Origin of the sequence: Saccharopolyspora ipomoeae, from assembly GCF_029952525.1 — a bacterium.
Taxonomy (GTDB): Bacteria; Actinomycetota; Actinomycetes; order Mycobacteriales; family Pseudonocardiaceae; genus Saccharopolyspora; species Saccharopolyspora ipomoeae.
The window spans coordinates 167324-628696 of sequence record NZ_JASAOF010000001.1; the positions used below are offsets into that span (position 1 = coordinate 167324).

Annotated in this window: 420 protein-coding genes and 1 pseudogene (2 of these 421 only partly in view); 145 read left to right on the top strand and 276 right to left on the bottom strand. The window is 70.8% G+C overall.

From position 1 onward, the window contains the following. From QFW96_RS00860 to QFW96_RS00885, 6 genes are all read left to right on the top strand, one after another. Positions 1-587 carry the 3' end of an amino acid permease gene (locus QFW96_RS00860; protein WP_281453518.1) on the top strand. 844 nt of this gene lie to the left of the window's left edge, so the window shows 587 of its 1431 coding nt (coding positions 845-1431); its start codon lies off the left edge, out of view; its stop codon occupies positions 585-587. 133 nt (positions 588-720) lie between these two features. Continuing rightward, complete coding sequence (locus QFW96_RS00865; RefSeq protein ID WP_281453519.1) at positions 721-1047, top strand: hypothetical protein; 327 nt, start codon at positions 721-723, stop codon at positions 1045-1047. Between the two features lie 117 nt (positions 1048-1164). Further along, complete coding sequence (locus QFW96_RS00870) at positions 1165-2256, top strand: glycoside hydrolase family 183 protein (RefSeq protein ID WP_281453520.1); 1092 nt, start codon at positions 1165-1167, stop codon at positions 2254-2256. A gap of 53 nt (positions 2257-2309) precedes the next feature. Continuing rightward, on the top strand, positions 2310-2786 hold the full coding sequence (locus QFW96_RS00875) for a hotdog fold domain-containing protein (protein WP_281453521.1): 477 nt from the start codon (positions 2310-2312) through the stop codon (positions 2784-2786). Positions 2787-2860: 74 nt separating this feature from the next. Continuing rightward, on the top strand, positions 2861-3223 hold the full coding sequence (locus QFW96_RS00880; protein ID WP_281453522.1) for a hypothetical protein: 363 nt from the start codon (positions 2861-2863) through the stop codon (positions 3221-3223). Then, on the top strand, positions 3220-5979 hold the full coding sequence (locus QFW96_RS00885; protein WP_281453523.1) for a tetratricopeptide repeat protein: 2760 nt from the start codon (positions 3220-3222) through the stop codon (positions 5977-5979). The genes QFW96_RS00880 and QFW96_RS00885 overlap by 4 nt, the downstream gene beginning before the upstream one ends. A gap of 60 nt (positions 5980-6039) precedes the next feature. On the opposite strand, the gene katG is transcribed toward QFW96_RS00885, so the two are convergent. Next, positions 6040-8250, bottom strand: coding sequence for a catalase/peroxidase HPI (gene katG / locus QFW96_RS00890; RefSeq protein WP_281453524.1), 2211 nt, complete (start codon positions 8248-8250; stop codon positions 6040-6042). A 17-nt stretch (positions 8251-8267) separates the two neighbouring features. Next, entirely contained in the window at positions 8268-8708 is a 441-nt protein-coding gene (locus QFW96_RS00895) for a Fur family transcriptional regulator (protein WP_281453525.1), read from the bottom strand. A 145-nt stretch (positions 8709-8853) separates the two neighbouring features. Between QFW96_RS00895 and QFW96_RS00900 the strand changes: the two genes are divergently transcribed. Continuing rightward, entirely contained in the window at positions 8854-9498 is a 645-nt protein-coding gene (locus tag QFW96_RS00900) for a DUF6461 domain-containing protein (protein ID WP_281453526.1), read from the top strand. Positions 9499-9631: 133 nt separating this feature from the next. On the opposite strand, the gene QFW96_RS00905 is transcribed toward QFW96_RS00900, so the two are convergent. The 18 genes from QFW96_RS00905 to QFW96_RS00990 all read right to left on the bottom strand — a co-directional run bounded on the left by QFW96_RS00905 (position 9632) and on the right by QFW96_RS00990 (position 30386). Next, positions 9632-10576, bottom strand: coding sequence for an ABC transporter substrate-binding protein (locus QFW96_RS00905; RefSeq protein ID WP_281453527.1), 945 nt, complete (start codon positions 10574-10576; stop codon positions 9632-9634). Between the two features lie 46 nt (positions 10577-10622). Continuing rightward, positions 10623-12074, bottom strand: a complete 1452-nt coding sequence (locus QFW96_RS00910) for a cytochrome P450 (RefSeq protein WP_281453528.1) — start codon at positions 12072-12074, stop codon at positions 10623-10625. A 432-nt stretch (positions 12075-12506) separates the two neighbouring features. Next, positions 12507-13037, bottom strand: a complete 531-nt coding sequence (locus QFW96_RS00915; protein ID WP_281453529.1) for a hypothetical protein — start codon at positions 13035-13037, stop codon at positions 12507-12509. Next, a complete protein-coding gene (locus QFW96_RS00920) occupies positions 13034-13513 on the bottom strand; it encodes a hypothetical protein (RefSeq protein ID WP_281453530.1) in 480 nt (159 codons plus the stop codon). Before QFW96_RS00920 ends, QFW96_RS00915 begins: the two co-directional genes overlap by 4 nt. Further along, on the bottom strand, positions 13510-14805 hold the full coding sequence (locus QFW96_RS00925; RefSeq protein ID WP_281453531.1) for an MCE family protein: 1296 nt from the start codon (positions 14803-14805) through the stop codon (positions 13510-13512). Before QFW96_RS00925 ends, QFW96_RS00920 begins: the two co-directional genes overlap by 4 nt. Next, positions 14805-15962 (bottom strand): MCE family protein, encoded by a 1158-nt coding sequence (locus QFW96_RS00930; RefSeq protein ID WP_281453532.1) that lies wholly within the window; start codon positions 15960-15962, stop codon positions 14805-14807. Before QFW96_RS00930 ends, QFW96_RS00925 begins: the two co-directional genes overlap by 1 nt. After that, positions 15962-17077, bottom strand: coding sequence for an MCE family protein (locus QFW96_RS00935; protein ID WP_281453533.1), 1116 nt, complete (start codon positions 17075-17077; stop codon positions 15962-15964). The genes QFW96_RS00930 and QFW96_RS00935 overlap by 1 nt, the downstream gene beginning before the upstream one ends. After that, a complete protein-coding gene (locus tag QFW96_RS00940; protein WP_281453534.1) occupies positions 17074-18054 on the bottom strand; it encodes an MCE family protein in 981 nt (326 codons plus the stop codon). Before QFW96_RS00940 ends, QFW96_RS00935 begins: the two co-directional genes overlap by 4 nt. 1 nt (position 18055) lies before the next feature. Next, positions 18056-19078, bottom strand: a complete 1023-nt coding sequence (locus tag QFW96_RS00945) for an MCE family protein (RefSeq protein ID WP_281453535.1) — start codon at positions 19076-19078, stop codon at positions 18056-18058. Beyond that, positions 19075-20250 carry an MCE family protein gene (locus QFW96_RS00950; RefSeq protein WP_281453536.1) on the bottom strand — a complete coding sequence of 392 codons (1176 nt, stop codon included), beginning with the start codon at positions 20248-20250 and terminating at the stop codon, positions 19075-19077. The genes QFW96_RS00945 and QFW96_RS00950 overlap by 4 nt, the downstream gene beginning before the upstream one ends. Positions 20251-20255: 5 nt before the next feature. After that, positions 20256-21104 (bottom strand): MlaE family ABC transporter permease, encoded by an 849-nt coding sequence (locus QFW96_RS00955; protein ID WP_425524700.1) that lies wholly within the window; start codon positions 21102-21104, stop codon positions 20256-20258. Then, complete coding sequence (locus tag QFW96_RS00960) at positions 21101-21865, bottom strand: MlaE family ABC transporter permease (RefSeq protein WP_281453537.1); 765 nt, start codon at positions 21863-21865, stop codon at positions 21101-21103. The genes QFW96_RS00955 and QFW96_RS00960 overlap by 4 nt, the downstream gene beginning before the upstream one ends. 237 nt (positions 21866-22102) lie before the next feature. Further along, complete coding sequence (locus QFW96_RS00965) at positions 22103-24691, bottom strand: AAA family ATPase (protein ID WP_281453538.1); 2589 nt, start codon at positions 24689-24691, stop codon at positions 22103-22105. Positions 24692-24847: 156 nt separating this feature from the next. Then, positions 24848-25183 carry a plasmid stabilization protein gene (locus QFW96_RS00970; protein ID WP_281453539.1) on the bottom strand — a complete coding sequence of 112 codons (336 nt, stop codon included), beginning with the start codon at positions 25181-25183 and terminating at the stop codon, positions 24848-24850. Between the two features lie 181 nt (positions 25184-25364). Beyond that, a complete protein-coding gene (locus tag QFW96_RS00975; RefSeq protein WP_281453540.1) occupies positions 25365-25595 on the bottom strand; it encodes a formate dehydrogenase subunit delta in 231 nt (76 codons plus the stop codon). Further along, the gene (gene fdhF / locus QFW96_RS00980; protein WP_281453541.1) at positions 25592-28399 is read right to left on the bottom strand and encodes a formate dehydrogenase subunit alpha; all 2808 of its coding nucleotides are present in this window, start codon (positions 28397-28399) and stop codon (positions 25592-25594) included. The genes QFW96_RS00975 and fdhF overlap by 4 nt, the downstream gene beginning before the upstream one ends. Positions 28400-28401: 2 nt before the next feature. Continuing rightward, positions 28402-29931, bottom strand: coding sequence for a formate dehydrogenase beta subunit (locus QFW96_RS00985; protein WP_281453542.1), 1530 nt, complete (start codon positions 29929-29931; stop codon positions 28402-28404). Continuing rightward, positions 29928-30386 carry an NAD(P)H-dependent oxidoreductase subunit E gene (locus tag QFW96_RS00990; RefSeq protein WP_281453543.1) on the bottom strand — a complete coding sequence of 153 codons (459 nt, stop codon included), beginning with the start codon at positions 30384-30386 and terminating at the stop codon, positions 29928-29930. Before QFW96_RS00990 ends, QFW96_RS00985 begins: the two co-directional genes overlap by 4 nt. 690 nt (positions 30387-31076) lie before the next feature. Here QFW96_RS00990 and QFW96_RS00995 point away from each other — a divergent pair. Continuing rightward, positions 31077-31406, top strand: coding sequence for a bifunctional 3-phenylpropionate/cinnamic acid dioxygenase ferredoxin subunit (locus QFW96_RS00995; protein ID WP_281453544.1), 330 nt, complete (start codon positions 31077-31079; stop codon positions 31404-31406). 172 nt (positions 31407-31578) lie between these two features. Here QFW96_RS00995 and pqqE read toward each other — a convergent pair whose 3' ends face one another. The 6 genes from pqqE to QFW96_RS01020 all read right to left on the bottom strand — a co-directional run bounded on the left by pqqE (position 31579) and on the right by QFW96_RS01020 (position 36205). After that, the gene (gene pqqE, locus QFW96_RS01000) at positions 31579-32673 is read right to left on the bottom strand and encodes a pyrroloquinoline quinone biosynthesis protein PqqE (RefSeq protein WP_281453545.1); all 1095 of its coding nucleotides are present in this window, start codon (positions 32671-32673) and stop codon (positions 31579-31581) included. After that, positions 32670-32936 (bottom strand): pyrroloquinoline quinone biosynthesis peptide chaperone PqqD, encoded by a 267-nt coding sequence (pqqD, locus tag QFW96_RS01005; protein WP_281453546.1) that lies wholly within the window; start codon positions 32934-32936, stop codon positions 32670-32672. Before pqqD ends, pqqE begins: the two co-directional genes overlap by 4 nt. After that, positions 32936-33631, bottom strand: a complete 696-nt coding sequence (pqqC, locus tag QFW96_RS01010) for a pyrroloquinoline-quinone synthase PqqC (RefSeq protein WP_281453547.1) — start codon at positions 33629-33631, stop codon at positions 32936-32938. Before pqqC ends, pqqD begins: the two co-directional genes overlap by 1 nt. Further along, positions 33628-34521: a pyrroloquinoline quinone biosynthesis protein PqqB gene (gene pqqB, locus QFW96_RS01015; RefSeq protein WP_281453548.1), complete on the bottom strand. Its 894-nt coding sequence runs from the start codon at positions 34519-34521 to the stop codon at positions 33628-33630. The genes pqqC and pqqB overlap by 4 nt, the downstream gene beginning before the upstream one ends. Positions 34522-34530: 9 nt before the next feature. Continuing rightward, entirely contained in the window at positions 34531-34605 is a 75-nt protein-coding gene (gene pqqA, locus QFW96_RS30190; protein ID WP_406693256.1) for a pyrroloquinoline quinone precursor peptide PqqA, read from the bottom strand. Between the two features lie 178 nt (positions 34606-34783). Continuing rightward, complete coding sequence (locus QFW96_RS01020) at positions 34784-36205, bottom strand: DNA-binding protein (RefSeq protein ID WP_281453549.1); 1422 nt, start codon at positions 36203-36205, stop codon at positions 34784-34786. Positions 36206-36494: 289 nt separating this feature from the next. On the opposite strand from QFW96_RS01020, the gene QFW96_RS01025 reads away from it, so the two are divergent. Continuing rightward, a complete protein-coding gene (locus QFW96_RS01025) occupies positions 36495-37406 on the top strand; it encodes a LysR family transcriptional regulator (RefSeq protein ID WP_281453550.1) in 912 nt (303 codons plus the stop codon). Between the two features lie 80 nt (positions 37407-37486). On the opposite strand, the gene QFW96_RS01030 is transcribed toward QFW96_RS01025, so the two are convergent. The 3 genes from QFW96_RS01030 to QFW96_RS01040 are packed head-to-tail and all read right to left on the bottom strand — an operon-like array spanning position 37487 to position 39695. Next, on the bottom strand, positions 37487-37777 hold the full coding sequence (locus QFW96_RS01030) for a hypothetical protein (RefSeq protein WP_281453551.1): 291 nt from the start codon (positions 37775-37777) through the stop codon (positions 37487-37489). 47 nt (positions 37778-37824) lie between these two features. Beyond that, entirely contained in the window at positions 37825-38622 is a 798-nt protein-coding gene (locus QFW96_RS01035) for a DUF6807 domain-containing protein (RefSeq protein ID WP_281453552.1), read from the bottom strand. Continuing rightward, positions 38610-39695 carry a Gfo/Idh/MocA family protein gene (locus tag QFW96_RS01040; protein ID WP_281453553.1) on the bottom strand — a complete coding sequence of 362 codons (1086 nt, stop codon included), beginning with the start codon at positions 39693-39695 and terminating at the stop codon, positions 38610-38612. The genes QFW96_RS01035 and QFW96_RS01040 overlap by 13 nt, the downstream gene beginning before the upstream one ends. Positions 39696-39858: 163 nt before the next feature. Between QFW96_RS01040 and QFW96_RS01045 the strand changes: the two genes are divergently transcribed. The 6 genes from QFW96_RS01045 to QFW96_RS01070 all read left to right on the top strand — a co-directional run bounded on the left by QFW96_RS01045 (position 39859) and on the right by QFW96_RS01070 (position 46647). After that, on the top strand, positions 39859-41235 hold the full coding sequence (locus QFW96_RS01045) for an MFS transporter (RefSeq protein WP_281453554.1): 1377 nt from the start codon (positions 39859-39861) through the stop codon (positions 41233-41235). A gap of 52 nt (positions 41236-41287) precedes the next feature. Further along, positions 41288-42295 (top strand): LacI family DNA-binding transcriptional regulator, encoded by a 1008-nt coding sequence (locus QFW96_RS01050; RefSeq protein ID WP_281453555.1) that lies wholly within the window; start codon positions 41288-41290, stop codon positions 42293-42295. Between the two features lie 71 nt (positions 42296-42366). Beyond that, on the top strand, positions 42367-43515 hold the full coding sequence (locus tag QFW96_RS01055; protein WP_281453556.1) for a Gfo/Idh/MocA family protein: 1149 nt from the start codon (positions 42367-42369) through the stop codon (positions 43513-43515). Further along, on the top strand, positions 43512-44666 hold the full coding sequence (locus tag QFW96_RS01060; protein WP_281453557.1) for a dihydrodipicolinate synthase family protein: 1155 nt from the start codon (positions 43512-43514) through the stop codon (positions 44664-44666). Before QFW96_RS01055 ends, QFW96_RS01060 begins: the two co-directional genes overlap by 4 nt. A 5-nt stretch (positions 44667-44671) precedes the next feature. Continuing rightward, positions 44672-45511 carry a sugar phosphate isomerase/epimerase family protein gene (locus QFW96_RS01065; RefSeq protein ID WP_281454010.1) on the top strand — a complete coding sequence of 280 codons (840 nt, stop codon included), beginning with the start codon at positions 44672-44674 and terminating at the stop codon, positions 45509-45511. 344 nt (positions 45512-45855) lie between these two features. Further along, entirely contained in the window at positions 45856-46647 is a 792-nt protein-coding gene (locus QFW96_RS01070) for an SDR family oxidoreductase (RefSeq protein ID WP_281453558.1), read from the top strand. 7 nt (positions 46648-46654) lie between these two features. Here QFW96_RS01070 and QFW96_RS01075 read toward each other — a convergent pair whose 3' ends face one another. Beyond that, on the bottom strand, positions 46655-47608 hold the full coding sequence (locus tag QFW96_RS01075) for a thermonuclease family protein (protein ID WP_281453559.1): 954 nt from the start codon (positions 47606-47608) through the stop codon (positions 46655-46657). A gap of 214 nt (positions 47609-47822) precedes the next feature. Between QFW96_RS01075 and QFW96_RS01080 the strand changes: the two genes are divergently transcribed. Beyond that, positions 47823-48812, top strand: coding sequence for a LacI family DNA-binding transcriptional regulator (locus tag QFW96_RS01080; protein WP_281453560.1), 990 nt, complete (start codon positions 47823-47825; stop codon positions 48810-48812). Between the two features lie 61 nt (positions 48813-48873). Here the strand turns inward: QFW96_RS01080 and QFW96_RS01085 are convergent, their stop codons facing one another. The 6 genes from QFW96_RS01085 to QFW96_RS01110 all read right to left on the bottom strand — a co-directional run bounded on the left by QFW96_RS01085 (position 48874) and on the right by QFW96_RS01110 (position 53474). Next, entirely contained in the window at positions 48874-49515 is a 642-nt protein-coding gene (locus QFW96_RS01085) for a VC0807 family protein (RefSeq protein WP_281453561.1), read from the bottom strand. After that, the gene (locus QFW96_RS01090; protein ID WP_281453562.1) at positions 49512-50117 is read right to left on the bottom strand and encodes a TetR/AcrR family transcriptional regulator; all 606 of its coding nucleotides are present in this window, start codon (positions 50115-50117) and stop codon (positions 49512-49514) included. Before QFW96_RS01090 ends, QFW96_RS01085 begins: the two co-directional genes overlap by 4 nt. A 78-nt stretch (positions 50118-50195) precedes the next feature. Then, on the bottom strand, positions 50196-50921 hold the full coding sequence (locus QFW96_RS01095) for an HpcH/HpaI aldolase family protein (protein ID WP_281453563.1): 726 nt from the start codon (positions 50919-50921) through the stop codon (positions 50196-50198). Continuing rightward, a complete protein-coding gene (locus QFW96_RS01100) occupies positions 50918-51676 on the bottom strand; it encodes an SDR family NAD(P)-dependent oxidoreductase (protein ID WP_281453564.1) in 759 nt (252 codons plus the stop codon). Before QFW96_RS01100 ends, QFW96_RS01095 begins: the two co-directional genes overlap by 4 nt. Continuing rightward, positions 51673-52341, bottom strand: coding sequence for an alpha/beta fold hydrolase (locus tag QFW96_RS01105; protein WP_281453565.1), 669 nt, complete (start codon positions 52339-52341; stop codon positions 51673-51675). Before QFW96_RS01105 ends, QFW96_RS01100 begins: the two co-directional genes overlap by 4 nt. Further along, the gene (locus QFW96_RS01110) at positions 52338-53474 is read right to left on the bottom strand and encodes a cupin domain-containing protein (protein WP_281453566.1); all 1137 of its coding nucleotides are present in this window, start codon (positions 53472-53474) and stop codon (positions 52338-52340) included. Before QFW96_RS01110 ends, QFW96_RS01105 begins: the two co-directional genes overlap by 4 nt. A gap of 101 nt (positions 53475-53575) precedes the next feature. On the opposite strand from QFW96_RS01110, the gene QFW96_RS01115 reads away from it, so the two are divergent. Further along, entirely contained in the window at positions 53576-54490 is a 915-nt protein-coding gene (locus QFW96_RS01115; RefSeq protein ID WP_281453567.1) for a LysR family transcriptional regulator, read from the top strand. 5 nt (positions 54491-54495) lie between these two features. On the opposite strand, the gene QFW96_RS01120 is transcribed toward QFW96_RS01115, so the two are convergent. Continuing rightward, positions 54496-55872 carry an MFS transporter gene (locus QFW96_RS01120; RefSeq protein WP_281453568.1) on the bottom strand — a complete coding sequence of 459 codons (1377 nt, stop codon included), beginning with the start codon at positions 55870-55872 and terminating at the stop codon, positions 54496-54498. Positions 55873-56104: 232 nt separating this feature from the next. Here QFW96_RS01120 and hisD point away from each other — a divergent pair, with 232 nt between their 5' ends. The 6 genes from hisD to QFW96_RS01150 all read left to right on the top strand — a co-directional run bounded on the left by hisD (position 56105) and on the right by QFW96_RS01150 (position 62459). Beyond that, positions 56105-57433, top strand: a complete 1329-nt coding sequence (gene hisD / locus QFW96_RS01125) for a histidinol dehydrogenase (protein ID WP_281453569.1) — start codon at positions 56105-56107, stop codon at positions 57431-57433. Then, positions 57430-58590, top strand: a complete 1161-nt coding sequence (locus QFW96_RS01130) for an ester cyclase (protein WP_281453570.1) — start codon at positions 57430-57432, stop codon at positions 58588-58590. Before hisD ends, QFW96_RS01130 begins: the two co-directional genes overlap by 4 nt. Before the next feature lie 171 nt (positions 58591-58761). Continuing rightward, the gene (locus QFW96_RS01135) at positions 58762-59157 is read left to right on the top strand and encodes a hypothetical protein (RefSeq protein ID WP_281453571.1); all 396 of its coding nucleotides are present in this window, start codon (positions 58762-58764) and stop codon (positions 59155-59157) included. Between the two features lie 52 nt (positions 59158-59209). Beyond that, complete coding sequence (gene gad, locus QFW96_RS01140; RefSeq protein WP_425524701.1) at positions 59210-60598, top strand: glutamate decarboxylase; 1389 nt, start codon at positions 59210-59212, stop codon at positions 60596-60598. 119 nt (positions 60599-60717) lie between these two features. Continuing rightward, positions 60718-61269, top strand: a complete 552-nt coding sequence (gene sigC / locus QFW96_RS01145) for an RNA polymerase sigma factor SigC (RefSeq protein WP_281453572.1) — start codon at positions 60718-60720, stop codon at positions 61267-61269. A gap of 503 nt (positions 61270-61772) precedes the next feature. Next, the gene (locus QFW96_RS01150; RefSeq protein ID WP_281453573.1) at positions 61773-62459 is read left to right on the top strand and encodes a zf-HC2 domain-containing protein; all 687 of its coding nucleotides are present in this window, start codon (positions 61773-61775) and stop codon (positions 62457-62459) included. Positions 62460-62526: 67 nt separating this feature from the next. Here QFW96_RS01150 and QFW96_RS01155 read toward each other — a convergent pair whose 3' ends face one another. From QFW96_RS01155 to QFW96_RS01165, 3 genes are read right to left on the bottom strand one after another with little or no spacing between them, the layout of a single operon-like run. Then, positions 62527-63369 (bottom strand): SAM-dependent methyltransferase, encoded by an 843-nt coding sequence (locus QFW96_RS01155; protein ID WP_281453574.1) that lies wholly within the window; start codon positions 63367-63369, stop codon positions 62527-62529. Positions 63370-63383: 14 nt separating this feature from the next. After that, positions 63384-64292, bottom strand: a complete 909-nt coding sequence (locus tag QFW96_RS01160; protein WP_281453575.1) for a helix-turn-helix domain-containing protein — start codon at positions 64290-64292, stop codon at positions 63384-63386. Positions 64293-64343: 51 nt separating this feature from the next. After that, a complete protein-coding gene (locus QFW96_RS01165) occupies positions 64344-64595 on the bottom strand; it encodes a DUF397 domain-containing protein (RefSeq protein ID WP_281453576.1) in 252 nt (83 codons plus the stop codon). Between the two features lie 284 nt (positions 64596-64879). Here QFW96_RS01165 and QFW96_RS01170 point away from each other — a divergent pair, with 284 nt between their 5' ends. Next, a complete protein-coding gene (locus QFW96_RS01170) occupies positions 64880-65605 on the top strand; it encodes a GGDEF domain-containing protein (RefSeq protein ID WP_281453577.1) in 726 nt (241 codons plus the stop codon). Here QFW96_RS01170 and QFW96_RS01175 read toward each other — a convergent pair. After that, on the bottom strand, positions 65596-65817 hold the full coding sequence (locus QFW96_RS01175) for an HC3 family zinc finger protein (protein ID WP_281453578.1): 222 nt from the start codon (positions 65815-65817) through the stop codon (positions 65596-65598). The two genes, QFW96_RS01170 and QFW96_RS01175, sit on opposite strands and share 10 nt — an antisense overlap. A gap of 468 nt (positions 65818-66285) precedes the next feature. Here QFW96_RS01175 and QFW96_RS01180 point away from each other — a divergent pair, with 468 nt between their 5' ends. Together QFW96_RS01180 and QFW96_RS01185 are read left to right on the top strand one after the other, a co-directional pair. Then, positions 66286-66519: a DUF397 domain-containing protein gene (locus QFW96_RS01180; protein ID WP_281453579.1), complete on the top strand. Its 234-nt coding sequence runs from the start codon at positions 66286-66288 to the stop codon at positions 66517-66519. Positions 66520-66687: 168 nt separating this feature from the next. Beyond that, entirely contained in the window at positions 66688-67548 is an 861-nt protein-coding gene (locus QFW96_RS01185; RefSeq protein WP_281453580.1) for a helix-turn-helix domain-containing protein, read from the top strand. 113 nt (positions 67549-67661) lie between these two features. On the opposite strand, the gene QFW96_RS01190 is transcribed toward QFW96_RS01185, so the two are convergent. From QFW96_RS01190 to cysD, 3 genes are all read right to left on the bottom strand, one after another. Next, positions 67662-68507, bottom strand: a complete 846-nt coding sequence (locus QFW96_RS01190; protein ID WP_281453581.1) for a formate/nitrite transporter family protein — start codon at positions 68505-68507, stop codon at positions 67662-67664. A 155-nt stretch (positions 68508-68662) separates the two neighbouring features. Further along, a complete protein-coding gene (gene cysC / locus QFW96_RS01195) occupies positions 68663-70474 on the bottom strand; it encodes an adenylyl-sulfate kinase (protein ID WP_281453582.1) in 1812 nt (603 codons plus the stop codon). Positions 70475-70616: 142 nt separating this feature from the next. After that, on the bottom strand, positions 70617-71522 hold the full coding sequence (gene cysD / locus QFW96_RS01200) for a sulfate adenylyltransferase subunit CysD (protein WP_281453583.1): 906 nt from the start codon (positions 71520-71522) through the stop codon (positions 70617-70619). A 130-nt stretch (positions 71523-71652) separates the two neighbouring features. Between cysD and QFW96_RS01205 the strand changes: the two genes are divergently transcribed. The 7 genes from QFW96_RS01205 to QFW96_RS01235 all read left to right on the top strand — a co-directional run bounded on the left by QFW96_RS01205 (position 71653) and on the right by QFW96_RS01235 (position 78084). Then, the gene (locus QFW96_RS01205) at positions 71653-72120 is read left to right on the top strand and encodes a nuclear transport factor 2 family protein (protein ID WP_281453584.1); all 468 of its coding nucleotides are present in this window, start codon (positions 71653-71655) and stop codon (positions 72118-72120) included. Between the two features lie 25 nt (positions 72121-72145). Next, the gene (locus tag QFW96_RS01210; protein ID WP_281453585.1) at positions 72146-73309 is read left to right on the top strand and encodes a hypothetical protein; all 1164 of its coding nucleotides are present in this window, start codon (positions 72146-72148) and stop codon (positions 73307-73309) included. A gap of 5 nt (positions 73310-73314) precedes the next feature. Continuing rightward, positions 73315-74100 (top strand): SDR family oxidoreductase, encoded by a 786-nt coding sequence (locus tag QFW96_RS01215; RefSeq protein WP_425524702.1) that lies wholly within the window; start codon positions 73315-73317, stop codon positions 74098-74100. 10 nt (positions 74101-74110) lie between these two features. Continuing rightward, positions 74111-75265, top strand: a complete 1155-nt coding sequence (locus tag QFW96_RS01220; RefSeq protein ID WP_281453586.1) for a sulfotransferase family protein — start codon at positions 74111-74113, stop codon at positions 75263-75265. Positions 75266-75300: 35 nt separating this feature from the next. Continuing rightward, positions 75301-76461 (top strand): lactate 2-monooxygenase, encoded by a 1161-nt coding sequence (locus tag QFW96_RS01225; RefSeq protein ID WP_281453587.1) that lies wholly within the window; start codon positions 75301-75303, stop codon positions 76459-76461. Between the two features lie 249 nt (positions 76462-76710). Continuing rightward, positions 76711-77055, top strand: a complete 345-nt coding sequence (locus QFW96_RS01230; protein WP_281453588.1) for a hypothetical protein — start codon at positions 76711-76713, stop codon at positions 77053-77055. A 186-nt stretch (positions 77056-77241) separates the two neighbouring features. Further along, positions 77242-78084 carry an SAM-dependent methyltransferase gene (locus QFW96_RS01235; RefSeq protein ID WP_281453589.1) on the top strand — a complete coding sequence of 281 codons (843 nt, stop codon included), beginning with the start codon at positions 77242-77244 and terminating at the stop codon, positions 78082-78084. Positions 78085-78139: 55 nt separating this feature from the next. Here QFW96_RS01235 and QFW96_RS01240 read toward each other — a convergent pair whose 3' ends face one another. After that, a complete protein-coding gene (locus QFW96_RS01240; protein ID WP_281453590.1) occupies positions 78140-78490 on the bottom strand; it encodes a BlaI/MecI/CopY family transcriptional regulator in 351 nt (116 codons plus the stop codon). 706 nt (positions 78491-79196) lie between these two features. Between QFW96_RS01240 and QFW96_RS01245 the strand changes: the two genes are divergently transcribed. Then, positions 79197-79547 (top strand): hypothetical protein, encoded by a 351-nt coding sequence (locus QFW96_RS01245; RefSeq protein WP_281453591.1) that lies wholly within the window; start codon positions 79197-79199, stop codon positions 79545-79547. 241 nt (positions 79548-79788) lie between these two features. Continuing rightward, complete coding sequence (locus QFW96_RS01250; RefSeq protein WP_281453592.1) at positions 79789-80385, top strand: hypothetical protein; 597 nt, start codon at positions 79789-79791, stop codon at positions 80383-80385. On the opposite strand, the gene QFW96_RS01255 is transcribed toward QFW96_RS01250, so the two are convergent. Continuing rightward, positions 80378-80731: an ArsR/SmtB family transcription factor gene (locus QFW96_RS01255; RefSeq protein WP_281453593.1), complete on the bottom strand. Its 354-nt coding sequence runs from the start codon at positions 80729-80731 to the stop codon at positions 80378-80380. The genes QFW96_RS01250 and QFW96_RS01255 overlap by 8 nt on opposite strands. Before the next feature lie 161 nt (positions 80732-80892). Here QFW96_RS01255 and QFW96_RS01260 point away from each other — a divergent pair, with 161 nt between their 5' ends. Then, on the top strand, positions 80893-82710 hold the full coding sequence (locus QFW96_RS01260) for a heavy metal translocating P-type ATPase (RefSeq protein ID WP_281454013.1): 1818 nt from the start codon (positions 80893-80895) through the stop codon (positions 82708-82710). A gap of 50 nt (positions 82711-82760) precedes the next feature. Here the strand turns inward: QFW96_RS01260 and QFW96_RS01265 are convergent, their stop codons facing one another. From QFW96_RS01265 to mftA, 20 genes are all read right to left on the bottom strand, one after another. Next, positions 82761-83363 (bottom strand): DUF4232 domain-containing protein, encoded by a 603-nt coding sequence (locus tag QFW96_RS01265; RefSeq protein WP_281453594.1) that lies wholly within the window; start codon positions 83361-83363, stop codon positions 82761-82763. Positions 83364-83597: 234 nt separating this feature from the next. Continuing rightward, positions 83598-84056, bottom strand: coding sequence for a (2Fe-2S)-binding protein (locus QFW96_RS01270; RefSeq protein WP_281453595.1), 459 nt, complete (start codon positions 84054-84056; stop codon positions 83598-83600). A gap of 35 nt (positions 84057-84091) precedes the next feature. Further along, positions 84092-86326: a xanthine dehydrogenase family protein molybdopterin-binding subunit gene (locus QFW96_RS01275; protein ID WP_281453596.1), complete on the bottom strand. Its 2235-nt coding sequence runs from the start codon at positions 86324-86326 to the stop codon at positions 84092-84094. 480 nt (positions 86327-86806) lie between these two features. Further along, positions 86807-87691, bottom strand: a complete 885-nt coding sequence (locus QFW96_RS01280) for a PDR/VanB family oxidoreductase (protein ID WP_281453597.1) — start codon at positions 87689-87691, stop codon at positions 86807-86809. Beyond that, the gene (locus tag QFW96_RS01285) at positions 87688-88638 is read right to left on the bottom strand and encodes a heme-dependent oxidative N-demethylase family protein (RefSeq protein WP_281454014.1); all 951 of its coding nucleotides are present in this window, start codon (positions 88636-88638) and stop codon (positions 87688-87690) included. The genes QFW96_RS01280 and QFW96_RS01285 overlap by 4 nt, the downstream gene beginning before the upstream one ends. Continuing rightward, the gene (locus QFW96_RS01290) at positions 88638-89168 is read right to left on the bottom strand and encodes a dimethylamine monooxygenase subunit DmmA family protein (protein WP_281453598.1); all 531 of its coding nucleotides are present in this window, start codon (positions 89166-89168) and stop codon (positions 88638-88640) included. Before QFW96_RS01290 ends, QFW96_RS01285 begins: the two co-directional genes overlap by 1 nt. A gap of 78 nt (positions 89169-89246) precedes the next feature. Beyond that, a complete protein-coding gene (locus QFW96_RS01295; protein WP_281453599.1) occupies positions 89247-91349 on the bottom strand; it encodes a hypothetical protein in 2103 nt (700 codons plus the stop codon). A gap of 163 nt (positions 91350-91512) precedes the next feature. Further along, positions 91513-93624 carry a glycosyltransferase family protein gene (locus QFW96_RS01300; RefSeq protein WP_281453600.1) on the bottom strand — a complete coding sequence of 704 codons (2112 nt, stop codon included), beginning with the start codon at positions 93622-93624 and terminating at the stop codon, positions 91513-91515. Between the two features lie 206 nt (positions 93625-93830). Next, positions 93831-94490, bottom strand: coding sequence for a mycofactocin biosynthesis peptidyl-dipeptidase MftE (gene mftE, locus QFW96_RS01305; RefSeq protein WP_281453601.1), 660 nt, complete (start codon positions 94488-94490; stop codon positions 93831-93833). Then, on the bottom strand, positions 94487-95830 hold the full coding sequence (gene mftF / locus QFW96_RS01310; protein WP_281453602.1) for a mycofactocin biosynthesis glycosyltransferase MftF: 1344 nt from the start codon (positions 95828-95830) through the stop codon (positions 94487-94489). The genes mftE and mftF overlap by 4 nt, the downstream gene beginning before the upstream one ends. After that, positions 95827-96609: a mycofactocin-coupled SDR family oxidoreductase gene (locus tag QFW96_RS01315; RefSeq protein WP_281453603.1), complete on the bottom strand. Its 783-nt coding sequence runs from the start codon at positions 96607-96609 to the stop codon at positions 95827-95829. The genes mftF and QFW96_RS01315 overlap by 4 nt, the downstream gene beginning before the upstream one ends. After that, positions 96606-97427 (bottom strand): mycofactocin-associated electron transfer flavoprotein beta subunit, encoded by an 822-nt coding sequence (locus QFW96_RS01320; RefSeq protein WP_281453604.1) that lies wholly within the window; start codon positions 97425-97427, stop codon positions 96606-96608. Before QFW96_RS01320 ends, QFW96_RS01315 begins: the two co-directional genes overlap by 4 nt. A 4-nt stretch (positions 97428-97431) precedes the next feature. Next, complete coding sequence (locus QFW96_RS01325; RefSeq protein WP_281453605.1) at positions 97432-97719, bottom strand: ferredoxin family protein; 288 nt, start codon at positions 97717-97719, stop codon at positions 97432-97434. Positions 97720-97731: 12 nt separating this feature from the next. After that, complete coding sequence (locus QFW96_RS01330; protein ID WP_281453606.1) at positions 97732-99018, bottom strand: FAD-dependent oxidoreductase; 1287 nt, start codon at positions 99016-99018, stop codon at positions 97732-97734. Then, complete coding sequence (locus QFW96_RS01335) at positions 99011-99937, bottom strand: mycofactocin-associated electron transfer flavoprotein alpha subunit (protein WP_281453607.1); 927 nt, start codon at positions 99935-99937, stop codon at positions 99011-99013. Before QFW96_RS01335 ends, QFW96_RS01330 begins: the two co-directional genes overlap by 8 nt. Continuing rightward, the gene (locus QFW96_RS01340; protein WP_281453608.1) at positions 99934-101877 is read right to left on the bottom strand and encodes a mycofactocin system FadH/OYE family oxidoreductase 2; all 1944 of its coding nucleotides are present in this window, start codon (positions 101875-101877) and stop codon (positions 99934-99936) included. Before QFW96_RS01340 ends, QFW96_RS01335 begins: the two co-directional genes overlap by 4 nt. After that, positions 101874-103769 carry a mycofactocin system FadH/OYE family oxidoreductase 1 gene (locus QFW96_RS01345; RefSeq protein ID WP_281453609.1) on the bottom strand — a complete coding sequence of 632 codons (1896 nt, stop codon included), beginning with the start codon at positions 103767-103769 and terminating at the stop codon, positions 101874-101876. Before QFW96_RS01345 ends, QFW96_RS01340 begins: the two co-directional genes overlap by 4 nt. Continuing rightward, a complete protein-coding gene (gene mftC / locus QFW96_RS01350) occupies positions 103766-104953 on the bottom strand; it encodes a mycofactocin radical SAM maturase (protein WP_281453610.1) in 1188 nt (395 codons plus the stop codon). Before mftC ends, QFW96_RS01345 begins: the two co-directional genes overlap by 4 nt. A gap of 64 nt (positions 104954-105017) precedes the next feature. Beyond that, positions 105018-105299 carry a mycofactocin biosynthesis chaperone MftB gene (gene mftB / locus QFW96_RS01355; protein WP_281453611.1) on the bottom strand — a complete coding sequence of 94 codons (282 nt, stop codon included), beginning with the start codon at positions 105297-105299 and terminating at the stop codon, positions 105018-105020. 2 nt (positions 105300-105301) lie between these two features. Then, positions 105302-105406, bottom strand: a complete 105-nt coding sequence (gene mftA / locus QFW96_RS01360; protein WP_132673720.1) for a mycofactocin precursor MftA — start codon at positions 105404-105406, stop codon at positions 105302-105304. 108 nt (positions 105407-105514) lie between these two features. On the opposite strand from mftA, the gene mftR reads away from it, so the two are divergent. After that, on the top strand, positions 105515-106099 hold the full coding sequence (mftR, locus tag QFW96_RS01365) for a mycofactocin system transcriptional regulator (protein ID WP_281453612.1): 585 nt from the start codon (positions 105515-105517) through the stop codon (positions 106097-106099). A 198-nt stretch (positions 106100-106297) separates the two neighbouring features. Here the strand turns inward: mftR and QFW96_RS01370 are convergent, their stop codons facing one another. From QFW96_RS01370 to QFW96_RS01390, 5 genes are all read right to left on the bottom strand, one after another. Continuing rightward, complete coding sequence (locus tag QFW96_RS01370; RefSeq protein ID WP_281453613.1) at positions 106298-107422, bottom strand: NDMA-dependent alcohol dehydrogenase; 1125 nt, start codon at positions 107420-107422, stop codon at positions 106298-106300. 65 nt (positions 107423-107487) lie between these two features. Then, positions 107488-108327: a universal stress protein gene (locus tag QFW96_RS01375; RefSeq protein WP_281453614.1), complete on the bottom strand. Its 840-nt coding sequence runs from the start codon at positions 108325-108327 to the stop codon at positions 107488-107490. Between the two features lie 62 nt (positions 108328-108389). Continuing rightward, positions 108390-110081 carry a TIGR03767 family metallophosphoesterase gene (locus QFW96_RS01380; protein WP_281453615.1) on the bottom strand — a complete coding sequence of 564 codons (1692 nt, stop codon included), beginning with the start codon at positions 110079-110081 and terminating at the stop codon, positions 108390-108392. Positions 110082-110186: 105 nt separating this feature from the next. Next, entirely contained in the window at positions 110187-111104 is a 918-nt protein-coding gene (locus QFW96_RS01385; RefSeq protein ID WP_281453616.1) for an acetamidase/formamidase family protein, read from the bottom strand. Positions 111105-111338: 234 nt separating this feature from the next. After that, positions 111339-113630: a transketolase-like TK C-terminal-containing protein gene (locus QFW96_RS01390; protein WP_281453617.1), complete on the bottom strand. Its 2292-nt coding sequence runs from the start codon at positions 113628-113630 to the stop codon at positions 111339-111341. Positions 113631-113759: 129 nt separating this feature from the next. On the opposite strand from QFW96_RS01390, the gene QFW96_RS01395 reads away from it, so the two are divergent. Further along, positions 113760-114242 (top strand): Lrp/AsnC family transcriptional regulator, encoded by a 483-nt coding sequence (locus tag QFW96_RS01395; RefSeq protein ID WP_281453618.1) that lies wholly within the window; start codon positions 113760-113762, stop codon positions 114240-114242. On the opposite strand, the gene QFW96_RS01400 is transcribed toward QFW96_RS01395, so the two are convergent. Further along, positions 114207-115244 (bottom strand): DNA polymerase IV, encoded by a 1038-nt coding sequence (locus tag QFW96_RS01400; protein ID WP_425524704.1) that lies wholly within the window; start codon positions 115242-115244, stop codon positions 114207-114209. The two genes, QFW96_RS01395 and QFW96_RS01400, sit on opposite strands and share 36 nt — an antisense overlap. A gap of 54 nt (positions 115245-115298) precedes the next feature. Here QFW96_RS01400 and QFW96_RS01405 point away from each other — a divergent pair, with 54 nt between their 5' ends. Next, the gene (locus QFW96_RS01405; protein WP_281453620.1) at positions 115299-115757 is read left to right on the top strand and encodes an NUDIX hydrolase; all 459 of its coding nucleotides are present in this window, start codon (positions 115299-115301) and stop codon (positions 115755-115757) included. Between the two features lie 248 nt (positions 115758-116005). Here the strand turns inward: QFW96_RS01405 and QFW96_RS01410 are convergent, their stop codons facing one another. From QFW96_RS01410 to QFW96_RS01420, 3 genes are all read right to left on the bottom strand, one after another. Continuing rightward, a complete protein-coding gene (locus tag QFW96_RS01410; RefSeq protein ID WP_281453621.1) occupies positions 116006-117256 on the bottom strand; it encodes an MFS transporter in 1251 nt (416 codons plus the stop codon). A 178-nt stretch (positions 117257-117434) separates the two neighbouring features. Continuing rightward, positions 117435-118253 carry an alpha/beta fold hydrolase gene (locus QFW96_RS01415; RefSeq protein WP_281453622.1) on the bottom strand — a complete coding sequence of 273 codons (819 nt, stop codon included), beginning with the start codon at positions 118251-118253 and terminating at the stop codon, positions 117435-117437. A 75-nt stretch (positions 118254-118328) separates the two neighbouring features. Continuing rightward, positions 118329-120683 (bottom strand): xanthine dehydrogenase family protein molybdopterin-binding subunit, encoded by a 2355-nt coding sequence (locus QFW96_RS01420; RefSeq protein ID WP_281453623.1) that lies wholly within the window; start codon positions 120681-120683, stop codon positions 118329-118331. Positions 120684-120898: 215 nt separating this feature from the next. Here QFW96_RS01420 and QFW96_RS01425 point away from each other — a divergent pair, with 215 nt between their 5' ends. The 4 genes and pseudogenes from QFW96_RS01425 to QFW96_RS01440 all read left to right on the top strand — a co-directional run bounded on the left by QFW96_RS01425 (position 120899) and on the right by QFW96_RS01440 (position 125090). Next, a complete protein-coding gene (locus QFW96_RS01425; RefSeq protein WP_281453624.1) occupies positions 120899-122302 on the top strand; it encodes an Nramp family divalent metal transporter in 1404 nt (467 codons plus the stop codon). 131 nt (positions 122303-122433) lie between these two features. After that, positions 122434-122595: pseudogene (locus QFW96_RS01430) on the top strand (GNAT family N-acetyltransferase); the annotation flags it as partial. A 258-nt stretch (positions 122596-122853) separates the two neighbouring features. Further along, entirely contained in the window at positions 122854-124035 is a 1182-nt protein-coding gene (locus tag QFW96_RS01435; protein WP_281454015.1) for a MalY/PatB family protein, read from the top strand. Between the two features lie 197 nt (positions 124036-124232). Continuing rightward, a complete protein-coding gene (locus tag QFW96_RS01440) occupies positions 124233-125090 on the top strand; it encodes an SGNH/GDSL hydrolase family protein (protein WP_281453625.1) in 858 nt (285 codons plus the stop codon). Here QFW96_RS01440 and QFW96_RS01445 read toward each other — a convergent pair. The 5 genes from QFW96_RS01445 to QFW96_RS01465 form a co-directional block, all read right to left on the bottom strand. After that, entirely contained in the window at positions 125056-127680 is a 2625-nt protein-coding gene (locus tag QFW96_RS01445; RefSeq protein WP_281453626.1) for a family 78 glycoside hydrolase catalytic domain, read from the bottom strand. The two genes, QFW96_RS01440 and QFW96_RS01445, sit on opposite strands and share 35 nt — an antisense overlap. 9 nt (positions 127681-127689) lie before the next feature. Further along, positions 127690-128943 (bottom strand): MFS transporter, encoded by a 1254-nt coding sequence (locus QFW96_RS01450; RefSeq protein ID WP_281453627.1) that lies wholly within the window; start codon positions 128941-128943, stop codon positions 127690-127692. Positions 128944-129324: 381 nt separating this feature from the next. Continuing rightward, on the bottom strand, positions 129325-131742 hold the full coding sequence (gene hrpB, locus QFW96_RS01455; protein WP_281453628.1) for an ATP-dependent helicase HrpB: 2418 nt from the start codon (positions 131740-131742) through the stop codon (positions 129325-129327). Between the two features lie 13 nt (positions 131743-131755). Continuing rightward, positions 131756-133375, bottom strand: a complete 1620-nt coding sequence (locus tag QFW96_RS01460; protein WP_281453629.1) for an amidohydrolase — start codon at positions 133373-133375, stop codon at positions 131756-131758. Positions 133376-133599: 224 nt separating this feature from the next. Further along, on the bottom strand, positions 133600-134139 hold the full coding sequence (locus tag QFW96_RS01465; RefSeq protein ID WP_281453630.1) for an FxsA family protein: 540 nt from the start codon (positions 134137-134139) through the stop codon (positions 133600-133602). Between the two features lie 179 nt (positions 134140-134318). On the opposite strand from QFW96_RS01465, the gene QFW96_RS01470 reads away from it, so the two are divergent. Continuing rightward, on the top strand, positions 134319-135386 hold the full coding sequence (locus tag QFW96_RS01470; protein ID WP_281453631.1) for a GDSL-type esterase/lipase family protein: 1068 nt from the start codon (positions 134319-134321) through the stop codon (positions 135384-135386). 34 nt (positions 135387-135420) lie between these two features. On the opposite strand, the gene QFW96_RS01475 is transcribed toward QFW96_RS01470, so the two are convergent. The 7 genes from QFW96_RS01475 to QFW96_RS01505 form a co-directional block, all read right to left on the bottom strand. After that, positions 135421-135891, bottom strand: coding sequence for an Lrp/AsnC family transcriptional regulator (locus tag QFW96_RS01475; RefSeq protein WP_406689712.1), 471 nt, complete (start codon positions 135889-135891; stop codon positions 135421-135423). Next, positions 135888-137021 carry a M24 family metallopeptidase gene (locus QFW96_RS01480; protein ID WP_281453632.1) on the bottom strand — a complete coding sequence of 378 codons (1134 nt, stop codon included), beginning with the start codon at positions 137019-137021 and terminating at the stop codon, positions 135888-135890. The genes QFW96_RS01475 and QFW96_RS01480 overlap by 4 nt, the downstream gene beginning before the upstream one ends. A 240-nt stretch (positions 137022-137261) precedes the next feature. Next, entirely contained in the window at positions 137262-137537 is a 276-nt protein-coding gene (locus QFW96_RS01485) for an HPr family phosphocarrier protein (protein ID WP_281453633.1), read from the bottom strand. 46 nt (positions 137538-137583) lie between these two features. Further along, entirely contained in the window at positions 137584-139062 is a 1479-nt protein-coding gene (locus QFW96_RS01490) for a PTS fructose transporter subunit IIC (protein WP_281453634.1), read from the bottom strand. Beyond that, entirely contained in the window at positions 139059-139511 is a 453-nt protein-coding gene (locus QFW96_RS01495) for a PTS sugar transporter subunit IIA (protein ID WP_281453635.1), read from the bottom strand. Before QFW96_RS01495 ends, QFW96_RS01490 begins: the two co-directional genes overlap by 4 nt. Continuing rightward, the gene (gene pfkB / locus QFW96_RS01500) at positions 139508-140452 is read right to left on the bottom strand and encodes a 1-phosphofructokinase (RefSeq protein ID WP_281453636.1); all 945 of its coding nucleotides are present in this window, start codon (positions 140450-140452) and stop codon (positions 139508-139510) included. Before pfkB ends, QFW96_RS01495 begins: the two co-directional genes overlap by 4 nt. After that, the gene (locus QFW96_RS01505) at positions 140449-141210 is read right to left on the bottom strand and encodes a DeoR/GlpR family DNA-binding transcription regulator (protein ID WP_281453637.1); all 762 of its coding nucleotides are present in this window, start codon (positions 141208-141210) and stop codon (positions 140449-140451) included. The genes pfkB and QFW96_RS01505 overlap by 4 nt, the downstream gene beginning before the upstream one ends. 111 nt (positions 141211-141321) lie before the next feature. Between QFW96_RS01505 and QFW96_RS01510 the strand changes: the two genes are divergently transcribed. Together QFW96_RS01510 and QFW96_RS01515 are read left to right on the top strand one after the other, a co-directional pair. Then, entirely contained in the window at positions 141322-142956 is a 1635-nt protein-coding gene (locus QFW96_RS01510; RefSeq protein ID WP_281453638.1) for a phosphoenolpyruvate--protein phosphotransferase, read from the top strand. Positions 142957-143023: 67 nt separating this feature from the next. Next, entirely contained in the window at positions 143024-143938 is a 915-nt protein-coding gene (locus QFW96_RS01515; protein ID WP_281454017.1) for a 5'-3' exonuclease, read from the top strand. Positions 143939-143962: 24 nt separating this feature from the next. On the opposite strand, the gene QFW96_RS01520 is transcribed toward QFW96_RS01515, so the two are convergent. The 8 genes from QFW96_RS01520 to QFW96_RS01555 all read right to left on the bottom strand — a co-directional run bounded on the left by QFW96_RS01520 (position 143963) and on the right by QFW96_RS01555 (position 152149). Beyond that, a complete protein-coding gene (locus QFW96_RS01520; RefSeq protein WP_281453639.1) occupies positions 143963-144604 on the bottom strand; it encodes a DUF4333 domain-containing protein in 642 nt (213 codons plus the stop codon). 61 nt (positions 144605-144665) lie between these two features. Then, positions 144666-147467 (bottom strand): DEAD/DEAH box helicase, encoded by a 2802-nt coding sequence (locus tag QFW96_RS01525; protein WP_281453640.1) that lies wholly within the window; start codon positions 147465-147467, stop codon positions 144666-144668. A 243-nt stretch (positions 147468-147710) separates the two neighbouring features. Continuing rightward, positions 147711-148610 (bottom strand): diacylglycerol/lipid kinase family protein, encoded by a 900-nt coding sequence (locus QFW96_RS01530; RefSeq protein WP_281453641.1) that lies wholly within the window; start codon positions 148608-148610, stop codon positions 147711-147713. A 44-nt stretch (positions 148611-148654) separates the two neighbouring features. Continuing rightward, positions 148655-149524: a twin-arginine translocase subunit TatC gene (tatC, locus tag QFW96_RS01535; RefSeq protein WP_281453642.1), complete on the bottom strand. Its 870-nt coding sequence runs from the start codon at positions 149522-149524 to the stop codon at positions 148655-148657. Positions 149525-149627: 103 nt separating this feature from the next. Next, the gene (gene tatA, locus QFW96_RS01540) at positions 149628-149900 is read right to left on the bottom strand and encodes a Sec-independent protein translocase subunit TatA (RefSeq protein ID WP_281453643.1); all 273 of its coding nucleotides are present in this window, start codon (positions 149898-149900) and stop codon (positions 149628-149630) included. A gap of 86 nt (positions 149901-149986) precedes the next feature. Beyond that, a complete protein-coding gene (locus QFW96_RS01545; RefSeq protein ID WP_281453644.1) occupies positions 149987-150187 on the bottom strand; it encodes a bacteriophage holin in 201 nt (66 codons plus the stop codon). A gap of 19 nt (positions 150188-150206) precedes the next feature. After that, on the bottom strand, positions 150207-151175 hold the full coding sequence (locus QFW96_RS01550) for a helix-turn-helix transcriptional regulator (protein ID WP_281453645.1): 969 nt from the start codon (positions 151173-151175) through the stop codon (positions 150207-150209). Further along, a complete protein-coding gene (locus tag QFW96_RS01555; RefSeq protein WP_281453646.1) occupies positions 151172-152149 on the bottom strand; it encodes a helix-turn-helix transcriptional regulator in 978 nt (325 codons plus the stop codon). Before QFW96_RS01555 ends, QFW96_RS01550 begins: the two co-directional genes overlap by 4 nt. 236 nt (positions 152150-152385) lie before the next feature. Between QFW96_RS01555 and QFW96_RS01560 the strand changes: the two genes are divergently transcribed. Next, a complete protein-coding gene (locus QFW96_RS01560; RefSeq protein WP_281453647.1) occupies positions 152386-153081 on the top strand; it encodes an SDR family oxidoreductase in 696 nt (231 codons plus the stop codon). Positions 153082-153120: 39 nt separating this feature from the next. Here QFW96_RS01560 and pafA read toward each other — a convergent pair whose 3' ends face one another. The 5 genes from pafA to dop form a co-directional block, all read right to left on the bottom strand. Beyond that, complete coding sequence (pafA, locus tag QFW96_RS01565; protein WP_281453648.1) at positions 153121-154479, bottom strand: Pup--protein ligase; 1359 nt, start codon at positions 154477-154479, stop codon at positions 153121-153123. Between the two features lie 226 nt (positions 154480-154705). Beyond that, the gene (gene prcA / locus QFW96_RS01570; RefSeq protein ID WP_281453649.1) at positions 154706-155452 is read right to left on the bottom strand and encodes a proteasome subunit alpha; all 747 of its coding nucleotides are present in this window, start codon (positions 155450-155452) and stop codon (positions 154706-154708) included. 59 nt (positions 155453-155511) lie between these two features. Beyond that, entirely contained in the window at positions 155512-156357 is an 846-nt protein-coding gene (prcB, locus tag QFW96_RS01575; RefSeq protein WP_281454018.1) for a proteasome subunit beta, read from the bottom strand. Between the two features lie 154 nt (positions 156358-156511). Further along, entirely contained in the window at positions 156512-156706 is a 195-nt protein-coding gene (locus QFW96_RS01580; protein WP_281453650.1) for a ubiquitin-like protein Pup, read from the bottom strand. A 164-nt stretch (positions 156707-156870) separates the two neighbouring features. Further along, positions 156871-158370, bottom strand: coding sequence for a depupylase/deamidase Dop (dop, locus tag QFW96_RS01585; protein WP_281453651.1), 1500 nt, complete (start codon positions 158368-158370; stop codon positions 156871-156873). Between the two features lie 95 nt (positions 158371-158465). Here dop and QFW96_RS01590 point away from each other — a divergent pair, with 95 nt between their 5' ends. Continuing rightward, positions 158466-158975, top strand: a complete 510-nt coding sequence (locus QFW96_RS01590) for an NUDIX hydrolase (protein ID WP_281453652.1) — start codon at positions 158466-158468, stop codon at positions 158973-158975. Positions 158976-159164: 189 nt separating this feature from the next. On the opposite strand, the gene QFW96_RS01595 is transcribed toward QFW96_RS01590, so the two are convergent. Together QFW96_RS01595 and arc are read right to left on the bottom strand one after the other, a co-directional pair. Continuing rightward, complete coding sequence (locus QFW96_RS01595) at positions 159165-160115, bottom strand: aldo/keto reductase (RefSeq protein ID WP_281453653.1); 951 nt, start codon at positions 160113-160115, stop codon at positions 159165-159167. A 95-nt stretch (positions 160116-160210) separates the two neighbouring features. Next, positions 160211-162001, bottom strand: a complete 1791-nt coding sequence (gene arc, locus QFW96_RS01600; RefSeq protein WP_281453654.1) for a proteasome ATPase — start codon at positions 161999-162001, stop codon at positions 160211-160213. Positions 162002-162524: 523 nt separating this feature from the next. On the opposite strand from arc, the gene QFW96_RS01605 reads away from it, so the two are divergent. Both QFW96_RS01605 and QFW96_RS01610 read left to right on the top strand, forming a co-directional pair. Then, a complete protein-coding gene (locus QFW96_RS01605) occupies positions 162525-163247 on the top strand; it encodes an Rv0361 family membrane protein (RefSeq protein ID WP_281453655.1) in 723 nt (240 codons plus the stop codon). Between the two features lie 49 nt (positions 163248-163296). After that, positions 163297-164001 (top strand): hypothetical protein, encoded by a 705-nt coding sequence (locus QFW96_RS01610; RefSeq protein ID WP_281453656.1) that lies wholly within the window; start codon positions 163297-163299, stop codon positions 163999-164001. 176 nt (positions 164002-164177) lie between these two features. Here the strand turns inward: QFW96_RS01610 and QFW96_RS01615 are convergent, their stop codons facing one another. Beyond that, positions 164178-165065, bottom strand: coding sequence for a tRNA (adenine-N1)-methyltransferase (locus tag QFW96_RS01615; RefSeq protein WP_281453657.1), 888 nt, complete (start codon positions 165063-165065; stop codon positions 164178-164180). 40 nt (positions 165066-165105) lie between these two features. Then, complete coding sequence (locus QFW96_RS01620) at positions 165106-166245, bottom strand: site-2 protease family protein (protein ID WP_281453658.1); 1140 nt, start codon at positions 166243-166245, stop codon at positions 165106-165108. Between the two features lie 112 nt (positions 166246-166357). Between QFW96_RS01620 and QFW96_RS01625 the strand changes: the two genes are divergently transcribed. Next, positions 166358-167245 (top strand): RecB family exonuclease, encoded by an 888-nt coding sequence (locus tag QFW96_RS01625; RefSeq protein WP_281453659.1) that lies wholly within the window; start codon positions 166358-166360, stop codon positions 167243-167245. Between the two features lie 193 nt (positions 167246-167438). Here the strand turns inward: QFW96_RS01625 and QFW96_RS01630 are convergent, their stop codons facing one another. The 6 genes from QFW96_RS01630 to QFW96_RS01655 form a co-directional block, all read right to left on the bottom strand. Continuing rightward, on the bottom strand, positions 167439-168284 hold the full coding sequence (locus tag QFW96_RS01630) for a VOC family protein (protein ID WP_281453660.1): 846 nt from the start codon (positions 168282-168284) through the stop codon (positions 167439-167441). Positions 168285-168528: 244 nt separating this feature from the next. Beyond that, a complete protein-coding gene (hisG, locus tag QFW96_RS01635) occupies positions 168529-169377 on the bottom strand; it encodes an ATP phosphoribosyltransferase (RefSeq protein ID WP_281453661.1) in 849 nt (282 codons plus the stop codon). Between the two features lie 134 nt (positions 169378-169511). Continuing rightward, positions 169512-169775 carry a phosphoribosyl-ATP diphosphatase gene (locus tag QFW96_RS01640; protein WP_281453662.1) on the bottom strand — a complete coding sequence of 88 codons (264 nt, stop codon included), beginning with the start codon at positions 169773-169775 and terminating at the stop codon, positions 169512-169514. A gap of 74 nt (positions 169776-169849) precedes the next feature. Further along, positions 169850-170791, bottom strand: a complete 942-nt coding sequence (locus tag QFW96_RS01645; protein WP_281453663.1) for a homoserine dehydrogenase — start codon at positions 170789-170791, stop codon at positions 169850-169852. Beyond that, positions 170788-171459: an HAD family hydrolase gene (locus QFW96_RS01650; RefSeq protein ID WP_281453664.1), complete on the bottom strand. Its 672-nt coding sequence runs from the start codon at positions 171457-171459 to the stop codon at positions 170788-170790. Before QFW96_RS01650 ends, QFW96_RS01645 begins: the two co-directional genes overlap by 4 nt. A 101-nt stretch (positions 171460-171560) precedes the next feature. Further along, positions 171561-173885, bottom strand: a complete 2325-nt coding sequence (locus QFW96_RS01655) for a lysylphosphatidylglycerol synthase domain-containing protein (RefSeq protein WP_281453665.1) — start codon at positions 173883-173885, stop codon at positions 171561-171563. A gap of 116 nt (positions 173886-174001) precedes the next feature. Between QFW96_RS01655 and QFW96_RS01660 the strand changes: the two genes are divergently transcribed. Next, on the top strand, positions 174002-174901 hold the full coding sequence (locus QFW96_RS01660; protein ID WP_281453666.1) for a PAC2 family protein: 900 nt from the start codon (positions 174002-174004) through the stop codon (positions 174899-174901). 72 nt (positions 174902-174973) lie between these two features. On the opposite strand, the gene QFW96_RS01665 is transcribed toward QFW96_RS01660, so the two are convergent. Both QFW96_RS01665 and mshC read right to left on the bottom strand, forming a co-directional pair. Then, complete coding sequence (locus QFW96_RS01665; RefSeq protein WP_281453667.1) at positions 174974-176203, bottom strand: styrene monooxygenase/indole monooxygenase family protein; 1230 nt, start codon at positions 176201-176203, stop codon at positions 174974-174976. 265 nt (positions 176204-176468) lie between these two features. Further along, positions 176469-177707: a cysteine--1-D-myo-inosityl 2-amino-2-deoxy-alpha-D-glucopyranoside ligase gene (mshC, locus tag QFW96_RS01670; protein ID WP_281453668.1), complete on the bottom strand. Its 1239-nt coding sequence runs from the start codon at positions 177705-177707 to the stop codon at positions 176469-176471. A gap of 532 nt (positions 177708-178239) precedes the next feature. On the opposite strand from mshC, the gene QFW96_RS01675 reads away from it, so the two are divergent. Genes QFW96_RS01675 through QFW96_RS01685 form a run of 3 tightly spaced genes read left to right on the top strand, consistent with a single transcriptional unit; the run spans position 178240 to position 181047 of the window. Next, entirely contained in the window at positions 178240-179247 is a 1008-nt protein-coding gene (locus QFW96_RS01675) for a quaternary amine ABC transporter ATP-binding protein (protein WP_425524711.1), read from the top strand. A gap of 1 nt (position 179248) precedes the next feature. Next, positions 179249-180127 carry an ABC transporter permease gene (locus tag QFW96_RS01680; protein ID WP_281453669.1) on the top strand — a complete coding sequence of 293 codons (879 nt, stop codon included), beginning with the start codon at positions 179249-179251 and terminating at the stop codon, positions 180125-180127. A gap of 29 nt (positions 180128-180156) precedes the next feature. After that, positions 180157-181047: a glycine betaine ABC transporter substrate-binding protein gene (locus QFW96_RS01685; protein WP_281453670.1), complete on the top strand. Its 891-nt coding sequence runs from the start codon at positions 180157-180159 to the stop codon at positions 181045-181047. Between the two features lie 230 nt (positions 181048-181277). On the opposite strand, the gene QFW96_RS01690 is transcribed toward QFW96_RS01685, so the two are convergent. Then, positions 181278-183230: a vWA domain-containing protein gene (locus QFW96_RS01690; RefSeq protein ID WP_281453671.1), complete on the bottom strand. Its 1953-nt coding sequence runs from the start codon at positions 183228-183230 to the stop codon at positions 181278-181280. After that, on the bottom strand, positions 183230-184630 hold the full coding sequence (locus QFW96_RS01695) for an ATP-binding protein (protein ID WP_281453672.1): 1401 nt from the start codon (positions 184628-184630) through the stop codon (positions 183230-183232). The genes QFW96_RS01690 and QFW96_RS01695 overlap by 1 nt, the downstream gene beginning before the upstream one ends. Positions 184631-184749: 119 nt before the next feature. Between QFW96_RS01695 and QFW96_RS01700 the strand changes: the two genes are divergently transcribed. After that, positions 184750-185991, top strand: coding sequence for a serine hydrolase domain-containing protein (locus QFW96_RS01700; protein ID WP_281454020.1), 1242 nt, complete (start codon positions 184750-184752; stop codon positions 185989-185991). Positions 185992-186033: 42 nt separating this feature from the next. On the opposite strand, the gene QFW96_RS01705 is transcribed toward QFW96_RS01700, so the two are convergent. Further along, on the bottom strand, positions 186034-186834 hold the full coding sequence (locus tag QFW96_RS01705; protein WP_281453673.1) for an SCO1664 family protein: 801 nt from the start codon (positions 186832-186834) through the stop codon (positions 186034-186036). Between the two features lie 5 nt (positions 186835-186839). Next, positions 186840-187406: a DUF3090 domain-containing protein gene (locus tag QFW96_RS01710; RefSeq protein WP_281453674.1), complete on the bottom strand. Its 567-nt coding sequence runs from the start codon at positions 187404-187406 to the stop codon at positions 186840-186842. Between the two features lie 224 nt (positions 187407-187630). Here QFW96_RS01710 and QFW96_RS01715 point away from each other — a divergent pair, with 224 nt between their 5' ends. Next, positions 187631-188563 (top strand): S66 peptidase family protein, encoded by a 933-nt coding sequence (locus QFW96_RS01715; RefSeq protein WP_281453675.1) that lies wholly within the window; start codon positions 187631-187633, stop codon positions 188561-188563. A 155-nt stretch (positions 188564-188718) separates the two neighbouring features. After that, a complete protein-coding gene (locus tag QFW96_RS01720; RefSeq protein ID WP_281453676.1) occupies positions 188719-189348 on the top strand; it encodes a nucleoside/nucleotide kinase family protein in 630 nt (209 codons plus the stop codon). Positions 189349-189459: 111 nt separating this feature from the next. Here the strand turns inward: QFW96_RS01720 and QFW96_RS01725 are convergent, their stop codons facing one another. From QFW96_RS01725 to QFW96_RS01775, 11 genes are all read right to left on the bottom strand, one after another. Then, entirely contained in the window at positions 189460-191040 is a 1581-nt protein-coding gene (locus tag QFW96_RS01725) for a dipeptide ABC transporter ATP-binding protein (protein WP_281453677.1), read from the bottom strand. Continuing rightward, positions 191037-191936: an ABC transporter permease gene (locus tag QFW96_RS01730; RefSeq protein ID WP_281453678.1), complete on the bottom strand. Its 900-nt coding sequence runs from the start codon at positions 191934-191936 to the stop codon at positions 191037-191039. The genes QFW96_RS01725 and QFW96_RS01730 overlap by 4 nt, the downstream gene beginning before the upstream one ends. After that, positions 191933-192970, bottom strand: coding sequence for an ABC transporter permease (locus QFW96_RS01735; RefSeq protein WP_281453679.1), 1038 nt, complete (start codon positions 192968-192970; stop codon positions 191933-191935). The genes QFW96_RS01730 and QFW96_RS01735 overlap by 4 nt, the downstream gene beginning before the upstream one ends. Before the next feature lie 4 nt (positions 192971-192974). Next, on the bottom strand, positions 192975-194768 hold the full coding sequence (locus QFW96_RS01740; RefSeq protein WP_281453680.1) for an ABC transporter substrate-binding protein: 1794 nt from the start codon (positions 194766-194768) through the stop codon (positions 192975-192977). A gap of 101 nt (positions 194769-194869) precedes the next feature. Continuing rightward, complete coding sequence (locus QFW96_RS01745) at positions 194870-195592, bottom strand: Imm1 family immunity protein (RefSeq protein ID WP_281453681.1); 723 nt, start codon at positions 195590-195592, stop codon at positions 194870-194872. A 126-nt stretch (positions 195593-195718) separates the two neighbouring features. Further along, on the bottom strand, positions 195719-196345 hold the full coding sequence (locus tag QFW96_RS01750; RefSeq protein WP_281453682.1) for a TetR/AcrR family transcriptional regulator: 627 nt from the start codon (positions 196343-196345) through the stop codon (positions 195719-195721). A 232-nt stretch (positions 196346-196577) separates the two neighbouring features. Next, positions 196578-197390, bottom strand: coding sequence for an enoyl-CoA hydratase/isomerase family protein (locus QFW96_RS01755; RefSeq protein ID WP_281453683.1), 813 nt, complete (start codon positions 197388-197390; stop codon positions 196578-196580). A 49-nt stretch (positions 197391-197439) separates the two neighbouring features. After that, positions 197440-197649: a helix-turn-helix domain-containing protein gene (locus tag QFW96_RS01760; RefSeq protein WP_093260265.1), complete on the bottom strand. Its 210-nt coding sequence runs from the start codon at positions 197647-197649 to the stop codon at positions 197440-197442. 188 nt (positions 197650-197837) lie between these two features. Then, positions 197838-199466 (bottom strand): ABC-F family ATP-binding cassette domain-containing protein, encoded by a 1629-nt coding sequence (locus tag QFW96_RS01765; RefSeq protein ID WP_281453684.1) that lies wholly within the window; start codon positions 199464-199466, stop codon positions 197838-197840. A 185-nt stretch (positions 199467-199651) separates the two neighbouring features. Then, positions 199652-200326, bottom strand: coding sequence for an acVLRF1 family peptidyl-tRNA hydrolase (locus QFW96_RS01770; RefSeq protein WP_281453685.1), 675 nt, complete (start codon positions 200324-200326; stop codon positions 199652-199654). Next, on the bottom strand, positions 200323-201834 hold the full coding sequence (locus QFW96_RS01775) for a deoxyguanosinetriphosphate triphosphohydrolase family protein (RefSeq protein ID WP_425524705.1): 1512 nt from the start codon (positions 201832-201834) through the stop codon (positions 200323-200325). Before QFW96_RS01775 ends, QFW96_RS01770 begins: the two co-directional genes overlap by 4 nt. A 62-nt stretch (positions 201835-201896) precedes the next feature. Here QFW96_RS01775 and QFW96_RS01780 point away from each other — a divergent pair, with 62 nt between their 5' ends. Both QFW96_RS01780 and QFW96_RS01785 read left to right on the top strand, forming a co-directional pair. Beyond that, positions 201897-203093 carry a lycopene cyclase family protein gene (locus QFW96_RS01780; RefSeq protein ID WP_281453686.1) on the top strand — a complete coding sequence of 399 codons (1197 nt, stop codon included), beginning with the start codon at positions 201897-201899 and terminating at the stop codon, positions 203091-203093. Positions 203094-203425: 332 nt separating this feature from the next. Continuing rightward, positions 203426-205285 (top strand): EAL domain-containing protein, encoded by a 1860-nt coding sequence (locus tag QFW96_RS01785; RefSeq protein WP_281453687.1) that lies wholly within the window; start codon positions 203426-203428, stop codon positions 205283-205285. 139 nt (positions 205286-205424) lie between these two features. On the opposite strand, the gene QFW96_RS01790 is transcribed toward QFW96_RS01785, so the two are convergent. Genes QFW96_RS01790 through QFW96_RS01820 form a run of 7 tightly spaced genes read right to left on the bottom strand, consistent with a single transcriptional unit; the run spans position 205425 to position 211901 of the window. Then, positions 205425-205826, bottom strand: coding sequence for a metal-sulfur cluster assembly factor (locus QFW96_RS01790; RefSeq protein ID WP_281453688.1), 402 nt, complete (start codon positions 205824-205826; stop codon positions 205425-205427). A gap of 31 nt (positions 205827-205857) precedes the next feature. Continuing rightward, entirely contained in the window at positions 205858-206298 is a 441-nt protein-coding gene (gene sufU / locus QFW96_RS01795; RefSeq protein ID WP_093417153.1) for a Fe-S cluster assembly sulfur transfer protein SufU, read from the bottom strand. A 20-nt stretch (positions 206299-206318) separates the two neighbouring features. Next, positions 206319-207617: a cysteine desulfurase gene (locus tag QFW96_RS01800; protein ID WP_281453689.1), complete on the bottom strand. Its 1299-nt coding sequence runs from the start codon at positions 207615-207617 to the stop codon at positions 206319-206321. After that, positions 207614-208387: a Fe-S cluster assembly ATPase SufC gene (sufC, locus tag QFW96_RS01805; RefSeq protein ID WP_281453690.1), complete on the bottom strand. Its 774-nt coding sequence runs from the start codon at positions 208385-208387 to the stop codon at positions 207614-207616. The genes QFW96_RS01800 and sufC overlap by 4 nt, the downstream gene beginning before the upstream one ends. Before the next feature lie 54 nt (positions 208388-208441). Further along, positions 208442-209623, bottom strand: coding sequence for a Fe-S cluster assembly protein SufD (sufD, locus tag QFW96_RS01810; RefSeq protein WP_281453691.1), 1182 nt, complete (start codon positions 209621-209623; stop codon positions 208442-208444). A 2-nt stretch (positions 209624-209625) separates the two neighbouring features. Further along, on the bottom strand, positions 209626-211083 hold the full coding sequence (gene sufB / locus QFW96_RS01815) for a Fe-S cluster assembly protein SufB (protein ID WP_281453692.1): 1458 nt from the start codon (positions 211081-211083) through the stop codon (positions 209626-209628). Next, entirely contained in the window at positions 211080-211901 is an 822-nt protein-coding gene (locus QFW96_RS01820; protein ID WP_281453693.1) for a helix-turn-helix transcriptional regulator, read from the bottom strand. Before QFW96_RS01820 ends, sufB begins: the two co-directional genes overlap by 4 nt. An 86-nt stretch (positions 211902-211987) precedes the next feature. Between QFW96_RS01820 and mptB the strand changes: the two genes are divergently transcribed. The 5 genes from mptB (at position 211988) to QFW96_RS01845 (ending at position 217368) form a co-directional block, all read left to right on the top strand. Further along, positions 211988-213565, top strand: coding sequence for a polyprenol phosphomannose-dependent alpha 1,6 mannosyltransferase MptB (mptB, locus tag QFW96_RS01825; protein ID WP_281453694.1), 1578 nt, complete (start codon positions 211988-211990; stop codon positions 213563-213565). A gap of 11 nt (positions 213566-213576) precedes the next feature. Next, positions 213577-214509, top strand: a complete 933-nt coding sequence (locus QFW96_RS01830; protein WP_281453695.1) for an ABC transporter ATP-binding protein — start codon at positions 213577-213579, stop codon at positions 214507-214509. Further along, positions 214506-215297 (top strand): ABC transporter permease, encoded by a 792-nt coding sequence (locus tag QFW96_RS01835; protein ID WP_425524706.1) that lies wholly within the window; start codon positions 214506-214508, stop codon positions 215295-215297. The genes QFW96_RS01830 and QFW96_RS01835 overlap by 4 nt, the downstream gene beginning before the upstream one ends. Before the next feature lie 209 nt (positions 215298-215506). Then, positions 215507-216352 (top strand): SCO6745 family protein, encoded by an 846-nt coding sequence (locus QFW96_RS01840; protein ID WP_281453696.1) that lies wholly within the window; start codon positions 215507-215509, stop codon positions 216350-216352. Positions 216353-216414: 62 nt separating this feature from the next. Then, complete coding sequence (locus QFW96_RS01845; protein WP_281453697.1) at positions 216415-217368, top strand: COX15/CtaA family protein; 954 nt, start codon at positions 216415-216417, stop codon at positions 217366-217368. Positions 217369-217651: 283 nt separating this feature from the next. Here the strand turns inward: QFW96_RS01845 and QFW96_RS01850 are convergent, their stop codons facing one another. Continuing rightward, entirely contained in the window at positions 217652-218149 is a 498-nt protein-coding gene (locus tag QFW96_RS01850; RefSeq protein WP_281453698.1) for a GbsR/MarR family transcriptional regulator, read from the bottom strand. Positions 218150-218256: 107 nt separating this feature from the next. Then, positions 218257-218574, bottom strand: a complete 318-nt coding sequence (locus QFW96_RS01855) for a hypothetical protein (RefSeq protein ID WP_281453699.1) — start codon at positions 218572-218574, stop codon at positions 218257-218259. Between the two features lie 173 nt (positions 218575-218747). On the opposite strand from QFW96_RS01855, the gene QFW96_RS01860 reads away from it, so the two are divergent. Then, positions 218748-219716 carry a quinone oxidoreductase family protein gene (locus tag QFW96_RS01860; RefSeq protein ID WP_281453700.1) on the top strand — a complete coding sequence of 323 codons (969 nt, stop codon included), beginning with the start codon at positions 218748-218750 and terminating at the stop codon, positions 219714-219716. A 48-nt stretch (positions 219717-219764) separates the two neighbouring features. Here the strand turns inward: QFW96_RS01860 and QFW96_RS01865 are convergent, their stop codons facing one another. Further along, positions 219765-220697 (bottom strand): heme o synthase, encoded by a 933-nt coding sequence (locus QFW96_RS01865; RefSeq protein WP_281453701.1) that lies wholly within the window; start codon positions 220695-220697, stop codon positions 219765-219767. A 459-nt stretch (positions 220698-221156) separates the two neighbouring features. On the opposite strand from QFW96_RS01865, the gene tkt reads away from it, so the two are divergent. The 7 genes from tkt to QFW96_RS01900 all read left to right on the top strand — a co-directional run bounded on the left by tkt (position 221157) and on the right by QFW96_RS01900 (position 230683). Continuing rightward, complete coding sequence (gene tkt / locus QFW96_RS01870; protein ID WP_281453702.1) at positions 221157-223253, top strand: transketolase; 2097 nt, start codon at positions 221157-221159, stop codon at positions 223251-223253. A gap of 14 nt (positions 223254-223267) precedes the next feature. Next, positions 223268-224374: a transaldolase gene (gene tal, locus QFW96_RS01875; protein WP_281453703.1), complete on the top strand. Its 1107-nt coding sequence runs from the start codon at positions 223268-223270 to the stop codon at positions 224372-224374. Positions 224375-224490: 116 nt separating this feature from the next. Further along, complete coding sequence (locus QFW96_RS01880; RefSeq protein ID WP_281453704.1) at positions 224491-226116, top strand: glucose-6-phosphate isomerase; 1626 nt, start codon at positions 224491-224493, stop codon at positions 226114-226116. After that, on the top strand, positions 226113-227648 hold the full coding sequence (gene zwf, locus QFW96_RS01885; protein WP_281453705.1) for a glucose-6-phosphate dehydrogenase: 1536 nt from the start codon (positions 226113-226115) through the stop codon (positions 227646-227648). The genes QFW96_RS01880 and zwf overlap by 4 nt, the downstream gene beginning before the upstream one ends. Further along, positions 227645-228610 carry a glucose-6-phosphate dehydrogenase assembly protein OpcA gene (gene opcA / locus QFW96_RS01890; RefSeq protein ID WP_281453706.1) on the top strand — a complete coding sequence of 322 codons (966 nt, stop codon included), beginning with the start codon at positions 227645-227647 and terminating at the stop codon, positions 228608-228610. Before zwf ends, opcA begins: the two co-directional genes overlap by 4 nt. Then, complete coding sequence (gene pgl, locus QFW96_RS01895) at positions 228607-229356, top strand: 6-phosphogluconolactonase (RefSeq protein ID WP_281453707.1); 750 nt, start codon at positions 228607-228609, stop codon at positions 229354-229356. Before opcA ends, pgl begins: the two co-directional genes overlap by 4 nt. A gap of 142 nt (positions 229357-229498) precedes the next feature. Beyond that, on the top strand, positions 229499-230683 hold the full coding sequence (locus tag QFW96_RS01900) for a glycoside hydrolase family 10-like protein (RefSeq protein WP_281453708.1): 1185 nt from the start codon (positions 229499-229501) through the stop codon (positions 230681-230683). Between the two features lie 223 nt (positions 230684-230906). Here QFW96_RS01900 and QFW96_RS01905 read toward each other — a convergent pair whose 3' ends face one another. The 12 genes from QFW96_RS01905 to uvrC form a co-directional block, all read right to left on the bottom strand. Further along, positions 230907-231572, bottom strand: a complete 666-nt coding sequence (locus tag QFW96_RS01905; RefSeq protein ID WP_281453709.1) for a potassium channel family protein — start codon at positions 231570-231572, stop codon at positions 230907-230909. Further along, positions 231565-232923, bottom strand: coding sequence for a TrkH family potassium uptake protein (locus QFW96_RS01910; protein ID WP_281453710.1), 1359 nt, complete (start codon positions 232921-232923; stop codon positions 231565-231567). Before QFW96_RS01910 ends, QFW96_RS01905 begins: the two co-directional genes overlap by 8 nt. A gap of 26 nt (positions 232924-232949) precedes the next feature. Next, positions 232950-233423: a ribonuclease E activity regulator RraA gene (gene rraA, locus QFW96_RS01915; protein ID WP_281453711.1), complete on the bottom strand. Its 474-nt coding sequence runs from the start codon at positions 233421-233423 to the stop codon at positions 232950-232952. Positions 233424-233774: 351 nt separating this feature from the next. After that, the gene (locus tag QFW96_RS01920) at positions 233775-234119 is read right to left on the bottom strand and encodes an RNA polymerase-binding protein RbpA (protein ID WP_281453712.1); all 345 of its coding nucleotides are present in this window, start codon (positions 234117-234119) and stop codon (positions 233775-233777) included. Positions 234120-234175: 56 nt separating this feature from the next. Further along, on the bottom strand, positions 234176-234409 hold the full coding sequence (gene secG / locus QFW96_RS01925) for a preprotein translocase subunit SecG (RefSeq protein WP_281453713.1): 234 nt from the start codon (positions 234407-234409) through the stop codon (positions 234176-234178). 210 nt (positions 234410-234619) lie between these two features. Beyond that, positions 234620-235405: a triose-phosphate isomerase gene (gene tpiA / locus QFW96_RS01930; protein ID WP_281453714.1), complete on the bottom strand. Its 786-nt coding sequence runs from the start codon at positions 235403-235405 to the stop codon at positions 234620-234622. Beyond that, positions 235405-236607 carry a phosphoglycerate kinase gene (locus QFW96_RS01935; protein ID WP_281453715.1) on the bottom strand — a complete coding sequence of 401 codons (1203 nt, stop codon included), beginning with the start codon at positions 236605-236607 and terminating at the stop codon, positions 235405-235407. The genes tpiA and QFW96_RS01935 overlap by 1 nt, the downstream gene beginning before the upstream one ends. Positions 236608-236861: 254 nt before the next feature. Further along, entirely contained in the window at positions 236862-237872 is a 1011-nt protein-coding gene (gap, locus tag QFW96_RS01940) for a type I glyceraldehyde-3-phosphate dehydrogenase (RefSeq protein ID WP_093423841.1), read from the bottom strand. 447 nt (positions 237873-238319) lie between these two features. Continuing rightward, positions 238320-239306 carry a DNA-binding protein WhiA gene (gene whiA / locus QFW96_RS01945; protein ID WP_093423839.1) on the bottom strand — a complete coding sequence of 329 codons (987 nt, stop codon included), beginning with the start codon at positions 239304-239306 and terminating at the stop codon, positions 238320-238322. Next, entirely contained in the window at positions 239297-240253 is a 957-nt protein-coding gene (locus tag QFW96_RS01950; RefSeq protein WP_281454023.1) for a gluconeogenesis factor YvcK family protein, read from the bottom strand. The genes whiA and QFW96_RS01950 overlap by 10 nt, the downstream gene beginning before the upstream one ends. 23 nt (positions 240254-240276) lie before the next feature. Next, positions 240277-241155: an RNase adapter RapZ gene (rapZ, locus tag QFW96_RS01955; protein ID WP_281453716.1), complete on the bottom strand. Its 879-nt coding sequence runs from the start codon at positions 241153-241155 to the stop codon at positions 240277-240279. Beyond that, on the bottom strand, positions 241148-243142 hold the full coding sequence (gene uvrC / locus QFW96_RS01960; protein ID WP_281453717.1) for an excinuclease ABC subunit UvrC: 1995 nt from the start codon (positions 243140-243142) through the stop codon (positions 241148-241150). Before uvrC ends, rapZ begins: the two co-directional genes overlap by 8 nt. A 136-nt stretch (positions 243143-243278) precedes the next feature. Here uvrC and QFW96_RS01965 point away from each other — a divergent pair, with 136 nt between their 5' ends. Beyond that, positions 243279-244247 (top strand): MBL fold metallo-hydrolase, encoded by a 969-nt coding sequence (locus QFW96_RS01965; protein WP_281453718.1) that lies wholly within the window; start codon positions 243279-243281, stop codon positions 244245-244247. Between the two features lie 84 nt (positions 244248-244331). Here QFW96_RS01965 and QFW96_RS01970 read toward each other — a convergent pair whose 3' ends face one another. Then, the gene (locus tag QFW96_RS01970; RefSeq protein ID WP_281453719.1) at positions 244332-245411 is read right to left on the bottom strand and encodes a glycoside hydrolase family 172 protein; all 1080 of its coding nucleotides are present in this window, start codon (positions 245409-245411) and stop codon (positions 244332-244334) included. A gap of 76 nt (positions 245412-245487) precedes the next feature. Beyond that, positions 245488-246510, bottom strand: coding sequence for a beta/alpha barrel domain-containing protein (locus QFW96_RS01975; RefSeq protein ID WP_281453720.1), 1023 nt, complete (start codon positions 246508-246510; stop codon positions 245488-245490). A gap of 124 nt (positions 246511-246634) precedes the next feature. Between QFW96_RS01975 and QFW96_RS01980 the strand changes: the two genes are divergently transcribed. The 3 genes from QFW96_RS01980 (at position 246635) to QFW96_RS01990 (ending at position 249069) form a co-directional block, all read left to right on the top strand. Next, positions 246635-247390: a DeoR/GlpR family DNA-binding transcription regulator gene (locus QFW96_RS01980; RefSeq protein WP_281453721.1), complete on the top strand. Its 756-nt coding sequence runs from the start codon at positions 246635-246637 to the stop codon at positions 247388-247390. Next, positions 247383-248555 (top strand): MFS transporter, encoded by a 1173-nt coding sequence (locus QFW96_RS01985; protein WP_281453722.1) that lies wholly within the window; start codon positions 247383-247385, stop codon positions 248553-248555. Before QFW96_RS01980 ends, QFW96_RS01985 begins: the two co-directional genes overlap by 8 nt. A 139-nt stretch (positions 248556-248694) precedes the next feature. Next, on the top strand, positions 248695-249069 hold the full coding sequence (locus QFW96_RS01990; RefSeq protein ID WP_281453723.1) for an FKBP-type peptidyl-prolyl cis-trans isomerase: 375 nt from the start codon (positions 248695-248697) through the stop codon (positions 249067-249069). Between the two features lie 251 nt (positions 249070-249320). Here the strand turns inward: QFW96_RS01990 and QFW96_RS01995 are convergent, their stop codons facing one another. The 14 genes from QFW96_RS01995 to QFW96_RS02060 form a co-directional block, all read right to left on the bottom strand. Next, entirely contained in the window at positions 249321-249758 is a 438-nt protein-coding gene (locus tag QFW96_RS01995) for a PH domain-containing protein (RefSeq protein ID WP_281453724.1), read from the bottom strand. Beyond that, positions 249755-250255, bottom strand: a complete 501-nt coding sequence (ribH, locus tag QFW96_RS02000; RefSeq protein WP_281453725.1) for a 6,7-dimethyl-8-ribityllumazine synthase — start codon at positions 250253-250255, stop codon at positions 249755-249757. Before ribH ends, QFW96_RS01995 begins: the two co-directional genes overlap by 4 nt. Positions 250256-250406: 151 nt before the next feature. Then, positions 250407-251705, bottom strand: a complete 1299-nt coding sequence (locus tag QFW96_RS02005) for a bifunctional 3,4-dihydroxy-2-butanone-4-phosphate synthase/GTP cyclohydrolase II (protein ID WP_281453726.1) — start codon at positions 251703-251705, stop codon at positions 250407-250409. After that, positions 251702-252361 carry a riboflavin synthase gene (locus QFW96_RS02010; RefSeq protein ID WP_281453727.1) on the bottom strand — a complete coding sequence of 220 codons (660 nt, stop codon included), beginning with the start codon at positions 252359-252361 and terminating at the stop codon, positions 251702-251704. Before QFW96_RS02010 ends, QFW96_RS02005 begins: the two co-directional genes overlap by 4 nt. 42 nt (positions 252362-252403) lie before the next feature. Beyond that, positions 252404-253438 (bottom strand): bifunctional diaminohydroxyphosphoribosylaminopyrimidine deaminase/5-amino-6-(5-phosphoribosylamino)uracil reductase RibD, encoded by a 1035-nt coding sequence (gene ribD / locus QFW96_RS02015; RefSeq protein WP_281453728.1) that lies wholly within the window; start codon positions 253436-253438, stop codon positions 252404-252406. Between the two features lie 35 nt (positions 253439-253473). Beyond that, a complete protein-coding gene (gene rpe / locus QFW96_RS02020; RefSeq protein ID WP_281454024.1) occupies positions 253474-254154 on the bottom strand; it encodes a ribulose-phosphate 3-epimerase in 681 nt (226 codons plus the stop codon). 114 nt (positions 254155-254268) lie between these two features. Then, a complete protein-coding gene (locus tag QFW96_RS02025) occupies positions 254269-255654 on the bottom strand; it encodes an amino acid permease (protein WP_281453729.1) in 1386 nt (461 codons plus the stop codon). Between the two features lie 219 nt (positions 255655-255873). After that, the gene (locus QFW96_RS02030; protein WP_281453730.1) at positions 255874-256281 is read right to left on the bottom strand and encodes an OsmC family protein; all 408 of its coding nucleotides are present in this window, start codon (positions 256279-256281) and stop codon (positions 255874-255876) included. Between the two features lie 119 nt (positions 256282-256400). Next, positions 256401-256844: a nucleoside deaminase gene (locus tag QFW96_RS02035; RefSeq protein ID WP_281453731.1), complete on the bottom strand. Its 444-nt coding sequence runs from the start codon at positions 256842-256844 to the stop codon at positions 256401-256403. A gap of 17 nt (positions 256845-256861) precedes the next feature. After that, on the bottom strand, positions 256862-258271 hold the full coding sequence (locus QFW96_RS02040) for an RsmB/NOP family class I SAM-dependent RNA methyltransferase (protein ID WP_281453732.1): 1410 nt from the start codon (positions 258269-258271) through the stop codon (positions 256862-256864). Continuing rightward, positions 258268-259191 carry a methionyl-tRNA formyltransferase gene (fmt, locus tag QFW96_RS02045; protein ID WP_281453733.1) on the bottom strand — a complete coding sequence of 308 codons (924 nt, stop codon included), beginning with the start codon at positions 259189-259191 and terminating at the stop codon, positions 258268-258270. The genes QFW96_RS02040 and fmt overlap by 4 nt, the downstream gene beginning before the upstream one ends. Positions 259192-259193: 2 nt before the next feature. Next, positions 259194-259739, bottom strand: a complete 546-nt coding sequence (gene def / locus QFW96_RS02050) for a peptide deformylase (RefSeq protein ID WP_281453734.1) — start codon at positions 259737-259739, stop codon at positions 259194-259196. Between the two features lie 93 nt (positions 259740-259832). Continuing rightward, the gene (gene ggt / locus QFW96_RS02055; protein ID WP_281453735.1) at positions 259833-261617 is read right to left on the bottom strand and encodes a gamma-glutamyltransferase; all 1785 of its coding nucleotides are present in this window, start codon (positions 261615-261617) and stop codon (positions 259833-259835) included. Positions 261618-261890: 273 nt separating this feature from the next. Continuing rightward, positions 261891-263474, bottom strand: a complete 1584-nt coding sequence (locus tag QFW96_RS02060) for a putative glycoside hydrolase (RefSeq protein WP_281453736.1) — start codon at positions 263472-263474, stop codon at positions 261891-261893. Between the two features lie 176 nt (positions 263475-263650). Between QFW96_RS02060 and QFW96_RS02065 the strand changes: the two genes are divergently transcribed. From QFW96_RS02065 to QFW96_RS02105, 9 genes are all read left to right on the top strand, one after another. Continuing rightward, on the top strand, positions 263651-264673 hold the full coding sequence (locus QFW96_RS02065; protein WP_281453737.1) for a polysaccharide deacetylase family protein: 1023 nt from the start codon (positions 263651-263653) through the stop codon (positions 264671-264673). A gap of 280 nt (positions 264674-264953) precedes the next feature. After that, positions 264954-267131, top strand: coding sequence for a sensor histidine kinase (locus QFW96_RS02070; RefSeq protein ID WP_281453738.1), 2178 nt, complete (start codon positions 264954-264956; stop codon positions 267129-267131). Next, the gene (locus QFW96_RS02075; RefSeq protein WP_281453739.1) at positions 267128-267508 is read left to right on the top strand and encodes a roadblock/LC7 domain-containing protein; all 381 of its coding nucleotides are present in this window, start codon (positions 267128-267130) and stop codon (positions 267506-267508) included. Before QFW96_RS02070 ends, QFW96_RS02075 begins: the two co-directional genes overlap by 4 nt. Positions 267509-267514: 6 nt before the next feature. Further along, positions 267515-267865 (top strand): DUF742 domain-containing protein, encoded by a 351-nt coding sequence (locus tag QFW96_RS02080; protein WP_281453740.1) that lies wholly within the window; start codon positions 267515-267517, stop codon positions 267863-267865. After that, positions 267849-268436, top strand: coding sequence for a GTP-binding protein (locus tag QFW96_RS02085; RefSeq protein WP_281453741.1), 588 nt, complete (start codon positions 267849-267851; stop codon positions 268434-268436). The genes QFW96_RS02080 and QFW96_RS02085 overlap by 17 nt, the downstream gene beginning before the upstream one ends. A gap of 285 nt (positions 268437-268721) precedes the next feature. Beyond that, complete coding sequence (locus QFW96_RS02090) at positions 268722-270020, top strand: MFS transporter (protein WP_281453742.1); 1299 nt, start codon at positions 268722-268724, stop codon at positions 270018-270020. Next, on the top strand, positions 270017-271159 hold the full coding sequence (locus tag QFW96_RS02095) for a maleate cis-trans isomerase family protein (protein WP_281453743.1): 1143 nt from the start codon (positions 270017-270019) through the stop codon (positions 271157-271159). The genes QFW96_RS02090 and QFW96_RS02095 overlap by 4 nt, the downstream gene beginning before the upstream one ends. Positions 271160-271184: 25 nt before the next feature. Further along, positions 271185-272090, top strand: a complete 906-nt coding sequence (locus tag QFW96_RS02100) for a polysaccharide deacetylase family protein (protein WP_281453744.1) — start codon at positions 271185-271187, stop codon at positions 272088-272090. 43 nt (positions 272091-272133) lie between these two features. Beyond that, positions 272134-272790, top strand: a complete 657-nt coding sequence (locus QFW96_RS02105) for a GntR family transcriptional regulator (RefSeq protein WP_281453745.1) — start codon at positions 272134-272136, stop codon at positions 272788-272790. Between the two features lie 116 nt (positions 272791-272906). Here QFW96_RS02105 and QFW96_RS02110 read toward each other — a convergent pair whose 3' ends face one another. Beyond that, entirely contained in the window at positions 272907-273470 is a 564-nt protein-coding gene (locus QFW96_RS02110; RefSeq protein WP_281453746.1) for a GNAT family N-acetyltransferase, read from the bottom strand. Further along, positions 273470-275491 carry a primosomal protein N' gene (locus tag QFW96_RS02115; RefSeq protein ID WP_281453747.1) on the bottom strand — a complete coding sequence of 674 codons (2022 nt, stop codon included), beginning with the start codon at positions 275489-275491 and terminating at the stop codon, positions 273470-273472. The genes QFW96_RS02110 and QFW96_RS02115 overlap by 1 nt, the downstream gene beginning before the upstream one ends. A 92-nt stretch (positions 275492-275583) precedes the next feature. On the opposite strand from QFW96_RS02115, the gene QFW96_RS02120 reads away from it, so the two are divergent. Then, positions 275584-276039: a tRNA (cytidine(34)-2'-O)-methyltransferase gene (locus tag QFW96_RS02120; RefSeq protein WP_281453748.1), complete on the top strand. Its 456-nt coding sequence runs from the start codon at positions 275584-275586 to the stop codon at positions 276037-276039. Here the strand turns inward: QFW96_RS02120 and QFW96_RS02125 are convergent. The 12 genes from QFW96_RS02125 to QFW96_RS02180 form a co-directional block, all read right to left on the bottom strand. Then, positions 276026-276733 (bottom strand): YwaF family protein, encoded by a 708-nt coding sequence (locus tag QFW96_RS02125; RefSeq protein ID WP_281453749.1) that lies wholly within the window; start codon positions 276731-276733, stop codon positions 276026-276028. The two genes, QFW96_RS02120 and QFW96_RS02125, sit on opposite strands and share 14 nt — an antisense overlap. Positions 276734-277148: 415 nt before the next feature. After that, the gene (gene metK, locus QFW96_RS02130; RefSeq protein WP_281453750.1) at positions 277149-278345 is read right to left on the bottom strand and encodes a methionine adenosyltransferase; all 1197 of its coding nucleotides are present in this window, start codon (positions 278343-278345) and stop codon (positions 277149-277151) included. A gap of 39 nt (positions 278346-278384) precedes the next feature. Beyond that, positions 278385-279635: a bifunctional phosphopantothenoylcysteine decarboxylase/phosphopantothenate--cysteine ligase CoaBC gene (gene coaBC, locus QFW96_RS02135; protein WP_281453751.1), complete on the bottom strand. Its 1251-nt coding sequence runs from the start codon at positions 279633-279635 to the stop codon at positions 278385-278387. Continuing rightward, on the bottom strand, positions 279632-279925 hold the full coding sequence (rpoZ, locus tag QFW96_RS02140; RefSeq protein WP_010310991.1) for a DNA-directed RNA polymerase subunit omega: 294 nt from the start codon (positions 279923-279925) through the stop codon (positions 279632-279634). Before rpoZ ends, coaBC begins: the two co-directional genes overlap by 4 nt. A gap of 72 nt (positions 279926-279997) precedes the next feature. Beyond that, positions 279998-280600, bottom strand: coding sequence for a guanylate kinase (gmk, locus tag QFW96_RS02145; protein ID WP_281453752.1), 603 nt, complete (start codon positions 280598-280600; stop codon positions 279998-280000). After that, positions 280597-280914: an integration host factor, actinobacterial type gene (gene mihF / locus QFW96_RS02150; protein ID WP_093423896.1), complete on the bottom strand. Its 318-nt coding sequence runs from the start codon at positions 280912-280914 to the stop codon at positions 280597-280599. Before mihF ends, gmk begins: the two co-directional genes overlap by 4 nt. Positions 280915-281410: 496 nt before the next feature. Next, positions 281411-282184: an ESX secretion-associated protein EspG gene (locus QFW96_RS02155; RefSeq protein ID WP_281453753.1), complete on the bottom strand. Its 774-nt coding sequence runs from the start codon at positions 282182-282184 to the stop codon at positions 281411-281413. 219 nt (positions 282185-282403) lie between these two features. After that, the gene (locus QFW96_RS02160; RefSeq protein ID WP_281453754.1) at positions 282404-283645 is read right to left on the bottom strand and encodes a hypothetical protein; all 1242 of its coding nucleotides are present in this window, start codon (positions 283643-283645) and stop codon (positions 282404-282406) included. A gap of 11 nt (positions 283646-283656) precedes the next feature. Beyond that, positions 283657-284208 carry a DUF3558 domain-containing protein gene (locus tag QFW96_RS02165; RefSeq protein ID WP_281453755.1) on the bottom strand — a complete coding sequence of 184 codons (552 nt, stop codon included), beginning with the start codon at positions 284206-284208 and terminating at the stop codon, positions 283657-283659. A gap of 17 nt (positions 284209-284225) precedes the next feature. Next, positions 284226-284624 carry a PE domain-containing protein gene (locus QFW96_RS02170; protein WP_281453756.1) on the bottom strand — a complete coding sequence of 133 codons (399 nt, stop codon included), beginning with the start codon at positions 284622-284624 and terminating at the stop codon, positions 284226-284228. Between the two features lie 242 nt (positions 284625-284866). After that, on the bottom strand, positions 284867-285067 hold the full coding sequence (locus tag QFW96_RS02175) for a DUF397 domain-containing protein (protein ID WP_281453757.1): 201 nt from the start codon (positions 285065-285067) through the stop codon (positions 284867-284869). Between the two features lie 16 nt (positions 285068-285083). Next, the gene (locus QFW96_RS02180; protein ID WP_281453758.1) at positions 285084-285935 is read right to left on the bottom strand and encodes a helix-turn-helix domain-containing protein; all 852 of its coding nucleotides are present in this window, start codon (positions 285933-285935) and stop codon (positions 285084-285086) included. 376 nt (positions 285936-286311) lie between these two features. Between QFW96_RS02180 and QFW96_RS02185 the strand changes: the two genes are divergently transcribed. From QFW96_RS02185 to QFW96_RS02205, 5 genes are all read left to right on the top strand, one after another. Beyond that, positions 286312-286965, top strand: coding sequence for a hypothetical protein (locus QFW96_RS02185; protein ID WP_281453759.1), 654 nt, complete (start codon positions 286312-286314; stop codon positions 286963-286965). A gap of 111 nt (positions 286966-287076) precedes the next feature. Continuing rightward, complete coding sequence (locus tag QFW96_RS02190; RefSeq protein ID WP_281453760.1) at positions 287077-287373, top strand: hypothetical protein; 297 nt, start codon at positions 287077-287079, stop codon at positions 287371-287373. Next, a complete protein-coding gene (locus QFW96_RS02195; protein ID WP_281453761.1) occupies positions 287373-289046 on the top strand; it encodes an alpha/beta hydrolase in 1674 nt (557 codons plus the stop codon). Before QFW96_RS02190 ends, QFW96_RS02195 begins: the two co-directional genes overlap by 1 nt. 96 nt (positions 289047-289142) lie before the next feature. Further along, complete coding sequence (locus QFW96_RS02200) at positions 289143-289628, top strand: LppA family lipoprotein (RefSeq protein ID WP_281453762.1); 486 nt, start codon at positions 289143-289145, stop codon at positions 289626-289628. A gap of 290 nt (positions 289629-289918) precedes the next feature. Continuing rightward, positions 289919-290368, top strand: a complete 450-nt coding sequence (locus tag QFW96_RS02205) for a hypothetical protein (RefSeq protein WP_281453763.1) — start codon at positions 289919-289921, stop codon at positions 290366-290368. A gap of 257 nt (positions 290369-290625) precedes the next feature. Here the strand turns inward: QFW96_RS02205 and QFW96_RS02210 are convergent, their stop codons facing one another. Beyond that, the gene (locus QFW96_RS02210) at positions 290626-291144 is read right to left on the bottom strand and encodes a hypothetical protein (RefSeq protein WP_281453764.1); all 519 of its coding nucleotides are present in this window, start codon (positions 291142-291144) and stop codon (positions 290626-290628) included. A 373-nt stretch (positions 291145-291517) separates the two neighbouring features. Between QFW96_RS02210 and QFW96_RS02215 the strand changes: the two genes are divergently transcribed. The 4 genes from QFW96_RS02215 (at position 291518) to QFW96_RS02230 (ending at position 293504) form a co-directional block, all read left to right on the top strand. Further along, positions 291518-291829, top strand: coding sequence for a hypothetical protein (locus tag QFW96_RS02215; RefSeq protein WP_281453765.1), 312 nt, complete (start codon positions 291518-291520; stop codon positions 291827-291829). 1 nt (position 291830) lies between these two features. Beyond that, complete coding sequence (locus tag QFW96_RS02220; RefSeq protein ID WP_281453766.1) at positions 291831-292403, top strand: hypothetical protein; 573 nt, start codon at positions 291831-291833, stop codon at positions 292401-292403. A gap of 115 nt (positions 292404-292518) precedes the next feature. Further along, the gene (locus QFW96_RS02225) at positions 292519-292824 is read left to right on the top strand and encodes a hypothetical protein (protein WP_281453767.1); all 306 of its coding nucleotides are present in this window, start codon (positions 292519-292521) and stop codon (positions 292822-292824) included. Positions 292825-292925: 101 nt separating this feature from the next. Next, complete coding sequence (locus QFW96_RS02230) at positions 292926-293504, top strand: dihydrofolate reductase family protein (protein WP_281453768.1); 579 nt, start codon at positions 292926-292928, stop codon at positions 293502-293504. 67 nt (positions 293505-293571) lie between these two features. Here QFW96_RS02230 and QFW96_RS02235 read toward each other — a convergent pair whose 3' ends face one another. Then, a complete protein-coding gene (locus QFW96_RS02235; RefSeq protein WP_281453769.1) occupies positions 293572-294183 on the bottom strand; it encodes a TetR/AcrR family transcriptional regulator in 612 nt (203 codons plus the stop codon). A gap of 109 nt (positions 294184-294292) precedes the next feature. On the opposite strand from QFW96_RS02235, the gene QFW96_RS02240 reads away from it, so the two are divergent. Continuing rightward, on the top strand, positions 294293-294970 hold the full coding sequence (locus QFW96_RS02240; RefSeq protein WP_281453770.1) for a stage II sporulation protein M: 678 nt from the start codon (positions 294293-294295) through the stop codon (positions 294968-294970). Between the two features lie 29 nt (positions 294971-294999). Here the strand turns inward: QFW96_RS02240 and QFW96_RS02245 are convergent, their stop codons facing one another. Further along, positions 295000-295716 carry a hypothetical protein gene (locus QFW96_RS02245; RefSeq protein WP_281453771.1) on the bottom strand — a complete coding sequence of 239 codons (717 nt, stop codon included), beginning with the start codon at positions 295714-295716 and terminating at the stop codon, positions 295000-295002. 115 nt (positions 295717-295831) lie between these two features. On the opposite strand from QFW96_RS02245, the gene QFW96_RS02250 reads away from it, so the two are divergent. Together QFW96_RS02250 and QFW96_RS02255 are read left to right on the top strand one after the other, a co-directional pair. Continuing rightward, on the top strand, positions 295832-296083 hold the full coding sequence (locus QFW96_RS02250; protein WP_281453772.1) for a hypothetical protein: 252 nt from the start codon (positions 295832-295834) through the stop codon (positions 296081-296083). An 81-nt stretch (positions 296084-296164) separates the two neighbouring features. Then, positions 296165-296536: a hypothetical protein gene (locus QFW96_RS02255; protein ID WP_245776163.1), complete on the top strand. Its 372-nt coding sequence runs from the start codon at positions 296165-296167 to the stop codon at positions 296534-296536. A 162-nt stretch (positions 296537-296698) separates the two neighbouring features. Here QFW96_RS02255 and QFW96_RS02260 read toward each other — a convergent pair whose 3' ends face one another. Next, positions 296699-297514, bottom strand: a complete 816-nt coding sequence (locus QFW96_RS02260; protein WP_281453773.1) for a helix-turn-helix transcriptional regulator — start codon at positions 297512-297514, stop codon at positions 296699-296701. Between the two features lie 124 nt (positions 297515-297638). On the opposite strand from QFW96_RS02260, the gene QFW96_RS02265 reads away from it, so the two are divergent. Then, on the top strand, positions 297639-298379 hold the full coding sequence (locus QFW96_RS02265) for an alpha/beta hydrolase (protein WP_281453774.1): 741 nt from the start codon (positions 297639-297641) through the stop codon (positions 298377-298379). A gap of 132 nt (positions 298380-298511) precedes the next feature. Continuing rightward, positions 298512-299165 (top strand): maleylpyruvate isomerase family mycothiol-dependent enzyme, encoded by a 654-nt coding sequence (locus QFW96_RS02270; RefSeq protein WP_281453775.1) that lies wholly within the window; start codon positions 298512-298514, stop codon positions 299163-299165. An 85-nt stretch (positions 299166-299250) separates the two neighbouring features. Here QFW96_RS02270 and helR read toward each other — a convergent pair whose 3' ends face one another. The 4 genes from helR to QFW96_RS02290 form a co-directional block, all read right to left on the bottom strand. Further along, positions 299251-301389: an RNA polymerase recycling motor ATPase HelR gene (gene helR, locus QFW96_RS02275; protein ID WP_281453776.1), complete on the bottom strand. Its 2139-nt coding sequence runs from the start codon at positions 301387-301389 to the stop codon at positions 299251-299253. A gap of 395 nt (positions 301390-301784) precedes the next feature. Further along, positions 301785-302138 (bottom strand): hypothetical protein, encoded by a 354-nt coding sequence (locus QFW96_RS02280; RefSeq protein WP_281453777.1) that lies wholly within the window; start codon positions 302136-302138, stop codon positions 301785-301787. Further along, complete coding sequence (locus QFW96_RS02285; protein WP_281453778.1) at positions 302135-303217, bottom strand: serine/threonine-protein kinase; 1083 nt, start codon at positions 303215-303217, stop codon at positions 302135-302137. Before QFW96_RS02285 ends, QFW96_RS02280 begins: the two co-directional genes overlap by 4 nt. 95 nt (positions 303218-303312) lie before the next feature. Further along, complete coding sequence (locus tag QFW96_RS02290) at positions 303313-303987, bottom strand: TetR/AcrR family transcriptional regulator (protein ID WP_281453779.1); 675 nt, start codon at positions 303985-303987, stop codon at positions 303313-303315. A gap of 69 nt (positions 303988-304056) precedes the next feature. On the opposite strand from QFW96_RS02290, the gene QFW96_RS02295 reads away from it, so the two are divergent. Both QFW96_RS02295 and QFW96_RS02300 read left to right on the top strand, forming a co-directional pair. Beyond that, positions 304057-305151 carry an FAD-dependent oxidoreductase gene (locus QFW96_RS02295; RefSeq protein WP_281453780.1) on the top strand — a complete coding sequence of 365 codons (1095 nt, stop codon included), beginning with the start codon at positions 304057-304059 and terminating at the stop codon, positions 305149-305151. 158 nt (positions 305152-305309) lie between these two features. After that, complete coding sequence (locus QFW96_RS02300) at positions 305310-306179, top strand: DUF559 domain-containing protein (protein WP_281453781.1); 870 nt, start codon at positions 305310-305312, stop codon at positions 306177-306179. Between the two features lie 321 nt (positions 306180-306500). On the opposite strand, the gene pyrF is transcribed toward QFW96_RS02300, so the two are convergent. From pyrF to pyrR, 7 genes are all read right to left on the bottom strand, one after another. Then, positions 306501-307352 (bottom strand): orotidine-5'-phosphate decarboxylase, encoded by an 852-nt coding sequence (gene pyrF / locus QFW96_RS02305; protein WP_281453782.1) that lies wholly within the window; start codon positions 307350-307352, stop codon positions 306501-306503. A 2-nt stretch (positions 307353-307354) separates the two neighbouring features. Next, entirely contained in the window at positions 307355-310669 is a 3315-nt protein-coding gene (gene carB, locus QFW96_RS02310; protein WP_281453783.1) for a carbamoyl-phosphate synthase large subunit, read from the bottom strand. Then, positions 310669-311790 carry a glutamine-hydrolyzing carbamoyl-phosphate synthase small subunit gene (gene carA, locus QFW96_RS02315; protein ID WP_281453784.1) on the bottom strand — a complete coding sequence of 374 codons (1122 nt, stop codon included), beginning with the start codon at positions 311788-311790 and terminating at the stop codon, positions 310669-310671. Before carA ends, carB begins: the two co-directional genes overlap by 1 nt. Positions 311791-311861: 71 nt before the next feature. After that, a complete protein-coding gene (locus QFW96_RS02320) occupies positions 311862-312380 on the bottom strand; it encodes a PH-like domain-containing protein (RefSeq protein WP_281453785.1) in 519 nt (172 codons plus the stop codon). Continuing rightward, on the bottom strand, positions 312380-313678 hold the full coding sequence (locus QFW96_RS02325; protein ID WP_281453786.1) for a dihydroorotase: 1299 nt from the start codon (positions 313676-313678) through the stop codon (positions 312380-312382). Before QFW96_RS02325 ends, QFW96_RS02320 begins: the two co-directional genes overlap by 1 nt. Before the next feature lie 136 nt (positions 313679-313814). After that, the gene (locus tag QFW96_RS02330) at positions 313815-314747 is read right to left on the bottom strand and encodes an aspartate carbamoyltransferase catalytic subunit (protein ID WP_281453787.1); all 933 of its coding nucleotides are present in this window, start codon (positions 314745-314747) and stop codon (positions 313815-313817) included. Then, on the bottom strand, positions 314747-315337 hold the full coding sequence (gene pyrR / locus QFW96_RS02335) for a bifunctional pyr operon transcriptional regulator/uracil phosphoribosyltransferase PyrR (RefSeq protein ID WP_281453788.1): 591 nt from the start codon (positions 315335-315337) through the stop codon (positions 314747-314749). Before pyrR ends, QFW96_RS02330 begins: the two co-directional genes overlap by 1 nt. Positions 315338-315625: 288 nt before the next feature. On the opposite strand from pyrR, the gene bldD reads away from it, so the two are divergent. Next, positions 315626-316114, top strand: coding sequence for a transcriptional regulator BldD (gene bldD / locus QFW96_RS02340; RefSeq protein ID WP_010311046.1), 489 nt, complete (start codon positions 315626-315628; stop codon positions 316112-316114). 202 nt (positions 316115-316316) lie between these two features. Here the strand turns inward: bldD and nusB are convergent, their stop codons facing one another. From nusB to QFW96_RS02355, 3 genes are all read right to left on the bottom strand, one after another. Continuing rightward, positions 316317-316772: a transcription antitermination factor NusB gene (nusB, locus tag QFW96_RS02345; protein WP_281453789.1), complete on the bottom strand. Its 456-nt coding sequence runs from the start codon at positions 316770-316772 to the stop codon at positions 316317-316319. After that, on the bottom strand, positions 316769-317335 hold the full coding sequence (gene efp, locus QFW96_RS02350) for an elongation factor P (protein ID WP_093423648.1): 567 nt from the start codon (positions 317333-317335) through the stop codon (positions 316769-316771). The genes nusB and efp overlap by 4 nt, the downstream gene beginning before the upstream one ends. An 83-nt stretch (positions 317336-317418) precedes the next feature. Further along, positions 317419-318516, bottom strand: coding sequence for a M24 family metallopeptidase (locus QFW96_RS02355; protein WP_281453790.1), 1098 nt, complete (start codon positions 318514-318516; stop codon positions 317419-317421). 179 nt (positions 318517-318695) lie between these two features. Here QFW96_RS02355 and QFW96_RS02360 point away from each other — a divergent pair, with 179 nt between their 5' ends. Then, on the top strand, positions 318696-319214 hold the full coding sequence (locus QFW96_RS02360) for a methylated-DNA--[protein]-cysteine S-methyltransferase (protein WP_281453791.1): 519 nt from the start codon (positions 318696-318698) through the stop codon (positions 319212-319214). On the opposite strand, the gene QFW96_RS02365 is transcribed toward QFW96_RS02360, so the two are convergent. Further along, positions 319158-319853 carry a spermidine synthase gene (locus QFW96_RS02365; protein WP_281453792.1) on the bottom strand — a complete coding sequence of 232 codons (696 nt, stop codon included), beginning with the start codon at positions 319851-319853 and terminating at the stop codon, positions 319158-319160. The genes QFW96_RS02360 and QFW96_RS02365 overlap by 57 nt on opposite strands. A gap of 47 nt (positions 319854-319900) precedes the next feature. Then, entirely contained in the window at positions 319901-321223 is a 1323-nt protein-coding gene (locus QFW96_RS02370) for an MFS transporter (RefSeq protein WP_281453793.1), read from the bottom strand. A 71-nt stretch (positions 321224-321294) separates the two neighbouring features. Between QFW96_RS02370 and QFW96_RS02375 the strand changes: the two genes are divergently transcribed. Further along, positions 321295-322236, top strand: a complete 942-nt coding sequence (locus QFW96_RS02375) for a GlxA family transcriptional regulator (protein WP_281453794.1) — start codon at positions 321295-321297, stop codon at positions 322234-322236. A 99-nt stretch (positions 322237-322335) separates the two neighbouring features. Next, positions 322336-323037: a DUF4232 domain-containing protein gene (locus QFW96_RS02380; RefSeq protein ID WP_281453795.1), complete on the top strand. Its 702-nt coding sequence runs from the start codon at positions 322336-322338 to the stop codon at positions 323035-323037. Positions 323038-323177: 140 nt separating this feature from the next. Here QFW96_RS02380 and QFW96_RS02385 read toward each other — a convergent pair whose 3' ends face one another. From QFW96_RS02385 to QFW96_RS02420, 8 genes are all read right to left on the bottom strand, one after another. After that, positions 323178-324617: a glycoside hydrolase family protein gene (locus QFW96_RS02385; protein WP_281453796.1), complete on the bottom strand. Its 1440-nt coding sequence runs from the start codon at positions 324615-324617 to the stop codon at positions 323178-323180. Beyond that, positions 324617-325051, bottom strand: coding sequence for a type II 3-dehydroquinate dehydratase (aroQ, locus tag QFW96_RS02390; protein WP_281453797.1), 435 nt, complete (start codon positions 325049-325051; stop codon positions 324617-324619). The genes QFW96_RS02385 and aroQ overlap by 1 nt, the downstream gene beginning before the upstream one ends. Further along, positions 325048-326160 (bottom strand): 3-dehydroquinate synthase, encoded by a 1113-nt coding sequence (gene aroB / locus QFW96_RS02395; RefSeq protein WP_281453798.1) that lies wholly within the window; start codon positions 326158-326160, stop codon positions 325048-325050. Before aroB ends, aroQ begins: the two co-directional genes overlap by 4 nt. Before the next feature lie 32 nt (positions 326161-326192). Continuing rightward, positions 326193-326708 (bottom strand): shikimate kinase, encoded by a 516-nt coding sequence (locus tag QFW96_RS02400; protein ID WP_281453799.1) that lies wholly within the window; start codon positions 326706-326708, stop codon positions 326193-326195. Continuing rightward, the gene (gene aroC, locus QFW96_RS02405; protein WP_281453800.1) at positions 326708-327913 is read right to left on the bottom strand and encodes a chorismate synthase; all 1206 of its coding nucleotides are present in this window, start codon (positions 327911-327913) and stop codon (positions 326708-326710) included. Before aroC ends, QFW96_RS02400 begins: the two co-directional genes overlap by 1 nt. Before the next feature lie 48 nt (positions 327914-327961). After that, complete coding sequence (locus QFW96_RS02410) at positions 327962-328549, bottom strand: prepilin peptidase (protein WP_281453801.1); 588 nt, start codon at positions 328547-328549, stop codon at positions 327962-327964. 160 nt (positions 328550-328709) lie between these two features. Continuing rightward, positions 328710-329165 carry a PTS sugar transporter subunit IIA gene (locus QFW96_RS02415; protein ID WP_281453802.1) on the bottom strand — a complete coding sequence of 152 codons (456 nt, stop codon included), beginning with the start codon at positions 329163-329165 and terminating at the stop codon, positions 328710-328712. Beyond that, a complete protein-coding gene (locus QFW96_RS02420; protein WP_281453803.1) occupies positions 329162-329524 on the bottom strand; it encodes a PTS sugar transporter subunit IIB in 363 nt (120 codons plus the stop codon). The genes QFW96_RS02415 and QFW96_RS02420 overlap by 4 nt, the downstream gene beginning before the upstream one ends. A 104-nt stretch (positions 329525-329628) precedes the next feature. Between QFW96_RS02420 and QFW96_RS02425 the strand changes: the two genes are divergently transcribed. From QFW96_RS02425 to QFW96_RS02435, 3 genes are all read left to right on the top strand, one after another. Next, on the top strand, positions 329629-330387 hold the full coding sequence (locus QFW96_RS02425) for a GntR family transcriptional regulator (RefSeq protein WP_281453804.1): 759 nt from the start codon (positions 329629-329631) through the stop codon (positions 330385-330387). A 108-nt stretch (positions 330388-330495) separates the two neighbouring features. Then, positions 330496-331749, top strand: coding sequence for a PTS transporter subunit EIIC (locus tag QFW96_RS02430; RefSeq protein WP_281453805.1), 1254 nt, complete (start codon positions 330496-330498; stop codon positions 331747-331749). 41 nt (positions 331750-331790) lie between these two features. Next, a complete protein-coding gene (locus tag QFW96_RS02435) occupies positions 331791-332054 on the top strand; it encodes an HPr family phosphocarrier protein (RefSeq protein WP_281453806.1) in 264 nt (87 codons plus the stop codon). Between the two features lie 144 nt (positions 332055-332198). Here QFW96_RS02435 and QFW96_RS02440 read toward each other — a convergent pair whose 3' ends face one another. The 14 genes from QFW96_RS02440 to aspS all read right to left on the bottom strand — a co-directional run bounded on the left by QFW96_RS02440 (position 332199) and on the right by aspS (position 348044). Beyond that, positions 332199-333044 carry a shikimate dehydrogenase gene (locus tag QFW96_RS02440; protein WP_281453807.1) on the bottom strand — a complete coding sequence of 282 codons (846 nt, stop codon included), beginning with the start codon at positions 333042-333044 and terminating at the stop codon, positions 332199-332201. Then, positions 333031-334233: an endolytic transglycosylase MltG gene (locus QFW96_RS02445; protein ID WP_281453808.1), complete on the bottom strand. Its 1203-nt coding sequence runs from the start codon at positions 334231-334233 to the stop codon at positions 333031-333033. Before QFW96_RS02445 ends, QFW96_RS02440 begins: the two co-directional genes overlap by 14 nt. Further along, positions 334230-334703, bottom strand: coding sequence for a Holliday junction resolvase RuvX (gene ruvX / locus QFW96_RS02450; protein ID WP_281453809.1), 474 nt, complete (start codon positions 334701-334703; stop codon positions 334230-334232). The genes QFW96_RS02445 and ruvX overlap by 4 nt, the downstream gene beginning before the upstream one ends. Next, positions 334700-337372 (bottom strand): alanine--tRNA ligase, encoded by a 2673-nt coding sequence (gene alaS / locus QFW96_RS02455; RefSeq protein ID WP_281453810.1) that lies wholly within the window; start codon positions 337370-337372, stop codon positions 334700-334702. The genes ruvX and alaS overlap by 4 nt, the downstream gene beginning before the upstream one ends. Positions 337373-337451: 79 nt before the next feature. Further along, a complete protein-coding gene (locus QFW96_RS02460) occupies positions 337452-337736 on the bottom strand; it encodes a hypothetical protein (RefSeq protein WP_281453811.1) in 285 nt (94 codons plus the stop codon). Beyond that, positions 337733-338140 carry a DUF948 domain-containing protein gene (locus QFW96_RS02465; protein ID WP_093423596.1) on the bottom strand — a complete coding sequence of 136 codons (408 nt, stop codon included), beginning with the start codon at positions 338138-338140 and terminating at the stop codon, positions 337733-337735. Before QFW96_RS02465 ends, QFW96_RS02460 begins: the two co-directional genes overlap by 4 nt. Before the next feature lie 193 nt (positions 338141-338333). Beyond that, on the bottom strand, positions 338334-339296 hold the full coding sequence (locus tag QFW96_RS02470; RefSeq protein ID WP_281453812.1) for a 2-hydroxyacid dehydrogenase: 963 nt from the start codon (positions 339294-339296) through the stop codon (positions 338334-338336). A gap of 238 nt (positions 339297-339534) precedes the next feature. After that, positions 339535-340893: a replication-associated recombination protein A gene (locus QFW96_RS02475; RefSeq protein ID WP_281453813.1), complete on the bottom strand. Its 1359-nt coding sequence runs from the start codon at positions 340891-340893 to the stop codon at positions 339535-339537. Between the two features lie 171 nt (positions 340894-341064). After that, on the bottom strand, positions 341065-342573 hold the full coding sequence (locus QFW96_RS02480) for a SulP family inorganic anion transporter (RefSeq protein ID WP_281453814.1): 1509 nt from the start codon (positions 342571-342573) through the stop codon (positions 341065-341067). Positions 342574-342663: 90 nt separating this feature from the next. Beyond that, the gene (locus tag QFW96_RS02485) at positions 342664-343257 is read right to left on the bottom strand and encodes a carbonic anhydrase (RefSeq protein ID WP_281453815.1); all 594 of its coding nucleotides are present in this window, start codon (positions 343255-343257) and stop codon (positions 342664-342666) included. 50 nt (positions 343258-343307) lie between these two features. Next, positions 343308-343688, bottom strand: coding sequence for a hypothetical protein (locus QFW96_RS02490; protein ID WP_281453816.1), 381 nt, complete (start codon positions 343686-343688; stop codon positions 343308-343310). A gap of 344 nt (positions 343689-344032) precedes the next feature. Further along, the gene (locus QFW96_RS02495; RefSeq protein WP_281453817.1) at positions 344033-344743 is read right to left on the bottom strand and encodes a GNAT family N-acetyltransferase; all 711 of its coding nucleotides are present in this window, start codon (positions 344741-344743) and stop codon (positions 344033-344035) included. Further along, positions 344740-345954, bottom strand: coding sequence for a phosphotransferase family protein (locus tag QFW96_RS02500; protein WP_281453818.1), 1215 nt, complete (start codon positions 345952-345954; stop codon positions 344740-344742). Before QFW96_RS02500 ends, QFW96_RS02495 begins: the two co-directional genes overlap by 4 nt. 269 nt (positions 345955-346223) lie before the next feature. Beyond that, entirely contained in the window at positions 346224-348044 is a 1821-nt protein-coding gene (gene aspS, locus QFW96_RS02505) for an aspartate--tRNA ligase (RefSeq protein WP_281453819.1), read from the bottom strand. Between the two features lie 432 nt (positions 348045-348476). Between aspS and QFW96_RS02510 the strand changes: the two genes are divergently transcribed. Beyond that, on the top strand, positions 348477-349583 hold the full coding sequence (locus QFW96_RS02510; RefSeq protein WP_281453820.1) for a hypothetical protein: 1107 nt from the start codon (positions 348477-348479) through the stop codon (positions 349581-349583). A gap of 277 nt (positions 349584-349860) precedes the next feature. Here QFW96_RS02510 and QFW96_RS02515 read toward each other — a convergent pair whose 3' ends face one another. The 4 genes from QFW96_RS02515 to QFW96_RS02530 form a co-directional block, all read right to left on the bottom strand. Then, positions 349861-350259, bottom strand: coding sequence for a hypothetical protein (locus tag QFW96_RS02515; RefSeq protein ID WP_281453821.1), 399 nt, complete (start codon positions 350257-350259; stop codon positions 349861-349863). 143 nt (positions 350260-350402) lie between these two features. Beyond that, complete coding sequence (locus QFW96_RS02520; RefSeq protein ID WP_281453822.1) at positions 350403-351710, bottom strand: putative T7SS-secreted protein; 1308 nt, start codon at positions 351708-351710, stop codon at positions 350403-350405. Then, positions 351707-352024, bottom strand: a complete 318-nt coding sequence (locus tag QFW96_RS02525) for a hypothetical protein (RefSeq protein ID WP_281453823.1) — start codon at positions 352022-352024, stop codon at positions 351707-351709. The genes QFW96_RS02520 and QFW96_RS02525 overlap by 4 nt, the downstream gene beginning before the upstream one ends. A 42-nt stretch (positions 352025-352066) precedes the next feature. Further along, on the bottom strand, positions 352067-352573 hold the full coding sequence (locus QFW96_RS02530) for a hypothetical protein (protein ID WP_281453824.1): 507 nt from the start codon (positions 352571-352573) through the stop codon (positions 352067-352069). Positions 352574-352868: 295 nt separating this feature from the next. Here QFW96_RS02530 and QFW96_RS02535 point away from each other — a divergent pair, with 295 nt between their 5' ends. Beyond that, the gene (locus QFW96_RS02535) at positions 352869-353879 is read left to right on the top strand and encodes a zinc-binding dehydrogenase (RefSeq protein ID WP_281454025.1); all 1011 of its coding nucleotides are present in this window, start codon (positions 352869-352871) and stop codon (positions 353877-353879) included. A 24-nt stretch (positions 353880-353903) separates the two neighbouring features. Here QFW96_RS02535 and QFW96_RS02540 read toward each other — a convergent pair whose 3' ends face one another. Beyond that, entirely contained in the window at positions 353904-354668 is a 765-nt protein-coding gene (locus QFW96_RS02540) for a GntR family transcriptional regulator (RefSeq protein WP_281453825.1), read from the bottom strand. Positions 354669-354793: 125 nt separating this feature from the next. Here QFW96_RS02540 and QFW96_RS02545 point away from each other — a divergent pair, with 125 nt between their 5' ends. From QFW96_RS02545 to QFW96_RS02565, 5 genes are read left to right on the top strand one after another with little or no spacing between them, the layout of a single operon-like run. Then, complete coding sequence (locus tag QFW96_RS02545; protein ID WP_281453826.1) at positions 354794-355897, top strand: TIGR03364 family FAD-dependent oxidoreductase; 1104 nt, start codon at positions 354794-354796, stop codon at positions 355895-355897. A gap of 12 nt (positions 355898-355909) precedes the next feature. Continuing rightward, a complete protein-coding gene (locus tag QFW96_RS02550; protein ID WP_281453827.1) occupies positions 355910-356815 on the top strand; it encodes a phosphate/phosphite/phosphonate ABC transporter substrate-binding protein in 906 nt (301 codons plus the stop codon). After that, entirely contained in the window at positions 356815-357525 is a 711-nt protein-coding gene (locus QFW96_RS02555; RefSeq protein WP_281453828.1) for a phosphonate ABC transporter ATP-binding protein, read from the top strand. Before QFW96_RS02550 ends, QFW96_RS02555 begins: the two co-directional genes overlap by 1 nt. Continuing rightward, entirely contained in the window at positions 357522-358337 is an 816-nt protein-coding gene (gene phnE / locus QFW96_RS02560; protein ID WP_281453829.1) for a phosphonate ABC transporter, permease protein PhnE, read from the top strand. Before QFW96_RS02555 ends, phnE begins: the two co-directional genes overlap by 4 nt. Further along, positions 358334-358981 (top strand): phosphonatase-like hydrolase, encoded by a 648-nt coding sequence (locus QFW96_RS02565; RefSeq protein WP_281453830.1) that lies wholly within the window; start codon positions 358334-358336, stop codon positions 358979-358981. The genes phnE and QFW96_RS02565 overlap by 4 nt, the downstream gene beginning before the upstream one ends. A 1-nt stretch (position 358982) precedes the next feature. Here QFW96_RS02565 and QFW96_RS02570 read toward each other — a convergent pair whose 3' ends face one another. Together QFW96_RS02570 and QFW96_RS02575 are read right to left on the bottom strand one after the other, a co-directional pair. Next, a complete protein-coding gene (locus QFW96_RS02570) occupies positions 358983-360197 on the bottom strand; it encodes an AGE family epimerase/isomerase (protein ID WP_281453831.1) in 1215 nt (404 codons plus the stop codon). Between the two features lie 154 nt (positions 360198-360351). Further along, complete coding sequence (locus QFW96_RS02575; RefSeq protein WP_343231353.1) at positions 360352-361443, bottom strand: Rv2578c family radical SAM protein; 1092 nt, start codon at positions 361441-361443, stop codon at positions 360352-360354. Positions 361444-361543: 100 nt separating this feature from the next. On the opposite strand from QFW96_RS02575, the gene QFW96_RS02580 reads away from it, so the two are divergent. From QFW96_RS02580 to QFW96_RS02590, 3 genes are read left to right on the top strand one after another with little or no spacing between them, the layout of a single operon-like run. Next, positions 361544-361858, top strand: coding sequence for a type II toxin-antitoxin system prevent-host-death family antitoxin (locus tag QFW96_RS02580; protein ID WP_281453833.1), 315 nt, complete (start codon positions 361544-361546; stop codon positions 361856-361858). Positions 361859-361861: 3 nt separating this feature from the next. Then, a complete protein-coding gene (locus QFW96_RS02585) occupies positions 361862-362260 on the top strand; it encodes a type II toxin-antitoxin system RelE family toxin (RefSeq protein WP_281453834.1) in 399 nt (132 codons plus the stop codon). Between the two features lie 27 nt (positions 362261-362287). Beyond that, positions 362288-362545: a hypothetical protein gene (locus QFW96_RS02590; protein ID WP_281453835.1), complete on the top strand. Its 258-nt coding sequence runs from the start codon at positions 362288-362290 to the stop codon at positions 362543-362545. A gap of 230 nt (positions 362546-362775) precedes the next feature. On the opposite strand, the gene QFW96_RS02595 is transcribed toward QFW96_RS02590, so the two are convergent. The 5 genes from QFW96_RS02595 to QFW96_RS02615 all read right to left on the bottom strand — a co-directional run bounded on the left by QFW96_RS02595 (position 362776) and on the right by QFW96_RS02615 (position 369234). Then, entirely contained in the window at positions 362776-363927 is a 1152-nt protein-coding gene (locus tag QFW96_RS02595; protein WP_281453836.1) for a beta-ketoacyl synthase N-terminal-like domain-containing protein, read from the bottom strand. Positions 363928-363995: 68 nt separating this feature from the next. Next, entirely contained in the window at positions 363996-364469 is a 474-nt protein-coding gene (locus QFW96_RS02600; RefSeq protein ID WP_281453837.1) for a (2Fe-2S)-binding protein, read from the bottom strand. Between the two features lie 10 nt (positions 364470-364479). Next, positions 364480-366756, bottom strand: coding sequence for a molybdopterin cofactor-binding domain-containing protein (locus QFW96_RS02605; protein ID WP_281453838.1), 2277 nt, complete (start codon positions 366754-366756; stop codon positions 364480-364482). Positions 366757-366760: 4 nt separating this feature from the next. Next, a complete protein-coding gene (locus tag QFW96_RS02610; protein ID WP_281453839.1) occupies positions 366761-367996 on the bottom strand; it encodes an oxygenase MpaB family protein in 1236 nt (411 codons plus the stop codon). A 14-nt stretch (positions 367997-368010) separates the two neighbouring features. Beyond that, positions 368011-369234: an oxygenase MpaB family protein gene (locus QFW96_RS02615; protein ID WP_281453840.1), complete on the bottom strand. Its 1224-nt coding sequence runs from the start codon at positions 369232-369234 to the stop codon at positions 368011-368013. Positions 369235-369360: 126 nt separating this feature from the next. Here QFW96_RS02615 and QFW96_RS02620 point away from each other — a divergent pair, with 126 nt between their 5' ends. Both QFW96_RS02620 and QFW96_RS02625 read left to right on the top strand, forming a co-directional pair. Beyond that, complete coding sequence (locus QFW96_RS02620; protein WP_281453841.1) at positions 369361-370026, top strand: TetR/AcrR family transcriptional regulator; 666 nt, start codon at positions 369361-369363, stop codon at positions 370024-370026. A gap of 134 nt (positions 370027-370160) precedes the next feature. After that, positions 370161-370379 (top strand): hypothetical protein, encoded by a 219-nt coding sequence (locus QFW96_RS02625; protein ID WP_281453842.1) that lies wholly within the window; start codon positions 370161-370163, stop codon positions 370377-370379. A gap of 16 nt (positions 370380-370395) precedes the next feature. On the opposite strand, the gene QFW96_RS02630 is transcribed toward QFW96_RS02625, so the two are convergent. Then, entirely contained in the window at positions 370396-371097 is a 702-nt protein-coding gene (locus QFW96_RS02630; RefSeq protein WP_281453843.1) for a MerR family transcriptional regulator, read from the bottom strand. 52 nt (positions 371098-371149) lie between these two features. Between QFW96_RS02630 and QFW96_RS02635 the strand changes: the two genes are divergently transcribed. From QFW96_RS02635 to QFW96_RS02645, 3 genes are read left to right on the top strand one after another with little or no spacing between them, the layout of a single operon-like run. Continuing rightward, a complete protein-coding gene (locus tag QFW96_RS02635) occupies positions 371150-371608 on the top strand; it encodes a DUF6194 family protein (RefSeq protein ID WP_281453844.1) in 459 nt (152 codons plus the stop codon). 43 nt (positions 371609-371651) lie between these two features. Beyond that, positions 371652-372041 (top strand): DUF6157 family protein, encoded by a 390-nt coding sequence (locus QFW96_RS02640; RefSeq protein WP_281453845.1) that lies wholly within the window; start codon positions 371652-371654, stop codon positions 372039-372041. Between the two features lie 9 nt (positions 372042-372050). Beyond that, positions 372051-372620: a dihydrofolate reductase family protein gene (locus QFW96_RS02645; protein WP_281453846.1), complete on the top strand. Its 570-nt coding sequence runs from the start codon at positions 372051-372053 to the stop codon at positions 372618-372620. Here QFW96_RS02645 and QFW96_RS02650 read toward each other — a convergent pair. Next, positions 372586-373173 (bottom strand): TetR/AcrR family transcriptional regulator, encoded by a 588-nt coding sequence (locus tag QFW96_RS02650; RefSeq protein ID WP_281453847.1) that lies wholly within the window; start codon positions 373171-373173, stop codon positions 372586-372588. The genes QFW96_RS02645 and QFW96_RS02650 overlap by 35 nt on opposite strands. A 67-nt stretch (positions 373174-373240) precedes the next feature. Between QFW96_RS02650 and QFW96_RS02655 the strand changes: the two genes are divergently transcribed. Beyond that, entirely contained in the window at positions 373241-373726 is a 486-nt protein-coding gene (locus QFW96_RS02655; RefSeq protein WP_281453848.1) for a DUF4188 domain-containing protein, read from the top strand. A 29-nt stretch (positions 373727-373755) separates the two neighbouring features. Here the strand turns inward: QFW96_RS02655 and QFW96_RS02660 are convergent, their stop codons facing one another. Next, positions 373756-374613, bottom strand: coding sequence for an SDR family oxidoreductase (locus QFW96_RS02660; protein ID WP_281453849.1), 858 nt, complete (start codon positions 374611-374613; stop codon positions 373756-373758). A gap of 96 nt (positions 374614-374709) precedes the next feature. Between QFW96_RS02660 and QFW96_RS02665 the strand changes: the two genes are divergently transcribed. Genes QFW96_RS02665 through QFW96_RS02675 form a run of 3 tightly spaced genes read left to right on the top strand, consistent with a single transcriptional unit; the run spans position 374710 to position 377219 of the window. Next, the gene (locus QFW96_RS02665) at positions 374710-375096 is read left to right on the top strand and encodes a winged helix-turn-helix transcriptional regulator (protein WP_281453850.1); all 387 of its coding nucleotides are present in this window, start codon (positions 374710-374712) and stop codon (positions 375094-375096) included. 47 nt (positions 375097-375143) lie between these two features. After that, positions 375144-376760 carry a YibE/F family protein gene (locus QFW96_RS02670; protein WP_281453851.1) on the top strand — a complete coding sequence of 539 codons (1617 nt, stop codon included), beginning with the start codon at positions 375144-375146 and terminating at the stop codon, positions 376758-376760. 39 nt (positions 376761-376799) lie between these two features. Next, positions 376800-377219: a hypothetical protein gene (locus tag QFW96_RS02675; RefSeq protein WP_281453852.1), complete on the top strand. Its 420-nt coding sequence runs from the start codon at positions 376800-376802 to the stop codon at positions 377217-377219. Between the two features lie 21 nt (positions 377220-377240). On the opposite strand, the gene QFW96_RS02680 is transcribed toward QFW96_RS02675, so the two are convergent. The 3 genes from QFW96_RS02680 to QFW96_RS02690 are packed head-to-tail and all read right to left on the bottom strand — an operon-like array spanning position 377241 to position 379855. Further along, positions 377241-377873, bottom strand: a complete 633-nt coding sequence (locus QFW96_RS02680; protein ID WP_281453853.1) for a hypothetical protein — start codon at positions 377871-377873, stop codon at positions 377241-377243. Further along, positions 377870-379138: a histidine--tRNA ligase gene (hisS, locus tag QFW96_RS02685; RefSeq protein ID WP_281453854.1), complete on the bottom strand. Its 1269-nt coding sequence runs from the start codon at positions 379136-379138 to the stop codon at positions 377870-377872. Before hisS ends, QFW96_RS02680 begins: the two co-directional genes overlap by 4 nt. A 21-nt stretch (positions 379139-379159) precedes the next feature. Next, entirely contained in the window at positions 379160-379855 is a 696-nt protein-coding gene (locus tag QFW96_RS02690; protein ID WP_281453855.1) for an MBL fold metallo-hydrolase, read from the bottom strand. 156 nt (positions 379856-380011) lie between these two features. Here QFW96_RS02690 and QFW96_RS02695 point away from each other — a divergent pair, with 156 nt between their 5' ends. Further along, on the top strand, positions 380012-380839 hold the full coding sequence (locus QFW96_RS02695; protein ID WP_281453856.1) for a peptidylprolyl isomerase: 828 nt from the start codon (positions 380012-380014) through the stop codon (positions 380837-380839). Positions 380840-381123: 284 nt separating this feature from the next. Here the strand turns inward: QFW96_RS02695 and QFW96_RS02700 are convergent, their stop codons facing one another. The 12 genes from QFW96_RS02700 to pdxS form a co-directional block, all read right to left on the bottom strand. Then, the gene (locus QFW96_RS02700) at positions 381124-383436 is read right to left on the bottom strand and encodes a RelA/SpoT family protein (RefSeq protein WP_281453857.1); all 2313 of its coding nucleotides are present in this window, start codon (positions 383434-383436) and stop codon (positions 381124-381126) included. Between the two features lie 201 nt (positions 383437-383637). Next, positions 383638-384195, bottom strand: a complete 558-nt coding sequence (locus tag QFW96_RS02705; protein WP_281453858.1) for an adenine phosphoribosyltransferase — start codon at positions 384193-384195, stop codon at positions 383638-383640. Further along, on the bottom strand, positions 384195-385367 hold the full coding sequence (gene secF, locus QFW96_RS02710) for a protein translocase subunit SecF (RefSeq protein ID WP_281453859.1): 1173 nt from the start codon (positions 385365-385367) through the stop codon (positions 384195-384197). Before secF ends, QFW96_RS02705 begins: the two co-directional genes overlap by 1 nt. Further along, the gene (secD, locus tag QFW96_RS02715) at positions 385364-386920 is read right to left on the bottom strand and encodes a protein translocase subunit SecD (RefSeq protein ID WP_281453860.1); all 1557 of its coding nucleotides are present in this window, start codon (positions 386918-386920) and stop codon (positions 385364-385366) included. The genes secF and secD overlap by 4 nt, the downstream gene beginning before the upstream one ends. Before the next feature lie 338 nt (positions 386921-387258). Then, positions 387259-387657 (bottom strand): preprotein translocase subunit YajC, encoded by a 399-nt coding sequence (yajC, locus tag QFW96_RS02720; RefSeq protein WP_281453861.1) that lies wholly within the window; start codon positions 387655-387657, stop codon positions 387259-387261. 163 nt (positions 387658-387820) lie between these two features. Continuing rightward, positions 387821-388891, bottom strand: coding sequence for a Holliday junction branch migration DNA helicase RuvB (ruvB, locus tag QFW96_RS02725; protein WP_281453862.1), 1071 nt, complete (start codon positions 388889-388891; stop codon positions 387821-387823). Between the two features lie 8 nt (positions 388892-388899). Further along, complete coding sequence (gene ruvA / locus QFW96_RS02730) at positions 388900-389499, bottom strand: Holliday junction branch migration protein RuvA (RefSeq protein WP_281453863.1); 600 nt, start codon at positions 389497-389499, stop codon at positions 388900-388902. Beyond that, the gene (ruvC, locus tag QFW96_RS02735) at positions 389496-390098 is read right to left on the bottom strand and encodes a crossover junction endodeoxyribonuclease RuvC (RefSeq protein ID WP_281453864.1); all 603 of its coding nucleotides are present in this window, start codon (positions 390096-390098) and stop codon (positions 389496-389498) included. The genes ruvA and ruvC overlap by 4 nt, the downstream gene beginning before the upstream one ends. A 110-nt stretch (positions 390099-390208) precedes the next feature. After that, complete coding sequence (locus QFW96_RS02740) at positions 390209-390709, bottom strand: DUF4262 domain-containing protein (RefSeq protein WP_406689529.1); 501 nt, start codon at positions 390707-390709, stop codon at positions 390209-390211. A 279-nt stretch (positions 390710-390988) separates the two neighbouring features. Continuing rightward, a complete protein-coding gene (locus tag QFW96_RS02745; protein WP_281453865.1) occupies positions 390989-391741 on the bottom strand; it encodes a YebC/PmpR family DNA-binding transcriptional regulator in 753 nt (250 codons plus the stop codon). 34 nt (positions 391742-391775) lie between these two features. Then, the gene (gene pdxT / locus QFW96_RS02750) at positions 391776-392420 is read right to left on the bottom strand and encodes a pyridoxal 5'-phosphate synthase glutaminase subunit PdxT (protein WP_281453866.1); all 645 of its coding nucleotides are present in this window, start codon (positions 392418-392420) and stop codon (positions 391776-391778) included. Positions 392421-392480: 60 nt separating this feature from the next. Next, positions 392481-393383 (bottom strand): pyridoxal 5'-phosphate synthase lyase subunit PdxS, encoded by a 903-nt coding sequence (gene pdxS / locus QFW96_RS02755; protein ID WP_281453867.1) that lies wholly within the window; start codon positions 393381-393383, stop codon positions 392481-392483. Positions 393384-393582: 199 nt separating this feature from the next. On the opposite strand from pdxS, the gene QFW96_RS02760 reads away from it, so the two are divergent. Further along, positions 393583-395691 (top strand): elongation factor G-like protein EF-G2, encoded by a 2109-nt coding sequence (locus QFW96_RS02760; protein ID WP_281453868.1) that lies wholly within the window; start codon positions 393583-393585, stop codon positions 395689-395691. Positions 395692-395807: 116 nt separating this feature from the next. Here the strand turns inward: QFW96_RS02760 and pgsA are convergent, their stop codons facing one another. Continuing rightward, positions 395808-396410 carry a phosphatidylinositol phosphate synthase gene (gene pgsA / locus QFW96_RS02765; protein ID WP_281453869.1) on the bottom strand — a complete coding sequence of 201 codons (603 nt, stop codon included), beginning with the start codon at positions 396408-396410 and terminating at the stop codon, positions 395808-395810. A gap of 223 nt (positions 396411-396633) precedes the next feature. Here pgsA and QFW96_RS02770 point away from each other — a divergent pair, with 223 nt between their 5' ends. After that, positions 396634-397158, top strand: coding sequence for a YceI family protein (locus QFW96_RS02770; protein WP_281453870.1), 525 nt, complete (start codon positions 396634-396636; stop codon positions 397156-397158). Positions 397159-397229: 71 nt separating this feature from the next. Here the strand turns inward: QFW96_RS02770 and QFW96_RS02775 are convergent, their stop codons facing one another. From QFW96_RS02775 to QFW96_RS02795, 5 genes are all read right to left on the bottom strand, one after another. Continuing rightward, a complete protein-coding gene (locus QFW96_RS02775; RefSeq protein WP_281454027.1) occupies positions 397230-397772 on the bottom strand; it encodes an HIT family protein in 543 nt (180 codons plus the stop codon). A gap of 17 nt (positions 397773-397789) precedes the next feature. Next, positions 397790-399787: a threonine--tRNA ligase gene (thrS, locus tag QFW96_RS02780; RefSeq protein WP_281454028.1), complete on the bottom strand. Its 1998-nt coding sequence runs from the start codon at positions 399785-399787 to the stop codon at positions 397790-397792. Positions 399788-399972: 185 nt separating this feature from the next. Continuing rightward, entirely contained in the window at positions 399973-402039 is a 2067-nt protein-coding gene (locus tag QFW96_RS02785) for a putative bifunctional diguanylate cyclase/phosphodiesterase (RefSeq protein WP_281453871.1), read from the bottom strand. A 238-nt stretch (positions 402040-402277) separates the two neighbouring features. Further along, entirely contained in the window at positions 402278-403087 is an 810-nt protein-coding gene (locus tag QFW96_RS02790) for an SAM-dependent methyltransferase (protein WP_281453872.1), read from the bottom strand. A 175-nt stretch (positions 403088-403262) separates the two neighbouring features. Next, on the bottom strand, positions 403263-405314 hold the full coding sequence (locus QFW96_RS02795) for a putative bifunctional diguanylate cyclase/phosphodiesterase (protein WP_281453873.1): 2052 nt from the start codon (positions 405312-405314) through the stop codon (positions 403263-403265). Between the two features lie 418 nt (positions 405315-405732). Here QFW96_RS02795 and QFW96_RS02800 point away from each other — a divergent pair, with 418 nt between their 5' ends. Then, the gene (locus tag QFW96_RS02800; protein ID WP_281453874.1) at positions 405733-407082 is read left to right on the top strand and encodes an FAD-dependent oxidoreductase; all 1350 of its coding nucleotides are present in this window, start codon (positions 405733-405735) and stop codon (positions 407080-407082) included. Between the two features lie 351 nt (positions 407083-407433). Here the strand turns inward: QFW96_RS02800 and QFW96_RS02805 are convergent, their stop codons facing one another. The 4 genes from QFW96_RS02805 to ureA are packed head-to-tail and all read right to left on the bottom strand — an operon-like array spanning position 407434 to position 412649. Next, the gene (locus QFW96_RS02805) at positions 407434-408747 is read right to left on the bottom strand and encodes an MFS transporter (RefSeq protein WP_281453875.1); all 1314 of its coding nucleotides are present in this window, start codon (positions 408745-408747) and stop codon (positions 407434-407436) included. A gap of 14 nt (positions 408748-408761) precedes the next feature. After that, complete coding sequence (locus tag QFW96_RS02810) at positions 408762-410390, bottom strand: amidohydrolase (RefSeq protein ID WP_281453876.1); 1629 nt, start codon at positions 410388-410390, stop codon at positions 408762-408764. 13 nt (positions 410391-410403) lie between these two features. Then, the gene (locus tag QFW96_RS02815) at positions 410404-412077 is read right to left on the bottom strand and encodes an urease subunit alpha (RefSeq protein WP_281453877.1); all 1674 of its coding nucleotides are present in this window, start codon (positions 412075-412077) and stop codon (positions 410404-410406) included. Beyond that, positions 412074-412649: an urease subunit gamma gene (gene ureA / locus QFW96_RS02820; RefSeq protein WP_281453878.1), complete on the bottom strand. Its 576-nt coding sequence runs from the start codon at positions 412647-412649 to the stop codon at positions 412074-412076. The genes QFW96_RS02815 and ureA overlap by 4 nt, the downstream gene beginning before the upstream one ends. Positions 412650-412723: 74 nt before the next feature. Between ureA and QFW96_RS02825 the strand changes: the two genes are divergently transcribed. Both QFW96_RS02825 and QFW96_RS02830 read left to right on the top strand, forming a co-directional pair. Beyond that, positions 412724-413884 (top strand): PucR family transcriptional regulator, encoded by a 1161-nt coding sequence (locus QFW96_RS02825; RefSeq protein ID WP_281453879.1) that lies wholly within the window; start codon positions 412724-412726, stop codon positions 413882-413884. A gap of 387 nt (positions 413885-414271) precedes the next feature. Further along, entirely contained in the window at positions 414272-415741 is a 1470-nt protein-coding gene (locus QFW96_RS02830) for an aldehyde dehydrogenase (NADP(+)) (protein WP_281453880.1), read from the top strand. A gap of 13 nt (positions 415742-415754) precedes the next feature. Here the strand turns inward: QFW96_RS02830 and QFW96_RS02835 are convergent, their stop codons facing one another. Beyond that, positions 415755-416567, bottom strand: coding sequence for a putative RNA methyltransferase (locus QFW96_RS02835; RefSeq protein ID WP_281453881.1), 813 nt, complete (start codon positions 416565-416567; stop codon positions 415755-415757). A gap of 73 nt (positions 416568-416640) precedes the next feature. Between QFW96_RS02835 and QFW96_RS02840 the strand changes: the two genes are divergently transcribed. Then, positions 416641-418041, top strand: coding sequence for a lipase maturation factor family protein (locus QFW96_RS02840; protein WP_281453882.1), 1401 nt, complete (start codon positions 416641-416643; stop codon positions 418039-418041). Between the two features lie 58 nt (positions 418042-418099). Here the strand turns inward: QFW96_RS02840 and QFW96_RS02845 are convergent, their stop codons facing one another. The 5 genes from QFW96_RS02845 to QFW96_RS02865 form a co-directional block, all read right to left on the bottom strand. Next, positions 418100-418582 carry a VOC family protein gene (locus QFW96_RS02845; RefSeq protein ID WP_281453883.1) on the bottom strand — a complete coding sequence of 161 codons (483 nt, stop codon included), beginning with the start codon at positions 418580-418582 and terminating at the stop codon, positions 418100-418102. Between the two features lie 92 nt (positions 418583-418674). Beyond that, a complete protein-coding gene (locus tag QFW96_RS02850) occupies positions 418675-419907 on the bottom strand; it encodes a class I SAM-dependent methyltransferase (protein ID WP_281453884.1) in 1233 nt (410 codons plus the stop codon). A gap of 44 nt (positions 419908-419951) precedes the next feature. Continuing rightward, positions 419952-421331, bottom strand: coding sequence for an FAD-binding oxidoreductase (locus QFW96_RS02855; RefSeq protein ID WP_281453885.1), 1380 nt, complete (start codon positions 421329-421331; stop codon positions 419952-419954). Positions 421332-421776: 445 nt separating this feature from the next. Continuing rightward, on the bottom strand, positions 421777-422742 hold the full coding sequence (locus tag QFW96_RS02860; protein WP_281453886.1) for an adenylate/guanylate cyclase domain-containing protein: 966 nt from the start codon (positions 422740-422742) through the stop codon (positions 421777-421779). Then, positions 422723-423175 carry a universal stress protein gene (locus tag QFW96_RS02865; protein WP_281453887.1) on the bottom strand — a complete coding sequence of 151 codons (453 nt, stop codon included), beginning with the start codon at positions 423173-423175 and terminating at the stop codon, positions 422723-422725. Before QFW96_RS02865 ends, QFW96_RS02860 begins: the two co-directional genes overlap by 20 nt. Before the next feature lie 311 nt (positions 423176-423486). On the opposite strand from QFW96_RS02865, the gene QFW96_RS02870 reads away from it, so the two are divergent. After that, positions 423487-424917: an amino acid permease gene (locus QFW96_RS02870; RefSeq protein ID WP_281453888.1), complete on the top strand. Its 1431-nt coding sequence runs from the start codon at positions 423487-423489 to the stop codon at positions 424915-424917. Between the two features lie 190 nt (positions 424918-425107). Continuing rightward, on the top strand, positions 425108-426040 hold the full coding sequence (gene coaA / locus QFW96_RS02875; protein ID WP_281453889.1) for a type I pantothenate kinase: 933 nt from the start codon (positions 425108-425110) through the stop codon (positions 426038-426040). A 99-nt stretch (positions 426041-426139) separates the two neighbouring features. Here coaA and QFW96_RS02880 read toward each other — a convergent pair whose 3' ends face one another. Next, positions 426140-427858 (bottom strand): helix-turn-helix domain-containing protein, encoded by a 1719-nt coding sequence (locus QFW96_RS02880; protein ID WP_281453890.1) that lies wholly within the window; start codon positions 427856-427858, stop codon positions 426140-426142. A gap of 120 nt (positions 427859-427978) precedes the next feature. Here QFW96_RS02880 and pruA point away from each other — a divergent pair, with 120 nt between their 5' ends. Then, the gene (pruA, locus tag QFW96_RS02885) at positions 427979-429607 is read left to right on the top strand and encodes an L-glutamate gamma-semialdehyde dehydrogenase (RefSeq protein WP_281453891.1); all 1629 of its coding nucleotides are present in this window, start codon (positions 427979-427981) and stop codon (positions 429605-429607) included. A 70-nt stretch (positions 429608-429677) separates the two neighbouring features. Next, a complete protein-coding gene (locus QFW96_RS02890; protein ID WP_281453892.1) occupies positions 429678-430607 on the top strand; it encodes a proline dehydrogenase family protein in 930 nt (309 codons plus the stop codon). A gap of 65 nt (positions 430608-430672) precedes the next feature. Here QFW96_RS02890 and QFW96_RS02895 read toward each other — a convergent pair whose 3' ends face one another. Beyond that, a complete protein-coding gene (locus QFW96_RS02895) occupies positions 430673-432364 on the bottom strand; it encodes a bifunctional metallophosphatase/5'-nucleotidase (RefSeq protein WP_281453893.1) in 1692 nt (563 codons plus the stop codon). A 249-nt stretch (positions 432365-432613) separates the two neighbouring features. On the opposite strand from QFW96_RS02895, the gene QFW96_RS02900 reads away from it, so the two are divergent. Next, entirely contained in the window at positions 432614-433924 is a 1311-nt protein-coding gene (locus QFW96_RS02900) for an FAD-binding protein (protein ID WP_281453894.1), read from the top strand. Between the two features lie 43 nt (positions 433925-433967). On the opposite strand, the gene QFW96_RS02905 is transcribed toward QFW96_RS02900, so the two are convergent. After that, positions 433968-434819, bottom strand: a complete 852-nt coding sequence (locus QFW96_RS02905; RefSeq protein ID WP_281453895.1) for a helix-turn-helix domain-containing protein — start codon at positions 434817-434819, stop codon at positions 433968-433970. A gap of 110 nt (positions 434820-434929) precedes the next feature. On the opposite strand from QFW96_RS02905, the gene QFW96_RS02910 reads away from it, so the two are divergent. Genes QFW96_RS02910 through QFW96_RS02920 form a run of 3 tightly spaced genes read left to right on the top strand, consistent with a single transcriptional unit; the run spans position 434930 to position 437220 of the window. Next, a complete protein-coding gene (locus QFW96_RS02910) occupies positions 434930-435514 on the top strand; it encodes a non-oxidative hydroxyarylic acid decarboxylases subunit B (RefSeq protein WP_281453896.1) in 585 nt (194 codons plus the stop codon). A gap of 24 nt (positions 435515-435538) precedes the next feature. Next, on the top strand, positions 435539-436963 hold the full coding sequence (locus tag QFW96_RS02915) for a non-oxidative hydroxyarylic acid decarboxylases subunit C (RefSeq protein ID WP_281453897.1): 1425 nt from the start codon (positions 435539-435541) through the stop codon (positions 436961-436963). A 26-nt stretch (positions 436964-436989) separates the two neighbouring features. Further along, positions 436990-437220, top strand: a complete 231-nt coding sequence (locus QFW96_RS02920; protein WP_281453898.1) for a non-oxidative hydroxyarylic acid decarboxylases subunit D — start codon at positions 436990-436992, stop codon at positions 437218-437220. Here the strand turns inward: QFW96_RS02920 and QFW96_RS02925 are convergent. Further along, on the bottom strand, positions 437217-437843 hold the full coding sequence (locus QFW96_RS02925; protein ID WP_281453899.1) for a maleylpyruvate isomerase family mycothiol-dependent enzyme: 627 nt from the start codon (positions 437841-437843) through the stop codon (positions 437217-437219). The two genes, QFW96_RS02920 and QFW96_RS02925, sit on opposite strands and share 4 nt — an antisense overlap. Positions 437844-437987: 144 nt before the next feature. Between QFW96_RS02925 and QFW96_RS02930 the strand changes: the two genes are divergently transcribed. Continuing rightward, positions 437988-438557: a GNAT family N-acetyltransferase gene (locus QFW96_RS02930; RefSeq protein WP_281453900.1), complete on the top strand. Its 570-nt coding sequence runs from the start codon at positions 437988-437990 to the stop codon at positions 438555-438557. 333 nt (positions 438558-438890) lie between these two features. Here the strand turns inward: QFW96_RS02930 and QFW96_RS02935 are convergent, their stop codons facing one another. From QFW96_RS02935 to QFW96_RS02955, 5 genes are all read right to left on the bottom strand, one after another. After that, on the bottom strand, positions 438891-439721 hold the full coding sequence (locus tag QFW96_RS02935) for a macrolide 2'-phosphotransferase (RefSeq protein WP_281453901.1): 831 nt from the start codon (positions 439719-439721) through the stop codon (positions 438891-438893). A gap of 79 nt (positions 439722-439800) precedes the next feature. Next, positions 439801-443196: a right-handed parallel beta-helix repeat-containing protein gene (locus QFW96_RS02940; protein ID WP_281453902.1), complete on the bottom strand. Its 3396-nt coding sequence runs from the start codon at positions 443194-443196 to the stop codon at positions 439801-439803. Next, positions 443193-444152 carry a hypothetical protein gene (locus tag QFW96_RS02945; protein WP_281453903.1) on the bottom strand — a complete coding sequence of 320 codons (960 nt, stop codon included), beginning with the start codon at positions 444150-444152 and terminating at the stop codon, positions 443193-443195. Before QFW96_RS02945 ends, QFW96_RS02940 begins: the two co-directional genes overlap by 4 nt. Then, positions 444149-447622 (bottom strand): hypothetical protein, encoded by a 3474-nt coding sequence (locus QFW96_RS02950; protein ID WP_281453904.1) that lies wholly within the window; start codon positions 447620-447622, stop codon positions 444149-444151. The genes QFW96_RS02945 and QFW96_RS02950 overlap by 4 nt, the downstream gene beginning before the upstream one ends. An 81-nt stretch (positions 447623-447703) precedes the next feature. Next, positions 447704-461373, bottom strand: partial view of a WXG100-like domain-containing protein gene (locus QFW96_RS02955; RefSeq protein ID WP_281453905.1) — the 3' portion only. The gene runs 3367 nt beyond the window's last position; 13670 of the gene's 17037 nt are visible here — the last part of the coding sequence; its start codon lies off the right edge, out of view; the stop codon is at positions 447704-447706.

A 461373-nucleotide genomic window follows, 5' to 3' on the forward strand; every position in this document is an offset into this window, starting at 1 on the left:
TGCTGTACTGCCTCGTGGCGCTGGCCGCGGTCGGCGCCATGCACTGGACGGAGTTCGAGGGCACCGAGGCGGCGCTGAGCAAGGTGCTGGGCGGCACGACGGGTTCGATCCTGCTGTCGGCGGGCGCGATCGTCGCGGTGGCCAGCGTGGTGCTCACGGTCCTGTACGGGCAGACCCGGATCCTGTTCTCGATGTCGCGGGACGGCCTGGTGCCGCCGATGTTCTCGCGGATCCACCCGCGCACCGGCGTGCCGCGGGCGAACACGCTGCTGGTGTCGGGCTTCATCGCGGTGCTCGCCGCGGTGGTCCCGCTCGGCGAGCTCGCCGACGCCACCAGCATCGGCACCCTGTTCGCGTTCGCCCTGGTCAACCTCGCGGTGGTGGTGCTGCGGCGCCGCAGCCCGGAGCTGCACCGCTCGTTCCGCGCCCCGCTGGTGCCGCTCGTCCCGGCGCTCGGCGTGCTGTCCTGCTGCTACCTGATGTTCAGCCTCGGCGCACCGACCTGGCTCGCCTTCGGCGCGTGGATGCTCCTCGGCCTCGGCGTCTACTTCGCCTACGGCAAACGCCATTCCGGTCTGGCGAGCTGAGCCCCACCACGGGGGCCGGTTCGGGGTGGCGCTCAGGGATGTTCCCGATGTCGCCCGGCGGTTCGCGGCGCAGTGTTGATCGACGTGGATCGCATCGCGATACGCGAAATCGGTTGACATCGGAGGAGATTCTTTGACCGACACACCGAAGAGCGACGTCACGCCACCGCGCGGTGCGCGTGCCGTCGTCCAGGTGACACCCAATCCCGTGACCGAACCGAACCAGGAGGTCACCATCACCGGGCACTGCGGCGGCGGTACCGGGCTGCGGGCCGTCTTCGCCGGGCTCACCGACAACCAGGTGCTCGAGGACATCACGATCGTCGAGGCCGGCCCCGAGGAGTTCGAGGCGAGGGGCAGGTTGCGCCACGGCATCGGCCACGGCGCGGGCCCGGTCGTCGTCGACTGCGGCGGCGAGCTCGGAACGACCATCCTGGTCACCAGGGTCAAGCACGAGTGACCCCAGCGCGTGGCCGGTGAGGTGGGGCCGACCGGGCCCCACCTCACCGCAGCGCCCGTCGCGTCGCGGCACGTACGGTCGGGGGGGGAGGACGAACCCGACGAGAAGGGCGGCGCGTTGCGCAAGGTCAAGGACCTCACCGGACCGGGAATCACCGACCACCTGGGCATCGGCGGCACCGACCTGGGGGTCACCGCGGTCGCGCCGGACGGCAGACTGGTGGCGGTGTTCGGCGACACCTTCGACCGGGCCGGTGTCGGCGGCCCGGGCTGGCGCTCGCCGGTGGTGGTCTTCGGCGACGCCGGCAGCGCGCGCAGCGGCATCCGGTGGACGGGTTCGCTCGGCCCGCGCAGCGACTACGCCGACCAGGCGCTGCCCTACCAGCACGATTCGGTGATCCACGGTCGTCCGGTCTCGACCGTGCTGCCGACGGACCTGATCACCGTCGGCCGCGAGATGTTCCTGCACGTCATGGTGTGCCAGGGGCTGGGCAACGTGCACTGGACGGAGATCCACCGCTCGGTCGACAACGGCGAGACGTGGCAGCACACCGGCGCCACCTGGCCCGGCGACGCGCACGGCGGGCTGTTCCAGATGCTGACCTGGGAGCTCGGCGATGACGGCTTCGTCTACGCCTTCTCCACCGGGTTCCAGCGCGACAAGGGCCTGATCCTGCAGCGGGTGCCCGCCGACCGGATGACCGATCCCGCCGCGTGGCAGGGCTGGGGCTTCCGCGACGGCCGGTGGGCGTGGGGCAACCCGCCGACGGTCGCGCTCACCGGCGCCTACGGCGAGCTGTGCCTGCGCCGGGTCGAGAACCGCTGGCTGCTGGCGCTGTTCAACGCGGGCGACTACCGGATGGACGTCCTCAACCTGGACGGCCCGACCGCGAACCTCTACGAGGCGGTCCGGGGCACGGTCCTGCACGGCTGCGCGTGGGGTTGCGAGGACCACGAGGCCGGTCACGTCGCGCAGCTCTACGGCGGCTACATCGTCCCCGGCTCGACGCTGGACGACCTGCACCTGGTGGTGAGCCAGTGGAACACCGAGCGGAACTGGCCCTACCGCGCGATGCAGTTCGCGGGCACCGCTCCCCGCCCGGGCGACCGGCCGCTGGCACCTCCGCCGCCCCCGGGTGAGAGCGGCGGTCCGCTCAAGGACGCCCTGCTGAAAGGCGCGGGGAAGCTCGCGAAGCGCTTCCTGCCGTGACTTCCAGCACCGGCGGACGTAGGTTACTGGCGGGTAATATAGCCTCTCGGGTCATGAGCTCCCAGACTCCGACCCACGCGCTGTGGACCAAGCTGTCCGGCGTCCCCGGCGGCCGCGCCCTGTTCTCGCTGAGCGTGAGCCTCAAGGCCCCGTACTTCCGGACCGTGCTGCCCTCGATCCAGGAGATGGAGCCGGGCCGCTGCGTGGTCACCTCGCCCAAGTGGTGGGGCGTGCACAACCACATCGGCACCTACCACGCGATCGCCGCGTGCAACCTCGCCGAGGTCGCGATGGGCATGGTCGCCGAGGCCACCGTGCCCACCTCGCACCGCTGGCTGCCGAAGAAGATGCAGGTCGACTACGTCGCCAAGGCCGAGACGAGCATGCGGGCCGTGGCCGAGCTGGAGTCGATCCCGGAGTTCGGCGACGAGGGCCAGGAGGTCGACGTCCCGGTCAACGTCCACGACAAGCACGGCAAGGTCGTCGTCCGCGCCGTCATCACCATCTGGGTCACCCGCAAGAAGAGATGAATCGTCCCGTTCCCGCCTGAACTCCCCCGCCGCCCGGGTACCGTGCGTCGAGGTGTTCCGGCAGGGAGGCGGCCGTGGCGGTGCGCAGCGGGAAGAGGCGGTGGCCGTGGGCGGCGGCCGCGACGGGTTCGGTGCTGGTTCTCGGGCTCGCCGGGTGGTGGTTGACCGGCCAGGTCACCGATTTCGCCCGCAGGCCGCTGTCCGATCAGGACAGCCTGGCCAGCGTGACCAGCATGGTCATCGGGGCGGCGGCGCTGCTGGTGGCGCTGGCCTCGCTGGTGGTGGCCGTCCTCCAGCTGCGCGCGGACCGGAAGCCGGAATCCTCGGGCGGCTCGGTGCAGATCGGCACCGCGGAGGACCGCGGTCGGCTGTTCATGGTCTCCGGCGGTGACGTGCACGTCCACGAAGCCGACGAGCACCGGCAGGACCCGTCGTGACCGACGAGCACCGTCCGGTGCACCAGGAAGTCCGCGTCGAGGGCGGTTTCGGCTACGGCGTGATCGGCGCCGACCTGCACGTGTTCGCCGACCGCGGACCGGTCTACGTGCTGGAGGAGTTCCGGCCGCCGACCGAGCCCGACCCGGCCTGGCTGGTGGAGATGCCCAGCCGGATGCTCAACGCGCGCCACGAGATCGTCGAGTTCACCGGCCGCCAGGACGAGCTCGACCAGCTCCGGCGGTGGCGCGGGACCGGCCCTCGGCTGGCCGCGCGGTGGCTGCACGCACCGGGCGGGCAGGGCAAGACGAGGCTGGCGGCGCGCTTCGCGGAGGACTCGATCGAGGCCGGCTGGAAGGTCGTCACGGCGACGCACGGGCCGGGAACCGTGCTCCCGCCACCCGGCAGCCAGGACCTGCGCACCGACGGCGCGAACGGGCTGCTGCTGATCGTCGACTACGCCGATCGCTGGCCGCTGACCCACCTGACCTGGCTGCTCAGCAACGCCCTCCTGCACCGCAGCGGCGTTCCCGCGAGGGTTCTGCTGCTGGCCCGCAGCGCCGACGTCTGGCCCGCCGTCCGGGCCGCGCTGGCCAACCACCAGGCGGGCACCTCGGCGCAGCGCCTGCCGGAACTCCCCGACGACACCGGCCTGCGCGGCGAGATGTTCGACGCGGCCCGCGAGAGCTTCGCCCGGCGCTACGGCATCGAGGACTCGGGGGCGATCGAACCGCCCGGACCGCTGGGCGCTCCCGATTTCGGGCTGACGCTGGCCGTGCACGTGGCCGCGCTCGTCGCGGTCGACGCCCGCCACACCGGCCGCAGGCCGCCCGCCGACATGGCGGGCCTGACCATCTACCTGCTCGATCGCGAGCACCTGCACTGGACGAACCTCTTCGAGGAGCGGGGCCTGCGCATTCCCCCGGCGGTGATGAACCGGACGGTGTTCACCGCCGCGCTCACCGGTCCGGGCCCTCGGGCCCCGGCGACGGCCGTGCTGGAGTCGCTGGATCTCGCGCAGCCCGCCGAGCAGGTCCTCGACGATCACGCGCTGTGCTACCCGCCCGCCGGGCCCGCGAACTCGGCGCTGGAGCCGCTCTACCCGGACCGGCTCGCCGAGGACTTCCTCGCCCTGACCCTGCCCGGCCACGACGCCGACTACCCGGCCCAGGACTGGGCCGCTCCCACCACCGCCACCCTGCTCGACGGCCCCCAACACCCCGACTACACCGGCCATCTCGCGGACACCGGCCATCTCGCGCGCGGCATGACGTTCCTCGCCGCAGCGGCGCAGCGCTGGCCGCACGTCGGGCCGCGGCACCTCTACCCGCTGCTGCGGGAGTCACCCCGCTCGGCGGTCGCGGCCGGGAGCGCGGTGCTCAGCGCGCTGGCGGACCTCGACGACGTCGAGCCCGATCTCCTCGAAGCGATCGCGGCGCACTTCCCGCGCGGACGGCGGGCCGACCTCGACGTGGGGATGGCCGCGGTCGTGGTTCGACTCGCCCCGCACCGGCTGCGCACCGCCGACCTGCCCGCGGAGTACGACGTGCACGCCGAGGTCGGCGCGCGGCTGGGCAACGCGGGCCGCCACCAGCAGGAACTCCCGGCGCGGCAGCAGGCCGTGGCCGCGGCGCGACGGCTGGTCGACGGCTCGACGACCCGGCGTCAGCGGCTCCTGGCCGATCGCGCGCTGACCACGTCGCTGCGGGATCTGAGCCGGTGCCTGCACCACCTGCAGCGCGACGGCGAAGCCCTCGACGCGGCGGCCGAAGCCGTCGCCACCGCCCGCCGGGTCGCCCGCGCCGCGCCGGGCGCGCACGACGCCGAGCTCGGCCACGCCGTCTACGCCCACGCCAAGGCGCTGTCGAACCTCGGACGGCGCCGGGAAGCGCTGGCGGAGCTGCAGGAGGCGGTGGCTCTCTTCCGGGATCTGGCGGCGCGGGATCGCCGCTACGAGAAGGACCTGGCGGTCCACCTGACCGCGCTGGGCGCGACCCTCACCGATGCCGCGCGACCGGCGGAAGCGGTCGAGGTCAGCGCGGAAGCGGTCGGCGTGCTGCGGAGGCTGGCCGAGACCGACCCCGCCGCCCACCGGGTCGAGCTCGCGGAACTGCTGCTGCACCTGGGGAATCGGCTGAGCCAAGCGGGTCGGCCCGAGGCCGCCGACGTCGCGACCGAAGCCGTGGAGGCGTACCGCGAGCTGGCCCGGCTCAACCCGGCCGCCCACGAACCGATGCTCGCCCGAGCGCTCCAGTCGCAGGGGCCGTGCCTGGCCAGGGCCGGGCGGCTGCCCGAGGCGCTGGCCGCGCTGGAGGAATCGGTGGCGGTGCTGAGCCGGCTCGCCCGCGCCGTCCCCGCCTCCTACGAGCCGCGGCTGATCGAATCCTCGCTCGTGCTGGCTGGTTTCCTGTTCTTCGACGGGCAGCAGGAGCGGGCGCTGGGCATCCAGCACGAGCAGCTCGCCGCGTACCGGCGGCTCGTGCGCGGCGATCCCGACGCCCACGAGCACCGGTTCGCGGTGCTGCTGCTGAGCTTCGCCGGGCAGTGCGCCGGGATGCCGGACGGGACCGACCGGGCGCTGGCGGCCGTGCGGGAGGCGCTCGCGCTGTGCGAGCGGCGACCGGCCGACGTGCCGGTGGTCTTCCACGGCATGTTCACCGAGGCGGGGCGCGGCGTCCGGGAACGCCTCGAACAGCAGGACCGGCACGCCGAATCGGCCGAGCTGCGCGCGAGGATCGCTGCGCTGACCGGCCTTTGAGAACGCGGACGAGCCCCCGTCCGGAGCGGACGGGGGCTCGTCGGTGCTACGAGGTCCGGATCAGACCAGGTCGTAGCGGTCGAGGTTCATGACCTTGACCCAGGCCTTGACGAAGTCGTCGAGGAACTTCTGCTTGCTGTCGGCCGAGGCGTAGACCTCGGCGATGACGCGCAGCTCGGAGTTCGAACCGAAGACCAGGTCGGCGCGGGTACCGGTCCAGACGACCTCACCGGAGGCGTCGGTGGCCTCGAAGGTGGACTTGTCGTCCGAAGTGGACCGCCAGGTGTAGGCCATGTCCAGCAGGTTCACGAAGAAGTCGTTGGTCAGCACGCCCGGCTTGTCCGTGAACACGCCGTCCTTCGACCCGTCGTAGTTGGCGCCCAGCACGCGCAGGCCACCGACCAGCACGGTCATCTCCGGGGCGCTCAGGGTGAGCAGGTTGGCCCGGTCGATGAGGTCGTACTCGGCGGGCAGCTCCGCGGCCTTGCTCGCGTAGTTGCGGAAGCCGTCGGCGATGGGCTCCAGCGCGTCGAAGGAGTCCGCGTCGGTGTGCTGCTCACCGGCGTCGACGCGGCCCTGGGTGAAGGGCACCTCGATGCTGGAACCGGCGTCGGCGGCGGCCTTCTCGATCGCGGCGGAACCGCCGAGCACGATCAGGTCGGCCAACGAGACCTTCTTGCCGAACGACTGCTGCACGCCCTCCAGCGCGGAGAGCACGGTGGCCAGCTGGTCCGGGTTGTTGACCTCCCAGTTGCGCTGCGGCTCCAGGCGGATGCGGGCACCGTTGGCGCCGCCCCGCTTGTCGCTGCCGCGGAAGGTGGAGGCCGACGCCCAGGCCGTGGACACCAGCTGCGACACGGTCAGGCCGGTTTCGAGGATCTTGGCCTTGAGGGCCTTGACGTCCTCGTCGGACAGCGCGTCGTTGTCGTTGGCCGGCAGCGGGTCCTGCCAGATCAGGTCTTCCTCGGGCACCTCCGGGCCGAGGTAGAGCGACTTCGGGCCCATGTCGCGGTGGGTCAGCTTGAACCAGGCGCGGGCGAAGGCGTCCGCGAACTCGTCCGGGTTCTCCATGAACCGGCGCGCGATCGGCTCGTAGATCGGGTCGTAGCGCAGCGACAGGTCCGTGGTCAGCATGTTCGGCGCGATCCGCTTGGACGGGTCGTGGGCGTCGGGCACCGTGCCCTCACCCGCGCCGCCCTTCGGACGCCACTGCCAGGCACCGCCCGGTCCCTGGTAGACCTCCCACTCGAAGCTGAAGAGGTTCCACAGGAAGTTCTGGGTCCACTTGGTGGGCGTGGTGGTCCAGGTGACCTCCAGACCGCTGCCGATGGTGTCGGCGCCCTTGCCGGTGCCGTAGTTGTTCTTCCAGCCCAGGCCCTGCTGCTCCAGGCCGGCGCCTTCCGGCTCGACCTCGTTGTTGGAGTCGGGGGCGGCACCGTGGGTCTTGCCGAAGGTGTGACCACCGGCGATGAGCGCGACGGTCTCCTCGTCGTTCATCGCCATCCGGCCGAAGGTCTCGCGGATGTCGCGCGCGGCGGCCACCGGGTCGGGCTGACCCTCCGGGCCCTCCGGGTTGACGTAGATCAGACCCATGTGGGTGGCGCCCAGCGGGCGCTCCAGCTCGCGCTCACCGGTCGCGGTGGAGATGCGCTTGTCGCTGCCCAGCCAGGTGGTCTCGGAGCCCCAGTAGACGTCGTCCTCGGGCTCCCAGTCGTCGACGCGGCCACCGCCGAAGCCGAAGGTCTTGAAGCCCATCGACTCCAGCGCGACGTTGCCGGTCAGGATCATCAGGTCGGCCCAGGACAGCTTGCGGCCGTACTTCTGCTTGACGGGCCACAGCAGGCGGCGCGCCTTGTCCAGGTTGACGTTGTCCGGCCAGGAGTTCAGCGGGGCGAAGCGCTGCTGACCGCCGCCGGCGCCGCCGCGGCCGTCGCTGATGCGGTAGGTACCGGCCGAGTGCCAGGCCATGCGGATCATCAGCGGGCCGTAGTGCCCGAAGTCCGCCGGCCACCAGTCCTGCGAGGTCGTCAGGACTTCCTGGATGTCCTTCTTGACCGCGTCCAGGTCCAGCGTCTTGAACTCGGCGGCGTAGTCGAAGTCCTCGCCCAGCGGGTTCTTGTTCGGGTGCTGCTTGGCGAGGATCTTCAGGTTGAGCCGCTTCGGCCACCAGTCGCGGTTGGCGTCACCCTGGGTGGGGTGAGTGAGGCCCCCGTGCGCGACCGGGCAGCCGCCGGTCTCGTTCGTCTCTTGGGTGTCAGGGCTGTCAGACACGGGAATCCTTCCGAATTTCAGTGCGGTTCTTCAGCGGATTCGGGGGCACACGATGCGCAGAACCCCCAGTAGATGACCTCGGCCTCGTCTATGACGAAGCCGTGGGTATCCGACGCCGTCAGGCACGGCGCCTCGCCCACGGAGCAGTCGACGTCGTGGATCTGGCCGCAGGACCGGCACACGACGTGGTGGTGGTTGTCCCCGACCCGCGCTTCGTAGCGGGCCACGGAGCCCATCGGCTGGATGCGGCGCACCAGTCCAGCGATGGTGAGCGCGCGCAGGACGTCGTAGACGGCCTGGTGCGACACCTTGGGCAGGTCCTGGCGAACCCGTCCGATGATCGAATCGGTGTCGGCGTGCGCGTTCTCGTGGACCGCGGACAGCACTGCCACCCGAGGCCGCGTCACGCGCAGAGCCGCCTCGCGCAACAGTCGCTCGTAGTCCGCGGTCGTCGTCACGAGATCCACCCTGCCGCATTTTCTTGAACTAATCAAGTCAAGGATTCGGCGTGTCCCCGTCCGGGTGATCCGGATGGGGCCCGCGGGACGTGTGAGGGGCGCGGGGACTCCCCCGCGCCGCACGCGAACAGGAAGCGAGAACCCCGTGCCCGAACCAGGTTTTGCACCCGGCGCGCTGGACACCGACGGCGATCCGAAGTGGATCACGGAGCTGGCCTGCGCCGATCCCAACCACGTCCTGCACGTCGTCCGCGGCCTGGACCCGAAGGCCGCGCTGGAGGTCATCGGCGCCAAGCCGCACCTGATCCAACGCTGCGAGCTGCCCGCGAGCAAGCCCGACGACTGGACCTCGCTGCCCGGCCTGGCGCTCGGGATCGACCCGGGTACGTCGGCCGCCCTGCTCGCGGGGAGCGTCGGCGGGTGGACGTTCGTCTACGACGACTCCGGCCACACCGACTCCGAAGCCGCCGAGGCGCTGTCGGCGTCCGGCCGCACCGCCGCGACCAGCGTGTTCACCATCAACGCCGACGCGAGCATGACCTACTTCGCCGACGGCGAGGAGCTCGCCTGGATCAACGTCGACGACCTCACCGAGGAGGACGTCGCCGACTTCCCCGATGAGCTCCGGGCCGCCTTCGAGACGGCGGGCGTGGTGGAGCAGGACTACCTGGAGCCCGGCGACTTCGACTACGCCGTCACCATGCGCGCCACCTGCGCCCTCGCCGGACTCACGGCCCTCACGATCGAGGACCTCCGCGCCCTCCCCCTCCTCGGAGCCGCCTTCGGGTGATCTTCGCTCGACAAGGGGCGGTTTTTCCTCGAACTGACCGGGCAAAACGGACTTCGATCATGGGTGATTCGAGGAAAAACCGCCCCCTGCCCGGGAACTCCCACCGCGAGACCACCGCGGGACGCAGAACGGGTCACGTCGCGGCGGCGGCTTCCAGGGACGGGAGGAACTGGTCGAGGGCGTACGGGAGGGACAGCGGTGACGGGGTGTTGAGACCGGCGATCGTCGGGTAGGCGAGCACCTCGACCGTGCCCGGGAGCTGGGCGAAGCCCGGGATGCCCGAGAGGGCCGAGCGATCTCCTCCGGTCACGAGGAAGGCGACGAGGTCCGCGCGCAGCAGGTCCACGCGCTCCGGGCTGACCCTGATCCGCGCCTGGTGGGTGGCGGTTCCCGCCTCGACGACCGGCGGGTGGATGCGCATCCCGAGCGAGCGGAAGAGCTGCGTGGCGCCGTCGTCCTCGTCGGCGACGAGGTAGATCGCGTCGCCCACCACGTACCGCCCCATCGCGAACGTCTTGCCGCGCAGCCCCGGCAGGCGCCGCGCGGTCTCGGCGATGCGGCCCTCCACCGAGGACACCACCCGCTCGGCGTCGGCGGGCCGGTCGAGGAACCGGCCCGCCGTGCGCACCAGGTCCTGCCAGGCCGGCACCGAGTCGGCCTGGGACGGCGCGGCGATCGTGGGCGCGACGCGGGACAGCAGCCGGTAGGTCGCCGGATCGGTGATCGCGTAGGACGACACGATCAGATCCGGCTGCAGCGCGAGGATCCGCTCGACCGGCACGCCGCCCGCGACGTCGACGCCGACGGCGTCCGGACCGAGCCGCTCCCACGGGACCTGACCTGCCGGCATCATCCGGTCCACGCCGTAGCCGACGGGCTGCACCCCGAGCGAGAGCAGCACGTCGGTCCACTGCCGGTCGAGGCTCACCACGCGCTTCGGCACGTGGTCGATCGTGGTGGTCCCGAAGCGGTGCTCGACGGTGACCGGCGAGGCGAGCGCCCCGCCCCCGGAGTCGTGCCCGGCGGGCGCGCAGGCGGTGACGCCGAGCAGGACTAGGAACAGTGCGACCAGCCTCATGACCGGTGAGGCTAGCCCCGCTCCGATCTCCCGGGAACCCGGAAGATCACCTGCGCCGCAATTCCACCGGAAGTCCGTCCACGGGCACCGGCAGCGAGACGTAGTCCCACTTCACCTCGTAGCCGCGCGGCACCGTCCAGGTGTAGCCGCGCAGCATCTCGTGCAGCAGCGCCTTGACCTCCAGCGTTCCGAAGTGCAGCCCGATGCACTTGTGCGCGCCACCGCCGAAGGGCACCCACGCGAACCGGTGCGACTTGTCCTCCCGGCGCCCCTCGGCGAAGCGCTCGGGGTCGAAGTCGAACGGGTTGCTCCAGTGGTCGGCGGAGAAGTGGTTCAGGAACGGCGAAACGCCCACCATCGCCCCGGCCGGCAGGTGGTGGCCGAGGACCTCGGTGTCGCGGACGGTCGTGCGCACCATCGACGGCACCGGCGCCACCAGCCGCAGCGACTCCTTGATCACCAGGTCGAGGGTCTCCAGCTTCTCCAGCGCCTCGATGTCGGGGACCTCGTCGCCCAGCGCGAGGGATTCGGCGCGGGCGCGCTCCTGCCACTCGGGGTGCTTGGCCAGGAAGTAGGCGACCGCGGTGCTGGTGATCGTGGAGGTGTCGTGGGCGGCCATCATCAGGAAGATCATGTGGTTGATGACGTCGTCGTCGCCGAACTGCTCGCCGTCCTCGCTGCGCGCGTGGCACAGCGCCGAGAACAGGTCGTCGCCCTCGGAGCGGCGGGCGCGGCCGATGTTGTCGGCGAAGTAGCGCTCCAGCAGCTTGCGCCCGTTCACGCCCGCGGCCCAGCGGGTTCCCGGGACGGGGTAGCGCACGATGGCCGTGGCCGCGCGGACCGAGTCGACGAAGGCGCGGTTGATGCGGTCGGCGTCCCGGCCGCTGCGCTGGTCCATGAACACGCGCGTGGCCACGTCGAGGGTGAGCTGCTTGAGCAGCCAGTACAGCCGCGGCCGGTCCTGGCTCCCCCAGGCCCCGACGCCCTCGCGCAGCGTGGGGCCCATCTGGTCGACGTAGCCGGTGAGGCGCTGCCGGGTGAAGGCCTGCTGCATGATCCGCCGGTGCGACATGTGCTCTTCGAAGTCCAGCAGCATCAGGCCGCGGTGGAAGAACGTGTCGATGAGCGCGCGCCAGCCGCCCTGGGAGAACGCCTTGTCCTTGTTGATCAGGGCGATCGAGGTGGCTTCGGGCCCGCCGAGGGTGACCATCGGGCGTCCGAGCGAGTGCGCCCAGGAGATCGGGCCGTAGAGCTGGAACCGGCGCAGCGCGAACGTCGGCCCGTAGCGCATGAAGTCCAGGGAGTGGCCGATGAGCGGCGGTCCGGCGTCGCCGAGGATGGGTTTTAGCCCGCTCCCGGGCGGTGGCGGGGCGAGTTCGGTGACGGGCCACCGCTTTTCGAGGATGCGCTGGTCCACCGACCGCGGCAGCGGCAGCGACGTCAGCGGCGGGACTCGTCGTCGGATCGCTTCGTTGACCTTCTCCAGCTGGAAAACCACTGCTGCTCCTCACCCTTGAAGAACGGCCCCGTTCGGGGAACGGGTGGGTCCTGCCGAGTTTCAACCGATCGTCGAGCAACACCCCCGGCAACGGCTTGAGCGGGAAGAGACCTCAGCACGCAAGAGGAAGATCAGCTCTGGAACTCAGCGGAACGGGCTCTGACACGGCTCGTCGTGGGCAACGTCGTCCGTCCGATAGTCGCACCGCAACACCCCGCGGTCAATGTCACACCAGAACTGGCACGTACCCACCCGCATCACCCGTTCGCACCCCGAACCCCCAGCTCACACCCCCGCGCGCCAGGACCCCGAGTTTCGCCCTGCAAGTGGGGAGGGGGAGGCAGGGGGCGGCTCTTCCTCGAACCATCCGGACATAACGGACATTGATCATGGTCAATTCGAGGAAGAACCGTCCCCTGGTGAGGGACGCGATCAGAGGGTGTCCATTGTGGAGATTCGCCAGGTGTTCTCGGGAGTTCTGGTGAGGGTCACCCGGATCCTGGCGCCTTCGATGAGGGGCGTGGGGTGCCGGGAGCTGGTGGTGAGCTGGTTGATGAAGGCGAGCAGCACCACCTCGTCGTCGGTGGCCGTGACCACGCCCAGGGCGGAGAGGGTGGTGCGGGTGGTGATGCGGTCCCGGGTGGCGGCGGGGCGGATCGCGGTGCGCTGGAGTTCGAGGTAGTCGCGGGCGAAGGGGCCGGTGACGGCGCGGGCTGCGGTGGCGAGGTCCCGGTCGAGCGTGTCGTGGCTGTAGCTGAGGACCTCGGGGATGTGCTCGACGGCGGCGCGGGTGGCCTCGGCGCGAGCCTCGTCGAGGCGGGCGGCGGCGGCCTGGCGCTGGTGGAGCACCGCGACACCGGCTGTGGCGGCCAGCAGGATCGCCACGACCAGCAGCGGGACGAGCGGGCGGCGCTTCGGCTTCGCGGGGGCGCCGGTGTCGTCGACGACGTCGGTGGCGGTCATGGCACGAACTCCAGGTTGGCGACGAGCCAGGTCTGCGCGGTCTTCTGCACGGTGATCCGCAGCCGGTACTGGCGCTGCTCGCCCTCCGGCGCGGCGGCGTTGCCGACGGTGGCCCGCACCGCGGCCAGCGCGACCGCCGTGCGTCCGTCGGAGCGCTCCAGCGCGGCCTCGACGACCTCGCCCCGCGAGGTCACCTGCGAGCCGGTGACGATGTCGCGGAACGCCGTGGCCTGCGAGGCGAACTGGTCCTTGAACGCGCCCGTCGCCATCCCAGCCAACCGCCGGGCGTCCTGGTCGATGGTCCGCGCGCTGAGGTTGGTCAGGCCCAGCGCGGCCTGCCGGGCCGCGGCCACGGCCTGCCGGTCGGACTCCTCCTCCTCGGCCGCGGCCTGCGCCGTCTGGTGGAACCGGGTGCCCAGCACGGCGAGCCCGATCAGCAGCAGCGCGGCCGACACCAGGCCGACCCCGCGCCTCACTTCAGCAGCAGATCGCGCCACGTCCCCTCCTCCGCTCTCGGGTGTTCCCGCACGTCGCCCAGCAGCACCAGGTGACCGTCGGGCAGCATCGCGTTGCCGGTGTCCGGGTCGTAGGTCGCCACGACCTCGGCGGGCGCCGCGCCGCAGGAGGCCGCGGTGGGCCCGCGACGGCGAGGATCGTTGGCGCACGGGTAGTTCCGGGCACCGCGGATCGAGCGCGGGTCGTCCGGCGCGACCTGGCAGTGCTGGTCCCGCGGGACCGCGGCCGGCGACTCGTCGTCGAAGGAGCGCTGCTGCGACATCGGCGCGTAGCCGGAGTAGCACGGCGGCGGGTTGTTCACCGAGATCCGGATTCCCAGGTGCGCGCTGCCGGGCGCGGCACCGGGCTGCTGCACGACGCGCTGCAGCGCCGCCGTCACCGCCGGGTAGAGCACCAGGGTCTGCGACACGCCCGGCAGCTGGGTGCGGATCACCTGACCGGTCGCATCGAGGTCGGTGAGCAGCTGCGGCAGCGCGGGCGTCAGCCGCTGTTCGAGGCCGATGAGCTGCTCGGCGGCGGGCGGGGTGTGGGCGAGCAGCCCGCGCAGGTCCTGGTCGCTGCGCCGCAGCTGCTCGGTGAACGAGGCCAGATCCCGCAGCGCGGAACGGGATTCGGGCGCGATCTGCTGCTGGGTGCGCAGGAACGGGCCGAGCTGGTGGATGAGGTCGACGGTGGGTTCGAGGTGCAGCCCGGCCTGGTGCAGCGCGGTCCGGGTGTTCTCCAGCAGCGTCGTCACCTGCGGTTCCTCTCCGCTGAGCCCGGTGGTGAGCTCGTCGAGGACGATCGCGAGCTTTTCCTGCGGGATCGACGCGGCCAGGTCGTCGAGGCTGGTGATGAGCTCGTCGGCCCGCGGCAGCGTCGTGGTGGCCGTGATCCGGTCACCCGGGCGCAGCCAGGGCGGCCCGTCCCCGTCGGGGGTGAGGTTCACCGACTGCTCCCCGATCGCGGACTTGCCGCGGATCGCGGCGCTCACCCGGGCCGGGACGCGCACGTCGTCATCGATGCCGAGGGTGGCCACGGCGGTGCCGTCACCGAGGTCGACCGAGCGGACCTTGCCGATCTCGACGTCCCGGTAGCCCACCATCGCCCCCGGGTAGAGCCCGGTGGCGTCGGGGAACACGGCGGTCACCTCGTACTGCCCGAAGCCGAGCAGCTGGCGCAGGTCGAGGTAGTTGACCAGCACCGTGCCCACGCCGAAGACGGTGAGCGCGGTGAACACCGCGAGCTGGATCCGAACCCGCCTGGTCAGCATCAGTTCCCTCCCAGCAGGTCGCCGAGCAGCGGGATCGCCGGGTCCGGTGGCGGGTTCTCCGGCGGTGGTGAGGGCGGCGGTGGCTCGATCGGCGAGCCGATGCCCAGCGGCCCGCGGATCGGGTCGGTGGCCTGCAGCGCGGTGCGCGCGGCGTCGAGGACGGGTTCGGCGGGAGTGCCTGCCAGCAGCCCGGATTCGAGGCTGGGCACCGAGAGGTCCAGCGTCACGGCCAGGTTCAGGAAGTCACCGCGGATGACCTTCCGGTAGGTGCTCAGCGGGAACAGCAGGGTTCCCAGCGTGTCGAGGGATTTCGGCACGTCGTCGCCCGCCGCGACGAGCTGCTGCAACGACGGGCGCAGGTCGTCGACGACGGCCAGCAGGTCGTCGCGGGAGCGGTCGAGGACGTCGGTGCCGACCGCGCCGAGCCTGCTGGAGGCGTCCAGCGCGGAGCGGAGCGAGTCGCGCTGCTCGTTGAGCACCCGGATGCCCGGCCCCAGCTCGTCGACGGCGCGTCCGAGGCGCTGGGAGTTCGCGCGCAGCCGCGCGGCGAGGCCGTCGACGGCCTCGATCGAGCGCACGATCTGGGCCTTCTGCTCGTCGGCGGAGCGGGCGAGGGCGCCGAGCTGGTGGATGAGGTCGCGGGTCTGCTGCTCGTTGCCGCCCAGCGCCCGGTTGAGCTCGTCGGTGATCACCCGGACCTGCCGGAGCCCGCCGCCGTTGAGCCACAGCGACAGCGCCGCCAGCAGTTCCTCGGTGCCCGGGTAGCGGTTGGTGCGCTCGGCGGGGATGACGGCGCCGTCGGCGAGCCTGCCGACCGGATCGGGCGGGGCGGCGAGCTCGACGTACTGGGCGCCGAGCAGGCTCTTCTGCCCGACGGAGGCCACGGCGTTGGCGGGCAGCACCACGCCCGGGTCCAGGCCGATCTCGACCTCGGCCTGCCAGCCGTGCAGACCGATGCGGCGGACCGCGCCGACGGTGACGTCGTCGACCTTGACCTCCGAGCGGGGCACCAGGTTGGCGACGTCGGCGAAGCGCACCACGACCCGCCGCGAGTCGCCGCCGCTGCCGGGGCCTCCGGGCAGCGGCACCAGCTGGGCGCTGTCCACCGAGCACCCGGCCAGCAGGCAGCTGATCAGCAGCAGGGCGAGTCCGCGCATCACGGGCCTCCCGGTGCGGGCTGCTGGTGGGGCGTTCCGGTGCGGTGCAGCGGGTCGAGGCCGATCGGCGGGTAGGGCAGGTCGAGGGGCTTCAGCAGCGGGTCGAGCGCGGCGCGGCAGTCGTCGATGGTGCCTCCGGCGGAGAACACCATCTGGCAGGTCAGGCTGGACACGCTGGCGGTGTAGGGCATCTGGACGCGGGTGCTGGCCGAGCCGGTGCCGGGTTCGTAGACGTTGTAGAGGTTGGCCAGCGTTTGCGGCGCGACGTGCAGCACGTCGGCGAGGTCCCCGCGACCGGCGGCGAGGGTGGCGCCGACGTCGCGGAGCTCGCCGACGGTGTCCCCGAGCTGCTGCTGGTGCGTGCGGGTGAACTCGGAGATCGTCACCAGCGCCCGGTCGGAGGCCGCCAGGGCCTGGCCGAGTTCGGCGCGGTTGTCCTCGGCGAGCGCGCTCAGCGAGGACAGCTGCGTCGAGAAGGCCTTGAGCTGCTCCTGGCTGTCGTTGAGCCCGGCGGTGAACTCGTCGAGCCGGCGCAGGCTGGTGAACAGGTCCTCGCTGCCTGCGGCGACCGTGCCGGAGGTGCCGGCGAGCTGGTCCAGGGTGCGGCGGAACTCGGCGCCGTTGCCGCCCAGGTTGTGCGCCCCGGCCTCGATCGCCCGCGACACCGCGCCCTGGCGGTTCGCCCCGCCGGGGCCCAGGGCCCGCGCGAGTTCGGTGAGTTCGGCGTTGGTCTGGTCCCACTCGGCGGGCACGGCGGTGCGCTCCACCGGGATCTCGGCCTCGTCGGCCAGCACCGGCCCGCCCCGGTAGACCGGCGCGAGCTGCAGGTACCGGCCGCTGACCAGGCTGGGCGCCACCAGCGCCACGGAGGTGTCGGCCGGGACCTTCCGGTCGGCGTCGTAGCCGAAGCGGACCCGCACGTGGTCGCCCTCGGGCACGATCTCGTCGATCTCGCCGACCCGCACGCCCAGCACCCGCACCTCGTCGTCGACGTGGATGCCGCTCGCGCTCGGGAGGTGGGCCGTGGCGTGCTTCTGCCGCTCGGCGGTCAGCAGGTGGATCGCACCGCCCACCAGCAGCGCGCCGATCAGCAGCGCCAGCGCTCGCCGGATCATCGGGTCCCCCTCCCCAGCAGGTCCTGCAGCCCTGGAACGGCGTTGGTGGGCGGGATGTTGGCGAAGTAGGCGTCCAGCGCGGGCATCGTGGACAGCACCTCCCCGAGGGTGCGCAGCATCGGCACGGCCTCGTGCAGGGCGGCGGTGAGGTGGTCGCGGTTGTCCCGCAGGATCGCCACCGCCGAGCGGAGTTCGGTCAGCGCGGGCCGCAGCTGGGCGTCGTTCTCGCGCGCGAGCGCGTCGAGCTGGTCGGCGGTCGTGGTGAGGTCGGCCAGCAGCCGCTCGATGGCGGCCTGGCGCTGGTTGAGCGCGGTCAGCAGCGCGGTGCCCTGGTCGAAGATCGCCCGCAGGTCCTGCTGGTGCTGCGCCAGCACCTCGGTGGTGGCGCGGGAGTGCTCCAGCAGGGAGCGCAGTTCGGCGTCGCGGGCGTTGACGCTCTCGGCGAGCCGCCGCAACCCGCTCAGCGCCCCGGGCACGCTGCGCGCGGTGCCGTCGAGGGTGTCGGCGACGGCGGTCAGCGCGGTGGTGAGCCGGTCGGTGTCGAGCCGCGAGGTGGTGTCGGTGAGGCTCTGCAGGGCTTGGGTGACGTCGTAGGGCGCGACCGTGCGCGACAGCGGGATCTGGGCGTCGTCCGGCATCTCCCCGGGCCCGGCCGGGCCGAGGCTGAGCGCCTTCTCGCCGAGCGCGCTCTGCGCCTTGATCGCCGCGGTGCTCTCCTCCCCCACCCGCAGGTCGGGTTCGTCGACGGTGAACGACACCAGCACGTCGGTGTCGCGCAGCTCGACGTCCTCGACGCGGCCGACGGTCATGCCCGAGACCACCACCGGATCGCCCGCCACCAGGCCCCCGGCCTCGGAGAACACGGCGTGCAGGCCGCGTCCGGCCAGCAGCGGCGAGATCGCGTCCCCGCTGAGCGAGAGCAGCACGACGGCGGCGAGCACCACCGAGCCGATGACGCCGAGCCGGGAGTCGTTCACGTCAGTTCCCGCCTTCCTCGGCGCAGCGCCGCACGTCGCTGTCGATCCACGGGGTGTAGAGGTAGCCGCCGGTGGGGGTGCTGGTGCGCACCCGGACGCTGCACAGGTAGGCGTTGAAGAAGTTGCCGTTGACGCCGATCCGGCCGATCCGCCGGTAAGCCTCGGGCAGCTCGCGCAGCGCGGAGCGCACGTCCTCGTCGTGCGCGTTGAGGGTGCCCGCGATGGTGCGCAGGTCGCCGATCTCGGCGCGCAGGTCGGGCCGCAGCCGGGGCAGCAGGTCGGCGGTGGTGGCGGTGAGGCCGTGCAGGTGGTCGACGGCGCCGGTGATCGAGCCGCGGTCGGCGGCCAGCCCGTCGACGAGCCGCCGGGTCTGCCCGATGACCTCGGAGACCTGCCGGTCGTGGGCGTCGAAGGTGGCCAGGGCGGCGTCGAGGTTGCCGATGACGTCGCCGATGAGCCGGTCCCGGTCGGCGAGGGCGTGGGTGACCGAGGCCAGCGAGGTCAGGAACGAGTCCAGCGCCCCGGCCTCACCTTGCAGCACCTGGATCAGCGAGCCGGAGAGCTGGTTGACCTGCTCCGGCGAGAGGGCTCGGAACAGCGGCTGGAAGCCGCCGACGAGCACGTCGAGGTCGAGCGCGGGCGCGGTGCGCTGCAGCGGGATCACCGCCTCGCCCAGCGGCGCGCCGCCGTCGCCCTCGGCGAGCTCCAGGTAGCGGTTGCCGACGAGGTCGCGGTACTTCACCGCGGCGCGGGTGCCGGTGGTCAGCGGGGGCGCGCCGGAGACCGTCATGGTCACCAGCACGGTCGCGTCGGGCCGCATCCGCAGGTCCTCGACCTGCCCCACGCGCACGCCCGCGACCCGCACCGGGTCGCCGGGTTCGAGGTAGGACACGTCGGCGAACTCGGCCCGCACCTCGGTTTCGGTTCCGGCCCTGCGGGTTTCGCCGAGCAGCAGCGCGATGTAGCCGGCGGCGAGCGCGGCGATGGTGAAGAACACCCCGAGCTTGACGACCTCTCCCCTCACCGGCCACCTCCCAGCGGCGTGAGCGGGCCGAACAGGTAGACCGCGAGCAGCTCCGGGTTGACCCGCACGGTCTCGTCGGTGCCGGGGTACGGGTTCGCGCCGGTGTCGTAGTTGACGTAGGGCGGGATGCCCCGCACCTCCGGCAGGCCGTGGCAGTCGGGCCCGGTGTCGACGCCGGTCTTGGGCAGGTCCTGCGGGTGCTGGTAGGCGGGGATGCCGGGCAGCATGCTGACGGTGACGTGCGTGTTGGGGTGCGTCCCGCCGAACTCGGGCCCGCCGGTGACGGCCCGGATGATGTCGCCGTTGTGCACCACGCCGCCGAAGAAGCACGGCACGACCGGCGAATACCGCTGCAGCAGACCGGTTGTCGGCTCCGATTCGTCCAGTGCGGACACCAGCGGGTCGCCGTTGGCTTCCAGGAACTCGCCGGTGCCGTTGCCGAGCTCGGTCAGCGACAGCAGGAACCCGGCGAAGGCCCGCTCCTGCTCGACGAGCGTGCCGCCGGTGCCACCGAGGTTGCTCGCGGTGGCGGTGAGATCGTCGGTCACGTCGCGGTAGTGCTCGGCGACGGCGGTGACCTGCGGCAACCGGGATTCGAGCTCGGGCAGGTTCGGGTTGAAGGCGCGCAAGTAGCCGTCGGTGTCGGCGATGAGCGCGCGGATCCGCTCGCCGTTGCCCTGCAGCGACCCGGACACCGAGGTCAGGGCCGCGTTGAGCTTGCTCGGCGGCACGCCGCGCAGGGTGTCCATGACGTGGTCGAAGGTGTGGTCCAGCTCGACGTTGACGCGCGTGCGGTCCAGCACCGCGCCCGCGGCGATGTGCTCGCCGGTGTCGCGGCCGGGCCGCAGCTCCACGTACTTGGCGCCGAACACCGTGGAGGGCACCAGGTTCGCGGTCACCTCGGCGGGGATCCGCTCGGCCTGCTCGGGATCGAGCTCGACGGCGACGCGGGCGCCGGTGCCGTCGCTGGTGACCTCGCCGACCGAGCCGACCTCGACCCCGCGCAGCTTCACCGGCGAGCCCGGTTCCATCAGCAGCCCGGAGCGGTCGGCGAGCACGGTGATCGGCACGACGCGGTCGAAGGCCCGCTGGTACTGCGCGACCGACAGCACCGCCAGCAGCGCGACGAACACCGCGAACCCGGCGCCGATGAGGACGTACCGCGAATTCACCGGCCTCACCCCGAGATGTGGACCGAGGAGGCGGAACCGTAGATGGCCAGGTCGAGCAGCAGGTCGACCAGCATCACGCCGATCAGCGAGCCGCGCACCGCCTTGCCCACCGCCTGCCCGACACCCGCAGGTCCGCCGCGGGCGGCGAAGCCGTGGTAGCAGTGCACCGACATCACCACGACCGACATGGTCAGCGCCTTGACGAACGACCACAGCAGGTCGGAGGGCACCAGGAAGGCGCTGAAGTAGTGGTCGTAGGTGCCGCCGGACTGGCCGTAGGCGACGGTGACGACGAGCCTCGTGGCGGCGAACGACCCGAGCACGGCCAGCGAGTACAGCGGGATGATGGCCACGAACCCGGCGATGATCCGGGTCGTCACCAGGTACGGCACCGACCGGATCGCCATCACTTCGAGGGCGTCGATCTCCTCGCTGATGCGCATCGCCCCGAGCTGCGCGGTGAACCCGGCGCCCACGGTCGCGGTCAGCGCCACCCCGGCGATGACCGGCGCGGCCTCCCGCGTGTTGGCGTAGGAGGAGACGAACCCGGCCAGCGCCTCGACGCCGATGTTGGCCAGCGACGAGTAGCCCTGCAGCCCGACCTCGACGCCGATGGCGGCGGTCATGAACACCACGATCACCACGGTCCCGCCGATCACGGCCAGTCCCCCGGTGCCGAGGCTGACCTCGGCGATGAGCCGCACGACCTCGCGCTTGTAGCGCAGCAGCGCCGTGGGCACCGAGGCGTAGACGCGGCCGTGGAAGACGACCTGCCGCCCGGTGTCCTCCAGCTTGCGCAGCGGCACCCGGATCACCCGGGAGCGCTTGGATTCCCCGATCGCCACCGCGCTCACCCCCTCGCCTGCAGGAAGACCGCGGTGATCAGGGAGTTGGCGGCGAAGAGCAGGATGAAGCTGAACACGACGGTCTGGTTCACCGCATCTCCGACGCCCTTCGGCCCGCCCCTGGCGTTGAGCCCGAGGTGGCAGGCGACGAGTCCGGAGAGCAATCCGAACACGGCCGCCTTCAACTCGCTGACGAGGAGATCATCGATTCCGGTGAGCAGCGTCAGGTTCGCGAGGAAGAGCCCGGCGCTCGCGTTCTGCACGAGCACCGAGAACAGGAAGCTGCCCGCCAACCCGACGAAGGTGACCAATCCGTTGAGCGCCAGCGCCACGACCGTCGAGGCCAGCACCCGGGGAACCACCAGGCGCTGCACGGGATTGAGCCCCATCACGCTGAGCGCCTCGATCTCGTCGCGGATCTTGCGCGCCCCCAGGTCGGCGCAGATCGCCGTCGCCCCTGCTCCGGCAACCACCAGAACGCTGACCATGGGCCCGATCTCGCGCACCACCGCCAACCCGGCGCCCGCCCCGGCCAGGTCGGTCGCGCCGATCTCGGTGAGCAGCTGGTTGAGCTGGAAGACGACGATGACGCAGAACGGGACGGCCACCAGCAGCGTCGGCACCACCGACACGCTCACGATCATCCAGGACTGCTGCAGGAACTCCCGGAGTTGGAAGGGACGCCGGAATCCCTGCCGGAACACCTCGGCGGACAAGCGGTAGAAGGAGCCGACGGCGACGCCGATCCCGGACAGCGCTGAACTCGCCATCGACCGACCTCCCCCCGCGCAGGCGGCGATTCACCACGTCGAAGATTCGTCTTCTTCACGAACGTCGAAGGAACGAGACCGAGAAGTGCACGTGCACGAGCGAAAACGGCGACGGCTGGTCCGGCAGTGCGGACGATGGTCGCATTACGCACCCGTACCGTCAACAACCGCTTCTCGAAACACCGCCCAGCGGAACGGAACCCGAATCGACGGCTGCTCCATCGAGGTGAAAATGCCTCAGCGGGACTGGAGAACTCGTCCGTCGTCGTCGTTGTCGTTCACTCTGGAGAGTTCTGCCGGGAGTTCGGTGCGCTTGCGGACGTTGAGCTTGCGGTAGACGCGGGTGAGGTGCTGCTCGACGGTGCTGACGGTGATGTAGAGGCGGCGGCCGATCTCGCGGTTGGTCTGACCGCGCGCGGCGAGCTCGGCGACCTTGCGCTCGGCCTCGCTGAGCAGCGGGGCGCCTGCCGGGGCGGGAGCGGGTTCCGGGCGGGGGTCGAGGTGGTCGCGGAGGCGGTGCGGCAGGACCTCGGCCTGGCAGGACTTGGCCATCTGATCGGCCTTGCGCAGCACCAGGCGGGCGTTGCTGAGCTGACCGAGCTCGCTGTGGGCCTGGCTGAGATCGGCCAGCGCGCGGGCCAGCTCCAGCCGGTCGTCGACCCGCTCCAGCAGTCCGATGGCCTCGCGGAGCACCGCCACGCGCTGGCGAGGTTCGCTGCAGGCGGCCAGCACCCGCAAGGCGATCGCGCGGATGCGCACGCCCCCGGTGTCGTGGCCGAGCTGCTCGGCGACCAGGTCGCGCGCCTCCCTGCGGCGGCCCAGCAGCAGGTAGGTCTGGGCGAGGTCGCTGCGCCACGGGATCGCGGTCGGCACCGCCGGGTCGCCGCGGCGCATCCGGGCGGCGACGCGCTCGAAGGCGTCGAGGGCGGCCAGCGTGCGGCCGGTGGCCAGCGCGTGCCTGCCGGTGGCGTGCAGGTGGCGGACCCCGAAGGTGGTGCCGGCCATCTCCTCCGGCACCGGCCTGGCCAGCAGTTCGGCGGCCACGTCGTGGCGCCCGAGCGCCGAGTTGACCAGGATCAGCGTCGAGTTCGGCAGCCCGACCAGCACGCCCCAGCTCTGCGGGTGCAGCAGCCGCAGAGCTTCCTGGGCCTGGGTCTCGGCCGCGATGAGGTCGCCGCGCCGCCACGACATGTCCGCCCGCACGGCGGTGATCAGCGCCCGGGCGGTGGTGGCACCCTGCCTGCGGGACTGAGCGGCCACGGTCTCGCACCAGTGCTGGGCGCGCTCGGTGTGCCCGGCGTGGTCCAGGGCGAGCACGGCGGCGGCCGCGGCCTCGGGCAGCACGTCCCCGGCGCAGCTCTGCAGGACGTGCTCGGCGGCGCGCAGCACCTCGCCCGGTGCGTCCCGGGTCCAGGCCCCCATCAGGTGCGCGGTGTGCTGCCAGCGGGTCTCGCCGACCTCCAGCGCCGCCGGTTCGGGCAGCGCGCCGTAAATCCACTCGGCGGCGATGCGCAGCTCGGCGGCGGCGCGCGGGTGCGGTTCACCCGCGTGCGCGCGGGTGGCGCGCAGCAGGTCGCAGGGCTGCTCGCCCTGCCACAGCCGCAGCCGGGCGACCGGCACCGCGTCGCGCCAGGACAGGTCCCGCCGGTCGGCGAGCGGGCCGAGGTGGCGCACGGCCAACGACGGGTTGATCCGCCACGCCGCGCGCACCAGGACGCCGCGCAGCTCGACGCGCTCGCCCTCGTCCTCGGTGGCGGTCAGCGCGAGCTGCAGGCAGCCGACGGCCAGCTCGGCGTCGTCGATCAGGGACTGCTCGGCGGCGTAGCGCAGCGGGCGCAACGCCCACCGGCCGGGCACCTCACCGGCAGCGGTGAGGTGGCGGGCGACCTCGACGGCCGGGGCGCCGCGCCGGTGCAGCAGCTCGGCGGCGCGCGCGTGCAGCCGCGCGGCCTCGGCGGCGCCGAGGCTCTCCAGCACCACGTCCGGATTGCGCAACCGGTGCTCGCGCAGCAGGCCGGCGGCGCCGAGGGCGTCCAGGACCGGGCCGACGGCGCGGGCGCTGCGCTCCAGCAGCTCGGCGACCAGCTCCCGCGACGACTCCTCGCCGAGGATCGCCACCGCCTCGGCGACCGGCAGGAAGTCCGGGTCCCATCGGGTCAGGCAGTCCAGCACGGCGCGGCGGAAGCGGGGCCCGACCGCCAGCCCGTCCTCGACGAGCGCGCGCAGCAGGAACGGGTTGCCACCGGTGAGCGCGAGCGCGGAGGCGGCGCGGTCGGCGTCGCCGATGAGCTCGGCGACCCCGGACTCCGACAGCGGGGCCAGGTCGATCCGGTGGTCCGGTTGCCGGACCAGCTCGGCGTGCAGCGACTCGCGGGTCAGGTTCGGCCGCTCCCGCTCGGTGAGCACCAGCAGCACGCGCGACGAGGCGATCCGCCTGCGCAGGTAGAGCAGCACCTGCTGGGACTCGGGGTCGGCGAGGTGCACGTCGTCCACGGCCAGCACCAGCGGGTCGCTGCTGGTCAGCAGCGCACCGATCTCCTCCAGCGCGCGGGCGTCGAGCGGCGAGGCGGCGCGCTCGCGCACCTCCTGCCCGGTATCGGCCAGCAGCTGGGTGATCACGCCCAGCGGCAGGTCCCGCTCGGCCCGGGAACCGACGGCCCGCAGCACGGTCGCGCGCTCGCCCGCGAGGTCACCGAGGGCGTCCAGCAGCGCGGTCTTGCCGGTGGCCATGCCACCGCCGATGAGCACGACGCGGCCGCGACCGCGCTCGCAGTCGGCCAGCGATTCGGATAATCGGGCTAACTCGCTGGTTCGTTCGGTCAACATCGGTGAACTCCACATTTCCTCTCGCGCAACGGTTCTCGGCTCGTGACCGGTGCCGATGCGCTGAGTCGCCGCTTACACACCGCTCCGACGTGGCCGGTCGCGACGCGGTTCCGCGACGAATGTGAAGTCCTCCATCCGTTTCCGAACGGAAACGCCTCAGCGGCGGGCCAAGGCGCGCTCGAGCTCCTCCTTGCTCATCTTCGAGCGGCCTTCGACGCCTTCGCGCTTGGCGTCCTCGTAGAGCTGCCGCTTGGTCCGCCCGCCCGGGCCCTCGCGGTTGCCGGAGCGCTTGCCGCCCCGGCGCTGCGGCGGGATGTCCTCGGTGGAGACCTTGCTCCGCTGCCGGGCGGTCCCCTTCTGCGCCCGGTTCTTGTTCACGGTCCGCGCGGCGATCTCCTCCGCTCTGCCCTCACCGGACCCGTGCTCCTTCGCACCCTGCTTGACGTGCTCGTACTGCCGCTCTTCCTTGGCGGACCACGCTCTCTGCGGCATGAGTTCCTCCCGTTCCGAACGCGTCATCACCTGCCCGAGACCTACCCCCGCACCCCGCGTCGAAAACCCCGGCATTCGTCGCGCGAAAACCGCAGTTTTCGACGCGCGAAAACCGCGGTTTTCGACCCGAGGGGTCCGCCGGGAGGTGGCGGGCCCCTCGGGGTGTGGTGGGAGCGGGGTTCTAGGGGGTGACGTGGGCGTTGCGGAGGAGGCGGGCCGCTTCGAGGGCCAGCGGGTCGAGGTCCTGGGGAGGCGTGTCGACGAGTTGGTCGAGCTCGGTCCTCATCCGCGGGTCCCAGAACATCCTGATGTGGTGGGCGACCTCGCGGGCGGCCTGGCGGGGTGGCAGGTGGGCGAACTGGATGGCGATGTCGTTGGCCATCCGGACCTGCGGGGAGACGTCGTCGCTCACTCGCTCATCACCGCCTCGCGCTCCTCGGCCGCCGCCTGCTGCCGGCTCGCCTCGCGGGCGACCTGGACCGCGGTGACCTTGTACTCCGGGCAGTTGGTGGCCCAGTCGGAGTTCTCCGTGGTCACCACGTTCGCGCCGGTCACCGGGTGGTGGAAGGTCGTGTACACCACGCCCACCGGCATCCGGTCGGAGACCTTCGCGCGCAGCGACGTCGTGCCCACCCGGCTCGACAGGTTCACCACGTCGCCCGTGGAGATGCCGCGGTCCTCGGCGTCGTGCGGGTGGATCTCCAGCACGTCCTCCGGGTGCCAGGCCACGTTGGCGGTGCGCCGGGTCTGCGCGCCGACGTTGTACTGCGACAGGATCCGGCCCGTGGTGAGCACCAGCGGGTAGCGGCGGGTGCTGCGCTCGCGGGTCGCCACGAACGGCGTGAGCACGAACTTCCCCTTGCCGCGCACGAACTCGTCGGCGTGCATGATCGGCGTGCCCTCGGGCGCCTTGTCGTTGCACGGCCACTGGACGCTGCCGAGCTCGTCCAGCTTGCCGAACGACACGCCCGCGAAAGTCGGTGTCACGGCGGCGATCTCGTCCATGATCTCGCGCGGGTGGTCGTAGTGCATCGGGTAGCCCATCGCCTGGGCGATCTCGCAGGCCACCTGCCACTCGTCCTTGCCGGACTTCGGCACCATCACCGGGCGGACCCGGTTGATCCGCCGCTCGGCGTTGGTGAACGTGCCGTCCTTCTCCAGGAACGAGGTGCCCGGCAGGAACACGTGCGCGAACTTGGCGGTCTCGTTGAGGAACAGGTCCTGCACGACCACCAGCTCCAGCGCCGACAGCGCCGCCTGCACGTGCTGGGTGTTGGGGTCGGACTGGGCGATGTCCTCGCCCTGCACGAACAACCCGTGGAAGCTGCCGTCCACGGCGGCGTCGAACATGTTCGGGATCCGCAACCCCGGTTCGGCGAGGATGGGCCGCTCCCAGAGCTTCTCGAACACCTCGCGGACCGCGTCGTCGGCCACGTGCCGGTAACCCGCGAGCTCGTGCGGGAACGAGCCCATGTCGCACGAGCCCTGCACGTTGTTCTGCCCGCGCAACGGGTTCACGCCCACGCCGTCGCGGCCGATGTTGCCGGTGACCATCGCGAGGTTGGCCATGCCCATCACCATCGTCGAGCCCTGGCTGTGCTCGGTGACGCCCAGGCCGTAGTAGATCGCGCCGTTGCCTCCGGTGGCGTAGAGCCTCGCGGCCTCGCGGACCTGCTCGGCCGGCACTCCGGTGATCGACTCCACGGACTCGGGGCTGTTCTCCGGCCGCGCGATGAACTCCGCCCACTCGTCGAAGCCCTCGCAGCGCGAGGCCACGAACGAGGAATCGGTCAGCCCCTCGGTGACCACCACGTGCGCCATCGCGTTGACCATCGCCACGTTCGTGCCCGGCGAGAGCTGGAGGTGGTGGGATGCCTCGATGTGCGGGCTGCGCACCAGGTCGATGCGCCGCGGGTCGATCACGACGAGCTTGGCGCCCTCCCGCAACCGGCGCTTCATCCGCGAGGCGAACACCGGGTGCCCGTCGGTCGGGTTCGCGCCGATCACCACGATCACGTCGGAGGAGGCGACCGACCGGAAGTCCTGGGTCCCGGCGGAGGTCCCGAAGGTCTGCTTGAGCCCGTAGCCGGTCGGCGAGTGGCACACCCGCGCGCAGGTGTCGACGTTGTTGTTGCCGAACGCCGCCCGCACCATCTTCTGCACCACGTAGACCTCCTCGTTGGTGCAGCGCGAGGAGGTGATGCCGCCGATCGCATCGGTGCCGTGCCGGGCCTGGATGGCGCGGAACTTCTCGGCGACGTAGGAGATCGCCGTGTCCCAGTCGGTTTCGCGCCACTCGTCGGTGATGCTCTCCCGGATCATCGGGTTGAGCTGCCGGTCCGGGTGGGTGGCGTAGCCGAACGCGAAGCGGCCCTTGACGCAGGAATGGCCCTCGTTGGCGCCGCCGTCCTTGTACGGCACCATCCGCACCAGCTCGTCGCCGCGCAGCTCGGCCTTGAACGAGCAGCCCACGCCGCAGTAGGCGCAGGTCGTCAGCACCGACCGGGTCGGCATGCCGAGGTCGACCACCGACTTCTCCTGCAGCGTGGCCGTCGGGCAGGCCTGCACGCAGGCGCCGCAGGACACGCAGTCGGACTCCAGGAACGGATCGCCCTGGCCGGCCGCGACCTTGGAGTCGAAGCCGCGGCCCTCGATGGTCAGCGCGAACGTGCCCTGCACCTCGTCGCAGGCGCGCACGCAGCGGGAGCACACGATGCACTTGGAGGCGTCGAAGTCGAAGTAGGGGTTGGAGGTGTCCTTGGGCGCGTCGAGGTGGTTCTCGCCCTCGTAGCCGTAGCGGACCTGCCGCAGGCCGACCACGCCGGACATGTCCTGCAGCTCGCAGTCGCCGTTGGCCGCGCAGGTCAGGCAGTCCAGCGGGTGATCGGAGATGTAGAGCTCCATGACGCCCTGGCGCAGCTTCTCCAGCCGCGGGGTCTGGGTGCTGACCTTCATGCCCTCGGTGACCGGCGTGGTGCACGAGGCCGGGGTGCCCTTGCGGCCGTCGATCTCCACCAGGCACAGCCGGCACGAGCCGAACGCCTCCAGGCTGTCGGTGGCGCACAGCTTGGGGATGTCGGTGCCGGACTCGGCGGCGGCGCGCATCACCGACGTGCCCTCGGGCACGGTGACCGGCACCCCGTCGATCTCGACGGTGACGGTGGCCTCCCCCGTCCGGGCCGGGGTGCCGAAGTCGGGCTCCTTCAACAGGCCCATCGCTACTTCGCCTCCTTCTGGAAGTCCTCGGGGAAGTGCTCCAGCGCGCTGCGCACCGGGTTCGGGGTGAGCCCGCCCATCGCGCACAGCGATCCGTCGGTCATCAGCTCGCAGAGGTCGTTGAGGACGGCGAGGTTGCCGTCGCGGTCCTGGCCGCCGACGATCCGGTCGACGGTCTCCACGCCGCGCACCGCGCCGACCCGGCACGGCGTGCACTTGCCGCAGGACTCCTCGGCGCAGAACTCGAACGCGAAGCGCGCCATCGCCGCCATGTCCGCGGTGTCGTCGAAGACCGTGATGCCGCCGTGGCCCAGCATCGCCTGCGCCTCGCCCAGCGCCTCGTAGTCCATCGGCAGGCCGAACCGCTCGGGCGGCACGTAGGAGCCCAGCGGTCCGCCGATCTGCACCGCGCGCACCGGCCGCCCCGACCGGGTGCCGCCGCCGTAGCCGTTGACCAGCTCGTCGATCGTGATGCCGAAGGCGGACTCGAACACGCCGCCGCGCTTGACGTTGCCCGCCAGCTGGAAGACCTGGGTGCCGCGCGAGCGCTCCACGCCCAGCTCGGCGTAGGCCTCGCCGCCGTCGGCGAGGATCGCCGGGACGCTGGCGAGGGTGAGCACGTTGTTGACCACGGTGGGTTTGCCGAACAGGCCGGTGATCGCCGGGATCGGCGGTTTGGCGCGCACCATGCCGCGCTTGCCCTCCAGGCTCTCCAGCATGGAGGTCTCCTCGCCGCAGATGTAGGCACCCGCGCCGACCCGCACGAACAGGTCGAACCGCAGGTCCGAGCCGAGGATCCCCTCGCCGAGCCAGCCGACGGCGTAGGCGGCGTCGATGGCGCGGCGCAGGGTGCGCACGGCGTCGGGGTACTCGGAGCGGACGTAGAGGTAGCCCTCGGTGGCGCCGACGGCGTGGGCGGCGATGGTCATGCCCTCGATGAGGCAGAACGGGTCGCCCTCCATGAGCATCCGGTCGGCGAAGGTGCCCGAGTCGCCCTCGTCGGCGTTGCAGCAGATGAACTTGTCGGGTCCCTCGGCCTGCAGCACGGTGTTCCACTTGATCCCGGCGGGGAACCCGGCGCCGCCGCGGCCGCGCAGGCCGGAGGCGGTGACCTCCTCGACGACCTGGGCGGGTTGCTCGGCCAGCGCCGCGCGAAGCCCGCGCAGCCCGCCGTGCGCCTCGTAGTCCGATGTGGACAGCGGGTCGGTGATGCCGACGCGGGCGAAGCACAGCCGCTGCTGGTCGCGCATCCACGGCAGCTCGTCGACCACGCCCTGGCGCAGCTCGTGCTCGGCGCCGCGCAGCATCCCGGCGGCGATGAGCTCCTCCACGCGGCCCGGGGTGACCGGGCCGTAGCCGACGCGCCCTCGGCTCGTCTCGACCTCGACCAGCGGTTCGAGCCAGAGCATGCCGCGAGAGCCGTTGCGCACCAGCCGGATCGGTTCGTCGGCCGCGCGCTGGATCGCCGCGGCGACCTCGTTCGCGCCGACCGAGACCGCGGCGGAGTCCTGGGGGACGTGGACGGTGATCATGCGCTGCCCTCCGCGAGGATCTCCACCAGGCGGCTGCGGTCGACGCGGCCGTGCAATCGTCCGTTGACCTGCGCGGACGGCCCCAGCGCGCAGTTGCCCAGGCAGAACACCTGGTCGAGGGTGACCGACCGGTCCGGCGTCGTCTGGCCGATCTTGACGCCGAAGACCTGCTCGGCGTCGGCCACGAGCTGCTCGGCGCCCACGGACTGGCAGGCCTCGGCGCGGCAGATCTTCACGGTGGTGGTGCCCGCGGGCTCGGAGCGGAAGTCGCCGTAGAACGAGATGACCCCGTGGACATCGGCTCGCGAGAGGTTGAGCTCCTCGGCCAGGATCGGAACCGCCTGCGGATCGATCCAGCCGAACTCCTCCTGGAGGTGGTGCAGGATGGGCAGCAGCGCCCCGCGTTCGCCCCGGTGCGCTTCGACCACGCCGCGCACCCGTTCCGCTCTCGTCATCTGCGTCTCCACTCCGTTGTAGATTGGGTCCACCGTCGCGCCGCCGGACGCAGAGTTCAACGCACGCTCGTTTATGCAGCGATAAGCGCGGAGTATCGCCGTGCACCGACCGTCACCGAATTCGTGACATCTTCGCTGGACAGGGGCATTCCTCGCGCTTTTTCCGGCCGGCCCCGGCGAAATCCGCGGACGCTGCGAGACCGGTCGCGACCAGCGTTTTCACCCGTCTGCGTCAATCCTTGATCATTTCTCCGGCGCGCCGCTGGTTGGTCCTCCCGCGCCGTTCGTCCGGGGTTGCCGCGCACTCGTCCCGTTCGCCTTGCCCGGCGTTTCCGAAGGCGCCTAACTTCGAATCCGACGGCGAATCGGGGAATTGCTGTCGAAACCCGATTCCCGCCGCCGGAAAACGAACTCCGGCGGACCGCGAAACCCGAGGAGATGCGATGACCTGGGAAACCCCCGCCTACACCGTGGTCGACGTCTGCGCTGAGGTCACCGGTTACTTCTACCGGTCCGAGGACTGATCGACCTCTCCCACCACGTGGCTAGATCCGGTGCCGCAAGGCCCGACCTGCCGGTGGTCGAGAACCCCGGTTTTCGCGCGACGAGAACCGGGGTTCTCGCCCCGGGCGGTTCGGGAGGGCCTTGCGGCACCGTCATCCCCGGAGTCCGGTGAAAGGGAGAGCGTCGATGCCCCGGGCCACGCATCGAGTCCGAGTGTGCGGGATCCACGAGCTGCCGCCCGGCACCGTGCGACGCCTGCGCACCATGCCCCCGGTCGCGGTGTTCAACGTCGCAGGCCGCCTCTACGCCATCGACGACGTCTGCTCGCACGCCTACGCGATCCTCAGCGAAGGCCACTTCGACGGCACGTCGCTGGAATGCCCGATGCACATGTCCCGCTTCGACGTCCGCAACGGCGAACCGCTCTGCCCGCCGGCGACCGAGCCCCTGCGCACCCACCAGGTGGAGGTCACCGGCGACGAGATCGTCGTCCACGTCGACATCAGCAACGCCTGAGGGACGGTTCTAGCCGGAATCGCCCGGGATTCGCACCCCTGAATCCCGGGCGATTCCGGTTGGAACCGTCCCATGCCGCGCACCGCGCCCCGCAGCACCACCGACCCCGACACCCCGGACGCCCCGACACCCCGGACGCCGCGGAGGGCGCCGGGGTGTTGTCGCGCGGGGCTCAGCGCGTCGAGGTCGTGACCCTGCGGTAGACCGGCTCCGGCGGCGTGGGTCGAGGTGCGTTGGCCTTGTCCACCGCGTCCTGGATGAGGTGGTGGTCCGGCGAGTAGGTGCAGACCGGGTCCGTCCGGGAGGCGTCGCCGGTCAGCGCGAACGCCTGGCAGCGGCAGCCGCCGAAGTCGATCTCCTTGCGGGAGCACGACCGGCACGGGTCCGGCATCCAGTCGGTGCCCCGGAACGCCTCGAACGCCGGGGACTTCGCCCAGATCCAGTCCAGCGGGTGCTCCATCGCCGACGGGAACTCCAGCGTGTCGATGTCCGCGGCCACCGGGCACGGGTACACCCCGCCGTCGGGCGCGACGGTGAGCGCCGTGGCGGCCCACCCGCCCATGCAGGGCTTCGGGAACGGCTCGTAGTAGTCCGGCAGGATCCACAGCAGTTCCATCGTCCCGGCCAGCTCGGCCTTGCGACGCCGGTAGACCTGCTCGGCCGCGGCCAGCTGCTCGCGGCTCGGCAGCAGCACGTCCCGGTTGAGCAGGCCCCAGCCGTAGTACTGGGTGTTGGCCAGCTCCAGCCGCTCGGCGCCCCACTCGCGGCAGACGTCGATGATCGAGTCCAGCCGGTCGAGGTTGAGCCGGTGCAGCACGACGTTCATGTTCAGCGGCAGCCCGGCGGCGGCGATGATCCGCGCCGCCTCCTGCTTCTTGTCGAACCGCTTGGTGGCGGCCACCAGCTCGCTGGCCTCGGCGTTCTCGCCCTGGACGCTGAGCTGCACGCTGTTGAGCCCGGCCTCGACCAGCGACTTCGCCCGCTGCTCGGTGAAACCGAGGCCGCTGGTGATCAGGTTCGTGTAGAGCTCGCAGCCGCGCGCCTCGGTGATGAGCTCGGCGAGGTCGGGGCGCAGCAGCGGCTCGCCGCCGGAGAAGTGCACCTGCACGACGCCGAGGTCCGCGGCTTCGCGGATCACCCGCAGCCAGTCCTCGGTGCCCATCTCTCTCTCGCGCGCCTGCAGCTCCAGCGGGTTGGAGCAGTACAGGCAGTGCAGCGGGCACCGGTGGGTGAGCTCGGCGAGGAGCCCGTAGGGCGCGGAGGTCATGCGACCACCACCCATCCCTGGTCGCGGGCGTCGCGCAGGAACGCCAGCACGTCGTCGGTGAGCCCGGTGGCGCCGAACTGCTCCTCCAGCACCTCGACGATCTCGCGCACCGTCCGGTCGCCGTCGCAGAGCCGCAGGATCGCCGAACCCGACGCGTTGAGCTCGACCACCCGTTCCGGGAGCAGCAGCAGGTCGGCGTCGCGGACCTTGTCGTGCTTGAGCATCGCCTTGGTCACCAGGCGAGGTCTGCTCTCAGGTTCCATCACTGGTCCTTGCCGTAGGCGAGCTGCACCGAGTCGAGCAGGGTCCACAGCACGTCGCACTTGAACTCCAGCGAGCGCAGGCACGCCTCCTGCTTCTCGCGGGTGTCGGCGTGCGTGAGCACCAGGCCGAGCAGGTGCTCGATGTCGGCGGGCTGCTGCGTCAGCCGGGTCCGGAAGTACTCCAGCCCGCGCGAGTCCAGCCACGGGTAGTGCTTCTCCACGTCGACGATGCGGCGGCTGAGCAGGTCCGGCGCGAAGAGCTCCGTCATCGCCGAGGCAACGGCCTCCAGCCACGGCTTGTGCCTGCAGAAGTCGACGTAGGCGTCGACGGCGAAGCGCACCCCGGGCAGCACGGTGCGGACGTCGTGCAGCTCCTCGCGGGACAGCCCGACCGCGGCGCCCAGCCGCACCCAGCGCTCGATGCCGCCCTCGGTGTCGGCGGTGCCGTCGTGGTCGGTGATGCGCTTGATCCACCGCCGCCGCTCGGCCCCGTTCGGGAGCTTGGTGAGGATGAATGCGTCCTTGATCGGCAGGTTGATCTGGTAGTAGAACCGGTTGCGCACCCAGCCGCGGAACTCCTCCTCGGTGAGGTCACCGGCGTGCATCCGCTGGTTGAACGGGTGCAGGTGGTGGTAGCGCGCCTCGCCCACCGCCCGCAGCTCGGCCTCGAACTCCTCCGACGACCAGGGCCTCATAGTTCGACCTCCAGACCGGCACGTCCCACCTCGATGCCCTGCGCCGCGAGTTCGGCTCGTTCGGCGGAGCTCTCGTCGAGGATGGGGTTGGTGTTGTTGACGTGGACGTAGATCTTGCGGCGGGCGGGCAGCGCGGCCAGCTGCCGCGCCGATCCGTCCGGACCGCTGATGGGCATGTGGCCCATGGACCTCCCGGGGCGGTCCCCGGTGCCCTGCCGGGCCATCTCGTCGTCGGTCCAGAACGTCCCGTCGACGAACACGCAATCGGCGTCGGCGACCTGCTCGGCGAAGTGCTCGTCCCACCGCGGCACGCCCGGCGCGTACACGGCGGTGCCGCCGCTGACCGGGTCGTGCAGCACGTACCCGGTCTCCCACTCGCCGGGCCCGGCGTGGTGCCCGACGTAGCGCGGCGGTTTGCTCCCGGTCGCGAACGCCGTCACCTGGAGGCGTTCGTCCAGGTCGACGGGCTTGCCGACGTGCACCGTCCGCCACCGGAAGTCGGCGTAGTCGGCGACCAGGTCGCGCACCGGGAAGTGGTCGGTGAGCGCCGCCAGCACCGGTGCCGTGCCGTGCACTTCGAGGGCCGAGCCCTCGCGGAGCACCAGCAGTCCGATCGTGTGGTCGAACTCGGCGTCGGTGAGCAGCACCCCGGCCACCGGCGTGTCCCGCGCCCCGGGTCCGGGGTGCAGGCGCGGATCGGCGGCGATCTGGTGGTGCACGTCGGGAGTGGCGTTGAGCAGGTACCAGCGGTCACCCGTGCCGGACACCGCCAGACCCGCGTGCGCCGAAGCGCGCTCCGGTGCTGTGCGGGCCTTGCGGCATCCGGCGCAGGCGCAGTTCCACTGCGGGTACCCGCCACCTGCCGCGACTCCCAGGCAGTGGATGAGCACGATCGACCGTCAGCCCTGGTGGTAGTAGCCGGTGACTTCGGCGCAGACGTCGATCACGGTGTAGGTAGGGGTCTCCCAGGTCATGAATGCCTCCTCGCAGTTCGGTGTTCAGGCAGTTCACAGCCTCAGCGATCGGTCATCGCGGTGACAACCGATCGCCGACCGGCGGCGTGGAACTGCCAACGAGCGGCACCGCCGGGACTACGAGCGGTGCGGTTCGAGCGTGCGCGTGATCGCCCGCTCCGGCAGCGCGTGCGGCTCGTCAAACACCCAAGAGGCGACGGATTTCCGGCGCGTGACGCCGGGAGACGGGCACGGTTTCGGGCACCCGCGGGTCGGTGACGAGGAACAGCTCGCCCTTGGTGCCGCGCTCGACCTCGGCGACCCGGCGGAGGTTGACCAGGAAGCGGCGGTGAACGCGGCGGAACCCGTGGCGGGTCAGCGCCTGGTCGACGTGGTCCAGCCCCCGGGTGGCGGCCAGTATCCGGCCGCGGTCGGTGCTGAGCCACACGGTGTTGCGGTCGGCCTCGGCGTAGCGGATCTCCGACGGGGCCAGCAGCACGAGTCGGTCGTTGCGTATCCCGATGACCCGGGGCGGCATGGGCACGGCGGCGCCCTCACCGGCCCGACCGTACGGTTCGCCCTCCTGCAACCCGAACGCGCAGAGCATCCCGACGACGCGGTTGGCCTCGGTGATGGGCCGCATCGTGGCGGGCATGGTGCCCTCGGAGGCCACGCCCAGCTGGGCGTACCCGCTCCACTGTGGATTCTGCGCGGCGCGGCCGGCGGCCCAGCGGACCACGTCGTCGAGCTCGGGGATGTCCGGGCGGGAGCGCTCGCCGGGCTCCAGCGCCCCGCGCGAGGCCGGGGCGTCGCCCGGCAGGCGCAGCATGGCCAGGGCGGCGGCGTTGGCGGCGATGATCTTGCCGCCCCGGTCGAGGGCGACCAGCGGGCCGCTCGAATCGGTGCGCTCCTGCTTGAAGGCGGCGACGGCGCGCTTGGCCTCGCCGACGGCTCTGCGGTGGATCTCCTGCTCGATCCCGGCCGCGGCGTTCTGCAGCCACGTCGGGACCTGCCCGGAGAGCGTCGCGCCCCAGCGCGAGATGTTGATCGAGGCGATGGCCGTCCCGGTCACCACGTCGCGGATGGCGATGCCCGCGCAGTCCCACTGGTGCAGCCCTTCGCACCAGTGCTCGGCGCCGGTGACCGTGACCGGGCCCGGGACCTCGAAGGACGTGCCCATCCCGTTGGTGCCGGTGGCCTTCTCGGACCACGACGACCAGGGCGCCATGTTCGACACCTCGGCTCGTCGCCGGGCCGACGGGTCGCCCCAGGTGCCCAGGATGCGCCCGGTCCCGTCGGTGACGGCCACGACGCCGCCGTCGAGCTCGACGTCGCGCCCCGCCAGGGCACCCAGCCCGCCGAGCTGGGTGAAGATGACGTCGTTGTCCGGCCCGTGGTCGTGATGCCCGGGTGCGGGTGGCGCCGCGTTCAGGCTCGGATCCACTTCGTACTGATCTCGGCACCGGTACCAGGACGCGAGGATCTCGGGACGCACCGACGCGGTGACGTCGTCTCCGGTGGCGAAGGCCTCCCAGGCCTTGGCGACGGCGGAGGTGGTGGTCAGCGCATCTCCGCCACGGCTGCTCGATGCGATTTCCAACGGCGGGACCAAGCCGGCCATCACGACCTCCTCGTCGTCATTCGGACATGCGCCATCGCCCCACTGGGCGTGACCCCAATCACGCTAAGGGGTTGTCACGTGTGGAAGCAACAACGGCCATCCACTTGGGGCAGTGACCGCACGTGCAATTGATCTCGTTGCTCCCCAGGGAAAACCGTCCGTTCGGGTAGTTGTGGAAGACGAATCGAGGGATCCGGCATCCGCTTCGGCCGACCACGCCGCGCGACTTCGCCGACCGCGCTCACCAGCGGGCGCCAACTGCGCTCGTGCGCGGGACTAGCATGCCCGCATGCTGCTGCGGCAACTGGAATACCTGACCACCCTCGCGCGCGAGAAGCACTTCGCCCGCGCCGCGGAGGCCTGCTTCATCTCGCAGCCCGCGATGTCGGCGGCCATCCGCAAGCTGGAGGCCGAGCTGCACGTCCAGATCATCCAGCGCGGCAACCGCTTCATCGGGTTCACCCCCGAAGGCGAGCGGATCCTGAAGTGGGCCTACCGCATCCTGGCCGAGCGCGACGCGCTGATCGAGGACGTCGGGGCGATGCGGGAGGGGCTCAGCGGCCGGTTGCGGATGGGCTGCATCCCCACGGCGCTGTGCGTGGTGCCGATCCTGACCTCGCTGCTGTGCCAGGACCAGCCGCGGGTGCGGGTGCAGGTGAGCTCGATGACCTCCATCGAGATCCAGCGGGGGCTGTCGCAGTACGGGCTCGACGTCGGCGTCACCTACATCGACAACGAGCCGCTGACCGGGGTCCGCACGGTCCCGCTCTACCACGAGCGCTACCTGCTGCTGGCTTCCGAGGACGAGCTCGACGACCGCGAGAGCGCGACTTGGGCGGAGGCCGCCGAGCTCCCGCTGTGCCTGCTCTCGGAGGACATGCAGAACCGCCGCATCCTCAACTCGGTCTTCGAGCAGGCCCAGGCCCGCCCGCAACCCGCGGTCGAGACCAACTCGATCAGCGCCCTCTACGCGCACGTCCGCGAGGGCCCGTGGGCCACGGTCCTCCCCCACTCCTGGCTGCTGCGCTTCGGCGTCCCCGAGGGCATGCGAGCAGTCCCCCTGAAGGATCCCGAGATCAGCAAGACCATCGGCCTGGTCCTCCACGACAGGGACCCCGAACCCATCCTCGCCAAGGCCTTCGTCGACACAGCCCGCACAGTCGACCTCGACGAACTCCTCGAAGCCACCGCCCCGGCCTGACCCGGTGTTGAAAACCCCGGTTTTCACGCGACGAAAACCGGGGTTTTCGACACGCGAATGCAGCGGTTTTCGACACCGGGTCAGGGACCGACGATCTCGAACGCGAGAGTCGTTCGGGAGACGGCAATGCCACGACCACCGCTGCTCGGCTGGATCGCCGTGCCCAGCACGACGCACGACTGCTGCTCCCCGGGGCCCGAACCCAGGCCGAACGTCGGATTACGGCGGTAATCCGGCACCTGATTACGGCGGTAATCCGGCACCTGATTGCGGCCGTAATCCGGGTCAGGGGACAGGATCTGATCCCTATCCGGTTTTCGCGGCGCGATCGATCGCGTCGAGGGTCTCGTTCCAGGGCAGGTCCTGCTCACTGCGCGGCTCGTGGAGCCTGGCAACAGATCGAGGTCGTCCTCGCCGGTCAGGAGTTCTTCCAGGCGTTGATCTGCGACTGGTTGAGCGTGCCGTCGGCGATGAGGACGTGCAGGTCTCGGGTCAGCGAGGCGCCGGGATCGAGCAGGACCGGGTCGGTCGCTGCGAGCTGCAGGCCGATTCCGGGATAGTCGTCGAGCCGGGCGAACCACGGGTCCGCTGCGTTGGCGAACACGAGGGTGAAGTCCCGATCGGTCCAGGTCAGCCACGGCGCGGATGAGCCGTGGACGGCGTCTTCGCCCGTGGCCGCGTCGGTGAACACCTCGGGCTCGACCGCTGCCGGAAGCCTCCAGAAGAAGCCGCCGTAGCCGGCGCCTGCGCGGCCGTTGGTGGCCGGGCTGCCCAGGGACAAGGTTCGCGCGGTGGCGTTGGTGAGGGTGGTCCCGACGTGCAGTTGCCAGCCCGGGCCCGTCCGACTCGCCCGGGTATTGCGGGTTTCGCGCAGGAGCGGTTCGTGCGGGGTCCGCCAGGTGAGGGATTCGTCGAAGCCCGCGTCCGACCTGGTCAGGGCCGTGGTTTCGATGCGGCCGTGGTCCTCCCGCGCGACGTAGCCCTGGTCCCGGACGTAGGTGTTGCCGCCCCAGAAGTTCCAGCCGTCGACGTCCTGCAGGGCGAACGAGAACCCGAGGTGCCACGGGTGGTCGTCCGGGCAGGTGTCGGTGACGACGCGGCCGCCGAGGGTGCGGATCGGGTGCAGGTGCGGGCGCGGGGACAGGTGCGCGGGCAGCTCGGCGCCGGAGCGGCGCTCGGCGACCGCAACCCCGCCGACGCGGATCACTTCAACCACGGAACATCCATTTCGGACAACAACTGCATCGAATCAGCAGCGCGGACAACGTCTTCCGACACACCCGGAACGACGTGGCGGTCGCCGTCGCGCTCCGACGGGATCTCCACCGGGTCGGGAGCCAGCCTCACCGCTTCCAGCACCCGCATGAACGGGCGCGTCGTCGCGGGCGGGACCAGCAGCGGAACCCCCGAGCGGGTGTGCGCGATGAGGTTCTCCAGCAGATCGGTGGCGCCGTGCTCGGTCGTCTCCACCCGCTCCGGCGTCTCCAACCGGACCCGGTCGGAGCGGTAGTCCACCACGATCCGGCCCCGCGAACCCCGCAGCACCACGTACGGGTCCACCTCGCGGTCCGCGCACAACGTCACCGCCACCACGATCGGCACGCCCCGGGCCGTCACCAGCCGCAGGCACGAGGTGTCGTCGGCCTCGATCGGATTCGCCCGGTACAGCTCCACGGACAGCTCGCGCAGCTCCTCGTCGTCCGAAACCCCTTCCAGCGCAAGAGCGTTCGCGATGGCGTGCGCGAACGGGTTGGTCAGGGCACCGTCGACCACCGGGACGCCGTCGAGCGAGCGGCGACCCGCCCAGCGAGCGCGGGCGTAGTAGTCGGCGCCGCGCCGCCACGCGCCCGCCGCACCGATCCCCCGCAACTCCCCGATCGCGCCCCGCTCCAGCAGCGCCCGCGCGTGCCGCAGCGCGTGCGAACCCAGGCTCTGGAACCCGATCTGGCACGCCCGTCCGGTGCTCGCCAGCGACGCCGCCAGCTCGTCGAACTCCGCCAGCGTGGGCGTCGGGGGCTTCTCCAGCAGCACGTGCGAGCCGGCGCGCGCGGCCAGCAGCGCCAGCTCGGAGTGGGTGTGGATCGGCGTGCACACGATCGTCACGTCCGGGCGCGTCTTCTCCAGCAGCACGGCCAGATCCGGCTCCACCGGCACGCCCGGGTCGACCTCCGGCGGCCGAGGATCGCAGATCCCGACCAGCCGCACGTCCGGCATCCGCTCGACGTTCCGCAGGTGCCAGCGGCCGTGCCCGTGCACGCCCACCAGCACGACGGTGGTCGGATCGCTCATCGCCCCTCGCAACTCCTCGGCTGCACCGCATCGTAACCATCCGGAAAGCGCATTCCAACCTGTCGCGGAGAGGTTGACACGCGGCGCCGGGACGCTGTTCGATGGAAAGCGCTTACCCGCCCGGCGGGTCGATCGGGACAACGAAGTGCCGAGGGAGACACTAGTGACCACACCCACGACCGAGAGCACGAGCGACGCCAAGAGCAAGTCGCGCAAAGCAGCCGCCAGCGGCTGGATCGGCAGCGCGCTGGAGTACTACGACTGGTTCGTCTACGCCCAGGCCGCAGCGCTGGTCTTCCCGAGCATCTTCTTCCCGGGAGGCAACCCCACGGTCGCGCTGGTCTCCTCGCTGGGGACCTACGCCGTCGGCTACGTCGCGCGCCCCATCGGCGCGATCCTGTTCGGGCACTACGGCGACCGGCACGGCCGCAAGAAGGTGCTCGTGCTGGCGATGCTGCTGATGGGCTTCTCGACCTTCGCCGTCGCGCTGCTGCCCACCTACCACCAGGCCGGGCTGCTGGCCCCGGTCCTGCTGGTGCTGCTGCGGTTCGTGCAGGGCTTCGCCGTCGCCGGGGAGCTCAGCGGCGCCAGCGCGATGATCACCGAGCACGCGCCGTTCGGCAGGCGCGGCTACTACACCAGCTTCAGCCTGCACGGCACGCAGGCCGGGCAGATCATCGCCGCGGCCGTGTTCCTGCCGCTGTCGGCGGTCCTGTCGGAGCAGGCGTTCGACTCCTGGGGCTGGCGGGTCCCGTTCCTGCTCAGCGCCGTGGTGGTCTTCGCCGGCTACGTGATCCGCCGCCGGGTCGAGGAGCCCGAGGTCTTCACCCGGGGCGAGGACAAGCCGCAGCAGGCTCCGTTCCTGCAGGTCATGCGGGAGAGCGGCACCGACGTGCTGCGGGCGATCTGCATGACCCTGGTCAACGTGATCGGCGTGGTGGTGTCGGTGTTCGGCGCCGCCTACGCGACGCAGTCCGGCTACGGCATCGAGATGAGCAAGTCGGTCTACCTCTGGATCCCGGTGGTGGCCAACCTGGTCGCGCTGCCGTTCATCCCGTGGTTCGCGAGCCTGTCGGACCGCTTCGGCCGCCGACCGCTGATGATCGTCGGCGCGCTGGGCTCGGGCCTGCTGTCCTTCGCCTACCTGTGGTCGGTGAGCCGGGGCGACGTGGTGCTCACGATCGTGCTGGCGATCCTGACGTGGGGGATCTTCTACCAGATCTGCAACGCCACCTTCGCCGCCTACTACCAGGAGCTGTTCCCGGCCCGCACCCGCGTGACCGGCTTCGCCATCGCGCAGAACGTCGGTCTGACGATCGTCGCGTTCCTGCCGAGCCTGTTCACCCTCGCCGCTCCCCCGGGTTCGGCGAACGTCCCGCTGGTCGTCGGCGGGCTGTGCCTGGGCGTCAACGTGATCGCGGCGATCGCGGCCTTCACCGCCCGGGAGACGCACCGGGTGCCGCTGGAGCAGCTCGGCGAGAAGCACGCGGTGCCGATGCCGCGCGAGGAGTTCGACCGGTTGCGCTCCGCCGTGCGCTGATCTCCGAGCGCTATCCTGGGGAATACGCATTCCCCACCAGGCAAGGAGCGTCGTGGCGGCACGAGCAGCGACCCTCACCGACGTCGCCAAGGAGGCGGGCGTCTCGCTCGCCACGGCGTCGCGGGCCCTCAACGGCAGCGACCGGGTGGTCCGCGCTGAACTGCACGACCGCGTGCTGGCGGCGGCCACCCGGCTCGGCTACTCGCCCAACGCTCAGGCGCAGTCGATGGCCCGCGGCTCCACCGACCTGGTGGGGCTGCTGGTCAACGACATCGCCGACCCCTACTTCTCGACCATCGCCGCCGGCCTGGCCAACGCGGCCGAGGAGCAGGGGCTGCTGGTGATGCTGTGCAGCACCGCCGGGCGCCCGGAGCGCGAGCTGGAGCTGCTGGGGGCGCTGCGGCGGCAGCGCGGGCGCGCGATCGTCATCGCCGGAAGCCGCACCTCCGACCGCTCCCACCTGCGCGAGCTGTCCGCGCAGATCGATCCGTTCGTCTCGTCCGGCGGCCGCGTGGTGGCCATCAGCGAGCCGAAGCTGCAGGTCGACACGCTGGTGGTGGACAACCGCGGGGGCGCGCGGGAGCTGGCCTCCGAGATCGCGGCCCTGGGCTACCGGAAACCGGCGATCCTGGCCGGCCCGGAGCAGCTGCTGGTCTCGCAGGACCGCAAGGCCGGGTTCGCCGAGGGCTGGCCGTCGGCCGAGCCGGTCGTGGTGGCCGACGAGTTCAGCCGCGACGGCGGTTTCCGCGCGATGCACCGGCTGCTGGACTCCGGCGCCGAGGTGGACTGCGTGTTCGCGATCAACGACCTGATGGCGCTGGGCGCGATGGCGGCCTGCCGCGAGCGCGACGTCGACGTGCCCGGAGACCTGGCGGTGGCCGGGTTCGACGACATCTCCACGCTCCGCGACGTCACCCCGGAGCTGACCACGGTCCGGTTGCCGCTGACCGAGATGGGCCACATGGCGCTGGACCTGGTGCTGGGCGACCGGACGGTGAAGCCGCGTCGCCGCAAGGTCCGGGGCGAGGTCGTCCTGCGCGAGAGCACTCCGGCTCGCTGAACTCCCCTTGCATCGGGCGTGGGGTTCGGCCTACCGTCTTGGTAAGCGCTTTCCAAACGAGGAGGTTCGGCATGGCCGAGCGACGCCTGGGCGTCATCATGAACGGCGTCACCGGACGCATGGGATACCGGCAGCACCTGGTCCGGTCGGTTCTGGCCATCCGGGAGCAGGGTGGTGTCGAGCTCTCCGACGGCACGAAGGTGGTGCCGGACCCGGTCCTGGTGGGGCGGAACGAGGAGAAGCTCCGCGAGATCGCCAAGAACCACGGGATCGACCGCTGGAGCACCGATCTCGACGAGGTGCTGGGCGGACCGGACGAGCTGTACTTCGACTCGCAGCTGACCTCGGTGCGCGAACCCGCCATCACCCGCGCGCTGGCCGCGGGCAAGCACGTCTACACCGAGAAGCCGGTGGCCGACGACGTCGAGGGCGCCCTGCGGCTGGCCCGGCTGGCGCGCGAGGCGGGCGTGAAAACCGGTGTGGTGCACGACAAGCTGTACCTCCCGGGCCTGCTCAAGCTGCGCAGGCTGGTGGAATCCGGGTTCTTCGGACGGATCCTGTCGGTGCGCGGCGAGTTCGGCTACTGGGTCTTCGAGGGCGACGACCAGCCCGCGCAGCGACCGAGCTGGAACTACCGCGCCGAGGACGGCGGCGGCATCGTCTCGGACATGTTCCCGCACTGGAACTACGTGCTGGAGAACCTCTTCGGCCGGGTCGAGGCGGTGACGGCCAAGGTCGTCACGCACGTCCCGGAGCGCTGGGACGAGCGCGGGCGCTCCTACGCGGCCACCGCCGACGACGCGGCGTACGGCATCTTCGAGCTCTCCGGCGGCGTGATCGCGCAGATCAACTCGTCCTGGACCACGCGGGTGCACCGCGACGAGCTGGTGGAGTTCCACGTCGACGGCACGCACGGCAGCGCGGTGGCCGGGCTCCACCGCTGCGTCGCGCAGCACCGGGCGCACACGCCCAAGCCGGTGTGGAACCCGGACCTGGTGGAGACCACGCCGTTCCGGCAGCAGTGGTCGGCGGTGCCCGACAACCAGGAGTTCGACAACGGTTTCAAGGCGCAGTGGGAGCAGTTCCTGCGCCACCTCTGCGACGACGGCGACCACCCGTACGACTTCCTCGCGGGCGCGCGCGGCGTGCGGCTGGCCGAGGCGGGGCTGGAGTCCTCCCGCGAGGGACGCCGGGTCGAGCTGGGCGAGGTGACGTCGTGAGCCTGCTCCTCCCCCGGGCCGACGGGCGGGTGGTCGCCCACACCACCGGTGCTCCGCGCGAGTGGCCGCGACCGGCCGGGCCGCTGCGGTCCCGGGCCGCGTTCGCCGCAGCTCACGTGGTGCCGCGCGTGCTGGGCGAGAACGTGCCGGGCGCCCCGGCCGACATCGACTGGGACGCGACGCTGGCCTACCGGCACCGGATCTGGTCCTACGGGCTCGGCGTCGCCGAGGCGATGGACACAGCGCAGCGCGGGATGGGCGTGGGCTGGCCGGAGGCCGCCGAGCTGGTGCGCCGCTCGGCGTCCGAGGCCCGCTCGGTCGGCGGGACCATCGCGGCCGGCGCGGGCACCGACCACCTCACCGGGACGCCGTCGTTGGCGCAGGTCCTCGACGGTTACCGGGAGCAGGTCGCGGTCGTGGCCGGTGCGGGCGCGCGGGTCATCCTGATGGCCTCGCGCGCGCTGGCGGCGGTGGCCCGCTCGGCCGACGACTACGCGTCGGTCTACGGCGCCCTGCTGGACGAGGCCGACGAACCGGTGATCCTGCACTGGCTGGGCCCGATGTTCGACCCGGCGCTGAGCGGCTACTGGGGCAGCGACGACGTCGCGACGGCGACGAAGACGTTCCTGGAGATCATCCGCGCCCGTCCGGAGAAGGTCGACGGCGTGAAGGTCTCGCTGCTCGACGCCGAGCACGAGACCGCGCTGCGCCGGGAGCTCCCCGCAGGCGTGCGGCTCTACACCGGCGACGACTTCAACTACCCGGATCTCATCGTCGGCGAGGGCGGGGAGCACTCGGACGCGCTGCTGGGGATCTTCGCCGCGATCTACCCGGCGGCATCGGCGGCGATCCAGGCACTGGACGCCGACGACCCGGCGACGGCTCGGTCCATCCTGGACAGCACGAAGCCGTTGGGGCGTCACATCTTCGAGCAACCGACGTTCCACTACAAGACCGGGATCGCGTTCCTGTCCTGGCTCAACGGGCACCAGCCGGGGTTCTCGATGGCGGGCGGGCTGCACGCGGGCCGGTCGGTGCCGCACCTCGCGGAGGTGTTCCGGCTGGCCGACGAGGCGGGCCTGCTGGTCGACCCGACCGCGGCCGAGGAGCGGATGCGCGGGTTCCTGGCGGTGAACGGGGTGGGACGGTGACCGATCTGGACCGGTTGTCGCTGAACATCGCGACGACGAAGAAGTGGACGCTGCGCCAGGCCGTGGAGGGCGCGGCGCGCGCCGGGCTCCCGGCGGTGGGCCTGTGGCGGGACCGGGTCGCCGAGGAGGGGCTGGCCTCGTCGGCGAAGCTGGTCCGCGACGCGGGCCTGCGGGTGTCGAGCCTGTGCCGGGGCGGGTTCCTCACCGCCTCGGACGAGACGGGGGTGCGCGCGGCGCTGGAGGACAACCGCGCGGCGATCGTCGAGGCGGAGGCGCTGGGCACGGACGCGCTGATCCTGGTCGTCGGCGGGCTTCCCGAGGGCGATCGGGACCTGGCCGGGGCCCGCGCGCGGGTGGCCGATCGGCTCGCCGACCTCGCCCCGTTCGCCCGCGACCACGGCGTCCGGCTCGTCCTGGAGCCGCTGCACCCGATGTACTGCGCGGATCGCGCGGTCGTCTCGACGCTGGAGCAGGCGCTGGACCTGGCGGCCCCGCACCCGGCGGAGGAGGTGGCGGTCGTGGTCGACACCTTCCACGTCTTCTGGGACCCGGTGCTGGCGGGCGGCATCGCCCGCGCGGGCCGGGAGAACCGCATCGCCTCGTACCAGGTCTGCGACTTCAACCTGCCGATCGCCCGGGACGCGCTGCTGTCGCGGGGCATGATGGGCGACGGCGTCGTCGACTTCGCCGCCGTCACGCGCATGGTCGCCGCCACCGGCTACTCCGGCGACGTCGAGGTGGAGATCTTCAACGCCGAGATCTGGGACTCCCCCGGCGACCAGGTCGTCGCCACCATGAGCGACCGCTACCGGGAACTGGTGCTGCCCCACCTGCACTCGACCTGATCGCCTTCGGTCGGACGTTCGCACCTGTTGGCCCGAGGCCGACGGGTGCGAACGCGCATCCGACCGGTTCCTGCTGCTCGAGCGCGGGCGGAGCCTCGGCAGCCACGAGAGGGCCGACGTCACCCTCGACCACCTCACCCACCGGATGGTCGGCGGCGCCGAACCCGACGCCCTCGCCCGCGAACTCGACGCGGACCGACCCTGGCCAACCCGCCGACCGACCCGATAGCCTACCAAGCACTTGCTTGTCCTGGTTTCGGGGTGAGGTCGAGGACCCGATTTCAATGGAAGTCGGGATCCCGATTTCCATTGAAATCGGGGTTCTACGAGGTGAGGAGGCGGGTTTGGCGACGTTGCCGATGTTCCGGCTGGACGGCCGGGTGGCGTTGGTGTCCGGGGCCGGGCGCGGGATCGGGGCCGCGACCGCGTTGGGCCTGGCGGAGGCCGGGGCCGACGTGGCGGTGCTGTCCCGCACGCCCGAGCAGATCGAGTCCGTGGCGAAGCAGGCCCGCGAGCTGGGGCGACGTGCCGTGGCGATCCCGACGGACGCCGGGGACCCGGAGGCCGTCTCAGCGGCCGTGACCCGGGCCGCCGAGGAGCTCGGACGGCTCGACGTCGTGGTGAGCGTGACCGGCGGGTCGATGCCGCGGCCGTTCACCGACACCCACGACGAGGCGCTGCGGAAGTCCTTCGAGAACAACGTGGTCCACGGCGTCCGGCTGGTGCGCGAGGCCGTGCCGCACCTGACCAGGTCGGACTCCGCGAGCGTGGTGATGGTCTCCAGCAGCACCGGCCACCTCGTCGGGCGCGGCTACCTCGCCTACGGCGCCGCCAAGGCGTCGCTGGACCACGCGGTCCGCATGATGGCCGCCGACCTCAACCCGAACATCCGCGTCAACGCGGTCGCCCCCGGCGCCATCCTCACCGAAGCCCTCGAAGTCGTAGCAGCGGACCCGACGATGAAGGCCACCCTCGAAGAGCACACCCCGCTCCGCCGCATCGGCACCCCCGAGGACGTCGCAGCGGCCATCCTCTACCTCGCCTCCCCGGCCTCGTCCTACGTCACGGGCCAGGTCCTGGCGGTGGACGGGGGTCTCGTCACCCCCAACATGCCCCTCCCCATCCCCGACGTGTGAGGTCCGGTCACTCGCAGGCGGCTCCGTCGCCGTCTCCGTCCAGTTTGGACGAGTAGCCGGTGTCGCCGCGGTGCAGCGGAGCGGCGCCGGCGGCGCGGGCCTGCGCGCAATCGGCGTAGTAGGCGGGGAGCACCACCTCGCCGGCGCCGGGAACCGGAGCGGGCGCGGGCACCGGGGCGGCCTGCACCGGCGGGTGGCACCCCTCGCCCCACAGCCCGCGGCCCGCGGTCTTCGCGGTCGCCTCCGCCTGGACGAGTTCGGCGGTCAGGCCTTCGGCCAGGAACGACTGCGGGTAGAACTCCGCCGCGCCCTGCTGCAGCGCGAGCGAGGAGTACTCGGCGCCGTCGGGCAGGATCAACGAGACCTCCGGGTCGGGACTGCGCCCGCTGCTCCAGCCGACGCCGAAGGCGGCGCGCACCGTCACCCCGCGCAGCGACCGCTCGGCGAAGGCCCGGGCCTCGGCACCCCAGCACTCCCCCGCCGGTGGCGTCTGCAGCCCGGCGAGGCGCACGACCTGCGGGTCGCGACCGGGAACCCGGATCAGCACCCGGTCGTCGTCGAGGACGTCGAGCACCAGCGCCTGGTCCTGCGGCGGCGCGGGCGCGACGACGGGTGAGGGCGTGGCCACCGACGGCGGCGGCGAACTCGGCTCCCGCAGCACCTGCGGCCCGGCCGGTTGCGCCCGCTCGTCGTGCTCGGCCAGCCCGCCGATCGCCAGCAGCGCGATCACGGCAGCGAGCGCGGACGTCCCCGCGATCAGCGGTGCCCGCTTCGAGCCGCCCCGCCGGTACCAGTGGGCGCCGACGGCCGGCCAGAGCGTCAGCGGCCAGAACACCGCGGCGACCACCCCGGCCATCACCCACGGCCACGCGCGCCCCTGCCGGGCACGCTGCTGCCAGAGCAGCACGCTCATGACCACCGTCGCCACCATGCCGACCAGGTAGACGATCCCGAAGACCATCGGACTCCTCACTGCGCTCGGGTTCGGAGAACGATGATCCCTCACCCGATCGAGTGGCCGCGGTCAGATCACCCGGAACACCACCCCACCGGAGCAACGGCGTCCGGTCGGAACGGGGGGCTCCATACGTATTCATCCGGAGTTGATCGCTCCGGTACCACGGCGATCTCGCTGGAGTAGTATTCGTATGCAGATCTGCCGAGGAGGGAAAGCCTTGATCACCAGTCGCGACGTGGCTCGTCTGGCGGGAGTGTCGCAGCCGACGGTGTCGCGGGCGCTGCGCGGCGATCAGCGCGTTTCCGAGGCTACTAGGGAACGGGTCCAGCGCGCGGCCGATGCGCTCAACTACGTGCCGAGCGAGACCGGCCGCAGCCTGTCCACGCGGATGACCAAGCGCATCGGCGTCGTGGTCACCGACCTGACCAACCCGTTCTACCCACACCTGATCGGGCCGCTGCACGACGAGCTGGAGCAGCACGGCTACCGGATGATGCTGTTCACCGAGCGCTCCGAGACGGCGGTGGCCAGCCAGCGGCTGCTGGACCACTCGATCGACGGCGTCGTGCTGGCGACCGCGACCGTCGGCTCCCGGCTGCCCGACGACCTGCAGCGGCGCGAGCTGCCGTTCGTCTTCCTCAACCGCGAGGCCGGTGGTCAGCCCGCCGACGCCGCCGTGGTGGACAACGAGCTGGGCGGCAGGCTCGTCGCCCGCGAGCTGGCGCGGCTGGGGCACCGGAACATCGCCCACATCGGCGGCCCGGCCGACACCACCACCGGCCGCGACCGCGAGATGGGCTTCCGCCTCGGGCTGTCCGAGGCGGGCATCGGGCTGCCCGAGGACGCCGTGCGGCGCGGCCCCTTCGACTTCGACACCGGGTACCGGGCGCTGGCCGAGGTCCTGGACGGCCCGCAGCCGCCGAGCGCGGTGTTCTGCGGCAACGACGTGATCGCGATCGGCGCGTTCAACGCCGCCAAGGCGCGCGGCGTGCGCATCCCGGAGGACCTGACGCTGGTCGGCTTCGACGACATCCCGATGGCGGCGTGGGAGGCCTTCGACCTCACCACCGTGCACTACGACCTGGCCGAACTCGCCCAGGAGGCGGCTCGTCTCGTGGTGCAGCGCATCGAATCCCGCGACGCCGAACCCCGCCGCACGCTGTTCACCCCGGAACTCGTCCTGCGCGGCACCCACGCCGCCCGCTAGGGGCTGCACGTGCGTGGTGGCGCTCAGGTCCCGCCACCCGCACCGCCGCGCGGAACAACTCTCACAACGCCGAGATCGTCGTTCCGGTCAGCCGAAGTCCGGCGTTGCGGAGCATGCGGCGGCCGACGATCCGCTGGAACGCCAGCAGCAGGACGACCACGACGACCAGCAGCACGTCGTCGAGCAGCGGAACCAGGTCGACCGGCAGCGTCAGCGCCATCACGACGCGCCCGGCCGCGTCCAGCAGGAACATCGCACCCCAGAACGCGGTGCACGACCACAGCACGCGGCGGAAGGCCGGGTAGCGCTCCCAGTTGGCGGCCCACTCGGCTCTGCGCTGGTCATCGAAGATCGCCGCCGCCGCGCTGTAGAGCAGCGGTCTGCGGGCGAACAGCGTTGCCAGCAGCAGGATTCCGAGCGCGGCGGTGCCCCACGCGGCGCGCACCAGCAGCAGTCGCGGGTCACCGGTCACCAGCGACATGACGGCGCTGAGCGCCACCGCGCCGAGCACGAACAGCGTCACCCCGCCGACCCGCCGCTCGGTGGCGCAGGAGCGCGCGGCGCGGATCACCGGCACGGCCGCGGCCAGCAGCAGGGACGCGGTCGGGGCGAGCCCGGCGATGCGGGCGAGGTAGTAGACCGCGACGGGTCCGAGCAGGTCGGGGCCGATCCGGCGCAGCAGCGGCCGCAGGTCGTCCTTCACGCCGGAGCTCCCGCGCGGACCGCGAGCTCGATGGCCGTGACGACTTCGCGCTGGTAGAGCTCCAGGTCGACGTCGGATCCGTCGCGGACGCGCTGCGCGGCGGCGTCGACGCTCGCGCGGATCAGCACCGCCATCGAGCGGGTGTCGAAGTCCCGGAACTCGCCGCTGCGCTGGCCGTCGGCGAGGATCTCGGCCAGCCCGGCGACGCTGTGGTCCTGGCTGCCGACGCTGGTGTAGCCCTCGCCGTCGGCGGTGCGCAGGTGCGGGCCGATCTCGGTGAGCGCGGTGATCTCGGCCGGGTGCTCGCGCAGGAATCGCAGGTTGGACTCCAGGTAGGCGCGCAGCTTGCCGGTCATCGTCGGTTCGGCGTCGATGCGCGGCGTCATCTCCTCGGAGGCAGCGCCGAAGACCTCCAGGACGATCTGGCGGAGCAGGTCGTCCTTGTCGGCGAAGTGGTAGGAGATGAGGCGCGGGCTGCTCAGCCCGGCCTTCTCGGTGATCCGCGCGAAACTCGCCTTGGCGTAACCGACTTCGGCGATGGTCTCGATCGCGGCGCGCACGATCTGAGTCCGCCGGGCCTCGGTGGTGAACGTCCGTGCCACGAACGGCCCCTCCCCAGTTTTTATCTGACTGGATAAACACTACATCAGCCGGATAAATCCTGGGAAGGGGCCGCCCGCTCAGCGAGCCAGTGCGCGCAGCTGCTGCATGAGGATGTGGGTGAGGTTGTAGAGGACCAGCCCCGGCGGGGCCTCCTCGCCCTGCTCGGTCGAGCCCACGATCGTCATCAGCGGCTCGCCCCCGGCGGCCGAGACCACCTGCGACAACCGGGCCTGGACCTCCGGATCGGACGGGCCTTCGCGGCCCATCGCCACCGACAGGTCCGCCGGGCCCACCAGGATCGTGTCCACGCCGTCCACCGCGAGGATCTCGGCGGTGTTGTCGCAGGCCAGCGGCGTTTCCAGCATCGGGATCACCATCGTGGTCCGCTCCGCGGCGACCAGGTGCTCGGCGATCGAGTTGGTGCCGAAGCGGCCCGCGCGGCTGTAGGTGGCGAAGCCGCGCTCGCCCAGCGGTGGGTAGTGCGCGGCGGCGACCACCTGGCGCGCCTGCTCGGGGGTGTCGACGTGCGGGACGATCACGCCCTGCGCGCCCAGGTCGAGCACCCGCAGGATCAGCGCCGGCTCGTCCTCGCCGACCCTGACCAGCACCGGGAGCCCGTGGGCGTCGGCGATCTGCAGGTGCTGCTGCAGGTTGAGCAGGTCGGAGGGACCGTGCTCGCAGTCGATGACCGCGTAGTCCAGACCCGCCACCGCGGCCATCTCCAGCAGGTTCTCCGACGGCAGCCGCAGCAGCCCGCCGTGCAGCCGCTCTCCCGCCCGAACCCGTTGCTTCACACTCGTCATCGGCCCACCATTCCCGCCGACAGGTCGATGTCGGCTCCGCACATCCCGCGCATCTGCAGCATCGCCACCAGCGCCCGTCCCACTTCGTCCTCGGTCACCATCCGCTGCAGCAGCGCGCGGGAGACGAACTCCTGCTCCGCGGCTTCCTCGGTGATGCCGCTGCGCTCGGCTTCGAGGCGGAAGTTGCGCGTCATGCGCGGTCCTTCCACCGGCCCGGGCGACAGCGAGTTCACCGTCACCCCGCGCGGGCCGACCTCCCCGGCCAGCGTCGTGGTCAGGCCGATCACGGCCGTCTTCGACGCGCAGTAAGGGGTCCGGTTCAGCAGCGGCCGCTTGCCCGACACCGAGGCGACGTTGACGACGTCACCCGTGCCGCGCCCGACCATCGGCGGCAGGAACGCCCGGCACATCAGGTACACGCCGCGCACGTTGATGTCGAAGACCTCGTCCCACTCGTCGGGTTCGATCTCCAGCAGCGGTTTGACGGGTCCGGCGATCCCGGCGTTGTTGACGAGGATCGAGATCTCCTCGCCCGCCAGCTCCTCGGCCAGCTCCGACACCGAATCGGGGTCGGAGACGTCGCAGGTCGCGGCCCGCCCGTCGAGGCCGTCGAGGGTCTCCTCCAGCACCTCGCGCCTGCGGCCCACGGCCACGACCCGGGCCCCCGCGGCCGACAGCGCCCGGGACATCGCGCGCCCCAGGCCGTTGCCGCCGCCGGTGACCAGGGCGGTGCGCCCGGTGAGCGGTGTGGTCATCGTTCTCCTCGTTCCAGTAGTCGCCCGATGAGCGCGCCCACCACGGCCGGTCGTTCCAGCGGCAGCAGGTGGCCCGCCCCGGAGAGCACGTGCAGCCGCCCGCGCTGCGCGTGCCCGACGATGTCCTCGTGAAAACCGGTCGGGCACAACGCGTCCCGATCACCGCAGAGCACCCGGACCGGGCCGGGGTAGCCCGCGACGGCGTCGTACGCCTCGCCCCGGGTGGCCTGCGCGGCCAGCTGGGCGCGGAAGACCTCCGGACCGACGCGCCCGGCCATGCCCAGGAACCGCTCCCGCAGCGGACCGCTGGGCTCGGCGAACATCGCGGGCTGGATCTCGGCCACGACCTCGTCGAAGTCGCTCGCGGCCTGGCGCTCCCAGGCCGCTCGCTGCTCCGGACGGGGCGCTCCGGCGTTGGTCGACAGGGCGCCGAACGCGCGCACCCGATCCGGGGCACGCCGCAGCACCTCGAACCCGACGATCGCACCGAGACTCAGCCCCACCAGCGAGAACTCACCGTCCACGGAGGACAGGACCTGCTCGGCCATGCCCCCGATGGTCGGCTCGGTGATCTCGGCGTGCACCACCTCGCCCGGCAGCTCCGGCAGGTCCGACCACAGGTCGGCGTCGCAGAGCATGCCGGGCACCAGGACCGTCGGCGTCACTTGCCCACCGGTCGCGGGATGAGGTGGAACGGGGCCAGGTAGCCGTTGTGGTCGACGCCGACCCCGGCGTCGGCGGCGGCCTTGACGACCTCGTCGTCCCACTCCAGGCGGACCCGGCCGTCACCGCTGTTGATGACCAGCATGCTCGCGGTGCCGTCGGAGGCGTTGCGGATCTTGCGCCACGCACCGGCCGGCACCGAGAGCATGTCCCACGGCCCCAGCGTCACGCTGATCTCCTCCTCGCGGTTGAGCGTCACCTCCCACTCGCCGTCGAAGACCATGAGCACCTGGGTCTCGGGGTGGCGGTGGGTGAGCACGCCCTCCCCCGGGGCCGCGCGCAGCCAGGAGATGTTGTGGCCGTGCGGGTTGTAGATGACCGGTTCCTGCAACCGGTCCTCGGTCATGCCGAAGCCGATGACCTGCGCCAGCTCCGCCCCGCCGCCCGGCAGCGCCGCGCCCAGCACCGCGTGGGCCGACCACTCCAGGTCGTCGGCGGTGGCGACGCGCTTGCGCATCTTCTCCACCGGGTAGGCGGTCAGGGCGGCGATGTCCTCATCGCTCATCGGCCGCTTGAGCTCGGACTCGTCGGGCTTCTCGTCCCCGGCCACGGTGTCGATGAGCCGGTTGTCCTCGGTGAGGAACAGCCCGTGCCCCTCGGCCTCGCGCAGCACGCTGGGACCCCAGATGATGCCGCCGGTGTCGTCGTGCCCGAGGCAGGTGAACAACCACCCGTCGTCGGGGCCGATGTTGGTGAAGCCGCGGTAGATCCAGGTCGGGATCGAGGCGATGTCGCCCTCCCGCAGCACCAGCTCGCCCTCCTGCCCGTCGGCGCCCCAGCGCAGCAGGAACTCACCCCGGAAGCAGATGAAGACCTCGGCGGTGAAGTGCAGGTGCAGGTTGTTCACGATGCCGTGGGGCATCGCGGCGGCACCGATGTTGTAGCCGTGGGCCTCGCGCAGGTTGACCACCTGGTTCGCGCTCTGGGTCACCCCCGGCCCGATCATCGAGTAGTTCTCCTTGCGGTCGGAACCCGGTGTGCGGCAGTCGATGAACGCCTGGTTGCACGAGACGAAGTCCGATCGCCGGATCGTCCGCCGCTCCAGCTCCTGCCGGGTCACCTCGACCTGAGACATCAGCACCTCCGTGTGAATACGTATGTATCGATAAAACGCGCCGTGAACGGCGCTGTCAAGAGCGCCCGGGAAACCGTCTACCGGTGTCGTAGGGTTCGCTCGTGACCCTCAACCAGCTGCGCGCTTTCCTGCTCGCGCACCGGCTCGGCACGTTCACGGCGGTGGCGAGCGAGCTCGACATGGCCCAGCCGTCGGTGTCCGAGCTCGTCCGCCGCCTCGAGGAGGAGCTGGGCACCGCGCTGTTCGTGCGCGGCAGCCGCAAGCTCACCCTGTCCGAGGCCGGGCGCGAGCTGCTGCCCTTCGCCGAGCAGGCCCTGGCCGCCGTCGACCACGGCGGCGCGGCGGTGCGCGCGCTGAACTCGCTCAGCGGCGGCACCGCGACGTTCGGGCTGCTGCGCAACGCCGACTACTACCTGCTGTCGGACCTGGTGCGCCAGTTCCTCGACCGCTACCCGGACGTGAAAGTCCGCCTGGTGGGCCAGAACTCGGCGGAGACGGCCGCAGCCGTGCGCGACGGCGACCTGGAGGCCGGGCTGGTCGTGCTGCCCATCGACGACGAGGCCCTGTCGGTCACACCGCTGGCCCGCGACGAGGTCCTCTACGTCAGCCCGGATCCCGAGCGCGTCGAGCGCCCGGTGACGATGGAGGACCTGACCAGCGCGCCGCTGATCCTCTACGACGCGCGCTACGGCTGGAACGACCCGACCCGGCGCCAGCTCGCCGAACGGGCCCAGCTGGCCGGGGTCGCGCTGGACGCCGGGATCGAGGTCGAGCACGTGGAGTCCGCGCTGCGGCTGGCCGCCCAGGGCATCGGCGACACCATCGCCTCCCGCGCGGTGGTCGACAGCCGCCGCTTCCCGGCCGAGCTGCACACCGCGTCGTTCGCCGAACCGCTCTACGACACCATCGCCCTGATCCACCGCCGCAACCGCACGCTGTCCCCGGCGACCCGGGAACTCGCGCGACTCGCCCAGGAGACCCTGCTCAGCAGCGGGACCTCCTGGGCAAGCACGTGATTCGACTACTGCTGCACCATCGGCTTGCCCGTGGTGAGGTCCAAGCGGTAGCTCTCCTCCATCCACTTGATGACCACGACCAGGGAGATCACCGCGGCGATCGCGAGGTAGCCCCAGACGGCGTAGATCGTGCCGAAGGTGCTCACCAGCAGGGCCGAGACGAACGGCGTGATGCCGGAGAACAGCGCGAACGAGGAGTTGTAGGCGACACCGCCCGCGCTGAAGCGGGTCTTGGTCGCGAACATCTCGGCCACGCAGACCGTGACGATGCCGGTCAGGAAGAACTCCGGGATCACGTAGATCAGCTGCGCGATCACCGCCGCGGTGAAGGTGCCCATCTGAGCCACCCAGAACGCCACCGGGACCAGCACCAGCGCCGCGAGGTAGCCGGTGATGAGCATCGGACGGCGTCCGATGCGGTCCGAGAGCGCACCCGCCAGCGGCAGCAGCGGGATGATCACCGCGACCGAGATGGCGTTGGACCCCAGCGCTTCCGCCCGCGAGAGCCCGACGTTGGACGACAGGAACTCCGGCAGGTAGGTGACCCAGGTGTAGGACACGATCGCCAGCGTGATCGACGCGCCGCAGAACACCAGCATCTCGCGCCACTGCGACTTGAACGCCTCGGTCAGCGGGGCCTTGACGACGTCAGCGCCGTCGGCGGTGGCCTTGACGAACTCCGGCGTCTCGCCGACGCGGTTGCGGACCCACAGCCCGATCAGGCTCAGCGGCAGCGCCAGCAGGAACGGGATGCGCCAGCCGTAGCTCTGCAGCGCGGCGTCGTCGAATACCACCGCGGTGAGCGCGGAAGTCCCGGCACCGCCGAGGATTCCGACGAACACGCTGATCGAGACGAACGAGGTGTAGTAGGCCCGCCGCTTGGGCTGGGCCCATTCGACGACGAACGCGATGGCGCCGACGTACTCACCACCGGAGATCAGCGCCTGGATCATGCGCATCAGCAGCAGGAGCAGCGGCGCCAGCATCCCGACCTGCTCGTAGGTGGGCAGCACACCGATGAGCGCGGTGCACAGACCCATCAGCGCGATGGTCCACAGCAGGACCGATCGGCGGCCGAAGCGGTCTCCCCAGCGGCCGAGGATCATGCCGCCCAGCGGGCGGATGATCGTGCCGATGGCGAGGATCGCGTAGGTGCTCAGGACCCCGACGACGGGGTTCTGCGAGGGGAAGAACACCGGTGCCATGACCGGCGCGAGATAGCCGTAGATGCCGAAATCGAACTGCTCGACGAAGTTGCCGATGGTGCCGGCCGTGACGGCCCTGCGCATCGGTTCTGAGGACTGCGCCTGTTTTTCGGGCACGGGAGTTGAGGTCGACAATCGCTGCTCCGAGATCCGGGCGGGCTTCCGCAGCCCGCGCATGCCTGCTGCTCGATCGGACGAGTCGGCGGGATTCGCAAGAGAGTCGCAGCGCCCGATTCGTGTGTCAAGACCCACATGCATACGGATGTCTCCCGGTTGACCGAGAGCTTCGAGCGACCACCACGCGATGTGCATACGGATTAGCGCATCGTGATCGCATAGGGTGAACCTATGGCCTCCACAAGAAACTCCACTCTTGTCCAGTGGTAGAGACCCGCTTAGCGTTCGCCTCATGCGATTCAGCCCACGGCTGCTCGGCACCCTCGCCGGGCGGTTCGACCACCTCAAAGCGCCCTCGGAAACCCCTGCCGCGCAGCAGGACCCCGCGGTCGCGCAGCGCGTCTCGGAGATGCTCGGCGAGATCGAGCGCGACGGCCACGACGCCGTGCTGCGCTACGCCCGCGAGCTCGACGGCTGGGACGCGCCCGACGTCGAGCTCTCCCGCGAGGCCGTGCGGGCCTCCGGTGACGCCCTCACGCCCGAGCACCGCGCGGCCCTGGAGCTGGGAGCGGAGCGCACCCGCCGCTTCGCCGAGCTGCAGCGCGCCGGGCTCTCCGACGCCGAGGTCGAGCTCGCCCCGGGCCTGACCACCGGGTACCGCTACGTGCCGGTCGGCAGCGTCGGCGCCTACCTGCCCGCAGGCCGCTTCCCGCTCACCGCGGGCGCGTTCATGACCGTCGGCGTGGCGAAGGCCGCCGGCGTGCCGACCGTGATCGCCTGCCTGCCCCCGGGCAAGGACGGCCGAGCCGACCCGGCGGTCGTCTACTCGGCGCACCTGTCGGGCGTGGACCGGGTGTTCGTGCTCGGCGGCGTGCAGGCGCTGGCCGCGATGTCGTTCGGGCTGCTCGGTGAGGAGCCGGTGGACATGATCGTCGGCGCGGGCAACGCCTTCGTCGCCGAGGCCAAGCGGCAGCTGTTCGGCCGCGTCGCCATCGACCTGCTGGCCGGGCCGTCGGAGGTCGCGGTGATCGCCGACGAGACCGCCGACCCGGAGCTGGTGGCCGCCGACCTCCTCGGCCAGGCCGAGCACGGCGTCAACTCCCCCGCCGCGCTGGTCACCACCTCCCGCGAGCTGGGCGAGAAGGTCGTCGAGGAGGCCGACAAGCAGCTCGCGTCGCTGTCGACCGCCGAGATCGCGGGCCCGGCCTGGCGCGACTACGGTTCGGTGACCTGGGCGCAGGACCGCGAGACGGCCGTGGCGCTGATGGACGACCTGGCTCCCGAGCACCTGGAGATCCAGACCGCCGACGACGACTACTACCACGACGCGCTGCGCAACTACGGCTCGATCTTCCTGGGCACCTGGAGCACCGTCGCCTACTCCGACAAGGGCATGGCGGGCACCAACCACGTGCTGCCCACGGCGGGCGGCGCCCGCCACAGCGCGGGCCTGTCGGTCTCGCGTTTCCTGAAACCGCTGACCTACCAGCGCGTTTCGCGCGAGGCCACGCCGCTGCTGGCCGAGGCCGTGGAGACGATTTCCGACTACGAGGGCATGGCGGCGCACAAGGCCACCGCGACGCTGCGGCTGGAGCGCCTCCGGGAAGGCGACGCACGATGACCGAGATCTCCGAGCAGCCCACCGGCTCCCCCGGCGGCACCATGACGTCCGGCAAGCGCACGATGCCGAGCGACTTCAGCATCGCCGTGCGCCCCGGTGCGGGCGTGACGCTGGGCGGGGTGAACTACGGCGGCGAGCGGCGCCAGTCGATGGAGGGCTTCGAGGACGCCTACACCGACATCGTCGACTACATCGTCCGGATCACCCACCGCATCTGGGAAGACCAGGACATCGGCTACATCTACGACACCTACGCCCAGGGCTGCCGGCTCTACGACGACAGCGGCGTGAAGTACGGGGTCGAGCGGCTCATCGACGGCACGACGCAGAGCATCAACGCGTTCCCGGACTGCCGCCACTACGCCGACGACGTGATCTGGGCCGGTAGCGACACCGAGGGCTTCGTGACCTCGCACCGGGCCATCAACATCGGCCACCACACCGGCCCCTGGCGCTGGGGCCCGCCCACCGGCCGCAAGCTGGAGACCTGGGTGATGGCCAACTGCGTGGTGTGGCAGAACGAGATCTACGAGGAGTGGGTCCTCTACAACACCGCGGCCAAGCTCCAGCAGCTCGGCATCAACGTGGCCGAGGCCGCGCGCACCTACGCCCGCGAGGGCGGGCTCACCCCGGTCTCCGAGCGCCCGTCGTCGGAGGCGCTGCGCCTGGTCGGCGGCCGCAAGCCGGTCCTGCTGCCGGAGCCGGACAACAGGTCCGGTTTCGACGTGGAGGGCTCGGTCCGGGCGTTGTGGCACAACGTGTTCAACCGGCGCGACCTGAGCGCGATCGACCGCTTCTACGCGGAGAACGTGCGCTGGCACGGCACCACCAACCGCACCGGCTGGGGCCGCTCGGACGTGCGGGCGATGGCCCGCAGCCTGCTGGCCACCTTCCCCGACCTGGGCGTGCAGGTCGACGAGGTGTACTGGATGGGCAACGACGACGACGGCTACAGCATCTCCGTGCGCTGGTCGGGCGCCGGAACGCACCGCGGCGTCGGCCTGTACGGCAAGCCCACCGGCAAGCGGGCGCACCTCTGGGGCATGTCGCAGCTCTACGTGATGCACGGCCGCATCGTCGAGGAGTGGTCGCTGTTCAACGAGTTCGACGTGATCGCGCAGCTCGTCGCCGAGGACGGCGGACCGGAACTGGTCTGACCGCTCGACACCCGCCACCTGGGGCTCTCGCGGAGCTCCGGGTGGCGGTTTCGGCCGATGCGGGCCGAAATCGGAATAATCGTCCCCAGCGGCGGCCCGGATGTGCTAGACATTACCAACGGGTAGTGGCACATCCGACGTTGCACGCACGGCCGCGAGGGGGCGGTGCACGTGAGTTCCGAGGTCGATGCTCAGCTCGACGAGATGCGGAAGAACGGCTGGGAGTCCTACGTGTTCGGGCCGCGCGACGACCCGAACGCCGTGGGCCTGGCCTACCGCTGGAAGACCTGCGCAGACGTCCTCGTGCTGCACGCCGAGGACGACGCGACGGCCTACCGGATGCCGCTGGGCCCGGACGCCGACCTGTTCGCGCCGCGCATCGTGTCCTGGCACTACCACGCTCCGGCCGAGTGGACGATCCGCGCACTCCTCTCGCTCCCCCGGCCCGGCGCGCCCGACGCGCCGCTGGCGATGCTGACCCCGCCGCCGGACTGCGCCGTTCCCGCGCAGTTGCGCCGCACGATGACGATCCGGCCGAACCCGCGCCGCGCCCACGTCTCCACCTGATCGGGCGAGCTTCGGCGCTGCCGGGTGCTAGCTCGGCGGGCAACCTGGGCTCGTGCCGCTGACGCATCCGGACAACACGCCCCGCCCGCACCGCGACGAGCTCGCGGTGAACCCGATCTTCACGCGCGAACCCGTGCACGTGCCGGCCTACGAGTTCCCCGCCGACGGAACCGATCCCGAGGTCGCCTACCAGATCGTGCACGACGAGCTGATGCTCGACGGCAACGCGCGGCTGAACCTCGCGACGTTCGTGTCGACGTGGATGGAACCGCAGGCCACGCGGCTGATGTCGGAGTGCTTCGACAAGAACATGATCGACAAGGACGAGTACCCGCGCACCGCGGCCCTGGAGGACCGGTGCGTGCGGATGCTCGCCGGGCTGTGGCACGCGCCCGACCCGCAGCACGTCGTCGGCTGCTCCACGACGGGGTCGTCGGAGGCGTGCATGCTCGCCGGCCTGGCCCTCAAGCGGCGCTGGAAGGGCTCCGGAACGCCGAACATCGTGATGGGCTCCAACGTGCAGATCTGCTGGGAGAAGTTCGCGAACTTCTTCGAGGTCGAGCCGCGCTACGTGCCGATGGAGGGCGACCGGTTCACGCTCTCGGCCGAGGAGGCGCTGAAGCGGGTCGACGAGAACACCATCGGCGTCGTGGCGATCCTGGGCTCGACGTTCGACGGCTCCTACGAGCCGGTCGCCGAGATCTGCCGCGCCCTCGACGACCTGGCGGCGCGCGGCGGGCCGGACGTGCCGGTGCACGTCGACGGCGCGTCCGGGGCGATGATCGCGCCGTTCCTGGACCCCGAGCTGGTGTGGGACTTCCGGCTGCCGCGGGTTGCCTCGATCAACACCTCCGGGCACAAGTACGGCCTGGTCTACCCGGGTGTGGGCTGGGTCGTGTGGCGCACGGCGGAGGCGCTGCCGGAGGAGCTGGTGTTCCGGGTGAACTACCTCGGTGGCGAGATGCCGACCTTCGCGCTGAACTTCTCCCGGCCCGGTGCGCAGGTCGCCGCGCAGTACTTCTCGTTCCTGCGGCTGGGTTTCGACGGGTACCGCCGGGTGCAGCAGGAGTGCCGCGACGTGGCGATGCGGCTGGCCCGCGAGTTCGCCGAGCTCGGGCCGTTCGAACCGCTCACCGACGGCGGGCACATCCCGGCGTTCGCGGTCAAGCTCCGCGACGACGTGACCGATTATTCCGTTTTCGACGTCTCCGCTGCTCTGCGGGCCGGCGGCTGGCTGGTCCCGGCCTACGCGTTCCCGGCGAACCGCACGGATCTGGACGTGCTGCGGATCGTGGTGCGCAACGGCTTCAGCCACGACCTGGCGGATCTGCTGCTCGACGACCTGCGCCGCGCGCTGCCGATGCTGCGGGCGCAGACCGCTCCGGCGCGCGGCCGCGACTCGGCCGGCTTCGCCCACGGCGCCGGTTCACCCCGCGACTGAGGCGGGGCCGGGAAAAACTCCCGGAGAACGGGAAAGCCCTGCACGGAGCCGGTGCGTCGGGTCACGCTAAGTCGATCAGCTGATCAGGTCGCGCTCGCGGCCGACTAGCCTGCCCGGTTATGAGTCGTTCCGAGGACGCGAACGCGCGGCTGACCGAGCTCGCGCTGCAGGCGCGCCGCGGTGACCCGCACGCGATGGAGGCGTTCGTGCGGGAGAGCCAGCACGACGTCTGGCGCTTCGTCGCGCACCTGGCCGGCCCGCACCTCGCCGACGACCTGGCGCAGGAGACGTTCCTGCGCGCCTTCCGCAGCATCCGCCGGTTCAGCGCCCGCTCCTCGGCCCGCACGTGGCTGCTCAGCATCGCCCGCCGCGTGGTCGTCGACCAGATCCGCTACGAGCGCTCGCGCCCCCGCACCACCCACACCAGCCCGGACACCGAGCCGCACTCCCCGGACTCGGGCTTCGAGAACGTCGTCGCGCTCAACCTCCTCCTGGCCGACCTCGACCCCGACCGCCGGGAAGCCCTCGTTCTCACGCAGGTCCTCGGCCTCCCCTACGCCGAAGCCGCCCACATCACCGGCTGCCCCGTCGGCACCATCCGCTCCCGGGTCGCCAGAGCCCGGGACCAACTCCTCGCCACCCACTCCCACCCCGACGAAGAAACCGGCTGACCTCGGCTTGGGGACGTGGGTGGGGGAAGTTTTCATGAAAACTGTCACCCACCGACGTCCCCAAACCGAGGTTTCAACTGAAACCTCACCCACCTCGAGACGAGAGAACGTGCTGGTGGCGCGGTGTCCGGGGTTCGTCGAGCGAGGTTTCAGCTGAAACCTCCTCCGGGTGGGGGAAGTTTTCATGAAAACTGTCACCCCCTCAAGTCACGACAGTTTTCATGAAAACTGCACCACCCCTGAGGGAATCGGCGCCGGTGAGGACGCTCTGTCACTCGTGGGTGGGGGAAGTTTTCATGAAAACTTCCCCCACCCCCACCACCACCCACGTAGCGGCCTGGTGCCTCGTGGTCTCTCACCAGGTGACGGTTTTAGTGAGAACTGTCCGGACAAAACGGACGTTGATCATGGGTGATTCGAGGAAAATCCGTCCCCGGCCGACGAACGAACCCGACTGAACCCCCGGTGGGAACTTTTTCGGGTGCTCGGGCGACAGTAGGGGTGTGGAGTGTTCTGTGTGCCGGGAGGCGCTGTCGGCGCGGCTGGACGGTGAGGAGCCGCCGGTGGCCGCGGCCGAGGTGGAGCGGCATCTCGCCGGGTGCGAAGGGTGCCGGGACTGGGAGTCCCGTGCCGCGGCTTTGAGCAGGTCGTTGCGGGTGCGGGCGGTGCCCAGCACGCCCGACCTGACCGCGTCGGTGATGCGGTCGCTGCCCGCGCCCGCCGTGCGGCGCTGGCCGCGGGTGCTGCTCGGTGCCGTCGCCGTCGTCCAGCTCGTCCTCGGAGCGCTGCAGCTGGTGGGCGCCGGCGGGCACGAGGCGATGGCCGGGCACGTGTTCCACGAGAGCACCGCGTGGAACCTGGCACTGGGAGCCGGGTTCGGCTGGGCGGCCTGGCGGGTCCGGGCCGGTGCGGGGATGCTGCCGGTGCTCGGCGCGTTCCTGGCCGTGCTCACCATCGTCAGCGTTCAGGACCTGATCAGCGGCGTCGTCACGGCCGGACGTCTGGTCTCGCACCTGCCGCTGCTGGTGGCGCTGGCGTTGCTGCTGATCATCCGCCGCGATCACCGCGACCTGCATCCCGGACCGGGCCACGGCGCGCGACCCGGCGAGCACACCGCCACCACCGAGGACCCCGGCGAACCAGCGCCCCCGCGCGAACTCGGCCCGACCGCTTACCGCGAGGCGAGCTAGGAAAGTTCCACGCGGCGGAGCCGCCTTCGGGGGTTCCCACCGCGCAGAACGACCCCGACGACGGCTCTCAGCGCTTGCGCCCCATCGCCGCCCAGTAATAAGCGCTGTGCGGGTCGACCTGGTGATCCGGGTGGAGCTTGGTGACGCCGGCCGGTTCGGGGTCCGGGCGCCACGCCAGGACCGGGGCCACGCCGGGTTCGACCAGGTCCATGCCGTCGAAGAGCTCGGCCACCTCGGACTCGCTCCGCGGCTGGAACGGGATCCCCGACCGCTCCGCGGAGGCCACGACACCGGCCATCGCCTCGGGGTCGAAGTCGGCGGTGGGGTGGGTGATCGTCAGGTAGCTGCCGGACGGCACCGCGTCCATCAGCTTGCCGAGGACCTGCTGCACCTCGTCGTTCTCGCGGAAGTACATCAGCACCGCCACCAGCATCACCGCGGTCGGCTGCGTCAGGTCGAGCGTCCCGGTCAGCGCCGGGTCGGACAGGATCGAGTCCGGGTCGTGCAGGTCGGCGAAGAGGAACTTCGTCGCGCCCTCGTCGGTGCTGGTCATCAGCGCCCGAGCGTGAGCCAGGACGATCGGGTCGTTGTCGACGTAGACGACGCGGCAGCGCGGTTCGGCGCGCTGGGCGACCTCGTGGACGTTGCCGCTGGTGGGAATCCCGGTGCCGACGTCGAGGAACTGCCGGATCCCGCACTCCTGCACCAGGTAGCGCACGGCGCGACCGACGAACGCCCGGTTCGCGCGTGCCATCGTCTTGATCGTCGGGATGTGCTCGGCGATCGCCTCGCCCAGCGCGCGGTCGGCCTCGAAGTTGTCCTTGCCGCCCAGCCAGTAGTCGTAGACCCGGGCCTCGTGCGCGACGGTGGTGTCGATCTCGACCGGGAGCCGGCCGCTCTGCTGGTTCATCCGCGTCCCCTGGATCAGTACGTGTCCCTTAACTCCCGCAGCAGCTGCGGCGTGTCCTCCGGAGTGGCCGCCTGCACGCTGAGCATGTTCATCACCGCCTGGTACTGGTCCAGGTCGTTGCGCTTGTCGAGGTACAGCGCGCTGGTGAGCTGCTCCAGGTACACGACGTCGGGCAGGTCCGACTCCGGGAAGCGCACGATGGTGAACGGGCCACCGGCCGCGGCGTGCCCGCCGACGCTGTAGGGCAGCAGCTGGATCGTGACGTTGGGCAGCTCGGCGACGCGGATCAGGTGGTCGATCTGCCCCTGCATGATCCGCTCCCCGCCGATCGGACGGCGCAGCGCGGCCTCGTCGATGACCGCCCACAGCGTCGGCGGTTCCGGGCGGGTGAGGATGTCCTGGCGGCGCATCCGCAGCGCGACCCGGCGGTCGACCTCGGCGGTGGGCTCCTGCCCGTGCCCCAGCATGATCACCGCGCGCGCGTAGTCGGGGGTCTGCAGCAGGCCCGGCACGAACTGCGCCTCGTAGGTGCGGATGATCTCGGCGGCCTGCTCCAGGCCGAGGTAGGTCTCGAACCACGACGGCAGCAGGTCGCCGTACTGGTGCCACCAGCCGGGTTCGTTGGCCTGCCGCGCCAGCGACAGGAAGGCGGCGCGCTCGCTGTCGTCCCGCACGCCGTACAGGGTGAGCAGGTCGTTGAGGTCGCGCTCGCGGAAGCTGACCCGGCCCAGCTCCAGCCTGCTGATCTTGGCGTGCGAGCCGCGGATCGCCTCGCCCGCGGCCTCGCGGCTGATCCCGCGATCCTCCCGCAGGCGACGGAGCTGCCCGCCGAGCGCGATGCGCAGCACCGTCGGCCCCACCGCAGGACCGCTCTGCTTGGCGCTGGACCTGCTGCCCTGTCTCTCCGGCTCGATGCCCATCATGTCGATACCCCCATCGGGAGCAATGCGGCGTCCGATCGCCGCCAAAGCCAGTCAGCAGATTAGATCATCAAAGTCGCCTTCTTTAACCCCTTCGAGAAAAGCGGCGATTTCTTCGCGGGTGTAGACGAGCACGGGGCCTTCGGCGAACCGGGAGTTGCGCACCGCGATGCGGCCGCGCTCCAGCTCGGCGACCTCGACGCAGTTCCCGCTCGGGTTGCTGCGCGCGCTCTTCCGCCACCGCAGGTCAGACCGTCGGCTGAGGTCTGCCCATCGGGGGGCGTCCGACACCACGGTCTCCGGCATGAGTGCCTCCAACATTCGGGCGAAATCGCGTCCGTACGTGCACGTGTTCTTGCAAACGTTCTTGCATCTGCAAGGTCAGTCCGGGACAGTAGCAGCAGCAGGTCGAGTGCCGATCTTGATCCGTCAGCGGGAAACCGGCGTCCGGCGAACGGCCCCGGTGCACGTGGGAGGAGGCCGAGGGGCATGTTCCGCTTGTCGCGGCGTGAGAACCCCTGCCGCGAGCGTCCGATTCGCCCGGCTCCACCTCAGGATCGAGCAGCCCCACCCCGGGATCGGGTCTTCTGATGAGCGGGCTGGTGACGGTCGGAGCGTTATTCCTCTGCCTCGTGCTGGCGCTGCAGCTGCTCTCCGCGCGCCGCGCGCGTCGCGCCCTGGAGAGACGGCTCGCGGTCGCCGATCGCGCCGCGCACACCGATCCGCTGACCGGCCTGGCCAACCGCGCGGGACTGCACCGCGCGCTCGACCGGCAGCGCGCCACCTCCCGCCCCGGCGATCACGTCGCGATGATCCTGATGGACCTGGACGGGCTCAAGGAGACCAACGACCTCTACGGCCACGACTTCGGCGACAGCGTTCTGGTCGCGGCGGCCAAGCAGATCCAGGAGACCGTCACCCGGCGCACGCACGACGAAGCCGGGCTCGCGGCGTGCGCGGCCCGGCTCGGCGGAGATGAGTTCGTGGTGCTGCTGGGTGCCGACGTCAACAGCGGTGTCGCCGCCGAGGACGCCGAAGCGCTGGCCGACGAGCTGTGCGCGGGCATCGCTTCCGCCGAGGTCATGGCGGAGATGCCGATCCGCTGCACCGCCAGCGCGGGTGTCGCGGTGCTGCCGGCGCACCGGATGCACCAGCTGATCACCGCCGCGGACAAGGCCATGTACCGGGCCAAGTCCACGCGTTCCGGAACTTCCCGCTACCAGCCGCTCAACGACGTGTCGGAGCGGATCCCCCGGCACCGAACGGCTCTGGTTGCGCTGGAAGGCGGGGCCTTCCAGAAGGAAGCTCAGGCGTAAGCGGTCTGCCGGACGCCGCCGACCATGCGGTGGGCCTCGGCGTTGCAGGCCGGGCACGTCGTCCAGAGCCAGGCCATCTCGCCGACTTCGGCGCTCATCTGGCGGTCGCAGAGTGTCGTGATGGTGCTTCCGGCCGGGTAACCCCCGGAAGGCCGGGGATCGGTGCTCGCGTGACGCTCCCCTAGGGCCGGAACCCAATGGAACGGATGCATCCGCACTCTCCTTCGCTGCCGTTTCCCGACGCAGTACTGTATGTCTCGTCTTGCCTGATTCGAACCGGATCGCCCGGCATCACCGCCGAAGACAACCCAATCCGGGTAATCCGTCACTCAGATGGATTCAAGTCCCACGATCCCCGCGGTCGCAGCCAGGCACCGACCGCACGGCAAGGCCCCGTCCGAGGGAATATTCTCGATCGTCTCATGATCGAGCAGGAGCCCGCACGCTGTGCGTGTCACCCGCCCGTACCAATCCACCGCTGAAATCGCGTGCGCCTGGCGCAAAGTCACCTGATCAGCGGTATGCGATACCCAGAGGCATCCCACCTGCGAGTGCTGTGACCTCTCCCCCCGGGTGCTCCCGGCTATCCTCAGTGGCATGATCCCTCCCCGGATCGACTACGATTAATCGTAAGCACATCTGAGCGACGGAGTCGAGAGATGCGGAAGGGATGCACCACGATGCTTCACCCGGAACGGACGGAAAGCCCGATCTTCGGCGCCACCGGCTGGGGTTCGGCGTCCGCCTGCGGACCGAACGGCGGGAACTGCGTCGAGGTGAACTTAACCGTGCCCGGGCACGTCGGCGTCCGCGACAGCAAGCAGCTCACCGGGGACGTCACGCTGGACTTCGACACGGCCAGCTGGAGCCGCTTCCTGCACCGCGCGCGAGCCGGAACCTTCGACCTCGGCTAGATCGTCGCAGCTCAGAGGCAGATCGGGATTAATCGCCTTCGGCGCCCGACGCGGACGGTGACCCGTTTGCCGCACAACCACGTCCGAGTGCATTAGAGTGTTGTTCTTGACAGGCGCGTTTGCGCTTGTCAGACGTGGTGACGGCGAAAGCATACGAGCGGAGATCTGGTGCCGAGCACGGTAACTTCGCGACGCAGGCAGCTCGGGAACGAGATCCGCCGCGCGCGGCAGGCCGCGAGCATGACCCAGCAAGAAGTCGCCGAGCTGCTGGGATGCAGCCAGGGCAAGATCAACAAGATCGAGTCGGGCACGGTCGCGGTCAAGAACGCCGAGCTGCAGAAGATGCTGGAGGCCTTCAACTCCGGCAAGGCCGAGTCCGAGCTGATGCTGGAGCTGGCCCGGTCCAGCTCCGGGCAGCGCGGCCAGTGGGCCGGCTACCGCTCCGCGGTGCCGCAGTGGTTCCGCACCTTCACCGACCTCGAACCGGCCGCCACCGAGATCCTGAGCTGGCACGGCGAGCGCATCCCGGGCCCGCTGCAGTCCGAGCACTTCATGCTCACCCAGTTCTCCGAGGACCGCGCCACCGACGTGACGGCGCTGGTGCGCAACCGCCTGGACCGCAAGCAGGTCTTCGACCTGCCGAGACCGCCCTACTACCGTTTCGTGCTCAGCGAGGCGGCTTTCCACCGGGTCCCCGGCGGCCAGAACCCGTCGGTGGCGCTGGACCAGGTCGAGCACCTGCTGGACCTGCAGTCGCGGTACCCCAAGGCGTACGTGCACATCCTGCCGTTCGACGTGCGGCTGCCCTACGTGCCCAACGACTTCACGATCATGCGCTTCTCCGACGGCACCAAGGACTTCGTGTTCGTCGAGCACGTCGCGGGCGGCCTCTACCTTGACGACGAGGACGACTTCAACCTCTTCAACGACGCCTGGGACCGCCTCCGCGGCGCCGCCCTCGAACGCCACGACACGGTCGCCTACCTCCAGGATCTCGCCAAGAAGTACCGGTCCCAGATCGACTTCTGATCCCCTAACCCCACCCGACGTCGAGAACCGCACAGTTCGTCGCACGAAAACCGGGGTTTTCGACGCGACGAACGGTGCGGTTCTCGACTTGAGCGCCCGGATCGGGCGGTGGGTCAGGCGACCGGGGTGGGGAGTTCGGACGGGCTCTTCCGGACGTCCCGGGGTGTTTTGGGGCGGGCGTGGGTGGCGTAGAGGGTGAGGCCGACGAAGACGACGCCGCCGACGAGGTTGCCGAGGACCGTGGGGATCTCGTTCCAGATGAGGTAGTCGGCGATGGAGAAGTCGCCGCCGAGCATGAGGCCGCTCGGGAACAGGAACATGTTGACCACCGAGTGCTCGAAGCCCATGTAGAAGAACACCAGGATCGGCATCCACATGCCGATCACCTTGCCGGACACCGACTTCGACATCATCGCGGCGACGACACCGGTGGAGACCATCCAGTTGCACAGCACGCCGCGCACGAACAGCGTCAGCATGCCCGCGGCGCCGTGCTCGGCGTAGCCGAGGGTCCGGCTCTCCCCGATCGAGCCGAGCTTCTGCCCGACGGCGTTGGGGTCGACGCTGAACGCGAACGTCACGATGACCGCCATCAGCACCGCCACGGTCAGCGCGCCCGCGAAGTTGCCGAGGAACACCAGCCCCCAGTTGCGCAGCACGCCGGTGAGCTTCACCCCGGGCCGCTTGTCCAGCCACGCCAGCGGCGCCAGCGTGAAAACACCGGTGAGCAGGTCGAAACCGAGCAAGTAGAGCAGGCAGAAGCCGACCGGGAACAGCAGCGCGCCGATCAGCGGCGCACCCGTCTCGACGGTGACGCTCACCGCGAACGCGGCGGCCAGCGCCAGGATCGCGCCCGCCATGTAGGCGCGGATCACGGTGTCCCGGGTCGACATGTGGATCTTGGACTCGCCGGCGTCGATCATCTTGCCGACGAACTCGGGCGGACTCACGTAGGACACGACAACTCCTCGAAGCCGGAAGGGGATGCGGATACCGTTCGCGGAACGGCGTCGTTCCCGGTCTGGCCAGCAGTGTCCGCAGCCGCGATGTCCCCGGTGTAACGCGGCCGCGAGATCCGCATCAACAGGAGCTCACCGCCGCGCGCGAGCCCTCGTCAGTCGAGCAGGTCGACGATCGCCGAGGCCATCGCGGCCGGATCGCCGGAGTCGGGCCGCAGCACCAGGTCCGGCTGCTCCGGACGCTCGTAGGCGTCGTCGACGCCGGTGAACCCGGTGATCTCCCCCGCCCGCGCCCGCGCGTAGAGGCCCTTGGGGTCGCGCGCCTCGCACACCTCGACGGGCGTGTCGACGAAGACCTCCACGAACGTCAGACCGGCTTCCCGGTGCGCCTGCCGGGCGCGCTCCCGGTCGGCGCGGTACGGGCTGATCAGCGACACGATGGACACCACGCCGGAGTCGGCGAACAGCCGCGCCACCTCGCCGACGCGGCGGACGTTCTCGGCCCGGTCGGCGGCGCTGAAGCCCAGGTCGGCGTTGAGCCCGTGTCGCAGGTTGTCGCCGTCGAGCAGGTAGGCGGGCCTGCCGGCGGCCACCAGCCTGCGCTCCAGCTCGACGGCCACGGTCGACTTGCCCGAGGCCGACAGCCCGGTCAGCCACACCGTCGCGCCCCGGGTCCGCCGCTGCTCGCGCCGGACCGCCGTGGACACCCAGGTCACGTTCGATTCGGCCACGTCCGGACCGGTGATCATGCCTGCGGCGACGGTGTTGTCGGTGGCCTCGTCGACGAGGATGAAGCTGCCGGTGGTGCGGTTGCGCCGGTAGGCGTCGAACAGCAGCGGCTGCTGGGTGCGCAGCCGGATCCGGCCGATCTCGTTGAGCGACAACGACGTCGCGGTCGTGTCGCGGTGCAGGGTGTTGATGTCGAGCCGGTAGTCCAGCTGCCGCACCTGGGCGCGGGTCGACCTCGTGGTGTGCTGGATGGCGTAGCGCGCACCGGGTTCCAGCGCCGAGCGCTCGGTGAGCCAGCAGACGAGGGCGTCGACGTCCTGGCCGGTGTGCGGGCGGTTCTGCGGGCGGCACAGCATGTCGCCGCGCGCGACGTCGAGGTCGTCGGTGAGCCGCACGGTCACCGCCTGCGGCGTGAACGCCTCCTCCAGCGGCTCGCCGCCGGGTCCCCAGATCTCGGCGATGCCGGTGGTGAAGCCCGAGGGCAGCACGACGACGTCGTCGCCGGGCTTGAGCACTCCCCCGGCGACCGTTCCGGCGTAGCCGCGGACGTCGCCGTCGCGGATCACGCACTGCACCGGCAGCCGGGCGTCGATGAGGTTGCGGTCGGAGGCGACGTGGACCTCTTCGAGGTGGTGCAGCAGCGACGTGCCCTCGTACCAGGGCATGTTCTCGCTGCGGTGCACGACGTTGTCGCCGCGCAGGGCCGAGACCGGGATGAAGGTCAGGTCCGGCGCGTCGAGCTTCATGGCGAAGGAGGCGAACTCGGCGCGGATCTCGTCGAAACGCTGCTGCGAATAATCGACCAGGTCCATCTTGTTGACGCACAGCACCAGGTGCGGGATGCCGAGCAGGCTGGCCACGAACGCGTGCCTGCGGGACTGCTCCAGCACGCCCTTGCGCGCGTCGATGAGCACCAGCGCGAGGTCGGCGGTGGAGGCACCGGTGACCATGTTGCGGGTGTACTGGATGTGCCCGGGCGTGTCGGCGATGATGAACTTGCGGCGGGGCGTGGCGAAGTAGCGGTGCGCGACGTCGATGGTGATGCCCTGCTCGCGCTCGGCCCGCAGCCCGTCGGTGAGCAGCGCGAGGTCCGGTCCGCCGTCGCCGCGGCCGGCGCGCTCGATGGCTTCGAGCTGGTCGCTGAGGATCGTCTTGGAGTCGTAGAGCAGGCGCCCGATCAGCGTGGACTTGCCGTCGTCCACGCTCCCGGCGGTGGCGAGGCGAAGCAGCTGCGTCATCGAAGCTCCTCTTCGGTTTCGCTGAGCGTTCCCGGTTGCCACGGCGAAGCCGTGTCTCCTTCCCCACCTCAGGCGCTCGCACCTCCGCGCGTCCGAGGTTCCGCTACCCGCACCGCCGAGCGAAAAGACCGCAGAACTCTCATCAGAAGTAGCCTTCGCGCTTGCGGTCTTCCAATCCGGCCTCCGAGATGCGGTCGTCCGCCCTGGTGGCGCCGCGTTCGGTGACCCGGGCGGCGGCGACCTCGGCGACGACGTCGGCGACGGTGCTCGCGGTGGAGGGCACGCAGCCGGTGCAGGTCGCGTCGCCGACGGTGCGGAAGCGGACGGTGGCCTCGTAGGGCTGCTCGTCCTCGCCGGGTTCCAGGTGCGGGTTGGTGGCCAGCAGCATGCCGTCGCGCTCGAAGACGGTGCGCCGGTGGGCGTAGTAGATCGGCGGGAGCTCGATGCCCTCGTCGAGCACGTACTGCCAGATGTCGAGCTCGGTCCAGTCCGACAGCGGGAAGACGCGGATGTGCTCGCCCTCGCGGTGCCGACCGTTGTAGAGGTGCCACAGCTCGGGCCGCTGGTTGCGGGGGTCCCACTGGCCGAACTCGTCGCGGAAGCTGAACACCCGCTCCTTGGCGCGGGCCTTCTCCTCGTCGCGGCGAGCGCCGCCGAAGACGGCGTCGAAGCGGTGCTCGGCGATGCTGCGCAGCAGGGTCCGGGTCTGCAGGCGGTTCCGCCCGGCCCCGGGTCGTTCGACGGAGCGGCCGGCGTCGATGTCGTCCTGCACGCTGCCGACCAGCAGCTCCAGGCCCAGGCGCTCGACGGTGCGGTCGCGGAAGTCGATGACCTCGGCGAAGTTGTGGCCGGTGTCGACGTGCAGGACCGGGAACGGCAGCGGCGCGGGCCAGAACGCCTTGAGGGCCACGTGCAGCATCACGGCGGAGTCCTTGCCGCCGGAGAACAGCAGCGCCGGGCGTTCGAAGCAGGCCGCGACCTCGCGGAAGACGTGCACCGCCTCGGCTTCCAGGCCGCGCAGGTGGGTCAGTTCGTAGGTCGTGGTCACGACGGACCCGCCCTTCCGATCAGAACCTGATATAGAACAAGTTTCACAGAAAAGTAGAACAAGTTCTTGCGCTTGGTCAAGGTGCGCGGAAAGCTGGGGCCATCCCGGACGGACCGAGCGAGGAGGCGTCGTGGACCTGGTCGCGCTGGAGGAGATCAAGCGTCTGAAGTACCGCTACCTGCGAGCGGTCGACCTGAAGCTGTGGCACGAGCTGGCCGACACCATCACCGAGGACGCGGTCGGCGACTACGGCACCGAGGCGGCCGGCGAGAAGCTCCACCTCGTCGGGCGCGAGAAGATCCTGGAGTTCATGCGGGAGAACCTCGGCCCGGGCATCATCACCACGCACTTCGCGGGCCAGCCGGAGATCGACGTCGACGGCGACACCGCCACCGGGACCTGGTGCTTCGAGGACACCGTCATCGCCACCGAGTTCAAGACGATCATCCGGGGCGCGGCCTTCTACGAGGACACCTACCGCCGCGAGTCGGACGGCGAGTGGCGCATCAGCCGGACCGGCTACACCCGGACCTACGAGTTCCTGCACACCTTCGACGACCTCCCCAACTTCACCCTCACGGCCAACCGCTGGGCATAGAACTCGTTCTACGAAGGAGGATCCTGTGCTCACGCAGCCTTTCGCCGACGCTGTTGCCGAGGCCGAGGAGGTCATCAAGGGCGCCAAGCACATCCGCACCGATCAGGACCTGGTCGAGGGGTACGACTACCTGGCGGGCAGCATCCAGGCGTCGATGATGCTGGCCTGGGCGTTCGAGCGCGATCACCCGTACTTCATCCAGTCGACCGGCCCCTACACGAAGATGGGCCTGGACAACCCGGACGCGCTGTACTTCCACTCCTACATCCGCGACGACGCCGAGTACGTGGTGACCGGGAAGCGCGGCAGCACGACGGATCTCAGCTTCCAGGTGCTCAACGGCGACTACTCCCCGGTGGACGTCCCGGACAGCCTCGCCGCGTTCGACGACCGGCGCATCACCGTCGACGACAACGGTGATTTCGAGGTGCGCTTCGGGCCGGGACCGGCCGGGCCGAACTACTTCACCCTCGCCCCCGGTTCGGCGATGCTGGTGGTGCGCGAGGTCTACAGCGACTGGGACACCGAGCGGCGCGGCCTGATCCGGATCCGGCGGGCCGACACCGCGGGCACCGCTCCCCCGCCGCGCACGATGGACCTGATGACCAAGCGCTACGGCGTGGCCGGGAAGATCCTGCTCAGCCGGTTGCGTACGTTCCTCGCGTTCCCCGAGTGGTTCTACCTCAACCAGCCGGTGAACACGATGAACGAGCCGCGCTCCACGCCGGGCGGGCTGTCCACCCAGATGTCGTCCGCCGGGCACTTCGAGCTCACCGACGACCAGGCGATGATCATCACCGTGCCGCGTTCCGAGGCGCCGTACCAGGGTTTTCAGCTCGGCAGCCCCTGGTACATCTCCACCGACTACATCAACCACCAGACCAGCCTCACCGCCGAGCAGGCGCGCACCGATCCCGACGGCAAGATCCGCTTCGTGCTCGCCGAGCGCGATCCGGGCCTGACCAACTGGATCGAGCTGACCGGGCACCAGCGCGGCTACATGCAGATCCGCTGGCAGCGCCTCTCCCGCGACCTGGGACCCGAGGACGGCCCGGAGGTCGAGGTCGTGCCGTTCGGCGAGCTGCCGAAACGCCTTCCGCACCACGAGGAATCGCGCATCACGCCCGAGCTGTGGCGCGAGCGCATCGCCGCGCGGCAAGCCGCCGTGCACAACCGGATGCTGGGGTGAGGCCGATGCTGGACGGACTGCTGCGCGACAAGGTCGTCGTCGTCTCCGGGATCGGGCCCGGCCTGGGCCGGTCCCTGGCGCTGCGCAGCGCGCAGGCCGGGGCCGACGTGGTGCTGGCCGCGCGCACCGAGAAGCGGCTCGAGCAGGTGGCCGACGAGGTGAGCGAGCTGGGCCGCCGCGCGCTTGTGGTGCCCACCGACATCACCTCCGAGGACGACGCGGCGAACCTGGTGTCGCGGTCGGTGGAGCACTTCGGGCGGGTCGACGCGCTGATCAACAACGCCTTCGCGATCCCCCCGCTCGCCGACCTCGCCGACACCGACCTGGACGCGATCCGGCAGGGCTTCGAGACCACCTCGATCGCCGCGCTGCGGATGACCAGGCTGTTCGCCCCCGCGCTGGCCGAGACGCGCGGCGCGGTGCTCATGGTGAACTCGGCCGTGCTGCGGCACTCCCGCCGCAACTACGGCGCCTACAAGATGGCCAAGTCCAGTCTGCTGTCGCTGGCGCAGAGCCTGGCCACCGAGCTCGGGCCGCAGGGAGTGCGGGTCAACACCATCGCCCCCGGCTACATCTGGGCGGACTCGCTCAAGTGGTACCTCGGCTACCTCGCCGAGCAGCGCGGCATCACCCGCGACGAGGTCTACGAGGAGACCGCCGCCACCACCGACCTGCGAAAACTCCCTGAACCGGACGAGATCGCCGACGCGGGCCTGTTCCTGATCTCCGAACTCTCGCGGATCATCACCGGCCAGTGCCTGGACGTCAACGCCGGAGAATTCCACCACTGAGGAGCTGCTCATGAGCATCGGTCGTGAGGACGTCGGCACCGTCGAGGACCTGCACGCCTCGGCCACCCGGCTCGTCGGGCTCGACGACTTCGGCACCGACGACTACACCGACGGGCTCGGCGTGCTGCTGGAGTCCTACGAGCGCGACGCCGGGCTGACGCCGCTGGGCAACAAGGTCGCGCGCGCGTTCCTGCGGGGCGCGCTGACCGCGCGGCTGATCAGCGAGGACGCGTGGAAGAAGCACCCGCAGCACGCCGAGGTCGCGGTCGAGCGCCCGATCTTCGTCACCGGGCTGCCGCGCACCGGCACCACGGCGCTGCACCGGTTGCTCACCGCCGACCCCGCCAACCAGGGCCTGGAGCTGTGGCTGACCGAGGTGCCGCAGCCGCGCCCACCGCGCGAGACCTGGGCCGACGACCCGGTCTTCCAGGGGATCCAGCAGGGCTACACCCAGCACCACGTGGAGCACCCCGAGTTCATGGGCGTGCACTACATGTCGGCCGAGCAGGTCGAGGAGTGCTGGCAGCTGCTGCGGCAGTCGACGCGGTCGATCTCCTACGAGTGCCTGGCGCACCTGCCGACCTACTCGCGCTGGCTGGCCGGCCAGGACTGGACGGCGGCCTACGCGCGGCACAAGCGCAACCTGCAGCTCATCGGGCTGCCGGACCGGAACCGGCGCTGGGTGCTGAAGAACCCGAGCCACCTGTTCGCGCTCGACGCGCTGCTGGAGACCTACCCGGACGCGCTGGTGATCCAGACGCACCGCGAGCCGCGCACCGCGATCGCCTCGGTGTGCAGCCTCGCCGCGCACGCCACCCACGACTGGTCGGAGACCTTCCGCGGCGAGACCATCGGCCGCGACCAGCTGGAGCTGTGGTCGCGGGGCCTGGACGAGTTCACCGCGGCCCGCGCCCGGCACGATCCGGACCGCTTCTTCGACGTGCGCTACGAGGACTTCACGGCCGACCCGATCGGCGTTGTCCAGCGGATCTACCGGCACTTCGGGATCCCGCTCGACGACGCCGCGACGCGGGCGATGCGGGACCTGCACGCCGAGAGCACCGCCGGTCACGCCAAGCCCGCGCACCGCTACTCGCTGGCGGACTTCGGGCTGCGCGGAGAAGAGGTCGACGAGCGCTTCGCCGGCTGGGCTCCGGTCGGTTAGATTCCGGGCGGATTCGACGCACCGGAGGGCGAAGCATGGCGTACGGCGACTACCAGCTGGAGATCTACCTCAACGGTCTGAGCGGGGTGCTTCCCGACCTGCCGATGGAGTTCGAGGAGCTGGAGGAGCGGGCGAAATCCGCCATGTCGCCCTCGGTGTGGTCCTACGTCCACGGCGGCGCGGGGTCGGAGCGCACGCAGCGCGCGAACGTCGCCGCGTTCGACCGGTGGGGCCTGGTGCCGCGGATGTTCGTGGGCGCCGAGGAGCGCGACCTCTCGGTGGACCTGTTCGGGATGACGCTGCCGTCCCCGGTGTTCATGGCGCCGATCGGGGTGCTGGGCATCTGCGGGCAGGACGGGCACGGCGACCTGGCCACCGCGCGGGCCGCCGCGCAGACCGGTGTGCCGATGGTGGCCTCGACGCTGTCGTCGGACCCGTTGGAGGACGTGGCGGGCGAATTCGGCGGCACACCGGGGTTCTTCCAGCTCTACACGCCGAAGGACCGGGATCTGGCGGAAAGCCTGGTGCGCCGCGCCGAGAAGGCGGGCTACAAGGGCATCGTCGTCACGCTCGACACCTGGATCCCGGGCTGGCGGCCGCGCGACCTGGCGACCTCGAACTTCCCGCAGCTGCGCGGGCACTGCCTGAGCAACTACTACACCGACCCGGTGTTCCGGGCGGGTCTGGACAAGAGCCCCGAGGAGGATCCGGGCGCGGCGGTGCTGCGCTGGGTCTCCACCTTCGGCAACCCGCTGACCTGGAACGACCTGCCGTGGCTGCGGTCGCTGACGGACCTGCCGCTGCTGGTCAAGGGCATCTGCCACCCCGACGACGTCCGCCGCGCCAAGGACGGCGGCGTCGACGGCATCTACTGCTCCACCCACGGAGGCCGCCAGGCCGACGGGGGGCTTCCGGCCCTGGAGGTCCTGCCGGAGGTCGTCGACGCGGCCGACGGAATGCCGGTCCTGTTCGACTCGGGAGTCCGCAGCGGCGCCGACGTCATCAAGGCCCTCGCCCTGGGCGCCACGGCGGTCGGCGTCGGCCGCCCCTACGCCTACGGGCTCGCCCTCGGCGGCACCCCCGGCATCACCCACGTCCTCCGCAGCCTCCTCGCCGAAGCCGACCTGATCATGGCCGTCGACGGCTACCCCACCCTCTCCGACCTCACCCGTGATGCCCTCCGCGCGCTCCGCTGAGCCCGTCTCGGTGCGCGGGTGGTCACCAGGGGACGGTTTTTCCTCGAATCACCCATGATCAATGTCCGTTTTGCCCGGACAGTTCTCACTAAAACTGTCCACTGGCGACCACCTCACCAGGCCGAGCGCTCGGAGGGCCCGATCGGACGAAGAGCGGGGTCACAGTCGGAATCGATAACGTGCGGGGCGCCAGGAGCGATCTTCCCGGTGGAGGTAAAACCTACCTTTACTCGGAGATCGGAGGTCGCGATGGCGCAGGTTCTGAGCCTGGCGTTCGTCGGCTCCGCCGTCGTGCTGCTCATCGCCGTGCTGATCGTGCGGGAGAGCGGACGTCGGAGCACCGCGCGGTGGGAGCTCGAACGGGAACGGCTGCGGCGGGACACGCTCACCCAGCTCGCAGCGGACGACCGGGAGCACGCACGCGCGCTGCTCAAGAGCGCCCGCGAGCTGTTCGGCGCGGGCCACACCGCGACCGCGGCGATCCTGGAGATGCAGGCGACCGACTACGAGATGCGCGCCGACGACCACGAAGCCGCGCGCGCCGACCCGACCTTGCCGATGTTCCCGGCGCGGCAACGACAACTCTCCCTCTGACCACCGGAAACCGGGGCCTGCGCGGCACTTTCGCGCAGGCCCTGGCGTGGTCTCGACCATTCGCGGCGAAACCGCGCCGCCGAACGGACGATCGGCGCTCACACCGGACCGCCAGGGTCCCGCCGCGTTGCGACCACCGATAGACTCCCCGAAAACGTGATCAAATCCACGGGGAGCGCGGCACCGATGGCCATCGAAGGCGAAGCCGCCGACGTCGGGGCGGCGGCCGGCATCGACACCAGCAAGGCGAGCATCGCGCGCGTCTACGACATGTTCCTGGGCGGCAAGGACAACTTCGCCGTCGACCGCGAGGTCTACGAGACGATCCAGGCCGTCTCACCGCACGGCGACGACGTCGCCCAGTCGATCCGCCGCTGGCTGATCCGCGTGGTGCGCCACCTCGCCGGTTCCGAGGTCGGCATCGACCAGTTCCTGGACATCGGCTCCGGGCTGCCGACCGTGGAGAACACCCACGAGATCGCCCAGCGCCACAACCCGGACGCCACCGTCGTCTACGTCGACAACGACGCGACGGTCGCCGCCTACGGCCGGGCGCTGATGGAGGAGAACGACCTCACCCACTTCGCCACCGCCGACCTGCGCGATCCCGCCGCGCTCCTGGCGACGCCCCACGTCGCCAAGCTCGACTTCGACCGGCCGGTGGCGATGATCCAGTGCGCCACGCTGCACCACATCGACGACGCCGACGACCCCGCCGCGTTCATGCGGGCCTACGTCGACGCGCTGCCCTCCGGCTCCTACCTGGCGATCTCGCACTGGTGGGACCCGGTCGACGAACTGCCCGAAGGGCACCTGATGGCCCGCGAGCTGGAGCAGCGCTGGCGCGAGTCGTCGATGGGCAGCGGGCGCTACCGCACGCGCGAGGAGATCGGCGTGCTCTTCGGCGGCCTGGAACTCCTCGAACCCGGCCTGGTGGAGCTCAACCACTGGTGGCCGGACGGCCCCCGCATGCGCGAGATCTCGCTGGTGGAGCGCCTGATCCTCGGCGGCGTCGCCTACAAGCCCTGAGCACGGCGCCTGCGGTCAACCCGCGCGCGGTGCGCCCTGATGCGCGTCCACCCGGTCAGCGCTCGCGCAGCGCCGTGCGCAGGATCTCCGCCTGGTCGTCATCGAGCGACGCGACGAAGTGCGCCAGGACGACCTCGGGCGCCCCGGAGCCGTCGAGCACCTGGCCGAGCATGCGCGCGGCGGCCTCCTCGCGGCTGCGCGTGGGCCGGTAGCGGTAGGCCCGACTCTCCATCTCCCGCTGCACCCAGCCCTTGCGGTGCAGGTTGTCGAGCACCGTGAGCACCGTCGTGTAGGCCAGCGATCGACCGGTGTCGAGCCGATCCAGCACTTCGCGCACCTTGACCGGCTCCGGTTCCTCCCACAGAACCTGCATCACAGCGGCTTCGAGCTCACCCAGAAAACGCATGGCCCCTCCTCCCCGGGGCACATCGTACGTCGGGGATGCGCACGTCGCGCACGCTATGTGAATGGCCTTCGGGTTCAGCGCGGACGCCCTCCCTGAGGACCGGCACGCCCGTGGGAACCCCGTTGACCGCCAATCGGATTCACATCTACTATGCTCATTAGTAGCGGCGCTCACCCCCAAATCCCCGAGGCCGCTATGCGCGCGAGGTCCCCGACATCCCCCCTCGTCGGCCCTCGCCGATTGCTGAGCGGGCCCTTTCCCCCCAGAGGGCCCGTTCAGCCCCGTTCCGCGACGGCAAGCGGAATTGCCGGATCCATTTCGAGCGCATTCCGAAGGCGACCCCCGCCGCTCTCTCGCACCTGCCTACCAGCGACTTCGGGCAAAAGCGGGCGACCTATCCGGACGTGTCGACTTCGATGAACGAGGAATGCACCGGCGAAAGCTCGCTGCGCTGGAACAACGCAGTTCGGAGCGCACAACCACCAGTTAGTCCGGCGGACAAGGTTACCGCGCCGTGATTGGTGCGTTCTCGGATCGTATTCGCCGCTGTGAATTCGATCCTATTCCGCTCCAGTACGCTCTGCGATGCTGGCCAGCCGCCTCGGGCGATCGCGAATCCGGGGCAGACGCAGAAGAATTCGGATGGCTCCATGACACGCACACCGCAACCACGACGTCCCGACGCCGCGCGCCGGTGGGGCGTGCGATGACCGCGCAGAGCGACCACGGCGGCGAGGTCGAGCAGCTGCTGCGCGCCTTCGAAGCGGCGCTGGCCGAGACCGACCTGCTCGGCAGGCACGCCGACCCCGACGAGGAGCCGGATCAGCTGCGCGACCTGCGACACCAGGTCGTGCAGTACGTGCGGGCCGTCCCGGCCGAGCAGCTGCCCCGCGCGCAGTGCGGGAACTGCTCCGGCCAGGGCGAGGTCTCGGCCGTGCACGTGCGGCGGGGCTCCCAGACCGACCTGCCCGAGGTCACCACCGCCCAGCGGCTGTGCCCCAACTGCTGGGGGACCGGGCTGACCCTGCGCCACACCGAGCAGCCACCGGAGCTGTGAACCCGGCACCCGAAAAATGGGTGGCGGCGTCCGCCGTTCAGGAGCATCGTTCTTCCCGTGGTTGTGGACCACGTCGGTGAGGAGCTCCCGTGCGATTCTCGGGCTCGCGGTGGAGCTCCTCACCGACCCCCGCCGATCCGCCGGGCGATGGGCGGACTGGTGAAAGACGTTGCTGCGAGCGGATATTATTAGTCCACATCGGATGATCGACTGGATCCTCGGGCTCTGGTAGGAAGCGCGCATGCGCTTCTACGCCGAACGACCGATTCGCGTTGCGGGACAGCTGCTCTTCGACCTCGTGGCGATCGGCTGGGTCGCCGCGTTCTGGTGGCTCGCGGACCGGGCCGAGGCCGCGGTGCTGGAGCTGCGGGCTCCCGGCCACCGGATGATCGAGGCGGGCGGCGGCCTCCGGACCACCTTCACCGACGCCGCGCGCACGGCCTCCGACGTCCCGTTCGTCGGCGACGACCTGGCGGGCGCGCTGGGCAGGGGGAGCTCGGCCGGCGACGTGCTCGTGGACGCGGGCGGGCGCGTGCTGGAGGTGATCGACCTGACCGCCGGCGCGGTGTCGGTCGCGATCGTGGCGCTCTCGCTGATCCCGGTGCTCGCGGCCTGGTTGCCGCGCCGCATCCGCTACGCCCGCGCGGCCGGGCAGGCCGTGGCGATGCGCGCCCAGGGCCCGGACCTGCTGGCGCTGCGGGCGCTGACCGAACTCCCCCACCGTCGGCTCAAGCGGGTCGGCCGCGAGCCCGCGGTGGCTTGGCGCGAGGGCGATTCCGAGGTCATCGCCCAGCTGGCCGGGATGCGGCTGGCGTCGCTGGGACTTCGGGTCAGCTGAGCGTTTCGGAGCGGTCGACGAGGCCGAGGCGCAGGTGCTCGCTGTGGTAGACGGCTTCGTCCAGCAGCTGGGCGACGTGGTTGTCGTAGAGGCTGTAGACGATGCTGCGGCCCGAGCGGGCCCCGATGACCAGACCGAGGTTGCGCAGCAGCCGCAGCTGGTGGGACACGGCGGACTGCTCCATGCCGACGGCCTCGGCGAGCTCGGTGACCGGGCGCGGCCCCTGCCGCAGCTCCGCGAGGATGAGCAGCCGGCTCGGAGTGGCCAGCGCCTGCAGCGTGTTCGCCACGTGCTGCGCCGACTCGGCGTCGAGCCTGATCTCCTCCCGTTCCACTCCGTGTCCCATGCGGGCAGTCTAGACCGCTGTTTGCATGAACGCATGTTCATGTGTTCTCCTGTGCGGGTCACGCCCGCTCTGCGAAGAGGTCTTCACCCGTGGTCACCTCCACCACCGCTCCCCCGCGCACCGCGCCACCCGCGCGGACCAGGCTGTTCGCGCTGCCCGAGATGCGGTGGGCCGCCGCCGCGCTCGGCCTGTTCCTCGCCGGGCTCGCCCTGCAGCTGTCCGGTGCTCCCGAGTGGTCCTGGTGGGCGCTCTACCTGGCCTGCTACATCACCGGCGGCTGGGAACCGGCGCTCGCCGGGCTGCAGGCGTTGCGGGAGAAGACGCTCGACGTCGACCTGCTGATGGTGCTGGCCGCGATCGGCGCCGCGTCCATCGGCGAGATCACCGACGGGGCGCTGCTCATCGTCATCTTCGCGACCTCCGGTGCGCTGGAGGCGCTGGCCACCGCGCGCACCGAGGACTCCGTGCGCGGGCTGCTCACCCTCGCCCCCGAAACCGCCACGGTCGTCACCTCCGACGGCGTCGAGCAGGTCCGGCCCGCCGCCGAGCTGGAGATCGGCGACGAGGTGCTGATCCGCCCCGGCGAGCGCGTTCCGGCCGACGGCACCGTGCTGTCCGGCTCCAGCGACGTCGACCAGGCGACGATCACCGGCGAGCCGCTGCCGGTGGACGTCACGACCGGCTCGGAGGTGTTCGCCGGCACGCTCAACGGCACCGGGGCGCTGCGCGTGTGGGTCGGGCGCCGGGCCGAGGACTCCGTGGTCGCGCGGATCGCGGCGCTGGTCGAGCAGGCCGGGCAGACCAAGGCGCGCACCCAGCTGTTCATCGAGAAGGTCGAGCAGCGCTACTCGATCGGCATGGTCATCGCGACCGTCGCGCTGTTCACCATCCCGCTGCTGCTGGGCTCCGACCTGCGGGAATCGCTGCTGCGGGCGATGACGTTCATGATCGTCGCCTCGCCGTGCGCGGTGGTGCTGGCGACGATGCCGCCGCTGCTGGCCGCCATCGCCAACGCCGGACGGCACGGCGTGCTGGTCAAGTCCGCCGTGGTGATGGAGCACCTGGGCACGACCACCAAGGTCGCCTTCGACAAGACCGGGACCCTGACCCGCGGCACCCCGGAGGTCGCCGAGGTGCGCGTGCTGGACCCGGCGTTCTCCCGCGACGAGCTGCTGCGGTTGGCCGCGGCGGCCGAGCGGTCCAGCGAGCACCCGCTGGCGGCGGCCGTGGTGCGCGCCGCCGAGCGCGAGGAGCTGACGCTGCCGCCCGCCGAGGAGTTCGCGGCGCTTCCGGGGCGCGGCGTCACCGCCCGGGTCGCGGGCCACCACGTCGAGATCGGGGCCGCGCCCGACAACTACGAGGTCACCGCAGGCCGCACCCCGGTGCTGGTGCGGCGGGACGGCGAGCCGGTGGGCCTGCTGGCCATCACCGACCGGCCGCGACCGGAGGCCGCCGAGGCCGTGGCCTCGACCCGGGCGCTGACCAGCGATCCCGTGCTGCTGACCGGCGACAGCGCGGCCGGGGCGAGCGAGCTCGCCGCGCACGTGGGCATCACCGACGTGCGCGCGGGACTGCTGCCGGAGCGCAAGCTCGACGAGGTCGAGGCGATGCAGGCGGCCGGGCACCGGGTCGCGTTCGTCGGCGACGGCATCAACGACGCGCCCGCCCTGGCCACCGCGCACGCCGGTGTCGCGATGGGCGGCGCCGCCTCGGACCTCACGCTGCAGACCGCGGACGCGATCATCGTCCGCGACGACCTCAACGCGATCCCGGCCGTCATCGAGCTCTCCCGCCGCGCCCGCCGCGTCGTCACGGCGAACCTCGTCATCGCGGGCACCTTCATCGCGGTCCTGGTGACCTGGGACCTCGTCGGCCACCTCCCGCTGCCGCTGGGCGTCGCGGGCCACGAGGGCTCCACGATCCTCGTCGCCCTCAACGGCCTCCGCCTCCTCCGCCGCGCGGCCTGGAAAGCGGCGTGACCCCGGCCGAACCGCTCATCCCCGGAGCGGTTCGGCCGGGCTCCGCCCGTCTACTTCAGCGCGTCGGGGCTGGCGACCAGCGAGGTGATGCGCAGGCCGGTGACCTCCAGGTGCACCTCGTCGGTGCCGGTGACGTGAATCGGCTGCGGCTGGGACATGTCCGGCAGCGAACCCTGGAAACCGCTCACCACGTAGGTGTCCGGGGCGTTGGGGCCCGAGACGGCTTCGATCTCGGTGTGGACGAGGCCGCCGGGCTGGAGGGTGAACTCCTCCGGAGCGCCCGGCACCGAGATCTTGTCGACCGGGAGCTCCTCGATGGGCGAGTTGGTCATGTCCAGCCCGGCGAGGGCGGGAACGCCGCCGTTGATCGTGCAGGTCTTGTCGGATCGGTTGCCGAAGCTGACCAGGAAGTGGCCCGGCCGGCCCTGCACCGCGCTCGCGCTGGCGATGAAGTCCTCGGCCGAGCAGTTCGAGGTGCCGATGTCGGCCCGGTCCTGGCCCTGACCCGGCTGCGCGGCCGAGACGCGGGCCACCGACGCGGTTTCCACCCCGCTGCCGTGCTGGGCCAGCGCTGCGGCTCCGCCGCCGGTGGCCAGCAGCGCGCCGCCGACGATCCCGGTGACGGCCAGGGTCTTCCTGCTGGTCTTGCTCATCACTTACCCCCAGGGTTGCGTTCGTGGCGCCCCAGCGCCTTGACACCCCTGAAGACGTCCCGTCGCCGATGTCGTTGCGTCCTGATCGAGACGAGTTTCGGCGGACGGCGCGGCGGTGGACGGTTTTAGCCATAATTGTCCGGACGAAACGGACATTGATCATGGGTGATCATGGCTAAAACCGTCCGCGGTCTCCCCGGTCCCACCGCGAGCCCGGGGAGACCCCGGCACGGCTCACATGTTCTCGGCAGCCTGCTTGATGGCCTGGCGGATCCGGCCGTAGGTGCCGCAGCGGCAGACGTTCTCGATCTTGTCGATGTCCGCGTCGGTGACGTCGTCGCCCTTCTCGTTGAGCAGCGCGACGGCGGTCATGATCTGGCCCGGCTGGCAGAAGCCGCACTGGGCGACGTCGCGATCCAGCCACGCCTGCTGCACCGGGTGCAGCTCATCTCCGTCGGCCAGGCCCTCGATCGTGGTGATCTCGGTGCCGTCGGCGTCTTCGGCCTTGACCATGCAGGTCTGGACCTCTTCGTCGTCCTGCAAGCAGGTGCAGGCCCTGCAGACGCCGACGCCGCAGCCGTACTTGGGGCCGGTGATGCGCAGCTGATCGCGCAGCACCCACAGCAGGGGCATCTCCGCCGGGACGTCGACCTCGACGTCCTTGCCGTTGACGGTGAACTCGTACTTGGGCATGTCGCTCGGGAACTCCTCGAAGGATCAGGCCGGAATCAGAAGTTGATCGGGAAGCTGCGCGGCTGAGTGCCGGTCGCACGCGCGTAGGCGCAGGCCACGGCGCCGGCCGCGACCGGAACGCCCAACTCGCCCACACCACCGGGATTTCCGGTCGGAGGCATCACGAAGACCTTCGTCTCGATCGGCGAGTGCCGCTGCCGCGCCCACTTGAAGTCGCTGAAGCTGCCCTCGCGCACCGCGCCGTTGTCGAAGTGCAGGCCAGCCTGCAGGATCGTCGAGATCCCGTCGATCAGGCCGCCCTGCATCTGCGCCTCCACGCCGCGCGGGTTGATCGCCCGCCCCACGTCGACGGCGACGAAAGCCTTGGTGACGCGCGGATTCCCGGGATCGGTGGCATCGATCTCCACCAGGCAGGCCGAGGACGAGCGGTGCTCCTCGTGCACGGCCAGGCCCTGCGCGTGGCCCTTCGGCAGCGGACGCCCCCAGCTCCCCTCGGAACCGACCTTGCGCAGGACCGCCTTCGCCCGGTCCGTCTTGAGCGAGTCCATCCGGAACTGCAGCCGGTCCTTGCCCAGCTTCGCCGCGAGCTCGTCGACGACGAGCTCCTGCGCCGCGCGGAACGATCCGCCGTGCACCCCGCGCCACTCGGCGGTCTTCACGCCGGGGACCCGCTCGCCCTTGCCGTCGATGGTGACCAGCCCGAACTCGTAGGGCACGTTCTGGCTGATGTAGAAGACGATCTCGTCGACGGGCTTGTTGATCGCCCCGAAGATCTCCGAGGTCAGCACGATGCCCGCACCGTGCGAGAGGTCGACCATCACGCCGCTCATCTTCTGCTGGAAGGAGCGGACCTTCCCGCCCCGGTAGGAGGCGATGATGCGGTGGTGGGTCGGCGGGCGCATCCGCCCGTGCCGGATCTCGTCGTTGCGGGTCCACATCAGCTTGACCGGCTTGCCGATCGCCTTCGACACCCGAGCGGCCTCGACCGCCGCGTCGTTGAAACCGCGCGCACCGAAGGAACCTCCGGCCCGCGTGATGTGCGCGGTGACGGCGGGCTGGGGAAGTCCGACGGCCTTGGCGACGTCGACCTGCACGCCCATCCCGACCTGCCCCGGGTACCAGACCTCGGCGCGGTCGCGACGCACGTCGGCCACCGCGTAGCTGACCTCCATCGGCGCGTGGCTCACCCCGGCGAAGCTGAAGCTCGCGTCGATCTTGCCCTCGCCGTCGTCGAGGTTCAGCGCGTCCATCATGCTGCCGGTCTTGTCGCTCAGCTTCGCCTGGATGTCGGCGTCGGAGGTCCGGGCTCCCGGCCCGGGAACCCAGGTGACCTGGAGCTGCTGAGCGGCTTCCAGCGCCTGCCAGGTGTTCTCGGCGCAGACCGCGACACCGCTGGGCAGTTCGACCACGTCGGACACGCCTGCCAGGCCGCGCACGGCGGAGTCGTCGAACGCCGCGACCTTCCCGTCCACTGTGGGTGGTCGCACGACGACGGCGACGACCGAGCCGGGAATCTTGATGTCACCGACGTACTGGGTGGCGCCGGTGACCATGCCGCGCGCGTCCACCCGGTTCATCGGCTTGCCGAGGACCTCGTGCTCCTCGGGCTTCTTCGGCGTCGCCGGGACGGCGGGCGCGGCGACCCGGGCGGCGTCCCGGGCCAGCTCGCCGAAGGTCACCGAGCGACCGTCGGGCGCGTGCACCGCGGTGTCCTCGACCGTCAGCTTCGCCGCCGCCACCCCCAACCGCTCGGCCGCGGCGGTGACCAGCCGGGACCGGGCGCCCGCGGCCATCGAGGCCAGCGGTTTCCACAACGCCCGAACACCGCTGGAGAAGCCGGTGAAGTGGTTGATGAACAGCTCCGGCCGGGCATCGGAGATCTCGACGACGACGTCGGAGGGCCGGGCGTTCATCTCCTCGGCGATCATCATGACCACGGAGGTGTTGATGCCCTGCCCGACTTCCAGCCGCGGCATCTCGAACCGGACCTTGTTGGTACCGGTGATCTCCAGCCGCATCAGCGGCATCGTGGGCATGGCCAGCAGCGTGACGGCGTCGGCGAAGTCGACCATCGGCTCCAGCGGCGGCAGCGGGACCGGGATCTGGGTCTTCGCCGCGGTGGCGACGGCCTGGCCTTCCGGGAGCAGTTGCGCGGCGACGGTCAGCGTCGGGGCGGCCATCACGTAGGTGAGGAAGCGCCGACGCCCCACACCGGATGCCCGTTCCGAATCCGCCGCCGTCGCCCCCTCGGGGGTGTCAGGCATGACCATTCAGGACTCCTCTCAAGGGTTGCCCGAGCAACAACCCCAAGCTTCGGCTCGAACACGGCGAGCAGGGCGTGACAAGCCCACACGCGGCGTTCAGCGCTCCGCGCCTCAGGAACCCCCGCAGATGTGACCGTGCGTGTTGAGCCGTATGCGCAGACACACCCTGCTGACTACGGCGGAGCACCATAGCGGAGTCAATAAGCACCTGTGCGTGACGAAATCGGGCCATTCCCAACCTGAACGCACCAGTTCCTGATCACTGTCGGGTGAACCCAAGCAAACGCTTGCCCCGGACCTGCGGAAACGGCGAATCGGGCGCCTTCCGCCCGCACCGGACATCTCACACGACCCCGGCGGCGCATATCGTTGAGTGACGCAACCGATACCGCTTCGTCACCACCGCCCGGCGCCGAACACCGTTTCCGCGCGCCCGGCAACGGAACTCGGCCGCGCGCGGTTCTCACGCACCGCTACGACGCGCGCTCACAGGTCGAGTTCGACCTCGCCGCGCGCCCGGGACACGCAGGGCGCGATCCGGGTGGCCCGCTCCTCCTCGGGCAGCACGAGGTCGCGGTGCAGCGGCACGCCACCGGTGACCTCGACGACGCACTCCCCGCACACGCCCCGGCGGCAGCGGTTCGCCACCGCCACACCGGCGGATTCCAGCGCCTCCAGCAGGGTTTCGCCGTCCTCCACCGGCACGGACGTCCCACTGCGACGCAGCTGCGCGGTGAACGGCTCGCCCCCGGCGGGCCGCGCACCGAAGCGCTCGACGTGCACCCGGCTGCCCGGCCAGCCCGCTTCGCGGGCGCGCGCGGTCACCTCGGCGAGGAACGACTCCGGGCCGCACGCGTAGAGGTGGGTGCCCAGCGGTTGGTCGGCGAGGTCCAGCCCGCGCCAGAACCGAGCGCGGGAATCGGTGAGGTGCCCGCGCAGGTCCTCGGCGTGCACCCCGTCCCGGGAGACGTGGTGCACCTCGACCGAGCGCCGCCAGAACCGCGCGGCCCGGAAGTGCGAGAGGATCGGCGTGACACCGATCCCGGCGGCGACGAGCAGGTGGTGCCGCGCGGACTGCACCGGCGCGAAACCGCTTCGGGGGCCGTCGGTTTCGACCACGTCGCCGGGACGCAGCCGGTGCATCCAGCGGGACCCGCCGGTGCCGAGGCGCACCGAGATCTCGTAGTGCTCGGGGCGGAACCCGTCACCGGTGAGCGAGTAGGCGTTGCGCCGCTGCCGCCCGCGCTCGTCGGTGCCGCACAGCACGTCGAGGTGACTGCCGGGCACGTAGGACCGCAGGTCACCGACCAGCCGGATCCGCCGGACGCCTTCGGCGATGAGGCGGGTGTCGGAGACCGTCAGCCGGTTCATCGCCGCAACCACCCCAGCAGCTCCGGCCGGATCTCGCCGTAGCCCTTGTAGTCGGCCATCTCGTCGGGCAGTTCGGCCAGCACGGTCGCGAACTGCTCGCGCCAGGCCGGGACCAGCACCAGCTCCCGCATCGGCAGCAGGTAGGTGCGGATCAGGAACAGGATCGAGCCCGTCAGCGGCAGCCGGATCAGGTGCTGCACCTCCACCCGCAGGTGCAGGTCCTCGCCGAGGTCGCCGACCGAACCCCGCTCGGCGCCCCACTCGTCGTAGCTCTCCAGCGAGGCGTCGAGCCGGTGCCCGACGGTGGAGCTCCAGTTCAGCCGCCGGTAGCAGTCGCCGGGCTGCAGGCCGAGCAGGAACCGCTCGGCGCGCGGGATCGCGCCGTCGGCGAGGTCGCGCGGCACCGGTCCGTGCAGGTCGGTGAACGACATGCCGAGCACGAACTTGATGGACCAGTTCGACGCGAACGTGACCGCTCCGGCATCGGCGAACAGCCGTCCCCCGCGCTCGTCGAGGAGCACGAGGTCGTCGTTGACCTGGGAGGCGGCGAAGCGCAGCGGCGACTCGCCCAGCGAGTCCTCGTCACCGAACCGGAACCGCCGGGTCACGCCGAGTCTGCCGTTCTCCCAGCGGAACTCGCGGTCCCCCGTGCTGCTCAGCGTCATCGCCGGGTCGGTGGCGGCGGCTTCGGCGAGCAGGTGCAGCAGCGCGTCCCAACCGGCCTCCCGCATGTGCGGGAGCTCGACGTGCCTGCCCGGGTCGCGGCGCAGGATCGCGGCGCGCTCGACCAGTTCGGCCTCGTAGTCGGCGTGGAAGTCGAGGACGGTGCCGCCCCACTCCCCCGCCGCCGTGCGGTGCGCGCGGGGCGCGGCCTCGACGTTGACGCTGTAGCGGTAGTGGTCGCCTTCCAGCGGCCACGGGAACCGCCGCACCCGCTCGGGCAGCATCACCGGAACGCCTCCACGTCGGCGTGGAACCCCAGGTAGGAGCCCCGGTGGCGGGAGAGGTGGCTGTAGATGTGCAACGGCTGCCCGCAACCGGAGCAGGTGGCGCGGGAGCCGGGCCGGGCCGTCACCGGGGTCTCGGCCGTGCAGTGCGCGCAGTGCACCAGCAGCCGCTCGCGGGAGGTGACGTGGCAGCGGACCTCCTCGTCCACGGCCCCGGCTGCAAGCGCTCGCGCCCGCAAGGCGAGGACGTCGGCCTCCGGACCGGCCAGCATCAGCCGCCACCCGACCCGCGCCCGCCCGAGCTGCTCGTCCAGGGCGTCGACGACCTCGTCGGCGCTGCCGGCCTGGGTCGTCCACACCGGACTGAGCGCAGTTTTCATGAGAACTTCCCCCACCCAACCACGCACGATCGCCTCGGCCGAGCCCCCGATCCCGACGAACGCGTAGCTCGTCCCCTCGGGATCGACGGCGACCCGCGCGGGCCACTCGGGCAGGCTGGTGCGGGCACCGGCCGCCATCCGCTCGTCCACCCGCCGAGTACACAAAGGCCGGGCGCGGTGTGTCAACCGCGCCCGGCCCAGGTCACGCCGCTGCTGAACCGGCCGGAGCTACTGGACCGCCCAGTACCCGAAGGCATGGAAGTCCGGGGACGGGCCGAACGGGCTCATCGGCGCCAGGCGGATCGTCAGGTCCGGGCCGGTCACCAGGTGCCCGGGGATCGTGATGACGGTCTCCGACCAGCCCTTCTGCTCCGGCTTGAGCCAGTGCTTGCCCAGGTCGGTGCCGTCGGCGTACACCCGCACGTCGCGCGCGCCGGTGTACAGGCCGGGCTTGGGACCGGTGGAGTCGTGGCGGGCGACGAGCCGCACCTGCCGGCCCGGGACGAGGTCGTGGAGCGTGAACTCCTCCTCGCCGATGATGTGCCGGGCGCTGTCGACGACCTCGTGCCCACCTGTTTCGAGGGTGCGGGCCTCGGTCATCGGCTGGAACCCGGCGCGCGCGGTGTGCACCTCGTGGTCGTGGTCGGCCTCGGAGGTCATCGACCCGACGTCGACGTAGTCGCGGATGGTGCCGGTGACCGGGCGGATCGGCTCGTCACCGGTGTCGATCAGGCTCCAGTCGGCCTTGTAGACCGTCATGACCGGCAGCGACAGCACCGGGGCGCCGAGCACCCCGGCGTCGGCGAGGTGCTCCAGCTGCACGCCGCTGGGCATCCGGTCGTAGATGGCGATGTAGTCGGGCCGGTCCTCGGGCGACATCGCGCGCAGCTCCTCGTAGAGCGCGCCCATGCCGTTGAGCGCGGGCTCGGCCAGCCCGTTGGTGGTCAGGCCGACGAGGTCGACGGTCGGGTGCCCGCCCAGGTAGGCGGCGGCGCCGACGTCGTGCACGCCCAGCCGCGCGTCCTCCGGCAGGTTGCCCTTGGTCCAGTTGGCCAGCGCGACCACGCGCTCCCGGATGCCGCCCGAGTCCTGCACGGCGTTGTGCACCCAGGTCGGCACCGACAGGGCCGTGAACAGCGCGGCCACCGCCAGCAGCGCCACCGGGGTCTTGTCGCCCAGGCGCAGCCGCTTGCCGACCTCGATCAGGCCGATGACGGCGGCGAGCACGAACAGCGGCAGGAACGGCTGCAGGTAGCGGACCTGCTGCCACAGCGCGGTTCCCATCGTGGAGATCGAGCCCAGCGCGAGGATCGTGCCGACGCCGATCGTCCAGCCGACCCAGCGGCGCGGGCCGCCGTCGCGCACCAGCACCGCCACGCCGAGCGCGGCCAGCGCGAGCGCGCCGGGGAAGGCGAAGTCCTGCCGGTTGAGGCCGGCGAGGATCTCCAGGAACGCCGAGAAGTTGTCCGCGGTCTTGCCCGCGAGCTCGCCGAAGCTCAGGTTCGGCATGCTCAGGTGGGATTTGGCCTGCGAGCCGTTCGGCGACGAGTGACCGGTGGTGGCCAGGTAGAACAGCAGCTGCGCGGCGATCACCACGAACGGCAGCGCGGACCAGGCCAGCGACCCGATCCGGGCGGGCAGGCTCCGGGCGCGGCGCGCGCTGACGTAGATCATCAGCGGCGGCACCACCAGCAGGAACACCAGCGCTTCCAGTCGGCACAGCGCCGCCAGCGCCGCCAGGACCGGGGTGAACCGGAAGACCCCGCTCGGCAGTTCCCGCACCAGCACCAGCAGCGTGCCGACCAGCAGCAACGAGGTGATCGAGACCTCCATGCCGCTGGAGGCGCCCCACAGCAGCGGCCCGCTGAGCGCCACCAGGAATCCCGCCCACGCACCGGCGACCGGACCGGCGACGCGACGGCCGAGCAGCACGACTCCCCCGGCGGTGAGCGCGTGGCAGACCACGCCGAACAGGACGGCGACGGGCAGGAACAGCCCGCCGTGCACGCCGAGGAAGTAGAACGCGCCCAGCACCAGCACGTAGAGCAGGCTGCTGGCGCCGGTGGAGATCGGGTCACCGTCGTTGTACTGCAGGAACTCGCCCTGCCCGATCTGCTTGGCGTACTGAGCGTGGATGAAGGCGTCGTCCAGCGGCGGGATGTAGCGGCCGCCGTTGTAGTGCACGTTGATCAGCACGAACGCCAGTCCGGCGGCCAGCGCCACCAGCGGTACCGCCCACATCCCGATCCGGTCGAGGCGCCACCGGCGCGCGGGCGCGTCCGCGCGCGTCGTCGGCTCGGCTAACTCCGGTTCGACCAGATCTTTCGTCACGCTCAACCCAACGGGTCCTTCCAGGCAGGGATTTTCGCGCCTGCACACCGTTGGGCCGGCCCGTGCGATCGACTATAGAGGGCGGTTTTCCCGGATTCGCCGGGAGCCACCGCACAACGCGGTAACCGTTCGACAACCCGGTCACCGCTCGATAACGCGGTGCTCACTGCACGGCCCAGTAGCCGAAGGACTTGTAGTCCGGGTAGGGACCGACGAATTCCTGCGTCGCGCCCATCCGCACGGTCAGGTCCGGTGAGGTGACCAGGTGGCCGGGGATGTCGATGACCGACTCGTTCCAGCCCTTCGGGTCGGGCACCAGCTCGTGCTTGCCGAGGTCGACGTCTCCCGCGAACACCCGCACCTCGCGCATCCCGGTGTAGAAGCCGCCCTTGGGCCCGCTGGCGTCGTGCCGGGCGATCAGGTGGACGGGCCGGCCGGGTTCGAGGTCGTGCAGGGTGAACTCCTCCTCACCCCAGATGTGCCGGGCGCTGTCGACCATCCGCCTCCCGCCGGAGTCGACGGTGCGCAGTTCGGTCATCGGCGGGAAGTCCGAGCGCGCGGCGTCGAGGTGGTGGTCGTGCGCGCGTTCGGAGTCCATCGAGCCGACGTTGACGCGATCGCGAATCCGGCCCTGCACGGGGGTTTCCGGCTGATCGCCGGAGCCGAACAGGCTCCAGTCGGTCTTCCAGACGGTGATCTGCGGGGTCGCCAGGACCGGGTCGGTGTAGACCCCCGCGGCGGCGAGTTTGTCGAGTTCGATGCCGCCGGGCATGGCGTCGTAGGCGGCGACGTAGTCGGGCAGCTTCTCGGGCGGGAGGGTGCGCAGCTCCTCGTAGAGCGATCCCATCCCGTTGAGCGCGGGCTCGGCCAGGTCGTTGGTGGTGAGCCCGACGAGGTCGACGGTCGGGTGGCCGCTGAGGTAGGCGGCGGCGCCGACGTCGTGCACGCCCAGCCGCGCGCCTTCCGGGAGCCCGCCCTTCGCCCAGGCGGCGAGGCTGACGAGCCGTTCCCGGATGCTGGCCGACTCGACCACCATCACGTGCGCCCACAGCGGCACCGACACGGCCGTGAACAGCGCGGCGACCAGCAGGATCGCGGTGGCCGCCCGGCCGGACAGGCGCAACCACCCGACGACCGCGCCGATGCCGATCACGGTGGCCAGCAGGAACAGCGGGAGGAACGGCTGCAGGTACCGGACCTGCTGCCACAGCGCGGTTCCCATCGTCGAGATCGCCCCCAGCGCCAGCACGGTGCCGAGACCGATCGTCAGCCCGACGTAGCGCCGGGCGTCGTCGTGCCGGGTCAGCGCGACCACGCCGACAGCGGCGAGCAGCAGCGCGCCGGGGAGGACGAAGTCCTGCCGGGTGAGTCCGCTGAGGATCTGCAGGAATTGCGAGAAGTTCTCGGAGGTCTTGCCGACGAACTCGCCGAGGTTGAAGTGCGGGATGCTGGTCAGCGACTTCGACTGGGAGCCGTTGGGCGAGGCGTGCCCGGTGGCCAGGCGGTAGAACAGCAGCTGCGCGCCGACGACCGCGAACGGCAGCAGGCACCAGGCCATCGCACCGATGCGGGCGAGTCCGGCGCGGCGGCGGCAGGCGTGCATCATCAGCGGCACCAGCACGGCGAGGAACGCGAGCGCCTCCATCCGGGACAGCGCCGCCAGCGCGGCGAGCACCGGGGTCCAGCGGAAGACCGCGGTCGGCGCTTCGCGAACCACCACCAGCAGCGTCGCGACCAGCAGGAACGCGGTCAGCGTGATCTCCATGCCGCTGGTGGCGCCCCACAGCATCGGCCCGCTGAAGGCCACCAGAGCACCGGCCCAGCGGCCGGTGGTGCGGTTGACCAGGCGCTGCCCGAGCAGCAGCACCCCGGCGGCGGTGGCGGCGTGGCAGACGATGCCGAGCAGCACCGCGGCGGGCATCAGCAGGCCACCGTGCATGCCGACGGCGTGCAGCGCGCCTAGGACGAGCACGTAGAGCAGGCTGCTGGCGCCGGTGCTGATCGGTTCGCCGTCGTGGAACCGCAGGAACTCGCCCCGCCCGATCTGCTTGCCGTACTGCAGGTGGATGAAGGCGTCGTCGAGCGACGGGATGTAGCGCCCGCCGTTGTAGTGCACGTCGACGACGACGAAGAGCAGTCCGGCCAGCAGCGCCCCCGCCGCCACCAGCCACACCGCGCGGTCCCGCTCCTGCCGGGGCGGGACCGCGCTCCACTCCGGTTGAGCCACATCCGTTGCTACTGCGTGCTTCTCGACGGGTTCTTTCTCAATCGTCACCCGAAAGGTCCTCTCGATCCGCCCAGCGGACGCCGCCCCCAGCGACCGTCGGAACCCGACACGCACCCGAACCGGATCGCGTTGCCGGGCATGGGGTCATCCACGGTGAAATTAGCCCTCTCGGAGCAGTTTCCTGGGCCAATCGGCATAGAGGTTAGACCGGAGCGGGGGTTCTCACCGCATCCGGGGGCTCAGGCGTGTTGCATTCAATCCCAGGCGTCGACCGCGTCGATCAGGTTCTCGGTCCAGGAGCGCAGGATTCGGCGCCCCTCGGAGCCGCTCGCGCCGCGCGGGTCGCCGAGGACACCGCTGTCGCTGACCGCGGCGGTGCCGCCGGTGCGCATCCGGTCGATGAGCTCGGAAAGCGGTGCGGTGTTGCCGATCTCGGCCTGTTCGAGGTGCACGACGTGCGGGCGCAGGGCCAGCATCACCGAGGTCTCGGTGCGCCCGGCGTGGCTGTCGTCGGCACGCCCGGTCGGCGACCAGGCCAGCACCCGGCGGCCCTCCGCGCGCAAGGTGCGCACGGCGTTGCGCACCGGCACGGCGTTGCCGCCGTGGCAGGAGACGAGCACGACCCCGGCGAAGGCGTCGGCGGAGCGGCCGAGCTCGGTGAGCAGCAGTTCGGTGGCGGCCTGCCCGATCGACAGGGTGCCCGGGAACGCGGCGTGCTCGCCGCTGGAACCGTAGGCGACCGGCGGCGCGATCACGACGTCGCGCTGCTCGGCGAGGCGCTCGCACAGGGCTGCGGCGATGTCGGTGTCCACCGTGCAGGGCAGGTGCGGGCCGTGCTGCTCGGTGGCGCCGACCGGGACCGCGAGCAGCCGGGGTTCCCGCAGCTCGGGCCAGGTGGTCTCGCCGAGGTTCACGCCTCGCCTCCGCCGACGGGGACGCTGCTGCGCCCGCCCCGGTCGGTGAGCACCGGCCGCAGCGCGACGGTGCTGCGCTCGCGCAGCGCGCCGCGCAGCACGCCGCAACCGTAGGCGGCGTCCTCGGCAACGCGGGCGAGGGTGTGCCGCAGCGGGTCGAGCTCGCGCGGTTCGGTGAGGTGGCGGGCGGCGACGCAGGCCAGCACGAGGCGTCCGCGCTTGCTCAGCAGCAGCGGCGGGATCGCCAGCGGCGCCCACGCGCGTCCGGCGGATTCGACGAGAAGCCTTGCGGCGCCGATGTTTCCGCGAACGGCGAGGGTGATCGACTCGCGGGCGGGGATGCCGAGCGCGCCGAGCTTGCGGGTGAGCAGCACGGCGGCCGCGCCGGTCACGGCCAGGGCCGGACGGGGGCGGCCCAGGACGACGAGCAGCCAGGCCAGCGCGCTCCACAGCGACAGCCGCACCGGGGCGACGTTCTCGCCGTGGCGGCGGCCGAGCGGACCGGCCGAGCAGCCGTAGCCGTAGCGCTGCTTGAGCAGCGCGGGCCAGCTGGGGCGCGGGGCGTGCTCGACGATCGCGGCGGGTTCGTAGCGGGCCTGGTGGCGCGCGGTGAGCCGCCAGACGAGGTCGACGTCCTCGCCGAAGCGCAGCGTCTCGTCGAAACCGCCGAGTTCGGCGAGCGTTTCGGTGCGCACGAGCAGCGCGGCGGTGGGCACGTAGCTGATCCGGCCCCCCGCGCGCACCGGGCCGGGCTGCTCGCCCAGGTCCAGCGGCGAGCAGGTCCGCTCGAACCGCTCCAGAGCCGAATCCCCTCTCCTGCTGCGGACTCTCGGCGCCGCGGCGGCGACCTCGGGGTCCTCGAAGTGCCGCAGCAGCGGGTCGAGCCAGCCGGGCTCGGGAACGGTGTCGGCGTCGAGGAACGCCACCAGCGGCGTGTCGGCGAGCCGCCACCCGGCGTTGCGGGCGGCGCCCGGTCCGCGCGCGGTGTCGTGGCGGACGGCGGCGCCGGAGATCGGAGTCGGCGAGCCGTCGTCGACGACCAGCACCCGCATCCCCTCCAGCGCGTCGAGCAGTGCGCCCGGTCGCGGGCCGCGGACCGGGACGACGACCGTGACGTCGGCGGGCCCCAGGCTCGCGGTGTCGTACTCGGGGTGCAGGACGCCGCTGCGCACCAGCCGCTGCGCGAGCGAGTTCCCGCTGGTCACGGGCTTCCCGGCCAGCCAGTCGTCGAGGAGTTCGGAGCCGCGCGCGGTGAGCCGCAGGATGCGGTACGGCGAGCCCCCGGCGACGGTCCGGCCGTCGTCGAAGCGCTGCAGGCTCGGGTCGGCCACCACTCTCACGCGGTGAACCCCCCGTCGGCGTGGACGACGGTGCCGGTGATCGCCGAGGCGCGCTCGTCGCACAACCAGCGCACGGCAGCGGCGACCTCCTCGGGTTCCAGGAGGCGGTCGACGACCTGGTGCGTCGCGAACTCCTCGACGTCGTCGAGGTCGTAGAAGGCCGCGGTGGCGGTGAGCATGTCGGTGCGGGTGGACCCGGGCGAGACCGCCGTGGCGTTGACGCCGGTGCCCCGCAGGTCGGTCGCCAGCCCCCGGATCAGCCCGACGACCGCGTGCTTGGCCGCGTTGTACCCGGCCAGGTGGTAGAGGCCGCGGTGCGCGGCGGCCGAGGCCAGCGCGACGAACCTGCCGGAGCGGGGTTCGGGTCGGCGCAGCATCGCCGGGACGGCGGCGCGGGCCAGGTTGGCCACGCCGCGCACGTCGACGTCGAAGAGCAGGTCCAGCTCGGCGTCGCCGGTCTCCCACAGCGGCGCGCCACCGGCCATGATCGCGGCCGCGGCCACGGCGGCGTCGAGCCCGCCGAACTCGGCCTCGGCGACCTGCACCGCCTCGGCCAGCGCGGCGGCGTCGCGCACGTCGGCGACGACCTCGCGCACCGACCCGGGGTGCTCGTCGGCGAGCGCCCGCAGCTCGTCGCGGGTGCCGAGCGAGTAGGGCACGCCGGGCAGGTCGGCGCACACGTCGAGCGCGACGACGTTCCAGCCGTCGGCGGCGAGCCCGCGCACGACGGCGGCCCCGACTCCCCTGGCGGCGCCGGTGACGAGGGCGACCCGGCTCATCCGCGGTACCCGTGACGTCGCAGGTAGCCCAGCAGTTCGTCGGCCGCCTCGGCCGGGTCGAGGGGTCCGACGACGGTGGGCGGGGTGCGGTCGACGAGCGCCCCGGTGAGCTCCAGGACCCGGTGGTGCGCGGTGTCGCCGCTCGGCGGCGGGTAGGCGCGCGCTCGCGGGGTGCGCGGGCGGGTGGAGATCACGTCGACGTCGGTGTCCGGCCGGGAGCCCGGCACGACGGTGATCTCCGCTTCCTGCGCGGCGAGCACGGCGGGCAGCGCGGCGCGGCGCAGCCGCAGGCCGCCCTCGACCGAGACCACGGCGGGCCTCGGCATCCGCAGGACCTCGCGTCCCCCGCCGTCGAGGCGGCGGTGCACCAGCACCCGGCCGCCGTCGAGCTCGACGTGGACGACGCCGAGCGCCTGGGCGGCGTCGAGGTGCGCGGCCAGGAACGCCGGGGTCGCGCCGGTACCGCCGTCGCCGGAGCGGTCGCCGCACAGCACCAGGTCGATCTCGGGCAGCGCGCGAGCGAGGCACCCCGCGGCGGAACCGTTGTGCGCCAAGGAGTTCAGCGGTGCGTCGAGGTCCACGCGGGTGGCCCGGTCGGCCCCGGCGGCCAGCGCGTCCCGCAGGCCCCGCTCGGTCTCCGGCGGCCCCGCGGTGATGGCGTGGACGCTGCCGCCGGTGAGCTCGGCGAGCCGCAGCGCGTGCTCCAGCGCGGCGTGCTCGGCGGGCGTCTCGCCCCGGTGGGCGGTGCCCAGCGCCCCGGTCAGCAGGTCGACCTCGACGCCCTGCCAGGACCGGCTCAGTGCCACTGCGATGCGCATGCGCTCAACCCCTCCGGAACACGACGCCGTTGCCGCCGTCGGGGTAGGTCCAGGTGATCGCCCCGGCGTTGTTGCAGATCTGGTAGCAGGTGCCGCACTCGAAGCACTGCTCGTAGTTGAACAGGATTCCGCCGTCGCCGGTGGGCACGAACAGCTTCGCCGGGCACGCCGACACGCACGCCTGGGTGGTGCAGGACCGGCAGACCTCGGTGTCGACGGTGATGTGGGCGCGCTCGCCCACGTCGAAGTCGACAGTGCCCATGCGGTCCTCGAAGGAGATGTCTCGGTACATGGCCGCCTCTCTTCAGCCGAAGGTGCGCAGACCGGTCCAGGCGTCGGCGGCGAGCTGCCGCAGCCGGACGCCGTGACGGGCGGCGGTGTTGCGGAACAGCTTGCCCAGCCGGGGTTTCGGCGCCGGGTTGCCGACGGTGAACACCCCTTGGGCGAAGTCGCACAGCAGCTTCGGGTACTGCTGCTGCACCCGGTCGGAGAGCACCAGTTCGGGCGCGCGCTGCAGCCGCTTGTGGTCGGCGAGCACGAAGTTGCCCTCCAACCGCTCCCGGTACCCGTCGAGCCCGCCGCCGGTCTCGACGGCCTCGGCGGCGGTGCGCCCGGCGGCCAGTCCGGACCCGATCGCGAAGTTGACGCCCTCCAGCCAGATCCCGGCGGCCAGGCACATCGCCGCGGCGTCGCCGGTGACGAGCATCCCGGGCGTGGACAGCGGCGGCATGCTGCGGTAGCCGCCCTCCGGGATGAGGTGCGCGGAGTACTCCTTGAGCTCGGCGTCGCGCAGGTAGGGCGCGATCGCCGGGTGCGCCTTGAGGTCGGCGACCACGTCCTCCGGCCGCCGACCGGATTTCGCCAGGTCGCTCAGCGAGAGCACGACGCCGACGCTGACGGTGTCGCGATTGGTGTAGAGGAACCCGCCGCCGGCGATGTCGCCGGTGCAGCCGAGGATCTCGAAGTCGGCGCCCTGGTCGCCGCTGAGCTGGAAGCGCTCGTCGATGGTCTTGCGCGGCAGCGCCAGGGTCTCCTTCACGCCGAGCGTCTGGTGCTCTGGGTCGGTCCGGGGCAGCAGCCCGGCCTGCTTGGCGAGGAAGGAGTTGACGCCGTCGGCGGCGATGACCACCTCCGCGCGGATGTCGCCGTCGGGCCGGTCGGTGCGGACGCCGACGACGCGCCCGTTCTCCCGGATCACGTCGGTGGCCACCGTCGAGGTGACCAGCCGGGCCCCTGCCTCGACGGCCTTGCCCGCCAGCCAGGAGTCGAAGTCGGCGCGGAAGGTCGTCATGCCGTTGTAGGGGGCGCTGCCCCAGTCCTCGGTGCGGAAGTCGACGGTGAGCGCCTGGTGGTCGGTGAGCATCATGGTGCTGCGGCGGGTCACCCAGCGCTGCACGGGCACCTCGCGCCACCACTCGGGCAGCACCTCGTCGAGCACGCGGGCGTAGACGACGCCGCCGTAGACGTTCTTGGAACCGGGGAACGGTCCGCGTTCGAGCAGGATGACGCTGCGTCCGGCGCGGGCGAGTTCGAGGGCGGCGGCCGATCCGGCGGGACCGGCGCCGACCACGACGGCATCGACTTCAGTCATCTCGCCTCCGGCGGTCGAGTTCGGCCAGGACTGCGGGGGCGTCGGCGATGATGCCGAGATCCGCCATCGCGGTCATCGGGCAGTGCGGGTCGGTGTTGATGCTGACGACGTGCTCCGGTCGTCCGAGGCCGCCGGTGTGCTGGGTGGCGCCGGAGATGCCGAACGCGACGTAGAGGTCGGGGTCGACGACGACGCCGGTGGTGCCGATCTGGCGGTCGTGCCCGGCCCAGCCCGCGTCGGTGACCACGCGGGTGGCCCCGGCGGAGGCTCCGAGCCAGGCGGCGACCTCGGTGAGCGTGCGCATCACGGCGGTCCCGTCCTCGCCCGGGCGGACGAGTCCGGCGCCGCCGCCGAGGATGCGGCGCGCTTCGGTGAGCTCGACGGTCTCGGGTTCGGGCGGGCGGACCTCGACCAGCTCGGCGTCCCGGGCGGTGCCGGGTGCCGCGTCGAGCGGGACGGGTTCGGGCGACGGCAGCGGTGTTCCGACACCGCGCACCCCGGGTGTCAGGGTGACGACGACGGGTCCGGTGAAGCGGACGCGCACCTCCACCTGGTCATCCACTCTGGACAGGTCGGCGGTGTCGGTGCCGCAGCGGACCGCGCCCGCGTGCAGCGCCCTCCCGGTGTCGAACGCCAAGCGGGGAGCGAGGTCTCGCCCGTCGGGCGAACCGGGCAGCAGCACCACCCGCACCTGGTCGAGCAGCGGAGCCAACGTCGCGGCGAGCGAACCGGGCGCCACCACGGCGGTGTCGACGGTCCAGGTGCTGCGGGCGGCGGTGAGCTCCTTGGCGGCGCGGGCGGTTCCGGTGCCGGTGAGCAGCACCGCTCCCCCGGCTTCGGCGACGGTCTCGTCGGCACCGGCGGGCAGCGCGCCGTCGCGGACGACGACGATCGCGAGGGTGTCGGGCAGCGCGCTCACAGTTCCACCGCCACTCGGTGTCCTTCGATCACGGCCGCGTGCGCGCGGCGGGGCGCGAGGCAGTCCCCTGCGCGGTGCACCGGGAACGGCGCGTCGCGCAGCTCGTGCCACAGCTCGTCGACAGGGCTCTGGTGCACGGCGCACACCACCCAGTCGACGACGTGCTCGGTGGTCTCGCCGGTGGTGTGCTTGAGGATCTGCAGCGACACGCGTTCGCCGTCGGCCGAGGCGCCCATGACGACCTCGTCGGTGCGCTGGCCGATCCCCTTGGCGTCGGCGCGGATGTTGAAGGTCTCCATGTCCAGCGTGACGCCGAGGTCCTGGCAGACGACCATGCCCGGGGTGCTGATCCGCACCCGGCAGCCCCGGTCGGCCAGCAGCTCGGCCACCGATGCGGCCTGGTGGAAGCCGAGCTCGTCGACGACGAGCACCTCGCCCTCGGGGGCGGCGTCCCCGGCGAGCACGTCCCGGACGTCCACGATCCGCTCCAGATCACCTGACCACCAAGGTTTTTGGGGCCGAGCCCCGGTGGCCAGGACGACGGCGTCTGGGTGCTCCTCGCGCAGCAGCTGCGCGGTCGCCGCGACGCCGGTCTTGACGTCGACGCCGTGCCGGGCGCACTCGGCGCGCAGGTTGCGCACCACGTCGAGGAATTCGGCCCGACCGGGAACGCTCGCGGCCTGCGCGACCTGCCCTCCGGTCTCGGGCGCCTGCTCGAACAACGTCACGTGATGGCCGCGCTCGGCGGCGGTGGACGCGGCCTGCAGCCCGGCGGGGCCGCCCCCGACCACGAGCACCCGGGATCGCCTGCGCGGCATCGGCAGCGTCACCGATTCCCTTCCGGTGCGCGGGTTCTCGATGCAGCCGAGCCAGCGGTTGAGACCCATCCGGCCGACGCACTCCTGGTTGCAGGACAGGCAGGTGCGGATGTCGGTGGCGTGCCCGGAGCGGGCCTTGGCGGCGAAGTCGGCGTCGGCGATCTGGCCGCGCACCACCCCGACAAGGTCGCAATGCCCCTCCTCCAGGGCGCGTTCGGCCTGGAGCGGGTCCTTGATGCGGCCGACGCCGACCACCGGCAGGTCCACGGCCTGGCGGATGGCGTTGGAGATGAACAGCGCGTAGCCCGGCGGGATCGCCATCGACGCCTCGATCATGTACAGCGTCGAGGTGGCCACGCCGATCGAGGTGTTGATGTAGTCGACCTTGCCGGTGGCCTCGACCATCTTGGCGACCTCGACGGCCTCGTCGATGGTGGTGCCGCCCTCGATGAGCTCGTCGCCGCAGATCCGCACGCCCAGCGCCCGGTCGGGACCGAGGGAGGCGCGGACCGCGTCGATGATCTCCAGCAGGATCCGGGCCCGGCCCGCCAGCGATCCGCCGTAGGCGTCGGTGCGCTTGTTGGTGGCGGGCGACAGGAATCCGCGCACGATCGACGAGTGCGAGCACTGCAGCTCCACCCCGTCGAAGCCGCCCTCGGCGCAGTGCGCGGCCACGGTTCCGTACCCGGCGACGACCTCGGCGATCTCGCGGGTGTCGATGGCCTTGGGGACCTCGCGGAACATCGGGTCGGGCACCGGCGAGGGCGCCCACACCGGCAGCCGCGAGTACATCGACGACGCCTGCCCGCCGTTGTGGTTGAGCTGCGCGAAGATCGGGGTCCCGTGCGCGTGCACCGCTTCGGTGATGCGCCGGTAACCGTCGATCACCGACGGGTTGAACCCGTGGATGAGCTTCTCGTACGGCCAGTCGGTGGGGTGGGTCGAGTGCTCCTCGGTGATGACGAGCCCGGCCCCGCCTTCGGCGCGCGCCGCGTAGTAGGCGGCGTGCTGCTCCGTGGGGTGCCCGTCGTGCGCGTAGTTGGTGAGGTGCGCGGAGAACACGATGCGGTTGCGCACCGTCACCGGCCCCACGCGCAGCGGGGAGAACAGGTAGCGGCTCATCGCAGACCTCCCGCCGCCCGGCGGCCTTCCAGGACCGCTTCGTGGATCGTGCGCGGCGCCACGCAGTCGCCGATCGGCAGGCCGGCGAGGCGCTGATCGGGCAACCGGTGTCCGCAGTGGACGACGGCGGCGGCCGGGCGCTCGCGGGTCTCGGCGGTGAACACGTCCTCCAGGACGACGTGCCCGTCGCGGACCTCGCGGAGCAGGGACCGCTTCTCCAGCGCCACGCCTGCCCGCTGCAGCCGGGCGTTGGCGTCGGCGAGGTCGCCGGTCAGCGCGAGTTGGGTGCCCACGACCTGATCCTGCGTCACGATCGCGGTCTCCACACCGCGACCCGCCAGCAGCTCGGCGATCCCGACCCCGACGAAGTCGCCGACGGGATCGTGCACCACCACCGGCCCGTCGGGCGTCCCGCCGCTGAGCAGCTCGACGACGTCGAGCACGACTCCCCCGTCGACCTTGAAGTTCCACGGCCCGGGCGCGGACCCGGTCGCCACCACGACCTCCCGCCCGTCCAGCTCGTCGGGCCCGGCCTCCGACCCGGTGCGCACCTGCACCCCGAGCCGCCGGACCTCGCCCTCCAGCCACTCGACCAACCCCAGCAACCGCCCCCGACCAGCGACTTCGGCGGCGGTTCGCGCCATGCCCCCGAGCCGTTCGTCCCGCTCGACGAGCTCCACCCGGCGGCCCCGGGACGCCAGCACCCGAGCGGCCTCCAACCCGGCAGGACCACCCCCGACCACCAGCGCGGGCTCCGAGGACGCGATTTCGATGGAACTCGGGTCCCCGATTTCCATCGAAATCGGGATCTCGTCGGTTTCGTGACCGGCGGTGGGGTTGCCGATGCAGGTGACGAGGGGGTTGCGGTTGTCGCGGACGGAGCACTTCTGGTTGCAGAGCACGCAGGGTCGGACCGGGACGCCTTCGCGGGTCTTCGCGACGAGGTCCGGGTCGGCGATCTGGGCTCGGGTCATCTCGACGAGGTCCGCGACGCCGTCGTCGAGGGCCCACTGGGCCTGGCCGGGGTCGACCACGCTGCCTTGCAGGACCACCGGCGTGTCACCGGCGGATTCCCGGATGCCCCGGCAGAGGTCGATGTTGAAGCCGGGTTCGGTGTGCAGGTCGGGACGGGTGGCCGAGGTGCCCATCGCCGAGCCGCGGACGACCGCGAGGTAGTCGACCTCGTCCCGGATCGACTCGACGATCCCGGAGGCGGCCTCGGGGGTGATCCCGGCCCAGGGCGCGAGTTCGTCGCAGGACAACCGCAACCCCAGCACGCCGTCGCCGATCGCCTCGCGAACGGCGGCGACGACCTCCCGCAGCAGGCGGGTGCGGTCGGTGCCGTAGTCGTCGCCGCGCTGGTTGGTCAGCCCGGACAGGAACTGCCGCAGCAGCGAGAACTGCCCGGCGTTGAGCTCGACCCCGTGCACCCCGCTGTCGACGGCCAGCCTGGCCGCGTCGGCGAAACCGCCCACCAGCGCGGAGATCTCGGGCTGCTCCATCTCCATCGGCATCTCGCGGCTGGCAACGTCGGCCACCCGCGACGGCGCCCACAGCACCTGCTGCGAGAACGCCGAGGAGCCCTGCGAGCCCGAGTGCCCGAGCCCGGCCAGCACGACAGTCCCGTGTGGACGGCAGGCCTCGGCCACTGCGGCCCAGCCGGGGCCGCACCGCGACGCCAGCGGGGCGCGTTCGTAGGGCCGGTCCGAGTCGTGGGCGCTGGCGATCTCGGTGACCAACACGCCGGTCCCACCGGCGGCGCGAGCCGCGTAGTAGGCGACGTGCCGGTCCGAGATGTCCCGCTCCCGGCCGAGATTGGTCTCGTGCGGCCCGAACAGGACGCGCGACGGTGCCTCGGCCCGGCCGAGCCGGACCGGGTGGACGAGTTTCACCGCTCGCTCACCAGCGGAGACGAGTCGCACGGCTTGGCGGGCACGGCGGGCATGCCCAGCCCGACCTTGCGCCGCGAGGAGCGCGAGTGGTCCTGGGTGGACTTCGGCAGCACGCTCTTGTCCACGATAGACAGCGCGGACTGACCGTGGCCCTGCACGCACTCGGGATCGGGCCCGTCCAGCGGCAGTCCGGTGAAGAACTTCGCCGCCATGCACCCGCCCTGGCAGGCGTCGTAGTGCGAGCAGGACGCGCAGGCGCCCGCCGACTGCGGTTGCCGCAAGTCGTTGAACAACTCCGACTCCCGCCACACGCGGGCGAAACCGCCCTCCTCGCGGACGTTGCCGCCCTTGAACACGTCGTGGATGGCGAACGGGCACGCGTAGACGTCGCCGACCGGGTCGATCAGGCACACCACCCGCCCCGCGCCGCACAGGTTCAGCCCCGGCAGCGGGGTCGATCCCAGCGCGTTGAGGTGGAAGAACGAGTCACCGGTGAGCACCTGGTCGCCGTGGGCCACCAGCCAGTCGTAGATCTGGCGCTGCTGCGCGTCGGAGGGGTGCAGCTCGTCCCACACGTCGGCGCCGCGCCCGGAGGGCCGCAGCCGGGTGATGCGCAGCTGCGCGCCGAAGCGGTCGGCGATGGCCTTGAAGTCGTCGAGCTGGTCGACGTTCTGGCTGGTCATCACCACCGAGATCTTGAAGTCGCGCATGCCCGCGTCGGAGAGGTTCTGCAGCGCCGTCATCGCCATGTCGAACGATCCGGGCCCGCGCACGGCGTCGTTGACCTCGCGGGTCGCGCCGTCGAGGGAGATCTGCACGTCGACGTAGTCGGTGGCGGCCAGCCTGCGGGCGCGCTCGGGATCGATGCGCAGGCCGTTGGTGGAGAACTTGACGCCGACCTGGTGGTCGATGGCGTAGTCGAGCAGTTCCCAGAAGTCCGGGCGCACGGTGGGTTCCCCGCCACCGACGTTGACGTAGAAGACCTGCATGCGTTGCAGCTCGTCGATGACGGCCTTCATCTCGTCGGTCGAGAGCTCGTTCGGGTCACGTCTGCCCGATGAGGACAGGCAGTGCTCGCAGGCGAGGTTGCAGGCGTAGGTCCATTCCCAGGTCAGGCAGATCGGGGCGTCCAAACCGCCCTTGAACTGCTCGACCAGCGGGAGAACCGGTGCTGTGGTGGTCATTCTCGGCTCACTTCCAACCGGACGTCGCTGTCGGGCCAAGGAGTCGGATTCTCGGGAGGGCCTGCTACTCCGCTTCCGCCTGCGGGCGGATCATGTCGGAGGCGGCGAGGGAGGCCAGGGCCTTGCGGAACTGCGGCCGACGCTGCTCGGGGAGGGTTTCCAGCGCGTCTTCGACGCTGGGGTGCTCACCGAGTTCGCGGACGAGGTCCACCAGTTCGGGAACTTTCAGGAACGACAGCTTCCGGTTGCCGAAGTGGTACGCGAGCGCCCCGAAGGGTTCGGGGCGCAACGCGACCTGCGGATTCAACCGGTAGCCGCGGCTGATGTCGAACTCCGCGGCGGCCACGGTCAGTAGACCCCGCACATCCCGTCGATGGAGACCTCCTCGACGAGGAGCTCTTCCTCGACGACCGGCTCGTTCCCGGTGCTCTGTTCGATCTGCTGGTCAGCCATGTGCGATGCTCCTCACAGTGTCGAGCTACCATCGACACGGTATTTGCACCCAGTGCACTTTCACAAGACGTGGAGCGGAATTCCTTGCGGCCTGACACATCTGGAGCAGTGCAGCGACCCGGCGGACGCCGAAAGGTCACCACCGCAGCGGAATTGGAGCAGGTCGCGTTCGACCTGTTCGACGAACAGGGATTCGACCGCACCACGGTCAGCGACATCGCCGCCGCGGCGGGCATCGCGCGGCGCACGTTCTTCCACTACTTCCCGTCGAAGAACGACATCCCGTGGGGGGACTTCGACTCCGGTTTGGACCGGATGCGCGCCGAGTTCCGCGCGCTACCGGGGGACCTCCCGCTGATGGACGCGGTGCGGCACTGCCTGGTCGAGTTCAACCGGGTGCCCGCCGAGCAGGTCCCGGACCACCGCAGGCGGATGCGGCTGATCCTGGGAGTCCCCGCGCTGCAAGCGCATTCGACGCTGCGCTTCGAGTCGTGGCGCGAGGTGGTGGCCGAGTTCGTCGGCCACCGCCTCGGCCAGCCGTCCACCGCGCTGACCCCGCAGACCATCGCGCACGCCTCCCTCGGCGTGGCGCTGTCGGCGTACCAGCACTGGCTGGAACATCCCGAGCAGGAGCTCTCCGACCTGCTCGACACGGCCATGCGCGAACTCGCGCTCGCGCACACCGATCAGTAGGCATCAATCCATGCGGCGGAGCCGCATTCTCCTCCACCACCCGAGCAACCCGCACCGCCGCGGGTTCTGAGCGCCTTCGTGGCGAGTACGCCGGGACGCCTCGTATTGGCATACTCAAGGAGCGGCGCACGGAGTCCACGAAGGCGCTCAGGTTCCGCCACCCGCACCGCCACGCAGGTCGACCACCAACAAGATTTCTCAGTAGTCGGCGTCGGTGTAGCGGATGATCCCTCGCATGTTCTTGCCGGCCATCATGTCCGCGTAGCCGGTGTTGATGTCTTCCAGCTTGTACTCCGTGGTGATGAGCTCGTCGAGCTTGAGAGTGCCGTTGCGGTAGTGCTCCAGCAGGCGCGGGATCTGGGTGCGCGGGCTGACGCCGCCGAAGATCGCGCCCTGCAACCGCTTCTGCAGCAGGGTGAGCTCGAACAGCGAGACCTGGGCGTCGATCTGGTCGGCGCGGCCCATGCCGGTGACCACGACCTGGCCGCCCTTCTTCGTCATCGACAGCGCCGGTTGCAGGTGCTCACCGGTGGTCTCGCCGATGCAGATCAGCACGTTGTCGGCCAGCTGCCCCCAGGTCAGGTCGCCGACCGCCGCGTGCGCCTCCTCCATGCTCGCGAAGGAGTGCGTGGCGCCGAGCTCCTCGGCCTTGGTGCGCTTGAACTCCACCGGGTCGACGGCCACGACGTAGCGGGCACCGGCGGCCGCCGCGCCCTGGACGGCGTTGATGCCGACGCCACCGCAGCCCACGACGACGACGGTGTCGCCGGTGCGGGTGTCGCCGATCTCGGTCGCGGTGCCCCAGCCGGTGGACACGCCGCAGCCCAGCAGCGCCGCCTTCTCCAGCGGGATGTCGTTCTCGATGGTCTGCACCGACGCCTGGTTGACCGTCACGTACGGCGCGAAGGTACCCAGCAGGCACATCGGAGCGGCGGGTTTGCCCTGGTAGGTGATGCGGTGGCCACCGGAGATGGCCTCACCGGAGAGCAGTCCCGCGCCCGCGTCGCAGAGGTTCTGCATGCCCTTGGCGCACGCCCGGCATCTCCCGCACCCGGGGATGAAGGTGAGCACCACGTGGTCGCCCTCCTCGATCCCGGAGACCCCGGGACCGACCTTGGTGACGACGCCGGCGCCTTCGTGGCCACCGACCGCGGGGTAGATCGCCATCGGGGTGGCACCGGTGCGCAGGTGCTCGTCGGAGTGGCACAGGCCTGAGGCCGCGAGCCTCACCTGCACTTCGCCCTCGATCGGATCGCCCAGTTCGATCTCCGCGATTTCCCAGTCTTTGCCCGGCTCGTGCAGGATTGCGGCCTTCGTCTTCATAACCACTCCTCGTCGAGTGCGGAAGAACATGCGCATCCGAGAATGAGAACCCGGTCACAGCGAAGTCAAGGACGTGAGCGCACGATCAGAAGCGGTGCCGGAGCGTGGTGGATCAGCTTGTGGCTGGTCGATCCCAGGTGAGCCCCGGCGACACCGCCCCGGCCGTGGGCCCCGACGACGACCAGCTGTGACTCGGTCGAGTGATTGATGAGCGCGGCGACCGGCGAGCCGCGTCCCACGACCCGTTCGACGGCGACGTTCGGGAAGCGCTCCTGCCACCCCGCCATGATCTCGGCGAGGAACAGCTGTTCCTTCTCCGCGACCTCCTCGGCGGGCAGCCTGCTGCGCAGCCACATCATGTCGATGCCGACGACTTCCCAGGTGTGCACGACGTGCAGGGGTTCGCCGAGCGAGTCGGCGAGCCGGAACGCCTCGGCGAGCACCGGAGCCGCCGATTCCGCGTCGTCGACGCCCACGACGACGGGCCCGGCGGTGGGGAACGTCGGCGGGTCGCCGACGTCCGGGACGACGGCGACGGAGCCGAGGGCGTGCGCTGCGACCTTGACGGCGACCGCCCCGGCCAGCAGGCCAGTGAACCCGCCGAAGCCGCGGTCGCCGACGACGACCAGTTCGGCGGCGGCCGACTCGGCGACGAGCACCCGCTCGGGTGAACCGGGCAGTGCCGCGGTGCTCACCTTCGCGTCGGGTTGCTGGGCCTGGGCGTGCTCGGCCGCGTCGGCGAGCCAGCGGGTGACCTGGGCGCGCACGTGGTCTTCCCCGGCGTGCGCGGTCGGATCCGCGTAGACCATCCGCAGCTCGCAGCCGCGACGCACGGACTCGCGCGCCGCCCAGGCGGCGGCGTTGCGCGCGACCGCCGAACCGTCGACACCCACCACGACGTTCATCCCGGCCTCCCCCGGTCGATCCCTCCCAGGGTGCGCGACGAGGGCGGCGGGCGCCTTCCGGATCAGCGCGGCAGGCGGCCCGGCAGCAGCAGTTCGGTGTTGCGGTCGGTGTGGTCGCCGAGCTGGTCGAGGTCGGCGTTGGGGTCGTTGAACGACAGCTCCCGGTACAGCGCGGCGAGCGCGGCCGGTGAGCGGTCGTCGTAGTCGGCCTGGTACGGGCTGTCGGCCTCGATCAAGGTGGTGAACAGCGAGATCGTGCCGTCGCGGTTGTCGGCGATCTCGATGACCCGGGCCAGCTGCGGGTAGTCGACGTGCGAGGCGGTGTTGATCTCCCAGAAGGCGCGTTCGGGGTCGTCGGCGCCGTGCGGGGTGATGGTGTTGCGGTGGGTGTGACCGTTGACCCAGGCCAGGACGTTGGGGAAGCGCTGCAGCAGCCGCACGACGCCGTCGCCGCCGACGCGGGGCTCGCCGGGCGAGCGGAAGTCGGGCCACAGCGCGGTCATCGTGCCGGACGTGTGGTGGCTGAACAGCACGAACAGCTCGTCGGTGACGTGCTGGGTCTGCTTGCGCCCGATCGCGTCGTAGTAGGTGGAGCTGCCGCGGGTGAGCACGTCCTCCAGCCAGCGGTACTGGTCGAGGCCGAGCGAGCCCTCGGCGAGCCCGGCGGTGTTGGTGGAGTCCATCGCGATGCCGGTGACGCCGGGCGCGATCCGGAAGGTGTAGTGCGGCTTGGGGTCGGCGGCGTCGAAGCCGTGGCCGACCGGGCCGGGGCCGGTGCGGGCCTCGTCGAGGTGGGCGGCGATGAACTCCTCGGTGGTGAACGGGTGCCGCCGCTGGTCGGGGGTCACGGTGCGCACGACGGTGTTGCCGCCGAGGATCGTCCGCCCGGAGACCTCGCGTCCGCCGCGCAGCATCTCGGCGACGGCGGCGGCTTCGCGCTCGTCCCGGCCGATGATCTTGCGGTCGCCGGTGTACCAGTCGTTGACGCGCGGGATGACCTGGTCCGCGAGGGTGCCCATGACGCTGTTGTCGTGGTTGCCGAACACCGCGTACCAGGGGATGTCCAGGCCCGGGCCGGCGAAGGGGCGCAGCGCGTCGGTCAGCAGTCCGGGCAGCACCGGGAACCCGCGCTCGCGGTAGCGGTCGTCGACCCCGCCCTCGGGGTGCCAGTACAGCGGGTCGCCGGAGTCCTGGACGCCCTCGTAGTGCGCGGCACCGGTGTTCTGGGCGATCGGGCCGCCGTTGAGGACGGCGAAGTACCAGTCGAGCTCGGCGCGCTCGTGGTTGTCGGTGCTGTCGCCGGTGGTGATCATGAAGTCCATCGGGTGCCCGGTGACCGGACCGGTGCGCAGCTGGTTGACCCGCTGCACGAGGTGCGCGGCGGCCAGCGCGCCCAGCGTCTCCTGCGGCCGGAAGGCGCCCCCGGCCAGCGGGTGCAGGTACTCGAAGCGGGCGGGGCTCTGGGCGTCGGTGATGTGCAGGTCGGTGAACTGCGTGAACGCGGTGACCGGGACGCGGCGGTCGATCCGGCCGGGGTCGGCGACGGCGAGGTCGGTGCGCACGATCTGCGGCCAGCCCGGGCCGGCGATCAGCCGCCGGTAGCCCTCGCCGGAGGCGGGTTGGGCGGCCACGTCCAGGGTCGTTCGCGCTGGTGCGGCGCTCGCGGTGCCGCTGAATCCGAGCGCCGCGCCCGTCATGCCCGCGCCCGTCATGCCCGCGGCCAGCATGAAGCCGCGCCTGCTCAAGTCCGTCATGTGGGTCCTCTGATCAGCCGGGAACTGATCAGAAAATCTTTCATGTTCAACGCATGCGGAACACCACAGTTCAGGTGAAAAGCCGAAGAACGGCGGCGAAACGGATCAGCGCAGCACGCCGGTCGGCAGCACCGCGTGCGCGCCCCAGGTCTCGTTGGCGACCTGGGTGATCCGCATGTCGACGGTGGTGCTCGCCAGCGCGAGCGCGGAGGGCCGGTCGAGGGCCTGCTCGATCTGCAGCCAGTCGACCATCGCGCTCAGCGCCGTGGCGGTGGCCTCGTTGAGGTCGGCGTCGAAGCCGAAGGTGACCAGGCCGCCCGGGGTTTCGGCGTGGATGCCCGGCGCCGGCCGGTCCACGACCAGGTCCAGCCGGACCCGCGTGGTCATGCCGCACTCGATGGCCGTGCCGCCGACCTCCCCGTCACCTTGGCGCGCGTGCCCGTCGCCGAGCAGCAGCATCGCGTCCGGCACCGTCACCGGCAGGTACAGCGTCGACCCGGCCACCAGCTCGCGGCAGTCGATGTTGCCGCCGCCCTCGGACCGCGGCGGGATCGTCGAGTGCTCACCCGGTTCCGCGGGCGGCATCCCCACCACCCCGAGGAACGGCGCCAGCGGCACCCGATGCCCGTGCTGATCGGTCCCGGTCTCCCCGTCGAGCTCCCACAACAACCACGCCCGCTCCGCCTCGGCCACCCGGAGCCGACGCGTCAACCAGGTGTCCTTGCCGGCGGCCGCGGTCCACCCCCACTCGGCAGGCGTGATCTCCTCGAAGTGCACGGCCAGCACCATCCCCGGCTTCGCCCCGCGCACCGCGATCGGCCCGGTCAGGCAATGCCCCCGCCGCCCGGGGAACGCCCGAGGCCGCTCCTCCCCCGGCACCCGCTGCCGCTCCAGGTGCCCCGCGCAGTCCAACGACTCCACGGTCACCACGTCCCCGGCCCCGACGCTCACCGCGGGAGCGCTGTCCCGGTTGAACACGTCGACGAGATTCCCGCCCTCAGCCCGAACCTCGAAAGAACCCACCGCGAAACCTCCACCCCTGAGAACCCCCACCACCCAACCAGGGCGAACTCCCCCAGCCAAGTGACGATCCCCACCCACCACGACGAGAACCGCGACATTCGTCGTGTCGAAAACCCCGGTTTTCACGTCGCGAAAACCGGGGTTTTCGACGTGAGGACACTCGATGAGGTGAGTTGGGGGTGTCGGGATTCCCGCCACCCGCACCGCCGCGCAAGGCGACCGCACCAACGGTTCTCAGCGGTGGATGAGGTCCAGGGCGGAGCTGATGATGGTGTCGGTGTCGAGGCCGTGGTGGCGGTAGACGTCGTCGAGGGAACCGGACTGGCCGAAACCGGTGACGCCCAAGTGGATCGAGCGGGTCCGGTTGATCCCGGCGAGGAAGGCCAGTGCGTGCGGGTGTCCGTCGAGGACGGTCACCATCGGGCGGGCTCGGTCGGCCGGGAAGACCTGGTCGAGGATCGTGCGGTCGGCGTCGCCGCGGTGGGCGCGGAAGAGCAGGTCCGGGCTGGTCACGCAGAGGACGTCCGCGTCGACGCCCTGCTCGGCGAGGCGGTCGGCGGCGGCCAGCGTCTCGGTCATGAGCGCGCCCATGCCGACCAGCGTCACCTGCGGGTCCGCGGCGCGGCGCAGCGCGTAGGCGCCGCCGACGACCTGCCTGCGACGGCGTTCCCGGGCCGCGGGATCGGCCGGCACCGACGCCAGCGACTGGTCCACCGGGCGCGTCGACAACCGCAGGTAGGACGAGGACCCGCCGGGCTTGCCGAGCTGGGACATCGCCGCGAGCAGGCACCACTCGGTGTCGACGGCGAACGCGGGCTCGTAGCTGGTCACGCCCGGCTGCTCCAGCCCGATCGACGGCGTGCCGACCGACTGGTGCGCGCCGCCCTCCGGCGCCAGGCTCACCCCGGACGGGGTGCCGACCAGGATCGACTGGCCGCCGCCGTAGACGCCGAACGACCACGGTTCCAGCGCCCGCCCGAGGAAGCAGTCGTAGACCACCCCGATCGGCAGCAGCGGCTGACCCCAGCGGCTCCACGTCGAGCCGAGCTCGCCGAGCAGGCTCACCAGGTTCGTCTCGGCGATCCCGAGCTCGATGTGCTGTCCCGCCGGGCGTTCCCGCCAGTGCAGGATGGTCTCGGCGTCGTCGGCGAACCAGTCGACGCGCTCCGACGGCGACCAGACCCCGACCTTGTTCAGCCAGCCGCCGAGGTTGGTGGTGGAGCTGACGTCGGGCGCCAGCGTCACGATCCGCTCGGCGGCCTCGGGGGATTCGCGGGTCAGGTCCAGCAGCGTGCGCCCCAGCGCGGCCTGGGTCGTGGTGGTGCCGCTGGGGGTGCGGCCGATGTCGGCGGGCAGCCGCGGCGGCTTCACCCGAGCCCGCTCGCGACGCCGCAGTCGGGAAGCCGTTGCGGCGCAGAGCTTCCCGGCCGGGCTGTCGTCGGCGAAGCGGTGCCACGGGTCGTCGAGGTCGGCGCCGACCTGCGCGGCCAGCTGCCGCATCTGGTCCTCGCCGAGCAGCGAACCGTGGTTCTGCGGGTGTCCCTCGGTGGCCAGGCCGTAGCCCTTGATGGTGTAGGCGAAGATGACGGTGGGGCGGGTGTCGTCGATGGCCTGGAACGCCGAGTCCAGCGCGTCGAGGTCGTGGCCGCCGAGGTTGCGGATCGCCACCGCCAGCGTCTCGTCGTCCACATCGGACAGCAGGCGCTCGATCGCGCTGTCCCCGGCGGGAATCCGCGCGCGCAGCTCCTGCGGGGTGCAGCGCAGCAGGCGCTGGTACTCGGGGTTGCTCATGCCGTCGATGCGCTCGCGCAGCGCTGCACCCCCGGGCCGGGCGAACAGCTCCTCCAGCACCTGGCCGTACTTGAGCGTGATCACCTGCCAGCCGGCGGCGGTGAACATGCCCTGCAGCCGGTTCGCGGCGATGTTGGGCACGACGCGGTCCAGCGACTGCCGGTTGAGGTCGACGATCCACACGACCTCGCCCAGGTCGGCGACGGTCGGGTCGAGGATCGCCTCCCAGCAGGCCCCTTCGTCGAGCTCGGCGTCGCCGAGCAGCGAGTACTGGCGTCCGGCGCCCGCCCCTCCGCCGTGGGTGTCGACGTAGCGGCGAGCCACGGCACCCCAGATCGGCGCGGTGGCGCCGATGCCGACCGAGCCGGTCGAGTAGTCGGCCGGGTCGGGGTCCTTCGTGCGGCTCGGGTAGCTCTGCACGCCGCCGAACTCGCGCAGCGTGGTCAGGTGCTTCTCGTCGAGCGATCCGAGCAGGTAGTTGATGGCGTGCAGCACCGGCGAGGCGTGCGGCTTGACCGACACCCGGTCGGCGGCGGTGAGGTGCTCGAAGTACAGCGCGGTCATGATCGACACCATTGAGGCGCAGGACGCCTGGTGCCCGCCGACCTTGAGCCCGGTGCTGTTCGGCCGGACCCGGTTGGCGTGGTCGATCATCGCGGTGGCCAGCCACAGCACCCGCTGCTCGACCTCGCGCAGATCCGCCGTCTCGGTGCGCGCCGGTACCACGCTCGTCATCACGCCTCCTCGCGTTGCCACATTGCGCTCAGAAGAACACCAAGGCAACAATCACTGCACAAGACCTGGTCGCGGAATCGAGCAATCTGCTCACGACACCGGGCCGGAACGACCGACGAGGTGAACAGATTGCCCACCGCCGAGCCGCTCGACGACATCGACATCCGCTTGCTGCTGGCGCTGCAGGACGAGCCGCGCGCGACCGTGGTGGCGCTGGCCGATCGAGTCGGGTTGTCCCGCAACACCGTTCAGGCTCGGCTGGCGAAGCTGGAACCGCGACTCGGCGCGTTCGAACGCCGCATCGACCCGACCACCCTGGGTTACCCGCTGACGGCGTTCATCACCGTCCAGGTCACCCAGCAGCACCTCGACCGGCTGGCCGCCGAGCTGGCAGAGATCCCGGAGGTCGTGGAGGTCTTCGGCCTCACCGGCGGCTCGGACCTGCTGGTGCGCGTGGTGGCCACCGACGCCGACCAGCTGTACCGCATCGCGGGCCGCATCCTCGACACCCCGGGCGTGGAGCGCACGAACTTCTCCCTGGCGATGCGCACCCTGGTCGAGTTCCGCCTGACCCCGCTACTCGCGGACAAGCTCCGCGCGGACTCCCAGTAGCCGCACCGGGCGGTCCAGCGGGAAGCGGCCGAGGGCCTCCTGAGCTGCGATGTCGATGGGTTCGAAGTCGCGGGTGGGGGCGGCGAGGGTGACGCCGTGGGTGTGGGTGCCGAAGCGGGAGTCCCGCACCTTGACCACCACGCGGCGGGCGAGGGTGTCGTCGGCGGCGAGGTCCTCGGAGACCTGGCGGGACAGCCGGGTGATCTCGGCGCGCATCGGCTCGACCTCACGCAGGTCGCGCTGGAAGGTCACCTCGCGGCCGTGCGAGCGGGCCCGGAACGGCTCGTCGCTGACCGGGCTGGAGTCGTAGCCGTGCGCGAGCGCCACCAGCCACGGGCCGATGTTGGGCCCGAACTCGCCCGCCAGGTCGGCCATCGGGGTGCGCGCCAGCTCGGCGACGGTGGCGATGCCGCGGGCGGCGAGCTTCTTGGCGGTCTTGGCGCCGACGCCCTGCAGCGCGTCGGTGGGCTTGTCGGCCATCACCTCGACCCAGTTGGACGCGTCGAGGCGGAACACCCCGGCGGGTTTTCCCATGCCGGAGGCCAGTTTCGCGCGCAGCTTGTTGTCGCCGATGCCGATCGAGCAGTTCAGCGCGGTCCGCTCGCGCACGTAGCGCTGGACGTAGCGGGCGGTGTCGAGGGCGTCGTCGGTGTCGACGAGCATGAACGCCTCGTCCCACCCCACCACCTCCAGGAGCCCGCCGAGCTCGCCGAGCGCGGTCATCACGTCGGCGGAGGCGGCCAGGTAGGTCTCGCGGTCGGCGGGCAGGAACACCGCCTCCGGGCAGCGCGCCGCGGCCGTGCGCAGCGGCGTTCCCGACTTCACGCCCCGGGCGCGGGCCTCGTAGGAGGCACCGGCGACCACGCCGCGCTCGGTCGGATCGCCCGAGCCGCCGACGAGCACCGGGGTGCCGACCAGGTCGGGGTGCCGCAGCAGTTCCACGGCGACGATGAACTGGTCGAGGTCGATGTGCAGCACCACCCGTTCCACGCCGATCAGCATCGCTGGAAACGCCCGTTCCCGCCAGGTCCCGCGCCGATGCGCGAGAATGCCGGGATGAGCAAGCGCAGCGCCGGAATCCTGCTGTACCGGTCCGAGGGGCCGGAGGTCCTCGTCGTGCACCCGGGCGGTCCGTTCTTCAAGAACAAGGACGACGGCGCCTGGAGCCTGCCCAAGGGCGAGCACGAACCCGACGAGGACCCCCGCCTCGCAGCGCTGCGCGAGTTCGCCGAGGAGACCGGCATGACGCTGCCGGACCGCGAGCTCCTGCCGCTGGGCGAGGTCAAGATGCGCAGCGGCAAGACCATCACGGCCTGGGCCGCCGAAGGCGATTTCGACGTGACGTCGTTGCGCAGCAACACCTTCGACCTCGAATGGCCGCCTCGCTCAGGCCGAACCCGGTCCTTCCCGGAAGTCGACAGGGCCCTCTGGTGCGACCTGGGAACGGCCCGCACCAAGCTCAACCCGGCCCAAACCCCCTTCCTGGACCGCCTCCTCAACCACCTCACCCCCTGACCCCGGCCACCACACCGCGGACCAACACACTCGGCGCAGGGTCGCGGAGGGCCGCAACGCTGCGGAGGGGACAGTTTTAGCCATAATCACCCATGATCAATGTCCGTTTTGCCCGGACAATTATGACTAAAACTGTCCCCTGGCGACGAACGCGCACACCGCAACCAGCGCACTGCGGATGATGGCGGGACGTTGGAAGGACGAGGCCCCGCCCGGATGTTCCGGGCGGGGCCTCGTTCGGTGAGAGGTCAGGATTCCAGGGAGGTTTCCCTGGTCTCCCTGCTGGCGATGAGGGCCAGGAGGGTGATGGCGCCGGCGACCGCGAGGTAGACGCCGACCCAGCCGAGGCCGTAGGAACCGGCCAGCCAGGTGGCGATGTAGGGCGCGACGGAGGCGCCCAGCAGGCTCGCGATGTTGTACGAAACCGAGGCGCCCGTGTAGCGCACGGCGGTCGGGAACAGCTCCGGCAGCAGCGCGCCCATCGGCCCGAACGTCATGCCCATCAGGCCCAGACCGACCACCAGGAACAGCACGGTCGCCACCGTCGAGTGGGCGCCGAACCACGGACCCATGAGCAGGCCGAACACGATGATCGCGGTGGTGGTCACCAACAGCGTGGAGCGGCGGCCGTAGCGGTCGGCCAGCAGGCCCGCGACCGGCACCGTCAGACCGAAGAACACCACGCCGACCAGCAGCATCACCAGGAACGTCGAGCGCTCGTAGCCCAGGCCCGAGTCCGAGGTGCCGTAGGACAGCGAGAACACCGTCATCAGGTAGAACAGCACGTAGGTCGCCAGCATGATGAACGTGCCCAGCACCAGCGCCTTGAAGTCGGTGCGGAAGACCTGCACGAACGGCACCTTCGCCCGCTCGTTGTTCTCCAGAACCTTCGCGAACGCCGGGGTCTCGCTCAGGCTCAGCCGCACCCACAGGCCGACGATCACCAGGACGGCCGACACCAGGAACGGGATCCGCCAGCCCCACGAGGAGAACGCGTCGTCGGACATCACGCCGGAGAGGATCAGGAACAGGCCGTTGGCGAAGAAGAACCCGATCGGCGCGCCCAGCTGCGGGAACGTGCCGAACAGCGCGCGCTTGCGCGGCGGCGCGTTCTCGGTGGCCAGCAGCGCCGCGCCGCCCCACTCGCCGCCCAGGCCCAGTCCCTGGCCGAACCGGCACAGCGCCAGCAGCAGCGGCGCCACGATCCCGATCTGCGCGTAACCCGGCAGCAGACCGATCAGCACGGTCGAGATGCCCATCGTCAGCAGCGACGCCACCAGCGTCGCCTTGCGGCCGATGCGGTCGCCGAAGTGGCCGAACAGCGCCGAGCCGACCGGCCGGGCGACGAAGGCGATGCCGAAGGTCGCCAGCGAGTTCAGCGTGGCGGCCGTGTCGTCACCGGCCGGGAAGAACAGCTTCGGGAAGATCAGCACCGCAGCCGTGGCGTAGACGTAGAAGTCGTAGAACTCGATCGAGGTGCCTACGAGGCTGGCGAGCACGACCTGTCGGGTCGAATTACGTCGGGGCCCGGACCCCGCCTCCCCGGAACCTCGCACGTCTGGTGACGAGGTGTGGCCGACAGCCATAGCGCCGAACCTCCTGATTAACACGAACGGACGAACCCACTCTAAACCTCGGTGACCACGTCCCGAGACGGGGCTCCCGCATGGTGGGCACTCAGGAGGCGAGGAACTCCGTGATCAGCGCGGTCACCCGGGCCGGGTTGTCCTCCTGGACGAGATGTCCGGCACGTGGGATCCACTCCAGCCGGGCGTGCGGGATGCGACGCGCCAGCTCGCGCCCGCGATCGGCCGGGAGCCAGGAGTCCTGCTCCCCCCAGCCGATGAGCACCGGGCACTCCAGCTCGCCGTAGCGGTCCTCGACCTCGCGGGTGTAGCGCTCGTCGGCCTGGGCGATCTGGCGGTAGAACGCCGGCTGCCCGTCCGCGCCGAGCCACGGCGCCACCATCCGGTCCAGCACGTCGGGGCGCAGCTCGCGGTGCGCGGCGGTGGCCAGGTAGCCGCGCACCAGGGACTCGTGCAGGTGCGGCGGCAACGCGGCGAAGACCTCGGCGTTGGCGTTGACCAGGCGGAAGAACTCCGATCCCCACGGCCGGATGCTCACCGCGTCCAGCAGCGCCAGCCGCCGGTAGCGCACTCCGTCGAGCAGCGCGCTGCGCAACGACACCGCGCCGCCGAAGTCGTGCGCGATCACCGAGGGCTCGTCGAGCCCGCAGTGCCGCAGCCAGCCGGTGAACACCTCCTGCTGCGCGGCCAGCGACACGTCCTGCCCCTCGAACTTCGCCGAGGTCCCGTACCCGGGCATGTCCCACAGGTGCACGCGGTAGCGCGCGCTCAGCGCGTTGGCCACGTCCCGCCACACGAAGGAGGAGAACGGCGTCCCGTGCATCAGGACGACGTCCTCCCCCTCCCCGAAGCTGTCCCACCGCACCGTCCCGTGCGGCGACTCGTACACCTCGGCCAGCGTCCACTCCATCCCGACCTCCGTGGTTCGTGCGGGCACGACCCTCGTGCCCCGCAAGGGGATTCGAATCCGGCCGGGACCGGGCCGTCAGACGACGGCTTCCTCCTCGTCCGGGGTGTCGTCGGCGCGCAGCGGCAGCGTCGCGAAGGCGGCCGGGGGTTCCTGCCAGCACGTCGCCGAGGCGCCGTCGCGGATGGCGCGCCAGACCCGCTCGGGCGTGGCGGGCATGTCGACGTGGCGGACGCCGAGGTGCTTGAGGGCGTCGACGACGGCGTTCTGCACCGCCGGGGTCGACCCGACCGTCGCCGACTCGCCGATCCCCTTGGCGCCCAACGGGTTCAGCGGCGTCAGGGTCTCGGTGTTGGACGCTTCGAAGAACGGCAGCTCGGCCGCCGACGGGATCGCGTAGTCGGCCAGCGTCGCCGTCTCCGGGTTGCCGTCGGCGTCGAAGGTGACCTGCTCCCACAGCGCCTGGGCGATGCCCTGGGCGGCGCCGCCGTGCTGCTGGCCGCGCACCAGCAGCGGGTTGAGCACCCGCCCGCAGTCGTCGACCGCGATGTGCCGCAGCGGCGTCACGAAGCCGGTCTCGACGTCGATCTCGACGACCGAGACGTGCCCGCCGAACGGGAACGTCGCCCCGTCGGGGGCGAAGTCGACGTTGGCGGCCAGCCGCTCGTCCGCCACTTCGGAGACCACGTCGGCCCAGGTCACGGTCGCGCCCGGGACACCGGCCACGCCCAGCTCGCCCGCGTCGGTGACCTCGATGTCGTCGGCGCTCGCCTCCAGCCGGGACGCAGCGATCTCCTTGGCGCGCCGGAGGACCTCGGTCCCGGCCTGGCGCACGGCGCTGCCGCCGATCTGCAGCGAGCGGGACCCGCCGGTGCCGCCACCGCGCGGCACCTCGGCCGTGTCGGACTGGATGAACTCGATCTTGTCCACCGGGATGCCGAGGGTGTCGTTGACGATCATCGCGAACGCCGTCGCGTGCCCCTGGCCGTGCGCGGAGGTGCCGACCCGGATGCGGGCGCCGTCGGCGTGCACCTCGACCTCGGCGTACTCGCCGGAACCGCCGCCGGTGATCTCGACGTAGGCGCTGACCCCGATGCCCAGCAGCTTCGTCTCGCCGACCTCGATGCGGCGGGCCTGCTCGGCGCGCAGCTCCTCGTACCCGGCCAGCCGCAGCGCCTCGTCGAACGGGACCGCGTACTCTCCGCTGTCGTAGGTGGCCCCGGTGACCGTCTTGTACGGGAAGCTGTCGGGGACCAGGAAGTTCTTGCGCCGCAACGCGACCGGGTCCACGCCCAGCTCGGCGGCGGCCAGGTCCATCATCCGCTCCACCATCGCCGCGGACTCCGGGCGGCCGGCGCCGCGGAACGCGCCGACCGGGGTGGTGTTGGTCAGCGAGGCGATGCCGTCGTAGCTGATCCTGGGGATGTCGTAGACGCCCTGGGCCATCGTGCGCGTCGGGCCGAGCGCCAGCGAACCGCCGAACCCGGCGTAGGCGCCGCAGTCGCCGACGACCCGGCAACGCATGCCGACGATCCGGCCGTCGCGGCGCAACCCCAGCTCGGCGTACTGCACCTGGCCGCGCCCGTGCGGCATGCCCTGCATGTTCTCCGAACGCCCCTCGACCCAGCGCACCGGGCGCCCGAGCTTCAGCGCGAGACCGACGGCCACCACGTGCTCGGAGATCGCCCCGGCCTTGCCGCCGAAACCGCCGCCGACGTGCGGCGAGATCACCCGCACCCGCTCCAGGTCGAAGCCGAACGCCTTGGCCAGACCGGCCCGCACGCCGTGCGGCATCTGCGTCGAGACGTGCACGGTGATGTCGTGGTCCTGCTCGGCTCCACCCGGCTGGACCGCGACGGCGTTGCCCTCCAGCGGGACCACCGCCACCCGCTGGTTCTCGATGCGCGCCCGCACCACCACGTCCGCGCCGTCGAGCGCGGAATCACCTGCGCGGTCGCGGTATCCGGCGGCGATGTTGGAACCGAGCTCGGGGAACTGCAGCTCGGCGTCCTCGTCGAGCGCGCGCTCCGGGTCGGCGACCACGGGCAGTTCGCGGTAGTCGACGTCGACGAGTTCGAGCGCGTCGGCCACGGCCGAGGCGGACTCGCCGACGACGACGGCGACCGGTTCGCCGACGAAGCGCACCCGGTCGGTGGCCAGCGGTGGGCGGGTGACCTCGGGGTTCACCACCACGAACGGCGGCGGCACCGGCAGGTCCAGGTCGGCGGCGACGTAGGCACCGACGACGCCGGGCGCCGCGGCGGCCTCGGAGGCGTCGATGCTCGTGATCTCGGCGTGCGCGAGGGGCGAGCGCACGAACCCGACGTGCAGCAGCCCGTCGGCGGCGAGGTTGCCGATGTAGGTGCCCCGGCCTCGGAGCAGGTCGGGGTCTTCGACCCGCTGAACTTCAGTCCCCAGAAGCGAACCAACCATGCGATGAACCCTATCCCTCCGAACGCCCACCGGCAGCGGTCGAAAACCGCGTCGCAGGAGGTGATCAACGGTTTTCGGGGCTTCGGAATTCCCGGTCTCGCAGATCGATTGACCGGCCGTGTTCGCGTGGGTAGCTTTTCACAACCGTACGAAAGTTTCACAACCGTGAAAATCGCATGTCTTTCGCACAACCTCTAGGCACAAGGGAGTGCCCGATGGGAACCAAGGTCGCGACCGCCAACGGCGATCCCTACCTCCTGACCGCCGACGGCATCAAGGAACCACCCACCGGCTGGGCGGGCAGCCTGCGCTATCTCGGCCCCGGCCTGATCGTCAGCGCCTCGATCGTCGGCTCCGGCGAGCTCATCGCCACCACCGCGCTCGGCGCGAAGGTGGGATTCGTCCTGCTGTGGATGGTGATCCTGTCCACCGCCGTGAAGGTCGCGGTGCAGGCCGAGCTCGCGCGCTGGACGATCCTCACCGGCAAACCCGCGCTGACCGGGTTCAACGAGGTACCGCCCAAGATCGGCCGGATCGGCTGGATCAACGTGCTGTGGATCCTCATGGCGCTGTCGAAGTTCCTGCAGATCGGCGGCATCGTCGGCGGCACGGCCTCCGCGCTGAGCATGCTGATCCCGGTCGGCGGTGACCCGCTCAGCGCCACCTCGCTGGGCGTGTGGACGGCCATCGTGGTGGCCGGCAGCATCGCGCTGCTGTACTCCAACAGCTACAGCCTCATCGAGCGCGGCGCGTTCGCGCTGGTCGTGGTGTTCTCCATCGCCACCGTGGTCATCGCGCTCGGCCTGCCGTTCACGCCGTTCAGCTACGGCGGCACGGACGTGCTCAGCGGCCTGACCTTCACCATCCCGGCGGGCGCGATCGGCGCCGCGGTGGCGATGTTCGGCATCACCGGCGTCGGCGCCGACGAGATCACCTTCTACACCTACTGGTGCGTGGAGAAGGGCTACGCGCGCTGGGTCGGCCCCAACGACGGCTCGGACGAGTGGAAGGCGCGGGCGCAGGGCTGGATCCGCGTGATGTACAAGGACGTCTTCGTCTCCTGGATCATCTACACCGTCGGCACGCTGGCGTTCTTCATCATGGGCGCCGCGGTGCTGAACCCGCAGGGCCTGGTGCTCGAGGGCAACGAGATGATCACCACGCTCTCCCAGATGTACACCGACGTGATCGGCGAGTGGGCGGCCATCGGCTTCCTCATCGGCGCGATCGCGGTGCTCGGATCCACGCTGTGGGCCTCGATCCCGAGCTGGTCGCGGATGTACACCAACGTCCTGGCCACCCTCGGCGTGCTGGACTGGAACAACCAGGTGGCGCGGGAGAAGTGGGTCCGCGGGTTCATCGTGGTGCTGCCGATCCTGTGGGGCGCGACGTACCTGTCGGTGTCCTCGCCGGTGGTGATGGTGCAGATCGGCGGCGTGGCGACCGGCATCTTCCTGCCCGCCGTGGTGGTCGCGACCTGGTACCTGCGCAAGACCCAGGTCGACCCGGAGCTGCACGGCGGGCGCTGGTTCAACGTGATCCTGCTGATCAGCAGCATCGCCATCACGCTGCTCGGCATCTACAGCCTGCTCAAGGTCTTCGGCCTGGGCGGGGACTGAGCAAACGGCGGACTGCGGAAATCAGTGGACTGGGCGGCGAGAATCGTCGTGTGCACACCGAACTCGATTTCCGCGCCGAACCGGTCGGCGGACCGCTCGCCCGCTCGCTGCTGCGCGAGTACACCGACGAGATGGCGAGCCGCTACTACGGCCGCCCGGCCACCGAGACCGAGGTGGACGAGGCGCTCGACGAGGACCCGGACGACGGGCTGGGTCCGCCGACCGGCGTGTTCCTGATCGCCCGCGAGGGGACCGAGCCGATCGGTTGCGCGGGCGTGCGCGCGCAGGTCCCCGGCGTCGCCGAGCTCAAGCGGATGTACGTCCGGCCCGCCGCCCGGGGACGCGGACTGGGTGGTGGGGGGCGGGGGGCGCGGGGGGCGCGCGCCCCCCCCCCCCACCACCGCGCTCGGCTATCGCGCGATCCGGCTGGACACCCGGTCCGATCTGGTCGAAGCCCGTGGTCTGTACGCCACGCGCGGTTACGTCGAAATCCCGGCTTACAACGACGCCCGCTACGCCTCACACTGGTTCCAGAAGGACCTGCGGAGAGGATGAGTGTGGGCAACGCTTTCGACCCCGTGACGACCAGCGCCGTGACGATCGAGGACCTGCGTGCGCGCGGGGGTCTCAAGTGGACGCTGCACGGGGACGCGATCGGCGCGTTCGTCGCCGAGATGGACTTCGGCACCTCGCCGGCCGTGCTGGAGGCGCTGCACACCGGCGTCGACGGGCTGAACTTCGGATACCTGCCGCCCCGCCTGACCGCCGAGTTGTCCCGGGCGTGCGCCGACTACCAGGCACGGCGCCACGGCTGGCGGATCGAGCCGGATCGCGTGCACGCGATCCCCGACGTCATCCGGGCGCTGAAGCTCACCATCGAGCACTTCAGCGAGCCGGGCAGCAAGGTCGTCCTGCCCACCCCGGCCTACATGCCGTTCCTGAAGGTTCCGGGCGCGATGGGGCGCGAGCTCATCGCGGTTCCGCTGGTCGACGACGGAGACCGGTTCACCCTCGACCTCGACGGCCTGGAAGCGGCGTTCCGGGCGGGCGGGAACCTGCTGGTGCTGGTCAACCCGCACAACCCGCTGGGCCGCGTGTTCACCCAGGAGGAGCTGTCGGCGGTCTGCGAGGTCGTCGACCGCCACGGCGGCCGGGTGTTCTCCGACGAGATCCACGCACCGCTGGTCCACGAGGGACACCGGCACACGCCGTACGCGTCGCTGTCGGACACCGCAGCCGGTCACACCATCACCGCGACCTCGGCGTCCAAGGCGTGGAACCTGCCGGGCCTGAAGTGCGCCCAGCTGCTGCTGTCCAACGACGCCGACGCCGAGCTCCTGCGCTCCCTCGGCGAGCACGTCACCGAAGGCGCCTCCAACCTCGGCGTCATCGCCAACACCGCCGCCTACACCGCCGGGCAGCCGTGGCTGGACGAGGTGCTCGACTACCTCGACGGCAACCGCCGCGCCGTCGCGTCGCTGCTGGCCGAGCACCTGCCCGAGGTCGGCTACCGGAAGCCGGAGGGCACCTACCTGGCCTGGCTGGACTTCCGCTCCCTGGACCTGGGCGACCACCCCGGCGAGTTCTTCCACGAGCGCGCCGGTGTGGTCCTCACCGACGGTCCCGCCTGCGGCGAGGAGGGACGCGGCCACGCCCGCCTCAACTTCGCCACCCCGCGCCCCGTGCTCGAACGCATCATCACCGACCTCGCCGCCGCGACCCGCAACCGCTGAGCACGTCGGGCGCACCCCGCACCAGGGGCGGCGGTTCTTCCTCGAACTGAACCGACATTTCGGACATCGGTCGCGGGCGATTCGAGGAAGAACCGCCCCCTGCCGCGCTTCGCCGACACCGGAGTTTTCGCCCACCCGTCGTTCCGCCTTCACCCTCGTCTTACCCCGCCAGGAGCTGCCCGGATCACGATGATCCGGTGCACGACGCGATGACGACCGGGCTCCCCGGTTCGCGAAGGGTCCGCAGCCTCGCGGTGCTCGGCGACTCCGTGGCCGCGGGCATGGGCGATCCGATCGCGGGCGGCCGGTGGCGCGGGTTCGCGCCGCTGCTCGCCGAGGCGATCGAGGCCGCCCGCTTCACCAACCTCGCGACCAGCGGCGCGCGGGTCGCCGAGGTCTGGCGCGCCCAGCTGCCCGCCGCGCTGCGGGTGGCGCCCGACGCGGCGGTGCTCATGGTCGGCATGAACGACACGATGCGCGCCGACTTCGACCCGCGACTGCTGCGGCAGCAGCTCGACCACGTGGTGCGCTCTCTGGTGGCGGCGGGCGCGGCGGTGGTCACCATCCGCTACCACGACCACGCCCGGGTCTTCCGGCTGCCGGGACCGCTGCGGCGGATGCTGAACCGGCGCATCGACGCGCTCAACCGCGTGCTCACGTCGGTCGCCGAGACGCACGGGGCCGCGGTCGTCGACCTCGACCGGCTGCCCGGCGCCTACCACCGCGCGGCGTGGAGCGTCGACCGGCTGCACCCCTCCGAGCTGGGCCACCGGATGCTGGCCGCCGCCTTCGCCGCCGGGCTGGCCGGGCAGGGCCTGCTGGTGCCCTCGGAGGTGTCGCTGACCTGCTCCGGCGGTGTTCCGGTGACCCGCATCGACCACGTCCGCTGGCTGCTGATCAAGGGGGTCCCGTGGGTACTCAGCCGAACCCGGGACCTGACGCTCTACTCGCTGATCTCGTTCGCCCGCAAGGCTTTCCGACGCCCGGGGCGGGCCGCCGACAGCGAAGCGCCCACCGCGCCTAGCGATCCACCCCGGGTGTGGCCGGCCGGCTGATCCCGTGCCGCCCGCCCGGCAACCGCGCGGGGCTCTGCCCGGGCAACCGCACGGTCGCCACGCTGCCCTCGGGCACCTCGACCTCGAACTCCCAGGCGTCCTCGTCCCGGCGCCACGCGACCCCGGCGTGCCCGTGCGGCGTGGTGTGGCGGACGTCGGCCCAGGTCACGCGGTCGTCCTGCACCGGGGCGATGTCGAAGGTCCGCCACCCGGGACTGGTGGCGCGCAACCCGCCGACCCGCTGCTGGATCCACGCCGAGGCCGCACCGAGGAAGTAGTGGTTGTGGGAGCGGGCGCTCTCGTCCCACGACTCCATCAGCGTCTCCATCCCGAGCCGCCGCCAGATGCCCCAACCGGGCCGGTCCGGCCGGGTCGCCACGGTGATCGCCAGGTCCGCGCGACCCACGTCGGCCAGCACCGGCAGCAGGTGCTTGGCCGCCACCGCCCCGCAGTCCAGGTGCCCCCGGGAGCGGTACTCGACGTGGTCGACCAGACCCGCGCCGACGGCCCCGGCGACGTAGGTCGGCACCGCGCCGAAGGCCAGCGGCAGCACGTTCATCGACTGCCGGTACCCCGCCTCGGGCGAGCGGTAGGTGGCGCTGGCCTGGTCGAAGTACTTCGCGTGGTAGGCGGCGGCGATCGTGCGTCCGGCGTCGCGGTAGCGCTCGGCGTCGCCGTTCCACCCGAGCACCTGGCAGATGTCGGCGGCGCGCGAGACGACCCGGTAGAGCATCATCGTCGCCGTCGGCTCCGGCCCCTCGGGCGCGTGCCAGTGCCCGGGCGAGAGCCAGTCGCCCCAGCTGTCGCCGCGCCACAACCCGCCCTCGGCGAGCTCCAGCAGCCGGTCGGTGTAACCGCGGATCGGGTCCCCGTAGCGCTCCAGCAACGCGCGATCGCCGTGCTCCCAGTACAGGTTCCACGGGATGAGCACCATCGAGGCGCTCCACGCCGGATCGGGTTCGCGACCCCAGCCCGGGGTGGGCACGATCATCGGCACCATGCCGGTCCCGTCGAGCGCGTCGACGTGATCGTCGAGCCACTTGACCAGCGAGTCCTTCAGCCCGAAGTGGTGCAGCACCGCCTCGGTGCCCAGGTGCGCGTCGGCGGTCCACCCGTTCTTCTCGTACACCGGCGTGTCGGTGGGCACGCCGTGCAGGTTGTTGAGGAAGGTGCGCGCCGTGGCCGCGTCGATCCAGCTCAGCGTCTCGTCCTCGCAGACGAACGAGCCCGCCTCGGCGACCGCGGTGACCAGCCGCACCGCCCGCACGTCGCTGACGACGGCGTTGCCGCGGACCTGCACGCTCGCGTAGCGGAACCCCTTGTAGGAGAACTGCGGTTCCCAGGTGACCGGTCCGGAGCCGACGACGTAGCGGTCGACCTGGGACGACCCGGCGGCCAGGGCGTTGTCGGTGCGCGCGGTGCCGTCCTCGGCGAGCTGCTCGGCGTAGCGCACGACGACCTCCGCTCCGGGTTCCCCGCGGATCGAGCAGCGCAGCCGACCGGCGAGGATGGTGCCGAAGTCGTGCACGGTCGTGCCTCCGACGGTCGTTTCCCGCTGCGCCGCCAGGACTTCGGCGCGCCGGACCGGTGGCGCGGTCGCCTCCTTCAGCAGCCCGCCCGGGGGTGCGACCGCGATGGCCGGTTCCCAGCGAAGTTCGGTGCGCGCGTCGACGGTCTCGCCGGTGTAGAGCAGGTCCTCGGTGGTCGGACCGGCCGCGACCTCCCAGTCCGGACCGGAGGTCACGACGTGGCGGGCCCCGTCGGCGTCGAGGTACTCCAGCTGGGCGAGCAGGACCGGTTCCCGGTGCCACGGCGCGAGGTTCCAGCCCCACGTGTTGGCGCCGCGCGCTGCGTAGAAGCCGCGGCCGAGCTCGGCGGTGAGGGTGTTGCGGCCGGGTTCCAGCGCGACCTCGTAGGTGCGGTGCAGCACGGTGCGGTCGTAGGCGGTCTGGGCGGGTTCGAGGACGTCCTCGGTGACCTCGCGCCCGTTGAGCCGGAACACGCCGTACCCCAACCCGACCGCGGTCAGCCGCGCTTCGCGCGCGCCCTCGGGGACGTCGAAGGCGGTGCGGAACACGGGGTTGGGCGCGGGCACGGTGTCCACTCCGATCGCGCGCACACCGCGTTCGACCATCCCGTCGCGCAGCGCGAGCCCGTCCACCGGGAGCGGTGAGACTCCGTCGTCGGCGAGGGTTTCCGTCGCGTTCGTGCGGGTCCGCCAGCCAACGCGGCCGCGGTCGAGGGTCAGCTCGACCCGGTGCTCGCCCGGCTCGCCCGGTTCGGCGAGTTCGAGGTAGTGGGCGAAGCGGTCCCACCGGAAACCGCCGACCTCCACGACCGCGTCGGCCAGGACCGCGCCCGCTGCGTCGCGCAGCTCCAGCCTGCCGCGAGGTTCGCCCTCGCGGACCAGGTCGACGCCGACGGCGGTGAACCTGCCCGGCGCGGTGAAGGTCTGGCCCAGCGACTCCCCCGGCCCGATCCAGGCGATCCCATCGGAGTCGATCGAGCGGAGGACGCGATGGGCCGGGTCGGTCCACCTGCCGATCCAGAGCGCGGAGCGGTCGGGGCCGTCGGGGAGGTGCGGATCCACGAGTTCCTTTCACAGAGCGTTCTTCTCGACCGAGGTGAGCTGTCGCGCACCCGGCAGACGGGGTATCCAGAGCAGGCCGATTCCGGCGGCGAGGAGCGCCAGGACCGCAACACCGGCGAAGGTGCCGCCCGCGCTGGCCGTGGCCAGGGCCGGGGTCGCGAAACCGATCAGCGCCGCCACGACCCGGCCGAAGGCGATCGTGACCCCTTGCGCGGTGGTGCGCAGCAGCGTCGGGAACAGCTCCTGCGACCACACCTTGTAGAGGGTCTCGCCGGCGAAGGCGCTGCCCAGCCCGGACAGCAGCAGCGTCGCCAGCAGCGAGAACTCGCTGAAGCCCACGACGAGCGGGAACACCCACGCCAGCACGGTGATCGCCGACCCGGCGGCGAACAGCGGCCCGCGCGCGGCCGTGTCGACGTAGCGCATGAACACCACGCCCGCGACCAGTCCGACGCCGAGTCCGACGGTGCTGAACAGCGAGTACGTGGCGACCTCGCCGCCGACGACGTTGACGTGGAGGAACGAGCCGAACTGGCCCATCGTGTTCGCGCCGACGTTCCACATCGCGTAGTAGAGGGCCGTGGCCAGCAGCCCCGGCAGCAGCGGCGGTCGCAGCAGCTGCGGGAGGTCGCGGAACCGCACCGACTCCCCCGATTCGACGGCATTCCGGGCCCTGCGCCACTCGGCGGATTCCCGCATCGTCAGCCGCAGTCCGAGCACCACCAGCGCGACCACGACGAGGTAGCCGAACAGGATTCGCCCACCGACGGCCCCGAAGCCCGACAGCAGTGCGCTGACCAGCATGGTCACCGCGATGCCGACGTTCCACAGCACCGAGGAGAACACCACGAGCGCGGCCTTGCGGCCTTCCGGCGCCTCCTCGTTGATCATCGCCAGCGACACGGGCAGGTCCGCGCCGATCGCCAGACCGATCACCACCGCGCCGATGACCAGCGGTCCCGGTCCGGTGGCCGCCGCGAGCAGCACGGCGCCGAGGGCGTAGGCGGCCAGCGACCAGGTGAAGATCCTGCGGCGGCCGAAGCGGTCGCCGAGCCGCCCGCCGACCAGCGCGCCGAGCGCGAACGACAACGTCTGCAGGCCCAGGACCAGCCCGATCTGCCCGTCCGACAACGACATCGACTCGGGGTAGAGGGTGCCGACGACGATGCCCGCGGACACCAGGGCGCTGGAGTCGAGGAACGAGGCCATGCCGGCGAGGAGCGCGGTGCGCCAGGGGCGGGCCGGTGTCGCGGTGCTGTCCATCGAACGCTCCCTGGTCGAGGTGCCGACGGCCTGTTCGCAGCGTGCACGGGGACGCTGAGCGGAGCTCGATTTTCATGCTAACGATCTACGAGCGGAGCGGGTTCGGAATTTCGGGTGACGGTCGGAGCTCCGGCCAGCCGAGCCGAACGATGGGCGTGACCTGTGGATACATCCACAGTGGTCACTCAATGGTGCGGTCTTCCAGCCAGTTTCGCAGCGTAACGGCGTCGACCAACCGATCGTGCGGCCCAATTCGGTCGCGCCCGCGTTCGCCCGTGCGGCACAATGGGCACACCAGTTCGATTGCTGCTTGACAACTCCACACCGCACGACCACGAGCGGGCACGGCCCGGCTCGAGAACCCCACCGGCGCAGCGCCGTTCACCGCCGACGGTTGGTCCCCCGCGTCGGCGTCGCGCCGGTGGGGTCCTCGGGCCACGGGTGCTTCGGGTAGCGGCCGCGCAGTTCGGCCCGGACCTGCGGATACCCGCTCCGCCAGAAGGATTCGAGGTCACCGGTCACCGCGGCCGGTCGCCCGGCGGGCGAGAGCAGGTGCAGCACGACCGGCACCCGCCCGTCGGCGATGCGCGGTGCCCGCTGCCAGCCGAAGACCTCCTGCAGCTTGACCGGCAGGGCGGGCTGCTCGGCGCTGTAGTCCACGCGGATCTGCGCCCCGGAGGGCACGGCGATGCGGTCGGGAGCGAGCTCGTCCAGCCTGCCCACCTCCGACCAGGGGACGAGGCGCCGCAACGCCTCCCCGGCGGCCAGCCGCAGGTCCGCGCGACGTCGCGCCTGGGAGAGCTCCGGTTCCAGCCACCGGTCCGCGGCCTCCAGCAGGGACTCGTCGTCGGTGGCGGGCCACGGGTCGCCGATCGCCCGGTGCAGGAACGCCAGGCGCTGCCGCAACCGCCGCGCGTCGTCGTTCCACCGCAGCGGTTCCAGCGCCTCGGCGCGCAGGCCCTCCAGCAGCGCGCGCCGGACCTGCTCCGGATCGGGGTCGCGCAGCGGCCTGGTCGCCAGCGGGATCGCGCCGAGCCGCCGCACCCGCACGGCGCGCACGTCGCCGTCGGCCCAGGAGATCTCGTCCTCCTCGGAGAGCAGCGCGGGCGCGGCGCGGCGGGCCAGCTCCTCGTCGGCGGGGGCGGCGAGCCGGATGACACCGGCCGACCGCCCGGGCGCGCGGTCGGCGACGGCCACGGCCAGCCACTCCGACCCGCGCAGCGCCGAGCCCGAGCGCAGCTCGACCGCGGTCCCGGAGGCCATCAGGTACGTGGCGGAGTCCTCGCCGCGGCGCCGCGCGAGCCGCTCGGGCTGCGCCAGCGCCACCACCAGGGCTTCGTCGCCGTCGCCGCGCGGCGCGTCGGGCACCTGCGCGGCGAGCCTGCGGGCCTCCTCCCGCCAGCGCTGCGCGCCGGGCCCGCCGGAGCGCAGCCGCGACAGCGCGGTGGTCACGTCGACCTCGGTGGTCAGGTTGTCGTTGTCGAGCAGCGCGACCACCTCGGCGGCGACCTCGCTGCCGGCGCTGTCGGCGCCGTCGAGCAGGGCACGCGCCAAGCGCGGGTGCAGACCGAACCCGGCCATCCGCCTGCCCCGCTCGGTGACCGACCCGGACCCGTCGAGCGCGCCGAGACCCCGCAGCACCTCGCGCCCGGCGGACAGCGCCCCGCTCGGCGGGACGTCCCACCACGACAGCGCCGAACCGTCGGGAGTGCCCCAGCAGGCCAGTTCCAGTGCCAGCCGGGTGAGTTCGGCGGTGCGGATCTCCGGCTCGGGGTAGTCCGGCAGCGTCGAGTGCTCGTGCTCGGGCCAGCAGCGGTACACCACGCCGGGTCCCTGCCTGCCGGCACGACCGGCGCGCTGCTCGGCGACCGCGGCCGAGACGCGCACGGTCGCCAGCCCGGACAGCCCGCGCCGGACGTCGGTCCGCGAGACCCGCGCCAGCCCCGAGTCGACCACGGCCCGCACCCCGGGCACGGTCAGGCTGGACTCGGCGACCGCGGTGGCCAGCACGACCCGCCTTCGAGTCCCCGCCCGCAAAGCCGTGTCCTGCTGGGAGTGCGCGAGCCTGCCGTGCAGCGGCAGAACGTCCACATCGGACAGATCGGCGAGATGCCCGGCGACGCGGCGGATCTCACCGGCGCCCGGCAGGAAGACCAGCACGTCGCCGTCCTGCTCGGACAGCGCGGCGCGGGTCGCCCGCGCCACGGCGGACTCGGTGCGCTCCCCGCGCTGCGGTGGCACGTGCTCGACGCGCACCGGATGCGTGCGGGCGCGGGCGTGCAGCACGGGCGCACCGCCGAGCAGGTCGGCCACCCGCTCGGCGGCCACCGTCGCCGAGGTCGCCAGCACCTTCAGGTCTGGGCGCAGCCCTTCGCGGGCGTCCAGCAGCAGCGCGAGCAGCAGGTCGGCGTCGAGGTGCCGCTCGTGGCACTCGTCGAGCACCACCACGTCCACCCCGGACAGCTCCGGGTCGGCCTGCAACCGGCGCACCAGCAGACCCGAGGTCACCACCTCGACGACCGTGTCCGGTCCGCGCTTGCGCTCGCCCCGCACCGAGTAGCCGACGCGCTGCCCGACCCGCTCCCCCAGCAGCTCGGCCATCCGACCGGCCGCGGCGCGGGTGGCCAGCCTGCGCGGTTCGGCGACGACGACCCGCAACCCGGCCTCGGCCAGCGCCAGCGGAACCAGCGTCGTCTTGCCGGTGCCCGGCGGGGCCACGAGAACGGCGGTGCCGTGCCCGGTCAGCGCGGAGGTGACCTCACCCAGGACCGGGCGGACCGGGAGATCGGGGAACTCCATGTGCGGCCCGGGTTTACGCGAGCTCGTCGTCTTCGGGGTTGTGCTGGAAGATCGTCCGGCCGCGCAGGACCGTGCGCAGGCAGCGCGGCATCGGCGCCTGCGGCGAGAGGTCCGGCAGCGGCGGCACGCCCGAACGCGGATCGGTCGACCAGCGCTGCACCCGCGAATCGGTGGCGGCCACCACGAGCTCACCGGCGTCCCACACGGCGTAGGTGGCGGGAGCCCCGGGCACCAGCGTCCCGGTCACACCGTCGTCGACCCCGGCGGCGCGCCAGCCGCCCCGGGTGTGCGCGGTGAACGCGGCGCGCGGCGAGATCCCGAACCCGTCGGTGCGGTGGTTCACCGCGGCCTGCACCGACCGCCACGGGTCCACCGGCGTCACCGGCGCGTCCGACCCCAGCGCCAGCAGCACCCCGTGGGCGGCCAGCTGCGAGAACGGGTTGAGCAGGGTGCCGCGCGGCAGGCCCAGCCGGCGCGCGTACATGTCGTCGTCACCGCCCCAGGCGGCGTCGAAACCGGGCTGCACCGAGGCGACCACGCCGTAGGAACCGAGCTCGGCGGCCTGCTCCTCGTCGATCATCTCCAGGTGCTCCAGGCGGTGCCGCACGCTCGCCAGCGCGGGCGCGCCGACGACTTCGGCGGCCTTGCGGAACCCCGCGCACACCTCGGCGACCCCGGCGTCGCCGATGACGTGGAACCCGGCCTGGATCCCGGCCCGGGTGCAGGCCACCAGGTGTTCCGCGACCGCGTCGGCGTCGAGGTAGAGCACTCCCGCCGTGGACGGGTCGTCGGTGTAGGGCTCGCTCAGCGCGGCGGTGCGGGAACCGACGGCGCCGTCGACGAACAGGTCCCCGGCCAGGCCGCGAGCACCGAGATCGCGGGCGCGCTCGACGGCGCCCAGCTCACCCCAGTAGCCGACGACCTCGGGCACCCCGCCCTGCTGCGACAGCGCGAGCAGCTCCACCAGGTCCTCGGCACCGGAGATGTCCGGCCCGGCGCACTCGTGCACGCAGGCCACACCGCGGGCGGCGGCCTGCTGCAGGAAGGCCAGCTGCGCCTCCTTGCGCTGGCCCGAGCCCAGCGCGTCGCGGGCGGCGCGGCGCACGTGGTGGTGCGCGGCGCGGGTCAGCGGCCCGTAGTCGCTCCAGCCCTCGGCGCCGCGGGCCAGCGGGTCGAGGTTGACCAGCGCGGTCGACACCAGCGCGGAGTGCACGTCGATGCGCGAGAGGTACACCGGGGCGCCACCGGAAGCGGTGTCGATCTCCTCGCGCGTCGGGGGTCTCCGCTCGGGCCACCAGGTCTCGTCCCAGCCGTGCCCCCACACCAGGGCGCCCGGGTACTCGGCCACGTGGTCGCGCAGCGCGTGCAGGAACTCCGTCAGCGAAGCGCAGCCGGTCAGGTCCAGGCCGCGCAGCAGCAGACCGGTGGAGGTGGCGTGCACGTGGGAGTCGACGAAGGCGGGAGTGACGAACGCGCCTTCGAGGTCGACGACCTCGGCATCAGGGTGCAGCGCACGGCCGACCTCGTCGGCGCCGAGCCACGAGACGACGCCGTCGGTGACGGCCATCGCGGTGGCGGCGGCGTCGGCGGGCGAGTGGATTCGGCCGCCGAGCAACAACGTGGTCTCGGGCATGTCCTTCGTGCTTTCCGCGTTCCGGGGTTCAACTGCGCAGTCCGCTCACGCCGGGCGGCTCAAGGCGCCGATCCCGTGATCGAACTCAGCCCCCGATCCGCACCGGCAACGATCGTTCTGACGAGCTTACCCGCACTAACCGCCCGGCCTTGAACCTGTCGCGATAACCGTGAACGCCAAGCTCAGGCCCCGCTCCAGGCGGCGCGCACCCGGAAGCGATCCGGTCAGCGCTGCGGCGGCTCGTCGAGGCGCTCGGAGCGGACCGGCTGCGGCGGCAGGATGATCGGGGTGTCACGCGGCGGGGTGTCGTCGGTCTCGTCGACGACCTCGCCGTCGATGAAGTCGCCCTGACGGCCGCCGCCGCGGTGGAACCGCTGCTGGTGCAACCACACCTGGTCCTGCATCTGCTTGGCGCGCTTCTCGGCGGCGCGCATCATGCGCTTGCGCACGACCGCCCTGGTCGGCGGCAGGAGCAGCAGGAGCCCGGCGACGTCGCTGAGGAACCCGGGCAGCACGATCAGCAGGCCACCGGCCGCGATGAGCATGCCGTCGGAGATCTCCTTGTCGGCGGACCTGCGCATCCTGGCGGCCTCGCGGACCTCGGCGAGGGTGCGGCGCCCCTCGCGGCGCAGCAGCCAGCTGCCCAGGACCGCGCCCAGCACGAGCAGGCCGAGCGTGGGCAGCAGCCCGATCGCCTGACCCATCGCGATCAGCACGGCGAGTTCGGCGACCCCGGCGATGAGGAGCAGCACGAGGATCGGCACCCAGGACCTCCAGTAGACACAGGCGTTGCACCCCGTCCAACGAACGACGGGCCGGAAATTCTCCCAAACCACCCCGGGACATTTCCGGCGAACCTCACAACGCCCGGGCGGGACCCCGCGACCCGCCGCGACCGCAGGTGCCGGTGGGCGGCCGGGGGCGGCTTCGTAGACTCACGGTGATGCGGGCGCACAAGTCGAAATCGCTCATCCTCCTGCTCGTGGGAAGTCTGCTGGCCCTCGCGGTGCTGATCAGCGACCAGTACCTGCCGAGTCTGCCGCTGCAACCCAAGCAGCTGCCGGCCGCCGTGGTGACGGTCGGTGACTCCACGCTGTCCGGTGAAGGTGGCGGCAACTACGTCGCGGGCACCAACGGCGAGAACGACAACTGGTGCCACCGCTCCCCCGCCGCCCCGGTCAACCAGCTGCGCCTGCCGCCGGAGGTGACCCGGATCAACCTGGCCTGCTCCGGTGCCCGCACCGAGTCGCTGCTCAGCGACCAGGAGTTCGTCGGGGCCGAGAAGTCCCAGTCGGTGCAGCTGGCCGAGCTGGCCCAGCGGTACCGGATCACCGACGTCGTAGTGCAGATCGGCGCCAACGACGACCCGGGCTTCACCGAGGTGGTCAACCAGTGCGTGGAGTCCTGGGCCCGCCGCGCCCCGCAGGGCTGCGCGACGCAGCTGCAGGACCGGTGGCCGCAGCGGGTGGAGCGGATGGAGCCCAAGGCTCTCGCGGCGGTGCACGACATCCGCGCGGCGATGGACAGCGCCGGCTACACGCCCACCAGCTATCAGCTGATCGTGCAGTCCTACGCGTCCCCGGTGGGCCCGGAGGTGCGGCCGGAGCTGCAGGGCCTGTCCGGGTGCCCGTTCCAGCCGAGCGACCTGGCGTGGATCCGCGACGTCGGCGTGCCGCAGCTCTCCGACGGGCTGCACGACGTGGCCCGCCAGGCCGGTGCGCGGTTCCTGGACCTCTCGCGGGCGGGCCACGGCCACGAGGCGTGCACCGGTGATCCGCGGACCGCGAGCGACGAGTGGTTCACCCGGCTCACGGTGGACTGGGAAGCGCTCAAGGACGAGCAGCGCGCACCGCACGCGATGCAGGAGTCCTTCCACGCCAACGCCGCCGGCCACGCCCAGCTGGCCCGCTGCCTCGGCGAGTTCCTGGCCACCACCGAGCCCGGCGCGGCCTGCCTGCCCGACGAGCGCGGCAACCTCACGGCCGTGCCGCTCGCCGACGCCCACCGGTGAACCGGACCGCGCCCCACGAGCGCGGTTTCGCGAATCAGATTGCGGGCGGCCGGTTCTCGAACGGCGTGGACAGCACGACGGTGGTGCGGGTCGAGACCTTCGCGGCCTCGCGGATCTGGCGCAGCAGGTCCTCCAGCCCCAGCGGCGAGGCCACCCGGACCTGCAGGATGTAGGACTCGTCACCGGCGACCGAGTAGCAGGACTCGATTTCCGGCAGGTGCTGCAGCCGCTGCGGGTAGTCGTCCGGGGCGGCCGGGTCGATCGGGGTCAGCGAGATGAACGCGGTCAGCGGCAGACCGATCTGCTCACCGTCCACCTTGGCCGTGTAGCCCTGCAGCGCGCCCCGCTGCTCCAGCCGCCGGACGCGCTGGTGCACGGCCGACACGCTGAGCCCGACGCGCTCGGCCAGCTCGGTGAAGCTGCATCGGCCGTCGCGCGCGAGCTCGCGCAGGATCGCCCGGTCGGTGGCCTCCAGGGCACCCGGGCCGGTGTTCCGTTCGCTCACGCCGGCAGCACCACCAGCTCGTGCGGCTGGTTGTTCACGCTCTCCACGCCGTCCTCGGTGACGATCACGATGTCCTCGATCCGCGCACCCCACTTGCCCTGCTGGTAGATGCCGGGCTCGACGCTGAACGCCATGCCCGCTTCGAGGACCAGGTCGTTGCCGCCGACGACGTAGGGCTCCTCGTGCACGTCGAGGCCGATGCCGTGACCGGTCCGGTGCACGAAGTTCTCACCGAAGCCCGCCGCGGCGATGGGCTCGCGGGCGGCGGCGTCGATGGACTCGGCGGTGGCGCCGGGCCGCACGGCGGCGACGGCGGCGCGCTGCGCGGCCTGCAGGACCGCGTAGGTCTCGCGCACGTCGGCCCCGGAGGGCTCGCCGACGGCGTAGGTGCGGGTGCAGTCGGAGTTGTAGCCGCTGGCGATCGGTCCGCCGATGTCGATGACCACCACGTCACCGCGCTCGATCACCCGGTCGGACACCGAGTGGTGCGGGCTGGCGCCGTTGGGGCCGGAGCCGACGATGATGAAGGCGGCCTCGGTGTGCCCCTCGGCGATGATGGCCTCGCCGATGTCGGCGCCGACCTCGGCTTCGGTGCGGCCGGGCTTGAGGAACTCCGCCATCCGGGCGTGCACCCGGTCGATCGCGGCACCGGCGTCGCGCAGCGCCTGCAGCTCGGTGGCGTCCTTGCGCATCCGCAGCTCGCGCAGCACCGGCGAGGCCAGCACCTGCTCGGTGTCGGGGAGCGCGCCGCGCAGCGGGATCGTGTGCAGCGCGGGCATCGCGTCGGCCACCGCGATGCGCGAGGGCGTGCCCAGCAGGTCGGCCACGATCCGGTGCGAGTCCTGGCCGTCGACCCAGGTCACGACCTCGATGCCGAGGCCGTCGAGCGGCACGTCGGCGTACCCGGGGGCCTCCAGCTTGGGCACCACGAGGGCGGGTCGGCCGTCGGCGGGCAGCACCAGGCAGGTCAGCCGCTCGTGCGACTCACCTCCGGCGCCCAGCAGATAGCGAAGGTCGGAGCCGGGCGTGATCAGCAGCGCGTCCAGGTCGGAGGCGGCAGCGGTTTCCGCGGCACGGGTCAGGCGCGCGGCGAGCACGGCGGGGTCCTGCTTCAACGAGACGGTGGCCATGGTCCAAGCCTAATCCCGGCGGGGTTGTCCGCCGACCGGCGCCCGGTGGTTCCCCGCCTCGTCATCGGCCCCGGTGATCCGGGCGTCCGGCGCCTTCGAGCACGGCCGGACAGGCGACGTCCCCCCACCCGAGGTCGTCGTGGTGGCGGTAAGTCGCCTGTCTCGCACCCGGTTCACGGTCGCGGACCGCGGACCGGGTCAGGCCGATCGAATCAGGCGGCTCAAATCAGGCGGCTCGAATCAGGCGGGGGCCTTGTCCAGGTCCTGCTCCAGCAGCGCGGCGAGCTCGTCGAGCGAGGTCTCGTCGGCGCAGGTCAGCTCGACCTCCTCGCCGTGGTGGGCGGCGAGGCCCATCACGCCGAGGACGCTGGCCGCGTCGACCGGTTCGCCGGCCACGCCGTCGACGACCTTCGCGATCGTGACGGACTCGGAGCGGGATGCCGCGGCCTGGGCGAACAGGGCGGCGGGGCGGGCGTGCAGGCCGACGGAGGCGGCGATGCGGACGCGGCGGTGCATGCGGATTCCTCTCGGAAGTCGTTGGGGTGGAAGGCGTTCCGACGGCTCAGGCGGCGACGGGCTCGGCGGTTTCGGCGGCCCGCTCGGCGGCGGGTTCCCCCGCGGGCCGACCGATCCGCTTGGCGACCAGCACCGCGGCGGCGGAGACGACCACGCCGATCACGATCGCGGCCAGGTACGGCAGCGGGTTGCCCACCAGCGGGGTCACGAAGATGCCGCCGTGCGGGGCGCGCAGCGTGGCGCCGAAGCTCATCGACAGCGCACCCGTGGTGGCCGCGCCGATCACGGTGGACGGGATGACCCGCAGCGGGTCGGCGGCGGCGAACGGGATGGCGCCCTCGGTGATGAACGAGGCGCCCAGCAGCCACGCGGTGCGGCCGTTGGCCCGCTCGGCCGGGGTGAACAGGCCACCGCGCACGGCCGAGGCCAGCGCGAGCGCCAGCGGCGGCACCATGCCCGCGGCCATCACCGCGGCCATGATCTCCAGCGAGGTCGTGTTGCCGATGCTCAGGCCGCCGACGGCGAACGTGTAGGCGACCTTGTTGATCGGACCGCCCATGTCGAAGGCGATCATCGCTCCCAGCAGCGCACCGAGCAGGGCCGCGTTGGCCCCGGACAACCCGGTCAGCCAGTCGGTCAGCGCGGTCATGGCCAGCGCGATCGGCTTGCCGACGACCACGAACATCAGGATGCCGACCACCAGCGTGCCCAGCAGCGGCAGCACCACCACCGGCATGATCCCGGCGATCCCGCGCGGGACCTTGACGGTCTTGAGCCCGGCGATCACCGCACCGGCGAGCAGACCCGCGACCAGTCCGCCGAGGAACCCGGCGCCGACGGTCACGGCGATGGCGCCGCCGACGAAACCGGGGGCGATGGCAGGTCGGTCGGCGATCGCGAAGGCGATGAACCCGGCCAGCACCGGCACCAGGAACTCGAAGGCGGCCGAGCCGATCTGGTTGGCCAGCGCAGCCCAGGAGACCAGGCTGGTCGCGTCGAAGTGGTCGGTGACCGGCGGGGCGTCGGTGATCTGGTAGCCGCCGAGCGCGAAGCTCAGCGCGATCAGCAGACCGCCCGCGGCCACGAACGGGATCATGTAGCTGACGCCGGTCATGAGCCACTGCCGCAGCCGGCTGCCGAACCCGGCACCGGCGGCGACCTTGCTGGACAGCGCGGGCTCAGCGGGTTCGGCGGGCTCCGCGGACCCCGGCTCGGGGGCCTCCGCGGCGGCCTCGGCGGCGCGGGTCAGCAGCGCGGGCGCGTCGTTGATGGCCTGCTTGACGGGGACCTCGACGATCGGCTTGCCGGCGAAGCGCTCCCGGTCCCGCACGCCCACGTCGACGGCGAAGATCACCGCGTCGGCGCTGCGGATGTCCTCTGCCGACAGCGGGGTCGATCCGGCGGAGCCCTGGGTCTCGACCTTCAGCTCGGCACCGGCGTCGGCGGCCGCCTGTTCGAGGGCCTCGGCGGCCATGTAGGTGTGCGCGATCCCGGTCGGGCAGGCGGTGATGGCCACGTACTTCACGGTGCGACCTCCTCGCTGATGTAGGCGGCCAGCTCGGCCGGGTCGGTGGCCTCGGCGAGCGTCGTCTTGAACTGGGCGCGCACGAGGCGGCGCGCGAGCGCGGCCAGCACGGTCATGTGCTGCTCACCGCCACCTTCCGGGGCGGCGATCAGGAAGATCAGCTTGGCGGGTCCGTCCTCGGCGCCGAAGTCCACGCCCGCGCTGCTGCGGCCGAAGGCCAGCGACGGCGCGGTCACCGCGGTGGAGCGGCAGTGCGGGATGCCGATGCCGCCCTCCAGGCCGGTCGGCATCTGCGCCTCGCGGGCGTCGATGTCGGCCAGGAAGGTTTCGAGGTCGGTGACGCGGCCGGCGTCCACCAGCCGCTGGGCCAGTTCGCGGACCACGGCCCGCCGGTCGGTGCCGGACAGCTCCAGCTCGACGAGGTCCCGGGTGATCAGTTCGGTTGTCATGCAGCCACTCCGCTGAGGCTCACTGTTGCGTCCACTGCGTCCACCCGCACGCGCTGCGGGTGGACGTCGTTCAATCCGGGCATGCGGCTTCCCGCGAGCCCGACGGCGGCCGTGCCGTAGGCGACGGCGCTGCGCAGCGCCGCCTCCCCGACCGCGCTCTCGCGCAGGAACCCGGCGAGCATCGCGTCACCGGCGCCCACGGTGCTGCGCACCTCGGCGGCGGCGCTCGTCGCGTGCAGGGCGCCGGCTGCGCTCACCAGCACCGCGCCCAGCTCCCCGAGGCTGACCAGCACGGTGCCCACCCCGTCGGCCCGCAGCCGGTGGGCGACGTCGAGCACGTCCCCGAGGTCGCGCAGCGGGCCACCCGCCAGGTCGGCGAGTTCGGCGAGGTTCGGTTTGATCAGGTCGGGGGCCGCCTCGCAGGCCAGCGCCAGCGGCGGGCCGGAGGCGTCCACGGCGACCCGGGTGCCCGCGGCGCGGGCCGCGCCGACGAGCCGGGCGTGCAGGTCGGGCGGGCAGCCGTCGGGCAGGCTCCCGCAGGTCACCAGCCATTCGGCGCGCCCGGCGAGCTCGATCACCGAGGTCTCCAGCGCGGCGATCTCGGCTTCGGTGAGGCGCGGTCCGGGCTCGTTGAACTTGCTGGTGGTGCCGTCGGCCTCCACGACCGCGATGTTGCTGCGGGTCGCGGCGTTCACCGGGACCTCCACGACCGGAACCGCTTCGGGCGCCAGCAATTCCGCCAGCCGGGCCCCTTCGGCTCCGCCGGAGGGCAGCACGGCCAGGGTGGGCACGCCCGCGGCAGCCAGGGCCCGGGCGACGTTCACGCCCTTGCCGCCCGGGTCGAGCTGCACCTGCTTGGCGCGGTGCACCTCGCCGGGCACCACCCGGTCGACCTGGACGGTGCGGTCGAGGCTGGGGTTGGGCGTCACGGTGACGATCACGCCAGCACCACCTCCGCCTCGGTCCGCTGGAGCTCGTCGACGGCGGCCCGGTCGAGGCCGTCGTCGGTGATGACCCGGTCGATCTCGGACAGCTCGGCGAAGCGGCTGAACTGGTCGTCGCCGTACTTGCTGTGGTCGGCCAGCAGCACGCGCTGCCTGCAGGCGGCGATCATCGCCGACTTCACCGCCGACTCGGCGGGGTCGGGCGTGGTGCAGCCGCGCGCGGCGGAGAAGCCGTTGGTGCCGAAGAAACCGACGTCGACGGTCAGCTGCCGGAGCACGTCCAGGGCCCAGGACTCGACGGTGGCGAGCGTGGTGCCGCGCACCCGGCCGCCGAGCAGGTGCACGTTGACGCCGTTGCGGGCCGCCAGGAGGTTGGCGGCGGGCAGCGAGTTGGTGACCACGGTCAGCTCCCGGTCGGCGGGCAGCAGCGCGGCGAGCTTGGCGGTGGTGGTCCCTCCGTCGAGCAGCACGGTGCCCCGGGCCGGGACGTGGTCGAGGGCCGCCTTGGCGATGCGCTCCTTGGCCTCGGCGTTGGTCTGGTCGCGCAGCGGGACTCCGGGTTCGAAGTCGAGCCGTTCCACGGCGATGGCCCCGCCGTAGACGCGCCGCAGCAGGCCCTGCCGCTCCAGCGCGGCGAGGTCGCGGCGGATCGTCTCGGGTGCCACCTCGAACTCGGCCGCGGCGGCGGTGACGTCGATGCGCCCGTCCTGCCTCGCCCGCTGCGCCAGCAGCTGTTGGCGCTCCGCCCCGTACATGCCCGTTTTCCTCCGCTTGGTGTTTGGTGTTGCCTGATTCTGCCTCTTGTTGTCATATTGTCAAGGCCTCGGGCCCACGAGGATTGAAGCTCGTCGCGTAGGGAGCAGTGCATGTCGACGGTACGAGGAGTCGGAGTCAGCCCCGGCCGGGCGGCCGGCCCGGTCGTGTTGGTTCATGACCGGTTGCCCGAACCCGCCAGCGGACCCGAGCCCGCCGACCTCGCGGTCGAGGCGGGCCGGATCCGGCCCGCCGCGCAGGAGGTGGCCGCGCAGCTGCGGGACCGCGCCGAGCGCGCGAGCGGCGAGGCGCGGGCGGTCCTCGACGTCACGGCCGCGATGGCCACCGACCCGTCCCTGCTCTCCGCCGCCGAGCGGGCGGTGACCGACCGGCGGCTGCCCGCCGCCCGGGCGGTCTTCGAGGCCGCCGCGCAGTTCGCCGAGACGCTGGCCGCCGCGGGCGGTTACCTGGCCGAACGCGTCCGCGACGTCGAGGACGTGCGGGACCGCCTCGTCGCCCGGCTCTCCGGTGTCGCCGTCGCGGGAGTGCCCGCGACGAGCACGCCGAGCGTGCTGGTCTCCCGCGACCTCGCCCCGGCCGACACCGCCGACCTCGACCCGAAGATGGTGCTCGCGCTGGTCACCGAGGAGGGCGGCCCGACCAGCCACACCGCGATCCTGGCGCGTTCCCTGGGCATCCCGGCCGTCGTGGCCGCGCGCGGCGCGCTGAGCGCCGAGGCCGCCGGGGCCAGGGTGGACGGATCGGCGGGCACGGTCGAACTCGTCGCCGAGCAGCTCGTGCCCGAAGCCGCGACCCGCACCGAGAACCGCTGGCACGGCACCGGATCGACCTCCGACGGGCACGCGGTGAAGCTGCTGGCCAACGTCGGCTCGGTCACGGACGCCACCGCCGCCCTCGACGCGGGCGCCGAGGGGTCGGGGTTGTTCCGCACCGAGTTCTGCTTCCTCGACGCCACGACCGAACCCACCGAGGCCCAGCAGCGCGAGGCCTACGCCGCGGTGCTCCGGCCGTTCGCCGGAAAGCCCGTCGTGGTGCGCACTCTCGACGCCGGAGCGGACAAGCCCCTGCCGTTCCTGGACGTCGACGCCGAACCGAACCCCGCGCTGGGCGTGCGGGGCCTGCGGGTCGCCTTCGACCGGCCGGGCCTGCTGGATCGCCAGCTGGCCGCCATCGTCTCGGCGGCCGAGGACACCGGCGCCGACGTCTCGGTGATGGCACCGATGGTCGCGACCCCGGCCGAGGCGGCGTGGTTCGCCGAGCGGGCCCGCGCCGCCGGTGTCGGCCGCGTCGGCGTCATGGTCGAGACCCCGGCGGCGGCGCTGTGCGCCGGGGAGCTCCTGTCCGAAGTGGACTTCGCGAGCATCGGCACCAACGACCTCGCCCAGTACACCTGCGCCGCGGACCGCATGATCGGCGCGCTCGCCGAGCTCAACGACCCGTGGCAGCCCGCGCTGCTGCGCCTGGTCGCGATGCTCGGCGAAGCCTCCCGCGCGCAGGCCGCACCGGTCGGCGTGTGCGGCGAGGCCGCCTCCGACCCGCTGCTGGCCGGTGTCCTCGCAGGACTGGGAGTCGCCAGCCTCTCGATGACGGCCGCGGCCCTCCCCTCGGTCGGCGCGGCCCTGGCCGAGCACCCGCTGAAAACCTGGCGACGAGCAGCGGAACAGGCGGTCTCAGCCCCCGGAGCAGCCCAAGCCCGCGAACGCGCCCGCGCGGTCCTGGACGGCTGATCCGCGGCAGGTCGGGCACACGTCGTCACCCCCGCATGACAAGCTTGGGGGTGTGACCGGACCTCTGATGCTCGTGGACTCCGCCGGGTTGTGGTTTCGCTCGTTCTACGCGCTGCCCGACTCGTTGACCTCCCCTGACGGCACGCCGGTGAACTCGGTGCGCGGCTTCTGCGACATGCTGGCGAAGCTGATCACCGACCGGCGGCCGTCTCGGCTGGTTGCCTGCCTGGACAACGACTGGCGCCCGCAGTTCCGGGTCGACGCGCTGCCCTCGTACAAGACGCACCGGGTGGCCGTGGAGGACCCGGACGCCGAGGACGTGCCCGACGCGCTGTCCCCGCAGATCCCGGTGATCATGGAGGTGCTCGACGCCGCGGGCATCGCCACCGCCGAGGCCGAGGGGTTCGAGGCCGACGACGTGATCGGGGCGCTGGCCGATCGGGAGCGCACCGATCCGGTGGAGGTCGTCACCGGCGACCGCGACCTGTTCCAGCTGGTGCGCGCCGAGCCGCAGGTGCGGGTCATCTACATCGGCGCGGGCCTGGCCAAGGCCCAGGACTTCGGCCCGGCTGAGCTGGCGGAGAAGTACGCGCTGAACCCGCAGCGCGCGGGCGCGGACTACGCGGAGATGGCGGTGCTGCGCGGCGACCCGTCCGACGGGCTGCCGGGCGTGGCCGGCATCGGCGAGAAGACGGCCGCGAAGCTGATCACCCAGTTCGGCTCGCTTGAGGCGCTGCTGCGCGGCGCCGCCGAGGGCGACGCCCGCCTGACCTCGCGCGTCCGCGCGAAGCTCACCGACTCCGCCGAGTACCTGGCCGCGGCCCCGGCGGTGGTCAACGTCGTCCGCGACGCCCCCGTGGTGATGGACCGCGACTCCGACGCCATGCCCGCGGCACCGGACGTCGACCGCCTCCACGACCTGCAGAAGACCTGGGGTCTCGGAGCCAGCATCGACCGACTCGTCGCCGCGCTGGAGAACTAGCCGCGACCACCCGACATCTCCCGCCTACTTCGGGTGGCCGACCTCGTAGACGCCGTCCTCGTTCTTGACGGTGACGGTGACGGTCTTGTTCTGGCCGTTGACCTGGACCTGGCAGTCGAAGCGGCGCTGGACCTCCACCGGCTGACCGTCCGGGCACGTCACGGTGCCGACCCCGGCGAGGCTGTAGGAGCCCTTGAGGGTCTGGGTGACGCCCTTCTCCACGCTGGCCGCGTCGAAGACCGGGCGCACGAAGAACCCGGGCGCCACGAAACCGAGCACCAGCACGATGGCGACGACCACCAGCACGCCCGAACCGCCGAGGATCCACGGCAGCTTCGAGCGCCCCGCCTTCTTCGGCGGCACCTGCGGGAACCCGAACCCGTCCGGCGACGGGTAGTACGGCTGCGGCTGCCCGTAGCCGTAGGGCTGCTGCCCGTACTGCGGCTGCTGGGGCTGGAGCGGCTGCTGCGGCACCGGCTGCGGCGGCATCGGTTGCTGCTGCTGCATCGGCTGTTGGACGGGTTGCTGCTGAACCGGCTGCGGCACACCGCCGTAACCGCCCGGCTGCGGCTGGCCCTGCGGCATCCCGCCCGGCTGCATCCCGGGCCCCTGGGGCTGCTGCCCCCACTGGGGGTAACCCCCTGGCGGGCCGTAGGGGGACGACATCTACACCTCCGGATGAATTCAGCTGGCGCGGCCGACGTTCAGTGATCCAACCACAGTCGGCTCACACCCCACCGGCGGCCACCACGCCGCGGCGGATCGCGGTCACGGCCTTCGCCGCCGCCGCACCGACCTGGTCCTGGGTGCCGACGACGTCGCGGATCTGGTCCAGGAGGTCGATGACCTGGCGGCACCAGCGCACGAAGTCACCGGCCGACAGCTCGGTGCCCGCCGACTCGGCGGCGGTGAGCACCTTCTCCAGCGACTCACCGCGCGCCCACCGGAACACCGGCCAGGCGAAACCGGCGTCGGGCTCGCGGGTGCGGTTGAGCTTGTGCCTGCGCTCGTCGTCCTCCAGCTCCTCCCACAGGTGCCAGGTCGACATCAGCGCGTCGGTCACCGGCCCGGCGGGCACCTGCGGAGCAGGGCCCTCCCGCCGCGCCTCGTAGACCAGGGAGGACACCACGGCCGCGAGCTCGGCCGGGCCGAGGCCCTTCCAGGTGCCCACCCGCAGGCACTCGGCGGCCAGCAGGTCCGACTCGCTGTAGAGCCGCGACAACCGGCGCCCGTGCTCGGTGACCTGACCGGCCTGCGTCTCGGGCTCGTCCGCACCGGGCTTGCCGCCCGGCGCGGGCAGGTAGTCGCGCTCGGTCAGCAGCGCCACGATCCGGTCGAACGAGCGGGCCAGCGAGTGGGTGGTGCTGTTGACCTTGCGGCGCAGGTTCTCGTTCTCGGCGCGCAGCCGCTCGTAGCGCTCCGCCCAGCGGGCGTGCGCCTCCCGCTCGTCGCAGCCGTGGCACGGGTGGGCCTTCAGCGCCCGCCGCAACGCAGCCAGCTCCGCGTCGTCACCCGCGTCCGAACGCCTGCGACCGCGCCCGCCCGGGGCGCTCAGGCCCGTGTTGCGCAGCGAGGACGCCAGGTCCCGGCGGGACTTCGGGGAGCGGGTGTCGACGTGCTTGGGCAGCTTGATCTTGCCCAGCGCCTCCACCGGCGAGGTGAAGTCGGCGACCGACAGGCGCCCCGACCAGCGGTCCTCGGTCACCACCAGCGGACGCGGCTCCCCCATCGGCTCCAGGCCCGGGTCGATCACCACGGCCAGCCCGGACCGGCGACCCGCGGGCACCGAGATCACGTCGCCCTTGCGCAGCTTCTCCAGCGACTTGGCCGCCTCCGCGCGACGCGACTGCCGGTTCTGCCTGGCCAGCGCCTTCTCCCGCTCGGAGATGCGGCGCCGCAGGTCGAAGTACTCGGCGAAGTCGCCCAGGTGGCACTCCATCGCCTCGGTGTAGCCCTCCAGGGCCTCGGCGTTGCGCTCCACGCGGCGCGACAGCCCCACCACCGACCGGTCGGCCTGGAACTGCGCGAACGACTGCTCCAGCAGATCCCGAGCTGCGTCCTGGCCCACGCGCTGCACCAGGTTGACGGCCATGTTGTAGCCGGGCCGGAACGACGAGCGCAGCGGGTAGGTGCGGGTCGAGGCCAGACCGGCGACCTGCTTGGGGTCCACGCCGGGCTGCCAGACCACCACCGCGTGGCCCTCGACGTCGATGCCGCGCCGCCCGGCACGGCCGGTGAGCTGCGTGTACTCGCCGGGGCTGAGGTCCACGTGCGACTCGCCGTTGTACTTCACCAGCCGCTCCAGCACCACCGTGCGGGCGGGCATGTTGATGCCCAGCGCCAGCGTCTCGGTGGCGAACACGGCCTTGACCAGGCCGCGCACGAACAGCTCCTCGACGGTCTCCTTGAACGCGGGCAGCAGACCGGCGTGGTGCGCGGCCACGCCCCGCTCCAGCGCGTCCCGCCACTCCCAGAAGCCCAGCACCCCGAGGTCGGAGTCGGGCAGGTTGGCGGTGCGCTCGTCGATGACCTCGCGGATCTCCTCGACCTCGATCTCGGAGGTCAGCCGCAGTCCCGCCCGGACGCACTGCTGCACCGCCTGGTCGCAGCCGTTGCGGCTGAAGATGAACACGATCGCGGGCAGCAGCCCGGCCTGGTCGAGGCTGGTCAGCATCTCCAACCGCGACGGGGGGAAGAACCGCGGCGGGCGCGGGCCCTTGCGCTTCTGCGGCGGGGCGCCGCGGCGCCCCTGCGGCAGGTGCGTGCGGGCCAGCTGCTGGGTGTGCCGCAGCAGGTGCTGGTTGATGCTCAGCTCGTGGTCGTCGGTCTCCCCGCCGAACAGGTCGAACATCCGGGGCCCGACCTGCATGTGCTGCCACAGCGGCACCGGCCGGTGCTCGTCGACGACGATCGTGGTGTCGCCGCGCACCTCCTGCAGCCACTCGCCGAACTCCTCGGCGTTGCTCACGGTCGCCGACAGGCTCGCGACCTGCACGTAGTCGGGCAGGTGCAGGATGACTTCCTCCCACACCGCGCCTCGGAACCGGTCTGCGAGGTAGTGGACCTCGTCCATCACCACGTACCCGAGCTGGTCCAGCCCGCGCGAACCGGCGTAGAGCATGTTGCGCAGCACCTCGGTGGTCATCACGACCACCTGCGCGTCACCGTTGATCGAGGTGTCGCCGGTGAGCAGCCCGACCGCGTCGCTGCCGTACCGCTCGCTCAGGTCGGCGAACTTCTGGTTGGACAGCGCCTTGATGGGCGTGGTGTAGAAGCAGCGGCGCCCCTCCGACAGCGCCAGGTGCACGGCGAACTCGCCCACCACGGTCTTGCCCGCGCCGGTGGGCGCGCACACCAGCACGCCCCGCCCGGCTTCCAGCGCCTGGCACCCGGTGAGCTGGAAGGGGTCTAGTTCGAAGGACAGCTCCGCGATGAACTCGGCCAGTTTCGGATGGGCGCTGCGGCGGGAGTGCGCCGCGTACGCATCGGCCGGCGAGAGCTTGGTCGGGTTGGAACGGCTGGCAGCCACGCCCCAAGGTTTTCACATCACACCGACCGGTGTCTCACAGTGCTTCACGACGTGGCGCAAGCGGCGAAGCCGCGAGCCGGGAAACCCACCTCCGCAGCCGGCACCGCCGCGGGTTCTGAGACGTCTTCTGGCGAGTACGCCGCGACGCCGCGCATTGGCTGCCTCAGGAGTGGTGCACGGAGTCCAGAAGACGTCTCAGGTTCCGCTACCCGCACCGCCAAGCAAGTGGAGCAGCACGGATCTTCACCCGTGCGATGGCGCACAAGCGACGCTCAGGGCACCTGGGACGCAGCGGATCGTCAGGGGCAGCCGGGCCTGGGGTTCGCCGTCGGCGTAAGCCAGCCACCCGTTGTCACCGCCGAGCCGGACCGTCTTGGCGCGCAGCGTGGTGACCGCCGGGTGGTCCACGTGCCGCCCGGTGCGCAGCCGCGGCAGGATCCGCACCAGCTCCCGCCGGGACACCTTCCCGACCACGGTCACGTCGAACAGGCCGTCGTCGTCGACCGCGTCGGGGCAGATCGGGATGCCGCCGCCGTACCAGCCGGTGTTGCCGATCGCGATCAGCGTGGCCTCGGTGTCGAGCACGCCGTGCTCGGTCTCCACCCGCAGCGTCCCGGTGCGCAGCCCCAGCAGCTCCCGGACCAGCGCGATGTCGTAGCGGCGCTGCCCGCGCGGACGGCGCATCCGGTTGGCGCGGGCGTTGACCTTCGCGTCGAACCCGGCGCACAGCACGGTGGCGAACCATCCGGTGCCCGCGACCTTGCCGAGGTCGACGTGCCGCCGGGATCCGGCGGAGAGGGCCTTGGCCGCGGCGCGGGCGGCGGCGACTGGTTCGCGCGGGATGCCCAGGCTGCGCGCCAGGTCGTTGCCGGTGCCCGCCGGGATGATCGCCAGCGCGGTCGCCGACTCCGCGCAGGCCTGCACTGCCAGGTGCGCGATGCCGTCGCCACCGACCACGGCCAGCACGTCGGCCCGGTCCTCCACCGCGCGCCGCACGGCGGCCTCGGTGCCGACCGCGTCGGTGGCGATCACCGTCCGCACCTCGCAGACAGCGCGAAGGTGGTCGGTGAGCTCACCGACCACCTTCGCGGAAAGACCTCCACCGGCCGCGGGATTGATCACCAGGACGCAACGCATGAGCATGCATCTAAGCCCACCGGCGGCCCGCTTGGCCAGGGGCCCGGGCGTCAGGTCGCGTCGTCGTGCTTGGGCATCGCCGAAGGTGTCGTGTCCAGCTGCGAGGCCATCGGGTCGATCTCCGACGCCTCGTCGAGACCGACACCGGTCAGCCCCTCGGCCGCCATCTTCTTGGCCTTGCGCCGGTCGTGCGAGCGGCAGATCAGCGCCGCCAGCGCGAACAGCAGCGACAGGGCCGCAGCCAGCGCCAGCATCGAGAACGGGTCCTGACCGGGCGTGGCGACCGCGGCGAAAACGAACAGCGCGAACACCAGGCCACGCCACCAGCGGCGGAGCTTGTCGTAGGTGACCACGCCCGCGCGGTTGAGCATCACCAGGATCAGCGGCAGCTCGAAGCTCACGCCGAAGATCACCAGCAGCAGCAGCATGAAGTTGATGTACTTGCCACCGGTCAGCGCGGTGAAGAACGCCTCGCCGCCGAAGCCCGCCATGAACGTCAGCGCCTCGGGCACCACGTAGTAGGCCAGCACCGCGCCCGCGACGAACAGGATCGTCGCGAAGAACACGAAGGAGCGCGCGAACTTGCGCTCCTTGGCGTAGAGCCCGGGCGTGATGAACGCCCACAGCTGGTACAGCCACACCGGGCTGAACAGCAGCGCACCGACCGACAGACCGACCTTCATGCGCAGCATGAAGATCTCGAACGGCTCGGTCTGCAGCAGCTGGCAGGTCCCGTTCGGACTCAGCCGCTGGTTGACCGGCAGCGCGCAGTACGGGTGGAGCAGCACGTCGCTGAGCGTCGGCCACCCGAACGGCGCGGTGGAGAACCAGATGAACCCGAGGATGGCCCCGATGATCACGAACGTCACCGCCACCCCGAGCCGGTACCGCAGCTCGTAGAGGTGGTCGATGATCGTCATCGTGCCGTCGGGGTTGTGCCTGCGTCCCCACCGACGGCGATCACTCCGGAACGGGTTCAGGCGACGCAGTGGACTGTCACCCACTTCGCTTGCCCCGTCCCGTTCAGTTCTTCTGCTGGTTCTGCTGCTTGTCCTCGGCCGGCGAGGTCGCCGGCGGAGCGCTCGGCTCGCCCGCGGTCAGCTCCGGCTTCTGCTCCTTCTCGGACTGAGCCTTCTTCGCGGCTTCCTCATCGGCCTTCATGCCGCGCGCCTCAGCCTTGAACACCCGAGCGGACTGTCCCAGAGAACGGGCCATCTGCGGGAGCTTGGTGGCGCCGAACAGCAGCACCAGAACCAAGACGATGAGGATCAGCTCCCAGCCACCTGGCAAACCCATCCGTACACAACCTTTCGTGATGTCCCTGCTGAGCGCTCATGGTACGCGCGGCAGGCGTCGGCAAATAGGTCCGTTTCCGGTTCTCGTCAACCGCGGCGGCGCTGCGAGATCGCCACCTTCAGCCCGGCGACCCGCGCCTTGACCATTCCGCTGCGATCGGCGAGAGCGCTGGTCGCGCTCCGCTGCGCGCGCTGGAACCGGCGCACCTCCAACAGGGTCCTGACCAGCAGGAACACCAGCAGGACGAGGCCTGCTGCCAGCAGCACGAGAGTCCACACGAACGGCACGTCTTTCACCGTATCGGGCTCAGGTTGACGGAAGGTGACGGGTCCGCCTCAACGCGGCACTCGCTCGTTGACGCACGTCACCTCCCAGCTCACCGGGCGTGAGCACGCGCACCTGCCCGCCGAGGCCTAGCAGCAGCCGCACCATCCAGGCCCGGTCGGCGTAGCGCATCCGCACCCGCGCCCGCCCGCCGGGCAGCTCGGTGACCTCGTCGACCTGGTAGTACTCGGCGACCCAGCGGGCGTCGGGTTCCAGCTCCAGCTCGGCCACCTGCTGGTCCGGGGCGGGCTGGAACAGACCTGCGGAAACATCGGTCGGCTCGGCCTCGGACGGTGGCCGGGCCGGCTCGTCGAGGCGCTGGGCGTCGTCGATGCGGTCCAGCCGGAACATCCGGACGCCGCGCGCGCTGCGGCACCAGGCCTCCAGGTAGCTGCGGCCGTCGACCAGCAGCAACCGCATCGGATCGACCGTCCGCTCGCTGATCTCGTCGCGCGAAGCCGTGTAGTAACGGATGCGCAACGCTTTTCCGCTGGTCGCAGCCGATTGGACCGTCCGGCGGACGTCCGGGTCGACCGCGTCCTCGGTGCCGAGCCCGATCACCACGCCCGACGGCCGGGCCTGGCCGACGGCGTTCTCCACCTTGGCCAGGGTGCGCTGCACCGCGTCGGTGTCGGGCACGCCCGGGGTCTCGGCCAGCGCGCGCAGCGCCACCAGCAGCGACGTCGCCTCGGAGGCCGTCAGCCGCAGCGGGCGCCGCATGCCTGCGTCGTAGGTGACGGTGATCGAGTCGCTGTCGAAGGACAGGTCGATGAGGTCGCCGGGCCCGTAGCCGGGCAGCCCGCACATCCACAGCAGTTCCAGGTCCTTGCGCAGCTGCTGCGGGGTCACGCCGAAGTCGGCGGCGGCGTCGGCGATGGGGATGCCGGGGCGGCTGAGCAGGTACGGCACCAGCGCCAGCAACCTGGGCAGGCGTTGCGTCGCGCTGGTCATCGCTGCTCCTCCCCCGCCGCGTCCAGGTGGATCTCGTGCACGGCCTTGCGCAGCGTGTCGGGCTGCAGCACGGCCACGTCGGGCCCGTACCCCGCGAGCCAACCGGCCGCGGACTCCGGGTACTTCACGTCCAGTTCCAGCACCTCGCCGGGATCGCCGTCGAGCTCCAGGCGCTCGACGGTCTTGCCGAAGCGCCGCACGCCGTGCGCGCGACCGTCGGCGACCCACACCCGCGACGGGGTCGGCGGCGGGGGCTCGCGCTGCTCGCCGGCGACCATCTGGAGCAGGTCGACCTCGGGCGGGCGCTGCACGACGCCGCTGCGCCCCAAGGCGGTGACCTGGCCCTGGATGCGGGAGAGCCGGAAGCAGCGGGGTGCCTGCCGGTCTCGGTCGTGACCGACGACGTACCAGCGGCCGCGCCAGGACACCACGCCCCAGGGCTCGACGGTCCGGTGCCGCACCTCGGGACTGCTGGGACGCCGGTAGTCGAACTCGACGACGCGACCGGCCTGCACGGCCGAGTGCAGCGCGGAGAAGGCGGGTTCGCTGGTGCGGACCTTCGGCTCCACGGCCGCCGAGGCGCGCTCGTCGACGTCGACCCCGGCGGCGCGCAGCTTGAGCAGCGCGCCCTGGGCGGCGGAGGTGAACTCCGGCGAGTCCCACAGCCGCACGGCGAGCGCGACGGCGGCGGCCTCGTCGGGTTCCAGGTCGATGTCGCCGAGCTCGTAGTCGCGGCGGGCGATGCGGTAGCCGTCGGCGCTGTCGAAGGCGGAGTTGCGCCCGGTCTCCAGCGGGATCCCCAGGTCGCGCAGTTCCGCCTTGTCCCGCTCGAAGGTCCGGAAGAACGCCTCGTCGGACGGCGCGTCGGCGTAACCGGCGACGATGTGCCGGATCCGCTCTGCGGTGAGGTACTGGCGGGTCGACAGCAGGCAGAGCACCAAGTTCACCAAGCGTTCAGCACGCACAGTGGCCACCCCGAAACTCTAGCCCCCACCCATTCGATCATGAGTTCGGGTGGCGGGCGCGCCCCCGCACATCACCCATCCGAATGACCCCTGGTCGAAAACCCCGGTTTTCATCGCGCGAAAACCGGGGTTCTCAACGCGACGAATGTTGCGGTTTTCGACGTGGGATCGGTTTCGGTGGGTGCTGAAGTCATCGTTGATGCGAAAGTCGTTCAGGTGTTGTTCGGTTTCCTACCGTGGAGGACATGGGTGTTCTGATGATCACCGGTGCCTCGCGGGGCATCGGGGCCGCTACCGCGCGTCTGGCCGTCGACCAGGGGTATCGAGTCGTCTTGCTGGCCCGGGACGCCGAGGCGTTGTCCGGGCTGGTCGAGGAGCTGGGAGCCGGGAGCGCGGCGGCCCTGCCGTGCGACGTCACCGACTACGCGAGCCTCACCGAGGCCGTCGCGACCACCGAGCAGCGCTTCGGGAGCGTGGACGCCGTGCTGGCCAACGCCGGGATGAGCGTGCCCACCTCGTTCCTGGGCAGCGGCGGCGCCGAGCCCGAGCAGTGGCGGGACATGGTGCTCACCAACGTCTACGGGGCCGCCATCACGGCCCGCGCGGCGCTGCCCGCGCTCGTGCGCAGCCGCGGGCACCTGGTGCTGACCGGGTCCAACGCCGGCCGCGGCATCCGCCCCGGCAACCTCTACTCCGCCACCAAGTGGGCGGTGACCGGCATGGCGCAGAACATCCGGGCCGAGTGCGTCGGCACCGGCGTGCGGGTCACGCTCGTCCAGCCGGGCATGGTCGAGACCGACATGACGGCCGACCGCACCGACGTCCCCAAGCTGCGGGCCGAGGACATCGCCCGGGGCGTCCTCTACGCGCTGAGCCAGCCGGAGACCGTCGACGTCAACGAGCTGACGATCCGACCGGTCGGTCAGGCTCCGCAGAGCTGAGGCGTGGGGAAGTTTTCATGAAAACTTCCCCACCCACCCTCACAACGAGTTGATCAGCCGTTCCACCCGCTCGTCCACGGCGCGGAACGGGTCCTTGCACAGCACGGTGCGCTGCGCCTGATCGTTGAGCTTGAGGTGCACCCAGTCGACCGTGAAGTCCCGGCCGGCGGCCTGAGCTGCGGCGATGAAGTCACCGCGCAGCTTCGCCCGGGTGCTCTGCGGCGGGGTGTCCTTCGCCGCCTCGATCTCGCCGTCCTCGGTGGCGCGGTCGACGAGGTCCTTGCGCTGCAGCATGTCGAACAGGCCCCTGCCCCGCCGGATGTCGTGGTAGGCGAGGTCGAGCTGCGCGATGCGCGGGCTGGACAGCTCCAGCCCGTGCTTGCTGCGGTAGCGCTCGAGCAGCCGGAGCTTGATCGCCCAGTCGACCTCCCGGTCGATCAGCGAGTAGTCCTCGTGCTCGATGGCGTCCAGCGCACGGCCCCACAGGTCCAGGATCCGCTCCGACATCGGGTCCGAGCCGCGGCGGGCGACGTGGTCGACGGCGCGGCTGTGGTACTCCCGCTGGATGTCCAGCGCGGAGGCCTCCCGCCCGCCTGCCAGCCGGACCGTGCGGCGACCGGTGAGGTCGTGGCTGATCTCGCGGATGGCGCGGATGGGGTTGTCCAGGCTGAAGTCCCGGAACTGCACGCCCTGCTCGATCATCTCCAGCACGAGGTTCGCCGCCCCCACCTTGAGCAGGGTCGTCACCTCCGACATGTTGGAGTCGCCGACGATCACGTGCAGCCGCCGGTAGCGCTCGGCGTCGGCGTGCGGCTCGTCGCGGGTGTTGATGATCGGCCGGGACCGGGTGGTGGCGCTGGAGACGCCCTCCCAGATGTGCTCGGCCCGCTGCGAGAGGCAGTACACGGCACCGCGCGGGGTCTGCAGGACCTTGCCCGCGCCGCAGATGAGCTGGCGCGTGACCAGGAACGGCAGCAGCACGTCGGCGATGCGGGAGAACTCGCCGGAGCGTCCGACCAGGTAGTTCTCGTGGCAGCCGTAGGAGTTGCCCGCCGAATCGGTGTTGTTCTTGAACAGGAAGATGTCCCCGCCGATGCCCTCGTCGGAGAGCCGGCGCTCGGCATCCGTGAGCAGGTCCTCCAAGATCCGCTCACCCGCCTTGTCGTGCGTGACCAGCTGGGTGAGGTCGTCGCACTCGGCCGTGGCGTACTCGGGGTGGGAACCCACGTCGAGGTAGAGACGAGCCCCGTTGCGCAGGAAGACGTTCGACGACCTTCCCCACGACACGACCCGTCGGAACAGGTACCTGGCCACCTCGTCCGGGGACAGTCTGCGCTGCCCGTGGAACGTGCAGGTGACCCCGAACTCGGTTTCGATGCCGAAGATCCGCCGCTGCATGTCTCCACACTAGGCGCAAAACCGCCCTCGCGGCGGTCCGCCGTTCGGGCAACTGTCGAATCGACTTCACCGATTTTCGGTAGCAGGCCGTCACCCGCCCCGACGCGCACGCACCCGCACGGAGCAGCCCGAACGCCGTACAGCCGTACGACTTCCCGGGATGTGGAACCCCCGGAAACGACACCGCTCCCGCACCCGGCGGGGTGCGGGAGCGGTCGGCGCACGCTCACTTTCCGGACGAGCCGCCCTCGCCGGAGGGCTCCTCGGCCGAGGAGTCCGAAGTCGACTCGGGCAGCAGCGCCGTCAGCGCCGCGCCCTGGATCCGGCGGAACGTCCGGTTAGGACGGGAACGATCGAGCACCGCGACCTCCAGGGCCTTGGTGCCGAGCTCGCGCCCGGAGTCCCCACTGGACGAAAGTCCCTTGACAGCGACCCGCACCGCGTCGCCCAATTCCAGCCCGTCGCTGAAGGAATCCTTCAACGCGCTGGTGATGGTGTCGGCCTGGCCGCCCATCACGACGTACTGCGGTTCGTCCACGATGGATCCGTCGTAGGTGAGCCGGTACAGCTGGTCGGACTCGGCGGTCGCCCCGACCTCCGCCACGCAGATCTCCACCTCGAACGGCTTGATCTGCTCGGTGAAGATCGCCCCCAGGTGCTGGGCGTAGGTGTTGGCCAGCGAGCGGCCGGTCACGTCGCGGCGGTCGTAGGAGTACCCGCGCACGTCGGCGATGCGCACACCGGCGACCCGCAGCGCCTCGAACTCGCTGTAGCGGCCCACCGCGGCGAAGCCGATGCGGTCGTAGATCTCGGAGACCTTGTGCAACGTCGGAGACGGGTTCTCGGCGACGAACAGCACCCCACCGGCGTACTTGAGCACCACCACGCTGCGGCCCCGGGCGATGCCCTTGCGGGCGAGCTCGGAACGCTCCCGCATCAACTGCTCGGGGGAGGTGTAGAACGGCATCGTCACGGCTTCTGCACTCCTGAATCTGCTCGCTGTGGCAGGCGGGATCGTGGGAACGGCGCTGGTCAGCCGCCCGGGTTCTCCAGGCGTCCGTTGACCACGGCGGTGGCGATCTCGGCGGTCCGCTCCTCGGTCAGCCGCACCGAGCCCTCGGCGCCGGTGATGGAGATGACCGACGGGTAGATCCGCCGGGACACGTCCGGGCCGCCGGTCGCGCTGTCGTCGTCGGCCGCGTCGTAGAGCGCCTCCACCGCGGTGCGCGCAGCGGTGTCGAGGTCGGCGTCCGGGTCGAAGCGCTTCTTCAGCGCCGACTTGGCGAACTGCGAGCCCGAGCCGACCGCGTGGTAGCCGCCCGCCTCGTCGTAGCGGCCGCCGACCACGTCGTAGGACACGATCCGACCCGCGCGGTCCGGGTCCTCGGCGTCGGTGTCGTAGCCGGCGAACAGCGGCACGACCGCCAGGCCCTGCATGGCCGCGGACAGGTTGCCCCGCAGCATCGTGGCCAGCTTGTTCGACTTGCCGTCCAGGGACAGCGAGATGCCTTCGAGCTTCTCGTAGTGCTCCAGCTCGACGGCGTAGAGCTTGACGAGCTCCTGCGCGACACCGGCCGTCCCGGCGATGCCCACCGCCGAGTAGGAGTCGGTGATGAACAGCTTCTCCATGTCCCGCTGGGCGATGACGTTGCCCATCGTCGCCCGCCGGTCACCGGCCAGCAGCACGCCGCCGCGGAAGGTCACCGCGACGATCGTGGTGCCGTGCGGCGCCTGAACAGCGCCTTCGGGCGCCTTGCGCCCGCCCGGCAGCAGTTCCGGCGCGGTGGCGCTGAGGAAGTCGGTGAACGACGAGGATCCGGGGGTCAGGTAGGCGGCGGGAAGCGCCTGCCCGGGGAACTGGGCCGAGCTCTGGTCCATCAGCGACATCGTCTCCGTTCTCACAGGACTCCTGCGACAGGATGCACTCTAGTCATGATCGAATGCGCAGCGAAGGGCACCGGGCCGGTGTTTCTCCGGCCCGGTGACCGGTTCTCGCTTCGATCACCGCGCGGGCGCACCGGCGGCAGCGGGCTTACTCGCCGCCCTTCTGCACGTAGGCGCGCACGAAGTCCTCGGCGTTCTCCTCCAGGACGTCGTCGATCTCGTCCAGGATGGCGTCGACGTCCTCGCCGAGCTTTTCGCGACGTTCCTGACCGGCGGCCTCCGGTCCGTTCTCTTCCTCGCCGTCGTCGCCGCCGCCCGTCCGCTGAGCCTTCTCCTGAGACATCTCGCCTCCCGGTGGGTTGAAGTCCCGAACACCCCCGGAATCGGGGACGTCCTGCTGTGAACACTACCTATCCGACCACTCGTTCGCCCACGCCCAGCCGGGCGTCTTTGACGATCTTTCCCGCTACCTGACGTGCGCGAAACGTGCTCGTCGCCGGCGGCGCGTCACCCCTTCGTCAGCGAGTCGACCAGCTCCTCGGCGCTGTTGCTGGCCTCCAGCAGGGCGCCGACGTGGGCCTTGGTGCCCCGCAGCGGTTCCAACGTCGGGATGCGCACCAGCGATTCCCGGCCGAGGTCGAAGATGACCGAGTCCCAGGACGCGGCCGCGACCTCCGCCGGGTAGCGCTCCAGGCAGCGACCCCGGAAGTAGGCGCGGGTGTCCTCCGGTGGCGCGGACACCGCCTCCTGGACCTCCTCCTCGCTGACCAGGCGCTTCATCGAACCACGGGTGACCAGCCGGTTGTAGAGTCCTTTGTCCAGGCGCACGTCGGAGTACTGCAGGTCGATCATGTGCAGCCGCGGCGAGGCCCAGCCGAGGCCGTCGCGGCTGCGGTAGCTCTCCATCAGCCGCAGCTTGGCCGGCCAGTCCAGCCGGTCGGAGCAGGACATCGGGTCGGTGGCGAGCATGTCGAGCACCTCGCCCCAGGTGTTGAGCACGTCCCGGGAGGCCCGCTCGGCGCCGTTGACGTCGAGGAACTCCGCGGCCCGCTCGTGGTAGGCGCGCTGCAGGTCCAGACCGGTGAACCGGCGGCCGTCGGCGAGCTCCACGGACTGCTTGAGGCTCGGGTCGTGGCTGATCAGGTGCACCGCCTGCACCGGGTCGGCCAGCTTGAGGTCGTCGAAGCGCAACCCGTGCTCGATCATGTCGAGCACCAGGGCGGTGGTGCCGACCTTGAGGTAGGTGGAGGTCTCCGCGAGGTTGGCGTCGCCGATGATGACGTGCAGCCGCCGGTACTTGTCGGCGTCGGCGTGCGGTTCGTCGCGGGTGTTGATGATGCCGCGCTTGAGCGTGGTCTCCAGACCGACCTCGACCTCGATGTAGTCCGAGCGCTGGGACAGCTGGAAACCGGCCTTCTCCCCGGCCTGGCCGAGCCCGACCCGGCCGGACCCGCACATCACCTGCCGGGAGGCGAAGAACGGCGTCAGACCGCCGATCACCGAGGTGAACGGGGTGTTGCGGGCCATCAGGTAGTTCTCGTGGGTGCCGTAGCTGGCGCCCTTGCCGTCGACGTTGTTCTTGTACAGCTGGATCGGGGCGGTGCCGGGCACGCTGGCGGCGCGCATCGCCGCCTCCTCCATGACGCGCTCGCCCGCCTTGTCCCAGATGACCGCGTCGCGCGGGTTGGTCACCTCGGGCGCGGAGTACTCGGGGTGGGCGTGGTCGACGTAGAGCCGGGCGCCGTTGGTGAGGATGACGTTGGCCGCCCCGAGGTCGTCGCCGTCCGAGCCGGTGGGCTGCTGCGCCGCCGAGCTCAGGTCGAAGCCGCGCGCATCGCGCAGGGGCGACTCGACCTCGTAGTCCCAGCGGGCGCGTCTGGCCCGCGGGATCTCGGCCGCCGCCGCGTAAGCCAGCACGATGTGGGTGGAGGTCAGCACCGGGTTGGCGCTGGAGTCGCCCGGTACGACGATGCCGTACTCCACCTCGGTTCCCATGATCCGCCGCATACCTCGCAGAGTACGGGGTGGGACCGATTTCTCAAGAAAACGGCGGCGTCCGCCGAGGGCGAACCCCGCCTCGGCGGGATGACACCATCGCTGACGTGAACTCGGGCGAGGAGCAGGTCGCGCTGTACGACGCGGTCGGGCGTGTCGTGGGTGCGGTGACGAGGCGCGAGATGCGCGAGGGGGGCCTGTGGCACGCGGCGACGGCCGTGCTGCTGCGCTCCGGCGACGGCGAGCGGGTCTACGTGCACCGCCGCACCGACACCAAGGACGTCTACCCCGGTCTGCACGACTGCACGGCGGGCGGCGTGGTGGCCGCCGGCGAGGACCCGTTCGACGGGGCCCGCCGCGAGCTCGCCGAGGAGCTGGGCGTGGACGCCGAACCGGAGTTCCTGTTCCGCGAGGTGTTCGAGCAGGGCACCGTCCGCTACCACGGTTTCGTCTTCCAGGCCCGCTGGGACGGGCCCGTGGTCCACCAGCCGGAGGAGGTCGCCGAGGGCTGGTGGATGCCCCTCGCCGAGCTCCGCGAACGCCTCGACGACCCGAACTGGCCCGTCGTCCCCGACGGCCGCGCGTTCGCCCTCCGCTGGCTGCGGGACCTCGGCTGAGACCTCCCGTTCGTGGGGGAAGTTTTCATGAAAACTGTCCCGTCCTTCCAAACGCGGGTCGGGACAGTTTTCATGAAAACTTCCCAATCCCCCAACGTGAAGGACCAGGTCATCCCACCACCGGGTCTTCCGTCACGTCTCGAGTGGTGGGGGAAGTTTTCATGAAAACTTCCCCCACCCTCACCACGGTCAGTGCCAGGGCATTTCGGAGCGTTCGCCCCAGTAGGTCGCGGCGTCGCGCGCCAGGGACGCGAGGGTGCCGAGCTCCTGGTCGGTGAGTTCGACGTTCAGGGCGTCCAGGTTGGTCTCCAGCTGCTCGACGCTGGCCGGGCCGAGCAGGACCACGTCCGCCCACGGCTGGGCAAGCGCGTGGGCGATGGCGATGGCGTCCGGCCCCACGCCGTGGCCGCGGGCGATGGCGGCGAACTCCTCCGGCGGGTCCAGCGCGAGCCTGCCGTTGGCCATCGTCTCCTTCAGCAGCACCCGCCAGCCGCCGGTGTGCACCTCGTTGAGGACGCGCCCGACGGACGGCTCGGTGGTGTTCCAGGTCGACTGCACGGCGCTGAACAGCTGGCTGCCGCCGATCTCCAGCTCCCAGGCCCGCTCGACGCTCTCGGCCTGCGCGGCGCCGCTGGTGGAGAATCCGAGCCGCACACCGGCGTCGCGGATGCGGGCCAGCTCGTGCTGCAGCTCCAGGTCCTCGAACAGCGGGCTGGAACCGGTCAGCGAGTGCACCTGGTAGAGGTCGATGCGGTCGCCGAGCAGCGTGCGGGTCTCGGCCCACTGGCTGCGCAGCCGCTCCAGCGAGTGCTCCTTGACCTCGTGCACCTCGGTCTCGATGCGCCACTGCGCGACGTAGGCGTAGCCCCACTTGCTGGAGACCGTGACGTCGGCGTGGCCGCGCTCCCCCAGCCAGTCGGCCAGGAACTGCTCGGCGCTGCCGTAGGAGCGGGCGGTGTCGACCCAGCGGATGCCGCGGGCGTAGGCGGCGTCCAGGACGGCGCGAGTGCGCTCCTTCATCGCCTGGGCGGTGCGCTGCTGCGGCAGGGCTTCGGTGCGGCCGACGTTGATGTAGGCCGGTCTGCCCAGCGCGGCGAGCCCGAGTCCCAGTCGCTGCACGGGGTTCTGCGCGGGGATCATGCCCTGAAAACTATCCCGTCGGGCTTGGGCCCGCACGAGCTCGGGGCCGCCATCCCGGAAGGAGGGATGGCGGCCCCGGTTCTCGACTCGTCGACCTACAGGTACTGGCCCGTGTTGGTGGCCGTGTCGATCGCCCGGCCGGATTCCTGGTTCTTCCCGCTGACCAGGGTGCGGATGTAGACGATCCGCTCGCCCTTCTTGCCGGAGATGCGGGCCCAGTCGTCCGGGTTGGTGGTGTTGGGCAGGTCCTCGTTCTCGGCGAACTCGTCGATGATCGCGTCCTGCAGGTGCTGGACCCGCAGACCGGGCTGGTTGGTCTCCAGCACCGACTTGATCGCCGCCTTCTTGGCCCTGTCCACGATGTTCTGGATCATCGCGCCGGAGTTGAAGTCCTTGAAGTACAGGACCTCCTTGTCCCCGTTGGCGTAGGTGACCTCCAGGAACCGGTTCTCGTCGGTCTCGGCGTACATCCGCTCCACCGTGGCCTGGATCATCGCGTCCAGGCACGCGGCGTTGTCCCCGCCGAACTCCTTGAGGTCCTCCTCGTGGATCGGGAGTTCCTCGGTGAGGTACTTGGAGAAGATGTCCTTGGCCGATTCGGCGTCCGGACGCTCGATCTTGATCTTCACGTCCAGCCGACCGGGCCGCAGGATCGCCGGGTCGATCATGTCCTCGCGGTTGGAGGCACCGATGACGATGACGTTCTCCAGGCCCTCCACACCGTCGATCTCGCTCAGCAGCTGCGGGACGATGGTGGTCTCCACGTCGGAGGACACACCGCTGCCGCGGGTCCGGAAGATCGAGTCCATCTCGTCGAAGAACACGATCACCGGCGTGCCCTCGGAGGCCTTCTCCCGAGCGCGCTGGAAGATCATCCGGATGTGGCGTTCGGTCTCGCCGACGAACTTGTTGAGCAGCTCGGGACCCTTGATGTTCAGGAAGTAGGACTTGGCCTGACCATCGTCGTCACCCCGCGCCGCGGCCACCTTCTTGGCCAGGGAGTTCGCCACCGCCTTGGCGATGAGCGTCTTCCCGCAGCCGGGTGGCCCGTAGAGCAGGACGCCCTTGGGCGGGCGCAACTGGTACTGCACGTAGAGGTCGGAGTGCAGGAACGGCAGCTCCACGGCGTCGCGGATCTGCTCGATCTGCCCGGCGAGGCCACCGATGTCGCGGTAGCCGACGTCCGGCACCTCTTCGAGGGTGAGGTCCTCGACCTCGGCCTTGGGCACGGTGTCGTAGGCGTAGCCGGCCTTGCTGTCGACCAGCAGGGAGTCGCCGGCCTTCAGCCCGGAATCGGCCAGCGGCTCGGTCAGCCACACGACGCGTTCCTCGTCCGTGTGCCCCATGACCAGGGCCCGCGGGCTCTCGCCATCGGCGTAGGACAGGATCTCCCGGAAGGTGCACACCTCACCGGTCTGTTCGAACGCACCCGCCTCGACCACGGTGAGGGCCTCGTTGAGGCGCACCGATTGGCCCAGCCTCAGGTCCCCGGTCTCGACGTTCGGCGACACCGCCACCCGCATCTTGCGACCGGAGGTGAATACGTCGACCGTGCTGTCCTCGTAGGCGTGCAGGAACACGCCGTACCCGCTCGGGGGCTGGGCGAGACGGTCGACCTCCTCGCGCAGCGCCGTCAGCTGGCCCCGCGCTTCCTTCAGGGTCTCGGTGAGTTTGGCGTTCCGTTCGGTGAGCTGGCTCACTCTCTCGGATGCCTCGGCCAGCCGCTTTTCCAGCAGACGCACCTGTTGAGGCGACTCGTTGAGCCTGCGGCGCAGCAGTGCGACCTCGTCTTCGAGAAGACGGATCTGGCTGCGGAGCTCCGCGGAGCCCGCACCCTGCTCGCCGTCGCCCTCCTCAGGCCGGCTGCCGGGACGGTCGTGCTGCATATCGGCACCCTCCTCCCGTGCTCGTACCACCACGGTACCGGCGATCACCGACGACGGCGGCGTCGTGAGGTCCCGCCGGATCGCCCAGCGTGCCACAGAAATCGCGGAATACACACGGTCTAAAGAACTTCGTTCCCCGCGCGTCATGTCCTGGCTGGTCGAGCCGGATACCGTGAGTTGTCGATCATGGTCCGTTCGATACTCCCGGACAACAGCGCAAGACCCCGGGAGATTCCCCGTGACCACGGGTTTTTCCGCTGCGCCACAGCGGTCGTGCGCGCTCTGCGATCATCCGGGCTAACGACTCCGGCATCCGGGTGGCATTTTCGCTCGGAGCCGCGTCACTTCTCCCATCATTTGGAACAACTCGTCGGTCCCGGACATTCCGGCCCTCACCGGGAGGAATCGACGGAGGTTGTAATCCGGTTACTCCGCACTCGCGGGGCCCGCGACTCTGATCTACTTACCGCCGCCCGAGCACAACCCGGCGTCGACAGCCGCAAGAGCACTCCTGGGAGGAGTCATGACCTATCCGCCGCAGCAGCCTGGTCAGGGCGGGTGGGGAGAGCAACCCGCGGGGAACGGATTCCCCCAGCAGCCCGCAGGACCCCAGCAGTCGGCACCGCAGCAGCCGGCACCGCAGCAGCAGCCGAACTGGTACGGCAACCAGCACACCGGATGGGGCCCGGAGCAGCCCGCTCAGGGACAGCCCGCGCAGATGCACCCCGGTCAGCCGATGCCGATGCCGATGCAGCCCGGCCAGCCGCTGCCCCCGCAGTGGGGCAGCGAGAACGGGCCCGGTTCGTGGTTGCGGGAGCCCGGGGGCTTCGGCGACGTCGAGCCGCCGGCCGAGCAGAAGTCGCGGCTGCCGCTGATCCTGTCGATCGTCGCGGCCGTGGTGGTGCTGGCCGGAGCCGGTGTCGGCGTGTACTTCTGGCTCGGCAGCGGCCCCGGTGAGCCGCGCCCGGTCGCCCAGGAGGTCGTGGCGAAGGTCAACGCGGGCGACTTCGGCACCGTCGGCGCGCTGTTCTGCGAGACCAACAAGGCCCAGCTGGAGACGGCGATGAGCCAGCTCAGCCAGTGGAAGTTCGACGTCAGGCTCGGCGAGGTCACCGCCAACGGCGACAAGGCCTCGGCGAAGCTCACCGGAACCTACGAAGCCGACGGCGCGTCACAACCGGTGGACCAGACGATGGGCCTCGTCGTCGAGAACGGCGAGTGGAAGATCTGCGACCTCGGCCAGTAACCGAGGCCGCATCAGGGGCACAACAGAAAACAATCCAGGGGGATCTCCAGTGACGTACCCACCGCAGCAGCCGCCCGGCCAGGGCGGATGGGGGCAGCAGCCCGGCGGCCAACAACCCGGCGGCCAGTTCCCGCCGAGCGGCGGTCAGCAGTACCCGCAGCAACCGGGCGGCCAGTTCCCGCCCAGCGGCGGCCAGCAGTACCCGCAGCAACCCGGCTACCCGCCGCAGCAGCCGTACCCGAACCCGTACGGCGGCTACGGCCCGCCGCCGAAGAAGAAGTCACCGCTCCCCTGGATCCTCGGCGGAGTCGGCGGCCTCGTCGTCATCGTCGGCGTCGTCATCACGCTGGTCATCGTCCTCACCGGCGGCCCCGGCGACCCGCGCCCGGTCGCCCAGCAGGCCGTGGACATGATGAACAACAAGGACTTCGCCGGGATTCAAGGCCTGACCTGCGACAAGGCGAGCACCGAGGTGCAGGACATGGTCGACACGATGGAAGGCAAGGGGTCCCAGTTCGACCAGCTCGAGGACATGGGCATCCCGCCGTCCGAGATCCAGCGGATGGTCGACAGCATGGAGATCAAGTTCATGCTGGGCGATGTCGTGGACAACGGCGACAACACCGCCACCGCGCACTTCAACGGCACCATGTCGCTGCACATCGAGGTCATGGGCCAGCGCATGGACCAGGACGTGCCGATCAACGAGACCAACGACCTGGTCGTCGAGAACGGCGAGTGGAAGCTCTGCTAACACCCTGACCAGCCAAAACGGCCCGCCCCGGAACCCCCGGCGCGGGCCGTTTCCCGTCCCCGGGTCGAATGCAGCGGTTTTCGACCGGTCGAAAACCGCTGCATTCGTCGCGTGAAAACCGCGGTTTTCGTCGCGCGAAAACCGGGGTTCTCGACCGGGGGGCAGCCGTTCGGGGGTCAGCCCTTGCTGGGGCGGCGTTGGACTCGGGGTGGGGTTACTCCGTCGGCGAGGCGGCGGGTGGTGAGGAGGAAGGCCGTGTGGGCGACCATGCGGTGTTCCGGGCGGACGGCCATGCCCACGACGTGCCAAGGGCGGAGGAGGGTTTCCCAGGCCTGGGGTTCGGTCCAGTTCTGCTGCTCGCGGATCGCTTCCGTGACCCGGGAGAGCTGGGTGGTGGTGGCGACGTAGACGATGAGGACGCCGCCGGGGTTGAGCTTCTCCTTGACCAGCTCCAGGACGTCCCACGGGGCCAGCATGTCGAGCACGATGCGGTCGACCGGCTCGCCGTCGTACTCCAGCAGGTCGCCCAGCCGCAGGTCCCAGTTCTCCGGGATCTCGCCGAAGAAGCGCTTGACGTTGCGCTCGGCGTGCTCGTGGTGGTCCTCGCGCACCTCGTAGGAGGTGACGCTGCCCTCCGGGCCGACCGCGCGCAGCAGCGAGCAGCTCAGCGCGCCGGACCCGGCACCGGCCTCCAGGACCTTCGCGCCCGGCCGGATGTCGCCCCACATGAGGATCTGCGCGGCGTCCTTGGGATAGATGACCTGGGCGCCGCGCGGCATCGACAGCACGTAGTCGGCCAGCAGCGGGCGCAGCGCCAGGAACGAGGTGCCGCCCGCGGAGGTCACCACCGAGCCCTCGGGCTGCCCGATCAGGTCGTCGTGCGCGAGCGCGCCGCGGTGGGTGTGGTACTCGCCTCCCTTTTCCAGCACGACCGTGTACTTGCGCCCCTTGGGGTCGGTCAACTGGACCCGGTCGCCGGGCTGGAACTCACCGCTGACGGTGCTGCTCAACTGCTGCCTACCTTCTCCGCGCTCGCCTGCCGTGCTCGCCGCACGGCGGACCATCGTCGCAGATGGCGGGGGCTGCACCCCCGGCGGGAGCGGTTCAGCTCCGGTGGGACCGCAGCGCCGAGCGCAGGTCCTCGCGGCGGAGCACCCCGCTGGGCCGCCCCTCCTCGTCGATCACCAGGAACTGCCAGGCCAGGACTGTCTGGACGCGTTCGAGCACCTCGTCCGGCGGCTCGCTGTCGAGCAGGATCGTGTCCGGGTCGACGGGCTCGGCGGCGCGTTCGGCGGGCTCGTGCGGCGCGTGGGTGGCCAGGCGCTCGGCGGCGGTCTGATCGAGCAGGCCGACCGCGATGCCGTCGGCCCGCACCAGCACGACACCGCGCCCGGCGGCGGCCAGCAGGGCGTCGCCGACCGGGCTCTCGGCCGGCAGCTGCAGCACCGGGCGCACCAGGTCGGACAGCTCCAGCCCGCTGGGCCAGCCGCGGCGCTGCTCGGCCTGGTGCTCGGCGCCGGCACCGGCGACGACGAACCAGGTCATCAGCACGCACACGCCCAGCCGCAGCCACTGGTCGTCGGCGCCGCTGAACAACCCGACCAGCGCGTAGACCATCAGGGCGACGGCGACCGCGCCCGCTCCGACGACTCCGGCCGTGGTGCCGGCGACGCGGCGCCCGGTGATCCGCCACAGCAGCGCGCGCAGCATCCGGCCGCCGTCCAGCGGCAGGCCCGGCAGCAGGTTGAACACGCCGACGGCGAGGTTGGCCACGCAGGTCTGGGCGACCAGCAGCCAGACCGCACCGCCGGGGGTCATCGCGTACCAGGCCAGTCCGGTCGCGCCCGCCAGCACCAGCGACACCGCGGGCCCGGCGGCGGCGATGAGACCTTCCTGCGCGGGTTTGGGCGGCGTGCGGGAGATCTCGGACAGGCCGCCGAGCAGGAACAACCGCACCCGCCGCACCGGCATCCCCATCCGCAGCGCGACGATGCAGTGCCCGAGCTCGTGCAGCAGCACCGATGCCGCCAGCAGCACGGTGAACACGGCTGCGAGCACGGCGGACTCCCACACCCCGGCCCCGGGCAGGATGCGGCCGACCAGCGGCGTGTAGAGCAGCACGATGAGCGCGGCGCCGAGCCACCACGAGGTGGACAGCAGCACCGGCACCCCGGCCACCCGGCACAGCAGCAGCCCGCCGTCGTTGAGCTTGGGCCGGGCGGGTGTGGACGCGGTCGGCGGCATGGCCGAAGGGTAGTCCGTCGCGGGTGAGGGGGCTGTGATGCGGCGGGGTTCACGCGCCCGCCACCTGACGTGGGGTGATCGCTGTCGGTGGGCTTCGTTAGGGTCGAGGACCATGACGGAGATCGCGCAGCAGCCGGCCCAGCAGGACGAGACGACCCGCCGGCGTCCGGCGCTGTCGCCGTCGCGGGCCGGGGATTTCAAGCAGTGCCCGCTGCTGTACCGCTTCCGCGCGGTCGACCGCATCCCGGAGAAGGCCACGCGCGCCCAGATCCGGGGCACCGTCGTGCACTCGGTGCTGGAGCGGCTCTACGCGCTGCCGACCGAGCAGCGCGACCGGGACCGGGCCGGGGAGATGCTGAACCCGGCGTGGGAGGAGCTGCTCGCCGAGCAGCCGGAGCTGGGCGAGCTCTTCGAGGGCCCGGAGGATCCGGAGCTGGAGAAGTGGCTGTCGTCGGCGAGCGGCCTGCTCGACGCCTACTTCGAGATGGAGGATCCGCAGCGGCTGCAGCCGGAGGCGTGCGAGCTGCGGGTGGAGACCGAGCTGCCGTCGGGTGTGCTGCTGCGCGGGTTCATCGACCGGGTGGACGTGGCGCCGACCGGCGAGATCCGCTTGGTGGACTACAAGACCGGCAGGGCTCCCGGCGAGATCGGCGAGGCCAAGGCGATGTTCCAGATGAAGTTCTACGCCTTGGTGCTGTGGCGGTTGCGGGGCGAGATCCCGCGCCAGCTGCTGCTGATGTACTTGGCGAACAAGCAGAAGCTCGCCTACGCGCCCGACGAGGACGAGCTGCGCCGCTTCGAGCGAACGCTGGAGGCGATCTGGCAGGCGATCCTCAAGGCCGGGAAAACCGGGGATTTCCGGCCGAATCCGAGCAAGCTCTGCGACTACTGCGATCACAAGGCCCTGTGCCCGTCCTTCGGCGGCACTCCCCCGCCCTACCCGGGCTGGCCCGAGGACCCGGCCACCAACGAGGAGTCCATTCTGGACCGAACGGACTGACCTGGCACGTCGCGGACGACGTGCCAGGCGCCGCAGGCGCTTTCTCCTCGTCCCGCCGAAGCAGCCGGCACCGCCGCGGGTTCTGACACGTCTTCCGGGGAGGACGGCCGTAGCGCCGTGAATTGGCTCCCGGAGCCAGAAGGCGTGTCAGGTTCCGCTACCCGCACCGCTGAGCAACTAGGCCACAGGGTCCTTAATCCTCGTACGGGTCGTAGTTCGCGGCCGTGCCGTACTCGCCGGCTTGCGTCTGGTCGATGACGGCGAAGCGGGCTCCCGTCGGGTCTCGCAGCACCGCCATGCGGCCGATGCTGGAGTCGTAGGGGTCGACCCGGACCCGGCCGCCGTGGGCGATGGCGGTCCGCACCAGCTCGTCGGTACCGATCTCGGCGTCGACGCCGAGGTAGAGGAGCCAGTGCGGGTGGGTGGATTCGGTGATGAAGTCGCGGATCATGCTGACCCGCGCCAGGACCGACTCGTCGCCGAGGTACCAGACCGAGTAGTCCGAGCGGTGCTCGGTGCCGAACTGCTCGTGCTCGTACCCGAAGAGCTCCTGGAAGAAGTGGTCGGCGGTCTGGGCCTTGATGGTGACCAGCTCGGCCCACATCAGGGTGCCGGGCAGCCCGACGTCGAACTGCCAGGACTCCTCCGGTTCCAGCAGCCCGAACTCGGCGTCGGAGGGGCCGTCGAGCACCGCTTTGCGGCCGATCTTCGGCACCGAGTTGATCGGCACGGTCTGCACCGCGCCGTGCTCCTCGGCCTCGGCGACCTTGGCGGCGCAGTCGTCGGTGGCGAGGTAGAGCCGCCACTGGGACTGGTCACCGGAGGCGGCGCGGAGGCTGGCCACCGGGAATCCCTCGCGGAGCGCGATGACGTGCTCCCCGGAGATCGGGTCGGAGTGGGTCTCGTACTCCCAGTCGAAGAGGTTCGCGTAGAACTCGCGGGCCTTGTCGAGGTTCGTGGTGATCAGCTCGATCCAGCAGGGCATGCCTGCGTAGAGCTGCCACTGCGGCGGCGTCTTCCCCGGAACCACAACTGCCATTGCTGCCACCCCCATCGGCGTCGTCCAAGATCGTCGCCGTCGAAACTACCCGCCCGGTACGACATCTCGACGGGCACCGGTCCTGCTCGTGTTCACCTCGCCCCAGCCTCCTCCGCGGAGGGCGAGGTGAACACGAACGGAGCGGCGGTTACGCCCGAATGGAGCAGCAGCGGACAGTTTTAGCCATAATCACCCATGATCAACTTCCGTTTTGCCCGGACAGTTATGGCTAAAACTGTCACCTCTAGAGGCGGCAGGCGCGGATGTCCGAGGACAGGATGGCCTTGGCCCCGACGGCCGCGAGGCGGTCCATGATCGCCGGGGCGTCCTTGCGGGAGACCATCGCGCGCACCGCGACCCAGCGCTCGTCGGCCAGCGGCGCCATCGTCGGCGACTCCAGGCCCGGGGTCATCTTCGTGGCCTCGTCGAGCAGGTCCTTCGGGCAGTTGTAGTCCAGCATCACGTACTGCTGGGCGAACACGACGCCCTGCAGCCGCGCGATCAGCCGGCTCTTGGCCTGCTCCTGGTCGGAGTCGCGGCGCTCGATGACCACGGCCTCGGACCTGCAGATCGAGTCGCCGAAGGCCACCAGCCCGTGCTGGCGCAACGTCCGGCCGGAGCCGACGACGTCGGCGATCGCGTCGGCGACACCGAGCTGGATGGAGATCTCCACCGCCCCGTCGAGCCGGATGACCTCGGCCGTCACGCCGTAGCGCGCCAGGTCGTCGGAGACCAGTCGCGGGTAGGACGTGGCGATCCGCTTGCCCTGCAGGTCGGCCACGTTCCACTCGCCCGCCCCGGAAGGCGCGGCGTAGCGGAAGGTCGAGCCGCCGAAGCCCAGCGCGAGCCGCTCGTCGACCGGGGCGCCGGAGTCCAGCGCCAGGTCGCGGCCGGTCAGGCCCAGGTCGAGCTCGCCGGAACCGACGTAGATCGCGATGTCCTTGGGCCGCAGGAAGAAGAACTCGACCTCGTTGGCGTTGTCGATCACGGTCAGGTCCCGCTGCTCATGGCGCTGCCGGTACCCGGCTTCGGCGAGCATCTCAGAAGCGGGACCGGCAAGCGTGCCCTTGTTGGGCACAGCGACGCGCAGCATGGGAACTCCTTCTTGGACAGCACTCAACTTGACGAGCGGTGCAGGTTGCGGGGGTGGGGAAGAGGAAGCGGCTTCGCCGCTTGCCCGACGGTCCGTGCACACCCACATGTGGTCACCCGCGCTCAGGAGATGATCTACAGGTAGCGGTAGACGTCCTCGGGGGACAGACCACGACCCAGCATGATGACCTGCAGCCGGTAGAGCAGCTGCGAGATCTCCTCGGCGAGTTCCTCGTCGGACTCGTGCTCGGCGGCCAGCCAGACCTCACCGGCCTCCTCCAGGACCTTCTTGCCCTGGGCGTGCACACCGGCGTCGAGCGCGGCCACCGTGCCGGAGCCCTCTGGGCGGGTCCGGGCACGTTCCTGCAGCTCGGCGAACAACTCGTCGAAGGTCTTCACAGTCCTCGATCCTTGCATCCGTCCTGGGCGGGTTCACATCGGACCCGCCCGTTTGCGGGCTCGATCACGGCCGATCAGCGGAAGCCGGTGGTGGCCTCCAGGACCGCGCCGAGCGTGTCCTTGATCATCGCAAGCGCGGCCCCGCGCGGGCTGGAGCGCCCTCCCGAGACCGTGACCTGCCCGGCTTCGCCGCAGTCGTAGCGCACCGCCTTCTCGGGACCGCGCAGCGAGCCCAGCGGGGAACCCTCGGGCTCGGCCGACAGCACCACCCGCACCACGCCCGGCTCGTCCCGCCTCGCGCGCGCGACCTGGCGCAGCCGGTGACCTGCGGGTACGTCGGGGAGCTGGGCGATGGGTTCGGTCTCGGCGCGGGTCCGAGCCGGGTCCCAGCCCCACAGCAGGGCGCTGATCAGCCGGAGCTTCGTGGCCGCGTCACCACCGGAGAGGTCCTGGCTCGGGTCGGCCTCGGCGATACCGGCCCGCTGCGCCTCGGCGACGGCCTCCGCCAGGTCCGCGCCGTCGGCGACGCGGTCCAGGACGAAGGTGGCGGTGCCGTTGACGCAGCCGGCGACCTCGTCGACGTCGAAGCCGCGCAGCACCGAGCGCGCCAGGTCCCCGGCGGGCATCGCGGCACCGGTGGCGCCGGAGATCCGCACCGACCGGCCCGCGCGCTCGGCGGCCCCGGCCAGCTCCGTCCAGCGCGCGAGCAGGTGCGACTTGGTCGCGGTGACCACGTGCGCACCCGCGTCCAGGGCCTGCAGCGCCTCGCGGGCCGCCCGGTCGTCGCCGTCGGAGGGAACCGCCTGGGCGAACACCGCAGCGCCGGTGCGCTCCAGCAGCTCCGGCAGGTCGCTCAGCGACTCCCACTCCCCCGCCTCGCGCTGCCGGTCGCGGCCCCGCACGGCCACCAGCCGCAGGTCGAGGCCGTGCCGGCGGCCGCGGTCGGCGACCAGCTCGGCGTAGGCGCGACCGACCGGCCCGTGCCCGGCCAGCACGATCGGGATCGGGGTGCTCACGCCGCCGGGGTGAACAGCTCGGCGAGCTCGGTGAAGTCGACGTCGGCGAGCGAGTCGCGCAGCGTCCGGCGCGGACCGTCCTCCAGCGGGACCTCGCACGGCACGGCCAGCACGACGCAGCCCGCGGCTTCGGCGGAGGCGACCCCGGTCGGCGAGTCCTCGACGGCCACGCAGTCGGCGGGGTCGACGCCGAGCAGGCGCGCGGCCTTGAGGTAGGGCTCGGGGTCGGGCTTGTTCTTGCCGTCGACCTCGTCACCGCACACGGTGACGTCGAAGGAGTCGTGCCCGAGGGTGTCCAGCGCCATGTCGGTGAGCGGCCGGATCGTCGAGGTCACCAGCGCGGTGCGCAGCCCGAGCTCCTTCGCGCTGCGCAGCGCCTCCTGCGCGCCCGGCCGCCACGGCAGGCCGTCGGCGAACAGCTGGGTCATCCGGCGCGCGACCCAGCTGGCGGCGGTGGCGATGTCGGAGTTGCCGTCGGGCAGGCCCAGGTCCACCAGGAGCAGCCGCATGCTGCGGGTCATGTTGGAGCCGACCATGTCCTCGCGGACCGCCTGCGAGAGGCGACCGCCGCGGTGCGCTGCGTAGTCGTCGAGCGCGATGGTCCAGAGCTTCTCGGAATCGACGAGCGTGCCGTCCATGTCGAACAGCACGGCTGCGGGCTGGGCCACGCGGAACACTCCGTTCACAGAGGTGGAAAGGACTCACAGAGGAGGAAAGGACCGCCCACCAGTACACACGACCATCTGTACCGATTCCCACCGAAGGACTCTCAGATCACATCCCGGTGTTGCAGGTAGCGGAACATGAGGATGCCGGGCAGCACCGGCAGCCAGTAGGTGAGCACCCGCGAGAGCAGCACCGCCGCGATCGCGGCGGTCGGCGGCACGCCCATCGCGCCCAAACCGGCCAGCAGGACGGCTTCGACGGCGCCGAGGCCGCCGGGCGAGGGCACCAGGTGACCGAGGGTGTTGCCGACGATGAACACGACGGTCACCGCGGTCCAGGAGAAGTGCGGGTGCAGCGCCTCCAGCGACGCCGCCAGCCCGAGCCCGGAGACGATCAGGTAGCCCAGCGCCCCGCCGAACAGCTGCAGCGCGCGGACCGGGTGCCGCAGGGTGTCCAGCAGCTCCCGGACGACCTCCCGCAGCGAGGGCATCACCTTGCGCCGCACCGGCGGGGCCAGCAGCACCAGCACCGCGACCAGCACCAGCGCTCCGGCGGCGACGAGCACCTGCCAGCTGGGCAGCGACAGGTGCGTGAAGGTCCCCGACAGGCCCGCGGCGAACACGCCGATCACCGCCACCACGACCGCCACGGCACCGGTCCCGGCCTGGTTGAGCAGCGTCGCCCCGACGGCCAGGGGCCTGCGCAGCCCGAGCCGTTCCAGGTAGACGACGTTGATGCCGAAGAACCCGGCGCCACCGGGGGTGGTGCGGCCGGTGAAGGCGGCGGCGATCTGGACCTGGAGGGTGCGCCAGAACGGCAGCGGGATGCGGCTGGAGCCCTGCATCGAGATCGACGCCAGCACCACCGAGACGAAGCCGGTCAGCACCGCCACCACCAGCCAGCCCCAGTGGGCGTGCCGCAGCGCGTCGGCGACCTCGCGCGTGTCGGACAGCTCGGGGATGAGCAGGTAGACGGCGGCGCCGATGAGCACCAGCCCCAGCACGGTGCTCGGGCGCACCGGGGAGCGGAAGCCGGGGATGGGCAGGCCGAGCCGGTCGGCGAGGGTCTCGCGCAGCTCGGCCAGGAAGTAGCGGCCGCGCTGGGCCTGGGTCCGGATGCGGCGCGGCAGCGACAGCGGCACCAGGGCGCGCAGGGCGGCGGCCAGCGATTCGACGGGCAGCGCGGCGATCGCGCTGGTCACGGCCCGTTCGGTGCCCACCAGGGCGGCGATGGACACGAGCGCTTCGGCGAGGTCCTGGGCGCAGCGGGCCTCGTCGGCGCCGGGGTGGCTGAAGGTGAACGACAGCAGCCAGGGGCGTCCGCGCTCGTCGACGAGGATGTTCTTGGCCCGCAGGTCGTGGTGGGCGATGCGGGCCTCGGCCAGCATCGCCACCTGCTGCCACACGCCGGCCAGCAGCTCGTCGTCGATCTCGCCGGGGTCGAGCTCGGTCAGCCGCCTGCCGGCGACCTCGCGCATCACCAGCAGCGCGGGCGCGTAGGGGACGTCGCAGGCCAGCACCACCTCCGGGGTGCGCACGCCCGCTCGGGAGGCGAGCAGGGCGGCGTAGGCCTCGTGCTCGACCTCGTGGTGCGGTGTGGACAGGCTCGGCTCGTCCTGCACGTCGAGCAGCATCAGCAACCGCTTGAGCTTGTACCAGCCGCCCGCCCGGCGGCTGAGCCTGCGCACCACCTTCACCCGCAGCGGCGGCCCGTCGACGGTGGTCACCGCCAGTTCGCGGGGTTGCAGCAGCCCGTGCCGCAGGGCGGCGATGGACACCGGGGCGAGCCCGGCGCGCTCCAGCTCGTCGAAGACCACCAGCTGCGACACCCGGCGGCCGGGAGCGCCCCACACCAGGTGGCACAGCAGGCCCACGCCCCAGCCGAGAAGCGCGCCGCCGACCGCGCCCAGCGGCAGGTGCAGGTCGAGGTGCACCACGGCGATGCCGGTCAGCAGCACCAGGCCCCAGCCCAGGTAGCGGGCGACCCGCCCGAAGTACGGGGTGGCCACCACGGCCAGCACCGTCACCACCGCGACCGCCTCCGACGGGAAGGGCCTGCCGAGCATCTGGTGCATCAGCGCCGCGACGAGCCAGGTCACCGCGCCGGACCCGCCGCACAGCAGCGCCACCCGGACCCAGCCGAAGTAGGAGGTCACCACGACCACGCCGACGATGCCCGCCCACGACCCGATCCAGGTGAGCACCACCCAGACGGGGTCGACGGCGCGCGGGAGCGCGATCAGCTGTTGGTGAACAGCGACCTCGACCGGGTTGGCCGGGACCAGCGCCAGCAGCGCGCTCAACGTGAGCAGTCCGCCGACGAGGCCGAGTTTGCCCAGGTCGCGGGGATGCCTGCCGATGGACAGCCGCAATCGCGACCGCGGCGAAACACCGGTCGCGCCACTCGCCTCCGACGGGCTCTGATCCACGGCCACCTGCCCCGAACAGACTGGTCAACCCAGCCTCGGACCAGGAATCCGAGCCGTCAAACCGACCCTCCGGTCAGGCAAGCGACGAGACCACCACCAAGCGATAGGCTTGCGCGGTGACCGATCGCGAACAGACGCCTGAACCGAACGCCGACCTGACGCGGTTGACGGACCCGATCGTGGTTTGCGCGTTCGAAGGATGGAACGACGCCGGGGACGCAGCCAGCTCCGCGATCGAGCACCTGCAGCTCATCTGGGACGCCGAGTCCCTCAGCGAGATCGACCCGGACCCGTACTACGACTTCCAGGTCACGCGCCCCACGGTCAAGCTGGTCGACGGCGTCACCCGGCAGGTCACCTGGCCGACGACGCGGCTGACGGTGTGCCGGCCGCCCGGCGCCGAGCACGACGTGGTCCTCATCCACGGCATCGAGCCGAACATGCGGTGGCGGGCGTTCTCCGCTGAGCTGGTCGAGCAGCTGGAGAAGCTCGGGGCGCGCACGGTGGTCACGCTGGGCGCCCTGCTGGCCGACGCGCCGCACACCCGCCCGGTCCCGGTCAGCGGCACGGCCTACGACGAGGGCTCGGCGGAGACCTTCGGTCTGGAGCGCACCCGCTACGAGGGACCGACGGGGATCGTGGGGATCTTCCAGGACGCGTGCGTGCAGGCGGGCATCCCGGCGATCTCGTTCTGGGCGGCGGTGCCGCACTACGTCTCGCAGCCCCCGTCGCCGAAGGCCACGCTGGCGCTGCTGCACCGCGTCGAGGAGGCGCTCGACGTCGAGGTCCCGCTCGGCAACCTGCCCGACCAGGCAGAGGAGTGGGAGGAGACGGTCAGCGAGATGGCCGAGGAGGACGAGGACGTCCGCAACTACGTGCGCGCCCTCGAGGAGCGGGGCGACGCCGAGGTCCGCCTCACCGAGGCCAGCGGCGACGCCATCGCCGCCGAGTTCGAGCGCTACCTCCGCCGCCGGGGCCCCGGCGGCAAGGGCCCCCTCGGCCCCGGCCCGGGCTGACCCCTCCCCGTGTCGAAAACCCCGGTTCTCGTCGCACGAGAACCGGGGTTTTCGACGTGCGGGGGAGCCGGGTCAGGCCGCTGCGCAGCGGGCGATGAAGGCTTCCGAGGCTTCGGGGTCGAGGAACCAGGCGGTCATGTCGTCGGGGTTGGCGAAGCCGTCGGCGAAGCGCTCGCCGACCGCGGGGAGCTGCATGGCCGCGCCGAAGATGTCGAGGACGTGCGGGGGCGGCGGCTGCAGGGCGGCGTTGGCCCACGAGGTGATGTGCTGGGCGACGTCCCAGTAGCGGTCGAAGGTGCGCTGCATCCAGTCCCAGTCGAACGCGTGCTCGCCGTGCTTGACGATGCTGTCCAGGTAGATCTGGGCGGCGTGGCAGGCGGCGTTGGCGCCCTGCCCGGTGACCGGGTCGTTGAGCACCACGCTGTCGCCCAGGCCCAGGACGAGACGACCGGAGGGCAGCTGCCCGATCGGCTTGCTGACCTGCGGTGTCACCGCCCCGGCTAGGGTCGCGCCGTCGTCGGTGAGCTCGGCGTCGGCGAAGCGCTCGTGCTCCCACGGGCAGTGCCGGCGCAGCAGGCCGAGCATCCGATCCCACTGCTGCTGCGGCTCGGGCCGGTCGCCGAAGGCGTCGAGCGGGCCGCCGGGAACGCCTTCCAGCAGCAAGATCTCGCAGGCGCCGTCGAGGGTGAGGCCGGGATAGCTGATGACCTCGCCGAGTCCGGCCAGGGCGTTGAATCGGGCCGCCGAGGAGTCGTCGCGGTCGCCGGGGACCCCGCGCACGTAGGCGGCCGAGAGGGCGCGCTGCGGTTCGGTGTAGGGCGAGCGCTGCGGGTCGCGCTCGAACAGCGACGCCAGCTCGCCCTTGCCCGCGGCGACCACCACGAGGTCGTGGTCCCCGGCCATGTCGTCGAGCTCGGCGACCGTGAACGCCCGGTGCACGAGGGCGCCGCCGCGCTCGGTGAACAGCTCCATCCAGGCCGGCATCTTGACGCGCTGGTCGATCGACAGCGCGTAGTCCTTCAGCGGCGCCGTCCAGTCGATGGCGCGCTCGCCGTCGGGGCCCGCCACCGACACGCGCAGACCGGTGAGGTGCGGTGCGGTGTCGTCCCACAGGCCGAGCCCGTGCCGTCTCTCGATCTCCAGCGCCTGGTAGTACATCGACTGCGTCGACAGGACCCGACCACCGCGGATCTGCTCCGGCGTCTGCGCCGAGACCAGCGTGACGTCGTACTGCTCGGCCTGGAGCGTGAGGGCCAGCTGCAGCCCCGACTGCCCGGCCCCGACGATCAGGACCTTCCGCATATCTCCCCGACCACCTTTCGAGTGTCCCCGTGTTCGGGCAACAGGGTTGTGCGACGCCAATTCAGACGAACTTCGTCGCTCCCAGTGATGACGCGATGATCAAATCAAACCCGTTCGGGCGTGTCGAGGAAGTGCGGAACTCGTTTTGATCAAGCAGAACGTGATGTTCCGTCGCTGCTCACCCGCTGTTCTCGCCGGAGGAGAGCGGACAGGAGAAGGGTGACCGGGAGCGGACTCCCGATCACCCTTCGTCGTGGTCGCGGTGTTAGAGCTCGACGCCCAGCAGCGCGTCGGCCGCCGCGCGGATCGCACCCGGCGCGGACGCGTCGTCACCGCCGGACACCAGCGCCGACTCCACCCAGGCGTCGATCGCGCGCAGCGCGCCCGGAGCGTCCAGGTCGTTCGACAGCGCCTCGCGCAGCCCCGCGATCGCCTCGGCCGCCGCCGGACCGGAGCTCAGCGCCACCGCCTCGCGCCAGCGCGACAGCCGGGCGGCACCGGCGGTGAGCGCGTCCGCGGTCCAGGACCGGTCCTCCCGGTAGTGGCCGTCGAGCAGCGCCAACCGGATCGCCATCGGGTCCACCCGGTCGCCGCGCAGCCGCGAGACGAACACCAGGTTGCCGCGCGACTTGGACATCTTCTCGCCGTCGAGCCCGATCATCCCGGAGTGCACGTAGTGCTTCGCGAACGGGTACTCGCCGGAGAGCGCCTCGGCGTGCGCGGCGCTGAACTCGTGGTGCGGGAAGATCAGGTCCGAGCCGCCGCCCTGCACGTCGAAGCCCAGGCCCAGGCGGTTCAGCGCGATCACCGAGCACTCCAGGTGCCAGCCGGGACGGCCGGCGCCGAGCTCGGAGTCCCAGGACGGCTCGCCCGGCCGCGCCATCCGCCACAGCAGCGCGTCGAGCGGGTGCTCCTTGCCCGCGCGGTCCGGGTCTCCCCCGCGCTCGGCGAAGAAGGTGTTCATGGTGGCCTCGTCGTAGTTCGACTCGGAGCCGAACCGGCCGGTGGCCTGGTGCCGGAAGTAGATGTCGGGGTACTCGGCGTCGTCGGCGCGGTAGGCGGCGCCGGAGGCCAGCAGCTTGCCGACGGCCTCGACGATCTCCGGGATGGACTCGACCGCGCCGACGAAGTCGGCGGGCGGCAGCACCCGCAGCGCCTCCATGTCCTCGCGGAACAGCGCGGTCTCGCGCATCGCGAGCACCACCCAGTCCTCGTTGTCCCGCTCGGCCCGCTCCAGCAGCGGGTCGTCGATGTCGGTGACGTTCTGCACGTAGTGGACCTGGTGACCGTTGTCCAGCCAGACCCGGTGGATGAGGTCGAACGCCAGGTAGGTCGCGGCGTGGCCGAGGTGGGTCGCGTCGTACGGGGTGATCCCGCAGACGTACATCCGCGCTTCGGGCCCGGGTTCGGTGGGCCGGACCTCAGCGGCGGAGGTGTCGAACAGCTGGAGTGGGCGAGGCGTGCCTTCCACCTTGGGGACGGTGACCGATGACCAGGGTTGCATGCATCCGACCTTAAACGTCCGCGCGGAGGCGGTGCCGCCATGTGGACCATCGCCCGTATCACATCCTGAGATGGTCGAGACCTTTTCCGGAATCGCACCCGGACCGCACCGCTCCGGAAATCAAATTCCGATTCACCCCGAATATCCGGTTGCGAGATCATCTTCGAGTAGTGGACAAACGGACTCGGGCGGCCTAAGAATCGATGCACAACAGAACCCGAGGAAGCGGAGGCAGACACTCCGTAAATCGTGATCTCCCAGTTCACAAGCGTCCTGGAAGATCCAGGATGATCCACATCGACCATGCTGACCCGGGCAATCGCAATCAGATCTTCACCTGAACGGGTGGACATCCGCGAAACGGCTCGTATGATCGATCACCGCCGAAAGGGAGCGGAAACGAATTCCCGGACAGGGCCGGGGAACCACAATCCGGATGCTCGAACAATTCCTCGAATCAGTTCGATCTTCGCCGGAATCGATCTATCCGGATCCGCACATCAGGTGGAGGCGATCGGTGACTTCGGTACGCGTGGAACGGCTCTACAAGATCTTCGGCCCGCAACCCGCCGAGCAGGTTCGCCGGCTCGACGAGGGCGCTGACACCTCTGCCCTGCCCGAAGGGACCACGGCCGCGGTCGTCGACGCCTCGTTCTCGGTCCAGGAAGGCGAGACCTTCGTGGTCATGGGCCTGTCCGGCTCGGGCAAGTCCACCCTGATCCGGATGCTCAACGGCCTGCTCACACCCACCTCCGGGCAGGTGTTCGTCGACGACGCCGACATCACCGCCATGTCCGGCCGCGAGCTGCGGACGATGCGGCAGCAGAAGATGAGCATGGTCTTCCAGCACTTCGCGCTGTTCCCGCACCGCACGGTGCTCGACAACGCCGGCTACGGGCTCCGGATCCGCGGCGTCCCCGACGACGAGATCAGCACCAGGGCCGCGGAGGCGCTCGGCATGGTCGGTCTCGACGGTTGGGAGCAGCGCTACCCGCAGCAGCTCTCCGGCGGCATGCGCCAGCGCGTCGGCCTCGCCCGAGCCCTGGCCGCCGGGACCGACGTGCTGCTGATGGACGAGGCGTTCAGCGCCCTGGACCCGCTGATCAAGCGCGAGATGCAGGACCAGCTGCTGGAGCTCAACGCCCAGCTCGGCAAGACGATCATCTTCATCACCCACGACCTCAACGAGGCGATGCGCCTCGGCGACCGGATCGCGGTGATGCGGGCGGGCCGGATCGTCCAGATCGGCGACTCCGAGCAGATCCTCAGCGAACCCGCCGACGACTACGTGGCCGAGTTCGTCCAGGACGTCGACCGCAGCCGGGTGCTCACGGCGGGCTCGATCGCCGACCCCAGCGGGGCAGCCCCGGCCGGGGTCACCCCGGTCCCGGCGACCGCGCCGCTGCGGGACCTCTTCGACCGGATCGGCCGGAACGGCCCGCTGCCCGTGGTCGACGCCCAGCAGCGGGTGATCGGCGTGGTCACGCCGCAGGCGGTCTTCACCGCGCTCAGCCACCGCACCGAACTCGAGGAGGCCTGAGATGACGGCGCTCTCGCAGCTGCCGCGCGTGCCGATCGGTGACTGGTTCAGCGCGGCCGTCGAGTGGCTCAACGACAACATCGGACCGCTGTTCGACTTCATCGACCTGGTGGTGAAGTCCGCCGTCGCGGGGCTGAGCTTCGCGCTGACCTGGTTGCCGCCGCTGGTGATGGTGCTGGTGTTCACCGCGCTGGCGCTGTGGCTGCGCAGCTGGCGGTTCGCGCTGTTCAGCCTCATCGGCTTCGGGCTGGTGGTCAGCATCGAGGAGTTCGAACCCGCGATGGAGACGCTGAGCCTGGTGCTGGTCTCCAGCGTGCTGGCGGTGCTCATCGGCATCCCCGTCGGGGTGCTGGCCGCCCGCAACCGGCACGTGAGCAACGTGGTGCGGCCGGTGCTGGACCTGATGCAGACGCTGCCGGCGTTCGTCTACCTGGTGCCGGTGATCGTGTTCTTCAACATCGGCGTGGTGCCGGGCGTGGTGGCGACGGTGATCTTCTCGCTGCCGCCCGGGGTGCGGCTCACCGAGCTGGGCATCCGGCAGGTCGATTCCGAGGTGGTCGAGGCCGGTGAGGCCTTCGGCGCGCCGACCAGGCAGATCCTCACCGGCATCCAGCTCCCGCTGGCGATGCCGTCGATCATGGCCGGAATCAACCAGGTGATCATGCTGTCGCTGTCGATGGTGGTCATCTCCGGCATGGTCGGCGCCCCCGGGCTCGGCACCAACATCTACGAGGCGGTGACGCGCGTGCAGCTCGGCCAGGGCTTCGAGGCCGGGCTGGCGGTGGTGATCCTCGCGGTCTACCTGGACCGGATCACCGCTGTGCTCTCGGACCGCTCGCCCGTCGCGCGGGCGGAGCGCAAAGCGGCCAAGACCGGGTAGTCCGGCCGCCGCGGAAAGGCAGGTTGTCAATGTTGCGCACGAGATCGAGGCGGCTGGTCGCGATTCTGGCCGCGCTCGCCGCGCTGGTGATGGTCGCCGCCGGGTGCGGTGGCCGCGAAGCGCAGACCGGCCAGGAAGCCAAGCAGATCAACATCGGCTACATCGCGTGGGACGAGGACATCGCCGTCACGTACCTCTACAAGGAACTGCTGGAACGACGCGGCTACAAGGTCAACGCCACCGAGCTGGAGGCCGGTCCGATCTACGCCGGGCTCGCCCAGGGCAACCCGGACCTGTTCCTGGACGCGTGGCTTCCCGCCACGCACGAGGACTACTGGAAGCAGTACGGACCCCAGCTAGAGGACCTGGGGATCTGGTACGACCAGGCCACGCTCAACATCGCCGTGCCCAACTACATGACCGACGTGAACACGATCGCCGATCTCAAGGGCAAGGGCGCCGAGCTGAACGGCACCATCACGGGCATCGACCCGGGCGCCGGCCTGAGCCGCACCACCAAGGAGGCGCTGCCGAAGTACGGCCTGGAGGGCGAGTACCAGCTGCAGACGTCCTCGACTACGGCGATGCTCGCCGCGCTGCAGAAGGCGACCGACGAGCAGAAGCCGATCGTGGTGACCCTGTGGCACCCGCACTGGGCCTACGCCCGCTACCCCATCAAGGACCTGCAGGACCCGATGGGCGCGATGGGGCAGGCCGAGCAGATCCACGCGGTCGGGCGCAAGAACTTCAGCCAGGACTTCCCCGAGGTCACCGAGATGGTCAAGAAGTTCAAGCTGACCGACCAGCAGCTCGCCAGCCTGGAGAACGAGATCAACAGCGCCGCCAAGGGCCAGGAGCAGCAGGCCGCCAAGAAGTGGGCCGACGCCAACCCGGACGTCATCAAGTCCTTCGCGGGCTGATCATCCCTCCCGGGGACAGTTTTCATGGAAAGGACAGTTTTCATGAAAACTGTCCCCACCTCAGGACCCCAACCGAGACGAAGTTTTCATGAAAACTTCCCCACCCCACGAACCTCGCACCCACGGGCAGGGGCATCAGGGACGGGACAGTTTTCATGAGAACTGTCCCGTCCCCGGTGACCGGAGGGGGAGGAAGTTTTCATGAAAACTGTCCCCTGCCGAGGAACACCTCACCGGCGGCGCTTGGTGCGGAGGTAGTCGCCCACCACGGCTGCGCCGAGGCCGTCGGCTTCGGGGGCGAGGACTCGGCCGCCGCCTCGGCGGGCGACGATGTTGACGAACCGCTCCAGGCGGGGGTCGTCGCCGAGCATGAAGACGCTCAGGGTGGTGCCCAGGCGGTGCAGGGCGTCCACTTCGGACAGGGTGACGCTCAGCGTGTGCGGGTCGGGCGGGTAGTCGAAGACCGCTTCCCCGTTCGGCTCCAGGTGGGCGGTGGGTTCGCCGTCGGTGATAACCAGCACGACGGGCTGCGCGTCGGAGTGCTTTCGCAGGTGCCGACCCGCGAGCAGCAGGGCGTGGTGCAGGTTCGTGCCCTGCTCCCACGCGCCCTCCAGCGCGGCCAGCTCACCGACGTCCACAGCGGACGCGTATCGCCCGAAGGTGACCAGCTGCAAGGCATCCGAGCGGAACCGGGTCGCCACCAGGTGGTGCAGCGCGAGCGCGGTGCGCTTCATCGGCACCCACCGGCCGTCCTGCACCATCGACCACGACGTGTCCACGCACAGCACCACCGCCGAGCGCGACCGCTGCTCGGTCTCGGCGACCTCCAGGTCCGCGAGGTCCAGCATCGGCGAGTCCGGCCCCTCGGCCGCGCGGCGCAGCACCGCGTTGCGGACCGTGCGCACGGCGTCCCACGGCTCGGCGTCGCCGTAGGTCCAGGGCCGGGTGGTGCCGGTGAGCTCGCCCGCCGCGCCCGCGCGGTCGGTGTCCCGCTCGCCCCGCCGCGTCCCGAGCTGCGAGATCACCGACTGCAGCGCGTTCTCCCCGAGCCGCCGCATCGCCCGCGGGCTCAGCTGCAACGACCCGTCCGGCGCGCGCCGCAGCAGACCTTGATCGCGCAGCTGGCGCTCGATCTGCGACAGCCGCTGCGCGTCGACGGTGGCCTGCGGGCCGAGCTGGCGCTCCAGCGCCTCCAGGTCGATGTCCTCCAGGCTCGCGCCCGGGTAGGACTGGCTCAGCTGCTCGGCCAGCCGGTCCATCTCGCCGAGCTCGGCCATCGCCGCGGTCGCCTCCGCCATGCCCATCGGCTGGTCGCCGCGGAACCGCGCCCGCCCGTTCCAGTCCTCGCCGGGCCGCAACCCCTGCAGCTGCCGGTCGATGTTCTGCAGCGCCTGCGCGATGCGCGGATCGCCGAAAGCCTGCTGCGACAACGCCATCAGCTCCTGGCGCTGCTCCTCGCTCATCGAGTTGAGCACGCGCTGCGCGGCGGCCGACCGGGCCGCGAGCGCGTCGACGAGCTCGTCGACGTTCTGCGGGTTCTCCGGGAAGAACTCGCCGTGCTTCGCCATGAACTCGTCGAACTTCTGCTGGACGTCGTCATCGCCGCGGGCGTGCGCGGCCAGCAGGGCCGACAGGTCGTCGAGCATCTCCCGCACCCGCTCGACGTCCTCCGGCGAGACGTCCTGCATCGCGTCCTTCATGCCCTGGAAGCGCTGTTCGAGGACCTCGGTGCCCAGCATCTGCCGGATCTCCTCGAACGCCTCCCGGGCCTCCGCCGACCGCCAGTCGTACTCCGAGAGCTCGTTGACCTGCCCGGACACGTCCGGCGGCAGGGCGCTGAGCTGCAGCTCGCGGAAGCGGGCGTCCTCGGAGGTGTCGGCCGCCAGCGCCAGCCGCTCCTGCTCCAGCGCCCGCTCCAGCAGCCTGCGGACCTCGGAGATCGTGCCGTCGAGCCGGTGGCGGCGCTGCATCTCGCTGCGCCGCTGCCACAACCGGCGGGTCAGCTCGTCCAGCCCGGACGAGTCGCGGGTGCCGGTGCGCAGCAGCTCCTCCAGCGCCGAACGCGGGGAGGCGCCCTCCATGACGTCGCGGCCGATCTGGTCCAGCGCGTCGCGCAGGTCGACCGGCGGCTCCAGCGGGTCGGGCCCGCCGTGCCACGCCGAGTACCGGTAGCGCGGACTCATCAGCTGTACACCGAGCGGTCGTCGTCGGAGTCCTTGCCCAGCTTCTTGGCCAGGTACAACGACTCCAGGGCGAGTTCCACGGCGCTGGCGATGCGGCCCGGCGGGTCGTCGGCGCGCACCCCGGCGCGCTCGGCGACCTGGTGCAGCACCGGCAGTTCCGGCAGCGCGGTGAGCACGTCCCGGCCCGCGATCTGCTCGCCGGTGGCCACCGGGTGTCCGTCGACGACGGCCTCGGCCAGCGAGTTCAGGTCCAGCCCGGCGAACAGGCCCCGCGCGGTGTCGGCGACCGAGCGCCGCAGCAGGTAGTTCAGCAGCTCGTCCTCGCGGCCCTCCTCGCCCGCCTCGAACTCGATCTTGCCGCGCAGCACGGCGGGCACCGCGGCCAGGTCGACCGGGCGGGCCACCGCCGGGTCCTCCCCGGTCAGCGCCGAGCGGTGCAGCGCGGCGGCCGCGACGGTCTCGGCGGCGGCGATGGCGAACCGCGCCGACACGCCCGAGCGCTGGTCCACGGCGCTGGACTCGCGCAGGTGGTCCACGAAGCGGGCCAGCACCTCCAGCAGGTGGTCGCCGACCTCCGCCGGCAGGTCCGCCTCCTGGCGCATCAACGACACCTCGTCGTCGATCTCCGTCGGGTAGTGGGTGCGGATCTCGGCGCCGAAGCGGTCCTTGAGCGGGGTGATGATCCGGCCGCGGTTGGTGTAGTCCTCGGGGTTGGCGGTGGCCACCAGCAGCACGTCCAGCGGCAGCCGCAGGCTGTAGCCGCGGATCTGGATGTCGCGCTCCTCCATGACGTTGAGCAGCGACACCTGGATCCGCTCTGCCAGGTCCGGGAGTTCGTTGATGGTCACGATGCCCCGGTGCGCGCGCGGGACGAGTCCATAGTGGATGGTCTCGGGGTCGCCCAGCGACCGGCCTTCGGCGACCTTGACCGGGTCGACGTCGCCGACCAGGTCGCCGACGGAGGTGTCGGGCGTGGCCAGCTTCTCGACGTAGCGGTCGTCGCGGTGCCGCCAGGCCACCGGCAGGTCGTCGCCCAGCTCGGCGGCGCGGCGCAGCGAGACCGGCGTGATCGGCTGCAGCGGGTGCTCGCCCAGCTCGGAACCCTCGATGACCGGGGTCCACTCGTCCAGCAGCGCGTGCAACCCGCGCAGCAGCCGGGTCTTGCCCTGACCGCGCTCACCGAGCAGCACCACGTCGTGCCCGGCGATCAGCGCGCGTTCCAGCTGCGGCAGCACGGTCCGGTCGAAACCGACGATGCCGGGCCACAGCGCCTGCCCGGAGCGCAGCGCCGTCAGCAGGTTCGCGCGCATCTCCGCCTTGATGCTGCGGGGTTCGTGTCCGCTGGTGCGCAGCTCCCCCGCCGTGCGGGGCAGCCCTGGAGGTGGGGTCGGGATCGTCACGCCCACGACGCTACTCCGAGGGAAACGTGAACGCCGCCACCGCGTCGAGGATTTCGAATCGTGAACCGGTGGAGTAGAACACTCCACGGCAACGAAAAATCGCGAAGCGGTGGGAGGCCCTGGTGGCTCTGGAAATCGAGGTGGAGCCGGGCGAGGTCGGCTTCGACGCGGACCGGTTGCGGCGGATCGACCGGCACTTCGAGGACTACGTCACGACGGGCAAGCTGCCCGGCTGGCTGGTGCTCGTGGCCCGCCAGGGCAAGATCGCGCACCTGTCGACGCACGGCATGCGCGACATCGAGAGCGGCAAACCGGTCGAGTCCGACACGCTGTTCCGGATCTACTCCATGACCAAGCCGATCACCTCGGTCGCGGCCATGATGCTCTACGAGGAAGGCGCGTTCGAGCTCACCGACCCGGTCAGCGACTTCATCCCGTCATTCGCCGACATGTCCGTCTACACCGGCGGGCCCGCCCGCAACCCGCAGACGCGGCCGGCGACCGAGCCGATCCGGATCTGGCACCTGCTCACCCACACCGCCGGGCTCACCTACGCGTTCAACTACCTGCACCCGCTCGACGAGCTGCACCGCCGCGCCGGGTTCGAGTTCGGCATGGCGCCCGACCTGGACCTGGCCGCCTGCTGCGACGCGTGGGCGGAGATCCCGCTGCTGTTCGACCCGGGCACACGCTGGAACTACTCGGTGGCCACCGACGTGCTCGGCCGCGTCGTGGAGGTCGCCTCCGGGCAGCGGCTCGACGAGTTCTTCCGCACCCGCGTGCTCGACCCGCTGGGCATGACCGACACCGGTTTCCAGGTCGACCCGGCCGATGCCGACCGGCTGGCCTCGCTGTACTCGGCTGACCCGCAGGGCAAGGCTCGGCTGCACCCCAAGCACGAGCAGATGTACGACACGGCGTTCGAGCCGCCGAAGGCGCCCTCCGGCGGTGGCGGTCTGTTCTCCTCGGCGCGCGACTACCACCGCTTCCAGCAGATGCTGCTGCGCCGCGGCGAGCTCGACGGGGTGCGGCTGCTGGGCGGGCGCACGGTCGACTTCATGACTCGCAACCACCTGCCCGGCGGCGCGGACCTGGAGACCCTGGCGATGGGCTCGTTCTCCGAGGTCGCCAACGCGGGCAAGGGCTTCGGCCTGGGATTCTCGGTGGTCGACGACCCGCTGGCGGCCAAGGTCCTGAGCTCGAAGGGCGAGTTCGCCTGGGGCGGCCTGGCCAGCACGGCCTTCTGGGTCGACCCGGCGGAGGACCTCACGGTCCTGTTCCTGACCCAGCTGATGCCCTCCAGCACCCACCCGATCAGGCCCTACCTGCACCAGCTGGTGTACCAGGCCCTGGCGGACTGACCGACCCGTCAGCAAACCGGCGAAGTCGGTCACCGCGGAGCTTCAAAAAGCCGGCCAGGGGATCGCGGGCCAGTCCCCGGACGGTTCCGGGTAGACCCCCGCTTCGAGCAGCCGGTCGATGCGGGTGCTCACGGCCTGCACCTCTTTGATCGTGAGGTGGTCGGAGAGCTCCTCGGCGAGGTCCCCCTCCATGAGGGCGCGGACCTCGCCGAGCCGCTCCAGCTCGGCCTCGCCGACGCGCTCGCCGATCCAGCCCCACAGGACCGTGCGCAGCTTGTCGTCGGTGTTGAGGCTGACGCCGTGGTCGACGCCCAGCACCCGGCCGTCGGGGGCGCGCAGGATGTGCCCGCCCTTGCGGTCGGCGTTGTTGATCACGATGTCGAGCACCGCGAGCCGCCGCAGCTGGTCGTGGTCGGCGTGGGCGAGCACCACCGGATCGCCGTCGGGGTCCTGGGCGCGCAGCACCTGCCGCCAGCCGTCGCGGACCTCGCTGGGGTGGGTGATGTCGACGAGCTGCGCGTCCTCCTCGGCCTGCTCGTCGATCCACAGCTGCACCATGCCGGGCCCGAACGGGCCGTCGCGGAGCAGCGTCGGCGGGATCAGGCCCCAGCCCGTCGCCTCCGAGATCAGGTAGGACGCGACCTCGCGGCCGGCCAGGGTGCCGTCGGGGAAGTCCCACAGCGGGCGCTCGCCGCGCACCGGCTTGTAGACGCACTCACCGGAGAGGCCGTCGAGCTCCACCGAGCAGAACAGCGTCGCGTTGGACGCCTCGACGAGCCTGCCCTGGATCTCCAGCCGCCCGTGGCGCAGCAGCTCGCAGGTCGCGGGCTCCTCGACGGCCACGGGGCTCAGACCTCGTCCGAGCGCCGGTAGCCGTTCTGCCGCGGGCAGATGTGACCAGCCGGGTCCAGCGGTTCGCTGCACAGCGGGCACGGCTTGCGACCTGCGCTGATGACCCGCTCGGCGCGTTCCGCGAAGGCGCGGGCGTGCACCGGGCTGAGGAACACGCGCAGCGCGTCCGGCCCCTCCTCGGTGTCGTCGAGGACGACCGACTCGTCGATCTCCTCCTCGGTGACCGCGAGCAGTTCGACGACCACGGCCTCGGACTCGGCGTCCCAGCCCAGGCCCATCGTGCCGACGCGGAACTCCTCGTCGACCGGGACCGAGAGCGGTTCGGTGTCGACGAGCTCCTCGGGCGTGGAGCCGGGCAGGTCGGCGTCGAACCGGCGCTGCACCTCGTCGAGGAGCGCACCGATCCGCTCGGCCAGGACCGAGACCTGTTGCTTTTCCAATTGCACGCTGACCGTGCGGACGTCCTCGGACGCCTGCAGGTAGAAGGTGCGATCGCCGGGTTCCCCGACCGTTCCGGCGACGAATCGGTCGGGTTGGCGGAAGACGTGGATGACACGAGCCATGACCCCTCCGACACTAGGCCACCGAGCGCACGTCGTGCGCGACTGGCCCCCGTTTTGTACATCACCTTCCGGTGCAACGCGGTGACCAGGGATGACCCTCCCCCGCGGGAGCGTGTTCGCTGTTGGTGAACTGCGGCGCGGCACGCTGACTGCCGATACGCTCGCGGCAAGATCAGCGGTGTTCGAGCCGACCGGGGCTCGAACCGACCGGATGGAGCACGCCGATGAGCACGCGCGAACTGACCCGCCCGCCGAGGCTGCGTCCGGGTGCCGTGGTGGCGGTGGTCGCTCCGGCCGGCCCGGTGCCCGCGGAGCTGCTGGAGACCGGCCTCGCCCTGCTGCGCGACTGGGGGCTGGAGGTCCGCGTCGGCAAGCACGTCCTGGACCGCCACCCGCGCCTGGACTACCTCGCGGGCACCGACGCCGACCGGGCCGCCGACCTGCAGCAGGCCTGGTGCGACCCGGAGGTCGAGGCGGTGTTCTGCGCGCGCGGCGGCTACGGCTGCCTCCGCATGATCGATCACCTGGACCTCGGCGAGCTGACCGCCGCCGGACCGAAGATCCTCGTCGGGTCCAGCGACGTCACGGCGCTGCACGAGGTGTTCGCCGCCGAGCTGGGGCTGGCCACGATCTTCGGGCCGATGGTGGCGACCAAGGCGTTCGCGCACGACGACAAGGCCCGCGACCACCTGCGCCGCACCCTGTTCACGCCGGAGGCCGTGACGATACTGACCGGCCGCAACGCGGCGACGATGGTGCCCGGGCGCGCCCTGGGCGTCACCTACGGCGGAAACCTGAGCCTGCTCGCGGGATCGCTGGGCGCGGGCCTGGCCGCCCGGCCGCCGGAGCGCGGCATCGCGCTGCTGGAGGACGTCACCGAGGAGCCCTACCGCCTCGACCGGTTCCTGATCCAGCTGATCCGCGCGGGCTTCTTCAAGGGCGCGGCCGGGATCGCGCTGGGCTCGTGGACCGACTGCGGCCCGGTGGAGGAGGTCCGCGCGATGCTGGAGAACCTCCTGGGCGACCTCGGCGTCCCGATCCTCTGGGAGCTCGGCTTCGGCCACTGCGAGGCCCAGCGCACCGTCCCCCTCGGCGTCGCAGCAGAGCTCGACGCCGACGCCCAACGCCTCTCCGTCCTCCAACCCGCCCTTCGGTAGGGAGCGCGAGGTTTTCATGAAAACTGTCCCACCCCACGAGACCCCAACCCTGAGGACCGAGTCCGTGAGGTGGGGAAGTTTTCATGAAAACCTCGCCTCTCCCGGGACCCCAGGGGTGGGGAAGTTTTCATGAAAACCTCGCGTAGGTTCGGGGTGTGCGTGTGCGGGCGATCTCTCCTGAGGCACTGGTGGACGAGGTGGTGGAGCGGGTCGACGCCCTTCCCGGGCGGCGGCTGCGGGTAGCCGTTGACGGGGCCGAGGCCGCCGGGACCGGCGAGTTCGCGGATCGGCTGGTGCCGCCGCTGCGGGAGCGGAGCCGCGAGGCCGTGCGGGTGCGGGCCGCGGACTACCTGCGCCCCGCGTCGGTGCGGCTGGAGCACGGCCACCACGACCCGGACTCCTACTACCTGTCCTGGTTCGACACCACGGGCCTGGCCCGCGAGGTCCTCCGCCCGCTCGCCGCGGACGGGACCGGGCGGGTGCTGCCCGCGCTGTGGGATCCCGAGGCCGACCGCTCCCCTCGCCTGAACCGCGTGTCGCTGCCGGAGCGCGGAGTGGCCATCGTCGACGGACCGCTGCTGCAGGGCGTGGGCCTGGACTTCGACCTCGTCGTGCACCTCTGGCTCTCCGACGGAGCGCTGCGGCGCCGCACACCGGAGGACCGCCACTGGACGCTGCCCGCGTTCGAGCGCTACGCCGAGGAGGTCGACCCCACCTCCCTGGCGGACCTCGTGGTCCGCGTCGACCACCCGGACCGCCCGGCGATCATCGACAGCTTCAGCTGAGCGTCCGCCGGAGCCGTTGCGCAGCCGTCCGGACAGTTTTAGCCATAACTGTCCGGGCAAAAAGGACATTGATCATGGGTGATTGTGGCTAAAACTGTCGCCCTCCCGGAGTCACGCCACCCGGCGCGAGGTGCTCGGAACCGCGGCGAGGAGGGTTCTGGTGTAGTCGTGCTGCGGGTCGAGGAGGACCTGCTCGACCGTGCCGAGCTCGACGATCTCGCCCCGGTACATCACCGCCACCCGATCCGCGATGTTCCACGCCAGACCCAGGTCGTGGGTGATGACCAGCGTTGACAGCCCGCGCTCGACCCGGAGGCCCAGCAGCAGGGAGAGGATCTCGCCGCGGACCGTGGCGTCCAGCGAGGCGACCGGCTCGTCGGCGATGAGCACCTCCGGCTCCAGCACCAGCGCCCCCGCGATCACCACGCGCTGGCGCTGACCACCCGAGAGCTCCTGCGGGAACCGGGACAGGAACTCCTCCGCAGGCCGCAGCTCCGCCGCCTCCAGCGCCGCGACGACCCGGCCCGGCTCATCGTCGGTGATGCCGTGGATCCGCAGCCCTTCGGCCACCGCCTCGTAGACGGTGTGCCGCGGGTTGAGCGCCCCCGTCGGGTCCTGCAGCACCAGCTGCACCTTCCGCCGGTAGTCCCGCAGCGCCGACGAACCCGTCGGCAGCGCGGCACCGCCGAAGCGCACCTCCCCGCCGGTCGGCCGCTGCAGCCCGAGCAGCGTGCGCGCCAGCGTCGTCTTGCCGGAACCGGACTGACCCACCAGCGCGACGATCTCGTTGCCGCCCACCTCCAGGTCCACCCCGCGCACCGCGCGCACGACCTTCCCGGACCGGCTGCGGAAAGTCACCTCCACACCGGAGGCCGACAGCAGCGGTGCACCGGCCGAGCCGCCCTCGGTGAGCCGGAACCGCTGGTCCCCCACCGTCGGGAACGCCTCGGCCAGCGCCTTGCTGTGCTCGTGCTGCGGCCGGGTCATCACCTGCTCCGTCGGCCCGTGCTCGACGACCTCTCCCCGGTACATCACCGCCAGCCGGTCGCAGGTCGCCGACAGCACCGACAGGTCGTGGCTGATCATCACCAGCGCGATGCCGCGCTCGGCGACCAGCCGCTTGAGCAGCTCCAGCACCTGCGCCTGCACCACGACGTCCAGCGCCGTGGTCGGCTCGTCGGCGATGACCAGGCGCGGTTCGCAGGCCAGCGCCATCGCGATCATGACCCGCTGCTTCTGACCGCCGGAGAGCTCGTGCGGGTAGGCACCCGCCCGGTCGGCGGGCAGCTCGACCTGCGCCAGCAGCTCCGCCACCTTCGCCTTGAGGTCGCCCTTGCCGCCGTGCAGCCGGATCGGCTCGGCGATCTGCTCGCCGATGGTGCGCACCGGGTTCAGCGCGTGCATCGCGCCCTGGAACACCACCGACGCACCGGCCCAGCGGACCGCGCGCAGCCGGCCGAAGCTCATCTCGCGCACGTCCTCGCCGTCCAGCAGCACCTCGCCCTCGACGCGGGCGGTGCGCGGCAGCAACCGCAGCACCGACATCGCGACGCTCGTCTTGCCGCAGCCGGATTCGCCTGCCAGACCGAGGGTTTCGCCCGGCTCCAGGCTCAGGTCCACACCGGACACGGCGGGTTCGCTCGCGCCGCCGTAGGTGATCGACACGTCGCGCAGTCGCAGAATCGGACTCACCGCCGCCCCCGCAGCCTCGGGTTGAACACCGCTTCCAGCGCCCGGCCGCACAACGTGAAACCGAGCACCACCAGCACGATTCCCAGACCGGGCGGCAGCAGGTACCACCAGGCCCCGCCGGTGACCGCGCCGGTGTCCATCGCCGATTTCAGCATCGTCCCCCAGGAAACCCGGCTGGGATCGCCGAGACCGAGGAAGGACAGCGTGGATTCGGCGATGATCGAGCTCGCCACGGCCAGCGTGGTGTTCGCGAACACCAGCGGCAGCACGGCGGGCAGCACGTGCTTGCCGATCACGTGGCCGTGCCCCGCGCCGAGCGCGCGGGCGCGTTCGATGTAGGGCCGGGCCTCGATGGTGAGCGTCTGCGCCCGCACCACCCGCGCGGTGTGCGGCCACGAGGTCACGCCGATGGCGAGCACGATCGTCCACAGCCCGCGTTCGAGCACCGTCGACAGCGCGATCGCCAGCACCAGCGAGGGCAGCACCAGGAAGAAGTCGGTGAACCGCAGCAGGATTCGCGAGGTCCAGCCGCCGAAGTGCGCGGCCACGACCCCCACCAGCGCGCCGATGCACACCGACAGCACCGCCGCCGACAGCCCGACGACCAGCGACACCCGCGCGCCCCACCAGGTCAGCAGCAGCACCGAACGCCCGGATTCGTCGGTGCCCAGCGGGTATTCGGCGCTGGGCGCCTGCAGCGCCGCCCCGGTCGCGCGGGTGACGTCGAGCCCGGCCGAATCGGTGAGCACCGGCGCCAGCAGCGCCAGCAGCACGATCGCGGCCAGCAGGAGCAGGCCCGCCAGGCCAGCTCGGTCGGCGCGGAAGACCCGCCAGCCCTCGGCGAAGCGCTCCTTGCGGCGCGCGCGCACGACCTGGGAAGCGTTGGGGGCGCTCATGATTCGCGCACCCGGGGGTCGATGACCCGGTAGAGCAGGTCGGCCAGCACGTTCATCACCACCACGCTCCCCGCCAGCACGATGAAGATGCCCTGCAGCAGCGGCAGGTCCGGAACCCGCAGGGCTTCGAAGGTCAGCAGCCCGAGACCGGGCCAGGAGAACACCGTCTCGACGGTGATCGCACCGGCGATCACCAGGCCCAGCCGCAAGAAGATCAGCGTCACGGTCGGCAGCAGCGCGTTGGGCACGGCGTGCCTGCTGCGCACCAGGTCCTCGCGCAGTCCCTTGGCGCGCGCGGTGGTCAGGTAGTCCTCGCCCATCTCCTCCAGCAGCGAGGAGCGCATCACCATCAGGTACTCGGCGTAGATGACGGCGAGCATCGTCAGCACCGGCAGCACCATGTGGTGGGCGACGTCGAGGACCTGCGGCAGCAGCCCCGGCGGCGCGTCCGGGCTGGAGATGCCGCCGACCGGGAACAGCCCCGGGATCGGGCCGACCCCGACGCCGAAGGCCATGAGCACGATCAGACCCAGCCAGAACGTCGGCACCGACCACAGCGCCAGCGCCACCGAGCTCGCGGTCTTGTCGAACGCCCCGCCGTGCTTCCACGCCGCTCGCGAGCCCATCCACAGCCCGAGCAGGATCGCCAGCACGGTGGCGGTGCCCACCAGCAGCAGCGTCGGCCCGACGCGTTCGAGGATGAGCTCGCCGACCGGGCGGCTGTAGGTGTAGGAGGTGCCGAGGTCGCCGCGCAGCAGGTTGCCGAGGAAGTCCAGGAACTGCTTCCACAGCGGCTGGTCCAGGCCGAGCCGCTCGCGCAGGTCGGCGATCTGCTGCGAGGTCATCGGCGCACCGCGGGTCATGGTGCGCACCGGGTCGCCGGGCATCACCCGGAACAGGAAGAAGCCGAGCACGGCGACCAGCAGCAGGCTCACCAGCCCGCCGCCGATCTTGCCGCCGACGAAGCGCAGCGACCGGCCGCCGTTGCCGGAGGCCGGTTCCTGCGCGTCCACAGTGGTCAGAAGGTCCGACACGCGGTCACTCCCGGTCGTCCGCGGTGGCCCGGCGCCGCACCACGACCACCACGCCCACCAGCACGATCACCACGACAACGCCGCCCAGGACCCAGGCGACGGTGGTGTAGTTCGTGCCGCCGGAACCGCTGACGGCCTGCTCTGTGGGATCGGCGCCGTAGTAGCCCCAGTAGCCCTGCTGCCCGGTGATCACGCCCTCGGTGGCCGGCTGCAGCTGGAAGCCGTTGTAGCGGTCGCTGCGGTAGGCCTCCAGCGAGTTGCCGTAGTACAGCACCAATCCGGTGGCCTGGTCGTAGAACCGCGACTGCAGCCGCTTGACCAGGTCGATCCGCTTGGCGGGGTCGAACTCGGCGAGCTGCTCGGCGTAGAGGTCGTCGTAGACCGGGTCGCACTGCAGGGTGTCCGGGGTGCCGTTGCCGTCGGGCGTCGGGCGGGCGCCGCAGGTCTGCAGCCGCAGCACGTAGTCCGGGTCGGGGTTGGCCGACCAGCCGCTGATGACCATGTCGAAGTCGCCGGCGGTGGTGCGGTCGTTGAGCTGGTTGTCGGAGATCGGCTGCAGCTCGACGTTGATGCCCAGGTCGGCCAGCCAGCGCTTGACGAACTCCCCGACCTGCGCGTCGCTCGCCTCGTCGCCGTGCAGCACGAAGTCGAAGTTCAGCGGCTCGCCCTGCGGCGTGCGGCGGACGCCGTCGGGGCCTCGGGCGTACCCGGCCTCGTCGAGCATCCGGTTCGCCGCGGCCGGGTCGAAGGTGCGCGGCTGCGGCGGGTTCCAGTGGTAGTCGTCGAAGATCGGCGGCAGGTATCCGCCGCCGACCTGCCCGTAACCGCCGAGAACCCGGTCCACGAGGGCTTTCCGGTCGATGCCGAGGTCGATGGCCTGCCGGACGCGGAGGTCCTTCAGCGCCGGGTGCCCGGTGCCGATCGGCTGGTTCTCGCTGTTGGTGGCGCCGGGGTTGAGGATCATCTCGTAGAACCGGCGGCCCTGGCCCTTGACCTGGGTGATGTCGGGCTGGTCGGCGAGCGCGTCGAACTGGGCGGGCGTGAGCTTCTGGACGACGTCCACGTCGCCCTTGCGCAGCGCCTGCACCGCGGCGTCGCTGTTCTTGAACTGGATGAACTGCAGCTCGGCGACCTTCGGCGCACCGCGCCAGAAGTGCGGGTTGGCGGTGAGCGTGACGTCCTGCTCCGCCCGGTACCCGGTGAGCGAGTAGGGCCCGCTGCCGACGACGGGCATCTGGTCGTTGGCGAAGTTCGCGACGTCGGTGACCTTCGACCACACGTGCTCGGGCACGATCGGCGCGTCGATGGCCAGCATCGTGGCCTGCGGCGTCTTGGTGCGGATGACCAGCGTCTGATCGTCGGGCGCGGTGACCTGGTCGAAGTTCTCGACGAAGTTGCCGTTGGCGGTGGCCGCGGCCGGATCGCTCATCATCCGGTTGTAGGTGTAGGCGGCGTCGCGGGCGGTCACCGGCCGCCCGTCGGACCAGGTGACACCGGGCCGGATGTGGAAGGTCCAGGTGAGCTTGTCCGGTGTGGACTCCCACCGCTCCGCCAGCTCCGGTCCGACCCCGAAGTCCTGGGCGTTGTAGGTGGTCAGCGTCGGGTAGATCGCCCGGAAGAGGTCCGTGGCGGCCAACGAGTAGCCCAGGAACGGGTTCAGCGAGTCGATCTGCTGCTGCAGTCCGACGCGCAGCGTGGCGCCCTGGGGGCGCTCCCCGTTCTCCTGCGCCGACCCCGGTACCGGCAGCAGCAAGCCGACCAGCAACGCGGCCCCCAGCGCGACGAGTCGTCTACGCACGTGCGGCCCCCTTCATCCTCGCGCGAATGGAAAGAAGGAACCACCTCTTGCTGCTGTTAGTCAATGCTTCACCACGGGTTGTCGCGAACCCGCGTCCCGAACTACAGATCGCCCCAGCGTGCGGGCTGCCACTGCACGCATTCCGGCTTGGCGCCCGTCCGGGTGAACTCGTCGAGGGCGGCGCGGAGTTCGCGGAACGGCAGCACTGCGCTGCGGGGGAACTTCAGCGTGCTGCCCGCGTCGAAGGCCAGCGCGGGCGCGTCCGGTGACGGCTGCGGGTTGCAGCTGTGCCAGGACGTCATCTCGCCCTCGTCGTCCTCCTCGGTGAAGTTGAGGACTCCGAGCTCGCTGTCGGCGTCGGTGACGACCCGGATCTGCTCGTACGGCCCGGGCGCGTCGGGGTCGGCGTGCGGCCGGTCCCAGACGTAGACGTGCCCGGCGGCGTCGCCCGGGGAGCGCAGCAGCCGGTCGACGAGTTCGGCCTTGTCGTCCTCGCTCTGCGCGTAGAGCCGCTCGCCGTCGACGACCGCGGTGGTGACGGTGACGCCGAGCTCGGTGTTGCGGGCGCCGATCGCCTCGGCCTTGAGCCCTTCCAGGCAGGTCCGGGCCTCGGTCAGCGCCTTCATCGCCGCGCCCTGGTGGTAGACCAGATCACCCCAGTACGGGTGGCCGAGGACCTTGTTCAGGTCGTCGTAGACGGCGCGGGTCTCGTCGATCAGCTTGTCCAGGGCGTCGACGGGTACGTCGGTCAAACGCGCGAAGACCACCGCCGGCGGCTCCAGCGTTGCGTGCGGGTCGGGCTCATCCTGTGCTGGATTCGACATGCCTTCCCTGCATCCACTTCGATCACGGGCACCAGCGCGGGCGCCCCAAGCCCAGCTCGTTCGCTCCGAGGCTACCGCGCGTCATCCGGCCGTCTCGCAGCGCATCCGGATGATCTTCCGTCCGGCTCAACCGGCCCAGTCGCTGAGCACTTCCAGAGCTCCGTGGTCGCGGCGCGCGGCCAGCGACAGCAGCGCGCGGCCGACCCCGTCGGCGTCGCCGAGGCCGAGATCGTCGACGAGCTCCGGCGGCAGGCTCAGCGCCGAGAGCGCGACGCCGAGCATCCCGGCGTCGAGCAGTCCCGCGCCGCGCCGGCTGATCCGGCGGCCGACGGCGGAGTGCAGCTGCACGGCGGTGTCGACGCTGGCCCGGCTGATCCGGCCGAGCAGCCCGCGGACCTCCGGATTGCGCACGCCCTCCAGGTGCAGCTCGAACAGCGCGAGGAACTGGGCGCGGGCGTTGCCCGACATGCGCTGCAGCATCGCCGCGTACAGGGCGGTCACGTCATCGGGCCCGATGTCGTCGGGGATCTGGGTGCAGAGCGCTTCGAGGGCGGCGACGTGCCGCTCGGCGAGGTAGTGCGCGATCGCCTCGAACAGGGCGTTGCGCGTCGGGTAGTAGTTCTTGGTGGTGCCCTCCGGGACCCGCGCCTCGCGGTCGATCGCACGATGCGTCAGCCCGCGGCCGCCGTCCCGTGCGAGCACCTCGATGGCGGCGTCGGCGAGCAGTTCCCGACGGTTTCCTCGCTGCGTCATGCATCCCCTAGATCTCGCTCGAGTTGACCAAGATCGTATCCCCGACACCACGCCGGTGGTACCAGGGCACGCGGGGGACTCGCAGCGCAAAGCCGCGGGAGTCGTGAAATGGGCGGCGGAGCCGCTGCTCCAGGTGTGGGACTCGGCCCGGACCGCCGCCGAGCCGATCGGGTTCGGCTACCGGCACCGCCGAGCAAACACAGCAGCAGTCCGTATTAGCAGCGGTTGATCATCACTGGAGGGCGCCGAGCTGCTGGGCCAGCTCGGTGATGCGGCGCAGCTGGGCCGCGCGTTCGGCCGCTAGCTGCTGCTCGGGATCGACGGCCTCGTCCGCCAGGGCCAGCAGCGACAGCGTTTCGCGCACCGCGCCCTCCGGTGGCGCCGTCACCGCCTCGACGAGTCCGTCGACCGCCGCGTCCAGCTGGTCGGGTTCCACGACCCGGTTGGCCAGGCCGATCCGCAGCGCCTCCTCCGCGGTGACCTCCCTCCCGGTCACGCAGATGTCCACGGCGCGCGCGTACCCGACGGCGCGCACCAGCGGCAGCGTGCCGCCGAGATCGGGCACCAGCCCGAGACCGGTCTCGGCCATCCGCAGCCGCGCGTCGTCGGCCAGCACCCGCAGGTCGCAGGCCAGCGCGAGTTGGAACCCGGCGCCGATCGCATGCCCCTGAACGGCGGCGATCGTGACCCTGTCGGGCTCGCGCAACCAGCTGAACGCCTGCTGGTAGCCGCCGATCTCGGCGTCGGACTGCTCGGTGGGGCGCTCGGCCAGCGCCGCCAGACCCGGAGCGCCGTCAGCCCCGTCGGGGCTGAACATCCTCCGGTCCAGACCGGCCGAGAACGCCCGACCGGCCCCGCGCAGCACGACGACCCGGATCTCCGCACCCAGCGACCGGCCGATCTCCCGCAACGCCTGCCAGGTGTGCGGGGTTTGCGCGTTGAGCTTGTCCGGGCGGTCCAGCGTGATGGTGGCACGCCGCCCGTGGATCGTGAGCCCCACACCGCCACGATCCAACAGGCCGACGTCCACTACCGACTCCGCCAAGCGGACCTCCACTGCTGACGGCACGACCGGAGCCGGTCGGCCGCCGAGTTCACTTCTTCTTGGACCGGGTCGCCCCGCCGCGGCCACGCAACTGCACGCCTGATTCGCTCAGGACCCGGTGCACGAAGCCGTAGGACCGGCCGGTCGATTCCGCCAGTGCGCGGATGCTCGCCCCCTTCTCGTACTTCTTTCTCAGATCACTGGCCAGCTTGTCGCGCGCGCTTCCCGTAATGCGCGCGCCCTTCTTCAGCTCAGCCACGGTGTCCCCGCCTTCCCTCTGAGCAGGTCGGGCCTCGCGACCCCTGTCAGCGCAATGATCGAACAGGAAAGGCCCGAACGCCAGGCGATCATGGAAAAAAGATCGGCCATCGGTCGAGATGTGGGCGCGGCGATCACCGGAATGCACTAATCCATCCGTAGTAGCGACCCGGCGGGGTGCACGGAGCGCTACGCCAACTGGACCAAGTCCAGGTAATCGGCCGACCAGTGGTCCTCGGTGCCATCCGGCAACAGGATGACCCGTTCGGGCTCCAGCGCTTCCACCGCGCCCGGGTCGTGGGTGACCAGCACGACGGCGCCGGTGAAGTTGCGCAGCGCGTCGAGGACCTGCTCGCGGCTGGCCGGGTCGAGGTTGTTCGTCGGCTCGTCCAGCAGCAGCACGTTGGCCTGGCTGGAGACCAGCCCGGCCAGCGCCAGCCGGGTCTTCTCACCGCCGGAGAGCGTGCCCGCGGGCTGCTGCAGCTGCTCGCCCTGGAACAGGAACGTGCCCAGCAGGTTGCGCAACTGCTGCTCGGGGGCGTCCGGTGCGGCGGTGCGGACGTTCTCCCAGACCGTGGCGTCGTGGTCGAGCGTCTCGTGCTCCTGCGCGAAGTACCCGATGCGCAAGCCGTGACCTGGGACGACACCGCCGGAATCCGGGGTCTCCTGGCTGCCGAGCAGCCGCAGCAGGGTCGTCTTGCCCGCACCGTTGAGGCCGAGCACCACGACCTTGGAGCCCCGGTCGATGGCCAGGTCGACGCCGCTGAAGATCTCCAGCGAGCCGTAGGACTTGGACAGGCCGTCGGCGGTGAGCGGGGTCTTGCCGCAGGGCGCCGGGTCCGGGAAGCGGATCTTGGCGACCTTCTCCGCCGCTTGCTCCGTCTCGGCCGAGGCCAGCAGCTTCTCGGCGCGCTTGGCCATGTTCTGCGCGGCGACGGCCTTGGTGGCCTTGGCGCGCATCTTGTCGGCCTGCGTCATCAGCGCCGAGGCCTTCTTCTCGGCGTTGGCGCGCTCGCGGCGGCGGCGCTTCTCGTCGGCGGCGCGGGCGTCCTGGTAGCGGGTCCAGTCCATGTTGTAGACGTCGGCCTCACCGCGGATCGCGTCGAGGAACCACACCTTGTTGACCACCGCCGACAGCAGGTCGATGTCGTGGCTGATGACCACCAGACCGCCGTCGTGGTTCTTCAGGAAGTCGCGCAGCCAGCTGATCGAGTCGGCGTCGAGGTGGTTCGTCGGCTCGTCCAGCAGCAGCGTCGTCGCCGACCGGCCGCCCGGACCGGCCTCGGAGGCGGCGAACAGGATGCGGGCCAGCTCGACGCGGCGGCGCTGACCACCGGAGAGCGTGCTCAGCGGCTGGTTGAGCACCCGGTCCGGCAGGCCCAGGTTGCTGCAGATCCGCCCGGCCTCGCTCTCGGCGGCGTACCCGCCGCGGGCGCCGAAGCGCTCCTCCAAGCGGCCGTAGCGGTTGATGGCCTTGTCCCGCTCGCGGTCGTCCACGAGCTCGGCCATCGCGGTCTGCGCCTTCTCCATGTCGCGGACCAGCTGGTCGAGGCCGCGGGCGGAGAGCACTCGGTCCTTGGCGGTGACGGTCAGGTCGCCCTCGCGCGGGTCCTGCGGCAGGTAGCCGACCTCGCCGCGGCTGGTCACGTCACCCGCGTGCGGCTGGCCCTCGCCCGCGAGGACCTTGAGCGTGGTGGTCTTGCCCGCGCCGTTGCGGCCGACCAGGCCGATCCGGTCGCCGGGCTGGACGCGCAGGGTGGCGTCGGAGAGCAGGATGCGGGAACCGGCGCGCAGTTCCAGGCCGGTGGCTGAGATCAAGGAGAACTCCGGGGACGAGGTGGTCTGCGTGGCATGAGTGCGCCCACCGGCGAGAACGGGTGGGCGTGCGGGGCGCGGGTGCTAATCGACGCGCGGGGTGGCGCGGGAACGCACCAGGAATCGCTTGCTGACCACGTCCTCAACTGTACCGGTCGCGATCCAGCGAATTTCCGCTGCGGTGGAGCTCACCCCGCGTCGCGGATCTCGATCTCGACCGCGACGGCCCGCCGGGCGGCGTCGTCGAGGACCGCGCGGCGGGGTTCGGGGACGTCGAGAACCCGCTGCTCGGCGCGGTCCAGCAGGCCGGTCAGCCTGCGGTCCTCGCGCAGCGCCTGCAGCGCCTTGTGGTCGCCGCCGAGGACGAGGCCGTCGAGCTCTCCCGCCACCGGCAGCAGCGTCCGGGCCACGGCGTCGGCGGCCGAGGCCAGCGAGCGGGCCGACTGGCCCTCGCGGCGGCGGGCGAAGCGCTGCTGCGACCAGCCGCCCGCCTTGTTCCGGCCGTGCACCAGGTGCCGGTCGGTGCTGGAGGACTCCACCACCCCGTCCACCGCGACGCCGACGCTGTGCGCGCCGAGCCGGACCAGCACCAGGCCGATCCGGCGGGCCGCCGAGACGTGCTCGACCAGCGACGACACCGCGAGACCGGGCTGCTCGCCGTGCGGTTCCGGGAGTTCCCCGAAGGGCACGGCGACGGTCGCCGTCGCGCCGTCCCCGGCGGTGACCAGCACCTGCCGCGGTCGCAGCAGGGTCGTGGCGGCGCCGTCGTGCTTGGCCGCGAAGCGCTCGAACCAGCCCTGGACGCGGTCCGGCGCCACTTCCACGGCGCGGCCGCCGCCCGCGAGCTCCCGGACCCGGCTCATAGGACGAAGGTGTCGTTCCACAGCTGCGTGGTGCGGCCCGAGAGGGCCTCCAGCAGCGCGGCGGCCTGGTCGTCGGTGAGCGAGGCGACGAAGTCGATCACCGCGCGGCCCCGGGCCAGCGTCGAGACCGCGACGCCCTCGGGCAGCAGCGCGGCGGGCAGCTCGTCGAACTCCTGGCGGGCCAGGTCCAGCAGGTCGCGAAGCCGGTGCGGGGCCACCTCGGCCTCGTCGACCAGCCACCCGTCGAGGGCCTCGACCAGGTTGCTGATCAGCCGGTCCTGCCCGCGCTGGTGCAGGGCCAGGTCGGGGCGCTGCAGCACGAAGTGGCGGTGCACGAACTTGAGCACCTGCACCTCGTGCCACTGGTCCGGCTTCAGCGACACGTGGCCCGAGCGCGGTTCGATCTCGGTTTCGACGCGGACGCCCTCGACCAGCCGCCGGGTCCAGTCGCCGGAGAAGCGCACCACGGTCTGCTCGGCCTGCTGGGAGCGGTCGAAGGGCCTTTCGAGGAGGTTGATCGCCAGCTCAGTGCGCACCTTCTTCACCGCGGCGGCGAACGCCTCGTCGTCGGCGATCCAGTCGTCCTTGTCGTGCAACCGGCGGCGCAGCAGCTCCAGCGAGGCGCCGGGCCGGGGATCGCCGGGGCGAACCTCGTCCTCGGCGGCGAACTCCACGCAGCGGCCCAGCCACTCCTGCAGCTCGTGGTGCACGGTCGTGAACTGCAGGATGCCGACGCGGTGGAAGTCCTCCAGGTCGTGGATCGCGTAGGCGATGTCGTCGGCGGTGTCCATCACCGAGGCCTCGACGGTCTGCTGCCACTCGGGAACGGTCTTGTCGAACGGGGTCCGCGCGTCCACGAGGTCGTCGAGCTCGGTGCTGTAGGCGGAGAACTTCGCCGCCCCGGTGCCCGGCAGCTCCGCCGGTTCCGAGGCGCCGCGAGGCAGCCGCTCGGGCTCGTGCGGCACCGCCGAGTGCCGCGTCCACGGGTACTTCAGCAGCGCGGCGCGGACGGCTGCGGTCAGGTCCAGCCCGTTGCCCTCGGTGCCGCGCACGTCGATGCGGGTCACCACGCGGTAGGTCTGGGCGTTGCCCTCGAAGCCGTCCGGCAGCGCGAAGCGCTCCCGCGCCAGCCGGTCCAGCACGCTCTCCCCCAGGTGCCCGAACGGCGGGTGCCCGAGGTCGTGGCCGAGTCCAGCCGCCTCGACGACGTCGAGATCGAGGCCGCCGAGCTCCTCGACCTTGGCGCGGCTGACCGGATCGGCCAGCAGCCGCTCGGCGATGGCGCGCGCGACCTGGGCGACCTTGAGGCTGTGGGTCAGGCGGTTGTGCAGCAGCAGGCCGGACCCGGACGGGCTGACGACCTGGGTGACCCCGCCGAGCCGTGCGAAGAACGCCGAGGCCGAGATCCGGTCGCGGTCGGCGCGGAACGGGCTCGCGGCCAGGTCACCGGGCATGGTGCGCCCGGTGCTGTCGCTGCGGCGGGCGGCGCGTGCTGGCACTTGCTGCATGCGCCTCACGTTATCGGGCAGCCACCCCGCGCCGCCCCCGGCGGGCGTGATCGAATGTTCGGGTGGCGGATGTCGTGGTGGTGGGCGCCGGACCTGCGGGTCGGGCGGCCGCCTCGGCCTGCAGCGACGCCGGGATGACCGTGGCGCTGGTGGATCCGGCGCCGCGCAGCGGCTGGGCGAGCACCTTCGGCTCCTGGGCCGACGAGCTGCCGCCCGACGTGGCGGCGTCCTCGACGGTGATGGACCGGATGCGGCTGCGCGGCACCGGCGATCACGTGTGGCACCGGCCGTACGCGGTGCTGGACAACACCGCGCTGTGGAAGCACCTGTGGCGCGGGGACATCACCGAGATCACCGGCCGCGCCGTGGCCGCCGAGCACGGTCCGACCGGCTCGACCGTGGTCCTCAAGGACGGCAGGCGGCTGGCCGCCGGGGTGGTCGTCGACGCGACCGGACCCGCGCGCACGCTCTGCGGCGGGCGTCCCGCGCATCCGCCCGCCCAGCAGACCGCGGTCGGCTGGGTCGTCGACTCCGCCACCGCCGAGCCGCTGTGCGGCCCCGGCGAGGGCGTGTTCATGGACTGGCGCTCGGCGCCGCGCACCAGGGGCGGCTGGCCGACGTTCCTCTACGCGGTGCGGCTGGGCGCGGACCGCGTGCTGCTGGAGGAGACCTCCCTGGCGCGCCGCCCGGCCCTGCCGCTGGCGCTGCTGCGCCGCAGGCTCGCCGGGCGGCTGACCGACGCCGGGATCGACCCGGAGGCGCGGCTGGACGAGGAGCGGGTGCGGTTCCCGGTCGACGATCCGCTGCCCCGCCCGGGACGCGTGGTGCCCTTCGGCGCCGCGGCCGGGTTCGTGCACCCGGCCAGCGGGTTCAGCGTGGCGCGGGCGTTGCGCTCGGCGCCGTGGCTGGCGGCGGCGCTCAGCGGCGGCCTCACCACCGGGCCCGCCACCGCCGCGCGGGCGGGCTGGCAGGTGCTGTGGCCGACGGAGGCGATGACCGCGCACGTGCTGCGGATGCGGTCGCTGCGCGCGCTGCTGTCGCTGCCTCCGGAGCTGGTGCCGGAGTTCTTCGAGGCGTTCTTCGCGCTGCCCGAGCCGCACCGGGTGGAGTTCCTGGCCGGCGAGGGCACCTCGACGGGCACGGCCCGCGCCATGTCGGCCCTCTTCGCGCGCGTACCGTGGAGCATCCGCCGTCGTCTCGTGCTGGGCGGGATGTCGCTGGGGCATCCGGCCGCGCGGCACGGACTCGGCGGAAGTTGATCTCGTCGTTATTCACCAGCACGAAAAGCGGTGAATTGTCATCCGCTTTTCGGGTTGCGACGTGAGAATCACAACGCGGGTTTTTCGAGTCGCCCAATTCATTGAACGTTCACGCAGCGTGCAAGGCGCTACCCGATAGGCTTTGCCCGTCGTCCACGCAGGGTGACCGAGTCGATTCGAAATGGTGTGCCGCGTGCGGAGCGGGCTTCGCCCGACTGATGTTCCACCCTGCTCAAGCACGCTAAGTTGGTCGACGGGAATGGCGGCGCTCCGCCGACGAGGAGGAGCTGAGATGTCGGTGAACAGATCGTGAACACGGTCGCTGGAGAAGCATGAGTCGCGGCAACATCGACTCCGTGCTCGCGCTGGTGGACGAAGTGCGCTTCGCGTTCCAGCCATTGATCAACATCAAGACCGGTGCCATCGTCGCGATAGAGGCGTTGGCCAGACCGGCGGGCGCGCACGTCCAGGACCTGTTCCGGGAAGCGGCGCGGCTGCGACGGCTCACCGAACTCGATGTGGACTTGGCGGTCAAGGCGGTGCAGGCGGCCGCGGACCACGAATCGCTGCTCCCGCTGCACCTCAACCTCTTCGGCGGCACCGTCGTGCACGACCGCGAGCGGCTGGAGCTGCTGCGCGAGAAGCTGCGCGAGGTCGGCAGGCGCGAGCACGAGGTCACCCTGGAGATCGGTCCGCCGTTCGGCCGGATCGACACCGACCAGCTGCTGGAGAGCATCGGCAAGCTGCGCTCGGACGGCTTCCAGATCGCCCTCGACGGGGTCGGCGAGGGCGACGTGCCGCTGACCCTCATCGGCGACATCGGGCCCGCCACCATCAAGCTCGACCGCGCCGTCGTGCACGGCCTGCCCGACGACCCGGCGCGCGCCGCCGTCGTCGAGTCCGTGCGGCACCTGTGCGAGTCCACCGACAGCCTGCTGGTCGCCGAGGGCGTCGAGAGCGACCGCCAGCTCAACTCGCTGCGCCGCAACGGCGTCCGCCTCGTGCAGGGCAACCTGCTGGCACCGGCCGGGCGCAGGCCGCCCACGGCCAGCACCGTGCCCGGCGTGGCCGCCGAGGTCACCGACCCGCACGCGCCGTCGATCAACACCATCGCCAGCGGCCCGCGCGTCACCGAGTTCCTCTCCCCCGCGACGATGCTGTCCATCGACGCCACCGCCGACAAGGTCCGCGAGGTGCTGGCCGACCACACCGAGATCAGCGGCGTCGTGCTGGTCGACGAGCACAACCGGCCGCAGCACACCATCGACCGCAACCGCTTCCTGCTCGCCGTCACCGGCCCCTACGGGCACGCGCTGCACGCCAAGCGCCCCGCCTCGCGGCTCGCCGACGATCCGCGCGTGGTCACCACCGCCACCACGGCGATGGAGGCGCTGAGCATGGTCACCGGCTCCGACCAGTACCGGATGTACGACGACGCGATCGTGGTCGACGAGGCCGGTCGCTGCCTGGGCGCGGTCCGGGCGGGCGACCTGATCCGCGGCATGGCGGAGATGAAGGTCGAGGAGGCCGCCGCGCTCAACCCGCTGACCCGCCTGCCGGGCAGCGACGCCATCGCCCGCGACGTGGCCCGGCGCATCGCCGCCGAGGAGATCTTCGCGGTGAGCTGGCTGGACATCGACGGGTTCAAGTCGGTCAACGACAACGCCGGGTTCTCCGCGGGCGACGACCTGATCCGCTCGATCGGCCGCGGGCTCACCGACGCCGCCGCCTCGCTGTCGTCGGTGCAGGTCGGCCACGTCGGCGGCGACGACTTCCTGCTGGTCTCCGACCTCGACGACCTGGTGCCGCTGGCCGACGCGGTGCTGGGCACCACCCGCACCGTCGGCGACACCGAGGTCACGCTGTCGCTGGCGACGCTGGTGTGCACCACGCAGACGGTCGCCGACTACGACGAGGCCTCCAGCAAGCTCGCCCCGCTCAAGAGCTCCGCGAAGCAGCTCACCGGCTCCAGCTGGGTGATGTCGAGACCGGGCTCGGACCGGGTCGAAGTCCTCCGGGGCCACGTCGCGGGAGCATCCCCGGCACCCCCACCGCCGGCCGGAGCCCCGCCGATGTTCCCCCCTCAGGCACCCCCGCCGCCTCCACCCCCGGCGTACCCGCCGCCCCCGGCATCCCCGCCGCACGGCTTCCCCACCCAAGACCCGGAGCAGATGCACCACGAGCGGTTCTGAGCAGCGCAGAAGCCCCCGGCTCCCGAAGAGGGAACCGGGGGCTCCTGCGTTGCCAGGGGACGGTTCTAGTCCGAATCACCCATGATCAAAATCCGTTTTGCCCGGCCGATTCGAGGAAGAACCGTCCTCGCTGAAGTCCTCAGACGGTGAAGCCGAGGGCCCTGAGCTGCTCGCGGCCCTCCTCGGTGATCTTCTCCGGGCCCCACGGGGGCATCCAGACCCAGTTGATCCGGAAGTCGGAGACGATGCCACCGCCCGGTCCGCCGGTGAGGGCGGCGCGGGCCTGGTCCTCGATGACGTCGGTCAGCGGGCACGCCGCCGAGGTCAGCGTCATGTCCACCGTGGCGGAGTTGTCCTGCTCGACCCGCACGTCGTAGACCAGACCGAGGTCCACCACGTTGATGCCCAGCTCCGGGTCCACGACGTCGCGGAGAGCTTCCTCGACGTCCTCCAGCTTGGCGACCTCGGCGGCCGGGGCGGCCTGCTCGGGCAGGGCGTCGGCAGTGCGCGCCTCGTCCTGCACCTGGGTCTCGTCGCTCACTTTGCCTCCTGAAAGTCTGTTGGCACCGGACTCACGCGCGGGAGACGGCGTCCTTGAACGCCATCCAGCCCAGGAGCGCGCACTTGACGCGCATCGGGTACTTCGCGACGCCCGCGAAGGCGATGGCGTCCTCCAGCACGTCCTCGTCGGGTTCGACCTTGCCGCGGCCGTGCATCAGCTCGCTGAAGGCGGCCTCGGTCTCCAGGGCCTCCTTGAGCGGCTTGCCGACGACGAGGTCGGTCAGCACCGACACCGCCGCCTGGCTGATCGAGCACCCCTGCCCCGCGTACGAGACGTCCTCGACCTTCGCGCTCTCGCCCTCGCCGGTCAACCGGACCCGCAGCGTCACCTCGTCCCCGCAGGTCGGGTTGACCTGGAAGGACTCGGCGTCGAACGGCTCCCGCAGTCCGTGCCGGTGCGGGTTGCGGTAGTGGTCCAGGATGATCTCCTGGTACATCTGCTCAAGCTGCATGTGCGCCAGTCCTCGGCGGTTCAGGCGACGCCGAAGAAGCGCTGCGCCTCGCGCACCGCGTCCACCAGCGCCTTGACCTCGTCCAGTTCGTTGTACAGGTAGAACGACGCGCGAACGGTCGCGGGAATTCCCATCCGCCGATGCAGCGGCCAGGCGCAGTGGTGTCCCACCCGGACCTCCACGCCCTGATCGTCGAGCACCTGGCCGGCGTCGTGCGGGTGCACGCCGTCGATCACGAAGGACACGGCGCCACCGCGGTTCTCGGTGCTGGTGGGGCCGATGATGCGCACGCCCTCGATCGCGCCGAGCTCGCGCAGCGCGGTCTCGGTGAGCGCGTGCTCGTGGGCGGCGACCCGGTCCATGCCCACCTCGGTGAGGTAGTCCACGGCCGCGCCGAGCCCGACGACCTGCGAGGTCATCGGCACGCCCGCCTCGAACCGCTGCGGCGGCGGGGCGAACGTGGAGCGCTCCATGTGCACGAGCTCGATCATCGAGCCGCCGCTGATGAACGGCGGCATCCCGTCGAGCAGCTCGCGGCGCCCGTAGAGCACGCCGACACCGGACGGGCCGAGCATCTTGTGCCCGGAGAACACCGCGAAGTCCACGCCCATCGCCTTGAAGTCCACCGGCGCGTGCGGCACCGACTGGCAGGCGTCGAGCACGGTCAGCGCACCCACCTCGTGGGCGCGGCGGATGATCTCCTCGCCGGTGTTGACGGTGCCCAGCACGTTGGACTGGTGGGTGAAGGCCACGACCTTCGCCCGCTCGGAGATCACCGAGGCCACGTCGGAGGTGTCCAACCGGCCCTCGTCGGTGACGCCGAACCAGCGCAGCGTGGCACCGGTGCGCTCGCACAGCTGCTGCCACGGCACGAGGTTCGCGTGGTGCTCCATCTCGGTCACCACGACCTCGTCGCCGGGGCCGAGGCGGAAGCGCTCGGCTTCCGCCCCGGCCGTCGCGGCGTTGCTCATGGCGTAGGCGACGAGGTTCACGCCCTCGGTGGCGTTCTTGGTGAACACCACCTCGTCATCCCCGACGCCGACGAAGCGCGCGATGCGTTCCCGCGCGCCCTCGTAGGCGTCCGTGGCCTCCTCGGCCAGCTGGTGCGCGCCGCGGTGCACGGCGGCGTTGGAGGTCTCCAGGAAGGAGCGCTCCGCGTCGAGCACCTGGCGCGGCCGCTGCGAGGTCGCCCCGGAGTCGAGGTAGACCAGGCGTTTGCCGTCGCGGATGGTGCGCCCGAGGATCGGGAAGTCCGCGCGGACAGCCGCGACGTCGAGTGGGGTGCTCGCACCAGTGGTGCGAGGAGGCTGCTGGGTCATGACTGGGCGGCCGCCTCCTTCTTGCCGGTGAACCGCACGTAGCCGTTGGCCTCGAGCTCGTCGGCGAGCTCGGCACCGCCGGTCTCGACGACCTTGCCGTCGGCGAAGACGTGCACGCGGTCCGGGGTGATGTGCCGGAGGATCCGGGTGTAGTGGGTGATCAGCAGAACGCCCTTGTCACCCTTCTCCTTGAAGCGGTTGACGCCGTCGGAGACGACGCGCAGGGCGTCGACGTCCAGGCCGGAGTCGGTCTCGTCGAGCACCGCGAACTTCGGGTTCAGCAGGTCCAGCTGCAGGATCTCGTGGCGCTTCTTCTCACCGCCGGAGAAGCCCTCGTTGACGCTGCGCTCGGAGAAGGACGGGTCGATGTCCAGGTCGGACATCGCCTGCTTGACCTCCTTGACCCAGTGCCGGATCTGCGGGGCCTCGCCGCGCACGGCGGTGGCCGCGGTGCGCAGGAAGTTCGACATCGACACGCCCGGCACCTCGACCGGGTACTGCATGGCGAGGAACAGGCCCGCGCGGGCGCGCTCGTCGACCGACATCTCCAGGACGTCCTCGCCGTCGAGCAGCACCGTGCCCGAGTCGATCTGGTACTTGGGGTGACCGGCCAGCGCGTAGGCCAGGGTCGACTTGCCGGAGCCGTTGGGGCCCATGATGGCGTGGATCTGACCGGAGTCGATGGTCAGGTTGACGCCCTTGAGGATCGGCTTGGCGCCTTCCTCGGTGAGGACCGAACCGTGCAGGTCCTTGATCTCCAGGGTGGCCATTTCTTCTCGTTCTCCTGGTGTGGTGGTACCGAAGGTCTGGGAATCGACGTGGCGTCAGGCGCCGACGACGGCGAGCTCTTCCTCGATCTCGGCCTCCAGGCGCTCGCGCACCTCGGGGACGTTGATCTTCTGCAGCAGCTCGCCGAAGAAGCCGCGCACGACCAGGCGGCGGGCCTGGTCCTGCGGGATGCCGCGGGCCTGCAGGTAGAACAGCTGCTCGTCGTCGAACCGGCCGGTGGCGCTGGCGTGGCCGGCTCCCTCGATCTCGCCGGTCTCGATCTCCAGGTTCGGGACCGAGTCGGCCCGCGCACCTTCGGTCAGCACCAGGTTGCGGTTGAGCTCGTAGGTGTCGGTGCCCTCGGCCGCGGCCTGGATCAGCACGTCGCCGATCCACACCGAGTGGGCCGAGTCGCCCTGCAGCGCGCCCTTGTACAGGACGTTGCTGCGGCAGTTGGGCACGTTGTGGTCGACCAGCATGCGGTGCTCGAGGTGCTGGCCGGCGTCGGCGAAGTAGAGGCCGAGCAGCTCGGCGTCGCCGCCCTTGTCCGCGTAGTTGACCGTGGTGTTCACGCGCACCAGGTCGCCGCCGAGGGTGACGGCGAAGTGGCGGAACACCGAGTCGCGGCCGAGGGTGGCGTGCTCGGAGCTGACCTGCGTGGCGTCGTCGGCGAAGTCGTGGATGGACACGACCCGCAGCTGGGCGCCGTCGGCGACGACGAACTCGACGTTGTCGCCGATGGTGCCGGAGCCGCGGTAGTCGAGGACCACGACGGCCTCGGCGAACTGCTCCGCGTGGATCTGCAGGTGGCCGAAGGCGACCTGGTCCGCGCCGGGGCCGTCGATGGTGACGGTGATCGGCCCCTCGGGCTTGGTCTCCTTGGGCACGGTGACCACGGTGGCCTCGGTGAAGGAGCTCCACGCCTGGGCCGCGACGCGGTCGGCGGGCACGCCGCCCTGGCCGATGCGCGCGTCGTCGCGACCCACGGTCTCCACGGTCGCCTCACCGGTGACCGCGACCTTGATGCTGCCGGTCGCGGTGGCGGAGCCGTCGTGCAGGCCCTTCAGGCGCTTGAGCGGGGTGAACCGCCAGTCCTCCTCGCGACCGCCCGGGACCTCGAAGGCCTCGACGTCGTAGGAGCGGAAGCGCTCCCCGCGGGAGGCCTGCGGAACGACAGGCCCCCCGTGGGAGTGCTCGGTCAGCCCGTGCTGCTGGGCGTCGGTTTCGGTGGTGCTCATCGTTAGCCGACGGCCCCTTCCATCTGCAGTTCGATCAGTCGGTTCAGTTCCAGCGCGTACTCCATCGGCAGCTCGCGCGCGATGGGCTCGACGAAGCCGCGGACGATCATGGCCATCGCCTCGTCCTCGGTCAGACCGCGCTGCATCAGGTAGAACAGCTGGTCATCGCTGACCTTGGACACCGTCGCCTCGTGGCCCATGGTCACGTCGTCGACGCGCACGTCCACGTAGGGGTAGGTGTCGGAGCGGCTGATGGTGTCGACCAGCAGCGCGTCGCACTTCACGTTCGACGAGGAGTGGTGGGCGCGCTTGGCGACCTTGACCAGACCCCGGTACGAGGTGCGGCCACCACCGCGGGCGATCGACTTGGAGACGATCGTCGAGGAGGTGTGCGGCGCCAGGTGCTCCATCTTCGCGCCGGCGTCCTGGTGCTGGCCCTCGCCGGCGAAGGCGACGGACAGGACCTCGCCCTTGGCGTGCTCGCCCATCAGGAACACCGAGGGGTACTTCATGGTGACCTTGGAGCCGAGGTTGCCGTCGACCCACTCCATGGTGGCGCCCTCTTCGGCCTTGGCCCGCTTGGTCACCAGGTTGTAGACGTTGTTCGACCAGTTCTGGATCGTCGTGTAGCGGCAGCGGCCGCCCTTCTTCACGATGATCTCCACGACGGCCGAGTGCAGCGAGTCGCTGGAGTAGATCGGCGCGGTGCAGCCCTCGACGTAGTGCACGTAGGCGCCCTCGTCGACGATGATCAGCGTCCGCTCGAACTGGCCCATGTTCTCGGTGTTGATCCGGAAGTAGGCCTGCAGCGGGATGTCGACGTGCACGCCCGGCGGCACGTAGATGAAGGAGCCACCCGACCACACGGCGGTGTTCAGCGCGGAGAACTTGTTGTCACCGGCCGGGATGACCGAGCCGAAGTACTCCTTGAAGATCTCCGGGTGCTCGCGCAGCGCCGTGTCGGTGTCCAGGAACAGGACGCCCTGGGCCTCCAGGTCCTCGCGGATCTGGTGGTAGACGACCTCGGACTCGTACTGCGCGGCGACACCCGCGACCAGCCGCTGCTTCTCCGCCTCCGGGATGCCCAGCTTGTCGTAGGTGTTCTTGATGTCCTCGGGCAGGTCTTCCCAGGTCTGGGCCTGCTCCTCGGTGGAGCGCACGAAGTACTTGATGTTGTCGAAGTCGATGCCCGACAGGTCCGCACCCCAGTTGGGCATGGGCTTGCGGTCGAAGAGCTTGAGCGCCTTCATGCGCGTCTCGAGCATCCACTCGGGCTCGCTCTTCTTGTCCGAGATGTCGCGCACGACGTCCTCGGACAGACCGCGCTTGGCGGCCGCGCCCGCGACGTCGGTGTCAGCCCAGCCGTATTCGTAGTTGCCCAGCGTCGCCAGGGTTTCTTCCTGGGTGAGCTGACCATCGGATGCGGTGGTGGGATTGCGCTGCTCCGCAGCGGCAGTCATACGGACTCCCCTCCAGCAGGAATCGGGGCGGTGTTCTGCCGGTCCTTCGGGACCGAACCGGCAGAGGTCTGTTCGGAATCCGGATCGTGCTGATCCGGATCCGTCAACCGCGCGGTTGGTACGTGCGTGGTGCAGGCCGCATCACCGTTCGCGATCGTGGCCAGCCGCTGCACGTGGGTGCCGAGGACTTCGGCGAACGCCGCCGTCTCGGCTTCGCACAGCTGCGGGAAGTCCGCAGCGACGTGCGCCACCGGGCAGTGGTGTTGGCAGAGCTGCTCGCCGCTTCCGACGCTGCGCGCCGAGGCAGCGTAGCCCTCCCGGGAGAGCGCGTCGGCGAGTACCTCCGCGCGCTCGGCCGGGGTCCGAGCGGCCACGAGGGCGTCCCGGTGGTTGGCCACCAGAGCGGCCATCCTCCGTTCCGCGAACTCGCGCACCGCCTGTTCCCCTTCGTGTTCGGCGATGAACCGCAGCGCCGCCACCGCGAGGTCGTCGTAGGCGTGTCCGAACCTCGCCCTGCCCGGCTCGGTGAGCAGGTAGAGCTTGGCGGGTCGACCACGGCCCCGACGGCCGCGCGGAGAGGACTCCCGGGTGTAGGCCTCGCCCTCGGCGACCAGCACGTCCAAGTGCCGGCGCACCGCGGTGGGACTGACCCCGAGTTCGTCGGCCACCGCAGCAGCGGTGATCGGCCCCCGTTCCAGCAGCAACCGCGCAACCGTGTGACGGGTCCGGCCGTCGCCTTGCGCAGCCGTGCCGGACTGGCCCGCAGGGCCCGTCTCGGCGGCGGCTGCGGTCGGCTGCGACGTCCCGACCTTTTTCACAACACGAATGTTACCTATTTCGATCGCACGCACCAGGGGCACGGGGCGGACACGTGATCTGACTCACCCCATTACGCTGCGGAGCCGTGGCTGCAGGCGAAACGACGGACCAGACGATGCTGCTCCCCGGGTCGGAGGCACCCGAGCGGACCAGCACGGAGCCGCTCGATCACGCCGAACGGAGGCAGCTCGACCACATCCGCCGCTTCGGCACCACCGGATCGCTGATCCTGGCCGCCGGGGCGTTCGGCGCCGGGGCCAACCCGGTCATCAACCCGATCTACGGCGCCCGGTTCCTCGGCCTGCTCAGCCGGATGCCCACCGTGGCGATGGCGATCTGCTGGCTCGGCATGCTCATGATCGTCGCAGCCTGGCTGTGGCTCGGACTGCTGTGCAGACCCGGCCGCGAGCGCGTCCTCGGCGTCGGCCAGCTCGCCCGCACCGCCGCCATGTGGGCGCTGCCGCTGGCCCTGTGCCCACCGCTTTTCAGCACCGACATGTACAGCTACCTCGCGCAGAGCGAGGTCGCCGCGCGCGGCTTCAACCCCTACCTGGTCAGCCCGCTCATCGGACTCGGCGTCGACCACCCCTTCACCAGCAACGTGCCCAACATCTGGCGCGACACCCCGTCCCCGTACGGGCCGCTGTTCCTGATGTTCGGCCAGCTCATCTCCCGCGTCATCGGCGACAACGTGATCTTCGGCGTGCTGATCTGGCGGCTGGTCATGCTCTGCGGCCTGGCGCTGGCGATCTGGGCGATCCCTCGCCTCGCCCGCCGCTGCGGCGTGCACCCGGCCGCCGCGCTGTGGCTCAGCGTCGCCAACCCGATCGTGCTGTTCCACGTCATCAGCGGCATGCACAACGAGGCGCTGATGGTCGGCATCATGCTCACCGCCATCGAGCTGGGCCTGCGCCACCAGACCACGCCCGGCACCATCGCCGCCGGCGTGCTGCTGACCATCGCCGGGGCGATCAAACCGCCGGGCTGGATCGCGCTCGGCTTCTTCGGGATCTGCCTGGTGGTGATCCGCGGCGGGCGCTGGCGCGAGCTGTTCCGCGTCGGCGCGCTGCTCGGCGCCGTGTTCCTGGCCACCATGACGGTGATCACCGTCGGCAGCGGCTGGGGCCTGGGCTGGATCGACACCTTCGACGTGCCCAACCGGGTCAAGACGTTCATGGCCCCGCTGACCGCGTTCGGCATGACCGGCGGCGGGATCTCCACGCTGCTGGGCCTGGGCAACCAGACCGACGCGATGCTGGTCATCACCAAGCTCATCGGCTACGTGATCGTGGCCGCGGTGTGCCTGTGGATGCTGTGGCTGTCCTTCCGCGGCCGAGTCCAGCCGCTGGTCGCGATGGGCGCCACCTACCTCACGCTCGCGCTGGCCGTGCCCGTGCTGTGGCCCTGGTACCTGCTGTGGTCGGTGGTGCCGCTGGCCCTGTCGACCAACAACTCCCGCTTCCGCCACACCGCCACCGCGATCTGCGCCGCGGTGTCCCTGCTCATCCCGCCCACCGGCGCCGGATTCGTGCTGCGCGCCTACCAGATCCCGCTCGCCGTGATCGCCGCGATCATCGCCTTCGCGATCACGGTGGCGCTGGTGAGGCACCGGATGCCCGCCATCCGGCCCACCCTCGGCCGAGTGCGCCAGGTCAAGCAATAGGCTGTGAATCCGTGAGCAACGAGAGTCCGGCCGTCCTGCTGCGCGGGCTGGAGAAGCGCTTCGGGGACACCACCGCGGTCGCCGGCCTCGACCTGAGCCTGCCGCGCGGCAGCGTCCTGGCGCTGCTGGGACCCAACGGCGCGGGCAAGACCACCACCGTGGAGATCTGCGAGGGCTTCCAGCGCCCCGATCGCGGCGAGGTCCGCGTCCTGGGCCTCGACCCGCACTCCCAGGGCGAGCAGCTGCGCCCGCGCATCGGCGTCATGCCCCAGGGCGGCGGCGCCTACCCGGGCGTGCGCACCGAGGAGATGCTGCACCTCGTCGCCGCCTGCACCGCCGACCCGCTCGACCCGGCCTGGCTGCTGGAGGTGCTCGGCCTGGAATCGGTGCGCCGGACCTCCTACAAGCGGCTCTCCGGCGGCCAGCAGCAGCGGCTGTCGCTGGCCTGCGCCCTGGTCGGCCGCCCCGAGCTGGTGTTCCTCGACGAACCCACCGCAGGGCTCGACCCGCAGGCCCGCCGCCTGGTGTGGGAGCTGGTCGCCGCGCTGCGCCGCGACGGCGTGAGCGTGCTGCTGACCACGCACCTGATGGACGAGGCCGAGGCGCTGGCCGACCGGGTCGTCATCGTCGACCACGGCCGCGCGGTCGCCGACGGCACCGCCGAGGAGCTCACCGCACCGGCCGACGGCAAGCAGGAGCTGCGGTTCCGCTCGCAGACCGGCCTGGACCTGGACCTGCTGCTGGCCGCGCTGCCCGAGGGCTACAAGGCCGACGAGCTGCGCCCCGGCGACTACGTGGTGCGCGGCGAGATCAACCCGCAGGTGGTCTCCACGGTGACCGCCTGGTGCGCCCAGCACAGCGTGCTGGCCCAGGAGCTGCGGGTGACCCGCCGCAGCCTGGAGGACGTCTTCCTGGACCTGACCGGACGGGAGCTTCGATCGTGACCGCCGAGCTCGGTGACCGGTTCCCCGCCGGAACCTTCTCCCCCGCTCCCGGGCGGGGCCGCGCGCTGCGGATGCTGGCCGCGCAGACCCGCATCGAGACGCTGCTGATCGTCCGGCACGGCGAGCAGGCCCTGCTGACGCTGATCATCCCGATCGCGCTGCTCATCGGCATGAGCACCGTCCACATCGGCGACCTGCCCGAGCCCCGGGCGAACTCGGTGATGCCCCGCATCCTGGCGCTGGCCGTGATGTCCACGGCGTTCACCGGCCAGGCCATCGCGCTCGGTTTCGACCGCCGCTACGGCGTCCTCAAGCGCCTGTCGGCGACCGCCCTGCCGCGCTGGACGCTCATCTCCGGCCGGGTGCTGGCGACGCTGCTGGTGGTGGCGCTGCAGGCGGTGGTGCTGAGCGTGACGGCGCTGTTCCTCGGCTGGTCCCCGGCCCTGTCCGGGCTGCTGCCCGGCGCCGTCCTGCTGGTGCTGGGCACGCTGGTGTTCGGCGCGGCCGGAGTCCTGGTCGGAGGGGCGCTGCGCCCGGAGATCATCCTGGCGCTGGCCAACGCGATCTGGTTCGTCCTGCTGCTCGCCGGAGGTCTCGCCCTCCCGGCCGCCGACCTGCCGGGCGCGCTGGCCGACATCGCCGGGTTCCTGCCGTCCGGAGCGCTGGCCGAAGCCCTCGACGCCGTCCTCGTCCAGAGCTCGCTCCCGGGCGTCCAGCCGATCCTCGTCCTGCTCGCCTGGGGCGTCGCCTGCGGAGCCACCGCGGTCCGCACCACTCGCCTGACCTGACGTCAGGCAAGCACCGCAGGTGCTTTCTCCTCACCCCACCCTCGCAACCCGCACCGCCGCGGGTTCTCAGACGTCTTCTGGGGAGGACGGCCGACGTGTCGTGTATTGGCTATACATAAGCCTCGGATCCCGGAGCCAGAAGGCGTCTGAGGTTCCGCTACCCGCACCGCCAAGCAACAAGACCACAGCCATCCTTTTAAGCTGCGGGCATGACCAAGATCGCTCGCCAGGCCAAAGCGGCGTTAGAACTGTTCCACTCAATGATCTACTTCGCGCCCGAGGCCGAAGACCGGTTCACCTCGCTGGGTCTCAAGCCCGGGCGGATGAGCTACTACGCGGGCCGGTCGGCCGCGATGGGTCCGGTGGGCCCGGGCGTGGTCGCCGCGACCTTCTACAACTTCAACCCCGTGTCGGTCGCCAAATCGATCCCGGCCGCCTGGGACATCGCCTCCCCCACGCAGGTCCTGGAGGCTCGGCTGGACGCCGTCGACGCGGCGCTGCACCGGCTGCTGGGCGACGAGGTGCTGGCCTCCGACGACGTCGCCGAGGCCGCCGAGCTCGCCCGCGTCGCCACCGACGGCTGCCTGCCGGAGGGCAAGCCGCTCTACGCCGGGCACGCCGACCTGGACTGGCCCGAGATGCCGCACCTGAAGCTGTGGCACGCGCTGACGCTGCTGCGCGAGTTCCGCGGCGACGGCCACATCGCCGCCCTGCAGGACGCCGGGATCTCCGGCATCCAGTCGCTGGTCCTGCACAGCACCATGCGCGGCGGGTTCACCCCGGAGGCCGCGCGCACCCTGCGCGAGTGGTCCGAGCAGGAGTGGGCGGAGGCGACCGAGCAGCTGGCCGCGCGCAGCCTGGTCACCGCCGACGGCGAGCTCACCGACGCGGGCAAGGACTTCCGCGAGGCCATCGAGGTGCGCACCGACGAGATCGCGATGCCCCCGTGGCAGCACCTCGGCGAGGAGCGCACCGCTTCCCTCATCGGCAAGGGCGGCAAGCTCAGCAAGGCCCTCGTCGAGGCGGGGGCGCTGCCGATGAACCTCTTCTCGTGACCGAGTCGTCACCTGCGTGACCTGCGGGCGGGACGATCCGAGCAGCGGAATACCATTGCCTCGTGGCGCTACCTACTTGGATCTCCCGCCCGTCCCCGCGCACCGTGCGGATCCTCGCGATCGCCGTGCTGGTGACGCAGGCTCTGATCTCGGTGACCGGGGTGACCGTCCGCGTGACGGGCTCCGGGCTGGGATGTCCGACCTGGCCGCAGTGCTTCCCGGGCAGCATGGTCCCGGTCCCGCACGCGGAGGTCGCCGCCCTGCACCAGGCGATCGAGTTCGGCAACCGGCTGCTCACCGGCGTCGTCGGCTTCATCGCGCTGGCCTGCCTGCTCGCGGCGTGGCGCAGCCGCCCCCACCGCAAGCGCCTGGTGGGCCTGGCGCTGATCATGCCGCTGGGCGTGGTCGCCCAGGCCGTGATCGGCGGCATGACGGTGCTGGTGGACCTGGCCTGGTGGAGCGTCTCGGTTCACTTCATGGCCTCGGCGACCCTGATCTGGCTGGCCGCGATCCTGGTCAAGGCCACCACCGAGGGCGACCGCGCGCCGCTGGGCATCGTCACCCGCCCGATGCGCCGCCTGCTGGTCGCGCTGGTCGTGGTCACCGCCGCGGTGCTGCTGGCGGGCACGCTGGTCACCGCTGCGGGCCCGCACGCCGGTGACCCGGACACGCCGCGGCTCGGCTTCGCCGTCGCCTCGCTGGTGCAGCTGCACGGCGTCCTGGTGATGGCGTACGTGCTGCTGCTGGCGGTCTTCGGCGTCTGGCTCCGCTCGGCCCGCCCGACCAAGGCGCTGATCCGCGCCTACATCACCGCGTGCGTGATGGTCCTGGTCCAGGGCGCGATCGGCTCGATCCAGTACTACCTGGGCGTCCCGGAGGTCCTGGTCGTCCTCCACGTCGCGGCGGCCACCTGCGTCATCATCACCACGGCCGTCCTCTGGGGCGAGTCCCGCAACCGCGGGCCCCTCCCCCACCCGGAGGTCCCGGAACCCCAGGAATCCGTCGCCACGGCCTGACCGGACCCCCACCCCCAGACACTCCCGCACCCGTTGGTCGCGAAGTTTTCATGAAAACCTCCCGTCCCCACGGTGATCGAAGTTTTCATGAAAACTTCCCCACCCCGAGGACCACGGGACTCCCCTGCGGTGGCTCCGTCCCCAGGAGGGGCACAGTTTTCATGAAAACCTCCCGTTCCTGGGAAGGGCGAAGTTTTCATGAAAACTTCGATCAGCACCGGGACCAGGCGGGGGTCGGGGAGTCGTTTCTCGGGCGAGGTTCACATGAAAACCTCGCGTTCGGTCAGAAGCGGAGGTTGCGTTTGCCCTCGCGCTCCCAGCGGCGCCAGAGCTCGGGCATCTCACCGGCGAGCCACTTGTAGAACTCGTTGACCGCGCGGAGCCTCCGGGCCCGCTCGCCCTGGCCGCTGAACATGCGCAGGCCGGAGGCGGTGAGCTCTTCGAGGTCGGTGACGCGTTCCATGCGCTGCCGGACCAGACCGGGCCAGCGGTCCTCCTCCACCTGGTAGAGCGCGGCCTCGCGCCCCTGCCGGGTGGTCTTGGAGACGACGCCCAGGCGCATGAGCAGCCGGACATTGGTGCTGATCGAGCCGGTGCTGGCGGCCAGCGCGTGCGAGAGCTCGGTGGCGGTGCGCTCCGGCGGGTCGCAGATCAGCAGGAACGCCAGGATGCGACCGGCGATCAGCGGCATGCCCTCGGTGGCTTCGAAGTGGGCCGCCATCTGCTCGATCCACTCCGACATGGCCGGTCGGTCGGTGCGCTGCAGGTACTCCTCGGACACGCCGCCTCCCTCCAGATCGAGTTCAGTTTCCGCTGAAAACATAAACCACAGCGATGATCTCGACCAGCCGTGCGGACGGCGTGTCCGGAAAGTACCAGGTCAGCCCATCAGCGGGCCCGCGGACCGGCCATCTTGCGGCGGTGCGCGGCACCGATCTTCAGGGCGGCGGTGGTCTCGGCGTCCCACTCGCAGGCGGTCAGCCCGTCCACGGCCTCGACCAGGGCCTCGCCGACGGTGGGGCTGGTGACCATGACGTCGCCGAGGCGGCCGTCCTCGCCGATCAGCACCACGCGGGCGCCGGCACGGCCGATGTTCTCCACCACCGCTCGCGCCGACCCGCCGTGGTCGGCGACGAAGGCCTTCGCGACGGAGAGGGCCTTCGGGGTGGGGGCGGTGCTCTGCTCGGTGTCCTTCTCGGCTGTCATGCCGGGATCCTAAACACCATTCACCCCGCGGCAGAACCGGTCGGTAGTGCACGACACTCGATCTCGGGCGCCCGGACCACCGAAGCCCGAGGATGGACCGGGACGGGATGATCGGCGGGAGCCGTCGCGTTGCCCCTGACGGCCGAGACGAAAGCCCTGCGAAGGAGAGACACATGCGCGCGATTCGGGTGGCGACCAACGGCGGTCCCGAGGTCCTCGAACTCGGGGAGGTCGAGCTCGGCGAACCCGGACCGGGTCAGCTGCTGGTCGACGTCGCCGCAGCCGGGGTCAACTTCATCGACACCTACCAGCGCAGCGGCATCTACTCGATGGAGCTGCCGTTCACGCCCGGTTCCGAGGGCGCGGGCGCGGTCGCCGCGGTCGGCCCGGACGTCGACGGGTTCGCCGTCGGAGATCGGGTCGCGTGGGCGATGGCGCCCGGCAGCTACGCCGAGAAGGCGCTGGTCCCGGCGGCCTCCGCGGTGAAGGTCCCGGACGGCGTCGACGACCGCACCGCCGCCGCGGCGATGCTGCAGGGCATGACCGCCCACTACCTGATCACCTCCACGCACGAGGTGTCCACGGGCGAGACGGCGCTGGTGCACGCGGCCGCCGGCGGGATGGGCCTGCTGCTCACGCAGCTGATCAAGCACAAGGGCGCCAACGTCATCGGCACCGTGTCCACCGACGAGAAGGAGCGGCTGGCGCGCGCGGCCGGAGCCGACGAGATCATCCGCTACACGGACGCCGACGTGGCCGCCGAGGTCCGCGACCTCACCGACGGGCGCGGCGTCGACGTGGTCTACGACGGCGTGGGCAGGACGACGTTCGACGCGAGCCTGGCGAGCCTGCGCCCGCGCGGCACGCTGGCCCTCTTCGGCGCCTCCAGCGGCCCGGTCCCGCCGTTCGACCCGCAGCGGCTGAACTCCGGCGGCTCGCTGTTCCTGACCCGGCCGTCGCTCGGGCACCACCTGCTCAGCCGCGACGAGCTGGACTGGCGCGCGGGCGAGGTCTTCGGCTGGATCACCTCGGGCACGATCGACTTCCGCATCGGCGGCACCTACTCGCTCGACGAAGCCCGCCGGGCCCACGAGGACCTCGAAGGCCGCCGCACGACCGGCAAGCTCCTCATCGTCCCCTGACGCACCCCTCGCGCTGACGGTCGGGCCGCCTCGCGCGAGCGGGGCGGCCTACCAGGGCCAGCCGAGGACCGGGAGGCTCAGGGCCGAGTCGACGGCCAGCGCCACGAACACGATCATCAGGTACGTGTTGGACATGTGGAACAGCCGCATCGGCTTGGTCGGGACGCCGCGCTTGGTGGCGGCGTGGAGGCGGTGGGCCAGCACGAGGAACCAGGCGCCGGTGATCGCGGCGAAGGCCGCGTAGAGCCAGCCCGCGGCCGGGACCAGCAGCAGCGTCCAGGCCACCATCAGCCAGGTGAACAGCACGATCTGCCGGGACACCGCGACCGGCCGCGCCACCACGGGCAGCATCGGCACGCCCGCGCGCTCGTAGTCGTCCTTGTACTTCATCGCCAGCGACCAGGTGTGCGGCGGCGTCCAGAAGAACACGACGCCGAACATCACCAGCGCGGGCCAGTCGACGCGGCCGGTCACCCCGGCCCAGCCGATCACCACCGGCATGCAGCCCGCGGCACCGCCCCACACGATGTTCTGCGCGGTCCGCCGCTTGAGGACCATCGTGTAGACGAAGACGTAGAACAGGATCGTGCCCACCGCGAGCGCCCCGGCCAGCAGGTTCGTCGACGCCCACAGCACCAGGAACGAGCCGACGCCCAGCGCGATGCCGAACACCAGCGCGTGCCGGTTGGACACGGTGTGGCGCACCAGCGGCCGGGCCCGCGTGCGCTTCATCACCTGATCGATATCGGCGTCGACCACGCAGTTCAGCGCGTTGGCGCTACCGGCGGCCATCGTGCCGCCGACGAGCGTGGCCAGGACCAGGAACGGCGACGGGATCCCGCGCACGGCGAGCAGCATCGCGGGGATGGTGGTGACCAGCAGCAGCTCGATGACCCGCGGCTTGACCAGGCTCAGATAGGCTTTGAGCAGGTCAGCGACCTTGCGAGCGGGCTGACGGGTGAGTTCGGCGGTGGTGGTCACGACGCTGCGCTCACCGACGACATGACACTCCCCGCACTTGCCGACCACGCTCCTGCCGGTTCCCCGAAGAACGGAACAGAACCGTTAACCAATAGTAGTCGCGCTACAGAAGGCGGTCGCGCGCGGGTGCGAGTGCCCCTGTTCACGCCCCTGACGAGCTAAGGTGGAATCGTTCGGCGATCAGCCGCGTTCTCCCCGGCAGCCCGTGAGCACGAAGCCCGGATCTGGTGCACGCTGGTCGACGAATCGCCGGCTCCCCCACCGTTCGAGGAACGGTTCTCGCAGGTCGAGGCTGGTTCAGCAGTGGGGCGACACCGTTACTCAAACGGGCCGCCGGGCGCCTGATCGCAGGAGACTAGGCTGCCCGACGGACGAGGGATAACTGCGGTTCGAATCGGTCCAGCGGACCGTTCGCCGCGTTGAGGGAAATACCGCCGAAGGAAAACTGGAGCTGCGTCCGTGTCCGTCACCGACGACCTTGCCCGCTTGACGACCAAGCGACTGCCCAACGACTGGACCGAGCTGGATCAGCGCGCCGTGGACACCGCGCGCGTCCTCGCCGCCGACGCGGTGGAGAACTGCGGCAGCGGCCACCCGGGCACGGCCATGAGCCTCGCGCCCGCCGCCTACGCCCTGTTCCAGCGCGTCATGCGGCACGACCCCACCGACCCGGAGTGGATCGGTCGCGACCGCTTCGTGCTCTCGGCCGGGCACTCGAGCCTGACGCTGTACGTGCAGCTGTTCCTCTCCGGCTACGGCCTGGAGGTCGAGGACCTCAAGCAGCTGCGCAAGTGGGGCTCCCTGACCCCGGGTCACCCGGAGTACGGGCACACCAAGGGTGTGGAGACCACCACCGGCCCGCTGGGCCAGGGCCTGTCGACCGCGGTCGGCATGGCGATGGCCGCGCGCCGCGAGCGCGGTCTGTACGACCCGGAGGCCGCTGCGGGTGAGAGCCCGTTCGACCACCACATCTACGTGATCGCCTCCGACGGCGACATCGAGGAGGGCGTGACCTCCGAGGCGTCCTCGCTGGCCGGCGTGCAGCAGCTGGGCAACCTCACGGTGATCTACGACGCGAACGAGATCTCCATCGAGGACAACACCGGCATCGCCCTGACCGAGGACACCGCCAAGCGCTACGAGTCCTACGGCTGGCAGGTCATCACCGTCGACGGCGGCGAGGACGTGCAGGGCCTGCTGGAGGCCATCGAGTCCGCCAAGGCCGAGACCGCCCGCCCGACCCTGATCGTGCTGCGCACGGTCATCGGTTTCCCGGCGCCGACCAAGATGAACTCCGGCAAGGCGCACGGCGCCGCGCTGGGTGCCGACGAGGTCGCCGAGGTCAAGAAGGCCGTGGGCTTCGACCCGGAGCAGTCGTTCCAGGTCGACGCGGACGTGCTCGACCACGCCCGCGAGGTCGTCGAGCGCGGCAAGAAGGCCCGCGCCGAGTGGCAGGCCTCCTTCGACAAGTGGGCCGCCGCCAACCCGGAGCGCAAGGAGCTGCTGGACCGGCTGACCGCCCGCGAGCTGCCGGCCGGCTGGGCCGACAAGCTGCCGACCTGGGAGGCCGACGGCAAGGGCGTCGCCACCCGCAAGGCCTCCGGTGAGGTCCTCAACGCGCTGGCCGACGTGCTGCCCGAGCTGTGGGGCGGTTCGGCGGACCTCGCCGAGAGCAACAACACCTCGATGAAGGGCCAGCCCTCGTTCGGCCCGGAGTCGATCTCCACCGACGCCTGGTCGGCCAACCCGTACGGCCGGACGCTGCACTTCGGCATCCGCGAGCACGCGATGGGCGCGATCCTCAACGGCATCGCGCTGCACGGCGGCACCCGCCCGTACGGCGGCACCTTCCTGGTGTTCAGCGACTACATGCGTCCCGCGGTGCGCCTGGCGTCGCTGATGAAGGTCCCGTCGATCTTCGTCTGGACGCACGACTCCATCGGTCTGGGCGAGGACGGCCCGACGCACCAGCCGATCGAGCACGTCGCCTCGCTGCGCGCGATCCCCGGCTTCTCGATGGTCCGCCCGGCGGACGCCAACGAGACCGCTGCCGCGTGGAAGGCGATCCTGGAGAACCCCACTGGCCCGGCCGGCCTGGCGCTGACCCGCCAGGGCGTTCCGACGCTGCAGGGCACCAGCCAGGAGGGCGTCGCCAAGGGCGGGTACGTCCTGGCCGACGCCGCCAACGGCGAGCCGGAGCTGATCCTGATGGCCACCGGTTCCGAGGTCCAGCTGGCCGTCGAGGCCCGCGAGGCCCTCGAAGCCGAGGGCGTGGCGACCCGCGTCGTCTCGTTCCCGTGCGTCGAGTGGTTCGACGCCCAGGACGAGGCCTACCGCGAGTCGGTGCTGCCGAGCTCGGTGAAGGCCCGCGTCTCGGTCGAGGCGGGCATCGCCATGCCGTGGCACCGGTTCGTCAAGGACGCCGGTGAGTCGGTGTCGCTGGAGCACTTCGGTGCCTCGGCCGACTACAAGACCCTTTACGAGCAGTTCGGCATCACCACCGAAGCCGTTGTCGCAGCTGCTCGACGCAGCCTGAGCAACGCCAAGCAGGCGTGAGCGGAGGAATTTCTGTGACGACCAACGCGAACCTCAAGGCCCTCACCGAGGCCGGAGTTTCGATCTGGCTGGACGACCTGTCCCGCCAGCGCATCAGCTCGGGGAACCTGGCCCAGCTGATCACCGACCAGGCCGTCGTCGGGGTCACGAGCAACCCGACGATCTTCGCCAACGCGCTGTCCAACGCCGCCGACTACGCCGACAAGGTCAAGGACCTCGCCGCGCGCGGTGCGAGCGTGGACGACACCATCCGCGAGCTGACCACCGCGGACGTGCGCGACGCCGCGGACATCTTCCGCAACGTCTACGAGTCCACCGGTGGTGTGGACGGCCGCGTCTCCCTGGAGGTCGACCCGCGGCTGGCGCACGACACCGACAGGACGGTGGCCGAGGCGATCGACCTGTGGAAGGCCGTGGACCGGCCGAACCTGATGGTCAAGATCCCGGCGACGCTGGCGGGCCTGCCTGCGATCACGAAGGTGATCGGTGAGGGCATCAGCGTGAACGTGACGCTGATCTTCTCCGTCGAGCGGTACCGGCAGGTCATGGACGCCTACCTGGCGGGTCTGGAGCTGGCCGAGGCCAACGGTCACGACCTGTCGAGCATCGAGTCGGTGGCGTCGTTCTTCGTGTCCCGCGTGGACACCGAGATCGACAAGCGGCTCGACGCGATGCAGGAGGGCCACCCGCTGCGGGGCAAGGCCGCGATCGCCAACGCCCGCCTGGCCTACGCCGCCTACCAGGAGGTCTTCTCGACCGAGCGGTGGAACGCGCTCCAGGCGCAGGGTGCTCGGGCGCAGCGTCCGCTGTGGGCCTCGACCGGGGTCAAGGACAAGTCCTACTCCGACACCCGCTACGTCGACGAGCTGGCGGCGCCGAACACGGTCAACACGATGCCGGAGTCGACGCTGCAGGCCACGGCCGATCACGCCGACGTGCGCGGTGACCTGGTCACCGGCACCGCCGCCGAGTCGCAGCAGGTCTTCGACGACCTCGCCGCGGCGGGCATCGACCTCGACGACGTGTTCAAGGCCCTGGAGACCGAGGGCGTGGAGAAGTTCGAGAAGTCCTGGACCGAACTCCTCGACACCGTGGCCTCCCAGCTGGAGCAGGCCAAGTAAGCAGCGCCACGCGCGTTGAAGTCGGTCCGGGCCGGTGCGGCGATGCTGTCGCACCGGCCCGGATCGGCGAGAATCACCTACGAACTGAAAACTCTTTCGAGCCCTGAAGGATCTTCATGGCAACCGATGTTTCTGTCGAAATTGCCGACGCGGCGCTGGCGGCCGAGGCTCGCCCACTGGTCGAGCGGCTGACCGCCGACGCGGTTGCCGGCAAGCTCGCCGCCCAGGACGCCACGCTGTGGGGCCCCGACGCCGAGCCCGAGGCCTCCATCCGCCTGTCCTGGACGACGCTGGCCGAGAGCTCCCGGCCGCTGCTGGCCGAGATCGACGCGCTGCGCGCCGAGCTGCACGCCGACGGGCTGGACCGCGTGGTGCTGGCCGGCATGGGCGGCTCCTCGCTGGCCCCCGAGGTCATCACCGGCACCGCCGGTGTCCCGCTGACCGTCCTCGACACCACCGACCCCGCTCAGGTCGCCGACGCGCTGTCCGGCGATCTGGACCGGACCGTGCTGGTCGTGTCCTCCAAGTCGGGCACGACCGTCGAGACGGACTCCCACCGCCGGATCTTCGAAAAAGCCTTCGAGCAAAACGGAATCGATCCTGTGACCCGCATCATCGTGGTCACCGACCCCGGTTCCCCGATGGAGACCGCGTCCCGCGAGGCGGGCTACCGCAAGGTCTTCACCGCCGACCCGAACGTGGGCGGCCGCTACTCGGCGCTGACCGCGTTCGGTCTCGTCCCGGCCGGGCTGGCCGGTGCCGACATCGCCGGTCTGCTCGACGACGCCGCGACCGCCTTCAAGGCGCTCAGCGCCGACTCCGACCACAACCCGGCGGTGCAGCTGGGCGCCGCCATCGGCGCGGCGCACGCCCGGGGCGCCGAGAAGCTGGTCTTCGCCGACACCGGTTCCGGCATCGCCGGTTTCGGTGACTGGGTGGAGCAGCTCATCGCCGAGTCCACCGGCAAGAACGGCACCGGCGTGCTGCCGGTCGTCGTGGAGAACGACGAGGCCCCGGGCTACGCCGACGCCGGTCCCGACTCCACCACCGTGGCCATCGGCCCGCGCGTCGACACCGCCCAGATCAGCACCACCGGTCCGCTCGGCGGGCAGATGCTGCTGTGGGAGTTCGCGACCGCGATCGCGGGCCGACTGCTGGGCATCAACCCGTTCGACCAGCCCGACGTGGAGGCCGCCAAGAAGGCCGCCCGCGCCCTGCTGGACGGCCCCGCCGGTGGCCCGGCGGCGACGCCGGCGGCCGTCGACGGCTCCATCGAGGTGCACACCTCCGGTGAGTGGGCCTCGGCCGGCGTCGGCACCGTGGCCGAGGCGCTGCGCGCGTTCCTGGCCACCGCGCCGAAGGGCGGCTACCTGGCGATCCAGGCCTACCTGGACCGGCTCGACGACGCCTCGGCGGCGGTGCTGCGCTCCGAGCTGGCGCGGCGCACCGGGCTGCAGACCACCTTCGGCTGGGGTCCGCGGTTCCTGCACTCCACCGGGCAGTACCACAAGGGCGGCCACCAGAACGGCGTGTTCCTGCAGATCACCGGCGACTCCGAAGCCGATCTGGAGGTGCCGGAGCGGCCGTACGCTCTGGCCGGACTGCAGCGCGCGCAGGCGCTGGGCGACGGCCAGGTGCTGGCCGACCACGGTCGCCCGGTGCTGCGACTGCACCTGACCGACCGCGCGGCCGGGCTCGTCGAGCTCGTCAAGGCCGTGCAGACCCTCGGGGGACAGGCGTGACCACGAGCAGCGAATGGACCAACCCGCTGCGGGATGCCCGGGACAAGAGACTCCCGCGGATCGCCGGGCCGTGCGGGCTGACGATCTTCGGCGTCACCGGTGACCTCTCGCGCAAGAAGCTGATGCCGGCGATCTACGACCTGGCCAACCGCGGCCTGCTGCCGCCGGGCTTCGCGCTGACGGGCTTCGCCCGCCGCGACTGGGCCGACCAGGACTTCATGCAGGTCGTCTACGAGGCGGTCAAGGAGAACGCGCGCACGCCGTTCCACCAGACCGTCTGGGACCGGCTGGCCGAGGGCATCCGGTTCGTGCCGGGTTCCTTCGACGACGACGAGGCGTTCGACAAGCTCGCCGAGACCGTCAAGGAGCTCGACGCCGACCGGGGCACCGGCGGCAACCACGGCTTCTACCTGTCGGTGCCGCCGTCGGCGTTCCCGACGGTGCTCAAGCAGCTGTCCCGGTCCGGGCTGACCAGCCCGACCGACGAGAGCTGGCGCCGCGTGGTCATCGAGAAGCCGTTCGGCCACGACTCGGAGAGCGCCAAGGAGCTCAACCGGATCGTCAACGACGTCTTCCCCGAGGAGTCGGTGTTCCGCATCGACCACTACCTCGGCAAGGAGACGGTGCAGAACATCCTGGCGCTGCGCTTCGCGAACCAGCTGTTCGAGCCGATCTGGAACGCGCACTACGTCGACCACGTGCAGATCACCATGGCCGAGGACATCGGCCTGGGCGGTCGCGCGGGCTACTACGACGGCATCGGCGCGGCCCGCGACGTCATCCAGAACCACCTGCTGCAGCTGATGGCGCTGACGGCGATGGAGGAGCCGGTCTCCTTCTCGCCGGACGACCTGCGCGCGGAGAAGATCAAGGTGCTCTCGGCGACCAAGCCGGTGGGCCCCTTCGACCAGACCACCGCGCGCGGCCAGTACACGGGCGGCTGGCAGGGCGGTTCGCTGGTGCCGGGCCTGCACGAGGAGGGCGGTTTCGCGTCCGACTCGATCACCGAGACCTACGCGGCGATCACCCTGGAGGTGGAGAGCCGCCGCTGGGCGGGCGTCCCGTTCTACCTGCGCTCGGGCAAGCGCCTGGGCCGCCGGGTCACCGAGATCGCCGTGGTGTTCAAGCGCGCGCCGCACCTGCCGTTCGACTCCACCATGACCGAGGAGCTGGGGCAGAACGCCCTGGTCATCCGGGTGCAGCCGGACGAGGGCGTGACGATGCGCTTCGGCGCGAAGGTTCCGGGCACCTCGATGGAGGTCCGGGACGTCACGATGGACTTCGGCTACGGCCACGCCTTCACCGAGTCCTCGCCGGAGGCCTACGAGCGGCTGATCCTGGACGTGCTGCTGGGTGAGCCGTCGCTGTTCCCGGTGAACGAAGAAGTCGAACTGTCCTGGAACATCCTCGACCCGGTGCTGGAGCACTGGGCCTCGCGCGGCAAGCCCGAGCCGTACAAGGCCGGGACCTGGGGTCCGTCCTCGGCGGACGAGATGCTGGCCCGCACCGGACGCGTCTGGAGGCGACCGTGATCATCGACCTGCCGTCGACCACCACCTCGCAGGTCAACAAGAAGCTGGTGGAGCTGCGCGAGTCCGGGGGCGCCGTGGCGCTCGGCCGGGTGCTCACGCTGGTGATCGCCACCGGCGACGGCACCGAGGTGGAGAAGGCGATCCAGGCCGCCAACGAGGCGAGCCGGGAGCACCCGTGCCGCGTGATCGTGGTGGCCAGCGGTGCCCGCCAGGCCGCTCCGAGGCTGGACGCGCAGATCCGCGTGGGCGGTGACGCCGGTGCGTCCGAGGTCATCGTGCTGCGGCTCTACGGCCCGCTGGCCGACGAGGGCGCGGGCTCGGTCGTGCCGCTGCTGCTGCCGGACGCCCCGGTGGTGACCTGGTGGCCGACCGACGCGCCGGACGCCCCGGCGAAGGACCCGCTGGGCGCGCTGTCGCACCGCCGCATCACCGACGCGGCGGCCGAGGCGGATCCGATCGAGTCCCTGCAGAAGCGGACGAAGTCCTACGTGGACGGCGACACCGACCTGGCCTGGACGCGCCTGACGTCCTGGCGGGCGATGCTGTCCGCGGCGATGGACCTGCCGCCGCACGAGCGGGTCACCGCCGCCACCGTGACCGGTGCGGCCGACTCGCCCTCGACCGATCTGCTGGCGGGCTGGCTGTCGGCGTACCTGGAGATCCCGGTGCGCAGGCTGGAGAGCACGCGGGCCGGATCGGGCATCTACTCGGCCGTGCTGGAGCGCCCCTCCGGCAACGTCGAGATCGTGCGCCCGGACGGCAAGGTCGGCACGCTGACCCAGCCGGGCCAGCCGGACCGGCGGATCTCGCTGTCCCGCCGCGAGGTGCAGGACTGCCTGAGCGAGGAGCTGCGCCGCCTCGACCCGGACGAGATCTACGAGGTCACCCTCGGCGGTCTCAAGGGCATCGTTCGCGGCGAGGAGCCGACCGAGGAGTCCGCTGAGGAAGGGGACGAGCGGTGAGCCGTCCCGAGGCGCTGGTCCACTCCGGCGGCGACGTGCTCGCCGCCGCGGTGGCCGCGCGGCTGATCACCGCGATCGCCGACGCCCAGGCCGCTCGCGGCTCGGCGTCGGTGGTGCTCACCGGTGGCCGCACCGGCATCGGCGTGCTGGAGCAGGTGCGCCTCTCCCCCGCGCTCGGCGCGGTGGACTGGTCCGCCGTCGACTTCTTCTGGGGCGACGAGCGGTTCCTGCCCGACGGTGACGGCGAGCGCAACGAGACGCAGGCCCGGCTGGCGCTGCTGGACCACGTCGGCGTCGACCCGTCCCGAGTGCACCGGATGGCGCCGTCGGACGGCGAGTTCGGCGACGACGCGGACGCGGCGGCGGCCGGTTACGCCGAGCTGCTGGCGTCGCTGGCGCCCGAGGGCGCGGCGGTGCCGTCGTTCGACGTGCTGATGCTGGGCGTCGGCGAGGAGGGCCACACGGCCTCGCTGTTCCCGGACACCCCGCACGTGCGGGAGTCGGAGCGGACGGTGGTGGGCGTGCACGACTGCCCGAAGCCGCCGCCCACCCGCGTCTCGCTGACGCTGCCCGCGATCGGCGCGGCCTCGCAGGTGTGGCTGATGACCACCGGCAAGGCCAAGGCCGAGCCGGTGGCCGCGGCGCTGAACGGCGCGAAGCCGGTGGACATCCCGGCCGCGGGTGCGCTCGGCCGCGACCGCACGCTCTGGCTGCTGGACGCCGACGCGGCGGCCGAGCTGGGCTGACGAACCGGCGACGACGCGAACACGCCTCCTTCTCGTCGAAGGGGGCGTGTTCTCGTTCGCCCTGACCGGTGATGACCTGTGCGGGCGGGCCTGATCGGCAATACGCTGTGGCGCGGTCGATGATCGCGACGAAGGGGACCCGATGCGCAGGCTCGGTTCGCTCGGCACGGCACTGGGTTTGGCGGCGGTCCTGCTGGGGCTGCTGGGCACGGCGGGGGTGGCCGCGCCGTCGAGCACGGAGATGCGGGGCGTGTGGATCGCCAGCGTCGCCAACACCGACTGGCCGAGCCGGCCGGGCCTGTCGGTGGAGCAGCAGCAGGCTGAGTACCGGGCGATGCTGGACCAGGCCGTCGCCAACCGGATGAACGCGGTGTTCGTGCAGGTCCGGCCCACCGCGGACGCGTTCTGGCCGTCCACCGTGGAGCCGTGGTCGCACTGGCTGACCGGGCAGCAGGGCCGCGACCCGGGTTACGACCCGATGCGGTTCCTGGTCGACGAGGCGCACCAGCGGGGCCTGGAGTTCCACGCCTGGTTCAACCCGTACCGGGTGAGCATGACCGACGACCTGAACGCGCTGGTGCCCACGCACCCGGCTCGGGTCCATCCGGAGTGGACGTTCGCCTACGGCGGCAAGCGCTACTACGACCCGGGCGTGCCGCAGGTCCGCGACCTGGTGACCTCGGCGATCACCGACGCGGTGTCGCGCTACCAGGTCGACGGCGTGCACCTCGACGACTACTTCTACCCCTACCCGGTCGACGGCCGGGCGATCCCGGACGAGCGGACGTTCGCCGAGCACGGCAAGGGCTTCGCGAACATCGACGACTGGCGGCGGGACAACGTCAACGAGCTGGTCTCGGGCTTGCACGACCGGGTGCACGCGCTGCGACCCGACGCCGAGTTCGGCGTGAGCCCGTTCGGCATCTGGCGCAACGCGAGCAGCGATCCGACGGGCTCGAACACCAAGGGCATGGAGTCCTACTCGGCGATCTTCGCCGACACCCGCCGCTGGGTGCAGGAGGGCTGGGTCGACTACATCGCGCCCCAGGTCTACTGGCAGTTCGGCCACCCGTCGGCCGACTACGCGGCGGTCGTCCCGTGGTGGTCGCGGACCGTCTCGGGCACCGGCGTGGACCTCTACATCGGCCAGGCCGCCTACAAGGTCGGGCAGCCGGGCTGGACCGACCCGGCGGAGCTGTCGAACCACCTGGCCTTCAACGCGAGCCAGCCCCACGTGGCGGGCGACCTCTACTTCAGCGCCAAGTCCCTCACCACGGTCGCCCGCGACGCGATGACCCGAGTCGTGAACGACCACTACGGGAGCTGACCTCATCCGGGCACTCGGAGGCTGTTGAGGGCTGCGGCGGAGCCGCCGTTCCGGGTGTGGGACTCAGCCTGCACCGCCGCAGGTTCTGAGCGGCTTCGTGGCGAGGACGCCGCGACGCCGTGTATTGGACATACATCAGGAGTGGCGCCCGGAGTCCACGGAGCCGCTCAGGTTCTGCTATCCGCACCGCCAAGCAGAGCAACCACTGGAACAGGTCCGGGAGTCAGGTCCGCTCGGCGAAGGCCTCCACCTGGGCGGTGGTCCCGGCGACGACGAGGGTGTCGCCCTGGCCGACGGGGGTGTCGGCGGTGGCGTAGGTGAAGTCCTCGCCGGGGCGCTTGATGCCGACGACCGTGACGCCGTACTTGGAGCGCAGCTTGAGCTCGCCGAGGGTGGTGCCGACGGCTTCGGCGGGGGCGTGGGTCTTGACCAGCGCGTAGTGCTCGGCGAGTTCGATGTAGTCGAGCATCCGGCCGTTGACGAGGTGCGCGACCCGCTCCCCCATCTCGTGCTCGGGCAGCACCACGTGGTGCGCGCCGACGCGTTCGAGGATGCGGCCGTGCTGCCTGCTGGTGGCCTTGGCCCAGATGTGCGGGATGCCGAAGTCGGCCAGCAGCGACGTGGTGAGGATGCTGGCCTCCAGGTCGGTGCCGATGGCGACGACGGCCCGCTTGAACTGGTGCACGCCGAGCTGGCGCAGGCTCTCGGGATCGGTGCTGTCGGCGACGGCGGTGTGGGTGAGCTCGTCGGCGTGGCGCTGGACCTCGGCGGGCCGCGAGTCCAGCGCGAGCACCTCGGAGCCGCGCCGCACCAGCTCGGCGGCCAGCGAGCTGCCGAACCGGCCGAGGCCGATGACCACGATCTGGTTGGTGTCGTCGTTCTTAGCCAACGATGGGTCGCTCCTCCGGTAGTTCGTAGCGGCGGGCGCGTTCGCGCAGGGCGAGCGCGGACGCCAGGGTGATCGGCCCGAGCCTGCCGATGAACATCAGCAGCACCAGCAGTATCTGCCCGAAGGCCGGCAGCTGTGCGGTGATCCCGGTGGACAGCCCGACGGTCGCGAACGCCGAGATGGCCTCGAAGAGCACCTGGTCGAGCCCGAACGGGCTGATGGCCAGCAGGACGAGAACGGTCAGCATCACCACGGCGACGCCGAGCAGCACGATGGTGAGCGCCTGCCGCTGCACGAGTTCGGGCAGCCGCCTGCCCATCACGTGCACGGTGGGTTCGCCGCGGATCTCGGCGAGGATCACGAACGCCAGCAGGGCGAAGGTGGTGACCTTGATGCCGCCCGCGGTGCCGGCGCTGCCACCGCCGATGAACATCAGGATGTCCTGCAGCAGCAGCGTCCCGGGGTGGAAGGCCGCGACGTCGAGGCTGTTGAAACCGGCGGTGCGCGGCATGACGCCGGTCGAGAACCCGGCGAGCAGCTTGGCGGGCCAGGACATCGGGCCGAGCGTCCCGGGATTGCTCCACTCGGCCAGCGTGGTGCCGACGGCGCCGACGACCAGCAGCAGCGCGGTGGCCAGCAAGGTGACCCGGGCGTGCATGGTCCAGCGGCGCGAGCTGCGCAGGTGGCGCAGGATCTCCACCCACACGGGGAATCCGAGTCCACCGGCGATCACCGCGAAGCAGATCGGCAGGATGAACCACGGGTCGGTGGCGAAGGAGATGAGGTTGTCGCTGCGCAGCGCGAACCCGGCGTTGTTGAACGCCGAGATCGCGTGGAAGACGCCGTCGTAGATCGCGCGGCCGAGCGGTTCCCGGTAGCCGACGAGCAGCCGCCCGGTCAGCAGCACGGCCACGACCAGCTCGAACAGCAGGCTCAGCCCGATCACGCGGGTGACCATGCGCCGCACGTCGCCCAGCCCGAGCGACTTGGTCTCGGCTTGGGCGGTCAGCCGCATCCGCAGCCCGAAGCGGCGGAACATGAGCAGGCTCAGCAGCGACGCGACGGTCATGATGCCGAGGCCGCCGAGCTGGATGAGCCCGAGGATGATCAGCTCGCCCGCGGTGGAGAAGTAGGTGGGCGTGTCCACCACGATCAGGCCGGTCACGCACACCGCGGAGGTGGCGGTGAACAGGGCCGGGAGCAGCGCCGTCGGCTCACCGCTCTCGGTGGAGAACGGCATCATCAGCAGAACGGTGCCGACCGCGATGAGGGCTGCGAAGCCCAGCACGATCGGCACCGATGGGCGCCGCGCCGCGGCGGCGAACCCGCGCTCGAAAGCAGAGGCGCTCACACGAGCACCCTACTTCGCGGGGCTGATCAGGGTTCGCTGACCACCACGACGCCGTCGCTGTCGGCGTAGACGTACTCACCGGGCACGAACTTCACCCCGCCGAGCTCGACGACCTCGTCCAGGACGCCTTCCCCGGTCTTGGTGGACTTGCGCGGGTTGGTCCCGAGCGCCTTCACCCCGAACTCCATGCCCCCGATGACGGCGGAGTCGCGGATGGCCCCGTTGACGATGATCCCGCTCCACCCGTTCGACCGCCCCAGCTCGGCGATGATGTCGCCGACCAGAGCGGAGTGGAGGGACCCGGCCCCGTCGATGACCAGCACGGCCCCCTCACCGGGCGAGGACAGCGTCTCCTTCAGCAGCGCGTTGTCCTGGAAGCAGGTGACGGTCCGAATCCGCCCCTCGAAGGCCACCACACCCCCGAAGTCCCGGAACTGCACGTCACAGCTCCGCACCTCCGGCCCTTCCCGATCAGCCAGATCAGCAGTAGCCACACCCATCAAGAACCTCCAAGAACGAGAGACGAGAAGACACTACCCACCAGTAATAAAAGAAGCCAAGAGACAAACCCCACCGACGAACGTCAGGCAAGCACCGAAGGTGCTTTCTCCTTACCCCACCCCAGCAACTGGCACCGCCGCGGGTTCTGAGCGGCTCTCTGGGGAGGACAGCCGACACGCCGTGTATTGGCATACATAAGTCTCGGATCCCGGAGCCAGAGAGTCGCTCAGGTTCCGCTTCTGGCACCGCCGAGCAAAGAGACCACTGAGTGGTGTCACTAAACAGAACCAGAAGCAAAAACCGGGCCCGGAGGAACTAAGTCCCGCCAAGACCCGGCTTCCACAGAAAAACTAACGCCCCTTGCGTTCGCGGAGCTTGGCCAGCGCTTCGTCCAGGATCTTCATCCCGTCCTCATCACTGCGCCGCTCCTTCACGTACGCGAGATGGCTCTTGTAGGGCTCGTTGCGCCGTGCCGACGGAGGGTTGGTCTCGTCCCGGCCTGCGGGCAGTCCGCAGCGCGGGCAGTCCCACTCCTCCGGCACCTCGGCGTCGAGCGCGAACGACGGTGTGCTGTGGTGCGCGTTGGCGCACCAGTAGTCGATCCGCTTCCGCGGGGCTGCTTCGCCCCGCTCGTTCTCCCCTACTGCGGGGCCCGATCCCACACGAGTGCCGCGAATGGCATTACCGCCAGTCATCCATCCTCACCCACCAAGCGGCCCGGGGTTGATCGACCGTCCCGTGCTGAGGCCGATCAACCGATCTTGATCAACAGGCCGACGCCGACGATGGAGATGACCCACAGCGCGATGACGAACAGCGTCATCCGGTCGAGGTTCTTCTCCGCCACGCTGGAGCCGGCCAGGTTGGACTGCATACCGCCGCCGAACAGCGAGGAGAGTCCGCCCCCCTTGGCCCGGTGCAGCAGGACAAGCAGCACCAGCAGGACACTCGTCACGATCAACATGATCTGCAGGAAAAGAGTCATATCGTCCTCGTTCGCACAGCGGTTCGCAACCTAGAGTACCGGCCCGCCGACCCCCAGTTGACCAGTCCACCCACTTACGCACCGAGGTTCTCACACGCCGACCTCGGTTTCTGCGGCGGGCGACAACCGGACACCGGAATTCTCGACGCGGAATTCACCCGAAACGACGAGAGGGCGCCACCGGGACCGGTGACGCCCTCTCGCTGCGGGTCACGGGATCGGGCCGCCCGCGGCCATCGCGGAGAGCTTGGCGAACTCGTCGGCGTTGAGGCTGGCCCCGCCGACCAGCGCGCCGTCGACGTCGGTCTGGCCGACCAGCTCGCCGATGTTGCTGGACTTCACCGAGCCGCCGTAGAGCACGCGGATCTCGTCGGCGATCTCCTTGCCGTACTTCTCCTCCAGCGCCTTGCGCAGCGCGCCGCAGACCTCCTGGGCGTCGGCGGCGGTGGCCACCTTGCCGGTGCCGATGGCCCACACGGGCTCGTAGGCGATGACGGCCTTGCGGACCTGCTCGGCCTTGAGGCCCTTGAGCCCGTCGATGAGCTGGGTGGTGCAGTGCTCGACGTGGCCGCCGGCCTCGCGGACGTCGAGGGCCTCGCCGACGCACAGGATGGGCGTCATCTCGTTCTTGAGGACCTGGCGGACCTTCTTGTTGACGATCTCGTCGGTCTCGGCGTGGTACTCGCGCCGCTCGGAGTGGCCGACGACGACGTAGGTGCAGCCGAGCTTGGCCAGCATGGGGCCGGAGACCTCACCGGTGTAGGCACCGGAGTCGTGCTGCGAGATGTCCTGCGCGCCGTGCTTGATCAGCAGCTTGTCGCCGTCGATCAGGGTCTGGACGCTGCGGATGTCGGTGAACGGCGGGATGACCGCCACCTCGACCTTGGCGAAGTACTTCTCCGGCAGCGCGAAGGCGAGCTTCTGCACCAGGGCGATGGCCTCGAGGTGGTTGAGGTTCATCTTCCAGTTGCCGGCGATGAGGGGCTGACGTGCCATCAGGCGTCACCTTCCAGGACCTGAACACCCGGGAGCTCCTTGCCCTCCAGGTACTCCAGCGACGCACCGCCGCCGGTGGAGATGTGCGAGAACCCGTCCTCGGGCAGGCCCAGGGTGCGCACGGCCGCGGCCGAGTCGCCGCCGCCGACGACGCTGAAGGCGTCGGAGTCGACGATGGCCTGGGCGATGCCGCGGGTGCCCTCGGCGAAGGCCGGGAACTCGAAGACGCCGGCCGGGCCGTTCCAGAACACCGTGCCGGAGCCGCGCAGGACCTCGGCGAACTGCTCGACGCTGCGCGGGCCGATGTCGAGGCCCATCCAGCCGTCGGGGATGGCGTCGGCGTCGACGGTCCGCTTGTCGGCGTCGGCGGCGAAGCGGTCACCGGCGACGATGTCGACGGGCAGCACGATCTTGTCGGCGGCCTCGGCGAGCAGCGCCTTGGTGTTGTCGATCTGGTCTTCCTGCAGCAGCGAGGAGCCGACGCCGTAGCCCTGGGCGGCCAGGAACGTGTAGGCCATGCCGCCGCCGATGAGCAGCTTGTCGACCTTGGGCAGCAGCGCCTTGATCACGCCGAGCTTGTCGGAGACCTTGGAGCCGCCGAGCACGACCGCGTAGGGGCGCTTGGCGTCGCCGGTGAGGGTGCGCAGCACCTCGACCTCGGCGAGCACGAGGCCACCGGCGTAGGCGGGCAGCTTCTTGGCGACGTCGTAGACGGAGGCCTGCTTGCGGTGCACGACGCCGAAGCCGTCGGAGACGAAGGCGGCGTTCTCGCCGACGAGCGCGGCGAGGTCGGCGGCCAGCGCTTCGCGCTCGGCGTCGTCCTTGCTGGTCTCGCGCGCGTCGAAGCGCACGTTCTCCAGCAGCGCGACGTCGCCGTCGGCCAGTCCGGCGACGGTGGACTTGGCGGAGTCGCCGACCAGGTCACCGGCGAGGGAGACGTCTGCGTGCAGCAGCTCGCCGAGGCGCCGGGCGACCGGGGCCAGCGAGTACTGCGGGTCGGGCTCGCCCTTGGGGCGGCCGAGGTGGGCGGTCACCACGACCTGCGCACCGGCGGCGCTGAGCTTGGAGATGGTCGGCAGGGAGGCGCGCACCCGGCCGTCGTCGGTGATCGTGTCGCTGTCCAGCGGCACGTTGAGGTCGGCGCGCACCAGGACGCGACGACCGCGGACGCCCTCGGACAGCAGATCGTCGAGGTTCTTCACGCTGCAAACTCCTCGTGAGACGGGAAGACCCGCATGAGCCGGACGAAATCGCTTCGGCTCATGCGGGTCTCCTTGGTCTTTCACCACCCTCGCAACTTGCACCGCCGCGGGTTCTCAGACGTCTTCTGGTGAGGACAGCCGTAGCGCCGTGTATTGGCCATACATCAGTCTCGGATCCCGGAGCCAGAAGGCGTCTGAGGTTCCGCTACCCGCACCGCTGCGCAAGCCGAGTGGTGGAATCCAATTCCCTGGCTTCAGGAAAGCTTCGAACCGACCAGGTTGACGAGGTCGGCGAGGCGGTTGGAGTAGCCCCACTCGTTGTCGTACCAGCCGACGATCTTGACCTGGTTGCCGATGACCTTGGTCAGCGGCGCGTCGAAGATCGTCGAGTGCGGGTCGGTGACGATGTCGCTGGAGACGATCGGGTCCTCGTTGTACTTGAGGATGCCCTTGAAGGAGCCCTCGGCGGCCGCGGCCTTGAAGGCCTCGTTGACGGACTCGACGGTGGCGTCCTTCTGCACGGTGGCCGTCAGGTCGGTGACCGAGCCGGTCGGCACCGGCACGCGCATCGCGTAGCCGTCGAGCTTGCCGTTGAGCTCCGGGATGACCAGGCCGATGGCCTTGGCGGCACCGGTGCTGGTGGGCACCACGTTGACCGCGGCGCCACGGGCGCGGCGCAGGTCCTTGTGCGGGCCGTCCTGCAGGTTCTGGTCCGCGGTGTAGGCGTGCACCGTGGTCATCAGGCCCTGCTCGATGCCGAAGGTGTCGTTGAGGACCTTCACCATCGGCGCGAGGCAGTTGGTGGTGCAGGAGGCGTTGGAGATGATGGTCTGCGTGCCGTCGTACTTGTCGTCGTTGGCACCCAGCACCACGGTCAGGTCCTCGCCCTTGGCCGGGGCCGAGATGATGACCTTCTTGGCGCCGCCCTCGTCGACGTGCTTGCGGGCGTCGGCGGCGTTGGTGAAGAAGCCGGTGGACTCGACGACGACGTCCACACCCAGGTCGCCCCACGGCAGCTTGCCCGGGTCGCGCTCGGCGAGGATCTTGATGAGCTTGCCGCCCACCTCGATGCCCTCACCGGTGACCTTCACCTCCTGGTCGAGACGACCCAGGATGCTGTCGTACTTGAGCAGGTGCGCCATGGTCGCGACGTCGCCCAGGTCGTTGGCGGCCACGATCTCGATGTCGTGATCGCTGGCGGTCGCCGCACGCCAGAAGTTCCGCCCGATCCGACCGAAGCCGTTGATGCCTACGCGAACGGTCACGCCGATCTCTCCTCGTGACTGACCCGGCCGATGACTTCGGCGGGTGAGTTGATGGTCTCGCGCTCACCCTATCTGCCTCGGCAGACCCCGCACGGGGGCGGTCGCGGGCCGTTGGCACCCGACCGGGCGAGCAGTGCCGAGGATACCCGCGAAACCCGATGTCGGGGGCGTCTTTGCAGTTCAGAAGCCCACGGTCGCCCCTGTCGGGATTGCGCCACCGGTGATCGGAATCTCTGCACCGGTTCGGCCGGTTTCAGCCGGTTCGGGGGTCGCGTTCTCGACGTGCGTCACCAGGGGACAGTTCTAGTGAGAACTGTCCGGACAAAACGGATATTGATCATGGGTGATTCGAGGAAAAACTGTCCCCTGGTGACGCACGTCGACAAAGCCCGGGCCCGACAGGAAGACGGATCCCCCTCGGAAACGCTTCCGAGGGGGATCCGGTGTTCAGGCTTCGGCTTCGAGCATCTCCGCGGTCACGGCGGACTCCGTGTCGGGCACTCCGAGCTCCCGGGCTCGCTTGTCGGCCATCGCCAGCAGGCGCCTGATCCGGCCGGCCACCGCGTCCTTGGTCATCGGCGGGTCGGCGAGCTGGCCGAGCTCCTCCAGCGACGCCTGCCGGTGGGCCAGCCGCAGCCGCCCGGCGACCGTGAGGTGGTCGGGGGCGTTCGGGCCCAGCAGGTCCAGGGCGCGCTCGACGCGGGCCGCCGAGGCGACCGCCGCGCGGGCCGAGCGGCGCAGATTGGCGTCGTCGAAGTTGGCGAGCCGGTTGGCGGTGGCCCGCACCTCGCGCCGCATCCGGCGCTCTTCCCAGGACAGCACGCTGGAGTGCGCGCCGAGCCTGGTGAGCAGCGCGCCGATGGCGTCGCCGTCGCGGACCACGACCCGGTCCGCGCCGCGCACCTCGCGCGACTTGGCCGACACGCCGATCCGGCGCGCGGAGCCGACCAGCGCCAGCGCGGCCTCCGGTCCCGGGCAGGTGACCTCCAGCGAGGAGGACCGGCCGGGCTCGGTGAGCGAGCCGTGCGCCAGGAACGCGCCGCGCCAGGCGGCCTCGGAGTCGCAGGCGCCGCCGGAGACCACGTGCGCGGGCAGGCCGCGCACGGGACGGCCGCGCGGGTCGAGCAGCCCGGTCTGCCGGGCCAGTCCCTCGCCGTCCTTGACCACGCGCACCACGTAGCGGGTGCCCTTGCGCAGCCCGCCCGAGGTGATCACGTGCACGTCGGAGTGGTGGCCGAACAGCTCGTGGATCTCCTTGCGCAGCCTGCGCGCGGTGGATCCGCTGTCCAGCTCGGCCTCGACCACCACCCGGCCGGCGACGATGTGCAATCCGCCGGCGAAGCGCAGCAACGACGAGACCTCCGCCCGTCGGCAGCACGTCTTGCTCACCGACAACCGGCTCAACTCGTCCTTGACCGCCGCGGTCATCGCCACTGGTCCCTCCTCCTCTCCAGTGCGGCCCGCAGGCTCGCCGCGAGCGCCTGCGGGTCGTGCCGTCCCGGCACGGCGGGCGCGGCGATCTCATCCAGCAAGGTCTGCGCGCCCAGTTTCGAGGCCGCCGAGCGCAACCGGTCCGGAGTCGGTACCGAGTCCACGTCGGCCAGCACGGCGTCGACCTTCAGCCGGGGCGCGTGTTGCGAGAGTACGTCGAGGTGCTGTTCGGGCGAGAAGCCCGCCGTCTCACCCGGCTGAGGGATGAGGTTGAGCACCACGAAGCGCTTCGCCGAGGTGGTCACCAGGGCCTCGTGCAGCTCCGGGACCAGCAGATGTGGCAGCACGCTGGTGAACCAGGAGCCCGGCCCGAGCAGCACCAGATCGGCGTCGGTGACGGCCTCCACGGCTTGCGGGCACGCGGTCGGCTGATCGTCTGAGTTGGCGTGCAATCGCACCTGTTTCACCCGACCGGGTGTACTCGCGAGGGCGACCTGGCCTCGGATGGTGCGCACCGAGTCCGGATCGGAGTCGAGCCCGACCACGTCGCCGATCATGTCCAGCGGCTCCGTCGACATCGGCAGCACTCGTCCTCGCACACCCAAGAGCCTGCACGCGTGGTCAAGCACCTCCACCGGGTCCTGCAGCACCTCCAGCAGCCCGGCGAGCAGCAGGTTCCCGACGGCGTGCCCGGCCAGCGCCCCGGACCCGCCGAAGCGGTGCTGGAACACCTCCGACCACAGCTGCCCCTCGTCACCGCCATCGGCCAGCGCCGCGAGGGCCTTGCGCAGGTCACCGGGCGGGAGCAGGCCGAGCTCGCGGCGCAGCCTGCCCGACGAGCCGCCGTCGTCGGCGACCGTGACCACGGCCGTGACGTCGGGGGTGATGCGCCGCAGCGCCGACAGCGAGGCCTGCAGGCCGTGCCCGCCGCCCAGCGCCACGACGCGCAGCGGGCGTTCCTCGTGCGAGCCCGTCACTCGCGCCCCAGGTCCCGGTGGACCGTCTTGACCATCATCCCGTCGTCCTCGGCGAGGCGGCGCGCCAGCTCCTCGACCAGCGCGACGCTGCGGTGCTTGCCGCCGGTGCAGCCCAGCGCCAGCGTCAGGTACCGCTTGCCCTCCCGGTGGTAACCGGCGCCGACCAACCGCAGCAGCTGCTGGTAGCTCTCCATGAACTCCTCGGCGCCCTCCTGGCCGAGCACGTAGTTGCGGACCTCCTCGTCGAGGCCGTTGAACTCGCGCAGCTCGGGGATCCAGAACGGGTTGGGCAGGAACCGGCAGTCCATGACCAGGTCGGCGTCCATCGGCAGGCCGTACTTGTAGCCGAAGGACAGCACGGTCACCCGCGTGCGGGTGCTGGCCTCGGTGCCGAAGGCATCCTCGATCTTGGTGCGCAGCTGGTGCACCGACAGACCGGTGGTGTCCAGCACCAGGTCGGCCTCCGAGCGCAGCCGCGACAGCAGCGAGCGCTCGGCGGCGATGCCGTCGGCCAGCCGGCCGTCGCCCTGCATCGGGTGCCCGCGGCGGACCTGCTCGAAGCGCCGGATCAGCACCTCGTCGGTGGCCTCCAGGAACAGCACCTTCGGCTTGTAGCCGCGGGCGTCGAGGTCCTTGATGACCGAGCCGAGGTCTTCGGTGAAGGCGCGGCTGCGCACGTCCATCACCACCGCGACGCGGGTGATCTGGCCGCTGGAGCGCGCGCCCAGCTCGACCATGGTGGCGATCAGTTCCGGCGGCAGGTTGTCCACCACGAACCAGCCGAGGTCCTCCAGGCACTTGGCCGCGGTGCTGCGGCCCGCTCCGGACAGGCCGCTGACGACGGCGACCTCGATGCCCGAATGCTCGTCACTCACTTTGTTCCCCTTGCTTTCCGGCTGTCCCTTCGGCCAGCGCCGCGTGCACGGTCTCCGCGGTGCTGCGGCCGATCCCGGGTACCGCCACGATGTCCTCGACCGAGGCCTGGCGAAGTCTCTTCACCGAGCCGAAGTGCTTGAGCAGCGCCGCGCGACGAGTCTCGCCGAGACCCGGGATGGAGTCCAATGTGGATCCCGTCATCCGCTTGCCGCGCTTGGCGCGGTGATAGCTGATGGCGAAGCGATGCGCCTCGTCGCGGACGCGCTGCAGCAGGTACAGGGCCTCGCTGGTGCGCGGCAAGATCACCGGATCGGGGTCGTTGGGCAGCCACACCTCTTCGAGGCGCTTGGCCAGTCCGATCACGGCCACGTCGGTGATGCCCATCTCGGTCAGCGCGTCGGAGGCGACGTTGGCCTGCGGCCCGGCGCCGTCGATGACCAGCAGGTTCGGCGGGTAGGCGAACTTCTTCGGCCGCCCGGTCTCCGGGTCGAGCGGGCTGGCGCCCTCCCCCTCCGGAGCGACGTCGTGGGGAGCGGCCTCGCTCGGGGCCGCTTCCTTCGCGGTCTCGCTGAGGTAGCGGGCGAAGCGGCGGCGCACGACCTCGTCGATCGAGCCCACGTCGCCGCCCTCGGCGCCCTCGCGGACCTCGAAGCGCCGGTACTCGGACTTGCGCGGCACGCCGTCCTCGAAGACCACCAGCGAGGCCACCACGTCGCTGCCCTGCACGTGGCTGACGTCGATGCACTCGATCCGCAGCGGCGCGGTGTCCAGGGCGAGGGCTTCCTGCAGCTCCTGCAGCGCCGCCGAGCGCGCGGTGAGGTCACCGGCGCGGCGCAGCTTGTACTGCTGGAACGCCTCCTTGGCGTTGCGCTCCACGGTTTCCATCAACGCACGCTTATCACCGCGCTGCGGCACGCGCAGGCTGACGCGGCTGCCGCGCAGCTCGCCGAGCCAGCCGGCGATGGTCTCGGAGTCCTCGGGCAGCTCGGGCACCAGCACCTCGCGCGGCACCGGGCTGCCCCCGGCGTCGGCCTGGTCGGCCAGTGCCGCCTGCTCGCCGTAGAACTGGGTGAGGAACTGGGAGGTCAGCGCCGAGGTGTCCATCTGCTCGGCCTTGTCGATCACCCAGCCGCGCTGGCCGCGCACCCGGCCGCCGCGGATGTGGAAGACCTGCACGGCGGCGGCGAGCTCGTCCTCGGCGAAGGCCACCACGTCGGCGTCGGTGCCGTCGCCGAGCACCACGGCCTGCTTCTCCATCGCGCGGCGCAGCGCTTCGAGGTCGTCGCGCAGCCGTGCGGCGCGCTCGAACTCCAGCTCCGCCGAGGCGGCCTGCATCTGCTTGTCGAGCTTGCGCATCAGCTGGTCGGTCTGACCGGCCAGGAAGTCGCAGAAGTCCTCGACGATGCCGCGGTGCTCCTCGGCGCTGACCCGGCCGACGCAGGGCGCCGAGCACTTGCCGATGTAGCCGAGCAGGCACGGGCGACCGATCTGCGAGTGCCGCTTGAACACCCCGGACGAGCAGGTGCGCGCGGGGAACACCCGCAGCAGCAGGTCGAGCGTCTCCCGGATCGCCCAGGCGTGGGCGTAGGGGCCGAAGTAGCGGACGCCTCGCTTGCGCGGGCCGCGGTAGACGTGCAGCCGCGGGTACTCCTCGTGCAGCGTCACCGCCAGCACCGGGTAGGACTTGTCGTCGCGGTAGCGGACGTTGAACTTGGGGTCGTACTCCTTGATCCAGGAGTACTCCAGCTGCAGCGCCTCGACCTCGGTGCCCACCACCGTCCACACGACTCCGGTGGCGGTGGTGACCATCTGCCGGGTGCGCGGGTGCAGCCCGGCGAGGTCGGCGAAGTACGAGGAAAGCCTGCTGCGCAGGCTCTTCGCCTTGCCGACGTAGATCACGCGCCCGGCGGCGTCGTGGAAGCGGTAGACGCCCGGGGCGTCCGGGATCGTGCCTGGTGCTGGTCGGTAGGTGGACGGGTCGGCCACGCCTCCAGCCTACGTGCGAGCCCCGACGGGCCGCGTCGGCGGCCTCGCACCACGAGCGGTGCGGATCGGTGCACACTGTGATCACGGGTCACTTGGGTGGCCCCGCGATCCGTCACACGCCGCCGGGAGGTCCGAGTTGAGCTACGCCAACACCAGTCCCGACCGAGGCAACCCCGACCGATCCGCCCCCGACCGCGCTTCGCTCGCCGAAGTCGGACCCGGTGTGCACGCCTGGCTGCAGCCGGACGGGTCGTGGTGGATCAACAACGCGGGCGCGGTGCTCACCGACGAGGGCATCGTGCTCGTCGACACCTGCGCGACCGCCGAGCGCACCCGGCGCTTCCTCGACGCGGTCCGCGAGGCGGGCTCGGACGCGCCGATCCGCTTCGCGGTCAACACCCACCTGCACGGCGACCACACCCACGGCAACGCGCTGCTGCCGGACTCCACCGTCCTCATCGGACACGCGGCGACCCGGGACGGCATCCTGGCCGACACGCTGCTGCAGCAGCCGCCGCCGGTGTGGGAACCCGTTCCGCGGTGGGAGATCAGCGAGCACCGCGCCCCGTCCGTGGTGCTGCGCGACTCGCTGACACTGCACCTGGGCGAGCGCGCGATCGAGCTGCACCACCCGGGTTTTCCCGCCCACACCCCCGGCGACGTCGTGGCCTGGGTGCCGGATGCGGCGGTGCTGTTCAGCGGCGACCTGCTGTTCCACGGCGTGACGCCGCTGGTGTTCATGGGCTCGGTGGAGGGCGCGCTGAAGTCGCTGGAGTGGCTGGCCGGATTCCGGCCCACGGCGGTGGTCCCGGGGCACGGGCCGACGCTTCCGGGCTCGGCGCTCCCCCGCGTCCTGGAGGACCACGCCCGCTACTACCGCTTCGTCCTCAACACCGCCCGCAAGGGGCGCATCGACGGCCTCGGCCCGCTGGAAGCCGCGCAGCGCTGCGACCTCGGCGAGTTCGCCAACTGGCCGGACGCCGAGCGCATCGTGCTCAACCTGCACCGCGCCTACGCCGAAGCCGACGACCGCGACGTGGACCTCGCAGCGGCCTTCACCGACGCGGTCACCTACAACGGCGGCCCCCTCACCACCCACGTCTGACCCGACCCCCGGGCCCCACCGGGTCGCACGATCTCAATGGAGATCAGGGATCCGATTTCCATTGAGATCGTGCGACCTCCGGTATCAGAGGGGACGCGGGATGCGGTCCTGGACCGGGGCGAGGGTGACCGGCAGGGCCGGGAGGGTCTGGTACCAGTAGGCCGTCGAGGAGACGTCGTCGGAGCGCTTGTTGGCGTGCCCGTGCTCGATGGTGGCCTTGATCGAGCGGTCGAAGACGATCGGGTCCTCGACGTGGAAGCGGTAGTAGGACACCTGGCCGCTCCAATTCTCCCCACCGGGCATGGTGATCCCGTGGTACGGCCCGTGGAACTCCTGGTTCGGGCACCAGGCGGTGTTGAAGTAGTCCTCGGTGCCGGTGCCGTGCAGCCGCGGCGGCCAGGGCTCGCCGTCGATGAAGAACATGTCGTCGCCCTCGCCGTACCAGTTCCACTCGCCGGTCTCGCGCAGGTTGTGCACGTTGAGGACGGTGCCGACGTAGTGGCCGCGCCCCTCGGCCTCCAGCATCACGAAGTTGCCCGCGCCGTCGGTGTTGTGGCCGCCGAAGAGGAACTCCTCGTTGGTCTGGTCGCCCTGCGGCACGCCGTCGGTGGGGTTCTGCCGCCGCCACTGCGCGTGGAAGTAGGCCAGCTCCGGGTCGGGTTCGGGGTAGCTCTCGTAGTCGACGTAGAAGTAGAACGTCACCGGTTTGACGCTCATCTCGCTGATCAGCTCGACCCGCGCACGACCGGCGAAGGGCATCGCGAACCAGCAGTTGAAGCCCTTGCCGTCCTGCGGGCTCATCTGCAGCGGCGCGGAGCTGAAGTTGACGCTGCGGGCGTGCCCGACGCCGAAGAAGTCGCCCAGGGGCACCAGCACCGCCGGGTGCGGCTGGTCGTCCCAGGTGATCCGCAGGACGAGCCTGCGCAGGTAGTCGGCCTCCAACTCGGCGGGCTCGCCGACGTGGTCGAGCGCGACGGTGCACCAGATGTGCGTGATCACCCCGGGCCCGGGGATGTCGGCGAGCACCCGGGTCTCACCCGGCATCACGCGCACGTTGTCCTGGTTGCCACCGGAGGTGTCCCAGCTGGACGCCCTGCCGCGACGCGTCGCCCGCAGCCGCGGCAGGTCCCTCAGACTGCTCCCGAAATCCCCGTAACCGGCCACAACGGCCTCCCCAGTCGGCAGACATCAGTGTCGTTGATCACTGTCTACCATCCCGGGCGCGCCTGTCGCCCCGGTTTCACCGAGCCGGGGGCGTGTAGTTCTCGATGCGTCGCAACAGGTTCCGGATGCGGGCGCCGTAGATCGGCGAGAGGGCGTAGCCCGGGTAGCTGGCGAACCAGCTGGCGCTGCCCAGGCTCACCGCGTCGGCACCGGCCCAGAAGTACTCGCGGCAGTCGTCGAAGCTGCGGATGCCGCCGGTGGCGATGATCGGCAGCGTCACGTCGGCGTCGCGCAGCTCCTTGACCACCCGCAGCCCGATCGGCTTGATCGCGCGGCCGGACAGCCCGCCGAAACCGTTCTTGAGCAGCGGCGTCCCGGTCTCGGGGTCCAGCCGCAGGCCCTTGACGGTGTTGATCGCGGTGAGCGCGGACACGCCGTGCTCGGCGGCCAGCCGCGCGTGGGCGACGTAGTCGTAGTCGGGCGAGAGCTTGAGGATGACCGGGTGGTTGCTGCGCGGCACGGCCTCGGCCAGCACGCCCTCGATGATCTGGTTGAAGTCGAAGTTGACGTTGTGGCAGGAGACGTTGAACTCCAGCGCGGCGATCTCGCCTGCGGGCACGGCCTCGTTGACCTTGTCGACCAGGGTCACGAACTCCTCGGCGGAGAAGCCGCCGATCGACATGATCGTGTTCTGCGAGCGGGTGCGCGGGTAGTAGTCGCGCAGGTAGGCGTCGATGCCGACGTTGCACCAGCCGAAGGCGTTGAGCCAGCCGCCGTCGACCTGCCGCAGGGCCTGGCCGTAGCGCTTGAGCAGGCCGGGCAGCTCGCGCAGCTCCCAGTCGTCCTTGGTGGTGAAGTGGCCTTCGCGGGGTTCGACGGTGACGGTGCGGGTGGTGACGGCGCCGAAGCGCTCCAGCGGCACGAAGTTCGAGATCGGGCTCATGCCGTAGGGGATGACCTTGTTGTTGGCCACGCCGTAGCCGAGCAGGCTGGACGAGGTGACCAGGCGGTTGCGGAGCCGGATGTCGCCCAGCCGCACACCGGGCTCGGCGCTCTCGTCCCGCACCAGATGAAGGTTGCGCTCCTGGGCCACGCTCACGATTCCTCCTACTGCACCCCGTCGACCGGCCGCCGTCCATTGTCCCCCACGACGGGGCTCGCCCCCATGCGGGTTCGCACACACGTGTTTGCGATTCGAACACGATTCCTGTTCGATAGAACACGTGGAGAGTTCAGAACGCAGCCGGATCATCATCGATCGGCTCCGGCAGGCCGAGCGGGTGACCGTCGCCGAGCTCGCCGCCGCCACCGGGTGCTCGGAGATGACGATCCGCCGCGATCTCGACCAGCTCGCCGAGGAGGGCGTGCTGCGGCGGGTGCGCGGCGGCGCGGTGAGCTACCTGCGCGGCCAGTCCGCCCCGTTCTCGCTGCGGGAGCGCGACTCGGCGGAGGTCAAGCAGCGGCTGGCCGCCGAGGTCGACTCGCTCATCGCCGACGGCGAGTCGGTCATCGTCGACAGCGGCTCCACGACGCTGGAGGTCTCCCGCCGCCTGGCCGGGCGCCGGGTGACCGCGATCCCGCTGGACATGCACTCGGCGAACGCGCTGAGCAACGCGCCCGAGGTCGAGCTGCTGCTGCCGGGCGGCCGCGCCAAGCCCGGCGAGCTGTCGTTCGTCGGCCACCTGACGGAGAACTCGCTGCGCGCCCTGCGGGTCGACACCACCGTGCTCGGGGTGTGCGGCCTGTCGGCGGCGCGCGGCCTGACCGCGCACGACCTGGAGGAGGTCCCCATCAAGAACGCCGCCACCGATGCCGCGCAGCGCGTGATCGCGGTGTGCCACGGCGCCAAGTTCGCCCGCACCGGGCTGGGTTTCGTGTGCCCGGCGACGAGCCTGGACGTGGTGGTCACCGACCGCAGCGCCCCGGCCGAGATGCTCGCCGAGCTGGAAGCGGCCGGGGTGGAGGTGCGCGTTGTCTGAGACCCTTTCCGCCCCACCGCTTTCCGCGCGACGCGCGCGCTGGGGCACGATCGGGTACTTCGTGGCCACAGGTGCGGCGCTGGGGACCTGGACCTCGCGGATCCCTGCGATCAAGCAGGACCTCGGGCTCGACGACGGTCGGATGACGATCGCGCTGTTCGCGATCGCCGTCGGGTCGGTGCTGGCGATGCAGGTCGTCGGGCACCTCGCCGACCGCTTCGGCAGCGCCCGGGTGCTCGGCCCGGCCGGTCTGGCGATGGCGGCGAGCCTGCTCGTGCCCGGCTTCGCCGGCTCGCTGCCGGTGCTGGTGGCCGGGCTGGTGCTGTTCGGCGCCGGGCACGGCGTGGTCGACGTGGCGATGAACGCGCACTCGATGCAGGTGCAGCGCCAGTACGCGAAACCGATCGTGATCACCTTCCACGCGCTGTTCAGCGTCGGCGGGCTGATCGGTTCGGGCGTCGGCGCGGTGGCCGCGCAGCTCGGCACGCCCGTGCCGCTGCACTTCGCACTGGCCGCGCTCGGGCTCGCGGTGCTGGTGGAGGCCTCCCGGCGACGGCTGCTGCCCGCAGAACCGCACCGGACGAGCGGTGAGCGGGAGCGGGCGCGCGGCATCTCACCGGCGATCCTGCTGCTGGGGGTGCTGGCGTTCAGCTGCTCGCTCGGCGAGGGCTCGATGGCCGACTGGTCGCCGCTGTACCTGCACGACGAGCTGCGCACGAGCCCGGCGATCGCGGCGATCGGCTACGCGGTGTTCTCCACGATGATGGCCGTCTGCCGGTTCCTCGGCGACCACCTGGTGGCCCGGTTCGGGCCGGTGGCGCTGGTGCGCACCTGCGGGCTCATCGCGGGCGTCGGCATGGGCGCGGGGCTGCTCGCGCACCACCCGGTCGCGGCGATCACCGGCTTCGCGCTGTTCGGCATCGGCCTGTCGTGCATCATCCCGCAGGTCTTCAGCGCCGCCGGCACCCGCGACCCGGCCCGCGCCGGGCGCGACCTCGCCCAGGTCAGCACCCTCGGCTACGGCGGCCTCCTGGCGGGCCCGGTCGTCATCGGCGTCATCACCCACTGGACCGACCTCACCACCGCTCTCCTGATCCCGGCGGCGTTGGCCCTGGTCGTAGCCCTAGCAGCCCCCATCGTCCGCCCCCGCCCCGCCGCGGGGTGAACGATTTCAATGGAAGTCGGGCCCCTGACTTCCATTGAGATCGGGGCTTCCCGGGCGGGAGGTGCGGGGTCGCGGTGCTCCGGGGGTGGCGTGCGACCACAATGGTCGGTGAACGTTCCCGAACTTCTAGGAGCACTTCGTGAGCAACGAGAAGCCCGTCGTGGAGGCCCCCACCGGCGAGCCGTCGCCGGAACTGGTGATCGAGGACCTCATCGTCGGCGACGGCCCGGAGGCCAAGGCAGGCGACCAGGTGTCGGCGCACTACGTCGGCATCTCCCACAGCACCGGCAAGGAGTTCGACGCCAGCTGGAACCGCGGTCAGCCGCTGGACCTGAAGCTCGGCTCCGGCATGGTCATCGAGGGCTGGGACAAGGGCCTGCAGGGCATGAAGGTCGGCGGCCGCCGTCGCCTCTCGATCCCGCCGCACATGGGCTACGGCCCCCGCGGCGTCCCCGGCGTCATCGCCCCCAACGAAACCCTCATCTTCGTCTGCGACCTCGTCTCCGCGGGCTGAGCACGCACCACCCGGGTTACTCCGGTAATCCGCGACCCGATTACGGCGGTAATCCGTGTTCGCACCCGGAATACCGCCGTAATCCGTGACCCGAATACCGCCGTAATCCGTGACCCGGGAACGGCCGTATTCCGTGGCCCCGGGAACGCCGTGAGCCGGGCAAGGGGCGGGAGAGGTCGGTGGGCCAGATGTGGGAGAACCCCGGTGGTCGCGGGTGCGATCACCGGGGTTCTTCGTGCGTTCCGACCTGGTCAGGCGTCGATGGTGCGGCGGAGTTCGCGGAGCCGGCGCATGGCCGCGACCGCGTGGTCGCCGTCGGTGGCCTGGACGGCCATGATCGGGACGTACTCGTCGTCCGGGAGCTCGACGCGGGCCCACGGGGCGCCGTCGGGGAACGTGACGCCCTGCACCAGGTCCCACGAGACCCGCTGGGTGCCGATGATGTTGCGGATCTCCAGCCCGTCGGCGTCGGCGCGCAACCGAGGCCGGGTCAGCAGCATGACGCCCCCGGCCAGCAGCAGACCGAGGAAGCCCATCGCGACCTGGTCGGCGACGGTGAAGATCGCGCCCGTCGGGGTGTCCCGCAGCAGCGTTCCGACCAGCGCGAACACCACGACCAGCACGATCGCGATCGGGATCGCCACCCGCCGGACCTTGCGCGGGCGCACCTCCACCGTCGCGGCGCTCACAGGAACCCCCGGTCGCCGTCGACGCCGCCGCGCAGCTCGCGCAGCACCAGCGCCGTCTCCAGCGCGGCCGCGGTGGCCTCGAATCCCTTGTCCTCGACGGAATCGGCGAACCCGGCGCGGGCCACGGCCTGCTCCAGGTCGTCGGTGGTGAGCACGCCGTTGCCGATGGCGGTGGACTCGTCCAGCGCCACCCGGGTCAGGCCCTGGGTGACCGAGTCGCACACGTACTCGAAGTGCGGGGTGCCGCCGCGGATGACCACGCCCAGCGCCACCACCGCGTCGTGCGAGTGCGCCAGCTGCTGGCACACCACCGGCAGCTCCACCGAGCCAGGCACGCGCACCACGGTCGGCTCGGCGATGCCGGCTTCCTTGGCCGCCTCGACCGCCCGGTCGAGCATCTGGTCCACCAGCTTCTCGTGCCAGCGGATCGCCGCGATCCCCAGCTTCAGATCCCCGGCCTGCGGAACCGCGACCCTGGGCCGACCTTCCCCACTCATACTTGCTCCGCCTCTCCCGGTTCCGCCTCTCCGCGCTTTTCAGTGGTGGTCGCGTCCCAGGACAACCTAGCGTGTGGAGGTTGCTTGTGGCTGGGTTGCTTCACGGTCCCCTGAGATGCGGTTTCGAGGGCTCCTGCTGCTTTACCGAACCTCATGCCGTGACCCCGGAATCCCCAGCGATCGACGAGTCCTCGCCGTCGTCCAGATTGTCCAGGACGTGGCCCATGCGGTCGCGCTTGGTCCGCAGGTAGCGGATGTTCTCCGGGTTCGGGCGGATCGGCAGCGGCACGCGGTCGACGATGCGCAGCCCGTAGCCCTCCAGGCCGATGCGCTTGGCCGGGTTGTTGGTGAGCAGCCGCATCGACTTGATGCCCAGGTCGCAGAGGATCTGCGCGCCCTGGCCGTAGTCGCGGCTGTCCACCGGCAGGTCCAGCGCCACGTTGGCGTCGACGGTGTCGGCGCCGTCGTCCTGCAGCTGGTAGGCCTGCAGCTTGTGGATCAGGCCGATGCCGCGTCCCTCGTGGCCGCGCATGTAGAGCACCACGCCGCGCCCGGCCTCGGCGACCTTCGCCATCGCCGCGTCCAGCTGCGGGCCGCAGTCGCAGCGCAGCGAGCCGATGACGTCGCCGGTCAGGCACTCGGAGTGCACCCGCACCAGGATGTCCTCGCCGTCGCCGATGTCGCCGTAGACCATCGCCAGGTGCTCGATGCCGTCCAGCGTGCTGTCGTAGCCGACCGTCCGGAACGTGCCGTGCACGGTCGGGATGCGGGCCTCGGCCACCCGCACGACCTGCTTCTCGAAGCGCCGGCGGTAGGTGATCAGGTCGGCGATGGTGATCAGCGCCAGGTCGTGCTCGTCGGCGAAGACCTCCAGCTCGTCGCGGCGGGCCATGTCGCCCTCGGACTTCTGGCTGACGATCTCGCACAGCGCGCCCGCCGGGCGCAGACCCGCGAGCCGAGCCAGGTCGACCGACGCCTCGGTGTGGCCGGGACGGCGCAGCACGCCGCCGTCGCGGGCGCGCAGCGGCACCACGTGGCCGGGCCGGGTGAGGTCCTTCGGCGTGGCATCGGCGTCGGCCAGCACCTGGAGCGTCTTCGCGCGGTCGGCGGCGGAGATGCCGGTGGTCACGCCCTCGGCGGCGTCGACGGTGACCGTGTACGCGGTGCCCTTGCGGTCCTGGTTGGAGTGGTACATCGGCGGCAGGTCGAGCCGGTCGCAGTCCTCGGCGGGCATGCCGACGCAGATGTAGCCCGAGGTGTAGCGGACCATGAAGGCCACCAGCTCGGGCGTGGCCTTCTCCGCGGCGAAGATGAGGTCGCCCTCGTTCTCGCGGTCCTCGTCGTCGACGACGACCACCGGCTTGCCGGCCGCGATGTCGGCCAGCGCCCGCTCGATGGTGTCGAACTTGTTCGTGCTCACCGTTTCCGAAACCTCGTCCTCGGGGTTCATCGCGCCTCCCTGATGCCGCCATTGTCCCCCGTCACCGCGGGTCCACCAGCGCTCTGCGCGGCCAGCTGAGCTGCGGAGAGCCGCTCCAGGTGCTTGGCCAGCACATCCACTTCGATGTTCACTTCGTCACCCGCGGCGCGTCGGCCGAGGGTCGTCAGGTCCTTGGTGGTGGGGATCAGCGCGATGGAGAACCGCGCGGGCTCCCCGTCGACGACCTCGACGACGGTCAGCGACACGCCGTCGACGGTGATCGACCCCTTCTCCACCAGGTAGTGCGCGAGGTGCCCGGGCAGGTCGAACGAGGTCAGCCCGGTGGCCTCGTCGGTGCCGCGCAGCACGGCCGTGCCGTCGACGTGGCCCTGCACGATGTGCCCGCCGAGGCGCTCCCCCAGCGCCATCGCGCGCTCCAGGTTGACCCGCTCACCTGCGGCGATGTGCTTGAGCGATGAGCGGCGCAGCGTCTCGGAGACCACGTCGACGGTGAAGCGCCCGCCCTCGGTGGTGACCACGGTGAGACAGACGCCGTTGACCGCGATCGAGTCGCCGTGCTTGGCGTCCTGGGTGACCACCGGACCGCTGATGGTCAGCCGCGAGCCGTCCTCCAGGGGCTCCACGGACTCGATGGTGCCGAGTTCCTCGACGATCCCGGTGAACACTGCTGCCTCCTGCCTGCCCTGCGAGCCCCGCTGCCCGCGACTTCAGTCCTGCGGAGCGGCGCTGATCGGGACGGCGCTGATGCGCACGTCCGGGCCACTCATCGTCGTCTCTTCGATTCGCAACCGCCATGCCTGCGAGATGCTTCCCACGCCCGCATCTCCCAGCGCGGCGGGTCCCGATCCCAGCAGCGCGGGGGCGACGTAGGCCAGCACCCGGTCGACCAGGCGCGCCCGCCAGAAGGCCCCGGCCAGGGTCGGCCCGCCTTCCAGCAGCACGTCGACCACGCCGCGGCGGGCGAGCTCGGCCAGGGCCGCGGCGGGGTCGCCACCGGGCAGCCGGACGGTCTCGGCGGCGGCGTCGAGGACCCGGGACCCCGGCGGGATCTCGCGGTCGCCGATGACCACGCGCAGCGGTTGCCGGTCCAGCAGCGCTCCGCCCGGGTCGCGGGCGGTCAGCTGCGCGTCGTCGGCGAGGATCGTGCCGGTGCCCGCGATGATGGCGTCCATCGCCGCGCGCACCCGGCCCACCTCGGCCCGCGACTCGGCGGAGCTGATCCACTTGCTGGTGCCGTCCGCGGCCGCCGAACGTCCGTCCAATGTGGCCGCGTACTTCCAGGTTACATGCGGGCGTCCGGTGTGGACGAAGTGCAACCAGGCCCGCAGCGGCCCTTTCGCGACCTCGTCGCGGAGCAGACCACTGTGGACGTCGACTCCGGCGGCGCGCAGCACTTCGGCGCCGCCCGCGGCCGACGGGTTCGGATCGGAGACGGCGTGCACGACGCGGGCCACCCCGGCGGCCCGCAGCGCCTCGGCGCACGGCGGGGTGCGGCCGGTGTGCGCGCAGGGTTCGAGGGTGACCACGGCGGTGCCGCCCTGAGCGCGCGATCCGGCTTCGCCCAGGGCGTTGACCTCGGCGTGCGGGCCGCCGGGCGGGCTGGTGGCGCCCGTTCCGGCGACCTCGCCGCGCGCGTCGAGGATCACGCAGCCCACGGGCGGGTTCGGGCTGGTGGTACCCCGGACCCGCTCGCTGGCCGCGATCGCGGCGCGCATCGCCCGCGCTTCGACCTCAGCGGTCATGGCGTGCTCCTCGGGCGATGCGCGGCGGTGGTGTTTCAGGCCCGGGCGCGGGCGAAGGCCGGGGCGGCGAGGCCGCGCAGGGCCTCGATGGCCTCGGCCGGGTCCTTGCCGTTGTAGACGGCCGAGCCCGCCACGAAGCAGTCCACACCGGCCTCGGCGGCCTGCTCGATGGTGTCGGCGTTGATGCCGCCGTCGATCTCCACCAGCAGCTTCAGGTGACCGGTGTCGACGAGCTTCCGGGCCTTGCGGACCTTGTCGAGCACGTCGGCGATGAACTTCTGGCCGCCGAAGCCCGGCTCGACCGACATCACCAGCAGGGTGTCGTAGTGCTTGAGGACCTCGACGTAGTCGTCGAAGTTGGTGCCCGGCTTGATCGCCAGACCGGCCTTGGCGCCGGCGGCGCGCAGGTCCTTGGCGAGGTTGACCGGGTTGTGCGCCGCCTCGACGTGCACGGTGACGTTGTGCGCGCCGGCCTCGGCGTAACCGGGGGCCCAGCGGTCGGGGTCCTCGATCATGAGGTGGCAGTCGATCGGGATGTCGGTCGTCTTGAGGATGGACTGCACGACCGGCAGGCCCAGCGTGAGGTTCGGCACGAAGTGCGCGTCCATCACGTCGACGTGGAGCCAGTCGGCCCGCTTGCCGGGCTCTCCGCCGACGGCGGAGATCTCGTCGGCGAGCCGGGCGAAATCTGCGGAGAGGATGGAAGGCGCGATCATCGGCTGGTTCGACACATGCGCGAGTTTAGATCCCACCGGCCGCGCTCACCCCCACGCCCTCCTCCGACGGTCGCGTCCCCGTGACGAACGGTCGCGGGGACGCGCCTTTCTCGGTCAAGCCCGCTGCTTGCGGTTGATCGCGTAGTAGGCGATCGCCAGCACCACCAGGAAGGGGACGCCCGCCTTCCACGCGGTGTTGAACTGCTCGGTGAACGGGGTCGTCAGCAGCACGGCGGCCACGAACAGCATCGCCAGCACGGTGGTGACCGGGGCGCCCGGCAGCCGCACCGGGGAGGGGTCCAGGCCCTGGGCGGCGCGACGGCTGCGGAACACCAGGTGCGAACCGAAGATCATCAGCCACACGAGCAGCGCCGCGAACAGCGCCAGGCCGATGAGCAGCGGGAACGCGCTCTCCTCGGTGAACACCGCCAGCGCGGCGGCCAGCGCCAGGCCCGCCGCCGAGAGCACCAGCGCGCGGCGCGGGACGCCGTTGGCGCTGACCCGGGCGAACCACTTCGGCGCGTAGCCGTCGAGCGCGAGCGAGTGGGTCATGCGGGCGGTCAGGTAGAGGTTGGTGTTCATCGCCGACAGGGCGGCGGTGAGCACCACGAAGTTCATGATCCCGGCCGCGGCGGGGACGCCGACCATGCTGAACAGGCGCACGAACGGGCTCTCGGTGACGTCCTCGGAGGAGGAGACCTCGTTCCACGGCAGGATCGAGACGACCACGAGCATGCCCATCACGTAGAACAGCGCGAGCCGCAGCACGGTGCTGCGCGCGGCGCGCGGGACGTCGCGGGCGGGGTCCCGGGACTCGGCGGCGGTCATCGACACCGCCTCGGTGCCCAGGTAGGAGAAGGTGACCACGGTCAGCGCGAGCCACACCGCGCCCAGGCCGTTGGGCAGGAAGCCGCCGTGCTCGGTGAGCGCGCCGACGCCGGCGGGCTCGTGACCGGGCAGGCCGAAGAGGATGTAGATGATGCCGAGGCCGACGAACACCACGATGGTGACGACCTTGATCATGGCGAACCAGTACTCGAACTCGCCGAAGAACCGCACGGCGGCGAGGTTGATCGCCAGCATCACCACCGAGAAGCCGACGACGGGGATCCACAGCGGCAGTTGCGGGTACCAGAACTGCAGGTAGAGACCGGCGGCGATGACCTCGCTGCCGATGTTGACGACCTGCGCGGCCCAGTACATCCAGCGCGAGACGAAGCCCGGCAGACCGCCGAGGTGCTCGCGGATGACGGCGCCGAAGCCACCGGCCTCGGGCTGCACGACGATCATCTCGGCCAGCGCGTAGGCCAGCGCCAGCGCGGCGAAGGCGGCCACGGCGTAGGCGATGATCACCGCGGGCCCGGCGATGGAGATCGCCAGCCCGGAGCCGAGGAACAGTCCCGTCCCGATGGCCCCGCCGATGGCGATCATCCCGACCTGGCGCCCGGACAGCGCCCGGCGCAACCCGGACCGCTCGGCCGGTGCGGTGTCCTCAACCACCTGAACTGCCTCCTGCTCGTCGCCGACCTTCAAACGCCCGAGCACCTTACGACGCCCCTCCGCTCCAGCGGCCCCACGGCTACCGAAGCGTTGCCTCCGGTGGGTTCAGCGCCGGGAAGGTGACGGTTTTAGCCATAATTGACCGGGCAAAAAGGACATTGATCATGGGCAATTTTGGCTAAAACCGTCACCACTGCGGACCGCGCCGCCCCCGGGAGATCAGCTGGGGAGGGTGAGGGTGATGGGGGTGGACTCCTCGACGGAGCGGCTCACCGTGCAGTAGTTCTCGATGGCTCGCCGGACCGCGCTGAGGAGCTTGTCGCGGTTGTCGACGTCGTCGAGGTCGGCTTCGAGGGAGACCTGGATCTCGGCGAACTTGTGGTCGTCGCCGGGGTTCTTGGTGCGGTCGGCGTGCGCGACGAGCTTCGCGTCCTCGCCGATGCGGCGGACGAAGAGGTTCTCGCTCGTCACCGCGGAGCAGGCGGCGACGGCCGCGAGCAGCAGCTCACCGGGGGTGAACGCGCCGGGCGCCCCGTCCCGCCCCACGGCGACCTCGGCGCCGCGCGAGTTGGTCGCGGTGAACGTGTGCTCGCCGGTGCGAGTCACTTCGACCGGAGTGGAGGACATTGCGAACCACCTTCGAAATCGTCGACTGCCCCGGCAGAACCACCGCGACCGTCCCGTTGTTCCCGCCGGAGGGGCCCGTTGTTCCCGCCCGAGGGGCCCGTTGTTACCGCCGTAGGGGCTCAGCCCTCCCCGATGTCCTCGTTCCAGAGGTGGGGGTGGGTGGCGATGAAGTCGGCCATCATGCGGGTGCAGCCGGGGTCGTCGAGGACGACGACGTCGACGCCGTGCTCGGCGAGCCAGTCGTGTCCGCCGTGGAAGTTGCGGGCCTCGCCGATGACGACCCGCCCGATGCCGAACTGCCTGATCAGACCGCTGCAGTACCAGCACGGCGAGAGGGTCGTGACCATCGTCGTGCCGCCGTAGGAGCGCTGCCGCCCGGCGTTGCGGAAGGCCGCGGTCTCGCCGTGCACCGACGGGTCGTCGTCCTGCACCCGCCGGTTGTGCCCGCGCCCGAGCACCTCGCCGTCGGCCCCGATCAGCGCGGCGCCGATGGGAATGCCGCCGGAGGCCAGCCCCGCCTCGGCCTCGGCGATCGCGACCGCCAACCAGTCCCGGTAGTCCACTTCAGAGCGCTCCTTCGTCACACCCGGAAGAGGGCGCAGAACATCGCGTCGGTGCCGTGCTTGTGCGGCCACAGCTGCACGCCCGGCCCGTCGCCCAGGTCGGGGACGTCCGGGAAGTGCTCGCGCGCGTCGAGCTGGGTGACGCCGGTGCGCCGGACGACGTCGGCCACCACGCCCTCGGTCTCGGGCAGGTGCGGCGAGCACACGACGTAGCCGACGATCCCGCCGGGCCGGGTGAGCTCGATCGCCGAGATGAGCAGTTCCCGCTGCAGCTTGGTCAGCTCGCCGACGTCGCCGGGCTGACGGCGCCAGCGCGCCTCCGGACGTCGCCGCAGCGCGCCGAGCCCGGTGCAGGGCGCGTCGACCAGCACCCGGTCGAAACCCGGTTCCAGGCCGGGAGAACGGCCGTCGGCGGTGTGCACGGTCACCGACAGGCCCTCGGTGGCCTTGCGCACCAGGTCTGCTCGGTGCGGCGCCTGCTCGACGGCGTCGAGCGTCCCGCCGTCGAGGGTGACCAGCGCGCCCAGCAACCCGGCCTTGCCGCCGGGCCCGGCGCACAGGTCCAGCCAGCGCAGGTCGGAACCGGAGATCTCGGGCTTGGTGACGGCGAGGCTGACCAGCTGGGACCCCTCGTCCTGCACGACGGCGAAGCCCTCCTGCACCGGCTCCAGGTCACCCGGGTCACCGGCGCCGGCCTCCAGCCGCACGCCGTAGGGCGAGTAGGGCGCGGGGTCGCCGCCGGTGATGGCGGCGAGCTCGTCGGCGCTGATCTCGCCGGGCCGCGCGGTCAGGTGCACCGCCGGGCGGGTGTCGTCGGCGGCCAGCGCGTCCTCCAGCTCGTCGAGCCCGAGGGCGTCGGCGAACGCCTGCGCGATCCACTTCGGATGCGCGTGCTTCATCGCGAGGTGGCCGACGGGGTCCTCGGCCCGGTCCGGGGCGATCTGCTCGACCCACTGCTGCTCGTCCTTCTCGGCCGCGCGCCGCAGCACGGCGTTGGCGAAACCGGAGAGCTTGGAGCCGTTCTCGAACCGGACGATGTCCACAGTGGAGGCCACTGCGGCGTGCGCGGGGATGCGGGTGCGCAGGATCTGGTACACCCCGACGCGCAGCGCGTCGAGCAGCTTCGGGTCCATTTCGGACAGCGGGCGAGTGCTGCACTCGCCGATCACCGCGTCGAGCAGGCCCTGGGCCCGGCACGCGCCGTAGGTGAGCTCGGTGGCCAGCGCCGCGTCCCGGCCGCTGATGCGCCGCTGCTGGAGCAGCGGTGGCAGCGCGAGGTTGGCGTAGGCGTCGCGCTCGCGGACCGCGCGCAGCGTCTCCACCGCGACCAGCCGCACCGGGTCGACGTCCACCGGTCGCGGGTTGGCCTTGCGCTGCGGCGGGCGGGCCTTCGACGGGCGGTTGGGCCGTCGGCGGCGTTCAGTCACTGGAGCTTGTCTCCTTGCTCGATGCGGGTTCCGCGCGCCCAGTCGGTGGCGGCCATGCGCTTCTTGCCCGCCGCCTGCACCTGGCCCAGCGCGACGGCGGTGGTGCCGGTGCCGACGAGGACCCGGCGCTTCTCGGTCTTGATCTCGCCCGGCTGCAGCTGCTCGTCGGTGACGGTGACGGGGCCGAGCTTGAACCGCTCCTCCCCCAGCCACGCCCACGCGCCGGGCTCGGGCGTGACGGCGCGGATGAGCCGGTCGACGGCCGCGGCGGGCGCGGTGAAATCGACCTTGGCGTCCTCGACGGTGACCTTGGGCGCGTAGCTGACGCCGTCGGCGGGCTGCTCCTCGGCGCGCACGCTGCCGTCCTCGATGCCGTCGAGCGTGGCCGACAGCAGGTCGGCACCCGAGATCGACAAGCGTTCCAACAGCTCACCGGCGGTGTCGGTGGCGCGGATCTGCTCGGTGACCACGCCGAAGACCGCTCCGGCGTCGAGCTCGCGGACGATGCGGAAGGTGCTGGCCCCGGTGATCTCGTCGCCGTGCCGGATCGCGGCCTGCACCGGTGCGGCACCGCGCCAGGCGGGCAGCAGCGAGAAGTGCAGGTTGACCCAGCCGTGCCGCGGGATCGCCAGCGCCTCGTCGCGCAGCAGCGCGCCGTAGGCGACGACCGGGCAGCAGTCGGGGTCGATCTCGCGCAGCCGCGCCAGGAACTCCGGGTCGGAGGCCTTGGCGGGGGTGAGGACCTCGATGCCGCGCTCGTCGGCGAGCGCCCCGACGGGCGAGCGCACGAGCTTGCGGCCGCGCCCGGCGGGCGCGTCGGGCCGGGTCACCACGGCGGCGACCTCGTGCCGGTCGGAGTCGATGAGCGCCTGCAGCGCGGGGACGGCGGGCGCGGGCGTTCCGGCGAAGACCACGCGCATGCTCAGCGGCCTCCGAACAGCGGGTGCGGGTTCTGCTTGATGACCGGGGTGGCGCCGTCGAACCAGGGGGACTGGCGGATCTCGCGCATGGCGGCCTTGCGGGTCTCCTCGTCGAGGCGGTCGAGGAACAGCACGCCGTCGAGGTGGTCGGTCTCGTGCTGGATGCAGCGCGCCAGCAGATCGGTGCCCTCGACCTCGACGGGCTCTCCGTGGAGGTTCCAGCCGCGCGCGACGACGTGCTGGGAGCGCAGGCAGTCCCAGGACATGCCGGGGATGGACAGGCAGCCCTCGGGCCCGAGCTGGCCCTCACCGCCGACGGCGGTCCAGGTGGGGTTGATGAGGTGCCCGGCGAAGCCGTCGCAGTGGTAGGTGAACACGCGCAGGCTCACGCCCAGCTGGGGCGCGGCGAGCCCGGCTCCGCCCTGGTCCTCCATCGTGTCCCAGAGGTCCTTGACGAGAGTGCGCAGCTCCTTGTCGAAGTCGACCACCTCGTCGGCCTTGGTGCGCAGGACGGGGTCGCCGAAGAGTCTGATCGGCTGGACGGTCACCTGGTCTCCCTCACGTCGACTACGACCCGACGAGTCTAGTAGCCGGACGCGCGCCCCGGCCGACCGCCGCACCCGCGGCCGGGGCGCGATCGGTCAGGGAGCGGGCAGGACCACTCCGGCCGAGCCCCCGCCTCGGCGGTGGCGTTCGGCGGCGGCGAGCCAGCGGCCGTCGGGGAGGCGTTCGACGCCGGTGGCGGCGCCGATCTCGTCGGTGGGCTCGAAGCGGTGGCCGAGGGCTTCGAGCTTCGCGGTCTCGGGCTGGGCGAGGAAGGCGGGTTCGGCGTCGGTGGTGGCGCTGTTGCGCTGCGAGGCCCGGGGTTCGGCGATGGCGTCGACGAGCGACTGCCCGCGGTCGAGACGACCGGTGAGGGTCTGCAGGACGGTGGTGATGATCGTCGCCCCGCCCGGGCTGCCGAGCGCGAGCGCGGGTCGGCCGTCGCGGAGCACGATCGTCGGGCTCATCGAGCTGCGCGGCCGCTTGCCCGGCCCCGGCAGGTTCGGGTCGGGCACGCCCGGGGTGACCGGGGTGAAGCTGAAGTCGGTGAGCTCGTTGTTGAGCAGGAAACCGCGGCCGGGCACGACGATGCCGCTGCCGCCGGTCTGCTCGATGGTCAGCGTGTAGGACACGACGTCGCCGCGGGCGTCGGCGACGGTCAGGTGCGTGGTGTTGGGCCCCTCGTAGGGCTCGCCACCGCCCCGGCCACCGGCGCAGCCCTGCGGGGAGGCGGGATCGCCGGGAGCGACGGGCGCCGGCAGGGCGGCGTCGTCGCTGATCAGGCACTCGCGGGATGCCGCGAACTCGTCGCTGAGCAGTCTCTCGGTGGGCACGTCGGAGAACGCGGGGTCGCCGACCCACCGGTTGCGGTCGGCGAAGCCGAGCTTGCTCGCCTCCAGGTAGCGGTGCAGGTAGCCGGTCTTGTCGGCGGCGGCGAGGTCGGAGCGCTCCAGCACGTTGAGCGCTTCGCCGACGGTCGTGCCGCCGGAGCCCGACGGCGCCATGCCGTAGACGTCGAGACCCCGGTAGCCGGAGTGCGTCGGTTCCTGGTCGAGGACCCGGTAGTCGCGCAGGTCGCCGGTGGTCATCGCCCCTGGGCGCACGTGCCGTCCGGACGCGGGGTCGACGGGCGGCTGGTTGACGGTGCGGACGAGGTCGGCGCCGATGTCGCCGGAGTACAGCGCGTTCACGCCCTCGTCGCCGAGCCGCCGGTAGGTCTCGGCGAGGTCGGGGTTGCGGAACGCGCTGCCGACGGCCGGAGGCTGCCCGCCGGGCAGGAACAGCGCGCGGGTGGCCGGGAACGCGCTGAACCGCTCCTGGTTGTCGGCGGTCTGCTCGCGGAAGGTGTCGTCGACGACGAAGCCGTCGCGCGCGAGGTCCTCGGCCGGGCGCAGCACCTCGTCGAGGTCCTCGCGGCCCCAGCGGTCCAGGGCGCGCTGCCAGGTCAGCGGCGTGCCGGGCACGCCGACGCCGAGCCCGCTGGTGACGGCGTCGTCGAACGGGATCGGCTCGCCGTTCTCCAGGAACAGGTCCTCGCCCGCCGCCGACGGCGCGGTCTCGCGGCCGTCGATGGTCTCGACGCGGCCGGTCGAGGCGTCGTAGTGCACGAAGTACCCGCCTCCGCCGATGCCCGCGGAGTAGGGCTCGGTGACGCCGAGCGCGGCGGCGGTGGCCACGGCCGCGTCGGCCGCGGTCCCGCCCCGGCGCAGGACTTCCAGGCCCGCCCGGGTGGCGTCGGGGTCGACGCTGGAGACCGCGCCGCCGAACCCGACGGCCTCGGCCTGCTTCGGCGGTTCCGGTTCCGCCTGGGCCACCGGGATCACCGGTGCCAGCAGCGCGCACGCGCCCAGCGCGCTCACGCCCACCCGGGTGCTCGACCTCATCTGTCCTCCTCCTGGTGACGACGACGGGCCGTTCACCTCCCCCGACCGAAGGCGAACGACCCGTCTCCTCAACTAAGACCTGTCTGGAACTGCGGCGTTAGCCGGTGCTTCAAGTGTGGGACTCAGCTTGCACCGCCGCGGGTTCTGACACGTCTTCTGGCGAGTACGCCGCGACGCCGTGTATGGCATACATCAGGAGTGGCGCACGGAGTTCAGAAGGCGTGTCAGGTTCCGCTACCCGCACCGCCAAGCAGAAGGACCACATGACAGTCCTCAGCCCATCGGTGCGAGAGCCGCGTCGTGGTAGCGGCAGTTCGGCGCCCACAGCAGGAAGGAGTTCATGCCGTTGCTGCGGGCGGCGTCGATCTGCGCCGCGACCTCTCCCGGACCGTAGGACACCCCGAGGCTGAAGTCCTGCAACCACGGGATGATCTGCACGTCCGTGCCCTCGACGGCCTTGGCGAACGCCCCGAGGGAACGGGCCACGATGTCGTAGGGCTGGCTGTTGGGGTTGCCGACGCCGAACTCCCCGGCCGCCCAGTGCGACGGGTAGACCATCGGCGCGATGTAGTCGACGTAGTGCGACATCTGGCGGATGTCCTGGGCGATCTCGGTGGGCCGGTCCACGGCGATGCCGAACACCGACGCGCCCAGCAGCGCCCCGCGCGAGCGGACCTCGGTCTGCGACTGGCGCAGGAAGTCGGCGATGGCCGCTTCCGGCGTGCCGACGAGGTTCGGGATCCGCATCTCGTTCATGTGGCCGTCCGGCCGGCGCACGTAGTCGTAGAGCACGTCGTCGAAGCCCAGCTGCGCGGCCTCGGCGGCGATGTCGACGTTGTACTGGCGCACCACCGGGTCGGCGAAGTTGGTGAAAGCGAACTGCCCGTAGCCGCTGGACCAGGGCGAACCGCCCGAGGTCTGCACGACGCGCTCGGGGTGGCCGCCGTTCCAGGAGGCCGCGCCCAGAACCGGGTCCTTGAACGCCACGAGCCGGCCGACGACGCGGACGCCCATGCCGTGCAGCTGGTCGAGGGTCTGGCGGGCGTTGTAGTAGCCCTTGACGGCGCCGATCTGGTGGGCCATCGGGACCGCGGAGTCGTAGACGACCTCGCCGCTCTCGTCCTTGAGGTCGAGCTCGACGGTGTCGATCTTGCCCTGGCGGGCCATCTCCAGGATCGGTTCGCGCAGCGAGTCGCTGGTCCAGGCCATGCCGGTCACGTGCACGGCGCGCATCCCCGGGTGCTTGATGTGGACCGTCATGGCGCGCTCGGTCCGGTTGCCCGCCGCGTCGGTGGCCACCACCTCGACATCCCGATCTGGCTTGTCGACCACGACGCTGAACGCGCCCTGCGGATCGGTGCTGACCTGCTTGCCCGCGACCTCGACGCGCTCGGCACCGTGCGCCTTGCCGGTGACGGTGACCGGGCGGTTCGGCCCGTCCGGGCGCAGCGAGTCGTCGACCTGGAGGTCGGGCGGCGTGCTGTCCACAGTGAACTCGTGACTCGTGGTGTCTGAACCGAGCCAGGAGATGCTCCGCGGGGCTTCGACGGCGAGTTCGTGCGAACCGTCCGGAAGACCGGCAGGAGCCAAGGTCAGACCACCCGGGACCTGCCGCGCAGCGACTTCCCGCCCGTCGATCGTGATCTTGGCGTTGTTCACGCCCCGGATACCGACTTCGGCATTGGTGTTCACCGGCTGAGCCAGACCGGTGATTTTCACGTCCTCAGTGGACAGGGTGCGTAACAGGAGGAAACCGAAGAGCAGCACCAGTGCGGTACCGACTCCGATCACCACGTACTTGGGCGTTCCGGCGCTGATGGCCTTGATGCGGGCGCGCGCTGAAGCAGCATCCGACATCGGTTTCGCCTCCCCGACTTAGGCGAACTCGCGCGGTGCACGAATTTCCTTGCTGGACAATTGGGATCGGCCGCGACCACGCGGCCGGAAACCCACTGTCGCAGTCGGATCGGGCTAGATCAATTGGCCAGTTGGAGTATCCCGGCGGCGGAACCTGATCTATACCGTTGGTTCCGATGTTGCCTTCCAGAACCGCGCTTCGCGCCGCCGCTCTCGCGATGCTGTGCGCCACGGCCGCGTGCAGCGCGCCCGCCGCGCCCGCCCCTCCGCCGCCGCCCAACACCCCTGCCGCACCGCCCGCTCCCCCGCCGCCACCGGACCCGGCCTCGGTCGGCGCCAACGAGCTCGGCGACGTGCCGGTGCTGATGTACCACCGCATCACACCAGCTCCGACCAGCGTGTACGACCGCACTCCAGCCGATTTCCGGGGCGAGCTGGAGCGCCTCGTCCGCGAGGATTACGTTCCGGTGACGGCCACCGAGTACGCCACCGGGAAGATCGACATCCCGGCCGGCAAGCATCCCGTGGTGCTCACCTTCGACGACGGTTCGGCCACTCAGTTCACTGTGGACGCTTCGGGCGATCCGGCCCCGGAGTCGGCGGTCGGCATCCTGCTGTCGGTCGCTCGGGCCAATCCGGGATTCCGCCCGGTGGCGACGATGTACGTGTTCAATCCGCCGTTCGAGGAACCCACCGGTCGGCGCAGTCTCACCTGGTTGCACGACAACGGTTTCGAGATCGGCAACCACACCCTCGACCACCCGAACCTCGGGAAGGTCTCCTCGGAGCAGGCGCAGCACGAGATCGCCGGGATGCAGAAGATCATCACCGACGCCGTTCCGGGGTTGCGGGTGGACTCGCTGGCGCTGCCGCTGGGGATGCACCCCGACGAGGAGGCGCTGGCCTCCGACGGCTCGGCCGACGGGGTCACCTACCACCACACGAGCGTGATGCTGGTGGGTTCCAACCCCGCTCCCTCGCCGTTCACCGCGGATTTCGACCCGGCGAACATCCCGCGCATCCGCTCGCAAGGCCCCACCGGCGAGGACGCGAACTACGGCTCGACGGTGTGGCTCGACAAGCTCGCCGCCGACCCGGCGTCGCGCTACACCTCCGACGGCGACCCGGCCAAGACCTCGGCGCCGAACTCGGCGACGGCGCAGCCCGCCCCCTCCGCGCCGAACGTTCACCGCTACTGATCCCCGCGAGGGCGACCGGATTGCTCCCGCGTTCGGGGAACGGATTTCGGCAGTTCCCCGAAACCGGAATACGGGAGTAATCCGGTCACCCCCCGTTGGTTGCTCCCACCAGGAAGAATTTGCCCAGCCGCATGCCGATCGTGATCAACCCGTAAGCAGCGTTGGTATGAACGTGTTACGTGCTTTGAACACGGCCGGGTAAGCGCGACACGCAGGGTTAATCAGCTGCTAGCGTCCCGCCATCATCTTCGCCGCAGAAACCGGAGGGGGGTTTCCGCTGGTGACGTCACAGGACGCCGAGACTCATCACCGGACCATCAAGAAGCGGCTCTCGCGCGCGCTCACGCTGCCGATCGTGCTGCTGTCGGTCGTGCTGCTGTCCTCGACCGTGCCGCAGGGGGTCGAATCCTTCGTCGTCTGGCGGATCGGGGTCGCGGCCGAGGACGCCGGTGGATCGGCGATGCGCGCGTTCGCCGCGCTGCAGCACGAACGCGACCTGTCGGTGCGCGAGGGCATCCCGACCGCGGAGCTGGGGGCTGCGCGCGTCACCAGCGACCGCACCACCACCGAGCTCGTCCGCACGCTGGACTCGCTGACGGACTACGCGCCCGAACCGATCGCGGTCAAGACCGAACAGCTCAAGAAGCAGCTCGCCGAGCTGCCCCAGCGCCGCCTGCTGTCCCAGGGCCGGCTCAACCGCCGCGCCACCGTCGAGTACTTCAACGCCACCATCGACACCGGCATCGACCTCTTCGACACCCAGTCCCGGCTGGCGCACGACATCCAGGTCACCCAGGACGGCATCACCGCCACCGAGCTGCTGCGCGCCTCGGACCTGATGCGGCGGGCGGCGATGCTCGGCGGATCGGCGGTGGACTCGGGCCGCTTCGAGGCGGGCGAGCACCACGCGTTCGCCGAGCAGGTGTTCACCTACCGCAGCCGCATCGGCTCTGAGAGCGCTCACGCGGCACCCGAGGTGCAGCGGCAGTACCGCGCGCTGACGGCCTCGCCCGCGTGGCAGCGGCTCACCGCGGTCGAGGACCGGCTGGTCGCCGACGGCGCGACCGGCTCGCACGCGTTCCCGCCGGAGCAGCAGCGCGCGTGGCACGACGACGTGACCACCGTGGGCCGCGACCTCAACGAGCTGGCGCTGGCCCAGTCCGACCACGCGATCACGCTCGGCATGACGCAGGCCTACTCGAAGTTCGTCTGGACGATCCTGGTGGTGCTGGTCGCCCTCGCAGCCGTCGCGCTGTGCTGGTGGTACTCGTGGCGCAACATCGGCCTCGCCGAGCAGGTGCTGCAGCGGCTGGCGCGGCTGCGCGACGCGGTGCGCCACCGCACCCACGACCTGCTGCCGCCGATCCTGGCCCGCGCCCGCGAGGGCAAGGAGGTCGACGTCGACGACGAGCTGGGCAAGCTGGACTTCGGCCGCGACGAGATCGGCGAGGTCGCCGACGCGATGGAGGTCTCGCAGCGGGCCACCATCGACGCCACGATCAAGGAGGCCGGCACGCACGCGGCGTTCCGCAGCGCCATCGCCGCGATCGCCAGCGGCCAGCAAACCCTCATCCAGCAGGCGATCGTGCTCATCGACGCCGCCGAGCACGACGAGCAGGACCCGGCGAAGCTGCGCCGGTTGCTGCAGGTCGACAGCACGGTGACGCGGCTGCGCCGCAAGATCGAGAACCTGCGGGTGCTGGCCGGGGACCGGCCGGGGCGGCGCTGGCGGGACCCGGTGCCGCTGAGCAAGCTCGTGCAGTCGGCGATCGGCGAGACCGAGCACTACACGCGGATCAACGTCCGCGCGGTGCCGCCGGTGGCGGTCAAGGGCCCGGCGGTGACCGACACGATCCGGGTGCTGGCCGAGCTGATGGACAACGCCACCCGCTTCTCACCGCCGACCTCGCCGGTGCTGGTGCGGGTGGATCGCACGACCGGCGACCGGGTGCTGGTGGAGATCGAGGACCGCGGCCTGGGGATGCCCGCGGCCGACCGCGAGCGGATCAACGAAACCCTGTCCGCACCACCGGATTTCACCGCCAACTCGGTGCAGGACGACGTCCGGCTGGGCATGGTGGTGGTCTCCCGGCTGGCGCAGCGGCGCGGCATCGAGGTCGCCCTGCACCCCGGGGAGGGCTCGGGCATCCGGGCCTCGGTGGTGCTGCCCGCCGACCTGATCACCTCGCCCGCCCAGCCCCGGCAGGGGGCCGACCGGCAGGGCGTCGAGTCCACGGTCCGCATCCGCCGCAAGCCCCGCCGCACGTCCACCTCGGTCGAGCCGGAGAGCACCGGCGGCCTGCCGCAGCGCAGACGCGGCACGACGCTCGCGCGGCTGACGTCCAGCACCGCGGCCGACGACCCGGAACCGCCGTCCGACGAGCCGCGCCGGTCGGGGTCGGCGGCGTTCATGAACCAGATCCAGCGCGCCCGTTCTCAGCAGGAGGGACGTTCGTGAGCAGCGACAACCTGAGCTGGTTGCTCCAGGATTTCCACCGCCAGGTGCCGGACGCGCGGGGGCTGATCCTGTTCTCCGCCGACGGCCTGCCGACCGCGTCGTCGGGCATGTCCGACGACGACGCCGACGCCCTGGCAGCGCTGGGATCGTCGATCAACAGCACGGTGGCCGGCGCCAGCGCGCGCACCGGGTCGGGCCGGGTGCGCCAGACCCTGGTGGAGAGCGACGACGCGTACCTGCTGCTCACCCGCGCCGCCGAGCGCACCGGCCTGCTGGTGGTCGTGTCGATCTCGGCGGACCTGGAACTCACCGCCTCGGCGGTGGAGCAGCTGGTCGCGCGCGTCGGCGCGCACCTGGCGACGCCGGCTCGGCGGTGAGGCGGCATGGCCGAGTGGAGCGATGACGAGCCCGGGCCGCTGGTGCGGCCCTACGTGCACACCGGGGGCCGCACCGACGTCGCCAGCGAGGAGCTGAACGTCTCGGCACTGCTGCGCGCGACGCCCGATCCCGATGAGCAGGAGCTGTCGCTGAGCGCGGCGGCGGTGCGGGAGCTGTGCGCGACGCCGGTGTCGCTGGCGGAGATCGCCGCGGAGCTGGAGAGCCCGATCTCGGTGGCGCGCGTCCTGGTCGGCGAGCTCGTCACCCGGGGCCTGCTGCGGATCGCCGCCCCGAACACCGACCACCCCGACATTTCGTTCTTGGAGAGGCTGCGCAACGATGTCCGGAACCTTTGATCCGAACACGACTTCGGCGAAGATCGTGATCGCCGGGGCTTTCGGGGTCGGCAAGACCACGATGATCACCAAGCTCACCGACCGGGAACCGCTGCGCACCGAGGAGATCCTCACCGAGGCGGGCGTGGGCGTGGACGACCTCTCGGGCGTGGAGAGCAAGCAGACGACGACGGTGGCGCTGGACTTCGGCCGCCTGGACCTGCCCAGCGGCCCGAAGCTCTACCTGTTCGGAACCCCGGGCCAGGACCGGTTCTGGCCGATGTGGGACAGCATCGCGACGGGCGCGCTGGGCGCGATCGTCATCGTCGACCCGGACCGGCTGGGCCAGTGCTTCGCGATCCTGGACTTCTTCGAGGACCGCGGCATCCCGTTCGTGGTGGCGGTCAACGAGTTCGAGGGCGCCACCCGCCACGAACCCGATCAGATCGCCGCCGCCCTGGACCTCGACCCCGACATCCCGGTCCTCCACTTCGACGCCAGGAGCAAACCCGACACCAAGGAAGTCCTGGTCACAGTCCTCAGCCGAGCCATCGACCACCGCACCGCCCAGACTCCCACCCCAACCCGCTGACCTCTGGGCAGAGCCGGTGGTGCCGGCAGCATCGTGCGTCACCAGTGGACAGTTTTAGTCCAAATTATCCTGGCAAAACGGACATTGATCATGGGTGATTCGAGGAAAAACTGCCCCCTGCCTCGCACCACCCCACCTGAGCGTCACTCCATCGCCGCAACGAGCCCCTAACGTCCGGGTCGCAGCTTTCACGTTCCGGTTACGTGCGGGGCTTGTTCGGCAACGGACACCGGCATACCTTTGCTTGGTATACCGTGTTGGTATACCAAGCAAAGGATGAGGCTCATGTCCAACACCCGTTGGCGCTTGTTCGGTCTCCTGTTGTTGCTGGTCACCGTCAACTACGTCGACCGCGGATCGCTGTCCGTGGCACTTCCGATGATCAAGGACGAGTTCGGCATCGGACCTGAGGTCACCGGCGTCCTGCTGTCCGTCTTCTTCTGGGCCTACGCCGCGATGCAGATCCCCGCGGGCTGGCTCATCGACCGCTTCGGCCCCCGCAGGCTGATCACCGCCGCGTGCCTGGGCTGGGGCGGCGCGACCGCGCTCACCGGTCTCGCGCCCAACACCGCCACGATGGCCGTCGGTCGCGCCGCGCTCGGCGCCGCCGAGGCGCCCATCATGCCCGCGGGCGGCAAGCTCAACGCCGTGTTCCTGACCGAGAAGGAACGCGGCCGCGGCGCCACGATCCTCGATGCCGGCGCTCCCCTGGGCTCGGCGTTCGGCGGCGTCGCGATCACCGGCCTCATCGCCGCCACCGGCAGCTGGCGCTGGGCGTTCATCGCCGCCGGTGCCGCGACGATGCTGCTGGGTTTCTGGGCGTGGCGGGCCATCCGCGACACCCCGGAGACCCACCCGCGCGTCGACGACGCCGAGCGCGCCCACCTCGCCCGAGCGCGCGCGGACGAGAACGCCCGCCACCAGGCCACCGGACGGCGCGCCGGTCTCGTGCACTACCTGCGCTACCGCAGCTTCTGGGCGATGTGCCTGGGCTGGCTCGGGTTCAACGGCGTCTTCTACGGGCTGCTGACCTGGGGCCCGCTGTTCCTGTCGGAGAGCAAGGGATTCGACCTCGGCGCGATCGGCTGGTCCACGTTCGTCATCTTCGGTGCCGGGTTCGTCGGCGAGATCCTCGGCGGTCAGCTCGCCGATCGGCTCCGCGATCGCGGCTTCGGCACCAACGCCGTGCTGCGGAGCCTGCTGGGATTCGCCGGGCTGTGCGTGATCGGCGGGCTGGTCGGGGTCGTGCTCGTGCCGGGTCCGGTCGCGGCCATCGTCCTGCTGTCCACCGTGCTGTTCTTCCTCCGCTGGGTCGGCCTGTTCTGGGCCGTGCCCGCGATCCTCGGCGGCACCGAGGACGCCGGGGTGCTCGGCGGCGCGATGAACCTGGCGGGCAACGTCTCCGGCTTCATCACGCCCATCGCGGTGGGGCTCATCGTCGGCGCGACCGGCGGTTACACCGGGGCGCTGCTGTACTTCGTCGGCGCGGGCGTGATCATGACGATCTCGGTCCTCGTCCTGGACTACAGCACCCGGCTCGCTCCCCGCGCCACGTCCGCGCCCGTTCAGGGAGGTGCCGCGTGACCCGCATCGGCATGATCGTCCCGTCCTCCAACACGACCCTCGAACCCGCCACCCGGCGACTGCTCGCCGAGCGGTCCGATGTGGACGTGCTGTGCACCCGGATCCCGGTGCGCGCCATCACCCGCGACGGCACGGGCGCGTCCTTCGACGTCGAGACGATGGTGAGCGCGGCCGAGCTGCTGGCCGACGCCGAGGTGGACTGCGTGGTCTGGAACGGCACCGCCGGGTCCTGGCTCGGCGCCGACCACGACCGCCGGATCGCGTCGGCCATCACCGACCGCACCGGCCTCCCCGCCACGACCTCGACGCTGGCGATCCTGCAGGCCTGCCACGACTTCGGCGTCACCGAGCTGGCCTGCGCCTCGCCCTACACCGCCGACGTGGCGGAGGCGATCGTCGCCGAGTACGCCGGCCACGGCATCACCATCACCGGACGCAGCGAGTGGTGCCTGTCCGACAACCGCGCCTTCGCCGCACCGGGAGCCGCCGAGGTCGCCGAACTGCTGCTCAGCGCGGCGAAACCCGGTGCGCACGCGGTGGGTCTGATCTGCACCAACGTCGACGGCGCGGCGGTGGCCGCCGACGTCGAGCGCGAGCTGGGCGTGCCGGTGATCGACAGCATCGCCGCCACCCTCTGGTGGGCGCTGGAGACCGCGGGCGCGCCCTCGCGCATCAACGGGGCGGGGGCGCTGCTCGACCAGGCGGACCTGCGGCACCGCGCGTCGCGGATCGTCGCCGAGCTGCGGGTGCGCACCGGCTGCGACCGCACGACGCTGCGCGTCGACGACCCGCTGCGCGGCCTGCACGTCGACCTGTGCGCGGCGGAGTCCCGCGCCGACGGGGTGCGCTCGATCCAGCACGACCCTTCCCTCGACCAGCGCGGGTTGGAGACCGTGCGGTGGCTGGACGAGCACCGGCGGGTCCTCGTGCAGCCCGCGTTCACCGAACCGCCGTTCCCGCCGCAGGCGCTGCGCGAGGTCTACGGGGTGAGCGCCCAGGTGCTCGGCCCGGTCGAGCGCGGCGGCGAGGTCGTCGCGTGGTTGTCGGCGCACAGCATCGGCGAGCGGGCGTGGACGGAGTCCGATGTGGACGCGATGAACGCGGCGCGCGACGCGGTCGCGGCGCTGCTGGACCGGTGATCTCTCGATGTCGAAAGGACAACGCATGAAGAAGATCCAGGTGTGCGTCGGTGTCGACGTGGACTCCTGCGCCGGGTGGCTGGGCTCCTACGGGGGACAGGACTCCCCCAATGACATGCAGCGCGGCGTGTTCGCCGGGCAGGTCGGCGTGCCGCGCGTGCTCAAGCTGCTGGAACGCCGCGGCATCACCGGCACGTGGTTCTGGCCCGGTCACTCGCTGGAGACCTTCCCGGAGCAGGCTCGGATGTGCGTCGAGGCCGGGCACGAGATCGGCGCCCACGGCTACAGCCACGAGAACCCGCGCTCGCTGTCGCCCGAGCAGGAGCGCGACGTGATGACCAAGAGCGTCGAGCTCATCGAGGACCTGTGCGGGAAGCGGCCCGAGGGCTACGTGGCGCCGTGGTGGGAGATGAGCGAGCACACCGCGGGCATCCTCGCCGACTTCGGCTTCTCCTACGACCACTCGCAGAACTACCACGACTTCGTGCCGTTCTACGCCCGCGTCGGGGACCGGTGGACGCCGATCGACACCTCCCGGCCGGCAGCGCACTGGATGAAGCCCCTGGAGCACGGCAGCGAGATCGACCTCGTGGAGTTCTGCGGCAACTGGTACGTCGACGACCTGCCGCCGATGATGTTCATCAAGTCACACCCGAACTCGCACGGCTTCGTCAACCCGCGCGACATCGAATCCCTCTGGAACGACCAGTTCGACTGGGTCCACCGGGAGCTCGACTACGCGGTCATCCCGATGACGCTGCACCCGGACGTCTCCGGGCGGCCGCAGGTGCTGCTGATGCTGGAGCGACTGCTGGACCGGTGGGCGGAGTTCGACGGCGTCGAGTTCGTGCCGATGGCCGAGGCCGCCGCCGAGTACCGACGCCGCTTCCCCTTCGACCGGCCCGAACGACCGGACGGTCTGGGGCGGTGAGCAGCTGATTCGGCCTGGTGCCACTGCTAGGATCCGAGGTGGCATGGCTTCTGATTCCCACTCGACCGAGACCGTCCTGCTGCGGGGGCGACTGATCGACACCCTGCGCAACGACGTGATCATCGGTCGCTATCCCCCGGGCTACCGGCTCGTCGAGCGGGACGTCGCCGACACCTACGGGGTGTCGCGGCTTCCCGCCCGGGAGGCGCTGCAGGCGCTGCGCGCCGAGGGCTTCCTGGAGGTCCGCAACACGCGCGGTCTGGTCGTGCGCACCTGGACCGAGACCGACGTGAGCGAGCTGTTCGACATCCGCGAGGCGCTGGAGTCGGTGGCCTGCCGCCAGGCCGCGGAGCAGCGCACCGACGACGACGTCGTCGCGCTGCGCGAGGCGGCCGACGCGGCCGATGCGGCCGTCGCCTCGGGCGACACCTCCAGCGCGCACGACGCCAACGCGCTGTTCCACCAGCTGCTGGTGACCGCGGCCCACAACCGCACGCTCAGCGAGGTCACGGCCCCGGTCCTCTACCGGGTGCAGTGGCTGGTCCGCCAGATCCCGGACCCCCACTCGGTCTCGGACGACCACCACGCCCTCGTCGAGGCCATCGCCGACGGCGACCCCCGCCGCGCCCAGCGCCTCGCCGTCTCGCACGCGGAACGCAACCGCACCACAACCCTCAAAGCCATGTTCCCGGGCCGCTGATCCGTCACCAGAGGACGGTTTTAGCCCAAACCGTCCGGACAAAGCGGACATTGATCACGGGTGATTCGAGGAAAAACTGTCCTCTGCCTCGCACCACCCGGGTGCCAGGCCCCGGCTCAGGGCTTGGGGCTCAGCTGGTCGCGGGTGAGGGCGTACTCGACGTCGCCGTGCTCGGACCCGGGGATGGGGCCTTCCGGCCAGGTGGTGAAGAAGGTCCGGACGTAGCGCAGACCGGCTTTCTCCATGACGCGGCGGGAGCCGGTGTTGACCGTCATGGTCTGGGCCCACACGCGACTCAGGCCGAGGTCGGCGAAGCCCTTGTGGATCAGCGCCCGCGATCCCTCGGTCGCCAAGCCTCGCCCCCAGGCCGAGCGGTGCAGCCGGTAGCCGAGCTCGAAGTTGCCGAGGTCGTCCGACGCGTTCGGGTGGAACTTGAAGAGTCCCAGGAACTCCCCGGTCTCCCGCTCGACGGCGACCCAGTTGCCGTGTCCGCCGTAGCGCTCGTAGCGCGCCAGGTACATCGGCATGGTCTCCGACCGGACCTCTTCGAGCGTGCTGGGCACGCCGCCGTTCAGGTACCGCATGACCTCGGGATCGCTGTTGAGCCGGAACACCGCGTCGGTGTCCTCGGCGGTGAGCTCCCGCAGCACCATGCGCTCGGTCTCCAGGAACACCCGCACTACAACATCTCCAGCGGGTCGAGGCGGACCTGGAGCTCGGTGGCCTTGCGGGCCGCGCGGATGGCCTGGGCGGCGTGCAGGGAGTCCGCGAGCGCTCGGCCTTCGGTGCGGTCGACGCGGACGATGAGGCGCTCGCGCTCGGAGCTGCCGTCCTCGTCGACCTCGCCGAGCGGCACCGGCCCGAGAACTTCGGCGCTGGAAGGCAGGTCCGCCGAGTCCAGCAGCGCCTCGATCGCGTCCGGCGTCCCGTCGACGGCCGCCACGCGGCGTGCGGGCGGGAACCCGAGCTCGGCGCGCTCGGCGAGTTCCTGCGCGGCGTACCAGGCCGGGTCCCACCGCACGAGCGCCTGCACCGGCTGCAGCGACGACTCCGCCATCACCACCACGCGCCCGCCGTCGGAGGCGGGCCGCACGAGAGCGGCGGCGGCGAACCACTTGCGCAGCGCGGCCTCCGACGCCCGCAGCTCGGGTCGTCCGAGCAGGGTGCGGCCGTCCAGCAGCAGCGCCGCGCCGTAGCCGCCGTCGGCGACGGGTTCGGCGCCGGGAGTGCACACGATCAGCGCGGGCTTGCCGGGCACGTCGGCGAGGATCTCGCCCGCGCCGGAGGTCCGCACCGGGATTCCGGGGAACGCCCGCCCCAGCTCCTCGGCGGTGCGGCCCGCACCGACGGCGATCGCGCGCAACCGCCGCGACCCGCACTGCGGGCACTTGAACGCCGCCTCGGAGGTCCCGCACCAGCTGCACGCGGCCGGTTTGGGCATCCCGTCCTCGGTTCCCCCGGGCAGCGACAACGGCCCCGCGCAGCGCCGGCACCGAGCGCGTTCGCGGCAGTCTCCGCAGGCCAGAGCCGGTACGTACCCGCGCCGGGGCACCTGGACGAGCACCGGCGCGCCGCTCTTGAGCGCGGCCCGGGCGGCCTCGAATCCCACCGACGGCAACCGGGCGGCCCGCGCCGCGGGGTCGCGCGCGAGCTGCGTGTCGTCCTCGCCGATGGAGGTCACGCGCGGCGCGGCGGCCCGGACCTCGGTGCGGTGCGCGACGAGCTCGTGCGCCCAGCCGGACTCGACCAGCAGCGCGGCCTCGGCGGTCCGGGCGAACCCGCCGACGACGAGCGCCGCGCCCGCGGTGTGCGCCCGCTGGGTGAGCACGTCGCGCGTGTGCGGGTAGGGCGTCTGCGGGTAGGAGTGCAGGTCGTCGCCGTCGTCCCACACCACGGCCAGCCCGAGGTCGCGCACCGGCGCGAACATCGCCGCACGCGTGCCGATCACCACCCGCGCGGCACCGCGCAGGGCGGCGAGCCAATGCTTGTAGCGCTCGGCCGGGCCGCTGTCGGCGGTCAGCGTCACGACGTCGTCGCCGAGCAGCGCCGCGCAGGCCGCGTGCAGCCGCTTGAGGTCGCGGTGATCGGGCACGACGATCAGCGCCCCGCGCCCGGCGGAGGCCGTGGTGGCGGCGGCTTCGGCGAGCCGCGCGGGCCAGTCCTCCCCCGGCAGCGCCTGCCACACCGCGCGGGCCGGACGACCCGCGCTCAACGCGTCCAAGAAGGACTGACCGTGCTGATATCGCTGCCACGCAGGCGTTTCCGGCCGGTCGGGCGCGGGAACCGGTTCGCGCCGAGCCGACTTCTCGGCGGCGGCGCTGCGCGGTGGGATAGCCAGCCGCAGGACGTCGACGAGCATCCCGCCGTAGCGGCCGGCGACAGCGCGGGCCTGGGCGAGCATCTCCGGCGTCAGCACCGGTTCCGGCGAGGCGACCCGTTCCAGCCACGCCAGGTTGCCCTTGAACTCGGAGGTCTCGACGCGCTCCAGCAGGTAACCGTCGACGAGCTTGCCGCGGAACCGCACCCGCACCCGCACCCCGGCCTGAGCGTCGGCGTCGAGCCGATCGGGAACGCGGTAGTCGAACGGGCGGTCCAGGTGCACCGGCAGCGGGACGTCGACCAGCACGCGCGCGACCGGACTGCTCGCCGCCGCCGTGCGCTCGGTCTCCTCCTTCCGCTTCCGCGGCTGCCCACCTGCCATGTGTCTTCTCTACCATGCTCCCCCGTCGCGCCCTGGTGCCGGAGGTGACCGGCGAGTTGGGATCCGGGTGGAGCGTGTGAAAGCATTTTCGAGTGTTTCACGTCGTCTTCTACCACCCCGAGATTCCCGGGAACGCCGGGAACGCGATCCGGATGGCGGCCGGTTCGGGCGCCGCGCTGCACCTGATCGAGCCCCTGGGGTTCTCCGTGGAGGACGCGAAGCTGCGTCGCGCCGGGCTGGACTACCACGACCGCGCCGCGCTGCACGTCCACCCGAGCCTGGACGCCTGCTGGGACGCGCTGCGCCCGGAGCGGGTCATCGCGTTCACCGCCCGCACCGAGATGATCCACACCGAAGTCGACTACCGGCCGGGCGACGTGCTGCTGTTCGGCCCGGAGTCGACGGGGCTGCCGGACGAGCTGATCGAGTCGGCGTCGCTGCGGGTGCGGATCCCGATGCTGCCGGGCATCCGGTCGATGAACGTCGCGAACTCGGCGGCGGTCGCGGTCTACGAGGCGTGGCGGCAGCAGGGCTTCAAGCTGCCGTGACGGGCTCGCGGCGGCGCGTCCAGGGCCAGGTGAGCAGCGCCCAGGCGGCCATGCCGACGACGAGCTCCACGGCCAGGTAGGTGGGCCAGCCGCCCATCAGGTCCAGCAGCGACGGGTTGTTCGGCTTGCTGCTGACGAACCCGTAGTTGGTGCCCGCGATGGCGTTGAAGCCCAGCATCAGCACTCCCCACGCGACGGTGACCCCGACCGAGACCCAGTACCCGCGCCAGGTCGGCCTCAGCCCGATTCCCCAGGTCAGGAACGCCGCGGCCCAGATCACCAGCAGGTGCTGACCCCAGAACTCGACGAAGTCGACGTGCGGGAAGTCGGGCGCGTCCAACGCCGGCGTGATGATCGCCTGCGGGGTCAGCGTCAGCCCCCAGAAGTACAGCAGCGCGTGCGGCGTCGAGGCCCGCGTCCACAACGCCCAACCCGCCACCACCCACGCCAGATCGCACAGGTGCAGCGGCAGCGAGTTGAACAGGTCCCAGGCCCCAGGGGTCAACCGGTACGCCAGCAGCGGCAGGTTGAACCCCACCACGACCAGCGCGAACCCCCGGCACCACCGCTCGGCCCCGTCGCGCGACAACCCCCGCCCGAACACGACGAGAACCACCGACCCGACCACGATGAGCCCCATCAAGACCCAATGCGACGCGCCGTACACCACGAACCGATCCCCCACCGGCTCCACGCCTCAACACTCACCCACCCGCCCCACCCGGTCAATCCCACCCAGCACACCCGACGCGTCGCGCTCAGGGCTGAAAACCATCGCGTCGAGGACTGTCAACTGATCGTCCCCGGCCCGTTCAACCGCTCCGACGAGTCGGGGCCGGGCACGGGGTTCAGCAGGGTTCGTCCCTCACCAGGGGACAGTTTTAGTCATAACTGTCCGGACATTTCGGGCATCAGCCCCGGGCAGTTGTGACTAAAACTGTCCCCTGCCCACGCCCGAACCCCACCCACCACGTCGAAAACCGCGGTTTTCACGGCGTCGAAAACCGCAGGTTTTGACCTGAGGGGCGAGGTGGGTGCGGTGACGAGGTCGCAGACATGACAAGGTGCCCCCGGAATGGTTCCGGGGGCACCTTCTGCTGAGCGGGGGGTCAGACTCCGGCTGCTGCCTTGAGGGCTTCTGCGCGGGTGGTGGATTCCCAGGGGAGGTCGACGTCGGTGCGGCCGAAGTGGCCGTAGGCGGCCGTGGCCGAGTAGATGGGCCGCAGCAGGTCGAGGTCGCGGATGATGGCGGCCGGACGGAGGTCGAAGACCTCGTTGACCGCCTTCTGGATCCTGGCCGGGTCGACGGTCTCGGTGCCGAAGGTCTCGATGAACAGGCCCACCGGCGCGGCCTTGCCGATCGCGTAGGCGACCTGGACCTCGATGCGCTTGGCCAGGCCCGCGGCGACGACGTTCTTCGCGACCCAGCGGGTCGCGTAGGCGGCGGAGCGGTCGACCTTCGACGGGTCCTTGCCGGAGAACGCGCCACCGCCGTGGCGGGCCATGCCGCCGTAGGTGTCGACGATGATCTTCCGGCCGGTCAGGCCCGCGTCACCCATCGGCCCGCCGACGACGAACCGGCCGGTCGGGTTGACCAGCAGCCGGGTCTCGGCGGTGCTCAGCGCGAGGTCCGCGATCTCGGGCTCGACGACGTGCTTGGTGATGTCGCCGACGAGCTGGCCTTCGAGGTCGATCTCCTCGGCGTGCTGCGTCGACAGCACGACGGTGTCGAGCCCCACGGCCTTCTCGCCGTCGTAGGCGATGGTCACCTGGGTCTTGCCGTCGGGCCGCAGGTACGGCAGCACCCCGTCCTTGCGGACGCGGGTGAGCCGGCGGGACAGCCGGTGCGCCAGCGCGATCGGCAGCGGCATCAGCTCGGGCGTGTCGTCGCAGGCGTAGCCGAACATCAGGCCCTGGTCACCGGCGCCCTGCTGGGCGATCTCGTCGATGACGCCTTCGACGCGGGTCTCGTGCGCGGTGTCGACGCCCTGGGCGATGTCGGGCGACTGCGAGCCGATGGCGATGTTGACGCCGCAGGAGTCGCCGTCGAAGCCCTTGGCGGAGGAGTCGTAGCCGATCTCGAGGATCTTGTTCCGCACGATGGCGGGGATGTCGGCGTACGCCTCGGTGGTGACCTCACCGGCGACGTGCACCTGCCCGGTGGTCACCAGCGTCTCCACGGCCACGCGCGAACGCGGGTCCTGCGCGAGCAGCGCGTCGAGGATCGAGTCGCTGATCGCGTCGCAGATCTTGTCGGGGTGCCCTTCGGTCACCGACTCACTGGTGAACAACCGCTGCTGACTCACAACTCTCCTAGGGTCTGACGGCGTCGACGCCGTCAAACACTACTGGTCGGAGAGCCGCCGCCCGACCGCATCCCACAGTGTGGACGCCAGGAGGGACTTGGCGCCGAGATCGATCCGCTCCTCGGTGCCGTCGTCGCCGAGGAGCCATCCGGAGTTGTCCTCGACCTCGAAGGCCATGCCGTCGCCGACGGCGTTGACCACGAGCATGTCGCAGCCCTTGCGCGCGAGCTTGGCCCGGCCGTGGTCGAGCACCGAGGAGGTCGCGTCACCGGTCTCGGCGGCGAACCCGACGATCAGCGACGCCGCGAGCTTGCCCGCGGAACGGGACTCGACGAGCTCGGCGAGGATGTCGGGATTGCGGGCCAGCACAACGGGTTCCGGATCCCGATCAGTCTTCTTGATCTTGTGCTCGGCCTGGTTCACCGGCCTGAAGTCGGCCACCGCGGCGGCCATCACGACGGCGTCGGCGCCGTCGGACTCGGCCAGCACCACCGTCCGCAGCTCCTCGGCGGTGCCGACCTTGATCAGCCGCACACCGGCCGGAGTGACCAGGTCGGCGGTGTGCGCGGCGACCAGGGTCACGTCGGCGCCGCGGTGCGCGGCGATGCGCGCCAGCGCGTAGCCCTGCCGCCCGGACGAGCGGTTTCCCAGGTAGCGGACGGGGTCGAGCGATTCCCGGGTTCCCCCGGCGGAGATGACGACCCGCTTGCCGTCCAGGTCCCACGGCAGGGAGGTCGACGAGGTCAGCAGCAGCCGCGCCAGGTCGACGATCTCGGCGGGGTCGGGCAACCGCCCCTTGCCGGTGTCCTTGCCGGTCAGCCGCCCGCTGTCGGGTTCGGCGACGACGACACCGCGCTCGCGCAGCGTGGCCACGTTGTGCCGGGTCGCCGGGTGCTCCCACATCTCGGTGTGCATCGCGGGGACCATCAGCACCGGGCAGCGCGCGGTGAGCAGGGTGTTGGTGAGCAGGTCGGGAGCCTGCCCGGTGGCCGCGCGGGCCAGCAGGTCAGCGGTGGCGGGGACGACGACCACGAGGTCGGCCTCCTGGCCGAGCCGCACGTGCGGCACCTCGTGCACGTCGGTGAACACGCCGGTCTCGACCGGCTGCCCGGACAGCGCCTCGAAGGTGGCCTTGCCGACGAAGTTCAGCGCGGCCTCGGTGGGCACGACGCGAACGCTGTGGCCGGTCTCGGTGAGGCGCCGCAGCACCTCGCACGCCTTGTAGGCGGCGATGCCACCGCTGACGCCGAGGACCACCCTCGGGCGGTCCTCGGTCGTTCCGGTCGTCACTCGCCTTCGGTGTGCTCGAGCACGCCGGCGTGGATCTCGCGCAGCGCGATCGACAGCGGCTTCTCGCGCGGGCCCGGCTCGACCAGCGGGCCGACGTACTCCAGCAGGCCCTCGCCGAGCTGGGCGTAGTAGTCGTTGATCTGCCGCGCGCGCTTGGCCGAGTAGATGACCAGCGCGTACTTCGAGCTGACCTGCTCGAGCAGGTCGTCGATCGGCGGGTAGGTGATGCCCTCGACGGTGTTGGTCGAGGGGCTGCTGTTGAGGGCAGCCAGCGCGCTAGGGGTGCTCACAGGTGTGGCTCCTGCTCAGTAGTAGGTCGTTCGGGACGACGCGAAGGGACAGCGACCAGGATGACCTGGGCGTCACTTCTCGTGGCCGAGTATCAATCGTACCAATTCGCTGGTCGCGGACTGCAGGTCGGCGTTGACGACGGTCTCGTCGAACTCGGGTTCGGCGGCCAGTTCATCGCGCGCGGCGGCCAGGCGCTTCTCGACGACGTCGGCGGGCTCGGTGCCGCGACCGGTGAGCCGGTCGACGAGCTCGTCCCAGGACGGCGGCAGCAGCATGACCAGCTGCGCGTCCGGCCAAGCGGTGCGGACCTGGCGCGCGCCTTGCAGTTCGATCTCCAGCACTGCCGGACGGCCCGATTCGATGGCCTCTTCGACCGGCTTGCGCGGCGTTCCGTAGAAGTTGCCCGCGTAGCGGGCGTGTTCGAGCATCTCGCCGTCGGCGATCATCCGCTCGAACTCCGCGACGGAGACGAAGTGGTAGTGCACCCCGTCGACCTCACCCGGGCGCGGGGCCCTGGTGGTCGCGGACACGCTGAAGTACACCTCCGGCACCTGCCGGCGCACTTCGCCGAGCACGCTGGACTTGCCGACGCCGGAAGGCCCGGAAACGACGGTGAGCCGAGGCTCGCCCTGACGGACGATCCTCGGCTCAGCGCCGGCTTGTGCGTCGATCACTCGCCGCTGAACTCGGTGAGCAGCGCCTTGCGCTGCCGCTCGCCCAGCCCGCGCAGACGACGGCTGTTGGCGATCTCCAGCCGCTCCATGATCTGCTGCGCACGGACCTTGCCGACGCCGGGAAGGGCCTCGAGCAGGGCGGAGACCTTCATCTTGCCCAGAACCTCGTCGTTGTCGGCGGTGTCCAGGACCTCCGCCAGCGTGGTTCCGCCTCGCTTGAGGCGCTCCTTGAGCTCAGCTCGGGCGCGACGGGCGGCAGCCGCCTTTTCCAGAGCTGCTGCCCGCTGCTCCTCAGTCAGCTGGGGAAGGGCCACCATGTCCTCCGTGATGTGGGGTTTCGCTTGATCGGTGCGGGCGACGGTACCGAGTCCCGAAAGGCGGTTGCCCACGGGGGTCCCGGTTTTGCGGAACGGATCAGTCCGCCCCACCGCCCTGGCCCTTGAAGTTCTACCCGTACAAGGCGTGCACGAGCACGGGGCCGCTGCAAGTCCTATCAACAAAGCCGCTGAAGTGCACTAATCTCGGCCAAACTTATCGGAATGTGTCCGATTTCCGCACAGTTGAGCCACGTGGAGGCCATCTCCGCAGGTCACAACGGCGTAAAACACTCCCCGAACGGACGCGCCCCGAAGGTCTGCTCTATGATGAAAGTTGATCTTGTTTATCGGCGATTTCTTCCACTCAGCGGAAAAGGTGGTCCTGCGATGTGGCACCGCGACACCCGGGCGTGCCGCTCCCCCAGACGCGCCGGAGCCCCGGGCGCGTAACACCCGAGGCTCCGGCAGCAGATCCGTTACCGCCTGTTCACGACTACAGCGTCTTGGTCAGGTCTTGAACTCGGGTGACCATGCGCTGGCGGTCGATGGGGGCGACCGTGGTCCAGCCCTCGTCGCTGCGGTGGCTGTTCTCGATCATGTACCAGCCCTTGGCGTTGGCGAAGAAGTTGGTGACCATCGGAGCTCGGTGGCGCTTGCCGTGGCCGTCCATGACGGCGTAGCCGACCTGCGCGTAGGCGGTGCGCGCCCCACCGGCCATCTCCACGAGCGCCTTGGCCTCCTCGCGCCGAACCCCTTGCCGCACAAGCGCTTCCGCCATCTCGCGGTCGTTGCCGGCCGACTTGGCGGCGGTTTCCATCGCCGCGCTGCGCAGCGAGACGCCCTTGCCGGGGCCGGCCTTGACGTCGTCGGGCAGCACGCTCACGATCGCCCGCACCATCGAGTCCGCGGGCAGCGTCTGCACGGTCACGGCCTCCTCGGTGAGCACCGCGAGGGTGGCGTGACCGCGGGTGCAGGCCACCATGCCCGCCACGATGCGCTGAGCGCCGTCGGGCGTGCGCCGGCGGAAGTTGATGTCGAAGGCCCGCTCGTAGCGCGTGAGCGGCAGCAGGGCCCCCTGGATGTCCTCTTCCCGCATCTCGTTGCCGAACCCGAGGTTCTGCAGCTCCTCGCGCGCGCGAGCCTCGACCTGGCGCCGCTCGGATTCGAGGATGCCTTCGGGCAGGACGTTGAGCACGAGGGGTTTGGTGCCGAGGTTGAAGTACTTCCACGCCTCGTGGAAGCCCTGCTTCGACAGCTCGATCTTCACCGGTTCTCCCCAGCCAGACAGTGTGGACGGCACCGACTCGATCGCGTCCACGATGTGATCCGAGTTGTTCACTGATTGGTCCAGTTCTCAGCCGTTCGGAAGCCCATGACGCACGGCCGCCCCCCCACAGTCCGAGCACTGATCGTCCGCGTTGTTCCAAGAGTTAGTGGGCGGCACCGAAGCGGTGCCGCCCACTAGCTGATCTGCGATTTCGAGCACTTACCGCTGGTTGTCCCAGTCACCGAAGACCGGCGGGGCCACCTTCGGCAGGTCCTCGTCGAAGACGCCCTGGTCGCCGACGAGGTAGTCGGGGGTCTCGTGCTCGAGGTCGTCCTCGCCTTCCTGACCCCGGCCGCGCGCACCCGCGCCCGCACCGGCGCCGGCACCCCCGCGACCACCGGCGCCACCAGCACCGCCGACCCCGGAGCCGGAGGCTCCACCGAGACCACCCATGCCCGAGCGCCCACCGGCACCCATCCCGGCACCAGCACCGCGACCCCCGGCACCCGAACCGGCCCCCAGGCCACGGCCCGCACCAGCACCGCTGCGGCCACCGGCACCACCGGCACCACCGCGGCCACCCGCGCCCGTACCGGGACGACCGGCACCCAGACCGGGCGCACCGCCGGGGTAACCCGGAGTACCGGGACCACCGGGCACGCGACCAGCGCCGCTGCCACCGGGGTTCTGGCCCGAGCCCGAGCCACCACCGGGCAGGTTCGCCCAGGCAGCACCCGTACCGGCGGAACCGCCACCGTAGGAACCACCACCGGCACCGGCGCCCGCCAGGCTGCCGCCACCGGAACCCGAGCCACCGGCCCAAGCACTGGAGGTCGACGACGGAGACGAGTAACCGGAGTCCACACCCCCGACGCTCGGACCGGAGGAACTGCTCACGCCACCGTCAGGCTGAGCCACCGTCGGCGGCGCCTCGAAGACGGCACTGCTCGACACGTTGCTCTGCGACGTGTCCTGGTAAGTGGTGAAGGCCTGGACAGCCTCCTGCCGAAGCTGCTCGTTGTGCGCCTTCGCGTCCTCGGCGTCAGTCGAACCGGTCCAGAAGCTGTCCCAGCCCTCTTCGAACCAGTTGTCGTCCGGGACGGACTCTTCTTCGCTCTTGGCCGGGATCGACGTCTGGACCTTCTTGAACGCCTCGCCCTGAGCCGTCATCTGCTGCGACTGGAGCTTCGCGCTGTCCGCCGTGATCTCGGTCCACAGCACGACCGGCATGGCCTGGTCCTTCATGGCCTCACCGGACTCCGCCTGCATGAACGCACCGACGGACTTCAGCTTGTCGTTGAGCCGCGTCTTCAGATCACGCATGTACTGGTCTTCGGAGTTCCACAAGGTGGACTGCTCGTACAGCGCCTCAGCGCCCGAACCGCCCTGGACCCAGTTGCGCATCTGCGTCAGCTGCGCACCCTCGAAGCTCGTGGGTTCAAAGTGTCTGTTGTCGGTCACCGCCTACCCCCTCAGGCATTCGGAAGATTCTGAACGACGGCCTCGGCGACCTTCTGCATGACGTCGCAGCCGTTTACCGCTTGGTCCCTCGACAAGCCGTACGCCATGACGGAGCCCTGATCTGAGACGTCGACGACGACTGTGCAGTTCCGAGCACTTACCTCGGCCTTCGCGGCCGGGTAACCAGCAACAGTGATCGGCTGCGTGCCCGGCTTCGACTGCACGAACTGCTGGAAGGTCTGCTTGGTGGTAACCGCGACGAAGGCGTTCCACCCTGCTTGCGTTCCCGCGTCGCCGGACGCGAACGTGCAGCCAGGCATGCCGTTCGACTCCCTCGCCTGCGGAGGCTGATCGGCCCCCACGGACTGCTGCTGTTCCGGAGTCAACACGCCGCATGCGTCAGCGACCTGCAGCGACTTCGCCGGGGCAGTACGGGAAGAGCTCGGCGGCGCCGGGGCCTCGGTCGGAACGCTGCTCGGAGGCTCGGGAGTGGCACCGCCACCCGAGCACCCCGCGAGCACGACGCTCGCGAAGACCGCACCGACGGTGAGCCCTTTACGCAAGATTCCTCCTAGAACACTCAAGACTTGAAGCTGAGAGAAGCCGTGTCGTCGTCCGTGCGCACCTGCTGCGCACTTTGCCGCAGCGCGTTGGCCGCGTCCCTGAACACAACAGCGAGCTTCGCGTAGTTCTCCATGTACGCGTTGGGCCCACCTGCGCCGACCTGTCCGAAGGTCGTGGCAGAACCGGTGCTGACCGGGTCGCTGCCCGGAGCTGGGACCTCTGCGAGCATCGTGATGTCGGCTTCGCGGTTCTCCAGCTTTTCGGCCTCGTCGTCGAAGAAGCGAGCGAGCTCATCGACCTTGTCCGGCTGGATCCGCATCGAGCCGCCAGCGGCCTGAGCCTGCGCGTACGCCGCCTTCTCGCCGATGTTGGTGATGGTCTCGCCGATCTGACCCCAGATGTTCGGGAACGTCATGCCGCGCCTCCCTCGCTGTTCACGCTGAACTCCCCTTGTCCACGTGCCGTCGCAGTGAGGGCGACGGACATCCACTTGCCAGCGTGGCAAACGTTAGCGCACGGGTGCACGCGCGTGTAGCGAAGTTGGTCAAAACAGGAACCGGCAGACGAGTGAATTGGATCTCAGATCATCGCTAGGGGCTTCCCAACCACTTGATCTTGTGTTCAAGCCCCTACCGACCCCTATTCGCCAGGACTCCGTCAGGAGAAGCGGCCGTCACGGATTCCGCGGACGAACGACGTCCATGCGACCTGGTCAAACGCCAGATGCTGACCTGCAGGGTTCTTCGAGTCACGAGCGAGCACGTCGTCCCCCGCGAATGCGACCTCGACGCAGTTGCCGTAGTTGCTGCTCCGGCTGCTCTTGCGCCACCTGAGTTCCGAGCGATCCGGCGTTGTCACCAGCGACCCCTTGCCCTCACGACAACCTGTCGGCGATGGAGTTCATCATGCCTACCGAATCCTCCGCGGAGAGCGCGACCTCGTGCAACCGCCGAAGGGATTCTTTCGCCGATGCCACGTGCTCGGCTTCTTCGAGGAAGGCACTGCTCCCGCGGTTCTCCAGGTAAACCAGGCTGGGGAGGCTCCCGAAGTCGTAGACGACGAAGGGCCCGGAAAGGCCCGGGTGCACGACCACCTCGGTCGGCAGTACCAGGACTGTGATGTTGGGTTGGCTCGCCGCAGACACGAGGTGCCGGAGCTGTCTGAACATCACACCCGGACCACCAGCCGGTCGCTCGAGGATGCTCTGCTCGATCAGCGCGGTGAAGTGCGGTGCAGAAGGCCGGTTAAGCACTGTCTGGCGGCCGAGACGCGCTGTGACGAGCGTGTCTACCTCGGCGAAGTTCAAGTCCGGATCAGTCCCGTGAACGATCGCGGTCGCATACTCGACCGTCTGCAAAAGACCAGGTATCAGCGTCGTCTCGTAGTTGGAGATCGCATACGCCTCACGCTCGAAACGCACCATCTCATCCCACATCGCTGGTAGACGCCCGTTCTGCACCTGCCACCAGTTGGGCATGGACGCGTTCCGGACCAGGCTCAACAGCTCTTCCCGCTGCTTCGCCGGCACCCGGTACAACCCGAGCAGCGCCGACACGTCGTCGGCCCGCAACCCCCGCTGCCCGGACTCCATCCGAGACAACTTGCTCATGGACATCCCCAGCGCCCCAGCAACCTCCTCAGCCCCGAGCCCACTCCGAAACCGAAGCTCCCGAAGCTCACTCGAAACCCGCCGAACCCGAACAGGAACCCCAACACGCCCACTCATCAAGTCCTCCGATCAAGACCAACAACGCGATCACAATCGGCACTTGCCCAAAGGGCACGTAAGAGAACCCCCACGGATTCAGCCACCGGATACAACGAGGCAAACCCAACAGTTCCACCAATCACTCCAGGTGACGACCGCGCCTTCTCTACGCTGCCACCGTCCACGGGCACGCCTTCAGGGGGACTTCTGTGTCGAATCAGCCGGGTTGGAACCAGCAACCCGCAGCAGAACCGGCAGCCGGATGACCTGTGGTCCGAGCTGGTCAGCACCGCCAGCACAAGACCGCCACCAAATGCGGTCAATTCGGACCAAGGTTGCCCGTTTGATCACGAAACCCGAACACGCTGAGCATCCCGCGTGGTAGTTAACGCAGGTGCCAATACCTGTACCCGCACAAACCGCCCTCATCAGCGCGTTCACTGCTGGAATCATCACGCTCGTAATCGAGTACGCGGCGAAGCCTCGCCTGGAGGCCCGCAAAGACCGGATCGTCGAGCACCAGCGAGCTCATCGAGAGATGTTGTCCCGCCTACTCGGTTTAACGAAGGACTTGATGCCGGTCATCACCCTTTCGTTTCCAGGCCCCGGGTGGGAGATGGCTAAAGCAGCACTCGATGCCAACCGCGAGCAGTGCAACCAGCTCTACAACGAGTTCGTGAAGTTCCAAGAGTCGCTTGGCAAGCGGCAGCAGAAGACCGTCGCCACCCTCTTGCTTTCCGTACCGACCAGAGTCAAGACCCTCGACTTCATCGTGTTCATGTACGAGTCCAGCGGGATCATCGACGAAGAGAAGAAGCGTCTCGGACCGGGCGAGAAGCTGCCTATGGCCCCCACCATCGAAGGACTGGTGTACGCGATGATCGAAGACATCGCCGCTGCATACACAGCACTTCAGCTCTCCCGCGCTCGACCGTGGTCCTACCACTTCCGCCTGCGGCATCTGATCAGGCGACACGAAGAAGTCCAACAAGGTTTGCTGGGTCACCAGCCTCCTACCGTGAACGACCAAGCTGCGGCATCTTCCTAGATCTCGACACCGACCAAAGCAGGCATCGCTCCTCCGCCCGAGTGACCTCGGGGAAATCACACCTCGCGTTGGCCCCACGTTGATATGGTCCCGGCCGCTGGGGAGGGGTAAATGACTGTTCACGTGCTCGTTGACGAGCTGCACAAGTCCGCCGAGGCAACTCGCTCCGGGGCCGATCAGGCCCGGGCGTCGAAGCTCGATTCCGCGACCGACAAGATCGCGCAAGCACTGCCCGGATCGACTTCGGCACCGGCCGCGTCGAGCACGGGTCGGAGCTGGACGTCGTCGGTCCAAAGTTGGTGCCGATCCGCTGGTGAACACGTGGACGCCTTGCAGGCGAGCGCCGAGCAGTACTCCTCGGGTGACCAGGGCGCAGCATCCGACCTGCGCTCGGCAGGTGGCCGCTGATGCCGACCATCGCCGATGTCCGCAAGTGGAAGCCGGAAACGCTGGACGAAGCCGTCGACGACCTCAAGCGCGAAGAGGACCGCTTTGTCCGCCTGGACGACGAACTCACCGCGGGACGTCCCGCCAACTGGCAAGGCGATGCGGCCAAGGCAGCCGAAGAACGCCACAAGGCGCTCGGGGATCAGCTCAAAGAGCTGGTCATGGAAGTAGCGGCTGTACGGCGCGCCCTGATCGCCACCGTCGCAGAGGTCGAGGCCGTACGTCGCCAGCTCGAGGAAGCCGACGCCCTGGCACGCAGTTACCAGTTCAAGATCACCGACAACGGGCGGATCGAAGACCTCCGAGGCGCCGAGCACGGGCCCGGCGACCAGGACTACGACGAGGACTTTCACCGCGAGCACCAAGTGCGCCCCGAGCTGGAGGACCGTGTCGAGCGACTACTTCAGCAAGCGAAGGACGCGGACTCCGAACTCACCAAGGTGTTGCGCGACGCCGACCTCAACCTGATGGAGACCGACGCCGCCAACCTCGCCGAGGCAGCGGCAGCCGGTGACGCACGCGGTCTTGGAGAGACGATCGAACCGCCACCCCCAGGTAGCCCGGCCGACAACGCACGCTGGTGGAACTCGCTTCCCGCATCGACGCAGGCGGCAATGGCCGAATCGCCCCCGGGCTGGCTGGGCAACATGGACGGCATCCCTGCGGGCATTCGCCACACCGCCAATGTCAACCGCATCGACGACGAACGCGTCATGCTTCAAGCTGACGCATCTCGTCTCCGAGCCAAGATCAACGGCAACTACCCGGGCCCAGGCGGTGGTCTGCAGCGTGCCAACGACCAGCGCGAACTCGACCGCGTTGACGGAAAGCTCAAGTCACTGCATGAAATCGAGACCGTGGTCGGCCGCGGTGACCGTCAGCTCCTCGTGATGGACAGTTCCGGCGAGCGGATGAAAGCCGCGGTCGCCATCGGTGATGTGGACAAAGCCAGCAACGTCGCCGTGTTCACGCCCGGGCTCGAAAGCGCAGTGGAGAAAGGCAGCCTCGGCGACTACGACCAGTCCATGGCCGGCGTTCAGCGTGAAGCCGAACGGGTCGTGGCCAGGGAAGGCGGCAGTGTGGCCGCCGTGACCTGGATGGGTTACGAAGCTCCCCAGCTCGATGAGACGCTTCAGCCAACGGACTCCGTTCTCGGTTCCACAGCTGCGAGGCAAGGAGGGGACGCATTGGCAGACTTCTATCGAGGGGTCAACGAATCGCGTCCGGACGATCCCCATCTGGTGGCTTTGGGACACTCATACGGATCTACGACTACCGGTTATGCGCTCCAGCACGAGGGCACGGGGGTGGGCTCGGCAGTCGTGATGGGCTCTCCCGGAGTCGGTACCTCGGGCGATCTTGAGGTCCCTGACGAACGAACCTACAACCTGGACTCCTCGGGTGACCTCGTGGCCAAAGCGCCTTGGTTCGGTGCTGATCCGACAATCATGCCCTCCGTTGACAACCTGTCCACGGACGAGACGGTTACCCCTGATGGCCGTCAGCTACGAGACTCCTCTGGTCACAACACCGGCGGCGGCGAAGGCTATCTCGATAGAGGAACCACGAGTCACTACAACGTCAGCAGGGTCGTTGCCGGCCATGACGACGAGGTCGTCGACTCGCTCGGATGACGTGTCGAAACGATGGTGATGAACATTTCGGTCTTGAAGCGCTCAGCTCTCCTGCTACTCGTATCCGTGCTACTCGGAGCCTGCGGAGGAAATGACGTGATCTCGAAGCACGGCGGCTCGATCGAGGAGCAGCAGGCCGAGTTGATGCGACGTCCGAGCATGGAGGAAGCCTCTGCGCGCTACCAGGAGATGCTGGCTCGCATGCGCGACGCGTTGACCGCGCGATTCCCGTGGATGCAGTGGCAGACATCCGAGGACGTCCTGCGCTCGGGCTGCGCGGAGTTCGACGCGTACAAGGACGACCTGGAAACGCAGGAGCTCGGGATCTGGGTCGCGTTCGGCACGCTTCCCGAAGAGGAATGGCCTGAAGCTCAGCGGATCGCGACCGACATCGGCGCCTCGTACGGCTTCGCACCGCCCCGCGTCTTCTCGACCAAGCCCGGCGACCACCACATCACCGCCCTCGACGGCTTCCGAGCAACGTGGGGCCTGTCCGGCGGCAACAACATCTCGCTGTCCGGCAACACCGGCTGCCACCTCCCACAAGCAGCAAAGGACCGCATCGCGGCGACGGGCCAGTAACGACGTCGTCTCCGCCCAAGCTGGTTTCGAAGCGCGGTGGCTACTTAGATTCACGACGTTGGCAGCACCTGGCCCAAGTCGTCCCATGACATCGGCGACGGCAGCGTCACCGACGGGGACCGGTCCGAATGGCGGTACAACGGATGAGCACAGGTTTCCCGCAAACGCCGTATCCCCGCCCCTCACAGCACGGCGGTGCGGTTCCACTCGCACCCCTGCAGGCCAAGAAGATCAGGTGGATCTGCCCGTCAGTCGGGCTGACATCACTTGCGGCAAGTGCCGTGCTCGGAGTGGCGATCTACACACAACGAAGCGAACTCCCCGCTGCGACTGTCGGCACCACCGGAATCAACGTTCTCATGGGAATCCTCTCAGCCTTCTTCTGCTTCTGCGCATGCGCCGCCTTGACCACTGGACGCTTCAGCGCAGCAGATGACTACCTGAACCTGACGTTCGCCGCTAACACGCGGCGAGCTCTCGGGGCTCTCTTTGCCGCAGCACTCACCACCTCTGGAATCGCAGCCGTCATGTTCGTCGCGACCGTGGGTGCATCGCAGAGCTGGGAGCCCGCAAAGCGACTCGAGATCAACGGGCAGACCATCGGGTATCTCGTACTGCTCCTGGCACCTTTCCTGTTGTCAGCGTTGAACGCAGTCATCGGCTGGGTCCACCTTCGACCACCAAAAACACCGCCACAGGCCTGGCCAAATCCGTACGGAGGCATGGCACCACCGCACTAGTACTCCAGCCGGGGCAATCACGGCTTCGACCCGCAGTTCATCCCACCGCAAGCCCAGCAGGCCGCCACACTCGACTTCGCACAGCAAGTCGCCAAAACACTCGGCACGCCGACGTAGAGGTTGACACCCGTGATCTTGTCGAGGCGCAGTTTTCATGAAAACTGCACCGCCTCCCCACGCCCCCAAACCGGGGTTTCAACTGAAACCTCACCCACCCCACAAAACGAGAACGCGCTGGCGGGGTGTCCGAGGCAGCGTCACGGACGCAGGGTGCGCGTCATCGTGATCCAGGCGGCGCCGCCGACGATGGCAGGCAGAACCAGTAGGACCAGGTACGCCAGAACCTCGCCGCGGAACTCGACGGGCGGGTGCCAGCTCGATCCTCCCGACGTCGAAACCACGAGCACCATCGCAGCCAGGCCGAAACCACTGGTCACGAAGTTGCCGATCCAGAAGACCAAGGCCGCGCGACGCAAGTTCCCGGACGAGGTGACGTTGAGCTGCCCGGTCTTCACACATCCCCGACTGGCGAGCGCCAGCGCCCCGATCAGGAGCGAGAAGAGGGACGTGACACCGAGCATTCCGGCCACGACGAAGCTCAGCGGGTCGTAGGAAGTCGGGAGGAAGAAGGTCCACGGCACCCCGACTGCACCGATGATCAACGAAAACGGGATGGCCATCAGCCCGACCAGTGCCGACCGGGTCCGCACGCTTCGCAGCTTGTCCGGAGCGACCTGGACGAAGCGTTCAGGCGGCTGCAGAACAACCGGAATCATCGCTGAGCCTCCCAATTCGACTCGTCCCCATCGCGGATCCGCTGCCCTGCGTCCAGGGAGGTGTGAGAGTCACGGCTAACCCGCCAATCAGAATCGTCTCGACCACTCACCCTACATCCGGGAAGATCACCAGACATCCACATCGCGGCGCACCTGGCCAGGATGCGACCGGCTAGGCGCCCCGCGCCGACCAGGACGAACTGCTCATCAGTTGCGGAACGACCGGAACCGTCAGAACACCTTCCTATCGATAAATCAAGCACCAAATACATAGCGGACAACCTGGACTGTGCTCCGTGCCACGACCCCCAGGTATCGGGCCAATTGCTACCTTGACCCGACGTCAACGACCGCATTGATTGGGTGATCAGGCGTGGCCAACGGCTTCCGCGTCAACATGGAGAAGCTAACCCGGCTCGTGAACGATCTCGATCGCGCTGCCGACAGCATCACCGACGCCAACAACAAGCTGGCCAATGCACGCGGTCGTGACCTCGGAAGCCTCGGTATCGATAGCGCAGCCGAGGACTTCCGCGACCGGTGGCAGGACGGGATCAAGAAAATCGCCGAAGGCGCCAATGGGGCAGTCTCCGTCATCACCAACTCGTTCCCAGACTGGGAGCGAGTATGTGTACTGGGCCTCGAAATCTTCGACACGTTCGGATGGGAGCCGCTCAGCGGTTGACATGGCACAAGAATCCGACAGTGCGCGTTTCCACGAACAAGACCGCGAGTTGGCCCGCAGGACCGCCGCGCAACTCGCAGGCGAATCCACGTCCGTAATCCACTTCGCAGCCCGCAAGGTGGTCTACGACGTACCGGGCCGCAGGCGAAATGGAACACAGCAGAGCACGGGAGCGACGCGGGTCCTGCAGATGATCGTCATGGCACCGCTCGCCATCCTCTACATTCCCGTCATGCTGTTCCTCAGCCTCCTCGCCGAGGCCGGGATCCAGCTCCACTCACGGCGTGCCCGTCAGGTCTCCGTTCACGGAGATCGAGCATGCACAACGCCGTCTTTCGCCGACGCCGTCCGTGCATCCGAAGGCAGCCTGTGGCTCGCTTGGTCCAAATCCCAAGTCACGCTGATGACGACGAGCGATCACGGACCGCAGGTCGTGTGGCGGTCGTCTCGACAGGATCGGCCCGAACTCAAGATCGCCAAAACCACCGTCCGCTGGGCCGACGGATCCCGCGTCGAGTTCGATCTCAGCCCTGAGGAGCGGCAGCGAGTCACGGAGCGCAACGGCACCCCGTGAACGACCAGGCATCGCTGACGACCGTCAAGCGTTCAGTTCTAAGCCCAGCAGCCACGGGCTCGTCCCGAGCTCATCCACCCGAAATGTGCTGACTCGGCCGAAGGGGAAGGGTGTCATGCCGATGCAGTCCGCGACTCCTGCGCGACGCCGCTGGTTGCGGGTGGTGTGGATCGCGACGTTCACTCCGATCTGCGCGGGCCTGCTCATCGCCGGCCTCGCGTTCCACTGGGCGTTCTTGCCCGCTGCCGTGCTCTGGTTCGCGGCCCTGGGGTGTGTGCTCCGCATGGAGTCCCTCGACCACCGGACACGCTCTGCCGCCGAAGCATCACCACGGCAGCAGCTGGCCAAGGCCGGGTGGTTGCTGCTCGCGATCGTCCTCATCACCACGAGCGCAGTTGTCGTGAACGCGGTCCTCGGATGATCCGCTGCTGCGCATCACGCGCGCTCCGGTGAGCGACCTGCACCGATGAGTTCTTTCGGTTGGGGTGGTCTACCTGGACACACCCGAGGTTGGAGGGGCGCATGGCGAAGTCGGTGTTGTACATGTCGATGTCGTTGGACGGGTTCATCGCCGGGCTTGGGGACGGGCCGGGGAACGGGCTCGGTGACGGTGGTCTTCGGCTTCACGAGTGGCTCGGCGAGCCCGTTGCGGGGTATCCGCACTTCGACCCGCCTGGGGTGAGCGGGCAGGTGTTCGCCGAGGTCATGGCGACCGGGGCTGTCGTCGTCGGCCGGAAAACCTTCGACTACGCCGGGCGCTGGGACGGTGATCATCACGGCGTGCCGATCTTCGTGCCCACCCGCGGCACTCCGCCGGAGCCGCAGAGCGGCTGGGTGCACTACGTGCCCGACGTCGCGACCGCGATGCGCGAGGCCAAGGCTGCCGCCGGGGACGCGAACGTGATGGTGCACGGCGCTTCCCTCGCGCAGTCGCTGCTGCGCGAGGGCCTGCTCGACGAGCTGGAGATCCACCTGATTCCAGTGGTCCTCGGCGAGGGACGACGGCTGTTCGGCTCCGACCACGTCGAGTTCGAACTGATGCGCGTGCTCGACGCACCCGGTGTCACGCACCTGCACTACCGAGTCCTGCCCTCGTCGTGAACGGGTCTGGGCGCAGTTTTCATGAAAACTTCCCCCACCCCCACCAAAGCACCCGGCCGGGTGCGCCTCAGCGCGGTGCGGCTCCGTCGTTGAGCACAGCGGTGACCGCGAGCGCGAGGGTGTGCTTCTCGAATCCGATGCGGCTGTGCGCGCCGGGGAAGGCGCGCTCGAACGAGAGGCCGTTGACGACCGTGAGCAGGAATCGGGCCTGTTGTTCGAGGTCGCCGGGGGCGAGTGCGTCCTCGGCGCGCAGCACCGCGAGCCAGCGTTCGACGCGGTCCACGGCGAGGCGCTCGATCGCGAGGAACGCGTGGGTCGAGTCCTCCGCCGGAGGTGAGGCGACGTAGGCGTCGTGCAGAGAGGTCAGGGTCCGCCGCGCCTCATCTCCCGCGCCGGTGGCAGCGAGCAGCAGCTGAAGGCATGCCTCAAGTCGCTCGGCCGGACCCCGCGAGGTGTCCGCCATCGGATCGTCCGGGACGTCGAGCGTCTGCAGGCCTGCGACGACGGTGTCGATCAGCTCCTGCTGGGTCGGGAAGAAGTGCCGCAGCGAGCCGGTGCTCACGCCCGCGCGCGCTGCGACCGCGCGCACGCTGAGGCGGGCGGTCGGGTCCTCGCCGAGCATCGTCGCCGCGGCGATGAGGATCTTCGACCGCGTATCGCCCTTGCTGGAATCGCTCATGCCACTTCCTCTATCACGCTGTGTTAGCGTATCGCTCGGCTGTATTACAGCGTACTAGTCGCACGTGTCCGGATCGGATCCGCCGAGCCGGAGCCGAGAGGAGCGCGACATGCCGTCAACGACTCACGAACCCGAGCAGCTGATATCGCACCGAATTCCCTTGCGGCGACGTCCTTTCCACCTCATACGGGAAAACCTGCGCCCTTATCTGATCATCAACGCCGGCGCGTACGGGCTCACGCTCGTCGGGCTCGTCGTCGGAATGCTCTTCCCCGAGCTCAACGAGACCCAAGCGGCCGCTCTGGTCGACGACGGCACGGCCGGGCTGGTCACCGAGCTCGTGCACACGCCACCGCTGTTCGCGCTGGTGATCCTCGCGGTGAACGTCTTCCGCCTCAGCCTTCTCACGATCGTGGTTCCGTCGCTGGTGGTGCCCTTCGCCGGGCTGGCCTTCTTCGCCTACTGGGCCGTCGAAACGGGCATCACGCTGGCACCGGTCACGCCCCAGGCGGCGGTGGCGATGATCCCCCACTCGCTCACGATCATCATCGAGCTCCAGGCCTACGTCCTGCTGCTCCTCGGCAGCTTCCTGCTCGGACGAGCCTGGGTGGCGCCAGGCGCGACCACCCGCAGACAGGGCTACGCCCGGGGGCTCCGGCACCTCGGCCTCCTGGCCCTCCCGGCGCTCGCGCTCCTGGTGGTGGGCGCGATCTGGGAGGCGTACTCGCTGCGCTACCTCGTGCACCCGCTCAGCCAGTGGCTCCTGCAGTCGGCGCAGTTTTCATGAGAACTGCGCAGTCACCGGAATCCCCCAGGTCACGACGTCGTGAACGCCTCGAACGTGGCGTCGTGGGCCAGTTCCACGACGCTGGGACCGTAGGTGCCGGGTTCGACGACTCGCAGGATGAGGCAGAAGCGCTTGCGCAGGCCGTAGGTCCGCATCAGGCGGGTGTGGTTGCGCTGGAGGTAGCGGGCGGCGGCGCGGTTGCTGACCGAGGTCTGGCCGCAGATCAGGAACGCCGGCTTGTCATCGCGCTCGCGCTGGATCTTGGCCAGCGCGACGTACTCCGCGCGCCCCATCTCGACCGGGAAGCGGCGCTCGCCGACGCTGATCGTGACGCCCTCCGGGTCGTCCTCGTACAGCGCGTGGCGCAGGTTCGGCACCGCGGAGCGCAGGTGGGCCGCGGTGCGGTGGTTGGCATCGGGGCCACCGATGCAGAACTCGGCCTTGTCCGCCGCGCCCTGGTAGACGTCGTCGTGGAAGACGACCTCGGGCCTGGCCCGGCAGTCACCGAGCACCGTCGACAGCTCCAGCAGCGCCGCCGCGTCGTTGCGGTGCACGCTGCGGTCCCGGTTCGACGAGGCGTGCCGGGGTACGACCACCAGGCACTCATCGCCGCCGGTCAGACCGAAGAAGACCTGCATCCGCCGCGTCTTGCGCAAGGCCAGCGCCTTGGTCACCAACCACACGGCCGAACCCGTGATCACGCTGGCGATGATGTTCAGCGAGACGTTCCACGCATCACCCGACACAGCACCCGCCCCCAAGATCGACTCACGGGCAGGCTATCGACCGAGAACCCACGGCAAACCGCTTTTCAGCGGATCCCGCAGCACATCCCCACTCGACCCTGATAAGCATCTGGGCATGACTTCGCCAGCTCCTCAGTCCCGGTATCCGGCGTGTGCGCTGTGCGGTGGGACCTTCGTCGGCGGGATGCGGATGACCAGCCAGTACAAGACCGGGGTCTTCCCGTTCCGAAAGCGGATGTGGGTCAATCCGCTCTCCACGCTGAGCGCTGTGGTGTGCCTGGGGCGCGGGCACACGAAGCTCTTCGCCGACGAGCTCAACCGGCTCCGCTTCGAGGCGCAGCAGCACCCCGAGATCTTCGACTGGTAGCGGGTCAGGGCACGGTCGAGGCCGCGAACCACCCGAACGCTCGACTTGTTGTCGCTGGTGATCGCGGTGACAATGCGCGGCATGAGTTACGGGCCGCAAGATCCGTACGACCGGCGGGACGCCGACTACCGCTACGACCGCGACTACCGCGACCCCTACGAACGACGTCGACGCCCGGGGCAGGTCGGCGACACCGTGGCGCGGATCGTGCGGATCGTCGTGTCGATCGTGGTGCTGGTGTTCGCGCTGCACGTGCTGTTCGTGGTGCTCGACGCGAACCAGGGCAACGGCTTCGTGTCGTTCATCTACACCCTCGCCCAGACCTTCGTGCTCGGCCTCGGCGACGTGTTCACCCCGGACGACGCCCTGCTCGGGGTGGTCCTCAACTACGCGCTCGCGGCGCTGATCTGGTTCATCGTCGGCCAGATCATCATCAAGATCATCCGCAGGTAGGGCGGTTTCGCGGGGGTTCTCACGTCTCTTCACTCCCGGGGCGGCTTCCCGTCGGCCGGGGACAGTTTTTCCTCGAATCACCCATGATCAATGTCCGTTTCGCCCGGACAGTTCTCACTAAAACTGTCCGCTGCCCTCACCTCCGAGCGGGAGATCGCGAGGTCAGCGGGCGGCGACCGAGGTCGTGCCGAGGAGGGTGAGCTTCTCGGCGCTGTCGGTACCCGGGTCGGGGTGGAAGATGACCAGCGCCTGGCCCGGGCTCCCCTCGACGCCGAGGCGCTCGCGGTTGAGGACCAGGTGGCCGACCTGCGGGTGGGCGACGCGCATCGGCGCGGCCGCGCAGACGATGACGTCGTGGCGGGCCCAGATGCTGCTGAAGCGGGGGCTGGCGAGGCTGAGCTCGCCGACGATCTCGGCGTAGCGGGGGTCGTGGGTCTCCGCGCCGACCGACTTGCGGAAGCCCGCGACCGCGCTGACCGAATCGGCCTCCCAGTCCGGGTAGAGGTCCTGCTCGGCCGGGTCCAGGAACATGTCGCGAAGGCGGTTGGTCCCCGGAACCAGACGAGGCGACAGCGCGGTGGCCAGCCGGTTGGCGGCCAGGACGTCCATGTACCTGGTCTCCACGAACGCCGGAAGCGCCAGCGATGCGAGGAGTTTCGCCGTGCTGGACCGGAGCTCCGGCATCGGTGTCCTGCGCAGCGGTTTGGTCGCCGCCAGGCGCAGCAGGTGCTCGGTGGCATCGTCGTCGAGCCGCAGGACGCGCGCCAGCGATTCCAGGACCTGCACCGACGGGTTGCGGTCGCGGCCCTGCTCCAGGCGCAGGTAGTAGTCGGCGCTGATGCCGGCGAGCATCGCGACCTCCTCCCGGCGAAGGCCGGGCACCCGACGCACGCCGGTCACCGGAATCCCGGCCTGCTCGGGAGTGACGAGCTCGCGCCGTGCGCGCACGAACTCGCCCAGCAGGTTCTCCTCGGCCACCCCTCCAGCGTAGGCGGGCCGAGCGGGCCGTGCCTGGTCCTGCCACCCCCAGGATCGCGGGGGCTCTGGTTCCGGTCGCGCGGCAGCCCGATCGTGGAGGGCACGTCCATCCCAGGAGGCATGCATGTCCACGTTTCTGCTGGTCCACGGCGCTTGGCACACCGGTCACGCCTGGGACCGGGTGGTCCCGCTGCTGGCCGGGCACCGGGTGCTGACCCCGACGCTGACCGGCTACGGCGAGACCGCGCACCTGCTCACGCCCGAGACCGGGGTGCGCACCCACTCCGACGACGTGGTCCGGCTGATCCTCGACGAGGACCTGCACGACGTGGTGCTCGTCGGGCACAGCTACGCCGGGCTGGTCATCTCCGACGCCGCCAACCAGGTCCCGGAGCGGATCTCGCAGCTGATCTACCTCGACGCGATGGTCCCGGAGGACGGCGAGACGGCGGCCGACGTGATGCCGCAGGCGAAGAAGGCCATCGACCTCGCGCTGCGCTCGGAGAGCGGATTCCGCGTCCCACCTCCGGTCGACGGCTTCGCCGGCGCCAACGGGGAGGGTCTGTTCGGCGTCACCGATCCCGACGACCTGGCGTGGTTGAGCTCGATGCTCTCCGACCAATCGGTCGGTGCGCTGCAGCAACCCGTGCGCCTCGACAACCCCGCCACGCGGGCGATCCCCCGCGCCCACATCCACTGCACCGACGTCCCCGAGGACTTCGACCGCCGCCCCGTCCCCTCCGTCCAGCCCAACGGTTCTCCCGCGGTCGTTCACGAGCTGCCCACCGGCCACGACTGCATGATCACCACGCCCGCGGAGGTGGCCCGGTTGCTCGTGGGCCTCGCCAGGGGACGGTTCCAGTGAGAACTGTCCGGGCGAAACGGACATTGATCACGGGTGATTCGAGGAAAAACTGTCCTCTGGTGAGCCTCTCGCCGCTGCGGGAGCTCAGCCGAATCGGGGGTCGGTGTCGGGGAGGTGTCGTAGGGTCCGGGCGTGAACCAGGACTTCGAAGAGCTCTTCCGGATCTCGGAGGAGAACCGGCGGCTCGCCGCCGACATGTTCGCGTCGTTGACACCGGAGCAGTGGACGACGCCGAGCCTGTGCGCCGGGTGGACCGTGCGGGAGGTGGCGGCGCACATGCTCGCTCCGCTGGAGACCCGGCTGAACTGGCTTCGGGTGCTGCGCACCGTCGTTCGCTACCGCGGCGACCTCGACGGGTACGTCGACGAGCAGACCCGCGAGTGGGCGCAGCGCCCCACCGACGAGCTGGTGTCCGGCCTGCGCCGACTCGCAGGCAACCGGTTGAACGTGCCGATCGTCGGGCCCCACGGCCCGATGACCGACACCTGCATCCACCTGCGCGACGCGGCCAGGCCGCTCGGTCTCGACGTCAACCCGCCACCCGCCTCGTGGCGCCCGGCCCTGGACTTCCTCACCACCAGGAGCAGCGCCCGCGCCTTCCTCCCCGCCAACCGCCTCTCGGGCCTCCGCCTCACCGCCGCGGACCAGGACTGGAGCTGGGGCGAAGGCGCTGAACTCCGCGGCCCGTCGGAAGCCCTCACCCTCGCCATCACCGGCCGCACCGTCGCCCTCCCCGATCTCGAAGGCCCCGGCCTCGACCTCCTCCGCAGCCGCCTCGCGCAGTGACCTGACCTGTGGTTCTCCGATTTCAATGGAAGTCGGTGTCCCGATTTCCATGGGAATCAGGTTCCCGACTTCCATTGAAATCGGGTCACCCCTCGCGAGTGCGGAGGACGTCGGGGAGCGGGCCGGTGTGGAGGATGCCGAGGCGTTGCGTCGCGCGCGTGAGGGCCACGTAGAGGTCTGCGGCTCCTCGTGGGGTTCGGAGGATCTCGGCGGGTTCGACGAGCAGGACCGCGTCGAATTCGAGGCCCTTGGTGGCCGTCGGGGTGACCGCGCCGGGGATGCCGGGTGGGCCGATGACGACGCTGGTCCCTTCGCGTTCGGACTCCTCGGACGTGAAATCCGCTATGGCGCCGCTCATTTCGGAAACCGCGACCTGGCGGCACCAGGGCTCTACGCCGTTGGAGCGGACCGAGTCCGGTGGGGTGACTCCGGGTGCGAACTCGCCGAGGAGGCCTGCGGCGAGGCGCATGATCTCCGCCGGGGTCCGGTAGTTGACCGTGAGCTCGCGGTAGGCCCAGCGGCCGGGGACGTAGCGGTCCAGCATCGCGGCCCAGGTGCGGGCGCCTGCGGCTGAGCGGCGTTGGGCGAGGTCGCCGACGACCGTGAACGAGCGGCTCGGGCAGCGGCGCATCAGCACTCGCCAGTCCATTTCGGACAGCTCTTGGGCCTCGTCGACCACGACGTGGCGGTAGGTCCAGTCGCGGTCGGCGGCGGCGCGTTCGGCCAGCTCGCGGGTGTCGCGCTCGACGAAGCGCTCCGCCAGGTCCTCGGCGTGCAGCAGGTCCTGGGCGAGCAGGTGGTCCTCGTCGTCCATGAGGTCGTGGCGCTCGACCTGCAGGATCTCCAGGACCCCGGCGGCGTACTCGGCTTCCGAATCCTCCTCGGCTGCAGGCGCTTTCACCTCCCCCAGCAGGTCGACGAGCTCGTCGAGCAGCGGCACGTCCGACACCGTCCACACCTCGCCATCACCCCGCAGCAGCGCCTCGGCGCCGACCGCGCGAAGCCGCTCCGGGGAGGTGTAGAGCTCGGCGAGCAGTTGCTGCGGGGTCAGCTCCGGCCACAGCGCGTCGATCGCCTCGCGCAGGCCGCGGTGCTCCGCCAGTTCTGCGCGCACCTCCTCCCTGACGTTCCCCCACTCCTCGTCCTCCCTGGTCAGCCAGCCGCGGCCGATGCGGGCGGTGGCGCGTTCGGTGAGCACGTAGCCGACGACGTCGACGAACACCGCGCGTGCCTCGTTGTGCGGCAGGCCGCTGTCGCGAGCTTCCTCGCGGGCCCACTCGGCGGTGGCGGCGTCGATGCGGACCGACACGTCCTCCAGCTCGATCTCCCACGGCTGCTCAGGCAGTCGCTGCCGGTCGGCGACGGCCGCGCGCAGCACGTCGAGGATCTTCAACGAGCCCTTGAGCTCGGCGATCTCCGGCGCGTCCTCGGCGGTGACGCGCAGCCCGGGAAGCAGGTCGCCGGTGGTGGCGAACACGACGTCGGACTCCCCCAGCGACGGCAGCACGCGGCCGATGTGGTTCAGGAACTGCGGATTCGGCCCGACCACCAGCACGCCGCTGCGCTCCATCCGCTCCCGCTGCGTGTAGAGCAGGTAGGCGACGCGGTGCAGCGCGACGACGGTCTTGCCGGTGCCGGGTCCGCCCTCGATGACCAGCACGCCCGGGTGGTCGAAGCGGATGATGCGGTCCTGCTCGGCCTGGATGGTGGCGACGATGTCGCGCATCCCCTCGCCGCGCGGTGCGTTGACCGCGGCGAGAAGTGCTGCGTCACCAGCGGTTTCGCCGTCGGGCCTGCCCAGGACCTCGTCGGTGAGACCGGTGATCCGCCGACCGCGGCTGTGCAGCTGCCGGCGTCGGCGCATGCCTTCGGGGTGGGCGGCGGTAGCCGTGTAGAAGGGGCGCGCCGCCGGGGCACGCCAATCCAGCAGCAGCGGCCGGTAGTCGTCATCGGCGTCGAACAGCCCGATCCGGCCGATGTAGCGGCGTTCCCCATCGGTGGCGTCGAGGCGCCCGAAGCACAGACCGTGGTCGGCGACGCCCAGCCGTTGGAGCTCGCGGGCCTGCGCGCGCACCTCGACGTCGCGTTCCATCGGCGACGTGGAGGTGTCGCGCAGGGCCTGCCGGTAGCGGGTGTCGACGCGGGCGCGTTCGGCGTCGAGTCGTTCGTAGAGCCCGGCCACGTGGGCGCGCTCGGACCGCAGTTCTTCCTCGTGTTGAGACACGTGCCCCTCACCAGTGATCGATTCCCCCAGCCGTGCACCGCGTTTGCGCAGGTCCCGGCACAGGTCGAGCATTGTGCGGCACGACCCGGGCCTTGCCGCAAGTCCCCCTGCCCCCTGTAAGATGAGCACGGGAAGGGACGGGGTCGCCCTTCATCCGGCAAGTTCTCCGCGCTGGTCGCCGCGATCCCCACCTCCGATCTCCTCGTGCTGATCACGAGTACTCGCCTCGCCGAACGGCGGGTTGCGTGACCTGGTGGCGTGCAACGCCACGCGCCTAACCACTGAACCCTGGAAACGCGAAAGTCGCTCGCCGCGTCAAAAACCGCAACATTCATCGCGCGAAAACCGCAACATTCATCGCGTGAATACCGGGGTTTTCGTCCGAGGGAAGGGGATCAGCCGTCGTTGTCGCGGGTTTTCTTGTCCTCGGCGCGGGGTTCGGGTTCGACCGTGACGGTGATGGGGGCCGAGCCCGGGGCGGGGAGGGCTCGGACGTCCTCGGCGACGCGGTCGGCGGCGGCCATGATGGAGCCGGCGCTGTCGGAGTCGAGGGTGCCGTCGGCGACCGCCTCGGCGATGTCGCGGTGCAGGGCGACCAGGGCGGTTTCGGCGTCGAGCCGGTTGTGGGCGAGGGCGGCGGCCTTGACCTCGGCGACGCGGGCACCGAGCTGGGCGCGCACCTGCGGATCGTCACCGCATCCGACCAGCGCGAACCCGACCAGCACCACCGCGGGCAGCAGCCGGTTCATCCGCGCACCAGCCTCTCCAGGTTCTCCAGGTCGGCGGGCAGCCGGTCCGGCCCGGGGTCTCCGGAAACCGGTGGCAGCTCGGGGGTTTCGGTCGCCGAGGGCCAGAGCACCACGGCCAGCGCGAGGGCCGCGACGACCACCAGCACCCCGGCGGCGATCGGCGCCAGCGGCGGCCGCGCGGACTGCTGCTGGACCGGCATCGACTCCGTCGGCGGACGCTGCACCCGCTGCGGCGGAACCCGCGGCGGCGCGACGGGCAGGGGCGCCGGGACCGGGGCGAGGACCTCGGTGGTGCGGCCGCTGAGCAGGTCGCCGGCCTGCTCGGCGGTGATCCGGCGCGCCGGGTCGGCGGCGAGCATCGCCAGCAGCCCGCGCCGCAACCGGGCCGGGATGCCGTAGGGGACCTGCGGCGGGCGGACCAGTCGCGCCACGGCGGCGTCCGGGCCGCCGGGGTACTCGACCCGTCCGGTCACGCACTCCAGCAGCACCAGCCCGAGCGCGTACACGTCAGCGGGAAATCCCACGTCACCACCGGAAACCTGCTCCGGCGCCATGTAGGTGGTGGTGCCGACGACCATTCCGGAGTCGGTCAGCCGACCGGCCGCGTCGGCGAGCCGTGACACCCCGAAGTCGGCGAGGAACGCGCGCCCGTCGTTGCCGATGAGGACGTTGGTGGGCTTGACGTCGCGGTGCACCACGTCGTTGCCGTGCACGTAGGCCAGCACGTCGGCGAGCTTGCCGCCGACGTCGGCGACGTCCTCGGGCTGCATCGGGCCGGTCTCGGCGACGTCGGCCAGCGTGCCGCCCTCGACGAGTTCCATGATCAGGAACAGCTCGTCCTCGTCGGAGCTGAAGTCGTGCACGGTGACCAGGCCCGGGTGGCTCAATCCCGCGAGGATCCTGGCTTCCTCGGCGAAGCGCTTGCGCCCCAGCTCATCGGTCGCCGAGCGGAACACCTTGGCAGCGACCAACCTCTGCAGTCGGGTGTCCATCGCCCGGTGCACGTCGGCCATCCCACCGCCGCCGATGCGGGAACCCAGCCGGTACCGCCCGCCCAGCAACGGAGCATCGTCGGTCATGCACCCTCCGAACTCCTCACCCGTTGACCCTATCGGGTGTCGGTCAGGGGTCCAACGACCGGATTGAGCAGGAATCATCATGCTCAACCAGATCTTTATCGGCGGGTGATTCCGGACGCGCGGATGCCGGCGAGGATCAGATCGATCCCGGCCAGGAACTGCTCCCGGTCGTCGTGCTCCCGCAGCTGGTCGGCGACGTCGCGGGTGAACGGGAACTCGGCGGGATCGAGCTGCGACCAGGTGGCCGCGGCGGCGCCGAGGAAGTCGCCGCGGCTGCCGGTGGGAGCCATCCGCGCGTTGGCGGCGTTCTGGCCGCCGACACCGAGGACGTAGTTGAGCAGCGCGGAAGCCGCGGCGAACTCGGCGGCCCGGGGCATGGCGAGAGCCCGGACGTGACCGCCGAGGGTTTCGAAGATCCGCAGCAGCGTCGGGTGGGTCGGGGTGAGCGTGAGCTGCGTGCCCACCCACGGGTGAGCGTCGATGGCGTCGAATACGGCGAGCGCGACCTCCCGGACGGCGTCGTCGCCTCGGGCGTCGCCGGTGGGGATGACGTCGGCCAGCACGACCTCGGTCGCGGCGCTGAGCAGCTCGTCCTTTCCCGCGACGTGGTGGTAGAGGGCGCCGGGGCCGGTGCTCAGCTCGCGGCCGAGCCTGCGGAAGTTCAGGCCCCGCTCCCCCTCGGCGTCGAGGATCGCCACGGCGGCCTCGACGATGCGTTGCCTGGTCAGGGCGTCGGAGCGGCGTCCGGTGTGATGTGCGCTTCCCGGCATGGGTCCATCTTGACACACGTTGGAACGTCGTTCCAAACTCGGATGGAACAGCGTTCCAAAGGAGGCGTCATGACACCACCGATCACCATCGTCGGAGCAGCGCTCGGCGGGCTCGTCCTCGCCCGCGTCCTGCAGGTCCACGGCATCCCCGTCACCGTCTACGAAGGCGAGGACTCGCCCACCGCCCGCGGCCAGGGCGGCATGCTCGACATCCACGACACCGACGGACAGCTCGCGCTCAAGGACGCGGGCCTGTTCGACGAGTTCCAGCAGCTGATCTTCGAAGGCGCCGAGGCCACCCGCGTGCTGGGCACCGACGGCGCGGTGCTGCTCGACCAGCCCGACGACGGCCTGGGCAGACGCCCGGAGGTCCGTCGCGGCGCCCTGCGCCGGATGCTGCTCGACTCGCTACCGCCCGGGACCGTCCGCTGGGGGCACAAGCTCGCCTCGGTCCGCCCGCTCGGCGGCGGGAGGCACGAGCTCACCTTCGCCCACGGCGCGAGAACGACCTCGGAGCTCCTGGTCGGCGCCGACGGCGCGTGGTCCCGCGTCCGCCCGCTGCTGTCGCCGGCCACCCCCGCCTACGCCGGCGTGGTGTTCGTCGAGACGTACCTGCTCGACGCCGACACCCGCCACCCCGCCACGGCTCGGGCCGTCGGCGACGGTTCCCTGTTCGTCCCCTCACCGGGCAAGGGCATCGCCGCCCACCGCGAACCCGGCGGCACCCTGCACACCTACGCCCAGCTGCGCGTCCCCCAGGAGTGGATCGACTCGACCACCCCGCTCCGCGACCGGGTCGCCGCCGAATTCGACGGCTGGGCACCGGAACTCCGCGCCCTGATCACCGACGGCGACACCGCCCCGGTGCTGCGACCGCTGCACACCCTGCCCGACGACCACCGCTGGGACCACGCACCGGGTGTCACGCTCATCGGCGACGCCGCCCACCTCATGGTCCCGGCAGGCGAAGGTGCCAACCTCGCCCTGCACGACGGCGCCGAGCTCGCCAAAGCCCTCACCACCCACGACGACCCCGACACCGCGATCGCAGTCTTCGAGCAGGAGATGTTCACCCGAAGCCACGCCACAGCCCCGGAATCCCGCGACGTCCTCAACCTCTGCCTCAGCACCCCGAACAACATCATCACCCTGTTCACGAGCTGACGTTTCGAGAGTGGGGAAGTTTTCATGAAAACTGCGCTCCCCCACCCCACGAGAGTTCGGAGACCCGAGATCGACCGAAGGTGTGGTGATCGTGCCGTATCCGGTGGTTCCCGAGGTCCGGGTGTATTTCCTGAGGGGTTCCTCTCCTCTATCCGAGCATGGAACAGTCTGACTTCGCGGCGCTGTGCGACGAGCACGGGTTGTTGACCAGAAGAAGCGCGGCGGCCGCAGGTGTGAAGGACCGGGACCTGCGGAGCCCGGAAATCGTGCGGGTGCTTCCCGGCGTGTACGCGTTGAGGGGGACTCGGCTGACCCATCGGCTGAAATGCCTCGCCGCCTCGAAGGGCTTGCCTCCGGAAGCTGTGCTCACCGGGCTGTCGGCGGCGACGTTGCACGGTGCTGATGGACTCGCCGACTTCCGGACGCCCGTCGATGTGCTCGTGCCCCGACCGGCCGGGCCGCATCGCAGGAAAGGTCTGGACTGCTCGGCCTCGCGCACCTACGAGTTCGAGTACGCGCCCTGGAACGGGATCAACCTGGCGAACATCGATCGCGCCGCTTTCGACCTGCTCAGGAAGGGGCCGATCACGATGTCGGTGGCGCGTTGCGACGCCCTCCTGCACCAGGGACTGATCACGTCACGCGCGATCGGCGAGTTCATGCGCGGCCGGAGGGACGACGGCGTGCGCAAAGCCCGATACCGGTTTGCGCTGCTGGACGGACGCGCGGAGTCCATCCCCGAGTCCGTGCTGCGCGTCGAACTCGCGCTGCTCGGTTTCACTCCCGTGCCGCAACACGAGGTCTGGGTCAACGGCAGGCTCCTCGCCCGGCTCGATCTGGCATTCGTCGATCAACGAGTCGCAGTGGAGTACGACGGGCAGTGGCACGGAAACCACGCTCAGATCAAGAGGGACCGCGCTCGACGCGCTCGCCTCACCGAGGCCGGGTGGACGGTGATCGTCGTGACCCACGACCAACTCCAGCACTCACTCCACGCGGTCATCGACCGAATCCGAATTTCCCTCTGATCACGGGACAGTTTTCATGAAAACCTCACCTCTACTACGTGGACGAAGTTTTCATGAAAACTTCCCTCCCCACCATGAGACACGACTCTGGAAAACGCTGTGTCAGGTTCACGGATTCGCGTGCTCACCAGGTGTTTTGAGCGGCTCGGGGGTTGGTGTTGGGGAAGTTTTCATGAAAACGTTCCGTTTGTTGAGTGGGGGAAGTTTTCATGAAAACTTCGTCCGACCCACCATGGGACGGGAGGGTTGGGATCCGTTGGGTGGTGCGAAACGGGGGCGTCCTCTTGGTGAGGACGCCCCCGATCGGACCGGACCCGAGGGTCAGAGGTGGAGCTGGTGGTCGATGTCCTCGGCGAGGCGGGCGTGGGTGTCCCGGAGGGACTTCACGCCGGGGCCGTGGCGGAGGACGTCTCGCGACGTCGTCGGGAGGACGTGCGGCAGGGCCCGGCCGAAGACGGCTTTCAGGTCTTCGAGCGTGGCGCCCTGAGCTCCGAGACCCGGGGCGAGGATGGGGCCGTTGAGGTCGGAGAAGTCGAGCTCTCCCGCCGGGATGGTGGCTCCGGCCACCACGCCGACGTGCCCCATCGGGGTCTTGCCCAGGTTGGTCTCGGCGGCCGAGTCCACGATGTACTGGCCGACCGTGTCGCCGCTGCCGTGGACCGACTGCTGCAGGCCCACGCCCTCCGGGTTCGACGTGCGGGCCAGCACGAACACGCCCTTGCCGTTCTGCTCGGCCATGCCGATGGCCGGGGCCAGCGAACCGTAGCCGAGGTACGGCGAGACCGTGATCGCGTCGGCGGCCAGCGGGGCGTGCTCGTCGAGGTACGCCATCGCGTAGGCCGTCATCGTCGAGCCGATGTCGCCGCGCTTGACGTCCAGCAGCACCAGCGCACCGGCCTGCTGCGACTCGGCGATCACCTTCTCCAGCACCGCGACACCGGCCGACCCGTAGGACTCGAAGAACGCCGACTGCGGCTTGAGCAGCGCCACCCGGTCGGCCAGCGCCTCCACCACCGTCATCGCGAAGCGCTCCAGCGCCTGCGGGCTCTCCCCCAGCTGCCACGCGTGCAGCAGCGACGGGTGCGGGTCGATGCCCACGCACAGCGGCCCGCGCCGGCTCACCGCGTCGGTGAGCCGGGCGCCGAACCCCGCGCGCAGCGGCGCGTCAGCCATCGTCACTCACCGTCCTGCCGCAGCGCGGCCTGCAGCGCCTGCAGCGGCCGGACGCCGATGTTGCCGCCGATCGCGGCCTCGATGCCCTGCACGGCCGCCGCCGCACCCTGCACGGTGGTGATGCACGGGACGTCGCGGGAGACCGCGGCCGTGCGGATCTCGTAGCCGTCGACCCGCGGACCCGGGTTGCCGTACGGGGTGTTGATGATCATGTCGACCTCGCCCGCCTTGATCAGGTCGACGACGTCTCGATCGCCCTCGACCGACTCGGTGTGCTTGGCGACCACGGTGGAGGTGATGCCGTTGCGGCGCAACACCTCGGCCGTGCCCTCGGTCGCGAGGATCTCGAACCCGAGGTCGGCGAGCCGCTTCACCGGGAACACCAGCGAGCGCTTGTCCCGGTTGGCGACCGAGACGAACACCTTGCCGGAGGTCGGCAGCGAGCCGTAGGCCCCGGCCTGCGACTTGGCGAACGCCTGGCCGAACGAGGTGTCGATGCCCATGACCTCGCCGGTCGACTTCATCTCCGGCCCGAGCAGCGAGTCCACCCCGGCGCCCTCGCGGGTGCGGAAGCGGTGGAACGGCAGGACCGCTTCCTTGACCGCCACCGGCGCGTCGACCGGCAGGTCCGCGCCGTCGCCCTCGGCGGGCAGCATTCCCTCGGAGCGCAGCTCGGAGATCTTGGCGCCCAACATGATTCGCGCGGCGGCCTTGGCCAGCGGCGCGGCCGTGGCCTTCGAGACGAACGGCACCGTCCGGGAGGCGCGCGGGTTGGCCTCCAGCACGTAGAGCACGTCGTCCTTGAGCGCGTACTGCACGTTGAGCAGGCCGTGCACGCCCACACCGCGCGCGATGGCCTCGGTGGAGCGGCGCACCATCTCGATGTCCTGGCGCCCCAGGGTGATCGGCGGCAGCGCGCACGCCGAGTCGCCGGAGTGGATGCCGGCCTCCTCGATGTGCTCCATCACGCCGCCCAGGTAGATCTCGGTGCCGTCGCACAACGCGTCCACGTCGATCTCGATGGCGTCGTCGAGGAACTTGTCCACCAGCACCGGGTGCTCCGGGGTGACCTCGGTGGCGCGGGCGATGTAGTTCTCCAGCGACGCCTCGTCGTAGACGATCTCCATGCCGCGACCGCCCAGCACGTAGGACGGGCGCACCAGCACCGGGTAGCCGATGTCGTCGGCGATGCGCTTGGCGCCCTCGAACGAGGTCGCCGTGCCGTACTGCGGCGCGGGAAGACCGGCCGCGACCAGCACGTCGCCGAAGGCACCGCGCTCCTCGGCGAGGTGGATGGCCTCCGGCGGGGTGCCCACGACCGGCACGCCCGCGTCGGCCAGCCGCTGCGCCAGGCCCAGCGGGGTCTGGCCGCCCAGCTGCACGATCACGCCGGCGACGGTGCCCGAGTTCTGCTCGGAGTGCACGACCTCCAGGACGTCCTCGAAGGTCAGCGGCTCGAAGTACAGCCGGTCCGAGGTGTCGTAGTCGGTGGAGACGGTCTCCGGGTTGCAGTTGACCATCACCGTCTCGTACCCGGCGGCGCGCAGCGCCATCGCCGCGTGCACGCACGAGTAGTCGAACTCGATGCCCTGGCCGATGCGGTTCGGGCCCGAGCCGAGGATGATCACCTTCGGCTTGTCGCGCTGCTCGGCGACCTCCGACTCCGCCGCGGGGTCGGACTCGTAGGCCGAGTAGTGGTACGGCGTGTTCGCCGCGAACTCGGCGGCGCAGGTGTCGACGGTCTTGTAGACCGGGCGCACGCCGAGCCGGTGGCGCAGCGCGCGCACGCCGTCCTCACCGGCCAGTTCCGGCCGCAGCGCGGCGATCTGGCGGTCCGACAGGCCCGCCCGCTTGGCCACCCGCAGCAACGTCGCGTCCAGCACCGGGGCGTCGACGATCTCGCGCCGCAGCTCCACCCACGCCGCGATCTGGTCGACGAACCACGGGTCGATTCCCGAGGCCTCGTGCACCTGCTCGACGGTGGCGCCGAAGCGCAGCGCCCGCTCGACGGTGTAGATCCGGCCGTCGTGAGCGGTGCGCAGATCGTCCAGGGTGGACTGCAGCGTGGCTTCTTCGGGATCCGGCCTGGTCCAGAACCCGACCGACTTCGTCTCCATCGACCGGAGGGCCTTGCCCATCGCCTCGGAGAAGCTGCGGCCCACGGCCATCGCCTCGCCGACGCTCTTCATCGTCGTGGTCAGCTCGGTGTCGGCGCCCGGGAACTTCTCGAAGGCGAACCGCGGCACCTTCACGACCACGTAGTCCAGCGTGGGCTCGAACGACGCCGGGGTCTCGCCGGTGATGTCGTTCTGGATCTCGTCCAGCTTGTAGCCCACGGCGAGCTTCGCGGCGATCTTGGCGATCGGGAAACCGGTCGCCTTCGACGCCAGCGCCGAGGACCGCGACACGCGCGGGTTCATCTCGATGACGACCATGCGGCCGGTCTGCGGGTTGATGGCGAACTGGATGTTGCAGCCGCCGGTGTCCACCCCGACCTCGCGCAGCACCGCGATGCCCACGTTGCGCATGTGCTGGTACTCGCGGTCGGTCAGCGTCATCGACGGCGCCACGGTCACCGAGTCACCGGTGTGCACGCCCATCGGGTCGACGTTCTCGATGGAGCAGATGACCACCACGTTGTCGGCGTGGTCGCGCATCAGCTCCAGCTCGTACTCCTTCCAGCCGAGCACGCTCTCCTCGATGAGCACCTCGTGCACCGGGGACTCGGCGAGGCCGAACGAGGCCATCCGCTCCAGGTCCTCCTCGGTGTGCGCCATGCCCGAGCCCAGGCCGCCCATGGTGAAGCTGGGCCGGATGACGACCGGCAGACCCGAGGTCTCGACGAACGAACGCACGTCGTCCATCGACTTGCACACCTTCGACGAGGGAACCTCGCCGCCGACCGAGCGCACGATGTCCTTGAACATCTGCCGGTCCTCGCCGCGCTGGATCGCGTCGACGTCGGCACCGATGAGCTCCACGCCGTACTTCTCCAGCACACCGCGGTCGTGCAACGCGATGGCCGTGTTCAGCGCGGTTTGCCCGCCCAGCGTCGCCAGGATCGCGTCCGGGCGCTCGGCGTCGATGACCTTCTCGACGAACTCCGGCGTGATCGGCTCGATGTAGGTGGCGTCGGCGAACTCGGGGTCGGTCATGATCGTCGCCGGGTTGGAGTTCACCAGCGAGACGCGGATGCCCTCCTCCCGCAGCACCCGGCAGGCCTGGGTGCCGGAGTAGTCGAACTCGCACGCCTGCCCGATGACGATCGGACCGGAACCGATCACCAGAACGTGCTTGATATCAGTCCTCTTCGGCATTACCGAGCCTCGCTCATCAGGTCAACGAACTTGTCGAACAGGGGCGCGGCGTCGTGCGGACCCGCTGCCGCCTCGGGGTGGTACTGGACGGAGAAGGCCGGGCCGCTGAGCAGCCGCAGGCCCTCGACGGCACCGTCGTTGGCGCAGTGGTGCGAGACGATCGCGCGGCCGAAGTCGGTGTCGAACTCCTCGCCCGGCTCGCCCTCCACGGCGAACCCGTGGTTCTGCGCGGTGATCGCGACCTTGCCGGTCTCCTGGTCGATGACCGGGATGTTGATGCCGCGGTGGCCGTACTGCAGCTTGTAGGTGCCGCGGCCCAGCGCGCGGCCGAGCACCTGGTTGCCGAAGCAGATGCCGAACAGCGGCAGCTTGCGGTCCAGTACCTGGCGGGTCAGCTCGACCTGCGCGTCGGTGGTCGCCGGGTCACCGGGACCGTTGGACAGGAACAACCCGTCCGGCGCGATCTCCAGGATCTCGTCCATCGTGGACGCCAGCGGCATCACGTGGATCTCGATGCCCCGCTGGGCCATCATCCGCGGCGTGTTCGCCTTGATGCCCATGTCCAGGGCCGCGACCCTGAACCGCTTCCGGCCCTCGGCCGGGATCACGTAGGTCTCACCGGTGGTGACGTCGCCCGCCAGGGACGCGCCGACCATGCCCGAGGAGTCCTTCACCGCGGCCACCATCTGCTCGTCGGAGCCCAGTTCCGGGCCCGAGAAGATGCCGCCGCGCATCGCCCCCAGCTCCCGCACGTGGCGGGTCAGGGTGCGGGTGTCGATCCCGGAGATGCCGACGACGCCCTGCTCGGTCAGCTCGTCGTCGAGGCTGCGGGTGGAGCGCCAGTTCGACGCCCGGCGGGCGGGCTCGCGCACGGCGTAGCCGGCGACCCAGATCTTGTCGGACTCGTCGTCCTCGTCGTTCCAGCCGGTGTTGCCGATCTGCGGAGCCGTCTGCACCACGATCTGGCGGTGGTAGGACGGGTCGGTCAGCGTCTCCTGGTAGCCGGTCATGCCGGTGGTGAACACGACCTCACCGAGGGTGCGGCCCACCTTGCCGTAGGCCTCCCCGCGGAAGATTCGGCCGTCCTCCAGCACCAGCGCGGCCGGGGTGTGCGCGGTCATTTGTCCTCCTGTGCTGGTGTGGGGGTACCCCACACCCCGGTCGGTCGGATGAACAGCTTCGCGATCGTCGTTCATCCGTCCTCCCCGTGGTTCGAAGTCTGAGCGGGCAGGGCGCGAACCGCCTCGACCCACTCGGTCTGTGCTTGCTTGTCGTCGCCGCGGAATCCGGTGTCCAGCAGCTGTTCGCCGAGCCGCCAGGTCACCACCACCAGTCCTGCGCCGGGCACGACCTTGTTGGCCAGCTTGTGGTCCAACCGGGCGTCCACCACGGACTCGGCGGGGATCCACACCGCCGAGGCACCGTCGCGCTCGATCAGCAGGCCGGTGGCGTGCAGGTGCGCGGTGCCGTTGGCGCGGTGCCCGATGTCGCCGACCGCGATGCGGTCCTGCCAGTCATCGGCCTTGGTCGTGCCGATGTACATGCCGGTGGCGGGGGTGAGGGTCTCGGCGCCGGGGTCGGCCGGCCGCTCCGGGAACGGAGGCAGCTCGGCCTCCTGTCGTCGCGCTCGGGCCAGCCAGCCGCGTCGCATCCCGAAGAACACCAGCGCCGCCAGCGCGGCGAGCGCGAGCACCCACAGCGTGCGTTCCATCAGCGCCTCACCTTGCCCTCGTGCGCGGTGATCGCACCGCGCAGCAACGTCGCGACGACCCGACCGGGCAGCCGCATCCCTTCGAAGGGGGAGTTCTGTCCCAGGCTCGCGAGCTCGGCGGCGCGCACCGTCCACTCGGCGTCCGGGTCCACCAGCGCGAGGGTGGCGGGCTCGCCGACGGCGATCGGCCGCCCCTGGTCGGTCAGGCCGGCGATCTCGGCGGGGCGCTCGGAGAGCACCCGCGCCACACCGCGCCAGTCCAGCAGGCCGGAGCGCACCATCGTCCGCGTCACGATGCCCAGCGCGGTCTGCAGGCCCAGCATGCCCGGTTTGGCCGCGGACCACTCGCAGTCCTTGTCCTGGGCGGCGTGCGGGGCGTGGTCGGTGGCCACGCAGTCCACGGTCCCGTCGGCCAGCGCCCGGCGCAGCGCCAGCGCGTCGTCGTCGGTGCGCAGCGGCGGGTTGACCTTGTTGACCGGGTCGTAGGTCTGCAGCCGCTCGTCGGTGAGCAGCAGGTGGTGCGGCGTCACCTCGGCCGAGACCGAGCCGCCGGTCTCGCGGCCCTTGAAGAACCGCAGCAGCTCGGCGGTGCCCGCGGTGGAGACGTGGCAGACGTGCAGCGTGCCTCCGGTGTGCGCGGCCAGCAGGCAGTCCCGCGCGACGATCGACTCCTCGGCCGGGGCGGGCCAGCCCGCCAGACCCAGCCGGGCGGCGTTGGGGCCCTCGTGGGCCTGCGCGCCGACGGTCAGCCGCGGTTCCTCGGCGTGCTGGGCGACGAGCCCGCCGAACGAGCGGGTGTACTCCAGCGCCCGGCGCATCAGCAGCGGGTCGTGCACGCACTTGCCGTCGTCGGAGAAGACCCGCACCTCGGCGGCGGAGTGGCGCATGGTGCCCAGCTCGGCGAGCTTCTCCCCTGCCAGGCCGACGGTGACCGCGCCGACCGGGTGCACGTCGACCAGGCCGATCTCGCGGCCCCGGCGCCACACGTGCTCGACGATCACCGCGTTGTCGGCGACCGGGTCGGTGTTGGCCATCGCGAACACGGCCGTGTAGCCGCCCAGCGCCGCGGCCGCCGAGCCGGTCTCGATCGTCTCGGCGTCCTCCCGGCCCGGCTCGCGCAGGTGGGTGTGCAGGTCCACGAAACCGGGCAGCGCGACGGCCCCGGAGCCGTGGACGATCTCGTCGGCGTCGGCGGACAGCTCCGCGCCGATCTCGGCGATGAGCCCGTCCTCGACGAGCACGTCGACCGGCTCGCCCTCGCCGTAGGGGCGCACGTCCTTGATCAGTACCCGGCTCATGCGCAACCCGCCTCTCCGCGATTCACAGTTGTGGTTTCGTACCGCTCAACGTCTCGATTCGCGGCTTCTCGTGGTCGGCTCGCGTCACGTTCCCCTGAGGTGAGGTCGAGCACGGCTGAAGTGGCGACAAGAGCGCTCATGCGGCGAGCTCCTCTCCCGCGAGCAGGTGGTAGAGCACCGCCATCCGCACGTGCACGCCGTTGCCGACCTGCTGGGTGATGGCGGCGCGCGGCGAGTCGGCGACCGACGGCGCGATCTCCATGCCGCGCAGCATCGGGCCCGGGTGCAGCACGACCGCGTGCTCGGGCAGCTTCGCCAGCCGCTTCTCGTTGAGGCCGTAGGCGATCGAGTACTCGCGGGCCGACGGGAAGAACCCGCCGTGCATCCGCTCGGCCTGCACCCGCAGCAGCATGACCGCGTCCAGGCCGGGCAGCTCCGGGTCGAGGTCGTGGCGCACCTCGGCGCCCCAGTGCTCGATGCCGGTGGGCACCAGCGTGGGCGGCGCGATGAGCGTCACCTCGGCGCCCAGCGTCCGCAGCAGGTGCACGTTGGACCGCGCGACGCGGCTGTGCAGCAGGTCGCCCACGATGCCGATGCGGCGCCCTGAGACGTCCCCCAGGCGCTCCCGCAGGGTCGCCGCGTCCAACAGGGCCTGGGTGGGGTGCTCGTGCATCCCGTCGCCCGCGTTGACGACCTGGGTGCCGTCGGCCTCCAGCCACTCCGCGAGCCGGTGCGCGGCCCCCGAGGCCGGGTGCCGGATGATCACGCAGTCGGCGCCCGCGGCCGACAGGGTCAGCGCGGTGTCCCGGAGGGACTCGCCCTTGCCGACCGAGGAGCTCGACGCGGAGACGTTGATCACGTCGGCGCTCATCCACTTCCCGGCGACCTCGAAGGAAACCCTGGTCCGGGTGGAGTTCTCGTAGAACAGCGTCACCACGGTGCGCCCGCGCAACGTCGGAAGCTTCTTCACCTCGCGCCCCAGCAGCGTCTGCTTGAGCGTGTCGGCGGTGTCGAGCACGGCGGTCGCGTCGGCGGCGGGAAGGCCCTCGGTGGACAGCAGGTGGCGCATCACACCTCCTCCTGTGCCTTGTGGATCACCACTCGGTCCTCGCCGTCCGTTTCGGACAGCTGCACGGCCACGTCCTCGCTGCGGGAGGTCGGGATGTTCTTGCCGACGTAGTCCGCGCGGATCGGCAGCTCGCGGTGGCCGCGGTCGACCAGCACGGCCAGCTGGACCGAGCGGGGGCGGCCCTGGTCGCGCAGGGCGTCGAGGGCGGCGCGCACGGTGCGGCCGGAGAAGAGCACGTCGTCGACGAGCACGACCAGCTTGCCGTCGAGACCCCCGGGCGGGAGGTTCGTGGGCTCCAGCGGCCGGTTGGGCTGGGTGCGCAGGTCGTCGCGGAAGAGCGTGATGTCGAGGGTGCCGACGGGCACCGTCACCCCGCTGAACTCGCTGATCTTGTCGGCGAGCCTCCTGGCCAGCGGCGTTCCCCTGGTGGGGATGCCCAGCAGCACGACCGGCTCGTCGGAGGTGTCCAGCGCGGTCTTCTCGATGATCTGGTGCGCGATTCGGGCTATCGTGCGCGCAACGTCACCGGCGGAAAGCAGCTCCCGCTGCCCTGCCGGTTCCGCCGCGCTCGCCTGATGGCGAGACGCCACGGTGCGACCTCCTTCTCCGCCTCACTGGACGGGTCCTTAAAGGATGGTGTGTGAGCTGCCCCGCAATCCGGGTTCGGGATGAACCTGCGCATCACCGGGCTGACCCGTACGCTATCAGCGACAACGGGTCAATCGACCGGGTGGTGTGTTGGTCCTCGCCACATCGGCACCGAAGACCAACTTGACCTGGTGACGCTCGCGAGCGAACATTACTCTCCGTATCGATCTGAGCTTTGCTCCCCGGCCGCCGTTATCGGCTGACGGGGCGAACGAACGGAGAAACGCCACATGGGCGACTACGCCAAGGCGCTGGGCAGCAAACTCCGCGCTATCCGCCAGCAGCAGGGTCTGTCGCTGCACGGCGTCGAGCAGAAGTCTGGCGGACGGTGGAAGGCCGTGGTCGTCGGGTCCTACGAGCGAGGCGACCGCGCGGTGACCGTGCAGAAGCTGGCCGAGCTCGCCGATTTCTACGGCGTGCCGGTCGCGGAGCTGCTTCCCGAGGGCCGCGTGCCGTCGGGGGCCGAACCGGCCACCAAGGTCGTGATCAACCTCGAGCGCCTGCAACAACTGCCTGCGGAGAAGGTGGGTCCGCTGGCCCGCTACGCGGCCACGATCCAGAGCCAGCGCGGTGACTACAACGGCAAGGTGCTGTCCATCCGCACCGAAGACCTGCGTTCCCTGGCGATCATCTACGACATGACGCCGGGCGAGCTCACCGAGCAGCTCATCGACTGGGGTGTGCTTCCCCCTGAGGCGCGCCCTGCCCGCGAGGAGTGACATCACACCGATAAGAAGCGGACCGGGGCACCCAGCGGCGACGCCGCGACGGGTGCCCCTGGGCTTTTCAGCCCATCACCCGATCGGCCGCAGACGCGATCGACCGGTGCTCGCTCTGGGCAACGGCGGCCTACCGCCGATCGGGTGAGCGCGTGAAGAGGGGCACCCGCCATCGGCAGGTGCCCCTCTTCGCGGCTCGTGGTCAGTCGACCGGAGTCTCCTCCTGCTTCGGGAGGGTCTTGCGCAAGCGGTCCCGGATGCCGGCGAGGCGACCGAGGACGCCGTTGACGAAGCGCGGCGAGTCGTCGGTGGACAGGGCCCTGGCCAGCTCCACCGCCTCGTCGACGGCCACCACCGGCGGCACGTCGCCCTTCGGGCACCACAGCAGCTCGTAGAGGCCCAGCCGCAGCACCGCGCGGTCCACGACCGGCATCCGCGAGAGCGTCCAGCCCTCGATGTGCTGGGTGAGCAGCTCGTCGATCCGCTCCCGGTTCTCGGTCACGCCCTCGACCAGGATGATCGTGTAGTCCGGCACCGGCGGGGTCTCGGGCCCGCCGATCCGGTCGGACATGAGCGTGACGGCGTCGGTCTCGCGCAGGTCGGCCTCGTAGAGGAAGTCGACCGCGCGCTTACGAGCCTTGCTGCGCGAGCCGCTCATTTGGAGTTGACGCGGCTGAGGTACCGGCCGTCGCGCGGGTCGACCTTGACCTTGTCACCGGTGTTGAGGAACAGCGGCACCTGGATCTCGGCACCGGTCTCCAGCTTGGCCGGCTTGGTGCCGCCGGTGGAGCGGTCGCCCTGCAGGCCCGGGTCGGTGTGCTCGACGACGAGCTCCACCGAGGCGGGCAGCTCGACGTACAGCGGCGCGTCCTCGTGCCGGGCGACGACGACCTGGCTGTTCTCCAGCATGTAGTTCGCGGCGTCACCGACGACGTCGGCGGACACGCTGACCTGCTCGTAGGTGTCCGGCTCCATGAAGACGTAGTCGTTGCCGTCGTAGTACAGGTAGGTCATCTCGCGGCGGTCGACGTTGGCGGTGTCCACCTTCACCCCGGCGTTGAAGGTCTTGTCGACGACCTTGCCGGAGAGCACGTTCTTGAGGGTGGTGCGGACGAAGGCGCCGCCCTTGCCGGGCTTGACGTGCTGGAAGTTGACGACGGACCACAGCTGGCCGTCGAGGTTGAGCACCAGTCCGTTCTTCAGGTCGTTCGTGGAAGCCACGTGGGGGTTCTCCTGTGGTGATGGCTTGGTGTTGCGCCGGGCCGCAGCGGGGCTCCGGCGAAGTTCCGCGCACCCGTCGTGCGTCAGACTTCGACGAGCTCTTTGGTCGTCAGGGTGAGGAGCTCCGGCGTGCCTGGACGCACGACCAGTGTGTCCTCGATACGGACCCCGCCCCGCCCGGCCAGGTAGACGCCAGGCTCGACGGTGACCGCCATCCTCCCGGCGATTCTACCGTCCCCGCGCTGCGACAACGTGGGCGCCTCGTGGATCTCCAGGCCCACGCCGTGTCCCAAGCCGTGCAGGAACCGCTCCCCGTACCCCGCATCGGTGATCACCTGACGGGCCGCGGAGTCGACGTCGCGGACCTCGGCGTCGACCTTCACGGCCGCCCGCCCGGCGGCCTGCGAGGCGCGGACGAGCTCGTAGATCTCCCGCTGCCAGTCGGCCGGCTTGCCCAGCACGACCGTGCGGGTCATGTCCGAGTGGTAGCCGTCGACCAGCGCGCCGAAGTCCATCTTGACGAAGTCCCCCGAGGTCAGGACCGCGTCGGTGGGCCGGTGGTGCGGGACGGCGGAGTTGGCGCCGGTGGCGACGATCGTCTCGAAGGACGGCCCGGCCGCGCCGTTGTCCAGCATCCGGGCCTCCAGCTCGCGGGCGACCTCCAGCTCGGTGCGCCCGGGGCGCAGCCCGCCGTGCTCGATGAGGTCGGCCAGCGCGCGGTCGGCGGCGGCGCAGGCCATCCGCAGCGCGTCGATCTCGGACTCGTCCTTGATCAGCCGCAGGTCCTCGACCACGCCCGGCGCGCGGACCAGCTCGGACTTGCCCGCGGCGTCGTCGAGCACGTCGCAGTTGTCGACGGTGACGTGCTGGGACTCGAAGCCGACCCGCCGGTAGACGGTCGCCTCCTCCCCGAGGCGCTGCGCCAGCGTCACGTCGCTCGCCCGGTCGATCACGCGCTCCAGGTCCGGGACCTGCTCCTCGGCCTGGGTGAGGTAGCGGCCGTCGGTGCAGAACACCGTGCGGTTCTCGTCGGCGGCGTGCACCACCAGCGCGGCGTTGGACCCGGTGAACCCCGTCAGGTAGCGGATGTTGAGCAGGTCGGTCACCAGCAGGGCGTCCAGATCCCGCTCCCGCAGTCGGCTGCGGAGCGCGTCTCGTCGATGGGCGTGCGTTTCGGACATGTTCGGAGCCTAACCCCCAGGGCAGCGGTGCGACCCGCGTCGAGCGGCCGTTTGCTGAAAGCCGCCAGGACCTTGCGCCCCGAACCCGGCCCGTGCAACTCGGGTGCGCGGAAATTCGCAGGTGAGCGGATCTTTGCGCGTTCGCCGGAGGTGTCGGTGGCGGCCGCTATGGTGGGGTCGTGGAGCTGACGTGGAGCACCGTGTCGGGGCCGGTCGGGGAGATCACCGCCGTGGCCTCCGGCACCGGCGTGCGTCACGTGGCCTTCGCCGGTCCCGACGTCGCGCTGGCCGAGTTCCCGGGGGCCGAGCCCGGCGGGCTCGCTGCCGAGGCGGCCGGGCAGCTCGGCGAGTACTTCACCGGGCGGCGCAAGGAGTTCCGGATCCCGATCGACTGGACCGGCCTGGACGGACTGCGCGCGCACGTGCTCCGCACGCTCCTGGAGCTGGTCCCCTTCGGCGAGACCGTCAGCTACAAGGGCCTCGCGGAGCTGTCCGGCAGGCCCGAGGCCTCGCGAGCCGTCGGCACGATCATGGGTTCCAACCCCGTGCCGCTGATCGTGCCGTGCCACCGGGTGCTGGCCTCCGGAGGCGGGCTCGGCGGGTTCGGCCCCGGGCTGGAGGCCAAGCGGAAGCTGCTGGTGCTAGAGGGAATCCTGGAACCCAGCCTGCTGGAGCTGGACCTGGTGCGCGACGAATAGGTGGTAGGTCGTCTCGCGCTGCCCCAGGGTCACCGGGATCGCCCGCTCCTCGGCCTCGCCGAAGACCTCGCGCATCGCGGCGAGCAGGTCCGGCGAGGTGTCGGCCGACCACACCGCCAGCGTCCCGCCCGCGGCGAGCTTGTCCCGGCATCGGCGCAGGAACGGCGAGTCGTAGAGGGCCGAGTTCTCCTGGTAGACGAGGAAGTCCGGGCCGTTGTCGACGTCGAGCAGCAGCACGTCGCAGCAGCCGTCGGGTTCGGCGTCGAGGACCTCGGCGACGTCGCCGACGGTGACCCGCACCCGCTCGTCGGCCAGCGCCGCCGCGGTGTCGGGGACCAGTCCGGCGCGGTGCCAGTCGAGCAGGTCGGGTTCGATCTCGACCACGTGCGCCTCGGTGACCCGCGCGTCGATCAGCACCTCGCGGAGGGTGAAGCCGAGCCCGAGGCCCCCGATGAGCACCCGCAGGCCGTCACCGCGGTCGAGGCGCCCCAGGGTGGTGGCGGCCAGCAGGCGTTCGGTCTCGGTGTGCGCGGTGTCCATCACGAAGACGCCGTTGACCCGCAGCTCCAGCGCGTCGTCGCGGCGCATCAGCACGAGCTCACCGCGCTCGCCGACGGCACGGGCGAGAAGCTCAGACATGGTTGTCGAGACTACCGGGGCCGTTCCCCCGCACGCTGGTGCGTGCCTCAGGAACCCGCCCGAGCCGGAGTCACGTCCCGGCCTGGGTCGGGCCTCCCGCGGGCGTTTCTCCGGATCGAGACGGAGAAGGCCGTCGCCAGCAGGCAGAGCGCACCCGACCCGTACCAGGCGAGCGCGTAATCGCCGAACAGGTCCCGGATCAGCCCGGCCCCGCCGGCGACGACCGCCGCCCCCACCTGGTGCGAGGCGAACACCCAGCCGAACACCACCGAGGCCCGCTCCCCGAAGTGCTCGCGGCACAGCGCCATCGTCGGCGGCACCGTCGCGACCCAGTCCAGGCCGTAGAAGACGACGAACAGCACCATCTCCACGCCCGGTTCCGGCGCGAACAGCTGCGGCAGCACGAACAGCGACGCCCCGCGCAGCGTGTAGTAGACGGCGAGCAGGACGCGCGGGTTGATCTTGTCGGTGAGATGGCCCGACGCCACCGTTCCCAGCACGTCGAAGACCCCGATGACCGCGAGCAGTCCGGCGGCCGTGGTGGTGGGCATCCCGTGGTCGTGCGCAGCGGGCACGAAGTGCGTGTTGACCAGTCCGTTGGTGCTGGCCCCGCAGATCGCGAAACCGCCCGCCAACAACCAGAAGACAGGGTTGCGCGCGGCCGCGAGCAGGGTCCTGATGGCCACCATCGCGGGATTTCCCCGCTCCCGCGCGGGTTCCGGCTCGTCACCGGTGGCGCCGTAGGCGGCCACGCCCGCGTCGCGCGGGCGTTCGCGCATGACGAGCCGCACGAGGAGCGCGACCAGCAGCGCGGCGGCGGTGATGGTCAGCGAGGCCGCGCGCCAGCCCCAGTCGGCCACCAGCATCGCCTCCACCGGGAGGAACACCAGCTGCCCGGTCGCACTGGCCGCGGTGAGCACCCCGCTGACCAGCCCTCGCCGAGCCACGAACCAGCGGTCGACCACGGTGGACACGAACGCCAGCGCCATCGACCCGGTGCCGAGCCCGACGAGCAGACCCCAGCACAGGATCAGCTGCCACGGCTCGGTCATGAACACCGTCAGCCCGCTGCCGACTCCCACCAGCAGCAGCGCGGAGACCGCCACCCGGCGGATCCCGAAGCGCGCCATCAGCGCGGCCGCGAACGGGGCGGTCAAGCCGAACAGCAGCAGGTTCAGCGACACCGCCACCGAGATCAGCCCGTGCGACCACCCGAACTCCCGGTGCAGCGGATCCATCAGGACGCCGGGTGCGGACCGGAACGCGGCGGCCCCCATCAGCGCGACGAACGCGACAGCGGCGATCGACCAGGCGGGGTGCACCCCCAGCACTCGACTCCACAGCACTCGACTCCACAGCACTCGAACCATGCCGTTCAGCCTGATCGCGCCGTGATCCGCGAACCAGTGGCCGGAGAGACAACATGTGGGAAGATTCGGCCATGCATCGGATCGCAGTGCTGGGCGTGGAGACCGTCGTCGGGTTCGACCTGGCCATCCCCCCGCAGATCTTCGCGGGCACCACCGGACCGGAGGGCGAGCTCTACGACGTGCGGGTGTGCAGCATCGACGGCGGCCCGCTGCCCACCACCAGGGGTTTCTCCGTGCTGCCCGAGTGCGGGACGGACGCGCTGCGCGAGCCCGACACGGTGATCGTGCCCGGCGTCGACACCGACGACTTCACCGAGGACCCCAAGATCACCGACTACCTGCGCGGGTTGCCCCGGGGCACGCGGATCATGTCGATCTGCACCGGAGCCTTCGTGCTCGCCGCCGCGGGCCTGCTCGACAGGCGACCGGCCACCACGCACTGGGCGCACGCCGAGCGGTTCGCCGAGATGTTCCCGCAGGTCGAACTGCGTCCGGACGTGCTGTTCGTGGACGACGGCGACGTGCTGACCTCCGCGGGCGTCGCCGCCGGGATCGACCTGTGCCTGCACGTGATCCGCTCCGACCACGGCAGCGAGATCGCCAACCGCGCGGCGCGGCGCAACGTCGTCCCGCCCTGGCGCGACGGCGGGCAGTCGCAGTTCATCGAACGACCGCTGCCCTCCCCCGGCGTCCACGGCACCGCCCCGACCCGGGAGTGGATGCTGCACCGGCTCGCCGAGCCGCTGACGCTGGAGGACATCGCGGCGCACGCGGGAATGAGCGTGCGGACCTTCACCCGGCGGTTCCGGGATGAAGCCGGGACCTCACCGCTGGACTGGCTGCTCGGGCAGCGCATCGAGCACGCACGGCACCTGCTGGAGCGCACCGACCTGCCGATCGAGGAGGTCGCGATGCGGTCCGGGCTGAGCACGGCGACGTCGCTGCGCAAGCACCTGCGGGCCAAGCTGGGCATCGGACCGGCCGCCTACCGGCGGACCTTCCACCAGGACTAGTTACCGCCGCTCACGAGCGGGGCAACCTCGGGAGTGGATGTGCGTCTTCTCAGTTGAGAGATCGACCCGCTGGGGGTTCGACTGAGAGGGGCGAGAGCCATGACTCGGACGAGGATCATCGTGGCGGCGACCGCGGCGCTGCTGATCGCAGGCCTGAGCGCCTGCGACGAGGACGGGTCCGCGGGGGCGTCCGGCACCGTGATCAACGACGCCGCGCCGGAGACGACGCAGGCGCGGACCGAACCGGCGCCGACGGAGGAGACCGGGCCGGACCAGGCGGAGTCCGGCGGGACCGGGTCCGGCGAGCAGGGGTCGGGCGAGGCGACCACCTCCCCGGACGGGAGCGCGCCGGACGAGGAGCCATCGTCGCAGGTGTGCAAGGTCGCGGACCTGGCCGTGACGGTGCAGTACGTCGACTCGGCCGCCGGGACCGTGCACCAGGCGCTGCGGTTCACCAACACGGGCAACCGCACCTGCGAGATCCAGGGCTTCCCGGGCGTTTCCTACGTCGGCGGCGATGACGGCCACCAGATCGGCAAGCCCGCGGGCCGCTCCGGCGACAAGGGCCCGGCGATCACCCTCGACCCCGGTTCCCAGGCCTGGGCCCCGCTGGCGGCCCCGCGTCCGGAGAACTACGACGAGGCCACCTGCCGACCTCAGGAGGCCCGGGGCTTCCGCGTCTACCCGCCCCAGGAGTACGACTCGGTCTTCGTCCCCCTCCCCCTCACCGCGTGCTCCAACACCGAGGCCGTCGGCAACTTCCTCACGGTCCGAACCCTCCAAGAGGGCTCCCCCTCCTGAAGTTCCTCGCCTCCCGAAGTTCCTCGCCTCGCGTGCGGCCGTGCGCCACCAGGGGACAGTTTTAGTGAGAACTGTCCGGGCAAAACGGACATTGATCATGGGTGATTCGAGGAAAAACCGTCCCCTGGTGACGAACGTCGTCAACGTGAGGTGGGGCGGAGGTCTCCTGCGACCGGGCGGGCCGCCCATCGGGCCGGGGTGGCGTTGGTGATCTGGGAGGCGTTGGCCGCCGCGGTGGCCGAGGTGACCTTCCAGAGGCGACCTCGGGTGTCGAGCAGAGCGATCTCGCCGCTCGGGGAGCGGAAAGCCGGGGCACCGGCGGGGATTTCGGCCCTCACCGGGAGGGGGTCCAGGGGTTCCGGGCGGTCGTCCAGGACCCGGGTGGCGAGCGTTTCGGCAGCGGAGCGGCGTTCGAAGCGAACCCTGGAGCCGTCGTGGACGAGGTCGACCGTGCGGACCGGGGACGGAACCGCGAAGCCGTCGAGGGCCGCGGCCGCGCGGACCGGGTCGGCGCAGGCACCGGCGTTGGTGATGTCGAGACCGAAGTGGCGGATGTCGGTGGGCGCCGGGGCCAGGGCGGTGGCGCGCAGCACGTCCAGCGGGACGGATCCGCACGGGTCCGATGTGGACGGACGCAGGTGCCCGTTCCCGTCGCGGACCACGCCCGGGCCCTCCTGCCACGGACCGGGAATCGTCACCGGCTGGTACGGGTGCCGGGTGAAACCCGTGTCCCAGAACGTGATCTGCGTGCCCGCCTCCGTCTGGTGCGCGATGGCGAAGGCGTCCAGCGTCGGCGAGTACGCCCAGTCCGCGCTGAACGCGTCGACCACCGACCGCGTCCGCCCGGAACCGGCGGGCTGGAACCCGCGCTCGGTGAGGGCTTCAACTCCCTTGCCGAACAACGGGTCTCGCGACCGCAGCACGAACTGCCCGGCACCGTTCCAGCCCGCCCCGCGAGCCGTGGTGTCGGTGAACAGCAGGTAGAACCACCCGTCCAGGAACAGCGCCGAGGGCTGCCCGGCGCCGTAGACGTTCGAGCGCGCGACCTCGCCCGCCGCCGTCACGATCGGCGCCGCACCGCGCGTCCACGCCATGCCGTCGGGGCTGGTCGCCACGCCGATCGCGTTGCCGTGGGCGTGATCCCCGGCCGCACCCGTGTAGTACAGGTAGTAGCGGCCGTCGACGCGCAGCACCGACGGATCGCAGGTGTGCATCCCGTCGAAACGGCCCGGCTCACCGGAGAACACCGGCGCCGCGGGCCCGAACGGGCCGTCCGGCGAGGCCGCCGAAGCGTGCAGGACGTCATCGCCCGCAGGACCGACGCCCGGCAGCTGACTGCACCACCACGCGCGGTACCCGCTGCCCTCGGCCATCACCGACGGCCCGTAGTTGTACGGCGCGGGCAGCCCACCGGCCGCCACCACGCCCGGACTCGACCGCACCGCACCGGTTCTCAGCTCCACCGGCATCGGAACCGGCTTCCGCTGCTCGGCGACCGGCACCACCGGGCTGCCGTCGACGTGCGTGCAACCCGCCAGCAGCCCGATCGCGACCAGGACTAACGGCAGGCGACCGCGCACTACTCCCCCGGCTTCTCGGCCAGCCAGCGGATCGCCAGCGGGTACCCGGCCACGCCCAGCCCGGCCATCACCGCGGTCGCGATGTCGGACAGGTAGCTGGTGTGCCGGAACGGTTCCCGCTTGTGCACGTTGGAGATGTGCAGCTCGATCAGATCGGCGGTCAGCTGCGACGCGGCGTCGCGGACGGCGACCGAGTAGTGCGTCCACGCGCCCGCGTTGAGCACCACCGGCCAGGAGGCGTCGGCGGCCTCGTGCAGCCAGCCGACCATCTCGCCCTCGTGGTCGGTCTGCCTCACCTCGACCTCGACGCCGAGGTCGCGACCGGCCTGCTCGCACAGCGACACCAGGTCGGCGTAGGTCGTGCTGCCGTAGACCGAGGGCTCGCGCTTGCCGAGCCGACCCAGGTTCGGGCCGTTGAGGACGAGGACCTTCACAGCAGAACCTCCGTGCTCGACTTGCTCTCGCCGCCGGTGATCGCCGAGTACGCGGCGGCGATCAGCGACGGGTCCGGGCCCTCCAGCCGCTCCGGCTTGGCCAGACCGTCGAGCACCACGAAGCGCAGCACGCCCGAGCGGTTCTTCTTGTCGGCCTTCATGCCCTCCATCAGCGAACCCAGCGCGTCCGGGTCGTAGGTGGTGGGCAGGCCGAGCAGGTCGAGGATGCGCTTGTGCCGGTCGGCGGTCTCGTCGTCGAGGCGCCCCGCCAGCCGCGCGAGCTCGGCGGCGAAGACCAGGCCGACGCTCACCGCCGCGCCGTGGCGCCAGCGGTAGCGCTCGCGGCGCTCGATGGCGTGGGCCAGCGTGTGGCCGTAGTTGAGGACCTCGCGCAGGTGCGACTCCTTGAGGTCCGAGGAGACCACGTCGGCCTTGACCTGGATGGAGCGGCGCACCAGCTCGGCCAGCACGTCCCCGGTCGGGTCGGTGGCCGCGTCCGCGTCCTCCTCGACCAGCCGCAGGATCTCGGGGTCGGCGATGAAACCGGCCTTGACGACCTCGGCCATCCCGGCCAGGAGTTCGTTGCGCGGCAGGCCTTCCAGCGTCGCCAGGTCGCACAGCACCAGGCTCGGCTCGTGGAACAGGCCCACCAGGTTCTTGCCCGCGTCGGTGTTGATGCCGGCCTTGCCGCCCACGGCCGCGTCGACCATGCCCAGCAGCGTGGTCGGCACGTGCACGGCCTTCACCCCGCGCATCCAGGTCCCGGCGACGAACCCGCCGAGGTCGGTGACCGCGCCGCCGCCGAAGGACACCACGACGCCGTCGCGGTCCATGCCGATCTTGCCGAGCACCTCCCAGCAGAACCCGGCGACCTGGAGGCTCTTGCCGTCCTCGGCGTCGGGGATCTCGACCCGGTGCGCGTCGATGCCGGCCTCGGTCAGCTCCTCGCGGACCGCCTCGATGGTGGCGGTGATCGTGGGCTGGTGCACCAGCGCGACGCTCGACGCGTCGGCGAGGAATTCCACCAGCTCACCGAGCAGCCCCCGCCCCACGACCACGTCGTAGGGCTGCTGGCCGTTCACGCTGATCCGAACCGGCTCGGAGGTCATCGTCGTCCCTTCGGCAAATCGGGGAGGGTGTTTCAGTCGGCGAGTGCCGCGAGGTCGTCGATGACCTTGTCGACGACGGCCGCGGGCCCCAGTTCGTCGGTGGCGACCTCCACGGCCGCCACCGAGCGGTAGATCGGCAGCCGCTCGTCGAGCAGCGCCTTGAAGGTGGCGCGCGGGTTGACCCCGGCCAGCAGCGGGCGCGCGCTGGAGAGCCCCACGCGGCGGGCGCCTTCGGCCAGCCCGACCGACAGGAACACCACCGGGTGCCCGGCCAGCCGCTTGCGGGTCAGCTCGGAGAGCACCGCTCCCCCGCCGACCGCCAGGACGCCGTCGTGCTCGCTCAGCGCGGTGTCGACGGCCTGCTCCTCCAGGGCGCGGAAGGCGGGTTCGCCGTCGTTGGCGAAGATGTCGGAGATCTCCCGGCCGGTGCTCGACACGACGTCGGCGTCGGTGTCGCGGAACGCGACGTCGAGGCGCTCGGCCAGCATCCGGCCGATGGTGGTCTTGCCCGCGCCGGGCGGACCGATCACGATCGCGCGCGGCGCCATCACCGCACCTGCCGCTTCTCCGCGCGCTCCCGCAGCGAGGCCAGGTAGCCCTCGACGTTGCGGCGGGTCTCCGGCAGCGAGTCGCCGCCGAACTTCTCCAGCGCGGCCTCGGCCAGGACCAGCGCCACCATCGTCTCGGCGACCACCGCGGCGCGCGGCACGGCGGTGATGTCGGAGCGCTGGTGCATGGCCTGCGCGGGCTCGCCGGTCTCCATGTCGACCGTGGCCAGCGCGCGCGGCAGGCTGGAGATGGGCTTCTTGGCGGCGCGCACGATCAGCGGCTCGCCGTTGGTGATGCCGCCTTCGAGACCACCGGCGCGGTTGCTGGCGCGGCGGACCCAGTTGACGCCCTGGTCGGGGTAGATCTCGTCGTGCGCGGCGCTGCCCCGGCGGTGGGCGTTGGCGAAGCCCTCGCCGATCTCCACGCCCTTGACCGCCTGGATGCTCATCAGCGCGCCCGCCAGGCGGGCGTCGAGCTTGCGGTCCCAGTGCACGTGCGAGCCGATGCCCGGGGGCAGGTTGTAGGCGATGACCTCGACGACGCCGCCGAGGGTGTCGCCGTCCTTCTTGGCCGCGTCGACCTCGGCCATCATCCGCTCGGTGGCGTCGTCGCCGAAGGCGCGGACCGGGTTCTCGTCGATGGCGCCCAGGTCGTCCGGGCCGGGCAGCGTCTCGCCGGTGGCGTCCACGCCGCCGAGGCTGACCACGTGGCTGACGATCTCGACGCCGAGCAGCTGCCGCAGGAACTGGCGGGCGACGGTGCCGACGGCCACGCGCGCGGCGGTCTCGCGGGCGCTGGCGCGCTCCAGGACCGGGCGGGCCTCGTCGAAGCCGTACTTCTGCATGCCGGCGATGTCGGCGTGGCCGGGGCGCGGGCGGGTCAGCGGCTCGTTGCGGGCCAGCCCGGCCAGCACGTCCTCGTCGACCGGGTCGGCGGCCATGACCTGTTCCCACTTGGGCCACTCGGTGTTGCCGATGCGCACCGCGATCGGGCCGCCCTGGGTGCGGCCGTGGCGGACACCGCCGATGATCTCCAGCTCGTCGGACTCGAAGTTCATCCGCGGGCTGCGGCCGAAGCCGAGCTTGCGGCGCTCCAGCTGGGTCGCGATCTCGGTCGAGGTCACCTCGACCCCGGCCACCATGCCTTCCAGCACCGCGACGAGGGCGGGGCCGTGCGATTCTCCAGCGGTCATCCAGCGCAACACGACTTAGATCCTGCCACGCTCTGCCCTGGGGGAACCCGGCCGGGTGGGTCAGGGCCAGCCCAGCGTCACCAGCCAGGACGGCAGCAGCAGCGCCGGACCGTGCGCGACGGCCCGAGTTCGCCGCGACAGCACCCCGACCAGCGTCAGCAGCGCCGCAGCGACCATCACCGCGAGGACGGACTGGACCGATACGGAACCGACGACCATCCCGAGGACTCCGGCGAGCTTGACGTCCCCGGCCCCCATCGACGTCGGCGCCACCAGCCGGACCACCCAATACGTCCCGCCGAACAGCCCGAGCCCGGCCACCGAACCGAGCACGACACCCGGCCGGTGCGCGGCGGCCAGGCCCAGCAGCACGGCGACGACGGGATAGGCCGGGAGCGTCAGCGCATCGGGAAGCCGGTGAACCCGCAGGTCACAGGCCCCGAGCAGAACTCCGCCCCAGCCCACGAGCAGCGACAGCGGCATCCACCACCACGGCGGCTCGCGGAGCGCGGTCACCACCCACGCGCACGCGACCGCGACCTCGCACCACCCCGCCCGCACCAGCGCCCCGCGCGGAAGCCTCCCGAGCCACCGACGGCCGCCCCGACCGGCGAGAACCCCCGCCACACCCAAGAACAACGCACTCACCCCGAGCACGCTGCCCCAACCCCCACCTCGGGCCCGGGATCTGCCGGGTGGAGGGGGGCGTGTTGGGAGCCCTTCCGGGCAGCGGGACAGTTTTAGCCATAATTGTCCGGGCAAAACGGACATTGATCATGGGTGATTATGGCTAAAACTGTCCTCGGTCTCACGCTTCGAGGGTGAAGAGGTGATCCCCGGCGAGGACCTGGGTGTCCTCGCGGAGGTCCGCGAGGGACTCCGCCAGGGCCTCCAGGGCCACGACGGGGCAGATCGAGGCGTAGCCCTGGGACTCGATCTCCGTCGGGTTCCAGGTGATGATCTTCTGCCCGGCCTCGACCACGTCGCCCTTGGCGACGTGCAGCGTGAAGCCCTCGCCCTTGAGCTTGACCGTGTCGATGCCCAGGTGCACCAGCACCGCACCGCCGTCGTCCGCCGCGACCACGAACGCGTGCGGGTGCAGCGTCACGACCTTGCCCGCGACCGGGGCGACCGCGTCGCCCTCGCCGCCGGAGGGCTTGACCGCCAGGCCCGGCCCCACCATCGCCTGCGAGAACACCGGGTCTGGGACGTCGCTGAGCGCCGTGGTGAGACCCGCGACCGGGCTGCCGACCTCGGTGCTCACATCAGGTCCTCGATGTCGCCGGCCAGCGTGTCCGCCTCCGGTCCGACCACGACCTGCACGACCTCGCCCTGCAGCATCACGCCGTGCGCGCCGGCGGCCTTGAGGCCCGCCTCGTCGACCTTCGAGCCGTCCTCGACCTCGCAGCGCAACCGCGTGATGCACGGCTCGATCTCGACGATGTTGTCCCCGCCGCCCAGCGCGGAGAGGATCGCCTGGGCCTTGTCCTGAGCCACCACGTGCTCCCTTCGTGCTTCCGCCGCCGCGGTTCGACCACCGCGACGCGACGATCTTGCGCCACGTGATGTCGATGCGGCAACGAAAACCGAGCCGTGTTGACACCTGATCGCATGACGGCGCATTCTTCGCAACCAACTGGTTTAGACCGGACAGTACCAACGAACGGTCACGGTTCTCATCCGAACCGGCGGCGAGTTCACGTCAGGGTGACACGGCAGGAGGCGGCATGGGGGAAGAACCGAGTTCTCTCCAGCGCACCCCCGCTCTGCCCGACGGACCGATGCCCAAGCACGCGCAACTCCGGGAGATCCTGCGCGAGCTGGCCGATGACGAGCTCCCGCACGGCGCCGCGGTGCCCTCGGAGCGCGACCTGGCGGTGCGCTACGGCGTGTCCCGGCTGACCGTGCGCGAAGCCATCGGCCAGCTGGTCACCGAGGGCCTGCTGGTGCGGGTGCGCGGCAAGGGCACCTTCACCGCCCGCCCGCGCATCGACTGGCAGGTGCACCTGGCCTCGTTCACCGAGGACATGCGCCGCCGAGGCATGCACCCGGAGACCGTGCTGCTCGACGCCGCCGAAGCCGTCCCGCCACCCGCCACCGCGCGAGCCCTCGGCCTCGGCCCGGACGAACCGGCGCACTGGCTGTTCCGGCTGCGCAAGGCCGACGGGATGCCGATGGCGGTCGAGCGCGGCTGGTACCACCCGCAGGCCGTGCCCGACCTGCTCGACCAGGACCTCACCGATTCGCTCTACACGCTGCTGGCCCGGCGCTACGGGCTGCGGCTGGAGTCGGGCACGCAAACCGTGCTCGCCGACGACGCCGACGCCGAGACCGCCCGGCTGCTGGGGCTGCGCCCCGGCGGGTCGGTGCTGGTGTTCCGGCGGGTCTCCACCGCGCGGGGACGCCCGGTGGAGGACATGACCTCCTGGTACCGAGGCGATCGATATCAGGTGACCATGCAGCTCGACCGCGATCCGGGCGAGTAGCAGGCGAGAACCAGACGAACGAGCACCACCGCGCAACTCGTTTTGCCATGATCTTCCGAACCCCAGGTTGACCAACCCCAGCCCGGTGAACCAAGCAGGAGGTAACCGATGAGTTCCAGCGCCGCCAAGGCGAAGCGGAGCAACAGAGGGCTCGCGCAACTCCAGCGCATCGGCCGCAGCCTCATGCTGCCGATCGCGGTGCTGCCGGCCGCCGCGCTGCTGCAGCGGCTCGGCCAGGACGACCTGCTCGGCAACGAGGGCCTGGGCGCGTCGCTGACCTGGCTGCAGCCGGTCGCCGGCGTCATCGGCGCCGCCGGTGGCGCCCTGTTCGACTACCTCCCGCTGCTGTTCGCGATCGGTGTGGCGATCGGGTTCGCCAAGAAGGCCGACGGGTCGACGGCGCTGTCCGGCGCGGTCGGCTACCTGGTGCTGCACGGCGTGCTCACCGAGATCGCCGGCACCGAGGACGGCACCTCGTTCAACAAGAGCCCCTACGGCGTGCTCGGCGGCATCGTCGCCGGTCTCGTCGCGGCCTGGCTGTGGCAGCGCTACCACCGCATCAAGCTGCCGGACTACCTGGGCTTCTTCGGCGGCAGGCGGTTCGTGCCGATCGTGACCGCGGTGTCGATGCTGGTCGTCGGCGTGGTCATGGGCCTGCTGTTCCCGCTGTTCGACGCGCTGCTGACCGCCTTCTCCGACGCGGTCACCCAGCAGGCGGTCATCGGCGGTGGTCTCTACGGCCTGATCAACCGGCTGCTGCTGCCGTTCGGCCTGCACCACATCCCGAACAACGTGGTGTGGTTCCTCTTCGGCGACTACAACGGCGTCAAGGGCGACATCAACCGGTTCTTCGAGCACGACCCGACGGCCGGCACCTTCATGACCGGCTTCTTCCCGATCTTCATGTTCGCCCTGCCCGCCGCGGCCCTGGCGATCTGGCACTCGGCCAAGCCGGAGCAGCGCAAGGTCGTCGGCGGCGTGATGCTCTCGGTCGCGCTGACCTCGTTCCTGACCGGTGTCACCGAGCCGCTGGAGTTCTCGTTCATCTTCGTCGCGTGGCCGCTGCTGCTGATCCACGCGGTGCTCACCGGGACCTCGATGGCGCTGGTCAACGCGCTGGACATCCACTCCGGCTTCGGTTTCTCGGCCGGTGCCATCGACTACGTGCTCAACTTCGGCATCTCGAAGGGCTCGATCTGGCTGGTCCCGATCGGCCTGGCCTACGCGGTCATCTACTACGTGGTGTTCCGGTTCGTGATCACCAGGTGGAACCTGCGCACCCCGGGTCGCGAGGAGGACGACAGCGCCTCGGTCGATGCGGATAATGCCGGTGGGGACGCGCCGGCCCCGGAGAAGAAGTGAGGCGGCGCGGGTCGGTTCCCGCCCCCCGATGGAGGAGAGACATGTCTGAACGACGGGTCACCGTGGCGAGCAAGGTCGGGATCCACGCTCGTCCCGCTGCTCTGCTGGCCAAGACCGCCGCTGCTCAGCCGGTGGCGATCACCATCCGCAAGGAGGGCAGCGCGCCCGTCGAGGCGGGCAGCATCCTCGGGCTGATGACCCTGGGCGCTTCCCACGGCGACGAGGTCATCCTCGCCGCCGAGGGCGAGGGCGCGGAAGCCGCCCTCGACGAGGTCGCCAAGCTCGTGGCGACCGACATGGACTGACACCTCGCACTGCGACGACGGCGGCGCTTCCCTCCGGGGAGGCGCCGCCGTTGCCGTGCGGGGACGTTGCGCGGGGACGGTTCCAGCCGGAACCGCCCGGGAGATCAGGGGCGAAATCCGGGCGATTCCGGCTGGAACCGTCCGCTACAGGGGGAGGGAGTGCCCGGTCGCCTCCGCCAGGGCGTCGCGCATCGCCGTGCGGGGAGCCGGTTCGCCGGTGAAGTGCTCGACCTGACCGAACGCCTGGTGCAGCAGCATGTCCAGGCCGGTGGCCAGGCGGCCGCCGGTGACGCGGACGGCTTCGGCCAGCGGCGTCGGCCAGGGGTGGTAGACGACGTCCAGCACGCACGGCGCCTTCGCCAGGTCCGCCGCGTGCGGATCCACCGCTCCCGCCGGGAGCGTCGAGACGACCACGTCGTGGGCGGTCGCGGCGTCGGCGAGGTTGATCGAGTCGAGCCGCTCGACCCGGACCCGCAGGCCGATCCGCTCCGCCGCCTCCAGCGCCTCGGCCGCCCGCGCGGGCTCGCGCACCGCCAAGGTCGCCTCCGACAGCCCGAGGTCGGCGAACGCCGCCAGCGTCGCCACCGCCGTGCCGCCCGCGCCGAGGATCAACCCGGCGCGCCCGTCGGTGAACCCGCCCGCGACGCGCAGCGCTCCGACAACGCCGTCCACATCGGTGCAGTCGGCGAACCAGCCGCCGTCGGCGCGGTGCACCAGCGTGTTCGCCGCACCCACCGCCTCGGCCCGCGCGGCGACCTCGTCGGCGATGCGCAGGGCCGCGCGCTTGCCCGGCATCGTCACCGACAACCCGACCCACTCCGGGCCCAGCTCGCCGACGAAGGTCACGAGCCGCTCGGCGTCCGCCTCGACGCGCTCGTAGGTCCAGGGCAGACCCAGCGCGTCGTAGGCGGCGCCGTGCAGGACCGGGGACAGCGAGTGCTCGACCGGTCGGCCGAGCACGGCTGCCCGCCGCTGATCAGAACGCGCCACGAGCCTGCGCTTCCTTGATGTAGGCGTCGTGCTGCTCCTGGTTCTCGGCGAAGCACGACGTGCCGTCCGGGTAGCACTTCACGAAGTAGCGCCACTCGCCCGGGGCCGGGCGCTCCGCCGCCTGCAGCGCCTCCTTGCTGAACGCCGAGATCGGCGTCGGCGGCAGCCCGTAGTTCAGGTAGGTGTTGTACGGGCCGGGGCGCTGCCGGTCGGCGCTGTTGGTCAGCAGCGTCGGCTTGTCCAGCGGGTAGTTGATCGTCGAGTCCAGGCCCAGCTTCATCGCGGGCTGGCCGAGCCGGTTCTCGATGACCCGGGCGACCCGCGGGAAGTCCTTGGCCAGGCCCTCGCTCTGCGTCAGCGACGCGATGATCATGACCTCGTACGGCGAGTGCCCGGTGCTCTCCGCCAGCTTCGGCAGGCCCGCGACCTCCAGCTGCGCCGCCGACTTGGTGACCACGTCGCGCAGCACGTTCTCCGCGGACTCGCCCGGCTTGACGTCGTAGATGCCCGGCATGATCAGGCCTTCCAGGCGACGCCGGGGCTCAGCCTTCGACGCGTCCGCCACGGCCCAGTCCGGCACGCCCAGCGACGCCAGGTCCGCGGTCTCGGCGGCCCGGTGCATCTCCTCGGACGTCGTGCACTTCTCGTTCTTGTTCGTGCACGTCGCCTCGGCGAGCCTGGTCAGGATGCCCGGCGTGTTGCCGCCGTTGGGCGCGGCCTGGTCCTCCAGCCGCATGCCGCCGCGGATGTCGACCCGGCCCACCTTGGCGTCGTCGGACAGGATGTGGCTGACCGCCGCCTGCCCCGACATCTTGTTGCGCATCAGGTAGTAGCCGGGCTGGATCGAGTTGATCCGCTTGTTCTCGGCCGACGCCGCGGTGAAGGCCTTGGTGCTGGCCACCACGTCCTTCTCGGACAGGGTCTTGCCGATGTCGCCGACGGTGTCACCGGAGGCGACCTCGATGACGACGCTGCCGGTGCCCTCGCCGTCGTAGTCCTCGTAGGAGCCGATCTGCATGATCTGCATGGCTCCGTAGCCGACACCACCGCCGACCAGCAGCAGGACGAACAGCCCGGCCAGGGCGGTCACCCACCGGCGCCGCTTGCGGCGGCGGAAGCGGTCGGGATCGTGTCGCCGCCGCCGGTGTTCCCCGGGCTCGTCCGCGAACAGTCCGAGATCGTCGGTCACGGGAGTTCCTCTCGTGTCTTGGTCCCCCGGCCGTCCAGATATGCCTGCAAGATCTCCACCGCAGCCGCCTGGTCCACGACGGCGCGCTGCTTCTTCCCCCGCACGCCGCGTTTCGACAGCTTCCGGCTGGCCGTCACGGTGGTCAACCGCTCGTCGTGAAATCGCACCGGCACCGGCGCGACCTTCTCGACCAGCGCCGCCCCGTAGGCCTGCGCGATATCCGCGGCGGAACCGTGGTGGCCTGCCAGCGTCTTGGGCAGGCCGATCACGACCTCCACCACGTCGTGCTCGGAGACGAGTTCGGCGATCTTCGCGAGATCGCTGCCGCCCTCCTCGTCCCTCCGCAACGTCTCCAACGGGGTCGCCAGCATCGGTGCGGGATCGCTCAACGCGACACCCACCCGGACCGCGCCGACGTCGACACCGAGCCGACGTCCCGGGCCGGGATCCGCCTGCCGGTGCTCGTTCACCCGCCAGCCACCACCTGGTCGACGCCGGTGCGCAGGGCACCGATCGCCGCGGTGATCCCCGCCGGGTTCGAGCCGCCGCCCTGAGCCATGTCCGGCTTGCCGCCGCCGCGTCCGCCGACCTCCGCGGCGAAGCTGGGCACCAGCTTGCCCGCCGCGATCCCCTGGTCGCGGGCCGCGTCGTTGACGCCGACCACGAAGCTCACCTTGCCCTCGTCGGCGGAGAACAGCGCCACCACCGACGGGCGCGAACCCAGGCGGCCGCGGATCTCCCCGGCCAGCGCGCGCAGCGCGTTGCCGTCCACGCCGTCCGGGACCTGCTCGGCCACCAGCGTCACGCCGTGCACGTCGACGCCCTTGTCGGCGAGCTCGCTCGCCGAGTTGAGCACCTGCGAGATGCGCAGCTGCGCCAGCTCCTTCTCGGCGTTGCGGAGTCGCGACACCACGCCCTGGATGCGCTCGGGCAGCTCGTCGGCGGGCACCTTGAACTGCTCGGCGAGCTGGTTGACCAGCAGGTGCTCCTTGCTGATGTGGCGCATCGCGTCCATGCCGACCAGCGCCTCGACGCGGTGCACGCCCGACCCCACCGAGGAGTCCGAGACCAGCTTGACCACGCCGAGCCGGCCGATGCGCGGCACGTGCGTGCCACCGCAGAGCTCGCGGGAGTAGTCGCCCATGTCGACCACCCGTACCTGATCGCCGTACTTCTCGCCGAACAGCGCCATCGCCCCGAGCTCCATCGCCCGGTCCATGCTGGTCGTGTAGGCGTTGACCTCGACGTCGGTCTGCAGGTAGTCGTTGACCTCCTCCTCGACCCCGGCCAGCACGTCCGGCGACACCGCCGACGGGACGGTGAAGTCGAAGCGCATCCGGCCCGGCGAGTTCAGCGAACCGGCCTGCGCGGCGCGCTTGCCGTAGGCGCTGCGCACCGCGGCGTGCACCAGGTGCGTCGCGGAGTGGGAGCGCTCGATGGCCTGGCGGCGGTTCGCGTCGACGGCGGCCTCCAGCGTGGTGTCCACGCCCAGCTCGCCCTCCAGGACCTTCGCGCGGTGCACGAACAGGCCGGGCACGCTGCGCTGCACGTCGTGGACCTCGACGGCCACGCCCGGGCCGACCAGCTTGCCGGTGTCGGCGATCTGGCCACCGCCCTCGGCGTAGAACGGGGTGCGGTCGAGCACCAGCTCGACCTCGGTCCCGGCCGAGGCGCGGGGCGCGGGCTGCCCGTCGACGAGCAGGCCCAGCACGCGGCTGTGCGCCTGCAGGTCGGTGTAGCCGATGAACTCGGTGGTGCCGTGCTGGTCGAGCAGCGTCCGGTAGGTCGACAGGTCGCCGTGGCCGGTCTTGCGGGCCTTGGCGTCGGCCTTCGCGCGGCTGCGCTGCTCGGCCATCAGGTCCCGGAAGCCCTGCTCGTCGACCGACAGGCCCTGCTCGGAGGCCATCTCCAGGGTCAGGTCGATCGGGAAGCCGTAGGTGTCGTGCAGCTGGAACGCCTTGTCCCCGGCCAGGGTCTTGCCGCCGGACTTCTTCAGGTCGGTGACGGCCAGGTCGAAGATCTTCGAACCGGCGGTCAGCGTCGACAGGAAGGCGTCCTCCTCGTTGCGCATCACCGAGTCGATGCGGTCGAACTCGGTGACCAGCTCGGGGTAGCTCGGCGACATCGCGTCGCGCACGACCTTCGCGAACTCGCCCAGCACCGGCTCCTGCACGCCCAGCAGGCGGGTCGAGCGCACGATGCGGCGCAGCAGGCGGCGCAGCACGTAGCCGCGGGCCTCGTTGCCGGGGGTGACGCCGTCGCCGATGAGCATCACGCCGGAGCGGGCGTGGTCGGCGATGACGCGGAACCGCACGTCGTCCTCGTGGGTGGCGCCGTAGCGGCGGCCGGAGAGCTCCTCGGCCTTCGCGATCACCGGCCGGACCAGGTCGGTCTCGTAGACGTTCTCCACGCCCTGCAGCAGGCAGGCCACGCGCTCGACGCCCATGCCGGTGTCGATGTTCTTGGTGGGCAGCTCGCCGATCGGCGGGTGACCGTCCTTCGGCGGCAGCTCACCCCTGATGTCCTGCATGAACACCAGGTTCCAGATCTCGATGTAGCGGTCCTCGTCGACGACCGGACCGCCCTCCGCGCCGTACTCGGGACCGCGGTCGTAGTAGATCTCCGAGCAGGGACCGCCGGGACCGGGCACGCCCATGTCCCAGTAGTTGTCCTTGGCGTCGCGGGTCTGGATGCGCTCGGCCGGGATCCCGCAGACCTTCTGCCACAGACCGGCGGCCTCGTCGTCCTTCTCGAAGACCGTCACCCACAGCCGCTCCGGGTCGATGCCGTAGCCGCCGTCCGCCTCCGACTTGGTCAGCAGCTCCCACGCGTTCTGCATGGCGCCCTCTTTGAAGTAATCGCCGAAGGAGAAGTTGCCGGCCATCTGGAAGAACGTGTTGTGCCGGGTGGTCTTGCCGACCTCGTCGATGTCACCGGTGCGCACGCACTTCTGGATGCTCGTCGCCCGCGGGTACGGGGCCGGGGCCTCGCCCAGGAAGTAGGGCTTGAACTGGACCATGCCCGCGTTGACGAACAGCAGCGTCGGGTCGTCGAGGATCAGCGACGCGCTGGGCACGACCGTGTGGCCGCGGCCCTTGAAGTGCTCGGTGAACCGGTGGTTGATCTCGTGGGTCTGCACTGGGAGTCCTTGGGAAGGTCGGTCACGGACACGGCTGTCGGTGTCGGCGGGCGGCGGCGGCGCGAAGCAGGCGCCAGCGTCAGCGGCCCGCCCGGCGAGCTCGCCGCTCGGCGTCGCTCTCGGCCGCTATCCGGCGGACCTGGCTCGCTTCCGCGACCACATCCTGCAGCTCGTCTTCCCGCTCCTGCATCCCGGCGCGCACGTCGGCCCCGAACGAGCCCACGGCTCCGGCCAGTTCCCGCATCGCGCCGCCGATCTGCTCGGCCGCGCCGGTCGGGGTCGCCTTGCGCGCGGTCTCGTTGACCTTGCGGGTCAGCGCGACTCCGGCTGCGATGCCCGCGCCGAACCAGAAAAGGCGCCTCACTTGCGCACCCCTTTGTTCTTGCGGCGGAAGTGCCGTCCGGTCGGTTCCTGCTTGCGCTTGCGGCGGGCCTTCAGCGCCTTGCTGACGCCGTAGGAGAACGCCGCCGTCTTCACCAACGGACCACCCAGTGTAGCCGTGAACAGCGAGGACAACGCCGAGACGTTGCCGCTGATGGTCTTGGCGTTGGAGGTGATGCCGTCCACGCGCTCCAGCTGCGTGTTGACGTGCGTGATGGTGGTGTTCGCGCCGGTGAAGATCGGGTCGCTGTTCTCCTGCGCCTTCTTGATCGCGGTGCTCGCCTCGTCCAAGGTCTTGCCGAGCTTGATCAGCGGCACCGCCAGCAGCAGGACCAGCAGCACGAACGCTCCGGCGACGATCAGCGCGGCGATCTGCGTGGGCGTCACGTGCCCTCCCGTTTGTCCACGTCATGTCCCTGTCGAACCGGACGAACGCCCGGTTCGTTGATCGTGCGCCAGGTTACCGGTGTGCGCAGCGGCCACAAGCACCCGGTCCGCCGGGTCGAACCGCAGGTGCGGGCGTTTTCGGCACGTCCCGGAGCGGGCTCGGCGAGGAGGTATCGATGCGGTGACCGGTTGATCACGCGGTGACCGGGGTCAGGGGCGGCTGACCGGCCAGGACGGCCGCGACGTTGCGCGCGGCGAGCTCGGCCATCGCGGTGCGGGTCTCGGTGGTCGCGGAGCCCAGGTGCGGGGCGATGGCGACGTTGTCGAGCTCCAGCAGGCCGGGCTCGACCTGCGGCTCCTGCTCGAAGACGTCCAGCGCCGCACCCGCGATCTGCCCCTCCGCCAGCGCTCTGGCCAGCGCTTTCTCGTCGACTACGGGCCCTCGGCTGGTGTTGACCAGGATCGCGGTGGGCTTCATCGCCGCCAGCGCGGCGTCGTCAATGAGGTGGCGCGTGTCGTCGGTGAGCGGGCAGTGCAGCGAGAGCACGTCGGCGGTGCGCAGCAGCTCGTCGTGGGAGAGGTAGCGGGCGTCGAGCTCGGCCTCGATCTCCTGCGCGGCGCGGCGGCGGCCGGTGTAGGCGATGTGCATGCCGAACGCCCTGGCGCGTCGAGCCACGGCCTGGCCGATGTCCCCGAGACCGACGACGCCCAGCGTCTTGCCCTGCAGCCCGGTGCCGAGCATGAAGCCGAGGTGGAAGTTCCAGGGCGTGCGCGAGCGCAGCAACCGCTCGCCCTCGCCGAGCCGACGGGTGACCGACAGCAGCAGCCCGAAGGCCAGGTCGGCGGTGGCGTCGGTGAGCACCCCGGGCGTGTTGGTGACCGCGACGCCGCGCCCGGTGACCGCCGGGACGTCGACGTTGTCGTAGCCGACGGCCACGTTGGCCACGACCTTGAGGTTCTCACCAGCGGCGTCGACGAGCTCGGCGTCGATCCGGTCGTGCAGCATCGCGACCACGCCGTCCGCTCCTCGAACCGCCGCGTGGAGCTCGTCGGGGGTCAGCGGGCGATCCTGATCGCACACCCGCACCTCGGCGACCTCCCGCAGCACGGCCACCGCCGCCTCCGGGATCGTCCGGGTCACCACGACCTCGCTCACGTCGACCTCCCTCGCTCGGCGGGGGAGGTTCTCATGAAGACCTCCCCCGAACCACGTTCCCCATCCCCGACCTCACGTCCTGGAGGACGGGGAGGTTTTCATGAGAACTTCGCACCCTCCCAACGCGAAGCCCCAGGTCATCCCACCACCGGTCCCCACGTCACGTCTCCGGGTGTGGGGAAGTTTTCATGAAAACTTCCCCACCCCCGGGAACCGAGCGGTCCCCGGGGACGAGAGATCACTGATCCCCGTCGCGGATGATCGTGCGGAGCTTCGGCACGCGTTCGTGGAGGGCGCGTTCCGCGCCTCGCGGAGTCGGGTTGTAGTAGTCGCGGCCCACCAGGGACTCCGGGGGGTACTGCTGGGCCAGGACACCCTCCGGCTTGTCGTGCGGGTAGCGGTAGCCCTTGGCGTTGCCGAGCTTCTCCGCGCCCGCGTAGTGACCGTCCCTGAGGTGGGGTGGGACCGGGCCGCCCTTGCCCGCCCGGACGTCGCTCATCGCTTCGTTGATGGCCGCTATCACGGCGTTGGACTTCGGGGCCGTGGCCAGGTGGATGGTGGCCTGGGTCAGGGCCAGTCGGCCTTCCGGCATGCCGATCAGCTGGACCGCCTGGGCCGCGGCCACCGCCGTTTGCAGGGCCGTCGGGTCCGCCATGCCGATGTCCTCGCTGGCGTGCACGACCAGGCGTCGGGCGATGAAGCGGGGATCCTCGCCCGCCTCGACCATCCGGGCCAGGTAGTGCAGCGCGGCGTCGACGTCGGAGCCCCGGATCGACTTGATGAAGGCGCTGGTGACGTCGTAGTGCTGATCACCGCCCCGGTCGTAGAGGACCGCAGCGCGGTCCACCGTCGACTCGACGGTGGCCAGGTCGATCTCGTCGGCGCCGTTGGACATCGCCGACTCGGCCGCGGCCTCCAGCGCGGTCAGCGCGCGGCGGGCGTCGCCCTCGGCCAGCGCGACCAGGTGGTTCTCGGCGTCCTCGGACATGCCGATCTCGCCGCCCAGACCGCGCTCCTCGCTCACCGCGCGGCGCAGCAGCGAGCGGATGTCGTCGTCGTCCAGGCTGCGCAGCTGCAGCACCAGCGACCGCGACAGCAGCGGCGCCACCACGGAGAAGTACGGGTTCTCGGTGGTCGCGGCCACCAGCAGCACGGTCCGGTCCTCGACCGCTCCGAGCAGCGCGTCCTGCTGGGTCTTGGAGAAGCGGTGCACCTCGTCGATGAACAGCACCGTGGCCTCGCCGGACCGGCCGAGGCGGCGCTTGGCCTCCTCGATGACCGCGCGGACCTCCTTCACCCCGGACGACAGCGCCGACAGCGCCGCGAACCGGCGCCCGGTCGCCTTCGACACGAGGTTGGCCAGCGTCGTCTTCCCGGTCCCGGGAGGCCCGTAGAGCAGCACCGACGCCGGCGCCGCTCCCTCGACCAACCGCCGCAGCGGCGCCCCGGCGACCAGCAGGTGCTGCTGCCCGACGACCTCGTCGAGGCTCCGGGGCCGCATCCGCACCGCCAGCGGCGCGTTCTCGGCCAGCTTCTCCCCGGCCTTCTCCTCGACCTCGGCCCCGAAAAGCCCGTCGTCGAACAACCCCTCGCTCACACCCGAAACGCTACCTGCCAGCACCGACTCCCCCGCGAACCGCACCGCACCCGCCCCCAACGCGAGGGGACGGGTGCGGGGAACGCGATCTCAACGGAAGTCGGGGACCTGATTTCCGTTGAAATCGGGGATCCGACTTCAACGGAAATCGTTCAACCCCCGGTGAGCGGGTCAGCCGGTCTTGGCGGGCATGGCGACCTCGACGCTGCCGTTGTTGCGGCGGTGCTCGGCGACCCAGTTCTCGACGGCCTGGTGGCAGGCGCGGTCGAGGTGGCGGACCGTGCTCAGGTCGAGGTGCACGTGCTTGCCGGTGGGCAGCTTCTCCAGCTGGTCCAGCAGCCGCGGCAGGCGCAGGAAGGTCGCGTTGCCGCCGAGCTGCACGCGGACGTGATCATCGGCGTCCTCGGACTTCACCGACATCCGGGAGACCTCGATCGCCGTCTTGACCACGGCCACGGCCAGACCCGTCAGGGTGCCGATGAGCAGGTCGGTGGCCACGATCGTCACCGCGGTCAGGACCAGCACGAACGCCTCGGACCGGTGCTCGCGCACCAGCTTGACGACGGCGTTGATCTCCAGCAGCTTCCACCCGGCCTGGATCAGCAGCGCGGCCAGCACGGCGGTCGGGATGAACGCCAGCAGACCGGGCAGCGCCACCACGAACAGCAGCAGCCAGACGCCGTGCAGCACGCGGGACAGCTTCGTCTTCGCACCCGCCTGCACGTTGGCGGAGCTGCGGACGATGACGGCGGTCATCGGCAGCGCGCCGAACACACCGCAGACCGCGTTGCCCGCGCCCTGGGCGACGAGCTCCTTGTTGTACTGCGTCTTCGGGCCGTCGTGCATGCGGTCGACCGCGGCGGCGCTGAACAGGCTCTCCGCGGAGGCGATCAGCGCGAACGTCAGGATCGAGCCGAGCACGGCGAGGTTGACCGCGCCGAAGTCGGTCAGCGCGGGCGGGTTCAGCGACGACAGCAGCGAACCGACCTCGACGGTCTTCACCGGCAGCGCCATCAGCGCGGCGGCGGCGCTGGTGATGACGACGGCGATGAGCGCACCGGGAACCAGGCTCACCGAGGACGGCGCGAACTTCTTCCAGGCGGTCATGATCAGCAGCGCGGCCACGGCCAGGCCGAGCCCGGACAGGCCCTGCGGCGTGGTCACGGTGGCGACGGCCAGCTCACCGAGGCCGCCGAACTTCTCCGGGGTGGTGTCGGGCTGTTCGAGCCCGCCGACCGGGTAGACCTGGCCGAGGATCAGCACCAGGCCGATACCGGCGAGCATGCCCTGCACGACCGACGGTGAGATGGCGCGGAACCAGGTGCCCAGCCGGCTCACGCCGAGCAGGATCTGCACGACTCCGGCGCCGAGCACGATGACGCCGAGCATCGCCAGCCCGTGCTGGCTGACGGCCGAGGCCACCAGCACGGTCAGACCGGCCGCCGGGCCGGAGACCTGCAGGCTGCTGCCCGGCAGCAGGCCGACGACCAGACCGCCGACGATGCCGGTGACGATGCCGAGCTCGACCGGCACGCCGGACGCGGCGGCGACGCCGACGCACAGCGGGACGGCCACCAGGAACACCACCAGCGAGGCGGCGATGTCGGCGCCCAGGGTGTTGGGCGCGTTGGGCTTTCGCCCGGTCTGTTGTTGCGACTTGTCCTCAACTTGCGTGGTCACGATGCCCTCCAGGGCGAAAAACGGGTAGCGGGTACCGCGCCGGGCACCCTGCGCGGTGGGTGCCCGGCGTCGGTTTCCGCTGGCGCGGGCTTAGAGCGGGAGGAAGTCCTCGTCCGAGGACTCCGGAGCGACGTAGACGAGACCGGTGTCGATCTCGTAGAACCAGCCGTGCAGTCGCAGCTGGCCGGTCTCGACGCGGTCCCGGATGAACGGGTACTCGCGCAGCGTGTCGAGCTGGGCGCGCAGGTGGCGCTTGCTCTCGGTGCGGACGGCGGCGTCCTCGGGAGTGGCTTCGACCAGGCTGTCGGTGCCCAGCCAGGTGCACAGCGCGGGCAGCTCGTCGAGCCCCCTGCCCGCGATGGTCATCGCGGTCACGGCGCCGCAGTGCGAGTGGCTGCAGACGATGATGTCGGGAATCCCCAGTTGGAGCACCGCGTACTCGATGGTGCCCATTTCGCTGGAGCCGGAGTCGGGCGCGTACTTCGGCACGACGTTTCCGGCGGTTCGCAGTTCGAACAAGGTTCCTGGCTCAGCCCCGGTGATGTGGGACGGGATCACGCGGGAATCTGAACATCCGATGAACAGAGCGGAGGGCTTCTGTCCGGCGGCCAGCTGCTTGCGCTGGTCCTCAGAAAGCAGGGAAGGGTGACGACGTGCGTGACGCACGAAGTTCTCGAAGCTCATTTCGGAATCTCCGGGTCGAATCGGCTCGGAAAAGGCGAAGTCCGAGCCGATCAGTGCCGCATGACCTGCAGTGCGGCGGGAGAATGTTTGAGCCTGCTGCGCGCGTGGTACGTATCGGTCCCAATATCCGGGAAGGAAACGGAGCGCACGAGGATCGCGAAATCCGCCGCCGTCCACCGCGACTCCCCGTGGAGCGGGTCGCGGTCGTGCTCGTGCCGGACCAGGGTGCGCCGGTGCGCGGCCAGTCCGGGCAGTCGCTCGCGGAGCTTCTCGGTGTCCCGCTGCTCCTTGGGATCGGGCTTGTGCTCGCTGGTCGTGGAACTGGGGACCTGCCCCGCCAGGGCGGCGTCGGTGGGGCCGAGGGCGGCGAGCGCGACCGCGAAGAGCAGGAAGAGACCTGCCCTCGTGATCAGCCACAGCCTGCCGCGCACCGATAGCCTCCTGGGTTGAAACGACTCAGCGGATCCCCTTCCGGCGACGCCGACGGGTGCGGGGTGAAGGAGCGAAAGCGCTCGATCACAACGATATCGGAAGACCCTCATCCGCGCGCAAGTCACAGATCGGAGGAATCCCACGTGAAACAAATGAGAATTCCTTAATCCGCGACCTTCACTCCCCCGAATCACCCGGTCGCCGGGTGGCGAACCCCCCGATCACTGCGCTGCGCAACTGCGATCCTCACGGTGCGCAGCGGAATGTGAGCTGCATAACCGCATCGGGCGACAGTCCACGGCCACCGACTATTCACCTGAGCAACACCTGAGAAACGTGAAATCTACCGAACACGATAATGATATGCATGCGCACGTATGAATCCGAGCGATTCATAGCGACTCCGCGCGACCGAATTGTCGGTTTCAACCTGGAGGAACACCCGCTCGGCCGACGCCCACTCGGCACCCGCGCGCAGCAGCGCGCCCGCGACTCCGCGTCGCCGCCAGCGCGAGTCGGTGCGCATCCCGTAGACGCCGCACCAGCCGTCGGCGACGGCGAACATGCCCACTCCCACCGCGACCCCGTCGTGCACGGCGGTGGCGAACGCGACGGGCGCCGGAACCCGGTCCAGGCTCGGCTCGGGCCGGCCCCCGACGTCGGCGACCGCCGACAGCCACCGCGGCGCAGGCGAGTCGTCCAGCCGCACCCCGAACGACGGCGGCGGGCACGCCCGCAGCAGCGCCTCGCGCTCGGTGCGCATGATCATCGTCGGGGCTTCGGCCCGATACCCGCGACCGGCCAGCAGCGCATCCAGGTCCGAGCGCTCGTCCAGCGGGCTGACCTGCACGATCGCCGGACCGGAGCGCTCGGCGTAGAAGCGCTCCACGACCTCGGGATCGGCGAGCGGGTCCAGCGGCAGCGCCGAGTTCGAGCGGCGGCGGGGCAGCAGCGGGCAGTGCCGCAGCAGCCAACCGTCGCGGCGTTCGACGGTCGTGGCGGGCCAGGTGGCCACCGCCGCGCGCTCGATCTCGAAGGTGTCCGAGGTCCTCACTCGGTGCGGAACGCCGGGTAGGGCTGCAGGTGCAGCGCACCCGCCCCGAAGCGCTCCACCAGCGCGTCGATCACGGTGTCGGCGAACTCGGCGACGTCGTCGAGCCCCGCGTCCTGGGCGTCCGAGCGCAGGTGCCGCCAGCGGTCCACCAGCGCCGTGCTGCGGCGCGGCGAGGGCTGGTGCAGGTCGATGGGCCGGTCGGTCTCACCGGTGCGCGGCAGGAACCACCACGTCGAGACCCACACCCACAGCAGCTGGGCGTTGAACAGCCTGGGCAGCAGCACCTCGTCTGAGTCCAGCTCCGGCCACACCTCGGCGATCTCCGAGCGCCAGGTCGCGAGCATGCTCTGCGCCAGGTTGTCGGGTAACGCGTAGGAGCACCACGAGGACGGGAACGGGTACTGCAGGTAGGCCGCGTCCATCGCGACGTCGCGCACGCAGCCCCACTCGAAGTCCAGGAACCGCACCCCGCTGGAGCCGGTGACCAGGCTGTTCTCCGGGCAGATGTCGGACGGACTGAACGACTGGTAGCGGCTGGAACCCAGCTGCTCGGTCGCGCCGGTGAGCCGCTCGACCAGCGCGGGGGGCGTGTCGACGCCCAGGATCTGGCTGAGCAGCTCCGGCAGCTCGCCCACCGAGGCGACGATGTCGTCGGAAACCGGGTCGGTCCACGACTTGGCGCCCAGGCGTCGCATCAGCGCGTCGAAATCGGCCGCGCAGCCCGCGGTGGTGCTGTGCAGGCGCCCGAGCGCCCGAGCCCACGCGAGCAGAGCGCGCTCGGCCGCGCGCGGGTCCTCGGCGAAGAGCACGTCGGCGAGGGTCGAGCCGCGGCCGAGGTCTTCGAGCACGAGCAACCGCTCGTTGACGTCGTGCGCGATGAGCTCGGGGCTGACGCGCGCCTCCGGCGGCAGCGCCGTGGTCAGCTGGCAGCTGGCGGCCTCGTGCGCGAACGGGTCGGACCGCGCCTCCGGCGGGCACTCTCCGTAGTGCTTCACGACCACGGTGCGCGGCAGTTCGAACGGCGATTCGGCGATCCGCACCCGCAGCACGACCGAGCGGTCGCTACCGCCCAGGTCCTCCGCGTCGGCAAGCCGCACCGGAGCTCCGGTCCTCTTGCTCAGCACCGCTTCTGCGGTCGCGACCGTGTCGGTCGCCTCGGTGCTGGCCGGGACCCGGACCTCCGGGGGGCCGGTGGTGATCTCCACGCTCATCGTCTCCTGACACTACCCCCACAACCTGAATTCCCAGGGCCATGACCGGTCAAGTGACCCCCGACCGAGCAGCCGCTGTGTGCGCTGCGTGTTCACCCCGGAACGCTGCACGCACACGGCCCCGTAGACCTTGACGGACGCGGGCTTCGGCGACGTTGCACGCCGATCAAACTCCGATGCCGAAACGCGTCGCCCCCGCACATGAGTGAGCCCGGCCCGGCGCGTGGATGACGCGTCGGACCGGGCGGCCACTCGAAGGGACCAATCCCCTAGCCCTGCTGCTCATTCCCCTCGGCGCCCTTGTCGCCTGCGCCCTTGTCGGCGGCTTGCTTCGGCTTCGCGTCGATGCCGGCCTCCTTGCGCTGGGCGGCGGTGATCGGCGCCGGCGCGGCGGTCAGCGGGTCGAACCCGCCGCCGCTCTTCGGGAACGCGATGACGTCGCGCAGCGAATCCGCCCCGGCCAGCAGCATGCAGATCCGGTCCCAGCCGAAGGCGATGCCGCCGTGCGGCGGGGCGCCGTACTTGAACGCCTCCAGCAGGAAGCCGAACTTCTCCTGCGCCTGCTCGTCGGTGATGCCCAGCAGCTCGAACACCCGCTCCTGCAGGTCCGGCCGGTGGATACGGATGGAACCGCCGCCGATCTCGTTGCCGTTGCAGACGATGTCGTAGGCCCAGGCCAGCGCGTTCTCCGGGTCCTTCTCGAAGTTGTCGACCCAGTCGGCGTTGGGCGAGGTGAAGGGGTGGTGCACCGCGGTCCACCTGCCGCTGCCGACGGCGACGTCACCGGCCTCCATGTCCTCGACGGGCTCGAACATCGGGGCGTCGACGACCCACACGAACGACCAGGCGTCGTGGTCGATGAGGCCGCAGCGCTCACCGATCTCCAGCCGGGCCGCGCCCAGCAGCGCCCGCGCGCCCGCGCGCGCACCCGCGCCGAAGAACACGCAGTCACCGGGGTTGGCGCCGACGGCCTTGGCCAGGCCCTCGCGCTCGGAGTCCGACAGGTTCTTGGCGACCGGGCCGGAAAGCTCGCCGTTCTCGCCGATGAGCACGTAGGCCAGGCCCTTGGCGCCGCGCTGCTTGGCCCACTCCTGCCAGGCGTCGAGCTGGCGGCGCGGCTGGTCGGCGCCGCCCGGCATGACCACGGCGCCCACGTAGGGCGCCTGGAACACGCGGAACGGCGTGTCCTTGAAGTACTCGGTCATCTCGGTGAGCTCGAGACCGAAGCGCAGGTCGGGCTTGTCGGTGCCGTAGCGGGCCATCGCCTCGGCGTAGGTCATCCGCGGGATCGGGCGCGGAATCTCGTGGTCGACCAGCTTCCACAGGCCGGCCAGGATCTCCTCGCCGAGCTCGATCACGTCGTCCTGCTCGACGAAGCTCATCTCGATGTCGAGCTGGGTGAACTCCGGCTGCCGGTCGGCGCGGAAGTCCTCGTCGCGGTAGCAGCGGGCGATCTGGAAGTAGCGCTCCATGCCGCCGACCATGAGCAACTGCTTGAACAGCTGCGGCGACTGCGGCAGCGCGTACCAGCTGCCCGGCTGCAGGCGGGCCGGGATGAGGAAGTCGCGGGCGCCCTCCGGGGTGGAGCGCGTCATCGTCGGCGTCTCGATCTCGACGAACTCGCGGCCGTGCAGCGTCTCGCGCGCGATGCGGTTGATGTCGCTGCGCATCCGCATGATCCGCGCGGGCTCGGCGCGGCGCAGGTCCAGGTAGCGGTGCTTGAGGCGGATCTCCTCGCCGACCTCCAGGTGCTCGTCGAGCGGGAACGGCAACGGGGCCGACTCGCTGAGCACCTCCAGGTCGGTGGTGGTGATCTCGATGGCGCCGGTCGGGATCTCCGGGTTCTCGTTGCCCTCCGGGCGGACCACGACCTCACCGGTGATCTTGATGCAGAACTCGGCGCGCAGCCGGTGGGCGCGCTCGGCCATCTCGCCCTCGCGGAAGACGACCTGCGAGACGCCGGAAGCGTCGCGGAGATCGATGAAGATGACCCCGCCGTGATCGCGACGGCGCGCCACCCACCCGGCGAGGGTGACGGTCTGCCCGGCATGACCGGCGCGGAGCGATCCGGCCTCGTGCGTGCGCATCACGGGTACTCAGGCTCCTTCTTCCGCTGTACCAGCGTTCGACTGCGTTGGTGGGGCTTCCCGCGGTCTTGAGCAGGCGGGACGCAAGGTTCCAGGCTAGCCAACCTGCGCTGGGCGATCGCGAGCAGGGCTGCGGCGGCGTCCCGCGATGTGAGCCCGCGACGCGAGGTCTGGACCTGGCACGTCCAGCGTGACAGGCTGGTCCAACCATTTTTCCGATCCCGATGATTTCGCGGTTTCGCGGACCCGGATGGCGGCGGAGTGAACAATGTGGGGCGGTGCATACGTGTGGAGAGAGAAGGAACAACAAAACACAGGCATCGCCCGAGGTGGGCTCCTCCTTTAGTGGGAGACGCCTACCGGAACTCGGTCGTTGCGCAACAGTGACCCACTGATTAGCGTAAGTTCGGAATTCGCCGGACACGAGGAGTAACGATGACCGGCCCGAAAACCGAGGCCCGCCCGACCGCCCCCCGACCGGCCGTTCGCGGTATGCAGGGCGCCCAGCAGGCCCACCCGACCCAGCAGCAGGCTCACCCGACCCCGGCCCCGAAGCCGCAACCGACGCAGCAGGCCGGAGCGATCTCGGCCGAGCTGGCGGAGCTGCTCCGCACAGGTCCGTTCGAAGCCGCTCTGCGCACCGCCATCCGATCCAGCCGCCTGAGCCTGGAGCGCATCCAGCACCGCCTGCGCGCCAGAGGAACCCCGGTCAGCATCACGGCGCTGAGCTACTGGCAGTCCGGCAGGCGCCGTCCCGAGCGCCCCGACTCGCTGCTGGCGCTGGCCCAGCTGGAGCAGGTCCTCGGCGTTCCGGAGAGCTCCCTGTCCGCGCTGCTCGGACCGCCGCGCCCGCGCGGCCGCACCCGCCAGGCCTCGACCGAGGCACCGCCGCTGAGCGCCCTGTGGTCGGAGCACGAGTCGGCCGCCGAGCTGCTCACCAAGATCGACACCAACCACGACAGCAAGCTCACCCGCCTGTCGCACCACGACGTGGTGCACGTCGACCAGCGCGGTGACCTGCGAAAGATCCGCACCCGCAAGCTGGTTCGCGCCGAGACCAACAACGCGGACCGCTGGGTGATCATGTTCGACGGCGCGTCGTCGGTGGCCACGCCGCCGATCATCCGCCCGATCCGGTCGTGCCGGCTGGGCCAGGTGCTCACCGACCACGCCCGCGACCTGGTGGTCGCCGAGCTGCTGTTCGACCACGCCCTGGCGCGCGGCGAGACGCTGCTGCTGGAGTACGAGATCATCGACCCGCCGACCGGTCCGAACGAGGTCGAGCACAGCTTCTGCCGGCTGTTCCGGCTGCCGGTGCGGCAGTACGTCGTGGAGCTGCAGTTCGATCCGGCACACCCGCCCGCGGGCTGCGAGAGCTACGTCGGCGACTCCTCGATGCAGGAGGCCGAGCAGCCCAAGCAGCTGCAGGTGGACCGCTTCGGGCGGGCGCACGCGGTGGCGCTGGACTTCGGCATGGGAGTCTTCGGCGTCCGCTGGAAGCCCGAGGAGCAGCAGGCGGCGGAGCAGCCCGGGACCGATTAATCCGGCCCGGTGACGTCATGTCACCCACCCTCCTGCACTCCGCGTAACGGAAACGCGAACAATTCAAGAAAGCGCCGAATCCCCGGATCAACACCTCTTCGCATTCGAGGGACAATGCCCGGCACACGCTTTCCAACGCGTACGTGCTTTACAACACCAGGGAATTCCGCGCAGACAACTGCTTCACCCGGAAAGCGCTGACCGCTTCCGGAAATCGCCACGAGGCCGAGCCCCGCACACCGGGCTCGGCCTCCGACTTCGTCCGCGCGCTGGTGTCCTACTCCGAGCTCTCGGGTTGCACCGAGGCGACGAATCGCTGGAAGTCAGGTGTGACCGCGCTGAAGTCCTCCTCGGCAGCGGTCAGCACCAGCCGGATGATGGCCCGCGCGTGCCGGTCCTCGATGTCGGACATCGCGAGGTAGACCTGGCACTGAACCAGCTCGGTCGCCGTTCCGGCGACCTCGGTGACGACCCGCAGCACCTGGGTCAGCCCCGGAACCTCCTCCGAGCCGAACTCCGTGCGCTGGGACATCGACACCGATCTCGCCGAATCGCGAAGCCGATCGATCGATCCGTCGGCGAGTTCGGTCAACGACACCGCATCCGTGTGCACGTCGCCGTCGATCGTGATGTTGGTGGTGAAGCCGCTGCGATGCGTCGCCGGATGAACGGCCACGAACGCAGCTCCCGGTGCTCCGACCGTGTCGGGTGAGACCGCGCGCCACCCTTCGGGCAGCTGAAACTCGATCGGGATCGGCAAGGACGTTGCCACTGGTCACACACCTTCCTGCCTGCTGCGGGAAGCAGCGCGCGTGTTGCTCAGTCCAGCCATCCGGAGATGGTGCGCTGAGCGTCGCCGGCTGCGCTCCCGAACGTGTCTCCGGCCTTCCCGACGATCTCAGCAGCGTCTCCGACCGTCTTGCTCACCTTCGCGGGGTCCACGGTGAACTCGAATCCGACGTGCCCACCGAGCCCGATCGCGGCACCGGCATTGGCACCGACGTGCCACTTGCCGTCCTCGCCCTCCCCGAGCGTGACTCCCGCTTCCGCTCCGACACCCGCCCATCCCTCGGCAACAGCGTTGACCCCGATTCCACCGACATCGCCACCGCTCTTGATGGTGCCCTTCGCTCCAGCGAAAGCATCGGCTGTCGCGCTCAACCCCTTCGGTCCAGCGGTGACCTGGGTCCCGGCCTGCGCGCCCGCGAAACCCTCCACCTTCCGGTAGACACCCAGCGGGCCGAGATCCGCTCGCCCTTCCGCCGACGCCTTGGCACCGATTACCGCTTCGGCTCGCCCCTTCAAACCCTGATCGGTGATCGAGGCTGCCGCAGTGGCAGCGGCCTCCGCGCTGGCCTCGGCTTTCCCCGACAGCCTGAAGAACTCGTTGCCCGTCGTTCCGTCAGCGCTCGCCTTCCCCAGCTGCGCGAACGCCTTGAGCTCACCGAGCTTGCCGTCCGCCGGCCCCTTCGCCTCAACTCCGGCCCCCAGACCGCTCGCCTCGGCCTTCCCGGACGCCTGCCAGCCACGGGTGACGGTGTCGACCAGCTCATCGAGCAGGCCCTTGTCCCGGGAGTTCTGCCCATCGACCCTCTCGGCGATCCGACGACCGACTTCCTCGAGTTGCCGGCGCGCACGTTGGAGCAGCTCGCGTGCTTCCTCTCGCGCGCGTTCGCCGGGATCCGCGAACGGAGCGACGGTCACCGTCGCTGCGCTCCCCGCAGCGGCGTTGGCCTGATTCTGGGAGTTGGCACGCGAGACAGCCGCGTTGTAGTCCGTCACGGCCTTCGCGGTGGCCGCTTCTCCCTCTTCCCACAGCGCGATGGCCTCGGCTGCTTGGTCTTGAGCCCATCGCAGCGTCGACGCGTGCTCGACGAGGGCGTCAGCCGACGAGTCCAGCAGGTCGCACACCTTCAGCCATTTCGGCGGTTCCTGCGAGAAGGCGTCCATGAAGGCAGCACTCGCCTGACCGGTCCAGCCAACGACGTCCACGCGCTTGAGTTCGGAGCCCACAGCTCCGAACCTCTCGCTCTGCGCGCGCAACTTCGCAACCGTGCCCTCCACGGAGCTCGGGTCACCGGGGATCAGGGCCTTCGCATCGGAGGTCTCGCCGAGCTCAGCGGTCATCGACCTTCACCCGCTGCGTCGCCAACCGCCTCGCGCACGGTGTCGCCCGCTTCCAGGTCCCGGTCGACGTACGACTTGGCGGTGTCGCGCAACGCGGTGCTGGCCGTTTCCGACGCCCGCGCCAGCGCTTGCGCTGCGAGCTCCGCTCCCGTGCAGAAGTCGACCAGGGCTCGGTGCACACCGTCGTGACCGAAATCCGCAGCGGGGGCGACGAGGCTCGCCAAGCGCAGCCCCTGCATCCCGGACACCGACTCCGAGATCTTCCCTCCGGCGGCGTTCAGCGCCGCGGGGTCCACATCGAATCCAGGGGCCACGTTCCGTCCTGCTTCCAGAGTTCCCACGACCGACAGGTGCGTCTACAGCTTCCCTGCGACAACGCCTCGCCAAGTCCAGCCCGCGCTGGTGACGGCATGCTGCAGGGGCGGCTTCAACTCGGCCGACGAGAACGACTGCTGCCGCTCCTTGACCAGGTTGCCCGCCTCGTCACGGGTGAAGGTCGCGCTGTAGGACTTCTTGTTGATCTGTCCCCGCGTGTGGCTGCCCGCGAGTTGGAGGCGCGGCGTTCCTCCGATCCAGGTGACCGACCACTCCTCGTCCACCGAGCGGACTTCGCGCTTCGACTCGTCGATGCGCATCAGCGTCCTGTTGACCGTGGTCACGTTGCCGAAGTAGCCGTACCAGCGAACATCGGCGATCTTCCACTCCGCGACGAGATCAACGCCCTCTGCCCGACCATCGCGCGCGGTGAACGGCTTGTCGGGGCCGTTGACACCGAGAAGCGCTGCGCGCACCTCCTGAGCCGACCGCGGCACCGTTCCGCTCGCGGGCCGCTTGGTTCCGGTGAACCAATCGAAGAGGCCCATCTCAAATCCCATCAAGGTCGAGGACCGAGGTCGTGGCGGCGAGCTTCGACGATCTCGGCCACGCACCCGACTGCCCCGGCGATGGTAACGACCGCTCCTCACCTGCGGTCGCGGTTTCGCGAGATGCGGATTCCGTGGAGCAGCACCGGACGTGGACGGCGTGTGAACAGTCGTCAACCTGTCTATACAAGATGACGTTGGTGCTGGCAGTGTGCGTGACATGGGAGCTGCTCGTGTTGCGCGGTGGGATGGTGTTGGGGAGCCGCTTCGGGTTGTGGAGGTGGCGTTGCCCGGGGTGTTGGAGCCGGGTGAGGTGTTGGTGGAGGTCGAGCTGGCGACCGTGTGCGGTAGCGATCTGCACACCGTGAGCGGCAGTCGGCCGGGTCCCTGCCCCGGCGTGCTGGGGCACGAGCAGGTCGGGCGCGTGATCGCGGTCGGACCCGAGGCGCCGCGCTGCCTGGACGGGGCGCCGGTGGTGCCCGGGTCGCGGGTGGTGTGGTCGGTGGCGGCGTCCTGCCTGCGGTGCGCGCGGTGCCGGGCCGGGATGCCGCAGAAGTGCCTGCACCTGCGCAAGTACGGGCACGAAGCCTGGGACGAGACCAGGCCGCTGCGGGGCGGGTTCGCGACGCACTGCGTGCTCTGGCCCGGGACCGCGATCGCGGTGGTCGACGAGTCGTTGCCCGCTGAGGTCGCCGCTCCGGTGTCCTGCGCGACGGCGACCGTGGCGGCCGCGGTCGGCGCGGCCGGGCCGATCCGCGAAGGCATGCGCGCCCTGGTCAACGGCGCCGGGATGCTCGGCCTGACGGCCGTGGCGATGCTGGCCGCCTCCGGCGCGGAGGTGATCGCCGTCGACCCGCACGAGCACCGCCGCGACCAGGCCCTGCGCTTCGGCGCGGCCGGGGCGCAGCCGGTGGGCTCACCGATCGGCGAGGTGGACGTGGCGCTGGAGCTCTCCGGATCCTCCGAGGCCGTGCAGACCTGCCTGGACTACCTGGCCGTCGGCGGCACCGCAGTCCTCGCCGGCTCGGTCTCCCCCGGCCCCGCGGTGAACCTCGACCCGGAACGCCTGGTGCGCGGCCTCCACCGCGTCGTCGGCGTCCACAACTACCACCCCGACGACCTGCGGACGGCGGTCGAGTTCATCACCACCCACCACGACCGGCACCCGTTCGCCGACCTCGTCGCCGGATCCCACTCCCTGGACGACCTCGACATCGCCATCACCGCAGCCCACCGCGGCGAAGCCCCGCGCCAGGCCGTCCGACCCCGACCGCTCCCGTTCTCAGGTGACGGATTGCTCCCGTAATCGGGTCCCCGACAACGGGAGTGGTCAGAAGTCCGAGGTGCCGGTCCAGGCGGGGCCGGAGCGGGAGACGTCCGTGCGCTTGCTGCGGGTGTTGGTGACCGTCACCGAGGCCACGTCGGGGCGGTAGCGGTCCTCGGAGCACTCCAGCGGCGTGCCCGTGGAATCGGTGGTGATGCGGCGCTCCCGGAGCAGCGGGGCGCCCTCGCCGACCTCCAGCAGCCGGGCGTCGGTGGCGTTGGCGGCGACGGCGTCGAAGGTGTGCCGGGCGGCGTGCAGGTCCACGCCCCGCTCGGTGAGGTGGGCGTAGATCGACCCGGCGTTGAGGTCGGCGTCGAGCAGCGAGCGGCCGATCTGCTCGCGGTAGGTCATCCGCTCCAGCATCGCGGGCCGGCCGTCCAGCAACCGCAGCCGCAGCAGCTGCACCGCGAGCGCGTCGGGTTCGAGCTGCAGCGCGGCGGCGATGGCCGGGTCGGGCCTGCGCAGCGCGATCTCCTGCAGCTGCTGGCCGGGTTCGTGGCCGGTGATCTCGGCGCGGCGGGTGAACGACAGGAACGACTCGAACGGCTGGCTCGGCACGGCGTCGAGGACCACCGGCCGCTTGCCCTGACCGCCGCTGATCAGGCCCTCGTCGCGCAGCGCGGCCAGGGCTTGGCGGATGGGGCCGCGCGAGACCGAGAACTCGTGGCACAGCTGGGATTCCGAGGGCAGGGACTCGCCCACCGCGAGCTCCCCGGACCGGATGCGCTGCCGCAGTTCGCCCGCCAGCACGCGGTGCAGTGGAGTCGTCACGGGACTGGACTATACAAGATCGGCTTCGGGGCACATGTCCGATCGGAAATGCCAGGTTGAACAGCAGATGACTTGTAGATACAAGTCATTGACCAGCGTGATCGGCCACTGCGAGCGTGTGCGGTGTGAGCGATTCGAGCAGTTCCAGCGACCTGATCGTGGTCGGCGCCGGGATCGTCGGCCTCGCGCACGCCGTCGCGGCGGTGGAGCGGGGCATGTCGGTGACGGTCGTCGAGCGCGACGAGCGCGCGGTCGGCGCGTCGGTCCGCAACTTCGGCCACGCCTGCATCACCGCCCAGACCGGCGAGGCGCTGCGCTTCGCCGAGCGGGCCCGGGACACCTGGCTGAACCTGGGCGAGCGGGCGGGTTTCGACGTCGCCGAGTGCGGCACGGTCGTGGTCGCCCGCTCGGCCGAGGAGGTCGCCGCGCTCGAAGAGCTCGCTGAGCACCGCGAGGTCCGGCTCCTCACGCCGGACGAAACGCGGTCGGCCGCACCGGTTTCCGCCGACGGGCTGCGCGGAGGCGCGCTGCTCCCCCGCGATCTGCGCGTCGACCAGCGGCGCGCCGCCGGGGCGATCGCCGAGTGGCTCGCCTCCCGGCCCGGGGTTCGCTTCCTGTGGTCCACCCCGGTCCTCGGCGTCGAGGACGGTCTCGTGCGCACCGGCCGCGGCGAGCTGCGCGGCGATCGCGTGGTGGTGTGCACCGGCCACGACCTCGACCGGATCCTGCCGGAAGAGGCCGAGAAGGCCGGGATGCGCCGCTGCGTCCTGCAGATGCTGCAGCTGCGCGCGCCGGGCGTGCGGCTGGACCCGGCGCTGCTGACCGGCACGTCGATGCTGCGCTACCCGGCGATGGCCCGGACCGAGGGCGCCCGCGCGCTGCGGGACCGCTTGAGCGCGCAGCGGCCGGAGCTGCTGGCGGCCTCGGTCAACCACATGCTCACCCAGCTGCCCGGCGGCGACCTCGTCGTCGGCGACACCCACACCTACGCCCGCACACCCGAACCCTGGTCGTCGGAGGAGTTCGACGAGCTGCTGCTCGCCGAGACCCGCGCGCTGCTCGGGCGCGACGACCTCGCGGTGGTGCGCCGCTGGCAGGGCGTCTACGCCTCCGCCGACGGCGAGTTCCTCCGCGCCCGCATCTCCCCCGGCGTCACGGCCGTCGCCGTGACCTCCGGGATCGGCATGACCACCGCTTTCGGCCTCGCACCCGCCGTCCTCGATTCCTAACGGAGCTCCCCGATGTCCTTGCGCAGCATCGCCCTGACCCTCGTCACCGGATCCGTCCTCGCCCTGACCGCCTGCGGCGGTGGTGGTGACACCGCCGCCGAGTCCCCGACCTGCCCCGACGGCAAGATCCGCTTCGGCGTCGAGCCTTTCGAAGACCCCGCCCGCCTCACCCCGGCCGCGCAGAAGCTCGGCGACGCCCTGTCGCAGAAGCTGCGGTGCCCGGTGGAGGTCCAGGTGACCCAGGAGTACTCCGCCGAGGTCCTGGCCATGCAGAACGGCAAGCTCGACATCGCGATCTTCGGGCCGCTGGGCTACGTCTTCGCCAGCCAGCGCGCCGACGCTGAAGCGGTGGCGTCCTTCGCCAACGCCGACCGCGCGCTGTCGACCTACACGGCCGGGATCTGGGTGCCGAAGGACTCCGACATCACCTCGGTGCAGCAGCTGCGCGGCCGCTCGCTCGCGCTCGGCTCGGTGGGCTCCACCTCCGGTGACGCCCTGCCCCGAAAGGCGCTGGCCGACACCGGAATCCCGGAGAAGGACGTGAAGATCGACTACGCCGGCGGGCACCCGGAGGCGCTGCTGGCGCTGACCAACCGCCGCGTGGACGCCGCCGAGATCAACTCGCAGCAGCTGGCCAGCGCCACCGCCAGCGGCACCTTCGATCCCGCCCAGCACCGCCAGATCTGGTCCTCCGCACCGATCCCGAACGACCCGATCACCGTGCGCGGCGACATGGACCCCGCCTTCAAGCAGGCCGTGCGGGACGCGCTGCTGAACCTGGACCCCGCCACGGTCGGCGAGATCGGGGCGCTGCTGGACGTCTCGCCGCCCGGACCGCTGGTCCCGGTGGACCGCAGCACCTACCAGCCGCTGTTCGACCTGGCCACCGCCCTCAAGCTGACCGAAGGCGACGTCTGATGCTCACCGCCACCGGATTGACCGTCCACTACGGACACCGCGAGGTGCTGCACCAGGTCGACGTCGGCGTCGGCTCGGGCGAGCTGCTGGCGGTGCTGGGCGCCAACGGCTCCGGCAAGTCCACGCTGCTGCGCGCCACCGCCGGGCTCGTCCCCGCCGACGGCGAGGTGACGATCGACGGTCGCCACCGGGGTCCGCTGGACATCGCGCTGGTGTTCCAGCGGATCCACCTGGTGGGCCGCCGCAGCGCGCTGGACAACGTCTGCACCGGCGCGCTCGGACGGCTCCCGCTGCACCGCTCGCTCACCCCCGCCCTGTTCCCCCGCGAGGTGCGGGAGGAGGCGATGGGCTGCCTGGAGCGGGTGGGGCTGGCCGACCGCGCGCACGACCGCGCCGACGGGTTGTCGGGAGGCCAGCAGCAGCGGGTCGCCATCGCCCGCGCGCTGTGCCAGCGGGCTCCGGTGGTGCTGGCCGACGAGCCGGTGTCCGCGCTGGACCCGGCCGCGGCCGAGCAGGTCCTGGAGCTGCTGGCCGAGCTCGCGCACACCGAGGGGCTGGCGGTGCTGGCCGTGCTGCACCAGCCGGACCTGGCCCGCCGCCACGCCGACCGCGTCGTCGGCCTGCGCGACGGTGCCGTCGTCCTCGACGGCCCGCCCGACCAGCCGGTCGATTCCCTGTACCCGCACGCCCTTCTGGAGACGACGTCGTGACCACCGCCGTGCGCCTGGCCGTACCGCCGAAACCGCCGCGCACCCGGCTCAGGATCGTGGGCTGGATCGTGGCCGCGCTCCTGGTCGCCGCCCACGTGGCGGCCTGGAGCGCCACCGAGATCTCGCTGTCCGCGCTGGCCGAGGGCGCCACGGGCATGGGCGAGTTCCTGTCCGAGGCCATCCCGCCGGACCTGAGCGGGGAGGTGCTCGCCGAGAGCGCGTCGGCCGCGGTCGTGACGCTGTGGATCGGATTGCTGGGCACCACCCTGTCGATCCCGGGTTCGCTGGTGCTGGCGCTGCTGGCCACCCGCGGCACCGCCCCGGCCTGGATCTACCAGGCGGCGCGGGGCGTGCTGTCGTTCCTGCGCGCGGTGCCGGACGTGGTGTTCGCGCTGATCTTCGTCACCGCGGTCGGCCTGGGCCCGTTCCCCGGCGTGCTGGCGCTGGTGTTCCACAACGTCGGCGTGATGGGCAAGCTGTGGGCGGAGACTCTGGAGGACGCCGATCCGGGCCCGGCGCAGGCGCTGCGCTCGGCGGGTGCGGGCCGGATCCAGGTGGCGGCGCACGCGCTGCTGCCGGTGGTGACGCCGCAGCTGGTGGGGCTGCTGCTGTACCGCTTCGACGTCAACGTCCGCTCGTCGCTGGTGCTCGGCCTCGTCGGCGCCGGCGGCATCGGGTTCCTGATCAACCAGGCGATCCAGCTGTTCCAGTTCGACGAGATGCTCACCCACATCCTGGTGGTGCTGGTGCTGATCGTCGCCGTGGACCAGTTGTCCGCCCTCATCCGCCGTCTTCTCGGGAGCACATCGTGATCGCCCTGGCCGCACTCGACATCGCGGGCACCACCATCGACGAGGGCGGCGCGGTCTACCGCGTCCTCGCCGAGGTGGTGGCCGAGCACGGCAGCCCGGCATCGGACGCGGAGTTGCGCCACTGGATGGGCGCGGACAAGCGCGCGGCGCTGGCCGCGCTCACCGGTGATCCGGGCGCGACGGAATTCCTGCACGACCGCTTCGTGACACGCTTGAGCGAGGTCTACGCGGCCACCCCGCCGAAGCCGTTCCCCGGCGTCCCGGAAGCCCTTGCCGCACTGCGCGACTCGGGCGTCCGGGTCGCCCTCACCACGGGTTTCGATCGCCGCATCACCGACACGATCCTGTCCGAAGTGGACTGGCGGGTCGGCGAGCAGCTGGACGCGGTCGTCTGCGCCGACGAGGTCGAGGCGGGCCGCCCCGCCCCGCACATGATCCACCGGGCGATGGAGCTGACGGGCGTCGACGACCCCGCCCAGGTCCTCACCGCCGGTGACACCGCGCTCGACGTCCAAGCCGGCCACGCCGCCCACGCAGGTCAGGTCGTCGCCGTCCTCACCGGGGCCCAGACCCGAACCGAGCTGGAGGCCCACGGCCCGACGCTGGTCCTCCCCGGCGTGGCGGACCTGACCGCGGCGTCCTGAGCTACGCGTTCAGGCGGCGCGCTGCTCCCGCGAACGAGACCGCGGAGTCGAGTTCGGGGAGCAGCGCCGCCTGGTAGGCGTGGTAGACGTCGGGCTTGCCCTCCCACACAGTGCTGGCGGGCTGGTTGGTCGCGTCCAGCTCGTGGTGCCACGAACCGGTTCCGTCGAGGAAATGGCGCTGGGCGTGCGCCCACCACTCGCCGTACCACCGCTCGTAGACCGCGTCTCCGGTGGCGGAGTGCAGCGCCCAGGCGGCGGCGATGGCCTCGGTCACCACCCAGTGCAGGCGGTCGCGCACGACGGGTCGCCCGGAGAAGTCGGTCGTGTACACGAATCCTTCGGCACCGTCGACGTCCCAGCCCTCCCGCACGGCCAGGTCGAACAGCGCCCGCGCGTCGTCGAGCAGCCATTCCGGCGCGCTCTCGCCGAGCGCCGTGCGCACGTTCAGCGCCAGCCGGGCCCACTCCAGCAGGTGGCCGATGGTGACGCCGTACGGCCGGAACTTGTCGGCGGGCTTGTCGCGGTTGTAGTCGAGCAGCGGCTCCCACTCGGTGGAGAAGTGCTCGGGCAGCCGGTAGTCGTTCCCGGCGGCGAAACCGTGCACCACGCGCTCGACGATCCCGGCGGCGCGCTCGGTCCTGGCGCGGTCTCCGGTGACGTCGCCGCAGGCCAGCAGCGCTTCGACGGTGTGCATGTTGGCGTTGACGCCGCGGTAGGGGTCGAGGCCGGTCCAGTCCCGGTTCCAGTTGTCCACGACCAGGCCGTCGGCGGGACGCCAGAAGCGCTCGTCGTGAACCGCGAGCGCGTCGGCGAGGAGCGCTTCGCCGTCCGGGTGCCCGGCGGCGACGGCGCTGGTCGCGGCGAGCACGACGAAGGCGTGCCCGTAGGCCTCCTTGTCGGCCACCGTCGGTCCCCGCCGGTTCACGCCCGCGAACCAGCCGCCGAACCGCTCATCGCGCAACCGCCCGCGCAGCGCGGCCACACCGTGGTCGAGCGCGGCGGCGCAGGAGTCGTCGCCTTCCAGCACACCGAGCGCGAACACGTGCGTCATGCGGCACGTGATCCACAGCTCCACGTCGTGGTCGAGCTCCGGCGAGCCGGTGTCGTCGAGCCAGGCGAAACCCCCTTCGGGATGAACGGCGTTGAGCGCGAACCGGCGAAGCTCGGCCCGATGCTTCCGGAGCCAGTCCGCGGTCGGCGGATCGTGCGGGGTCATGTCACTCCTGCGAGATCAAGGGTTCTTGACCGTTCCACCCAACCACCCGAGCCCCCGGGGTCGCACGACCTCCCCACCTGTGACCAGCACCTCGCCCCTCAAACCCGAGCCGAGTCGGCGTGACGTCGACGTTCGCGGGGCCACCGCGGGCGGATCACAGCAGCGCGAGCTGGTGCTGCCCGTCGCTCCCGGCGTTGGCTGGGGCGTCCTGCTGGGCGCGGAAGTTCGTCGATGGTCGCGCCAGTCCGTGGCGGGCCTTGGCCTGGTCCACGCGCTGCAGAACCTCGCGCTGGTAGGACTTCGGGGTGTAGGCGCCGTTGCGGTAGAGGCGTTCGTAGAGCGGTAGCAGATCGGGGCGCCGGGCCGAGAGCCACTGGTGATACCACTCGCGGGCTCCTGAGCGCAGGTGGAGGACGATCGGGGTGAGGCTGATCGCACCCGCTCCGGCGATGGCGGCGACGGTGGCGTCGATCTGCTCCGGGGAGTCGCTGAGGCCGGGCAGGATCGGTGCCATCAGGACCGAGACCCCGATCCCGGCGTCGGCGAAGCTGCGCACCACGTCGAGCCGCCGCAGCGGCGACGGCGTTCCGGGTTCCACGGCGCGCCACAGCGTCTCGTCGACCGATCCGATCGACGCCGCGATCGACACCGGAGCCCGCTGCGCGGCCTCGGCGATCAGGTCCAGGTCGCGCAGGATCAGCGTGCCCTTGGTGAGGATCGAGAACGGGTTGGCCCGATCGCGCAGCGCGGCGATGATCTCCGGCATCAACCGGTACCGCCCCTCCGCGCGCTGGTAGGGATCGGTGTTGGTGCCCATCGCGATGTGATCACCGGCCCACCGCGCGCTCGCCAGCTCCTTGCGCAGCAAGGCGGGCGCGTTGACCTTCACGACGATCTTGCTGTCGAAGTCCCGCCCCGAATCCAGGTCCAGGTACGTGTGAGTCCGCCGCGCGAAGCAGTACACGCAGGCGTGCGTACAGCCGCGGTACGGGTTCACCGTCCACTGGAACGGCACCTGCGACTCCCCCGGCACCCGGTTGATGATCGACTTCGCCTGAATCTCGATCGCGAACGCGTCATCGGTCCCGGCCTCGATCGGCACGGGCTCGGGCAACTTCAACCCGGCCCGACCGCTCCCACGCCGCACGGGCTCCGGCAGACCGAGCGGCAACTCCCCCGCCCGACCAGCACCAACCCGCTGCTCTTCCCAACGCATAACCCGATTCGAACACAGATTCGACAACATGTCGAGTCGAGCGCGCAGCCCTCACCCAATCGAGCGGTTCAGTGATCAGCATGGCCCTCGCGGGGTTGAATGCCTAGAATTCTGAGTAGAGTGTCCATCGATGACGGGAGGCGGTGCGATGAAGCTGGACACCAACGAGTTGATCAGCGTCACCGACGCGAGCCGGTTCGGGGTATCCAAGCTGGTCAACGACGCAAACGACGGACACGAACGAGTCGTCGTGGTCAACAACCGGCCGCGAGCCGCCATCGTCGGAATCGAGACCATTGAACGACTCCGGCACCTCGACGAGATCGAAGGTGACATGCGGCTGCTCAGTCTCGCGTGGGCAAGGGTGCTCACCGACTCGGGTCGACGTCACGCCCTGGACGATGTGATCGAGGAGTTCGGGATCGACCTCGACGACGAGGAGTGATCCTTGGCGAAAGTAGAGCTGACCGACGAGGCCAGGGAGGACCTGAAGGAACTTGACGGCTCCGCGCGAAAGCAGGCGGCGAAGGCGCTCAAGAAGCTTGAGTGCGAATTTGAGCTTCGCGGCCAGCCGTTGGGTTCCCGGGGCTCCGGAAACCTCACGACGTTCCGGAAGCTCGTAGTCGGAAATCGCGACTACCGGATCATCTTTCGCGTGGAGCCGGACGGCACGATCGTCGTCGTATGGGTCATCGCCAGCCGTACCGATGACGAGTGCTACGAGCTTGCGCTTTCCCGACTCCAACTTCACTCCGACCGAGCCAGAGCCGAGGCCGCGGCCGACTTGGTCGCACGCGTCTGGAACAGAGCTCCCCAGGACCGATCTCAAACCAACCCCGTTGAGTGAGTTCTGAAGCCGAAGCCTGTCGGCGACTTGTCCGAGCCAATCCCGCACGAGCTTCTACGCTCCAACGATGATGTCAACGCCTTCAGCTCATGCCCGAACCAGGCGGCCCAGCAGGGCTTCGAAGCGAACCCGCTGGTGCGCCGCATCCCCGCCGTCAACCACGGCGCCTACGTGACCCCGGACATGCAGACGATCACCCAGCTCCGCTTCCCCTCGGTGCTCGGCATCCCGTGGGCCCTCGACAAGCTCCGCCCCGGTCTCGAAAAAGCAGCCGCAACACCATGATCACGAGAAGTGCAGCGTCTCACCGGGTGGCGGCCGGGGTCGCTGCGAGCGGGAAGCTAGCCAGGGGACGGTTTTTCCTCGAATGGACCGGGCAAAACGTACTTTGATCACGGGTGATTCGAGGAAAAACCGTCCTGCTCCAGGAGTTCAGCCCTCCGCCGGACGGCGGAACGCGGTGTTGGGCGGTGAGAACGCCCGCCCGGTTGGGGTGGGCGTTCTCACCGGGGGGATCACGGTGCCAGGACCACCACCGAGTTGTGGCCTCCCATGCCGAGGGAGGACTTGACGGTGAGGCCCGGGGACAGGGGTGTGGGGCCGTCGAGGAGGCGTGGGTGGCCCGCGGACACCTTCGGAGGTGCTGGGAGGGTGCCTCGGTCGTGGGCCAAGGCTGTGGCGGCGAGTTCCACCGCTGAGGCCGCGCCCTGGCAGTGACCGACGAGGGGTTTGACCGAGTAGAGCTCGGCTTCCGGTGGGAACAGGGCGTTGAAGATCTCCGACTCGGCTCGGTCGCACTGGGCCGTGCCGGGGCCGTGGGCGTTGAGGTAGCGCAGGTCCGAGCGGGAGACGCCCGCGTTGTCGAGTGCTTCCTCGAAGCAGCGGGTGATGTCGGTCAGGTCCGGGTCGATCGAGGTCACGTGGTGGGCGTCGTGGGACATCGCGCCGCCGAGGACGTTCAGGTACGGGACTCCGCCGCTGCGGGACAGGACCATCGCCACCGACGCCTCGCCCATCGCGAAACCGCTGCTGCCCTCCTGGAAGGGCCGGCACACCTCGGGAGGTTCGGACGCGGTGAAGGCGACGCCGAGGCGCTCGAAGTGCAGCACGTTCTCCGGCGTCGCCGACACGTCCGTGGCCACGAAGACGACGTCGTCGACGATACCCGCGTCCAGCCAGGCCTTCGCCGTGATCAGGCCCGCGTTGCCCGACGAGCACATCGCGGAGACGTTCATCGCCGGGCCGTGGAAGTCGAACTCCTGCATCAGCAACGACATCGGCGTCGACGGCATCAGCCGCAGGTAGTCGCGCTTGCTGACGTCTCCCCCGCGCTGCAGGTAGAAGTCCTTCCACAGGTCCACTTCGCCGAGCACCACCGCGTGCAGCAGGCCCACGCGGCGCCCTTCCCGCCAGCCCCTGGCGCGGGCGTCGGCGATCGCCTCGCGGGCGGCGCCGCGCATCGCCCGCCCGAACCGGCTCGGCCCGTCCGAGTCGTCCCCGCCGGGCAGGACCGCGGCGACCCACGCCGGCCGGTCGCGGCCCTCGCCGTAGCCGTCGAGGAGGCTCGCCGCGTGCTTGCCGCTGAGCAGCCCCTCCCAGAGCGGTTCGACTCCCCATCCGTAGCCGGTCACAGCCCCGAGTCCGCGAATTCCTAAACCGGACACCATTCGTCTCACCTCGCACGTCACGACGTTTTGCGCTTCCACGCGGACCGTCGTGACGGCGAGGTGTTCCGCTACGTCCGGGTGACCGAGCTGATGGCCTCCCGGATGCGCGGGTAGGTGCCGCAGCGGCAGATGTTGCGGAGTCCGTCCAGATCGTCGTCGGTGATGGCGCGGCCCTCGGCCGAGACCTTCCGGCCCAGGGCGACCGCGGCCATGATCTGGCCCGGCTGGCAGTAGCCGCACTGCGCGACGTCGTGCTGCAGCCACGCGCGCTGCATCGGGTGCAGGTCCTCGCCGACCGTGGCCGGGAGGCCCTCGATCGTGGTGACCTCGTCGGTCGGGCTCAGCTCCCCCACCGGGATCGCGCACGGGTTCACGGCTTCGCCGTTGAGGTGGCTGGTGCAGGCCTTGCAGACGTTGATGCCGCAGCCGTACTTCGGCCCCGTGATGCCCAGGACGTCCCGCAGGACCCACAGCAGGCGAACGTCGTCGGCGACGTCGACGGTGACCTGCTCCCCGTTGACGCGGAAGGTGTGCTCGGGCACGGAAAGCTCCTCACCAAGCATGATCGCGACCATCGGTCGGCGATTGCGGAACGGGCGGCACGGTCGGTTTCGGTTCGAACGACAGCGTGCCGTGGTTGATCGGGAAACTGGTCGGCATCCTGCCGGTGGCCCTGCCGTAGGCGCAGGCCACGGCCGCCATCGATCCCGCCACACCCAGCTCACCGGCCCCGCCGGGCTCGTCACCCGTGCCCGGCAGGACGATGATCTGCACCTGCGGCGGGGTGTTCCACTGCCGCGTGTAGAAGTAGTTGTCCCAGCTGGCTTCCAGGAAGTGCCCGTCGCGCAGGTGCAGGCTGGAGGTCAGCGCGAGGGCGATGCCGTCGGAGATGCCGCCCATCATCTGCGCCTCCAGCCCGCGCGGGTTCACCGCGAGGCCGACGTCCACGGCGAACACCGCCTTCGTCACGCGCGGGCCCGTCACGCCCTCCCGGATCGGCCGGTTCACCGTCGCCGGACGGCAATCGATCTCGACCAGGCAGGCGCTCACCGACTTGTACTCGGCGTGGAAGGCGATGCCCTGCGCCGTACCCGCGGGCATCGACCGGCCCCACTCCCCGACCTCGGCGACCTCCTCCAGCACCGCTCGCGAGCGGTCGTCGCGCAGGAAGTCGCGCCGGAACTCGTAGGCGTCCCTCCCCATCTCGGCCGCGAGCCGGTCCACGACGAGCTCCCGCGCGCAGGTCACGTCCGGTGAGTAGACGTTGCGCATGCTGCCGGTGTTGAAGCCCTTGTCGGTCTCCGACAGCAGCCGGGTGCTCGCGCCGAAGTCGTAGGACATGGTCTGCGACAGCTGGAAGAACGTCTCCGCGAAACCGATGTCGCCCACCGGGATCTGCGCGGCGAACGCCGTGATGATCTCGCCGAGCCCGTGGCCGAGATCCGTGGAGACGCTGGTGTGCCGCTGGTCGTAGCTCAGCACCGCCCCGCCCGCGTGGGTGGCGCGGACCCGCGAGGTCGCCATCGGGTGAGTGCGCCCCTGGCGGGAGTCGTCGGCGCGGTGCCACATCAGCTTCACCGGCTTGCCGAACGCCTTCGACGCCTCCGCGGCCTCCAGAGCGGCGTCGAAGAACAGCTTGCGCCCGAACGACCCGCCGCCCTCGGTGACGTGCACGGTCACCGCTCTCTGCGGCAGGCCGAGCAGGGACGCGATGGTCTGCTGCGCCACGATCGGCGACTTCAGCCCGGACCAGATCTCGGCGCTGCCCTCGCGCACGTCGGCGACCGCGCAGTTGGGTTCCAGAGCGCTGTTGCTGCGGAACGCGAAGGTGAACTCGGCCTCCACGGTCCGCCCCGGTGGCCGGGGCCCGAGCGGGAGTTCGGCCGCGCGCAGCTCGTCGAGCACGGTCTCGTCGGATTTCCCCTCCGCCGTACCGGGTTTCCACGACACCCGCAGCGCGCGCACCGCGTCGACGCACTGGCCGAAGGTCCGCGCCCGGACCGCGACACCGGTCGAGATCGCGGCGACGTCGGTGACGCCCGGCATCCCCCGGACCTCGTCGAGGTTGGCCACCGCGCCGACCTCGCCGTTGATCGTCGGCGGGCGGCACACCATCGTCGGCAGCGCGTCGGGCACCTTCAGGTCCAGCGCGAACGTCTTGCGCCCGGTCACCGCGTCGAGCGCGTCGACGCGGCCGTGCGGCTCGCCGATGACGGTGAACGACTCGCGGGAGCGCAGCTCCACCGCCGCGGGCTCGGTGCTCGCGCTCGCCGCCCGCGCCGCGAGCGAACCGATGTCGACCCGCCTCCCGCCGGCGGACGCGACACCGCCGGCGAGGGCGACGTCGCCGGCGGGAACGCCGAACTCGGCGGAGGCGGCGGCCAGCAGCCGCTGCCGGGCCAGCGCCGCGGCGACCCGGACCGGCAGGTAGGTCGCGATCGTGGTGTTGGAACCGCCGGTGAGCTGGTTGAACAGCAGCTCCGGCCGCGCGTCGGCGAGCGTCACGCGCACCCGCTCGACCGGCACCCCCACCTCCTCGGCGATGAGCATCGCCGTCGACGTGGTTATGCCCTGCCCCACCTCGGCGCGCGGCAGGGCCAGCGACACCACGCCGTCGCGACCGACCTCGACCGAGATCAGGTTCGACGTCGGCAGGGCCGCGACGGTCATCAGGTCGTTGAGATCGACGATCTCGGTGATCTCCGGTGAGGGCAGGGAGTTCGGCCCGGCGGATGCCGGGGTGGCCAGGCCGAACTCCGCTGCGGTCACCAGGGTTGGGGCGGCGAGGACGTATCCCAGGAATCGCCGTCTGCCAACGGTTTCGGGCACCTGGTCACTCCGGTCGGTTGTGAGTCGGGATCACGATCTTGGTCTCCTGCCCCTTGGTGAGGTAGAGCAGGATGTACTGCCGCAGCGCCTCGTCGATCGTCCAGGCGACCTCGGGCACCGCGGGCAGCGGGACGAGCCCCTCGCGGAACTTCACCAGCAGCGGCCAGACCTCGGGGATCACCTTGTCCCACACCGGTTCCTGCTGGATGCCGTCCCACTCGGCCACCTGCTCGCCGACGAGGTAGCGGGCCAGCGCGTTGCACAGCGGGCGGCTGATGCCGGCCGGGCTGGTCTGCTCGGCCAGCTGCCCCAGCAGCACGTCGGTGAGCTTCACGCCCTCCGGAGTCGGTCCCATGTTGCGGGCAAGGACCTCGTCCGATTGCGCGAACGCGGCGTCCCAGGTGGCCGGGATGTACTCGTCGGCGATGCCGAGCACGTGCGCGGTGACCTGCCAGACGTGCAGGTAGGCCTCGGCCTCGTCGTCGGTCATCGGGACCTCCCACTCGCGCATCTTGCGCATCGCGAAGGTCGGCAGCGTGTGCCAGGTGACGAGCATGTCCTCCTGGCTGATCGGGATCTCCTTCTCCTCGGTGGCCTCCTGCCAGTGCGGCGACTGCGGCAGCAGGTGCCGCACGGCGGCGTGCACCAGCCGGGTCTTGACGCACTCGACCACGCACGTGCCCTCGGGCCGGTAGGCGTTGAGCGCGCCGACGGCGAAGCCGAAGAGGCTGGTCTTGGCGACCCGGTCCTCCATGTCCGCGCCCCCGGCCGAGTAGTAGACCGACTGGGCTTCCCGGGGGATCGCCGTCGCCAGGATCCCGCCGCCCGGCCCGTTGCACAGGTTCAGGTACAGGCCGCGGCTCTTGTTGAACTCCTCGGCCAGCGCCAGCTTCTCGGGATCGGCCCAGGACGGCAGCTGCCGCGCCTGCTCCATGAAGTCCCGCAGGTCGGCCGGGAGTCCGTCGGGCAGCGGCTGGTCGTTGCGCTCCCAGTTCCACAGCAGGTCGTTGACCTGCGGTATCAGCCCTCGCTCGTACAGCGAGGCCAGCAACCGGTCGGCTTCGGCGTCCCACACCCAGTGCGGGTCGGCGCCGGCACCGTAACCGGCGACCGATCCGCTCGGCGACCAGTTCCAGCCGATCAGCGACCGGGCCTGGGCGGGCGAGGCCGCCACGAGCGCGCCCAGCGCCCCCAGCGCCCCGCCCGAGATCAGCGCCCGGCGCCTGCTCATCTCCACCATGTTCTTCCTCTGCTTCAGGACGGACGGTTGGTCGTGGGGATCTCGATGTTGATCGGCTTCCCGTCGTTCAGGTAGATCAGCACCGCTTTGCGCAGGAACTCGTCGAACAGGAAGTAGGTCTCCTGCGATCCGGGGAAGTTCAGGCCGGTTTCGCGCGCGATGATGAACGGCCGCCAGAGCGTCTCCAGCAGCGGCGACCACACCGGTTCGCGCGGGATCGACAGCCAGTCGGCGATCTGGTCGCCGAGGGTGTAGCGCGTGAAGGCGCCCAGCACGGGCCTGCTCAGCAGCGCGCCGTCGATGGGGGCGCCCAGGTCCAGCAGGATGTCGGCGAGGTTCACGCCCTCCGGTGTGGGAGCGAGGATCGGGGTGAGCACCTGGGCGGCCTGGTTGTTGGCCTCCTCCCAGGACGCCGGGATGTACTCGTCGCTGACGCCGAGCATGTGCCCGGTGACCTGCCACGAGTGCAGGTACGCCTCGGAATCCTCCGGCGCCACCGGCACTTCCCACTCGGTGAGCTTCTGCCGGACGGTGGTGGCCAGGCTGTGCCAGGTGACCATGATGTCGGCCTGGCTGATCGGGATGTCCTCCGGCGCCGCGGCGTTCCAGTGCGGCGACTGCGGCAGCAGGTGGCGCACACCCGCGTGCGTCAGGCGGGTTTTCACGCAGGTGACGGCCATCTCGCCGTCCGGGGAGTAGGAGTTGTGGGTGCCGATGTCGTAACCGAGCTTGGCGGTCTTGGCGATGCGGTCCTTCATGTTCGCGCCGCCGTAGGAGTGGTAGACCGCCCGCGCCTCCTTCGGGATGACCGTGCTCATCATGCCGCTGGCCATGCCGTAGAGAACGCCGAGGTAGAGGCCGCGGCGCTCGTTGAAGTCGTAGGCCTGGCCGAGCTTGTCGAAGTCGGTCCACGCCGGGACCTGCCGAGCGTGCTCGATGAAGTCGCGCAGGTCGTTGGGGAGTCCGTCGGGCAGCGGCTGACCGTTCTTGGTCCAGGTGCTCAGGATCTCGTTGACCCTGGGCACCTCGCCGCGTTCGAGGAGCCCCTTGACCACGGGATCGGCTTCCTCGTCCCACATCCAGCGCGGGTCGACGCCCGCGCCGCTGCCGGCCACCGATCCCTGCGCCGACCAGGTCCACGCCTTGCGCGCATGAGCGGGTGCCGTGAATCCCAGCGCACCGAGCGCGCTGAGGGCCCCACCGGAGAGCAATGCCTTGCGCCTGCTGAGTTCGTCCATGCCGTGCACTCCTCCTTGAGCGACGAGCAAGCGGGTTGATACTCTGATACGCGTTGTGCTTCCTTGTTTCAAGAACAGCACAGGTGAGGACGAAACACCAGACCCCCGGGACGAAAGAGGCGATTCGTGGATCCCGCACCACCGCTGGCGTCCGAGAACGCGAGAACGCTGCTGGAGCGCGCGTTCTCCGACGCGCTCGACCAGGTCGACGACAACGACGAGGCCACCGCGCGCGTGCTCGACGGCGCATACGAGCAGTTCTGCCGGACCGGCATCCGGCGGTCCACGATGGACGACGTCGCCAAGCGCGCCGGCGTCTCGCGGATCACCGTCTACCGCCGGTTCGCCAACAAGGACACGCTGGTCGAGCACGTGGTCCGGCGCGAGTTCCGCCGCTACTTCGACCAGTTCCTGCGCGACATCCGGCAGGCCAAGACGCTGGCCGAGCGGCTGGAGCTGGGCTTCGCCAGCTCGCTGCGCACGATCCGCGGCAACCCGCTGATCGGCGGCCTGATGGAGGTCGAGCCGGACCTGGTGGTGCCGTCGATGATCAGCGACGGCGGCCGCACGATGGCCACGGTCAGCCGCTTCCTGGCGGGACGCCTGCGCATCGAGCAGCGCACCGGGCACGTCGCCGCCGAGGTCGACGTGGACCTGGTCGCGGAGATGATGGTGCGCATGTCGACGTCGTTCCTGCTCACCCCGAGCGAGCTCATCGACCTCGACGACGAGCAGCAGATCCGCGACATCGCCCGCCGCTTCCTGCTGCCCATGCTCGAACCACCCGCCTGATCAACCCCGGACGGGGTTGACCGCCAACGCCTTTCGGACGTGCAGGATGATGTGCGCACGACACCCGGACAGCCCGAACCCGGACAGCCCGAATCCGGACAGCCCGAATCCGGACGGGGCAGGAAGGAACACGCGTGCGCGCCACCAACACCACGCCGCGGCGGAAGATCACGTGCGGCGAGCTCACCGCGGGCGACCTCTGGATCGGCCCCCGCCCCGCCAACGAGACCCGCGCGATCACCGCCGTCACCCCCAACCCGGACGGCACGATCACGATCACCTGCGACGACGGCACCACCCGAACCCACCCCACCGACCACGAGATCACCATCGCCATGACCGGCGAGGAGTGACCTCGCCGGGACGCCGTCACCCCGGTTCGACGATCTCGACCAGCAGCGCTCCCGCTCGCAGCAGCGCGATCGTCCGGCGCGCGACGGCTTCCAACCGGGCGTCGAGCGCGGCCAGCGATCGGCTCACGTCGCCCAGCTCCCGCATCGCCGTGATCGCCTCGCGGACCTCCGGGACGCGGTAGCCGCCCTCGCGGAGGGCGGCGACGATCCGCGCTTCCCGGATGGCCACGAGCCCGTAGCTGCGGGCCGTGCCGGCGCGCGTGACGATCCGCTCGGGCGCGACGAGCCCTTCGGTTTCCCAGAACCGCAGGGCGGAGGGCCGCACGCCCACCGCGTGCGAGAGCTGGGTGATCGTCATGCGATCCGCGTCGACGGGCTCGACGTCGGACTCCTCCTCCGCCCGAACGGATTCCAGGCCTCTGCGGGCGGCCAGAGCCCGCTCCCGCTCCCGGTTCAGCCCGGCGTGCGCGGACGCGATGAGCGCGGCACCTTCCGCGAGCGGCAGCGCGTGCAGCTCCCGCATCACCCGCCGGGCTTCCACCGGCCCCACCGCGAACGCGAGATGGCGGTAGGCGCGCAGCGCCCGCACGTGCGCTTCGGAGAACGACCGGTACCCGTTGTCGCGCCGCGCCGCGGGTGGCAGGACTCCCCGCTGCTCCAGGTCGCGCACCTGCTGGACGGAATACCCGGACGCCTCCGCGACGACGCGCGTGCTCATCGGTGAACCCGCCACGAACCCTCCACCAGCGCTTCAACCCCATGCTTGAACCATGAGTATGGACCAGATCCTGGAGGCCGTGCGCGGATTCGACGGCGTGCTCGAACTGGCGCCCGCTGAAGGCGGGGAGTTCCCCGAGATCGCCTGGGGCGACCACTTCTTCTACTACGCGCCGGACGGCGCCGTGCCCCGGCGCGAACAGCCCTACGCCACGGTCATCACCAAGAACTACCCGGGCGACGACCGGTGCGACCTCGACGATCCCGATCGGCGGCGGTTGAACGTCCACGTGGGCAGGGCGGTCTTCACCGAACTCACCGGGGAGGATCCGCGTGGTGAACCGGCGGAGACCGACCTCACCGCGACCGACGTCGTCTTCGGGCATCCGCTGTACCGGGCGATGGGCTGGGTGTCGATCACCAATCCCGGCGTCCGCACGCGCGCCCTCGCGATCCGCCTGCTGCGGCAGGCGCACGACGACGCCCGGGGGCGGTGGGCGCGCCGGTCCTGACCGACGGCGGGCCGGTGTCGGGGTGCGGTCGTACATTTCCGGCATGGGTGCGCACACGACGAACTACACCGACACGTTCATCGAGGTGGCTGTCGACTGCCCGGTGGCGCAGGCGGAGGAGCCGCCGTTGCGGGCGTCGCCCTCGGTGGCGCGCGTCCAGTTCGACATGCTCGTCAACGCGCCGTACCGGCACACCTCCGACGACGTGGTCTACGAGTCGCAAGGTCGGCGGAAGGGCCTGAGCCGCGAGGAGTTCTTCGCGAAGGGCCAGCCGTGCCTGCGCGCCTCGCCGCTGACCAAGCGCTACGGCTGGGGCGTGCACAGCGACTCCCGCGGCCGCATCGCCCTCGTGCCGGCCGGATCGCCGCGGTACCGCGAACTCGCCGACGACCCGTCCCTCACCCACGTCACCGCCATGCGCTCACGACGATAGGAGGACGCCGTGCTGGTCTACTCGATGACGGTGTCGGTCGACGGGTTCATCAACGACCCGGCCGGGGAGCTCACCTGGAGCGCGCCGAGCGAGGAGGTGTTCCGGTTCCACCTCGATCGGACCCGCGAGCTCGGCGGATTCCTGTGCGGCCGCCGGGTTCACGAGGCCATGCTGGTCTGGGAGACCGACCCCGCGATGCGCTCGGACGAGCTCACCACCGCTTTCGCCGACGTCTGGTGCGCGCTGCCCAAGGTGGTCTTCAGCCGCACGCTCGACCACGTCGAGGGCAACGCCCGGCTGGCCGAGCGACCGCTCGCCGACGAGGTCTCCGCGCTGGCGGCGTCGACGGAGGAGGACATCGCGATCGGCGGCGCGACCCTGGCCGCGCAAGCCGTGGAGCAGGGCCTGGTCGAGGACCTGCGAGCGTTCCGCTACCCCATCGCCCTCGGCGGTGGCACGCCGTTCCTGCCCCCGGTCCCCCTCGGGCTCGACCTGGCCGAGACCCGGAGCTTCGACACCGGTGTGGTCTACGAGCGCTACCGGGTCAGGCCAGCCAGCCCCGCAGGGTCCGCATCATGACCTCTTCGTACTGAGCAGCGGGGTCGAGCCCCTCGGGGAGGTTGCCCTGGAGTTCGAGGGTGACCAGGCCGTGGACGATGGCCCACAGGCCCATCGCGACCGTGCCCGGTTCGCCTTCGACGACGCCCTTCTCGATCGCGGTGCCGACCATCTCCGCCAGCGGCGTGAAGTTGCCCAGGGACTCGCGCTTGGCGTCCTCGTCCGGCTCGAAATCGGGCATGGGGCGGGAGAACAGCACGGCGTAGAGGTTCGGGTTGGCCACCGCGAACTCGCGGTAGGCCAGACCCAGCCTGCGCAGGTCGTCCGCCGGGTCGTCGCTGGTCTCCACCGTCGCCAGCCGCTCGCCGAAGCGCCGCGACGCCTCCAGGAACACCGCGCGGATCAGCTCCGACTTGCCGCCGAACAGCGAGTACACCGCCGAGGTCGAGGTGCCCGCGTCGGCGGCCAGGCGGCGCAGCGACAGCGACGTCGGCCCCTCCTCCGCCAGCCGTCGGCCCGCTTCCTCCAGCAGTCGGTCGCGCAGCTTCTCGTCGTGAGTTCTCGGTCGGGGCACTTGCCCATCATACCGTAACGGTGTTTCATAACAGTGTTCGCAAACTCGGCGCGAGAGGGAGCGCACGATGGCAACGATCGACCAAGGACGATGGACCGCGAACCTGGACGACCACGACGGCGTGGTGCTGTTCCTGATCGGCATGCGCATCAACAAGCCCTGGCGGATCGACCAGTGGCTCTGGATGTTCGCCGCGATGGGCGGGATGCTCGCCTACCTCGCCAAGCACCCGGAATGCGGGATGATCAAGGCGCGCAACTGGTTCGGGCGCACGACCATGCAGGTCGGCTACTGGCGCGGCGTCGAGGAATTGATGCGCTTCGCGAGTGACGACGAGGGGCCGCACCGGCCGGCCTGGCGCCGCTTCTACCAGCGGCTGGCCAAGTCCGGCTCGGTCGGCATCTGGCACGAGACCTACGTGGTCAAGCCCGGCAACGCCGAGACCGTGTACGTGAACATGCCCGCGTTCGGGCTGGCCGAGGCGACCGAGAAGGTCCGCGTGTCCCGGCGCACGGGCAGCGCGAAGCAGCGGCTCGGCGCCTCGGCCGACTGACTCAACCCCGCAGCTCCATCCCCGCAGCTTCAACCCCTCAGGGCCGCCGCGATGCTGTCGGCGATGGGCGTGGTGGGACGGCCGATCAGGCGTGCGAGATCGCCCGTCCCGCCCTGGAGGAGCCCCTTGGCGATGGCCGAGACGTCCACGTCGACCAGGATGTCGGCGAAGCCGTCCGGAACACCGGCACCGGTGAGGATGCCCTTGAGGGTCTCCGGCGGGACGTCGCTGTAGGTGACGGTCTTGCCGGACTGGCGGGAGAGCTCGGCGGCGTACTCGGGCAGCGTCCAGGCATGGTCGCCGCTGAGCTCGTAGCTGCGGTTGTCGTGACCGGACTCGGTCAGCACCGCGATCGCGGCCTCCGCGTAGTCCTGGCGGGTCGCCGAACCGACCTTGCCGTCGCCCGCGCTGCCGACGACGCCGTGCTCCAGCTGGGTCGGGATCTGGCCGGTGTAGTTCTCGCTGTACCAGCCGTTGCGCAGGAACGTCCAGGTCAGGCCCGAGTCGAGGATGGCCTGCTCGGTGGCCTTGTGGTCGTCGGCGAGGACGAAGTCGGCGTTCGGGCCGCCGAGCACGCCGGTGTAGACGATCCTGGCCACGCCCGCTTCCTTCGCCGCGTCGATCACCGCGCGGTGCTGCGGGATCCGCCTGCCGGCGTCGGGGCTGGAGATCAACAGGACGACGTCGCCGTCGTTGAACGCCTCGCTGAAGGTGTCGGGCGTGTCGTAGTCGGCGATGCGCAGCTCGACGCCGCGCGCCGCCAGCGCGGCGGCCTTGGCCGCGTCCCGGACCACCACCGCGACCTCGTCCGCGGGGACCTTGCGCAGCAGGCCCTCCACCACCAGCGAACCCAGGTTCCCGGTGGCCCCGGTGACGACGATGCTCATGCTCTCCACCCTCCAGTCGTGTGCGAAACGCTTCGGACCGACCGTAGCCGTGAAACTAACTTCTGGTTAGTACCCACTTTGAAGTAAGGTAGTGGCATGCCGGTAAGCAACGAGGTCACCACCACCGAGCGGCCCGATGTGAACATCGCCGCCTGCCCCTCGCGCAGCGTTCTCGAGCACATCACGAGCCGCTGGGGCGTGCTCGTCCTCGCCGCCCTGTTGGAGGACGGGCGCCGGTTCAGCGAACTGCGCCGGATCATCGGTGGGGTGAGCGAGAAGATGCTGGCCCAGACGTTGCAGACCCTCGAACGGGACGGATTCGTGCACCGCGAGGCACACCCGGTCATCCCCCCGCGCGTGGACTACTCGTTGACCGAGCTGGGTGAGCAGGCCGCGCGCCTGGTCTCCGGGCTCGCCCGGTGGTCCGAAGCGCACGTTCCCGACGTGCTCTCCGCGCGGTCGGTCTACGACGACCGGAGCTGAACCGGTGGGGTCGGTGATTCCGCGAGACCGACCCGCATAATTGCCCGGTGACCGAGCCACCCGAGATCCCCGGACGCCGGCCTCGCCACCGGCAGCCGGGACAGGGCGCGTGGCAGGCGCCGCCTCCGCAGCAGCCCGGCCGCCGGCCACCCCGACCTCCCCGCGAGGGCCAGCTGCCGCGCGAAGCCCAACCTCCCCGCGAAGCCCAACCTCCCCGCGAAGCCCAACCTCCCCGCGAGGGGCAGCCTCCCCACGAAGCCCAGCCTCCCCGCGAGGGCCGGCCGCCGCGTGAGCCTCGGCAGGCTCCGCCGCAGCGACCGGAACCGCAGCGCGCCCGTCCGCCGCGACCCCAGCCCGCTCCCCCGGATCCCGCGCCGGAACCGCCGGAGGAACCGCGCTCGCACCGCCGCCGCGAGGAGCCCGTCGGGCACGGCCACGGGCACGGCCACAGCCCGGCCGCACCGGCGTCGAAGCAGGTCAAACGACTGCTGGCGTTCCTGCTGATCCCGTTCGCGGTCGCCACCGCCATCGGCATCGCCGTGCTCTACCCGTGGGGTCACCACCAGAGGACGGGCGCCGACCTCGGGTTCGGGCAGTACCCGGTCAACGGCGAGGTCGTCGCCGCCCAGAGCGCCTCCTGCAACGAGGGCGAGCCCGGGTCGGGCTGCGTCCAGCTCGCCGTGAAGATGCAGGACGGTCCCCGGCCGAACCAGACCATCGAGCAGCTCATGCCCACCGACCCGGGCACGCCGCGCTTCGCCGTCGGCGACCAGGTCGTGCTCTCCTACGCCGGGGACAACCCCGACGAACCGACGTCGTTCCAGGTCGTGGACTTCCAGCGCGGCACCCCGCTGATGGTCCTGGCGCTGGTGTTCGCCGCCGCCGTCCTCGTGCTCGGCCGCTGGCAGGGACTGGCCGCGCTGGTCGGCCTCGGCCTGAGCCTGGTGATGCTGGTCGGGTTCGTGCTCCCGGCGATCCTGGCCGGGCAGGACCCGCTGCTGGTGGCGGTCGTCGGCGCCGGGCTGATCATGTTCGTGGTGCTCTACCTGACGCACGGGTTCTCCGCGCGCACCTCCACCGCCGTGCTCGGCACGATGCTGAGCCTGGCGCTGATCGGGTTCCTGAGCACCGCGTTCTCCGCCGCCACCAGCCTGACCGGGCTGGACGAGGACACCTCCAGCCTGATGGGGGCGCTCGGCGCGCCCATCGACGCCCGCGGACTGCTGCTGGCCGGGATCGTCATCGGCGCGCTCGGCGTCCTCGACGACGTCACCGTCACCCAGACCAGCGCGGTGTGGGAGCTGCGGGCCGCGAACCCGACGCTGTCCTGGCGGGAGCTCTACGGCGCGGGCCTGCGCATCGGCCGCGACCACGTGTCCTCGGCGGTCAACACGCTCGTGCTGGCCTACGCGGGAGCGGCGCTGCCGATGCTGCTGGCCTACACGCTGTCGGGCCGGACCTTCGGCGAGATCGTCAGCTCGCAGGCGGTGGCTCAGGAGGTCGTGCGGACCCTCGTCGGCAGCGTCGGCCTGGTCGCGGCCGTGCCCATCACGACCGCCATCGCCGCGCTCGTCGCCAGCCAGGAACCCGCCGGGCGGCCGGGCGAGGCCGGTGCCGAACGGGCGAAGAGGCGACGACGTCGTGGTGAACCAGGCGTCCGGTAGGGCTGCGCGACGGGCCCGACCTGCAGCAGACTGGCGGGCATGTCCACGCCGTTACCCGCGTTCAGCAGCGTCCTGAGCGTGCCGGCCCGCCTGCTGGGCGGCCTGACGCTCCTCGGCGGAGCGGTGCTCCGCGAGGCGACGGCCGTGCTGGCCGCGATCCACGCCCTGCCCCGCCTGGCCCTCGCCCTGGAACAGCTCGGCCCGATGGCCGACGACCTCGCCGAGACCCGCGAGGCGCTCCACCGGCTCGCCGACACCCGGGAAGCGCTGAACCGGCTCGCCGCCACCGGCGACGCCCTCGGCCCCTCGACCGACCAGCTGCGGGTCCTGCACGAGCAGGTCGTCCAACTCGCCTGCGACCTCCGGGCGCTCGAACCCGACGTCGAAACCCTCACCAAGACCACGGCCCAGCTCGACCAGACGGCCCACCTCCTCATCGCGGCCCTCGACCGGGCCTGAACCCGTCCGAGAGGGGCGACGTCAGAGAGCGGCCACGAACTTGGCGACCGCATCCGGTTGGAGGCGCTGGGCCATGCGGCCCTGGGGAGCCAGCGACGCGAGCTGGTAGAGCGGGCGGTTCGGCGCGGCCTCGCCCCGGGCCTCCGCGCGGAGCTGGGCGACGACGAGCTGCGACAGCACCAGGGCGCGGGTGTCCTCGTTGCCCGCCAGCGCGTCGGCGAACCGGCGCAGCGAGTAGATGCCCAGCTCGCGTCCGCCCGTCCCGGCGTACATGGCCAGCGAGACGGTGATCGCCTTGCCCTTCGGGGCGCCGCCGATGAGGACGTTGATCGTGCGCGCGCCGCGCAGGTCCATGACGAACAGCTCCAGGCGCGTCGCCCGGTGCACGTCGACGGCGCGGCTGCCCAGCGCCCGCGCCACCACCTCGTGGCCGCGCAGCGTGATCGTCTTGCGCGACTCGGTCCAGGCCAGCACCAGCAGCGGCACCGCCACGATCACCAGCGTCGTCACGAACCCGACGGGTCCCGCGAACAGGCTGACGACGCCGCCGAGCGCGGCGGCCACGACGACCGCCGCGATCGCCACGTTGCGGGCCCGGACCCGCACGGTGCGCCGGTCCAGGAGGTCCAGCGGCACCGCCTCGACGTCGCTCATCGGCTCTCCGCGACCGCCGCGCGCACGTCGTCGACCAGCGATTCCAGCGACACCGCGCGCTGCTCGCCGGTGGCCAGCTCCTTGAGTTGCGCGCTGCCCGACTCCAGGTCGCGCTCGCCCAGGACCAGCGCGAACCGGGCGCCCGAGCGGTCGGCGGCCTTCATCGCGCCCTTGAGGCCCTTGCCGCCGTAGGCCAGGTCGACGCGGACGCCGTGCGCCCGCAGCCCACCGGCCGCGGCGACCAGCTTGGTCTTGGCGGTCTCGCCCATCGGCACGCAGTAGACGTCACAGCGGGCCTGGTCGCCGACCGCGAGGCCCTCGGCCTGGCAGGCCAGCAGCGTGCGGTCCACGCCGAGGCCGAAGCCGATGCCGGACAGCTCCTGACCGCCGAGCTCGGCCATCAGCCCGTCGTAGCGGCCACCGCCGCCGATGCCGGACTGCGCTCCCAGACCGTCGTGGACGAACTCGAAGGTCGTCTTCGTGTAGTAGTCGAGGCCGCGCACCAGCCGCGGGTTCTCCACGAACGCCACGCCCAGGTCCACCAGGTGCGCCTTGACCGCCTCGTAGTGCTCCTTGGCGTCGGTCGAGAGGTGGTCGACCATCAGCGGCGCGTCGGCGACCATCTCGCGGACCTCGGGCCGCTTGTCGTCGAGCACCCGCAGCGGGTTGAGCTCCGCGCGGCGCTGGGTGTCCTCGTCCAGCGGCAGCCCGCGCAGGAACTCCTGCAGCTTCGCCCGGTAGGTCGGGCGGCAGGTGCTGTCGCCCAGCGAGGTCAGCTCGATGCGGTGCCCGGTCAGGCCCAGCCGCCGGTAGCCCTCGTCGGCGATCGCGATGACCTCGGCGTCCAGCGCCGGGTCGTCCACGCCGATGGCCTCCACGCCGACCTGCTGCAGCTGCCGGTAGCGACCGGCCTGCGGGCGCTCGTAGCGGAAGAACGCGCCGCTGTAGTACAGCTTCACCGGCAGCTGACCGCGGTCGAGACCATTCTCGATGACCGAGCGCATCACACCGGCCGTGCCCTCCGGGCGCAGCGTCACCGAGCGGCCGCCGCGGTCGGCGAAGGTGTACATCTCCTTGCTGACCACGTCGGTCGACTCGCCGACACCGCGCGCGAACAGCGAGGTGTCCTCGAACAGCGGCAGCTCGATGTAGCCGTACCCGGCTCGGCGGGCGGCGTCGGCCAGGGTCTCGCGGACCGCGAGGAAGCCCGCCGAGTCCGGCGGGAAGTACTCCGGGATGCCCTTGGGGGCGTTGAACGTGCTCATCTGATGTGCGATTCGTCCTCGTCAGTGGGAACCGGAAGAGGGCGCGCCAGGAGCAGGCAGTTCCTGCAGGAACGGGTTGCCCGCGCGCTCGCGCCCGATGGTGGTGGTGGGTCCGTGGCCCGGCAGCACGACGGTCTCGTCGTCCAGCGGCAGCACCTTGGTGCTCAGCGACTCGAGCATCCGGCCGTGGTCGCCGCCGGGCAGATCGGTGCGCCCGATGGCCCCGGCGAAGAGGGTGTCGCCGGACAGCACCAGCCGTCCGCCCTCCTCGGTGCCGACGCCGAACAGCACCGATCCGCCGGTATGGCCCGGGGTGTGGGTGACCTCGAAGCCGAGCCCGGCCAGTTCCAGCACGTCGCCCTCGCCGATCTCGCGGACCTCTGCCGGTTCGGAACCGGTGATGCCGTCGCCGAACAGCTGGCGGCCCGCGGGCCCGAGCGCCGCGCCCGGGTCGGCGAGCATGAACCGGTCGTCCGGGTGGATGTGGGCGGGCACGTCGTGCTCGGCGCAGATCGTCGCGGCCGAGAGCACGTGGTCGAAGTGCCCGTGGGTGAGCAGCACGGCGGCGGGCGTGAGCCGGTGCTTGGCCAGCTGCTCGTTCAGCGGCTCGACGGCATCCTGACCTGGGTCGACGACCACGCAGGGCTCGCCCTCGCTGCGCGCGAGCACGTAGCAGTTCGCCTGCAGCGGTCCGACCGGGAACCCGAGGACAAGCACGTCAGAAGGGCCTTTCGTCGAGGATGGGCGAACCCAGGTTATCGTCCGCCGCCGATCCGCCTGCGCACACCGGCGTGGGCTCTCAGGAAGCGGTCGCGGGGCACCTCATAAACTCGCCGGACAACATCAGATCATGGAGTGCGGGGAGGGGAGCAAGTGCCCAGCAACGAGCAGCGGCGGCAAGCGGCCAAGCGCAAGCTCGAACGCCAGATGGAGCGGCGCGAGCAGCAGGCCAAGCGACGCCGGGTGATCACCATCGGGGCGACGATCGTCGTGGTCATCGCGGTCGTGATCGGGGTCTTCTACTTCAGCCGCAGCGGTGACGAGCCCGCAGCTCAGCAGCCGCCGCAGCCGCAGGTCAACATCCCCACCGAGCTCGCACCGCCGCCCGCGCGCCCGACGCCGCTGGCCGACCCGGTCTCGTGCACCTACCGCCCGGACGGCCAGGCGAGCAAGCCGGTGCAGCCGCCGGCCAACGGCGAGGTCTCCTCGAAGGGCACCGTGCAGGCCACCATCGACACCAACCAGGGCGCCATCCCGCTGACCCTGGACCGGTCGCTGGCGCCGTGCACCGTCAACAGCTTCGTCAGCCTGGCCAAGCAGTCGTTCTACGACGGCACCAACTGCCACCGGATCAGCACCGAGGGCCTGCAGATGCTGCAGTGCGGTGACCCGACCGGGCAGGGCTCTGGCGGTCCCGGCTACGCCTTCGATGACGAGACGTTCCCGGAGCTCAAGTACGGCCGCGGCTACCTGGCGATGGCGAACTCGGGCCCGAACACCAACGGCAGCCAGTTCTTCATGGTCTTCGGCGACGCGCAGCTCTCGCCGGACTACACGGTCTTCGGCACGATCTCGCCGGAGGGCCTGAAGGTCATCGACGACGTCGCCCGCGCGGGCCACGACGGCGCCTTCGACTCCTCCGCAGGAGGCGGCCACCCCAAGAAGCAGGTCACCTTCAACAAGATCAACGTCCAAGCCTGACCCGGACGTGACCAGCGCCCGCGCACCCAGCGGGACCCAAGCGATCAGGGGCACCGTTCCACCGGAACGGTGCCCCTTTCGCATGGGGTCACTCGGGATTACTCCCGTAATCCGCACCCCGAAAACGGGAGTAATCCGCTGCCCGAAGACGGCCGTAATCCGGGTCCCGAAAACGGGAGTAATCCGGGTCCCGAAAACGGGAGTAATCCGGGTCCCGAAGACGGCCGTAATCCGGGTCCCGATTACGGCGGTAATCCGGGTTTGGAACTGACCGGGTGGGGTGGTCAGGTGGCGGAGGTGACTCGGTAGACGTCGTAGACGCCTTCGATGTTGCGGACCGCCTTGAGGACGTGGCCGAGGTGCTTGGGGTCGCCCATCTCGAAGGAGAAGCGGCTGACCGCCACGCGGTCCTTCGAGGTGGTGACCGAGGCGGAGAGGATGTTGACCCGCTCGTCGGCGAGGACCTTGGTGACGTCGGAGAGGAGGCGGTGCCGGTCGAGGGCCTCGACCTGGATGGCGACCAGGAAGACCGAGGACGACGACGGGGCCCAGTGGACCTCGACCAGCCGTTCCGGGGTCTGGCGCAGGTCGTCGGCGTTGGTGCAGTCGGTGCGGTGCACGCTGACCCAGCCGCCGCGGGTGACGAAGCCCAGGATCTCGTCGCCGGGAACCGGGGTGCAGCAGCGGGCCAGCTTGGCCCACACGTCCCCGGCGTCCTTGACGACCACGCCCGAATCGCCGCTGCTGCGCCGCTTCCCGCCGCCTTCCAGGGTGGACGGGGTGGAGCGCTCGGCGATCTGGTCGGCGGCCTGCTCCGGCCCGCCGATGTGCTGCACCAGCTGCTGCACCAGGTGCTGCGCGGAGAGCTGCTTCTCCCCCACCGCCGCGTACAGGGCGGTGACGTCGACGTAGTGCAGCTCGCGGGCCACCGCGCCCAGCGCCTCGGCGGAGACGAGGCGCTGCACCGGCAGTCCGAGCCGCCGGATCTCCTTGGTGATGAGCTCCTTGCCGGACTCGATGGCCTCTTCGCGGCGCTCCTTGGCGAACCACTGCTTGATCTTGGCCTTGGCGCGCGGCGAGGCGACGAACGACAGCCAGTCGCGGCTCGGTCCCGATCCCTCCGCCTTGGAGGTGAAGATCTCGACGACCTCGCCGTTCTCCAGCTTGCGCTCCAGCGCCACCAGCCGGCCGTTGACCCGCGAGCCGATGCAGCGGTGCCCGACCTCGGTGTGCACGGCGTAGGCGAAGTCCACCGGCGTCGACCCAGAAGGCAGCGTGATCACGTCGCCCTTGGGGGTGAACACGAAGATCTCGCGGGTCGCCAGGTCGTAGCGCAGCGACTCCAGGAACTCGCCCGGGTCGGCGGCCTCGCGCTGCCAGTCGAGGAGCTGGCGCATCCAGGCCATCTCGTCGACCTCGACGCCGCCACCGCTGTTGCGGCCCTTGGTCTCCTTGTACCGCCAGTGCGCGGCGATGCCGTACTCGGCGGTGCGGTGCATCTCGTGGGTGCGGATCTGCACTTCGAGGGGCTTGCCCTCGGGACCGATGACCGTGGTGTGCAGCGACTGGTAGACGCCGAAGCGCGGCTGGGCGATGTAGTCCTTGAAACGGCCGGGCATCGGCTGCCACAGCGCGTGCACCACGCCCATCGCCGCGTAGCAGTCGCGGATCTCGTCGACCAGGATCCGCACGCCCACCAGGTCGTGGATGTCGTCGAAGTCGCGACCGCGGACGATCATCTTCTGGTGGATCGAGTAGTAGTGCTTCGGCCTGCCCTCGACCTTGGCGGCCAGCCGGGCGGCGTCGAGCTGCGTGGACAGCTCGTCGATCACCGTGCGCAGGTAGGTGTCGCGGGAAGGCGCGCGGTTGGCGACCAGGCGCACGATCTCGTCGTACTTCTTGGGCTGCAGGATGGCGAAGGCCAGGTCCTCCAGCTCCCACTTGATCGTGGCCATCCCGAGCCGGTGCGCCAGCGGGGCCAGCACCTCCAGCGTCTCGCGGGCCTTGCGGGCCTGCTTCTCCGGCGGCAGGAAGCGCATGGTGCGCATGTTGTGCAGCCGGTCCGAAAGCTTGATCACCAGCACCCGGGGGTCCCGGGCCATCGCGATGATCATCTTGCGGATGGTCTCGGCCTCCGCGGCCGCGCCCAGCTTGACCTTGTCCAGCTTCGTGACGCCGTCGACCAGGTGCGCCACCTCGTCGCCGAAGTCCGCGCCGAGCCGCTCCAGCGAGTACTCGGTGTCCTCGACGGTGTCGTGCAGCAGGCCCGCCACCAGCGTCGTCGTGTCCATGCCCAGCTCGGCGAGGATCGTGGCCACCGCGAGCGGGTGCGTGATGTACGGATCGCCCGACTTGCGCTTCTGGCTGCGGTGCTTCTCCTCGGCCACGTCGTAGGCGCGCTGCAGCAGCGTCAGGTCGGCCTGCGGGTGCAGCTCGCGGTGGACCGCCGCCAACGGCTCCAGAACCTGTTTGACCTGGGCGGCGCGCTGGGCGGTGATCCTCCTGGCCAGTCTGGCGCGCACTCGGCGCGTGGCCGAGGTCGCACGCGGCTCGGCGACCGGATCGGTCGCCGAAGGAGAATCAACGTGGTGGCTCACCGCACGCTCCCGGGCTCAGGCGTTGCTCAATCCCAGGTCCGGGGGACCCGGACACTGAGAATAACGCCGACGGGTCGACGACCCATCCCTGGTGTGGTCGTCGATACGCCCAACGGTCACCTCCTGCAGTCGAGATGACCTTGGAACTTCGGTCGAACCGATCACCGACCGTGGTGGCGCTGCCGGGGAGCAGCGCCACCATCAGGACCGCAGCAGGGCTCGGACGTGCTCGCCGACGATCTTGTCGCGGCCCTCCAGGGCCGTCAGCTCCATGACCACGGTGGCCGCGGTGACCTCGGCGCCCGCCTGGCGGATCAGCCGGCAGGCCGCACCCAGGGTGCCGCCGGTGGCCAGCACGTCGTCCACGACGAGGACGCGCTGACCGGACCGCAGCGTGTCGGCGGGCAGCTCCAGGGTCGCGCGGCCGTACTCCAGCTCGTACTCGATGCGGTCGGCGACCTCCGGCAGCTTGCCGGGCTTGCGCAGACCGATCACACCGGTCCCGAAGGCCTGGGCGACGGCCGCTCCGAGCAGGAAGCCCCTGGCCTCCACCCCGGCGACGACGTCGAACGCCAGTCCGCGACCCAGCGCGTCGGTGATCGCCCGCAGCGCCGCCGGATCGGCCAGCATCGGGCTGATGTCGCGGAACAGCACGCCCGGCTCCGGGAAGTCCGGGACCTCCCGGATCAGGCGCACGGATTCCTTGAGCGCGACATCATCTCCGTCGACCACCTCAACGGGAGCGTTTTCCTTCGACATCAACGACGACGCTTCCCGCTCGGACGACCGGCCTTGCCCGCCGGGCGCGCACCCGGCTGCGGGCGCGCGGCACCGGCCGCGACCGGGCGCTTGGGCTCCTCCGGGACCTCCTCGCCCGCCTCGCGGGCGGCGGCCTTGGTCCGCCGCTGCTCGACCTTCTTCGCGTGCGAGCGGTACTTCGACTCGCGCATCTTGAGGTCCACCAGCAGCGGAGTGGCCAGGAAGATCGACGAGATGACACCGGCGATCATGCCGACCATCTGCACCAGCGCCAGGTCCCGCAGCACGCCGACGCCGAGCAGACCGGCACCGACCACGAGCAGGCCCAGCACCGGCAGCAGCGCGATGACCGAGGTGTTGATCGAGCGCATCAGCGTCTGGTTGACCGCCAGGTTCGCGGCCTCCGGGTAGGTGCGGCGGGTCATGCTCAGCAGGCCCCGGGTGTTCTCCTTGACCTTGTCGAAGACCACCACGGTGTCGTACAGCGAGAACCCGAGGATCGTCAGCAGACCGATCACGGTGCTCGGCGTGACCTCGAAGCCCACCAGCGAGTAGATGCCCGCGGTGACCACGACGTCGTGCAGCAGCGCGACCAGCGCCGCCACCGCCATCCACTTCTCGAAGTAGAACGCCAGGAAGATCGTCACCAGCACCAGGAACACGCCGAGCGCGATCAGCGCCTGGGTGGTGATCTCACCACCCCAGGTGCCGGAGACCGCGCTGTCGCTGATCACCTGCTGGCTGGGCTTGCCGGCGGCGTCCAGCGGCTGGGTCTCGGTGAAGATCTCCTGCTTGACCTCCAGGACCTGGTCGACGGTCAGCGACGAGGCCCGGACCTGGATGCTCTGGTTCGCACCGGCACCCACGACCTGCACGGTCTCGGCCGGGTGCCCGACGGCCTTGCTGAAGGCCGACTGGACCTGATCGGTCTCGATCGGGCCCTGCGCGCCGACGGCGGGCATGGAGATCTTGGTGCCGCCCTCGAAGTCGATGCCGAGGTTGAAGCCCTTGAACCCGATCGCACCGATGCACACCAGCACCAGCAGACCCAACGCGATGTACCAGCGGGAGCGCTTGCCGACGATGTCGAAGGCACCGGTCCCGGTGTAGAGCCGGTGGAAGACGCTCTCGCGCTTCTGGGTCTCTTCGATGGGAGGAGTCGTCACCTTCACGCCTCCTTGGAGGTGGTCGCGGTGGCCTTGCGCTCGGCGCGGGCCCGGTTGCCGATGCGTTGCACGGCGCCCAGCCCGGAGACCGACGGCTTGGACAGGAACTTGTTCTTCGAGGCCAGCGCCACCAGCGGGTGGGTGACCAGGAAGACCACCACGAGGTCGAGCACGGTGGACATGCCGAGGGTGAACGCGAAGCCCTTCACCTGCCCGACGGCCAGCACGTAGAGCACCGCGGCGGCCAGGAAGCTGACCGCGTCGGCCGACAGGATCGTGCGCCGCGCCCGGACCCACGCCCGGGGCACCGACGAGCGGAAGGTGCGGCCTTCGCGGATCTCGTCCTTGAGCCTCTCGAAGAACACGATGAACGAGTCAGCGGTGATGCCGATCGCCACGATGAAGCCGGCAACGCCGGCGAGGTCGAGGGTGAAGCCGATCCACCTCCCGAGCAGGACCAGCACGCCGTAGACCACACCGCCGGAGAGGATCAGCGACAGCACGGTCAGGATGCCCAGCAGCCGGTAGTAGGCCAGGCAGTACACGGCCACCAGCAGCAGACCGATGCCGCCCGCGATCAGTCCCGCTTCCAGCGAGGCGACGCCGAGAGTCGCCGAGACCGTCTCGGCCTCGGACTGGTCGAAGGCCAGCGGCAGCGAGCCGTACTTGAGGATGTTCGCCAGGTCCGTGGCGGACTGCTGGTTGAACTGGCCGTTGATGTTGGCGTTGCCGCCGAGCAGCGGCTCCTGGATCGTCGGGGCCGACACGACCTCGCCGTCCAGCACGAACGCGGCGCTCTGGTTGACGTTCGCCGAGGTGAAGTCCGCCCAGGTCTTGGCACCTGCGGCCTTGAAGTTCAGGTTGACCGTCCAGCCCGGCGACCCGCCCTGCGGGTTCGGCGGCTGGGCCATCGAGTCGGCGATCTCCTTGCCCTCGAGGAACACCGGCTCCAGGACGTACTTCGCCTTGCCCTCCCGGTCGCACGCGACCAGCGGCAGCTTCGGGTCGTCGTTGCCGCGCAGCGGGTCCTCGGCGTTGCAGTCCAGGGCCGAAGCGGCCTGCATCAGCACGTTCGGATCGGTGCTCTGCCGGGTCGCCTTGGCCTCCGCGATCGCCTGCTGCGAGTCACCCGGCGGCTGCGCCTGCTGCGGGGTCGTCGGAGCCGGGGCGGCCGGGGCGGCGGGCAGCGTCTGGACGACCTTGCGGAAGTTCAGCTCCGCGGTCTGCCCGAGCTGCTTGGCCTCCTCGCCGCCCGCGCCGGGGACCGTGATGACCACGTTCGACCCGTCGAGGGCGACCTCGGAGCCACCGATGCCCATGCCGTTGACGCGGGTCTCGATGATCTGCCGCGCCTGGTCCAGCGATTCCTTGCTGGGGGGCTGCCCGTCCGGGGTGCGCGCGGTCAGCGTGACCCGCGTCCCTCCCTGCAGATCGATGCCCAGTTTCGGGTTGGGCTTGCCATCACCGGTGAAGAACACCAGTGCGTACAGCGCCACCACGATCAGCGCGAAGATCGCGAGATAACGCCCTGGGCGCAGCTGCCCGGCCGGAGGTGCCACGGTGCGTCGGTCTCCTGTTCAGGGTCTGTTCGGACGCGCGACCCGGCCGAGGCCGAGAGCGCGAGCGACGAGCGGTTTCGCCCTCGACAACGTACCGCCGGTTGTACCGGGTTCCGCCGTTCGATGCGATCTTGTGGCGATCTTCGCCATCACCGCCTGCCACGTACAGCAACCCAGTCTCGCAGGCCCGGGACGGGCCACGACTACGTGGGGTGGCGGAAACGCAGCGACGCGGGACCGGAGCGTCGTCGGCTCCGGTTCCCGCGTCGCGGTGATGACGTGCGGTCGCCCGGCGGGCCGCCCGCGCGCGGGGCCCGTCGTCGGGTCGACCGGGTACGTCAGCTGGTCTTCTGCTTCTCGGCCGACTCGGCGGCGTCCTCGACCTTGGCGTCCTCGGCCTTGGCGTCCTCGACCTTGGTCTCCTCGGCGGGAGCCTCGGCAGCGGGGGCCTCCTCGACGGCCGGGGTCTCGGCCTCGGTGTTGACCTTCTCGCGCACCGCCTGACGCACCCAGGTGGTGGTCATGCCCGGGGCGATCTCGATGTCGATGGTGTCGTCGCTGGTCGACACGACCGTGCCGAAGACACCGGAGGTCGTCATCACCCGGTCACCTGCGGTGATCGAGTTCTGCAGCTTCTGCTGCTCGGCCATCATCCGCTTCTGCTTGCGGGCCTGCAGGAACAGCGGCACCGCGAGCAGAACGATCAGCAGCGGCAGGATCAGGGATTGGAGTTGCATCATGCTCCGTTCAGCGGGCGCACGACAGGACCAACCACGCAGTCCGCGCCCGGTTTGTTCGGATGTTCGTAGCCCCAGTCTGCCAGGTCAACGAAAGTGCCAGGTTGACGCGTGGCAATCGGCTGGTCCGTCGCCACCGTAACGGCGGATTGTCACCATTCGGTCACTCCGCGAACAGCGATGGCGGACCGTCCCCTGGCGCGTTCGCCGGAGGCGTCATGCCCAGGTGGGACCAGGCCGCGGCGGTGGCCACCCGGCCTCGGGGCGTGCGCGCCAGGAACCCGGCTCTGACCAGGTACGGCTCGCACACCTCCTCCACCGTACTGGGTTCCTCGCCCACCGCGACGGCCAACGTGGAGATGCCCACCGGGCCGCCGTGGAAGGACTTGATCAGCGCCCGCAGCACCGCCCGGTCCAGCCGGTCCAGGCCCATCTCGTCGACGTCGTAGACCTCCAGCGCCGCCCGGGCGACCTCGCGGGTCACCGACCCGTCGGAGCGGACCTCGGCGTAGTCGCGGACCCGGCGCAGCAGCCGGTTGGCGATGCGGGGCGTGCCCCGGGAGCGGGCGGCGATCTCGGCGGCGCCGTCGTCGCGCAGGTCGACGCCGAGGATCCCGGCCGAGCGGCGAACCACCTGATCGAGTTCCTCCGGCGCGTAGAACTCCATGTGCGCGGTGAAGCCGAACCGGTCGCGCAGCGGGCCGGTCAGCGCACCGGACCGGGTGGTGGCCCCCACCAGCGTGAACGGGGCCAGCTCCAGCGGGATGCTGGTGGCACCGGGCCCCTTGCCGACGACGATGTCGACCCGGAAGTCCTCCATCGCCAGGTACAGCATCTCCTCGGCGGGCCGGGCGATGCGGTGGATCTCGTCGATGAACAGCACGTCGCCCTCGGTGAGGTTCGACAGCATCGCGGCCAGGTCCCCCGGCTTCTCCAGCGCCGGTCCCGAGGTGACGCGGATGGCCGAACCCAGCTCGGCGGCGATGATCATCGACAGGCTCGTCTTGCCCAGCCCGGGGGGCCCCGAGAACAGCACGTGATCCGGCTGGTCGCCGCGCCGCAGTGCGCCGTGCAGGACGAGTTCGAGCTGCTCGCGCACGCGCGCCTGACCGACGAACTCGCTGAGCTTGCGGGGGCGCAGCGTCGTCTCGACGTCGCCGTCGCCGTCGTCCTCGTGCGCGGCCAGCGAGACGGGTTCCGCGGGGACGGCCGCCCAGTCCTCTTCCTCGTACATCGGCTACCTCACTTGGGGCCGAGGGTGGCCAGGGCCTTGCGCAGCACGGCCGAGGTGTCCAGGTCGCCGCCGCCGTTGGACAGCACGGCCTCCACGCTCTGGTCGGCCTGCTTGGCCGAGAAGCCCAGGCCCACCAGGGCTTCGGAGACCTCGGTGCGGACGCGTCCGCGGTCGACGGTGGCCGTGGGTGCGACGGTGGTTCCCGCGACGACGCCGACCTTGTCGCGCAGCTCCAGGATCAGCCGCTCGGCGCTCTTCTTGCCGATGCCGGGGACCTGGGTGAGCACCGTGAGGTTGCCGTCGGCCAGGGCCGTGCACAGCTGGTCCGGGGTGAGCACGGCGAGGGTGGCCAGCGCGAGCCGCGGCCCGACGCCGGAGGCGGTCTGCAGCAGGCCGAACAGGTCGCGGGCCTCGGCCTCGGCGAAGCCGTAGAGGGTCAGCGAGTCCTCGCGGACGATCAGCGAGGTCCACAGCCGGGCCTCCTCGCCGCGGCGCAGCCCGGCGAGCGTGTTCGGGGTGGCGTGCACCGCCATGCCGACGCCGCCGACCTCGACCACGGCGTGATCCAGGCCGATCGACAGCACCGGTCCGCGCACCGTGGAGATCATCGGGTCCTGCCTCCTGTTCTCGGGCCCTGCGTCCGCTGGGCCTTCTCCTGGGCCGCCTTGAGCTTCGCGCGGTGGGTGCGCGCGGCCTCGGCGGCACGCGCTTCGGCCCGGGCGATCCGGTCCATCATCGGCGCCCGCCACAGGTGGCAGACGCCCAGGGCGAGCGCGTCGGCGGCGTCGGCCGGTTTCGGCGCTTCGGCCAGCCCGAGGATCTTGGTGATCATCGTGGTGACCTGCTTCTTGTCGGCTCGGCCGGAGCCGCTGATCGCGGCCTTGACCTCGCTCGGCGTGTGGAAGGCGACCGGCAGACCGCGCCGGGCCGCCGCGAGCGCGACGACGCCGGAGACCTGCGCGGTGCCCATGACGGTCCGCACGTTGTGCTGGCTGAACACCCGCTCGATGGCCACCACCTGCGGTTGGTGGAGGTCCATCCAGCGCTCGACCTCGGTGGCCACGGTGAGCAGCCGGGTGGCGAGCTCGTCCTCCTGCGGACTCCGCGCCACCCCGACGGCCACGCAGGCCACGGTGCGCCCCTTGCCGCCGTCGACCACGCCGAGCCCGCAACGGGTCAGCCCCGGGTCGACTCCCAACACGCGCACGACGCCACCCACTCAGCCGAAGCCATCGAGAACACTCGTTCGAACCCTAGCGAACCCGGCCCCACCGACCACACCCGACACGCCCTCCCGCTCACCCGGGAGGGTGGATCTCAGGGGCCGTCGACCCCGGGCGTCCAGGACTCGGGCAGGCCGGAGTCGGTGAGGATCGGCTGGTACTCGCGGAAGCCGCCCGGAGCGTCGGGTTGCCACGGGAACTTGGCGTCGTCCGGGCTGGAGACGATGAGCTGCACGGCCGGGAAGTCGGGACCGTTGTAGACCAGGAAGGCCGAGCCGAGGTACTCCGGGTAGTGCTGCAGCGCGATCTTCTCGAAGGTCACCGGGCAGCCCTGGAGGAACCCCTCGTAGAGCTGTCCGGGCTGGAAGCGCTCGCCCTGACCGACTCGCTGCACGTAGGTGTTGACCACCGAGTGCGCGACCTCCTGCGGGAGCCCGATCACCACGACCTCCGGCTTGCCGAAGCGGCGCCACGCGCCCACCGAGAAGGCGTAGGCCGGGCCTCTGTCGTCGCCGGCCACGTGCATGACCGCGGCGCCGTGCTGCTCCGCGGTGTTGACCATCCACTTGCGCAGTGATTCATCGGTGTCGACCACGGCGTCATTCTGCACGTCAACGCAAGAACCGCTCCCCCGGGAGTCCCGGAGGAGCGGTTCGAACTTTCCAGGGCACGCGTGTCGGGCGCAAGCGGCGCAGCCGCGAGGCGTGAACACCACCCTCGCAGCCCGCACCGCCGCGGGTTCTGACACGTCTTCTGGCGAGTACGCCGCGGCGCCGTGTATTGGACATACACAGGCCGTGGCGCACGGAGTCCAGAAGACGTGTCAGGTTCCGCTACCCGCACCGCCAAGCAAAAGGACCACTGACACTGCAGGTCAGGCGTTGACTTCCGCCATCACGGAGTCGCTGACGTCGAAGGCGGCGTAGACGTTCTGGACGTCGTCGCAGTCCTCCAGGGCGTCGATCAGCTTGAAGATCTTGCGCGCGCCGTCGGCGTCGAGCTCGACGTTGACCGAGGCCAGGAAGTTGGTCTCGGCCGAGTCGTACTCGATGCCCTCGGCCTGCAGCGCCTTGCGGACGTCGACGACGTCCGAGGCCTCGCACAGGATCTCGTAGCTCTCGCCGAGGTCGTTGATCTCCTCGGCGCCCGCCTCCAGAACGGCCGCGAGCACGTCGTCCTCGCTGAGGCCGTTCTTGGGCAGCAGCACCACACCGCGGCGGGTGAACAGGTACGACACCGAGCCCGCGTCGGCCATCGAGCCGCCGTTGCGGGTCATGGCGGTGCGGACCTCACCGGCGGCGCGGTTGCGGTTGTCGGTCAGGCACTCCACCAGCACGGCGACGCCGTTGGGGCCGTAGCCCTCGTACATGATCGTCTGCCAGTCGGCGCCACCGGCCTCTTCGCCAGCTCCGCGCTTGCGCGCGCGTTCGACGTTGTCCCCAGGGACCGAGTTCTTCTTGGCCTTCTGGATCGCGTCGTAGAGGGTCGGGTTGCCCTCCGGGTCGCCTCCGCCGGTGCGGGCCGCGACCTCGATGTTCTTGATCAGCTTCGCGAAGAGCTTGCCGCGCTTGGCATCGACGGCGGCCTTCTTGTGCTTGGTGGTGGCCCACTTGGAGTGGCCGCTCATCTCTCCTCCGTCTATCCACGCCCGCGGCGGGCTGTCACCGCTCGCGAACGATCCGTACGAAACAGCGGTGCACTCGCTCGTCCCCCTCGACCAGTTCCGGGTGGAAGGCCGTGGCGAGCACCGCTCCCTGCTGAACCGCGACGATCCTACCGGCGAGACCCTCGCGCTCTGTGGCGTCGGGGGTGGTGTCGGCGTCCGGGACCTCGGACACCGTGGCCAGGACGGACACGCCCGCGCCGATTTTCTCCACCCAGGGAGCCCGGATGAACACCGCGTGGACCGGGTCGTCGATGCCGTGGAAGTCCAGGTCGGTCTCGAAGGAGTCGACCTGCCGCCCGAAGGCGTTGCGGCGGACGACCACGTCCAGCGCGCCCAGCGGCCGGACCGCGGCGGCCCGGTCGTCGTCAACGCTCGACGCCAGCATGATCATTCCCGCGCAGGAGCCGTAGGCGGGCAGGCCGTCGGCCAGCCGGGCGCGCAGCGGTTCGTACAGCTCGAAGGTGTCCAGCAGCCGGGTCATGGTGGTCGACTCGCCGCCGGGCAGCACGATGCCGTCGACCGCGTCGAGCTCCTCGACCCGCCGCACCGGGATCGCGCGAGCGCCGCTGCGCTCCAGCGCGGCCAGGTGCTCGGCCACTCCCCCTTGCAACGCCAGCACGCCGACGAGGGGTTCAGCCATCGTTCCTCCTCACGTGGTGCGGCCGGGCGGTGCGCTCGCACCACCCGGCCGCGAACGCTCTCACCAGCCGCGCGAGGCCAGGCGGTCCTTGTCGCCCAGGTCGTCGAGGTTGATGCCGACCATCGCCTCGCCCAGACCGCGGGAGACCTTGGCCAGGACGTCCGGGTCGTCGTGGAAGGTGGTGGCCTTGACGATGGCCTCGGCGCGCTTGGCCGGGTCGCCGGACTTGAAGATGCCGGACCCGACGAACACGCCCTCGGCGCCGAGCTGGCGCATCATCGCCGCGTCGGCCGGGGTGGCGATGCCGCCGGCGGTGAACAGCACGACCGGCAGCTCACCGGTGCGCGCGACCTCGCGGACCAGCTCGACCGGGGCGCGCAGCTCCTTGGCGGCCACGTAGAGCTCGTCGGACTCCAGCGTGGACAGCCGCCGCATGTCGGCGCGGATCTGGCGCATGTGGCGGGTGGCCTCGACGACGTTGCCGGTGCCGGCCTCGCCCTTGGAACGGATCATCGCCGCGCCCTCGGCGATGCGGCGCAGGGCCTCGCCGAGGTTGGTGGCGCCGCAGACGAACGGGACGGTGAAGGCCCACTTGTTGATGTGGTTGGCCTCGTCGGCCGGGGTGAGGACCTCGGACTCGTCGATGTAGTCGACGCCGAGGGACTGCAGCACCTGGGCCTCGACGAAGTGGCCGATGCGGGCCTTGGCCATCACCGGGATGGAGACCGACTCGACGATGCCCTCGATCATGTCCGGATCGGACATCCGCGCCACGCCGCCCTGCGCGCGGATGTCGGCGGGCACGCGCTCCAGCGCCATGACCGCGACCGCGCCCGCCTGCTCGGCGATCTTGGCCTGCTCCGGGGTGACCACGTCCATGATCACGCCGCCCTTGAGCATCTCGGCCATGCCCCGCTTCACGCCGTCGGTGCCGGTGGGAGCGGTGTCCGCTGCGGTAGTCAACGTTGATCTTCCTTCACATTCCGGTGGTGTTCCGGTAACCAACCTAGACACGAACTGGACCACCGCCACGGTCCACTAACCCTCGATTTCAGTAGTCCACTTGGTCCAGGGGTCCCCCGAGCGCGGCCTTGCACGACCACACCGACGGGTGTGTGATCGGAGACACATCTCTGCTAGCCGGGTAGTGCAGGAGCTCGCCATGGGAAGCAAACAAGCCGGTACAGCAGGCGGGCCGGGAGTACCGGCCCCCACCGAACCCGCTCAGATCCGCAACGTCGTCCTGGTCGGCCCCTCCGCGGCCGGCAAGACCACGCTCGCCGAGGCCCTGCTGGAGCACACCTCGGTCATCCCGCGCCCCGGCGCGGTCACCGAGGGCACCACGGTCTGCGACCACGAACCCGCCTCCATCGACCAGCAGCGCTCCATCGCCCTGTCGATCGCGCCCCTCGGCTACGGCGACACCAAGATCAACCTGATCGACACCCCCGGCTACGCCGACTTCGTCGGTGAGCTGCGCGCGGGCCTGCGCGCCGCCGACGCCGCCCTGTTCGTGGTGGCCGCCGCCGAGGGCGTCGACGCGGCCACCCGCGCGATCTGGCACGAGTGCGCGGCGGTGGGGATGCCGCGGGCGGTGGTCATCGCGCGGCTGGACCAGCCCCGCGCCGACTTCGACACAGCACTGCTGACCTGCCAGGACGCCTTCGGAGGAGGCGTCCTTCCGCTGTACGTGCCGCACGTCGAGGACGGCGAGGTGACCGGGCTGCTCGGGCTGGTCACCGGGAGCGTCTACCAGAACGGCGAGATCCGGCCCGCCGACGACGCGGCGCGAGCGCAGGTCCAGCAGCAGCGCGGCGAGCTGATCGAGGCGATCATCGCCGAGAGCGAGGACGAGACGCTGATGGACCGCTACCTCGCAGGCGAGGAGATCGACGAGGACACGCTCATCGGTGACCTCGAAACGGCGGTGGCGCGCGGCGGGCTGCACCCGGTCCTGCCGGTGTCGGCGCTGACCGGCGTCGGCATCCCCGAGGTGCTCGACGGCATCCGCCGCGGCTTCCCGTCGCCGCTGGAGCACGAGCTGCCCGAGTTCACCGACCCGCAGGGCGGCGACCCTCGGCTGCTCGCGCCCGACCCGGACGGGCCGCTGGCCGCCGAGGTCGTGCACACCTCCGTCGACTCCTACGTCGGACGCGTCTCGCTCGCCAGGGTCTTCTCCGGGACGATGCGCCCGGAGCGGCCGGTGCACGTCTCCGGGCACGGCATGGCCGAGCGCGGGCACCCCGACCACGACGAGGACGAGCGCGTCGCGCACCTGTACTCACCGCTGGGGGCCGCCCTGCGCGAGGTGCCGCACTGCGTGGCCGGCGACCTGTGCGCGCTGACCAAGATCGGTTCGGCGGAAACCGGCGACACGCTCTCCGACCCGTCCGACCCGCTGCTGCTCACGCCGTGGCCGATGCCCGAACCGCTGCTGCCGATCGCCGTCACCGCGCACAACCGCAGCGACGAGGACGCCCTGGCGCGCAACCTCAACCGGCTCATCGCGGCCGACCCGAGCCTGCGGCTGGAACGGGACAGCGAGACCCACCAGCTGGTGCTGTGGTGCATGGGCGAGGCGCACGCCGACGTCGTCCTGCAGCGGCTGCGCGAGGGAGGCGCCGAAGTGGACACGGTGCCGGTGCGGGTGCCGCTGCGACAGACCTTCGCCAAACCGGCGAAGGGCCACGGGCGGCACGTCAAGCAGTCCGGCGGGCACGGCCAGTACGCGGTCTGCGACCTGGAGATCGAGCCGCTGCCCGCGGGTTCCGGGATCGAGTTCGAGGAGAAGGTGGTGGGCGGCGCCGTGCCGCGCCAGTTCATCCCCAGCGTCGAGAAGGGCGTGCGCGCGCAGCTGGAGAAGGGCATCACCGAGGGCTGCCCGGTGGTGGACGTGCGGGTGACGCTGGTGGACGGCAAGGCGCACAGCGTCGACTCCTCCGACGCCGCGTTCCAGGCCGCCGGCGCGCTGGGCGTCAAGGCCGCCGCCGAGCAGGCGGGGCTGACCACGCTGGAACCCGTCGACGAGGTCGCGGTGCACATCCCCGACGAGCACCTGGGGGCGATCCTCGGCGACCTTTCCGGACGGCGCGGCAAGGTCGTGGGCACCGAGCCCGAGGACGGCGGGTGGACGGTCGTGCGCGCGCACGTGCCCGCCAGCGAGCTCATCCGCTATCCGGTCAACGTCCGCTCGCTGACCTCCGGCAGCGCCACGTTCACCCGCCACTTCGAGGGCTACGAGCCGATGCCGGAGAACCTCGTCCCCAAGTGAGGACGGTTTTAGTGAAAACTGTCCGGACAAAACGGATATTGATCATGGACAGTTTTCACTAAAACTGTCCCCTGGCAACCAACGGCGCCCCCGGAACACCCGCTCCAGGGCGGGAGTCACGCCTGGGCCGAGGTGTGGACGGCGTGGAGGCGTTGGGTGATGGTCGCGAGGGTGAGGGCCGCCAGCAGCCAGATGGCCACGTCGAGGACGTAGGGGACGCCGAGTCCGTGGAGGCCCGCCCCGGTGAGGATCACGAGGAAGCGCTCGGCTCGCTCGGCGAGGCCGCCGTCGGCGTTCAGGCCGTTGGCCTCCGCCCGGGCCTTGACGTAGGAGATGACCTGGGCACCCGCCAGGCAGATCAGCAGCCCCAGACCGCGATCCCGGTCGCCGTCGACGACCAGGGCCCACCACAGCAGCGAGCCGAACAGGACTCCGTCGACGATGCGGTCGCAGCTGGCGTCGAGCACCGCGCCGAAGCGGGTGACGCGGCCGCCCACCCGCGCCATCGCGCCGTCGACGAGGTCGAAGAGCAGGAACAGCGCGGTGACCACGGTGCCGACGAACAGCTCACCGCGCGGGAAGAACCACAGCGCCGACGCGACCGAGGCGACGGCGCCGAGGACGGTCACCGCGTTCGGCGTCAGTCCGATCCGGACCAGGCCGAGACCGATCGGATTGGTCAGCCGGGACAGGGACGCCCGCGCGAAGATGTTCAGCATGTGCCTTCAGGTGCCAGCCGTGGGTCGGGGTCGGGTGTGGGGTCCGCGCACGCGACGCGTTCTTGCAGATTAACCGGATCTCGATCGCCTGGAGCCCGCCGGTGCGGCGATCCGCGAACCTCCTCGGTGAGCCGGCACACACCCGGGAATGGTTGAAGCTTCAACCGAGTTGGTCCAGAGTGAAAGCAACACACCCCACCCGGCCCGCCTGGAGGCACACACCATGACCGCGACCGCGCAGATCCCCGGTTACACCGTCGGCACCTGGGACATCGACCCGGTGCACTCGGACGTCACCTTCTCCGTGCGCCACATGGGCGTCGGCAAGTCCCGGGGCCGCTTCGGCGCCTTCTCCGCCGAGATCGTCACCGCCGAAGACCTGCTGCAGTCCTCGGTGACCGCGAAGATCGACGTCTCGTCGATCGACACCCGCAACGCCGACCGCGACGCCCACGTGCGCAGCGCCGACTTCTTCGACGCCGAGCAGCACCCCACCGCGACCTTCCGCTCCACCGGCATCCGCCAGGACGGCGAGGACTACCTCATCGACGGTGAGTTCACCCTCAAGGGCGTCACCAAGCCGGTCACGCTGACCGCCGAGCTCAACGGCTTCAGCGACAACCTGCTGGGCATCTCGGCCACCACCACTCTCAACCGCAGCGACTTCGGCGTCGGCCCCGCCGGCGGCGCGGTCGTCGGCGAGAAGATCTCCATCACGCTGGACATCGAGGCCCAGCTGCGGAGCTGACCCTCCCCCTCAACGAAGAAGCAGGACCGGCATCGCGCCGGTCCTGCTTCTTCTGCTTCAGGTGAGGAACGTCAGCCCACTTCCGGCCAGGCGTCCGCCAGCAGCTTCCAGGTGTCGCCCAGCAGCTGCGGGAGGACCTTGGTGTGGCCGATGACCGGCATGAAGTTGGAGTCACCACCCCAGCGCGGCACCACGTGCTGGTGCAGGTGCGCGGCGATGCCCGCCCCGGCCACCGGCCCCTGGTTGAGGCCGATGTTGAAGCCGTGCGGCGCGGAGATCGCGCGAATCACCCGCATCGCGCGCTGCGTGTACTCGGCGACCGCGACCGTCTCCTCCGGCGTGAGCTCGGTGTAGTCGGCGACGTGCCGGTACGGCAGCACCATCAGGTGCCCCGGGTTGTACGGGTAGAGGTTCAGGATCGCGAACACCAGCTCGTCGCGGGCGACGATCAGCGAATCCTCGTCCGGCTGACCGGATTCCAGCAACCGGCAGAACGGGCAGCCGTCGCTGTCGGTGCCGACCGGCTTGTTCTCGCCCTGGATGTAGGCCATCCGGTGCGGGGTCCACAGCCGCTGCAGCGCGTCCTCGACCCCGACACCCTCCTGCCGCGTCATCTCGACGCCCTCACCGCTCACGCTTGACCTGCCTGGAAGTTCTCCGCGGTCGGCGATGCGTTCTCCCGCCGCTGAATCCAATCGACCAGCGCGGTGACCGCGTCGTCGACGCCGACTCCGTTGATCTGCGTGCCGTCGCGGAACCGGAACGACACCGCGTCGGCCTCCACGTCCTTGCCGCCCGCCAGCAGCATGAACGGGACCTTCTGCGTGGTGTGGTTGCGGATCTTCTTCTGCATCCGGTCGTCGCTCGTGTCGATGTCGACGCGGATCCCCTTGGCGCGCAACGCCTTGCGCACCTTCTCCAGGTGGTCGACGTGCTCGTCGGCGATCGGGATGCCCACCACCTGGACCGGGGCCAGCCACGCCGGGAACGCGCCCGCGTAGTGCTCGGTGAGCACCCCGAAGAACCGCTCGATCGAGCCGAACTTCGCCGAGTGGATCATGATCGGGCGCTTCCGCTCACCGTCGGCCGCCTGGTACTCCAGCTCGAAGCCCTCGGGCTGGTTGAAGTCGTACTGCACGGTGCCCATCTGCCAGGTGCGGCCGATCGCGTCCTTGGCCTGCACCGAGATCTTCGGGCCGTAGAACGCCGCCCCGCCCGGGTCGGCCACCAGCTCCAGACCGCTGTCGTGCGCGACCTGCTCCAGGATCGCCGTGGCCTCCGCCCAGTCGGCGTCGGAACCCGCGAACTTGTCCGGCTTGGAGTCGTCGCGGGTGGACATCTCCAGGTAGAAGTCGTCCATGCCGAAGTCGCGCAGCACCGAGAGCATGAAGTTCAGCAGGTGCTTGACCTCCTCCGGCGCCTGCTCCTTGGTGCAGTAGCTGTGCGAGTCGTCCTGCGCGAAACCGCGCACCCGGGTCAAGCCCTGGATGACGCCCGACTTCTCGTACCGGTACACGTGCCCGAACTCGAACAGCCGCAGCGGCAGCTCCCGGTAGGAGCGCCCGCGCGAGCGGAAGATCAGGTTGTGCATCGGGCAGTTCATCGCCTTGAGGCGGTACTGGTACCCGTCGAACTCCATCGGCGGGAACATCGTGTCCGCGTAGTACGGCAGGTGACCCGAGGTGTGGAAGAGCTGCTCGTGCGAGATGTGCGGCGTGCCGACGTACTCGAAGCCCTCCTCGATGTGGCGCTGGCGGACGTAGTCCTCCATCTCGCGCTTGATGATCCCGCCCTTGGGGTGGAACACCGGCAGGCCCGAACCGATCTCGTCCGGGAACGAGAACAGGTCCAGCTCGGCGCCCAGCTTGCGGTGATCGCGCCGCTCAGCCTCGGCGAGCCGCTCGACGTACTCCTCCAGCTTCTCCTTGGACTCCCACGCGGTGCCGTACACCCGCTGGAGCTGCTGGTTGGCCTGGTCACCGCGCCAGTAGGCGGCGGCGACGCGGGTCAGCTTGAAGGCCGGGATGAAGCGGGTGTGCGGCACGTGCGGTCCGCGGCAGAGGTCGCCCCAGACGCGCTCGCCGTGCCGGTCGATGTTGTCGTAAACGGTGAGCTCGCCGCCACCGACCTCCATCACCTCGGAGGTGTCCACGTCGTCCACATCGGACTTGATGTCGACGAGCTCCAGCTTGTAGGGCTCGCTCGCCAGTTCCTCCTTGGCGGCCTCGATCGACTCCAGCCGCCGGCGGGAGAACTTCTGGCCGGACTTGAGGATCTGCTTCATGCGCTTCTCCAGCGCCTGCAGGTCCTCCGGGGTGAACGGCTTGTCGACGTCGAAGTCGTAGTAGAAGCCGTCCCGCACCGGCGGGCCGATGCCCAGCTTCGCGTCCGGGAACAGGTTCTGCACCGCCTGCGCGAGCACGTGCGCGGCGGAGTGCCGGATGACGTTGCGGCCGTCATCGGACTCGGCGGCCACCGCCTCGACCTCGGCGTCGGCCTCCGGCGCCCAGTCCAGGTCGCGCAGGTTCCCCTCGGCGTCGCGGACCACCACGACGGCCTCCGGGCCCTTCGACGGCAGACCCGCTTCGGCGACGGCCGCGCCCGCGGTAGTGCCCGCCGGAACCTTCACCCGGGGTGCTTGCTGGGCGTGGGAAGGCTGTACCGACACGATCACTCCTAGACTGGGCCGTTTCACCGGCGCGGATACGTTGCGCAACCCGATGCTATCGGGACCCACCAATCCATTAACGCCCAGCCCAGGCCCTTGAAGGGGGTTCCAGACTCATTTTGCGCAGCGGTGCGGGTAGCGGAACCTCAGCGGCCCTCCGGGTCGGCGATGAGCTCGTGGAGCTCCAGGGCGGACACCCGCTCACCTGCGAACGCGCCGATCGCGCAGCGCACGCCCAGGGCGCCCAGCCGCTGCGCCTGCAGCTCGTCGTCGACACCGCCGGCGACCACCGGCAGGTCCATCAGCTTGGCCGCCCCGGCCGCCGCGCTCAGCAGGTACTCGTCGAGCGGATCGGGCCCGTCCGGATCGGCGAACCCGGCCAGGTGCGGGCCGTCGATGCGCACCCCGTGCAGCGGCAGCCCGCGCAGTCGAGCCAGGCGCGTGTAGTCGTCGCCGAACTGGGAGACGATCAGCTTGATGCCCATCTCGGCGAAGATCTCGACGGTGTCCACCGCGTCGCCCTGGTGGTCGAACAGCGCGGCCTCGGGCATGCCCAGGGCCAGCGACTCCGGCGGCAGCCCGGTCTCGCGCAGCACCCGCTGCACGTCGTTGACCAGCTCGGGATCGCGGCAGTGCCGGTGCGAGAGGCCCACCGCCGCGAGCGGCCCGCGCGCGCCGAAGCGCTCGGTCCACTGCGAGGCGTGCCTGCAGACCTGCTCCAGAGCCCAGCCGCCGAGCCGGGTGATCAGCCCGGTCTCCTCGGCGAGGTCGCGGAACGACTCCTCCCCCAGCTCGCCGAACTCCGGGTGGTCCCAGCGGATGCTCGCGGCCGCGGCGAACAACGAGCCGTCGTCGAGCCGCCGCACCGGCTCGTACTCGACGAACAGCTCCCCCTGGTCGAGGGCGGCGGGCAGCGCCGCGGAGAGCTTGAAGCGGTCGCGGGCCTCGGCGTTGAGCGCGGCGTCGAAGAGCACCCACTGCGCGCGGCCGTCCTGCTTGGCGCGGTAGAGGGTGATGTCGGCGTCGCGCAGCAGCGCCTCCGCGTCGGTCCCGGCGACCGGGCGCTCGACGACGCCGACGCTGGCCGAGGCCGCCAGCTCGTGGGCGCCGATGCGGGCCGGTCGGGTGACCTCCGCGAGCATCTTCTCCACCTGCGCGACCAGACCCGCGGCACCGTCGGTGTCGGGCACCAGGACGACGAACTCGTCACCGCCCATCCGCGCCGCCAGCGCCCCGAACTCGGCCGTGAGCGCCTGCAGTCGCTGGGCGACGGCGCGCAGCAGCTGGTCGCCGACGGGGTGGCCGAGGCTGTCGTTGACGGCCTTGAACCCGTCGAGGTCGAAGAAGCACAACCCCACCCGCCTGCCGGTGTGGGTGGGTTCCAGGGCCCGCTCCATGCTGGTCTGCAGCTGGGTGCGGTTGGGCAGGCCGGTCAGCGGGTCGTGCACGGCCTGGCGTCGGAACTGCTCCTGGAGCATGTGCCGGTCGGTGATGTCCTCGAAGAGCATCACCAGGTAGTCGGGGTCGTCGCGGGCGTCGCGGACCAGCGAGGCCGACAGCTGGGTCCAGATGTGCGAGCCGTGCTTCTCGGTGAAGCGGATCTCCAGCTGGTAGCGGTCGACCTCGCCGCGCACCAGGTCGGCGTTGGCCGCGGCCAGCTCGCCGACCCAGGCGGTGTCGGCGAGGTCGAAGATCGTCCGGCCCACCAGCGACTCCTCACTGAGCCGGAAGATCCTGGCCATCGAGGGGTTGATCTCGTCGACGATGCCGTCGAGGGTGACGATCGCGATGCCCAGCGCCGACGAGGTGAACACCGCCCGCGACCGCGCCTCGGAGGCGCGCAGGGCCTCCTCGGCGGCGTCGCGGGCGTCGAGCACCGACTGCTTGATGATCTCCTGCTCGCCCAGCGTCTGCTCGCGCAGCGCCCCGGCGAAACCGGACCCGATCGCGCCCAGCACGTCGATCAGCCCGGCCGGGTCCAGATCCCGGTACCGGGGCAGCTCGGCCGCCAGGTGGTTGAGCGTGCGGTGGACGACGACGGGGTTGGTGAAGTGCACGCGGACGAGGCGTTCCCCCGCCTGGCGAGCGGGTTCCAGCGGTCCGTCGCAAGCGACCAGGACGTCGTCGAAGCACTTCGCCAGAAACGCCTCGATCTCGGGACGGCCCATCGCCACGTAGCTGGTGTGGATGATCTCGCGCGTCCACTGAGCCACCACTCGCAGGCGATCGTCCGCCCCGCGGTCGAACCCTCCCTCGATTTCAGGCATCCCTCACACCTTCTGCCCGGCCTCGTCGCCGGTCACGATGAACTCCCGCCCCCGTCGCGTCGAAAACCCCGGCTCTCGCGGCGACGAGCGTTCGCGGCTCTCGACGCCGGGGGTGCCGGGTCGACGAGGGTGCGGTCGGGGCCAGTCTGGCGATCATGCCGGGTCCTCGCACGACGAGCGGTGATCACGCCTTGCGACCGAGGAGTCCGTAGACGATGGATTCCTCGGGCCGGTCGCCGACGTCCTCCGGGGAGTCCGGGTGCCACTCCGGGACGTAGACGACGCCGGGCTCGATGAGCTCGAAGTCGGCGACGAGCTCGGCGACCTCGGCGCGGGTCCGCAGGGTGACCGGGTTGGTGCTGTTCTCGTAGAGGTTCACCAGGCCCTGCACGCCTTCCGGGAACTCCTCGCCGGTGACGTGGGAGAAGCCGAGGTAGCTGCCCGGGGCGAGCTTGTCGTGGTACTGGCGGATGACCTCGCGCGGGTTGGCGCTCTCCGGCACGAAGTGCAGCAGCGCCACCATCATCACGGCGATCGGCTGCGAGAAGTCCAGCATCCGCTGGGTTTCCGGTGCGTCGAGCACACCGGCCACGTCGAGCAGGTCGGCCTGCACGATCGTCGCGTTGTCGTTGCCGTCGAGGATCGAGCGGCTGTGCGCGACGGCGACCGGTTCGTTGTCGACGTAGACGACGCGGGCCTGCGGGTCGACGGCGTGCACGATCTCGTGCACGTTGCCCGCGGTCGGGATGCCCGAGCCGATGTCGAGGAACTGGCGGACGCCCTGGTCGAGGCAGTAGCGCACCGCGCGGCGCAGGAATGCGCGGTTGTTCAGCGCCACCTCCTTGACGTTGGGCACCACTTCCAGGACCTTCTTGCCGAGCTCGCGGTCGGCGGCGAAGTTGTGCGCTCCGCCTAAGTAGAAGTCGTAGCAGCGGGCTGCGCTGGGCTTGTCCAGGTCGACGCCCTCGGCCAGCCAATCGGGTCGCTGCTCCATAGATTCAGCCTCCTGCACGTGGATTCGACACCCGAAAAGGTGATCAAGAAGCCTCATCGTACTGTCACTCAACGCTTCTGAACATGCACCCAGAGTGGATATTCGGAACCGCGCGGTACCAGCTCTTTTCGGGGTCTCGTCGGGTTTCTCGGGGATGTCGAGCCGGATTCGGCTCCTACCGGGCACCGCCCACGAGTTCGGCGACCTCCATCGCCGAGACCCGGTCGCTGACGTGCGGGCCCTGGATCAGGCGCACACCGATCTCCCCCAGCCGGTGGGCCTGCTCCGCGGTCGTCACACCGGTGGCCAGCACCGGCAGATCCATCAGTTGCGCCGCGCCGACGGCGCTGCGCACCAGGTACTCGCTGATCGGTTCCGGGCCGTCGGGGTCGGCCATGCCCTCGATGTGCGGACCGTCGATGAGCACGCCCGCCAGCGGCAGGTCCTTGAGCCGGTCGACCCGGGTGTAGTCGGAGCCGAACTCGTGCACGAACAGCCGGATGCCCATCTCGGCGAAGATCTCGACGGTGTCCACCGGATCGCCCTGGTAGTCGAACAGCGCCGGTTCCGGCAGGCACAGCACCAGCGACTCGGCGGGCAGCCCGGTGCCCTCCAGCGCCTCGCGCACGCCGCGGACCAGCTCCGGGTCGCGGCAGTGGCGCGCCGACAGCGTCAGCCCGAGCAGCGGGGCGTGCTCGCCGAGTTCGCGCACCCAGCGGGCGGCGTGCGCGCCCGCCTGCTCCAGGGTCCAACCTCCGAGCCGGGTGATCAGCCCGGTCTCCTCGGCCAGCCCGAGGAACCGGCTGGACGGCAGTTCGCCGAACTCGTCGTGGTCCCAGCGCACGTTGGCCAGCACCGCCAGCACCTCGCCGGTCTCGACGTCGGCGACCGGGTCGTACTCGACGAACAGCTCGTGCTTCTCCAGCGCCGAGGGCAGCGCGGCCGAGAGCCGGAAGTTCTCGTGCGCCACCGCGTTGCGCTCGGCGTCGAAGAGCACCCACAGCGCGCGGCCGTCGCGCTTGGCGCGGAACAGCGTGATGTCGGCGTCGCGCAGCAGCGAACCGGTGTCGGTGCCCACCACCTCGCGCTCGACGATGCCGACGCTCGCCGAGGCGGTCAGCTCGTGCGCGCCGATCCACATCGGCTGGGTGAGCTCCCGCAGCATCCGCTCGACCAGGTCGATCACGTGCGCGGCGTCGTAGGAGTCGGGGATGACCACGGCGAACTCGTCGCCGCCGGTGCGCGCCACCACGGCGCTCTCGGTCGCGGCCAGCGACTGCATCCGGCGACCGACCTCGCGCAGCATCCGGTCGCCGATGCCGTGCCCGAGGCTGTCGTTGACGGCCTTGAAGCCGTCCAGGTCGAACAGGCACAGGCCCACCCGGCGACCCGGGTAGACGGTGGTCAGCGCCGCGTCGAGGCAGGACTCCAGCTGCGCCCGATTGGCCAGCCCGGTCAGCGGGTCCTGGACGGCCTGGCGCCGGAACTGCTCCTGGAGCATGTGCCGGTCGGTGATGTCCTCGTAGTGCAGCACCAGGTGATCGGGCCGGTCGAGGCCGTCGCGGACCAGCGTCGCGGTCAGCCGGGTCCACACGTGGGTGCCGTCGGCGGCGGTGTAGCGGGTGTCGAGGCTGACCTCCTCACCCGCTCCGTCGGCGAGGTCGCCCAGCGCGCCGGTGAGCTCGGGGCGCCAGCGGTCGTCGGCGAGATCGAGGACCGAGGCGCCGGTCAGCGCGGCCTCGGAGAGCCGGAACATGCGTCGCAGGGCGGCGTTGGTCTCCTCGACGACGCCCGCGGTGCTCGCCACGGCGATGCCGACGTTCGGCGCGTTGAACAGCGCCTGGGTGCGGGCCCGCAGGTCGCGGCCCGAGTTCCGCTCCACGGCACCGGTCCGCAGGCTCTCCGCGAACCCGGCGGCGAGGTGGCCGAGGGCGGCCACGATCCGGTCCGGCGGCACCTCGGGCAGCAGCACCGGCAGCTCGGCGGCCAGCAGCTTGAGGGTCCCGGGCAGGACCATCGGGTTGTCGCGGTGCAGCGGCAGCAGCTCCGCGCCCGCGTTGCGGGCCTCGCCCGCGCGGTCGGGGCAGGCCAGCTCGCCGAGCAGGTGCTCCAGGCAGTTGCTCAGCAGGTCCTCGACGTCGCCGCGGTTCAGCGGCGCGTAGCTGTTGTGCGCGATCTCGCGCTTCCACCGCTGGATGAACTCGGGGCTATCCACCCTGGTGATCACGGTTCGGCTCCGTCGGCGCTCCGGTGTGGCGTTCGACGCACTCGCCCACCCTGTCCTCGACTCTTTCGTCACCGCGTGGAGCCGGCGCGGCACGGTGCGCACCGACGCGGTCGATCCGGGACCGATCTTACTGTCACTCACCGCGTTCGGTCACGCACTCAGCGCTGAATGGTCGAGTCCGCGATATCGCCTGGCCGGGGCGCCCACCAGAAGATGATCTTGAGTGTTCTGGTTCACCGAGGTGATGCACCAGATCGCCTATGAGGATTGTCACCGGTCCGCTATGCGGGATCGGGGGTAAGGCATCCCTAAGCTGGTATCGATTCCGCGCATGGCCCGGCCCGGACCGCTTCCGGGCACGGTGCCGCGCGGCTTCGCAGTCGAGCGCGCCGAGCCCGGCGCACCCAGGAGGAGATGCATGACCCGCCCGTTGCGTGTCGCGATCGTCGGGGCCGGCCCGGCCGGCGTGTACGCCGCCGACATCCTGACCAAGTCCGAGACCCCGGTCGAGATCGACCTGCTGGACCGGATGCCGGCACCCTACGGGCTGATCCGCTACGGCGTGGCGCCCGACCACCCGCGCATCAAGGGAATCATCAACGCCCTGCAGCGCGTGATGGAGAAGCCGGAGATCCGCTTCCTCGGTCACGTCGAGTACGGCGTGGACGTCAAGCTCGAAGACCTGCAGCGGCACTACGACGCGGTGATCTTCTCGACCGGCGCCGACCAGGACCGCCCGCTGGACATCCCGGGCATCGACCTGCCGCACAGCTACGGCGCCGCGGAGTTCGTCTACTGGTACGACGGCTACCCGGAGGCTCCGCGCGACTGGACGCTGGACGGCGAGCAGGTCGCGGTCATCGGCGCCGGCAACGTCGCGCTGGACGTGGCCCGGGTGCTGGCCAAGCAGGCCGACGACCTGCTCAGCACCGAGATCCCGGACAACGTGCACCGCGGCCTGAAGGACTCGAAGGTCACCGACGTGCACCTGTTCGCCCGCCGCGGCCCGGCGCAGGCGAAGTTCACGCCGCTGGAGCTGCGCGAGCTCGACCACCAGGACGAGGTCGAGATCATCGTGCACCCCGAGGGCTTCGAGATGGACGAGGCCAGCGAGAAGGAAGCCCAGACCAACAACCAGGTCAAGACGATCGTCAAGACCCTGCAGGACTGGGCGCTGCGCGACCCGAAGAACAACACCGAGCGCCGCCTGCACCTGCACTTCCTGCGCGCCCCGGTCGAGGTCACCGGCACCGACCGCGTGGAGGGCTTCAAGGTCGAGGTCATGGAGCTCACCGGTGACGGCAACGTCCGCGGCACCGGCGAGTACGAGACCTACCCGGTGCAGCAGGTCTACCGCGCCGTCGGCTACCTGAGCTCCCCGGTCGCCGACCTGCCCTTCGACACCAAGTCCGGCACCGTGCCCAACGCGGGCGGCCGCGTGCTCGACCTCGACGGCGAGCACATCCCGGGCGTCTACACGACCGGCTGGATCAAGCGCGGCCCGGTCGGCCTGATCGGGCACACCAAGGGCGACGCCCTGGAGACGATCAACAACCTGCTCGAAGACCTCGACGCGCTGCCCAAGGCCGAACAGCCCGCCTCCGACAGCATCATCGAGCTGCTGGAGGAGCGCGGCGTCTCCTACACCACGTGGGAGGGCTGGACCCGCCTGGACGCGCACGAGAAGTCCCTCGGCGAACCCCACGGCCGCGAGCGAATCAAGGTCGTCCCCCGCGAGGACATGGTCAAGATCTCCCGAGCCGAGTGACGCCCGCTCCGCGACGAACAACGCCCCCTGCGCTCCCGAGCGCAGGGGGCGTTCCCGATTACGGCGGTAATCGGGTCCCCGATTACGGCGGTTTTCAGGCTGCCGAATACGGCGGTAATCCGTCACCACGACCACCACCCCCATCAGGACACGGAATACGGCGGTAATCGGGTCCCCGATTACGGCGGTAATCCGTGTTCTGCGGGGGGCTTCGGGGTGGACGGTTGGGGTGGTGCGGTTGGTGGGGGTCGTTACTCGGGGAAACCGCGGGGTAACGGTGGGCGGGAGTTCGGGTGCTTCCGGGGGTTGTGTTGTGGGGTTGATCCGGTATCGGGTCAGGTCCGGTTGGGGTCAGGGTTGCGGTTGGGGTCGGGTGTTGAGGTGGCCGAGGAGGCCGCCGAGGGCTGTGATGAGGGCCAGGGCGAGGAGGAGCGCCGCTACCGGCCAGGACCGGTGGTCGCCCGCGATGAGCAGGGCGCTGGCGGCCAGCGGGACGAAGCCGCTGAGGGTCCCGCTGAGGTTGGAGGAGATGGCGACTCCGCTGTAGCGGAGGTGCACCGGGAACAGGCCCGCGAGCAGGGAGCCCGAAACCGCGTAGGGGATCGAGAGGCAGTTGATGCCCAGCGTGACCGCGATGACGACCAGGACCGGGTTCCGGGTGTCGATCATCCAGAACACCGGGAACGCCACCAGCGCCGAGAGGACACCGCCCCACAGGCAGACCTTGCCCGGGCTGAAGCGGTCGGCGAGCCTGCCGCCGAAGATCAAGGTCACCACCTCGGCCGCCGCGGCCACCAGCGTCGCGATCAACATCAGCGACTTCGGCAGCTCCAGCGTCCCCGAGCCGTAGCTGATCACGAACGTGGTCAGCAGGTAGAAGCCGCCGATGCCGATCAGCGACGCCGCGACACCGATCAGCACCTGCCGCCACGCCGTCCGGAACAGCTCCAGCGCGGGCACCGAGGCGCGGTCGTGCTCGGCGAGCATCCGCTCGAACAGCGGCGACTCCCCCACCCGGCGACGCAGGTACAGCGCCACGCCCAGCAGCGGGAACGCCGCCAGGAACGGCAGCCGCCAGCCCCACGAGTCGAACGACGAGTCGGGCAGCATCGCCACCAGGTAGAACCCGCCCGAGGACAGCAGCGTGCCGATCGGCGACCCGATCTGCGGCAGCGCCGCGAACCGGCCGCGCTGCTCCGGTGGCGCGTGCTCGACGGCGAGGGTGACCGCACCGCCCCACTCGCCGCCGACCGCGATTCCCTGCAGCACGCGCAGCGCGGTCAGCAGCAGCGGTGCGGCCAGCCCGATCGCCGCGAAGTCCGGCAGCAGACCGATCAGCCCCGTGACGACGCTGATCAGCGTGACCGTGATGAGCAGGCTTCGCCTGCGCCCGATCCGGTCGCCCAGGTGACCGAAGAGCAGCGCGCCGAGCGGTCGCGCGACGAACCCGATCGCGAACGAGGCGAACGCGGCCAGCGTGGCCACCGCCGGGTCCTCCGTCGCGAAGTACAGCCGGTCGAACACGATCGACGCGGCCGTGCCGTAGAGGAAGTAGTCGTACCACTCCAGCGCGGTACCGACGAACGCGGCGAACGCGACCTTGCGCGCCTCGGTGGGATCGACGCGTTCCGCGCTCGGCGTCGCCGCTCTCGGGATCTCGGTCACGGGGCCTCCCTGGATCAGGTGGGGTCTGCTGCGAACTCCTCGGTGCCGTGCACCGCGCGCCCGGCGACGAACGTGGCGCGCACGCCGATGTCGCCGATCTCCGCGGTGGGGGCGGTGGTGGGGTCGGCGTCGAGCAGCACGAGGTCGGCGAACATGCCCGCGGCGATGCGGCCCCGCTCGTCCTCCTGGCCCGCCGCCCAGGCCGCGTGCGTGGTGTAGGCGCGCAGCGCTTCGGTCGCGTCGACCCGCTCGTCGGGGCTGAGCACGCGGCCGGCCTTGGTGGTGCGGTCGACCATCGCCCGCATCCCCAGCAGCGGCGCGCCGTTGCTCACGCACGGCCGGTCGGAGCTGCCGGGCACCACGAGTCCGGCGTCCACGAAGGACTTCTGCCGGTACAGCCAGGGTTCCCGCTCGTCGCCGACCGCCTCGATCATGGTGTCGCCGATCTCGTACAGGAACCGGGACTGCGGAACCGGGATGACGCCCAGCGCGGCCATCCGGGGCAGGTGGTCGGGTCGCACCATCGCCGAGTGCTCGATGCGGTGCCGCGCGTCCGGGCGCGGGAAGTCGCGCTGCGCTGCCTCGAACGCCTCCAGCGCCAGGTCGATGGCGCGGTCGCCGATGGCGTGCGCGGCCACCCGCCAGCCGCCGCGGTGCGCGGTCAGGATGCGCTCGCGGAGCACGTCCGGGTCGTCGCCGAGCACGCCGTGGCCGCCGTGGCCGTGGAAAGGCTCGGTGACCGCGGCGGTGCGGCTCGACAGCGCGCCGTCGGTGAAGATCTTCATCGGCCCGATGCGCAGGAAGTCGTCGCCGAAACCGGTGCGCAGCCCCAGGTCCAGGCCGAACGCGTCGGGTCCGACCGGGTGCAGCACCTCGGTCGCCGGCATCAGCTCCACGCGCTGCAGCAGGTCCCCGCGCGAGCGCGCGAGCTGGTAGGCGGCGGCTTCGGCCGGGCTGTGCCCGATCCAGCCGCCGCCGATGCCGGCCTCGGTGACGTGGGTGAGACCTTCGGCGGCGTAGCGCTTCGCGGCGCGGCCGATCGCGGCCGCCAGCTCCTCGACCGGGTAGGGCTTGACGAGGGCGTCGACGAGCTGCTGCGCCTGCTCGGCGAGCAGCCCGGTGGGGGTTCCGTCGGCGTCGCGCTCGACCACGCCGCCCTCGGGGACGCGGGCCGACCCGTCGAGAACCCCCGCCTCGTCGAGGATCGCGCTGCTGGCCACGCACATGTGCGCCGAGCGGTGCTTGAGCCACACGGGCCTGCCGCCGCCCGCCCGGTCCAGCGCGGCGCGGTCGGGGTGCCCGCCGATGACGAAGTCGTCGTAGCCCGACCCGATCACCCAGCCGTCCGAGGGCAGCGAGGCCGCCTGGGAGGCGACGAGGTCGTAGAGCTCCTGGGAGCTCCGGCAGCCGGACAGATCCAGCTCCGCCAGCGAGAGCCCGTACCAGACCATGTGGTTGTGCGAGTCGGCGAAGCCGGGCGCGGCGACCGCGCCGTCGCCGTCGACCACCCGGCGCGCGGGCAGGTCGGCGATCTCCTCGTCCACCCCGACGATGCGCCCGCCGAGCACGCCGATGGTGCGCGCGGTGGGGCGGTCCGGGTTCATGGTCAGCGCGCGGACGTCGCGCAGGACTAGATCGAGCACGTCGTTCCCTTCTTCAGGCCAGGTGGTGCGTTCGGGTCAGCGGCAGCGTGGCAGCCCGGTGCACGTCGACCTCCACCCCGTCGACCGTCACCGGCCCCGGTTCGCGCGGGACTTCCACACGCGGGGTCGCGGTGTTGCGCACCATGTCCGCCCTGGTCAAGCCTCTGCTGTGGCGCACGGAGGCGTAGTTCGGGCCGCTGGGCAGGTGCGCGCGGTCGGCGGCGTCGGCGACGAACACCGTCGACAGCCTGCGGGCTGCGGCCCCGAGTCCGCCGAAGAAGGGCCGCATGACCCTCGGTTGGGTGAGCCGGGTGGAGCCGGATCCGGAGCCGCTGGCGCCCCAGGCGACGAAGCCGGATTTGATCACGAGATCGGGCTGGGCGCCGAACCAGGACGGCTGCCACAGCACGACGTCGGCGAGCCTGCCCGGCCGCAGCGAGCCGACCTCGTGGGCCATGCCGTGCGCGATCGCCGGGTTCAGGGTGATCTTGGCGAGGTAGCGCAGCACGCGCTCGTTGTCGGCGTGCTCGGGTCCGGTCTCCCCGGCGAGCGCGGCCTGGACGTGGGCGAGTTGCCAGGTGCGGCGGGCGGTTTCGGCGATGCGGCCCATTCCCATCGAGTCGGAGTTGACGATGCTGATCGCCCCGGAGTCGTGCAGCGCGTTCTCCGCGGCGATGCCGTGCTCCCGCACCCGGCTGCCGGCGATGCTCCGGTCGCTGTCCATCATGGAGTGTCCCCTGTGGACCGTCATGGTCATGGGCAGCAGCTCCGAGACCGTCGCCGGGGTCAGCGGCAGCGTCGGGGTCGTCGAGGAGGTCAGCACGTGCGGGCTGCCCACGACCTCCAGCAGGTCGGGATGCCCGCCACCGCCCTCGACGTGGTAGGCGTGCACCGTGCGCCCCCGCGTTGCGTCGAGGGTGTCGGCCAGGAACCCGGATTCGTTGAGCGTGTCGGTGTGCAGCGCGACCGGCAGGTCCGCCTGATCGGCCACGCCCAGGCACGTGTCGACGATGTGCGGGGTGGCTCCCCAGTCCTCGTGGATCTTGAACCCGCCCGCGCCGGAGAGCACCGCGCGCTCCAGCAGGTCGTTCGACGACGACGAGCCGCGAGCCAGGAAAGCGACGTTGATCGGCACGTCGCGCCAGGCCTCGATCATCGTCCGCAGGTTGTTCGCCGGGTTGGCGCCGACGTCCCACACGCCGCCCATGCCCATGCCCACCAGCGAGGTCACCCCGGCGGACAGCGCGGCCGGCACCACCTCGGGGCTGGACAGGTGCACGTGCGAGTCGACGACGCCCGGGGTGGCGATGAGCCCCTCACCGGTGATCATGCCGGTGTGCGAGTCGACGACCAGCTCCACGTCGTCCATGACGTCCGGGTTGCCCGCCCGGCCGACCCCGGCGATGCGGCCGTCCTTGATCCCGATGCTGGTCTTGCGCACGCCCAGCACGGGGTCCAGCAGCAGCACGCCGAGGATCACCATGTCCAGCGCGCTGTCCCGGCCCGCCTTCGGCGCCACCAGCAGCCCGTCGCGGGTCGTCTTGGCGCAGCCGCCGAGCAGCTCCTCGCCGGGCTCGGAGTCGTCGGCCTCGACCCGCACCCACAGGTCGGTGTCGGCCAGCCGCACCAGGTCTCCGGTTGTGGGGCCGTAGAGCGCGGCGTAACGCTCGCGCGACAGGCTCGTCATCGCTCGCCTCCCAGCGCCACGGCGGTGATCTCCTTGCGCTCCCCCGCTCCCAGCTGCACCGCCATCCCGGCCGGGACCGCGAGCCGGAACCCGGTGAGGTCGACGTCGCTGCGCACCGCGGGGTTGAGCTCCTCCAGCGGGAAGTGCGAGGAGATCCACACCGGTCGGTCACCCGTGTTGTGCAGCCGCGCCGTCCGGTGCTCGCGGCCCGCGGCCAGCTCGATCTCGCCGTCGGCGGCGCGCACCGCCCCGGGCGCGTCCGGGCCGGGCGGACCGAACGGCTGCGGCACGTGCACCAGCGCGCTGCCGTGCGGGAACAGCGCCTCGACCTGGATCGCCGGAATCGCCGCGGCCACACCGGGCTGGACCTGTTCGGGGGCGAGCAGCTCGCCCGCGCGGCTCACGATCTCGTCGAGATCCGTTCCGTCCCAGGCCATCTCGCAGACCTCGTCGCACACGTAGGCCACGGCGTCGGGTGCGCCGAGCAGCGCTCCGCGCGCCAGCCTGCGGCGGGCCAGCTCCGCGGCGCTGAACAGGGTCAGCCGCTCCTGCTCGCGGGGCGTCAAGTGCATGAGAGCACAGTCCTCTGGTCACCGGCCCAGCACAATGATGGATCAACGCCATCTGATCGCCCTAGATTGGGCGGATGCACACTCCGCTTCACGTGCCGGTCACACCCGGCGGACCGCTGCGCAGGCTGGTGCACTCCTGCCTGGACGACCTCGACGAGCTCGTCGCGGTGTTCCTGGCCGAGCTGCGCTCGATGGAGCCCTACGCCAGCGACGCGGTGCCGTGGATCGAGCTGCGCGAGCACGCCGAGGCGAGCATGGAGCTGCTGCTGCGGCTGGTCGGCGGCATGCCGATGCCGGACCGGCTGGCCGACCTGTGCGAGCGGATCGGGCGCAGTCGCGCGCAGGCCGGAGTCCCGCTGGAGGTGCTGCTGCACGCGGTGCGCTTCGACTTCCGGGTGCTGTGGGACGCCTTCACCCGGCGCGCGTCCGACGACGAGCTGCCGTCGCTGGTGCACAGCGCGTCCCGGGTGTGGGCGGCGGTGGACCACCACACCACCCGCATCCACCTGGCCTACCTGGCCGAGGCCGCGGTGGTGGCGCGCGAGCAGGAGCACGAGCGCGCGCAGCTGGTGGCGCGGCTGCTGACCACCGACGCGCGCGACCCGCAGGTCGTCGCGCAGGTCGCGACCGCGCTGGACGTCTCCGCCGACGCGGATTTCGCGGTGGCAGCCGCTCCCCTGTCGGCGACCCGGCCGCTGCGCGACACCGTCGACGAGCTCACCGAGCGCGGCATCGCGGTGCACCTGCAGGACGTCGACCGGCGCCCCGTGCTCATCGCTCAGCTGCCGAGCGGGACCACCGCCGTGCCGTCGCGCTGGCTGCACGACGTCCCCTGCGGGCTGGCGCCGGTCGCGCGCACGCTCGCGGGCGTGCCGCGCGCGGTGCGCATCGCCGCCGAGCTCGCCGGGACCGAGGTGGCCGAGGCGGGTCCGCGCGGGCTCACCGACGCGTGGGCGTCGGTGGTGGCGGGACGGCTGGGCGAGACCGGGGACGCGCTGGCGGCGGAGGTGTTCGGGCGGGTGCGCGGCATCGGCGCGGGCGAGCGGGCCCGGCTGCTGGAGACCGCCGCGTGCTACCTGCGCACCGGGTCGGCGGGGGCCGTGGCGGCCGAGCTGTACTGCCACCGCAACACCGTGCTCAACCGGCTGCGCCGGATCGCCGAGCTCACCGGCTGCGACCTCACCCGCCCCGAGCAGGCGGCGCTGTTCGCGGTGGCACGCGAGTGCGGTCCGTGATGGCGGACCGTGAGACCCACAGTTCTCATGAAAACTGCCCCCACCTCCACCACCCTCCCGTGAGGGGGAGTGTCGGGTTCTCGGTGCAAGTGGTGGTGAGGGGACCACGGGGATCTCCTCGATCGTGACCCGGCGCAGTTTTCATGAAAACTTCCCCACTCCAGGAGTCCGCACGTCCCTCCCGTCCCCAGGAGGAGGGAAGTTTTCATGAAAACTTCCGTGGTCGGGGGAGGTGACAGTTTTCATGAGAACTGTCACCTCCCCCGGACCCCGTACGTACGGTCACCTCCCGGACCCGTACGTCATGCCGAACGCCGTGCGGCGTGTCGGTTGTCCGGCGTACTACGGTGGTGGCGGACTTCTCTCGATCGCGCAAAGGATGGGACGTTGACCGCGACGCAGATCCCGGACACCACCCAGGCCGAACTCGACGCCGCGCTGCAGCGGGCAGCCGAGGCCGCCGAGCCGTTCGGCGCGCAGCCCCCGGCCGAGCGGGCCCGCCAGCTGCGGGCCGTCGCCGACGCGCTGGACGCGGCCGCCGGTGAGCTGATCCCGCTGGCCATCAGCGAGTCGCACCTCTCGGAGGGCCGCCTGACCGGCGAGCTCAAGCGGACCACGTTCCAGCTGCGCCTGTTCGCCGAGACCATCGAGACCGGCGAGCACCTGCGGGTCACCTTCGACCAGGCCGACGCGGACTTCGCGCTGGGCCCGAAGCCGGACCTGCGGCGGATGCTGCTGCCGGTGGGCCCGGTGCTGGTGTTCGCCGCAAGCAACTTCCCGTTCGCGTTCTCGGTCGCCGGGGGCGACACCGCCGCCGCGCTGGCCGCCGGGTGCCCGGTGGTGCTCAAGGGCCACCCCGGCCACCCGGAGCTGTCGGTGCGCACCGGCGAGATCGTCGCCGACGCGCTGCGCTCGGCGGGCGCGCCGGAGGGCACCTTCGGCGTCGTGCTGGGCTTCGAGATCGGCACGGCCGCGCTGCGCGACGAGCGGATCAAGGCGGCGGCGTTCACCGGCTCGGTCCCGGCCGGGCGGGCGCTGTTCGACATCGCGAACTCGCGGCCGAAGCCGATCCCGTTCTTCGGCGAGCTGGGCAGCCTCAACCCGGTGTTCGCGGCCCCGGGGGCGGTGGCCGCGCGCGGCGCCGACATCGCGAAGGGCTACGTGACCTCCTACTCGGGCAACGCCGGCCAGCTGTGCACCAAGCCGGGCCTGCTGTTCCTGCCCGCCGACCACGGCCTGGAGGCCGCCCTCGCGGAGGAGTCGGCCGCGGTGGCCGCGCACCGGCTGCTCAACGACCGCCTGCACGAGGGCTACTGCTCGCGCCGCGCGGCGGTCACCGAGGTCCCGGGCGTGCGGGTGCTGGCCGAAGGTGCCGCCGGTGAGGCGGCGGACGGCGCGGTGCCGACCCTGCTGGCCACCGACGTCGACACGCTGCTGGCGAACCGGGAGGCGTTGCTGGAGGAGGTCTTCGGGCCGCTGTCGATCGTGGTCACCTACGCCTCGGAGGACGAGGCCCGGCGCGCGGCGGAGGCGTTCGAGGGCAACCTGACGGCCGCGGTGCACGCGGACGACGCCGACACCGATTTCGTCGCGACCCTGCTGCCGCTGCTGCGGGACCGCGCCGGTCGCGTGCTGTTCAACGGCTGGCCGACCGGCGTCGCCGTCTCCCCCGCGATGCAGCACGGCGGCCCCTACCCGGCCACCACGGACGCCCGCTTCACCTCGGTCGGCACCGCGGCGCTCGACCGCTTCCTCCGCCCGGTCACCTACCAGAACGTCCCGGCCGCGCTGCTGCCGCCGGCGCTGCGGGACGACAACCCCTGGAACCTGCCGCGCGCGGTCCACACCCCGCGCTGACCAGGCCGGACGCTCAGACCCGGCGGTAGCGGGCGACCGTGACCGCCACCGCCGGGGCGAGCGGGGCGGGCAGCTCCGCGATCGCGGCGTCGAGGGCCTCGGGCGTGGTGTGCCAGGCGTTGGGTCCCATCGCGATCGCGGCGCGGGCCTCGTCGCGGGTCAGGTGGAGCCGGAACTCCACCGCACGCTGGTCGACCGGGGTGAAGTGGCCCGCGAGCTGGTCGGCGAGCCGGTCCTGCTTGGACTCGTCGACGTGCAGCAGCCCGAGCCGGTCGACCAGCCCGGACAGGTGACCGGGCTCGGGGGTCACGACGACCAGTTCGCCGCCGGGGCGCAGGGCTCTGCGCATCTCCGGGGCGTTGCGCGGTGCGAAGACGTTGAGGACGGTGCCCGCGGCTCCGGTGCGGATCGGCAGCGGCTGCCAGGCGTCGGCGACGGCCGCGCCGATGCGCGGGTGGACCTTGGCGGCGCGGCGGCAGGCGTACTTGGAGACGTCCAGCGCCACGCCGAGCCGCTCGCCCAGGGCCCGGTTCAGGTAGAAACCGGTGCCCGCGCCGACGTCCACGACCGGGCCGTCACCGGTCACCGCGTCGGCGACGGCGTCCGCGATCGGGTCGTAGTGCCCGGCTTCGAGGAACCCGGCGCGGGCGGCGACCATCTCGGCGGTGTCGCCGACGACCTTGCTGCGGCCGGAGAGCAGGCTGACGTAGCCCTGCCGGGCGAAGTCGAACGCGTGGTTCGACGGGCACCGCAGCGCATCGCCGTCCCGCCCCAGGTCACCGCCGCAGTGCGGGCAGGCCAGCAGCTCCACCACGTCGTCCAGCACAGCCTTGCCCTCCACACCGCTCGCAGATGCGCGATTCTAGTCGGGGGCGCCCCGGGCGAGAGGAGGTGCGGCGATGGGGCACTGGCTGAGCGCACCCGAGTACCAGGCGGCGCGGTTCGCCGTCGTCCACCTGATCGCCCTGACCTACCTGATCGGCTTCGCCTGCTTCCTGCGCCAGTTCCGCGGTCTGCTCGGCGAGCGCGGCCTCACCCCGGTCGTCCGGTTCGTCGAGCGGGTGCCGTTCCGGCGGGCACCGAGCCTGTTCCACCTGCGCAGCTCCGACCGCTGGCTGGCGGGCGCGGGCTGGGCGGGCGTCGTGGCGAGCCTGCTGGCCCAGTTCGCCGACCTCGCACCGCTGTGGGCGTGGCTGGTGCTGTGGACGCTGCTGTGGGTCCTGTACTCGTCGATCGTCAACGTCGGCCAGGTCTGGTACGGCTTCGGCTGGGAGTCGCTGCTGCTGGAGGCCGGTTTCCTGGTGATCTTCCTCGGCCCGGCGCACCTCGCCCCGCCCGCGCCGATCCTGTGGCTGCTGTGCTGGCTGCTGTTCCGGGTGGAGTTCGGCGCCGGGCTGATCAAGCTGCGCGGCGACTCCTGCTGGCGCGACCTCACGGCGCTGCACTACCACCACGAGACCCAGCCGATGCCGGGACCGCTGAGCCGCGCCTTCCACCACCTGCCGGGCCCGCTGCACCGCGTCGAGGTGCTGGCCAACCACGGAACGCAGCTGGTGGCGCCGTTCCTGCTGTTCGCCCCGCAACCGGTGGCGAGCGTCGCGGCCGTGATCGTCGTGGTGACGCAGCTGTGGCTGATGCTCAGCGGCAACTTCGCCTGGCTGAACCTGCTCACCATCACGCTGGCCTGCGCCGCGATCAGCGCCCCGCCGGTCGCGCGACCGGACCCGCCGGGCTGGTTCGCGGTCCTGGTGCTGGCGGTGACGGTGCTGTTCGTCGTGCTGGCCTACTGGCCGGTGCGCAACATGCTGGGACCCGGGCAGGTGATGAACCGCAGCTTCAACAGGCTGCACCTGGGCAACACCTACGGCGCCTTCGGCAGCATCACCCGCGTCCGCTACGAGGTCGTCGTCCTGGGCGCGCACGATCCCGACGGCCCGTGGCGGGAGTACGAGTTCCGCGGCAAGCCCGGTGATCCCGCGCGCCGACCCCCGCAGATCGCCCCGTACCACCTGCGCCTGGACTGGCTGATGTGGTTCGTCGCGATCAACCCGTCCTACGGCCGCACCTGGCTGCCGCGCTTCCTGCGCGCCCTGCTGCGCGCGGAACCCGAGGTGCTGGCCCTGCTCCGCCACAACCCGTTCCCGGAGAACCCGCCGGAGCTCGTCCGAGCCGATCTCTACCGCTACCGCTTCACCACCCGCGACGAGCGCCGCAGGACCGGGAACCACTGGACCAGAACCAGGTCCTCAGACCTCATCCCGCCGATGACCCTCGACGACATCGGTGGACGTTTCCGTTGACTCCCCACGACCGACGGTCCCGGTCGTGTGTTGGGGGAAGTTTTCATGAAAACTGCGCTCACCCCTGAGCAGCGGCCTCCAGCTCGGAGATCTCGATCTTCCCCATCGCCATCATGGCCTTCATGACCCGGTCGGAGACCGCGGGATCGGAGGAGGTGATCAGCTCCAGCAGGCGGCGCGGCGTGACCTGCCAGGACAGGCCGTAGCGGTCCTTGAGCCAGCCGCACGGGCCGTGCTCGCCGCCCTCGCCGAGCCGCTCCCAGAGCCGGTCGACCTCCTCCTGCGACTCGCACATCACCTCCAGCGACACCGCCTCGGTGAAGTGGAACTGCGGGCCGCCGTTGATCGCGACGAACTGCTGCCCGTGCAGCTCGAACTGCACCACGAGCACCGTGCCCGGATCGCCCGGACCGGCCTCGCCGTGGTGCATGACGTGCACGATCCGCGAGTCCGGGAAGATCGAGCAGTAGTACTTCGCGGCCTCCTCGGCCTGGGTGTCGAACCACAGGTTCGGGGTGATCTTCTGCGTGAACTCGTACATGGGTCCATCCCTCCGTCCGTCGAGAACCAGGTTGAAGGGATAGACCCGCTCACGCAGCGGAACTCATCGCTCGCACCAGAAGGCCGGACGCATCAGAAGGCCGGGCGCAGCGGCATCCGGGCGTCGACTCCGTCGAGCTTGACGCCCAGCACCTGGTGCAGCTGCACGTTGTTGCGCTCGAAGCCCAGCCGGCAGGCCGCCATGTACAGCCGCCACACGCGCGCCCGCGCGAGGCCGGCCTCGGCGACCGCCGCCTTCCAGTTGCGCTCCAGGTTGCGGCACCAGTCGCGCAGCGTCAGCGCGTAGTGCTCGCGCAGGTTCTCCTCGTGGCGCACCTCGAACCCGTGGTCGTTCATCGCCGACACCAGCGTGCCCACCGGCTCCAGCTCGCCGTCGGGGAACACGTAGCGCCCGATGAACTTGCCCGGCTTGGCCTTCTGGTGGCCGTGCGGGCGGGTGATGCAGTGGTTGAGCATCCGGCCTCCCGCCACCAGCTTGTCCTGCAGGAACGAGAAGTAGTGCGGCAACTGCTTGACCCCGATGTGCTCGGTGAGGCCGATGGAGCTCACCGCGTCGAACCCGCTCTCCCGCACGTCGCGGTAGTCCATGTGGCGCACCTCGGCGAGATCGGCCAGGCCGCGCTCGGCGATGGCCTTCTGCGCCCACTGCGCCTGCTGCCGCGACAGCGTCACGCCCAGCGCCCGCACCCCGTAGTGCTCGGCGGCGTGCATGACCATCCCGCCCCAGCCGCAGCCGACGTCGAGCAGCCGCTGGCCCTTCTTCAGGTCGAGCTTGCGGGCCACCAGGTCGTGCTTGGTGAACTGCGCCTGCTCCAGGGTCGCGTCCTGCTCGGGGTAGACCGCGCAGGTGTAGGCCATCGACGGGCCCAGCACGTACTCGTAGAAGCGGTTGGACACGTCGTAGTGGTACGAGATCGACTGGCTGTCGCGGCGCTTGGAGTGCCGCCACCCGCGCGACGAGCGGTGTTCGACCTCGGGAACCCGCACGGGCCACCAGAACCGGTAGCCGGCGAGCTTGAAGGCCAGCTCCCTGCGCAGCTCCGGCGGGATGTCGTTGAGCGTCACCGTCGGGAACGCCGCCAGCGCGGTGTACATGTCCCCGTGCACTTCGAGGGCCCCGCTGACGTAGGCGCGGGCGAGCCCGAGCTCGCCGGGAGCGGCGGCCAGGTGCGACAACGCCAGCGGCGAGCGGACTTCCACGCACACATCGGCTCCGGCGGTGCCTGCCCGGCTGCCGTCGAAGGCGCGGATCTCGATCGACAGATCGTCGCCGAGAATCCGCTCGAACACCCCTGCCCATCCCATCAGAGGGTCTCCTCTCCAGTTTGATGTGTCGTTTCCCCCGCGAGTCAGCGCTCGCGAACGCACTTCTCGTACAGCCCCGGCAACCGGCCCTTCGGGTCGTAGGTGTCCTTCAGCCGCTGGTAGGCGGGGCGGTTGTACAGCCGCCAGAACTCGTCCTCCTCGAAGTAGGAGTTGGAGTACAGCGACTTGTGCCCGTCGAGCTCGGTGACCTTGCGCTCGATCGCGCGGTTGTGCCTGCCGGGCGCCTCCCCCGGTCGCAGCGGCACGGTCGCCCAGAACCCGACGTTGACGTAGAGCGTCTCGGCGTCCATCGGGTACAGCGGCCAGCCGCGGGTGTCGCTCAACCGCACCGGGCAGAGCCAGATCGGCGAGATGCCGATGTCCCGGTGGAAGAACTCCAGGAACTCCGGCAGCCGCTCGACCGGGATCTCCACGTCCTGGATCACCGGCTCGTTGAGGCCCTTGCCCTGCAGCACCGCGAGCCGGTCGGTCACCGAGTGCTTGCGGTCCCAGGCGACGATGCGGCGGTAGACGTCGGAGCGCTTGTACTGCGCGGGCCAGAACCGGCGGACCAGCGGGTGCTGGACGCCGATGGCGCGCGAGCACCAGAACCAGTCGGTGTCCCAGCGCCACAGGTAGTCGCGGATGCTCAGGTAGTCGGTGCGCCGCTGCTGCAGCGAGCGGTAGTAGATCCGGGTCCCGGTGTAGTCGCTGGTGAACGGCGCCGAGTCCACGTAGGACCCCAGCGTGAGGTAGTGCTCGCTCGGCGTGAAGACCGTGCCGTCGACGAAATCGACCGGCTCGCCGTCGAATTCACCGTCCGCGCACACCCGGGCGATCGCCTCGGCGCACTCCTCGGCGGTGGCGAGCGGGACGTGCCGGAGCTTGACGAAGGGTTTGACCGACTCCAGCTCGATCTCCAACCGCAGCGCGTAGCCCAGCGTGCCGTAGGAGTTCGGGAAGCCGCGGAACAGCTCGGCGTGCTCGTTGTCGCGGCGGGCCACCACCACCGACCCGTCGCCGGTGAGCACCTCCATCTCGCGCACCGACTCGTGCGGCAGGCCGTTGCGGTAGGAGGTCGACTCGATGCCGAGCCCGGCCACCGCGCCGCCCAGCGTGATGGTCTTGAGCTGCGGCACCACCTTCGGGATGTGCCCGGTCGGCAGCAGCGCGTCCACGATCTGCTCGTAGGTCGCCATGCCCTGGACCTGCGCGGTTCCGGCTTCGGCGTCGACGCCGAAGACCTTGGTGAACCGGCCGACGTCCAGCCCCGGCGTTTCGGACGGAGCGCGGAACCGGAAGAGGTTCGAGGTGGGTTTGGCGAGCCGGACCGGTGCTCCGGCCGGCAGTTGTGCGTACTGCGCGACCAGTTCGGCCACGTCGTCGGAATGCTCGCCGATCATCGGCGTTACCCGATCCGCCATGCCTCGACCGTAATGCCGGAACCGGAGTCAAGCACCCCCTTTAACCAGGCACCGGAACCCGCCCGCAAGCCGACGAACAGCCCAAAACCCGGTGGCATCGGGTGGTTCCGCGATCTTCGGTGATCGCAAAACCGCAGGTTGAGGCCACGTCGGGAACGTGATCGCCGATGTTTGCGTGATACATGCAAGTTCAGCGATATTTCGATCACATTTGACGTGATCGGAGTAGTGGCCGCGGGCCGGAGACCTGTTCTTCATGCGGCGAAGCCGCATTCTCCTCCACCACCCACGCAACCTGCACCGCCGCGGGTTCTGAGCGCCTTCGTGGGCGAGTACGCCGTGACGCTGCGTATTCACATACTCAAGGAGCGGCGCACGGAGTCCACGGAGGCGCTCAGGTTCCGCCACCCGCACCGCTGAGCAACGCAACCACTGGAAACAGCGTTTAGCGCCGCTGCAGTGCCCAGGCGCGCAGGCCGCGGAAGCTCTGCACCTTCGTCGGGCCCACCGAGATCAGCTTGTAGCTCTCGTGGCCGCGCAGCGCGCCCGCCAGCTCCCGGTCGATGAGCACCGAAGCCGGCCGGGCCACCGAGGTCAGGCGGCTGGCGATGTTCACCGTCGAGCCGTAGACGTCGCCGAAGCGCGCCAGCACCGGGCCGCGCGCCAGACCGATCCGCAGCGGCGGCAGCAGGTCGTTCTTGGCGATCTCCTCGTTGAGGGTCAGCGCGATCTCCGCGCCCTCCTCCGGGCTGTCGGCCACGAACAGCACCTCGTCCCCGACCGTCTTGATGATCCGGCCGCGGTTCTGCGCCACCACACCGCCCGCCAGCGACTCGAAACCGTCGATCAGCCGCGTCAGCTCCAGCTCGGTGAAGTCGCGGATGAGCCGCGTGTAGCCGACCAGATCGGCGAAACCCACCACCTGGACGCGTTCGTCGATGCCCGGGTCGCGCTCGTCGAGCTCGCGGGACACGGTGGCGGCCAGGTGCCGCCGCCACACGTAGTCCTGCATCTTCTCCATGACGGGCACGATCGCGGCCGCCACCTCGGTGGTGGTGTCCACGTCGGCGCCGAAGGTGTCGCCCAGCAGCGACTTGAACAGTCCCGTCTGCCACTCGGCCAGCCGCGACATCGTCTGCGCCAGCGAGCGGGCCACCGCGGACTCGAGCTCGTCGGGGATCACGTCCGCCGACACCAGCGACACCAGCGCCCGCAGCGCCGCCACGTCGGCGTCGGTGAAGATCACCGAATCGGACTCGACGTGGGCGAAGCCCATCGCCTGCCACAGCTGCTCGGCCCGCTCCAGCGGCACACCGGCGGCCTCGGCGACCTCGTCCTTGGTGTAGAGCGGCGGCGAACCGAGGAGGATCTCCTCGATCCGCCGGATGCGGTCATCGCGATGTTCGGACAACGAGCACGTCGCAATCAGCTCGGCGGGACACTTCGGAGGGCACCGAGCCGAGGATCCGCCCCTTGAGGGTGTTGAGCCCGCGGCTGCCGACCACCAGCAGGTCGGCGCTGTGCTTGTCGGCGGCCTCCACCAGCACCGAGACCGGCTCGCCGACCGACGCCACGGTCTCGACCTCGGTGGCACCGGCCGCGCGGGCGGTGTCCGAGGCGGTCTGCACCGTGTCCTGCGCCGGGGCCGAGCCCATGACCTGGAAGGCCTCGTCGCCGAGCTGGTCGGCGGCGCGCTCCAGCTCCTTCGGGTCGGTCGGGTAGTAGGCGCAGACGATCACCAGCCGCGCCGAGGCGGCAGCGGCGACCTCGGCGGCCCGGCTGACCGCGCGCAGCGAAGGCGCGGAGCCGTCCGTTCCCACGACGACGGTGCGGTAACTGGACATCGCTCTCCCACTTCCTCAGGGACCGACATTTCGACGCTCCGGGTGAGAACACTAACGATCGCGCGCCGCTGCGGTCACGCCCCGTGCCCACCACCCCACCCCTCCCACCGAAAACGCCGGCGTTCGTCCCGTCGAAAACCCCGGTTTTCGCGCGACGAATGTCGCTGTTTGCGACAGGAGGGGTGGATCACCTGGGGAGTTGTGGGATGGGACAACGCGAGGCGGGAACTGTCGTTCGAGCGCACAGCGCGACACTCGACCTCGCGGCGTACGTTTCGCCGCGACCTGTGATTCGAACAATGGAGTCGACCGTGTCAGCACCTGGCCTGCAACCCGGGCGGGGAGTCCTTCGCCGCAAACCCATCGAGACCATCTCATCCGACGGCGAGGAGACCGGCCTCAGCAAATCGCTGGGCCTGTGGCAGCTCACCGCCATCGGCGTCGGCGGCATCATCGGCGCCGGCATCTTCTCCCTGGCCGGTGCGGTGGCCAACGAGAAGGCCGGGCCCGCCGTGCTGATCTCGTTCCTCATCGCCGGCATCGCCAGCGCCGCCGCCGCGTTCTCCTACGCCGAGTTCGCGGGCATGATCCCGAAGGCCGGGTCGGCCTACACCTACGGCTACGCGGTGCTAGGCGAGATCGTCGGCTGGCTGATCGGCTGGGACCTGCTGCTGGAGTACACCGCGATCGTCGCGGTCGTGGCGATCAGCATCTCCGGCTACTTCAACGAGCTCCTCGGCTACCTCGGCATCGACCTGCCGACGTGGATGCTTGGCGCGCCGGGAACCGAGAGCGAGGACGGCGTCGCGCCCGGCAGCTACGTGGTGAACCTGTTCGCGATGGTGCTGTGCCTGTTCATCGCGTTCATGCTGAACCTGGGGATGAAGAGCGCCGCCCGGTTCGAGACCTTCCTGGTCTACCTCAAGGTCGGCGTGGTGCTGCTGGTCATCGGCGTCGGCGCGTTCTACATCAACACCGGCAACTACACGCCGTTCTTCCCGTTCGGCGCGGGCGGCGCGATCACCGGTGCCGCAACGGTGTTCTTCGCGGTCTTCGGCTACGACGCCATGAGCACCGCCGCCGAGGAGTCCAAGGAAGCGCAGAAGCACATGCCCAAGGCGATCCTGTATTCGCTGGGCATCTCGATGGTGCTCTACGTGCTGGCCTGCCTGGTGCTGACCGGCATGATCCCGTTCCAGCAGATCAACGGCGACAGCGCGTTCGCCTCCGCCTTCGCCGACGTGGGCCTGCCGATGCTCGGCGCGATCATCGGCGTCGGCGCGATCCTGGGCATCCTCACCGTCATGTTCACGTTCATGCTCGGCGTGACGCGAGTGGGCTACTCGATGAGCCGCGACGGCCTGCTGCCCGCGTGGTTCGGCAAGACGCACCCGGTGCGCAAGGTGCCCACCCGGTTCACCTGGCTGATCGGCATCGCCTCGGCGGTCATCGCCGGCGTGCTGCCGATCGGCGAGGCGGCGGAGCTGACCAACATCGGCATCCTGCTGGCGTTCGTGATCGTGTGCGCCGCGGTGATCGTGCTCCGCTACAAGCGGCCCGACCTGCCGCGCGAGTTCAAGACGCCGGGCATGCCGGTGGTGCCGATCATCGGCATCGGGTTCTCGATCTGGCTCGTCACCTTCCTGGACCCGCTGACCTGGCTGCGGTTCGCCGGCTGGTTCGTCATCGGCCTGGTCATCTACTTCGCCTACGGCTACCGGAAGTCGAAGCTGAACTCCTGATCACCCGGCACCGGACCGGCGCGCGCGTTGCGCCGGTCCGGTGTTGATCGGTTGAGTCGTGTCTCCTGCGTCTCAGCGTGCACTGGATCACAGCGTTATCCCGTGCCGTATGCCTAGGGTTTTCCCCGGCGTCACCGGTCTTTCCGGTGCTGCCGGGAGTAGGACCGGGCCTCGATGCTGAGGGGTGCTTGTGACGCGCGTTCGCGAACTGAGCCCGTACGTGGAGCTGAACCGCGCGCAATGGCGCGAACTGCGCGATGCGCTCCCCCTCCCGTTGAGCGAGGACGAGCTGGTCGCGCTGCGCGGCCTCGGCGAGCCGGTGGACCTCGACGAGGTCGCCGACGTCTACCTGCCGCTGTCGCGGCTGATCAGCCTGCAGGTCGCCGCCCGCCAGCGGCTGCACGAGAGCACCACCACGTTCCTCGGCGAGGAGGCCCACGGCACCAAGGTGCCCTTCGTCATCGGGGTCGCAGGCAGCGTCGCGGTCGGCAAGTCCACCACCGCCCGCATCCTGCGCACCCTGCTCGCCCGCTGGCCCGACCACCCGAGCGTGGACCTGGTGACCACCGACGGGTTCCTGCACTCCAAGGCGGAGCTGGTGCGGCGCGGGCTGATGCACCGCAAGGGCTTCCCGGAGAGCTACGACCGGCGTGCGCTGCTGCGCTTCGTCACCGAGGTCAAGTCCGGGGCGCCCGAGGTCTCGGCCCCGGTGTACTCGCACGTCGCCTACGACATCGTGCCCGGTGAGCGGCAGGTGGTGCGCCAGCCCGACATCCTCATCGTCGAGGGACTCAACGTCCTGCAGCCCGGGCCGAGCCTCACCGTCTCGGACCTGTTCGACTTCTCGATCTACGTCGACGCCCGCACCGAGCACATCGCCCGCTGGTACACCGACCGGTTCCTGACGCTGCGCAGCACGGCCTTCGCCGACCCGGAGTCGCACTTCCACCACTTCGCCGAGCTCTCCGACGAGGAGGCCCGCGCCGAGGCCGACCACCTCTGGCGCACCATCAACGAGCCCAACCTCGTGGACAACATCCTGCCCACCCGCCCCCGCGCCACCCTGGTCCTGCGCAAGGACATCGACCACTCCATCAACAGGGTCCGCCTCCGCAAGCTCTGACCCCTCCCGACCGGGGCCCGCGATTTTCACTGGGAATCAGGTGTCCGACTTCCATTGAAACCGGGTGACCGCGTGCGCGCGGGAGACGACGCGGGCAGGTCAGCGGTGGCGGGTGCGCTTGGTGAGCAGGAGCTGGAGGTGGGTGTTGAGGCGTTCGGTGGGGTTGGCGAGGTCGATGCCGGTGAGGTCGGTGGCGCGCCGGATGCGGTAGCGCAGGGTGTTGGGGTGGACGTGGAGGGCTGAGCTGGCCGCTTTGACGTCCCCGAAGTGCTCCAGGTACGTCAGCAGGCTGCGGGCCAGGTCCGTGGCGTGCTCGGCGTCGTGCTCGTGCAGGGCGGTGAGCCGGGCGTCCCGGTAGCGCTCGTTGCCCTGCAGGACGGTGAGGATCTCGCTGATCACCACCTGCGCGCGCACGTCGGAGATCGTCGCGACCTCGGCGTCGACGTCGTGCACCAGCGCGTCCAGCACCCGGTCGGCCTCGGCCCGGGATTCGGCGACCTCGTCCAGCGTCGGCACCGCCGACCCCACCCCGACCTGCACGCGCGAGGTCAGGTGCTGCTTGGCGGCGGCCACGATCTCGCGGGTCAGCGACAGCGCCGACTGGGCGGCCGAGCGCTCCGGCAGCTCGGGCAGCAGGACGTAGACCCGGGACCCGATCGTCGTCACCAGCGCGCTGCGCCGGTAGGCCGAGGCGTGCACCGAGATCAGACCGGTCATCTCGGCGCGCTGCAGCTCCAGCTCGGACCGGTCCACGCTGCCGGTCGGGCGCAGCGTGAACACCGCGACCACGGCGGGCCGGTCGGAGTCGGCGCCGATGTTGTCGGCCACCGACCGCGCGTCGACCCGCCCCTCCAGCAAGCCGGCCAGCAGGTTCTCCCGCAGCCTCGGCCCGGCGGTGGCCTCCGAGCGCTGCCGGATGAGCTGCAGCGCGGCCAGCCGGGCGGCTCCGAGCAGGGCGCGCTCGGAGCGCTCCGACAGCGGCCTGCGCCCCTCCTGCACCCAGATCGAACCGAGCGGCTGGCTGCCCGCGTGGATGCCCACCGCCATCCGCCGCCGGATGCCCAGATCGGGGCGCTCGTCGATGCGCACCACGTCCTCACCTGCGCGAAGCCGCTGGTAGACGCCCCACTCGCGCAGCATCGCCAGGTACTGCTCGGGGCCCTGGCGCCCCAGGATGGACAGCCTCCGCAGCTCGTCGACCTCGTCGTCGGAGCGCGAGTAAGCCAGCACGCGGCTGGCGGTGTCCTCGATGCTGACGATGCCGTCGGTCATCGCCGCCACCGTCTGGGCCAGCGAGAACAGGTCGCCCAGCGCCTCGCCGACGTCGGCGTCGCTGGTCAGCCGGGCGTTGTCGATCGCGTTGTGGGCGTAGGCCTCCAGCCGCTCCCAGCGGACCTCCGGCCGCACGCCCAGCAGCGCGACGCCGCCGGTGATCGCGGTGTCGCGCAGCGCCCGCGCCTCCGCTTCCGAGCCGATCTTGACCGCCACCGCCGGAGCCCCATCGCGCGCGGCGGCCCGCACGAGCGGTACCGCCGCCCGGCCGCGCGCGCCGATGACCAGCACGAAGTCCCCGCCGCGCGCGCTGCCGGAGTCCTCCTCCGGGTCGACAATGACCACGTCGCGCACCTCGACGTCGAGGCCGCGCGGCGCGGCGAGCACGTCCACCAGCGGGTCGCCGACGGCGGTCAGCAGCTGCCGCAGCGGCACCCCGACGTCCGCGACCCCGACGTCCGGAACAGCCCCGATGTCCGGAGCAGCCCCGACATCCGGAACAGCACCGACGTCGTTCATCCCGGCCGACTCGACATCACGCGGCATTTGTCCGATCCCACAAACCGACACCTTCAACGATAGCCAACTGCACAAGCTCCAGGCGTGGGCCACACCCTAATCTCCAATCAACACACCCACTCGGCGCCTTGAGGAGGCGAAACAGGCATGGACGCGATCACCTCGGTACCGGTGCCCTACAACGAGCCGGTCAAGGGCTACGCGCCCGGGTCGCCGGAACGCGAGTCGCTGCAGAAGCGCGTTGCCGAGCTGGAGTCCGAGCACGTCGAGCTCACCCAGACCATCGGCGGGCAGCAGCGCATGGCGGGCGGTGACCGCTTCGACGTCGTGCAGCCGCACGACCACGCCCACGTGCTCGGCACCGCCGCGCAGGCCACCGGCCAGGACGTCGCCGACGCCGTGGCCGCCGCCAAGGCCGCCGCCCCCGGCTGGGCCGCGACCTCGTTCGACGAGCGCGCCGCGGTCATCCTGCGCGCCGCCGACCTGCTGGCCGGGCCGTGGCGGGACACCATCAACGGCGCCACCATCCTCGGCCAGTCCAAGTCGGTGCAGCAGGCCGAGATCGACGCCGCCTGCGAGTTCATCGACTTCCTGCGGTTCAACGTGCACTACGCCCGGCAGATCATCGCCGAGCAGCCCCGCTCGGTCCCGGGCGAGTGGAACCGGATGGACTACCGGCCGCTGGACGGGTTCGTCACCGCGATCACCCCGTTCAACTTCACCGCCATCGCAGGGAACCTGCCCACCGCGCCCGCGCTGATGGGCAACACGGTGGTGTGGAAGCCGACGCCGTCGCAGCAGTTCGCGGCGCACTTCACGATGCGGCTGTTCGAAGCCGCCGGGCTGCCCCCGGGCGTGATCAACCTGGTCACCGGCGACGGCCACGCCGTCAGCGACGTCGCGCTGACCGACCCGGGTTTCGCGGGCCTGCACTTCACCGGTTCCACCGCCACGTTCAAGAAGCTGTGGCGCACGATCGGCGAGAACCTCGACTCCTACCGCAGCTACCCGCGCATCGTGGGTGAGACCGGCGGCAAGGACTTCATCGTCGTGCACCCCTCGGCCGACCCGGCCCCGCTGGCCACCGCGTTCGCCCGCGGCGCCTTCGAGTACCAGGGCCAGAAGTGCTCGGCGGCCTCCCGCGCCTACGTGCCCCGCTCCATCTGGGAGGGCGGACTGCGCGAGGAGCTCGCGGACCTCACCCGCACCATCCGCTTCGGCGACGTCACCGACTTCTCCCACTTCGGCGGCGCCGTCATCGACGCCCGCGCCTTCGCCAAGCACAAGGCCGCGCTGGACCGCGCGAAGGCCACCGACACCATCGAGGTCCTGGCCGGCGGCGGCTACGACGACTCGGTCGGCTACTTCGTCGAGCCCACCGTGCTGGTGTGCAGCGACCCGTCCGACGAGGTGTTCACCACCGAGTACTTCGGACCCATCATCGCCGTGCACGTCTACGACGACGCCGACTACTCGTCGATCCTCGACGTCGTCGACTCCTCCAGCCCCTACGCGCTGACCGGCGCGGTCTTCGCCACCGACCGCTCGGCCATCGACGAGGCCCACCGCGCGCTGCGCGGCGCCGCCGGCAACTTCTACGTCAACGACAAGCCCACCGGCTCCATCGTGTCCCGCCAGCCCTTCGGCGGCAGCCGCGCCTCCGGCACCAACGACAAGGCCGGATCGCTGCTCAACATCCAGCGCTGGACCAGCCCGCGGGCCATCAAGGAGACCTGGGACGCGCCGACCGGTCACACCTACCCGCACATGGGTTGATCGTGACGGGGCGCCCCGGCCCGGGGCGCCCCGGTTGTGGCTGAAACAGCTTGAGCGTGGGGAGAACTCGGTGTTGCGCAGTGCATTGTTGGCCGCGGGACGCTCGCCGTCGGTGCGTCGTCTGGTGGAGGCCAACCCGCTGACCAAGCCCGTGGTGCGGCGCTTCGTGCCCGGCACCACCCCCGAGGACGCCGTGGCGGCGACCCGGGAGTTGAGCGGACACGGCTTGTTCGTGACGCTGGACCGGCTCGGCGAGGACACCCTCGACGTGAGCCAGGCCGACGCGACCGTCCGCGACTACCGGCAGCTGCTCAGCGCTCTCGCCGAGCAGGGCCTGGCGGAGCGGGCCGAGGTGTCGGTGAAGCTGTCGGCGGTGGGCCAGTTCCTGCCCGAGGACGGCGAGAAGATCGCGCTGGACAACGCCCGGCTGATCTGCGAGACCGCGAGCTCGGCGGGCACGACGGTCACGCTGGACATGGAGGACCACACCACCACCGACTCGACCCTGGGGATCCTGCGCGACCTGCGCGTGGACTTCCCGTGGGTGGGCGCGGTGCTGCAGGCCTACCTGCGGCGCACCGAGCAGGACTGCAAGGACCTGGCGCACGCCGGGTCGCGGGTCCGGCTGTGCAAGGGCGCCTACGCCGAGCCGGAGTCGGTGGCGTTCCAGGACAAGTCCGAGGTGGACCGGTCGTACGTCCGGTGCCTGAAGGTGCTGATGGCCGGCGAGGGATACCCGATGGTCGCCTCGCACGACCCCCGCGTGGTCGCCATCGCGGGCGACCTCGCGGCCCGCCACGGCCGCTCGGCGTCGGACTTCGAGTACCAGATGCTCTACGGCATCCGCCCGGACGAACAACGCCGCATCGCAGCCGAGGGCGGCAAGCTCCGCGTCTACGCGGCCTACGGCGACGAGTGGTACGGCTACTTCATGCGCCGCCTCGCCGAACGCCCGGCCAACCTCGCCTTCTTCCTCCGCTCCCTCGCCACCCAAGGCTGACCCCCGATCGAAAACCCCGGTTTTCACGCGATGAAAGCCGGGGTTTTCGACGTGAGTTCGCCCGATCAGGGGAGTGCGGTGATGCGGTCCGCCGGGGGTGGGGCGATGCCGGGGTGAGCGTCGAGGTGGGCGAGGAAGGCGTCGAGGTCGACCGGGCCGCCCGCGATGTCGGTGCCCTTGGTGAACTCGGTGAAGCCGTCGCCACCACCGGCGAGGAAGTTGTTGACCGAGATCCGGTACGGGGCGTTGGGGTCGACCGGTTGGCCGTTGATGCTGATCTCGGTGACCTTCGAGCCGATCGGGGCGCTCGCCGAGTAGCTGTAGTGCAGCCCGGCCGAGACCTGCAGGACGTTGGTCTCCTCCGGGGTCCACTGCTGCTCCAGGACCGCCTTGAGCTGGGCGCCGGTGAGCGTCATGGTCTGCATGATGTTGCCGAAGGGCTGCACCGCGAAGGCCTCGCCGTAGGTGACCACGCCGTCGCCCTCACCGTTGGGTGAACCGGGGAACAGCAGGTCGGCGCGGATGCCGCCCGGGTTGGTGATGGCGGCCTGCGGCGAGTTTGCCGCGGTGGCCTCGAACTGCGCGTCGGCGATGACGTCGCCCAGCGGCGACTCCCCGGAGGGCGCGCCGGCGCGCGGCAGGTCGGCGGTGATGCTGCCGACGGGCCGGTTCGCGATCGGGGCCGCCTTGGTCGCGGCCTCGTCGATCAGCGCCTGGGCGGCCGGATCTGCGGGCACGTCGCGGGTGACGATCTCGTTGTGCGCCTCGGTCTCCGCGCGCACGACGTCCTGGGTGACGCGGTCGATCGCGAGGTCGGCGACCGACAGCAGCCGCCCGTAGGAAGCGCCCTGCAGCACCTGGCGCGGGTTGCCGGCCGGGTCGTCGACGGTGCAGTTGTACTGCGAGTGGCTGTGCCCGCTGAAGATCACGTCCACGTTCGGCGACGCGGCCTTGGCGATCTCGGCGGCCGGGCCCGGCGTGAGGTTGCAGTCGTCCGGTCCGCCGCCTTCGGTGCCGTCGCCCTGGTGCAGCAGCACGACCTGCGCCTTGACGCCCATGCCGTCGAGCACCTGCGAGGTTCGGTTGATGGCCTCGACCTCGTCGCCGAACTTCAGGCCCTCGATGGCTCCGGGCGCCACCACCGACGGCAGCTCCTCCAGCGTCGCGCCGATGATGCCCACGCGCGTGCCGCCGACGGTCTGCACGTCGAAGGGCTTCAGCGCGGGGCGCCCGTCCTCGAAGGTGACGTTGGCGCCCAGCTGCTCGAAGTCCGCGCCGGGGAAAGACTCCCGGAACTGGCACCCGTCGACGGGGTGGCACCCGCCGTCGGACAGCCGCTGCAGCTCCTCGAATCCCTCGTCGAACTCGTGGTTGCCGACCACCGAGGTGGCCACGCCGAGCTGGTTGAGGAACGCGACGGTGGGTTCGTCGTGGAACAGCGCGCTGTTCACCGGCGAGGCGCCCACGTTGTCCCCCGCGGAGAGCACCAGCGAGTTCGGCGCCTGTTCGCGCAGCCGCGCGACGTGCGTGGCCAGGTACTGCGCGCCGCCCGCTTCGACGCTGGTCCCGTCGGGCAGCGTGACCGAACCGGACGATCCGGACGGCGGTTCGAGGTTGCCGTGCAGGTCGTTGAACGTGATGAGCCGGACCTGCGCGGTCTCCGGCGCTCCCGATGCGACGGGAGCCGTCACCACCGCCACCGCGGCCAGCGCGGCCGCCCCCAGTGCCGTCAGACGGCCGAACCGAGCTGTCTTCACACCGCTTCCCTTCCGCTCCAGTGCCCCGGCACCCACTGCCCCGACGGCCGGAGGACAACAGCGGCATCCTCCCCCGCCCGCATGTCCGGAACCAGAACGAACAGGTGAATGTCTGGAATCAGCCAACCCGCCCCGCAGAACCGGGCCTCACCAGGTGAGAAAGCGCGGGGAAAGCCCGCTTCCGCAGGATGGACTCCGATTTGGACTGGTTTTCGGCGGACGTCGTTCACCGTGGGGGCGCGATCGGGAATGCATTCGGGCACGACGGATCTCTCCACCTTCCCGGCGCTCCCCGGCGGCGGCTCCCTGGTCACCGACGGCGACGAGCTGCACGCCTCCGACCTGGGAAACCTCGTCGACCGCAGGCCCGCCGCGATCCTGCACCCCCGCTCCACCGCCGACGTCGCCGTCACCACCGCCTGGTGCGCGCGCAACGACGTCCCGCTGCGCGCCCACGGCACCCTGCACACCACCGGAGGGCAGGCGCTGTGCTCGTCCGGCGGGGTGCAGGTGGACACGCGCAGCCTCGACCTGATCCACGCCATCACCGACGAGCACGCCGAGGTCGAGGCCGGGGTGCTGCTGCGCGACGTGGTCTGGCACGCGTGGCTGCGCGGGCTCCGCATGACCTCGGGGCCGACCGGGTACCTGCAGCTGACCACGGGGGGCGTGCTCAGCGTCGGCGGGATCTCCAGCGTGCACGGCGAGGGTTCGATCATCGACCGGGTGCAGGCCGTCGAGGTGGTGACGCCGACCGGCGCGGTGCGCTGGTGCACGCCGCAGCGCAACAGCGCGCTGTTCCGGGCCGTGCTCGGCGGTCTCGGGTGCGCGGGCATCATCACCCGCGCCCGCCTGGCGCTGACCCCGGTCCCGCCGCGGGCCCGCGTCTACGACGCGCACTTCTCCTCGCTGCAGGAAGCGGTGGACACCGCCCGGGTGCTCATCGGCCACGACGAGGTGGACGACCTGCTGATCCGCTGGTCTGCCCCGCACCGCGACCGCTACCAGCTGCGCTTCAGCGCCTACCACCACCCGGATCGGCCGCCGGACGACGCGCACCTGCTGCGCGGTCTCGACGTCCGGCCGCAGACCTGGGACATCTCCTACTGGGAGTTCGCGATCAGCACCGACACCCGCTACGAGCCGTTCGTGACGGCCGGGTGGAACCGCGTGCACAAGGTGTGGGCGGACTACTTCCTGCCGGACCGCGCGCTGGACGGTTTCCTGGCCGCGACCATGCCGGAGGTCACCGAGCTCGACCTCAGCGAGACCAGCATCGGCCTGCTCTTCCCGCACCGCCGCGCCTCGTTCACCCGGCCCGGCCTGCGGGTTCCCGACGACGACCTGGTGTGGCTGTTCGACCTGCTCTCCGACGGTGTGGGCCAGACCGATCCGTTCTGGCTGCCGGACCGGTTGCGCCGCAACCAGCGCTGGCGCCGCCGCGCCGAGTCGATGGGCGGCACCCTCTACCCGATCGGCACGGACCTCGACCCGGACTCCCACGAACTGGTGCTTCCCCACCCTGAGCGGATGGTCGCCGAGGACCCGTGCTTCAGGTGAGCCCGTTCTTCAGGTGAGTCGGGGCTTCAGGTGAGCCGGTTCTTCAGGTGAGTCCGCGGGCCTCGGCGCGGAACGCCAGCGGTGTCCTGCCGTCGTGCTTGCGGAAGAACTTGCTGAAGTCGCCCGGTGTGGTGAACCCGAGGTGGCGGGCGATGTCGGCGGAGGCCCGGTCGGTGTGCACGAGCAGGCGCTTGGCCTCCAGGATGATCCGGTCGTCGAGGTAGGTCTTGGCCGAACGTCCGGTGGCCGACAGAGTGGCGCGGGTGAGGGTGCGGCTGCTGTACCCGAGGTCGGCGGCGTAGTCGGCGACGCGGTGGGTGCGGGTGAAGTCGCGTTCCACGGCGGTGCGGAACCGCTCGAACGGCCCGCCGGCCGGAATGCTCGGCGGCGGAGCGGAACCCGCGTGGGCCAGCCTCAGCAGCAGCACCTCCAGCAGCATCCGCAGCGACCGGTTGTGCGCTTCGAGGGTCATCGCCCCGAGGTCGGCGTACTCGGCGACCAGGTGCCGCAGGGCGAGGTCGACGGCGGTGCGCGCCGCGTCGCCGGGCAGCACCGGTGTTTCCGGCGGGCGCGGGTCGACGGGGACGAATCCGGGGCGCCAGATGACGATCGTGCCGCGCGAGCGGGTCAGCGCGCCGTACTGGTGGACCTGCCCTGGCCGCACCCACAGCCAGCCGCCGGGCGGGATGACGTGCTCGGCGAAGTCGACGGTGTGCGGCAGCGCCTCGGCGTCGGCGTGGACGCGGATCAGGTGGTGGAAGTCCGGGCGCTGCGGCCCGCCCAGGTCGATCTCCCGGCGCCGGGCGCGGTCGCGCAGCTCGGCGAAGTCAATGACGTCCATGCCGATCGGGGCGTTCAAACCCGGCCGGTAGGCGACGTCGGTGATCTCGGTCATCCGAGCACCTGTCCGATTCTCCCCATCACGTGTCGCCAGCGTACCCGCTCACCTGCGTCATCGGGACTTAGCGTGGAGACATCAGCGCGAAGTGACCGAAAAGGAGAATTGTGCGACTCGTCGTGGGGATGACCGGAGCGACCGGGGCGCCGCTCGGCGTGCGACTGCTGGAGCAGCTCCGGGAGCTGCCCGAGGTGGAGACCCACCTGGTGCTGAGCCGCTGGGCGCGGGCCACCGCGGAGCTGGAGACCGGGTTGAGCGTCAAGGAGATCGGCGGGCTCGCCGACGTCGTTCACAACCCCGATGACCAGGGCGCGAACATCTCGTCGGGCTCCTACCGGACCGACGGCATGGTCATCGTTCCGTGCTCGATGAAGACGCTCGCCGGAATCCGGGCGGGCTACGCCGACGGCCTGGTGGCGCGCGCGGCGGACGTGACGATCAAGGAACGCCGTCCGCTGGTGATCGTGCCGCGCGAGACGCCGCTGAGCGAGATCCACCTGGAGAACATGCTCGCGCTCTCGCGGATGGGCGTGCGGATCGTGCCGCCCATGCCCGCCTTCTACAACAACCCGACCTCGATCGACGACTTCGTCGAGCACATCACCGCCCGCGTCCTCGACCAGCTCGACCTGCCCGCCCCGGCGGCGCAGCGCTGGGAGGGCCTGCGCACCGCCAAGCTCAAGGTTTCCTGAGCCCCACGAAGGAGAAGAACAACGATGGCCTACGACGACCTGCGGTCGTTCCTGGACGCCCTGGAGAAGGAGGGGCAGCTGCTGCGGATCGGCGAGGAGGTGTCCCCCGAGCCGGATCTGGCCGCGGCGGCCAACGCGGCGGGCCGCATCGGCGAGGGCGCTCCGGCGCTGTGGTTCGACAACGTCACCGGCTTCACCGACGCGCGGATCGCGATGAACGTGCACGGATCGTGGCGCAACCACGCACTCGCCCTGGGACTGCCGAAGGAGACCTCCACCCGCGAGCAGGTCGAGGAGTTCGCGCGCCGCTGGGACGACTTCCCCGTCGCGCCGGTCCGCCGCGAGGACCCGCCGTGGCGGGAGAACAGCGTCTCCGGCGACGAGGTGAACCTCTTCGACGTGCTGCCGCTGTTCCGGCTCAACGACGGTGACGGCGGGTTCTACCTGGACAAGGCCGCGGTGGTCTCGCGCGACCCGGACGAGCCGGAGAACTTCGACAAGCAGAACCTCGGCATCTACCGGATCGAGGTGATCGGCACCGATCGCCTGGCGCTGCAACCGGTTCCGATGCACGACATCGCCCAGCACGTGCGCAAGGCCGAGGAGCTGGACGAGGACCTGCCGGTGGCGATCACCCTGGGCAACGACCCGGTGGTGCCGATCGTGGCGGGCATGCCGATGGCCTACGACCAGTCCGAGTACGAGATGGCCGGTGCCCTGCGCGGAGAGCCGATGCCGATCGCGACCGCTCCGCTGACCGGTTTCGACGTGCCGTGGGGCTCGGAGGTCGTCATCGAGGGCTTCATCGAGTCGCGGGTGCGGCAGATCGAGGGCCCGTTCGGCGAGTTCACCGGCCACTACTCGGGCGGCAGGCGGATGCCGGTGGTGCGCATCGAGCGGATCTCCTACCGCACCCGCCCGATCTTCGAGTCGCTGTACCTGGGGATGCCCTGGACGGAGTGCGACTACCTCGTCGGCCCGAACACCTGCGTGCCGCTGCTCAAGCAGCTGCGCGCGGAGTTCCCCGAGGTCAAGGCCGTCAACGCGATGTACACGCACGGCCTGCTGGTGATCATCTCGACGGCCAAGCGCTACGGCGGTTTCGCCAAGGCGGTGGGGATGCGCGCGATGACGACGCCGCACGGCCTGGGCTACGTGAGCCAGGTGATCCTGGTCGACGAGGACGTGGACCCGTTCGACCTGCCGCAGGTCATGTGGGCGCAGTCGGCGAAGGTCAACCCGTCCGAGGACGTCGTGGTCATCCCGAACCTGTCGGTGGTGGAGCTGGCTCCCGCCTCCCAGCCGGCGGGCGTGACCAGCAAGATGATCATCGACGCGACCACCCCGGTGAAGCCCGACGTGCGCGGCAACTTCGGCACTCCCACCAAGGACCTCCCCGAGACCGCCGAGTGGGCCGACCGCCTGCGCTCCCTGATCGCCGACCGCTGAGACTTCCCGCGCGGAGAGGAATTCCGATGCAGACCGTTTGCCCCCGCTGCGCCGACCCGGAGATCCGCACGGTGACGACCTCACCCGTGCCGGACGCCTGGGAGGTGCTGCAGTGCCCGCGCTGCCTGTACATGTGGCGCACCACCGAACCGGCCCGGCGCACCAGCCGCGAGCACTACCCGGAGCAGTTCCGCCTCACCTCGGAAGCCATCGCCAGCGCCTCCGAGGTCCCCACCATCCCGCCGCTGCGCGGCTAGAGCCTCGCGGCGAGGGCGCTCCTACCTTCGTCGTCGAGTTCGACGAAGGCGACGGACCGGCCGGCGAGCGTCATCAGCAGCGCTTCGGCCGGTCCTCGCACCTCCGGGCCTTCGCCCCGGCTCCAGTCGAGGTCGGTGGCGGCGACGCGGAGGCCGGCGGCGCGCTTCTTGGCGCCGACCGGGGGCGCCTTGAAGGCCAGGTCCAGCGCCGCGCGGAGGCGTTCCGGCGGGATCTCGCGCGGATGCCCGAGCGGGCGGCGGATGTCCTGGTGGTGGATCAGCCCGTCCAGGAACGCGACCATGCCGCCCGCGATCGTGATCGGGCCGGTCGGGCGGAGGTTCGCGCGCAGCCGTTCGAGCAGCTCACCCGTGCTCGCGGAGCGGGACTCGGCGAGGATCAGCTCGTTGACCGCCCCCAGCCTGAAACCCGAGCGGGCGGCGCGCCGGAGGAAGCCCGGCCAGGTGAGCTCGTCGCAGCCGATGGCGTGGGCGACCACGTCGCGGACCCGCCACCCCGCGCACAGGCTCGGCTCCTCCCACTGCTCGCGGGTGAGCGTTCCCAGGTACTCGGCGAGGTCGGTGCGTTCGGCGACGACCAGGTCCATCAGGTCGGCTCGGCCCATCGAAGTCCTCCAGCTCTCAGGATCCGCTGAGCCTCGCACACGCGCGACCGAGGCGTGTCCGCTTCGGGTGAATCGCGACCGCAACGCCGGGTCCGGACGCATGGTCGAGCACTAATTGAATATGATTTTCAAAAGACGTCATCGATGAGGGAGGTCGCCGTGGCCCCGCCGGAGGAACGCCAGATCGGTCGCTACGTGGTCCGCGAGGCCACCCGCCAGGACGCCGCCGGCGCCCGCTCGGTCATGCTCGACACCTTCTACCGGGAGTTCGGCCACGGCTACGACGCCCGCTGGCACCGCGACGTCATCGACATGGACGCCGCCTACTTCGACCACCCCCGCCAAGCGCTGTTCGTCGCCGTCCTCGACGGCGAGGTCGTGGCCACCACCGGCGTGCGCTCCGACGGACCGCAGAGCCCGCCGCACGCCCCGTGGCTGGCCGAGCGCTACCCCTCGGGCACGACAGCGCAGATCTTCCGCGTCTACGTGCGCCGCGAGCACCGCCGCCACGGTCTGGCGCGCGAACTGGTCGACCTGGCCTGCCGCTTCGTCGCCCGCACCCCCGGCTACGACACGATCTACCTGCACACCAACGCCGCCATCGACGGCGCGGAGCCCTTCTGGCGCAGCGTCGCCAAGGAGATCCACGACGGGCGCACCGACCCCGCGCACAGCCCCGCGGTGCACTTCGAGATCCCGATCCCGATCGTGTGATCAGCGGCCGCGCATCCCGCTGAGGGATTGCCAGAACCAGCGCCGGTCCGCCCCCGACCTCCTCTCCCGGAGGGCCGGGGACGGACCGGCGCTGCTGTTCGGCCACCTCCGCCCGGTGAGCGGCGCGGGCGCTTCACTCCTCCGGGGTTCACTGAAAGTTTTTCACTGCCAATCGGTTTCAGAACGTGACCGAATCATCCACCCCATCCAGCGATGGCTATTCGCTAGCGCTGTCGAACGCCCGGGTGCACAATTGAAACATCAGTTCGACGAGCGGGATTTCCGTTCGGAGACTTGCTCTTTGACAAATCAAGAGTGGGAAAACACAGGTGCTCACCCGAGAAGGCGCCGCTGCGCGATGTCCAGGAACCCACCTCGACCGGTCTCCACCGCGTACACACCCAGCGATACCGAGAAGCGAAACTCCGAGAGGAGCCGAACATGCGACACGAATTCAGCTCTCACCCGCCCGCCGGCCTGCGCGTACGCCGCGACGAGCCGCGACAGGCCGCGCTCGCCGAACGCGTTGTGCGCGGCCGTGAAATCCAGTGCCGGGTCGTCGACCGCGGCGTCGGTGAAGTCCAGAACCCCTGTCAGACGGCCGGATTCGTCCACCAGCGTATGCCCTGGGTGCAGATCCGCGTGGACCAGGCGCAGATCCGCGGCCCCTGACCAGTACGCATCGTCGTGGATCCAGGACCGCCAGCGCGCCACCTTCTCCTCGGGCACCACCAGCACGTTCTCCGCCCGTCCCAGGTGATCGGCGGCCTCCTCCCGGAGGTCGCGATGACCCGAGACCGGCACGCCCAGACGCGCGACGGCGTCGACCCGGGTGCGGTGCAGCTCAGCGATCACCGCGCCCAGGTCGTCGAAGTAGTCCTCCGCCGGTTCCCGCCACCACTGGTACTCCAGGGTCCTCGGGTGTTCCGGCCCCAGCGGTCGGCCCGGGAGCCTGCGGTAGGCGATGAGCTCCGGGGTGCAGATCTCCCAGTCCGGCACCGCCACGGGCAATCGCGGGCGCAGATGATCGAGCAGCCGGCGTTCGCCCTCGATCAGGTCGCGGACCTCGCGGCGCCGGGGCACGCGCAGGACCCAGCGAGTGCCTTCCGCGTCGACGGCGTGACCGACACGGAAGTCCCATCCGGTCTCGTCGACCTCCAGCACGCGCACCCGAAGGCCGTGCCGTTCCGCGAGCTCCTCCAGCACATCTCGACGCTAGCCGACGTGTCCAGTCGAATTCGGCTCAGCCGCTGGCGACCTCGCCCGCGGAGGGGACGTCGTCGGGCAGCAGGAGGCAGAGGTCCTCCAGCGTGGGCGAGGCGGTGCGGCGCAGCCTCTTGGCGTGGCGGGTGACCGCGGCGTCCATGACCTGGCGGGCGTACCGGCCGTTGCCGAACGACGGCCCGCGCGGGGTGGACACGAAATGCGCTCGCAGCGCCGCGACCGTCGGTCCGGTGCACTCGTACCCCGCGGCGGCCGCGTGCTGGGTGACGATGGTGACCAGCTCGTCGTTGCTGTAGTCGGCGAAGCGCACCCGCTGCGAGAAGCGCGAGGACAGGCCCGGGTTCGCGGCCAGGAACTCCTCCATCTGCCCCTCGTAGCCGGCCGCCACCACCACGACCTCGTCGCGGTGGTCCTCCATCAGCTTGACCAGGGTGTCGATGGCCTCCTGGCCGAAGTCCGAACTGGACCCGCGCTGCGACGACAGCGTGTAGGCCTCGTCGATGAACAGCACCCCTCCCCGCGCCCGGTCGAAGGCCTCGGTGGTGCGGTGCGCGGTGTGACCGACGTACTCGCCCACCAGGTCGCCGCGACCGACTTCGACGACCTGACCGCGCTGCAGGATGCCCAGCGCCGCGAGGATCTCGCCGTAGAGGCGGGCGATCGTGGTCTTGCCGGTGCCGGGCGGTCCGCCGAAGATCAGGTGCCTGCTCAGCGAGGGAACCGGGAGCCCGGCGGCCTGTCGCTGCTTGGCCGAAGCCAGCAGGTCGACCATGTTGCCGACCTCCGACTTGACGTCGGCCAGGCCCACCATGTGGTGCAGCTTGTTGAGCAGGCTCTCCACCTTGGCGGTGTCGGCGCTGGCCGCACCGGCACCGACGCCGCTGCCCGGCAGCGCCCCGATGTCCTCCGGCAGCAGCCGGGTCATGGCCACCGGGTTGAGCTCGGGGTCGTCGGCGAGGCGGTAGGCCTGGCGGCCGATCATCTCCTCGAAGACCTTGCGGGCCGTGCGGCCGTTGCCGAACGCCTCGTCGCGCGGGTACTTCGCGAAGTAGCCGAGCACCGCCTCGCGGGTCTCGAACTCCAACCGGTAGTCGTTGGCGCGGCACATGCCCTCGACGATGGTGACCAGCTCGTCGTTGCTGTAGTCGGCGAACTCGATGGTCCGCGAGAAACGAGAGCCCAGGCCCGGGTTTGTCGCCAGGAACTTGCGCATCTCCATCGTGTACCCGGCGACGATGACGACGACGTCCTCGCGGTGGTCCTCCATCAGCTTGACCAGGGTGTCCACCGCCTCCTGGCCGAAGTCGGCGCCACCGCCGCCCCCACCGGACAGGGTGTATGCCTCGTCGATGAACAGCACGCCGCCGAGGGCCTTCTCGAAGCACTCGGTGGTCTTCAGAGCGGTTCCGCCGACGACGCTGGCCACCAGGTCGGCGCGCCCCACCTCGACGAGCTGGCCGGTGCGCAGCACCCCGAGCTCCTTGAGGATCTGGCCGTAGAGCCGGGCCACCGTCGTCTTGCCCGTACCGGGCGATCCCGCGAACACCAGGTGCCTGCTCATCGGCGGCATCGGCAGCCCGACCGCGGCGCGCTTCTCCGCCATCTGCTCCAGGCGGGTCAGGACCTCCACCTCGCGCTTGACGTCGGTCAGGCCGACCAGCGCGTCGAGCTCGTCGAGGAGTTCACCGAGCCTGCCCTCCGAACCGCGCTTGCTCGTGGTGGGTTCGGGTTCACGACCGGACTCGCTCGGCGGCGCGTCGCCCGCGCTGCGCGAGCTGCCGAACCGCTGCGTGTCGTCGGATTCGGGGGCGGCCTCGCCGGAATCGCTCTCCGGGTCGCCGTTCTGCGCGCTGGTGATGCCGCTGAGCCGCACGTTGTCGCGCCGCACCTGCACCCGCACGCCCGCGCCGCCGTTGTCCTTGGTCACGGTGTCGCGGACGCTGATCGACTCGGTGGAGCCGACGACGATGCCGTCGGCGGCGTTGCCGGAGATCTCGCACCGATCGAGCACGCCGGAGGAACCGGCGGCCCATTCCAGGCCGTTGACCTCGCACTCCCGGATGCGGGTCTGCTCCAAGGCCACCGAGGACGTTCCGGAGGCCTTCACGCCGTGCTCGCCGGCGTCCGAGAGATCGCAGCCGCGCAGCACCGCCTGGCCGTCGGTCACCAGCACCGCGGTGCCCGCGCTGCCCGCGACCGTGACCCCGCGCAGGTCGGCGGAGCTCTGCTCGGCAACCCGCACACCGACCCCACCGACAGCGGAGATCGCCACGTCGTCGGCCTCGATCCCGGCCTTGTCCGCCAGCAGCACGGCGTCGCCGGTCGTCTCGGCGACGGCGCCGCCGGTGACCGTCGCAGTGGCGCCGCGGATCTCGATGCCCGCACCTTCCGGGCGCCGCAGGGTCAGCTCCCGGAAGGTCCCGGTGCCCTTCTCGGCCACCACCACCCCGGCACCTCCGGCACCGGTCACGTCCAGCCCGGAGAACGTGGGCGAGGCCCCGGCGATCCACACCCCGGCGTCCCGGGAGTCCACGACGGTGCACTCGCCGAACTCGCCCCGGGAGTCCTCCAGCACGTGCAGGCCGTACCCGCCGGGCTTCTCGACGCGCAGCCGGTGGATCTCGGGCTCGGCCCGCTGCACCAGCACCACGCCCTGGGCCGCCGGTGCGGTGATCGTGCAGTCCTCGATCAGCGGCGTCGACCGCGACGCGACGAGCAAACCGACGCCCGAGGACTCGGTGATGGTGGTGCCGCTGAGGCGGAACGAGCTGTCGCCCTCGACCACCACCGCGGGGTTGCCCGCGCGCACGATCCGGGAGTCGCGCATCGCGCCACGAGCGCGTTCGGCGGCCAGCACCGCGCTGCCCTCGGTATCGGCGATCGTGCACCCGACGAACTGCGGGTCGGCGTCGGTGCGGATCACCACCGCCGCGGCCTTGACGTTGCTGATCGTGCAGTTGCCGAAGTGCCCTTCAGCACCGTCGATGGCGATCACACCGGCACCGCCGGGGTTGCTGAACTCGGTGCCGTTGGCGCTGGCCTCGGCCTGGCCGTGGACGTAGAGCGCGGCGGCCGAGGACGCCTCGACCCGGCACTCCTCCAGCCGCAACCGCCCGGTGGAGACGTCGATCGCCGAGGTCTCGGAGCCGCTGTGGCCGAGGACGATCCCGGACAGCACGGCGGACTCGGTGGCCATCACGATCGCCGGGTCACCGGTGGACTCGATGCGCACGCCACCGGCCGCGCCTGCCGCCGACAGCGTCACCTCGCGGCTGAGCACCACCGATTCGGCGTAGGTCCCGGGTTGGATGGAGATGACGTCGCCGGTGGTGGCCGAGGCGATCGCGTCCCCGATGGTGCGGAACGAGTCCGGCGCCGTCGCCGAGACCGACAGCATCGATCGTGTGTTGGTCATTCTCGCCCCAGGTTCTCGTCTGCCGGTTCGGGTGATGCGGGCGCGGTGAGCACGTCGATCGCGCGGTGCAGGTCCAGCCGGCCGAGCCCGGGAGGTTCGGGATCGGCGGCGACCACGTGCGAGATCAGGTCGGGGTCCGGCGCCAGGTGGTAGCGGTCGAGGTAGTAGCAGACCGCGTCGTTCCAGACCCAGGTTCCGTCGGAGCGGAAGTTCAGCGGGACGGTGCGGTTCGGGTCGATGACGTCGGGCATGACCCGCTCGGTGGCCATCGCGATCGCACCCGACCCCAGGTAGGCCAGCAACCGTTGCCGCTGCACGGCTTCGGCCCGCGGGTGGTCGGGCCGGAAGAACGGCTTGCCGACGGTGTCGGCCCCGTCGAAGACGCGGGCCAGCCGCGCGGGCGGAGCCGGGTCCCAGACCAGGTCGGCGGAGGCCAGCGCCGCTTCGTGGTAGCCGGTCGGAGCGTCGGCGAAGACCTCCACGCGGGGGCTCCCGCCCGCTTCGGCGATGCCGTGCTGGATCTCGGCGGTGAGCTCGATCAGGTCGGCGTCGTCCTCGGCCTCGACGAGGTAGACCGCTTCGGTGATCTCGGCCGACACCCGGCCGCTGCGCCACAGCGCCCGCGCTCCCCCGACGCGTTCGGCGGAGCGCACCGCGGCGTCGTCGGCATCGCCCGAGGATTCCCGGGTGAACCGCCAGGGAGGTGGTTCGGTGGCGCGCGGTGCTTCCGCGAGGACCACCGGATCGAGGTCGTTGGCCTGCGCCAGCGCCGCGATCAGCTCGATCTCGGCCTCGGTGAGTGCCAACCCGAGATCGACGGCGGCGATCAGCGAGTCGGCGATCTCGTCGAGCTCGTCATCGGCCAGACAGGTGCGCAGCGACGCGAGCTCGGCGTCCGGGATCCGGCCCGCCAGCTGCAGCAGCAGCCGGTGCACCTCGGCGGGTCCCGGGCTCACCGATCGACCGCCGCGGGGGTCGCGAACGGGTTCGCCGGTTCGCCCAGCAGCACCGAGTACCGGTCGTGGTCCGGTTCGGAGCCTCCGGTGGGGGACTTCTCGTCGCGGTGCTTGGCGGCCTCGGTGAGGCGTTCCAGCACGCGGGCGTCGTGCTTCTGCCGCGCTTCCTCGGAACGCTGCTTCTTGCCGACCTCGGTGAGCAGCACCCGTCCGGCGTCGGCTTCGACGGCCAGCACCCGGTAGGAGGTCGCGGGCGGGAACACGACGTCGGCGGCGTTCTCGTCGGCGGCCAGACCGCCGAGCCGTCGGGCGGTCACCGACCAGATCAGCAGCTCCACCGACCCCGGCACCCCGGCGGCGTCGTCGGACACGCCGAGCATCGGGGCGGGTTCGATCAGCTCGCTGCCCACCACGTAGTCCGCGACCGCCTCCGCGTCACCCGGACCACCGCGCACGACCAGGCCCTGCAACGACGGGAGCCGTCGCAGACCGCCTGCCAGGCAGGAGATGAACGGGTAGTGAGACGCGGCATCACCAGTGCGGATCGCGTTGACGAGCTCGCGCTGATCGGAGGTGGCGAACACGTGCACGGCCGCGAGTTCGGTGAGCATCACGTCGTCGACCGGCATCCCGCCGCGCAACCCGGGGCGTTCGGCGAGCAGGCGCGTCACCGAGCGCGTCGCGGCGTCGTACTTCCAGCCCAGGGACTTCTTGAACTGCTGGCGGTCCTCCTCCGTGCTGGAGTGGTCCTTGAGCAGCAACGGCTTCAACGCGGCAGCGGCGACCTGGTCATCGCTGCCGACCTGCTCGGCCTCCCCCACCTCCTCGGCAGCGGCTTGCTCCTCAACAGCGGTGTGAGCATCAGCAGCGACCTCAACCGACTCGGCCACGCCGACCGAGGAGATCTGGTCCGCAGCGGCGTCGTCGCGCTGCTCGGCGACCGACTCCGAGGCGCCGTCATCGGCGACGACCTCGGCCTGCTCGCGCGCGTCGTCGGGAGTGATTGCGGGCGAAGCGGTTTCGACCGCCGGAGCCGCAGCCGTGTCGGCGGTGACGTTCGGGACGGCGGCGACCACGGTGGTCGCCGCAGCCACGACCGGAACCGCAGCGCTCACCGGGGCGGGCGCGTGCACCGGGGGCAGGACCGGAGCCGGTGCGGGTGCCCGGTTCGCAGCGGCAGGAGCGATCGGAGCAGGTCCGGGTGCCGCGGCTGCCGCGGCTGCCGCCGGGGCCGCGGGCCGGCTGACGGGGGCGACGGGAGCAGAGGTCGGTGTTGGGGGAATCGGCGCTGGCGTCGGCCCCGAGGCGACCGGCGCGGGAGGCACGACCGGCGCGGGTTTCGGTGTCTCGGGCGCCGCCGGTTCTGGGCCATCCGGTTCTAGGCCATCCGGTTCAGGGCCATCCGGTTCAGGAGTCGCGTCTTCGGCAGCCGGTTCCGGGTCGGGCTCCGGCTCGGTCCGCTTCATCGACGGGAGCGGGGTGCTGGACGCCACGACCGGGATCTGCACCGAGCTCGCGGTGACCGGAACCGAAACCGCACTCGCAACAACCGGTTTCGACTCCGCAACCGGGCTTTCCGGCACATCGGAGGTGCTCTGCTCGCCCGGTGCTGACACAGCATGTCCCGTCTCGGCAGGTCCCGTCTCGGGCGCCGCCGACATGTCCTGCGAAGAGACCTCGGGCACCTGCGTCGACTGCGGCTGCGACAGCTGGGGCAGCGGTGTCGCAGGTCCGAGCGACGCAGGCACGGGCGGCCCGGACACCTCGCTCACCACCGGAACCACCGGCGTCGCCGGAACGTCCGGAGCGGCGGGGTTCCCGGTCGGCACCGCGGGAGCGGGCGCACCCGGTTCACCGGGCTGCCACCCGTCGCCGGTGGGGCGCATCCGGCCTTCGGCGTCGACGGTGACCGGCGAGACGATGCGCAGCGGCTCGGTCGGCTGGTGCCGGATCCGGTGCTGAACAGCAGCCGGAGCGGCAGGCTCGGACTGAGCGGCGACCGCAGGAGCGGACGGCCCCGGCTGCGGGAAGGCCGGTGCCGGGCCCGTGCTCGGGGCGGCGGCCACCCCGCTCGGCGGGGCGGGAATCCACGCGACCGGCTGCCCGTCGGCCAGACCGGTGGGAACCACGCCGGAACCGGCTTCCCAGGGGTGGGAGCGCAGCGGCGCGTTCGGGGCGACCGCGACGGCCGGGCCCGGACCCCCGGTGCCGAGCACGTGCACGTCGACCTTGAGCGACGCGGCCAACCGGCCCAGGTAGTCGGGTCCTGCGTGCGGTGTCGCCACGAGGCGGAGGCGTTCGCGAGCCGCGGCGGGCAGTTCGGAGGCGAGGCGTTCCACCGCGGTCAGGACGCGTTCGGGCGGCGGGCCGGCCGCGGAGCTGACGACGAGGTTGACCGCATCGGGCGAGATGGGCAGCCGGGAGGCGACGGGGTCGATCGGCACCCGGACGGGTCGCACGAGCAGGCCGGTGGCCAGCACGTCGACGAGCCACCCGTCCTGCAGCCAGAACGTCCCGGCTCCTGCGCCGGTGAGCCCGGATACCGGCGGCAGCCAGTTGCGCGGGGTCGGCGGAACACCGGGCTGGTAGGTGCTTTCGAGGACGAACGGCAGCCAGCTGGCGTCGCCCGTCTCGTCGGGAACCAGCCAGGTCTGCCCGCCCTCCGGCAGGTACTGGGGCACGGCGTGGCAACCGTGCACGGCTTGCCCGAGCAGTTCGGCGAGCTGCTGCGCGACGGGGCGCACGCTCACGGGTTCCGGCCCGTAGCCGATCAGGCCGAAGGTGTCGCGCATGGGCGCGGGGAGCCCGCTGACGAACGCCGCGAGCGCTTCGGTGGCGGGCTGCGGTTCGCCGGGCGCGCCGACGACGACGGCGAGCCGGTTGCGCGACAGCGGGAGCCGGAAGCCGACGTCGCTGTGCGGACGTGCCGGTTGCCCAGCGGCCCGCACCCACACCCCGGCCGGGATGGGGGTGATGCTGATGCGCGGGTCGATCGGCCGGGTGCGCAGGCTGGTCGACAGCCCGTCCTGCCACTCCGGGATGGGATAGCGGGGGCCGTCGTGGGTTTTGGAGGCGCCGGGCCGGAAGCCGACCCAGCCGGTCTGCTCGCCCGCGGAGAAGAGCTCACCGCCGCGCAGCATGACCAGGTCTCCGTCAGGCGCCACGACCTCGACGTCGAGCGCCTCGGCCAGGCGCAGGGCCAGCGGCCGGGACCCGTTCGGGGCGGCGAGACCGGCCCGGGGCGAGAGCAGCCTGATCGCGGGCAACCCCACGCCTTCGGGGCGCAGCTCGGCCCGCAGTCGTGCCAGCACCTCGGGTTCGAGCTGGTCGAAGACGGGCAGCGCTGCCTCGTCGATGTAGATCTGGGTGCGCCCGTCGGCGAGGGTGAACGGCGGCGGGATCGGCACAGCCGCTTCCTCCGCACGCACGATCACACCTGCGCCCGTTCGCTCGACGACCAAGGCGGCCATGTGGCGTCTTCCTCCTCCCGCTGTCCCCGTTACTTCCACGGCTGGCGAGCGCGAAGAGGTTCACTCGGTTGACGCAACACCTCAGCGCCGGGAGGACGAGGGCGGGTAGTCGTCGTAGTACTCGTCGTCGTAGGACGGCGAGCGGCGACGCCGCGGCGAACGGCCCAATCCGAGATCGGTGTCGCGGGTGAACCCGCTGTCGCGGTCGGCGTGCGGGTCGTAACCCCGATAACCCGGAACGAAGTCGCGGTTCTCCACATTGGTCAGGCGCGGAACCGTGCCCGGGAGAATCGTCCGGCGCCCGTCCGGACCCTGGTGGAAATGCCCGCTGACCGTCATCGCCGAGTGCACGTTGCGCCGATCGACATGACGGACCGCATCCCACTCCGTCTGGTACCGCATCCGATCCAGCAGATCCTGCGGAAGGTTCTGCGACGCCATGTGAATCATGTTGCCCGACGACTCGATCTGATAGATCTGCCCCGACATCGGCACATACCAACGACCGTTGTGACGAATCGGCTCCCCGCCGTCCGGCACCACGAACTGATGCGCAGCCGTCGCACTCGGCGTCACCGACACATAACCCGAGTTGCGAGCGTGCTCGCCACCGTGCACGTGCGACACCAGGTTGTAATCCCGACCCCACGACGTCATCCCATCCCGGAAAACCACCTCCGGCTGACGCGTATCACCCCGGTACATCCACGACGGACGCGACGGATTCTCCCGCAACTGCGGGTTGTCCAACCGCACCGGACCCGACTGCGACGACTGACCCGACTGCGACGACGGGGCCGCCGTGTACGTCGAGTACGACGGGGTGTGCCGACTCGACGACGAGTGATGCGACCGCGATGAATGATGCGAGCGTGAGGAGTGGTGCGAGCGGGTCGACTCGTGCGAGTGCCGCGAGCGGGACGAATGGCGCGACGAGTACCGGCCGTCGTCCGACGGCGGCAGCCCCGGCGAGACGTCGGCCCCGACCGCACCGGACGCGGGTTCCCGCCGCGGCCGGATCTCGGCGTTGCCGAGCAGCCTGGCCACGTCTTGAGCGGCGCGCGCGGCCGTGTCTCCGGTTTCCACCACGACGCGGCGATCCTGGTCGAAACCGGGGTGCAGGCGCACGTGGTTGGCGAAGTCCCGCGGCGTGCGGTCCCCGCCGTCCCAGAGGCTCACCCGGTCGCCGTCCTGGCTCGCGGTGAACCGGATGACCTGCTCATCGGGGTTCGGGCGGGCGTCGCGGGCCTGCTCGACGAGGTTCGCGACGTCGTCGTTCGGGCTCGGGTAGTGCAGTCCGTCGCGGGTGGGCACCGCGAGGGTCTGGTAGTCGTCGGTGGCACCGGTGCGCTGCCAGGGTTCGGTGGCGGCGAACAGCTCCACGATCTGCTGCTCGGCGGCCTTGCTCAGCGGTAGCACGTCCAGCAGGTCGAGCAGGTCGTTGAGCTGGGCTTCCTCGGAGCGGTCGCCGGTTTCGTCGCCGAGCAGCCTCGGGTCGGACAGCAGCGCGTCGATGCGGTCGTGAGTCGCAGGGTCCTGGGCGGCGGCGACCATCGCGGAGCTGAGCTCGACGCGGGCCTGCCACTCGCCCTTGTCGGTGCTGCTGGGGAACATCCGGAGCTCCCAGCGGTCGTGAGGGCTCGCCTGGACGTGCTCGAAGTTGAGCCCCTCGTTGCGGCTGGAGTTCAGCGCGCGCACGTCCTCGGCGGTCGACGCGGCATCCGTGCGGGGCGGGACGGGCATCGGCCCGACGGCGCGGAGTTCGCGCTGCCTGCCGCCCATCGTGGAGTTCGCCATCCGGTACAGCGACTGCTCGCGGGCCTTGGCGAGCCCTGCCAGAGCGACGCTGGCCTGCGGGGCGAAGGTGGTGCCGTCGAAGCTGACGTTGACGTGCCCGCCGCCTTCGTCGACGGATCCGCCGTACTTCTCCACGACCGAGCGGATGATGTCGGCGGCGGTTTCGAAGCGCTGCCAGGAGCGGGCGTCGCCACCCAGTTTCTCCGACACTGCCTCGATCCCGTTCTCCAGGGTGTCCTCGTCGACCAGTCGCCAGCGGTCGGGCGCCTTCTTGACCAGGCCGGACGCCAGTTCCTGCCCGTCGCGCCAGTCACCGAGGCCCGCGTCGCGGAACGCCGTGCCGAGCTCCTGGACCGCGACGTCGAAGTGCTCCTCGGGAACGGTGAACTCGATCTCGGTGCCGAAGCGGGCATCGGGCCTGCTGCTGACACCGCCGGGCACGCCCTCGGCGTGGTAGCGGACCGGGTTGGTACCGGCGGCGACCGCGTTGCGCGCGTCGCGGTAGGTGTCGAGCATCGCGGCGAAGCGCTGCTCGCGGGGTACCGAGGCGGCGGGCGAAGCATCGGTGGCCCGGTTCGGGACGGCGCCGTCCTGGCCAGGCGGGAGTCCCGGCCGCCGGTCGTAGTAGTACGAGCTGCTGCTCGACGCCGGGTAGTGGTACGAGGTCGACGGGTACGAGGCGGGCACCGATCGACTCGACTCGTGCGACGACCGGGTCGGCCGCGGGGCGGGTTCGGCGAGTCCGAGGTCGGTGTTGCGGGTGAAACCGCTGTACGGATCGGCGTGCGGATCGTAACCACGAAAACCCGGCACGTAGCGCCGGTTCTCAACGTTCCTCAGCTCCGGCGTCGTACCAGGAAGGATCGTCCGCCGACCATCCGGACCCTGGTGGAAATAACCACGCACCGTCATCGCCGAATGCACGTTGCGGTGATCGACATGACGGACCGCATCCCACTCCGTCTGGTACCGCATCCGGTCCAGCAGATCCTGTGGAAGGTTCTGCGAGGCCATGTGAATCATGTTGCCGGTCGACTCGATCTGATAGATCTGCCCGGTCATCGGCACATACCAACGACCATCGTGACGAATCGGATCACCACCATCCGGCACCACGAACTGGTGCGCGGCAACGGCACTCGGCGTCACCGACACGTACCCGGAGTTGCGGGCCGCATCACCACCGTGCACGTGCGCCACCAGGTTGTAATCAGTGCCCCACGAAATCATGCCATCCCGGAAGATGATCTCCGGCGGCCGCGTGTCACCCCGGTACATCCACTGCGGACGCCGCGGACTGGACCGCAACTGCGGGTTGTCGAGCCGGACTCGACCAGAGGACTGGGCGGGCACCTGCGACGAACTGCTCGCCTGCGATGAGGACGGCATCGCGGTGTAGGTCGAGTACGAGGGGGTGTGCCTGCTCGACGAGGAGTGGTGTGACCTGGACGAATGATGCGACCGCGACGAGCGGTGCGACCGCGAGGACTCGTGCGAGTAGCGGTAGCGGTCGTCGGGCGACACACCGGGCGAGACGTCGGCCGGATCAGCCTGGCGCTGCGCCGTGGTCGTGGTGCCCGAGGACGCCGGGATGACCCCGTCGGTCACCAGCGACCCGGGCAGGTGCGGTGAAGCCACCTCCATGATCTGCCGCATGTGCCGGTCCAGCACCCGGTACTCGACACCGGGCTGACGCACATCCATCAGATCACCCGGAACCGGTCTGTCGGAGGTGTCGAGCAACTGCCGCGGATGCGGATAAGCATCCCGCACACCGAAGAAGTGCATCACCTCGTGCGTGAACTCCGACGGCGACGCACCCACCGCCCACCGGTGCTGATCCATCGGATTCGACCGGTCGTCCGGCTTGCCCGGCACCACGTCGATCACGCCGTCGGCCTGGGCCGGGTCGTCGACGAAGGTCACCTTGCCGTGCGCGCGAACGTCCGGTCCGGGCAGCACGTTCTCGGGCTGGTTGAGCAGCTGCTCCAGCCCGGCGGTCGTGTTGGCCCGCACGGCCGCCAGGTCCTGCGCGCTGACGCCCGGAGCGGGCCGCAGGTGCAGCTTCGTCTCGAATTTCCAACGGCCCGGTTCGGGCGTGAGGGTGTAGCGGACCTCCTGCCGGATGCCGCTGCCCGGTCCGCGCCGCACGGTCCCATCACCGAAGACGAACGCGTTGCCCAACGGCTTCCACCGCTCGGCCTCGACGGTGAACGTCGGCGGCGGCTCCGAGACCTGCGACCCGGTGGCCTGCCGGTTGACGGGCGCGGGCGTGTCGGGAGTCGTGAGGGCGGGGGTGATCGGGCCGTCGTCGCGGACCACGCGCGGTCGGGAGCCGTCGGGCTGGAAGCTGCGCCACTGGAGCTTGCCCCGGCCGTTGTCGACCAGCGCCACGACCTCCTTGCCGAGGTCCCGCGCCACGCGCGTCCCGCTGTCGGTGAACTCCACACCGCGAGCACCGGGGCCGGCGGGCGGGAGCAGCACGACGCGGTTCGCGTCGGGAACGGCCTGGGCGGACACGGTCTCGGCGCTGACCGGGCCCGCCGGGGCCTGGATCCTGGGGCTGTCGGCGATCGAACCGGGCACCCGCACCGAATCGCCGCCCTGCTCGCGAAGCACGTCGGGCGTCCCGGTCTGGTCCGGCGGGAGCCCCGGCCGGCGGTCGTAGTAGTACGAGTCGCTGCTGGAAGCCGGGTAGTAGCGCGATGACGAGGAGGAGCTGCCGGCCGGGTAGTAGGAGGAGCTCGGGTAGGTCGACGAGGTCGTGTACCCGGTGGGAGCGGGGATCGAGCGGCTCGACTCGTGGGAGGACCGGCTCGGGCGCGGCGGCGCGAGTCCGAGGTCGGTGTTGCGGGTGAAACCGCTGTATGGATCGGCGTGCGGGTCGTAACCACGGAAACCCGGGACGTAGCGCCGGTTCTCGACGTTGGTCAGCTCCGGTGTCGTACCAGGAAGGATCGTCCGCCGACCATCCGGACCCTGGTGGAAGTAACCGCGCACCGTCATAGCGCTGTGCACGTTGCGGTGATCGACATGACGGACCGCGTCCCACTCGGTCTGGTACTGCATCCGATCGAGGAGGGCCTGCGGAAGGTTCTGCGAGGCCATGTGAATCATGTTCCCCGTCGACTCGATCTGATAGATCTGCCCGGTCATCGGCACGTACCACCGACCGCCGTGCTGAATCGGATCACCACCGTCGGGAACGACGAACTGGTGCGCGGCAACGGCGCTCGGCGTCACCGACACATAACCCGAGTTGCGGGCCGCATCACCGCCGTGCACGTGCGCCACCAGGTTGTAATCAGTGCCCCAGGAGGTCATGCCATCCCGGAAGATGATCTCCGGCGGCCGCGTGTCACCCCGGTACATCCACTGCGGACGCCGCGGACTGGACCGCAACTGCGGGTTGTCCAAGGTGACCGGGGGTTGGGCCGGGGGCTGCGGCAGCGCGGGCGCGTAGCTGGAGTACGACGGCGCGTGCCGACTCGACGAGGAGTGGTGCGACCGCGACGAATGATGGGACCGCGACGAGCGGTGCGAGCGCGAGGACTCGTGCGAGTGCCGCGACGAGTACCGACCGTCGTCCGAGGGCGGCAGCCCCGGGGAGATGTCGGGGTCGTAGGAGCGGTGCCCGCCCAGTCCGAGGTCGGTGTCGCGGGTGAACCCGCTGCGGGGATCGGCGTGCGGGTCGTAACCCCGATGTCCGGGGACGTAGTCGGGGTTCTCGACGTTGGTCAGGTTCGGAGTCGTGCCCGGGAGGATCGTGCGACGACCGTCCGGCCCCTGGTGGAAGTGCCCGCTGACGGTCATCGCTGAGTGCACGTTGCGCCGATCGACGTGGCGGACGGCGTCCCACTCGGTCTGGTACCGCATCCGATCCAGCAGATCCTGCGGAAGGTTCTGCGACGCCATGTGAATCATGTTGCCCGACGACTCGATCTGATAGATCTGCCCCGACATCGGCACGTACCAACGACCGTTGTAGTACACCGGTTCACCACCGTCGGGAACCACGAACTGGTGCGCGGCGACGGCGCTCGGCGTCACCGACACGTAGCCGGAGTTGCGGGCCGCATCACCGCCGTGCACGTGCGACACCAGGTTGTAATCAGTGCCCCACGAGGTCATCCCGTCTCGGAAGATGATCTCCGGCGGCCGCGTGTCGCCCCGGTACATCCACGACGGGCGCGGCGGGTTGGCCCGCAACTGCGGGTTGTCCAGGGTGACGGGACCCGTCGGGTTCTGCGATGAGGACGGAACAGCGGTGTAGGTCGAGTACGACGGCGCGTGTCGGCTCGACGAGGAGCGGTACGACCGCGAGGACTCGTGCGAGTGCCGCGAGTGAGACGAGTGCCGGGACGAGCGCCGACCGTCGTCCGACGGCGGCAACCCCGGCGAGATGTCGGGGTTCTGCTCGGTGCGCGCGGCCTCGGCGAGGCCGAGGTCGCTGTCGCGGGTGAACCCGCTGGCGGGGTCGGCATGCGGGTCGTAGCCCCGGTGCCCGGGCACGAAGTTCTGGTTGTCGACGTTGGTGATGGTCGGGGTCGTGCCCGGCAGGATGGTGCGGGTGCCGTCGGGGCCCTGGTGGAAGTAGCCCTCGACGGTCATCGCCGAGTGGATGTTCTCGGTGTCGACGTGGCGGACCGCGTCCCATTCGGTCTGGAACTGCATCCGGTCGAGCAGGGCCCGCGGCAGGTTCTGCGAGGCCATGTGGATCATGTTGCCCGACGACTCGATCTGGAAGATCTGCCCGGACATCGGGAAGTACCACTTGCCGTCACGCTGGATCGGCGCGCCGCCGTCCGGCACGACGAACTGGTGCGCGGCAACGGCACTGGGCGTCACCGACACGTAGCCGGAGTTCTTGGCCTGGTCGCCGCCGTGCACGTGGGCGACCAGGTCGTAGTCGGTGCCCCAGGACGTCATCCCGTCGCGGAAGATCTCCGCGGGCGGCCGCGTGTCGCCCCGGTACATCCATCGCGGCCGTGGCGGGTTCGTCCGCAGCTGCGGGTTGTCGAGCGTGACCTCGGTGCTGTCCTGCTGATCGCCCGTCCGCTGATCCCCAGTCTGCTGATCTCCCGTCTGATGGGCCGAGGTCTCGGCGCTCGGGGGCAGGCCGGGGCGCCGGTCGTAGTAGTTGTCGTGGGAGCTGGAGTGCCTCGGGTAGTAGGACGAGGAGCTGCTGGTTGCCGGGTACTCGTCGTCGTAGGACGGCGAGCGGCGACGCCGCGGGGGACCTAGGCCCAGGTCGGTGTCGCGGGTGAACCCGCTGTCGCGGTCGGCGTGCGGGTCGTAACCCCGATATCCGGGGACGTAGTCGCGGTTCTCGACGTTCGTCAGTCGTGGCACCGTGCCCGGGAGAATGGTGCGACGGCCATCGGGCCCCTGGTGGAAGTGCCCGCTGACCGTCATGGCGCTGTGCACGTTGCGACGATCGACGTGGCGGACGGCGTCCCACTCGGTCTGGTACCGCATCCGATCCAGCAGATCCTGCGGAAGGTTCTGCGACGCCATGTGAATCATGTTGCCCGAGGACTCGATCTGATAGATCTGCCCCGACATCGGCACGTACCAACGACCGTTGTGACGAATCGGCTCCCCGCCGTCCGGGACGACGAACTGATGCGCAGCCGTCGCACTGGGCGTCACCGACACGTACCCGGATTCGCGCGCACCATCACCACCGTGGACGTGCGACACCAGGTCGTAGTCCCGACCCCAGGAAGTCATGCCGTCCCGGAAGACCACCTCCGGCTGACGCGTATCACCCCGGTACATCCACGACGGACGCGACGGATTCTCCCGCAACTGCGGGTTGTCCAGCACGACCGGCCTCGACTGCGACAACGAGTGGTGCGAGCGAGGCGAGCGCGAGGAGTGGGACGATCGCGAGGAGCCGGAGTCGTGGCCGTGGTGGCGACGGGGCCGGTCGCTGGGCGGCCTGGCCGGTGAGACGTCGGAGGTGCCGGGCTCGCGCTGCGAATCGAGCGCGGTGCCCGAGGAGGACGGGATGACCCCGTCGGTCACCAGCGACCCGGGCAGGTGCGGTGAGGCCACGTCCATGATCTGCTGCATGTGCCGGTCCAGCACCCGGTATTCGGCGCCGGGCTGACGCACGTCCATCAGATCACCCGGAACCGGACTGTCGGAGGTGTCGAGCAGCTGCCGCGGATGCAGGTAGGCATCCCGCACACCGAAGAAGTGCATCACCTCGTGCGTGAACTCCGACGGCGTCGCGTCAGCCGCCCACCTGTGCTGATCCATCGGATTCGACCGGTCATCGGGCTTGCCCGGCACCACGTCGATCACGCTGAACGCCTGGGCCGGGTCATCGACGAACACCACGTTGCCGTGCATTTCGACGTCGGGTCCCGGCAGCAGGTGGGCCTGCTGGTTGAGCAGCTGCTCCAGGCCGGCGGCGGTGTTGGCGCGCACGTTCGCCAGGTCTTCAGCGGTCACACCGGGAGCCGGCCGCAGGTGGAGCTTCGTTTCGAAGTTCCAACGGCCCGGTTCGGGCGTGAGGGTGTAGCGGACCTCCTGCCGGATGCCGCTGCCCGGTCCGCGCTGCACGGTCCCATCACCGAAGACGAACGCGTTGTCCAGCGGCTTCCACCGCTCGGCCTCGACGGTGAACGTCGGAGGCGACTCATCACCGTCAACCGGCTGCGGTCCAGCGTCGGGCCGCGACGCGGGAGCGGGTTGGGGCGAAGTCGGCAGCCGGTCGCGGACGGACTCGGCGATCTGGGCGCTGGCGGGATCGGCGAAGAACTCCTCGGCGTGCCGCGACCCGAAGTCCTCGACGCCCGCGGCGTGGGCGACGGCCGCGAGGATCTCGCGAGCGGTGTTCTGGCGCGTCACACCGAGATCGCGGACGTCGATCTCGACGCTGCGCCCGACCTCCCGCACGTCGGCGGTCGTGTTCGGCTGGTGCGGGGTGCCGGTGCGCTCCAGCGACACCGGGACGAAGTGCGCGTCCCCCTTGGCGTTCCCGCTGCCCGGGGTGGTGTTCGTCGTGCCGTCGTGGCCGGTGAACCGGTAGCCGCCGGGCAGGTCCTGGCCGACCCGGTCGGCGAGGGTGGCGGTGACGACGTCGCCGTCGGCACCGACGTGGCGCTGCTGGGCGTTGCCGCCGGGCGCGGTCGGGAACCCGGCCATGTGGTTCGGTCGGCCGGTGAAGGGGTTGGTCTCGGGACGGACGCCCAGCACCAGCGTGTTCTGGTCCAGCCAGGGCAGCGCGACGTAGCGCTGCTTGCGCCACTGCCCGTCCTGGCCGCGTTCGACGAGGTTGCCGGACCGGTCGAAACGCCGCCCATCACCGTCGGTCCGGGACTCGTCGGGTCGAACCCCGTTGTCCTGAGCGGGACCGTCCGGCGCGGGCGCGACGCCGGGGTCGACGTCGGTGGCATCGCGGCGCAGGTCCCGCAGCTCGAAGGTGTTCGCGGCGATCTGCTGACCGAGCTGGTCGAGCCGCCGCACGTCGGGCTCGGTGACCTCGACGGCCGCGCGGTGGATGATCTCGACCTGCCGCGGATCGGGTCGCGGCCCGCCGTCGAGGTGCGGTTCGGCCATCGCCTGGGCGGCGTCGGCGACGTGGGTGATCCTGCTGGTCAACCGGTCGTACTGGGAGGTCAGATCGGAGATCTGGTCCTCCAGCGCCCGGATCTCCCGACGCACCTCCTCCGGGCTCCGCGCCCCGTCCTCAACAACCCCCTCCCGAACAGCGCCCTCCCGAACAGCACCGTCCTGCGTGGAGGTCGTGGGGTCGGTGGCGGGAGCGGGCGTCGTGCGGGGCGGGGGCTCGAAGGCGGTGTGCTCGCCCTCGCGGACGTCGAACTCCACCGGGGTGCCGGTGAACCCGTCGGCGCCTTCCCTGCGGTGCTCGGACCAGAACGGCGAGAAGTGCGGCTTGGAGCGGATCACCACGTCGTAGTGCGGGGTCGCGGTGTAGCGGTGCCACTCCTGCTGCCGGGTGCGGGAATTGTTGCTCTGCTCCAGCGCGGAGGCCGCCGTGTCGCCGTCGGTGACGCCGCGCGAGGCGACGTTCTCGGCGTTGCTCCAGTTCTGGGCGTTGATGGCCATCGCGCCCAGACCCGTGTCGACGCCGCGCGTGTTGCCGTCCCCGGAGGACGATCCGGCTTCCTGACCGCGCTTGGCCTCGTGCTGCGCCTCGGTCCAGGTGTGCAGGTGTTGCGGGTCGCTCAGCCGGGGTTTGACCTGCACCTCGTAGTCCACCGCGAGGAACCGGTCGTGCACCCGGAAGGTGCTGGTGTGGCCGTCCTCGCTGAGCAGCTGCCGGTCGGGACCGATGTTCGGCACGAGCACGTCGGGGGAGAACAGCGCGTCGATCTTGCCGCGGTTCGGCGTACCTTCCCCGAACCAGCGGTGCACCAGGTCCTCGTGGCCGCGCGCCTCGACGATCGCGTCGACCACCTGCCGCGTCAGCTGCGGGTCCCGGGTGCTCTTGGCCAGCTGGAACGACGGGGTCTGCCGGGCGGCGTCGGTGATGTCGCGGCCGGTGGTCGAGGTGGTGCGGTCAGCGGGCTGGTCGAGCAGGAACTCGGGCAGGCTCAGGTCGACCGCGCCCCGGGTCCGCGACAGCTGCGGCGGCAGCGTGACCTCGCGCAGCTCCGGGTGCCGGTAGGCGCTGGAACCCGCGGCGCCTTCGGTGAAGGTGGACAGCAGCAGCGGCGGGACGCGGAACTTGTGCACCGTGAAGTTGACCTGCAAGGGTGCGCGCACGCCGACGTGGCCGTCGGTGTCGGAGCGTTCCTGCTGGAAGGTGTCGACCTCGTTGGCCTGCTCGGCGCTGCTCGCCTGGGTCGAGCCGACGAGCGGCATCGGGGCCATCGTGTCGCCGGCGGCGGTGGTCGGCACGATCGGCCACGCGGTGATCCCCAGCGCGGTGGCCACGTCGCGGGAGGAGTCCTGGCCCCGCCCGCGCACGCCCTGGGTCTCGGCGTAGCCGCCGGAGGGGACGTCGCCGCGGTCGATGACCTCGGCACCGGGCTGCTGCTCGGCGGTCGCGGTGAAGGTGTAGTAGTGCGAGCCGAACCAGCGGGAGCGGAACATGCTCCGCTGCCAGCCGCCGTTGAGCATCTCGCGCACGTCGGCGGGGTTGTCGAGGGCGCGCAGCGCGTTGGTGGCGTCGAACAGCGGTGCCGGGCGGCCGGAATCGGGCGTCCAGCCGGGGAACAGCTCGGGCGCGGCGTGCCAGAGCGCGCGGATCGCGTCGTCGGACAACCGCCCCGGCGCACCCGCCTCCTGGTCCTGCGAGCCGTCGGCGGGCGCCGGGTCGTCGCGGGTGAAGCCGTTGACGACCACCGACCGGTCCAGGCCCTTGCCGAGGTCGCGCAGCAGCGGCAGGTCCTCGGTGAGCCGGCCGTCGGGGTGCGTGGCGACGGGGGTGCGCGGTTTGACGTAGAGCAGGCCGTCGGGGACGACGATCTCGACGCTGTCGCTCTGCGCCCCGGTCGGGTAGGGGCTGATCGCGTCCCAGCGGTGGTTGGGCTGGCCGAACAGCTGCTGCCAGGCGTCGGCGCGGACGGTGAGCACGAGGTCACCGGTGTAGAGGTCCATCGGGGTCTTGACCTGCGAGCTGGACTTGGTGGAGCCGCCGAGCGAGTCGTCGTTGCCGCGCCCGGTCGACATCGACACGCCCGCGTTGGCGTCGGCCATCGCGCCCCAGAAGTTGACGCCGAGTTCGCCGTCGGTGCCGCTGCTGGTGCCGTTGGAGATCGACACACCGGTCTTGTTGCTGGTCTCCCAGGTCGAGTTGCCCGGCACCGGGCCCAGCGGCCGCTCGTTGTGCACCCGCATCTCGAAGGCGCCGCGCTGCATCCGGTCGAAGAACCACCCGGCGTGCGATCCGTCGTCCCGGACCTGCGGGGTGTGGAACATGCCGGGGATCCGGGTCTTCCACCACTGCGGGTCGACGTCGACGAGGTGCTTGGGGTCGCTGTGCCGGGGGTCGCTGCTGCCGTGCGCGATCCACCGCCGGAAGCGTTCGAACCGGCCTTCCTTGGCGCCGCGGGCGGCGTCGCGCTGCATCTCGTGGAAGGCTTCGTTGGCCTTGCCGTAGAGGTCGGCGACCGAGACCACGGCGGTGTTGCCCATGTCGACGCGGTTGCCGTCGTCGAGCCCGCGTCCCGCGGCCGGGGCCGGTTCGCCCGGGCGCCAGCCCGCGTCGGCGTCGAGCAGGAAGCTCGCGACCCGGTAGTCGGCCTGTCCGGGCACCTGCATCGAGGCGGGCGGGGTGCTGCGGCTGAACGGGTTCCGCGCCGAGGTGTCGGTGGCCTTGAGCTCGAACGCGACGTCGCGGGTGACCCGGTCGGCCTTGCCCTCGTACTTGATGCGCTGCTCGGATTCGAGGCTGTCGCCGTACCCGCTGGCCTTGCCCCGGTTCCAGCTGCCGCCGATGCCGGCGATGCCGCCGACGTAGTTGTTGGCGCCGTAGCCGGACGGGCGGATCGTGGCGCGGGCCATCGCCGCCACCAGCGCGCCGACGCCGAAGCTGGTCTTGAACCCGGTCTTCCAGCCGCTGCCGCGCTTGCGGGTGGCGCTGAACTTGACGTCGTTGTCGAGGGTGCGGCGCCCGGTCACGTCGCCGAGGTCGCCGGTGAGCTCGAACTTGAACTTGCGGCCGCCCGCGGTGACCTCGACGGTCACCGGCTTGCCGTCACCGGTCAGGTCGTCGAACTTGGTCATCACCCCGTACGGGCCGAGCCCGCCGAGGTCGCGGTTGACCTGGTTCCAGTCGACCTGGTCCTGGTCGACGCCGAGCGCGGTGAGCCGCTGCCGGATGTGCTGCCGGGCCTGGTCGCGCACGGCCTCGGTGCCGCGCACCCGCACCACGTTGCTGAACATGCCCTCGCCGTCGACGACGGTGCGAATGCGTTCGCGCTGCTCGGCGTCGGGCACCGGGACCGGGTTCGGCGTGGTGGTCGTGCCGTCGGGGTTGAGCGCGTCGGTGAGCGCCTGCTCGAACTCGGGCACGTCCTCGTTGCGCACCCACACGTAGGTGGCCCCGTCGGTGGGTGCGACGGTGACGGGCGCGGACTCGGCCTTGCCGCCGGGCCGGGAGGTGATCTCGGCGGCCAGCGACAGGTCGATCCGGTAGCGCTGGGCGCCGTCGCCTTCCAGCGACTTGTCCTTGTTCGTGCCGGATTCCCGGCCGGTCTGGGATTCCTTGCGGCTGGAGTTGAGCGACAGCACGCCGATCGGGCCGATCTGCAGCGGGCTGCCGTGCCCGTCGATCTTCGCCTCGCCGGAGGTGAACAGCCCGCGGAGCCGGATGCCGCCGATGGCGCGCGATCCGATGCTCTGCGACAGGCCGGTGTCCTTGGTGTTGCGCAGGACCTCACCGGTGCGGATGGGCTGCGGGTCGCCGATCCGCTCGAACCCGCGCACCTGCGGTTCGACCTTCACCGAGACCTGCGGGTGCTTCGACCAGTTCTTGCCGGGCATCCGCGACCACTTGGGGTAGGTGGTGCGCTGGCTGATGTCGATGCCGTTGACCAGGCCCTCGGAGGTCTCCTCGACGAACTGCGAGGAGTCGACCTTGTCGGCGATCCCGCCGCTGAGGGTGGCGTCGTTCTTGGCCCAGTCCGGCAGGTTGTCCATGACGGAGCGGTTGAGCTGCCCGATGCCCGCGTAGCCGTCGAGGTTGGCGATGAGCTGCTGGATCTCGGCCGGCACCGGGACGGGGGTGCGCGGCGTCGGCGTGGTCTGCGCGGCCGGGTTCTGGTCGCCCTGCACCGCGGGGGTCGTGGTGGCCGGTTCGGTGTCCGGGGTCGGTGCCGGGCGGGGTGCTTCCAGCACCGTCTCCGGGTAGGCCAGCCGGACCGTGGGGTCGAAGCGGGAGCTGCCGCGCTGCCCACCGGACTCCCACTGGACCTCGAAGTTGACGTCGAAGGCCTTGTGGTGCCCGCCGAGCTTGGCGGTGCGCTCGCGCG

Coding starts and splice junctions, on each gene's coding strand:
- QFW96_RS00875 (WP_281453521.1), top strand. CDS start 2,310: ATGAGCTCCCAGACTCCGACCCACGCGCTGTGGACCAAGCTGTCCGGC.
- QFW96_RS00905 (WP_281453527.1), bottom strand. CDS start 10,576: ATGAGGCTGGTCGCACTGTTCCTAGTCCTGCTCGGCGTCACCGCCTGC.
- QFW96_RS00915 (WP_281453529.1), bottom strand. CDS start 13,037: ATGACCGCCACCGACGTCGTCGACGACACCGGCGCCCCCGCGAAGCCG.
- QFW96_RS00925 (WP_281453531.1), bottom strand. CDS start 14,805: ATGCTGACCAGGCGGGTTCGGATCCAGCTCGCGGTGTTCACCGCGCTC.
- QFW96_RS00930 (WP_281453532.1), bottom strand. CDS start 15,962: ATGCGCGGACTCGCCCTGCTGCTGATCAGCTGCCTGCTGGCCGGGTGC.
- QFW96_RS00935 (WP_281453533.1), bottom strand. CDS start 17,077: ATGATCCGGCGAGCGCTGGCGCTGCTGATCGGCGCGCTGCTGGTGGGC.
- QFW96_RS00960 (WP_281453537.1), bottom strand. CDS start 21,865: ATGGCGAGTTCAGCGCTGTCCGGGATCGGCGTCGCCGTCGGCTCCTTC.
- QFW96_RS00965 (WP_281453538.1), bottom strand. CDS start 24,691: ATGTTGACCGAACGAACCAGCGAGTTAGCCCGATTATCCGAATCGCTG.
- QFW96_RS00970 (WP_281453539.1), bottom strand. CDS start 25,183: ATGCCGCAGAGAGCGTGGTCCGCCAAGGAAGAGCGGCAGTACGAGCAC.
- fdhF (WP_281453541.1), bottom strand. CDS start 28,399: ATGGGCCTGTTGAAGGAGCCCGACTTCGGCACCCCGGCCCGGACGGGG.
- QFW96_RS00985 (WP_281453542.1), bottom strand. CDS start 29,931: ATGATCACCGTCCACGTCCCCCAGGACTCCGCCGCGGTCTCGGTCGGC.
- QFW96_RS00990 (WP_281453543.1), bottom strand. CDS start 30,386: ATGACGAGAGCGGAACGGGTGCGCGGCGTGGTCGAAGCGCACCGGGGC.
- QFW96_RS00995 (WP_281453544.1), top strand. CDS start 31,077: ATGCCCCGGGCCACGCATCGAGTCCGAGTGTGCGGGATCCACGAGCTG.
- pqqE (WP_281453545.1), bottom strand. CDS start 32,673: ATGACCTCCGCGCCCTACGGGCTCCTCGCCGAGCTCACCCACCGGTGC.
- pqqD (WP_281453546.1), bottom strand. CDS start 32,936: ATGGAACCTGAGAGCAGACCTCGCCTGGTGACCAAGGCGATGCTCAAG.
- pqqC (WP_281453547.1), bottom strand. CDS start 33,631: ATGAGGCCCTGGTCGTCGGAGGAGTTCGAGGCCGAGCTGCGGGCGGTG.
- QFW96_RS01020 (WP_281453549.1), bottom strand. CDS start 36,205: ATGGCCGGCTTGGTCCCGCCGTTGGAAATCGCATCGAGCAGCCGTGGC.
- QFW96_RS01025 (WP_281453550.1), top strand. CDS start 36,495: ATGCTGCTGCGGCAACTGGAATACCTGACCACCCTCGCGCGCGAGAAG.
- QFW96_RS01040 (WP_281453553.1), bottom strand. CDS start 39,695: ATGAGCGATCCGACCACCGTCGTGCTGGTGGGCGTGCACGGGCACGGC.
- QFW96_RS01055 (WP_281453556.1), top strand. CDS start 42,367: ATGGCCGAGCGACGCCTGGGCGTCATCATGAACGGCGTCACCGGACGC.
- QFW96_RS01075 (WP_281453559.1), bottom strand. CDS start 47,608: ATGGTCTTCGGGATCGTCTACCTGGTCGGCATGGTGGCGACGGTGGTC.
- QFW96_RS01095 (WP_281453563.1), bottom strand. CDS start 50,921: ATGACGAGTGTGAAGCAACGGGTTCGGGCGGGAGAGCGGCTGCACGGC.
- QFW96_RS01100 (WP_281453564.1), bottom strand. CDS start 51,676: ATGACCACACCGCTCACCGGGCGCACCGCCCTGGTCACCGGCGGCGGC.
- QFW96_RS01110 (WP_281453566.1), bottom strand. CDS start 53,474: ATGTCTCAGGTCGAGGTGACCCGGCAGGAGCTGGAGCGGCGGACGATC.
- QFW96_RS01120 (WP_281453568.1), bottom strand. CDS start 55,872: ATGCGCGGGCTGCGGAAGCCCGCCCGGATCTCGGAGCAGCGATTGTCG.
- hisD (WP_281453569.1), top strand. CDS start 56,105: ATGCGATTCAGCCCACGGCTGCTCGGCACCCTCGCCGGGCGGTTCGAC.
- QFW96_RS01130 (WP_281453570.1), top strand. CDS start 57,430: ATGACCGAGATCTCCGAGCAGCCCACCGGCTCCCCCGGCGGCACCATG.
- sigC (WP_281453572.1), top strand. CDS start 60,718: ATGAGTCGTTCCGAGGACGCGAACGCGCGGCTGACCGAGCTCGCGCTG.
- QFW96_RS01155 (WP_281453574.1), bottom strand. CDS start 63,369: ATGAACCAGCAGAGCGGCCGGCTCCCGGTCGAGATCGACACCACCGTC.
- QFW96_RS01160 (WP_281453575.1), bottom strand. CDS start 64,292: ATGATGGGCATCGAGCCGGAGAGACAGGGCAGCAGGTCCAGCGCCAAG.
- QFW96_RS01165 (WP_281453576.1), bottom strand. CDS start 64,595: ATGCCGGAGACCGTGGTGTCGGACGCCCCCCGATGGGCAGACCTCAGC.
- QFW96_RS01170 (WP_281453577.1), top strand. CDS start 64,880: ATGAGCGGGCTGGTGACGGTCGGAGCGTTATTCCTCTGCCTCGTGCTG.
- QFW96_RS01175 (WP_281453578.1), bottom strand. CDS start 65,817: ATGCATCCGTTCCATTGGGTTCCGGCCCTAGGGGAGCGTCACGCGAGC.
- QFW96_RS01180 (WP_281453579.1), top strand. CDS start 66,286: ATGCTTCACCCGGAACGGACGGAAAGCCCGATCTTCGGCGCCACCGGC.
- cysC (WP_281453582.1), bottom strand. CDS start 70,474: ATGACGCAGCTGCTTCGCCTCGCCACCGCCGGGAGCGTGGACGACGGC.
- QFW96_RS01215 (WP_425524702.1), top strand. CDS start 73,315: ATGCTGGACGGACTGCTGCGCGACAAGGTCGTCGTCGTCTCCGGGATC.
- QFW96_RS01220 (WP_281453586.1), top strand. CDS start 74,111: ATGAGCATCGGTCGTGAGGACGTCGGCACCGTCGAGGACCTGCACGCC.
- QFW96_RS01225 (WP_281453587.1), top strand. CDS start 75,301: ATGGCGTACGGCGACTACCAGCTGGAGATCTACCTCAACGGTCTGAGC.
- QFW96_RS01230 (WP_281453588.1), top strand. CDS start 76,711: ATGGCGCAGGTTCTGAGCCTGGCGTTCGTCGGCTCCGCCGTCGTGCTG.
- QFW96_RS01235 (WP_281453589.1), top strand. CDS start 77,242: ATGGCCATCGAAGGCGAAGCCGCCGACGTCGGGGCGGCGGCCGGCATC.
- QFW96_RS01240 (WP_281453590.1), bottom strand. CDS start 78,490: ATGCGTTTTCTGGGTGAGCTCGAAGCCGCTGTGATGCAGGTTCTGTGG.
- QFW96_RS01245 (WP_281453591.1), top strand. CDS start 79,197: ATGACCGCGCAGAGCGACCACGGCGGCGAGGTCGAGCAGCTGCTGCGC.
- QFW96_RS01250 (WP_281453592.1), top strand. CDS start 79,789: ATGCGCTTCTACGCCGAACGACCGATTCGCGTTGCGGGACAGCTGCTC.
- QFW96_RS01255 (WP_281453593.1), bottom strand. CDS start 80,731: ATGGGACACGGAGTGGAACGGGAGGAGATCAGGCTCGACGCCGAGTCG.
- QFW96_RS01260 (WP_281454013.1), top strand. CDS start 80,893: ATGCGGTGGGCCGCCGCCGCGCTCGGCCTGTTCCTCGCCGGGCTCGCC.
- QFW96_RS01265 (WP_281453594.1), bottom strand. CDS start 83,363: ATGAGCAAGACCAGCAGGAAGACCCTGGCCGTCACCGGGATCGTCGGC.
- QFW96_RS01270 (WP_281453595.1), bottom strand. CDS start 84,056: ATGCCCAAGTACGAGTTCACCGTCAACGGCAAGGACGTCGAGGTCGAC.
- QFW96_RS01275 (WP_281453596.1), bottom strand. CDS start 86,326: ATGGTCATGCCTGACACCCCCGAGGGGGCGACGGCGGCGGATTCGGAA.
- QFW96_RS01280 (WP_281453597.1), bottom strand. CDS start 87,691: ATGAACCGGCTGACGGTCTCCGACACCCGCCTCATCGCCGAAGGCGTC.
- QFW96_RS01285 (WP_281454014.1), bottom strand. CDS start 88,638: ATGCTGCCCGAGCGGGTGCGGCGGTTCCCGTGGCCGCTGGAAGGCGAC.
- QFW96_RS01315 (WP_281453603.1), bottom strand. CDS start 96,609: ATGAGCCGGGTCGCCCTCGTCACCGGCGCCGCCAGGGGAGTCGGGGCC.
- QFW96_RS01320 (WP_281453604.1), bottom strand. CDS start 97,427: ATGCGCATCGCAGTGGCACTGAGCCGGTCCTGGCAGGGCGTCGAGGTC.
- QFW96_RS01325 (WP_281453605.1), bottom strand. CDS start 97,719: ATGTACCGAGACATCTCCTTCGAGGACCGCATGGGCACTGTCGACTTC.
- QFW96_RS01330 (WP_281453606.1), bottom strand. CDS start 99,018: ATGACTGAAGTCGATGCCGTCGTGGTCGGCGCCGGTCCCGCCGGATCG.
- QFW96_RS01340 (WP_281453608.1), bottom strand. CDS start 101,877: ATGAGCCGCTACCTGTTCTCCCCGCTGCGCGTGGGGCCGGTGACGGTG.
- mftC (WP_281453610.1), bottom strand. CDS start 104,953: ATGACCACCACAGCACCGGTTCTCCCGCTGGTCGAGCAGTTCAAGGGC.
- mftA (WP_132673720.1), bottom strand. CDS start 105,406: ATGGCTGACCAGCAGATCGAACAGAGCACCGGGAACGAGCCGGTCGTC.
- QFW96_RS01370 (WP_281453613.1), bottom strand. CDS start 107,422: ATGAAGACGAAGGCCGCAATCCTGCACGAGCCGGGCAAAGACTGGGAA.
- QFW96_RS01375 (WP_281453614.1), bottom strand. CDS start 108,327: ATGAACGTCGTGGTGGGTGTCGACGGTTCGGCGGTCGCGCGCAACGCC.
- QFW96_RS01380 (WP_281453615.1), bottom strand. CDS start 110,081: ATGACGGACTTGAGCAGGCGCGGCTTCATGCTGGCCGCGGGCATGACG.
- QFW96_RS01390 (WP_281453617.1), bottom strand. CDS start 113,630: ATGACGAGCGTGGTACCGGCGCGCACCGAGACGGCGGATCTGCGCGAG.
- QFW96_RS01400 (WP_425524704.1), bottom strand. CDS start 115,244: ATGCTGATCGGCGTGGAACGGGTGGTGCTGCACATCGACCTCGACCAG.
- QFW96_RS01405 (WP_281453620.1), top strand. CDS start 115,299: ATGAGCAAGCGCAGCGCCGGAATCCTGCTGTACCGGTCCGAGGGGCCG.
- QFW96_RS01415 (WP_281453622.1), bottom strand. CDS start 118,253: ATGGAGTGGACGCTGGCCGAGGTGTACGAGTCGCCGCACGGGACGGTG.
- QFW96_RS01420 (WP_281453623.1), bottom strand. CDS start 120,683: ATGGTTGGTTCGCTTCTGGGGACTGAAGTTCAGCGGGTCGAAGACCCC.
- QFW96_RS01425 (WP_281453624.1), top strand. CDS start 120,899: ATGGGAACCAAGGTCGCGACCGCCAACGGCGATCCCTACCTCCTGACC.
- QFW96_RS01435 (WP_281454015.1), top strand. CDS start 122,854: ATGAGTGTGGGCAACGCTTTCGACCCCGTGACGACCAGCGCCGTGACG.
- QFW96_RS01450 (WP_281453627.1), bottom strand. CDS start 128,943: ATGGACAGCACCGCGACACCGGCCCGCCCCTGGCGCACCGCGCTCCTC.
- hrpB (WP_281453628.1), bottom strand. CDS start 131,742: ATGGAGTTCCCCGATCTCCCGGTCCGCCCGGTCCTGGGTGAGGTCACC.
- QFW96_RS01460 (WP_281453629.1), bottom strand. CDS start 133,375: ATGCCCGAGACCACGTTGTTGCTCGGCGGCCGAATCCACTCGCCCGCC.
- QFW96_RS01470 (WP_281453631.1), top strand. CDS start 134,319: ATGCGGGCGCACAAGTCGAAATCGCTCATCCTCCTGCTCGTGGGAAGT.
- QFW96_RS01480 (WP_281453632.1), bottom strand. CDS start 137,021: ATGGCCACCGTCTCGTTGAAGCAGGACCCCGCCGTGCTCGCCGCGCGC.
- QFW96_RS01485 (WP_281453633.1), bottom strand. CDS start 137,537: ATGCACCGCCGCGTCCGCATCGCCGCCTCCGTCGGCCTGCACGCCCGC.
- QFW96_RS01495 (WP_281453635.1), bottom strand. CDS start 139,511: ATGACAACCGAACTGATCACCCGGGACCTCGTCGAGCTGGAGCTGTCC.
- QFW96_RS01505 (WP_281453637.1), bottom strand. CDS start 141,210: ATGTACGGGGCGGAGCGCCAACAGCTGCTGGCGCAGCGGGCGAGGCAG.
- QFW96_RS01510 (WP_281453638.1), top strand. CDS start 141,322: ATGTCGACGGTACGAGGAGTCGGAGTCAGCCCCGGCCGGGCGGCCGGC.
- QFW96_RS01515 (WP_281454017.1), top strand. CDS start 143,024: ATGCTCGTGGACTCCGCCGGGTTGTGGTTTCGCTCGTTCTACGCGCTG.
- QFW96_RS01520 (WP_281453639.1), bottom strand. CDS start 144,604: ATGTCGTCCCCCTACGGCCCGCCAGGGGGTTACCCCCAGTGGGGGCAG.
- QFW96_RS01530 (WP_281453641.1), bottom strand. CDS start 148,610: ATGCTCATGCGTTGCGTCCTGGTGATCAATCCCGCGGCCGGTGGAGGT.
- tatC (WP_281453642.1), bottom strand. CDS start 149,524: ATGACGATCATCGACCACCTCTACGAGCTGCGGTACCGGCTCGGGGTG.
- tatA (WP_281453643.1), bottom strand. CDS start 149,900: ATGGGTTTGCCAGGTGGCTGGGAGCTGATCCTCATCGTCTTGGTTCTG.
- QFW96_RS01550 (WP_281453645.1), bottom strand. CDS start 151,175: ATGACCAGCGCGACGCAACGCCTGCCCAGGTTGCTGGCGCTGGTGCCG.
- QFW96_RS01560 (WP_281453647.1), top strand. CDS start 152,386: ATGGGTGTTCTGATGATCACCGGTGCCTCGCGGGGCATCGGGGCCGCT.
- pafA (WP_281453648.1), bottom strand. CDS start 154,479: ATGCAGCGGCGGATCTTCGGCATCGAAACCGAGTTCGGGGTCACCTGC.
- prcB (WP_281454018.1), bottom strand. CDS start 156,357: ATGGACCAGAGCTCGGCCCAGTTCCCCGGGCAGGCGCTTCCCGCCGCC.
- QFW96_RS01580 (WP_281453650.1), bottom strand. CDS start 156,706: ATGTCTCAGGAGAAGGCTCAGCGGACGGGCGGCGGCGACGACGGCGAG.
- dop (WP_281453651.1), bottom strand. CDS start 158,370: ATGCGGCGGATCATGGGAACCGAGGTGGAGTACGGCATCGTCGTACCG.
- QFW96_RS01595 (WP_281453653.1), bottom strand. CDS start 160,115: ATGATCCCCGCGCAGAACCCCGTGCAGCGACTGGGACTCGGGCTCGCC.
- arc (WP_281453654.1), bottom strand. CDS start 162,001: ATGCAGCACGACCGTCCCGGCAGCCGGCCTGAGGAGGGCGACGGCGAG.
- QFW96_RS01605 (WP_281453655.1), top strand. CDS start 162,525: ATGACCTATCCGCCGCAGCAGCCTGGTCAGGGCGGGTGGGGAGAGCAA.
- QFW96_RS01615 (WP_281453657.1), bottom strand. CDS start 165,065: ATGGTCCGCCGTGCGGCGAGCACGGCAGGCGAGCGCGGAGAAGGTAGG.
- QFW96_RS01620 (WP_281453658.1), bottom strand. CDS start 166,245: ATGCCGCCGACCGCGTCCACACCCGCCCGGCCCAAGCTCAACGACGGC.
- QFW96_RS01625 (WP_281453659.1), top strand. CDS start 166,358: ATGACGGAGATCGCGCAGCAGCCGGCCCAGCAGGACGAGACGACCCGC.
- QFW96_RS01630 (WP_281453660.1), bottom strand. CDS start 168,284: ATGGCAGTTGTGGTTCCGGGGAAGACGCCGCCGCAGTGGCAGCTCTAC.
- hisG (WP_281453661.1), bottom strand. CDS start 169,377: ATGCTGCGCGTCGCTGTGCCCAACAAGGGCACGCTTGCCGGTCCCGCT.
- QFW96_RS01665 (WP_281453667.1), bottom strand. CDS start 176,203: ATGCGGAAGGTCCTGATCGTCGGGGCCGGGCAGTCGGGGCTGCAGCTG.
- mshC (WP_281453668.1), bottom strand. CDS start 177,707: ATGCAACCCTGGTCATCGGTCACCGTCCCCAAGGTGGAAGGCACGCCT.
- QFW96_RS01680 (WP_281453669.1), top strand. CDS start 179,249: ATGACGGCGCTCTCGCAGCTGCCGCGCGTGCCGATCGGTGACTGGTTC.
- QFW96_RS01685 (WP_281453670.1), top strand. CDS start 180,157: ATGTTGCGCACGAGATCGAGGCGGCTGGTCGCGATTCTGGCCGCGCTC.
- QFW96_RS01690 (WP_281453671.1), bottom strand. CDS start 183,230: ATGAGTCCGCGCTACCGGTACTCGGCGTGGCACGGCGGGCCCGACCCG.
- QFW96_RS01710 (WP_281453674.1), bottom strand. CDS start 187,406: ATGGCTCGTGTCATCCACGTCTTCCGCCAACCCGACCGATTCGTCGCC.
- QFW96_RS01715 (WP_281453675.1), top strand. CDS start 187,631: ATGAGCACGCGCGAACTGACCCGCCCGCCGAGGCTGCGTCCGGGTGCC.
- QFW96_RS01730 (WP_281453678.1), bottom strand. CDS start 191,936: ATGAGCGCCCCCAACGCTTCCCAGGTCGTGCGCGCGCGCCGCAAGGAG.
- QFW96_RS01745 (WP_281453681.1), bottom strand. CDS start 195,592: ATGTCGAATCCAGCACAGGATGAGCCCGACCCGCACGCAACGCTGGAG.
- QFW96_RS01750 (WP_281453682.1), bottom strand. CDS start 196,345: ATGACGCAGCGAGGAAACCGTCGGGAACTGCTCGCCGACGCCGCCATC.
- QFW96_RS01770 (WP_281453685.1), bottom strand. CDS start 200,326: ATGAGCCGGGTCCGGGAGCTCGCGGGCGGCGGCCGCGCCGTGGAAGTG.
- QFW96_RS01775 (WP_425524705.1), bottom strand. CDS start 201,834: ATGCAGCAAGTGCCAGCACGCGCCGCCCGCCGCAGCGACAGCACCGGG.
- QFW96_RS01785 (WP_281453687.1), top strand. CDS start 203,426: ATGAGTCGCGGCAACATCGACTCCGTGCTCGCGCTGGTGGACGAAGTG.
- sufU (WP_093417153.1), bottom strand. CDS start 206,298: ATGCAGCTTGAGCAGATGTACCAGGAGATCATCCTGGACCACTACCGC.
- QFW96_RS01800 (WP_281453689.1), bottom strand. CDS start 207,617: ATGACCCAGCAGCCTCCTCGCACCACTGGTGCGAGCACCCCACTCGAC.
- sufC (WP_281453690.1), bottom strand. CDS start 208,387: ATGGCCACCCTGGAGATCAAGGACCTGCACGGTTCGGTCCTCACCGAG.
- sufD (WP_281453691.1), bottom strand. CDS start 209,623: ATGAGCACCACCGAAACCGACGCCCAGCAGCACGGGCTGACCGAGCAC.
- sufB (WP_281453692.1), bottom strand. CDS start 211,083: ATGACTGCCGCTGCGGAGCAGCGCAATCCCACCACCGCATCCGATGGT.
- QFW96_RS01840 (WP_281453696.1), top strand. CDS start 215,507: ATGACCAAGATCGCTCGCCAGGCCAAAGCGGCGTTAGAACTGTTCCAC.
- QFW96_RS01855 (WP_281453699.1), bottom strand. CDS start 218,574: ATGACAGCCGAGAAGGACACCGAGCAGAGCACCGCCCCCACCCCGAAG.
- QFW96_RS01860 (WP_281453700.1), top strand. CDS start 218,748: ATGCGCGCGATTCGGGTGGCGACCAACGGCGGTCCCGAGGTCCTCGAA.
- QFW96_RS01880 (WP_281453704.1), top strand. CDS start 224,491: ATGGCAACCGATGTTTCTGTCGAAATTGCCGACGCGGCGCTGGCGGCC.
- QFW96_RS01900 (WP_281453708.1), top strand. CDS start 229,499: ATGCGCAGGCTCGGTTCGCTCGGCACGGCACTGGGTTTGGCGGCGGTC.
- rraA (WP_281453711.1), bottom strand. CDS start 233,423: ATGGGTGTGGCTACTGCTGATCTGGCTGATCGGGAAGGGCCGGAGGTG.
- QFW96_RS01920 (WP_281453712.1), bottom strand. CDS start 234,119: ATGACTGGCGGTAATGCCATTCGCGGCACTCGTGTGGGATCGGGCCCC.
- secG (WP_281453713.1), bottom strand. CDS start 234,409: ATGACTCTTTTCCTGCAGATCATGTTGATCGTGACGAGTGTCCTGCTG.
- tpiA (WP_281453714.1), bottom strand. CDS start 235,405: ATGGCACGTCAGCCCCTCATCGCCGGCAACTGGAAGATGAACCTCAAC.
- ribH (WP_281453725.1), bottom strand. CDS start 250,255: ATGAGTGGGGAAGGTCGGCCCAGGGTCGCGGTTCCGCAGGCCGGGGAT.
- QFW96_RS02005 (WP_281453726.1), bottom strand. CDS start 251,705: ATGAACCCCGAGGACGAGGTTTCGGAAACGGTGAGCACGAACAAGTTC.
- ribD (WP_281453728.1), bottom strand. CDS start 253,438: ATGACCGCTGAGGTCGAAGCGCGGGCGATGCGCGCCGCGATCGCGGCC.
- rpe (WP_281454024.1), bottom strand. CDS start 254,154: ATGATCGCGCCTTCCATCCTCTCCGCAGATTTCGCCCGGCTCGCCGAC.
- QFW96_RS02030 (WP_281453730.1), bottom strand. CDS start 256,281: ATGTCCTCCACTCCGGTCGAAGTGACTCGCACCGGCGAGCACACGTTC.
- fmt (WP_281453733.1), bottom strand. CDS start 259,191: ATGCGCGTGGTCTTCGCCGGAACGCCCGCGCCCGCCGTCCCCGCGCTG.
- ggt (WP_281453735.1), bottom strand. CDS start 261,617: ATGAGGTCGAGCACCCGGGTGGGCGTGAGCGCGCTGGGCGCGTGCGCG.
- QFW96_RS02060 (WP_281453736.1), bottom strand. CDS start 263,474: ATGTCGGATGCTGCTTCAGCGCGCGCCCGCATCAAGGCCATCAGCGCC.
- QFW96_RS02065 (WP_281453737.1), top strand. CDS start 263,651: ATGTTGCCTTCCAGAACCGCGCTTCGCGCCGCCGCTCTCGCGATGCTG.
- QFW96_RS02080 (WP_281453740.1), top strand. CDS start 267,515: ATGGCCGAGTGGAGCGATGACGAGCCCGGGCCGCTGGTGCGGCCCTAC.
- QFW96_RS02085 (WP_281453741.1), top strand. CDS start 267,849: ATGTCCGGAACCTTTGATCCGAACACGACTTCGGCGAAGATCGTGATC.
- QFW96_RS02090 (WP_281453742.1), top strand. CDS start 268,722: ATGTCCAACACCCGTTGGCGCTTGTTCGGTCTCCTGTTGTTGCTGGTC.
- QFW96_RS02100 (WP_281453744.1), top strand. CDS start 271,185: ATGAAGAAGATCCAGGTGTGCGTCGGTGTCGACGTGGACTCCTGCGCC.
- QFW96_RS02105 (WP_281453745.1), top strand. CDS start 272,134: ATGGCTTCTGATTCCCACTCGACCGAGACCGTCCTGCTGCGGGGGCGA.
- QFW96_RS02115 (WP_281453747.1), bottom strand. CDS start 275,491: ATGGCAGGTGGGCAGCCGCGGAAGCGGAAGGAGGAGACCGAGCGCACG.
- QFW96_RS02170 (WP_281453756.1), bottom strand. CDS start 284,624: ATGACGTTCCCGAACATCTGGGGTCAGATCGGCGAGACCATCACCAAC.
- QFW96_RS02180 (WP_281453758.1), bottom strand. CDS start 285,935: ATGAGTGGGCGTGTTGGGGTTCCTGTTCGGGTTCGGCGGGTTTCGAGT.
- QFW96_RS02190 (WP_281453760.1), top strand. CDS start 287,077: ATGACTGTTCACGTGCTCGTTGACGAGCTGCACAAGTCCGCCGAGGCA.
- QFW96_RS02195 (WP_281453761.1), top strand. CDS start 287,373: ATGCCGACCATCGCCGATGTCCGCAAGTGGAAGCCGGAAACGCTGGAC.
- QFW96_RS02210 (WP_281453764.1), bottom strand. CDS start 291,144: ATGATTCCGGTTGTTCTGCAGCCGCCTGAACGCTTCGTCCAGGTCGCT.
- QFW96_RS02220 (WP_281453766.1), top strand. CDS start 291,831: ATGGCACAAGAATCCGACAGTGCGCGTTTCCACGAACAAGACCGCGAG.
- QFW96_RS02225 (WP_281453767.1), top strand. CDS start 292,519: ATGCCGATGCAGTCCGCGACTCCTGCGCGACGCCGCTGGTTGCGGGTG.
- QFW96_RS02230 (WP_281453768.1), top strand. CDS start 292,926: ATGGCGAAGTCGGTGTTGTACATGTCGATGTCGTTGGACGGGTTCATC.
- QFW96_RS02235 (WP_281453769.1), bottom strand. CDS start 294,183: ATGAGCGATTCCAGCAAGGGCGATACGCGGTCGAAGATCCTCATCGCC.
- QFW96_RS02240 (WP_281453770.1), top strand. CDS start 294,293: ATGCCGTCAACGACTCACGAACCCGAGCAGCTGATATCGCACCGAATT.
- QFW96_RS02250 (WP_281453772.1), top strand. CDS start 295,832: ATGACTTCGCCAGCTCCTCAGTCCCGGTATCCGGCGTGTGCGCTGTGC.
- QFW96_RS02255 (WP_245776163.1), top strand. CDS start 296,165: ATGAGTTACGGGCCGCAAGATCCGTACGACCGGCGGGACGCCGACTAC.
- QFW96_RS02265 (WP_281453774.1), top strand. CDS start 297,639: ATGTCCACGTTTCTGCTGGTCCACGGCGCTTGGCACACCGGTCACGCC.
- QFW96_RS02280 (WP_281453777.1), bottom strand. CDS start 302,138: ATGAACCGGCTGCTGCCCGCGGTGGTGCTGGTCGGGTTCGCGCTGGTC.
- QFW96_RS02285 (WP_281453778.1), bottom strand. CDS start 303,217: ATGACCGACGATGCTCCGTTGCTGGGCGGGCGGTACCGGCTGGGTTCC.
- QFW96_RS02290 (WP_281453779.1), bottom strand. CDS start 303,987: ATGCCGGGAAGCGCACATCACACCGGACGCCGCTCCGACGCCCTGACC.
- QFW96_RS02295 (WP_281453780.1), top strand. CDS start 304,057: ATGACACCACCGATCACCATCGTCGGAGCAGCGCTCGGCGGGCTCGTC.
- QFW96_RS02300 (WP_281453781.1), top strand. CDS start 305,310: ATGGAACAGTCTGACTTCGCGGCGCTGTGCGACGAGCACGGGTTGTTG.
- pyrF (WP_281453782.1), bottom strand. CDS start 307,352: ATGGCTGACGCGCCGCTGCGCGCGGGGTTCGGCGCCCGGCTCACCGAC.
- carB (WP_281453783.1), bottom strand. CDS start 310,669: ATGCCGAAGAGGACTGATATCAAGCACGTTCTGGTGATCGGTTCCGGT.
- carA (WP_281453784.1), bottom strand. CDS start 311,790: ATGACCGCGCACACCCCGGCCGCGCTGGTGCTGGAGGACGGCCGAATC.
- QFW96_RS02320 (WP_281453785.1), bottom strand. CDS start 312,380: ATGGAACGCACGCTGTGGGTGCTCGCGCTCGCCGCGCTGGCGGCGCTG.
- QFW96_RS02325 (WP_281453786.1), bottom strand. CDS start 313,678: ATGAGCCGGGTACTGATCAAGGACGTGCGCCCCTACGGCGAGGGCGAG.
- QFW96_RS02330 (WP_281453787.1), bottom strand. CDS start 314,747: ATGCGCCACCTGCTGTCCACCGAGGGCCTTCCCGCCGCCGACGCGACC.
- bldD (WP_010311046.1), top strand. CDS start 315,626: ATGGGCGACTACGCCAAGGCGCTGGGCAGCAAACTCCGCGCTATCCGC.
- nusB (WP_281453789.1), bottom strand. CDS start 316,772: ATGAGCGGCTCGCGCAGCAAGGCTCGTAAGCGCGCGGTCGACTTCCTC.
- QFW96_RS02355 (WP_281453790.1), bottom strand. CDS start 318,516: ATGTCCGAAACGCACGCCCATCGACGAGACGCGCTCCGCAGCCGACTG.
- QFW96_RS02365 (WP_281453792.1), bottom strand. CDS start 319,853: ATGTCTGAGCTTCTCGCCCGTGCCGTCGGCGAGCGCGGTGAGCTCGTG.
- QFW96_RS02370 (WP_281453793.1), bottom strand. CDS start 321,223: ATGGTTCGAGTGCTGTGGAGTCGAGTGCTGTGGAGTCGAGTGCTGGGG.
- QFW96_RS02375 (WP_281453794.1), top strand. CDS start 321,295: ATGCATCGGATCGCAGTGCTGGGCGTGGAGACCGTCGTCGGGTTCGAC.
- QFW96_RS02380 (WP_281453795.1), top strand. CDS start 322,336: ATGACTCGGACGAGGATCATCGTGGCGGCGACCGCGGCGCTGCTGATC.
- aroB (WP_281453798.1), bottom strand. CDS start 326,160: ATGACCTCCGAGCCGGTTCGGATCAGCGTGAACGGCCAGCAGCCCTAC.
- QFW96_RS02400 (WP_281453799.1), bottom strand. CDS start 326,708: ATGGCGCCGCGCGCGATCGTGATCGGTCCGCCCGGCGCGGGCAAGACC.
- QFW96_RS02420 (WP_281453803.1), bottom strand. CDS start 329,524: ATGCGCCGTCATGCGATCAGGTGTCAACACGGCTCGGTTTTCGTTGCC.
- QFW96_RS02425 (WP_281453804.1), top strand. CDS start 329,629: ATGGGGGAAGAACCGAGTTCTCTCCAGCGCACCCCCGCTCTGCCCGAC.
- QFW96_RS02430 (WP_281453805.1), top strand. CDS start 330,496: ATGAGTTCCAGCGCCGCCAAGGCGAAGCGGAGCAACAGAGGGCTCGCG.
- QFW96_RS02435 (WP_281453806.1), top strand. CDS start 331,791: ATGTCTGAACGACGGGTCACCGTGGCGAGCAAGGTCGGGATCCACGCT.
- QFW96_RS02485 (WP_281453815.1), bottom strand. CDS start 343,257: ATGAGCTTCGAGAACTTCGTGCGTCACGCACGTCGTCACCCTTCCCTG.
- QFW96_RS02500 (WP_281453818.1), bottom strand. CDS start 345,954: ATGAGCGTGGAGATCACCACCGGCCCCCCGGAGGTCCGGGTCCCGGCC.
- QFW96_RS02510 (WP_281453820.1), top strand. CDS start 348,477: ATGACCGGCCCGAAAACCGAGGCCCGCCCGACCGCCCCCCGACCGGCC.
- QFW96_RS02520 (WP_281453822.1), bottom strand. CDS start 351,710: ATGACCGCTGAGCTCGGCGAGACCTCCGATGCGAAGGCCCTGATCCCC.
- QFW96_RS02530 (WP_281453824.1), bottom strand. CDS start 352,573: ATGGGCCTCTTCGATTGGTTCACCGGAACCAAGCGGCCCGCGAGCGGA.
- QFW96_RS02550 (WP_281453827.1), top strand. CDS start 355,910: ATGTCCTTGCGCAGCATCGCCCTGACCCTCGTCACCGGATCCGTCCTC.
- QFW96_RS02555 (WP_281453828.1), top strand. CDS start 356,815: ATGCTCACCGCCACCGGATTGACCGTCCACTACGGACACCGCGAGGTG.
- QFW96_RS02570 (WP_281453831.1), bottom strand. CDS start 360,197: ATGACCCCGCACGATCCGCCGACCGCGGACTGGCTCCGGAAGCATCGG.
- QFW96_RS02575 (WP_343231353.1), bottom strand. CDS start 361,443: ATGTTGTCGAATCTGTGTTCGAATCGGGTTATGCGTTGGGAAGAGCAG.
- QFW96_RS02580 (WP_281453833.1), top strand. CDS start 361,544: ATGACGGGAGGCGGTGCGATGAAGCTGGACACCAACGAGTTGATCAGC.
- QFW96_RS02595 (WP_281453836.1), bottom strand. CDS start 363,927: ATGGTGTCCGGTTTAGGAATTCGCGGACTCGGGGCTGTGACCGGCTAC.
- QFW96_RS02610 (WP_281453839.1), bottom strand. CDS start 367,996: ATGGTGGAGATGAGCAGGCGCCGGGCGCTGATCTCGGGCGGGGCGCTG.
- QFW96_RS02615 (WP_281453840.1), bottom strand. CDS start 369,234: ATGGACGAACTCAGCAGGCGCAAGGCATTGCTCTCCGGTGGGGCCCTC.
- QFW96_RS02630 (WP_281453843.1), bottom strand. CDS start 371,097: ATGAGCACGCGCGTCGTCGCGGAGGCGTCCGGGTATTCCGTCCAGCAG.
- QFW96_RS02635 (WP_281453844.1), top strand. CDS start 371,150: ATGAGTATGGACCAGATCCTGGAGGCCGTGCGCGGATTCGACGGCGTG.
- QFW96_RS02640 (WP_281453845.1), top strand. CDS start 371,652: ATGGGTGCGCACACGACGAACTACACCGACACGTTCATCGAGGTGGCT.
- QFW96_RS02655 (WP_281453848.1), top strand. CDS start 373,241: ATGGCAACGATCGACCAAGGACGATGGACCGCGAACCTGGACGACCAC.
- QFW96_RS02660 (WP_281453849.1), bottom strand. CDS start 374,613: ATGAGCATCGTCGTCACCGGGGCCACCGGGAACCTGGGTTCGCTGGTG.
- QFW96_RS02665 (WP_281453850.1), top strand. CDS start 374,710: ATGCCGGTAAGCAACGAGGTCACCACCACCGAGCGGCCCGATGTGAAC.
- QFW96_RS02675 (WP_281453852.1), top strand. CDS start 376,800: ATGTCCACGCCGTTACCCGCGTTCAGCAGCGTCCTGAGCGTGCCGGCC.
- QFW96_RS02680 (WP_281453853.1), bottom strand. CDS start 377,873: ATGAGCGACGTCGAGGCGGTGCCGCTGGACCTCCTGGACCGGCGCACC.
- hisS (WP_281453854.1), bottom strand. CDS start 379,138: ATGAGCACGTTCAACGCCCCCAAGGGCATCCCGGAGTACTTCCCGCCG.
- QFW96_RS02705 (WP_281453858.1), bottom strand. CDS start 384,195: ATGTCGAAGGAAAACGCTCCCGTTGAGGTGGTCGACGGAGATGATGTC.
- yajC (WP_281453861.1), bottom strand. CDS start 387,657: ATGCAACTCCAATCCCTGATCCTGCCGCTGCTGATCGTTCTGCTCGCG.
- ruvB (WP_281453862.1), bottom strand. CDS start 388,891: ATGTACGAGGAAGAGGACTGGGCGGCCGTCCCCGCGGAACCCGTCTCG.
- ruvA (WP_281453863.1), bottom strand. CDS start 389,499: ATGATCTCCACGGTGCGCGGACCGGTGCTGTCGATCGGCCTGGATCAC.
- QFW96_RS02745 (WP_281453865.1), bottom strand. CDS start 391,741: ATGAGCGGCCACTCCAAGTGGGCCACCACCAAGCACAAGAAGGCCGCC.
- pdxT (WP_281453866.1), bottom strand. CDS start 392,420: ATGGCTGAACCCCTCGTCGGCGTGCTGGCGTTGCAAGGGGGAGTGGCC.
- QFW96_RS02760 (WP_281453868.1), top strand. CDS start 393,583: ATGGGAAGCAAACAAGCCGGTACAGCAGGCGGGCCGGGAGTACCGGCC.
- pgsA (WP_281453869.1), bottom strand. CDS start 396,410: ATGCTGAACATCTTCGCGCGGGCGTCCCTGTCCCGGCTGACCAATCCG.
- QFW96_RS02770 (WP_281453870.1), top strand. CDS start 396,634: ATGACCGCGACCGCGCAGATCCCCGGTTACACCGTCGGCACCTGGGAC.
- QFW96_RS02775 (WP_281454027.1), bottom strand. CDS start 397,772: ATGACGCGGCAGGAGGGTGTCGGGGTCGAGGACGCGCTGCAGCGGCTG.
- QFW96_RS02790 (WP_281453872.1), bottom strand. CDS start 403,087: ATGGAGCAGCGACCCGATTGGCTGGCCGAGGGCGTCGACCTGGACAAG.
- QFW96_RS02800 (WP_281453874.1), top strand. CDS start 405,733: ATGACCCGCCCGTTGCGTGTCGCGATCGTCGGGGCCGGCCCGGCCGGC.
- QFW96_RS02815 (WP_281453877.1), bottom strand. CDS start 412,077: ATGACGAGCCTGTCGCGCGAGCGTTACGCCGCGCTCTACGGCCCCACA.
- ureA (WP_281453878.1), bottom strand. CDS start 412,649: ATGCACTTGACGCCCCGCGAGCAGGAGCGGCTGACCCTGTTCAGCGCC.
- QFW96_RS02825 (WP_281453879.1), top strand. CDS start 412,724: ATGCACACTCCGCTTCACGTGCCGGTCACACCCGGCGGACCGCTGCGC.
- QFW96_RS02840 (WP_281453882.1), top strand. CDS start 416,641: ATGGGGCACTGGCTGAGCGCACCCGAGTACCAGGCGGCGCGGTTCGCC.
- QFW96_RS02845 (WP_281453883.1), bottom strand. CDS start 418,582: ATGTACGAGTTCACGCAGAAGATCACCCCGAACCTGTGGTTCGACACC.
- QFW96_RS02850 (WP_281453884.1), bottom strand. CDS start 419,907: ATGGGATGGGCAGGGGTGTTCGAGCGGATTCTCGGCGACGATCTGTCG.
- QFW96_RS02855 (WP_281453885.1), bottom strand. CDS start 421,331: ATGGCGGATCGGGTAACGCCGATGATCGGCGAGCATTCCGACGACGTG.
- QFW96_RS02865 (WP_281453887.1), bottom strand. CDS start 423,175: ATGTCCAGTTACCGCACCGTCGTCGTGGGAACGGACGGCTCCGCGCCT.
- QFW96_RS02880 (WP_281453890.1), bottom strand. CDS start 427,858: ATGCCGCGTGATGTCGAGTCGGCCGGGATGAACGACGTCGGTGCTGTT.
- pruA (WP_281453891.1), top strand. CDS start 427,979: ATGGACGCGATCACCTCGGTACCGGTGCCCTACAACGAGCCGGTCAAG.
- QFW96_RS02900 (WP_281453894.1), top strand. CDS start 432,614: ATGCATTCGGGCACGACGGATCTCTCCACCTTCCCGGCGCTCCCCGGC.
- QFW96_RS02905 (WP_281453895.1), bottom strand. CDS start 434,819: ATGACCGAGATCACCGACGTCGCCTACCGGCCGGGTTTGAACGCCCCG.
- QFW96_RS02915 (WP_281453897.1), top strand. CDS start 435,539: ATGGCCTACGACGACCTGCGGTCGTTCCTGGACGCCCTGGAGAAGGAG.
- QFW96_RS02920 (WP_281453898.1), top strand. CDS start 436,990: ATGCAGACCGTTTGCCCCCGCTGCGCCGACCCGGAGATCCGCACGGTG.
- QFW96_RS02925 (WP_281453899.1), bottom strand. CDS start 437,843: ATGGGCCGAGCCGACCTGATGGACCTGGTCGTCGCCGAACGCACCGAC.
- QFW96_RS02930 (WP_281453900.1), top strand. CDS start 437,988: ATGAGGGAGGTCGCCGTGGCCCCGCCGGAGGAACGCCAGATCGGTCGC.
- QFW96_RS02940 (WP_281453902.1), bottom strand. CDS start 443,196: ATGACCAACACACGATCGATGCTGTCGGTCTCGGCGACGGCGCCGGAC.
- QFW96_RS02950 (WP_281453904.1), bottom strand. CDS start 447,622: ATGGCCGCCTTGGTCGTCGAGCGAACGGGCGCAGGTGTGATCGTGCGT.